Source organism: Paenibacillus sp. GCM10028914, from assembly GCF_042666275.1.
Taxonomy (GTDB): Bacteria; Bacillota; Bacilli; order Paenibacillales; family Paenibacillaceae; genus Paenibacillus_AQ.
The window spans coordinates 115,344-576,716 of sequence record NZ_JBHTFO010000018.1 but is presented as its reverse complement, the minus strand read 5'-3'; the positions used below and the strand labels follow the sequence as shown (position 1 = coordinate 576,716).

Here is a 461,373-nt window from a genome sequence, read left to right as displayed (position 1 = left end):
TGCCTTGGATCTTCTTTCATTAATCTATATATTTCGTCAGTAGTTTCCCATCTGATATCACTCTTGTCATCCCCTACTTCCAAGAGACTGCCCTCGACCTTACATATAAAATACATTCCCACAGAATCAACGGGTCCTCTTATCGTTTGGTATTCACAGTATGGTTCCAAACACTCCACTTCGAAATTAGGATTTATTCCTCTTGTATCGATACGTTTATGACTGCCTTCCACCTCTATGACTGTTAGACCAGTCTCTTCATAAACCTCGCGTTTTAATCCCTCTAAAATGGGTTCGTATAATTCTAATCTTCCACCTGGTAATTCCAACGATACCTCATTAATTTTATTACGGGTTTGAATAATAATTTCAGTAATATCGTTTTCTTTACGTTCAACAAATGCTCGTGCATTAACATAAAACATCTCTTATCACCTTTCTATTCAGGCTATATTTGATTTATTTCTTCTTACTAACATCCTCGCTCCTCCGTCGATCATCGATTTTATTCGTTAGATTGAGTAAACCAATAATAAAAAAAACCATACTAATTGCCCACAGTATACCTATGAATGCAATTGCTACAGAATTATAAATTGAACTCGTATATGATCTGTGGTCTAGTATCCATACCCAATAAAAAGCTCCACCAGAAAACAATAGTAAATGAATTAATAACCAGCCGAATCCATATCTTTTATACTTAATCATTAAGTGACAAATTAAAGCGATTACAGGAACAATAACAATTAGTAAGCCAATTCTTAACAAAGTAATGACTTCTTCCTCAATTAGCACCTACTTCATCTCCCTACTTCTCATATCATCCACCTCTACAAGACAACCCGACCCTAAATAGCTTATCTTAGGTCGGGTCGTATGATGTCAATAATTCTCTTTAATCTTCTACGTTAAAGAAAGTCTCTTTCGTAATTTCGAACAATTTATCTGTAGCCTCTTTACTTGTAGGCTCGAGAACTAGCATTGAAAATATCTCTCTAATTTCATCTATTCTCAATAGAGTCTTATCCTTTGATCTTTCTTCTCTCAAAGAAACGTATAAACTATGCAAACTAACATCCAATTCATCATTCACATCTTCAAATGTAGTTAATTCAGATAATGAGACTGCATTGGAAACACTCGACAACATAAATCTATAAGTGTAATCATTTACTTCCATGCCAAAACTACTCTGAACATTACTTAGTTGATATCTAAATCTGTCATCAATTGCTTTCTGAAGCTCATCGTGTTTATTTTTAACATCAATATATTTGAAATTAATAAACACGAATCCAATTATACATAGTATAAAAAGTAATATAAGGTATGTTCTTTTCTTCATTCTGCTCACCGATTATTTTCCCTCTGAATATACATTATTAAGAATTTCAACTATTTCTGTATGCTCACTCATGCTTAATGTGTAATGTCCACTTTCATCATGATCCGTAAATAGGTTGCCGCCCTCGGCAACCCATATCGATAACTCCTTGGTGTTCCCGCTCTTCAAATTAATTTCTACAGTATAATCTGATGGACCAATGTCGAGTTTTCCGGCATCATATACTCCACGATTTATGGCATTCATAAAGCTATTGATTTCTTGCTCAGGTAGAATCACGTCAGAATCTTCTTTCTTCTGTATCTCAATCTCGCTAATATCTTCCATTCTGATATTTTGCTTACTTCCCCACGTATCTTTAGATACATGATTATCCTGACAACCCATCAGTAAAATGAGCAGAAATATGAGTGTCATGAGAACTTTATTCATGATTCACCTCTAACATTAATTTTCTATATTAATTTAGTCTCTCGTTTGCATAAGTAGCTGCACCTATCATTCCTGCTTTTTCACCCAGCTGTGCCTGCTGAATCTTACATGCCTGACTAGATAACTTTAATGCATGATTAGCTATTGTTTCCCGAACCGTATTTAGTAATCTATCTCCTGCTGCAGACATACCCCCGCCTACGATAATAACTTCAGGATTTAATAAGTTAATTACGTTAGAAAGACCAAAACCCAGTATTCTCCCCGTTTCATGCATGACTTCAATGGCCACATCATCTCCAAGATCATAGGCCTCGGAAATCATTTTTGCCGATATTGTACTTAAATCTGCTCCAACCCAATCTTGTATAATACTACGTTGACCATTATTAAGTTTTTCAATTAATGTATTCACCATACCCACAGCAGAAACGTATCTCCCCAGACATCCTGAACTTCCGCATTTACAAGGACGACCTTCTCTGTACATATTCATATGGCCAATTTCCCCAGCACTTGATGTCTTACCATAAATCACTTTTCCATCATTGATTATTCCTGACCCTAACCCTGTTCCTAAAGTAATTAATACTACGTTTTGATAACCAATCCCAGAACCATACCGCCATTCACCATAGAGATTTACACGAACATCATTATCAATAAAAATTGGAAAATCAAAAAAAGTCTTCATATGATTAATAACATGTATATCCTTCCAGTTAGGAAAATTAGGTGAAAAGATTGAAACTCCTTCACTAGGATCTAATAGACCTGGAATCCCCATACCCATACACTTAATATCAGATATTGAGAGTTTTGTTGTATCAATCATATCCATGATTATTTTTGCGATTTTATCCAGAACATGCTTAGGTCCCATAGCTGCTTCTGTAGGAATGCTTTTTTCGATTACCGCCTTGAAATCAGAATTAAATATAGCCGCTTTAATATTAGTACCACCGAGATCAATTCCAATAGTAAATTGTTTCATCTGAATTTCTCCTACGCCTCGCACAGTTTTTCAATTTGTTTTTTATGATGATCATCGTGATGAACAAATATTTCTATATATCTATCAAGTGAATATGGTATTTTGTCATTGCCTATCCAAAATTTCATCTCTGGATTGTCTAGCATTCTGAATTGATCAATTAAATATGTTCGAGTTTCTATAAAAGTCCGAATCAATGCTTCTCGATCATAGAATTCCTTCGCTTTTTCCACTGCTATTAAATTGTAAGTGTCATGATCGGCGAACTCAGGAATCTCTGCTTGGTCTTTCATCTGCGGAAGCATAACTTCCAATGTATATACATCCCAATTCCATAGATGAGAAATAACTTCTTTCACAGTCCACTTTCCAGCAGAAATTGGTGTAATCCAAGTTACATCATCAATTGTCTTAACGAACTCATTAAAGCTCTCGAATTGCTCTAATAGTTGCTCATTCATCTTCTTTTCGCCCCCCATTTCTACTATCACAGCTTCTTAGTTAAATAAAGTGCAACGTCATCATCTATCGTAACCGTATCTCCACCTTCAATGTATCGGTGACTGTTAAAAATCCCCTTACCATCCGGTATATACCCGCGCTTTGCATACAATATTTGTGCGTTTCCATAATCTGAAAATAGACCAACACCAATACCTGCAATCTCAGATCGTTCTTTAATGATATCTTCTGCCCGATCCATCAATTTAGAGCCAACACCTAGACGCTGATATTGGATTAAAACATTAAAATCATTAATCTCTGGTATTCCTTTATCTCTAAAAGAAGGATAATATGAGTTCCATAATATGTTCACATAACCAGCGAAAATATGATCAACCTCAGCTATGATCGAAACTCTATTGCCACTTTTCTGCTCCTCAAGATATCGAAGATACAACTCAACGGGCTTATCCCACCCTTGTTCCTTAAAAGCTTTTGAGATAACGACAGGATCGTGTTCATTCAATTTTCTTATATGAATAGTCATAATTTCTTCTCACTTTCAGCTTATTAGAATTCTCTTTCAAATTGTTCTTCAAAAAACTCTTTTATTATTCGTGTAAATTCATCATTGGTTTTGTAATAAACTTCATTAATCTGATTGGGTATAAATCCTAGCTTTATTTCGTTGTTCTCATAAAGACTTATTCCGAAGATATAACCAACGCTTCCTTCTTGATTATCATCAGGCATTAATTCTATATCCTTTATTTTTCTAATCCATTCTGCAATTACTTCATGATCTTCGATGATTTTCTTTTCCCCAGAAGATCCATCTAATAATTCAATCTTATCTATTTCTGTAATATTTCCTGGATAGGCTTCAGACAATGTCATCGTTTTCAAAATAACAGGATCCTCATGTTCCCCGCATCCCGTTACAATTATCAGCAACAAGAATACAATCACTTGCTTCATAATAATCCTCCTCGCTTGTTAAAGCATTATCTTTTAGACGAAAAAAGGACTATGAATGTTTCTAAGGTTTATTTCTTAGATGACTATTCATCTTATTCAACAAAATTCGAATCCAATAATACGTTATTATTAAAAACAAAAATCCACCAGACCCCAAGAGCACTGTTATCCAATTCCTTCTGTTTACTAAACCCAAAGAAACTTCACGCTCTAAATAATCCGTTGCTTTATAGCTGTCAATGATGTCTGGCACATAATTCTTTGTTAATAACATACCTCGAACTATTCCCCACCCAAAATAGGTTAGAACAATTAAGCTTGAAACTATGATTGATTCAATTAATAATCGTTTATTAACCTTCATAAATTCCCCTTCGTATTAGGATTTCGGAAATCTTCATTACAATATTCTATTTAATTCTGTTAGATCTTTAATAATGTAGTCTGGTTTTATATCATCTTTTCTAATTTTATTCTTTCGATTAATCCATGCTGTACGGATTCCCATCATTTGAGCCCCTTTAATATCACTAATTAAAGAATCACCGACATGCAATACCTCCGTATTCTTAAGATCATATCTTCTAAGCGCTTCCATGAATATTTCTGATCTTGGTTTATAAGATCTAACGTCTTCGCTAGTAATTACACCACTAACCTTTATTTGATGATACTCAATAGCAGCCATCACATCTGATGTATCAATATTAGAAATAATATATATAGGTAAATTACATGACTCAATAAACACTTTCGAATCATCAAATATTCCTGGTTCCTGCCAATGTTTAAATTGTTCTTGTATGATATCATCTGCAATACAACTCGAATTAAAATGCTGTATTGTCATATTTAAAGATTGCTCTCCAAGATTTCTTTGATTATCGAAAGATTCACCATAACTGTTCTGAAACATCTTAGAAAATAAATTCCACCAGTAACGGCCTATCTCTTCTATAGAGCATTCCTCTAAAGAGGTGTTCTTGATTTGTTGGCATATTACTGGAATGATCTCATCATCTTCATGAACAACAGTTCCATAAAAATCAAGAAATATAGCTTTTATGGTCATTTAGCTCCCTCCCCTGAATCGCATCCCTCTCTTGTCTTTAAAGCTTCTTCAGCATATGTATATCATTCGGCTCTAAATCGAATAATTCTTCGTCAACTTCATCCGTGATTTCACTGCCACAACTTTTATAAAAATTATAAGCCGACTCCGTCTCCGTCGATGAAATATATAAATACTTTGCACCTCGCTGAGCTGCCTCATTACTCAACATGTTCATGATTGCTGTACCGATTCCTCGTCTTCTATATTGATTAGAAACATACATGAGTACAATTTGTAACTGATCATTATTTCGTCCTCTCAGTTTATGAGCTGACACTCCAAAACCTACTAGACGGTGTTCATCGAATGCTCCGATAGCTCTTCCACCATTTACAATTTCATATATCGTTCTATCTTTAATCCACTCGACATCTTGAACTTGCCAATTTGGGCAATCATGAGGATTGTTAACGACTTCAAGCCCCTTATCATTCATTCGATACGTGAATTCAATTCTTTCAGATCGATCTATTTCTCCTATTTTAGCAGCATCGTTTTTTTCCATATCCCGAAAAATAATCATCCCTAAATTCCTCCTTATTCACTCAGAAGTACCGCTCAAATAATCATTCTGGTGTTTTTTAACAATTTACTGATTATATTATGTAACAGCATTAATCTACATTAAATAGACATAGGGAAATAAACCCAAATCATATCACAAAAATTTATGATTAGTATACAATTATATTAGTGCAGTAGTTACATAATACAAACTAGATAAGGTGTGAATCATAATAATGAAAACTACCGTTATATTCAAAGAAAATGATCAATATTCAATTAAAGCTGATTTATATGAGACAAGCTGTACCAATGCTCCTGTAGTGGTATACATTCATGGGGGAGGGCTGCTTTGGGGTGACCGTGGGGAACTGACCGAAGAAATGACACACCTTTACACTAGCAATGGTTTTACATTATTCTCAATTGACTACAGACTGGCACCTAAGTCTACATTATCAGACATCCTTGAGGACATCCAAGATGGGCTCCAGTGGTTAGTACAAGAAGGCCCAAAACAATTCTCCATTGATACGAAAAGAATCGCAGTCGTAGGCAGTTCCGCAGGTGGTTTTCTTGCTCTTTGCTCAGGAACGTTCGCCTATAAACCACGGGCAATTGTCTCATTCTATGGATATGGCGACATTACTGCACCATGGGCGTTAGAACCAAGTACATTCTATTGTCAAAAAGATATGATCTCGAAGGAAATTGCAAATAGTATAGTTTCCGATCAGATTGTTACAAACGCAAGTGTTGAAGAGCGCTTCCTCCTCTACTTATACGCTAGACAATCCGGTAATTGGATTCAAACGGTAACAGGCTTAGACCCTTTGCTACATAAAGAAGAACTTACCAAATTCTCTCCCATTTTTAATGTGACTAAAGACTATCCACCTACATTGTTATTACACGGAACCAGTGATGTAGATGTACCTTACGAGCAATCCGTATTCATGAGAGCAGCTTTATTAAAAGAAGGAATAACAACAAAGTTAATTACAATCCCTAATGGAGAACATGTATTTGAAAAGGACTTTCATAACCCAACTGTTCAAAAAGCCCTTCATCAGGTGATTGAGTTTTTAAAGACGCATCTTTCGGATTAAAACTGTAAAAGAAACAAAAAAAATCCGGCACTGTAAACAATGCCGGATTTTTTATCATACCTATGAATTATTTGTTCAACTCATGAAAATGAGTCCAGAGATAATTGCAATCTTCTCGATCTTCAACTTTAATCATATTCACTACACTTTCATCACGACCAGCCAGATAATCACGAAGATGCATATCAGAGAAGCCATGCTCAGCAGCATCATCTCTAGTGCTACAATAATGAACTTCTTTGACCCCCGACCAGATAATGGCCCCCATACACATAGGGCACGGTTCACATGTTGCATAAATTATGCAATCTGATAAGTCCATTGTATCTAACTTTTTACAGGCTTCTCTAATCGCTACCATTTCAGCATGTGCAGAAGGATCCGTGTCTCTCATCATTGTATTGCTAACAGCAGCAATAACTTCACCGTCTCTAACAATGGTTGCACCGAAAGGGCCACCAAGCTTGTTATTCATGCCTTCAATCGTTGCATCTACAGCCATTTTCATGTAATCCATTTCAATATTCCTCCTTTTGATTAGTTTGATTGAGCAGATTTTAATGTTTTACTGAAGATCGTGTACAAGACAAACGAGACAATCAACCCACTGAAGAATGCAAAATCATTCATCTTAACTAAGAATGGTACTCCTTTTAGGAAAGCACCCGACATTGGAAGAATGAAGCTGACTACGAGTACCGTCATTGCGACAGGATTGTAACCGCTTTTATACTCGCCGTTGTTACCCTGAGGCACATAAATATTGTCTAGATTTAAAACTCTTTTTCGATGAATAAAGAAGCTAGAAAGCATAATACCAGCAATTGGACCAAAGATGGATCCGATAAAGCTATAGAAGTAGAATAATGTTGTCGTACTTTCTACAAGCTTCCAAGGCAAAATCAAAGTTCCAACCACTGCAGTCAAGACACCCGCTGTCTTCACTGTGAATATTTTGGGGAATAGAGACGACATTTGCAATCCAGATGGTAATAAGTTTGCAAACACAACGAATGCGATTGCACCTACGTTTAGAGCTAGGATCAATACAACAACAGCGAACGTATTCTCAATTTTATCAATGGCATGAACAATATTGAAAATTGGCTCACCAAACGCAATTTCAGTACCAGCAATTAAAGCAACACAAGTGATAGCAAAGAGAATATAGGACAGGATAAAACCTACTGGTAAACCAATCATGGCAGCTTTCGGTGATTTAGCTCGATGTGTGAAATCCGCCATATTAACCACAGGGCCAGCCCAGTTAGATACTAAAGCACTTACACAAGCAATAAAGACCAATGGACTTGAAGTTGGGTTTGCCGGAACATACTCTAAAATCGGTCCAAAACCACCAGCGATATTAATAGCCCATATAGCTGCACCAATGATAAACACATATACAACCGGGGATGACCAGTTACCGAACTTACCTAGTACTTTCATTCCTCCCAGGAACAACAGAACTGTAACTGTCCAGAGAATAGCATAGGAGATCATTATCGGTACATCTAAACCAAATATATTGAAGTCCCCGCCTAATGTCATATAATTCGGAATAAATCTCGCAAATATAACATTTATTGATTGTGCACCTACAACGGTTGTGGTTCCGAAGAACACTAAACCGGCAACGAGTCCACGAATTAATGCCGGGATAATAGCTCCTTTCACCCCAAAAGAATCACGAAGCAGCATTGCAAATGGAAGCCCATATTTGGATGCTGAATACCCATTTAAAGCATAAAATCCTGAAACGATAATTGCTGATAGCATAACCGCGAACAGTACCTGTATAGTATCTAGTCCAAGAATAAAGAAACCCGCTACTGTCATATACGACATAATGTTATGAACAGCACCCATCCATAGTGTTATATAGTTGGACATGCCCCAGTCTCTTTGATCAGGCTTTTTTGGAAGTAAGTCTTCTCCGTATCCGTATGACTTATACTCATCGTATTTTTTTTCCAAAATTGCTTGGTCCATGTTTACACTTCCCCCGCCTCTTTATTCATCAATATTAATTATTTCACGATATGCGTGCCTGCTTTTTCATTGATCGCATCTTTCAAGCTTTCTGGATTCGTGATAATAACCCTAGTTCCGCCTTTTTCTAAAAAGCCTAAACTCGCCTCAATTTTGGGGAGCATGCTTCCTGCTGGAAAGTGATTTTCCTGCACATACTGTTTGGTTTCTTCAACCGTGATTTTCGTAAGCTCCTTTTGATCCGGCTTACCATAGTTAATGCAAACTCTGGAAACGCCAGTTGTAATGATTAACGTCTCCGCGTGGATTTGTTCTGCTAATAGGCTTGTAGCAAAATCCTTATCGATTACTGCATCAACTCCTTTATACGTGCCATCTTCGGACTTAACGACTGGGATTCCACCGCCGCCGGAAGCAACAACGACAAAGCCCCCATCGATTAATGACTTAATCGCGTCTTTTTCTACAATATCAACCGGTCTTGGTGATGAAACTACTCTACGATATCCCCGACCAGCGTCTTCCACAAAAATCCATTCAGGATGTTCTTGTTTCATTTCTTCAGATTGCTCTAATGTAAAGAAGGAACCTACAGGTTTCGTCGGGTTTATGAAGTTAGGATCTTCTGGACTCACTTCAACTTGTGTAATTACTGTTGCGACATTTTTGTTGATTCCTCTAACTGCAAATTCGTTAATCAAAGCCTGTTGAATTAAATAGCCTATTCCACCTTGTGTATCGGCTCCACAATTAACTAAAGGTACAGGAGACATGCCAGCAACTTCATGTGCAATTTCGGATCTTCTTAACCCAAAACCTACTTGTGGTCCATTACCATGAGTAACTACAACGTTATAGCCTTCTTGCACCATATCAGCAATATTAACAACTACTTCTTTCACTGCCTCATATTGGTCGTTAATCGAATCTTGGCCATTTCCTTTCACCAATGAGTTACCACCAATAGCAACGATTACAACCTCTTTCATATGACGCCTCCTAAATTGTTCTTCCAAGTAATTCAAGTGATTGTTCTTTGTGTGAATGATATAAAGGATTAGTTGGATCATTCTTGATTGCATTCTCGATCGCCTGAACCGCCTCTTCATGCTTGCCTAAAGATCTTAGACTGTTTGCCTTATGGAATGAGAAATCATATCTATTTGGCTGAAGATATAGAAGTTTATCCATCTCGGCAATCGCTTCTTCGTGTCGACCAAGCTCTCTTAAATAATTTGATTTGTGGTAGCGATAGAATGTTTCATTTGGCGCGAGTGCACATGCCTTATCATATTCTTGAAGAGCTTCCTCAGGTTTTTTGCACAATCTTAAACAATTCGCTGTGTAGAAATAGAAGTCCAGATCATCAGGGGCAATTGCCAGTGCACTTCGATATTGTTCTAGTGCTTCTTCGTATCTCTTCAATTCCTGCAAGAAATAACCTTTATAGTAGATGAGGTCAAGGTTTTGATCGTCAAGTTCAAGCCCATGGTTGATTTCTGATATAGCTTCTTCATACTTATCATTTTTGGCAAGAGACTTTGCCTGCTTCACGTATTCATTGTTTTCATTAAAGTTTTTTTGTAGAATGTTCAAGACTTTGTGCTGACGATTCTGTTCAGCTCGTTGAAGGGACGAGAACCCGTCTCGATCTGGCAAATCCACATCTGCCCCCGCTTGAACAAGTGTTTCAATGATGTCGGAGTACAATCGTCCGCCATTTCCCAATATGACTGCCTCAAGGAGGGCTGACCATCCTAAATTATTGACATGATTCACCGGAACTCCTGCGTCAATACACACTTCTACTGTTTTTAAATATCCCTTTTCACTTGATGGTAGTAGTGCTGTTCCTCCAAAACGATTAACGCTTTTCAGATCAGCTCCACCAGCAATCATTAAACGTGTGATTTCATAGAACCCATTTGCTGCTGAGCAGATAAACGGAGATAATTGCGTAATATCTCGAGTGTTTACATCGCTACCCGCTTCAATTAATCTTTTAGCAATTGCGATTTGATTTTTTTGAGTTGCCGCCATTAAAGCTGTTCGTCCGGAAGCATCTTTATAGTCAATACTAGCGCCTTCATTTAACAATAGCTCAACAGAAGACTGATCTCCCTGTTCACTCGCCTCGATTAATTTCATATTTAAAGAAAGATTTTCCAACCCCCACACTCCTTTGCAACCATTTACTTTAAGAAGAATCGTGGTCCTACATGAGTTAGGACCACATTTTTTTATTTAATTTTTTCACCTAATGCAAGCAAAGCCTTTTCAAATGCTTCAATTGGAGGGTTGACGATACCAGCACCAATCATTCCAATTCCAGCATCTTTATGTGCAATAGCCGTATTAATAATCGGCATAATTCCGGTTTGAATGACTTTTCGAACATCAATACCCGTAGGAATACCGATAAAGTCAAGCATAGGAATCGTCACACTTGGATTTTCAGTTGTTGTAATCTCTCCCATTTTTGTTGTGTAACTGATTGCGTCTTCAACGGTTCCACCAACGAGTGAGACAATTGCAGGTGCAGTTGCCATAGCAAATCCACCAATTCCATAAGTCTCTGTAATCGCACTGTCACCAATATCAAGACCCGAATCTTCTGGCTTGTATCCGGCAAACATGGGCCCAATAACTTGTTGTGCAGGTCCTGTAAACCATACGTTTCCAGCGATTCCACTAACACGAATACCGAATTCCACACCATTACGTGCCATTGTTGTGACAATCGTACTGTTTTCGATGCCATGAGCAGCATCTAGAGCACATTTACAGAGGGCCATCCATGTCGGACCAGAGAAGTAATCACTGCTGGCAATGAAATCAAATACATCTTTTTTCTGTTCGACTGTGAAATTGGTTTGAATAATATAAGGTGTTAGTGCTTGAATGAGCAAGGTTGTTCCGGCAATATTTCGGTTGTGGCACTCATCACCCATATGAAGAGCTTGGGAAAGCATTAAGCGTAAGTCTATTCCTGTTGGATTTAGTTTCATTGCATCTCTTAACATAGGACCTAAAACATCGCGCATCCAAATTAAACGATTAACTACACTTTCGTCATTGGCACCCATGCGAAGAATTTTGGACAATTGCTCACTTAGATTTGTATACGCGATATTTCCATATGTTTTATTCTCTACGATGTGCATAAACATGGAAGCGGATGTTACACCTGCCATGGAGCCAACACAGTTATGTTCATGACATGGCGAGAAGGTAATCTCACCAGATGCGGCTAGTTCAGCTGCTTCCTCAATATTTTTTGCAAGTCCTTCAAAGACAAGTGCCCCTGTAACTGCACCTTTCATCGGACCATTCATTTTATCCCAAGTGATAGGTGGGCCTGCATGTAAAATTGTTGTTTTCGTCATACCAGGAACGACATTAATGGCTTGATCAAAGCCGATCAGTACCGGCTGTGAGTTAATAATTCTCTCAACAGCCTCCTTATTAGCGGCCTCGATTTTATCAATAACACTTGGGTCCTCAAGCTTATCAAGTGCAGTAATTAAATCTGGATTACCTCTGCCTGGTGGTGTCCACTCCAAGTGAGTTACACTCGCGTTTTGTTTTAACATATCATCTTTAAAATTCTCGATACCTACATTGATGACATTTAGTTTGTTATTAAAAAGTTCATTGATTTTATTCATGACTATTCTCCTTTCACAACAAATTCTCTTGCTAATAGACCTGCATTTTGGCTGCTGCTCGCATGTGTAGCACCTGAAGCCAACAATTTATTAATTTGGCCTTCAATATTTTGACTATCAAGCTCTGTACCAAGAATGTATCCGATAACTTCCAGATGTCTTCCTTCTTCTTCTGCTGTTTGTTTCGCTTCAATGATTGCTGGAAGCATAGCACCTACAGGATCCTCGTGGGCACCAAAGCCCAGAACAAAGTCCATCACAATAACGCCAACAGAAGGGTCCTTCGCTTCTTGAATAAATCTCTCGATACGAGTAGATGGATCTATCATTGGATGCGGCTTACCTTGTGTAAACTGGTCATCACCAAAATCAATAAATGTATGCGCTTGGCTTACTTTAACGTCCTTTAAGCGATATTCAGGATCTCTCTGAATGTTGCTATAGACATCGTCGAATTTCTCCATAGCGATATGCATCGCTTCATCACAGAGCGTACCGCCACTGAAAAGTCCACGGATATATTTTTGTTCAGGTTTTAGTTTAGCTCGCACTTCATCAATAAGCGGGAGATTTAATGCGCGTTTGTTAAGCTTTGTTTCGTCAGCTCCAGCTAAAACAACCGCTTTGAGTGCAGCTTCTTTTGACATTTTCGCAAAATGACCGCCAGCTTTGATGACCTTATCTTCATCTCCACCAACAAACCATACAACAACCGGTTTTTTGCATTGTTTAATTTGTGCTAGTACTTTCTCTTCCACACTTGGTGCTGGTGGTTTAGATACGAGAACAATTACCTTTGTTGCATCGTCTTCTTCCAGAGCTTTAATTCCAGCCAGCATCATCATGCCGCCTACTTCTTCACTTAGATCTCTACCGCCTGTACCGATTAACTGTGTGATTCCACCACCAAATTCATGAATACGAACCGTTACTTCTTGGCTTCCTGTTCCAGATGCGCCAACGATACCGATGTTGCCCTTTCTCACTGCATTCGCGAAACAGAGAGCAACATTGCCAATAATCGCGGTACCACAGTCCGGACCCATCATTAACAAACCTTTTTCGAGTGCTAATTTCTTTAATTCGATTTCATCTTCAATGCTTACATTGTCACTAAACATCATGACGTGAAGATCATTTTCAAGAGCCTTTCTTGCTTCTCTAGGTGCGTAAGCCCCATTAACAGCAATAACCGCTAAATTAGCTTCTGGGATCGCATTTGCAGCTGAGGAAATTGTTGAGTATTTCACCTCGCTCTTTCCTTTAGAAGAATCTTTCTTTTTCGTAAACAACTCATTTATGCCGATGAAAGCACTTTCACAAAGCTCGTCAGATGCGGCCTTCACAATGATAACAAGGTCACTAGATTTTGCATTTTCCACTTCTTGTGTCATCAAATCAACATTTCGGATTACCTCTTTATTCATTTCAGTAGCCATTGCAATAATCGCTTGATCAACGCCTTCGATTTGATTCGCTTTTGTTGTAAGAGACATCAAAGATACTGAATCGATATACGTGTTGGGTTTTACTAGAACTTGAACAGTCATACTTTACCTCCAATTGTCATATTCGTTTCTAGCCCAGCCATAATTCCTAGAGCTATATCTGTACCTGAAGAAGAACCTATGTCCAATACCTTGCGTAGAGACATAATCAATTCATCCTCGTTACCTCTAAATAAGGCATTCATTAAATCAATTATTGTTTCTCTTACCTTACCAACTGCGGCTTTCTCTAATGCGGTATAGCTTATGTCATTTGTTAAGTTCTTTGCTTTGGATACGACTTCTTCACAAAATGATTTATTTGAAAAACATGGGCTGTTCCCGATATTGAACACGGTGAATAATCCCACCAAGAAATCATCGCCAGCTGGAGTTAACCCTGGTCCAAGGCCTATTAGTGAAGTTGCATGTTTCATTGCATTTGACAGTTCATTGTTTTGCAATTCAGATACTAGTAAAAGAGTGTGTTCATGAAGCATTCTGGACATTTCACTGTCATAAGGGCTGCAGCCCTTAAAACCTCTATTTATCGCACTGTTTTTTCCGTGAATATCGATATAATCCTTCATTTTGGATAGATTATTATTTAAGACGTACCTATCGGTGGGGTATATGGGTAATTCACATTTCCATTCCATGACACCGTCCATAGCTATAGACATCTTATTAGCGATCGATAAATTCGAATGATCCGAACTAACAATATCATTCACAACAATATCTACCTTTTCAAAACAATCTAGATCAATGATGAGTGTATTAGGAGCATTATCTATTTCCTTACACCCAACGGTATACAAATCTCCATGATCTAAACATTGAATATTAACTGTACGATTAAATGTGCTATGAACAACCCCATGAAAGTTATGCTGGATTATTCGTTGAATAAAATCATCGTCACCGGATTTTGCTAATCTCATTGTGGACATCTGACCCTAAAAAGGTTCTCCCCCCTTTTGGTTACTTCGTACAAAATGTAACTCTAAGCACAACAAACCTTACACACTTACTATATAATAGGCATAGCGGGGCGTCATCGTTTAAGCGAACCAAAAAGAACCCATCCCATTTAGGCATGTTATACAAATTAAATTGTCAAATGTGTGTCTGAGGAGAGTGGCTTAATTGCTAACAGTTAAAGACTTAATGAAGATCAAAGCTATAGATGGCCTAAAGATTGTTGCTGGAGAAGAAGGAATACATAATCCAATATCCATTGTGAATATTATCGAGAACCCAGATGCATTCGACTGGTTGTCGCCTAACGAACTACTCTTATCAACGGGTTATATTTTTAAAAGTAGCATTGAGTTACAAAACAGAATCATTAAAGAACTCGCAGAACTTAACTGTGCTGGTCTTGTTGTAAAAATGAAACGATACTTTGACAAAATTCCTCAGAACATGATTGATGAGGCTAATAAGTACGGTTTGCCACTCTTAGAATTGCCATTCGAATATACACTTTCTAATGTAATCTCAATCATTAATGAAAAGGTTTCAGGAGAATATGATCTGCTCAATAGAAAAACGCTTGATATGCATAACATATTTTTCAAAATAACTCTTGAAGGTGGAGGAATTGCAAAAATATCTTCCATGTTATCTGAAACGATCAGTAATCCCATTATTATCGTGGACAAAGATTGGAGATTAGTACATCACACAGAACACCCCCAAAACAAAAGTCCGCTCGAGTATTATCTTGACTTCTCAAGCAAAAAGCCTGTTTTCAACAAAGAGTTCATTGATTCCATTCCTAAAAATCTAAGTGAGATGAAAAAGTCGATCAAGAGGAGTTATCATTCAGAAGATGCTGAAATAAAATGCAGGGTTATTCCCATCGCTGCTTCTAATGATATATATGGTTACATTGTTATTTGGCAGTCGGTTCGTAAGTTAACTGAATTTGATTATATTAATCTACAGCAAGCCTCCACCATCATGGCACTCGAATTGATCAAGGCAAGGGAAATAAAAGAACTTGAACTACGAATTAAACAGGACTCATTTGATGATTTACTTTCGGGAAAGATCACATCACAAGAAGCTCTGCAAACCCTATGTTATTTGCACGGTTTAAATCCGAGCTATATGTATTACAGTATTGTAATTAATATTGAAGTGAATGAAGTGGCCAAGATAGAAGATATGATCACGAGGAAATACACAATGGAATCCGTTGCGAAAAAATGTGTGGGTATTATTTATGAGATGGCGCATAAGGCAACTGGAGAAATTAAGTGCTTTTATAGAAATAATAGAGTTATTATTTTGGTTGGACAAAATGAAGATAGACCGCCTATTACTATAAATGAAGCTAAACAATATGCAAATGAACTTCTTGATCTGCTGCTCAATAAAACGAAGGAAACGTTCCTCATAGGCATTGGTCAGCAATACAGTAAAATCAGCTCCCTGTATAAAAGTTTTTCTGAGTCGAACGAAATGATTAAATTGATGCAGCAGAAGAACCTCCAGAACAAGGTCACTCATTACGAAGATTATTCAGTTCACCACTTTTTAGAATCCAATATTAAGGAAGCCGCATTAGAAGAATTTTTCCGAAAATGTCTTGGTAAAGTATATGACCATGATCAGATACATGGTACAAGCTATATGTTAACTTTGGAAAACCATTTTTTAAACAATCTGAATGTCACTGAAACTTCGAAGGCCATGTTTTTACACAGAAACACACTTATCTATAGGATTGATAGAATCAAAGAAATACTAAATGTTGATTTAAAGCATTCTGAAGAGCTCCTGCGCATTCAATTAGCTTTGAAAATATTTAGAATTTTAAATAAAAATATGTAATAATCCTTTACATAGAAAAACGACCTCGCCTAAGATAATAGTTATCTAAGACGGGGTCGTTTACTAGTTTTGATAGCAAGTTTCGTACTTATCCTTCATTAATAAACTTTTACAAGCCAAACCATTATCGTGATAAATCTCTTTGCCAATCTGCAGTTCAATGCTTCGATTAGAAGTTAGATACTCAGGGTCATCATTTTTAATAAATACAGTATCCTCGTCCATCCACTCTATAGAAAACTCACTTTTTGCATCACTGAAATAAACGGTCTCCGTTCTATTTGTCTCATCATTGTGCGAGATTTCTACCCACAGATTAACACCACCAGCAGCACCACCATAAGTCATATAATAAGCATTAGCCGTATATTTCCCGTCTGGTGAGACTACAGGACCCTTATATAACTCACCCTCAAGATTATTAAAAGTAAAAAAATATTGGGTATATAAAAATAGTGTAACCACTGTAATAATACCGGTCAGAGAAACAATTAGGGAGTATTTCGGAAATGGTTTCTTTTTTAAATAAACAAAGTATAAATTTCTAATTATCTTTTTATATTTTCTTAAATGCTCGTAAAGCCTTATTCTATGTGCTTTCGAGTATTTTTACTGTAGGAAGATACTTCACGTTTCTTTGCATATTTCCTCATGTCTTAGCTGTCAGAAGTGGTAAATAAGTAGTAAATTCATTTGTACTACTAAGCAACAAGACGCTCCTGTTGCTTCTCTTTATTCAAGCGTTTCATTTCTGCCATTGCAGAATCGAATGTTGCATGTGCGTAATAGTTCAGCGTCATGGCTATATTAGCATGTCCCATAATGTACTGTAATGCCTTTGGATTCATTCCTGCATTTGCATAGTTGGTACAGAATGTATGTCGCAAACTATGTGGAGTGATGTGTGGCAATTTATCCTCGTTATACTTATTGTATTTCTTAACAAGACCTTTCATCATGCCGTTGTAATCACTTGCCACTTTTGGATAGTTCTTTCTATTAAGAAAGAGGAAATCACTATATCCATCAATCTCAACACGCTTATCATTCTTTCGATTCGCTAACACTCGCTTAAATGCTTGATAGGCTTCTTCAACCATAGGAACTTGACGTTCGCCACTTTTGGTCTTTGGTGTTTCAATGTAGTACCCAATTTCAGTATCTCTCAATAGCTGATGGTCTATATTGACAAGACGATTCTCAAAATCTAAATCTGGAAGTGTCAAACCACCAAACTCTGAAATACGAAGACCTGTTTTTAAGAGTATCAGAATTTCATCATAATTTTTGCTGTAGGTTTTATCAGCTTTTGCAAAGGCTAACAGTTTTTCTTCCTGTTCTTCTGTTAGTACGGTCTTAGGGACAGTATCATCATCAAGAACTGCTTTCAGTTGAAAGTCAAATGGATTCTTCCGAACACAATCATCTTGTATAGCAATATAGAATGAAGCCTTTAAAGAACGTTTGTAGTTATTGATGGTTTGATAAGCATAACCATTTTCACTCATTCTAATAGCCCATTCTTTAGCGTCTGATGGCTTAATACTGTCAATACTTCTTACACCTAACTTGTCTTTCTTCAAAATATCCATAAGATATTTGCGTCCAGTTTCAGTGTTTTTTCTAACCTTTGGTCTTTGAGCGTTCTGTTTTGCGTAAAGCTGGCAGAGTGTCATTTTCTTTCCTACAACATCAATACCATCATGAATGTCTTTCTGTAACTCTGCGATTTTCTCTCTAAGTGAGATACAATCACGCTTTCCTGCTGGTACTCGGTCTGTAGCCACAAGTTTCCACGAGTAAACAAATTGCGGTTCTCCAAATGAATCTATATATTTGTATAAGTATCTTCCGTCTTTTCGTTGGCTCTCTCCAGTCTTTAAGATTCGACCTTTATTGTCACGTCTTTTTTCTGACATGGCATTTGCTCCTTTCCTTTATGGAAAGAGCCTTGATACGACTTAATACTATTTTATCATATACAAGACCCTTTGGCGACGCTAGATTGCGTCCAATGTATCTATAATTTTTTCAAATTGTTTTCGTTTAATCTGAATACGATTGCCATTCATAATCAGCCAATTTGCATTTTTATTTTCCTCTGCCAAGCGTCGTAGCTTGTTTTCGCCAATACGAAAATATTTTGACGCTTCTTCAATGGTTAGGGTATAACGTTCCCAAATAGGAATGTCAGTCTGCTTCATAAAATCCTCCTTTCCAAATCACTTATTTGGATTTCATAAAAGTTGTTTTACCAGCAATCGAACAGCTTTAGCAAAGCTCACGGGAGTTCCACCCCTGCATGGTTCTCATGTAGCCATACTCATTGCCTGCGACGGTTTTATCACGCTCGGACTATTGACTGTATGGGAGTATCATTATCACGATAAGAATGTCGTTGCAGGCAATCCTGCTAAAGATTGCTTCTCGGATCACTAACATGAATCGCTCGCTATCTTTATAAGATAGGTCATGGCGGTTAGTTCCGTTGGCTCTTTTCTTATCGAAACGTATTCGATTACTTTTATTCAGTTTTCAAAGAACAATGGCTCGTTAGCCTATCAAAACACATTGAAAGCTCAATATGCTTTGGTGGAATAACAAACCTCCCTGTTCGGGAAGCGTGGAATGGTTTAGCACGCTTCCACGAAAGGAGAGAGGATATTACTTAATTTCAAATGACAAAATCTTTGTAATCAGTCTGGTTTCCATTCTTCCACGTAAGACTTCATCAACGACCATACTTTGATTGCCATATTCATCTTTCATAAGTCGTAGGGAACGCTTCGTTATGTACCCTCTGTAATGATGTAGAATCTGGTTAATCGCTTCGGTATCGCCATCTGTTGCCTTTACAATGAGAGGAAAGGGAATCATAGGATATTGTGTTTTCATTCTTCAAATTCCTCCATAAACTTTTTAATTAAGGCTAGTCCACTGGTTCTATGCCGATAGACAGTAGAACGGTTCAATTTCAACAGGTCTGCAATTTCTGAATCGCTCATGTCCATAAAGTAAAACAGCAGTAGAATTTCACGTTTCTTGTCTGGCAACTCACGTAATGCTTCACTCAACAAATCATTTTCAACGCCTACTGATAACCCATTGAGTGTAAAAATCTGAAAGTCAGTTGAATAGTTATCTGTTGTCGCAAACTGGCTAACAAGATAATCGCCAACATCCGAAAAGGACACCTCACGCTTTGCAATCCTTGAAAGATAAAGCATATAATTCTTTCGCTCGTCTTCCATAGCACGTTTACAGATATAGTCAAACTGATTTTCTATTGTGGTCTGAAAAGAAGATGGTTTCATGTTTCTCACCCCCTTTCTGTCTAGGAAAGGAAGTGAGCCTTGCTCGTTTATCTCCTTTCACTCTTAGTCCCAATGTGAAAGGGGGATTTGTTGCATTACTGATAAATAAACTTTGTAAAAAAGTTCTGAATAGCCAAAAAAGCATATAAACAGATTTATTTCTCTGTTTACATGCTTCTGTTATTCTATCTATATGATTTATAAAACCACATTGGTGGACGTACTTATCTATTGCAGATAGACGACTTTTTTTGACAAGAACCCAATGTAAGGAAATTTATTGTATATGATGTACTTCATGGCGACGTTGACCTCCAACAAACCGCCATTTGGAAGTAATATACAATATTTTAACAGCGTAAATAGCACTACCATATAACGGTTTTTTTTATTGGCGTTTAGTAGTGCTTTTTATTAAATATAAACCTATAAACCATATAACACGTTTTTCTATACCTGTTTTTAATTCAGTAGGAACAATAAAATGTATAGAGGTGGTCTACTATGCGTAAAAAAGAAGATAAATATGATTTTAGAGCCTTTGGTTTAGCCATTAAAGAAGCTCGATTGAAACGAGGTTTAACTCGTGAACAAGTGGGAGCATTGATTGAAATTGACCCACGGTACTTAACTAATATTGAAAATAAAGGGCAACACCCCAGCATACAAGTTCTTTATGACCTTGTATCGTTACTTCATGTTTCCGTTGATGAATTTTTCTTACCTGCTAATAACTTGGTAAAAAGCACCCGACGATTACAGATAGAGAAATACATGGATAGCTTTACAGACAAAGAACTATCCTTAATGGAATCTTTAGCCAGCGGTATCAACGAAGCAAGAAACATCGAAGACTAATTAAAAGAATCCATACATAACGGAAAGAGCCGATAAAATGAGATTGTATTAATCTCATTTTATCGGCTCTGCGTCTTTGCGTCTGGCTCTGTAATCACAGTTACTTTGAACTGCTTTATTTCAATTAAATTTTCTTGTCTGCATTTCGGACAATAGAGGGGGAATTTTTTTAATTCAGTATCTTCCCTTATCTTTAATCGTGTTTTATTTCCACATACAGGACACAATATCCACTTGTAGTTTATAATAACTATCTCCTCCTCGTAAAATAAGTTTTAGGAGACATCAATCTCTCCCGTTCGTTAAAAAATATATTTATACAGAAATAACAAAATTAGGTTTAATGACTCGATATTGCGTGGATTTCAAGATACAATAGTCAGCGGAAAGGATCCGCATGGGATTGTACTATTTCCTCCTGTCGCTGGTAATATACTAGTCTTCGTTTAAAAGTATGCTCCCCAGACCGTTGATATAACTACCAACACACTATCTGTTTGGTTTATCTGAAACAGCTTCTAGTAGTAGATAGAAGTGCGGCTTGTTTTTGATAAACATTAGTATTCTAGTAGGCGAGGTTTTGGTTATACAACGTGTATCTTGGGATGCCCGCAGTATCGTAGTCTTTCCTAATTCAATCAAGAAAGGAGGTCCCTTCCATGAAATTATTTGTAGGTTTAGATGTTAGTTCTGATAAATTAGATGCTTGCTTCCTTACGGATACATTAACTATCCTTCATCAAGGAAGCTATGCCAACGATATAGAAGGCGCAACTCAAATCAAAGAAACGATTGTCAATATGTTTGAGCAGTTTGCCTTCGATAAAGTGGTCATAGGAATGGAATCTACTTCCATGTATAGTGCCCATCCATTGATTTTCTTTCATGAAGATGAGGACTTAAAAAATATGCATTGTGTGGTGACTATTGAAGATCCATTCAAAATTCACAACTACGCCAAAGTATTCAATGCAGATAAAACAGATACCAACGATGCCTTTTTTATCGCAGATTTTCTTCGTTCTGAACGCTATAGCCATTCTCCATTAAAAGAAGAACAATTCCTATCGCTTCAGCGATTAACACGATCAAGAATGCAATTGGTAAATATGTTAGTGGAGACCAAACAACATTTCATTGAAAATCTCTATTATAAATGTAATACCTTATCAAGAGAACTTCGTGATGAAGAAAGTCTATCCACTACGGTGTTTAGCACATCTATCATTGAATTAATAACTTCAGATATGGGGTTGGATGAAATTGCCCAGCTACCTTTGAACAAGCTAGCTGAAACACTTCAGACACTCGGTCGTGGGCGCTTTAAGCATCCTGAGAAATTGGCTAAAACTATCCAAAAAGCCATTCGTTCTTCCTATCGATTAAGTCCAACGTTTGAGACATCCATTGATATCGTTTTGGCGACGCTAGTTGGACAAATGCGTTCATTGGAAGCTTCAATTAAACAACTAGAAAAAGGAATTGAACGCATTGTGAAAGCTATGCCTGAATACCAATGTTTAACGAGTATTCCGGGAGTGGGACTTGTCTACGCTGCTGGCATTATCGCTGAAGTGGGTCAAATAGAACGCTTTGAAAATCAAGCAAAGTTGGCTAAATATGCCGGTTTACATTGGAAAAAGAGCGAATCTGGTAACTATAAATCGGAAAATACCCCTCTTACGAAGCGTGGGAACAGATATCTTCGGTATTACTTAATTGAAGCCGCCAATTCTGTAAGAAGACATCTCCCTGAATATAATGAATTTTATCGTAAGAAGTACCAAGAAACGCCAAAACACCAACATAAACGTGCTATCGTCTTAACTGCAAGAAAATTTGTGCGTCTGGTGGATACGCTGCTACGTAACCATCAACTCTATACGTCCCCAAGGAGCGTGGAGAGTTAGAATAACATGATTCTAGATGCAATTTTCTTGGTGAGCACCTAGCGAAAACGCTTCAATTAGCTAGGCTTATTTGAGTGCGTCTTCAATGTAGGTTGGTCAAGAAAATTTATTGAAAAAGTTTCTTGACTTTATACCACTATACTAAACTTGATTAAAACATTTTACCACATATAAACTAAGTTTTAAATTCAGTATTTCATCACTTATACAACAATATGGCCCGTTTGTTGAACTACTCTTTAATAAAATAATTTTTCCGTTCCCAATTCCACATTGCAATAATAGAAAATCCATCTTCATCGGCTTTTTCGTCATCATCTGTATGAATCAAATCGCCTTCTTCTGTGTCATCAAGGTTTAATTTTTTATGTATTTCTTTTAACAAACCACCATAGGAGATTAACCTTTTACGGTGTAAACCTTCCTCCAAATCAGACAAACGTTTCAAATTCTTTTCTTCATCATCGGTCATAAAATCCGTATCCTTTACAGGATATTTTGCAGTTTCGTCAATTGCCGATTGTATATCCGATTTATATTTATTTTTCGGTCGAATCATTTGAACTTTTACATTTGGATCATAGTCTAATTTCATTGCCTTTTTCCAAAATTGAATCCATTGTTTTTGATTCACGTAGTTTTCTGTATTCTTAAAATAAGTTGGTTCCACACATACCAATACATGCATGTGCTGATTATAAGAATTATCTTTATTATTTATTGTCACTTCCGTTGCACGCATAAAACCAACAAGATTTTTATTAATTTTTTTATATTGCATCATTCGGCGAAATCCTTGAGCCATATCTGACAAACTCTTATTTAATTCTTCGCCATCATAAACATTTTTAACTGTTAATGTGAGAAACAACCAACGAACTGTTGGCTTTTGTTTAATAACTTCAGCAACAACCTTTTGTGACTGAATGCCATGTTTCATTGCTCTCCTCCAGTTGCACATTGGACAAAGCCTGGATTTACAAAACCACACTCGATACAACTTTCTTTCGCCTGTTTCACGATTTTGTTTATACTCTAATATTTCAGCACAATCTTTTACTCTTTCAGCCTTTTTAAATTCAAGAATATGCAGAAGTTCAAAGTAATCAACATTAGCGATTTTCTTTTCTCTCCATGGTCTCACTTTTCCACTTTTTGTCTTGTTCACTAAAACCCTTGATTTTTCATCTGAATAAATGCTACTATTAGGACACATAATATTAAAATAAACCCCCATCTATTTAGTTATTTGTTTGGTCACTTATAACTTTAACAGATGGGGTTTTTCTGTGCAACCAATTTTAAGGGTTTTCAATACTTTAAAACACATACATACCAACACTTCAACGCACCTTTCAGCAACTAAAATAAAAATGACGTTATTTCTATATGTATTAAAATAAAAATGACGTTATTTCTATATGTATCAAGATAAGAAAGAACAAGTTCAAAACCATCAAAAAAAGACACCTTTTCAGGTGCTTTTTTTATTTTATAAACTCATTCCCTGATCTCGACTTCGTTCTTTTTTTACCTCTCGGTTATGAGTTAGTTCAAATTCGTTCTTTTTAGGTTCTAAATCGTGTTTTTCTTGGAATTGTGCTGTTTTATCCTTTACCTTGTCTACAAACCCCTTAAAAACGTTTTTAAAGGCTTTTAAGCCGTCTGTACGTTCCTTAAGGAATTCCTTAGTGCTTTCATAGATTAAACTCACATCACGCTTTAAATCGCTTATTTTAGACTTTAAAGACTTGTTTTCTTCAAGCAACTCATTATAATCATTTACATTTTCATTAAATCGCTCTACAAGACCACTATATTTTTCTTTAACTTACCCATGTTCTTTACTTAATTTTTTATATTCTCTCGCCATATCAGTACTCATGAGATTTCTAACATGCTGTTTTAACCTATCGTTATCTCTCGCAGCAGTCACTAAGTTTTTATAATCACGCTCCGATATAACAACATTTTTGGTTGGTTTCTTTTCTGTTTTCATTATTTCTTTTCCCAAACCAAACATGGACTTTTCACCCGTTGGCACTTCAACACTTTTCATGTGTCGTTTCGCTGGTACTTCTAAATCTGATTTAACTTTATCGCTATAAGCAGTCCATTCATCTTTTTTAACTGCTAAATTTTTTTCTAGAAAATCAATCTCTTTTTCCAAAGTTTGTTTTTTAAATTTAGCTGTCTCAATATGTTTACGGTCAGAGCCACGTTCACCACGCTTCAACTCAAAACCCTGTTTTTTCATATGCTCGGGGAATTTATCTTGTAGCCATAACAGTTCTTGACGATTAAACACATTTTTTCCTTGCAGTTTTCCATCACGCATAGGCACAACACCTAAATGCATGTGAGGGGTTTGCTCATCATTATGAACTGTTGCATAAGCAATATTTTGCTTGCCATATCGTTCGGAAAATAATTTATAACTTTCCTCAAAAAATCGTTTTTGTTCTCCTGGATCCAGTTGCTCAAAAAAATCTCGGTCAGATGTTACTAGCAACTCATTTACAAGAACAGCATCTTTCCTCGTTTTTCTTGTACCTGTTTTTTGTGATTCAATAATTTCTTTGACACGTTCGTTGTAATCAATATTTTTATCATTTTTCAAATCATAATTTTCACGTGTTCGCTCATGGTCAATATCATCATTCGTTCTACTTTTTCGCTCTCTTTGATTATGAAATTGCATGCCTTTTAGTCCAGCTGATTTCACTTTTTGCATTCTACAAACTGCATAACTCATATGTAAATCGCTCCTTTTTAGGTGGCACAAATGTGAGGCATTTTCGCTCTTTCCGGCAACCACTTCCAAGTAAAGTATAACACACTATACTTTATATTCATAAAGTGTGTGCTCTGCGAGGCTGTCGGCAGTGCCGACCAAAACCATAAAACCTTTAAGACCTTTCTTTTTTTTACGAGAAAAAAGAAACAAAAAAACCTGCCCTCTGCCACCTCAGCAAAGGGGGGTTTTGCTCTCGTGCTCGTTTAAAAATCAGCAAGGGACAGGTAGTATTTTTTGAGAAGATCACTCAAAAAATCTCCACCTTTAAACCCTTGCCAATTTTTATTTTGTCCGTTTTGTCTAGCTTACCGAAAGCCAGACTCAGCAAGAATAAAATTTTTATTGTCTTTCGGTTTTCTAGTGTAACGGACAAAACCACTCAAAATAAAAAAGATACAAGAGAGGTCTCTCGTATCTTTTATTCAGCAATCGCGCCCTTTAATGGAACAAAAAGATTTGAATTCCTGTTATAAAAAAAGGATCAATTTTGAACTCTCTCCCAAAGTTGATCCCTTAACGATTTAGAAATCCCTTTGAGAATGTTTATATACATTCAAGGTAACCAGCCAACTAATGACAATGATTCCTGAAAAAAGTAATAACAAATTACTATACAGATAAGTTGACTGATCAACTTCCATAGGTAACAACCTTTGATCAAGTAAGGGTATGGATAATAAACCACCTACAATTGCAATACCTGTTCCCTCTGATAAAAAGCTGGTAAAGTTAAGCAAACTCATTCCAGCACCAGCTTCCTGCTGTTTCAAGCTACTTGAAACAATTGTTGATATAACTGTTTTGGTGAACGAAAGCCCACCTAAAACAAATACGATTATAATTGTCATGAACCATGATGTTGTTTCTAAAAGAAAGGAAGCAGTTAAAAAGCTAACAGAAAGAAATGTAACTCCGATGTTTAACACGTATAAAGGACCTCTTCTATCAACAAGTATCCCACCAATGTAGCCGAAAATAATGACACTCATTGTTCCAGGGAAAATAATTACACTTCCGATTTCGGCAGTACTTAGCTGGTGAACATCTTTCATCATATAAGGAACCATAGAGACAAACCCTGCTACTGTTCCAAATATAATTCCCCCACAAAGAACTCCAATCATAAAAGGTATATTTTTCCCTAATCCGGGATCAACAAAAGGATCTGTTACTTTCCTGATATGTTTTACAAATATCAGGAATGACAGCACGCTAACGATAAGAAAAGAAATGCTATATGATGTTGTAAACAACATAAAAAATACAATGCCTACAGACATTAGTATAATTCCTTTGATATCAAAATGACCTTTTATCCTTACTTCTTTCTTTAATAATTTCATAAGAAACGGAACAGTGATAATTGTTATCATAGGAATGAGTAGAAGATAGGACCAATGAATATAATGGGCTATCATTCCACCAATCGCTGGACCGACTCCTTCTCCCATGGCTACTATCGATCCAATAAGACCAAATGCTTTACCCCTATTTTCCTTTGGAATATAGCGCGCAACTACAACCATTACGAGTGCTGGAAATGCAGCTGCACCAGCCCCTTGAATAAAACGAGCCATAATAAGTAAGGAAAAGAAAGAATGGCCAACAAACCCAATTACCGACCCGAAACAATTTATTATAATTCCAAATAGGAGTAACCTTTTGATGCCTAATTGATCAGATAGCTTTCCATATACAGCTGTTCCAATGGAAAAGGTTAACATAAAGGCTGTGTTCACCCAGTTTGTACTCGCAGGTGGTTTATTAAAATCATTTGCAATATCAGGTAATGAGACGTTCAAAACCATTTCATTTAATACGCTAAAAAAAGATAAAATGCAAAGCCAAATTAAAATTTGGTTGTGTCGTAAATTCGATTGTGAATAGGATGTATTCACATTTCACCCTCCAATAATGAGGGCAGACGTAGTTTATAGGGTTAATGATACGCTTCCCTCTTTTAATTGAACCCTGTTACATTCATTTCACTTCATAATTAATTCCTCCTTTACACTTTAATTCAAATCTTTATTAAAAAATATTTCATCTCGTTTCGTTTAACAAGAAGCCACATTTATATAACAATATAAAATGTGCTAAGTTATTTTATTGAACATATATCGTACTTTATCTATCCGACTATTTGGACGACGGGGCTGGCAAACAGGTTCGCCAGTGGTAACCTGATATCCTTTTAACTCTGTTAAACAAACGCTACGTCCATTTGTAAAGAAAGTTAAATCATTACGATATTCTTGAATACACCGAGCAGGAATTTCTCCACTAAGAATGACCTCATTATTTTTCAGTTGAGTGTCTACGATGTTCGCACAATATTTAGGAGCATCGTCATATGCTCGTGAAAGATATTCTTGTGGTGCATAAATTTTAAAACTAAGATATGGCTCTAACAATTCTGTTCCAGCTTTTTTTAAAACTTGTTCCAATACAATAGGAGCAAGCATCCGAAAATCTGCTGGGGTACTAACAGGGCTATAGTATAAGCCATACTTAAAACAGATTTTACAATCCGTCACATTCCAACCATATAATCCTTGTTCGCAACCATAGCGTATCCCTTCCATAACTGCATTTTGAAATGATTGATTTAAGTATCCAAGAGAAACCGAGCTCTCATACTGCATTCCACTTCCCAACGGAAGCGGTGATACAGATAAACCAATGGAAGCCCAGAAGGGATTCGGTGGCACTTCGATGTGAATGGTATACTCTGCTTTTTTTAACGGTCTTTCCATATAAATGACTGTAGGCTTTTTTATTTTTACCTCCACATGATACTTTTCTTGCAATAGAGCACAAGTCACTTCCATTTGTACTTTCCCTAAGAAAGAAAGTATAATTTCATGTGTCGTAGAATCCACATAATATTGTAGAAGCGGGTCACTGTCGGAGATTTCTAAAAGTGCATCAAGTAACATTTCCCTTTGTTGAGGTTTGCTCGGTTCAACAGTTGTTTGCAGCAGAGGGAGCGGATTTTCAATTCTCTCTCTCTGTGGCAATAGCTTTGTATCTCCAAGAACACTATTTAGCTTCAAAAACTCATTTTGCAAAATAACAATTTCCCCGGAATAAGCCTTATCAATTTTACATAATTCACCATTTATTGAAGTATACATTTCTGTAATTTTTATTTTTTCCTTTTCCGATATTCTAACCGAATCCCGCAAATGCAGGATTCCGCCATAAAGGCGTACATATGCAAGACGTTGTCTTTCTTCCGAATATTCAATTTTGAAGACATTTCCGCAAAGTTCAGACTTCTTTCTGTATGTTGATGAATAAAATTTATTCGTTATCACTTCTATAAGCTGCTCAATCCCTATGTTGCTTTTTGCGCTTCCATGATAAACAGGGTACAAGGAGCAATTCTGAAATCTTCTGATTTCCTCTTGTTCGAGTTCTAATGCTTCTAATGATTTACCGGACATATATTTCTCTAAAAGGTCATCATTTCCTTCTATTACCACATCCCATTGCTCAGGTTCCGTACAGCTCATCACACAAATATTAGGGTGCAGCTCTACTTTCTGTTTGATTATAATTTCCATAGAAAGTTTCTCTTTAATATCCTGATAAACCGTTGATAAATCAATTCCATTTTGGTCAATCTTATTGATAAAAAAGATTGTGGGAATCCCCATTTTCCTAAGTGCATGAAATAATATACGAGTTTGTGCTTGTACGCCATCTTTTGCAGAAATCAGTAGAATTGCCCCATCTAAAACTGATAATGAACGATATACTTCTGCTAAGAAATCCATATGTCCTGGCGTGTCTATGATGTTCACCTTCGTATTTTCCCACTGAAAAGAGGTTATTCCTGTCTGAATTGTAATTCCTCTCTGACGTTCTAAAAGCGTATTATCCGTCCTCGTTGTACCTTTGTCCACGCTTCCTAATTCTGTAATCGCTCCACTGTTATATAATAAGCTTTCTGTTAAGGTAGTTTTTCCCGCATCAACATGAGCTAAAACTCCAATATTAATAATTTTCATGTGATTTTCCTCCATTCAAAAGCCCAAAAGGGCATAAAAATCCCAGTGATAAATACTCTTATCACTGGGATTTTTATGCATAACCATAGGCATACAAAGCATACAGATATTCTCCGGATACTTTAGAATCACATGATAAAGGTATTCTTAAACTGGGTACAAAAAACTAAGCCCTCCTAAAAAAGGACATCCAATTATTTGTTCCCACTATCAAATTGACAGTTTATTTAATAATACCTTGCCGCATATTTATTAACTCCTTTTAAATAGATACTTAAATAATAGCACGTAAGAGCATATTTGTAAAGGAATCTCCAATTTTTTATCAAAGAGAGTACGTGATTACAAAATAGCTGTAATAATGTACCAATATTTGTTATTCTATAATCTTCCAATTACTCCCGTTCTTTTCAAGTACCAAATCAAATTGAGATACCTGCGTTGCTTTGGTCTGCTGGTCGATATACTCCACTGTCAGCGATACCGTGACTTGATTATCCTTACGATTGTGAATAGGATTTACCAGTTCTTGAAAGATGTACTCTTTTCCGATTGGTTTTAATATCCCGTCATTCACATAGTAGGAAAGTTCACTGGCTGTCGCTGTAGGATAGAGCTTGAAGAACGTCGTTAAAAACTCATTGATTTCATTGGTTGTAATGGAATCAACCGTCCCCTCACTTTCAATGGCTTTTGGTTTATAACTTGATTTCTTAGGTATGTTGGTAATGGTCGGATTCTTAACCAGTACCATATTTCCAGAACCATCTACATAGACACTCACTATATAAGCAGAGTGGACGGTCTTTGTATTTTCTCCCTCTGTAATGAGCTGGTCTACACTGTAGGTTACATTAAACTCATTGTCGCCAGTTGGCTCTACCGTCCATATCTGAAATCCTCTTACAGAAGACGATACAGGAATATCTTTGCGTACTGTATCAACATTGAGAGCTTGAAGTTCATCTGTCAGATAGCCTTTTAGACTTTCCATTCGATTATCAATGGACTTATCGGATTGCTCCCATGAATAGTAGACTTTCGCAAAGTTCTCTACAAAATTTTCTACATGATGAGTATCAACATATTCCTTTTCTATGATAGTTGTTTCGTGAATAGTATGAGTATCTATAGCTGTAAAGTGCTTGAATATCGCAAAGCTGAAACTAAGCCCTAAAAGTACCCACAAGGCAATCACAACCTTTTTATGAGGATTGACCTTATAGTAGACACGAGGTTTCTTTTCCTTTGGTATCTGTTTTTCTTTATTCTGATTTTTTCTAAATTTCATCATTAAATCTTCCTTTCTCATTGTTTGATTCGTCCTGCTCCCACTAAATGCTGTTGCCAGTAGGGGCTTGTTAAGTCGGCATAACCGATTGGGTCGCCTGCATGAAACATACGGTTATTGCCAAGGTATATCCCAACATGAGTAATATAAGAGCCAGCGTTATAGGTAGAATGAAAGAAAACCAAATCGCCAGCTTGTGCTTCCGATAGTGGGATATGCTGGGTCACATCATATTGCTGTTGTGCGGTTCGTGGTAAGTTAATTCCAGCTTTTCCATACGTCCATTGTGTCAGTCCGCTACAATCAAAAGAAGTAGTCGGGGAAGCTCCACCGTAAACGTATCGCCAGCCCTCATATTTCAGTGCTTCGTCCATGATGGCTTGTACCGTATCATCATCAAACTCTGTTGTGACAAGATACTGCGTTACCAGTTGCACATAAAACATATTGCCATAGTTGTATCGCCAGCCCCCATTGATAGGTATGGCTATGGGATTGGGGTAAGACACTTTTTCGCCACCTGAATACTCTTTTGAGAAACTTTGAGCCAGTTCAAAGGTATATTTATTTCCACGATTAGCCACATACCCTAAGAAACCACCACCATAATTGTAGGACTGGATAACCGATTCTAAATCTACACTGAGCCTTTCGCTACTGGCTAATAATTCACTGAAATACTTCACACCTTGCTTAATGGATTCTTCTGTACTCAATGAATTAGGTGGAAGACCGAGGGATTCCGAGGACTGCATAACATCTTCCGCAGTACCGCCCGATTCCACCTGTATAATCGCAAGAAGTATGTTGACATATTCTTCAACGCCATATTCTTTGGCATATTTTTCTACCATAGGCTTATGAGCCAGCACTTCTGCGGAAACATTCACACCTCCATAATGAATATTGGAAATTCCGCTGTCCTGTTCATCTGAAAATAAAATGGCAACAAACAGAAGCAGTGAGAAGACCATCAAGAATAATCCAGAACCACCAATCACTAAAGTTTTCAACTTCATGGTTTCTTACCGACTTTCTTAATGGTGGCGGTTTTGATTGGTGGTCTACTTCTTGTATTTTGTAGTGGTACTCTTTGAACAGTAGACGGACGTTCTTTTGTGATTGGACGTTGTGAAGTTCTATCTGCTGTAGTGGTTGAAGTTGCTGGCTTTTGAACGGTTTTTTCTTGAACGGTATTGCCTTGGCGTTCCACTTTTGGACTTGAAAAATCGGACTTAACTGCTGGACGCTCTTGTTTGGCTTGTTGAGATTCCTTATATGAAGTCTGAATATTAGACTGTTTTGAGGTCTGTTCATCATGATATTGTTCTTGTCTTGTAGTCGGTCTTTCATGAACAGAAGAAGCAGGCTGTTTTTTCTGTTTGACCTGTTCCATTTCAGAGCGACGCTTCGCAATGGTTTTTCGCCTTTGTTCCTGCTGTTCCTTGCGTCCACTGGCTCTGTCCGCTTTGGTTTGAGAAATACTACTGGTTAAATCACGGACATTCTCTTTTACTTTGGATTTTCCTTGATATACTGCATATCTTGCATTGGTCGGCAAATCTTTAACCTGTTCTTTCAAACCACTAGCAGTGTCTACCATTCTGTCTTTGGTATCAGCTACTGTACCGATGGTTTGACCGATACGTTTTCCAAGTGTTGATTTTTCCTTTCCGTCTGGTCGGGAGTGATCTGCTTGTGTCCTTGCAGAACTCCCCGAACCCGACTGTCCTTTTTTACCTGTAACAATGGCAGACCCAGCCCCTAGAGTAGTCATGGAACGTCCAAGTTTCCGCTGTAGACGGTGCATGTGAGCGTGCATAAGCATACGAGGTTTTCTCATCACACGACTTCCCACACTTTGAGAATCGTTACTCTGTAGAGAAAACATACTCATTAAATCGCCCAGCTTGAAGTAGATTCCTGCAAAGGTCACAATCTGTAGAAAAGCAATCAAAAAGAACGGATAACCAGCCGATAAGGTATAGAGCATGGTTGAAATACTAAATGCTGTCGTAATAATCAATGTGATTCCAGCTCGTGTCAAAATGGTATTAAAGAGCTTTGTTATGGCTCGTTTTGACATACCATCAAATGATGGAATCATGCTTAAAATAAAGCTCACAGGCAGAAACATAGCATAGATGATAAAAAGTACCTGCGAGAAAATCATGATTCCTGTTAATAGGAATACAAATATGGAAATCCCAATATTGAAGACAAATAGGAAGAAGACTGTACCTAAACGGTTAATGGTCTTTGTAATGGTTAGATTGGTATTGCTTCTGTCTTCAATTTCTTCCGCAACAATTTTTTCTCTGTCTTCGCCATTGTTGGAATCTGGGCTGGTGGAGAGCAGGCTTTCCACACGGTCAATACCGATACTTTCAATGTCTGAACTGTTGTATTGAAGCAGTAGCCACGGTTGCTGAACCTGTATGGAAAACAGGCTATCTCTGATTAAGTCCACGCTGTCCTTGCCTTGACTATCGGAATGGGGCATGACAATCTTCGTGCCAAGTGATAAACTGGCATTACTGATGTCTGATGAAAAGTCATTGATTTTTTTAATGTAGTCGGGAGCGTAGGCAATAAAGGAAGCCGATAGGATAAACACCAGCACAAAATTCATAATGGCATGAATTGCCTTTGTGGTTTCTCTCTTTATCAGTCCCGTATAGGCAACATAAACCCCAAGAACCAAAATCAAGAGTAAGAGGAATCCAACATAGAAACCCTCTGTTGAAAATCCGTTTGCACTCACACCAGCTAAGGTCTGCATATTCTTACCAATGGAATCTGCTGTAGCGGAAATGAAGTCTAAGGAATAGGCTTCCTGTACTAAGTAACCTGTCGCATTGGAAACATACAAACTGATTGTCCAAATAAAATTGGTAATGGCATATAGTCCATACATGACCTGTTTTCCAATCCCGTCCGACCAGTTCCACGGAAGCCAGCCCCAGCTATTATCCACATAAAAATCCAGTTGATAGTTTTCAAGTGGGTATCGGCTGTATTCATTTGCCACATTGACCGTATCATCTACCAAGCCCGCAGCTTGAACCACCGTTCCCAGCATGGCTAAAAGAAAAATGGCAATCACAAGTGTGAAAGCCACTGTCATTGCCACTTTACCTAGACGTTTCAGCGTCCAGTTTGATTTTATTCTGTTTACTATTGATGGTTTCACATTTACACCTCTTTTCGCACAGGTGGTCTGGTATCAAAGGCATGGAGCAGTTCTTCAAATACAGGGTGGAACTGTATCACACCGACACGACCATATAAATCACTGATAAGGCATTGCCCGTTTTCCAAATCACGCAATCGCTTCTGATTGTTTTCGTCCTCTGGGTCTACACCAAAAAAGGCTAAGGTCTTTTTAATCTCGTTAAGGTCAGTGGAACGAAATGCAAATTTTAAGCCGAGGTTATTTTTCAGTTTTTCATCTAAGAGGTCGTCTGTATTTTGGGTCACGAAATATACCCCAGCGTTCATAGCACGACCAGCCCGAACCAGCTTCATAGATAGTGTTTTTCCTTGTGCTACCTGTAAAAAGCTCCATGCTTCGTCTAAATCTACAATCTTGAAAATGCTTCGGTCTGTATGGATAAAGTCTAAAGCAAAGGTACTAATGACAATCAGCATAGCAACGGATAAAAGCTCCATAGTGGTATATTCCTCAAAGGAAGTTTCCTTGTCGGGAAGTACCAAGTCCGCAACCTGTATAATGTTCAGTTGTTTTTCTAAGCTGATAGACTGCTCCACATAACCATTACTGAATAATAAATGTGCAAAGTCATAGTCTGTAAAACTTTCGATATGGTCGGCTATACTGGTACTTAGTGGCGTATTCTCAACCCGTAATTCCTCAATCACTTTCATCAACCCTCGTACTTCACTATTGGTTACTGCACGAATGGCTTTTCTAAGGATTGGGAAGCGTTCCCCATCACGAGAGGAAATCCCCGTAAGGAATGTCAGAATATCAATAGCCAGTGATTCAGAATCTTTGGGATTTTTCATAATCACATAAGGGTCAAGTAAGCCTTTGTTTTTCTCATCAGAAGTCAGAGTGACGATATTGATTTCATGGGAAATCTCTGGCAAGGTTTCTTTCCATCTGCCACGTTCTGCTTTTGGGTCTACAATCACTGCTTGTGCCCCATAAAGCACCGCATAATAGACGATAAGGTTATTCGCAAAGGATTTACCACCACCCAGCGAACCAACAAAAGCCGACGCTAACGCATTGGTTACTGAACCCTTAACCCCTTGACTGGCAAGAGCAGGTTTCAGATAGACATTGCGTCCAGTATCTAAGCTGTAGCCAACATAAATCCCCTCATTTTCCCCCAGCATTTGAGTAGCACCAAAACCTAAACCAGCGAGGAAATCAGAGGTCACGTATTGAATATAATCATTCATATAACGCTTGCTGGCAGGTAAAAATTCTTCATGTAAGCCGAGCATATCCCCAAATGGTCGTACCAGTTTTACGCTTAAATCGTCATAAAAATCTTTCACTTCATTACAACGACGTTTGAGTTCGTCAAGATCATTTGCTGATACCCTTACCACATAAGACAGCTTGTACATAGATTCCTTGCTTTGGTCTAAATTGGTTTCCAGCTCATTCACACTTTCCAGAGCTTCCGCCACATTGGAGCTGGTTTCATTATCACTTTGCCAAGCGTGGTTATCCAAGTCTTTCAGTTCTTTCTTTTTATTGCGGACAGTAGATAGGGCTTTACGATTCGCTACAATTTCCACATTCATTGACGTATCAATCGGGAATGTAAATTGCTGTTGCTGGTAGTAGAAGATTTCAGAGGACGGGAAGTCCAGTTCTCCGACAATGCTGTTAATGGTAAAGTAAGCTACATAGACGGTTTCATCTTCCTGCTGGATTTTCAAATATCGCTGTTTTTCTTCCACCAAACAGCGAGTAGGCTTAATCAAGTCATAGTATTTAATCAGCGTTTCATTATCCAGCTTTTTCTTTGATAGATGGTACTCATACTCTTCATAGGCAGTGCCTGTCTGTCCGTAAAGGTGTTCAATCAGATAGCCGAAGTCGTCCTTATCTAACCTGCGGATTTTGAAACGACGAGAGATTTTATTTTCTAAGAGCTTTTCCATCTTCTGAAAACGCAGGATTTCATCATTACTCATACTAACAAAATCGCCCATCAGCTTATGGTTCACATCATAGACAAAATCAGACAAAGCATTTTTTGCTTCAACGGTAAGACTTTTCATAGAAAACTCCTGATCGTTGAGAAGCAACTTAAAGCCGATAAAGAAACGGTAGTTCACTTGATTTTCGCCAATCATGGATATTAAAGCGTCTGTCTGTTGGTCGATTTTGTCATAGGCAACCGCTTTGAGCTTGCCAGTGACTTCATTTTTGGAACGCTCTTGTGCAGAACGTATGCTGGATTCTGTACTGATTTGTAAAGCATGAATTTTGCCATCACGATTTTGTGCGATAAGCTGTCTGAAAGAATCATGCACTTGTATTTTCTGTTCTGGACTTAGAAATGAGTAATTGTAAGGAACAAGCTCATAGTAAGCATAACATTCCCCGTCTTTATTCCAGACGAGATTGTTTTCAATGTATTTAATTGGATATGCCATAAAATTCACTCCTAACTGCTGTAATGGCTTCTTGTGGCTGGTTTCTGCCAAGCGTTACTTTTTTTCCTGCATAGGTCAGCTTTGGTCGCAGTGCATAAGCAATGACAGACTTCAAAAATCCATAAGGCTTTTTACCATCAAAAGTTTTTGTAGACATAAACCATGTGAAAGCCACAGGAATCCCAAAGTATTTGAGAAATGCTCCCTCTATCATGGAAAGAGGGGGCAAGTTGCCAAGTATCATCACTGCAAAGAGTGACACGACAAACCATGTCATTTGCGTAAAGGTTATGGGAAACGGAAGTCTAAAATCATTGATAGAATACAGTACCTTTTCCACAGACCAGATACTGGTATAGCTTCGTATTTTCTTCATGTAATCAATCCTTTCATAAAAAATAGGGGTAGCTGATTGAGCCACCCCGTAAAATAGAAAATCTGCCAGTAGTAATGTACCGACAGATTTAATAGACGATTTCAAAAATCCCATGATTGGTTGAGATAAACGTTCCTGAAAGGTCTAAATCCCGACCATAGGCTTGATAATCAATATAGTTTTGAAGACTAGCTGGTACTTCGCCTAAAGCACCCGTTTCTTCAATGTAGTAGCGTGCCACGTCATACATATCATCACAATCGGAATGAATGATAATATCCTCTTGATGTTCGCTTAGTTCTTCAATGCTTGAAAAATGAGTGAGCAGAGCAGATAGCTCCGATTGTAATTCTTCGGGTAATTCCGATACCATTTCCCATAGTCGATTGAGTTCGCCAATGGAAGTGTATTCGTCAACCGTAAAGGGTAACTCGTAGTCATGAATGGCGTATTCCTCATATTCATCATTCAAGCCGATTTTCTCTTTGACTTCCTCAAAGTCAATGGGAAAGGTAAACCACGCACCGACCAATTCGCCCTCATTGTATTTGCCTAAATTCGCAATATAGACTTGCATATCGTCCATATATTCACGTCCTTTCTTTGTAGAGATTCAAAAATCCCTACCGCACTTCGTTTGGTGTACCATTCCTTTGCGGAACATAAGAAAACCACTTATATTCCACAAAAGAACGGTTTTATTTAAGCACCAATAATGCGATTGAATAGCTCTAGTAAAATGTCTTTTACTCCAGCAGCGTTGAAGACTAAGCCAACCGCAATAATCGCAATAATTAAAAAGCCAATCAGTTTGCTAAACTCACGCTTGAAGCCAAGATACAAGCCAATCACAACGATTGCTAAAAGCACCAGTGATTGAGCGTTTGATAGAAACCAGTTATAAAGGTTTTGTCCAAAATTCATAAAAATGTTCTCCTCTCTATATTCAATGAATTTGTATTTGAGTTATTTTTTTGTTGTTATCACGTCCTGTTCTTTTACTGACTGTTGCTTCAAAATCTGCTTGTGTCGGTCTGTCAGTTTCGCATGGTCGAGAATGTCTTTTACAACCTGCGTCTGGTTGATTTCATCAAGTTTAATCGCAACCTTTAAGGTCGGGGCAACTTGATGAGATAGCCAGTTCAGCGTCCTTTGGAAGGAGTAAGGCTCTGGTTTTGTGGTTAGTTTTAATCGTTCACGATTGTTCCCAATAAACCAAGCCCATTCTTCATTCAGTTTCCAATCAGAACGAGGTTTGGAATCGTCTTTATCTACAAAACGGATATACCGATTGATAATTTTAAAGGCGGTATGCTCTGGATTGTCATAGACGAGTAAATCACGGACTGCATAATAGGCACGCTCATTTTTCAATCGAATCTCAAAACGGTTTTTTACTTCTGCGTCTTCAATGGGAATATCATTTTTCTTGTACTGCTCGTAGTCCTTTTCATAGATACAGAAATAAACTTCACTTTGTAATGAACCGATATAGAGGGTGTTTCCCATACATTCCTTTTCCTCTTTGCGTACCAGTTCGCCACTGCGATAGCTTTTAAAACTGCGGAAGACGGAGATACATTCTTCCTGTTGGCACTTTTCAGTGAGTACAGGGATATTTAAAATCCCTGTCTTATCGTTAATGGCAAGGTCAAGGCGTTTCATCACACCGCCAGCCACCAAAACGTCCATAAAGAACTCATACCAGCTTCTTTGTTGTGCCAGAAGATAGCTTTCAAATTGTCTGCACCCACGACCTTTCAATTCCACCAGAACTCCTTTGTCCAGTTCATGGGAGCAAAGGACGAATATGTCGCCTAAAGCATAATGCTCTGAATAAGAATAGAAACCATAGTCCTCATGAAGAAAATAGGACAGTTTCAGTTGTAAGATGTTTTCGACCACCTGCTGTACGTCTGTTGTCGGAAAGCGAATTCTTACATAATCAAACAGCATTTCAAGGGGAGCGTCGGGATTGAAGCGTTCCAGAGCTTCCCAAAGGGACTGCTGTAAATCCTCTGATGGCTTGACTTTTCCTGTTTCAATATCGCTTAGATACTGCCTTGTAATACCAGTCGCAACAGCTAAACGGTTTTGAGATAGTCCATAAGCCAAGCGTTTTTCTTTTAAATGCTGTAACCAAGTTTGTTCATTCAGTAAAAATCCCTCCAATCAAAAAGGCGTATGTCAACTTTTAAAGCCCATTTGACATACGCTGAAATTTTGTAAATCCCTTGTAACCAAAGGATTTTCTAATGTTTTTTTGACTGTTTCCTGTCGATTTGTACCCCCCTGTTAGATACGGGGGGTTAAGTGCTGGCGTGGCTATTGCCACACCAGCCAGCAAGATCAGTCCACACCTGCGACTTCCGCTTCGCACGTCGCCTGCGTGGACTGTCTGCTGTTGGATAACTTTTTAATTTCCTCCAAGAAATCATATCCTTTTGGTACAAGGGGAGTATAAAACTCTGATATGACACTTGTTCCTACATCAACATAGCCACGACCTTTGATTCGCTTTAAGAAGAAATCCTTTTGTACGTCACTGCCAAACATCATGCCATAGCCCATTTCAGACATACGACCTAAAGCCACTCTGAAATTAAACTGATCACGGATTCCGTCGCCTAAATATTTTGCGTCTGGACGTTGACAAGCCAGTATTAGAAAGAAGCCAGCTTGACGACCTAACATGACAATCTGTTTCAGCTTATTCATAACTGCGGTGTTTTCTTTTGTTCCCAGCATTTCCATGAAAGCGACGTATTCATCAAAGATTAAGAAGTGTGCCGGGAGACCTAAGTAAGCATAATTTTTGCCAGTCTTATAGTTCTTCATCTGCTTCATTTCCTCACTACGTTTCATCATTTCTTCATAGAATGTTTCAATGCAAGAAAGCAAGTCTTCTTTTCTATAGTAGACATTTGCCATCACAGAACCTAAGTCCGCAAGATCAGCATTTTTCGGGTCAAGAATATACAGTTTTGAATCTGTATGAAGCAAGGCTTCAATCAGTGTCAGTATAAAGTAAGTTTTACCGCCACCTGTACCACCAGCAATCAACATATGAGGGAGCTTATCATATTCCCACCATACGTTTTTCATTAAGCGAAGTTTACCATCTTTAGCTTCTACTTCATCAATAGAAATACGACTGGCTATGGTGTCATAGAGCAAAGTATATTCCACATAGGAATCCTTTAACTCTTTATCCGTCAGCTCACAGTACAAGCCACTCTCTAATTTCTTTTCCAAGTGTAAGAGTTGGTCTTGATATTTTCCCAGCGTGATTTCCACCCGTATCTGTATCAAGCCATTTTTAAGTCGATAATACATTTTAGGGAAGTAGGTTATCTTTTCCTTTGTACGACCAGCACTATCTTTAAAGAAACCCTCTGTTTTGACCTGTTCAGATTCATACCACTTGTTTTCAAGTATCATCTTTGCCAGTTTTTGACGGTGGTAAAGTTGTTTAACCGTATCATAGCGAACCCGTTTGAATACAAACGCTACCAGCAAGCAGATAAGAATTGCGACACTGAAACTGATAATTAAATAGGGAATGTCAATCTTATCTGCTTGTGATAGGTTAAAATCCTGCCAGTTGATCTGCTGGATTGTCTTCACATGAAACAGTCCGACAACCAGCAGGAAAACAGGCAGGAGTGACGCTATCGTAAAATGAAAGACTAAATCTTTACCAGATGGGCGAATCCTTTTACCACGCTGTTTCATGCGAAAAAGTCTCCTTTCTACCTAGCGACTATTTGTCTTGTGTCGGTTCTTTCTTTGCTTGTGGTTGAGCTTTGAATGAACTAGAATCCTTTGTCAGCACAATATCGTCTGCCTTGATATACCAGTCAACATCTGCTCCTTGATAGGTGGCAGTAGCAACGGTGTCCGCAATGGGATTGATAAGTTCCACCCGTGCGTTATAATCAAACTCTTTCAAAGGCACGCTGGCAGGAATACTTACTTGAATCATGCGTCCTTGTCCTTTGGATTTTAAGTCATAGGTACGTTCCTTGATTTCATCTGAAACCGACCCGTCTTCATTTTGGATTCTCACTTCACGACGTAGAGCAGAGAATTTCAATTCTCCAAAAGTCGTGTCTTTATCTAATACAATGCCATTTGCTAATCTCATCATTTTTCCTCTCTTTCTTTATTCTTTTATCATGTCGTCAGCATGTAAAAGGTAATTTGTAAAACCACGAGTGCCGATTTTGTAGCCCTCTGCGGTAATACGTGGATTGACTAACTTCACACGTTCCTCAAAGCCGAAATGTTTTTCGCCAGCTTCAGCAGGAAGCACCACCACAATATCATCTGCTCTTTGAACATCAGAATAGAGATTATAGCTTCTTGATAAGACAGTTAGCCGTCCGTTGATTCTTCGCTGAACGACTTTATCCTCGCCAGCAAATTCTAAATTGCCGAATGTTTTTTCCATGTTGGGAATCACAAATTTAAGTTCCATATTTTTACCTATCCTTTCTTTTTTATTGGCTGAATGAATGTTTGATGGTCTTAAAGAGTGGGGAACGACCTTTTGATTCTTGATTTTTTGTTTTCATAAGTTCACTTCCTTTCAAAATCGGGTAAAAAAATAGACACCTCATTTTTTGAAGTGTCTACCTATTAAATATTCAAATTTTATTGGAAGTATCTTTATATCTTCACTTTTCAAGGATAAATCGTCGTATCAAAGCTCATTCATAAGTAGTAAATTAGTAGTAAATTGAGTGGTTTTGACCTTGATAAAGTGTGATAAGTCCAGTTTTTATGCGGATAACTAGATTTTTATGCTATTTTTTATATAAAAAAACAATAATTTCACACAGAAAACAACTATACATATAACGGATAAGAGTACAATCAGTAGTCCAAATAAATTTAAATAAAAATTAGTCATATTTCCTCTTTTCATTGATGTTTTAGGTTCTCAATAAGGTTCGTACTTCTCTTTTCAGATCTTCAAATACAGGTCTTTGTACTGTACTTATATCTTCTATATTAATTTCTTCAATTGATTTAAATTCTAGCTTTAACGATTCTTGATTATGATCTGTATAAATAAGAGTTCTATTATCCTCAGCAATTTTCCCTTCTAAATCTACCTTCGCATTAAAAATAAACATGACAAAAACGACTTTATTTCCATCTGGATATGTATACTTCATACGAGAACCACTATAAACGGTATAAAGTTCATATTGGCTAACTTCTAGCCCTGTCTCTTCAAACACTTCCCGTATCATCGTTTCCTCAATGGACTCGCCTGCATTCATCCCACCACCAGGAAGTCCCCAATCGCCATAATCTGATCTTCTTTGAAGTAATATTCTACCTTCGTTATCTTGTATAATAGCTCCACCAGTCACTAATATTCTCATAATCCATTCCTCCACCTGGAACGATTCTCTGCGCAAATTATAGATGTGAGGCTTCTGCTTCCTTCTTCCTCCACAGAGACGCCCATAAGAAGGGTACTCCGAAAACTTCTTCATTAGCCTGTTGTTCCACTGCCCTGAATTCGATACATTCAAAATATGGTTCCAGAATATATTTGATTTTCTCCTCTGAGAATGCTAAGCCACCATTCATAGTCCCTTCTTCATACACATCCCAATCAGACATTTCCCGAACCGGTCCACCCTGATCACCAAACCCAGGTCTAAAACATGTAATTCCAAAATAACTTCTTGGCTTCAAAGAGCGATAAATCATCTCAATGTACTGTATTCTTCGATGAGGTAAGAGATGATGTAAGCAACCTGAATCATAAACAAGGTCGAATTGTTCAAGGGCTTCAATTTCGAATGCTGATTTGCACTCAAATCGTATATTCAACTTACTTTCTTCTGCACGATCCCGTGCCCACTGAACTGCTACGTTTGAAATGTCGTAACCCACAACATCAAATCCTTGTTTAGCTAAATAAATAGAGTTCCTGCCTGGACCACATCCTAAATCCATGGCTTTACCTGGTTGAATAAGATTTCTGTCGACATAAGATACCAAATTCTCATCTGGAGCATTCTTAAAAAACGGAATAGCCTTCTCCCGATTCGTATAAAAGGGATCCCAGAATTGTTCAGGTGTACGAAACTTTTGATCCAGCATATTCAATAAGTCTTCACATGATCTAATTGTTTTCTCTGTCATTGGATTACCCCCAGCCTTTTATATAATTGATCAAATAGATTTTCATTGTCTACGATCCAATATCTTTCCGTACCGGGTACTAACTCGAAAAAGTCTTTATATTCGCCTATCCAACCTTCTGGAACATAATTCTCAAAATAAATAGGTTCTGGAAATAAAGAAAAAAGTTCTCTCTTATCAAAATCCACATAGATTGTTGGTAAAAACTCTAACACTTCATCGTAATTCTGAAAAACATCATTAAGCTCTACAATCATACTAGTCAATTGAATTGTTGACACTTTATATTCTTCTATTTTATGGAGAAAGTACTCCGCAGTTAATTCATTAAGAAGCTCGATTCCAAACCTATCTTCCATTTCTATATTCAAAAACCAATATTCTCTTTCTGTTATATACCAGGCCCATGATTCCTTGTAAACGACTCCAACAATTAATATTTGTGCGTATTCTGGCATTAACTTCATGGTGCACTTCCTTTGTTATATGTTTTCTTAGCCAATCCTGTCATTATTGTTGCTCTATTTTAATTAATGAAATTATCTCTATGTCTTTCGGATTATAATAATCGTTTGAGCTTTTACTTCTCAATTTAGCTTCGAGTATTTCCCCGACTTTAAAATCTTCTATATTCTTTACAATAACTGGTGTGCCGTCAATAAAGATCTGTTTGTTTTCTGGATCAATCGATGTAATTTCACCACGAATGGTAAACTCTTCACCCAAATTTTCTGAACATCCGATCATTAAGACGCTACAAAACAATAATACTAATATTATTCTCATATCGAGTCCTTTCTTAATATACGCTTCCAAGCTATCAGAAAAAAAATAACCGTCCTCACTAAGATAACGGTCCATTCTTGTCTCAACTCCTTTGGGCGACTGCAAGTTAAGATATCAGTATATTCTTTTATACAACCATGCAATGATGCCAACAGTTACGAGAGTGGCAAGTGAAACAAAGAAAATGTATCCAATCCTCGTCTTTGTTTTAGAATATTTGTCATAAAATTCTGGTTTTCTACTCGCTCCAACCCACAGAGTTCCAATGAGGTTCACAACAACCAGAAAAAAATTTCTAATGAGTTTCATTCTTCAGTACCACCTCCTTATTGTTAGTATTGTCTATGTTTCATAAAACGCCCCAACCGTAGATTACTCGTATCATTGGCTGGGGCGTTTGTTGGATTGAGCAGCTTTTCTATTCAGTTCCCATTAATTTTAATATCTGATCATTAACAAATGCTTTTAAGAAGAAATGTTCATCATCATTTGGTTTTCTATTGTTATCTCTTTCAAAGCACTCTACAGCTTCCTCAATTGATGTGGATTGTGCAGCTTTACAAGCGGAGATAAGCTCTTTCCAATATGTATCCATCTCCTCTAAGTCACAAATGGACTCGTGACCAAGTAAAAAATGAATTGCATCATATTTCTGGATATCCTCGATCATAGGCAATAAAATAGACTCTTTAAAGTGATATAACGAATTTTTAGTTGTGCCATAAGGACTATCACCTAGAAATAAAACTTTCTCATCTGGAACATAAACGATTGTTGAATCATTCGTATGGGTACTTCTAATGGTTTCAAGAACACAAATCTTGTTGCCCAAATCCAGATGAAGAGACTTTTCAAATATGATATCAGGTGTACTTAATTGAAAGGTGTCTCTCTCGGGTATTTCATTCTGAATAATTTCCACACATTGAGAAGACATTTTCTTGGAATCAACGTATTCCTTAAGCGAGCGATCATCATATGAATAGTTTCGCCAATCATTCAACATTTGATTAGTTAGACTGTTAACAATAATCGTAGCTCCAAACTCATTCATCCCTAAGAAATGATCCCAATGCGCATGTGTTATGACCAAGTATTTAATTGGTGGCAGATTCAACTTTTCTACTTCATGTAAAAAATCTCTTGCGTGTTGAACTGAATTTCCAGCATCTACGACTAAACTGTATTCATCCCCACACACTAGCCCTAAAACGGGTCTTTCTTGATCATTTTGATGCGACGAATAATAGATCGATTCACTTATTTTATTTAGCATGTTAATGCTCCTCTATTTTGGATTCTCAATAATAGAGAAAATCTGCATGCTAATTTATTTTTAACAATTAGATTTTCTCATCTTATTTTTTTACCAATGGAATCACCTCCTGAAATAGACAATAGGATTTATCTAATTCATATTTTAACATAATAAGTAATTTTTAACTTCCATTATTTCGTCATCCACTAAACTGTGGATGTCATTCAACTTAATCGATGCGGAATACAGGACCTTTAGGGGAAAATGGCAAATCATTTCCTTTAGGCAGTAAATACGCATGTTCTCGCCTAATAACTAATCGATCACAATAACCATCTGTAATAATTAATAGTGGGCCGTTTTTCGGGAAATCTTCAGCACGAGAGATTAAATCAATCGCAGGCTGCAGTATGGTTCCCCCTCTGCCTCTGACTTGAACACGATCGGCTATTGTCTCAGGTGCAACATAACCAGCATCATAAGGAGCTGCATCGCAGAACACAAGACGAGCAAAAGGTACATCTCGTGCCTGTGCATAGCTAGCAATGGCGCCAAGCGCCTTAGCGAGTATTTTTTTATCCATTGAACCAGACGTATCCAAAATCACGCCGAATGTACGACCATCCTCCGATGATCCGCTATCAACCCACTTCGGTCTTGGGATATCTGGAGTAGAAGATTGACGGCGACTTACACGGGCATAGGACCGTGTCTTTTCAAGTGGAGAGAAGTACGAATCAAACCACCTTGCTAGTTCAACGTCCCATTGAATCGGAGGTTGACCAAGCGCCCGAATTTCTTCTACAAGTCCAGATGGAAGCAATCCTCTTGCTTGCTCTTCGTGATACATTAAACCTTGTTGAAGTGCATTTTTGCAAAAATCATCTAGTGTCCGGCCATTTCGAACATCCCATAGCGCAGGATCACCTTTACCAATCATATCGCCTAATCCATTGCCGCGAAGCGTAGCTAATTTCCGATATAGGCGAATATCTCCTACCATTTTGTCATAAATCGATTCTGCAGATAATCCTTTTAGCTCCGGATCTAACAGTAGACCAATTCGAGGATATTCACCAACCTGCATTTCTATAAGCCAAAGGTTAATGACATAGTCACAAGCTACATTCCACAGATAAGGATCACGGCCCTGGCAGCGTTCATGATGCTGAAGACCCGCATGTAATAACTCATGCGCCATCACAAAAATATATTCTTCATCGGTTAACCCTGCTGCTGGATTCATATAAATTTCACGTTCTACAACATCAATAGCCGCAACGGAAATGCTTAATCGTTGGCAGATCGTTTGATCCTCAATAATTGTGAAACCGGAGGCAAGTGCACCGAGCAGCGGATAACGATCCATGAACCACTTCTGTGCCCGCTGTGCAGCGCTCTTCACATTCGTAAAATCCATTAGCGAAGCAGAGTGTCCTCCCGCTACACTAACTGCACTTGTGACCGCATTAGATAACCCCATGGCAAAGTACTTTTCCCATTCGGGTTCTCCGTCCCAGTACCTATATCTATACTTTGTAGAATCCCGTACATCCATATCCGAAGTGGCAACACCTGCTGTACCAAAATACTTCAAACTATCTGGCACACCATGCACGCAAAATTGTTCATATAGGGATTCTTCATCCTTTACATGCATATCCGTACGGGTCTCCATATCCGCAGGGGGCGTTCCTAGCTTTAAATCACCTAAGAACTTGGCTATGTATACATCACAAGCTGCATTCCAAGCAATGGGATGCTCTTTAGCCTTTAGATGACCAAGCCCTAAATGTAATAAACAATGAGCTAAGATATATACCCACTCCGATGTCTCACCTCGGCGTTTCGGATGGGTGTATATATATCCGTCTTTCGTAACCGCAGCCCATCCATTAATTGGATAAGGGGTATCTTCACGATGGACAATACTCGTCCTAGAACATAAAGGTGCAAAAATAGGATGGTTTTGAATCATCTCTTCTGCTGCTTGGAACTTCTTTAACGCTGGATTTTGAGGTGTCGATTTTTTGGACATCGTTACCCCTTATCTTTGACTGCAAGCCGTGGTAAATCACGCACAATCTCGACCATCAGCCAATCAGGAATATTCGAGGATTGATCATTCTTCGCAACAACGAGCTGAGCAATTTCGAAACTAATAGCGGACAAGTCTTTAATCAGTTTCTTCACCGTGTGAGCAAACTGCCGATGGCTCCCACTGATCTCATCCTTTCTGGCAGGCAGCTCTTTAATAATTTGCGCCCGGAAAGATTGAGCCAGAAAATAAAGAACATCACGATCTTCAGCAGCAGAAGGAAATGGAACCTTGCCCTCTAAGATAGCATTCAACTGATATTTCCCACTCAGATTTTTATAAAAAGCTTTAAATTGTGTCGCATGAGCAGGAGTTAATGAACCACTCGCCAAAATACCAACGACTTCCGGTGACAGATTATCACCAAACTCACGAAGAGCATCGGAAAGCATATGCCAGGATCTTGGTGTGGAGAATGGTTCTTCCGTTTTTGGAGGAGCACTCCATAGATGATCTGGGCGAGATTCTAAATACTCTATAACGATCGGATGGATTTCGCTCTCGTACGCCCAAGAAATCCAGTCCTGAAACGATACCTGTAGCTGAACATGAAACATTCGATTTATAAGTGCAGAAGACATCGGTTTTACAATGGCACTATCTTGAGCACGGTTTCCGGCACCGATGACAATAGAGCCTTCTGGAAGATGATAATCACCTATTCGGCGTTCATGAATAAGACTATAGAATGCTTTTTGAACTTCTTGCGAGCAAGCATTAAGCTCATCCAGAAATAAACAATAGGGTTCTTCGCGAGCAATCATTTTAGGTGGACAAAATTGACTCTTTCCCTCAACGATCTGAGGTACGCCTATAATATCTTCTGGCGCTAGCTGTGAGCCTAATAGTGAAACGCAGGGAAGTCCAACTTGATCGGCGAACGATTCGACTAGAGCTGATTTCCCAATCCCTGGGGCACCCCAAATAAAGACGGGGCGAATAACAGAAACATTAAGTAAAATTTGCATCAATTGTGACTGTGTAACAGGAACAGCAAGATTCAATAGAGTTACTCCTTTTTTCTTGAAAGATAATCTTATTATAGCAAAAACCGCCAGTATGGCGGTTAAATAGAGAAGATAAGTCAGGCCGGGTCGTTAGTTGTGAAAAGTAGGTTTATTTCCGATGTTGTACCAAAAAGGAACCGTATCAATACTCGATACGGTTCCTTTTTTTAAGAATCATGTCTTAAGATTATTTATTAGCCAAGAAGGCATCCAGCTGTTTTTGTTTCTCTGCAATAATTTTATCGATACCGGCTGCTTTTAACTTCTCTGCATATTTCGGAATCATTTCATCCGGATTTACTGCACCGGAGGTAAGTGCTGGTTTGAACTGTTTGTTTACGTTATTTACAGCGGCAATTTCATTTTTGACCGACTGACTGTTAAATGTAAATCCAAGCGCTGGTGATTTTACGCCACGAGTATTGAATTCTTTGAACTTCTCCCATTTTTGAGGATCTTCATTATCCCAGAGATAGTTGAGGAACTGATTACCGAGCTGCCACTGTGCTCCTGGATTATAAGACCGGCTGTTCGGATCTGTACCTTCAGGCAGACTGATGATATTTTCGCTGCCTTCTTTTTTCACATAGTGTTCGCCTTCAATACCAAAGTTGAGCAGATTGTTAACAAACGGATCTGAGTGAAGCAGGTTAATAACTTCCATTGCCTTTTCCGGATTTTCAGAGGTACGGGAGATGGCAAGCATCGCTCCAGATGCATCTCCTGTTGTAATGGTTGGTTGTGTGAGTTCAATCTGAGTCAGAGGGAAACCTACATAACTCTCTTCTTCCTTATCTTTTCCTGGTTTCATGCCATCTGTCCACATGAAGACTTTGCCTGCTTTGGCCTGATCTTTCGGGAACACCGTGGATGTTGAAGAATCACTGTTAATATATCCGGCTTCATACCACTTGCGAGCTAGTGCAGCTGCTTCCTTAAATTCCGGTGTATCAACTTCATTCATAACCGTAGTTTCTGTACCGATTTTGCGAATGACACCAGGCACCGATGCATCACCGAGATAGTCCCAATCCAAATTATCTAACAATCCGTTACCGGTAGAGTTGGACATATAGAACGGAGTTACACTTGGTTCGTTCTCCTTGATCGTCTTAAGCAGCGGTTCAAGATCTGCCCATGTCTTTACATTTGTAATGTCCAACTTATATTTTTCAAGCAAATCTTTTCTAACCAGCACACCGCGAGTTGCCGCGAGTTCCTTATTTGTCGGAACACCGTAATTCTTTCCGTCTACCTTCGAACCTTCTAGGAATGCAGGATCAAGATTCTTAACGATATCTGGACCAGCTTTATCGAGCAGATCATTTAAAGGTAAGAATGCACCTTTTGCTACGTTTACCGTGTAATTCTGCCATGCAGCCGTAAAAATAATATCCGATTTCTCACCAGACGATATCATGAGGTTGAGCTTATTGTCCCACTGTCCCCAGTCAATCGCGTTTATTTTAAGTGTTGCTCCGATTTTAGGTTCCATATATTTATTAATCTCGGCCTCGACTTTTGCCACATCTTTCTGAGGTGTTCCCGGATAGAACAAAGAGACTTCATAAGACTTTTCTGGTTTCACTTCTTCTTTAACTTCAGTCGTTCCACCCGTCTTTGGTTCCTCCGAAGGTGGTGTAGCCGTCTTTCCACCTCCCGAACATGCGCTCAATAAGAGTGCAAATACAGTGATTGCTGCCAAAATAATGGACATTTTACGTTTTACAAATCTTCCTACTGGAATTCCATTCATGAACATGACCCTCCCTAATATAGTTTACGCGTTTTAAGAATACATATATCTAAAAAAGTATTTAGCCCTTCACCGCACCGACGGTGAGCCCTTTTATGAAATAACGCTGGAAGAAAGGATACGCCAGGACAATCGGCCCGATCCCAATAACGGCCATTGCCATTTGCAGAGTCTTGTTCGGAAGATCCAGCATACCTCCCTGTGATGATATCTGGGAAGCCACATTGGAGTTAGAGGTAAGATACTGGATATCAAGCAGTGTTCGATACATGAGATATTGAAGGCTGATCGTTTTATTATCAGAGATAAATATCATGCTGAGGTACCAATCGTTCCAGTAATTAAGCGTACTGAACAGGGCAACCGTAGCCAATACAGGTAGTGATAACGGAAGAACAATCCGTAAAAAGGTACGAAATTCTCCTGCTCCGTCCACTCTAGCCGATTCCAGAATCGACATCGGTATTGAATTAGCAAAAAATGTTCGCATGACCAGAACAAAGAATGGAGACATCAGCATTGGCATAATTAATACCCAAAGGGTATTTTTCAATTCCAGTAAATTAACATAGACGAGGTACCAAGGTACCAATCCGCCGTTAAACAGCATCGTGAAGAAAATAAAGAAAGCGAAGAAACCACGATATGGCAAATCACGTCTAGATAGCGGGTAAGCATACAATGCGGTTAATGCTACGCTGACAAGTGTACCCACGACCGTTACAACTATAGATACGCCGTACGATCGAATGATCTGTTCCATATCTTTGAACAAAAATTCATAAGCGTTTACACTAAATACTTCTGGAATAAACCGATACCCATTTGCAATCACCGTCGTTTCATCGGATAACGAGATGGAGAGTACAAGAATGAGTGGCAGGATACATAGAGCTGCATAAAAGATGAAAAAAGCATGAATGACAGCTCCCGATCGCTTGGAGACATGAAGCGGATTACTAGCGGGACCCATTTGCAAAGATCTCTCCTCCTTCTAAAATAGTGCGTTATCCTTGTTGATACGACGAACGATGCTATTAGACACCAGTACAAGTACAAATCCGACAACCGCCTGATATAGACCGGCCGCTGAAGACATACCAATGTCACCGCCGATCAAGAACGTACGATAGACATAGGTATCAAGTACATTCGTTACCGGGAATAGAGCACCCGATTCGAGCGGAACCTGATAGAACAAACCGAAATCCGCATAAAAAATACGTCCAATCTGCAGTAAAGTCATAACAATCATCAGCGGGTATAGGAACGGAACCGTAATATAGCGGACCTGACTCCACTTGCTCGCACCATCAAGCACCGCAGCCTCATAATACTCTTCGCTAATTCCAATGACGGCAGCCAAATAAATGACTACATAGTATCCGATATTCTTCCAGGTATTCACAAAGGGCAAAATATACGGCCAGTATTCCGTTTCGGAATACCAGTCAACAGGCTCTTTCCCAAGGAGCGGCAAAAAGCTCGTATTCATGAACCCAGAATCTCTCCCTAGAAAAGCGAGTACCAGATAACTAATCACGATCATCGATAAAAAGTAGGGAAGCAGCATAACCGACTGATAAAACTTTGAAGTGAATTTCCCCTTTACTTCACTCAATAAAATGGCAAGCCCTGTACCAAGTACAAGATTCAGCAGAATAAACACCACATTATAAGCCAGTGTGTTACGTGTTATTTCCCACGCATCCGAGGTACCGAACAGATACTTAAAGTTATCTAGCCCAGCCCAAGGACTTCCGAGAATCCCATCTGTGTAGTTGATATTCTTGAATGCAATGAGAACCCCAAACATCGGCAAGTAGTTATTTATGAGCAGAAACACAATCCCTGGCAAAAACATGAGATACAGCACTTTGTATTTGCCCAGATTGTACAGCATGGTTTTCTTTTTCTTTATTGGCTTTGGCATTGCTCTACACCTTTCCCTCCTTCGTATAAGTTCAATGTTCCCCCTTCCACCCTCGTGTTAACTTCATTATAAGAATCAAACCGCCACATAAATACGTAATTTCGTAACCTCTTATTATGTCATTTGATGACATCGTATGTTATTTAAAAAGAGCGGACGCTCACAGCGTCCGCTCTTCTTCTGTCTCAATCCCGATCTGTCTACGGTATTGCTGGGGAGTAAGCCCCGTATATTTCTTGAACATTTTAGTGAAATGGGTGTAACTTACATAACCCGCTTTGCTTGCTATATCTGTAACGGTGGAATTTGTGTTCAGCAGTAATTCCTGCGCTTTTTTAATTCTTGCTTGAAATATATAGTCACTAAGAGACATGCCTTTTTCCTTCTTAAACAGTCTCGATAGGTAGGCAGGATGAAAACCGACAAATTCTGCGATTTCCTCTCTCCCCAGATCATATTCGAGCTTCGCATCAATATAGAGACATACCTGCTTCACAACCGAGTGTGTATCCTCTCCTCCTGGATGAAGAAGCAATCCAGCATGAGAGATTAAATCATGCGCCCATGCTCGAAGCGCTGTAAATGATCTCGTAACATCCGATTCCTGCGGCTCCTCTTCCGGATAAATACTACGAAGAGTAATACCCTTCTTATGAAGTAGCGGGTAAATAGAATGAAGCATAGCGTGATAATAGGATTGCAGTAACTCCGCTGATAATGGCTTTTGTTCCTGTATCCAATCGATGAGTTCATCTGCTCTGTGTAAAGTTTCTTTTATTTTCCCTGTTTCCATAAGTAACGAAATGTCAGATGCCCATGGTAATGGCACGAGCTCAGTTGAAGATAAGCTGTTCTCTTTATTCGTCTGCATGTAGTAAACTCCATCACTACCCGCCACATTATGCCTGTGGACCTGCATCAATTTACGATAAGCCTCCGGCATATTTTTAATCGGCGTCCATTCCCCGATATAGCAGGACAAACGGCATGACAGATAAGCAGTACATCTGGTCATATAATCCTTACAGGTAGTCTCTAGAAGATCTCGGATTTGCGATTGCTGGTCAGGAGCATAGAACAGAACCAGAACATATCCACGCTGATCGGCCACCGCATCACCCGCTCTCCCATTCAGAACCAATTCTTCGGCAGCATTACACAGCCCAAACTCTAAAATATCCAGATCTTGATCAGGAAATTTTCGCAACCACTCTTCCACGCGAAACAATATTGGCAGGATAAACGTATCTGGATCAATATCTACATGATAGATTCGTTTTAGTTCCTTCATTTTTGCTTCACTGATCGGATAACGAGAGGAATAAAGATCTTTCCAGAAGCGAGTTATGCGCTTTGGCTTCCATGAATGATCTTCTTTCGCATACGCCTCATAAATTTCAGCCAATTTGGTAAACTCCACGTTCTGCATTCTTTTTTCGAGGGCTCGTTTGACCGTATCCATTAAGCTTACTGAATTGATAGGCTTCAACAAATAATCGAAGCTGTGCAGTTGAATTGCCTTTTGTGCGTATGAGAACTCTGCATGCCCCGTCAAAAATATCGTTTCTACTTGGTCCTTATGCTGCTGCACCCAGATCTGAAGAGATAACCCATCTTCTTCTGGCATCTCAATATCACAGATCATAATATCAATTCGATTCTTTAGGAGCACACTCCGAGCTTCGTCCGCTGACATCGCTGTATACACATGATGAATACCGATCTGCTTCCAATCCACAGCATGCAGCATGGCTTCGACAGCATAATATTCATCATCCACGATGAGCAAGCTGTACATTCGTAATCTCCTCCCCAGATCTTTGGTACTTATATTTCATTTTTATTTGTACATACGCGCCACCATCCGCACCATTGTCAAACCGAAGTTCAGCATTCGCATCTTTCATCTTCCGCAGACGATGCTGTACGTTCCAGATTCCAATACTTCTTCCCGTTTTTTCCTCCGGGGTATATTCCCCTTCCTGTAGCCGAAGAAGTATATCCTCAGGAAAACCTGGCCCATTATCCTGAATCCGTATGACCAGCAACTCCTCTTCAGGTAAATAAATGACAGCTATAGTAATAACAAGCGTATCTCTTCCTTTCTTGAAACCGTAGAGAACACTATTCTCAACAAAGGGCTGAACGGTTAGTGGAGGAAGAAACATATCTTCGCACCGTGGATCTAGCTCCAGCTCGTATTTCAATTGATGTGGAAATCGGAGCCTCTGAATTTCGAGATAGTTCTCTACATGCCTCAGTTCATCTTTAATTGGAATCAAGTTACGGTCAGCTTGCATGCTGAACCGAAAATAGCCACCGAGATGTTCCGCCATTTTCTGAACAAGATCATGCTTTTGCAAGGCTGCCAAACTGTGAATGATATGGAGTGAGTTCAAATAAAAGTGGGGGTTAATTTGCATCTGAAGCTGTTTGAGTTCCGCCTCCTGGACACGAAGCTGCTCTTCGTACATTCCGATCTTTAGATCCTGAACCTCTGCGGTCATTTGATTGAAGGTGTGTGTTACAAACGTGAATTCAGGAGAAGAAGATGGCCCGAGCTTCACATCCAATTCCCCTCGACTAACCTTTTTCATCCCTCGAATCAGTGTGTTCATCGGTTTGAACAGAACTTGCCTTAGAAAGAAGAGTACAAGGAATAATAGAATCGATGCAGCAAACGGCAGCAGACGGATAATCTGCTGGAATACAGGCAAGTTGCGCATAATGCTGGCCTCTGGCAGCATGACCACATAATTGATGACGTCCTCATGAGCAGGCACACCGATCATCAAATAGCGATTTTTGTCTCCTCCTTGTTCAACAACCTGATATAGCTTCGTGAGTGCTGTTTTATTAAGGGAAGCTAGACTTACCACTTCCTTGGGCATTTCCGTCTTGGATAGCGGATTTCCCTGATTTGATAGAATCACAGAGCCCCCACCTTCGCCCCATTCCGTGCTATGAACCCGTTGATTGAGGCTGTCCATCGGTACCCATGCCCCAGCAATAAACTGCTCATTAATTCTGACCGTTTTCACGAGATGATAGGTGTCTTTGATCTGTATAATCTCCCACTTATAAGAAGAAACATCCGCTTTTATGCGTGAAGCCTCAGGCATCATTCCCTTGATCGCAGTCATTTTTTCGTCATACCCATTTTGAGACGCCAAGACGGTGTCCTGATGGACGATATCATATAGAAATAAACCGTCTAACAAATCATAAAATCCAAGATCCGCTCTAAATTTGTTCACAATCCGCTGCTTGGCAATCGTGTAATCACCACTTCCATACTGTAAAAAAAACAAAGAGATGATATCTGGGTCTTGTTCCCCGAGACTGTATAAATATCGGTTTGTTTCCTTCAGAATCCGTTCATTTTCTTCTACATTTTTTATGACATAATTGCGATTTGTTAAAGAAACCTGATCTCGAACAACACCCATAGCATAGACATTATTGAAGTATAGGAACAAGACAAGCGGTACCATGATCAACGAAAAACCGGCAATAAATTTGAACCGCAAAGAAAATCTAAAACGATTATTCATGGCTTATCCTCACTATGTGACTCAAAATGAAATCGTTATCAATATTCTGTAATTCGCTGGAAATGAAGTGGTTCCTTCAAGGTTTATCAAATAATATGACAATTTACATTGTTTTGTCACCTATACATCATTTCATGGTTCTTTTTTCTAATCTTCCATATCCTCCTGTACCCCGATCATCTGCAGTACCGTCCGGTTGTCACCCTTTAGTTTCACATCGCCAGCAAGTAGTTGTGAGGAACCGTCTCCGTCTAGAAAGATAGCCTCACTCAAATTTCCTACGGCAATATTTCGCTTAACAGCAGTGCGAAAGTTCTCTGCAGTACATTTAGTAGAAGTAACGATGAGGTAGACCTCCCCAGATTTATCGTAGGCCATACCGCTGCGAAAGCGCTCATCGTCAGGAAAGGGCAATCCTTCTTCTTTGACGGCTAATGCATACCAGTTGTTGTCGTCCTTTATATTCATACTGACACCGCCCTGCGCCCAGAACTTTGTAGCGTCTGTCATATCTAGATCATCTACGCTTGCAGCTCGCTGCACATCAATCATTCCCGTGACCCGGTCATATACGATGGTTCCTCGTGCGTATTTGATGTTATACCAGCCCGAACCGTATTCTTTAGGACTTCCGTTTACGGGCATGCCATCCATAGCCGCGATGCTAAGCAGCTGATTTTCCCAAAAGAATCCACCGTTTATTCCACTGATTCCAGCTCGCACGACGTTGTCGTTTATGCTACTAAGCGAAATACGACTTGGACCTGTTTGCAATACATGTAGCTGTATACCGTTGTCAGCGGAAATTTGATAGTAGTTGACTTCTTCTGGAGTACCCTCTTTATCTTTATTAAGATACCATCCGGTTACGCTCCCGAGAAGTAGAATTAAAGCACATAAATATATCGGTAAAAAACGTCTTATAGCGCCAACCTTCTCATTACCTGTCCCTTTCATGTCCTCTCGCCCCTCTTATTTGTAACAACATATTTATAACGTATATGGGAATGATATTGTTACATTCAATCATTGCATGATCTGTATATTGCCTGCCAAACCTATCGTGCAAAAGGTTGAATGATAATATGAGAGCGAAGGAGAAATGTCTGATGTCTATTCCGAAGAATCGTCGTGAAAATGCAACCAAGATCCGTAAGCAAACACAGCATCCACACGGAAAGATCAAATCCTTACGCGAGCTCGCGAAAGAATAAGAAGGAATAACTTTAGTCACTTGCTCCATCCCGCTTCTTATGTTTATACATGAGACAGGTGTCATCTGTCGCCTGTCTCATGTTACCTATGTCATGATAACAGCAGATCTGCTCACAAAAAAAAGACCACTTCTGAAGTCTTTGTAATGACCTCAGATAGCAGCCTTTTCTCGATGTTATTCAGCTTGCCAGATATCTTTCAGATTCCAAAATGTCAGTCCATCCACGTAAGCCTCTCCACTCTCTGTTACGAGTTCAATCCCTTGAAGCTTCCCTTTTGGATAAATGCGGCTTGTCATTGTCGCTTGACCTTCATTTGCAAACAGTTCAATCGATGACCGATCCAGATAAACATGGAGTGTCAACTTTCCACCCGCATTTAAGGTTGTACGGCGTAAGCCATCCGTATTCTTACCGGACTTGGAACAATCAAGCATAAGCTTTTGATTCGAGATGGAGTAAGTAATAACCGTTTCCTCTTCCCCTGCACCGCGAAGCTTCAAGCCTACCACGTCCGCACTTGTCTTCGTCAGATCGAACACAGCCTTCACTTCAAGCAGATCCTCATCCACTTCCGTCAAATTACTTTTAGAGATAACGCAGTCTTGACACACAACATGTTCACTTTGGCGAAGCAGTTTCATTTCTTCTACCGGATTCATCAGCAACTTATTATTCTCACCTAGCGTAATCACGCGAGGAATCGTCAGCGCACCGCACCAGCCGTCTGCCTTTGTCGGCATATCCGCTTCCCACATATCCATCCAGCCAATTGCAATACGGCGACCTTGATCATCCTGGAAAGTCTGAACTGCATAGAAGTCATGACCGTTATCCAGCTCAATGAACTCCCCGTGCTTGAATTCGTTTTTGTCATAATCATATTCGCCAACATAGTATCCCGTCTGGAACAAGTTATTGTATTTATCCCCTTGTGCCTCAATACCTTGTGGAGAGAACATAAATACATGCTTACCGCCCAGTTCAAAGAAGTCAGGGCACTCCCACATAAAGCCCATATCCTTATCTCCTTGCAATAGCACACCTTGATAAGTCCAAGCTCTAAGATCTGGTGATGTATATAGAATTACACGCGGTACCTCTTCTTTTGTACTATTACCTAGGATCATGTACCAAGTGTCCCCATGCTTCCAAACTTTCGGATCACGAAAATGCTGGGAGCTATCTGCAGGAGGTTCAGCAATTACAGGGTTCTGATTTATTTTTGTAAAATGAATGCCGTCTGTGCTTACTGCCACATTTTGATTCTGGAAAAAGATATTATTCGGTTGATCAATATAGTGATGACCGGTATAGATCAATGTCAGCTCACCGTTATTGTCCACTGCGCTGCCTGAGAAACAGCCATCAAGATCACAAGCATCTCCCGGCGCTAATGCAATCGGACAATGCTCCCAATGCACAAGATCTTTGCTCTTTACATGACCCCAGTGCATCGGCCCCCAGTTCTCATCATAAGGATGATGCTGATAGAAGGCGTGATATTCCCCTTTATATTGAATCAATCCGTTGGGATCGTTAATCCAGTTAGCAGGTGCCATAATATGATAGCCTAAGCGGTAACGCTTGTTCATCTTCGATTCAGCCTGTTTCAAAGCTTCCTCAGCTTGCTTCGTATTGTTGCTATATGTGATCATTTGTCTTCCTCCTATGCTGTTTCAATATTTGGTTTAGCTTTGGGCTCTAACTTTTTAGGATCTCTCTTTAATGTGAAAATTGATATTACCGTAAAGGCAAATACGAATAGCCCCATAAATACATACGTACTTGCAAAACCTCTGCTGTCATACATCATCCCGGCAATTGGCGAGAAGATCGAAGCGCCTACCTGACTCGTAAACTGATAACCCACTAGATACAAGATTGATGACAGACGTGTGTCGAAATTAGCAGCCAAATACTTAAATACGGAGATCAGCATGATTGGCAGCTCCAATGCGTGGATCAATTTCATAGCCGAGATACCGTAAGGTCCTACAACTAAGCCAGATCCCATAATACGGAAAGCCATTAAGAACCCCGCCAAAATCAAGCCCTTCTTAGCTCCAATTTTGTTAACAATAAACGGCGCTAAGAACATCATCCCTGCTTCCAAAAACACCTGGAAGGAATTCAAGTAACCGTAGACTTGGTTGCCAAGAGCCTCAGTCGAGAATGTCGATGAGAAATAAATTGGGAACTGCTGGTCATACACATTGTAAATACACGTAACACCGAGCACATAGAAAATAAAGAACCAAAAATGCTTATCTGCAAACAACATACCTACTTGCTTCAAGTTAACGGATTCTGCGCGTTCCATCTCCGTTTCGGTCATTTCAACTTTGATGGTCATCATAATGATAAAGAGAACAACTGCTGAAACGGATGCAATCCAGAAATTAATATTCGGATTAATATTAAATAACTGTCCGGCAAAAAATGTTGCTGCTGCCCATCCTAGTGATCCCCACATCCGTGATTTTCCGTATTCAAAATCATATTTGCGGCTGACTTTCTCAACATAAGATTCGATAGCTCCGATCCCCGCCAAGAACGCAACACCTAAGTACAAACCGCCGACAATGGCGCCAAGAAATACATTGTATTGAAGTAGCGGCCCGTAGATAAAGATATAGAATGGACCAACGAATAAAAGCAACCCGCTGATTAAAAATAAAATGTGCTTCTTTAATCCGATTTTATCGGAGATATATCCGTAAAGCGGTTGCATACATAATGCAAAGATAGCGTTTACAGTAAAGATAATACCTGTTTCCGTACCATTCAAACTAATTTCCTGCCCTAGCCAGATGGAGAACAAAGAATAACTAGCTGACCATGTAAAGAAGAAAAAGAAGAAATAGGCGCTTAGTTTCCAGTACATGCTCTTTGATTGTCTCATTTCTAACGCTCCTCTAAAGTTGTCTATTAAATGTGTATGGAAGCACTTTCGTACTTACAAATCGATTATATGTCAACCGGTTTCATATGTCAACCGCTTGACATGTTAGGGTAAGAAAAAAGAGCTATCTGCATGGGTTTCAACTCTCCATAGGATAGCTCCATTTATTAATAACAATACCTCTGGGGATACACATTATTATGCTGTACTAGCTTCGATCAGCTTCACAGGCAGGTAAGTTTCCCGCGGCACATCACTGAATTCTCCTTCAATTTCTTTAACGAGCAGCTCAATAGCAGATTTTGCAATTTCCTGTATAGGCTGCTGAATCGTCGTTAACTCTGGAAGTAAGTTACGCGTCGTTTCTGTGCCGTCATATCCGATGACGCGAATGTCTTCAGGAACACGTTTGCCCCTTTTTCTTGCATTAGTAATAAAGGATGCAGCCACCAAGTCATTACTCGCAAACAAGCCATCTACTTCAGGATGCTCATCAAGGAGGCGCCCAATCGGTTCATCATGGTTCTGTTGATGGAACGGATCATGTACTTCATAAGTAATCGCTTCCCGCCCATATTGCTTCATCACATCTTCGTATGCTTTTCGTCTTAAGCTTGCCGGTGTTTCTAATTCAACAGGCCCATTTATATGCAGGATATGCTTGCATCCCTTCTGAATAAGTAACTCTGATGCCATTTTTCCGCCCATGTAATTATCCGATCCTACAACAGGTATCGTGTCAGATAGAAAACGATCGATTGCAATGACCGCAATATTCTTCTGGTCGTAATTCACAATTCCCCGGTTGTGTGTCCCTACAATAATTCCGTCAACTTGATTGCGCATGAGCATATCCACATAAGATTCTTCTTTATCCAGCTGATTCAAGCTGTTGCATAATAGCAGTTTATAACCTAATGACGCACAGATATTTTCAATATGAAAAGTCAGCTCCCCAAAAAATGGGTTACTTGTTGTCGGAATGATTAATCCAATCAAATTGGTTCGTTTACTAAATAAGGATCGCGCTACATCGTTAGGAAAATAATTCAGTTGCTTCATCGCTTCATGAACTCGATCTTTCGTCTCCTGACTGATATAGCCTCGATTATTAAGCACACGAGAAACCGTAGTGGGTGAGACTCCAGCTAATTGTGCAACATCATTAAGTTTAGGTTTCATTGTTTGCTTCCCTGCCTTCTCCATGCCCTATCTCCTATTATTCTAATATTCTAACATGGTTAAACATGAAATAACATGCTCACACGGGTTATGAGTCTCTCTTATCCACTGAATCCAAACTTCCAGTTCAATCAAGACACAGAGACTATCAATTGTTAATAAATACTATTAAGAAGATGGTTAGAATGGTAGAATAAGGATGTGTTGTAGGTTCGGGAAAGCCAAATATAGGAGGATATTATGCTTAAGAAGATTATTTCACTTTCAATGGCCCTCATGCTTTGTGCTGGGACAAGCAGTTCACTCGCATATAACGCACAAATGAAACCATATTCTGACGTTAAGAATGATTGGGCCGCCAGCAGTATTTATAAGTTATCTGCATTAGATGTGATATCGGGTATGGGAAATGGTATGTATAAAGGAAATGCCGTTCTTACGAGAGAAGCTTTTGTAAAAATGTTGATGGCTGGGCTTCAGGTAGATTCCTCCACAACCCAAACCATGAAGTTACAAGATATGCAAGACCCTAAGCGTTGGTCATATCCTTATATTAAAGCAGCCTTTGATCAAGATCTGATTGACTTTATGATTAAGAACAATCGATTTAATCCTACTCAAGAGATTACTAGAGAAGAGGTGGCTGTACTTACCGGTCGTATGCTGCTTCAAGACATGGATGATCAGGAGCGGGTTAGCTGGAATCAAACAGGCTGGAAAGCTGAGGCGAACACACGAAAGTTCAAAGATGCTGCGCAAATTCATTCCAGTTATCAGGCAGAGCTCTATTATAGTGCTCATCTGGACATGATGGTTGGCGACGCTGCAGGTAAGTTCAGACCAAAAGCATCGTTGACACGCAAAGAAGCCGCCGTAATCATCGAACGAATGATCAATGAACGGATAAAAGATACCGAGGTAGCTGGCATTGGTTACTATGCTATTGAATCTTTCAAGCAGGCTCAGCAGATGCAAATCTTAAATGAAGTGAAATTCGGTTGGGCTGAGTTGTCCTATACCTCTGATGGGACAGCAGCTCTGGATCTGGATAATGGTTTTTATTCTGTACCAAGTGGCTGGGAATCTGCCATACAGATCGCAGATCAGAATCAGGTTCAGAAAGAGCTGAGTGTGTTTTCAGATAACAAGGATCAAAAGCTAAGCAAGTTTCTGAAGGATCTTCCAGCGCAGAAAGCCTTCATCCAATCCGTTCGTGATACATTGAAGGATAATCCATATGGATTCACGGGGATCTCGATCGATTTTGAAGGGTTGAAAAATTCATCAGAGCAGTCTGCTTTTGTCGCCTTTCTAAAGGCGTTAAAACAGGAACTTGATGGACACACCCTGTCGGTAGCGGTTCCCCCAACGGAATGGTATAAAGGGTATGACTTGCGCCAAATCGGTGCAATTGCAGATCAAGTGATTGTGATGGCATACGATTATACACATTTGGAGAGCAACCTGCCTTCAGCTCCACTTCCATTAGTAAATGAAACTATACAGACTGCGCTCAAGGATATTCCGAAGGATAAGCTGATTCTCGGGATCTCCAAACAAGCCAATCAATGGATTACACGCAAGGATGGAACGATTACGCTTGAAAATCCGGCCATTAAACTTGTGGAAGAGCGTGCAGCTAAAACGGGCAGCAAATCTGTATTTGACTATCCTTATTTTTTAGAGAAAATTACATTTCAAGATGACCGTGGCAGTCATGTGATCTGGTACGAGGATGAACAGAGCATCGAGGCCAAGATCTGGCTGGCCAAGTACTATGGTCTTCACGGGGTGTCCTTGTGGTACATGGGGAATTACACGGCTGCTGATTACAAAGTTGTGAAGCGAGATACGAGCAAATAGCGTTTATTCTATCAGTTGAAAATGTAAAATAACCCATGGTTTGATTCATTTGTGTAATGGTTGTTGTCAAACTCCATTCATATGAATCTTCCATGGGTCATTCTTTCTCTATTGCACATCTTGATTACAATGCTTCTATTTTCTCTCGTTTTCGGAGCTCACCAAGTAATTGTTATTTCACCGCAATAACCTCAATCTCCACAAGGCCGTCTTTCGGCAGCTTCGCAACCTGAACGGCGCTGCGCGCTGGATATGGTTCCGCAAAAAATGTGGCATACACTTCATTAACGACTTGGAAATCATTCATATCCTTTAAAAAGACCGTCGTCTTGACTACGTGCTCCATACCATACCCCGCTTCTTCCAATATCGCCTTTACATTAGACAACGATTGCTTGGCTTGCTCTAATACAGAAGCCGGGAACTCTCCCGCAGCATTCATTCCAAGCTGCCCTGAGGTTATGATCATATTTCCAAACTGCACAGCCTGTGAATAAGGTCCGATTGCTCCTGGAGCGTTAGAAGTTGCGATCGTTTTTCTCTCTAGATTTGTCATAGATATTCTCTCCCTTTATTCACGCATCACTTGCGCTTCATAGTTTTTCTTGCTTTTCAATTGGTATACAGTTCGCCAACCTATCAAGCTTGATCTGCTTTTACCTCATCGTACTCCTTCAGCATTTCCTGTTGCTGCTCTGGGGTCAGCTTGGTAATTCCAAAACCTGTGAAGCCCCAGATCGTCGCGAAGATAATACCTGTCCAGCACAGGATTGCCCAAGGCAAATACGAAAGAGTCTCGACGCCAAGCGTACCCGCCATGTAAGCACCTGCCGCAGTCCATGGCAAGATCGGCTCAATAATCGAAGCGGAATCCTCAATCGTCCGGCCCAGATTCTTAGGATGCAAACCTCGGCGGATATACGCCTCACGAAGCATTTCACCAGGCATCAATATGGATACCTGACCATTGCTTGTTACCCCAATCATGGTCAGTCCGGTAGCAATTGTCGCCATAATCAGCGAACCCGTCGAACGCACATATTTGAGGATCTTATTTACGATCAATTCCAGTGACTTCGTGAGCGAAATCGTACCAGCAAACGTAATGGCACAGAAGCAAATCAACAATGTACCCATCATAGAATTCATTCCACCGCGGTTCAGAAGACGTGGAATGTCTGGAATCACAGCAGCTGCATCAAAGCCTTGTACGTTAACCATAGCTACATCAAAACCATTAATGACAGATGTAATGACATCATGCAGTGTAAACCCTTGAAATACCATACCGTTGGCCATTGCTACAAACGAAGAGATTAACATAACCGGAATGGTAGGCTTTTTACGAATAGACCCATACAGTACGATCAATACCGGAAGCAGTAAGAACAAATTCCAGTCAAATACCGAACTTAACGTATCCATAATCGTAACAACCTTCTCAGGAATCGCCATATCAGAACCACCACTATTAAATCCGGTGATTAAGAACACCGTTCCTGCAACGATAAATGATGGTACCGTCGTATAGAGAACATGACCAATATGTTCATACAAGTTAACCCCAGTTGATAGCGCTGCCAAATTCGTTGTATCTGATAAAGGCGAAAGCTTGTCACCAAAATACGCCCCCGCTACAACAGCACCGGCAACAGCCGCCAGATTTAAATCCAGGCCCGCTCCAACCCCCATAAACGCTACCCCGATCGTACCTGCCGATCCCCAAGAGGTACCTGTACACAAAGAAACAATAGAAGTAACAATGAATGCAGTAATCAGCAAAAATTGCGGATTAATAATATCAAGCCCATAATAGATCATCATCGGAATCGTACCGCCGATCATCCAGGCACCAATCATAAACCCGACAGTAATCAGAATCAGGATGGCCGGCATGGTCTTGGCGATCTTTTGCGCGATCGAGCCCATAATATCGTCATAGCTATGCCCCAGCCTGATGGCGATAATACCTGCAACAACGGTGGAGACGATGATTAATGGCTCAGGAGGCAATTCGAACAGAACATACCCTAAGCATAGTAGCAAAATCATAGTGACAATCGGCAATAAAGCTAAAAACAGAGTAGGTTGCTTAATCGTCTTTTCCTTGCTTGATACAGCCATTGTGAGGTTCCCCCTAACTATGATGTAAAAATTATCTGTGAACTAAAGGGTAATTGCTGGCCATTCGTTCAAAGGCCTCCTTCAATAGTGCTCTGGGAGCACCGATGTTCAGGCGAATAAATCCTTCGCCAACAGCGCCAAAAGAAGTACCAAAGCTGACGCAAACCCGACTTTTATTCTGAATCCATTCGATTAAATCGCTTTCATTTTTACTAAGATCTCTACAATCTACCCAAAGAAGATAGGTCCCTTCCGCTTTCACGATTTTCAGCTCAGGCATATGCTCCGCAAAATAAGCTTCTGTAAACGAAATATTGTCCCTAATATAATTCCGAAGCTCCGAAAGCCAATCATCACATTCTGTGTATGCGACCTCCAAAGCAGGAGGGGCAAAAAAAGTAGGATTATGAATGCCGGCCTGACGTAAACCATATTGGAACCGCTCTCTTAACTGTTTATTCGGAATTACAATGTTAGCGATTTCAAGACTTGCTAGATTAAAGGTTTTACCTGGCGATGTACATATGATTGAGCGTTCCGCGATTTGCTCCGACAATTTGGCGATAATAGTATGCTCGTGTCCTTCGTGGATAAAATCGGCATGAATGTCATCCGATACTATCAATACATCATAACGAATGCAAAGGTCCGCTATACGTTCGAGCTCCATCCGATTCCATACACGTCCTGTCGGGTTATGCGGAGAGATTAACAGAAGCATCTTAACTCCTGCCTGCATGTGCCGCTCCATATCATCAAAATCAAAATCGTATCGTCCATCTCTGAGCAGCAACCGACTTTCAACGAACTTTCTGTCATTCATTTCAACGCTACTGGCGATAGGTTGATAAGCCGGGGTATGCATCAGGATTCGGTCTCCCGGTTCTGTGAATCTCTGAATCATAATGGATACTGCCTGAATAATCCTCGGACTGAACACAATCCATTCTTGCGGTACTTTCCATCCATAAGCTTTATCAAGCCAATGCTGAACAGCCTCATAATAAGGAGGAAATGGATCGGTATATCCGTAAATTCCGTGTCTTGCCATCTCAGTTACCTTATTCACGACTTGGGGAGGCGCCTGTAAATCCATATCTGCAACAGAGATAACCATCATATCTTCTCCTAAGGTTTTCACTGCTCCGTCCCACTTCGCACTATTGGTACCTAATCTGCTAATTACTTGATCAAAGTTATAAACCATCATTTCACCCTCTTGATTCGTTCTGGATGTCTTATTATTTCAACTTCTGTAAATAGCGATATACCGTCGGTTCTGATATCGATAATGAATTTGCTACATGTGAAACGCCGCCTTTCAGCAGGAAAACTCCAAGCTCGTTCAATTCGCGGACAATCTCAATCTTCTCCTGCGATGATAAACGTTCCGGCGGGATCGTTAACCTGCCGATGACCGAAGATACCATGTGCTGTAATAAATCATCCGCATTGCCTTGCAAATATTCCGTGGTTTGCTTGTCCTCCTTCGGAGTTTCTGCCACAGTTTGCGACACATATGGATTAGGTCCTCCCTGCAAAATATGCTGAATCCATTCAGCAGCTACTTCCATATGAGAGACGTCAATATTCAGACATAGCAGTCCAACCAACTTATTCTGATCATTTTTTATGAAATAGGTGGACGAGCGGAAGCTCTGACCCAATTTACCAGAAGCTTTGTAGTTCGCAATGTACTGTTCCTCATGATAAGCTTCGGATTTGAGGATTTTTAGCACAAGGTCAGTGGATGCATCTCCCACTTTACGACCACTAATGTAACCGTTCTCAATATGAACAATCGAGCGCTCCGGATCACTGATATCATGCACGACTACTTCACATTTAGGACCTATGATCGCTGCAATAAAGGATGCAATCGGAAAAAACTTCTCAAGATACTGCCGATTCTCACTCCCCATCATATCTAGACTCCCTTCTCTTCTTCCAAATAACCTAAGACTATTTTATCATCTGTATAATAATTTATTATCTTGATAAAATCATATCATATCAATAAAACGTTTTCAACTATTTTATCATCATAAAAAAACAAGCCCGCAACGCCACTTTGGTGACGTGTACAGGCTTTTTGATGTTGCTATATATTCTAATTATTTGAAACAAGAAGCAAACACATTATGAATATGGATGTTATCTACGGTAGGAGCGAGCTGCCCTGTCATGAGGACAAAAGCTACTTCTTGCTCCGGATACATCCACAACATACAGCCACCCATTCCATTATGCCCGTATATGTTACGCTCAATATAACCCTTATGACGAACTGGCATCTTCCATACGAATCCATAATCAGAATCCACTTCATCAAGGTGAAGCGTCTGGGGTGTAATCATCTGCTTGAAGGTTAATGGCTGAATCAATCGACGATCCTGCTCATAACGGGACTCATTCAGCATCGCTCTCGCGAATCGTAATAAATCATCAGCTGTACTAAAAAGTCCACCCGAAGGCATTTTGGCCGCTATGGCTTGATCCATTCGATCCCCCATTGCTTCTGCTCCTGCAACTCGTGGTAGGCGGTTCTGATCCAGCTCGGGTCCTCCAAAGCCGGTATCCTTCATACCAAGCGGTTCAAAGATATGCGATTTTAGGTAGGTATCATACGATTCTCCAGATACACGTTCTATGATTTCAGCAAGAATAGTGAATGCCATGTTGTTATAGCTCACAGCAGTTCCTGGTGTACCTTGTAAGTGGCTGTCCTTCAGAGTAGCGAACAACTTGGGATGATTCATTCCATCAGGCTCACCCATTCCCTGTCCCCAAGCTGCTGCGTAGGATTGATCCAAGCCAGAGGTATGAGTTAGAAGATGCCACAGTCTAAGCTTGTCTTTTCCATGTTGATGAAATTCTGGAATGATATCTTTGATAAGCTGTTCAGGGTGCAACAAGCCTTGTTCCCATAGCTGCATAATGCATAAACCTATCATAGGTTTGGTGATGGAGAAGATCGGATAAATGCTTGTACTATCAACACTTTCGCCATTTGGATAAGAACCAAACGAGCGTATATCTAGACAATGATCCTTATCGGTAACCCCAAAAACAGCCGACGGCCATTTATTATTCTGTACATTCTGCTGTACAGTCTGAAATATTCGTTCAAATGATATCGATTGTTCGCTCACTCCAGTATACCTCCATCTATATGTATATTCTTTACTATGGTAACACTTTACTTTAACCGTTTCAAAAACTGGGTTATCCTCTATTACTATTTCTAGATCTCCCGCCCATGTTCTTGTATTCATAAAACGACCCAGCCTAAGATAAGCGTATCTAAGGCTGGGTCGTTCGGGTCTGTTCATTTTCATTATGAATCTAGATGTGGGTACCTGCTGCAACGTGAATAGCTGAACGATATAATTCTCTTTTTCCTCATTAATACTCCAATTTATAGACGACCTCTCCATCTATCACTCGACCATCTTCTGCAAAACCGAGCTTTTCATATAATTGCTTTGCCCAATCATTCACTGGTTCAAAGCTTATGTATATAACCCGATGTTGTATATCTTCTTTAATCTTCTCAATGAGCTTTTCCATCGCAGCCTTGCCATATCCTTTTGATTGATGCTTAGAATCTATCATTAACCGATAAATCCAGTATTCTTTATCTTCTTCATCTATACAATACATCGTAAATCCCACTAGAATATCATCGTGATAAATAGCCAAGCAAACACACTCTGGGAATGCCTTAGCCTGTGCGAGCGAAAACATATTTGACGCTACAAAATCACTTTGTTCTTCAGCTACCTTCAACTTAATAACATCAAAAAAATTATTTCGATCTATCTCCTTAAGTGTAATCATTAGTGCTCCCCTTATATTCATTATGTTAATCTTAGATAAATATCAGAAATTCACAGTTTCTTTAGTTGTTACCCATTGTAGTAGTGGAGTCAAATCATGATTAGCCGTTATTGTTCCCACTAAAATATCCTCAAGATTTGGGTTCTCTAAGTAATGTTCAATCGTAAATTTAATAATCTTTGACGTATGTAAATTCATTAATTCATTCTTATGTATCCAATATAATTCCCCTTCATCAGAAGAGATAAAGTTCATACGTTTTGTTTCTCCAAAATAAACATATTGCTGTCGAATTTCCCCACTGCTATTCTCTATCAATATATATTTCAATTTAAAGTTTATAATATCACTCTTTTTAATTCCCGTTTCTTCTTCAATTTCTCTATAGCTAGCTTTCATTGGGAAATTTAGTTCATCATATTCAAGATGACCTCCAATGCCTCCCCAAAATTCAAAATCAAAAAGCTTACTCCTAGCTTTTTTCATCATCAATACTTTGTCATCATTAATTAAAAAAGCAGTTGCCATTTGTCTTATTTCCATGAATACCTCCCTCTCCATGTTTAGTTTGAGCAGACCAAAGAGCATAGCAGAGCAACGTATATATGTTGTTTTCCGAAGTTTGAGAGTTCGACTTCAGGAAAATCACCTAAATCATTACTACATTGATCGTTTACTCATTCTAGCAAATCTATCGCCAGCTTGAAATCCTACTTTCTTATAAAGTATTTCTGCATGATTACCAACAGTAACGCATAATTTAACAACCTCAGTACAGGAGTTAGCAGCATCTTTTATATTATTTATCATGAACTCTGCAATGCCTTTATTCCGATATTGAGGAACAACACATAATTCTCCGATCTCTGCGAATCCTAGTGGCATCTTCTCGCTTATACCTGCTATACAAAGTCCAGCGATTTCCTGATTCTGTTCATTTACGACATATATCGATAGATTCCTATGTTTATACACTTGAAATAGATACGATAAATCCTCTATTATCTTATCATCATCGGGAACACCAAAGATCTCGTAATCAATTCCTCCTTGGTATCCTTCCTTCATTACATTTTTAAATTTTGTTCTGTCAAAAGAATCGTCCAACAAATAAAAAGAAAATCCATCAGGAATTACGGATTTTTTACTTCCCCCTGTAGGACAGCTCATTACCTGCCGAATTACATTTACTTTAAAACCTAATGACAGCAGTATATTTACGTCATCTTGCAGGACTCCGTTGATATTTCTTATATCTTTACAACAGTTTAATAATATCCTCCACAGTAATTCTCGATCTGAAAATGGAGGGATTAGAAAAGGATACATTAAAGTATCATTAAGCTTTATAACTCCTCCAATTCTGTCATCACCACATGTTATCCAAAAACATTGATCTGTGAACTTCGTATCATCCAAGCGAGTATTCCAGTCATACCACATCTCAATATCAGAGTTAGAATAGATAACTTGATGAACAGCAAATAAGTTCTTTTCTGCCTGCTCTAAGCTATATTGTTTCATGATGTTGTACCTCACACATTCAATTTGATTTCACGGAAGGAGATCAGGTCTACCTCCTAATTTCGAATCAGAGATAGGAATAATTTTTTCTAGTTCAACCTCTGTCCATATCCGAACTGATTCTAATGTAAGCGACTTCAAGTCGCTTTTTATTCTTTGAAGACCACTCGACTGAATAAGGTCTATTACAGCATTATCTTGCTTCCTAGTTCCCTTCATTTCTTAGTGTTTTATCTAACGTTCTTATATGTTCTTTATTCCACTATATCAAAACTTACTTCATTCGCTTTAATAGGAAGATCAATTATAGTCATTTTCTGTACAGATGCCCGTTTCAATGACCGCATGCAATTGACCAGAAAATCAATTTGTGTCTCTTCCCCTTGTAATTCTGCTTCCACACTCCCATCGTTTAAATTTTTCACCCACCCAGATAATTTCATTCTTCGAGCTATACAATATATTTCTAAACGGAATCCTACCTTTTGCACTTTTCCAGAAAAACTCACTTTTTTTCTTACTATTATACTAGGTATAAACTCAGGAATCTTTATACGATTTGCATGCCAGATTACATAATCATTCCTAAATTTCTTAAAAACACTCATTCTTCTTTCCCCCTTTTCTTATAACATTCTTATATTCACGAATCCGGTAGACTTAAAGGGCGAAAGGGACTATGTCAACAGACTTCGATTTCTATTCAATCCATTGTCTTGGTCCAATGACCTTGAATACGACTTCGCTACTATTAAGGAAGTTTGCAATTCTGTTGTATGTAAAATCAGACATTGGTTTTGGTAGATCATCTATTGAGAAATATCCGCATTCTAAAATCTCTGGGGAATTCGGTTTCGGCTTAAGATTCGTATCTTCATTCTTTGCCACGAAAACAAAATGATGCATATCATATTGAGGGTCATAATAGATTCCAGTAAGCTTTTCGATTTTCACATTCAATCCGATCTCTTCATTAACTTCTCGCCTAGCTGTTTCTTCTGCTGATTCCTTCTCTTCTGATTTACCTCCTGGTAAATCCCTATTGCATTTTCCATAGCTGTGCTTCACAAGTAATATTTTGTTCTCATCATCAAGAATAAGTGAGGCTGCCCCAATTAGTTTATTCATATACTACTAACCTCCCAAGTGATAGTTCCATAATATTCTTCTATCTTTAACCCGAGAGTAAGCGTGGGTCCGCCGAACTTAGCCCTCCATTAATTCACTTTCTAAATAGCTATTAAACTCTAATATTTTAGCTGTTCTATGTGCTGTTTCTTTATTTACAAGTTTTTCAACAAGATACAACGCCATATTTATTCCTGATGATACTCCCCCAGATGTAATGATATTTCCATCCTTAACTACTTTTTTATCTTTTACAACTCGAATACCTGTAGATTTATTAAGTAAAGACAAGGCCATATGATGAGTTGTGGCTACCTTTCCTTTCAAGAGCCCGGTTTCCGCTAGAATTAGTGAACCTGTACACACAGTACATATCATTTCGATATTTTGTGATTTAATTATGTAGTCAATTATCTTTCTATTCTTTATTACTTTATTTACAGCACGTAATGGGCCACCAGGAATGATTAAAATATCAAATTGAGGGGCATTATTCAAACTATAATCTGGCAGGATCACAGTTCCTGTATGAGTTTTAATTGGATTTCCTGTTTCTGATACAGTTTTAATATGGAAAGGTTTTCTATGGGGTAAAGTCCTTTTATACAACATGATATTTTGTTCAAAATTAGAAAATGCAGATAATGAGAGCACTTCTGAAGGGCCCGCAAAGTCTAGAATATCAATGAAATCGTATACCAAAATTCCTACGTTATATTGTTTTTTCACAATGTTCTCCGGTATTGTATTATTATTTTACAATGTAATTATGAAATCTTTATATCCTTCAGCAACAGGTTTTCCATCGGTCACTTTTAACATTAATTTTTCTGGAAAAGCCACGAAACTTACTTGTGTAGTCTTTCGGCAAATTGGATAGTTGCCCTCTTTGTTGCTTAAAATTGTTTTCAATGATTGTTCAGTTAAATTGTCGTGTGGAAGTAAATGACCTAAAGCTTTGTGTCGATTGGAACCATCGGATCCATCATCAATATAATGACTGTGATCTTCATGTACAAAAGAATTTGTACAGTAAACAATCCGACTTTCCGGTTTGCGAACTTGGAAACTCTTTGGAGCCTTTTCTATAACTCTAGCTTCACCTTTGCTATCCAAGAACAAAATGTTATCACCAACTTTTTGAGTCTGTATGCTAGCAACATACTCAATCGCTTCTTTTGTTGTACTACAATATTGCAAAGCCAGCCTTCTAACGAAAGCAATAGGAATCCCCAAAACATTCTCTTGTTCTCTCAGGAAAACGACAGCATGTCCCATCGCTAGGCCTTTTATATTGATGCCGCCATAAGATGAAATTGATCCCGCACATCCTAAATGAACAAAGCTGTGGCCTTTGTTGGGTATTACATGAAAAAGCGTTTGGAATGCGTAACCTGGGAAATCAAAGTTCTTACCCAATATGGGACCTACATCTGACTCCTCAAAAGCAATAACTGTACAGTAGTGAAGAATTTTTATATTCAAGCTGACAATTTTCTCAAAGGGTATATCGGACCCATCCGCAATACCCTTCATTTCCTCCAATAATTCCGGAAAGTTCTTTTTCAATAGCGTAATAGTTTCTTCTACATCTTTATGTTGAAATTCCATATCTGAAGGTACTAAATGCTGGACAATTCCTTTTACTAAAGGTTTTAGTGTTTCTCCATGTTGAAAACCAATTTCGTAAGGGGTTCCACGCAAGGTGATGTTGAGCATTCTTGTCCTCCATCCAAGTTTTCAGTGTATATACGTTGTTAGGTGACATATACCCTCGGTAACTTCATTCCACATTTTTTCCCGTTACTCATCTCAGCTTCTTACGACGAAAAAGTGAGATTCCTCCAAAACCACTTATGATCGCGATGTAATAGCCAAAGTCATACCACCATCCGGAATTATAGGTTTCATACAGTCTTATATCATCGTTGAATGCTCCAATTATTAATGAAATAGGAGCAATCCATCCATGCCATACCCCCATAAAAAACCCTGCAGGATCTTGAGTATTGTTACTTCCATCTCCTGGGATACACCCCGTTAGTAGAGACATTAGCATAATCAACATCGCCATCATAAGGAAATATCTTCGCTTCATTTCTATTACCTCCTATCAAAATTAATGTTTCGCGAATCAACTTCATTTCGGTCATAAGAGAAATCATAATAGTTTATATTATGCTTCTGAAACGATTCTGCTAATCATTTATTTCGACTAATAAAGTCTTTTTTCTATCTCTGTATCAAGTTCTTTTAATCGTTTTTCAGTCTTTATTATTAAAAGTGTGATAGGAATCAATATCATCCCAAAAATAACAAGCGAAGTGTATCTCCCTTCAAATAGAACACTTAATATTGAACCTATTAAAGCATAGACCAATCCGTATCTCATCATTATTTGTGCACTATATTTATTGGCTTCATCCCATAATAATTGATTCTTCACTGATCTCTTGGTTCTGTATCCATATATTGAATTTATCATTCCAGGAGGTTTTTTCTTTAAAATAAGTCCAGCCACATACATGCCTAGTCCTGTTAGTAGGCTAATAATTAAACTTCCTATTTGGCTATCTTCCATGAGTTTACTTACTCCCGTCGCCATCTTCTGCTAATTCGCTTTTTGAATAGAACTTAACGATCTTCCCATTTTCATTTGCGTATTCAATTTCTTTTCTTGTACTACTGCCAATGTAACCACCAACATCAATAACAAATATTTCATCTGACATATCAATTTTACGAAAATGAATTTCTCCAAACAATGCTGCCTGCTCCTTAGTAATCTCAACTCCTTCGCTTTGCTCAAAAAAAGCTAGACTAATAACAATATTTCCTTTAAGAGTTAAGTATCTATTTACTTGTTCAAATTCTTTCTTGAATTTTGTTGATCCACATAGTGTTATTACCTTCATTTATACGCACCTCTGTGACTTCTTTAGCTACTCTCATATATTCGTCTCGTCATTAAACTCAATACAAAAAGGCTGTGTTTCAGGTTTTAAACAGTATTCTATTCTTTGTCTAAAATTTTTCCATTCAACTTTTTCAAGTGCTTCTTCTATGGAAAAAAAACCACTCTCCAAGCTCTCTTCTGTTGTGATTAGTTCTCCACCAATGGGCTTCGCTAAAAATAAGGTATTACAAATCGAATTTCCTGTATTCTGAAATATCCCACAAAATTTAATAATTTCTATGTCTATCCCAGATTCTTCTTTTGTTTCTCTAATTGCTGCCTGTGAGAGGGATTCCCCAAGTTCTACTTGTCCTCCAGGCATTTCCCATCCCCTACGTGGCCCCCTTATGAGTAATATCTCTTGATTATCGTTAACAACGATAGCTGCTGCAGAAACAATATGCTTTGGTGGATTCATTGATTCAACCTCCAATATATTTTAATAGGGTTCTAAATACTCTCTGCAGGTTCTACTACCGCAACGCGAATACTTTGTTCGACGAAGATGTATTGGACTACCCCCACATATTAATTTCTTTCAAAAAGGTTTCCGTTTCTTGTATCGTTTGGATATATGGTTTATTTTCATGTACTCCATAATTAAAAAAACCATGCCCTAATCCTTCAAATGTTACTAATCTTGTCAAGTTACCTTTAAGTTGATTAATTTCAGAAAAGTTAATTATTTCTTCAAGTCGTATATTAACGTCCTGTGTCCCATGGAAAAGTATACATGGAGGTAAATTTTCTCTTATATGGTTTATGGGAGAGGCAATTCTCAGATCATCAGATAATTCGGGAAAAAGATTTATTAATACGTTAGAATCCACACCACCATTGAAAATAACGGTGGCATTGGGTTTAGAGCTAATCATAATGTTATCTGACGGATCATTAAAATGGTCAATCATTGCGGAACAAAGGCTTAAATAACCACCAGCAGATGCACCCGCTGCTATCACTTTATTAGTATTGATTCCAAGTAATTCTGAATTTTCTCGAATCCAGCGAATCGCTGACTTTGCATTATACAAACTGTCAATAGGTGAATATAGTCCCTCTACATCTAGTGGTCTATATTCGGCACAGATAGTAACAAGTCCCCGAGAAGTAAAATATTCTGCATGATGTTGAAATTGAGAAGCATTAGATTTGTTATTCGAAAAACCTGCTCCATGAAAAAATATCATGGCTGGCCTATCCTTCTTGTTATCCTCTGGTATATTTATGTATAATTTAAGTTCACTTCCTGTATCAGATTTTTTATATATTTTTTCAATAGCAGTATTATAAGACATCTAATTATCCCCCCTATACTCGCTTATATCTTGTAAAATATACGTTCACCGTTGAGAAAAGGGCGACAATACTCTGCACATAATTTCGGCATTTTCTCACGCATCCAGCCATGTACGTCTTCGTTTCCCATCTGAAAGACGTAATATCCGATAATAGCAACCAACATAAAACCTTCAAGCTGCAGGAGATCATTTTCTGTACTTTCATATTCTCTGTAATAACTCTTCAAGAAAGTATCTCTTTTATCGGATGGAAGCATCATAGCTCCCATGGCAACATCAAGTAAGGCATAACCCGTTCCGTAGAACCCAAAATCGATGAAGCGCACTTCTCCTTCGGGCGTTATGATGGTATTACACATGCTCAAATCCCCATGAATAAGGTCAGGACCTGCCTCCCCCCCAGAATAATCTAACCGGGAGTTGATCAATTGTAGCGTTTGTTCGATGATATTAGCATCAGAAGACGTAAATAAGTTCTTTTGCACACCCGAATGAATTACACGGATCATCCGCTCATTATAAGCTCTACCTTGAGTCGGGCGAAACTCCATTCCTGAATGTTCGTATTGCCGAAAAAAAGAATGCAATTCAGCTAATTTCGACCCCAACTTGTTTATTAGTTCTTCATTGTTTACATCATCCATGTTCATGTCTCTTCCATCCAGCCAGTTAAGGACGGAGCAGTTCAGCAATTTACCTTCGGATTCGAAAATCGTAATTAATTCACCATCTTTATTTCTTAATGGCGTTTGAACCTCGTGGGTGCTCCAGCGTCCCAACTTCTCAAGCATTTGTAATTCTCCAAGTATACCGTCGTATGTATGCTGTAGACCTTTCATTTCGTCTTTTAAAGGATCATGAATACGGAGTAAATAAGACCCTCCCGCTGCGTCACGAATACGATATGTTCTGTTCTCGTTATGCCTTAAGAAAATAACCTCTGGTTGTTGAATATCGTACCTGCCTAGTAAGTCCAATAGTTTATCAATCGTCATTACGCACTCCTTTGAATTAATTAATCTTTGGTACCTCCATTTAATTCATTCAACCAGACAACTAACATAGAAGATATTTTTTCATACTCTTTGAGAGCATTTATTGTGTCTATTACTTGTTTTGTCCCCATTTCCTGCTCAATTTCATCTGCACATTCAATCTGTAACGAACGTTTAAGGCTATATTCCAACCAGTCTAATTTGCTTGAATAGCCAAGTTCGAGAACGACTCGCCAATTAGCATCTATAATTCTATAATGTTCTTGATATCCATCAATAAAAGCGTGAAATTTGTCTTTGTCTACTCTGCCCAATTCATTCAACGACCAGTAAACCGCGGTCTCGATTAAATCATGTTTAGGACTGATATCTCCAGCCGACTCCCAATCAATTATTATCGGACTTCCTTGTTTCCACATCACATTCTTAGGTTCCAAGTCACGGTGACTGAATACGCTTTCTGTCGCCAATATCTTCAAAGAGCGGTTTGCCTTATCATTCCATAAAGACAACTGTTCTACGCTATCAGTTAGTAGTTCTACCCAAATAGCGCGCTCCTCTTTTCCTTTGTTTAAATAGAACCTCCAATCAATTTGTTGCTTTTCGTTCAAAGCTTCATGGCTATTTCTAATCTCAGAGAAATCTGTTTTATGTATGGCAGCAAGAATAGATCCGATCTTCTTACACATTGCTTCGGTAATCTCGGACGTTCCCAAACTGCATCCTTCAATCCAGTCAAAAACCATATAAAATTGATTATCAATGTCTTGTAAAAACGTCCCTTCATATACCTTCGCGGGTTGAGCAGGTATATGATTAGATAAAATACTTGCGATTCTTTCCGATTTGATATAATTGTTAAGCGCTGTAGGTCTAGCCATAATTTGTGGGTTAAGAGCTTTGACCGCGTATTTTCCATTGGAAGTTTCGATTGCAAACATTCTGTGTAATAGACCGCCGGATATAACTTCAGGAGTTTTAATTAATTCGCCAAGCTTTAATATGTTACACAATTTTACGAATTGTAAATTATATTGAGAATTCATTTTATAAGATCCTTTTCCCTTTTTGATTTAATTCACACTGATTTTCGACGATAACGTTCTTGTTTTCACGAACCCGATACGCTGACTCTTATAATTCAAATCTCTCTTTTATCAGTTCCGCTACCTGATCAGCTTCCAATCCCATGTTATTAATTCTCATATAATTTTGTTTTGTAATCTCTTCAGGTAATGAATTTAATCGGTGTTTTTGATAGGTTTTAATAAGTTCTTCCTCCGACCATTTAACATCTCGTTTCGTTGGTTTATGTATAAGTCTATTTTCAGTAATATTTCGTTTTTTCCGTTCCTCTATATCTGCCTCTAGTTCAACTAAATATACGGTTCCTCCCCTCGATTCAAACAAATTAGAAACCTTCTCTATATAATCCCAGTCACTTTGAAGATCGAACGCCCATACATACGTAAATATGAGGCCCTTTAGATCGCTCTTCGATACTTCTTCAAAAATCTCATGTCTTATCATGCCTACAAGACGTTTTCCAGAAGGTGTTCCGTAATCGAAAAACTGAGACACAAAATCAATAGACATATGATTATGAAAAAGTTTCAAATCTGTTTTAGCCGCCAAGTGTTGGCCCACTGTCATTTTCCCTACTGCTTGTGGACCAAACAGTATTATTAACTTCATTTTGTTCTCCCCCATAGTTAATTTGCTTTAATGTTCTTTCACAGTATCTTCCTCGAATTACAATATTACTACCAGATGAGTACTCTTGAACTAAATCTATTAACAATGATTCCAATCTTCTTTCAACATTCCTTAAACAATATAATCTTGCAGCACTTTCACCTAGCGGACCAAAAGTCGAATGTGCGGAAGCGTGAATATGTTGTTATGCGATTTTGTATCTTCTAAAGTTACCTTCAATTCAGTTCTCTTCCCATCTGAATCGTGATCATTTTATCTCCATCTTCTAATCTTATGACCTTCATATCATACGGTTTAAATTGATGTTTATTATAGAAAGCTAATCCTCTCGAATTTGTATGATGACATGAAAGTAATAGCTTCTTAATTCCATAGTTTTCTTTAACTTTATAGATCATTGTATTAATTAATACATCCGCGGCCCCTCTTCCCCTATGGTTCGGAGACACTATAACATTTCCTAGCCAGCAACTATTATCTTTAATGTCATATAAATTTGCATAGGCGACAATTTGACCTGTATTTTCTTCAATGATTACTGTAGGTTCGAATCTATTTGTTAGCAGTTCTAAAATTTGATCAGGTGTCAGTGGATATCTAAATCTCGGACTGACAAAAAACAATTCCGCAGTCGACTGTGGAAATGAACATATCTCTAATAAATCTTCCTTGGATAATAATCTGGAAATATACACTCTTTTCGGCTCCTTTCTTATTCTTTAGACGCCGCCTAACGTTCTTGTTACTCGAAGCCGTACCACCTTAAGTCCCGAACGAGTGCTCTTCCCCGATTTAATTTTCAAGTTCCTTCAAAAAAGTCACTCTAGAATAACCTTGATCGAAAAAATTTTCTTCAAAGTTCACCAACTCAAATCCAATTGATTTGTAGAAGTTTATTGTCCCTTGATTCTCTGGATGACCTAAAGTATATAAAATTACCTTTTGACCGCCGAGTACATTTATACTCGAGCTAATGATCTCTAATAATTCTCTTCCGATTCCCCTTCTTGCATAATTTTTAGAAACTACAACTCCTACTATCTCATACATGTTTACCTCAGAATTGTATATGAAACCTGAATGTCCAATAACTTCATTTAACTCAGTAGCTACATAGTAGTTTGATTTTGATTCATTAGCTTTAAATTGAGACCACCTAAGCGGATAACGATCGATTACAAATGGAGGAAACTGTAGTGGATACTCTTTCATTATAGAACTGATACTTTCTGAATCCTCTTCTCTGAATTGTCTGAATTCGATCATCAATAATCACCATCCAAAGTATCTATGAAATCACTCACAAAAAATCATGCTTTTTTATACATCGATTTTAAAATCAATCTCTAATTCACTTGCTGGTTTGCCTCTTAAACCCCAATTCTCCATAGCTGGTTCAAGTAAAATAATCATCGTATCATATTCTTCGATTCCTAATCTTTTTACGTTTCTTGTTATGGTTTTGTAGAGAGTCCTTTTTGCATCCAATGATCTACCAGAAAACATAGTAATTTCTATTAGAGTAAACATCCCTGTCTTATATGGTGGAATTTCAAAGCTTAAATCGTCATGTTCATATAAAGTTTGTATTCGATCGTCTTCTGGAATCTCTAGAGCCTCAACAAGAGCACTGTGTACTTCATCTAATAATTCACGTTTGTGTTGTTCACTTCGACCTCTTCTTATATCAATCTTAACCCTAGGCATCGCCGAAACCTCCAACTTAATAGATTCTTCGAATTGCTTATACTGTTCCTTGAATAGCATCTATAGATCTATATAATGACTTTGATTTTCCATTCCGTCAGTTTCATTAAATCCCAACGTTTTATAAAAAGCATATGCCTTTTCATTATCTGTTTTTAATACTAGTCTCTTAAAGTAAGGTTTCCCCTCCTTAATTACTGCTTTTATTAATTCTTTTCCAATACCTTTATTCCTGTATTCAGGTTTTACATAAAGTCTTCTTATTCTTCCTATTCCTTCATTTACACTAACCTCTCGATTCAATCCACATATCCCAATATATTCTTCCTGATATACAACAACAAACAGTACTTCTCCCTCTTGAGAAAAAGTATTTATCCCCATTCTATATTCATTAACTAATCGAGCCATATGACGGAAGCCTTCATTTTGACTACTTTCAACGAGATGACTAATTGCTGAAATGTCTAGTCGATCAATTTTCAATATTTTTATTGCTTCCATATAATTTTATACACCTTTTTCCATAAATGATATATACATGTTCTTATGGTGATATTAAGTCAATTAAGTATTTCATAGATCACGGTTCATAAGATTTATTAATATATGTGTGTACATAGGTGAATGATAACGTTTAGTTATCCATGATCATCGCAAAATTGGTTGAAAGGGGTGATTAAGCATGGAAAGTACAACTGTAAATTATAATGTACATAACGTTCATCTCGGTGATGGAAAATCTTATTTCGATGGTGGTTTACTTTCTTTCATCGGGTGGTCTATACTCGGTGGAATTATAACAATAGTAACGTTAGGAATATGTTATCCTTGGGCACTTTGCATGGTTTATGGCTGGAAAATTAATCATACGGTTGTTGAAGGTAGAAGACTTAAATTCCACGGAACTGCAATAGGACTCTTCGGTAACTGGATTAAGTGGTTGCTGCTTTGCATAATTACATTAGGGATTTATAGCTTCTGGTTATTCATTGCACTTGAGAAATGGAAAGTTAAGAATACTACTTTTGCATGATTTAATAAAAAGCCCCTCGTTAAGGGGGCTTTTTCAATTTACTATCTAAACCAGCATTCATTCCTTCCATACCCAGGACATTATGATGTCGAAAAAGATTTCTTGGCTTTATTGCTCTAAGTAACCTCTTAAAGTTGAACACACCTTTTCAATTTCATTTATATCACCATGTGCTTCCATCCAATTTCTCAGTTCCATCGGGTTCCAATATTCTTTTGGGGTGCCTGGGGATCGCGGGATTAAGTGCACATGGAAGTGAGGAAATGCATCTCCTTGAACAAAACAATAGATATGTTCGGCGTTAAGGATTTTCTTTAGTGCATCTCCAACCCGATTTAATACAGAGCCGATCATCCGAGATTCATCCTCGGTCATATCTCCAAATCCAGGGACATGTCTTTTCAAATCCACAATTAAATAACCTATATAAACAAAATTATCATTTGACCCCATATGACCAACGTACACCAAGTCATTTTCATAAATACATCCCCCAGGGACAGTCACTTCCCCTTTATGTTTCCTACAAATGAAACAATCCTTTTCATCCATCTGAACTCCCCCTTTATCGTTTCCCATTAACTTAATAAGTGTAGTGACTCTAACTCTTGAAGAACATCCTCTACATCACAGTCTGGATTTAACATCTGGATCATCTCTGCCGTTATTGGAGTACCACTATAAATATTCGCAACAATATCTAATGAAGGCGTTAAGTCAAAGTAATCTATCACGAATTCCACAAAATCCTCTGGTGTTTGAAAAATCGTACCTAACAAAAAACCAGACCCATCCTCTTCTCCCTCCGGAATCTCTACCTTCCCTTTTTGCCATTCAAGATCACAATTTTCACGCCATATACAAAAAGTAACATCCTCACTTTCTATTGCCTCATCCTCAAGTAATGAGAATAATACCTTTGGAACTCCTTCATATATTCCAGGCCATATTTCATGTTCATCTCGTGCATAAGGACTTAATTCAGACTCATGATCAAAACCTTTTATAATGGTTCCTTCAGGAGCAAATAAGATAAATAAATGATCCCCTGCTCCATTATCGATTTTAGCCATCGAAATCTTATCTTTCCATTCAGGAACAAAACTATGGTAACGAAGCCATTCATCCCGACATAGTACTATATTTAATAAAGCATGGATTTTCATAAGCTTCTTCAATTTTATCGGTTCTAACAAATTCTCTAAAACGTTCATATGTATACATTCTCCTAATAATTTAGCATTTGTGATATATAGGATTTTGATGATGTTACATACACAGCGATTTCCAATCATTCCACGCTTTTATGTATCCAGGCAAATCATGTGGGTGATGCTTTATGCTAAGGCCTATGCGGCAATATAGTTGTATGAGGACCTCTTCAATTAACCTTGGTTTTTCAATGCATCCTTGTTCAAGAAAGTCAGAAGTGGTAAATAAGGTGTCTATGTTCATATCATCAGGTGAAGAACAAAAAGCATAAAGAAAATCATAAATAATGGGTCCTACCATTGGTGAAGGATCAATAACAGCGATCAAAGTCGATTCATTGTACACAAAATTATGAACTCCTGTATCACCATGCAATAAGTACTTTTCTCCTTGCTCTAAATCATTCTCAAACAATTTACTTGCTTTTGATTTAACGAAATAATAGTCTTCGATAGATAATAAGTTTCCTATATTTATTTTGGCTTCTTCAATACCTATTTCATTAAATTCCTTCCAAGTACTACGTGGGTATTCAATACTCCCCGACAAGCTCATGTCTTCATATTTAATATATTTATTAAATAAATCTTTAACCAATCTGGTTAGCCATTCTTTCTTCGCACCCCGATTAAAATGAGTTGTACCATCAATAAAAGTATAAGCAAAACATGTTTTGTCCTGGCCAGTAAAAAGGATCTTTGGTAATAACGCTGAGCTTTTATAGGTATTCAACAACTGTTCAACCAATTGAATTTGCTTAGGGTGATCAAATTTCAGAATATACTTATTATTTTGATTTGATTCCAATTTTAGAACAAGGCCCGAAGTTGTTCCAGACATTCTCTGAATTTCAATAATTTCATCGTCAATTTGATGTAATTGAAATAACTTATTAATCTCGTAAATGGTAGGTTCAAGTATCATTCATTATTCTCCTTATTGCATTGATTTCATATAACCTTCCTGTCTTTACTTGATCTTTGTGATCACAAATTCTTGTGAAACTATAGTATGTTGACCTTCTAACCCCTCGATCTCAATGCTCTCTTCCATCTCAGTGAATCCTATATTATGGTGTTCAAAAAATTTCTTCCAAAATCTAACCGCTGACTTATTAATCTTTAACTGCTCAACTCTTACTGTCCCATCTAATTTACTTATAACTAACTCGACAGCCCGTGCTGCAATATTTCTACCTCTGTATTTCTTTAAAAGAAATAACTCTTGAATAGTATAATCAACTTCCTCAATTACAAAAGGCGGTGAACAAACTAATATAAATCCAATGACTTTCTCGTTAGTCTTAATAAAGTAAGGATGCAACTCTTGCCTTTCAAGGTACAAGTATGTATTAGTAGGATCAAAATTCCCATTATCTTTTGGTTCATCACCTGTGAATTCGGATAAATCATACAGATATAAATTGTAAAGGTTCAAAAACAACTCTTGTTGTTCTTGGTTTATTCTAGTGATTTGTATATTCATATCAATTACACCATCTTCCTTATTATTTGAGACCTTTCATCTATGATCTGTATTCACGAAACGACCCAGCCTTAGATATCTTCTTATCTTAGGCTGGGTCGTTTGTTGTCTGAGCTTGATTCCTTGACTATACATCCAACAATCAAACTGTACATTATTGATTCACTCTTTTGACTTCATCGAATCATCACAAAAAATGCGCTCTTTCTTCCTTGGTTTGAACTGAATATATAATTCGGGTACTTGTTAGCAATCGGTGGTATCTGGTCTTCAGGGAAGAATTTAAGATCCTTCATCTCATCGTTATCTGGATTTATCTTTCCTTCCTTTATTCTGCATTCAAATACAATGGTTAAGTATTCAACTTGGTGACCATTACCATAAGTAAATCTCTGCTCATCCCCACCATATACTCCGATGATTCTCTCGGGTTCAATAACAAGTCCTGTCTCTTCAAAAGCTTCTCTGATCATAGCCTGAGCTGGTGTTTCTCCAATTTCGATCGCTCCAGCGATTAAACCCCAGTTTTGTTCATTATGTTTTCTTCCAAATAGGATTTCACCTTGTTCATTTCTGATGATGCCTAAAACTGCTGGCATGAAGATAAGTTGGTTTCCTATCTTCTCTCTAAGACTTTTATAATAATCTGACATTCCCATGTAGGATACTCCTCCGTCTCTCACTAATGTCGTATAATGTTATATGTAGTGACCCGCTTTTTGATTTTCACAATCAGTCCCAATAGTAAAGATAACTTCTCCGATCGTTTCCGATCTCCAGCATTCCACTCTTCCTCGATTCACCAAATCACTATAAAATCACTATAATTCTTTTATTAACTCACCAGGTAGTTCAAGCTTCTTATAATTACTTTCAATAAATGTATTAAACCATATTGCGTGATAAGTTCTTAACCCTGCATTGAAAGCTCCGTCTAACTCATTAGAACCGCCATCTCCTATAAAAATTGATTCGTGTGAGCTTACTGAAATACGTTCACATGCTAATTGATATATTCTTATATCCGGCTTAGCGATTCCGACCTCATATGAAAAAATAAAATCATCAAAATACTGAGCGAGCTCACTTTCTTTCCAGTACCTTACTTCCTCTTCTGTACAATTACTAATTAATCCTATCTTGATGTTATTCTTACGAAGATATTCTAATAGCTCCAATATGTCTGAACGAATATGTAAAAATGGAATGATTTTCTCTTTGATTCTTTCCTGATACAAGATTTGAACTGCTTCATTGTTAGACTTTAATTGTCTATTCTCCAAAATGTCTTTAATAACTTCGAAGTAATTTGAGAATATCCCTATCATCCTCTTCTGCTGACGACTACTCCATTCTTCCTTAAAATCTTCTGTTGTAATCCCAAGCGATTCCAGATAATCATATTTCCGATTCGATATTCGTTTTCCGTTTGAAAACTCAGTTATTAATGTTTCGAATAAATCAAAGAATACTGCTTTGGTCTTCAAATACATCAGCTCCTTGAATTATCGCTCTTGTTAAGCTTTCGGATTCTTTCGAATAACGTTATTGTATTCACGACGCATGAAACTCTTGTTACCTGAAGTTAAGTTTTCGTTGAATGGCTATAATTTCTTAACAATTATATATCTTAGTAGATATTCTTTTGTTTCATTGTCTTTATATTGCAGTGTCTCCTTTATAGACCCGACTTCAACAATGTCATGCTCTGAAAAATGCTTTATTAAATCCTCTTCACTAAAAAAATGCGAAAATTTGTTAGCTTTGTATTCATAAGTTCCTTCTTCTATTTTTTTACCCTTACCATAATTTTGATCTTTATCAGAAAAGCATGTGAAATACATGATTCCGTTATTTTTTAATAGCTTTACACAATTCAATATTATTGTCTTCCTATCATGTTGTAAAAATAAATGTAATAAATCGTAGCAGTAAATGGCATCGTATTTCTTGTTGGTTTCTAATTCATCTAAGATGGAGCCTTGAATAAAATTAGTATTTTCATCCCACATTAAAGCCATTTGAATAGCATCATATGAGAGTTCGATTCCATCCACTTGGAAACTAGAAGAAAAAGCTTTTGTGTTCCTACCATAGCCCGATCCGACAACTAATATATTATTAACGTTGTGTCTGTTAAAAGTAGCAATTGCATGATAAACAGTTGGGCTTGGTTCAACTCCCCATATCATACCTTCATCTCGATATCGCTGCTGCCAATAAGGTTCCATTTCATCACCTATACCTATGTCCATGATTCACTCTCAAAATAGTCCCTTATAGGACTCTTCCTTGATTTAATGTCTTCCGGATACATAATATTCCTATTGGTCCGACCGGTGCTGCTATAGAAAACTCAACTATTATCCCATTAACTAACGATGTCATGTTATTACCTCGTTTTACCCTTAAATATATTTACTCCTGATATAACACATAAGGAAAATAGTAATAATAATCTTAACCAATCCATTAACAGCCAAAAGCCACCGCCAGTTACAATATCTGGACTCAAGTTATATTCATCTACAAAAATACCCATGTTCCAAAATAACTTTAGTGAAATTATGAATGAAATTAAACTCAATAAAAATAATAAGATGGATAGAAATCTCTTATTCAAGATATATTCTCCTTTGCATTCAAGTTTAGTTCAAACAATGAATTTCACCTCTTTATTTTTATTCAAATAATTGAACTTTAATTTCTTTAAAATCAATAGAAATATATGAGTGTAATTGGCTTCTATGATGGTATAAATGACTTAAGATTTCTAAAAGCCATTCGAATCTCGTGTACCTAACTCCCCAGTAAGATTCTTTATATTCAAACAATTCTTCTTCAGAAAAACATGAAAATTCTTCAACTAATTCATTGTAATTCAATATCAGTTTCTTTTTAATTTCTTCAATAGTTCTAAGAGTATTTCTCTCATAATATTCTTGCATCTCTATTAAACTAGCTTCATTTAAGATTAATAGATCAGCTTTACATATAAGCGATATATGAGATAACAATTCTATATAGGATCTTTTATCATCTATAGGTTTTGAATTTAAATCAGTTTCAGGTAATTGGTTGATTATTTCAATAACTGAATCAACAGCAATTTTTATTTGATGAAAAACTGAAGATACGTATTTATTCATAGTTCCCCTCTAGTCTTTTTGTTTTGTTTTGCGCTGATTTCCGGGACCGAGGCAGCTTATCCGCCGATGCGCCTTGAAATCCCCACAGTTCTCTGTTTACCACGCTCTTCTAATAATTAATGATTCAATCTGAGATTTATGGTGATGATTATGCCAAATAAATCTTTGTAATGCATCGTCCAAGTTAATTAACCCTAACGCCTGAGTTCTGAGTGTTCTGGAGTAGTGATCTGAATCTAACTTGTCGAGTAATATATAGAAGCGTTTGTGGAGAGATTCTAGAAGTAATAAAGAGGTTTCAATGTCGGTATCATAATAATCATGAAGATTACCCCAAAGATCTTCTCGATATGATGAAGCCATAGGTTCTATTTCAGTTAATGCCCTTTTAAATCTTAAATAAGCGTTCATATCATTATCGGCCATATGGTGGATAATTTGCTGAATTGACCAACCACCATCCCGATATGGCGTTTGGAGTTGTTCAGTTGTTAAGTGAAATATGAGTTTTCGTAGCTTAGGAACAATTAATAAAATTTGATTAATGCACTCATACCTGTCCTCTTCAAAGAAAATGGGAGTCGACTCAAATTGACCAATGGGGTATCTTATTTTATCAATCATCTATTAATCACCTACAATCGTTTTTTGACCTAAACTTATCAATTGTTTTTGAGCAGCATTACCTGACCAAATTGATAATTTTCCCTGGATCCTCTATTAACTCTCAACTATTTCTTCCTTATAATGACTTATATCGCCATGTATTAGTATTGAATGATTCTCTTTATTTATTTCGACTTCACAAAGGCACGTTGGGTGAATGTATGGAGGGTTCCAAATATCCTTTATATCACGCTGTTCAAAATATGCCATGATCATCTTAATTACCACTGTATGAGTAACTATTAGAATAGACTTACCTTTGTTGGTATTAATAATTTCATGTAGCTTATTAACTGCTCTTTCAGATACTTGTTGGAAAGTCTATCCATTATCAACTTGAAATGCCTCTGGATCATTCCAAAAGTTATCATACTGAACTGCATAATTTTTCTTTGCTTCTTCCTGAGTAATACCTTCCCATATACCTAGATTTATCTCTTTAAATGCATGAGAAATTTCAACAGGTATCTCCCGTTGTCCTCTGATTATTTCTGCAGTTTTGGTTGCCCTTTGACTTGAACTCGTGTATATTTTGTCAATTTTATGTTGATGAAGTGATTCTCCTAACCATTCTGCTTGCTTAATGCCTAGTTGTGTAAGAGGAGAATCATTATGTCCTTGAAAACGTTTATGAATGTTCCATTCAGTTTGTCCATGTCTTGTAATGTATATTGTGATTGATTCTTTCATTGATGTCTCTTCTCCTTTTAGACCCAGGGCCGAATGAATCACAATTTCAGTAACCATTGATGGTTATTTAAATGTACTATTTCAAGAGCTTGCTTTAACCAAAGTCTCTGTTCAAGATCTAAGTAAGATAAAGATAGATTGAAGTCATGATAATGATCTCTTGAATCATTTCCATTTAAATATGTTGATTTGTACAGGAGTACAATTTCCGGTGACAATAAACAAAATCCATCCCTTATTAAAGTCGACTTGTCTAGGCTCCTCTTCACACTTGAATTTCCTGAATAATAGAAATAATAATTATCCCTGTGGTTAAAAAGAAATTCTACGTAATCAAAATCCTTTTGTTGCTCATTTGCAAATGTGAATCGATACTTATTATCTCCAATAGGTTCTAAATGACAGCGTGTTTCTCTGTTAGTAAAACAAAATAAATTTTTCTTCGCGAAGCCGTTGATTGTAAAGAGTTCATGTATTATCCCACCACCGCATGCTTCAAAAACTCTCCATCCTGAGTTCAACATAAAAGTAATAATTGTATTTCTATCTTCCCAATATACAGCTATATCTAAATCCTTATGAGTTCTCGTTTCCCGCCCAATAAATATATCAATTGCTCCACCACCACATATAGACCAATCAAAACCAGCATTATCGAAGAATATTTTTGCTTTTGAGATTATATCTTGCAAATAAATCTACTCCTATAGTGATTTCATAAATAATGATTTATTCTGTTATATTTTGTTTTGCAATAATTTCCTACTCTATGGATTTAATCATTTCCTCAATGGCACTTATCATTCTCTCATTTTTTTCAGTTACTAATTCGTCAGTTGCATGTGCTGGCGAATAAACAAACAACATATTGTTTACTTCGTAAACTTTAAGTCCCCATTCTTCATATTCATAAACTTGTTTAATTTGTTTTCTCCCTTCTTTTAATTCCTTATTGTTCTCGAATATATGAATAAATACCATCCCATCGATTAACTCATATGCCTTGGATTCAACACCGTTTAACTTTGGATAATCACCTTCCATTTGAGGTTTTAAATTTAATTCTTGGCGACTAAAGGGCTCTTTAATATCTTCTAATGTCAATTCACTATTTGTATTGAATTCATAGAATTCTACTCTCCCAATTTTTTTATCAACTGGTGGTTGTGAAGTACAAGCGACTATTCCTACTAAAATCAAGAATAATAAAGGCATTAAAATAAATAAATTTCTCAATTATATCCCCCTAAACAAGCCTTCAATTATTTTATACGAACGAACAAAAACCATAGCAAACACCTCAGTTAGAGAATACTATGTTAGATGAAATAATGACTTCAAAGGATTAACTTGAATTTCTCTATTCATTTTGGTTTTCAAATAATGTTTCGATGTATTTGTAATCAATACTCCCTGAACTATCCTTATAAAAAAATGGGTCCTTTCGAATCGTATTTTTCGAATTAATAATGAACTGCTTATACACGCCTCCATTTGTTTTATAGATGGTTGTTCTAAAGGAATACCCCATATAACCTATAGAAATTTTCTCTTTCTTGAATGATATCGTTTTTAGGTTATTAATTATATGTTCTATCTCAGATCTATCTGAAATCACGATATCTTCACCGGTGCTCCCATTGAATATTTCAATTTTCTGAACATCCTTATGACTGATTCTTACCATCTTAGTTGGGGTAACCCACCAGGTACAGATCAATACACCAAACAAAATAACAATCAAGATTATCTTTGCTATTTTATTCATTGTGTTATACTCCTCAGTAATTTTTACAAAATCAATTGTTCCTCTATTTAAGACCTTCATTCAATTTTATGGGGTTCTTTTAATCGCTTACTATTCTCTTACATTAATATCTTCATTTATAATGATAGTTTCTGGCTCGTTATTATTAAATTCTTCATTTTTCTTTTTTATTAATTCAATTTGTTTTTTGGAAAAGTCCTGTTTATACGACATCACACCTATTTCTCCTACGTTCCCGTCACGAAATGACCCTCACTTCCCTGCCAATCGCCTTTCGCGGACCGATGAGCCCCTAAGCTCTGATGCGTGGATATGATGTTAGCTGATGTTCGGTTTTTCTATGAGTTACTTAAGTAAATGAACTTTCAAGAAGTCAATTAATTCAGCAAATGCAAATTGAACCTGTTCATCTTTGAAATTGTGATCAAAAACATGATCCGCCCCATCGATTGTTATTAACTTTGAATATATCCCCATATCTTTGAGTTTTTCATACATAATTACAGATTGTTCATAAGGCACATCCGTGTCCTGGTTGCCGTGCAGAAATAAAGTAGGCGGGTAACCTTCTGCAATATTGTCAATGGGATTATATTGTTTTATCTTATCTTTATCTATTTTAGGATCCATCTTTGTTACTTCTTGAATCCAGATTCCTTGTTGGCGACAATATACGTAATAATCAAATCTGTCCCATTCACCATTTGTAATTTCAACATTTCCAATTCGACTTAAAGCACTCATCCTATCGATTATTGGTTTGTTACAATAGTACTCGCTTGGTTGTGTATACCAGTTCCCTAAAATGTCCCCATATCCATAGAAAGAAATAATAACATTCGGCTTAAAATCCATTGTTCCGGTTAATAAGCTAAGATAGCCCCCTGCTGATCCTCCCATTAATGCAATTTTAGTAACATCAAAGTCGTACCATTGAGTCGCTTCCGTTCGTACCCAGTTAATTGCATCTCTTATATCTTCAATAATAAAATCAAAATTAGTTTCTGGTGCAAGGCGATAATCTATATTGACCACACTAAAACCATAGTTAGTTAAAAATTCAATCTGTTCGATTGGCAACCATTCTCTTGTTCCAAAAATTAAAGCGCCACTATGAATATATATAATTACAGGAGATCCGGCACCTTGATAATAAATATCTGCACTGATAGAGCAATTCTCTGTTTGCTTATAGATCCTTGTTTCTTTCATTTCTTATTCCTCCGAAATGTTTTAACTGAATTTCACCTAAAGTTGTTTTGTTCACGACGCCCCACCGACTTAAGGTTACGAAGTGACTGGGCCGCGATGCACTTAGTCGGTTCGGATGTGTCCGCCTGATTCCACTTCCCTGCCAATTCCCTTCGGGCGGTCCGAGGGGTCATCAGGACCCGAAGCGTGGATATGATGTTATCTGACGTAAACCTCTACTATGAATTAGCTATAATCTTCTTCGTTAAGTTAAACTCATGACGGCATTCATAGTAATAACTTTTGAGTTTATATCCCCCAGCTTTAAATACAGGCTTATGTTGATACCACACTATAATTAGTGTTCCTTCAAAAAGGAGTCTACGAAGGATATAAACTATTCTGTTAAAGAAAGCACTTCTATTTTGAGCAAGTTTATGAAGGGTTTCGGATTGAAACTGAACATGTTTCTCCTCATCACATAAAATCTGATTACATAAATCTATTAATACTTGTGACTTTGTAGATTTTTGCAAGGCTTTATAGTACAACTTAGCAATGATCTCAGCAGTTAATAGAACAATGACTGATTGTTCTAGACTTGCATATCGACGTAATCTTCTAAATACATTATCCACCCAATGTCTACGAAGGAGTGGGATTCCTTGTACCTTCATAAATCTGCCTAGATCTCTAGCGTGCCTCTGTTCTTCTTTAATGAATTCTATAAGTGCTTCATAGTAATCCTGATCTTGTGTCTGATGTACATATTCTTGCGCACGTTTAATTAGATGTTTACCTTCAGATTTTTCTCCTAATTGAAACTGTTGAATTGACTTAATGATTATTTCTCTTTCATTTGTTGTTAATTTATAGTTGTCACCCCAATGAATATATTTGAGGTTTTGATTATTTCTTCGATAATATTGCACCCATTTCGAGAAAGTGATATTCATTATTTGCTCCTAAAATGTAATAGGTTTATGTCATATAACGTTCCCGTATTCACGACGTCGAGAGACTTAAGGTCGCGCAGCGACCGGGTCCGACAGGACTTACCTCGCAAGTGTGTCCGCCTTATCCCGCTTCTTCGAATTCCATCTGGCGGACCGAGGGTCGACGAAGGAAGTCCGATGTGTGAATACAATGTTATAAGAAGCGCTGGCCTTCTTCGAGATACTTTCATTTCAAAGAAAATAAAATCTTAGATTACCACACCTAGTCTACTACTTTATTTTCTTCTAACACCTTGATGTTTATGAAGGTAAGAAGTCTGTTTCAAATACGTTACTTTACAACCCGGTACCGTAGGTGGGTCTCACTCGCAAAGGCCGATGTTTCTATCCGCTCCAATTTAATACGCTCTCCGAGCCCGCCAAATAATGAAATGCCGTCACCCAGCAGCAGGGGTACTACATCCAATACAATTTCATCTACCAGACCAAGTTTGAGGCATTGCCGGGAGATGCTGCCACCCAAAAGAGCGACACTTTTATCGCCAGCGCTTGATTTGGCAGTCTCAACGGCTTGCTTAATATCGTTAACGATGAAACTATACGTAATACCATCTTTTTCAACCGGTTCATGGGCTTCGTGGGTCATGAGGTATATTGGAATTTTCAACATACCACCGTACGGTATCTCCCCTTCTTCAATCGTGTTCGTTTTGTTGGCGCCACCAACTACGGCGCCTATTTCCTCCATGACTTTATTGACTACTGCGTAATCTTGGTCCGTAGCTTCAAAATCGAACATCCAATCGATACCACCGTCTTTGTCGGCCATGTATCCATCTAGTGTTGTTGTTGTGTGAATAATAACTTTTGCCATTATTATATCTCCTTTATTTCTTAGTTTCTAAATACGGATTAATAAACTGTGTAAATTGTTTGCGCATCCAGTCTTCGAGTGCCCCTATACCTACAACGATGTACTTAAACCACCACTCTATTTACTACCATCTACGTTTATGTATTACTCCCTCCAATATATAAACACCTATACCTACAGTGTTGTTGTTGAATTTCCGCATTAAAAAAACTAACAGCAGTGAACTCTGATATCTCAAAGTTCACTGCTGTTCTATTTTCAAATCTTCACAGGCATTCCCGTTTCGGCAGACCGCAAAGCGGCATAGGTAATCTCCATCGTCTTGAAGGCATCTTCATACGAAGAAAGAATCCGTGAAGTATCGCCGGTACGCACCGCATGTATGAATGCTTCGCTTTCGCGTTGATACGGATTAGCCCCATTCGGATACTCGGCCAATCCGCCTTTTTCTTGAACGATCAGTTTATCTGATTTAACGTCAACGCTGCCTTGTTCAGTGTAAATGGTTAGCCCTACCTGCTCAGACTCTGGCAGCATACATGTATTCGAGATCGTTGCTACAGCACCGCTCTTTAACTTCATCGTAACGGTTCCGACATCATGAACAGTAACCCCGTCATGTATTTCATGCATCGCGCGCTGAGCGAATGCCGCATACACTTCGTCCACCTCGCCAAGCAAATAACGCAGCAAGTCTACGATATGTGTTGTTTGCTCAATAAACTGCCCTCCGGAGCCTTCTTGCTTCCTCCACCAGTACACCTGCGGCATATCCCCCATCCAGTAACCAAGCGCCATACCAATCTTTCTCTCACGCAGAATCTCGGCAGCCTTTAAAGCGGCATCCGTATAGCGGAAATGATAACCGGCTGAGGTGATTAACCCCGAATCTGTAACCCTTTTCAAAATATCTTGCGGGACTTCCTTGCTTACACCAAGCGGCTTTTCCACTAAAAAAGGAATCTTTCTGTCAACAAGCTGGCGTTCGATCTCCCCATGTGCAAAAGGTGGAACACAGATATATACAGCATCTGGCTTGGTTTCATCCAGCATTTGCGCTACATCGGTATAAGCTTTGGCTGAAGGATACCCTTGTACTGCTTTCTCCGCCTTCTCCTGACTCGTTCCAACAAACGCTTTTACAGATACACCTTCCATCTTAGATAAAATATCTGCATGCACTTTACTAAACCAACCTGTACCTATGATCCCTACATTCAACGTCATACGGAACCCAACCCTTCAATTGTTATAGGTTAACGCATCCCTTTATCTTTCCGGTACGCTCTTGGACTGACACCAATCTGCTTACGAAACAGCGCTGCGAAATGATTATAGTTATTAAATCCTACATCGAGCGACGCCTCCGTCGCTGACCTTCCCATATGCTCCATGAATAACGCTGCTTGCTTAATTCGCATTCGGTTCAAATACCTGGTAATACTCTCACCAACCTCTTGTTTGAAGAGGTGAGACAATCTGGAAGATGACAGTCCAACCTCTTTGGCCAGCTCATGAATCTTGATCTCCTCCTGCATGGACTGAGACAGCTTTTGAAGAACAAGTACAATTCTCGGATCGCGCCTCGTCTGCAGCTGCTGGGCGATAAGCAGAACGATCTCGCGAATGGAGTTCTCGCATAGAGCATACCAGTAATCCGAGCGCTCTCTTGCCAGATACAAGATATGATCGAACGCCGACACGACCCGTTTCTGCGAATATCCTTCTGAAATGGACACGACAAGCACCTCTTCTTGAGGCAAATAGCTCATTTCCATGAGTTTATGAAAATGTATCCACACAAAATTCCACTGTTGCCCTTTAACCGTGCCATATTCATGAGGAACACCCGCTCGCAAGAGAACAAGCTGACCTGCATGAGTCTCTTTTCTTCCCTCGGGGGTGTAAAAATATCCCTGACCCTCAAGCGTGTACACCATCAGCCAATCGCCTCTAGCATTTGGCCTACGGAGAACGTAGGAGTCATCCATTGCAAAGTGCCCACTTAATAGGTTTCCATAAGGCGTACCTGATTCATCTTCATTACGCAAATGAGGAGCCATCTTCCTTCCTCCGCTTCTTTGACACGGTGTAGCAGAATCCATGCAGTTTTCAGCCAGAACCCTACTTCTTATCCATTATGGATTGCTTTATGCTGATGTCAATAAACAAAATCAATATTATTTGCAAGGGGATGAGCGATTTATGAATAAAGTTTTAAAACGACTGACTTCAGAACAAATGGCACATTTTCAAATTGAAGGGTATGTCATCGTGAAAGGTTTATTTAGTGAAGAGGATCTTCGCATCATCGATGATACATTCGAAACGATCAGCCATCAATATATCCCCCGTCATTTCGAACCTGATATGAATGCAGGAGCTGAAGATCCCTTGAAGCGCTATCCTCGCGTCATGCACCCGCATCGCTTTAACGAAACCGCTAAATCGTACATGCTTCATCGTCCGGTGCTTGATGTACTTGAAGATCTCTATGGAGAAGAGGCACTGGCCGCACAAAGCATGTTCTATTATAAACCTCCCGGTTCACGCGGTCAGGCACTGCATCAGGATAACTTTTATTTGCAAGTCGAACCCGGTAACTGTATTGCGGCATGGACAGCTATTGACCCTGCTACACTGGAGAATGGAGGTCTGCTTGTTGTTCCCAAGACCAGTGACTATGAAATCGTATGCCCGGAACTGGCTGATGCGAATGAATCCTTTACAACCCACTATGTTAAACCTCCCAAGGACGAAAAAGCGATCCCTGCCATTATAAACCGGGGAGATGTATTATTCTTCAACGGCAACCTGATTCATGGCTCTTACCGAAACAAGACGAAAGATCAATTCAGACGTGCTTTTATTTGCCATTATGCTAATGCCTCTGCAACTCATATTGGCACTCACTATCGCCCTCTGTTCCGTGCAGACGGAACCGCTGTAGACCTTGAAGCGAATCCGGATGGCGGTCCTTGCGGTATTGAATTTGACGATGCTTATCCGCATTAATCTAATATCTCGGTGGGAATAGGCCTCCTATCCCCACCTTTTCTATTCCTTTTTTAATGGTATAAACGCTCTTTGTTTCTCCATTCGGTAGGAGGGCACCCTTCAAGCTTTTTGAACCATAACGAGAATGAATGCAGCTGTGAAAAGCCAATATGATTCGCAATACTCTGCATATCTTTATCAGAAGAACTTAACAGCCACTTGGCCTCCACCAACCGGCATACTTGCTGATACTGTTTCGGTGTCATTTCATACACCTTATAAAACTTTTTACGGAACCCATCTTCGGATAGGCCAGCCATATCGGCTAAAGCTGAGATTTGTATCGGGTTGTTCAAATGTTGACGTATGTAATCACCAATGCGGGATATTGAAATTGCCTGCTGATCCGAATGGGAGTGTTCACTTAAGAATAATAATAGAACTTCAATCCAGGCCACATAATTTCTCGCAGGTTCTTTTAACGCAGACGAATATACTATTAACCACTCCCGGAACAGCAGTTCATAATGCTCTTGATCCAGCTGGGAAAAAATGATTATTCGAGGAAGACCATCTGTAATTAACCTGTCGAACAATTCACGGGTTTTGAGAGGAAGATCTTGAACCAATAGAACTCCGAAACGGATCGGCGTTATCGCATGAAAAGAATGGGGAACATTCGGAGGAATAAGAACAACATGCCCGGCATGCACTATGATTTCATCATCTTCCCGGCGAAATGAACCATTGCCCTCCAGTATGACGGTGATCTCCATACTCTGATGACTCCACTGACGTTCATCTTCCCAATCCTTGTCATGCGTTCCTATAAAACTTCTAACTTCAAGCACGGTTGAATCCAGCCTCCTTAAAAATCCCCTACGATAAATAGCACTGAGTCATCATTACATTAACTCGAATACACGATCTATCGTAAGGGGATCATACCATGTTCTTCGCGCCGGTAGGTGTGCCTTTTTTGATTAAAAAGTACTTGCTTTACTCGTATCCGGACACCATCTCGAAGTACGGTAATACCTGATTAGGATGTCCACGGCTTCATCTGTCCGCAGATGGGTGAGCGCCTCGAAGGCGTAAGCCCTTACATAACGATCCTTACTGTGGAGAGCTAACTCCAAGGAGCCAAGGATGGTTGGAGCGTCATTTTCTCTGCTTGCACGGAGCAGTGATAATGCTGCGGTATAGCCAATTTTGTTCATAATATGACTCTGATTACTTACGTCATTGGCGTTTCCTCCCTCTACCGATTCACACACGATCGAATCTTCGAGCGCCTGGCACAAGGCATTACCGGCTTGCCCCCCAGCATTCCCGATCATGCCCATCGCCTCGATGGCATTACGGCGAACCCATGGACTCTCGTCCTCCAGAGATAAGATCAACGCAGGTACAGTCTCATGTGCGAGCGGCCCGATCATGCCGAGTACAAAAGCTGCCAGAGCTCTGCGCTTTTCTTTCGGATGTTCCTCCAGCAGCTTCAGAAGGCCCGGAATTGCAGCAATGCTTGCTCCCTGAAGGCCGTATGCAGCTCTCGTCGCCACAAGCGTTGTTCCGTCTGCAATATGATGAAGCAGCACATCAACTCCTTTTGCTCCCATATGTCCAAGTGCATAAGCTGCGTTCAAAGCTACTACTTCTATGTCATTCAACAAGTCTCCTAGCTCAGGTGCTAAAGCAGACCCCGCTTCCCCCAACAGTCCAATTTCATCTGCTGCTCGCGCTCGGACGGACTCTTCGCCCGATCTAAGATCTTGCGCTAGTTGTACCAATTGCGTCTCACTTACAGATTTATCGACCTTACTTGGCGTAGATTCACCGCGCAGCCAATCCCAATTATCCTTCCACAGATTCAGATGAACAAATGGCGTTCCATCCGGCACAACCATCTCGCTGCTCTGATGATTCCAGGTTGGATATTCCGGTGCACGAAGTCGCACGAACTGGAATTTAAGCATGTAACGGTCCATATTAGTTATGTTATACGAAGCCTTGTGCCATAGATCAAAATGGATCAGTACCATCGTTCCTGCTTTCCCCGTCGGAAGCAGTGTCTCACCTCGGTCACCGATAAATTTCTCATAATATTGTGTACCTGGCATGACCGCCGTTGGTCCTAAATCTTCTGTGATATCCTGCGTGTAATATAATATCATCGCCCACCATGGCCGGTGGCTTCGCATAGCGGACCAATATCCATCTTTATGCCATTCCCCACCGCCAGGCGTTTGATTACCCGGTTGGTTGTAATGACAATGCCGGTGTGGGTGCATATAGTGATCCGGACCTAAAATACTCGTTAGCGCTCCTTTAACGACCGGTGTCTCGAAGAACTGCTGAATCTCAGGAACCCGAGGCAAAATGTTATTCCCGGGGTTTCCCTCCTCATGCAAGACATGATAAATCTTATCCATAACACTTGTATGGAGCTGCTCCGGCAAATCATTTTGAAGCACAACATAACCTTTCGCTATAAAATCCATCATTTGTTCATCCGTCAACAAGTACTTGCTATCGATCATATCCATTCACTCCTCCACCTTCGTTTAAATACGCGTTCATTGTAACAATTGCTGCTCTTGATGTATTTACATAAACGTCCGTGTTTTGTACAATCGTCATGCAATATGACAAATATCACAAAAGGATGTGCCATAGAATCATGGATTTCTCCGCTTTCCATCCCCATGTGAATTACGCCACCCGATACCCCTTTTCTAGAGGTCAAAAGAGTATCAATCGACATTGCTATTCTTCATCACTCTATTTAATTACCGAGGGAAAAGGCATCATTCATACTTCCGGGCGTACATACTACACGACCCCGGGCTCTCTCGTATATATCCCAGCGGGACAGCCTCATGACTGGATTGCCGATATCGAAGATCCCATGGTTCACGTTTGTTGTTATTTTGACTGGGTCTATGTGGATCGGCGGGCATTTTTCGACCATCCATCTGAGATTCATTACGATGCTGCAAGCTTGATTCCTGATCTGTTAGACTCAGCGTTTCCTTATGCCCTTCCTGAACATTTGAAAGTGGAGAAACTACGTGTATGGAGCGATTTTTTCGAGAAATTTTATACCGAGAACAACTTCGTAAATGAACGTACTTATATGCGTAACATCAAGCTTCAAAGTCATTTTCTGCAGTTTATCGAATTCTTTCTTAACTTCGTCTTGAAGGATGATCATATGCTCGATCAACGAATCCGTAAACTACTCGAGCAGTTGGATCAGGATTTGATTCATGGCAGACTACAGCCGCTAGAAACATATTACAACGAACTCCGATTGAGCCGCGGATACTTCTTTGAGTTGTTCAAAAAGGCAACCGGTCTGCCTCCCACGCAATATATTAATCAGTTTCGAATCAATCGAGCGAGGGATGATCTGCGTAATTCGGATATTAGCGTTACAGAGATTGCGGAGAAGCATGGGTTCTCTTCCGTGCATTACTTTTCGAAGCTATTTCGCCAATTAAACGGAGTATCACCACGGGAGTACCGTAACGATGGAGATGAACTATCCGACATGGATAAAAAAAAGGTCGACAACAGAAACTCCTATTGAGCCTGTCTTCGACCTTTTCCTTATACTGAGCCTATCCTATCATAAACTCAGAGATAATCTCTTACCGTCCAGATTTAGTACTCACCAATGCCACTCCCGTCTTCAACCAATTCGTCAGATTGAAGGAGGGCTCTCTCCCTCGTTAAGTATGTAAGCTAGGCTCCAACAGCTCCAGCAGATTTCCCTTCTCGGTTTGAGTCTTAGACATGTTCCGCTGCGCGGTAACCAGCTTATAATAAATCCCTTGCTTCTCAATTAATTCTTCGTGTGTTCCAACCTCTGCAATCATCCCTTTATCCAGTACAAGCAGCCGATCTGCATTCTTTAGTGTAGCAAGCCGATGGGCAATGGCAATTGTTGTTCGATTTTTGGTAACACGCTGCAGTGCTTCTTGAATCTCCGACTCGGTCTCGATATCTAAGGAAGCGGTAGCCTCATCCAGAATTAGAATTCTAGGATTGTTTAGTACTGCTCTCGCAATAGCAATTCGTTGTCTCTCGCCACCCGAGATATTGTTCCCGTTCTCCTCCAACTTTGTATCGTAACCGTCTGGGAACTGACTAATAAAATGATGAGCATTCGCGATTTTCGCAGCCTGTATGACCTCTTCCATTGTTGCCTCTGGTTTGGAATACCTAATATTATTCAAAATCGTCCCGCCGAACAAAAATGTCTCTTGGAGCACAACACTGATTTGAGAACGTAAATCCTCCTGTTTTATATCTCGAATATCCACACCATCTATGCATATCTTTCCTTCATTAACATCATAGAAACGGGAGATGAGATTGATAAACGTAGATTTACCCGATCCCGAATGACCAACGAGTCCGATCATTTCCCCTTTCTTGATGTCAATATTTATAGACTTCAGTACAGGTTCATACGATTTGTATCCAAAGGTAACATCCTTAAAGCTTATCGCCCCATCTATTTTGTAACGGATAGATTTCTCCGTATCCGTAATCTCCGGCTGTTCATCAATAACAGAGAATACGCGCTCTATAGAGATTAGGGCATTAGCGATCCACCTCGGCATATTCATTAACCATCCGAGCGGACCATAGATCATGGCAGCGTAACCTGTGAACTGAACCAGCTCACCAAGTGTAAACTCCCCGCCCAGGATCATATGGCAACCCACCAGCAATACAAAATATTGACCAATCTGGATCAAATAATGAGAAATAGGTGATAGATAACTGTACACTTTTTCACTTCGAATCGAAGCTAACGCGTACTCACGATGGTAAGCACGAAACCGCTTAACTTCCCGCTCCTCTTTGCCAAATGCCTTGACCACGCGAATGCCGCTGAGCACATCATGCAGAAACGAATTGGCTTTATCATGGACCTTCCATTGTTTACGAAACAGCTTCTTAAGTACAGCTCTCCAGACAAAATATTGGATATATACAACAAGCGGTGCCGGCAAAATAATGATAAGCGCAAGCTTCCAATCCGTGTGAAATAGCAGAAAGCTCACAGATGCCAGCATAATGACTTGATATATAGCCATTGTGAACACTTCTTGAATCAAATTCCTGATGCGGTCCGTATCAGAATTGATTCGGTTCATGATATCACCCGCTCGCTGCGAGGTTAAGAAGCCAAGCGATAAGCTTTGTACCTTCTCAAACACGAGCTTGCGCAAATCTGCTGCAATTCTTGAGCTGACACGGGCCATGATTCTGCCCCTTAATACCCCTAGAAGCTCTCCCGCAACCAGACCAAACACAATTCCCCCAATAGCGATGAGGAAGATCCGCGTGCTTGGATTTAGACCTTCAGGCGGTTGTAAAGCCGAATTCACAAGTATTTTTTGAAAGTAAGGCCCTGTTAGTGTAACAGCTGACATAAACAGCAAAACGATGAGCGCTGTAAATAGTATTTTCCAGTGAGATTTCGAAACGTCCCATAATTTCTTGAAAGCCGCTCCCTTGTTCATGCATTTCGGACATAACCTGGTGCCTTTAACCAGATAATCGCCGCACTTGGAACATACGGGCTCACTCTCATCGTTATAGATACGGATTTTACTGTTTGAAGTTATATAATTTAGTATTTGTGCGATGTAGGATAGCCTTGCCGCATGCTGCATTGTACATCGAATGATAATTCTTTGGGTGTTTAGATGTGTCGCTTCCAGAATGACATTTCCGATCAGTGGAACAACTTTATAATCATGTGCCTCATGAATCACAGAAGTTTCAAGAACTTTACCATTCAGAACTCGGGACCACTTGGTCTCACCGATTACAAAATACCCATTTGTCCTTCGGCCATCAAACGATAAATCGACAGGCACACAATAGGTTATCTTCTCCCCTAAGGCTTGCTGAACAGCTAGAAGATCCAACTCAGGCAGCTCAAATTGCAGGTTCATTGCAGCCTCCCCCTATATATACATTTCAAGCAATCGATATTCCTTGTCACTTAGTTCCTTTATATTGCTAATTACGAATCGGTTCCCATACACATCAATAATTAACAGCTTATGATCCGCTACAAGCTTCACATTTCCTCCGCCGGCGCGAACCGTAAATCGGCAATTTCCGGCATTTGTCTCTGTGTCCCAGTAGGAATAACCAAATTCCTCTTTAATCGTGAGTATCTTCGTGATCTCCGGAGCAAAATATCTTATTTTGATCTGCTCCTCCAGTAGCTTTACGGTTTCCTTCGGAAAATCCTCATCCAATGATTTGATGATGCCGATTTCTTTATTTTCTTTCGTTCGTATCGATATGTAGATTCTGCTGTTGGTATGTGGAAAGGAGCAGTGTAAATATACCCCCGTATATGTTTCATCATTTACTTGAACCGTAAGCATCTGACCTTTCGTCAGCGTGAACAATGTGTTATCAGCCGTTAGATAATTTATGCTTGCAGCAACCGACAAATCGGATTGCTCAGGTATCGTATTATGCATTAAGAACTTACCCCACCCTTCTCATGTTCAGCGCTTCATCATGTTTTTGTACCAGGCCATGATAAATCCCTTTTGTATTCATTAATTGCTCGTGCGTTCCTTCTTCAACAACCTTACCGTTATCCATGACAAGTAAATAATCTGCATTTCTCAAGGTAGATAAACGATGAGCAATCGCAATTGTCGTTCTGCCCTGGATTAATGTTTCAAGCGCTTCTTGAATTTGAAGTTCCGTCTCTGTATCCAGCGATGCTGTCGCTTCATCTAAGATTAGAATTTTAGGGTTATGCAGAACCGCACGGGCAATCGATATTCGCTGTTTTTCACCACCAGACAGATTATGACCTCCCGTCCCTACAATGGTGTCATAGCCATCAGGCAGCTTTTCAATGAAATCATGTGCATTCGCGATTCGGGCAGCGTTAATAATATCATCCATCGAGCATTCTGGATCAGCATAGGCAATATTCTCGGCAATCGTCCCCATGAACACATATACCTCCTGGGACACAATCCCGATATTCTTTCGCATCGTATCGATCTTCAGATCTTTCACATTCACACCGTCAATCAGAATTTCACCATCAGTAACATCATATAGACGGGAGATCAGATTCACGAGTGTGGATTTGCCAGCGCCTGAATGACCTACAACACCGATCATCTGTCCGGGTTTGGCATGCATGGACACATCCTTAAGAATAGCCTTGTTCGGCTCATAGCCGAAGGTAACATGGGAAAGGCGAATATCGCCATTTACATACTCCTTATGAACTGCATTCTCTTTTTCAGAAACGTCAGATATGGAATCCTGTATTTCAAAAATACGCTGTGCCGCACTCATACAATTCGACCACCAATTAACAATGTTATTCATGAACTGAAGCGGGCCGTACAGCATGTAGATATAACTGACAAATGTCATGATTTCACCAAACGAAATACTACCTTGCATCACTCTCCAGCCACCAAAAGACCAGATCAAGATCCCCCCGAATTGCGTTATGATCGTTAATACTGGAAATATAGTACTGCTCATCAGGTTAAAGGATTGTTCCGCTTCAGAGTACGAAGTATTGGCTCTCTGGAATCTCTCCAGTTCTTGACGCTCTTTCCCAAATGCTTTGACAACTCGCGTTCCTTGTATTGTGTCGCTGATCATCGCATTTAGCATGCTTACACGCCTATGTCTTCGCCAGGACAACCGCCATAGCTTCGGAAACACCCACCGGATCAACAGCAATACGAATGGAATCGGAATGAAGCAGATCAGTGTGAGTTTCCAGTCTAGAAAGAGCATGATGGCTGTAATACCTACAATATTCATCGCGTTAACGATAAAATATGAAATACCATCCACGAAAAAAAACTGCAGTTCTTGCGCATCATTACTAACCCTTGTCATTAGCTGACCGGTTTGTTTTTTCTGAAAAAAACTAAGCGATAATCGCTGCATTGCTGCGAACACACTTGCCTTCAAATCAAATACAACACTGGCTGACAATCGGGCATTCAGCATACTAAACAGAACACCGAACACTAAGGATATCGTTCGAAAAGCAAAAATAAGGAGAATTACGAGGCCAATGCGTCCGGCAAAGTCCCCCGTATTCCCCAGCGCCTGATCAAATAAGACTGTACCTTGCAGATAAGGAATGACAAGACCGGTAGCCGAATTAAGCAGCATGAAGAGAATAATAAGAAACATCAAGAGCTTATACCGTCCAGCAAATGATAGCAGTCTCGAGAAAATGGTATGTTTCTTCATGCATTTCGGACAAATTGCTCTGCCTTCCTCGGGGTATCTCATTCCGCATTTTGGACAAGTGTTATTCTCTTGATGCTCCTCCATATCCTCGACATTAATCTCTTCCTGCTTCTTGATCTTCGTAAAGATCGAGACAAGCCTCGCTGCACTCGCCATATGTTCATTCGTGAATGCTCCAATAACCCGCTCCTCTTCTTCCTTCATAACAATAATACCTGCGGCCACTAAATTGTTAGTGAATACGGTTTCAATTCTGTCCATATCAATGGACTCTACACACATCTCATCCCTCAGGCTTGTCACAACAAAAAGCTTCTCCTTGCTTAATATCAAATACGTAGCTGCATAACCCTCGCCGTCTAGGCTTCGATTACATAACATCCAATAAACAACATCGTAAGGTGCATAGAGCTGCAGCGCAGCAGTCACTTCAGGCGGTAACTTCTTGATCATGGGCTCCCCTTTCTTTATTCATTCATATTAGAACTTCATTTCTTAGTGAAGTCCAAAATCATAAATCATTCGTAATCCTGTTACATATATTATCAATTTAGGTGTGAAGATGGTGTGTTTATTGGTCTAAGCATTTTACAAAATGTTGGGTTCATAAAATATATAAGACGAGCATTTGAAGAAATGCTCGTCTTATATATTTCCTCATTTGTCTTAGTGAACAAAACCACTGTTGTTAGTCGAACAATTACAGCTCCACCATCACTTTAATGACCTTTGATGCCGGGTTTATCCATTCCTCGAATGTACTCGGAACATCTTTAAAAGCAGCGCGGTGGGTTATATATCGCCGAGTATCGACCACACCCGCCCGCAAAGCCTCCAATACCTGATTAAAGTCTTCCCGAACTGCATTCCGGCTGCCCATAAGTGTTATCTCTCTCCTATGGAATTCAGGATCATTGAAGGAAATATCATCCTTCACAAGCCCCACATATACAAGTCTCCCCCCATGCGCAACATAATGAAATGCTCCTTCCATTGATTTTCTATTGCCTGTGGCATCGAACACAACGGTTGGAAAACTCCCGTTCGTTAGATCTCTAATCTGCTCCAGCGGTCCATTCAGTGCATGGACTGTATGATCTGCATTCACCCACGACCGGCAGAACGCGAGTCGCTCTTCGTTAACGTCCATCGCAATAACATTCGCTCCTGCATATTTGGCAAATGCCATAACCCCAAGTCCAATGGGACCCGCTCCAATAACGAGTACGGTTTCACTAGGCGAAAGCTGGGAGCGGCGAACCGCATGAGCCCCAATCGCTAGTGGCTCAAGCATCGTGGACTGGTCTAATGATAATCCTTCCGTTCGAATCAGATGTGTGACGGGAACGGAAATTCGCTCCTGCATACCTCCATCCACATGAACACCAAGCACCTGCATAGAAGTACAGCAGTTGGTTTTGCCGTGACGACAAGCGATACATGCTCCGCAATGTAGATAAGGTATGATCGCAACTTGATCCCCTTCAATGAATCCATAAGTAGTATCACTGATCTGCTCAATAATCCCCGACAATTCATGACCTAATATACGTGGATAAGTAAAGAATGGCTGATTACCTTGGTAAGCGTGCATATCCGTTCCACAGATACCTATTCGTCTTATTCGAACGATCGCTTCCCCTGATTTCATTACAGGTTCCGGCAGATTATCCCTATACTGAAGTGAACCTATGCTTTCACATACAATACCGTTCATGAATTCATCGTCCCCTCGATCCGTGAACTAGTATTGTATTCCTCTCTACCACTGACCCAAGTCTCATTATGTATAGGGGCCAATATATTTTGTACCGCCTTCAGAAGCTCAGCATCGATTGGCTCATCTACCCAGCTCGCATTCTTTACAATATTCACTGGATTGGCCGTACTGACAAGCGTTGTTGGAATTCTCTCATTCGATACAGAGAACTGTACCGCCAGTTTCGCGATATCCGCACCGTTAGCTGCACAGAAATCTGCAGCCTCCTTGCATCTATCCTTTAAAGTTTGACTCGCTGGATGCCACTCCGGCGTACCGCGTGTACTTAGCAGCCCCATCGATAGTGGCGAGGCATTGACCAGACCAACCTCCAAAGATTCGATCAGAGGCAGAATCTCTATCAGCGAAGTATCATTTAAGGAATAATGACAGTAGGATATAATCGCATCGACCTCCACTTTTGGAAGCATGTACTCGAAGAGTTCCAAAGGCAATCCACATATTCCCGTATTACGAATCTTCCCTTGTTCCTTTAGCTGCTTAAGCGTCGGAATCGCTTCTTCAAGGATGATATCTGCGGGAACAAACTCAATGTCATGCAAGAACAAAATATCAACATAGTCCGTATTCAGGCGGGCTAAGCTTTCCTCGAGACTGGCAACAATTCTTTTTGCTGAAAAATTGAATTCGTCCGCTCCATAACGCCCCGCCTTTGTGGACAAGAGAAACTTATCACGGGGCACCTCTTGAAGAGCCTTTCCTAGTACGGTTTCAGCTTTGGTTAGGCCATAATAAGGCGATACATCAATATAATTGATGCCCGAATCAAGGGCAGCATGCACTGTCTTTATGGCTTCGCGGTCCTCCGTATTACGGAAGACTGAACCCAGAGATGAGGCTCCAAAGCTAAGTAGCGACACGTCCAGTCCTGTCTTGCCTAACTCGCGATATTTCATCAGAGCATCACTCCATCCTTGTTAAAAGTAGTTATCAACACTGTCCCTTTCAGAGCTTGGTCATATTTTATAAAACGTCTTCGCATTCAAACCAAATAGCTTGTTCCGCTCGCTCTCTCCCCATTGCGAGGGAAGACTCTCCTCTAAAAGCTGGAGGACTTCATCATACTCAGCTGCCATTAAACAGACCGGCCAATCACTGCCAAACATAAGCCGATCAGGTCCAAATAGCTGCAGCACATGATGAATATACGGAATGAAATCCTGCGCCTTCCAGTTCAAATGATCGCCTTCCGTTACGATTCCGGATAGTTTACAGTACATATTAGGAAAAGCTGCAATCTCTCGCATTGCCGCAAGCCAGCTATCCATCTCCATATCTCTGACTCTCGGTTTTGCAATATGATCGATAACCCCGCGTAAATGGGGGACTTGATGCAATAATTGAACAGTATGTTCTAATTGACTCGACAACACCAATAAATCTACCGGAACATCTTCCTCTTCATAGACTCGTAGTGCGTTAATAAAGTCTTCTTCCAATATTCGACTAGAATCAGACATCTCCTGAATCGTAATTCGGAATCCTAGGAACTTCTCATGCTGACAAAACCTTTCGAAATGCCTTCGATGATTCGGATCAAATAAATCAAGCCAACCAACAACACCTAATATCGACGAGTGATCGGCTGCCAGCTCTAGCAGATATTCCGTCTCATCAATCGTAGGCGCCGCTTGGATAACAATACTTCCATCCAGATCATGTTTTATTAACAATGGATTTAAATCTGACGGTACAAAATCTCGGTAAAGTACAGGAATCTCAGGGGTTATCCATCCATAATCACCACGTTCGATTCGCCAATAATGCTGATGAGCATCAATTCGCATTCCATATCCCCCCATCTCTTTTATCCCATTATAAATAATCAAAATATAGAATGATATGGCTTAAAATTGCAAATTTGTACTCAATTTTGATATCGTGAAAGATGAAATTAAATTGCAGAAAGGCGATGCATATGGAACCTTTTCGAAAACCTTTTTATGGTGACCCTTTGTTTCCTTTTCATATCATCCATAGAACTGTTAAATTCCCGCAAAATGAACTTCCCGATCACCTGCATGATTTTTATGAACTGGTTTATATCCATGAAGGCAGCGGCTCATTCTTTATAGACAAAACCTTGTATACCAAAAAAACTGGCAATCTGTTCATCATTCCAGGCAATACGGTGCACCACTCTATTCCAGACGAAACCAATCCAATTATCTCTACGGCTGTTTTTTTCGCTCCTGCTCTCGCTGATGCTGGGACCTATGACGACTCCTACTCACTCTTGCAATGCTTTGATTTCGCTCGCAAACATAAACACTTTAAATTCGAAATCCCTGACTTCCTTCGTGGGACGATAGAGGACGCCATGGAAGTCATTCATGATGAAAACCTTCGCCAACAACAAGGTTATCGTACAGCGATAAGATTGGAGCTCGGGAAACTGCTTCTGCAATTGAATCGTTACCTCAATCCACAATTTACGAACCAAGTGCTGGACAACAAGATTGGACCATCGTGGATAAAAAACGCGCTCTTCGAAATCGATGCTAATCCCGAACGGCCGTATAGCTTGGCATCATTTGCCGATATAGCATCGGTATCCGAGTCTCATTTTTCTCGTGTATTTAAACAATTCACTGGGATGAACCTCACGGATTACGTAAATGCCAAACGTATTATTCGTGCTAAGGAATTACTCCTTATATCAGATGAGAATGTCTCCAACATTGCCGAAATGTGCGGGTTCACGAGCATCCCTCATTTTCACCGGATATTTAAGACGCTGACCAATACTACGCCCTCTGCTTATCGAAAAAACAGATAAAATTGTAAAATAAAAGACCCGCAAGCGGGTCTTCTGTTCTGTCGATTCCAAATGCCCTTCCTCATGGGTCAGCCATCCAGATCTCCATATTATCTTGAAATTGGTTGGATTAATCTTCGATTGCTGCTTTACGAGAGTTAATACGGCGAATGATCTCAGGATCAAACTTAGGCTGTCTATCGTACGTATACAGGCCATTCACTTCCTGCTCTATATCATATAATTGCGTATAACAAAATCCGAACATCATCGGATGATCAAGCAGCGTGCTCGTTAACCCTTCATAACGTTCCAGAAACGCTTCTTCAGATGTTGGGCGATCACCATACCCCCAAGATTTATCATCCTTCTGATCTGGATTCCACCAAATACCGCCATACTCACTGACAAAGTACGGCTGCCCTCCATACTGTTGTCGATCCGGAAACGTATTGTAGACTTCGCCGCCCATCTTCATCGGTTCATACTTCGCACGGAACGTCTCCGGGTTCTGATCATAATCATGGATATCAAAAATATCCGTCACGACATGATAATTCCCGCTGGTATCGATGACCGGACGAGTAGGATCGATTCGTTTTGTTACCTCGTAAACAATCCGCAGGACATCGTTATTTTGCCTGGATCCATTATGATCCCACGTCTCGTTAAATGGACACCAGCCTATAATTGCAGGATGATTGAAATCGCGTTCCATGCCTTCTATCCATTCAGGCAAGAACTGTGACAGTCCAACTGGCGATGTAATATCAAGTCCCCAATTCGCATGCTCTCCCCATACGAGATAACCTAACTGGTCAGCCCAGTACAGAAAGCGCGGCTCGAACATTTTCTCATGCAGCCTGGCACCGTTAAACCCAAGTCCCATCGATATCTCGATATCTTTACGGAGATCCTCATCGCTCGGAGCGGTATAGACGCCATCCGGATAAAACCCTTGGTCCAGCACAAGACGCTGGAACACGGATCGTTCATTAATTCGGACAGCCATTCCGTCCAATCTAACCGTTCGAAGACCAAAATAAGAGCTGACCGAATCAGTCACCAGATCCTGTTTATATAGCGATAATTTCAAGTCATACAATCGACCGTTACCAACTTCCCACAAGTGGATTTCGGATAGCGGCAGGGTTAGTTTTACGGATGATCCAGACACAAGTACACTCGCTTCACCAACCGATTTCCCGTCAAAAAGAGCAGCCGCGCTAAGTCTAGCCCCTGCTGCATCCCCCTCAACCTTCAAGTCCAAATGCACACAAGCATTGTCAGGATCGCTCACTAGCTTCATATCAGCTAAGTATGCTTTAGGCACATGCTCAAGCCATACCGTCTGCCAAATACCTGTGGTGCGCGTGTAATCACAACCATTCGAGTAAAATCTTCCGCTTTGCTTGCCCCGCGGCTGAAGACCTGAACGTACGTCGTCCTCCGCATAAACAATTATGGTATTTACACCCGTCTGCACGTTCGAAGTGATGTCAAAACTAAACGGAGAATATCCACCACGATGCGTACCAACGGATACGCCATTAACCCACACCTCAGTTTCATAATCAACTGCCCCAAAGTGAAGTAGAATCCGGTCATTCGTCCATGTCTTCGGCACAGAGAAATCCCTTTTATACCATACCGCAGCCATAAAATCTTTATATTCTACACCGGATAACCTGCTTTCCGGACAGAAAGGTACCGTTATCGACCCGGATAAATCGCGATCTGAGTTATGGTATCCGCGCTCCTTTCCACTTTTGCCATGATCGATCTCAAATTGCCACTGACCGTTTAAGTTGATCCAGTCGGGACGCACCCACTGAGGTCTAGGGTATTCTGGGCGTGGAATTGTTGCACTGCTTGATTCCATGGACATTGTTAATCACTCCTATTTAGTTAACCTAATGATTAATAATTAACACAATGATGCTTCAAGCAAATTTTAAAATACTTACTCTCTTTAGTCAATCATATTCTTGTTTAATTAATCAATTGGTTATACAATGGGTGATATCGTAATTATGTAAATGGTAAAGGTAGGGTTTATGAATGGAGTTACAGGTTAATCAAAGTAATCTACCCTTATTTGTTGCACTGGCCTCCGAAACTCGAATTCGAATGATCGAAATGCTGAGTAAGGAAAGCCTCAACATCAGAGAAATGGCTCAAAGACTAGAGATGTCCTCTGCCATTGTGACTAAACATGTCCAGCAGCTTGAAGAAGCTGGAATCATTCATACAGAGATGACAGCAGGCAAGCGTGGAATGCAGAAACAATGTACACTTCGTCTGGATACCACGACATTAATTTTCAAAACCTCTGGAACACCGGCAGAGCCTACTCAGGATCTGCATTCATATTCCGTGTCTATTCCTGTCGGACAGTACACAGAATACCAAGTGAAGCCTACATGCGGATTGGCCTCGGAGACCAAGCTGATCGGAATGCGAGATGACCCGCGATACTTCGCCGAACCCGAGCATGTGAAGGCCCAGCATATTTGGTTCGCCAGCGGGTATGTAGAGTACCGGATTCCGAATTACCTGACAGGTAGAAGTAACATCAACAGTCTTCGTATATCCCTTGAGATCGGTTCGGAGGCTCCCGGCTATGCGGAGGATTGGGCATCAGACATCTCGTTCCTGGTAAACGACACTCTCGTTTGCGTGTGGACTTCCCCTGGTGATTTTGGAAGCATACGCGGCAAACTCACTCCCGCTTGGTGGGAGCCAGGCAGCACTCAACATGGTCTGCTCAAGACACTGCTCATCACTTCTTCGGGTACGTATATGGACGGAGTACTGCTGTCTGATGTGTGCATCCAGGATATTCCGATCCAGCCAGCCGAAGAACTCCGGTTCCGTATCAGTTCCCCGGAAGATGCAAGAAATGCCGGCGGGGTTAGTCTGTTCGGCAGATGTTTTGGAAACTATGAGCAGGACATCCAGGTGAAAGTTAGTTATTAAGAGGAATAGCATTGAACGTGGAAGCACGAACATCCCGCGGACAGGGAATCTACTATTTGTGACAATCAACGCTTTCACGCTGTATACTTGGACTCAGATTCCGTTATTCACTAACAATATACCTAGATCCACTCATTTTATAGCAAATAACAGATTCTCTGTCCGCCAACACTCTCAAAGTGACTACAACACACAAATAGCGGAACGTTAGTCCGCAAAATACTAGTTTCGTCTCAAAGACATAACAAACAGCCCTCACTTTATAAAAAGTGAGGGCTGTTACTCATAATAATATTAATTAATTGCGGATCAGATAATCGAAAGCACCTAGAGCTGCTGTAGCACCAGATCCCATAGAAATGATGATCTGTTTATAAGCACTATTCGTACAGTCTCCGGCAGCGAACACACCAGGTACCGTTGTAGCGCCGTGGCTATCTACAATGATTTCACCCATGCGAGTACGCTCAAGTGTACCTTCTAACCAGTCGGTGTTTGGTACAAGACCGATCTGTACAAATACACCTTGCAGTTCAACATGGTGAGTTTCTCCTGATTCACGATCGATATAGGAGATACCATCAACCTTGTCTGTTCCGGTAATTTCTTTGGTTTGTGCATTTTTAATGACCGTAACATTCGGCAGGCTGTAAAGACGATCTTGAAGTACAGCATCTGCTTTAAGTTCTGGTGCGAATTCAAGTACGGTTACACGGTTTACAATACCTGCAAGATCAATCGCTGCCTCAACGCCGGAGTTACCGCCGCCAATAACCGCAACATCTTTACCTGCAAACAGAGGACCGTCACAGTGAGGGCAGTAAGCTACCCCTTTGTTCTTGAATTCAGCTTCACCAGGAACGCCAACATTTCTCCAGCGAGCACCTGTAGAAATGATTACGGTCTTACTCTTAAGAACCGCACCATTCTCAAGCTCAACTTCGATGAGATCTTTCTTCTCCAGACGTGTAGCACGCTGCAGCTTCATCACATCGATGTTGTATTCTTTAACTTGTTCTTCAATTGCCGCTACGAGTTTAGGACCTTCAGTGTATTTCACACTGATGAAGTTCTCAATACCCATCGTATCATTTACCTGACCGCCAAAGCGTTCAGCAACAATACCTGTACGAATCCCTTTACGTGCTGCGTAAATCGCTGCACTTGCACCTGATGGGCCTCCGCCAACAACAAGCACATCAAATGGATCTTTATTGTCAAACTCTGAAGCGTCAGGAGCAGAACCAAGCTTAGCAAGAATTTCTTCAATCGTCATACGACCACTTTCGAAAAACTCACCATTGAGGTAAACGCTAGGTACAGACATGATCTCCTTGCTTTCTACCTCTTCTTTAAATGCAGCACCATCAATCATCGTATGAGAAATACCAGGATTGAGGACGCTCATCAGGTTGAGCGCTTGTACAACATCAGGGCAGTTATGACAGCTCAGGCTGATATAAGTTTCAAACTTATATTCGCCGCGAATGCCCTTGATCTGATCAATAACGCTTTGCTCCACTTTCGGAGCTCGTCCGCTAACTTGTAGCAGAGCGAGCACCAAGGAAGTAAATTCGTGTCCCAAAGGAGTTCCCGCAAAGATTACACCCGTGTCTTCACCTACACGATTGACACTAAAACTTGGTGTTCTAGACAATTGTGTTTTTTCCAACGTGATCCGCGAAGACATGCTAGCAATTTCCTCTACGAGAGCAAGCATTTCGACGGATGCATCATCCTCGCCTGCACTAACTTTGAGTACAATATCGCCTTCCAACATCTGAAGGTATTGTTCTAGTTGGTTTTTAATATCTTGATCTAGTGCCATTTATATTACCACCTTAAATTTTGCCTACAAGATCTAAGCTTGGTTTCAATGTTTCTGCACCTTCAGACCATTTCGCTGGGCAAACTTCACCTGGATGATTACGTACATATTGTGCTGCTTTAATTTTGTTTACAAGAGCACTTGCATCACGGCCAATACCGCCAGCATTGATCTCAACTGTTTGGATGATACCGTCTGGATCGATGATGAAAGTACCACGATCTGCAAGACCGTCTTCTTCGATCAATACGTCAAAGTTACGAGAAATTGTATGTGAAGGGTCACCGATCATGATGTATTTTACTTTACCGATTGCTTCAGAGCTTGCATGCCATGCTTTATGTGTGAAATGAGTGTCCGTGGAAACGGAGTATACTTCAACACCCAGTTCTTTCAAAGTTTCATATTGGTTTTGAAGATCTTCAAGTTCAGTTGGGCATACGAATGTGAAGTCAGCTGGGTAGAAGCAAACTACGCTCCATTTACCTTTGAAGTTTTCTTCTGTGATATCGAGAAATTTACCGTCTTGAAATGCAGACGCTTTAAATGGTAGTACTTCTGTTCCGATTAGTGACATGATTATATCTCCTTTTAATTGTAATTTAGTTTATTAAGCATGTTCAAACTCTGGAATAACATGTGCTGAACATACTTTGTAATTATTATAATTAACCAAATCATGAGATCTGTCAAGCTTTTTTATAATAATTCTAAACTAAGAACGATTATAATTCACCTAACTCATCATTCATTATGCTGCTAACTGAATCAAAATATTCATTTCTGAAAGCGAATGTTGTCTGCTACGAATCTTCGAAACCTCTATATATGTACTTCTTTTAAAAATGGGTCAGACTAACTCTCCTAGACTCTCTCCTTTCTCTAAGAATATTTGTTCAATAATCGCATTTTGGCTACTTCATTATTTTATCAAAATTAACTATATCGTGCAGCCTCCAACATTGTAAAATTGGTTACAAAATTCAAAGCGCTAACGGATAACACTCTTCCTCTGTATTAAAACTAGTGAGTCTATCATTCCTTTACTTACAGTTCATCAAAATATTAATTAGGATCAATAAAATGCTTGTACTCCTCAACCCTAATCCAATATGCTATACTCGGGGCAAGCAATATGAAAGCTCAAGTTAAAGGCTCATGTAATCACTGCATCATCAATCCACTACTTTGGAGGAAAACCGATGGACAAAATTACAATTGCCGTGATTGGCTGCGGCACGATTGCGAACAGTGCTCATATCCCTGCCTATATGGCTAATGCAGAGGCTGAGATTAAATACTTCTGCGATATCGTGAGGGATCGGGCCGATGCCGCCGTAACCAAATACGAGTGTGGCCAAGCCATTGAGGATTACCAGCAGATTCTGAATGATCCTGAGGTTGATGCCGTATCGATCTGTACGCCGAATGACGTCCATGCTTCGATCGCCATCGATTGTTTGCGAGCAGGGAAGCATGTATTATGTGAAAAGCCGGCAGCCCGCACCTATACCGAAGCGCTGGAAATGCAGAAGGTTCAGCACGAAACGGGCAAAACACTTAATATCGGGGTAGTCAACCGATATAATGAAAGCGTAAACAGAATCAGAAAGATGATCCAAAACGGCGATCTCGGCGAATTGTATCACGTATATGCGAGCTTCCGCGCTCATCGCTCGATTCCGGGTCTGGGCGGCGCCTTCACGACCAAAGCTATCGCCGGCGGCGGTGCGCTGATTGATTGGGGCGTTCACTTTCTCGATGTCGTAATGTACTGTACCGGCGATCCAAAACCAAAGACCGTTTCCGGTCAGGCTTACTGCAAGCTGGGTAAAGATATGGAGAACTACACCTTCCTCAACATGTGGGCAGGTCCACCGAAATATGACGGCACATACGATGTCGACGATTTTGTCACAGCTCTCGTTCGCACCGAAGGTCCAACCATTTCATTAAACGGCGCATGGGCACAAAATATCGGTGCCGAAGAGATGTACATCGACTTCCTCGGGGATAAAGGCGGTATACGACTGAAGTATGGTGCAGACTTCACTTTCTACACCACGGATGACGGCGCGTTGATCGAAACAACACCAAAATTTAATCTCGGTAACATGTTCCAGAATGAAATCGACGGTTTCATTCGATGCATTCAGACCGGGGAGAAACAGCCTTCGCATATCGATACAGTCATCCTCTCCTCCCAGATCATTCAAGCGATTTACGACTCGTCCGACCAAGGTGAAGAGGTTTCTCTGCAAAAGGTTGTTCAAAACAGCCACTAATCTATCGTTTGACATACACAAGAAAAGCTGCCCCGCAGTCCGTAAGGACGTGGGGCAGCTTTTTTGCATGGAATCATGATTTTTTGTTTTAACAATGAAACGTCTTACTCCAAAGGGAGCTGCAATAAATTCCCTTTAAATTACAATTTCATCTTATTCCTTCTCCTACGTCCACTTTTATTTCTCCCTCCGCCCACCACAAACTGTATTTACCACTTGCATATAGAACATGTGTTCGGTATATAATAAATGAAGAATGCATGAAGAAACTTTCTTATGAATCGGTGTTACAACGTCTTTATTTACAGTATTTTAATGGAGGGGTAACCCATGTCGAGACATATTTTTTTAATCGACGGACAGTCTTTTTACGCTTCAGTAGAGAAGGCAGCTCATCCGGAATATCGCGATAAGCCCGTTGCTGTAGGAGACCCTGCAAGGCTCAACGGTATCGTGCTTGCGGCATGCCCCATTGCAAAATCCCGCGGCGTAACGACAGCGTCAAGAGTCGGAGAAGCTTTGGCTAAATGCCCGGATCTGATTGTCATCCGTCCTAGAATGCAGACCTATATTCAAGTATCCTTATTAATCACACAAATCTTTGAATCCTATACTGATCTCGTGGAGCCTTATAGTGTGGATGAGCAGTTCCTCGACGTGACAGGCTCAATCGCTTATTTTGGCTCTCCTTATGAAATAGCCAAGAGAATTCAGAACCATGTGCTGTTATCCACAGGTGTCTGGACACGGGTCGGCATCGGCCCCACTAAAGTTCTCGCCAAGATGGCCACCGATAACTATGCCAAGAAGATGTCTGAAGGCATATTCGAGCTTTCTTTTGACAAGCTAGAGTCCACGCTCTGGACACTTCCTGTACATCATATGTTCATGGTAGCCTCCGCAATGACCCGCCATTTTACCCGAATGGGCCTAAACTATATCGGTGATATTGCACGCATGGAATTCGCTGAGTTTAAACAACGGATGCGCCGGGAAATGGGAAAACAAAGCGACATCCAAGCAGCGTATTATTGGCAGACTGCACGTGGGATCGATCCTAGCCCCGTCGTATCCGGCATACGGCATCAATTAAAATCAATCAGTCATGGCAAAGCGCTCCGCTGGAGCCTGTACCGCAGGCTTCAAGATATCGAAGTCGTTCTGCTCGAGCTTGTCGTTGAGGTGTGTCAGCGTACTAGACGCCACCGTTATTTGGGTTCTGTTGTTTCCGTGTCCGCCGCAGAGACGGATGGCGAACGAACCTCTTGGTTCAGCAGACAGATGACGCTCCCTGAGCCAACGGCGCTCACCCATGAAGTAGCTGCTGCTGCACGCAAGCTGTTCATCGACCACTGGAGCGGGTTGCCTGTCAGCAACCTAAGCATCTCCTTGTCGCAACTGACGGACGATAGCGTTATCCAGCTCACCCTCTTTGATGACCGATCCCTTGCATTTCGCAAAGAGCGGGTTATTGATGAGATCAAGAACCGGTACGGGAGCAGCGCTATTATGCGGGCTTCTTCTTTGAAAGCAGCCGGTGTAGCACGGGAAAGAGCTGAACAAATTGGAGGGCATTATAAATGAGCAAGCTTGATGGTAACGAACGCTGGAAATCCAAGATGTTGTTAACAGAACATGTCGAACAGTATGAGCAGCAGCATACTTCCCCTGGGAGTAAGATCATCACGTCCGAAGAACGTACCATGATCCGTGATTATATCTTGTTGCCGCATATGGAGAAAATGGTTCAAAAGAGTATTGTCGACGCCGAATACTCCACCAATATTCTGAAGCGCCTATACATCCTCGCCAGCCAGAAGATCCTCGAACAGATTATGCAGGATATGTACAGAATAAGGCGTGAGCTTAAACAGCGGAATATCAAGATTTTGACCGAAGAGCAATCAGACCTGGTCATCTATCATCGTTATTATTGTCGGGGATATGAAGAACGATTCGGCATGACTCGTGATGTGATGCGAGCAGAGATCAGCGTGCAGTTGACCAAGTACATGTCGGAATTAGCGAGGTTGCTGAAAGAATACTCCAAGGAAAAGAATCAACCCAAAAACTAAATAGCCTTCTTCATCATCAGAATGAGTCTGACCAGCGTTAAAACAAAAAAGCCAGAGAGCCTCACCTGTTATGACAGGGAGAACTCTCCGGCTTTTTCCGTTCCAAGCTTAAACGTTCCAAACAATCAATGAGGAACAAAAGCTAGCTGCAATATAAACAAGACAGCAAAAACATACATTAGTGGATGCACATCGCGGAATTTACCTTTAACCACTTTCATTAATGGATAAGAGATAAAGCCAAGGGCAATCCCTGTCGAAATACTAGATGTAAGCGGCATGGTCAAAATAACAAGAAATGCCGGGAACGCTTCATCGAAATCGTCCCAACGAATGCTTTTGACATTACCGAGCATCAAGCATCCCACCACAATAAGGGATGGTGCCGTAATCGCAGACAACCCGGACACAGCACCAACGAGCGGACTGAAAAAGGCCGCTATCGCGAACAATACCGCCACTACAACCGCAGTGAGTCCTGTTCGTCCACCTGCACCCACACCGGCGGCAGATTCAACGTACGCGGTTGTAGGACTTGTACCCACCATAGAACCGGCAACTGTTGCAATAGAATCCGAGAGCATAGCACGCTCCGAACGAGGCAGCTTGTTGTCCTTCATCAGACCCGCCTGCTCTGCAACACCGACGACTGTACCCGTCGTATCAAACAAGGTGACTAGCAGGAAAGAGAACACGACAGCATACAAGCTGTGTGAAATAACATCGCCGGCTGCCTCAATCGGATTCCAGACCAAGATTCCTTCCGGAAGTGTAGGTACAGAGACAACCCCTTCTGAGAAGGAGAGCATACCAGCGAAATAAGCTATAATACCGGTAATAATCATCCCGATAAACAGCGCGCCTTTTACATTACGAGCTAAGAGGATTAAGGTTACCGTAAGGCCCACCAGCGCTAAGACCACTTTAGGCTGATGTAGATCGCCCAGAGCTACGAGATTATCCGGGTGTGCCGCTACGATTCCGCTCATCCGCAAGCCGAGAAATGCAATGAACAATCCGATCCCGGCAGTAATCGCGTGCTTCAAGTTCTTCGGAATCATTTCAATCAACCGACTCCGCAGCGTCGTCATGGACAACAACAGGAATAGAATACCTGCAATGAACACAGCTGAGAAAGCCTCAACATAGGACAAGTTCCCATGCCCTTGAACAACCGAATATGTAAAGTAGGCGTTAAGCCCCATACCCGGTGCAACAGCGATCGGATAACGAGCTACCAGTCCCATCAGCAAAGTACCGACGACCGCAGCGATGACGGTTGCCGTAAAGCTCTGCTCAAACGGAACACCTGCGTCAGACAAGATCAACGGGTTTACGACCATGATGTATGCCATGGTGAAGAATGTAGTTGCTCCAGCAATGAATTCGGTCTTGACCGAGGTCCCATTGGCTTTTAAATCAAACACTGAATTGCCTCCATTTCTGATGTGAAAATCACAATATGCAAAAAACACACCTAACTATTATAGGGGAACATAACTTTTTCGCCAACCCGAATTAAGTGTATACTTTTAGTAAATTATTATCATTGTGCCTGAAGGAGGCGATTTATATGTGCGGCCGTTTCACACTCACTGTCACTTGGGAAGAATTGCTCAGTCGCTTCTTGATCGATCCAGAATCCACAAATCCTTTCCATGCACCACGTTATAATATCGCACCGACACAGATGGTAGCCGCAGTCATTCACGACGGTGTACGCCGCCGGATCGGCCAGCTTCGCTGGGGACTTGTCCCTTCCTGGGCTCGGGATGCCGCAAGCGGTGCGAAGATGATCAACGCCCGAAGCGAAACACTTGAAGAAAAGCCAGCCTATAAAATCCCTTTCCTGAGAAAAAGGTGTCTCATCCCTGCCGATGGCTTCTACGAGTGGCAGCGAACGGCTGATAGCAAGAAACCTCACCGAATCGGCATGAAAAACGACGGCATATTCAGCATGGCAGGTTTATATGACATATGGACAGCGCCAGATGGGAGTAAACTCAGCACATGTACGGTTATCACCACCCGTCCTAACCCGCTCATGCAACATATCCACGATCGCATGCCCGTCATCCTTAGGCCAGAGGATGAGGAGCTGTGGATTAGCCGTAATACAAGCCGAGATGATCTCAGGCGTCTACTCGAGCCCTACCCTGCACTTGAGATGAAAGCCACGATCGTGGGAACGAGCGTCAACTCGGTCAAGAACGATACGCCGGAATGCATACAACCTATCACTGGCTAAGTCCGCTCCGCAAGCACTATGCTTAGCGATCAATTGGAAAAGCCCCTGCAACAGATCGCAGAGGCTTTTCTCCATTTTCTTGGTATAAACCCGTAAGATTAACGAAACATACCCCATAACTTAATTAAATGAAATGTGTTTTTCGGATCAATGCGCTGAGCAAGAACAAACTGAACAATCTGCTGTTCTTGCGCAGGACTGAGCCTTTCATTCAGAATAGAATTGCATGCCCGCACTAACTGCTGAACCTTCGCCTTATTTTGAAGATCGACTTTGGACAAATCTTGAACCACAGCCTTAACCCTATCCTTGACGGCAGGATTCTTCATCTTCTGCTTAATACGTTCCACCAACTGCGGACTAATTCCATATTGTTGATAACTCAAAACGTTCGGCACCTCCCGTTATAACTCTTGTCATTGTTTGAGTATATGACGAAGGCCCGTCCATTGTGCTATCTGTTCAACTAATCAATCAGATCACCTTGGAAAATTTGTTCTTTTTGCAAATAATCTCGGAGAGGAGTATAGGTTGGAGAAGTCCAGAACGACGCATCACCAACCAGCGTAGCAGCGTCACCTCTTGCCTGTTCCACCACTTCAAAATCTGCAACCATATCAGCCAGCCGGAACTCGGGAACCCCGCTCTGCTTCGTACCGAAGAAATCTCCCGGCCCTCGCAGATCCAAATCCCGACGTGCTACCTCAAATCCATCCTCGGTTTCAGTCATTACTTGCATACGCTCTTGTCCAACCTCAGATTTCGGATCAGCCACGAGAATACAGTACGAGGCATGAGCGCCTCTCCCTACCCGGCCGCGCAGCTGATGAAGCTGTGACAGACCAAAGCGGTCAGCATCCATGATAATCATCAGGGTTGCATTAGGAACGTCAACACCAACCTCGACAACCGTAGTGGATATGAGTAATTGCAGCTCATTACTGTAAAAGCCGCGCATGACTTCATCTTTTTCCCCTGGCGTCATCCGGCCATGCAGCAGCCCGACACGATACTTCGGAAAAGCCTGCTGCATTTGGACATGCAGATCGATGGCATTTTGAACGTCCAGCTTGTCAGACTCCTCGATCAGCGGACAGATCAGATAAGCCTGACGGCCCTGCTCAATCTCTCTAGAGATAAACCCAAGTACGCGTTCCATCAGATCATGCTTCACCCAATATGTCGTAATCGGAATACGTCCCTTCGGTCTTTCCGACAAGGTAGAGACATCCATATCCCCAAATGCGGTAATCGCCATCGTCCGAGGAATCGGCGTTGCCGTCATAGTGAGTACATCAGGGTTATAACCCTTCCGACGAAGAACACTCCGCTGGTTTACACCGAAGCGATGCTGTTCATCGGTTACGACGAGTCCCAACTGTCTGAAATAGACATCTTCCTGAATCAGAGCATGCGTGCCTACAACGATGTCGATTAGACCCATTTGCAAGGAAGCCAGCAAGTCTTTGCGTCTCTTACCCGTCACGCTTCCCGTCAGAAGCCCTACAGTTACGCCAAATGGCTCAAATAGCTTTTGTAACGAACGCATATGCTGCTCTGCCAGAATCTCTGTAGGCACCATCAGGGCGCCTTGAAAACCTGATTTAACAGTGGCATATAAGGCAATGGCAGCCACCACGGTTTTACCGGAACCAACATCACCTTGAAGCAATCGGTTCATACAATATGGCGAGCGCAAGTCGTGTAAAATTTCGAGCTCTACCCGCTTCTGCGCATCCGTGAGTTCAAAAGGCAAACTCCGAACAAACTCCCGAATCGTTGCATTGTCCACTGTATGTACAACCCCATCCATTCGGTCGCGGTTTAGCGCCCGGAAAGCTTGCATCTTCAGCTGGAACATGAACAGCTCTTCATACACCATCCGCCGCCGAGCTTCCTGTCCTTCCTTGGAATCCACAGGCTGATGGATCGTAGCGATCGCCTGTTTTCTTGGCATCAAATTATATTTTTGCAAAAGTGCTGGAGGCAGGATCTCTGGAATCATGTCGCCATACTGCTGCAATGCTTGTACCATCGTCTTCCGAATCCATGATTGAGTGATCTTCCCGCCAACAGAATATACAGGCTGCAACGTTCCGCTTCGGAAAGCCCCTTTATCAGGAAATTCCGATTCTGTTGTCGTCAACTGCATACGTCGCTGATCCCATTTGCCTGTAAGTACAATTTCTCTTCCAGCCGTCAGCTGATCCTTAAGAAAATGACGGTTAAACCACGTAGCGGTAAACATCCAATTCTCAGCCAGCATTTTGCATGACAAACGAGACTTTTTCCCGTATCTCTGCAATACAGGAATACCTGCAATTTTGGCTTGTATCGTTATTTTATCTCCGTCCTTAACTTCACTCAGTGAGCGTAGTCGGTAATCTTCATACCGAAACGGGTAATATTCCAACAAATCTTTAACCGTAAAGACGCCAAAGGCGTGAAGCTCCCCTTCTTTCAGGGCGCTCACGCCGTTGATCTGTCTTACGGATATTTGATCCAGATCGAGACTCATAATTCTCCCCCAATCAAGCGGGCCAAATATACGCGGCAATGGTTCCCGGTCCAACATGGGTGCCAACAACGGCTCCAATATCTGAATAAACCGTTTCTTTCACCGTAAACACAGCAGACAACTGCTCCAGAAAATCATTAACAGAGGAGGGATCTGCTGTATGGCCCACCGCTACATTTATATTCGTAACACCTGCCAGATCTTTTTGGAATAACTCAATCATTCTGGCAGTCGCTTTTTTACGGCCTCTTACTTTTTCAACCGGAAATATAATGCCTTCATGATCAATGGATAAGATCGGCTTGATGTTTAGCAGCGTACCCAGTACGGCAGAAGCCTTACCAATACGGCCGCCTTTTTGTAAATATTCGAGAGTATCCACTAGGAAGTAAAGACGACGCTTGCTTCGAAGTTCTTCTGTCGAAGTCAGAATATCCTCTACAGCCAATCCTTGAGCAGCCTGCTCAGCTGCATGAACAACAAGCACTCCAAAACCGTATGACGCTGACTTGGAATCCCATACCGTAATATCGGGATCACCCTCTATAAGCGAGGATGCCAGCAGCGCCGCCTGATATGTGCCACTCATTCCAGAAGAAATGTGTATTGACAGAATGGAACTGTCCGGAAACTCCTTCAGAATCGATTCATAAACCGCTACAAAGTCAGCCGGAGAGGGCTGAGACGTTGTAGGTAGCTGAGTCGATTCGACGAGCCGTTTGTAGAACTCCCCTGCGGTAATATCCACTCCGTCCAAATACGTATCACTGCCAAACATAAGACGCAATGGAACAACTCGGATGTCATATTTCTTCACCAGGTCTGCCGGAATATCCGCTGTGCTGTCTGTGACAATAACGGTTTTCTTCACCGGGAACCCCTCCTAATAAATGACCATCAACTTACTATAATAAATGAAGATTACACCTCTACAGAGAACAAGTACGCATAGATTGGTTGTCCTCCGTAGTGCACTTCCACTTCTGCATTTGGATAGTTATCGCCAATCCATTCAGTCAAGCCCTCTGTAATTTCCTCTGTTGCATCCTCACCTGTAAGAAGAGTGATGATCTCATCCCCAGAGCCGAGCATTTTACCAAGCAATTCCTGACATGCCGTCAACAAGTCTGGTGCCGCTGCAACAATCTTCGAATTCTGAATGCCGATATATTCCCCGGCTTTGATGTGAAGCTCATCAATCGTAGTATCCCGAACAGCGTAAGTTACTTGTCCAGACTGTACACGGGCAATGGCTTCGAGCATGTTGTCTGTATTACTTTCCACACTTTCATCTTCCTGGAATTCAAATGCAGCCGCAATCCCCTGCGGAATCGTCTTACTTGGAATTACAATAACGTTACGCTCGCCTTCTAGCAGCTCTCTTGCCTGTTGTGCAGCAAGAACAATGTTAGAGTTATTTGGTAAAATATATACCTGCTGAGCAGAAATAGACGATATCGCATTCACAAAATCCTCTGTACTCGGATTCATCGTCTGACCGCCGGCCAAAACAACATCTACACCGAGACTCTTAAAGATGCTGGATATTCCCTCACCTGAGGATACAGCAATAAATCCGTAAGGTGCTAGCTCATCAGCAGGTGGAACTGCTGGTGCCTCCGGTGTCTTGGATTCAGCAGGGATATCTGCGAAAAGCTCCGGCATCGGCGCAATGTCCATGCCAGTCGACAATAGATCACGATGCTGCTCACGCATATTCAAAATATGAATTTGCGTAATTTCACCGTATAACAAAGCTAAATTCAGCACTTCACCAGGAGCCTTGGAATGCACATGCACTTTAATGGTCTCCTCATCAGCGATAACTATAATGGAATCGCCATTTACAGAAAGCGCTTTTCTAAATTTATCCTCGTCGAACACAGCAGTGTGAGCGTTACCCAATTGTCTATTGATGAAAAATTCCATGTCATACAAGAACTCAATTTCTTCCGTCGAAAGTTGTGACTGAGCTGAGGCAGGAACCTGTACAGTCGCCAAATCCGGGTGGGTAACAATCTTTTCTTGAATATCCCGTGATACAGTCACAGACGCTGGTACCGTTTCTGAAGAAGGAGCACCATTTTTCAGCGATCTTAAAAACCCTTCATAGATGTAAACGAGACCTTGGCCTCCGGAATCCACAACACCAACCTGCTTCAAAACCGGCAGCATATCCGGGGTTTGGGACAACGTCTCTTTTGCTTTTGCAAGTACCTGTTCCATTAATTCAACGACGTCACTACTTCTGCGCGAATAATAAACAGCATGCTTGGCAGCTTCCTTCGCTACCGTGAGGATCGTTCCCTCAACTGGTTTAACGACCGCTTTATAAGCCGCATCTACGCCTGTTTGTAGCGCAGCTGCAAATTGACTGGAGTTCAGTTCAGTGTAAGGTGCCGCATAACGGCTAAAACCGCGGAACAATTGAGACAGGATTACCCCAGAGTTCCCTCTGGCACCCATCAGAAGTCCTTTAGACAATACACCGGCACTGTGCCCTACCGATTCCGAATATTTACTTTTCAGTTCTGCCACACCAGCAGTCATCGTCAAATTCATGTTCGTCCCGGTGTCACCATCTGGCACTGGGAAAACATTAAGGGAATTGACGTGTTCTGCATGCAGCTGCAGTTGCTCCGCTCCGGCTAGTACCATCGCGGTAAATTCTGTTCCATTCAAAGAACGCTTACTCAATGAGAATTCCCCTTCCTGGCTTGATACAAAAAATACTCAATTGTATATTTCTTCATTTTCTTTTTTCAGAGCTTTGAGTTGGTAATTGCCCAACAACAATGAATAGACATCTATGATTAATAAATTAGTCACAACGCTGGTCATGGGCTAGCCTCTCGTCTCCGAGTTTCGGCAAACACTCCCCACGGAGAGGGCAAGCCGATTAGCCCACTAAATTTCATTTAGGAAATATTATGGACTAAACACCATTGTACTATAAGAAGAAAGAGAAATAAATGTTTTTAGGATAGTTGACGGAGCAATTTTTACTGTGATATTATATTTAAGTATTGTTTTATGCAGGGTTATGAAACAAGGAGGTGTAATCTATGTCTCGCAAATGTTATGTAACAGGTAAGAAACCAGGTACTGGTAACCACGTTTCTCACGCCAACAACCACAACAAACGTTCTTGGGGCGTAAACGTTCAGAAAGTTCGCATTCTGGTAGACGGCAAGCCAAAACGTGTATACGTTAGCACTCGCGCTTTGAAATCCGGTAAAGTGACTCGCGTATAATTGATCTATGCCCATACAAGTAGAAACGATTGCGTCGTCCATCCTAATAGGACGATCGCGTTTCTGCAAGAAATATAAGCCGAGTATAACAAATAATTATACTTTCTTATGTTTAAGAAAAACTTCTCAATCTCGAGCTTTATCATGGGCTGTACGGGACAAGGAAGTTTTTCTTGCGTTTCCATACATATAACTAAACAAAAAGCACCCTAAGCGAAAGCAGGTGCTTTTTTTAATGCCTCTTTCCCGGTTTATCTAAGGCGATCCCGTCCCGGGTGGAGGTTTTGTTATGCCGGGACAAGCTGTCAGCTTTTGTGAAACGTGTTTAAAATGGCCTTCACAAAACCTCCTAAAAACTTCGGCAGCTTGAACGTATAAAATTTCATGTCTCACCCTCCCCATCATTCTCATGCCTTCTAGTTATTTTATGCACCAAGCCCATCGATGTGAACATAAACAAAAAAGGCTACATGAGAACCCAGCTCATGTAACCATATTTATGCGGCAGTTCACCGCCCTATGCATCCTACTATAAGACTTATAACGCAGACTGTGCACTCTTTCGAATCTCTGCAATTGCCGAAGAGCGATCTGTCTTACCATACACGGCACTTCCCGCTACAAGAACATCTGCACCTGCTTTGGCAACGAGTGGCGCCGTCTCTGCTGTAATGCCGCCATCTACTTCAATATGAATATTTGGATTTGGACCATTAGCAATCCACTCTCTCAGTTGCTCAATTTTTTGCACGGTACGCTCAATAAAAGCTTGTCCACCGAACCCAGGGTTAACTGTCATTACGAGTACCAAGTCTAGATCAGGAAGCACTTCTTGAAGGACGTGTGCCGGAGTACCCGGATTAATAGCAACTCCAGCTTTCACGCCATGCTCCTTGATCAGATGAATGACACGATGAAGGTGTGGGCATGTTTCAGCATGAACGGTTATGTAATCCGCTCCTGCCTTCGCAAAATCGGCAATATAACGCTCTGGCGCTTCAATCATCAAATGAACATCCAGCGGCAGCGTTGTATGTGGTCTAATAGCCTGTACGATTGGAGGTCCAAGTGTAATGTTAGGAACAAAATGTCCATCCATTACGTCCACGTGAATCCAGTCAGCTCCTCCCGATTGTACTTCTGCAATTTCTTCACCCAGTTTGGCAAAATCAGCCGAAAGTATCGATGGTGCAATCTTAATCATAACGTTAGTACCTCCGCTTCTTGTCTTTCATTTCTGTAAAAAATTCCACGTAGTGTTCATAACGACTAGGAGCAATCAGCCCCTCATCCTTAGCTTCAATAACACGGCATCCAGGTTCATGGGTGTGACTGCAACCTCTGAACCTGCAATTTTCGGCAAAAGGCACGAACTCTCTAAAACTGCTCGACAATTCCTCTACACCTAGTTCTTGAAAGTCCAATTGGCTGAATCCTGGTGTATCGGCAACAAATCCACCGTTATCCAGTTCAATCAGTTCGACATGTCTGGTCGTATGACGCCCCCGCCCCAGTCGCATACTGATCTCACTAGTCTCAAGAGACAGTCCCGGCATCAATGCATTCAAGAGCGATGACTTACCTACACCCGATTGACCGGAGAACACACTGATTGTACCCGCGAGACGCTTCTTGACGACCTCAGTCCCCATTCCATGCAAAGAACTCGTAACTATGACCTCATAACCTATGCCTTCATATAGCTTTCTCGCACGCTCAGCGGAATCATCCGATTCGTCAGCAAGATCCTGTTTCGTTAAACAGATCAAAGCCTTTAATCCTGCGTGTTCCACGTGTACGAGGAATTTATCGAGCAGCAACAAGCTAAGATCAGGTTCTTTTATGGAGAATAAGAGAACGGCTAAATGAACGTTAGCGACTGGCGGACGTATTAATTGGGAAGACCGTGGAAGAATCTCATCCACGGTCCCCTCCCCGTTCTCCGTCAAAGAGTATATGACGCGATCTCCCACAAGTGGAGATTCACCTCTTTTTTTAAATATACCGCGGGCTCTGCATTGAACCGATGGGTCCTCTCCGGATACAACATTGCCTTCTCGCAGTGGTTTGACATAGTAATATCCGCTTAGTGCCTTAACAATCAGTCCTTCAAGCATATGCAGGCCTCACTTTCGATCGTTTAATAGTAAAATCCTTACCTGTTCCATCCTGCGGCTTCAATCTCACCCTCAAGATTTTTCGATTTATTACCATTCCCGTTACCTTTGCCATTACCATTGTTACCTCGATTCCCGCCTTGATTTATCGAAGCAGAATCGTTATTCTGATCATTCTCTTCACTCTGTTCCTCATCTTCATCCTGACCTTCGGATTGACCTTCAGGTTGGCCTTCTTCCTCACCATTATCGGTAGAAGGATCTGTGGTAACAGGAACTTCCGGTTGTTGTGGTGGTTCAATCTCCGGGATAGGTACCGTACCGTTCTTCGCGTCGGAATAGAATATGGAGTACGTATCAAGTGATTTACCATCCCTGAAAATCTGAACAGAGCCGTTCTTTTCCGGAGCCAGAAGAAGCTCAACCGGAATAATCTCAGTCGTACTAATTGTACGGCTCTCTCCTTCTTGGTTGTCTCCTAGCGCATCAGAGTATACGATACGAATCTGGCTCTTCTCTCCTTCTCGGACAGGAGCCACCGGAACTTTAAAAGTATAATTAATAGCCTCAGACGGGTAACCCGAACTAATCGTTATGTTCTGTTGGGTTCCCGGCGTAGCAGGCGAGTTAGGATTCCAAGGCCATTGCTTGATAACCTTTCCTTTTTCCACAGTAAAGCTTGATGCTTCATCTACCGTGCCGACCTCAAGACCAAGCTTCTTGATCTCATTCTCCGCTTCGCTTCGGGTCATACCAGTCAAGTCGCTCATCGTAACCGATTCCTTACCCTTACTAACAACCAATTTAACGACTGTTACATCCGGATCAAATTCCGTATCATGATCAGGCGATTGAGATATAATCTCTCCTGCCGGTACACTATCACTATGCTCCTCAGTCGTATTGATTCGATCATCACTAACCTTCTGATCTTTCAACAGTTTAAGCGCCACATCAAGCGTTTCTCCAGTCAGATCCGGCATTAGACTTAATGGCTTAGCGTCTCCAACCGATAACTGAATTACAGAACCCTCCTTGACGACGCTCCCTTCTTTCTTGCTCTGATCATAAACTGTACCTGCATCTATACCCGGCTTGTATACTCTGATCACTTCATTATCTACAACCAGCCCAAGCGCCTCAAGTTCACGAACCGCTTCTTCTTCAGTATGGTTGATTACACTTGGAACAGTCACATCAGGTACAACAAATAAATTATTAACATAAATAACTACACCTGCAAGGATACCCAGAAAAAGAACGACTAAACCAACGATAAGCGCAGGCTTCTTCCATTTCTTCTTCCCGCCCGCTCCCTTGGCAATTTCCTCATCCAGCTCGTCTTCTTCCGGATCGTGTTTAGGAGGAGCGTATGTGTGTTCACCCGACTGCATCGTTTTGATCGCAGGCATCACTCTTGTCTGATCCTCATCCTCTTCAAAATCCAGCTTTGGCTCATTGCGCCGGCTAGGCAGCAGACAAGTTTCTAAATCTTGCATCATTTCTTCTGCAGACTGATAACGTTCCTGTGGATTTTTACGCATCGATTTCAGAATCACATTCTCTACGCTTTGAGGAATGAGCGGATTTACTTCCCGCGGTTCATCAAATTCCTCTTGGAGATGTTTAAGGGCCACACTAATCGGGCTTTCTCCAAGAAACGGAAGACGTGCCGTCAGCATTTGATACAGCACGATACCAAGAGAATATAAATCTGACTTTTCACCCGTAGCCACACCTTTGGCATGCTCCGGAGAAAAGTAATGGACAGAACCTACAACGGATCCCGTCTGGGTAATCGTCGTAGACGTTACTGCTCTTGCGATACCAAAATCCGTTACCTTCACTCGGCCATTGCGTCCAATTAAGATGTTATGTGGCTTGATATCACGGTGAATGATCTGATTATGATGTGCATGATCAAGGGCATCACAAATTTGCGAAGCGATCCGAACTGCTTCATCAACCTGAAGTGGTGCTCTCTCTTTTATGATTTCGTTGAGGTTATTACCCTCGATATATTCCATGACAATATAATGAATTTCATCCTCTTGGCCAACATCATATATACTGACCACATTCGGATGTGACAAAGACGCCGCTGATTGTGCCTCACGCCTAAATCGGCGGATAAATTCCTCGTCGTGCACAAACTGTTGCCGCAGCACTTTGATCGCTACGTTTCGGTTTAGTAAAATATCCTGTGCCTTATAGACCAGCGCCATTCCACCGCCGCCGATTCGCTCTATGATCTTGTAACGACCAGCCAATTCATGTCCGATCATGAATTCCACCCCTTTTTACTTTGCCCAGCATCTTCTTCTTCTTGGTGTTCTATCAGGGCGACAGTGATATTATCGTCGCCTCCGGCGAGAAGTGCTAGTTGAAGCAGGCGGTCTGCTTTTTCCTCCAAAGGTAGTTCAAGTGAGCCGACAATTTGTCCTATCCGATCTCTTCTAACCGGATTACTTAGCCCATCACTGCACAATAGCAGCACCTCTCCCGCCTCAATGGATACAGGACTGAGTTCAACAGATACATCTATATCTGTTCCAAGCGCCCGTATAAGCACATTTTTACGTGGATGAGACTCTAACTCTTCCTCCGTAATTTGACCGCTTTTGAACAATTCATTGACCAATGTGTGATCATCTGTCAGCCGGATTACTTGTCCTGCTGATACTTTATAAGCTCGGCTATCACCGATATGCCCAATACAGCCTTCATGACCACGGAGTAGTACAGCTACAATGGTCGTTCCCATGTTGTGCAGCCGCTCATCAGCGGAAGCCTCCTGGTAAATCACTTCATTAGCATGTAGGATGGCATCACTAAGCACAGCTCGAATAGCATCCATAGACATATCAGGTTCCAGGGAAGCTAAGTCTTCAGACACGGTTGAAACCGCGAGTCTGCTGGCGGTATCACCTGCAAGGTGACCGCCCATACCGTCGGCTACAATACCGAGTGTATAACCATGCTCCATTTGACGGATTAAGACAGAGTCCTCATTTATCTGTCGAACTCGTCCGACATGGCTGACATGAACAGTATTGATCAAATTATTCTCACCCCAACTCCATATGCTTGGCCCGGAGCTGACCGCAAGCGGCAGCGATGTCGTGGCCCTGTTCACGGCGGATCGTTACATTAACGCCTTTTTCCGCCAACGTGCGTTGAAATTTGAAAATATCATTACGCGACGTACGGACATATTTTCGTTCCGGTACGTGGTTAACAGGGATCAGGTTAACATAGCAGTTCATATCTTTAATAACGTCAGCAAGCTCTGCTGCATGCTCAGCCTGGTCGTTAACACCGCCAATCAAGGCATATTCAAACGTAATGCGGCGCCCTGTTTTAGCTTGATAATATCTAAGAGCTTCGATGACATCATCAAACGGATAACGCCGGTTGACAGGCATCAGTTTGGAACGAAGTGTGTCGTTAGGCGCATGGATTGAAATCGCCAGATTGATTTGAGTATTTTCATCTGCAAACTTATAAATGTTAGGCACAATACCACTTGTCGACACAGTGATATGGCGCTGACCGATGTTCAAACCTTTCTCATGAATCATCGTCCGCAAGAACTTCATCGTTGCATCGTAATTCTCAAACGGTTCCCCGGAGCCCATAATAACAATGCTGCTGACGCGTTCGCCTTTTTTATCAAGGATTTTCTGCGCCTGTACAACTTGAGCTACGATCTCGCCAGATGTCAGATTCCGTTTCAGCCCGCCGAGCGTTGACGCACAGAACGTACAACCGATTCGGCAGCCCACCTGAGTCGTCACGCAAATGCTGTTACCGTAGTTATGCTTCATAATAACCGTCTCGATCGCATGGTCATCATGCAGACCAAACAAAAACTTGACTGTTCCATCCTTGGATTCAAACTTAGTGATTTCAGTCAAAGTTACGAAACTGAACTGATCCTCCAGCTTTTGGCGCAAATCCTTAGGCAGATTGGTCATCTCCTCAAAAGAGTTTACGCGTTTAACGTACAGCCAATCAAATATTTGGGAACCGCGAAATGCAGGTTCTCCATTCTCCTGAGCCCATGCTTGAAGCTCTTCTAGGGAAAAATCGTATATAAAAGGGTTCATCTCACCACACCTGTCTTTTTCATTCATATGCATCTGTTTTCTCATTCTTCCTATTCTAACATAAATAAAAGTGACGGTAAAAGAGAAAACCCGCCGGCACGGCGGGCCATTCCTATTGTTGTACACGTACGACCATCTTATGAGAGTCTACGAAGTCTCGCAATATAGAATCCGTCACTGTGAAAATGTTGGGGCAGAATCTGAACGCCTCCACCTTTCGAAAGTGCACTCTTTAATACCCGGTTCATACTGCCGGCATCATCATGCACAACTTCAAAATTAGGATTCTCAGCCAAAAAGGCGGATACCGTCCCTTCATTTTCTCCAGGCTCAACCGTACATGTGCTATATACGAGTACCCCTCCCGGGCGCACTAGACTTGACACCGATTGAAGTAATTCTCGCTGCAGCAAGATAATCTCCCCGATATCTTCCGGCGTCTTCACCCATTTCAGATCAGGTTTGCGCCGGATTACTCCTAGACCGGAGCAAGGTGCATCTAGCAATATCCGGTCAAAAGAAGCTGGCTCATAAGCTTTCGCCAGATCGAGAGCATTGCCGGTGACCGTTTTAATACTATCCAGTCCAAGACGCTCTGCTTGCTGCGCAATAAGCTTCTGTTTATGGGAGTGCAGATCGTTAGCGATGATAGAACCTTCATCCTTCATAATCTCACCCATATGAGCCGTCTTGCCGCCTGGTGCTGCGCAGCAGTCCAGAACGCGCATGCCTGGCTTTGGATCAACAACCTCTGCCACGAGCATTGAGCTTTCATCCTGGATCGAGATCATCCCGTCTCTATACCATTCAGTAAGAGCCATATTACCACCGCTCTTTACAATGATCCCATAGGAGCTCAGCTCCGAAGGAACTGCCTCGAATCCGTTCGCCTTCATCTCTTCAAGCATCGCTTCTCGGCTAATCATCGTCGTATTAACCCGGACGCTCACAGCAGGCGGTTCATTATTGGCTTTACAGATAGCTTCAGCCGTATCTTCTCCATACTGCTTGATCCACCGCTCTACAAGCCACTTCGGATGGGAGTGACGTAGAGAAATTCGGTCTGCTGGAGGCAGGTTGTCCGGAATGACAAGATCTTCCTTTTGCCGGAGTATATTCCGCAGCACGCCATTAACCATCCCAGATATTCCTTGATGACCACGCCGCTTGGCCAGATTCACAGCCTCACTGACGACAGCATGTTCCGGAATCCGATCCAAATATACGATCTGGTACAAGCTCAAGCGAAGCAGCGCTCTAACCCAAGGCTGCAGCTTGGCTGTACCTTTTTTGACAAAGCGATCCAGGAAGTAATCCAGTGTATTCAGCCGTGATATCGTTCCGTATACAAGCTCAGTTGCAAGCCCGGCATCGCCTTTTTCAAGTGAAGCCTTCTGGAGAGCCGTATTTAAGAGTAGATTGCTGTAAGCACCTTCTTGCTCTACCTGTGTAAGAACATTCATAGCGAGTTCTCTGGCTGTCAACTGCCGTCCTTTGGGCGTACTATTTCCTCGTCCGCTCACGCTAGCACCGTCCCGGCTGTCATGCTTGTCCCACGGACAAACTGTGAAGCATCCATAGCCTTTTTACCGCTTGGCTGAACGGTTAGTAACGTTAATGATCCGTCACCGGTCTTCACCACGACTCCCGTCTCCGTCAGTTCAAGCACCGTTCCTGGAGCCGCTTGGCTGGAAGCAGAGCCTGTATTCGCCGGATTAGCAGCAGACCATACTTTAAACACTTCACCATTCCAAAGTGTAAATCCACCAGAGAACGGAACGAGACCGCGGATCTGGTTGTAGATTTCCTGCGACGTACGTCTCCAATCGATCTTCTCGTCTTCACGAGTCAAATTCGGAGCATAAGTCGACTCTTCATCGTTCTGTGGTTCCGCTTGTACTTTACCTTCAGTTAAACGGGGAAGCTGCTCCTTTAACAGAGCAGCTCCGGCGATACTAAGCTTTTCAAACATCGTTCCAGCGGTATCATCATCCTGAATTGGAACTTCGACGCGAGCAATCATATCGCCTGTATCAAGCCCTTCTGCCATATACATCAGCGTAATGCCAGTAACCTTCTCACCGTTGATAATAGAACGCTGAATTGGAGCTCCTCCCCGGTACTTAGGGAGAAGTGAACCATGTACATTGAGACAGCCGAGAGGCGGCATATCAAGGACGGATTTCGGCAAAATCTGTCCATATGCAGCCGTTACAATCATATCTGGTTTATATTTCGACAACTCCTCCACCGCTTCTGGTTTCCGCAGCCGCTCAGGCTGTAGCACAGGAATGCCGTGACGAAGAGCCGCTTCTTTTACAGGAGTGGGTGTAAGCACCTTTTTACGTCCTTGGGGACGGTCCGGCTGTGTTACGACAGCAACAATGTTATAGCCTTCAGCTACTAGCATGTCGAGACTTGGCACAGCGAACGCAGGGGTACCCATGAATACGATGTTCATCGATTCTCCAGCTCCCTCCGTGGAGGCATGTTCGGATCAAATTCATACACCCGTTCAGCAATGTCTGTAAATAGTACTCCGTTCAGATGATCGATCTCATGCTGAAACGCACGAGCGAGCAGTCCTGTCGCCGTCACAATCAGTTCGTTTCCTTCACGATCGAGTCCCTTTACCTTCACCTGTTCAGCGCGGCGCACATCACCATTCCAACCGGGGATGCTCAGGCAACCTTCAGGTCCAAACTGCTCGCCTTCACTCTCCAGAATTTCTGGATTTATCATCTTGATCAGCCCGTGCTCATCACCTGCATCAACGACGATAAGCCGCTTCAAAATCCCTACTTGTGGTGCAGCCAGACCAACACCGTCCGCATCGTACATCGTATCCGCCATATCATCCAGCAACTTCTGAACATTTGGCGTAATTTTTGTAACTTCCTTCGCTACTTTGTGTAGCACCTCATCCGGTTCTTTAACGATAATGCGTATTGCCATTATGACACCTTCCTCACGCTTTTCATTCAATATATGCAGTATTACATTAACATTTGCGGGTCCACGTCAATGCTGATTTGCAGCGACGTGTCACGCACTGAATCCTGTAATTCCTCGGCAACCTGCCGAACAAGCGACACAGCATCCATCGTTCCCCGCCATTTTATCATACATTGGAATCTGTATCTATTTTTTAGCCTTGGAATCGGGGATGCGACAGGTCCAAGTATATCTAAAGCATCTGCAGAAAAACGGTCCAAACTGCCGAACCACCCTCTGCGATCCGCCCTTCCTTTTAGTTCTGACGCATAATTTTCCGAAACCCGCACAAGCAGCGGCAGCTGCTCATGCGATAATGTGACCAGAATAAGTCTGCAATATGGTGGATAGTGCAGCGCTTTGCGATGTTTAAGCTCATCCTTCACAAACGTCAAATAGTCGTGTCCGCTGGCGTGAATGATGGAATAATGTTCCGGTGTATAAGATTGAATTACAACCTCTCCCGGCAGCTGATGACGGCCTGCTCGACCAGCAACCTGCGTCAGAAGCTGGAACGTCTTCTCCGCCGCTCTGAAATCTGGCAGGTTCAAAGCCGAATCGGCAGTAATTACGCCGACAAGAGTCACATCGGGGAAATCAAGACCTTTGGCAACCATCTGGGTGCCAAGCAGGACATCCGCCTTCTTATCCCTGAATTGCTTCAGCAACTTTTCATGCGAGCCCTTCTCAGTCGTTGTATCCACATCCATCCGGATGACCCTTATTCCCGGGAATAGCTTAGCTAGCTCTTCCTCCACTCGCTGGGTACCCGTTCCAAAAAATCGAATATGTTCGCTTCCGCATTCCGGACATACCTCTGGAGACTGCTCCGCGTAACCGCAGTAATGACAGCGAAGATTGTTGGACTTTTGATGATACGTCAGGGAAATATCGCATTCCGGACAACCTGCCACATAACCACAACTCCGGCACATCACAAAGGTGGAGTGACCACGGCGGTTTAAGAGCAGTACTGTCTGTTCTCCCCGCTCTAAACGGGTTGAAATCGCCTCATGCAGAGGACGACTAAACATCGACCGGTTGCCATCCTTCAACTCCTCACGCATATCAACAACCTCTACCTCCGGCAGACGGTTTCCGAGCGCACGTGTCGGCATCTCCAGCAGCTCAGGAGCAAATCCTTCCTGAGATTGTGATCTGGCTGCATGATAACTCTCCAGGGATGGAGTAGCTGAACCCAAAATGACAACGGCTCCCGTCTCCGCAGCGCGGCGAGTCGCCACATCTCTGGCATGATACTTCGGCGTTTCTTCCTGTTTATAGGACGTCTCATGCTCCTCGTCCATAATAATCAACCCAAGACGATCAAATGGCGCGAAAACAGCGGAACGAGCTCCGACAACAACCGATGCCCGGCCTTCATGAATCTTTCTCCATTCGTCATAGCGTTCACCTGCCGAAAGTCGGCTGTGCATCACAGCAACCAGATCACCGAAACGCCCTTTAAACCGTTCTACCATTTGCGGTGTAAGCGAGATTTCGGGAACCAAGACAATCGACTGTCTATCTTGCTCAAGACATCGCTGGATGGTTTGAAGATAAATTTCCGTCTTACCACTTCCGGTAACCCCATGCAATAAGAACACACCGTGCTGGCGTTCATCCAGCTTCTGTACAATTCTGTTATAAACATGCTGCTGCTCTTGCGTGAGAACGAGCGGAACCGTCGGTTTAAAATCCCGGCCTTTATACGGATCACGGAACACTTCCATATCCTCAACGCGAATATATCCTTTATCCGCAAGCGCCTTGACCGTTCCGGCCGTTACGCCGAGCGTAGACAGCACTTCTTTCATTGCTATAGGAAGGAATGATTCCATGTCGATCAAATATTCGAGAACTTCTCGTTGACGCTGAGCCTTGGCCGGAAACGAAGCCAACGCTTCCTTCGCCTCTGAAACGTCTACAGCCAATTCTACGGCTTTCAGCGTCTTCTTCTGCATCTTGTCCTTAATTTGCTGATATTCACGAAGCAGTCCTCGTGATAATAATGCTTTGACGAGGTCTGCATCCTCGGGAAACGCCCTATTCACTTGATCCAGTGTAACTTCCCCACGCTGTTTAACAAATGCCAGTATCGCTTGTTCCTTATCATTCTCAGAAGGAAAAACAAACAGACTGTCATCCGGCTTATCATTCTCTTCGGGGTTCCCAAGCGTAATGTATCGTTCCGCTTTGCCTTTCAGCGCAGTAGGAAGCATGGACTGAAGCACTGTAATTTGACGACATGCATAGCGCTCCTTCATCCATTCACTAAGCTGTATAAGTTCAGGCGACAACGGAGGAGCGAAATCAAGGACTTCCTGAATCGGCTTCATTTTGGCATAATCCATTTCAGGACGTGGATGAAGAGACACAACAAAGCCCTGAAGCGTCCGGTGTCCGAAAGGAACCCCGACTCTGCTCCCAACCTCTACCCAAGGTCGCAATCGTTCAGGAATCAGATAATCAAACGGCCGGTCTGTATCCTTGGACGGTACGTCCACAATGACTCTGGCCATCTCCACCTACGATTCCCCCTTTGTCATCCGCTCAGCTGCCAAGACGAGCAGGCGCCGAGCCACATCCTCCTTGGACATGAGCGGAAGATGAAGAGCAAGCCCTTCCGAATCAAATACATGCACGCTGTTTGTATCCGTTCCAAATCCCACGCCGGATTTTGTTACATCATTCGCTACAACAAGGTCACAGTTTTTACGGCGAAGCTTGTCCATTGCATACTGCTCTACCGAATCTGTCTCCGCAGCAAAACCGATCAGAAATTGGGACTGCTTGCGCTTGCCCATCGTCTCTAAAATATCTGTCGTCTTGACCAGCTCAAGGGTCATCCGATCTCCCTGCTTCTTCAGCTTAGAAGAAGCTTTATTCAAAGGCGTGTAATCGGCTACCGCAGCGGCTTTAACGATCAGATCACTGTCATCGAACTCGCGCATCACAGCATCATACATATCCTGCGCTGACTCCACCCGTTCCGCTTTCACACCCTCAGGCAGAGAAACATCGGTATGTGCGGCGATCAAATGAACGTCCGCCCCCATTTCCTTAGCTACCTTGGCTATTGCAAATCCCATTTTACCGGAGGAATCATTCGTGATGTAGCGTACAGGATCAATTCGTTCAATCGTACCGCCTGCCGTTACGACTACCTTCTTACCTTCTAACAGACCTGGCGTCTTCGCTTCTTCAGATACCGCCTGGTCCATCTCCTGCTGTTTGAAAAAACGTTCCACCACTTCAACAATGGTCTCCGGCTCCTCCATTCGTCCCTTGCCGACATAGCCGCAAGCGAGAAGACCCTCCCCAGGTTCGATCATCGACACCCCACGAGACACAAGTGTCTCCATATTAGCGACCACAGCAGGATGAGTATACATGTGAACATTCATCGCTGGACATATCATGACAGGTGCCGTTGTTGCAAGCAGCGTTGTCGTAAGCATATCATCAGCAAGTCCATGGGCCATTTTCCCGATGACGTTTGCAGTAGCCGGAGCCACCAGCACCAGGTCAGCCAGATCTGCCAGATGAATGTGAGATACGACAGACGGGTCACGTTCATCAAAAGTATCACTGTATACCGGATTTTTAGTAAGCGACTGCAGTGTTAGCTCAGTAATAAACTGCTTGGCCGAGTCTGTCATAATCACATGCACATCGGCCCCCTTCTGGACGAGTCTGCTGCATAGCGTAGCGGCTTTGTACGCCGCGATGCCACCCGTGACTCCAAGCACAATAACTTTACCGTTTAACATGACTGCTCCCCCCGCTTTCTGTAATAAAACAACAAAGAAGCAAAGCTTCGATGGGCAAAGCCGCTTCTTCCCTGTATTTCAAGTATAAATATAACCTTATACTTTTTTTATATTTTCAAAAAAATAACAACCTTTCGGTTGTCACATTTTGTGAAGCCATTTATGAAGATGTCTGTCAAAAATTTTACTCTTCGCCTTTTTCCACACGAAGGTAGTCACCGTAAATTTCTTCAAGAGCAACGCCCACTGGTTTATGGGATTTCGGGTTCTTGAGTTCGGAAACTTCTCCTTCACGCAGTTGACGTGCACGGCGGGAAGCCGCAACAACGAGTGAATACTTACTGTCTACTTTGTTCATCATTTCATCAATGGATGGATATAGCATAGTTTTAAAGCACCTCATTTTCATATACTGATTATCTTACACATACACCACAAAGAGCAGTTTAAACTACTTCATAACTTTACAGTGTTCGGCAATAATAATAGATTCTATTCGTTTGCATGCGAGATTGATTTCATCATTGACTACCGCATAATCATAGTGACGGATCAATGCCATCTCATCAACCGCTACAGACATCCGATGATCTATTGTGGCCTGGCTTTCTGTGCCTCGCCCTACAATCCGATCCTTCAATTCATCCAAAGATGGAGGAGTCAGGAAAATGAAAACACCGTCAGGGAACTTTTCCTTCACTTTCAATGCACCCTGCACTTCAATTTCCAGAATGATATCCTTCCCACTTGCAATGGTTTCCTCAACAAAATCACGCGGGGTACCGTAAAAATTACCTACATACTCCGCATATTCCAATAGCTCATCGTTCTCGATCATGGACAGAAACTGTTCACGTTCCTTGAAGAAATAGTTCACACCATCCACTTCACCCATGCGTGGTTTTCTCGTTGTTGCAGAAACCGAGTATACCAGATCTGGAATTCGTGGACGAAGTGCACTACATACCGTTCCTTTTCCTACACCGGATGGACCGGACAATACAATTAATAATCCCTTTGTAGACATAATACTCCCCATCTTTATTCGTCGTTGTCATCATCTTTGCTGGATAAACGGTGAGCGACCGTCTCAGGCTGCACAGCCGACAAGATAACATGATCACTGTCGGTAATAATTACAGCTCTAGTCCGGCGACCGTAAGTGGCGTCAATCAGCATATGACGATCCCTTGCTTCTTGAATTATCCGCTTTATCGGAGCTGACTCTGGGCTCACGATAGAAATGATTCGATTGGCCGATACGATATTCCCGAAGCCGATATTAATGAGTTTGATTGCCATATTGCGATTGTTCCCCCTATACATTTGACTCTTTTGCCGAAGTAAGCCTGTTCATTCTACGTTCGCGGCTTGTTCACGAATCTTCTCCAGCTCCGCTTTCATTTCGACAACACGGTTTACCAGAGTCAGATGATTGGCTTTCGATCCAATCGTATTGACTTCCCTGTTCATTTCCTGGATTAGAAAATCCAATTTGCGTCCCACAGGACCATTTTGATGTAATAACAACTGTCTGCACTGTTCGAAGTGGCTGTGCAGACGAGTGAGTTCTTCATCAATATTGGAGCGTTCCGCAAACAAAGCAATTTCCATTCCAAATATATGTTCATCGAAAGTCAACGAGCCGTCATTCAAGACTTCCAATCGCTGACGCAGGCGTGTCCGGTACTCAGCCGTCACAGTAGGTGCCAGGTTCACCATCTCTGCTTGCAAGAGCTGAAGACGTTCAATCCGCTGCTCCATATCTTTAGCCAGATGAGATCCTTCGGTACTGCGCATTTGCATCAGTCCATCCAATGCTTTATCAAGTCCGCTGCACAGCATTTCACCCCACTGCAGGCGTTTCTCCTCATCCAGTTGCTGCCTACGACTGACCAGAACATCTGGTAGCGAAAGGATATCACGGATTGTAGGTTTCCCTTCAATACCGTAACGCTCCAATTCATCCGCGGCTTTCAAATAGGCCTTAACCATGGCATGATTAAGTACCGCCGAGACGCTCTCGCCGTCACTCTCTTTATTAATGTAAACCTCGATCCGCCCTCGTGAAGTACGGGACTGTACAGTCCTTCTTAAAGAATCCTCGAAACAAGCCCATTCGCGCGGAATGCGGAATAAAACTTCGCAATATCGGTGATTCACTGATTTCACTTCGAAGGTAACCGTATAGCCCTCAAATTTGAGGGTGGATTGACCAAATCCGGTCATACTTAATGACATCGGAATCACATCCATTACACTATTGTAATTGAAAATTATTAATGAAACAAGGGGGACAATCGGCGCCCTGATAACTCCCATACGTATTCAGTCAGCTCGGCGCTCATCTCGTAAAACATAAACGGTGTCATCAGATATATGCCGTTGAAATGCTTCGTTGCAACATCCAATAATTCCTTGCCAATTGTGACACCCATCGCTCGTCCTTCTTCACCTTCAAGGCCAGCCATTCGTTCCCTCACTTCATCGGACAACTGGATACCCGGCACCTCATTATGGAGATATTCTGCATTTCGTCCACTCGCCAAAGGCATGATTCCTATGAAAATTGGAATATCCAAATGTTTAGTAGCTTCACTCAACCGTACAATCAGTTCTGGGTCATAGACAGGCTGGGTCATAACATAGTCAGCGCCGCTGGCAATTTTCTTCTCTAAACGCTGTACCGCTTTATCAAGATGTCTTACATTTGGATTAAAAGCTGCGCCAACAACAAACTTCGCTTTCTGTTTCAGCGGTTTGCCTGAGAAAGCCACGCCTTCGTTAAGCTGTTTTATCATTCGAATAATTTCAAATGACGTTAAATCATACACGGAACTGGAACCAGGCAAATCCCCGAAACGAGCTGGATCTCCGGTAACAGCCAGTACATGGTCAATCCCGAGCGCATCAAAGCCCATCATATGGGACTGCGTCCCGATCAAATTCCGATCCCGACAAGCAATATGAATCAAAGGCCGAATTCCAGTACGGCTGTGCACAAGATGTCCAAGTGCCATATTGCTCATCCGAGTAACAGCCAGCGAATTGTCAGCAAGGGTCAGCGCGTCCACTCCAGCTCTTTTTAGCTCTTCTGCACCCTTCATGAATTTTGCGATATCCAAATCACGAGGAGGATCTAACTCTACGATGACCGTATGCCGTTCCTTTACAAGATCAACCAGAGTTGGCTCTTCACTACGTTCTACAGCTTCATTCTGTTTCAAAGTCTTGTGCAGAACAATCCGGTCTACGTCTTTTATTGAAGGTTCCGGTAGAGAAGACGGAATGTACTCACTAAGCGTTGCTGAGATCTCTGCGATATGTTCAGGCGTCGTCCCGCAGCACCCGCCGATAATCCGAGCTCCCATATCAGCAAACTTCAAGGCCATCTGTCCGAAATATTCAGGACTCGCTCCATAACGGTATTCTCCATCCACGTAATCGGCAATCCCCGCATTAGGAAAAATCGATACAGGCAGTGAAACGCTCCCTTGAAGCGTTTCCAGAGCACGCAGCATTCCATTAGGTCCAGTTCGGCAGTTAAATCCGAATACATCGGCACCTTCTTGCTGAACGATATGAAGCGCCTCCGTCATGGTATACCCATCAAGCGTCCGGGCAATATCCTCAACAGCAAATTGCGAAATAATTGGCAAATCACTTAACTTCCGGACCTGATTTAAGGCGAGAAGCATTTCTTCCACATCATAAAAGGTCTCCAATAATATTCCGTCTACATTCTCGGTAAGCAGCGCATGAAACTGTTGTTCAAAATACCTTTTCAGTTCATCGGTTGATATATTATTCCGCTTTCCGCCCCGAATAGAACCAACCGCACCTATCACATATCCATTCTTCCCAGCAGCCTCACGGGCGATTCTTACGCCTGCCCGATTAATCTCATCAACTTTGGATTCCAAACCGTATTTGGAGAGTTTATCGTAGTTAGCGGAGAAGGTATTGCTCTCAAGAACCTGAGCTCCAGCCTCTACATACTGACGATGAATATCACCAATAACCTCCGGTGAGGTCAAGTTTAGCTCCTCATAGGATATCCCTACTGGAAAACCCTTTTGATATAAGAAAGTACCCATCGCGCCATCACCGATCAGCACTTTATTTCCCCAAGCTTGCCGAAGATCCAGTCTCATCGTGCTCCCCCCGCCTGACTGTATTTTCATATTAATGTATCATAAATGCTTCCAAAAGATAAGAGACAAAAAGGCTGTTCCAGTAGTAGATTTACTTCCTTGATAAGACCGCTCGCTTGATGAAAAAATCAGTAAAATAAAGTATGGCGGTGCCAGGGAGATTATCCCTACACCGCCACTTCTGACCTTTTGTCTATAGGCAATTTGCTGTAATTGTGTATGCATGTGTAGATCTGGCGGACAGACAATCCGTTATTTAGTAGAAAACAACGTTTTATGAGGACTAAGCGGTCTCCGTTTCCGTTATTTTCTCAAAATACACCTGAATTTTTATGCATTGTAAGTAATAGCGGATTCTCTGTCCTCTTACGTTCTAAAGGTGACATTTTTACAGAAATAGCGGAACGTCAGTCCGCAAACAATAAAGCAGTACTATTGATGACTGTAGACTGTAAATTCCAAGCTAGTCTCTAACAGGCTCCTTCATATACCATTTCGGCAGGTCCAGTCATATACACATGGTTGTCGTTCTCATCCCACTCGATGAACAAGTCACCGCCTTTAAGAGAAATAAACGCAGCACGATCCGTGTTACCATTCAGCACTGAAGCCACTAAAGTTGCACATGCTCCGGTTCCACATGCCAAGGTAGGTCCTGCTCCACGCTCCCACACGCGCATATCCACATAATCGCGAGCTTTAATTGTTGCGAATTCAACGTTGATTTTTTTCGGAAACAAGGGGTGAATTTCCAGCTTTGGCCCCCACAAAGGCAAATCAAAATGAACAGCATCATCCACAAAAATAACGCAGTGAGGATTCCCCATCGATACCGCAGTAAACTTGAACTCCTGGCCGCCCACCTCGATCGGCTGGTTTAAAACCGGATTCTGATTCAGGGTTGTCGGTATACTCAAACCCTCTAGAACGGGCTCTCCCATATCAACTCTGACGCTTTTGACCTGATCCCCCTCAATCTGGAGGCTAACCTTCTGTACACCAGCTCCTAAGGTCTCAATCGTTATCTCTCGTTTATGCGTGTAGCCGTAATCATAGACATATTTAGAAACACAACGGATGGCATTTCCGCATTGCTCTGCTTCGGAACCATCTGAGTTTATGATTCGCATCCTAAAGTCAGCCTTGTCAGAAGGCAAAATATATACGAGTCCATCTGCTCCGATCCCGAAAAATCGGTTGCACCATTTTACAGCTAAATCTGCAGCGTTAACAGGTAGCTCTATCTCTCCATAGACGATAATAAAGTCATTTCCAAGGCCGTTCATTTTAGTGAATATCATAAGAAACCCCATCTCCTCTGCAGCTGTTTATGAAATCAGCATATCGCAGATAAATGGGGTTTCAAATTTACTTTATGCAGAAAGATTTGCACTTTTCGTCATCATATTACGCCGATTACGATTGCGTTTTCCTCCCCACAGGCTACCTGCCCCCATCAAGAAGGTTGGGATTCCGGCTGCTACAAGTGTAAGCGCCCATTCCCTCATTCCAAGTGGAACAGTCTTAAAGATCGGTTGCAATGCTTCAATATACATAACGCCCAGCATGAGAAGTACAGAAGATAATACGGCTAACACCAAATATTTGTTCTGAAACGGATTCCGGTGAAAAATCGATCGTGAACTTCTACAGTCAAACACATGAATCAGCTGCGCCATAACTAAGGTAGCAAAAGCGACTGATTGTGCCTTGGCCAGCTGGCCGGCCTGATCCGGAGCAGCACGCAGCGTAAGCCAGAATGCTCCCAGTGTACACAGACCAATCAGTACACCGCGGCTAATAATTTTCCATCCAAGACGTCTTGCAAAAATATTCTCCTTCGCCCCTCGAGGTTTGTGCTCCATGAGATCTTTCTCCGGTTGATCTACACCCAGCGCCATAGCAGGAAGCCCATCGGTTACGAGGTTTACCCATAAAATCTGGATCGGTACCAAGGGTAGCGGCAGCCCCATCATCATGGCAAAGAACATAGTCAGTATTTCACCGACATTAGAGGCGAGAAGGTACCTGATAAACTTACGGATATTTTCATAGATGTTTCGCCCCTCTTCGATCGCAGCAACTATGGTCGAAAAGTTATCATCACTCAACACAAGCGCGGACGCCTCTTTTGTAACATCCGTTCCCGTAATTCCCATCGCGATCCCAATATCCGACGCCTTGATCGCAGGTGCATCATTGACACCGTCTCCTGTCATCGCTACCACATGGCCTTTTCGCTGTAACGACTTTACAATTCTCAGCTTGTGCTCCGGTGAGACTCGTGCGTATACGTAAGTCTGATCAACCTTTGCATCCAGCTCCTTGTCATCCAGACGGGCCAGTTCCTGTCCAGTCATTGACTGACCATTTCGCGGCATGATGCCCAGTTGAGCCGCAATCGCTTCAGCCGTTGTACGGTGATCCCCTGTGATCATAACCGTCTTAATTCCTGCCCGGCGGCAAGTTGCAATCGCATCTCTAACTTCGCTGCGGGGTGGATCAATCATACCGGCAAGACCTACAAATATTAGCTGACATTCAGCATCTTGTTCTGTCTCAGGTTTATCATATGGGCGAAGATCACGATAAGCCATACCAAGCACTCGTAATGCCGAAGAAGCCATATATTCGTTCGCTGAAAGCACCTTTTGCCGAAGTGTACCTGTTAAAGGCACGACATTGCCTTCCCACAAAATATAGGTACAAGCATCCAACAACATATCCGGTGCACCTTTGGTACATACCAATCGACCGCCTTGGTGGCTGACTATGACAGACATCAGCTTTCGTTCTGAGTCAAACGGGAATTCTTTATCCCGCTTATAGATAGAAGCAAGTGTACTTTGCCCCAATCCCATTTTTGCAGAGAGGGTCAGAAGTGCGCCTTCTGTCGGATCTCCCTTAAGATCCCAACTGACTGAGCCCCTCTCTTCCTTATTCTTGCGTTTCAGTTTGGTTTCATCGGGCACATTCTCAACAATTTCTGCGTTGTTACACAACCCGCCAATTTGTAATAGTCTCCGAAGCGTCTGGTCGGACCGAAGCTCTACAGGTTTACCGTCCTTTAGGATTTGACCCGTCGGATCGTAACCTTGTCCAGTCACTTCCATCATCTTGCCACCAAGCCAGACGCGGGTTACCGTCATTTTATTCTGTGTCAACGTCCCCGTCTTATCTGAACAGATCACCGAAGCACAGCCGAGCGTCTCAACAGAAGGAAGCTTTCGGACGATAGCCTTACGTTTAATCATGCGCTGCACTCCTAAAGCTAGTGCAATCGTAACGATAGCTGGTAATCCTTCGGGGATAGCAGCAACAGCGAGACTGACACCTGCAAGGAACATGCCTGAAGCTGGCTGACCATGTAATATTCCCGCTACAACCACGAGAATCGTAAGTACCAGGGAAACACCGATCAGTATTTTGCCAAGCTGCTCCAAACGATGCTGAAGTGGGGTTTCTTGCGATTCAGTGTTTTGGATCAAATCTGCAATTTTACCCATTTCGGTGTCCATCCCTGTACGGATAACCACACCCTTAGCTGTGCCTCTGGTAACCATCGTGCCCATGTACCCGATATTTTTAAGGTCTCCAAGCGGCACATCCTGTTCGGATATAGACTCCGAATGCTTGTTAACAGGCAGCGATTCCCCGGTTAATGCCGATTCTTCCACACTGCAACTGCTCGTCTCCACCCAGCGAACGTCTGCAGGAATCCGGTCGCCGCTTTCCACCAAGACAATATCCCCTGGAACCAATCCTTTCGCCGTGATATGAATGACTTTACCATCCCGGAGTACTTTGGCAGTTGGCGCTGACAACTGTTTCAACGCACGGAGTGAGCGTTCTGCTCGAAACTCTTGAACAAAGCCAAGCACTGCATTAATCATGATGATGGCGATGATCGTCACGGCGTCTAAATATTCTCCAAGCAGACCGGATACCAACGTGGCACCAAGAAGCACGAGCACCATGAAGTCCTTGAATTGATTCAACAACAGCGTGAATGGAGATATTTTTTTGCCTTCGGATAGCTCATTCCAGCCGCTGGTTTTCCGCCTTTCACCTGCCGCCTCTTCCGTGAGGCCCTGCTGCGGATGCACTTGCATCACCTGTTGCAATTCATCAACATCCATCTGGTGCCATAACTTTTGTTCCATGCTTCCTTTCCCTCCCGGTTGTTTCTCCTGTTCCGGCGGATGACAGCTTTTCCACCTCTCAACGTAAATGTATTCGGACAGGTCCATAAATATCACAGCATAGCTCTTAAGTTTTTGCCTAAAGTATGGCATCATAGAGTAGAAAGCATGAAGGGTATCGCTAGCAGATAGGAGAATGAACAAATGGCATTGGACGGAATCGTAACACGAGCGATTGTGCATGAGCTAGAAGCCTGCAAAGGCGCTCGGATCAGTAAAATATATCAACCGAATGAACGTGACATTGTACTGCATATCCGCACACAAAATGGAAACGCCAAGATTTTGCTATCCGCAAATCCGACATATCCACGGGTACATCTGACGGAGGAAACCTTCGTCAATCCGACAGAAGCCCCGATGTTCTGTATGTTGATGCGCAAACATTGTGAGAGCGGAATTATTGAGGAGATCAAGCAGATTGACATGGAGCGGATCATCCATATCCGTGTCCGCCAGCGGGATGAACTGGGTGATGTCTCCTCGAAAGTGATTATCATTGAGCTGATGGGGCGTCACAGCAACATCATTTTGACCGATCCATCTACTGGCACCATTCTTGATGGAATTCATCACGTCACCCCAGCAATCAGCAGCTACCGGGTCATCATGCCGGGGTTTACCTATACCGAACCACCGCAGCAGCATAAGCTGAATCCACTGGAGACCGAGCAAGAGCAGTTCCGAGAATCCTGCCTACTCAGCCCAGAGGATCCGATCGCATGGCTCGTTGGTGCTTTTAGCGGGATAAGTCCGTTAGCGGCGCAAGAAATTGCCTACCGGGCTGGTTATAGAACACAGTCTGAGGGAGATGGCGCCGAGAAGGACTGTGGCGGGCTATGGACCGCTTTTTCCGAAGTTATGGAGCAGGTTCGAGAGAATCGTTTCACACCGATGGCCGGTGTAAATGCCAAGGGGAAATTGGTCTTCTCCGTTATTCCGCTCACGATGCTATCAGAGGACATAAAGAGTTATGACTCAACAAGCAAGTGTCTGGAAGATTATTATGGAGACAAGGCTCAGCGTGACACCGTTAAGCAAAAGGTCAGCGATCTGCTTCGTTTCTTGCAGAATGAGCGGTCTAAAAACATTAAAAAACTGGACAATCTAAACAAGGATCTGGAGGAAGCCGGGGATGCTGACCGTTACCGTATATCAGGTGAGCTACTGTTCGCATCACTGCATATGATCCAGAAAGGAGACAAACAAGTCGAACTTGTAAACTTTTACGATGAAGATCAGCGAACAGTTACCATCCCGCTAGATCCACTCTTGTCTCCATCCGATAATGCGCAACGTTATTTCAAGAAATACAACAAATATAAAAACAGCCTCGCAGTGATTGATGAACAACTTCTCAAAACCCACGAGGAGATCAGCTATATTGAAAATCTGCTGCAACAGTTGTCGCACGCCTCGATGAACGATATCGACGAAATTCGTGAAGAACTTATTCAGCAAGGCTATCTGCGTGATCGCAGCCGAAAGACACGCAAGAAGAAAAAGAACGACAAGCCGACCCTGCATATGTATACATCTTCGGAAGGAATCGAGTTGTATGTAGGCAAGAACAACCTGCAGAATGAGTATGTTACCAATCGTCTCGCTTCACCAAACGACACATGGCTTCATACGAAGGATATCCCGGGTTCGCATGTCATTATACGGAGTGACAGCTACGGGGAAGACACATTACAGGAAGCAGCACAGCTGGCCGCATATTACAGCCAGGCTAAAGAATCAAGCAGCGTACCTGTTGATTACACATTGATCCGGCATGTTCGGAAGCCAAGCGGTTCCAAGCCTGGATTCGTCATCTATGATCATCAGAAGACACTGTTTGTGACACCGGATGAACAGCTTATCAAGAGTCTTCCAAATATCGTCAAAAACCAGCGTAACTAATTAATAAAAATGGGTTTCTCATACGGTCCTTCAGACCTTTGAGAAACCCATTTTTCATAGTAGAACGCTTATCGTAGCAATCGTTGTTCCAACTGTCTTATTCCCAAACTTGCACGAATTCTCTTAATCAGTTATTTCTTCACACGCAGCCTTTAACTGCTCCAATACATGTTCAGCTATCCTGCGCCCCCCGATGTCTCCATGGAACACAGCCCCCTGCCGCTCTCCATGATAATCGGAGCCCGCTGTTATAATTAAACCGAATTCTTCCGCCAACTTCAGATAACGATGTTCCTCTTCTGTTCCATGATCCGAGTGGAACACTTCAATACCTGATAGATTCGATTGTTCAAGAATAGATCTAACAAGTTCATCATCACCATATAATCCCGGATGTGCCAGCACTGCTGTTCCACGAGCCTCCCGAATCCAATTACATGCCTCCTGCGGTGAAATACGAGGCTGTGGAGCATATGCGGGAGCTCCGTGAGCCAAATAACGATCAAATGCATCACGCATATCCGAAGCGAATCCTTTTCGAACTAAGGTGTCTGCGATATGCGGACGGCCGATGCTCTCATCCGGCTTCAAGTCACGGCCAAGACCTGAAATAACTTCTTCCATCGAAATTTCAATCCCGAGCCTACGAAGATTGGCAATGATTTTCTCATTACGTTCATTTCTTGTGTTTCTCAGATTAGTAAGACGGTCCAAGAACACTCTATCCTCTGTGTCGACATAATAACCGAGGATATGAATATCCTTTCCTCCGGCCATCGTACTGATTTCCACCCCTGGAACGACCGTTATCCCGTACCTTGCTCCTGCTTCCATTGCCTCTTGAACACCTGAAACCGTATCATGGTCGGTTATCGCAACCGCAGATAGTCCTTTTTCATAAGCTAATCGCACATTCTCAGCAGGTTCATTCATACCGTCCGATGCTTGTGTATGCGTATGTAAATCGCAACCTTTTTGCATATCAACCTTTGTTAACAGTTGACCAAGCTCCATCTCCACAGCCCCTTTCCTGATCTAATCACTATGTCTCCATTCTATCCGATTCCCCATATCCACACAAAAAAAAAGCACTCGTGCTTTCGCACAAATGCTTTACTTCCGTTTACGGCTGTTTTTAATTAGGGTCATACGCCGAGAATGGCGCAACCAAGAATAATAGGATTTCAAGTCCCGAAGTTCTATAGTCTCTGACATTCGTCCAAGAAAAGTCACAATGATCATCCGGTGAAGCGGATTGCCAATCAGATCACGCTCGTTTTCAAGCTCTGAAAACTCCGCAACCACAACAAGATCATCATCAATGAGATACACATCCTGCTCATTACGATAATATGGCATAATTCGATTCTGCTTTAAGCATTCCCACATCCAAGCCCCTATTTCATCATGCGGAGTATCATGATGCTCCACACGGTCTGTATACCGACTCTTGGCATGATTGGTTATTACAATGTCAGCTACCTTCTTGTCATTTAACGTAACGTAAAACGGTTCGTAGGTGCTCCACCGCTCAGTCCCTTTGTCGCGCATGGATAATCACTCTCCACCAAATGGGTCTTTGTATCTATGTATATATACCCAACATATTACATCATTCCTTAAATATGCACAAGGCAGAAACTTTTCTCATTGTGAATAGTTCTTGAATTCTAAAAAAAAGCAGCCTTTCGGCTGCTCTATATTACATATTCATCTAACTGGCAAGACCCAGATGCAAAACCAGAAAACAGAACTTACGGTCCGAAGAATTTGGTCTTGTCAGGCTCATTGCTGCTGTATTCTGTCTTAATTTCATTTCTAAATGAACGCTCAATCTTCCGGACGTAGGAAAGTCTTCGAATATTCTTAATCGTCTCCTCAGCGCGCTCAGCGTTTACATACATGACCACATACTGCATGCGACGCGAGATATAATGCACACTACCATATTTCTCAAGGTTTCTTGCTGCTTTTACATCAGTAACCCAAATGATATAACCGGTTCGTTCTGCCAACATCCTGGTCTCGCCTCTCTTTCATCTCTATCTCTGTCTATCCCCTACTTAGCCGCACGAGCAGCCGCCGCCGCTTCCGCACCCTTTTTTCGGAAGAGCATTATTACTAGGTACTTTAATAGTGTCAGAAACTGAAAATGCAATTTTCTCCGACATATTGAACAGCAGGTCATCCAAGTTCTTCTCAGCAAGCTTAAAGCGCACCACGGCTTCAAAACCTTCTAGTTCTGCTTCTACCGCTTGAACCTCATCTTTAGCTGAGTGATAGTTCGGGTGGAAATGACCGAACCGCTGCGTTTCTTCGAATAATTCCTTCTTCGTTTCAAGCTTACGGATCAAAGACTGAATATTCGGATCATTCTCAACGGCCTGTTTCCAATATAGATAATCCGCCACCTCGACGGATGCATTTATCATATCGCCCAATTCATAGGCGTAGGTGAGCACCTCGGCCATATCAACCGTGTTCAATTCTGATACGCTCATGATCTCATCCCACTTCTTTATAGTTTGACCCTTCTAAACGAAGGACTCTTTTATAATAGCATAACAAACGCCGCTTAAGAAGGGGTAAACTATAGCCTAGACTCATCTAAATAAACGACCTCATTCAGAACAAAAGCTGTTTACACCTTAGTGAAACAGCTTTTAAGACCTGGATAAATCAGGAATGACCAATCGCATTTCCTGCCAATCTCCATCACTGAGCTCAACCATTTCCGGTTCAGTCACGTCCGGTGAAAATAACGCCCCCGATACACGCCAAGGATTACGGAACAGGCGCAACGGAATAAACTCTATTCTTGTATTATTTATTCCGAGCTCCAATCTCATCTTCCAATCGAGCGCCTGCTCCATGATTTGTTTTGCCGTGGTGCCATGATAAGTACGCCAATCCCGCGTCCACATAACAGGAACTTTTGCAAGATCAGGGAATAGGCTTTCCTTATTCGGCACGTCCAGATCCAGTTCATAATAATGCTCATTTCTTCCGCTATACACAAGACTAGGGTATAGGAAATGATTGAAGTCCCCTTCAAAATAACGACGACCCGATTGGTCATCCTTTTCAGATCTAGCCTCTTCAGACTGCAATGATCCAAAGACCTGTTCAAACCCACCGACTTGTCGTTTCGGAGGAAGTCCAGCGATATTTAACACTTTTCTTATATCAGACACACGATCCGACCGCACTGCAAAATGGAGTGGTCCCAACCGATGAATCCACTCGGTAAGTTTCGGATGCGCGGCAATTTGATCTCCCTCGTCAGCCGATTCGCACTGTAGTACAGTCAATTCGGCAAAAAAGGTTCTTCCCACCTCCCGCCCCCATTGAGCTAGAGCTGCAGCTACATTGTCAGGTACACCAGCCAATGCCTGTTCTGTTATAAATTCTGTCACTTGATCCGGTCTCATCCCCAGATCAGCTGCAAGCGCAACAGAATCCTTCGTTAGACGATAAACCGACATATGACCAACAGACACCCTATCAGAGCAAAGAGCAAGACTCCAGCGGACCGTAAAAGGTGTATCTGGAGGTACCAATACTTCATAATCCGGCTGAATGAATAAATGGCTAGAAGCAGAAAGTGCGGTCGCAGGACTAACATCTTGAAGAAGTTCTGCCGCGCTCACCTTCCACCGGAAAAAGCAATCTTCCTTATTCGCGGTGCCAACATCGGCCCATCCCGCACCAGCCAGGAAGCGAATCCAAGCTACTCCTTCCTCGTATAAGGAACTTCTGTCCTCTGTCTTCAGCATACCCTCTGCCAGCATCTCATCCAGCAATTGATTCACATCGTACCAGATATCCTCCTTAAAGGCTTCATGGCACAATACCTGCCGAAAATGCTGACTCCCCGGATTGTTTCGCCCATATCGTTCCATAACACTCTGAAAGAGTAGTCGATTCATCTCTTCCATCGTGAGATGTAACCATTCTTGCAAGGCATCCTTCTTTAACACAAAAGCATGACTCTCTTTGAAAACCAGTCCCAAACTAAGCATCAAATCGAGCAATACAGCAACTAACGGTGGGTATACATCCGAGTGAGCATATTCAAGTCCGATCGCAGAAACGTCTGCACTTGTTAAACCTTCAGACTCATTCAATTTTTGAATATGCTTTTTATGTAAGGTTCCTTTTGAAGTGAGCGGTAGACCTTCATTCTTGGCGGTGTACACTAATGTATTAAATACATCCAGGGCAAGCCCCGGCTTAGCTTCAAATAAAAGAGAGACGGCAGGAACATCTGCCAACTTTGGTGAAGGTGTATAGAAAGATGCCTGTACCGAGTAAAGTCTGTTTGTAGGAATAAAATATAGCCGCTCTCCCCATGCTTTTTTAACTGCGCATATCCAGCCCTTCTGTCGAAGCCCTAAAAAAGCAGTCATCACTTCGGCACCACTGAAAGGAAGCATACTCTGTGCAAACAACTTCTCCTCATCAAATACCTGACCAGCAAAGGCAAGCCAAATCTGGCGCAATACATTTCGCTCCATTGTGGGCAAATGACATGGAGTCATAGCTATATTAGGATTCATGTCGTACCCGACGCCTCCTTCCCTGGTTCTATATCGTCTTCATTAGCTTGCGAGCTCGCATCTAAAATATGAGGTTCTGTCACCGTTCGATACCGATATCCCTGTTCAATAAGAAACAGCTGACGTCGAAGTGCAAAAACCTCCTCCCGGCTGTCTTGTGAGACGAGTGCATAGAAATAAGCTCTGTTATCATCAGCTTTCGGCCGCAGAATACGACCCAATCGCTGCGCTTCCTCCTGCCTTGAGCCAAAGCTTCCGGATATTTCAACTGCTACAGAAGCATCAGGCAAATCTACTGCAAAATTAGCTACTTTAGAAACAACAAGTACTCGCTGCTCCCCCTTTCGAAATGCCTCATACAAGTCATTACGCTGGGATTGCGGCATTTGGCCGGAGATAAGCGGAGCACCCAGCTCAGACGAAACCAGCTCTAGCTGATCCAAATATTGTCCTATAATAAGTGTTTGTGCATCCGAATGATGCCGAAGCAATCTTTTCACCACTTCGATTTTCGCAGGATTTTCTGATGCTAACCGATACTGTTCGCGTGTACCTGCATACAAACACTTCTCCTTTAATCTGTCCGGCATAGGAACTCTTACTTCTACACAGTCCACAGAAGCGATCCAACCTTTGTTCTCTAACGATTTCCAAGGCATCTCATAACGTTTAGGTCCGATCAATGAGAACACATCGTGCTCCCGCCCATCTTCCCTTACCAGTGTAGCTGTCAAGCCAAGACGTCGTGTCGCTTGAATATCGGCGGTAGCACGGAATACTGGCGCAGGAAGCAGATGAACCTCATCATAGATAATCAGCCCCCAGCTACGCTCATTGAACAACTTCATATGACGCAGCTCGTCCTCTTTTCGATGACGATGGGTCAGGATTTGATAAGTAGCAACCGTAACAGGACGAACCTCTTTACGCTGGCCTGTATACTCACCTATTTCATGTGCTTGAAGGGTTGTTTTATCTCGCAGCTCCGCTACCCACTGCCGGACAGAAGTCGTATTGGACGTTAGAATCAATGTCTCGCACTCTAGCTCCCTCATGGCCGCCATCCCGATAATCGTCTTTCCTGCTCCGCAAGGGAGTACTAATACGCCGCTGCCACCTTTGCCCCCGCTATCCCGAAATGTTTCTGCTGCCTCTTTTTGATAGTCTCGGAGACGAAAAGGTGATCGATTATCCATACGGCATTCTCGCGCAGCCTCCCCTGTTTCTTCCGTTTCTCCACGCCATCGTATATGCAGAAACTGACCGTCTTGATATCCGGCATAATCCATCACAGGATAGCCAAGTCTAGTCAACTCCTGCTTCAGTACTCCTCTTCGCTCAGCAGAGATCTCCGCCTCTGTATCTGTAAGAAATGTTAGCCCTGTCTTAGATAAGGCCTGCTGATTGCGTATCTCGTTCATGAGTTCAATGTCATCACTGCGGAGTATAAGCCATTGATCGCGCTCAGAATGCTTTAAAAGTGTTAACTGACCATATCTTGAAACCAACCGTGTTATTTCCTCTATTAACGCAGCGGGAACATCCCAACGTGACAGAGATTGGAGATTTCCGCATATTTGCTCAGCATTCCATCCAGAGGATGCCGCATTCCATAATGATAAGGGGGTAATTCGATATGTATGAAAAGAGGGAGGGCTTTTAACCAAATCAGCATATCGTGACAGTTGCTCACGGGCTTCTTCAAAACCTGGATGATCTACCTCCAAGAGGATGGTTCGGTCCCGCTGTACAATGCACGGCTTGTCTTTTATCATCTTGTTATCCTCCTTGGTTGGCCCTGATAAAATGGCCCTATTCGCAAAAAGAAGCTCATTTCCGTCTGATAAACGGATCTGAACTTCCCCAAGTATACTGTTCCCAATTTATCCCGCTTCAATGCGTTATTCACATTCTTTATTCTAGCAGATTAACCTAATGCATGCTCATCCTGATAGGAACGAGTCATTTCGACCAGCAACTTTAACCCGTGGAGCATCGCATCCTCATCAAAATCAAACCTTGGATGATGATGCGGATAGACAGCAGCTTTCTCCTTATTACCCGCTCCGACAAACATAAAGCATCCAGGTAGTTCGCGCAAATAATAAGCAAAATCCTCAGCAGGCATAATCTTTGGAGATCGAAAAACATGTTCCTTCCCGAACACACGCGGCGCCGTTTGAAAAAATCGCTCCGCTTCCTTCTCATCATTAATTACAGCCGGGTACCCATTGAGATATTGAACCGAGCTTTCCGTTCCGTATGCTTCGGCAGTTGACTCCGTAATCCTCTCTAATCGCGCACGTATTAGTTTCCGTGTATCTTCATCGAAGGTGCGGACCGTACCCGTAATCCGGCATCTGTCCGCAACCACATTCTGAGCAAAGCCGCCCTGAATAGTTCCCACTGTAACGACCGCTGGCTGAAGCGGATCAACTGACCGACTCACAATACTCTGCAGCTGTACAACGAGTGCAGAACCTGCTACAACAGCATCAGCCGTCATGTGCGGCATTCCTCCATGGCCGCCTTTACCGATAATATCGATGAAAAACTCATCGGCAGCCGCCATCATCGGCCCCGCTAAACTTGATGCAGTTCCAATCGCAAGCGGTGTCCATAAATGCAAACCATATATAACATCCGCGCCATTCAATACCCCTGCCTCAATCATCCCTACGGCGCCTCCAGGGCATACCTCTTCCGCTGGCTGAAAAATAAAACGGATTTCTCCCCGGACCAGCTCCTGATTTGCCTTAAAGTAGGATGCAGCTGCAAGTAAAATAGAGGTGTGTCCGTCATGTCCACAAGCGTGCATAATCCCATCTACCGTGGACTTGTATTCACAGTTCTTTTCATCCTGAATTGGCAGTGCGTCCATATCTGCACGTAGCACGATCGTTTTTCCCGGTTGCCCACCTTTGAGGATAGCCATTACGCCATGACCTGCGATTCCAGATGTTACTTCGTACCCCATCTCTTGCAGACGAGACTCAACAAATGCGGATGTCTTTTTCTCTTCAAACGAAACCTCGGGATGTTTATGTAAATATCGGCGCCATTCCACCATTTGTGGAAATAATCCTTCCAGGTACACTTCCTCGTTCATATCGATCACCCTTCCTCTCGCCAGAACAACTCAATCTAGCTTTAGCAATCCATGTAGTGCACACAGCAGCAGTGCATGACCCATCATACTGTCGTTACTGGTGCCATTGATCATTTTTCTATAAGCGTTCCTCAGAGGGACCCATACAGGAATAACATCCTCATCTTCATCCTGCTGTAGATCTGTAACCTTCCGTACGTCATCCGTAAAATAAAAGTGCACTTGTCTGTTCACGAGCGAGGCCATCGGGTAAGCGCTTCCTACATATTTTATATCACCGCACAAAACGCCAGCTTCTTCCTCAAGCTCCCTCTGTACCGCGATGATCTTATCTTCACCTGGTTTTATGGTGCCGCCCGGCAGCTCAAAAGTTTGCTCACCAACGGCTTCCCGGTACTGAGTTACGAGTAAAACACACCCCTTATGGATAACCACTACAGATGTCGAATCCGGGATAAGATCATGCACAATAACCTCTTGTTTCTTCGTTTCCTCTACAATATAAAATTCCGATTGATAAACTGCACGGTTCATCTTAGCCCCTCTTTTCCTATGAAATCATCATAAGAATATATAAACCTTAAGCTAAAGAACCCTAACCTCTTAAGAAACGTCTATAATAATTTTCATTGTATCAGAAAATTAACGACCGATATACTTCAAAATGGTCATTTTTTCCTACAGCAATCCTCTTCACTTAACAACGTACCCACAGGCTTGTGCTTGCACAAGTTCTTGAAACATACTATCATATTTAAAGAACTTTGTAGGGACTAATTAAGGGGGTTACTAACGCCATGATTTTTGAAAATACGGGCTTGGATGGCTTGAAAAGTGATTTGGCTTATCTCGATGAAAGTGCTGAGAAGGTAGGCTTTATCCGCTGGCAGTGGGAATACTACCGCGCTACATATGATTTGAAAATTGAAGATAAGAAAAGTGATGCAGAATATTTCCTACGCATCAACACTCGCGCTGTGGAAGGAAAGCTCGAGAAACCAGACACTGTGCTTCAAATTGAAGCCGTTTACTTAGGGAGAGCGACGTTTCCACACGGACTGGAATATGAAACTCCAGCTCCACAGCCTGTGCTAAACGTAGCTACAAAGAAGCTACAGGAACTGAAATCGTTGCTGGAAGCGTAAAGGTAATGTTATGAAAACAACAAAACCACAGCCCAAGAGAGGGACGCCAGATTTCCAGTTGCTGATCCTCACCTTGCTGTTGGTGGGATTCGGACTAATCATGGTGTTCAGTTCCAGCTCCAGCTTGACTGTCATTAGTAAGCCTCACGGGTATGATCCTCTATACCATACTAAAAGACAGCTCATATTCTCCGTTCTAGGTGCATTTATTATGCTGGTGGCAATGAACATCAACTACAAGAAATACAAAAAGCTTGTTATACCTATTTTTTTCTTATCTTTATTACTACTTATTCTCGTTGTTGTCTTCGGACAGGCTACAAACGGTGCTGTAAGCTGGTTTAAATTTGCTGGTCTTGGTATTCAACCAACCGAGCTCGCAAAGATTGCTACCATCGTGTACCTCGCTGCTTTAATTACGAAGAAAGGTGAACGAATCCGGCAGTGGAAGGGTGGATTCTTCCCCGTACTCATTATCGTAGGTATTGTGGCAGGTTTGATCATGTTGCAACCCGATCTGGGTTCAACTTTCATTCTCGTAGCTACATGTGGACTCATTATTTATGCCGGCGGTGCAAGCCTAAAGCATATTACGGCATGTATATCACTTGTTGCACTCGGTCTAGCTTTAACGATCGGTGTTGGTTCCTTATTCGGTTCCTCCGGCGGTGGTGCTGAGGCAAGCTCAAGCAGTAACTACAAAGTAGGTCGGATCGAAGCGTTTCTAGATCCTTTCAAGGATGAATCTGGTACAGGCTATAACCTGGTTCAATCTCTCATCGCCATTGGCCAGGGGGGTTTGACAGGAGCTGGGTACGGCGAGGGTGTCCAGAAGCTTCATTATCTACCCAACCCTTATAACGACTTTATCTTTTCTGTCATCGGGGAAGAATTTGGATTTATAGGTACGGCGATGTTTTTACTGCTTTATCTGTATTTTATATGGAGAGGTATTATCATTGCTCTTCGCTGCCCAGACCCTTTCGGAACACTAACCGGAATTGGAATCATGGGTTTGATCGCGATTCAGGCATTTATTAATATCGGCGGAGTGACAAACACCATTCCGATCACCGGTGTTACTCTTCCATTTATCAGCTACGGCGGATCATCCCTACTTGTTATGATGCTAGCTATGGGAATTATGCTGAGCATTTCCAGAGAAAGCAATCGACCAGATAAAGAAGAACATGTAAAATCTGTAGTCAAAAAAGACTACCGGCCAGCCCGGTAGTCTTTTTTCTGTCATATGCTTTTCTAAACTAACTTACTTCGTGCGATAAGACACGTCTTCAATTTCATCATCTTTAAAAGCAACGCCTTCTACTTTAACGTTAACTTCCACCACTCGAAGTCCCGTCATGCTCTCTACAGCTTCACGAACGTTTTGCTGAAGCATACGGCACACTTCATGTATCGGTGTCTCATACAGGACAATAATGCGAAGATCGATCGCTGCTTCCAGCTGACCTACCTCCACAGTCACACCTTTTTGTACATTTTTACCGCTAAGGCGTTTCGCCCAGCCCTCAGACAAACCACCAGACATCGCTGCGATCCCAGGAGTCTCCAGGGCAGCCATTCCGGCAATTTTCGAGACGACATCATCCGATATTCGAATTAAACCGTTATCCAGTTGAAGTTGTTCAGCCATGCCATATCCTCCTTCACCCTCATTATCCGTTATTGTAAATCCTAACAGGCCCAAAAAGCAAATCTCTGATTTAAACTTGCGTTATTTTGTGTATTATTATGGGTATATGGTAAATGGATAATCAATTTTTTACATATTAATAAGGTAGGTGTTCATCTTGAAAAAATGGCTGAATCCAGCACTGCTAGTCATTACATTCCTGCTTAGTGCAGCAGGTCATTTCTTAGGTTGGAACTTCACACTGCAATTTGTTCTTTCAGCCATTTCCGTAATTTTTGTCGCTGGATTTCTAGGAAAAGCGACAGAAAGTGTGGCCCATTACGCCGGACAACGACTCGGTGGTTTCCTAAACGCAACATTCGGTAACGCAGCCGAACTCATTATTGCCATCCTCCTAGTGAAACAAGGACTATTCGATATGGTTAAAGCCAGTATTACCGGTTCTATTATCGGGAATCTGTTGCTGGTCCTTGGTCTCAGCATATTTGCGGGAGGCTTGAAATTCAAGATCCAGAAATACAACATTACCCTCGCGGGATTAAACGGTTCATTGATGATTCTTGGAATCATCGCCCTTTTTATTCCAGCTGTATTTCTAAACACTCACTCCATAACAGAGTCGGACACAAAATTTCTAAGCCTCATTGTTGCAGGTATACTCATTGTTGCCTATCTGGCATGGTTGTTGTTCTCCATGATCACGCATAAGGACTATCTCAATGATGTGAGCAACGATGGTGAAGCAGAGCTTCCACATGAACACGCTCCTACATGGACTAAAGGGCGTTCTATTGTTTACCTTGTTGTGGCTACCGTGATGGTTGCCTTTGTTAGTGAATGGTTGGTTGGCGTCCTAGAGCCTGTCAGTCACGAATACGGCCTCAGTGAACTATTTGTAGGTGCTTTCCTTGTAGCGATCGTAGGTAACGCTGCAGAGCACAGTGCAGCCATTATGCTGGCTATGAAGAACAAGATCGGCGCTGCAGTGGAAATTGCCGTAGGCAGCAGTCTACAGATCGCATTATTCGTAGCCCCTGTACTGGTGTTTATCAGCTATTTCATGGGAAATACGATGGATATCGTATTTACGACCATTGAGCTCGTCGCGATCGGCGTAGCCGTCTTTATTGCGAAATCAATCACACAGGATGGTGCAACCAACTGGTACGAGGGACTCATGCTTCTAGCAGTGTATGTAATATTAGGCGTCTCCTTTTACCTGGTATAACCTCTACCTTTTATGAGCTACGCATCAAAATAGGCGTGTTACACGGATCATTTATATCGTGAAACACGCCTATTAGCTGTACCTCTGTTATTTAATCCATTACAACATCAAAAAAACGCATGCCGACAAATCCTCACATGCGTTTCTATGTATCGCCTGTATACGACAGGCTATTCGGCTTGATTCATGGCTTCATATAAAAGAGCCAGATTACGCTCCAACTTGCTGAGCAGCTGTTTCCCTGTCACTTCCGAAAGAAGTCCAGCGCGAACAGCAAAGTCGACTTCTCTTGAAAATCCGTACATTTGGGTATCCAGCACTTCCTCATAGAGTGGGCAGTAACGGGTTGCCAGATTCTCCATCTGCACTTCAATGAGCTTTTGAATTTTATCTGCATCTTCATGTAGAAGACTAATCGCTTTAAGATTAAGCTGTTCTTGCAAATCAGATGAAGTCATGATCTTCCCCCCTATGTCAATATCAGAGCACGGTTCTACCTCTAATATTAGACGAAATCTCATATCAATACAAGAAGCACTTGAAAAGTGCTTTCAGTATCTTTTTGTTACACTTACTATTTCATATATTAAAAAAAACATCCTTCCATGCATGGAAGGATGTTTTTTCGCTGATATTATTCAGCAACTACAGTTACATTCAGGCCATGCTTAGTAAATACATCAATCATCGCCTTTTTAGCTTCATCAGCGTCAGGACCATGAACATGAAGCTCATAGCTCTGATGGCTCACAAGCGTAGTGAACAAGCCAAGAATGCTCTTAACATCAATGTACTTATTCTCAGCTTGCAAAACGATTGAGGAAGAGAACTGACTTGCGGTCTGAGAAATGTCTACAACTGTGGCATTAGTATTGGACATACGAATCCCTCCGTTAACTTAAAGATATTAGAAGTGCTCTTCGTGCTCCTTCATGATACCTTGAATCCGTTTTCTTATGCAACTATATTTCGTCCTATTTCAGATTTTCAGGGTTTAGTCCTTCCAGCTCTGGAATAACAAACAGACCGTCTTTGCGGATCAATACGTCATCGAAATAGATTTCGCCGCCGCCGTATTCTGGACGCTGAATCAATACCAGATCCCAGTGGATAGAAGAACGGTTTCCATTGTCTGTTACATCATAAGCTTGACCCGGCGTAAAATGCAGGCTTCCAGCGATCTTCTCATCAAACAAAATATCTTTCATCGGGGTCAAGATATATGGATTAAAGCCGATCGCAAACTCACCGATATAACGAGCACCTTCATCAGAATCAAGAATTTCGTTTAGACGTGCTGTATCGTTGCTTGTCGCCTCTACGATTTTACCGTTCTCGAAAGTAAATTTAATATTTTCAAAGGTAATCCCATTGTACAAGGATGGGGAGTTGTAAGAAATCGTACCATTTACAGAATCACGAACTGGTGCAGTGTAAACTTCACCGTCTGGAATATTTTTCTGTCCCGAACATTTTTCAGCCCCAATACCTTTGATCGAGAATGTAAGATCTGTTCCTGGGCTAACAATTCGAACCTTATCTGTCTTTCTCATTAATTCTGCCAGCGGATCTTGTGCACGATCCATTTTGGAGTAATCCAGATTGCATACGTCGAAGTAGAAGTCTTCAAATGCTTCTGTGCTCGTATTTGCCAATTGAGCCATACTAGCGTTAGGATAACGGAGAACGACCCACTTTGTGCGTTTTACACGCTCTTCGCTATGTACAGGGTGAGAATATAAAGCATTGTATAATTTCATGTTTTCTTCAGGCACATCAGCCAGATCGTTCACATTCTCACCGGCACGGATACCAATATAACAATCCATTTCCTTCATCCGGTTCAAATCGAACTCAGCCCAAAGTGTAAGCTGTTCTTTCGTTGCGTTTTTCAGCATCGCACGTTGTACTGTCTTATCCGTAAGCTGAACAAAAGGGCGCCCTCCCTTTTTCCCTACCTCTTCAACAATGGCATTGAGCAAATCACGCTCTGAACCGATCATTTCGATCAGCACATTTTCTCCCGGCTGCATATCTACCGAGTAACCAACCAGATTTTCTGCTAATTTTTGAATTCTTGGATCACGCATCGTGTTAACCTCCTTAAGCTGTTTCACTGCTCAATTGCATAATTGAACAGCGGTAAATTTCATTAGTATATTGTATCACGCTATTCGGTCTAACGTCAGCCACTGCTCTGAATTTTATCTGTATTCTAAAAATTTAGTGTCTGAAACAAATGTTTCAACTCTCGGCTTTCCTGAAGTGTCTTCCAAAGTAATAGTACGCTCAACGGACAATCTTTGAGGCAAATAAGATTTCTGATTAATGGTCATGTGAAAGACCATTTTTACATTCGACTTAGAAAGCAAACGGGACAATTCTTGATTTTCCTTCTCCCATACATTTTGAAGCTTCGCCCTTACCTTAGGATCTTCGGTATACAGTACATCCCCCTTCTGGTCCATCCGACTACGAAGTGTTAGCATTTGTCCCGTCAACGCCCTCTTTGTTAGTTCCTGAGAAGCTTCGGAAGATAATTCAATTCGAAGTGCCTTCGTACCACGGGCTGCACCCGACTCTTCGGTTACTTTTTTATCAGACTCACCTACGAATTCCAACTGTTCTAAGGGATTTAGCCATTCTGCCTCAGACTGTCCGTAAGCATGAGGAAGCTCACGAGCTTTGTAAGACACCAATTGTTGACTCTTCCCTTCCAAACTTATCTTCCCAGTTATTCTCGTCGAGGAAGGAGATGTCGTTGTTATCGTGAGCATTTTATGATCCTGCAATTGGCCCTCATAAGCGACCAGCTCCTCACTCATACCATTGCCGTCACTTCTGATCACAGCACTGCCTTTAAACACTAGATTATCCACCCCTGCCAGACCTGAAGCTGCTCTGTTAAAAGATTCTTCCGCGGTAAGCTTCTCTCCGTCGCAAGCTTGTAGACAAAAAACCACAACCAGCCACAGCACCATGCTTCGAAAGTGTACATTTCTTATGAATATCATCAATTGTAATCAGCCCTTCTTAAATTCATTCCTCTTAGACTAACCGCCTCCATGCCATTTATGCAGAAAAAACCCAACGGCACGACAAGCCGCTGGGTTTTCTTTATTCAGAAACTTCTGTTTTCTCAATCACAATTCGATTTCTCCCGCCGTTCTTGGCATCATACAAAGCCATATCCGCCCGGTAAAACAGAGATTCGACACTAATTCTGTCATGCTCCCAGCTCCATTCCGAGATCCCGCAGGATACGGTAACCCTTGGGTCTGTCTCTTCTGAAACTCTTAAGCGTATTCGCTCGGCCACCTGAAAAGCCTGTTCGATACCAAGACCAGGTAAATATACCGCAAGCTCTTCTCCACCCCATCTGGCTGCAATATCACTATGCCGAATAGAAGTTTTCACGATGTTACTGACTTGTTTTAATATTTTGTCGCCTCGCTGGTGTCCAAATGTATCATTAACTTGCTTAAACTCATCGATATCCACCACAATCAGCGAACCACAAAAATCTCGGTTTTGGCACTCATGAATTGCCTCATCTAGATAATGACGTGCATACAGTTCGGTCAACATGTCCCGGTTCGCCATCCACCGTACTTCCGCATGTAACGAGGCGTTTCCAACGGCAAGTCCAATATGACTTGTTAACGCCTGTAAAAGCCGGTAATTATCATAGGAAAAATAATGTCTTTTTCGATGAGTTAATAATATAACACCCCTTACTTCTCCATTTACCATGAGAGGGGTAGCCATCATTGAATTAGAGCCTGTCGACTCCATCAATTTTGATTCCATCGGATGCTCCTCCAAATAATCTGCCAAAAACATAGACTCTTTGGAATGATACACAAGCCCGCCAAGACCGTAATTCTTCTCGAATATTTCCCCAACTAGCGCAGGAACATTGCAAGATACGACTTCAAGTCCGCCAAAATCCTCATTATAACTTAAAATACAGCAGTACTCTGCCGATAATATCTTTAACAGTTCATCACTAGCGAATTGATAGATGTCTGTAAGCTGTAAACTTTTGCTCAACTGCTGGGTTAAGTCATTGATCATTCTAAGCTCATATATCATCAGATTGGACTGCTCGTACAATTTAGCATTTTCAAAAGCAGTTCCTGCGGCATCCGCCATCATTCCGAGCAGTTCAAGATCTATCTCCCATACTTGATCTTGCTTAACTTGAAGATGGAGAACACCATATACCCCTTGCTTTCCCCCCACTGGAACACCAATTTCGGCCTTCTCTCTCTCTGTATCTTCGCAAACAGTGAGAGCACCTTCCATAAAGGTGCGTACATACACTTCCTCTTGCCAATGGTGAAGCAAAAGCGGATGTACCAAGGGATGGCTGCTCTGATGGTCCTGTGACATAAACAAATGCACATTGACGTAAGGATAGAAAACAAGGATGCTATCCAACAATTCCGTAAATACTCCGTCCACGTCAATTTGGGTATGCATCCTTCTCACATACTGAAATAAATTGGAACGTCTACTGGCATCTCGCTCAGCTAGACGATGAAGCTTCGTCATATCTTTGATAAAAATATTTTCAAATCGTCGGTAGAAACAAACCTTCAGCGTAATGGCAGAAGATTCGGTCATAAACTGAATCTGCTCAGAATCTATGTATGCAGGTGAGACGCTAATCAATACAGCAAATAAGTCATGATGAATTCTTGAAAATATAGGCACGGCACAAATCGTTTTTCCACCAAGACGTTCTTCACTTGAACTAGTTAACGTTTTTTTAAATTCTAAAACGCATTTTAATGTGTCGTCGTCTCCGGCTAGGAAATAATCCTGTAATTCAAGAGAGCCAGCTACCCATTCCCCCTTCGGGCCAATAATCACCCAATCCGATTTGGAAACCATTTCGAGTCCGGAGCTTTCTCTCTTCCACTCTTCGAAACTCTCTTCCATTAACCGTTGAAGATAAGGAAAATCCGAAGGTGTTATGTCTAATGATTGATGCCATGTATCAGATTCAGTTTCAGGAATTCGTCTCTTATCTAACGCCATGGCCGTAGAACCGGAAGAGCCTTCAAAAACTTTCCTTTGTTCTTCTGACATAAAGGGCGCTCCTTTGCATCATTATAAAGTTCCGTTATAGCCCCAAACCTTCCAGATATTACATAATCATCCATATTGTCTATGATATCTAAAATAGTAAGGCTGTCTTGAGAGTATTTCACTTTAAACAGTTACCACGATACTTTAAACAGTTACCACGATATTTATGTACTTGGACTAATCAAATAATTACTATAAAATATATTTTACTCTTTTCTACCCACTTTTGCATTAAAAAATCGTCTTTTTGTTCATATTTTTTAGGTCCATAGTCCTATCGACAAATTTAGACAATCTTAGTCGTTATCTTCAACTTGACTTTATATCAGCTTTTCATATAATATTTATTGTTGATGAGAATGCAATGCATTCATTTGAATTTGGGCGGAATCGTTGTGTCACCCTCACGTTATTTGTTGCTGACAGGACAGCGGCTGAACTTTCCCGTCAGATCTGCCGGATACCGGACAGAATAAACAAATACGGCGCAAATAGAGCCCTAATTGAAACTTAATTACAAAGGAGTCTATATTACATGGCACGTTACACCGGTCCTAAATTTAAATTAAGCCGCCGTTTGGGCATCTCCCTTAGCGGAACTGGTAAAGAATTGAAACGCCCATTCCCTCCAGGCCAACACGGTCCTAACCAACGGAGAAAAATGAGCAACTACGGTTTGCAACTTCAAGAAAAGCAAAAGCTTCGTCATATGTATGGCTTGGGTGAGAAACAATTCCGCACCCTGTTTGATAAAGCACAACACATGAAGGGTATTGCCGGTGAGAACTTTATGTTCTTGCTTGAAAGCCGTCTGGACAACCTCGTTTACCGTCTTGGCTTCAGCAACTCCCGCGCAGGTGCTCGTCAATTGGTTGCACATGGTCACGTAACTGTTAATGGCAAAAAAGTCGACATCGCTTCTTATGCTGTAAGCATTGGCGATGTAATCGGTCTTCGTGAAAGAAGCCGTGGCCTTTCTGCAATTAAAGATGCTTTGGCTAATCGTGTTCACCTTCCTGCTTACCTTGAGTTCGATGAAACTGCAATGGAAGGTAAGTACATCCGTCTTCCAGAGCGTTCCGAGTTGTCTCAAGATATCGACGAGAAGCAAATCGTCGAATTCTACAACCGTTAAGATCGACTTTCCCACAAACCGGAGGCTATCGCCTTCGGTTTGTTCTATATTTCTATATAATGACGAGTTCACTGCTTACTTTTTCTCTAATCATGAGATTAATCTGCAGTTAACTCGTCATTTTCTATGCTCAAACTATGTAACATTCCATTCTTCCGTTAAAATGATGTTCCCCTCTCTCCTGCACATCCCTCGTTGAATGAAACATTAAAACCATCTTTTATTTTCCAAGGATAAAAATACGCTCTTCCGTAATAACCTAACTACAAACAGTCAGAAATAGAATATGCTTATATTCTTACCGCAAAAAGCCATTATTGGTCCTTCAAAACGAAAATTCGGCATCAATTTTTACCATTTATTTTCGCCTTTCATAAAACTCCATAAAATGGGAACGACAGGATGCGATATGATGATTCAAATGCGTCGATTTATGCTATAATAGGTGCGTTAAAAGGAGGAGTAACATTCATGGTTGAGGAGAAAAAAAAGGAGCCAGAAAAACAACGCCCTCCTAAGAGATCCATTGGACGCAAAATAGGATCGGTACTGGGCTGGCTTTTTGTAATTGGTTTAATGGGAGCGTTGTTCGCTGGTGGAGCCGTCTTAGGTTATGTAACCTCTATCGTTAAAGATGAACCTGTAAGATCGAGAGCTCTCATTGAACAGAAGATGAATGATAACGCAATTACTGGCTTCGCCTATTTTGGCGATGGTTCCCCTATTGGGCAGCTTAGGACAGAAGAAGATCGACGACCAGTGAGTTATGATGACATTCCGCAAATCGTCATTGATGCAATCGTATCCATAGAAGATAACCGTTTTTTCACACATAATGGCATCGACTACATGGGAACTGCCCGCGCTGTGAAACAGCGTCTCCTAAACGAGCCAGTTCAGACAGGCGGCAGTACGCTTACGCAACAGCTTGCGCGTCAAGCATTCTTGAACAGAGACAAGACAAGCGACCGTAAAGTAAAAGAAATACTGTTATCGCTACGTCTAGAACGCTTTTTATCTAAGGAACAGATCATTACAGCCTACCTGAATAAGGTGCCGTTTGGTAACGGTTCAAATGGCTATAATGTGTTTGGTATCAAAGCAGCAGCTAAAGGTATCTTTAACATCAGTGATCTGAACAAACTGAATATTGCTCAGGCTGCTTATCTTGCTGGTCTTCCACAGCTCCCGTCCGCATACTCTGCTTTTAATGGTATCGGGGAGTTTGATGAAAAGTCATTCAACCGTGCTATGAAACGGCAAAGACTGGTGCTTGACCGTATGCTGGAAGAAGGTAAAATCACGGCGGAAGAGCATAAAACGGCTATAGCTTTTGATATCAAGAAATCACTTGCTCCACGCACTGAGAAAGCCTATGTTACTTATCCATATCTAATGATGGAAGTTGAGCGTCAAGCTTCCAAAATATTAATGGAGCTTAACAATCCAAATGTTGATGGCGAAAAAACAAAAGAGAATGGCGATCTAATGGAAGAAGCGCGTGTTCAACTGAGCACGGGCGGATATCGTATTTACACAACCATTGACCGTACCATCTATGGAGCAATGCGGAAAATTGCAGAGGATGACAGCAATTTCTTCCCTGATGATGAAGTTAAAGGGAAAGAACAAACCGCTGCTATGATGATCGACAACAAAACCGGTGCCATCTTAGGTATGATTGAAGGCCGGGATTTCAAAACAGAAGAAATGAACTACGCTACCCAGATGGTGCGGCAACCAGGGTCAGCTATGAAACCAATTGCAGCTTACTTACCTGCCCTTGAAGAAGGCAAGGTTCAACCAGGCAGCATTGTGGATGACTCTCCTGTTATTTTGAAGGACGGGTCCAAAGGATACCACATCCCTAAAAACGTTGATTGGCGTTATAAAGGACTTATGACCGCACGTGAAGCACTAAATAATTCAATCAATACCGTTGCTCTAGATCTGTTTAACAATGCTATCGGAATCGAGAAAGCCTTGGATTTCTCTAAAAAGCTGGGTATAACCACCCTTGTGGACAGAGACTATAGCGCAAAAACTGGTGTAATAGGTGGGCTTACTTACGGTCTCTCTGTCGAAGAGTTGACCAATGCTTACAGTGCTATCGGTAACCAAGGAAAATTTGCAGACGCTTATATGATTGATAAAATCGTAGATGCTAATGGTAAGATTATTTATAAACACGAGGTTGAACCTGTTCAGGTATTTTCTAGTCAAACTGCATACCTGATGACTGATATGCTGCGTACCGTTATTACAAATGGTTCGGGAAGTACTGTTCGTAGTAACTATAAACACTTTGATTCAGTACCGGTTGTTGGTAAGACCGGTTCGAGCCAAGACTACGGGGATAGTTGGTTTTTGGGCTACTCTCCAGATATCACCTTGGGTGTATGGGTAGGTTATAAGTACTCTGAGAATACACTTGCTAAACCTCAAAGAACCCATGCTCAAAACATCTGGTCCAAGGTCATGAATGAGGCTATTAGTCTAAAGCCTGACTTGTTCCAGACCAAAGAGTTTAAAAAACCAGATGGTATCGTATCTAAAACAGTATCAGCATACAGCGGAAAACTCCCAACAGAACTGACTGACAAATTTGTAACAGATTTGTTTAATGAAAAGTTTGTTCCTACGGAAAGAGACGACAGTTTGGCTAAAGCTAAATACATTACGTACAAAGGTGCTAATTATATTCCTAGAGATGGGACACCTTCAGATTTCCTTAAAGAACAGATCGTCATTAAACGTGCAAAACCAATTGATGAATTGATCAAGGAACTTGAAGCGGCATTCGCTGTTATGCGCGGAAACCATGAATCATTAGAATTCTACATTCCAGAGGATGCTAACAAAGGTATGCCAACGAAGGTTGACCCAAGAGTCGACGATGGAAGGGCTCCAACCCCTCCGAAAAACCTCAGTTACTCCAATGGTGTCATCACCTTCTCGCCTAGCGGATCACCTGATGTAGTGGGCTATAGACTCTACCGTTCGGTGAACGGCAGTCCTTATATGCATCAAGGACAAATTGTCGCGGCAGACGATACAAAGCAATTTACAGTAAGCGGAAACGCTAGCTATTATATTGTTGCAGTAGACGTAGCAGGCAAAGCATCTGAGCCAAGCGCTATCGTTGGTTACAATCCTGTTGTTGATTCAACACCTGACGAGAGTGATGAGCCTGACGATATAACACCAGAGGATGGAACACAAGAGACTCCTGACACCAATTCTCAGGGCCCTACAACGGTTCCTCAACAACCTGGACAACTAAGTATCCAAGCTACTCCTGAAGGATTTAGAGCGACTTGGAGCAGTAATCCAGCTGAGGACCACGTTAGTTTGTATTCCATTCAATACAGTCCTAACAATGACGGAATTTATCAACAGCTCGGAACAAGCTCAACGAATGAGTTTAACTACCAGAGCAGTGATCCGATCAGTGGAACATTTCGGGTTACGGCTGTGAATAATCTAGGGGAATCTTCACCATCGTCAACTGTCTTTTTTGAGAAACAATAAATTAGTGTACCCATCAAGGTGTCTCCAAAGGTCTAGTGACCTATTGGAGACACCCTTTTTTTCTATCCTGAACTCTTCGTAAAAGAATTCGTCCTCAAACTGTTTTGTCCACTTAGAAAATAAAAAGAACAGCCTCAGAGTCCAATGACTCAAGGGCTGTTCTCTTTATAACGAACTATAATTAATCCTCAATAGTCGATAGATCGCCTGTAGGCAGATCCAACTCCCACGCCTTCAGAACACGACGCATGATCTTACCAGAACGCGTCTTTGGCAGTTTGTCTTTAAATTCGATTTCACGCGGAGCTGCATGCGCTGACAGCCCTTCTTTTACAAAGCGATAAATATCGTCTTTAAGCTCTTGTGAAGGCTCATAGCCTCCATTTAAGGAGATAAACGCTTTAATGATTTCTCCCCTCGTTGCATCCGGCTTCCCAATAACACCAGCTTCAGCAACCGCAGGGTGCTCTAGCAACTTGCTCTCTACTTCAAAAGGACCGATCCGCTCACCGGAAGAATTGATAACATCATCAATTCGACCTTGGAACCAGAAGTACCCTTCTTCATCCATATAAGCAGAATCACCGGATACGTACCATCCCGGAATCCGGAAGTATTCCTCATACTTCGCTGGATTCTTCCAAATCTGTCTCATCATCGCAGGCCATGTTGTTTTAATAGCGAGGTTCCCCATGGAGTATGGCGGAAGCTCACGCCCCTGATCATCAAGGATGGCTGCCTTTATACCCGGAATTGGTTTCCCCATAGATCCAGGCTTGATCGCCATGCTTGGATAGTTACAAATCAACTGTCCTCCGGTCTCCGTCATCCACCATGTATCATGGATGCGATGCTTGTATGCTTTATACCCCCAACGTATCACTTCAGGGTTAAGAGGCTCTCCTACAGACATCACATGTCGCAAATTGCTCAGATCGTATTGGGAGATTAAATCGGAGCCTGCGCCCATCAACATACGAAAAGCGGTTGGAGCACTGTACCAGATCGATATTTTATATTTCTCAAGCGTTCCATACCAATCCTGTGGACTGAAACGACCGCCTCGAATTACGTTTGTCACTCCGTGAAGCCATGGAGCAAAAATTCCATAGGCTGTTCCGGTAACCCAACCTGGGTCTGCCGTACACCAGTAAACATCATCTTCACGCAGATCCAGAACAACCTTACCAGTGTAATAATGTTGAACCATTGCATTCTGCACATGATATACACCTTTAGGCTTGCCTGTTGAACCGGAGGTATAATGGATGATCATACCGTCTTCGCGATCTAACCATTCAATCTCCAACTCACTGGATGCGCCTTCCATTTCACTAAAAAAGTCAATGAGTCCTTCGTCTTCTTGCGTATTCTCTCCAACAAGAAAAATATGTTTGAGTTCAGGAAGCTCATCACGTTTAACACGTGGTAGCAATGCAGGTGTTGTAACCAAGGCTACTGCCCCACTATCCTCCAACCGATCTTTTACTGCTGTTTCCATAAAGGCTTCAAACAAAGGTCCTACCACCGCACCAACCTTTATAGTCCCTAGCAAACTTACATAAAGCTCAGGAGAACGTGGCATAAAAATGAAGACTCTATCTCCTTTTCCTACACCATATTTACGAAGCAGATTTCCGAACTTATCGGACTGTTCTTTCAACTGACCAAAGGTGATAGCTTCATCACGGGAAGCGTCACTATACAGCAATGCCGTCTTCTCTCCCCGTCCTTCTGCTACATGGCGGTCGATTGCTTCATAAGCCATATTGACTTTACCTGTCTCATACCATGTGAAGTGACGTTCAATCTCATCCCAAGAAAAATGAGCAGCTGTTTGCTCGTAATTGTTCATATTGGAAACAGAAACTTCACTAGGCAGTACCTCGGTATGCGTTTGATTCATAATTGGATCCTCCTCATACTTAAACTAATCTCCTAATCTTGCATGCGCTTACAATTGATATGAATGAAACCTTAGAATTCACTAACATCAGGTCAGCTGCGAGACTAAAATCATTGGGTACTTGACCTAAAAAAAATTGAGAGAGAGCATGAAAGTCAATAATATAATTGTGAAGGTTTTATGTCGAAAAGATTATATCATAGGATATGATTTCCTGTCATTGCTTTTCATTTTTTTATTTTTTTGCTATAAGTAGGGTATGTACTTGAAAGGAGCGTACCGGATGGAACACTGCAAGCTGTACAAGTCTCACCTCTTGTTTCCTGAAGACCGCCGCCTAATCATTGAAGGCCCCGTATCGCCCCAGCGGCTTTCTGCGCTGAATATGCACCCTGATCTCAATGCATTTCGACGTCCTGCGGAACAGCATGAAGCGCTGGTAGAAATTGCGGGCCTGCCGGAGGGAAGGATCATCCTTACCCGGGACGAGGAGACTATCGTTGGATATGTAACCTTTCATTACCCTGATGAGCAAGAACGATGGTCACAAGGAAAAATGGAAGATTTGATCGAACTTGGAGCCATCGAAGTAGCACAGGATTACCGTTCTTTGGGACTCGGACAAAAAATGATTCAAACCGCTTTTGAAGATGGACAAATGGAGCAATATATCGTTTTTACGACAGAATATTATTGGCACTGGGATCTTAAGGGAAGTGGATTAAGCGTGTGGGATTACCGTAAAATGATGGAGCGGTTAATGAAAGTCGTAGAAATGGAATGGTACGCAACCGATGATCCAGAAATTTGTTCCCACCCAGCTAACTGTCTAATGGTTAAGATCGGAAAGCAGGTACCTTTATCTTCCCAAGAACAGTTCGACCGCATAAGATTCCAACAGCGATTTATGTATTAATAGACTAAATAGCAGAAAAGGCGTTGCCTTCCAGAAATGGAGAGCAGCGCCTTTCGCTTAATATTGAATAACAATTTATGATCACAAATGATTAAGTATATGGGTGACAATTGAATGAGACTGCTGGGAAGCCTTTACTGTAAACTCAGGGAAATTTACGTGCGCGGATCCATCAGCTTTATCGGACATAGAACGAATCACAACATACGGAACATTATTCATGTAGCAGACTTGAGCTACCGCAGCACCTTCCATCTCCGCACAAGCACCGTTCATCTGCTCATACAGCGTCTGTACAGTGTCTCTGCTTGCGATAAATTGATCTCCCGATAATACTTTCCCTACAAGGTATCCATCAGCCGACAGCTCTTTACAAGCCTCTTCCGCAAGACTTATCAGATGTTCATCCGCAGGAAAGTCAGATATGCTCTGATACGGTATAATACCTCGCTCATAACCCAGGGGAGTTACATCCATATCGTGCTGCATACACGACGAGGAGATTACGATGTCTCCAATATTCAGCCGAGGATCCAGCGCACCTGCCACACCTGTAAACAGGACCTGTGAAACACCAAAATGATCGATCAGTATTTGAGTCGTTACTGCTGCATTAACCTTGCCTACACCAGACTTACAGACTACAATTTCTCTACCATGAAGTGTACCTTTTACATAGTTCACTCCAGCTTTCGAGACTTTCTCCCCACTCTCCATCTGAGTCAAAAGAAGTTCAATCTCTTCATCCATCGCACCAATTAATCCAACTACGGAAGTTCCCATGATTCTTTGTGCCCTCCATTCTTTCGTATACCAGAACAAACTTCTTCCTAAAGAACGAAGATTATGTTCTATAAACTCGAACGCATTAGAAAGAAGCTCCTTAAAGGAGCTTCTTTTTTTGTGTCTATAAATGTGCAGCTAACAAAACCTACTCATTTACATGACTAACAGAAAGCCGGAGAATGGTCTCATGTGGCAAAATGACACGAGAATTCTCTACATTCTCTTTCTTCATCAACTTCGTAAGTAGACGCATCGCAACTGCACCGAGGTCATACATCGGTTGAGCAACTGTTGTAAGTTGTGGACGCACCATAGACGCCATCCGGATATTGTCGACACTAATAATTGAGAAATCATCTGGAACTTTATAGCCTTCATCCTGAATGCTATGAATGGCGCCAATCGCCATTTCATCAGTTGCCGAAAAAATAGCTGTCGGTTTCTTCTTCAAGCCTAAGAAGTATTTCATCGCTTCTACGCCAGATTCATATCGATAGTTACCAATGCGCACCAGATCTTCTTGGTACTCAATACCAGCCGCCTCAAGCGCCTTCTTATAACCTTGAAAACGTGCATAGCCGTTTGCAGGATCTTGCAACGTCCCACTGATCATCGCGATTTCGCGATGTCCATGGCGAATCAAGGTATTAACTGCATCAAATGCAGCTTGTTCATGATCGATATCGACCGAAGGGTATGAACCCTTCTCATCACGGGTTGCACACAGAACAATCGGCACTGCAGAAGTCTGGAATGCCTGAATATGCTCGTCCGTCACCGTTCCACCCATGAACAATAGCCCGTCCACCTGCTTCTCAAGCAAAGTGTTAATAACACGAATCTCTTTTTCCTTCCGCTTATCAGCATTACATAGAATAATATTATAGTGGTACATGTTGGCGATATCTTCGATACCTCGGGCAATTTCAGCGAAAATAGAGTTAGAGATATCTGGGATTACAACGCCTACGGTTGTTGTCTTCTTACTTGCCAAACCTCTAGCAACTGCATTCGGACGATATCCCAATCGCTCAATCGCTTCATATACTTTCTTCCGGGTCTGAGGCTTAACGTTGGGGTTGTTATTGACTACCCTCGATACCGTCGCCATCGAAACGCCTGCTTCACGCGCCACATCGTAAATGGTTACCGTCAAATTCCTTCTCTCCATTGCCAATAAATTTTCAATCAATCTTTCATACGTACGACAGCCAATTAAATTTATGATACGACAAATTACTGCATTGTGCAACGATACAGCCTTATAGGCTATCCAATTTGCCTCTCAGCGCTTCAGTCGTAATATGAGAATGGGATATATGCCAGACTGGCGCACCTTGTATAACAAGAATAACTTGCGGCGATTCATGCTTAATGTTCAAAGACTCGGCAGCCTCATTCGAAACTGGACGATCAGCTATCACATCAATCATAGCGTAATCCAATTGTTCGTTTGGTTGATTCTGTAAATACGCAGACACTTCCTCATAAGCTCTGGCACTGATGGGACAACGTGTGCTGTGCTTAAAAAGAAGTACTGCTCTCTGATTGGATGAATCCAGAGCATTAAGCAATTGTTCGTTTGTAGTCATTTTCGTCATAGTCGCCATAGGATATACATTCCCTTCATTATATTGAAGTTCCTAATGTATATCCTAACAAAATGTTCGTGAAAAATCCAACAAACTCGACAAAATTCATCGATTAACTCGCGCAAAAATCCAAATACTCTTTTTGTAACTTCGCGAAGGCAGTCATCTTCTCCAAACGGGTAGTAATCTCCGCCATCCAGATAGAATCGGTCTCTAACTTCGCAACTTGGTAAAGATCCAATAACATATTAATCCGATCATCAAATGCAGTTTTACAGCGCAGCTGAAACTCTAGTGGTGAATCACTGGAAGATGACAAAGCGTCTCGTAGTACAGAGGCAGGTTCATAAATATCAGCGAATGAAACTTTCAGCTGGCTCTTCACATCACCAAGTGAGCTTAAATAGCAAATTATATCCTGCTTAAGTATAGGTATGAGTTCATAGGTTGAGCAATCTTGACAAGCATAAACGGGGACGTGATAGATAAATACTCTTCGTGAAAATATCAATCTTCTAAGTTCCATTCTCATAACCCGTCCGCATTTGCAATTCTTAAACAATTGGGCCACCTCAAATCCTATCACATGATGTCAATCAAGGAGCTATTTTGACTAATAAAATACTTCTCTTTGATATGAATAGTACTATTCGACTATCAATTCGAAAACCCTTCAAATTTTAACTATCCATTGTTTTCCTATTGTGTGATCTTATGTTCTGTGGTAAAAGAATGAAACCTATCAAAGTTTTTGTTACAATAATTTCATTCGGTAGCAATTGTCTTTACAGACTGTTGCTATAGCAAAACCGAAATTGGTTAAAGAAAGGAGCTTTTAACTTATGAGACTTACAGGTAAAAAAGTAATAGCTCTAGTTGACGAAGAATTTGAAGATTTAGAATTATGGTACCCTGTCTACCGAGTTCGGGAGGAAGGGGCCGAAGTTCACTTGGCCGGACATGAAAAGGGTAAAACCTATATCGGCAAGTATGGCGTTCCAGCTACAGCCGAGTATTCATTTGAGGAACTGAGTAGCCAAGATTACGACGGTATCCTTGTACCAGGGGGATGGGCTCCTGATAAGCTTCGACGTTATAACAAAGTTCTTCAGCTAGTCCGTGAAATGCATGAAGATAAAAAACCGATCGGACAAATTTGCCATGCTGGTTGGGTACTCATATCAGCCAAGATTTTAAATGGGGTTACTGTTACTTCAACACCAGGAATCCGTGATGATATGGAAAATGGCGGTGCTATCTGGATCGACGAAGCCGTGGTTACCGATGGTCATATTATTTCTGCTAGACGCCCACCTGATCTTCCACCTTACGGTAAAGCTTTTTGTGATGCGCTTGCTAGGCAATAAATCACATTAAAGTTTTATTGTGGTATAAATTCAACCCATAAAAAAGCCGTCTCGGTATGAGTAAGTCACTCATTCGAAACGGCTTTTTTGATTTCCGCAATTTGATGGATGCCACCTATTTCACATTCAAAAGAAAGGCTTGTCCTATCAAAAAAAGATATTACAGCTTAACAAAGTTCGGGCTGTTAACAATCTAAGAAGCAGGAGTGCTCCTATTCGTATTACCAGTCATAAAACTATCCTGTTCTGAAAAACGGGTAAGACGATCTTCTACCTCGCTACTCGTACGGAGTTTAAAGCAAGCAGTCGCTTCCTTTTTCGCAGCCACAGCATCCGTATTCAGAATACGATGCTTTACTTTAAGCAGAGATAAGGGAGACATGCTCAGGTTTTGGACACCAAGCTCTAGCCAGAGCGGAATAGCGCGTTCATCACCAGCAAGCTCACCACAAACACTAACAGGAATTCCAGCTTGCTTAGCTGCTTCGACTGTCGTCCGCAGCATACGCAGCACGGCAGGATGAAATGGATAATACATATGAGCAATTTGCTCATTCATACGATCCACCGCAAGTACATACTGCACCAGGTCGTTTGTTCCGATACTAAAGAAGTCGCTCTCCTCAGCTAAGAGATCAGCAATCATTACTGCAGCAGGTATTTCAATCATAACCCCCACCTGAATTTGAGAGTTATAAGGGATACCGCGACGATCAAGATCTTCCATGGAACGTTTAAGTATTTCGTTAGCCTGACGAACCTCATCAACGGATGAAATCATTGGATACATCACCTTAACATTCCCATAGTTACTCGCTCTTAAAATAGCAGTTAACTGCGTTTGGAACAATTCAGTCCGGTCTAAACTAATCCGTATAGCACGGTATCCCAGAACAGGATTCTCTTCTTCAGGTAATGAGAAATAATCCAGCTGTTTATCCCCGCCAATATCCAGCGTACGGATAACAACAGATGAATTTTTCGCCTTTTCGGCTACTTGACGGTAGACCTCAAACTGTTCATCTTCCGTAGGAAATGTCGTACGATCCATATACAGGAACTCTGTTCGGAATAAACCAACGCCTTCTGCTCCATTTTTCAAAGCCATATCCAGTTCCTTCAAGGAATTCATGTTAGCCGAGAGATGAAAATAAGAGCCGTCCTTCGTAACAGCTTCCACAGACGAGAGTAACTGAAGTTGTTCTTTTCTCTTCCGCTGCTCATCGCGAATACCTTTATAGCGCTCTACAACGTTCTGATTCGGATTAATGTACAAATGCCCCTCATCCCCATCTACCACGAGGAATTCTCCAGTCTGAATAGGCTTCTCTAGGCGATGCTCGATACCTGACACAAGTGGAATTCCGATCGCTCTAGCCATGATAGCCGAGTGCGAAGTCTTACCTCCAGACATCGTCACAATGCCCAAGACGTGAGAAGGATTGAGATGCGCAAGCTGTGACGGAGATAATTCCTTAGCCACCAAAATATATGGCTGTGTATCCGACGGCAGCGTTACTTCGGGTGCACCAAGCAGATGCTTGAGTAGCCGGTTTCCGACATCTTTAATGTCAAGCGCTCGCTCCTTCATATATTCATCATCCAGCAAATCAAACATCGATACAAAATGGTCAATCGCTTCCTTAACAGCAACTTCGGCCGCTTTGTATTGACGTTCAATAAGGCCTTGAATTTCATTCATGAACACCGGATCCTCCAAAATAGCGAGGTGCGCATCAAAAATGTGGGATTCTTCATCCCCCACCATTTCTTTAAATTCATTTTTTATATATTCTATTTCATCTTTGGAGGTCCGTATGCCTTCATAAAGGCGCTCGAACTCTTTGGCTAAATCGACGGCATCGATTTCGGAATCCGGCAGATCAAGCTCCCAATGTGGAAGCACAAATGCCTTACCAAGTGCAACGCCAGCTGCTGCGCCAATGCCTTTTATCATGATTCTCTACCCCCAGCATTACTTTCGTTTAATACAACTGACATAACCGAAGACTGTCCCTTTTTAACCGATTTGAACGGTGCAAAATTCCAGGACCTCACTTTATCCGGGTTCGTGATGACCATCGGTGTCGCCAGTGATGCTGCATGTGTCTTCAAATAAGCTAGATCAAATTTCACCAGCAGTTGACCCGGTTCCACAGTGTCTCCCTCGCTGACAACAGCCGTAAATGGACCCTTAAGCTGTGATGTATCAATCCCAATGTGGATGAGAACCTCCAAGCCTTCCAGCGTAGAGATACCAATCGCATGCATCGTAGGATATATGTGCATGACGGTCCCGTAAACAGGTGATACCAGCTCACCCTTTTCAGGGATGAACGCCACACCGCTTCCCACCAGCTTAGCTGCAAAAATATCATCTGGAACTTCCTCGATTGGCAGCATTCGCCCTTGAACGGGAGCGCTGAATAATACCCTCGGCAGATCACGCTGCATCAGTTTATGAATCTCTTCACGGATGAGCTCGGAATAAGTTCCGAATACCACTTGTACATTCCCCCCGCCCAGCTTAATAATTCCTGCTGAGCCGAGTAGCTTAAGCGCGTTGGTGTCAATTTGACGATCGTTATAAACAGTCAATCTGAGTCTTGTCATACAAGATTCAACCTGTACGATATTGTCCTTTCCTCCCAGAGCGTCCAGAATCAATGGAGCCTGATATGGAATATTGCCAGCCCAATCTTCAAGCGCAGAGCCTTCTTCGCGTCCTGGTGTTGGAATGCCAAACCTTCGGATTGCCCACCGGAACAGGAAATAATAAATCAAACCGTAAGCGATCCCGATCGGAATCAATATCCACGCATTTTGAGATAGATGATAATTGATTACGTAATCGATAAACCCAGCAGAGTATGAAAAACCGTGATGAATATTGAATGAATAGGTTAAAACCATAGCAAAACCAGCCATTAAAGCATGTAGAACATACAAGTATGGTGAAGCAAACAAAAAGGCAAACTCTATTTGCTCGGATACTCCGGTCAAAAAACATACGAGAGCCGAACGCATAAAAGTCTTTTTCACTTTAGGTTTCAGATCTTCCCGTGCTTCCTGAATAATAGCAAATGCAATAGCAGGCAGTGCAAACATCATAATCGGAAACAAACCAGCCATAAAGTCACCGGCCGTTGGGTCTCCTGCGAAGAAGCGCGGTAAATCCCCTTGAACCAATACGCCATCTTCAGTCTCATACGTCCCTAATTGAAACCAATAGACATTGTTTAGAATATGGTGTAGACCAAAAGCCGTTAAAACACGATATAAAATACCGTACAAAAATAGACCAAATCCACCCATATGAACGGTTAACGAAAAAAAAGCTTCGAATCCTTTCTGTATAAAAGGAGCGATAAAGATCATTCCCCATGCAAATACTGCTGAGAACAATCCCATAATCAGCAACACAAAACGAGAGCCTCCGAAAAACTGTATCGCCTCCGGAAGCTTTATATGTTTAAACCGATTATAAACGATACTCGAGATCACTCCGAATATGATACCAATCAAGGTAGACGGCTGCACACTACCGTCACCGGCTACTGAGGTGACCTGATCGTAGATGAACATACCGGCAAGCGCTGCTAGCCCGGCAGGACCACCCTGGTTAGACATCCCCCAGGCTACCCCGATCGCGAATAAATAGGGCATATAATAGAAAACACCGTGGCCTGCAGCAGAAGCTACTTCTCCTACGGACTCTATTCCCCATGAAGCCCATGGCAAACTCCCGACACTTAGCAGGAGAGCTGCCGCAGGAAGAGCCATCGTAGGGAGCATGACTGCTCTGCCCAATTGCTGCAAAGATCCCAACCAATTCAAGGAGAGCCCTCCTTTCTATTTTAGATGGTAAGCGCTGCGCAGGATTTTGTCAAAAGAAAAGGTCTCACATGAAACGGCTTCATTGATCTTCATAAAAAAACAAACCCTCTAAGTGAGGGTTTGCCTGATATCGTTACTTATTAGATGTTTATTTGCCACCCAATGCGATGGAATCCTCTACCTTAATGCAGCGATCCATTATCGCTATCATACCGTGTTCCTCAGCAATTGCTGCAGACTCTTCACTGATTATACCTTGCTGCAGCCAAAGCACTTTAGCACCGATCTCAGCTGCTTCCTTAGCTACCTCAGGACAATATTCACTTCGTCTGAACACATTTACAATTCCAACAGGTTCAGGAATATCTTTGAGTGATGGGTAACACTTCTCTCCCAAAATCTCGGTAGCTTTCGGATTGACCGGAATAATCCGGTATCCACGATTCTGCATCGCCTGCGCAACCATATACGATGTACGATCCGTACGATCCGACAAACCGACGACAGCTATATTCCCTGCATGTCGTAGGATATCAGCAATCTGTTCGCGTGAAGGATTCTCAAATGCCATCTAGAAGACCACCTTTCCAGAATTCATCGTTACAAGTTTTAATCACCAATCTACTCTATTGTACCCATTCTACATTGACACCAAGCGCCTTTAAATGATCAAAATACTGAGGATATGACTTAGCAACATGATGGGCATCTTTAATGAGCAGTGGTTTCTCAGAACGTAAACCAACGACGGTCAGCGCCATAATAACCCGGTGATCGTAGTGCGCATTAATCTCTACGCCACCTTCCACACCTTCTGGGCGCCCATGGACGATAATTTCAGCCTGTTTTTCTTCAACATTTGCTCCAGCTTTTCGAAGCTCATTCAGATAATCGGTAATCCGATCGCATTCTTTATAGCGAAGATTCTCTACGTTGTAAAAACGGGAGGTTCCTGTGGCGAACACAGCTGCAGCAACCATCGCCAAAACAGCATCTGTCGCTGTATCTCCGTCAAACTCCAATGCCTGCAATTTCCCGTTGCCCTGTACATGAACGTCACCGTTCTCATGCGTAAGAGGCACCTTCATCATTTTTAGGACATCGATAATCGCCCGTTCTCCTTGCTTGCTATCTTCAGACAGATTACGTATGGTCACGTCTGATTGTGTAACAGCAGCTGCAGCAAGTACCGCTGCCGAACCCGGATAATCGCCCTGCACGGTATACGTCTTCGCTTGATAAGCCTGTCTTCCTGGCACACGGAAGTGCATATAATCATCTGAAGCATGAATAACGATCCCTGCCTGTTCAAGCACTTCAAGTGTTTGTCCGATAACCACCTTCGATTTCAGGTCTCCGGTCACCGTAATTTCACTATCTTCTGATAAGAGTGGTGTTACGAAGAGTAGAGCGCTTAAGTATTGTGAGCTAACCTCCCCAGATACGGAAATCTTCCCACCTTTTGGCTGACCTCCCCGGATCGTAATCGGAAGCCGGCCATTATTATGCTCCACTTGTACACCAAGTTGACCGAGTGCATCGATCAGATCATCATGTGGACGCTTCCCTAATGAATCTGGATATGTATTAACGAATGTTACTTCCTTGGACAACGATGTGATACCCATTAAAAACCTTAACACGGCTCCCGCGTTTCCAACATTAAGTTCCTTCACATCTTTCGGAGAACGACCAAAACCCGTAATAACCGCCTTCTCTTCATCTTCATAAAGCGTAGCTCCCAGATCCTGAATACAACGTCTCATTGCATCACTGTCTTCACTGTGGGCCGGATAATAAATGGTGCTCTCCCCTTCCGCAAGAGCTGCAACGAGCAAATAGCGGGTGGTGTAATTTTTGGAGGATAGCGCTCCAATCTCTCCTTTTAATTCTGGGGTTGGTCTAACGATAACGTCCATGTATGTATACTCTCCTTAAATTATTATTTATCTCTTACATGCCCAGCATCATAGATAAATTGACAGATAATTCTCCCCTTCGGTATCATGGAAAACAAAGACAAAGCCATAATAACTTCAGAAAAGAGGAACTTTCAATGAAATCAATCCCTCAAATTGAGCCTTCAGAGCTAAAACGCCGGCTTCAAAATGGAGAAGATATCTATATGATTGATGTACGAGAAGATGATGAAGTCGCACAAGGCATGGTTGCCGGTGCCAAACATATTCCGATGGGTGACATCCCCAGCAGGTTAGATGAAATCCCACGAGACACTGAGGTTATCTTTATCTGCCGCAGCGGAGGACGCAGTCAACATGTGTGTGAATTTTTGAGCCATCAAGGTATCCACAACATTGTCAACATGAATGGCGGCATGCTTCAGTGGAATAGCGAAGAATAGTTCCTATAGGAACACATTCTTCATTGCCATGTGGGGCGGGATGAATTTCCCGCCCTAATTGAGACTTCTAACACAGCAAATGAAGCTTAGCCGCGGTAATGCGCTAAAATATTTAATGCTACTTCATGGGCGGAGCAACCAGTTGTATCCACCGTAACATCTGCAAATTGATAACAATCTTTCCGCTCTTCCATAATCTTACGTACTCTTTCCTCCACATTACCCACCAAGAGTGGACGATGTTCATCACCACGAACACGCTCAACGATTGTGGATTCATCAGCCGTCAGTGCGGCAACCCAGCCTTTCCTGCTCATCAGTTCACAGTTTTCTTTACGGAGAACGGCCCCACCACCAGTAGCAATGACTAGCCTCTGTCTTTCGAGAATTCTCTCGAGAACTGCAGCTTCCGCGTTACGAAAAAAAGGCTCTCCTTCCGATTCAAACATGGCCGGTATCGACTTACCTACCGCTTTCTCAATTTCGTTATCTAGATCAACGAGCGAATAATTTAATTGCTGTGCAATAATACTTCCAGCTGTACTCTTACCCGTGCCCATCATACCGATCAGAATGATATTGCGGTCTGTTTGATTCATTTCCTCACCCCATTTGCGCATTCATCCTATTAAACTTTTTCATATCATACCACAGGCCGAAAAGATTGGACAATCCAGTAAGTTAGCCTAATCCTTGCCTAGTCCGTGCCAAAGAGGATTTTATATTTATATTCTACAAGTCTATCTTTTCATATTTTGTCATATAAATAGTAATAACCGTTTGCAAGATTATGATAATCAGGAGTGATAGAAGACGATGTCTTACGACCAATTCACGAGGCCAGAACTACCTAAAAGGCTCAGTCTGATCCTAGATCCTTCACACCCTTTATGTCGTGAGGATATTGTCTGGGTTCTACATTATGTACAAAAAAAAGTGGCTTCGAAAGACCCAGCACTGCTGGACCTCTCAAAGCCACGTCTACTGCAAAGCTTTAACAGTTACTGCGAAGTAGCTATGCTACTACTCAGCAGTAAAGCGCATTTTCATGCTGACAACGATGATATACGCGCTTGTTTACGCGACATCGTTCATGGATTAACGGATACTACTCCATCCAGTTAAAGTGGAACACGCCTTCTTTGTCCACACGTTTAAACGTGTGAGCTCCGAAATAGTCACGTTGTGCTTGCAGCAGGTTCGCCGGAAGGTTCGCCGTACGGTAACTGTCGTAGTATGCCAGAGCGCTTGCGAATCCTGGTACCGGAATACCGATTGTTACTGCAGAAGCAACGACTTTACGCCATGCATCTTGGTAATTCTCGATAATATCTTTAAAGAACGGATCAAGAAGCAGGTTTTTCAGTTCAGGATTGTTATTGTATGCATCGGTGATGTTTTGAAGGAAACGGGAGCGAATGATGCAGCCTCCGCGCCAGATTTTTGCAAGCTCACCATACTGGAGATCCCAGTTGTATTCATCAGATGCTACACGAAGCTGAGCGAAACCTTGTGCGTAGGACACAATTTTGCTCGCGAACAGCGCTTTGCGAACATTTTCGATAAATTCAGCTTTGTCGCCAGTGAAGCTTTCGGTTTTTGGACCGTTCAGGATCGTGCTTGCTTTCACACGCTCTTCTTTCATTGCAGAAAGGAAACGTGAGAATACGGATTCAGTAATCATGGACAATGGCACACCAAGATCCAGAGAGCTTTGGCTTGTCCATTTACCAGTACCTTTTTGACCCGCTGTATCTAAAATAACATCAACCATCGGCTTACCAGTCTCTTCATCATATTTCGAGAAGATATCGGCAGTGATTTCGATCAGGTAGCTGTCCAGCTCGCCTTTATTCCATTCGGAGAAAATAGCATGCAACTCTTTAGCATCAAGTCCCAGTACATCTTTCATGAGATGATAAGCCTCACAAATCAGCTGCATATCCCCATACTCGATGCCGTTGTGAACCATCTTCACATAGTGGCCAGCACCATCTGGGCCAATGTATGTACAGCAAGGCTCTTCGTTAATATGTGCAGAGATAGCTGTCAGAATCGGTTGAACCAACTCATAAGCACTCTTCTGTCCACCAGGCATAATGGAAGGTCCTTTAAGCGCTCCTTCTTCCCCACCGGATACACCAGCACCGATGAAACGGAAGCCTTTAGCTTCAAGCTCTTTACTGCGGCGAACCGTATCAGGGAAATAAGCATTTCCTCCATCAATGATAATATCGCCTTGATCCAAATGTGGAAGAAGCTGTTCAATTGTAGCATCAGTAGCTTGTCCAGCTTGAACCATGATTAGAATCTTACGAGGAGTTTCAAGGGACTCCACGAATTCCTCGATGGAGAATGTTCCTTTGAGGTTTTTTCCTTCTGCTTCCTTCAACAGATCCTCCGTTTTTTGCGGAGAGCGGTTATATACGGAAACGGTGAAGCCTTTGCTCTCGATGTTAAGAGCCAAATTTTTACCCATTACAGCAAGGCCAATCACACCAATTTGTTGTTTTTCCATCTGGTTCTCCATCCTTTTCTCCATTATATTTGTACGTAATTCATCCCTAGCATCAAAACCTCGGATGACTCACAATACACCTATATTAACGTTTTTCCGCAGAGAAGTGAACCCCTGACCTGAAAACAGACCGCGCGAAAACACCCCTGAACGTCTGAGGTGTTATTCGTGCTTTTTAGTTTATGCAGGAATCCTATTACCATTCTAGGCGTAACAACTCCAGAGAAAGTTCATGAAGCTTTTTTTTGCATTCGGCTATGACGTTTTCATTTCCTGATATCATCGCCTCATACAGTTTTTCCAGCTCATCATCGGTCTCCAGTCTGCACAGCAGTAGGCGGCGTTCACCCTCCTTCGACTCGAACAGACGCACCATCTCCTGCTCCGTCATAGGCGTTCCTTTCTGGTAGAGCACTCGCTGCCGATACCCGGAAATTTCAACAAGCCGGATAACCTCACCGAACAAAATATTTTCAATTAATATTTGCCGGTCTTTAAATCGCTTAACGACCGCATGGCCCCGCGTATTCTCAATTAGTTTCTCCATCCATTCCGCAAGCTTGGGATCCCTGATCATATAATCGCCGACCAGTTTATATCCCCTGCCCGTACGCTGGAAGCGTAGTTTTACAAGCTTTCGACCCGTCCGGATAGAAATGACAAATTGGACATCGTTCTCACTCCAATAAAGTGAATATCCTTCTTGGATCAGTTCCTTGATTAAGTCCTGGATATGCCGGCGGTCAAACCGGAGCTCCAAATTGCAATACTCCACTTCCTCGCTCTTATTCACGGCACTCCCTCCTCGGTACTCCCTCTCCTATCTTACGTGGCTGAGATGAATTAATGCGATGACTGCTTTGACGTTGTCTTATCTATATCTTATACTTCATCTTATGTAACGGTAACTTGGTTTATTGACTATTTTTCCCCCTCCAAAAAAGAGACTAAGACCTTATTTCAATTGGATACCGAGTATTTCTCCTTCCAGCTTGACTAAAGGTATAAGGGATTGTCCACAAGCACTCGTTATGACTACTTACAAGGAGGCTGTTTATATATGAGTTTTACAGGATTTACAGCAGATGATTTTGATGTTTTCACCGTTCCGGGACTAGAAGGCCGCATGGAAGTATTGATCGAACGTGTCCGTCCAAAATTGGAAACGCTCGGCGCTGAAATTGCTCCTTACATATCCGCTCTATGCGGAGAGGAAATGTTTGTCCACGTCGCCAAGCACGCAAGACGAACTGTCAATCCTCCGATTGATACTTGGGTTGCATGGGCTGCAAACAAACGAGGTTATAAGGCACTTCCGCATTTTGAGGTCGGTATGTTTGAATCTCATCTATTCATTATTTTTGCAATCATTTACGAAAGCCCAAATAAAACAACATTCGCTAGAAATTTAGAAAAAGAAATCTCCGAGATTCAATTGAGTCTTCCTAAGGCATATTACTGGTCAACCGACCATATGAGCCCTGGCGGCACCCCACATGAAGACATGGATCAAGAACGTTTTGACATACTTATCAACAAGCTGAAGCAAGTGAAAAAAGCCGAGGTTATGTGCGGTCTTCGTATCCCGCGTGAGGAAGCTGCTAAACTTAGTGGAGACGAGCTGGTTGAAAAGATTCAGGAGACGTTTGAAACATTACTTCCGCTGTATCGAATGGCATTCTAGAACATCTAAAACAGCCTTAGCTCAATTTGAGTTAAGGCTGTTCTTTTGTGCTGTTGTGACCGTCTCGTACTCATATCTTTACTCGACTTGGTTGAACAGGTGAGCTGTCATGCCGCGTCAGATACAGGTGAATTAGGAACAGCGTCCCCATTACGATTCCGCTCACAACAAATGGTGCCCCGTGGCCAATGCCATCCCATAACCAGCCGGAAACGATCGGCCCAAATACCATCCCAGAACCCTGTAATGTTAAGAAGAACCCCCATATGGTGCCCCGTTCACCTTTAGGAATCAAACTGGCAACGAAGCTGTTCCATCCCGGCAGAATCAAGGCATAAGCGATTCCGATTAAGGAAACCACTACAAAAACTAATAGAAGTGACTTGAACAGGGTAAAAATACACAGCATCACCGCACACAGCAGAAACCCAACATTTAGAAAGCGTTTTGTTCCAAACCGATCCATCAACTTGCCAGCCGGAATTAAGGTAAGAACCGTAATCCCGCCTCCAACAATCAGCAGCAAACTATATTGATTCGGGGAAAAACCGAGTTCATTACTCACATAGAGCGTCAATACGGGGCTTAAAAGCCCAATGACAAAAGATTGAAGGAACAATGCAGGGTATACTAGCCAGCTCACATGAAGTGTAGTCTTCACCTCTCGGAGTGTGGCTTTTACGCTTGTCCGAAGTTTGTTAAAACCACTTCGCAACCCTCTCCCTGCTAAAGCCGTGGAAGAAGATACTGCTGCTTTGGTAGTATTTCTTATTCTCCCTGGAAGCAGTAGTGCAGTAAGCACAAGTATAATACCCGCTCCAATCATAATAAAAAAGGCCGTCTGATAATTTTTCGATGTATGTTCCATCACAAAATTCATTATAATTGGTCCTGCTCCTGTCCCAACCAGCGCAGCTGTCTCTAGGGCTCCAATAGCGGTACCATTGCTGCTATTAGGGCCAGAGATTTCCGTAGCTCCTGTCATAGCACAGGGCCATAAGGGAGCCGTACCTGTTCCAAGGATGAGACATGCGAGTGAGAGCCAGACGGGTCCGTCAGTAAAAGCTATAATGAGCACTCCTAGAACAACCATAGTAAGTGCTACAGACATCGTTAACTTGAAACCAAGACGCTCAGCGATCCAGCCTGCTGGGCTGCGGAACAAGTTGTCGCCCAAATACTGTAAGGCGAAAGCAACACCGATTACCGTTCCAGACACACCCAGAATATTTTTCATATATACCGGAAGAATCGCCACTAGCAGCGAACCTTTGATAAACTCGACTAAAAATATAATCGCGAGCAATTCAAAGAAAAAAGGAGACATCAGTCGGCGTTTCTCCCCGGGGGAAATGACCTCAGACATTTTCTCACATCCCATCTTTATACTGTTACAGCATCATTTCTATTGTTTCCTGTTCTCCAAGAAGACATGCCCTCCTATAAGCTTTACTTGCATTCCCCCCCTATTTTGCTATACTCAATTTTGTTTATATGAAACACAAATCGACAAGCATAAACAATTTCACTCACAGAAAGGTTGTGACAGCGTCCATGGACCATAGCCGTACACCGCTATTCACTGCGCTTAAAGAACATGCGGCCAAGAATCCCGTACAGTTTCACATTCCAGGTCATAAGAAAGGTCTCGGTACCGATGCCGAATTTCGGGAATTCATAGGAGATAATGCTCTATCCATAGATTTGATCAACATCGCACCACTCGACGACCTTCATCAACCTACAGCTGTTATAGCAGAAGCGCAGAAGCTTGCGGCAGATGCCTTTGGAGCTGACTACACTTTCTTTAGTGTTCAAGGAACAAGCGGAGCTATCATGACAATGATCATGTCTGTCTGCTCTCCAGGGGACAAAATTATCATCCCTCGGAACGTCCATAAATCCGTGTTATCCGCTATTATATATTCAGGTGCAAAGCCTATATTTGTTTCTCCTGCTCAAGACACAAACATTGGAATTGATCATGGAATTACGATCAGTTCAGTACGCAAAGCGCTAAAGAGACATCCAGACGCCAAGGCTGTACTCGTTATTAACCCGACCTATTTCGGAGTTAGTGCAGACCTAAAGGAAATAGTAGATCTGGCACACAGTTTTAACGTGCCGGTATTGGTCGATGAAGCGCATGGGGTGTTGATTCACTTCCACGAAGTCCTTCCGATGTCAGCCATGCAAGCTGGAGCTGATATGGCTGCTACGAGTGTCCATAAACTTGGGGGTTCGATGACCCAAAGTTCTGTACTAAATGTGAATACGAAGAATGGTTACGTTAATCCATTCCGAATTCAGACCATCATCAGTATGCTCACCACAACGTCTACTTCTTATATTTTACTGGCTTCACTCGATACGTCTCGGCGCAACTTGGCACTCAATGGCCACCAAATGGCTGCAAAAGCGATGGAAATGGCTCAATATGCTCGTCAGAAGATTAATGAAATCGAAGGTTTATATTGTTTTGGAACAGATATTTTGGGCAGTGAAGCTGCCTACAGTTATGATCCAACGAAACTGACGATTCATGTGCGCCATTTGGGTATTACAGGATACGACACGGAAAACTGGCTTCGTGATCATTACAACATCGAAGTCGAGCTCAGTGATATGTACAATATTTTGTGCTTGGTGACACCTGGGGATACACCAGAGACCATCGAAATATTGCTTACGGCCTTGCGTGAGTTGTCCAAGACCTATAATAATGTTAATGAAATTAACGAATTGGTCGTTAAAATTCCGGAGATTCCTCAACTTTCCCTTATTCCTCGAGATGCGTTTTATGGAGATACTGAGGTTATTCCATTCAGAGAATCTGCGGGACGAATCATTGCTGAATTTATTTACGTATATCCGCCGGGTATCCCTATCCTTCTACCGGGCGAGGTTATTTCTCAAGACAACATCGATTATATTATTGACCATGTAGATGTTGGATTGCCGGTTAAAGGACCAGAAGATCGTAGTATCCAAAACATCAAGGTTATTGTAGAAGCAGATCCAATCTTCTAAAAGACTCAAAAACCCCGGTGTATTTACACCGGGGTTTTGTTATACAAAATACTATTCCTGAGCTGCTACAAGCTCGTTATACGCTGCTTCAACTGCATTCCATTCTTCCTCATCTTCGATATTGTAAAGAACCATTTCCTCGTTCTCTTCTTCCATACGCAGAATAACACCGTCTGCACCTGGATTTTCACGTTCAAGAAGAAGTGCATAGAGCTTCTCGCCGACATCAAATGTCTCTACGAGTACCATTTCGACATCATTGCCTTGCTCATCTGTTAAAGTAAGCACAAACTCTTCGTGTTCATGATCGTGGTCATGATCGTGACCGCAGCCACATGCATCGTCGTGTTCATGTTTGTGATCGCTCATTAAAAAATACCTCACTTCAATTAAATTATCATACTTCCGTATGGTAACACGGAAGAATAACTAGGTCAATTTACCAATATACAAACCTTACTTCAAAACGGTAATAACTTTATCAGCCACTTTTACAAACCCGGAATCAGACGAAGTTTTGATGTAAAACCCAACAGAATATTTTCCGACTGTATTGAAATCATACGTAAAATCATATGTTCGAAACCAGAAATTGTCACTTTTATTCTTGACTTCTTGTGACTGAATATCCTTCACATTTCCATCAGGATCTGATATTGCAACCTTAACAGAGTGTATATCTTCATTCAGAGTGTCAACTTGGCTGAACACATTAAACTTCAACTTACCTCTGTTTACATTCCCGAATGCAGTATCCCCCTTAAATAGAAAAATATGTACGTTTGGCTTAATGATTTGAACCTTTCCGCTCTTATTGTCCCAATTAACGGCCCCATCAATATCCCGGACCGGAATATATGTTTTGTTATCAATCAGATAGCCACCATCTTTCAGCTCTCTGCCATTTAACCATACGCGTACATGCTCATTAAAAGAGTCAGCAAACAATATTGAACTGCCACCGCCTAATAATGAAATAAATAATGTACAGGCCATTATCTTTTTCCATTTCGATTTCATATAAAAGCAACCCTCCGTATATACTTTTTCTAGTTGTTATATGGTTATACTACAGAGTAAAAAGTAAAGTTGCGCGATGAATTGCAATTCACTGGAAATTTATTTAATATACAATGATACCTCAATACCACATCATATCTCGTCTGGAGGTTGAATTCATTGACTCTAAAATTACAAATGCTAGGTACCGGCAGTGCTTTTGCAAAAACTTACTTTAATAACAACGCCCTCATTATGGATGAAAGCTTTACCCTACTGGTGGATTGCGGCGTTACAGCTCCCATGGCGCTTCATCGTCTCGGACAGTCTTTTGATTCCATCGATGCTGTGCTAATCACACATATTCATGCCGATCATGTTGGCGGTCTTGAAGAACTCGCGTTCAAAATGAAAATGCTGTACAACCGTAAAATGCCTTTATACATTGCAGAAAGTCTCATCAACCCTTTATGGGAGAACACCCTTCGCGGGGGGTTGTTCCAGGAAGGATATATCACTTGTTTAGAGGATGTATTTGAAGTGCATTCAGTAGAGCCTGGCATACCTGTCGATATTTCGTCGGGTATTCGTGCAGAATTTATAAAGACTGAGCATATTCCAGGAAAGAATAGCTATTCTATATATTTTAATGATCGCATCTTTTACAGTGCCGATATGATATTTGCACCTGAACTTCTCACACAGTTAGTGAATGAGCGGGGCTGTGAGGTCATTTTACATGAATGTCAGCTCGTGGGCCCTGGTGAGGTTCATACTACACTACAAGAGCTTCTAAGCCTGCCAGAAAGTCTACAGAAGCGGATCTACCTCATGCACTACGGAGATGATATGCAGAGCTATCAAGGGCATACAAATTCCATGCAGTTTCTTGAACAGCAGCGTATATATGAGTTTTGAGAATATGTAGATTCTTCTTCTCCTTGAAATGATGAATAGAAAATAGACTGCCTCGGGGAAGCTAGGTATGGGAGGCGATATTTAATGAATAATGATCAGCAAGCAGAAGTAGTAGCCGTACGAAAAAATGGTGATGGCGACATCGTTCAGCTAAAACTAAATACCGGTTCTGTTGTAGATTATAAAACCGCTCAGCAGATGGTTCAAAACAACGAAATTAAGAACCTGAACGTATTCCGTGGACGAGACGATGAGATGCATCTGAGATCCAATGCCGACGGTGACCCTAGCAACAACTTAGATAATCTGCCGATATTCTAAGCAAAATAAACTGATGCTTAACATAGTGGTATGCATGGAATAAAGACCCCGATCCGAAGTTCGGGGTCTTTATGTATAATCAAATGAGTTTAAAGTTCTTTTTTCATCCGGACATGGGGGATCCCTGCATCATCAAAAGGCTCGTCCGAAATCGTTACATAACCGAGCTTTTTGTAAAACCCTTCTGCCTGACACTGAGCATCCAATACAGAATACTCAAGCTTCAATTCACGAGCCTGCCCCTCCATAGCCATTAACAGGACTCTGCCCAGACCCTTAGAGCGAAAAGGTTTGCGTACAGCAATACGCTGCATCTTCGCTGAATCTTTATTGTAGTATGTGACTCGCCCTGTCGCTGCGTACTCCCCATCATATTTAATCAGTATATGAAACGAATCCGCATCGAGAGTGTCATACTCGTCAATCTCTAAATCTTCTGGCACCTTCTGTTCTTGTACAAACACTTCCATACGAATGTTCAGCGCTTCACGCAGCTGTTCTTCGGTTGTCACATTTATAATTTCTGCTGCCACATCAAACACCTCATTAATCGAAAAATTACTTTCCTGTATATTCACCAGAGCAAGTTGAATTATTATACAAAATTTTAGTTTTACTGTATAGTGAATTTAAATGTACTTTGAAAGGGGCTGGCGAGTGAGCATGGGTATTGGTGGCACTACAATTTGGGCTATCGTTATTTCGGTTCTGTTAATTATCCCCATGTTTTATACGATTAAAAAAGGCTATTCCCGCAAATGGGATGAGGAATAGAAGCATGCCTCAAGAACCGTCAGCCTATTTTTCGGTCGACGGTTTTTTATGTATTTCCCTGCAAGCTACTGTGCAGAATTCAAGAGCGGATCTTGAGATTCTAACGACGGCATAGGACTGAGCCTCTGTCCACTTCTACCACCGGTCGAGTATACATCCTTCTGCACTGATTGCTCATATACATCTTGTATTACAGGCGACGCCGGCTGCTCCTTAGGATTCATCTCCTCGGATACTCGCGTGGCAATACTACAACCAGTAAATAGCGAAATAGATAAAAGCGCGGTACATATTTTCATCCCAATTGCTCTATAATGCTTTCTCATGATCATGCTGTCCTCTCTCCTTATGGAAAAATCATGCTTTCCATAGTCTGAACCGGATCGCCTTATTTTATAACGAGAAAACAATTGACATGATTTCAGGCAGCTGATAATATATGAGATATCTTTCGAAACAACATACTTCACATGATCTGTTAGCTCAGCTGGGAGAGCACTATCTTGACAGGGTAGGGGTCAGTGGTTCGAGCCCACTACAGATCATCGCCGGGAGCCCTTGCGTAGCAAGGGTTCTTTTCTTTTTTCTCCATGCTGCAACAAAATGTTTAAAGACGGTGTTTCCGTTAATGTTATATCAATCAAATACAGAAGTGGGATATAAGGGAGAGTTTGATATGAAGGATATATGGAAATTCATTATAGCTTTGCTCATAAGTAAAGTTATCGGAAATTTGACGTATCGAAATCTAGACTTATTTAAGTACCAGACTGATGATGTCCCGTATTCGTTTGTGAATATCGCAAAACTTTTTCTTAATTTTTCAGTTAGTATCGGAGTAGCGCTTCTTATTTTCTGGCTGATGAAAAAGGTGTTCGAAAAGAAAATAGAATAATCAAACCCGTCATTTTGGCGGGTCTTTTTTTTAAAAAAAGCTTCTAAATTACCGGAAGTCTATGATAAATATATAAACTGCCTATCTCCCATTTGGTTTCATGGGTTATTTTGGGTATAATCTCTCTGAGGTGAAAATGATGAATGGTAAGAAATTTGTTGTTGTCATGGTATTTGTTTTGCTGATCATTGGCGCTTGCTCTTTAGTCGCAGCGAATTTCATTAATTCTCTTGGTCAACTTTAACAACTAGCTTCTCTCTTACATATGCTTAACTTTTTTTTCGCTCCTAACTTAATTCCGTAATTTCTTTATCGGAGATGATTCAAATGATAGCCATATTTGTAAGCGCTTTTGTTGTATTATTTAATCTTCTGATTATCTTATTCGGATTCTATGTTGTACGTAATCCAGATTCCGATTGGGTGAGATTCATCAGAAGAATCCCTGATGATGTCGTACAAGAAGATGTCGATATATCAATCATGAAATTTCGCGGAATACTGATGATCATCTGTGGAGTATTTATGACCTTGATGTCAATAATGAGTACGATAGTTTATATGGGGTAAGGATTACATTCTATATTTACGCTATAACGTAATCAATATTTGCCTTCTGTTATCTCACGCCTAAGGAGGGTTTGCCATGGCTGGATTTTCTCTTGTACTATTCGGACTTGTTTTTCTAATACGTGGAATTTTTAGAATAATTAAACCCGCGAAAAGTACCATGTATATAACTTGGAAAAATAAATTTGATTCTGAGCCCAATGAAGCATATATGCGATCGATAAAAAACAGCGGGATCACTTATCTAATGCTAGGGGCTATTCTCCTAGTATGTGGGGTCTTGATTATATTGTAGCTACAAAACAAAGGCCCCGCGGAACATCCGCAGGGCCTCTTGTCGTGGGAAGCGATTTTATGATCTAAGCAATTTTCCAATTGCTAGGGTGCCTTACCTTTGAAGAACCGCCGAAGTATCGACCGTCTTTTTCTTTGCCTTTTCAGAGTGCTCATGGTGAATCAACAACCTTTCGGAGTCACATTACTGTTTTCCGTGTGCTGAATGATTATTACCACTTCCCACTTATTTCTTATATAAACTCAATTTCGACGTATGAATCATATTTTTCAAAAATATTTATCGTAACCTTAATGGTGGTTACTTCTGTATTCAATTCCTTTCATATGGGAAATCCTATCTCATGCATTCAACTTTAAGCAAGGGATGTGAACAGAATGAACATTGAAACCGATGCGTATAGAATCGCTTCATTAGGCGGTGATGAACAGACGGTTAGTGCGATTAAAGCAGCAGAAGCTACAATCGCCAGATTAACTGGCAAAGAGGTAACATTAATTGCTTATGAGAAAACAAACGAGTCAGAATAATAATCTGTAAATGGTGTTTACAACATCCACGCCCTTCAAGTAACAAGTAACAGGTGCATCTATATTGATGCTGGTCTGGCTTGTTCACTGGAAGGGTTTTTTTATGCAAAAAATGAAAAAGAAAATGTTTCCTTCTCATCAAAGTAAACGTATTATATATACCGCTTCAATCATTTTAATCCTCTATAAAAAATCGGCAACATTCGAGTTCTCTCGCATATACTGGAAAAGCGAAAAGAGGTGATTCACATCTTTAAAGTTTTATCTCGTATTATTATTTTTTCCCTGCTTCTTGTATTTTTCTTCCCATCCGCCAACCCTGTCGATGCTGCCAGCCAGCAAAAGCTAGACAGTAAATACGCAAAATACGCGCAATTTATTGTCATTGATAAGTCCAGCAACAAGCTGACCTATTATGAGAAAGGGAAAGCAATCAAGACGTTCTCTGTGGCAACAGGATTGAAACCTTCCTACACGCCCGAAGGTCTGTTTAAAATTCATGAAAAAACGAAAAACAGACCTTATTATAAAGAACGCATCAAAGGCGGAGATCCTAAAAATCCGCTTGGAGACAGGTGGTTAGGGATTAACGTAAAGATCAATGGCAGACTTAGTTACGCTTACGCCATTCACGGCACCAACAATCCATCATCCATCGGTAAATATGTGTCTCAAGGGTGCATTCGCATGCATAATAAAGATGTCCGCTGGCTATATGACAAAGTTAAAATGAATACCCCTGTACTTATTCAAAAATAATACGATACTTCCTGAAGAGCTAAGCACCTTGCCCGTGCTTGGTTTTTTTGTTGCTTTTTGCTGCTTGTTCGCTCGATGAAATTGCATAATAGAAAGCATCAATAAAAAGACAAGCAATTACCACCTCGTATAGAACGGGCACCGCCTGTCTTCTAGGTTTACGCAACGCACTCTGTAGCGCTATTATGAATGTCTGCTATATACTTTTCTACCACGAACCCAAGTTTCTTCGAGCTTTCCTTCATGACCAAGGAGCAAGAAGTCCGCATCTTTCCCCGGGGATAATGTCCCTTTATGACTTAGACATCCCGCTTGCCTTGCAGGATTGCTTGTATACGCTGGCAACAGATCTTTCAGTGGTAATCCCGTCCACTCAAGAAAATTCCGGAGGGACTTTTCAAGGCTGAGGGTACTACCCGCTAGACTGCCGGCACTTCCATCTTCCAAGCGAAGATAAGCAATGCCATCCACCATCATGGCTGGAAGTCCTCCAAAATCGAAGGTTCCATCCATCATCCCTGCCTGACCGATACAATCCGTTACCATAACGACTTTTTCACTGCCTTTTGTCGACCAGACATATTTGATCCATTCCGGATGTACATGAATACCATCAGCGATCAGTTCCACTGTGATTTCATTCAGCATCAATGATGCTCCTGCGACGCCGGGTTCCCTATGGTGTAGTGGTCTCATCCCGTTGAACAAATGAGTAGCATGGCTCGCTCCGGCGCTTACGATCTTTCGAACGGTTTCGAAATCTGCATCAGAATGACCGACAGATACTGTCACACCGCGTTCAGTTAACCAGCGAGTGCTAACTTCAGCCTGCTCATGTTCGGGTGCAAGCGTGATCAGTTTGATCTGTCCCTGAGAAGCGTCCCAGTATTGCCGAATCTCCTCCAGATTCACATTACGAATATGCTCCGGATTTTGCGCACCGCATCTAATCTTATTCAGATACGGTCCCTCCAAATGAATGCCGGCAATTTGCGCTCCTGACGTTCCTTCCTGCATACACTCTCCAACTACCCGAACGGCTTCTATGAGCTCATTATGTCCTGCTGTAAGTGTTGTTGCAAGAAAGGAAGTCGTACCCCGAGATGCATGAAACAGACTCATCCCTTCAAGGTCGCTCTTCCGGCGTGACATAACATCAAACCCGCCTCCGCCATGTACATGAACATCCACCAGACCAGGTATAAGTGTTCTTCCTGAAGCATCGTTCACAGGGATTAGGGAGTCACGAGATGAACGCTCCCATTGCTCCAAAGACAGAATCTCTTCAACCAAACCTCCACGGATTTGAAGAACACCTCGTTCAAATGATTCATGTCCTGTAAGAATCTTCGCGTCAATGATATCAAGATTTTGACCTGCAGAATAATCTTTATTCATCCCCATATGTCTACCTCTATTTGCTCCATGAGCCGCTGATGATCTTCTGGAAGTACACATCCGGCAGTCGGATTTAGCACGTTCGCGCTACCAGCGGCTGCTGCAAAACGCAAACATTCCACTACAGGTAAATCACGTATATGTGCATAGGCAAAGCCGGCAACAAATGAATCCCCACTCCCTACCGGATTCACGGCTTTTAGTTCAGGGATCCGCACTCTGTAGACTACATCTTCGATATATGCTAGAGCACCCATAGCTCCCAAAGATACAATAACCCTTGGTATTTCTGTATCCTTTGCAAGGTTACGAATAGCGGTACTATAGCTGTCCAGAGATGCTTCGACAGTCATATTAGAGTCACTATCTTGATTTCCAGCGTGAGTTAACCAAGGTTTAATTTCATCTTCATTCGGCTTGATTAAACCTGGCTTACCTTTTATTCCTTCAACAAGCGCATTTCCGCTCGTGTCCAGAAACACATCAACTCCGTGAGATGAACATATCTCAATTAATTCAGCGTATAGCTCCGGACGACAACCCTTAGGTATGCTTCCTGAGAAAATAATGAGACCTGCCTGCTTAGCTAACTCTGTAATTTTGGCCTTCATCAAATTCTCGTCTTCCTGCGTTATCCAAGGTCCCGGCTCTAGAACTTCGGTAAAGGAGCCGCTCACCTCGTCCACAATGCTCAGGCATACTCTCGATTCACCATTAATAGCAACAAAATCAGTGTGGATTCCTTCGTCCTCAGCTGCCTTAGCAATAAACTGTCCGTTATATCCGGCTATAAAACCAGAAGCCTTGACTTCCGCATGTCCTAACTGATTGAGAACCCTTGCCACGTTAAGGCCTTTTCCTCCAGCAATGGCATGTACACGATCCACGCGCATCACGCTACCCGTTGAAAAGCCGTTCATATAATACGTTTTATCGATGGCCGCATTTAACGTAACGGTGACGATCTTCGTTTTCATTACAGAAAATCCTTTGCTTTTCCGAAAGATCCACATAAGCGCATTTTTTCGATAGCTGCCTTCTTCAAAGCTTCTTTCGCAGGCACCATGTATTTCCGCGGATCATTTTCTTCTGCATTTTGATTGAACACTTCTTTAATAGCATTGGAGAATACGATACGAAGCTCAGTTGCTACGTTCATCTTAGACATTCCCAGTGATACGCAGCGTCTAACCTGATCTTCAGGAATTCCTGATCCCCCATGCAGCACGAGAGGAACGGACACTTTTGATGCGATTTTTCCGATACGATCAAAATCGATGTTTGGCTCACCTTTATAGATACCATGTGCGGTACCAATGGCAGGCGCAAGTGTATGTACACCGGTTAATTCAACGAACTGTACACATTCATCCGGGTCTGCCAGCATAGCGTGCTGATCGTCCACCACAATATCATCTTCCACGCCACCAACGCGTCCCAGCTCCGCTTCTACATTGATGCCAATCGCATTGGCAGCCTCCACTACCTTTTTGGTCATGGCAACGTTCACATCAAACTGCTCATGCGAAGCATCAATCATAACGGAAGTGTAGCCTGCCCGAATGCATTGCATAATAATATTAAAATCAGAACAATGATCCAAATGAAGTGCAATGGGAATGCTTGATCTCTCGGAAGCCACCAAAGCAGCCTTCGCAATATAGTCAGGGCCTAGATGCTTTACCGTTCCTACTGTGGATTGAATAATAAGCGGTGACTGTGTTTCTTCAGCTGCTTCAACAACGGCTTGAAGCATTTCAAGTGTATGCACGTTAAACGCACCGATGCAATATCCTCCGCTTCGAGCTGTCTGTAATAATGGCGTTGATGATACTAATGTCATATAAAACCCTCCCCATGTGGAACGTAAATTATGAATGGTTTAACTCATGACGCTGCTTAGCCTGCATTGCACTACCAATGACTCCTGCGTCATCTCCAAGAGTTGCTGTTCGAATACTGACATGCTCTCTATAATCAGGCAGTAACCGGGACATCATGGTTTGTATCAGCGGTGTTAGCAGTCTTTCCCCTGCCATAGCTCCACCACCGCCAATAATGATAACCTCTGGACTCAGTATGTGAACGGCAGGAACAAGTGCCTTACCAAGAAGTTCACCCGCGTGATTCATGATTTCAGAAGCGAGCGGATCTCCGGCATCCATCGCTTTAGAAAGATCCGCTGCTGATAATTGATCAAGTTTATCTTCAGGAAACCACTCTGATAAGATGGTTTCTTTTCCTTCTCTTATATAACGCTTAGCTTCGCGGACCATCCCTGATGCTGAAGCTGATGCTTCCAAGCAACCATCAAACCCGCATCCGCATGGAGCCGTTTCCCCCTCCATCGGACCATGACCAATCTCACCGGCCAAATTAAGGTGCCCATAATGAAGATGCCCCCGGTTGACCATAGCCGAGGCGATTCCCGTTCCTACGGTCAAACCAAGTACATAATCAACTCCCTGACCTGCTCCATATACCGCTTCGCCATAAACATACATTCGCACGTCATTGTCGATATAAACCGGCAAGGAGGTACGTTTTGACAGCTCAGCACTCAAAGGAACATCACGCCAGTTCAGATTCGCGGAATAGACAGCCGTACCATTCCACGGATCCACTAATCCCGGTATACCGATCCCTATTCCAGCGATCTGATGAGAAAGGCCAGCAGTAGCTGCCACTTCTAACGTCATTTGAGCCATTTTATCCAAGACTGATACGCTACCAAGATAAGCTTCAGTAGGCTTTTTCAGAGAACCTAACACTTCGCCCTTCTCATTTACGATACCGCAGACGATATTGGTACCTCCAACATCTATACCAATCCAGAAACTCATCGTTTCCCCTCCCAGGGATTGTTAGTTTTGGGCTACATACAGCGTAGTACCCGCTTCCTTCAATGCTTCGACCAAAGCCACTGGTGGTTCACCATCCGTAATACAACCGTGCAGATCATTAAGGTGAGCGACTGTAAATAGTGAAGCACGGCCGATCTTGGTATGATCGAAGACAGCAATCGTTTTATCAGCACGGCGCATGAGCATACGGGCTATATTCGCTTCCAGCTCCGAGTAGGTGCTCACACCTCCAGCTGTAAAGCCATCAATCCCCATAAACATCATGTTAATGTTTACAGCATTCACCGTCTGCTCTGCCAGCGGACCACATAACTCAAAGCTTTTGTTACGCAGCACACCACCAGTCAGAACGACCTGAAGGTCACTGTTCTCCGAAAGCTCCATCGCTATATTGACGGCGTTAGTTACGACCGTAATATTCTTGCGTTGTTTGAGCTGCTGAGAAATGAGGAACGTTGTTGTTCCTCCAGTAAGACCAATGACATCCCCTTCTTGGACCAAAGAGGCCGCCATGCTCGCAATTGCCATTTTTTCAGCATATAAAACTTGTTGTTTCTCGATAAAAGGGACCTCGTAAACCGAAGCCGGCTTCACATACATCGCTCCGCCGCCGACGCGTCTGATTACACTTCCGCTTTGCTCCAGTTCCTCGAGATCCCGCCGTGCTGTAGCTTCTGAACAGTTGAATGTCGTCATCAGCTCTTGAAGTGACATTTCACCTTTGATCGCCAGCGCACTCAGGATCTGGTTTTGTCTTTCTGCTTTCATACCAATACGTGCCATAACTTTTCTTTTCCTCCTAGCTGGTGAGTAACGATGCGCCCCTTCAATGAGCTTTTGAACATTCTCCTGAGAATACAGTTAGTCTAGATTTTAACTACTTGGGTCAGGTTGCGTGGTTCATCAGGATCGACCCCTTTGTTCACTGCCGTCCAAAAGCCCACATAATGAAGAAGCGGTAAATACATAACGGCGCGCGCTTCATCGCTAACGTCTGCACCGCCGATTTCAAATACGGAGTCCGCAAAAGCAGTATCCTCACCTTCGCGTGATGTCAGGACGAGTACATGAGCCCCGTAGCCCTTCATCTCTTCCGCCACTTTCAGCTCATACGATCTTGCTGTCTCTGAAAGAAGCAATATAACTAAAGTTCCTGGTTCTACAATCGATTTAGGACCGTGTCTAAATTCAAGGGTACCGTAGCTCTCAGTCCAAGTATAAGACATTTCCTTCAGCTTGAGGCAAGCCTCTTGTGCGATACCGAAGTAACTGCCCATTCCAAGGTAGATCGTTTTCGTAAAATGATTGCTTTGAAGCAACTGCTGTGCAAAATCGTCAGCTTCCTTAATTTTGGCTCCAGCTTGCTCCATTACAGCTTTCATTTCATTAGAATAACTTCCTCCTGCAGCTGCTGCAATCGCTGCCTGCATCATAAATGTCATACTTACGAATGATTTCGTCATGACAGTGCTTTTTTCTTTACCATACGGAGATACGAGGCATTCTGTTTGCTTAGCCATACCACTATCTTCATAACATGTAATCCCGCAAGTATCCCAATTTTCCAGTCCTTTAACCGAATCTATGGCGAGGATGACTTCAGTTGACTCTCCTGAGCGGGAAACGCCAACAAGAAGTTTTTTTCCACCTTTTGCAGAGGATTGATCTCTGAATAAAAAAATATCGGATGAAGGAAAGGCACTGGCTGGTCTTTCGAGCCATAAACGGAATGTTGTAGCCATCGTTTGAGCTTGATAATAAGAAGAACCAGAACCTATAAATATTACCTCATCATACTCCGTATTTCCTATATATTTCTCTACCCATTCTTGCTGCTTCGCTAATTGTTCCCAAGCTGCTGCGATAGCATCGCCTTGTTGCCCAATCTCTGGATAAGTCAATTGCCCCTTCGTCATCAAAGAACTCTCCCCTCAATGTTATAATGTAATATTAAATCACAATAATGATTTTTACAATCATAATATGAAATTTTTCGTCAAATGAATAACTGATAAATTCTTTGAAAAGCTCAATCAGGATTACTAAACAAATATCTGATCATAGAAAAAAGGGCATCTCGCAAGATCATAGATCTTTTGAGATGCCCTTAATAAAATTATGATTACTTAATAATTAACCTTTACGGACAAGCGATTAGGCTTTTACACCCACGGTGATGATTTCATAAGGCTTCACAGGAAGCGAGAACTCTCCATTTTCAGTGAATGGTTGAAGTTCTCCCGGCTCTTCAAGAATTGTTGTCTTGTAAGCCTGTACACCAGCAATGTTAGATTGCAGCGTAAGATCAACAGGCGTCGCCCCCATATTGAACCAACGAAGCATCAGATCACCCGATTTACGGCTGACTTTAAGCGACGAGAATGCAAGCTCTTCACTCTCCCACTGGAATACGGAGCAATTAGGAGTTACAGTTCCCTCATGAATACCCGTCTGGCTAACTGTCCACGGAATCTGGAACTGATATGCTTCTGCATATGCACCTGATGTCATACCATCTCCGTTATGTGGAATGACTTCCATGCGCACAGTGCTTTCACCCAGGCACTGAGCTTCCGGTGTTGGGAAGTAGCCCCAGTCTCCAAGTTCGCCAACAGCACGAAGCAAGGTTACAGCGATTGTATTGCGTCCGTCACGCAGCACTTCGTATTCATTCAAGCCTAGGTTAGCTACAGTAAGTCCTGCACCTTCACAGCTTACATCAACAAATGCTTGCTGATGGGCAGTATTACTTGGGTTCTCCCATTCTTTAGCAGGAACGTTGTTCCGCTCTACAATTTCGAACATGGAATCAACACGGTGAACGGAAGTTTCCAGATCCGTTGGGAACAATGCCCGCAGACGATGATCCTTAGCTTGGTTGTTAAAGCTTGCTTCAATCTCAACACCTTTACCTTCACGGTTCAGGGAGATGAGTGTGCGAATCTTCATAACAAGAGTCTCTTTGGAACGCTGAGTTTTACGGTACGGATAGTAGATCAATTCACGCTGTTCTACGTCAAGCATTTCATCAGCAGAAACTGGGATTTCCCATTCGTGAATCACTTCTAACGATGCACGGTATGGTGTATCCTCCACCACACGAATCGTAGCCTCAAGCCCCTTGGTAGTGAGAGCTTCTTCACCTTCAGGCTGTTTGAACATATATTCGTTACCAATATCTCCGGTATTCTCATAAACACCAAGATCCCGGAAGATTTGACCGCTACGTTTGTCAGTCAATGTAAAGGAACCATCTGTAGAAACCTCAACTTTGAGGTTATCGTTCTCAAGAATACGATCTCCAGTGATCAATGATTCTACAGCTGCAGGCGCCATGTCACCTTTCACAAAAGCATACGTTTGAATACCAAGAGCAGCAATGTCTTTCGCTTCAAACGTCAGCTTCACTCTACGGCACATGTACGGCTGACGGAACTTATCATCCGGAAGATCATATCCGAATTGCAGACCGAGATCTTCCATTGAAAAGGCAACAGCGTTTCCTTCACTATCCACAACCGTACGTCCTGAAAGATCAATATCTTTCATCCGGCGACTTGTTTCTTTCAAGGAAAAGCCTTCACGGAAGTATAGACGCTCTGCATCCAGTTCAACACTTACTGTACCGCTGCGCTTCCACCCTGTCGTATTAAACACGACGAACGGAACAGCGTTATCACCATATTTTGCAAAAGCTGTTGTATCGATCGCTTCAGCAATAGCAGTCTTGCTATCATCAATAATCGACTCAGCTACATGACGGCTCTTATCGAAACGGGTAACCATTTCACGGTGAACCTCATCGACACTACAGCCACAAATACTATCATGCGGATGATTCTGCATCAGTGTCTTCCAAGCATAAGTAAACAGATGGTGCGGATACTCTTGCCCAACCAGACTTGCGAAGGAAGCAAGCGGTTCTGCAACCTTTTCAAGAATGCTTTGACCCTTCTGATTCATCTGCTTCAAGTAAACACGAGCAGAAGCTGTATTCACCAAAGTTCCCCATCCGTCCGTACGCTGGCTGCGAAGCTCGCCTTGTACAGAAGACAAATCTTGGCTCATATTGTTCTTTAATTCCACCAAGTAATCAGCAAAATTAGAGTGAACAAACTCTGTATCAGGATGTAACTTCTTCGCTGTTTGGATGGCTTCTGGTAGGTCACACTGAATCGGCTGGTGGTCGCAACCATTCATATAGAGCAGTTGTCCTGTAGAAGCATATTTCTCTGCATCCGCAAGCTTTCTTTCCCAGTAAGCTTTGGCTTCCTCTTCATCCACAGGTACTTCGTTACCGTTACTGTACCAGTTCGCGAACAGAATACCGAGTACTTTGGAGCCGTCTGGACCTTCCCATACCAATTCGGAGAAGGAAGACTCAAAGTCTCCATCCGATACGGTATTGTTAAAGCCTGTCGGCTTAACACCGCGTCCGAAGAAGGCATTCTCGATTCCGGATTGCTGCATCAACTGAGGTGTTTGGCCTGTGATACCAAATGTGTCAGGGTAATATCCAATTTTGGAGATCGTTCCATAGCTTTCTGCATCTTGATGCCCGATCTGCATGTTACGAACATTCGCTTCACTGCTTGTCAAGAATGCATCTTGCAAAATATACCAAGGTCCAATCTGGATACGTCCTTCATGGATTAACTTTTCAAGTTGTTCCTTCTTCTCAGGGCGTACTTGCAGGTAGTCCTCCAGGATAATAGTTTGACCATCTAAGAAGAAATAACGGTACTCCGAATCTTTCTCCATAGTCTCAAGCAGTTGGTCCATCAACTGGATAAGCCGTACATGGTGTTTCTCATACGGTAAATACCATTCTCTATCCCAGTGAGTATGAGAGATGATATGGGCTTTTCTTGATTGGGTCATGGTTGTCGACTCCCTTGCTTCATAGAATGGTGTATGAACATGACAAGCGTGTGAAATGTTGTATTGAAACCAGCATTTTACACGCTCCCATGTTTTATGTTTGTTGTTATCTTACAGGTTTACGCTTCATCTACCAAAGGGTACTCTTCCATGTAACTCATTAGCTCATCGACGGTCGTAAATGCAAGACCTGTCACGGTGTCTGCACATCCATAGTAAATCGCGATGCGGCCGGTATCGGCATCAGTCAACGCCGCGCAAGGGAACGTTACGTTTGGTACATCACCCATGCATTCGTATGTCGTTTCAGGGCCTAAGATATAGTTGCGGGAACGTGCTTTAACTTTCCATGGCTCATCGATATCAAGCAGAGCAACACCCATACGATACACGAATCCGTTGCAAGTATTAATAACGCCATGGTAAATCAAAAGCCATCCTTTGTCTGTTTCGATCGGCACAGGTCCAGGTCCGATTTTCTTGGACTGCCAAGCCGAAGCATCTCCATTAACTGTGCCCATTACATAACGGTGTTTACCCCAGAAGGTAAGATCAGGGCTAACGCTGTAGAAAATATCCCCGAAAGGTGTGTGTCCCGTATCGCTCGGACGGCTGAGCATTGCATAATAATCACCGATTTTACGAGGGAACATGACCCCGTTACGGTTATAAGGCAAGAAGGCATTTTCTAATTGGTGGAATGTTTTGAAATCAGTTGTATAGCCAATACCGATCGTCGGGCCATGATAGCCATTACACCAGTTGATATAATAGCGGTCTCCGATTTTGATCACACGTGGATCGTAGCGGTATTCGCGCTTAGTTACTTCCTCATCGCCTTCGAACACGATAGGATCATGATTGATTGTCCAGTTAATTCCGTCTTCACTGAAACCTGCGAAAATATCCATACTTACCGATCTAGAATCGCAACGGAATACACCAGCGAACCCGCCTTCAAACGGAACAACGGCAGAGTTGAATATACTGTTGGAATTCGGGGTTGCGTGACGCTCAATAATCGGATTTGCGGAATAGCGCCATACCGGAGCATTAAGGCCTTCCGGCTTGTCTTGCCAAGGAATGTTGTTAAGGGATTCGCCAATAATTTTGCTCATTGTTATGTCTCCTTTTTGTTAGAAGGTTTATCATGCATTAATTAGATCAACAAAAGGCTTACAAAATGCCTTCTTTCATTGCTTTGTACACAAGTTGAGAGAAGAGGCTGTTTGACCAAGCAAACCAGGATCTTGTAAATACTTTCGGATCGTCTGCGTGGAAGCCTTCATGCATGAATCCTGTATCCGCATCTGTCGATTCGAGCATAGCGATCATTTCGAGCTTCTCTTCAGTTGATGATGCCGTAATTCCCTGCATGGACAATGCCATATGCCAGATATAATTCTCTGGTGTGTGTGGACTTCCGATTCCCTTAGCCATTTTCCCTTCAAAATAGAACGGATTTTCTTTGCTCAGGGCAAAACGTCTTGTGTTCTGATAAATCGGATCATCTGCAGTTACATATCCAAGATAAGGGATCGACATCAGACCCGGCGTTCCTGCATCATCCATCAGGCAATAGTTACCAAACCCGTCAGTTTCGTATGCATAGATCGGTCCGAACTCTGGATGACGATAAATACCATACAACTTAATCCCGTGATCAATTTCAGCTTCAAGCTTCTTAAGATCAGCAAGAAGTGTCATATCACGGAAGATCCATTCTGCGAATTCTTGCATATGACGCAGAGCGACTACAGCAAACATATTGCCTGGAATGTTGTAGTGGAAATCACAAGCGTCATCGCTTGAACGGAAGCCTGACCATACCATTCCTGTGTAATTTACTGGCATGCCGAGCCCGTTGTTGCGCAAAGAGTCTTCTGGAATTCCATTATTCCGTTCGAAACGATATGGGGAGCGTTCAAAGTGATGCTGTTCCACTTTAAACAAATCCACGATTTTCAGCATAGCTGCTTTAAAGCCGGAATCAAACACATCCGTCAGCCCTGTTTCCTTCCAGTATGCATATGCTAGACGAATCGAGAAACAGAGGGAATCAATCTCAAACTTACGTTCCCACACCCACGGAGACATATCTGTCACATCATCGGTGTTCCAGTGCCAATCATTAGCCGTTTCATTAAACGCATTCGCATAAGGATCGATATGAATATAATTCATATGACGTTTAATCACACCGCTTAAAATGCGTTGCAAATCTGGATCGTTTTTAGCAAATGGTACGTAGTGCATCACTTGCTCAACGGAGTCACGCAGCCACATTGCAGGAATATCACCTGTGATGACAAATGTAGTCCCGTCATCCATCAACTTTGTTGTTGTTTCCAATGTATTTGGAAACGTATTTTTAAACAGTTGCAGCAGTTTAGGACGATGCGCCAGCTTCTCTTCTGCTTCCTGAAGTACTTCTTGAATCGATTGTGGAAGCTTAAGTGTTGGCATAGGTATTTTAGGGAGTCTGAATTGTTCCATGTTAACTGGCTCCTTTGAAGTTAAGTATAGTATTAGGAATAAATTAGTTTCACTGTTTTGATCTCATAAGGAGCAAACGAAAGCTTAATCGCTTCATTCGCATCTGTTATAAACTCGACTTCTTCCTCTAGCGCATTAGACAGATAGGCTTTCGTAAATCCATGAGGCCATTTTAAGGTTATGGAATCACGCCCACCGGAGGATTCATACCAGCGAAGAATAACTCCGCTACCATCCTCAGCCAGCTTGACCGTATCCAGGACAACATGCTGACTTTCGAAAGGAATCCAAGAATAGGTGGAAGGCAATTGTCCTTTTTGCTGAGACGCTTGACGTACCGGCACTTCATAGTTAAGCTCTGCGGCTTTCCGGAATGTGCCTCCTTGACGCCAGTCCCCTGCATGAGGATATAAAGAATAGGTGAATTGATGCTCTCCCAAATCTGCGGTGACATCCGGCCATTTTGGGGCTCTGAGCAGAGACAAACGAATCGTACTGCCTTGGACGTCATAACCGTATTTGCAATCGTTCAGCAGGCTGACGCCATAACCGAACTCAGATACATCCGCGAAACGGTGACCACACACTTCATATTGAGCCTGTTCCCAGCTCGTATTACGATGGGTTGGACGTTCAATAGTTCCGAAGGGAATCTCGTAGGTTGCTTTTTCCGCCACAACATCGATTGGGAATCCAACTTTCAGCAGTTTATGTGATTCATTCCAGCTGACATGTGTTTTAAAATCAATTCGTCGATCCTGATGATACAGAATCATATCTTGGGTAATCTCCGATTGATTCAAGCGCCAGCGGAAACGAAGAATATCCTTAACTTCTCCTGACAGCACCACTTGTTTCTCTAGTAATTCTGCTTCTCCTGCAACCTGATCCTCATATCTAGTATCAATATCCCATGCATCCCATAGCGTAGGTCGGTCGTGGAAGAAATGGAATCGGTTCGCCCGCTCACCATGCTTCACTACTTCGCGATCAGCCTCTTTATCGTATAGGCTGACGATCTCACCGCGATCGTTAAACTGTATCTTGTAGTGCTCAGTCTCCCATGATTGATCCAGTACATTCGATTGGTTAACGACTTCTTCTTCAGCGGCTATCTCGATGGTTCTAACCCAGATCGTCTTATAACCAAAGGCTGGGACTCCTGGCACATGTACGATTATCGAGGTGTTCCCCGCGGTGTCTGTCACAATATCACTCTTAAGAAGGTTATCTTCTGCATCATAAACCGCTTGATTTACTAGATTTGCTTCACAAGGTAAAGATATTACAGCATCACGCAACCAACCTAAACTGTTGAAGATCAAGTATGGCACACCGTCTCCTACAGTGTTCACTTGGGTTGATAGCGCTTCAAGTCCCGTATCAAGAGAGGTATTCCCTTTATCAAATACTTCGATATACTCCTTCTCAGACGTCACATATGATTCAGTAATCGCTGATCCGGGGATAATATCATGGAACTGATTTAAGAGAATTAGCTTCCAGCCATCATGAAGTGTAGCTTTTACTTGTTCTACCTGTTCAGCTTTCATAGCAGGCGCTGCCAGCGTATTCCAAAGCTCAGCCTCACGATACAGCACTTCAGCTTTTCGGTTATGTCTCTTGTTACGTCCATGGGTTGTGTAGGTGCCTCGGTGAAGTTCCAGATAAAGATCCCCTCGCCATATCGGGAGTTTTGGATCTCTCTCTTTAATACTTCCGAAGAACTCAGATGCGGTGCTGTAACGACTGGACGGTTGTCCGATCATCAACTCTGAGCGATCAATATACTCCAGCATTTCACGGGTTACCCCGCCACCACCATCACCATGCCCGTAGAGCAGCATTTGTTCATTATGAACATCCTTCTGCCTGTAGGATTGCCAGTGATCATGAATGTCTTTTGGAAGCGTATTCTCGTTCACTCCATGATTTAGGTACGACAACATCGGTGTTCCGTCGATCCCCACCCAATTAAACAGATCATAAGGAAACACGTTAGTATCGTTCCAGCCAAGCTTCGTCGTCATAAAATAACGAATTCCGCCGTGCTTTAAAATTTGAGGAAGCGAAGCGCAATAACCAAACGTATCAGGAAGCCATTCTATATCCGAGGTTTTCCCAAATTCCTGCTGATAGAAGCGCTGACCGTAAAGCATTTGACGCATAAGTGATTCTCCGCTCGGAATGTTCAGATCCGGTTCGACCCACATTCCACCAACCAGCTCCCAACGCCCTTCAGCGATCCTCATTTTAACCCGCTCATACAGTTCAGGATCGTTGTCTTTCAAAAATTGAAATAATAGCGGCTGACTCTGTGCGTACTTAAACTGAGGATATTCCTCCATTAATGCATCCATCGTTGAAAAGGTTCGACTCGTTTTCCGAACCGTTTCCCGGACGGGCCACAGCCATGCAATGTCAATATGCGATTGTCCGACCATATGCTCTGTTCCCTCGGCGTTTGTGCCGATTTCACCAACTTCTCGGATCAGGTCTTGTTCTAGCTCACTTACGGCTTGTCCCATGCGAATTGCTGAGTCATCCATAGCCACGAACCGATCCATTGCCCTATAAAGTAATTCCAAAAGACGGACACGGCGAAAATCTTGCTCTGGCATCAAAATGAGAGAATCACGAATAACCGTAATCGTATACATTAAGCTCTGTATCGGTCCATTAACACATACAAGCAAACTCCGAATCGAAGTGATTGGGGGCTGGATGACCGCTTGCTGATTCAACGGATCAACCGGCTCTGGAATCGGATCATAGAGCTCAATTTCAAGATCCATATTGTCTCCGGTACGCTCAGGGTCAAGTGCTACAAACGTATGATTTCGGTCAAGCCCCTGATAAGAGCTGCCATTGATACGCAGCAGCCCTTCTCCTCCTGAATGAAACACTAGACCAATCTTCTTGTTACTCCAAGTCTTCGGAAGCTCAAGTGTTTTACGGAAAAAATATGTTGTACCCTGTTTGCTCGGGAACCAATCCAGACCGTTGCCTTCAGGATAAGGTGCTGTATCCTCATATTGACCAGGAAGTTTATACGTTGAACGCGTAATATCCCAATCCCTCAGCTCGATATGCTCCAGCCACTGACGCTCCGATAGTTCTCGAATAAAACGTCTAATTCGCTCCATAATTAAACCTCCTGCACCACTAAATCGACGCTTAGCGTATCGTTAACATGTCTGCCAACCATCACGCGGAACAGACCAGGCTCAACGACGTATTTGTAATCTTTGCCGATATACTGCAGTTCTTCAGCCCCAACTGTAAATTCAACAGACTGGGTCTCTCCAGGCTTCAAATTCAGCTTATGAAAACCTTTCAGCTCTTTTGCTGGTCTGGTATACTGACTCGCTGCATCGGAAATATACAACTGAACGACTTCACTGCCTTCAAGGTCTCCCGAATTGGTAACATTAACGCTTACAGTTGCAATTTCATCAGCCCGGATCACTTCAGGAGTGATCTTAAGATCGCTGTAGCTAAAGCTCGTATAACTCAAACCATATCCAAACGGATAGCGAGCCTGCGAATCATCCTCCAAATACCGTTTACCGCGAGAGCGCTTTCCGTAATAATATACTGGTAATTGCCCCACATGTTTCGGTATTGAAATGGTCAAACGTCCTGACGGGTTCACATCACCAAATAATATATCAGCAATGGCGTGACCGCCTTCCTGACCTGGATACCAAGCTTCCAAAATGGCATGAGCATGTTGGTCAATCAAAGGCTCTGCAATCGGTCGACCATTAATGTATACAACAATAACAGGTTTTCCGAGTTTATGAATTTCTTCAAACAGCTCAAGCTGAACGCCTGAGAGTTGAAGATTCATACGGTCAATTCCCTCACCACAATCCATATCGCTCCAAGAGTGTTCCGTCACTTTAGATGCTCCGGTTCTTAAATCAATCGTTCCTTCACCAAAATCACGGGCGCTGGATCCCCCTAGAACCATAACAATTGTATCCGCTTGTTCTGCACAAGACAAGGCAAATTCGAAACCTTCCTTCGAATCGTCTTTAATTCTGCACCCAGGAGCGTACAGTACACGTTCTACCTCTTCCTTCAACTTGTGCCTTATTCCTTTCAACACAGTTACCACTTGATCAGGAGGTTGTGGTGAAGTGTAGTCGCCCAGCTGATTATATCCCTGATCCGCATTCGGACCAATAACCGCAATCGTACCTGACGCTTTGGACAAAGGTAAGATTCCAGCTTCATTTTTCAATAATACAGTGCCTTCAGCTGCAAGCTGACGAGCGATTTCTTTATGTTCACTGCTGCCAATGACTTCTTCTGCTCGATCCGGATCAACATAAGGATTGTCAAACAATCCCAAGCGGAACTTCAAGCTAAGCACACGCAGGGCAGCACGATCAATGACTTCCGTTTCCAACTTGCCAAGACGCACAGCTTCTAACAAATACTTATCGAACATCTCACCGGACATTTCCATGTCTATGCCCGCACGAATGGATTGAACTGCAGCATCCATACCGTCTTCAGCCGTATCATGACCGGAAGCTAGCATATTGATCGCTCCGCAGTCCGTAATGACCATTCCGTCAAAGCCCCATTCCTTCCGAAGAAGATCATCGAGAAGCTCTGAATTGACAGTACAAGGCACGCCATCAATTTCGTTGTAAGCTGGCATAATAGACGCGGCTCCGGCTTCAACAGCCTTCTTAAATGGTAGTAAGTCAACTTCTAATAATTCACGGAGTCCCATATGAACCGGGCCAGCATTTCTACCACCCTCTGAACTTCCGTAGCCTACAAAGTGCTTCAATGTAGCAACCACACTATCTTTCCCATCCAGTTGCTCTCCTTGAAGACCTTCGACAGAAGCAACCCCAAACTTACTGATCAGGTAGGGATCTTCTCCGAAGCACTCCTCTGTGCGCCCCCAGCGCGGATCACGGACAACATCCAGTACAGGTGAATAAGTTGCTGCTCCCCCCTGACTTCGTGTTTCAATCGCTACTGCACGGCACATTCTACGGTACAAATCTACATTCCACGCACTACCTAAAGACAATGGTACGGGAAAAACAGTGCCACCGATGGCCATATGCCCATGAGAGCATTCCTCTCCAATCAGGATTGGAATACCAAGACGGGAATTCTCAATTGCATAGCGTTGAATTTCGTTAACCGCTTGCGCCCCTTCCTTAGGAGAGAGACCACTCTCAAGCGTAACACCTGTCCAAGGGTCAGCACGGAGCACCCCATACAGGGAGCCCACGCCGCCATTCTTCACTTGCTGTTTAAAAGATTCTGTTAATGAAATTTGACCATCCTTATATTCGTAGGTCATCCAGCCGAAAGGTTGAACCAGCTGGCCAATCTTTTCTTCGAGTGTCATAAGGCTGAGTAAGTGCTCAGCCCGTTCCAAGGCAGGTTTGCTAGAATCTTTATAAGTCATTCCCATAACCTCCGGTCACTACCATTTTTTATTCTTTCACTGCACCAATCGTCAAACCTTGAATAAAGTAACGCTGGAAGAACGGATACGCCAAAATGATAGGTCCTGTTGCTAGTACGACCATCGCCATACGAGTTGTATCCTGTGGAAGCGATTGTAGAGCACTCATACTAAGTGAAGAGTTCTGAGAATTTTGGAGAATGAATTGCATGCTCGTTTCAATTCTCATAAGCATCGATTGTAGTGGAACCAAATTCGGATTGTCAATGTACAAGAGAGCATTGAACCAGTCATTCCAGTAACCAAGCGTACTGAACAATCCGATCGTCGCCAAACCTGGGAGAGAGAGTGGCAGAACAAGCTTATAGAAAATCTTGAATTCACTTGCGCCGTCAATTTTACCGGATTCGACGATTGCATCTGGAACACTCGTGCTATAGAACGTCCGAAGAATCATAATATAGAACGCATTTACGGCAAGTGGCCAGATCAACGCCCAGATAGAATCTTTTAGTCCGAGAAGCTGAGTAGCTACAATATACGTTGGAACCAAACCACCGTTAAATAGCATCGTGAAAAATGCAAAGAATGAGAAGAAGTTACGATATCTGAAAGTTTTGCGAGACACGGCATATGCATACAGCGCGATGACGCAAAGGCTGATAATCGTACCAACAACCGTAACAAAGATCGTCACACCATAAGAGCGAAGCAATGTATCCCCTGTTTCAAACACGTACTTGTATGCTTCTAAGCTCCATTTTTCAGGGAAGATTTGATAACCATTCGTTGCAAGAGATGCTTCATCCGTAAAGGAAATAATCATTACGAACAAGAACGGAAACACACACATAAAGGCAAATATACCTGCAATCAGATTCGCTCCAATATTCCAACCTTTGGAGAGCTGATGAAAGTCTTGCGTTTTGGGTTTTCTTTTAAACACAGCTCGTACCCCCTTTGAAGTAATTCACTTATTAGAACAAGGCGTTCTCTTTATCGTATTTACGCACGATATAGTTGGAAGTCATAACGAGAATAAATCCGACAACGGATTGATATAAACCAGCAGCAGTACTCATACCGATTTCACCCGTCGTTTTCAGTCCGCGGTATACATACGTATCGATAACGTTCGTTACAGAATACAGCGTACCGGAATCTCTCGGCACTTGATAGAACAGCCCAAAGTCCGCATAAAAGATTTTACCTACAGCAAGAAGGGTTAAGATAGTCATGAGTGGCTTCAGCATTGGAATCGTGATGGCCTTAATTTGCTGCCATTTGTTCGCTCCGTCAATCATGGCTGCTTCATACAATGATTTGTCTATGCCCATAATCGCAGCGAGATACACAACGCTGTTATAACCTATCGCTTTCCACAAGCTGATAATGATCAAAATAAAAGGCCAATATTTCGCTTCCGAGTACCACTGAATCGGATCTAAACCAAACCAACCTAGAATCTGGTTCAACATCCCTTTATCCATACTCAAAAAGCTGAATGCAAAGTAACCAACAATTACCCATGATAAGAAATAGGGAAGAAACATACCGGTCTGGTACACTTTCGCCAGCCGCTTATTTACGATCTCAGATAATACAATGGCCAGAGCAACAGCTAAAATGAGACCTAATACAATAAAGGCGAAATTGTACAACACCGTGTTTCTTGTAATGATATAAGCATCATTCGTACTGAACAGAAATTTAAAGTTTTCAAGTCCTACCCATTTACTATTAATGATACTAGCGAGAAACCCATCACGGCTAAAGCGATATTCTTTAAACGCAATAACCGTTCCGAGCATCGGCAAATATGAGAAAAAGAGAAACCAAATGGCCCCCGGTAAAACCATGAACAGCATGGCTTTGTTCGTCATGATATTTTTGAAAAACTGTCCGATCGCCCTCACGCTAACCCCTCCTCGTGATGAATGGATAATAAGGGCGGTGAAATTCCGCCGCCCTTTTTTATCCAATTGTTGTTACACTTACTATTTACTTGCTTTCCAAGCATCAACTTGGCTTTGAACTTCAGCCATGATTTTATCTAAGCCAGCTGCTTTCAATTTCTCAATTGCTTTAGGCAGGTATACTTCAGGATCAACAGTTCCTGTCATGAGCGGTGCCCAGAACTCTTCTTTTACGTTGTTGACTGCAGCAAGCTCAGTGGATACTTTCGTAGGATCAAAGTTAAATCCGAGCAGTGGTGCATTTGTACCTGATTCATTAAACTTCTTGAACTCTTCCCATTTGTTCTCAGGATCTTCTGGGTTCAAGTAAGTAAGCATTACGTTACCAAACGTAAATGTAGGCATGTCATAGTTCTTGGATTCAGGAAGATTTTCCATTACATTTTCACTAAGTTTCTTGTAGTGCTCGCCTTCGATACCGGAATCCACCAGGTTACGAAGCTTTTCATCTGTGTTAAGCAGGTTCAAGAATTTCATCGCTTCTTCAGGATGTTCCGAGTTAGAAGAGATGGCTTGCATGGAACCCATTACAGACCAGTTATAAATTACAGGGTCTCCAGCTGGTGTGGAAATGACTGGATATCCATAGCTTTGGCTCCACAGGTTGTCCGCGAAAGGCTGGGTAGCAGCACGGTCTGTAAACCAGTTACCGGATGTAAACAAATCTTGAGTCGAAGTTGTAGTTGCTGCTTCAGGAGAAATATATCCTGCTTTGTAGAACTTGTTCATTGTTTTCAAAGCTTCCATCGTTTCAGGTGCTTCGAGGAAGTTAACCACTTTCAATTCTTCATTGTCGTCCAGGTGAACTGCCATAGGCATTTTTTCAATTACGTAGTCGAAAGGAAGCAGTGGACTGAAGTCTTTGTTGATCGCGAGCGGTACCACATTTGGTTCGTTTTCCTTGATTGTTTTGAGCAGTGGCTCAAGACTTTCCAAAGATTTCACATCGGTAATATCCAAGTTGTATTTCTCAAGGAGAGTTTTGTTGAAACGCCATGCTTCTTGAGCAGGGAGCTCTTTGTTAGCCGGAATCGCATAGTTATGTCCGTCAACTTTAGAACCTTCAAGGAAAGCAGGATCCAATACTTCTTTGATACCTTGACCATGTTTCTCAATCAGCTCGTCCAATTCCATGAACGCGCCTTTTCTTGCATTTTGTACATAATCAAATGCCCATGAGCTTGTGAACAAAATATCCATCGGCTCACCAGACGCAGCCATTACCTGCATTTTTTGATTGTAGTCACCAAAGTCGATCATTTTCATATCTACCGTTACACCGATTTTTTCGGCAGTATATTTATTGATTTCAGCTTCAACTTTTTCCAAATCTTTTGGAGGAGCACCGATCGTGTACCAGATCAGTTCTACGGGTTTAGAACCACCATTGCTTGCGCTTTCATTTCCCGCATCCTTTTTGTCGCCGCCACATGCCGATAGTATCATCGAAACAGATAGCAACAATGTTACGGGAAGCAGCCACTTCTTTCTTGATTTACTCATTTCATTTCCTCCCTTTTTTTCTCTGTGTTTGTTTTGTTTCTCTTGATATATATAAGGTTACTGCATGAAAGCATTTTCACATAGGCGACAAATTAAAGTTAATATGGTTGAAAATAAAGAAAAAACTACTCTGATTAAATCATCAGAGCAGTCCTTTAAAATCTCTCGGAGAAAGGCCTACGTATTTCTTGAATTGTTTATAAAAGTATCCCGTTTCCCAATAACCGACCTCTCTAGCGATTTCCTGCACTTTTAAGGGTGTATTGCGAAGCAGCTCCTTCGCTTTCTCTATCCGATAGCGATTAATGTACTCGGTAAAACTCTCACCTGTTTCTTTATTAAAAAGATGCCCCAAATACACCGGATGAATATGAAACTGAGCTGCCAGCACTTTAAGTGATAAGTCCTCATCATACGATTCATGTATATAATTTAGCGTCTGCTGAATTACGGGGCTCTTAATATCACTATTTAAGGAGTCGATAAGTCTGCCAACCCCTTCTTTCACAGCTAGTATTAAATCATCGATCGAACCCGATCCCATAATTCGGCTTAGCGTATTTTTTACGAAATCTGGAGCTGCACCATATTGTATGTCATTAAGTTCAATTTTAAATCGAATAATAAGCTCTACGGCAATGCTCTGAAGGACACTTGGAGTAATCCCAGAAGTATCTCGAAGACGAGCAAAATCGCGATCAATAGTATTAAACAGCTCATCCTTGTCCCGCGCCCCAATCCCTTTGGCGTAATCGGGCCAATGAAGGGTTAAAGATCGTGATGCCTCGTCCTTTCGTTCCTGAATGTCCACATAGTCTACATAAGATGGCTGTTCGAGCACAAGAAAATATTCCTGAGCTTCTTTCGCATGCCTATAGCTTTCTGTAATATGCTCTGAAATAGTCTCAACACTTCCGAGAGATATACTAATTTCTTCTCCATAACACTGTTCCCTAACCTGCTGAAGTAACCGTATAGCTCTAGGTTTCTCCATTAGTGGTTCATCCATCGTAAAAATCACAACAAAATCTCCGTCGTAATCAACTAAATACATTACATTATTCTCTTGCTCGACCAGACGCATCAGTGCCATTTCCAGCTTTGCCGATTGCGCTCGGAGAACTGATACTAACAAATAAGGCCGGTCCAGACGTAATCCAAGGAGAGACGCACGTTCTGCCAATTCAGCTGGTTCGATTCTCCCGGTCAACCAGCGATAAAGGATGTTGCTTCTGAGAATAGAAATGTCATATTCATCTAGCGCATATTTTGCACGTGATGCATTGATCTTCTGAATTGTTCCGGTAAGTGTCTCGTCCAGTTCCTTAAAGTTGATTGGCTTGAGTAAGTAATTCTCGATCCCAAGACGCATCGCCTCTTTCAAATAAGAAAAGTCATCAAACCCGCTAAGGATAATCACCCTCAATTCAGGCTTGATTTTTCTAACCTCCTCAATAAGGGTCAATCCCGTCATCACTGGCATAGAGATATCCGTAATTAATATATCAACAGGAAGATGCTGCATCTTCTCCAGCGCCTGTCGTCCATTCTCTGCACTTCCTACGATCTCCATACCAAATCGAGACCAATCTACTGCATCATATAGCCCTTCTATAATAAAAGGCTCATCATCGACAATAAACACTTTATACATCTCGTTCGTCACTCCTCATGTGTTACCGGAAAATCGATAGATACCGTCGTACCCACGTCCGGCTTACTCTGGATGTCCATACCATATTCATTTCCATAAGTAAGCTTTAGCCGCTCGTTTACACTTCTTAGTCCAAAAGATTCTTCGTTCGTTTCGGAAATTTGAATGCGCTTAACAATGCTGTCCAGCCGCTCGGGTGTAATCCCTTTTCCATTATCACGAATCACGATTTGAATTCGACCACCATCACGCACGACTTTAATGTGAATGTAGTTATCATAACAATCTGTCTTTAACCCATGCACAATATAATTTTCGATGAGTGGCTGCAATGACATTTTGATCATTGGTATATTGCCTAAGTCTTTATCCCAATCTATCTCATAGCTAAACTTATCCTTATACCTAATTCGAAACAGCTCAAGATATAAACGGCAAGCTTCAAGCTCATCTTTCAGAGTGTAGTTAAGTTTTGACTGCACCATATTTTTAAAGAGAACCGATAAACTATATATCATCTCTCCGACATCGTGAGCCCCCTGGGATAAGGCTCTCATCCGGATCACTTCAAGCGTGTTATATAAAAAGTGAGGGTTGATCCTTGCTTGAAGCGCTAATAACTCCGCATTTTTCTGATTAATTTCTGCTTTATACACTTTATCAATATACCTTGTCAGTTCATCCAGCATTTCGTTAAAACTTTGTGATATTTGTCCGAGCTGATCCTCTTTCGGATCTTGGATTCTAGCTACAAAATCTCCGGTTTCCACTTTACGCATAAACCGAATAATATTATTAGTTCTCTTCGAATAATTCACAATCACTACTGCAGGCAAAAGGATAGCTATCAATATACAGACAAAGGCGAGCGGTATAATCGTGTTACGCAAGCCTTTATACGACTCAGCAACTTCTGTTTTGGGAGCGATTCCAACAACGGTAAATCCACCTTGATTATGAGGTGAGGCTGTTATATATGCTTCTTTTTCTAGCTCAACTCTAGTTTTAGGATTAAGAAGTTCCTCTGTGTCAGGGTAGCGCTTACCGTAATATTGTCGTGAGGAGTCAAAAAGCACCTGACCATCAGCGGATAATATCATAATATAGCCCTTCAAATCTGAATTAGCATCGTCCAGCAGCTGATGAATTCGGTCTGTACGAAAATAAACGAGAAGCTGACCAAGGTTCTTATAACTTCTCATATCATTAATGGGACTTCTGATCGAATAAAGTTGTGTATCCTCTGTCTGTATCTGCTTCCAAACCCATTCATTAGGTAGCGTTACACTTTGAGTTTCCAATGCCATTGCATCAGGGATAAAAGAGCGTGCAGCGTTCGCCTGATACAGCTTATTCATACTTCCCTGCTTAAAGGCATACATAAACTGCTTCTCAGCACTATAAAGAATAATGTTCTCTATATCCAGGTCATCTTCCAGACGCTGTTTGAAATAGGCCAACACACTTTCTGACTGCGGGCTGTCTGAATTCGAGAATCGATCGATTCTTTTCACCATATATTCATCGAAATTATTCAACAGAAAAAAAGCAAGATCATCACTTAGCAAATTGCTCCGATAAAGATCATTTACATACGCATGAACAGCTTCGTACTTCTGATCTACATATCGTCCTACCATCTCTACCGCATCGCGCTGATTATCGATTTCACTACGGATAGCCGATTGCGATAAAAAATAGTACATCAAATATGACAAAGTAAGAATCGTTACTATGGTGATTACTGAGAACGACAACAACATTTTAGTGAACATATTATTTTTTATATAATTGTTATAGAAGTTAACCGGAAACACAATAGTCTAACTCCTTCCTGATGCAAGTACGAATAACTTCGGTCGTCCTACCTCTCTAATATAACATGTCTTATAAATTAAATAATCTTGTAATAATTTGGATGCAGAAGAAGAGACTAAAAAAGCCAAGGGCATCATCTCCCTTGACCTGTTAGTCACACTTCAATTATTAGGCATTTAAAGCCCCCGTCTCCTTAAACAAGTCAGCCACCTGCTCCTGCTGATCTTTGTCACATTCAAGAAGTAAAAGCATGCGATCAGCTTCTACCTGCCGTTCGTACGATTTCGCATCCTCCTCTGGAATGCCCAGTCCTCTTAAAGCTATGGCTAAGCTGTCTGGCTCTTTACTTCCAATTCCTGCTCCAGCCGCTCTTTCGGCAACAGGTCCCACAGCGGCAATAGGCTCTGTCAACACATCAAAACCAGACAATACCATTCGTAAAGATCCAAGCAGACCACTCGAAGCCATTCCTGTGTCTGGATTTTGGGTCCCTGCCAATTCACTTAGATCCTCCAGCATTTCTACTCTGCGTCCAATGAGCGAGATTTCTTTTGTGTTAAATCCCAACTCCTCTAACTTCTTAACCAATTGATATACATCCGCCTCTGCTTCATAGATACCCACCATAAGAATTGCCATATATGTTTACCTCCACTACAGGTTTCTTTAAAACATTGCAAATACGTACCTCATTAACCATTCTCGAGAAAAAATAAACGGAAGCGATAGAAGCCTATTTTCTCTTCTGAATGCGCGAATGCACATCCAAGCACATAGGATAAGAAAAAAAGGAGCTGTTGATCATGCCTAATTACCGAATTATAGTTGACAGATCAAAATATCAGCTGCACTTACTCGATGGGGACATCGTAGTAAAAACCTATCCCATTGCTGTCGGCAAACTCGCTACCCAGACACCTCCTGGTAACTTTACCATTGTGAATAAAGAACCAAATCCAGGTGGTCCATTTGGTTCTTATTGGCTCGGTCTATCTAAACCCCATTACGGAATTCATGGCACGAATGATCCATCTTCCATCGGAAGATCGGTATCTCATGGTTGTATTCGGATGTATAACGAGGATGTCAACGAGCTTGCCTCTCTCGTCCCAATCCATACCAGAGTGACAATCAGAGACTAATATTTTTGTACTCTGGAACATTTGCCCTTCATTCAAAACAAGCGAATGTGGTTAATGAGAACTGTTAAGGCGTAATAATCGTGACACCATACATAGCTTGGAGGGAACGCTCTATGATGCAGAGCAAATATTTTCGTACATGTCTCGGTATAATTGCACTGCTGTTAATTATTTATCTCGGTTCCAAAATCAGTTTCCTGTTTAACCCGATCGTCTCGATATTCAATATGCTTCTTATGCCGGTTGCGATATCAGGGTTTTTCTATTATTTACTTCGTCCAATCGTGGACTATCTGGAACGACGAAAAATCAAGCGCCCACTTGGTGTGTTTATGATTTATTTTGTATTTGCCGGATTATTTGCCATCTTCATTCTTCTCGTATGGCCGACTCTGAAAGAACAGATTGAAAATTTCATTGAAAATGCACCTAATCTGGTCGATGATCTTCAGAAACAAATGAATCATCTTGGGCAGAATCCGTTCTGGTCCCGCTTTATGCCATCGGAATCCGAAATCTACAGTAGTTTAATGGATTATGCGAACAAAGCCATGACAACGATCAGCAATTCCATCACCAACCTGATTACAGTTGTCTCCAGTTTTGTTGTCATTATCGCCACCGTTCCAATTATTATGTATTACATGTTGAAAGAGAAAAACAAATTCTCGTTCAAACTGCTAGGTATCCTTCCTAGGAGATACCGCAAAGATGGACAAGAGGTGCTAAGCGACATCGACAACGCACTAAGTAACTACATCATTGGAAAGGTACTTCTAAACCTCGTCCTTAGCGTCCTTATGTATATCGGATTCCTTATTATTGGTCTACCGTACTCCCTATTGCTTACGCTCATATCCTTTGTTCTTAACTTTATTCCGTACGTGGGTGCTCTACTCGCTGCGATACCTGTCGTCATCGTCGGATTTATCGAATCTCCGAGTATAGCGATCTGGTCCGTTGTCGTCATTGTCATTGCTCAACAAATTCAGGACAATATTCTTACACCTGTCATATACGGTAAACAGCTAGATATCCACCCGCTTACAACCATTGTATTATTACTGGTCGGTGGTGATTTCTACGGGATCCTAGGCGTTCTTCTAGCTATTCCTGCTTATATGATTCTAAAAATCATCGTCGTTCGAGTATACGAGCTCTTTCTGGCAGAGAAGATCGAAGATGCTTAATAGATTTTCGTTATTAACCTTACTAAATTAACAAAGGGGCTGTCCCAAAAGATCTAGGATCTTGCGGGATGACTCCTTTTTCTGTTGTGAGACACTACGGGTACAAATCATTCCTCCCATCGCTCTTGTTCTCCAATTTCCTGAACTGGTTTTAGTTAGGGATGGAAATTGGATCACAAAGGCGACCACTACCGTTTGTCCGGAAACGCTTTGTCCCCTCCGCTGCTTTGAGCATATCCATCAAAAAACGTATAAACTTAGAACCTCCTTTATTGATTTCATCAGCATTCTCACCATGGACTCCAAACCCACAGCTTCGCTTTTTACGCGAGGTCTTTGCTGACTCTACCAGCTCAAACAGGGTCATTGGAGGGCAGTGAGAGAACTGTTTCTTTGACGGAATCTGAGTTCCTAAACCCCGCGTTCTCCCAACTGCCAAACAATCGAAAATCCAAGCGTTATCTACTTCGGGGCCCGTCCGAAGTAAGCCTAAAGTTCGGATGGCTATTACCTGCCCACAATCTGCTAAAGTGGGTGACAATAAATCAAAAAAGCCGAAGACAGGAACTCTAATAGAGCCTTTCTTCGACCTTTTTCGTATGAAAATAGATAAAGTGTATATAAGATCATCAAACTTTGCCTCGCAAGGAACGGACAACAAAACTATACTCATTCTTTCGTAATCGCTGACCGCTCGACAGCGTGACGGTTTCCATATCATGTGCTACCAATATAGCCTGAGGTGTTACTAGAGAATCGCCTTTCCAGATCATCACATTAGAACGAAAGTATACCGCATTATCAAATTGAATCGAATGATTGATTCTATATCCAATACTGTTTAAAGACGGAGACCGATCAGCCCGCTCAATCTTTGTGATCGCATGAAAGGGTACCACAACATCACCCGGTACAATTACAATTCTCTCGTGTACATTGTCCCAAATCTTCAGTATACCTTCAACAGCGATCTTCGCACCGTCACGCCGCTGGACAACTACTCTACGCCCAATCCAATGCTTCAACTTGGCCACCTCCGGACTATTTACTTTTTCGTATCCGGTTGATTAGGAATATCCCATTTTACCGGCTTAATGCCCTTCTCTTCCAAAAAAGCGTTTGCCCTAGAAAATGGACGACTTCCGAAAAAGCCTCTCCGTGCTGCGAGTGGACTCGGATGACTGGATTCCAGTACCATGTGCCGGCTCCGATCAACAATAGCGCCTTTTTTTTGCGCATAACTGCCCCACAGTATAAAAACCATCGGCGTATTACGCTCATTTAATTGTGCTATTACTGCATCCGTAAAGGTTTCCCATCCCAACCCTTTATGAGAATTCGGCTGCCCTTCTCTAACGGTAAGCACTGCATTCAATAGCAGAACGCCTTGATTAGCCCAGTGCATCAGAGATCCATGGGACGGAGCAGAAATACCCAAATCCGCTGTCATCTCTTTATAAATATTATGTAATGAAGGAGGTATCCTAACCCCAGGCTTAACAGAGAAACTCAGTCCCTCAGCCTGCCCAGGTCCATGGTAAGGATCTTGTCCCAGAATTACCACCTTTGTATCCTTATATGGCGTTTGTTTCAACGCGCGAAAAATATCCTCTTTCGGCGGGTAAACGGTATGGTTCTCATATTCTTCTACGATCTTCGTACATAATTCTTCAAAATATGGCTTCTCGATTTCCTGTTGTAGAACCGCATCCCAATCATTATTAAACACCGATGCATCCTCCTAGCTGTTATTCCCGGATAACCTTATATTATGGTAATGCAAATATTACACTCTTTCTACGAAAAAATAAACCAGCATCCTAATAGGAAGCTGGTTTATCTTTATCATATGCCGTATCAATGAGGCTGCGATTCTTGACATTAAAAAATAAAGCTCCTCTCTACACTTTGTTACAAGTGCTGAAAGGAGCTTTATTTCATTGATGCCGAGGACGGGGGTCGAACCCGTACGGTAGTCACCTACCGCAGGATTTTAAGTCCTGTGCGTCTGCCTGTTCCGCCACCCCGGCATAATTCACGCGGTTTTTCCACGTTTTACACTTCGCTTTATTCGAACCTCCGTATGGGATTCGGACCAACAAGCGGTATGCTTCCTGCGCCTGCTTCGCAATGTTTGTCTCAGCAGCGACAAGATAGATAATATCACGGAAGTTATATAGTTGTCAACAAATAAATTAAAATTATTTAATAATCTCTTTTTTACAGATAGAGTTTATCCATTCCCTCTCCATTTAAACTTTCAAGGACAAGGTTTTTTAGGATGGATAACATCTAAATAAACCTTGGAAATCGAATTCATTGTCATTTAGAAGAATAAACTAACTCGTCTAATCAAACAATAAATAAAAAACATGACAAGTAAAGGACAATTCAAACAATGAAAAACTTATGTTTACTGCTCGTGTTCGCCATCGCCAATTCACTGTTAAGTTCTCCTTTGGATGCCATGCCTTCTGCGTCCAGTAAAGGGAGAGAGTATTATGAACAGCGGGGTGAAATTGTGTGGGAGGTTCCTACGCCAAACAAAGTGATTGCATTAACTTTTGACGACGGGCCTGATAACGACACAACAGAAAACATTCTCGATCTGCTGAAACAATACGATGCAAAAGCTACGTTTTTTGTCGTCGGCAACCGAGTTGAGAAATATCCGGAGATCGTTAAACGCGAATTGGAGGAAGGCCATGAGGTAGGAAATCACTCATTCAGCCATCCGTCATTTGACAGAATCGGCAGTAGTAATATGATGAACGAGCTAAACAAAACTCAGGAGGCTATCCTTAAAGCGACAGGACATCATTCCGTCTTGTTTCGCCCCCCAGGAGGAAGTTATAACGAATCTATCGTTCAACACTGTAAGAAAAGCGGCTTGCTTATGATCTTATGGTCCTGGCATCAGGATACTCTAGACTGGAGAAAGCCAGGCGTTGATAAAATCGTGAACAAAGTACTTAAAAATGCGCATAACGGGGATATCGTACTTATGCATGATTTTGTATCCGATAGCACTCAGACTTATGAAGCTTTGAAGATCATATTACCAGAACTGAAAAAGAGAGGATTTACTTTTGTTACAATCTCCGACTTGCTATCTTACAGAGAGCAAGCAAAGAACTACATGGAAGTGAATCATTAATAAACCCAATAAGTTGGTCTATAGTAAATTGAATATGCTAAGAAACCGTTCCTTTCGTAAACTGGTTTGGGTCGACCTCCATTTCACCAAAGAACGGTTTCTTTGCGTCTAAACTGCCGTATTCTTCTGTTCCTTAGACTCACTTTGGGATTTATTCAAGAGAACAATTCCCAAGATGACAAGAACCAAAGCAGTTCCCTTCAGCAAAGAAAACTGTTCTTGAAATAGTAACATTCCGATAATTGCAGTCAGCGCGGTCCCAATCCCTGACCAGGTTGCGTAAGCGGATGATAACGAAATGCTTTTTAATGCAAAAGAAAGAAACGTAAATGATCCCAGAAACCCTAATCCAACGCCTATTGAAGGTAAAAGTACAGTAAATCCTTCTGAAAGTTTAAGCATCGTTGAGCCAAAAACCTCGAGCAGTATAGCAAATCCTAAGTATATTACACCCTTCACTCTTATTCTCCTCTACTTAGATAAATTAAGCATCACAATTCCGATGATAAGAAGCGTAATACCAAGTAACCCTTGGCGATTTACCTTTTCTTTAAAGATTGACACCCCGATCACAACGGTTAAAATGGTCCCCATTCCACTCCATGTTGCATATGAAAGACCTAATGGCAATCCTCCTAATGCTTTCGACAGAAGATAAAAAGCCAGAACATAACCAATAATCACACCAATAATGGGCTTTATCTTTGTAAATCCATGTGACAACTTCAGCATTGTTGACCCGAATACTTCTAAACATATAGCTCCTGCCAAAAAAAGATAAAAGATCACAAACTTTCCTCCCTAATCTGTTTCAATAAAAAAGAAATAATCCGCCGCTGCTCTTCCTCATTCAATTCTCCGATTCCGAACATTTTGGAATACCAGAGACCATCACAAGCCAGTCTCAAGGACATGCCTAGCTCAAACGGAATCCCTTCCTTCTTAAGCTCCTCTGTGAAGCGATTGCACTCTTCATTCCACTTCTCCAGCACCGTTATGTGGTTTTCGGATGCTGCCAGCACACTTGCGTCAATCCCGAGATATTCAGAGTGAAACAAGTCATTCAAAGTAGCCTCTGCATAGGCTTCAACATAATTTTTACCTGCTTCCATCTCTAACTTTATCGAATTTCTAAAGCGCTCAAGGGAATATAGATTCAAGCCGACGATAAGCTCTTCTTTATTTGGAAAATGATACAATAGGCCTCCTTTGCTAACGCCTGCCTCAAGAGCTACTGTCTCTAAGGTCAGCGAACCTATTCCACGGGTAATGATGATTTTGGACGCAGCCTCCAGTAATTTTTCCTTTGTGGTCATATACATCATCCTTTCACTATACCGTCTGGACGGTTTAGTAGAACAAATTATAACATTAAAAAAACGAAGAAGACAAATTCTAAGGAGAATCACAATTATTCCGATAATAAATTATGGGAGGTGTCACAATGGACATTGCAGCATTATCTATATCTATGAGCCAAGCTTCGTTATCACAAGCTGTCGGCCTCCGTGTTTTGAGCATGGTAAAAAACCAGGCCAGTATCCAAGGCCAAGGACTCGTCCAAATGATGGAGAAAAGCGCAGATCCAAACTTGGGAAAGAATCTGGACATCTCTGTATAAAATAGAGCCCGCAGACTACAGGCTGCGGGCTCTATTTTTATTTAACAGGATCTACCGATTAGAAAATAACCCAAGCTAAATATATAACTTGTATTGTAAATAATGGAATCAAGTGATATTATTGTGATATCACATTGATATGTAGGGGGCTATGAATATGCAAGAAAAACAAGCATTCAAGATGAACGGCTATGTCGGTATTATTGTATCGTTAATACTTATCGGATTAGCTGCATTCCTCGTCGTTTCCATGGATTCTTATGGTGCGGCTCTGGCGGTTCCTATTCTCTTAGGCATTGTTGCTTTGCTGATTCTTTCAGGCATTACAATTGTTCAACCAAATGAAGCCAAAGTCCTTACTTTATTCGGAACTTATGTCGGCGTAATTAGAGAGCAAGGACTATGGGTTGCTATTCCCTTGACAATTAAGTCCAGAGTCTCTCTTCGTGTCATCAACTTTAACAGTGAGAAGTTAAAGGTAAACGATCTAGAAGGTAATCCGATTGAAATTGCAGCTGTTGTCGTCTATAAAGTATCGGATAGCGCAAAGGCAACATTCGATGTAGAAGATTACGAAGAATTTGTTCAGATTCAAAGTGAAACAGGTATTCGCCATATTGCCAGTCAATATGCGTACGATCATTTTGACAAAGATACGGATATGTCATTACGGAAGAATAGCGATGAAATAGCTGACTTTTTAGCACAAGATCTTCAAAGTCGTCTGTCCGTTGCTGGAGTTGATGTAATGGAAGCTCGCATTATGCATCTCGCCTACTCTTCTGAAGTTGCGTCTGCCATGTTGCAGAGACAACAGGCACAGGCAGTATTATCAGCACGTAAAGTCATCGTAGATGGAGCCGTCGGTCTTGTAAAAAGTGCAATTGAACAATTAGCGGATGAAGGTGTTGTCGAGCTTGACGATGATAAGAAAGCACAAATGGTTAATAACCTGATGGTTGCCATTGTCTCTGAAAAAGGATCGCAACCTGTCATTAATACAGGAAGCATCCATTAGGATAGCCAAATGGCGAAACGAAAAGCTTATCCGCTAAGAATCGACCAAAAGCTCTATGACGCGCTTGAAAAATGGGCAGATGATGAATTACGAAGCGTTAATGCTCAAATCGAAATTATTTTAAAGGAAGCGGTGAAAAAAGCAGGTAGATTGAAAAAAGATACGGAGTAAAACATTACAAAAAAAAGGATAGATACTACAGATGAATTCTGTGTATCTATCCTTTTTTATTATATTTTCGCTCCGTGATTACAGGCTCGAATCAAATATTATAGCCATCCGTCTCAGCAGTGTCCGATCTTTGACGCTCCTCTTTTCTGAGTTTCATAATTATTAAAATGAGAGTTATGGCCATTACGAAACAGATTCCACCTACAATTCCTGCTGCTTTCATCGATCCGGACAACACATAGACCATAAATGCAGGTATTACAAACGATATTCCAAGTAATGCTTGATGCACGCCCTCCTGCTGCTTCGCTTTGCTCTTTCGTCTAGCCATTCATATCCCCCATATATCGATAATTTCTTTTTGCTTCTTTACACATTCGATATACAAGGACTTTTATCCTGTTTCCAATCAACAAATGTAGGTAAAAAGATTCATTTTCACGATAAATATAAACAAAAAAACCTTCTACGTTCCTAAACGGATACAAGAAGGTTATAAATAGCAAAAAACCCTTGCAACGCAAGGGTTTTTCAAAAGTGGGCCCTACAGGACTCGAACCTGTGACCAATCGGTTATGAGCCGACCGCTCTGACCAACTGAGCTAAGGGCCCTAACTACATACATAATCGCATAAGGACAATTCTGTAAATAAAAATTGGTTGCGGGGACAGGATTTGAACCTGTGACCTTCGGGTTATGAGCCCGACGAGCTACCGAACTGCTCCACCCCGCGTCATTTAGATATCGTAAACAGCGACAAGAATAATCATACAGTATCCTAGGTATATAAGTCAAGAAAAAAATAAAAAAAATTTCTCAAGGAATATATCTTATCCCATATCGCCCCTTTCTGGAGCGGTATACTTCTACTACTTGCGGATCTCCATAGCCGAATAACCAAGCATCCTGTTCCAAGCGCTTGGCAAAACAACCAGCTTGAAATTTGGTTGTGTACAGTTTACCGTAATACACCCAATTCATGACTTCACCCCCTTTTCCGTAATCATCTTCATCCCGTGCTTATTATGCCCGGGAAGGCTATAATCATTCCAGAAAAACAATTCCCCTCCATCGAAAGCATAGAGGGGAAAGCGATGAAATTACAAACTCCTAAGAGTCATCTGAATCATGGCTCTGTTCAATGATCCCATGGTACAAAATAATCATCAGCTGCTCACTAACAGCGCTCAAGCTGCCAAGACCATCATACCATTCGGTACGTGCCGTAAACTCTTTAATAAAAGTAAGAAAGGCTACCAGTAAGTGTGGTGAAATATCTTTTCGAATCTGACCCAGCTGTTGTCCTTTGAATATCAACATCTCAAACTCTGGAATAATCTTCTCCCGGTTATAAGCGAGCAACTTCTCCATTTGATCCGGAAACTTAACAAGATCCGTTATGAATTGTTGTGTAACATTTAGTGAAAAACTCTCCTTATTTTCATAAAACAAAGTTAGTGCCTCAAGTGGGTCTTTTGCTTGATCCATAACCTCACGGTACAAAGTCCAAGATTCCTCAATCAGACTATCGATGACATGATCGAGCAATCCCTCTTTACTCTGATAGTAATTATAAATCGTCATTTTAGAGACAGGCACCGCTTCAGCAATCTGTTCCATACTTGTTTGTAATATTCCTTGCTCTAGAAACAGCCGTTTTCCTATCTCTAGTACTGCGTCCTTTTTAGCGTTCATGGGTTCAGCCTATATCCCTTCTCTTCAGTATAAATACACCAGCAGCAGTTCCAACAGCATACAATCCTAATGTAACGATCCAACAAGCAACCGTCAAACTTTCACCCTTAACAATATCAAACGCATCAAACAATCGATATGGGGATAAAGCAGACAGCTTTTGCATCATTTCACTGCTTCCAGCTAATAAATTCAGCAGAAATGCTAGTACCGCAATCCCTGCTCCAACAGATACAGCAGTACGATCTGAAGCAACCCAGGACGTCAGAGCATATCCAATCCCCATCAAAGACAGAACGAGTAGATATCCTGCAAATAGCAAACGAAACATATCCGTAGGCCGCATCATATGACCTGAAGACTGAGCCAGCAGAAACAGAAGTAACGAGCCACACAAAAACACTAGCGTCATATGCAATAGATGAGCTGCAGCCTTGGAACTGAAAATCATAAAACGACTATACGGCAGTGTAAATAAATACTCCCCAGTTCCTCGATCTCGTTCCTTCGCTATGCTACCTGCAGCCCAAGCTGCTGCGAACGATGATACGATTACTATAAAATATGGGAAGACCTGTGTTGCCAAATAACCCTCAAAGGTTCGAAAGCTCTCTACTTGAATACCAAACGCCTTGAGAAGGCCGTCAGGCATTCCCTGAATTAACTTTTCCATCTCCGGGTTGTCGACAAACGCATCCGCTTTTCCAAGGAGCATGACGATAAAAATTAACGTTATCATTAAGCAGGTGTAAAATCCTCGACGGTTTTGACGAAGTTCATGAGAGATAAGATTCCATTTCATTCTCTACCCATCTCCTTAATCGTCTTATAGTCATCCATAAACAACTCCTCAATCGTTGGCCTGCGGATCATCAGATCCACGATAGGAAGCTCTGACAGCTTAACCAAGACTGCCTGAAGCGATTCTCCAGTATGAAGCAAATGATGTGTTCCATCATAAGTGACTAAGGGATCGAGCACTTTTAATCCAAAAGCCTCAATCTGATTCCCCGATGCTGCAAATTGAACAGAGATTTTATGAGTGCGTTGTTGTGAGAGATCGTCCAATCGAGATATGCGAAGAAGCTGCCCTTCACGTATAAATGCCACACGCTCGCATAATTTCTCGACTTCAGAGAGCACATGAGTGGAGAAAAAAATGGTCATACCTTCCTTCTTGTTCAGATCCTTCAGCAGATCAAACAGTTCACGTTGAACCAATGGATCGAGTCCCGATGTCGGTTCATCCAATATAAGCAACTCAGGCCGATGTAATAAAGCCATAATGAGACCAAGCTTCTTTCGATTTCCGAGCGAATACGACTTAACCTTTTGTCCAGGGTTCCACTGAAGTCTTTCTGCATATTCCATAATAGGTGTATCACTCAGCTTCAATCCGTAAGCTCTGGCCGTTAGCTCTAATACTTCTTTTCCAGTCATATGAGGATAAGATACAATTTCAGAAGGCAAATAACCAATCCGTTTCCGAAGTTCTGGTTTCTCTTTATCCAGGAGATTACCAAGTACCTTTAGCGTTCCTTCGGTCGGATAAATAAGCTGCATCATCATTCGGATCATCGTGGACTTTCCTGCTCCATTCGGTCCAATAAATCCAAACACTTCCCCTTGCTGTACCTCCAAGTTCAAATCAGTGACTCCTCTTTTAGATCCGTACATTTTACTGACACCAACAGCTTCTACAGCAAACATGGGCTCACATCCCTTTTATACTTATAATCAACTGTTAGTATATATTATTGCGTTATGCCTGTTGTAAGTCAACGTATATTTTACTTTTGGGCAAATAATAGTACAAATTTTGATTTACATAATAAAAAAGACTGCCGCCCCGTCATTAGACGATGGGCAGCAGCCTTCTTCATGATTGCAGATTATTTCAATGATTCACCGTAAGAAGCAGGGTTAGCTCTGAAGGATTGAAGCAGTTCAAGATCTTCCTTCTGAATCTGTCCTTCGCTTAATGCCACTTCTGTTAATGCTGTATAGTTAGACAAGCTTTGCAAAGGAATATTCGCTTCTGCGAAAGCTTGTACTGCTTTATCCAACTGGTAACTGAAGATCGCCAACACTGCAAGTGCCTCGGCTCCAACAGCCTGCACAGCCTGAGCGGCTTTAAGCGAACTACCTCCAGTAGAAATCAGGTCCTCGATTACAACAACCTTCTGTCCTGGTTTAATATGACCTTCAATCATATTTTCTTTACCATGACCTTTAGCTTTATCACGAATATACGCCATAGGTAGGTTCAACTTCTGTGCAACCCAAGCTGCATGTGGAATGCCAGCCGTTGCCGTACCCGCAATCACTTCAACATCCGGATACTGTTCACGAATGACTTTAGCAAAAGACTCGGCAATATAGTCACGCACTTCAGGATATGACATCGTCAAACGATTATCGCAATAGATTGGAGATTTAATCCCGGACGTCCAAGTAAACGGCTGGTGTGGACGCAATGCCACCGCTTCAATCTTCAAAAGATAAGATGCAATTTGTTGTGGAATTTCTGCTATTGTGCTCATGCTCTAGTCATCTCCTCTATGATCTGTTCTGCAGCCGCTCTAGGATCCGGCGATGCTGTGATTGGACGGCCAACAACAAGGTAATGGCTTCCGCGCGAAATAGCTTGTCCTGGAGTCAATACACGGGTTTGATCCCCCATACTAGCTCCAGCAGGCCGAATGCCCGGAGTTACCGTTTTAAAGTCTGATCCGCAGGCTGCAGATATCGCTTCTACTTCTAAAGAAGAAGCAACCACACCGTGAAGTCCTGCTTCCTTAGCCAGCTTTGCGTATCTTACAACCGACTCCTCAACCGTGCCGGCAATACCGATCTCTTCATTCATAACAGCTTGACTTGTACTAGTTAACTGTGTAACGGCAATGATTGTAGGCATGACAAGTCCTGGGGTTTCCGCGACTGCCGCCTCCGCCCCGGCTTTTGCCGCCTGCATCATACTGACACCGCCTGCAGCATGGACATTAAACATATCCACGCCGAGCCGGGTCACACTATGAGAGCCGCCTTTTACCGTATTCGGAATATCATGCATTTTGACATCTAGAAAAACAGAGTAGCCTTTATCTTTAAGACTTTTCACGAAATCCGGACCCGCAGTATAAAAGAGCTGCATTCCTACTTTCATATAGCAAGGAATGCCCTCCAGCTTGCGGACCAGCTCGGATGCCTGATTGGCATCCGGGTAATCCAGGGCCACCATTAGGCGGCCCGCCATTTCTTTATAACTGGCGTTCATCGTACTCCTCCTTTAAGCATGTACTGGCATTGATTCTGAGGAGAAGTTAATGGTCTCCAGCATCGTCAGAAGCTCACGCACTGTGTCAAGAGAGGTCATGCAGACTACACCGTTCTCAACAGCTTCACGGCGGATACGGAATCCGTCACGCTCAGGTGTTTTACCTTTAGTAAGTGTGTTAAAGACAAAGTTCGCTTCTCCGGTACGGATCATATCCAGAATGTTCGGGGTTCCTTCGGACAATTTATTAACTGTGGTTACGATTAGTCCAGCCTCTTTCAATGCTGCAGCCGTACCACCAGTTGCGATAATTTTATATCCGAGCTTTTGGAAGCCTTTGAGCAGCGCTGCTGCTTCGGCTTTATCTTTGTCCGCTATAGTAGCAATGATAGCTCCTGTTGAAGGAATCTTCATTCCTGCACCGATCAGACCTTTGTAGAGCGCTTTTGCATACTTCACGTCACGTCCCATAACTTCTCCCGTTGATTTCATCTCTGGTCCAAGTGTAGGTTCAACTCGGCGCAGCTTCGCAAAGGAGAATACCGGTACTTTAACCGATACGTGCTCGCTCTCAGGCCACATACCTTCCTCATAACCAAGATCCTTGAGTTTAGTTCCAAGAATCGCTTGTGTAGCTAGGTTCGCCATCGGGATTCCCGTTACCTTGCTTAGGAATGGAACAGTACGGGAAGAACGTGGATTCACTTCGATAACGTAAACTTCATTTTCGAAGATAATGAACTGGATATTAACGAGTCCGAAAGTTTTTAGTTCTTTAGCAATCCTAATCGTAATATCGCTGATCTTCTGCTTCAGCTCATCCGTAAGATATTGTGGCGGGTAGACAGCGATCGAGTCTCCTGAGTGAACCCCTGCGCGCTCCACGTGCTCCATAATACCTGGGATAAGTACTGTATCTCCATCGCAAATTGCGTCCACTTCAACTTCTTTACCGAGCATATAACGGTCGATCAGAACCGGATGTTCTGGATTGATCTTCACTGCCTGTTCCATGTAGCTCAGCAATTCACTGTCAGAGTATACAATTTCCATCGCACGACCACCAAGCACGTAAGAAGGTCTAACCAAAACTGGGTAGCCCAGCATTTGAGCCGTACCTACAGCCTCATCTACTGTAATAACCGTCTTACCCTTCGGTTGAGCGATATTCAGTCGGGATAATAGTGCTTCAAACTTCTTCCGGTCTTCAGCTTCATCAATGCTTTCTAGGCTTGTTCCAAGAATGTTAACTCCTGCTTTTTGGAGTGGAGCAGCCAGATTAATTGCTGTTTGTCCACCGAACTGGACGATTACACCAACCGGTTTTTCCTGTTCGATAACGTTCATCACGTCTTCGAAGAAGAGTGGCTCAAAGTATAAGCGGTCCGAGGTGTTAAAGTCCGTTGACACCGTTTCTGGGTTGTTATTAATAATAACTGCTTCGTAACCCGCTTTTTGAATTGCCCATACAGCATGTACCGTAGAGTAGTCAAACTCGATACCTTGACCGATCCGGATTGGGCCGGAGCCAAGCACGATAATTTTCTCTTTCGCCGTTTCAATCACTTCATTCTCAGTTTCATAGGTCGAGTAGTAGTATGGTGTAGACGATTCAAACTCGGCCGCACAAGTATCAACCATTTTGTAAACCGGACGAAGATCATGTTCGTGACGAAGGAAGCGAATCGATTCTTCTGTTGTATGTGATGTAGCTTTGCCTTCTGCGCGAAGCTCCGCAATAGCGCGGTCTGTAAAACCTAGACGTTTCGCTTGATATAGAGTTTCATATGTCAGTGCAGCTTCGCTGCGAATATGTTTCTCAAAGTTAATGAGTCCTTCAATCTTATCGAGGAACCACCAGTCGATATTTGTGAGATCCTGAATTTGCTGTAGTCCATATCCGCGGCGGAAAGCTTCAGCAATCAGGAACAAACGCTCATCATCTGCTTTAACCAGGCGCTGATTCAGTACTTCTTCACTCAGCTCTTCTGCTTCTTTCAGGTACAGGCGATGTACACCAATTTCGAGCGAGCGAACCGCTTTATGAATGGACTCTTCAAATGTGCGGCCAATCGCCATAACTTCGCCTGTAGCTTTCATTTGTGTACCAAGCTTACGGTTTGCGGATGTAAATTTATCAAACGGCCAGCGTGGAATTTTACTTACGATATAATCCAGTGTTGGCTCGAAGCAAGCGTATGTTTGACCTGTAACCGGGTTAACGATTTCATCTAGCGTGTAGCCCATAGCGATTTTAGCAGCCATTTTAGCAATTGGATAACCGGTAGCTTTGGAAGCCAAAGCGGATGAGCGGCTTACACGCGGATTCACTTCGATTACGTAGTACTGGTAGCTGTTTGGATCAAGAGCGAACTGAACGTTACAGCCGCCTTCGATGTTCAACGCACGAATGATTTTCAGAGAAGCGGATCTTAGCATTTGATATTCTCGGTCAGAAAGCGTCTGGCTAGGAGCCACAACGATACTATCTCCAGTGTGTACGCCTACCGGATCAAAGTTCTCCATGTTGCAGACAACGATACAGTTGTCATTAGCATCACGCATAACTTCATATTCTACTTCTTTCATACCCGCGATGCTCTTCTCAATCAGACACTGGTTGATCGGGCTGTAACGAATACCAGAAGAAACTGTTTCGCGCAATTCCTCTTCGTTAGCACAGATACCTCCACCAGTTCCACCCAGAGTGTAAGCTGGACGAACGATTAGCGGATATCCGATTTCATCTGCAAAATCAAGCGCTTCTTCAAGTGTTGTTACAATCGTACTTTCAGGTACCGGTTGCTCTAGCTCACGCATAAGATCACGGAACAAGTCGCGATCTTCAGCCTTCTCAATTGAATCTAACTGCGTACCGAGCAGCTTTACATTCTCCTGCTCAAGGATTCCTGCACGAGCCAATTCAACCGCCATATTCAGACCTGTTTGACCACCAAGTGTAGGAAGGAGACCATCTGGGCGCTCCTGACGGATAATTTGAGTTACAAATTCAAGTGTGATCGGTTCGATGTAGACTTTGTCAGCCATATTCGTATCTGTCATGATGGTAGCCGGGTTGCTGTTAATCAGTACAACCTCCATACCTTCTTCTTTCAAAGCTTGGCAAGCTTGCGTACCAGCGTAATCGAACTCTGCTGCCTGGCCAATAACGATTGGACCGGAACCAATAACTAGGATTTTTTTCAACTGATCATTTTTAGGCATATTAACGAGCTCCTTTCACGGTTGCAGCCAGAATCGCTTGACGCGGTTTCCGAATTTCATTGTTCTTGTGCTCAGCGATCATATTAAGGAATTCATCGAACAGATAACTGCTGTCATGTGGACCAGGAGCAGCTTCTGGGTGGTACTGTACAGAGAATGCTGGATATTTCGTATGTTTTAAACCTTCAACTGTTTTATCGTTATTGTTGATATGTGTAATTTCAAGATCTGTACCTTGGATTGAATCTTCCTTAACAGCATAGCTATGGTTTTGAGAAGTGATGTAGCAGCGTCCGCTAGACAATTCTTTAACCGGATGGTTGCCTCCGCGGTGTCCGAACTTCAGTTTCTCCGTATCCGCGCCGGAAGCAAGTGCGAACAATTGATGACCCAGGCAAATGCCGAAGATAGGGTATTCGCCAAGCAATTCCTTAATCATCTCTACTGCATAAGGAACATCTTTCGGGTCCCCAGGGCCATTCGACAACTGAATGCCATCAGGACGCAAACGGCGAATTTCATCTGCTGTAGTATTGTGAGGTACGACGATGACATCGCAACCACGTGAAGTCAATTCTTTCAAAATTCCGCTCTTTGAACCGAAATCTACTAGCACGATGCGCTCTTTAGAACCTGGGCTAGTATAGATTTGAGGAGTGGAAGTGCGCGCTACCTGATCCCGAACTTGTGGAGTGCTCTTAATCATCTCCATCAGCTCTTCAACCGGCTTCGAGGAAGTAGTGATTACGCCTCTCATTGTACCGTGATGACGAATAATCCGCGTCAGCATCCGTGTATCAATCTCGCTGATACCTGGAATGCCGTACTCTTTCAGCAGAGTGTCTACGCTGTATTCTGCGCGCCAGTTGCTCGGTACAGGCTCATGTCTACGAACGACAAATCCATTTACGAAAGGTCTGATAGATTCAAAATCATCTCGCGTAATGCCGTAGTTTCCGATCAAAGGATAGGTCATTGTTACAATTTGTCCGCAATAGGATGGGTCAGACAATACCTCTTGATATCCTGTAATTCCAGTGTTAAAAACAACCTCTCCAGTCAATTCAGCATCCGCGCCAAAGGCCTTTCCACTGAACAGCGTGCCGTCCTCCAGTAACAATCTTGCCTGTGTCTGCATTCTATTCACTCCTATCATCTATGTGTAAAATTTATAATTAGTAGATTAGTAGATTAATGCTTATGAATTACTCAAAACCATTAGCTTCGGACCACTTGATTTCGCCGTCTACCCACGTCATTACCGGCCAGCCTTTCAGCTTCCAGCCCGTAAACGGTGTATTCCGTCCTTTTGTTGCAAATTCTTCAGGATTTACTTCTTTCTCGCTCTCCAGATCGATCATCGTGAGGTCGGCTGGCGCTCCAGCTTTCAGCACCCCGTTATTAAGTCCGAATACCCGAGCAGGATCGCTTGTCATACGCTGTACGAGCAAGGAAAGGTCCCATTTACCTGTAGCGACAAACTTGGTATAGAGCAGTGGGAAAGCTGTCTCGAAACCTACGATACCGAATGGTGCTAGTTCCATTCCTTTGGCTTTCTCTTCCTCACTATGCGGTGCATGATCTGTCACGATCATATCAAGTGTTCCGTCCAGCAACCCTTCAATGCATGCTTCTACATCGCGTGTTGAGCGTAGCGGCGGATTCATCTTCCAGTTTGCATCAAGACCCGGAATATCCTCATCAGAAAGCACTAGGTGATGCGGGCACACCTCTGCAGTTACGGAAATTCCGATCGCTTTAGCCTGGCGGATAAGTCTTACCGACTGTTCAGTGCTCACATGACATACGTGATAGTGAACACCAGTCGCTTCGGTCAGCAAAATGTCACGTCCGACATGGATTGCTTCTGATTCGTTTGGAATACCTTTCAGTCCATGCTTCTCTGCGAACTTTCCTTCCGTTACGCATGCACCTTTCACCAAGGAATCATCTTCACAGTGAGCGATAACCGGCATTCCGATAGAAGCAGCTTTTTTCATTGCATCCTTCATCATCTGTGCGTTCTGTACACCAACACCATCATCCGTAAACCCAATCGCTCCCGCTTCTTTCAGAGCTTCAAAATCCGTAAGCTCACGACCGAGCTCATTCTTCGTGATAGCCGCATATGGCAATACTTTTGCCATATTGGCCTGCCGCGCTTTCTCTAACACAAGAGCGATCGTATCAGGGTTATCCATTACTGGCTTGGTATTCGGCATACATGCGATCGTACTGTATCCGCCTTTAACCGCAGAGCGGCTGCCGCTCTCGATTGTTTCTTTATGCTCAAAACCCGGTTCTCTCAGGTGTACGTGCATATCGATGAATCCTGGAGTGACCAACTTTCCTTCCGCATCAATCACGTTACTACCCTGTTCAGGTAATTCTTGATGCTCATCAGTGACGGATTGAATCACTCCGTTATCAATGATGATCGTCTTAAGTTCGAGTTGTCCTTGCTCGTTAATCACATTGGCGTTCTTGATAATTTGTAGCACCTAATATCCCTCCGCTGCAGAAGCGCGGTTCGCTTCTTGTATATTGTATAATATTTATTCATTAATGTGTATAATTATTAACAAAATTCACAAATGATGAGTTTTCGCTTCTTAATTAGCCTTTCATTGCCCGTTCTATAACTGCCATACGAATCGGAACTCCATGCGACATTTGCTGGAATATTCTTGACTGTGGAGACTCTACAACCGCATCATCGATCTCGACATTCCGATTCACCGGAGCTGGATGCATAATGATTGTGTGCTTGTTTAGACCTGCAGCCCGTTCTTCCGTCAAACCGTATTGCGCGCGGTATTCAGCATTTGACTTAAACAACCCTTGGTTGTGACGCTCAAGCTGTATCCGAAGCATCATGACTACATCCGCCTTGAGTGCCTCCTCTATGCCGACATAGGAAGCGTGTTGCTTAAGCGTAGCTGATACCATTGAGTCAGGTGCACATAACTGTACTTTTGCTCCGAGTTTATTCAGAGCCCACACATTCGATCTTGCAACCCGGCTGTGTCTAACATCTCCAATGATGGATACCGTCAATCCTTTAAAATCACCAAATGCTTTACGCATCGTGTAAAGATCCAGCAGCGCTTGAGTTGGATGCTCATTGTTTCCATCTCCCGCATTTACCAGCGGTATAGATATCGACTGCGCAAGCTCTTGTAGTACGCCAACCTCTTTAAGCCGGATAACTCCTGCATCCACACCAAGTGATTCCAATGTACGTACCGTATCGTAGATGGACTCCCCTTTTTCCAAACTGGATACTCCTGCAGTAAAGTTCATGACTTCAGCTCCAAGGCGTTTCTCAGCCATTTCGAAGGAACAACGTGTTCTTGTGCTATTCTCGAAAAACATATTTACAACAAATTTTTGGTTTAAAACAGGGACCACTTTTTCACTTTGGCTTTCCCAATAGGCTGCACGGTTTAAGATCGACATAATTTCATCCCCACTCAGATCTTTCAATCCAAGTAAGCTTCGTTCTCTTACAGATGTTGTTGTTATCATCTTCATCGTTCCTCTCTCTGTGAGATCGTTACTTCATCCTTGCCGTCATTTTCCGTAAGTGCAACGGTTATCTCTTCGTGTTTCGATGTCGGTACGTTCTTTCCTATATAGTCAGGTCTGATCGGTAGTTCGCGGTGGCCACGATCTGCAAGCACGGCCAGTTGTATCATCCGCGGTCGTCCGCAGTCCATAATCGCGTCCATTGCAGCTCGGATCGTGCGGCCCGTATAGAGCACATCGTCGAACAGGATCACTTTCTTCTCATGCACATTCAGGTGCTCCGGGGTGAGTTTGGCTTGCTTAGATGTTCCGCCTGTTTCCTCTTCCCGATCGTCCCGATATGAGGTTACATCGATTTCCCCGTAAGGGATCGGTGTGCCTTCAATTTCTTGGATACGTTCTGCAATCCGCTGAGCGAGGAACACGCCTCTTGTTCGGATTCCAACCAGTACACAATCCTCAATCCCTTTGTTCTTTTCCAGTATTTCATGAGCAATTCTTGTCAGAGCCCGCCGGATTGCTATTTCATCCATAATCACATGCTTTTCACTGCTCATCATAAGACCCTCCTTGGTTATAGCCCTTTACCATCAATCTTGTGTAATCACACAAAAAAACTCCTTGCCCGTAGGCAAGGAGTTAATCTCATGTGCACACAAAGAGATTGTGTTGAAAGCATAAATTCCCATCCGCAGATGAAATTATCCTTCCAGTCATGAACTTCGTTCACGTTACCTTGCCAGCCTCACGGGACTGATTTAAAGGTGCTATTCGATTGATTAAATTATGACAGACCATTTGAAGGTTGTCAACAAAAGTCGGAGTCGAATTCATGGTAAACTTTACTAGAATTCAAATTCCACATCACTAAGCCTACGCCGAATTTCAGATATTACCCGGTTCTCGTCCTCTTCTCCATTGGCGATAAACGTAACTGAGAATCGTACAAAGTGTCCTGCATCGTCCCACGGAACCGTAGAAATAAGTTTTTCTCGAATGAGATATTGGGAAAAATCTTCACCTGTCTCAAAACGATGCCCTCCCTTAATTCCTTTCGGAGCTTCCACATACAGAAAGAATGATCCCTTTGGCTTTTCTGCTCTGAATCCAAGTTCATTCAATACAGCGACTAACTTATCGTGACGACGTGAGTACTTCGCTGCAATCCGCTCAGTAATCTCAGGATGCTTCAAAGCGTATGCAGCTGCTTTTTGAATAGCGATAAACTGGCCTGAGTCATTGTTGTCCTTCACATCTCCGAACGCCTTAATCACAAGTGGATTACCAGCGATAAATCCAATTCGCCATCCGGTCATATTGTAAGACTTAGAAAGCGAATGCAGCTCAACACCTACATCCTTCGCTCCAGGTATGGACAAAAAGCTTAAGGGTTTCATTCCATCGTAAGTGAGTGCCGCATACGGCGCATCATGGACAACCACTACGTTATTCTTGCGAGCCCATGCTACAACCTCTTCAAAAAATTCAACCGTTGCACTGGCTCCCGTTGGGTTGTTCGGATAATTCAAATATAAAAGCTTCGCTCGTTGAGCGATATCATCGGGAATAGAATTCAAATCTGGCAAGAAGGCATTTTCCTTTTTCAATTCCACCGTATAAACTTCACCGCCAAGGTATTTCGTATGTGTACCAAGAACCGGATAACCAGGTACGGTCATAATAGTCACGTCCCCTGGGTTAATGAAGCAAGATGGAAGCATTGCAAGTGCTGGCTTAGAGCCGATAGAGTGAAGCACTTCAGTTTCAGCGTTCAAGCCAGTTACATTAAATACTTGTTCCAAATACTCTACAGCCGCCTCTTTGAATTCGGGTATCCCATTATCTGCATAACCACGATTCTCGGGCTTTGCAGCTTCCTCTGCAAGCCTGCTTACTATAGCCGCATCAGCCATTTCGTCCGGCTCTCCTACTCCCATATCGATTAACTCAATGTTTGGGAATTCCTTTTTAGCTGACGCTTTGGCTCTTTTGATTTTCTCAAATTTATAGATAGCTGTATCCTTCCCATAGTTGGACCCACCAATTCGTTCTGCAAAATTTTGCTGAATATATGTTTCCTGCACCTGATCGATACTCATAATTTGCACTCATCCCCTTAATATACGGTCTAATATATTGTTAAATATGCCGCAAAACCGTAATATGAGCCATGTATGATGTAACTGATGATTTGCATTATTTCAACAAGTGAATAATAAAAAAAACCGCTAGCGGCTTCTAAGCACCGCTAGCAGTTCCTCCATATCATTCGGCAATGGTGCCGAATACTCCATATATTCGTTCGTTCCAGGATAAACAAAACCGAGCACAGCAGCATGAAGTGCCTGCCCGTTCATTTTTAAACCTTTGCTCTTACCATACACAGGATCACCCACCAAAGGATGTCCAATATATTTCATATGAACGCGAATTTGATGTGTCCGTCCTGTCTCCAGCTTTAACTCTAGAAGACTATAGTCTCCAAACCGCTCCACGACCGTAAAATGGGTCACCGCATGTTTGCTATTCCGATCGGTCACCATATACAGCTTCCGATCATGCGGATCTCTTCCTATTGGAGCATCCACTGTTCCCTGGTCGTGACTAATGTTGCCATGCACAAGCGCATAATAACGACGATTCACGCTATGTTCCTTCAACTGTGCTGCTAAGGAAGCGTGCGCCTTATCGTTCTTGGCGGCCATAATCAATCCTGACGTATCTTTATCAATCCGATGAACAATTCCGGGTCTCAATTCGCCGTTAATACCGGATAAATCCTTGCAATGATGCATCAGCGCATTAACAAGCGTTCCATTCGGATGACCAGGAGCTGGATGAACAACCATGCCTCTCGGCTTATTCACAACAATCAAGTCACTATCTTCATAAGCGATATCAAGAGGGATATCTTCTGGAATAATCTCAACCGCTGCCACTTCCGGGATAACAAGAGAAATATGATCTCCCTCATTCAACTTATAATTCGATTTAATCTGACTGCCATTCACCTTCACATGGCCTTCGGTAATCCACATCTGAACCTGTGAACGGGACGCATCTTCACCTAGCGCCTCCGCTATGTATTTATCGATCCTCATTTTTACGTTCTTGGGATCTACGGTCCATTCATGCTCATTCATATCTTCATTTTCTTGCACGTTCTTATCGTGCTGCTGTTCATCTTCTAGTCTTCTGCCATCTTGCAAAATTATTCATTCCCTTCCTTTCCGGAGCTCTGGTGACCGGAAACTGCTTGCTCGCGCTTCCCGTCCAATATGGTGTCCAAAATGATCAATCCCACACCAATGACTATACAAGAATCAGCGATATTAAAGATTGGGAATGTATAGGTGCCGAAAGTAAATTGAAGGAAGTCAACAACTTCTCCCATTACGAGGCGGTCTATGAAATTCCCAAGTGCACCACCCAGAACAAGTGCAAGTGCAGTTGGCAACAGTTTACGTCCTTCAGCTTTCATTTTTCGCATATACCAGATAATACCGATAACAACTAGAGTCGTCACAATAATGAAGAACCATCGCTGATCCTGCAAAATGCCGAACGCGGCACCCCGATTACGACTAGATGTGATAACGAAAAAATCTCCAATTACCGGAATCTGTTCACCCAATTCGAGCTGGGTTGCGATCAAATATTTAATTCCCTGATCGACGAGGAATACAATTAGCGCAATTAAATAATAGGCCACAGTAACTTGTCACTCCGATCTTGTCTAGTGCAAAAAGAACCACTCCACAAATCCAAATTGGAGTTCGTCTTATTGTAGCACAGCGGCTTTGAAAACGTCCATTCCCGTCCAATAAGGTGAAGATTTTCCGTCTCTAAAAGTGTCCATTAAAGCGCACTCTATATTTAGGAACATGCGGACTGCAACAAGACCTGAAAGGAGCATCAGCAAATGTCCCATTTAACTGAATCCCAATTAATACAGCTGCATAAACAGCTGCTTGATCGTAAAGCCGAGCTTGAACGTCTGAACGAAAATGATGACCATGGTTTAAGTGTAGCCGAACGCGATAATACCGGTGAGCTGTCACATATCGATAACCACCCTGCCGATCTGGCAACAGAGCTTTACGAACGTGAGAAAGATGTCGCCCTCCAGGACCGGGCTGAGTTGGAATTGCAGCGTGTTCTGCTCTCACTGGAAACGATGAAGGACGGACAATACGGGACATGTGTCGTATGTGGCAAGCCCATTCCGTTCGAAAGACTGGAGGCAATTCCTGATACGATGTATTGCCTAGAGGATACACCGCGTGAACATTTATCTCACAATCGTCCGATAGAAGAAGAGTTTCTCTCTCCACCTTTTGGACGGTCAAGTTTGGATGAACATGAATATTCAGGATTCGATGGCGAAGATACACTACAAATTCTCGAGAGCATGGGAAGTTCTAATTCTCCAGCTATGGCTGAAAATCCTAATGTATCCAGCTATAACGAGATGGATTTTGAAGATAATGATGACCAGGGCGGCTTTGTTGAAATATATGAGAACTTTGTAGCTACCAATATAGACAATACCGAAGTATTCATCGTCCGTGGTGATCAATACTACGACTATTTAAATAAAGGCGAAGGAAGTTTTATACTGGACCCTCATGCAGATCCGGAAGATGATCCTTTAGGTTAATCAGCATCATTATCCATTTTAACAATAGCGGTTTCAGCTTAATGGCTGACTCCGCTTTTTCGTTTCTTCGGACAGCCTTCTATGTCAACTCTAGTTGTCTCTGAACAATACGGACAATGTCAGCAATATAATCTCCAATGATTGGAAGATTCAGTGCGCCGAGCGCTTGTAGTAAATAAATGATGGTCGCAGCAAAAAAAGTAAATCCGATTGCGATCCCGACTCCCTTGGCCGAACCTGCCAATAGATTTAATCCGATCAGTTTCCAAGGTCGATGCAAAAGCTGAGCATAATCCCCAATCCGGGATTTTTCCAACTGGTTTGCAATTTTCTCAGTCAGCAAATACATTTTACTGAGCTGATCTGCTTCATTCTCCACTTGCCGCGTTACATCGGTACTACTCAGATGCTTCTCATCAATCTGTTCCCCCATGCATATCGACTCCTTTTTCCACAATATCCTCTCACTTCTGTCCATATTTATGCTATTATGCTTCAAAATCCCCCTTACCATTCAGTTCAACCTCTTTATTCAGCCATAAAAAAACCATGGTTACCGGATATAGTCTGGTAACCATGGTTTTTAACTTTAATCAAGAGAAGGGTTAACTATGGGTTAAACAATATGAATACCGATCGTTTTACCGCCGATTTCAACTTGCTCCATACCTTCTTTTTGTCCGAAATGAACATCTGTCACAAGCACGTTGTCGCGAAGAACATGGTCAAAAGCCGTAATGGAAGCCTGGAGTTCCTCATCAGCATCGAGTGTTAGAACGACGCGCTTCTCGATTGGTAAATCAAGCTTCTTACGAGTATCTTGTACAGCGCGAACCACTTCACGCACCCAACCTTCTTGCTCTAGCTCAGGTGTAATATCCGTGTTGAGCGCTACAGTCAGACCGTAACCAGAAGCAGAAGCGAAACCTTCCTTCGCTTGTTTCTCGATCAGAAGCTCCTCGGCTGTAATTTGTAACTCCTCACCTTCTGGTGAAGTTACATTTACACTACCGCTTTGAACCACTGCACGGGTTTCTTCACTGGACATGCCTTTAAGGAAACCTTGCAGGAAACCTACGTTTTTACCGTATTTTTTACCCGCTACTTTCAGGTTTAACTTCAATGTGAAGTCTACAAAACCGCTATCGCTGGTTTCAACAATAATCTGCTTCACGTTGATCTCATCTTTGATGATCTCTTCATAATCCGCAAGATCAAAGTCACGATCCATGGAGACGATAAGTTCAGCCAATGGCTGACGAGTCTTAATTGCCGTTTCATTCCGAACATTACGAGCAAGTTCAACAATTTGACGTGCAGTTTCCATGTTTTGCTCCAGCGTCTTATCAATCATCGACTCATCCGCTTGTGGGAAATCTGCCAGATGCACACTTTCTCCTCCGCCCAAGTTCACGAAGATGTCCTCGGAGAGCATTGGGGTGAAAGGAGCCATCAGTTTCGACAATGTAAGCAGGACTTGCGTGAGCGTACCGTAAGCAGCGAGTTTATCTTCGCCAAGTCCGCTGCCCCAGAAGCGATCACGAGACCGGCGGATATACCAGTTACTCAGCTCATCCACATAGGACTCAATCGCTTTAGCCGCATTTAGGAAGTCATTCACTTCGAGCCCTTTATTCACATTTTGAATCAAGCTGTTTAGACGAGACAGAACCCAGCGGTCAAGCTTGTTGTTAGAAGGCTTAAACTCGTGCTCAGCCGGGTCGTATCCATCAATGCCTGCATATAGCGTCAAGAACGCGTGTGTATTAACCAAGGTGTCGATTACTTTGGATTTTGCCTCACCTACGATACCTTTGGAGAAACGTTTACTGTTCCATGGTGCGCTATCTGCAAGAAGAGCCCAGCGGAATGCATCGGTTCCGTACTCGTTAATAATCTCCCAAGGATCAATAACATTTCCTTTGGATTTAGACATTTTTTGTCCGTTTTCATCCAAGATATGACCAGTAGCCATAACCGCTTTATACGGTGCTTTGCCTGTAAAGAGTGTTGATACCGCTAGTAGACTGTAGAACCAGCCACGAGTCTGGTCAATTCCTTCACAGATCATATCCGCAGGGAATTGCTGCTCGAATTGGTCATCGTCATTAAACGGATAGTGATACTGTGCAAACGGCATAGATCCGGAATCAAACCATACATCAATCACTTCGGAAGTACGTTCCATTACGCCTTCACAGTGAGGACATTTTACTTTCACTTCGTCCACATACGGTTTATGCAGCTCCAGATCCTCTGGTACATCACCAATCGCATGCTCACGCAGCTCAGCAAGGCTATGCGGAGCAAACTGATGCTCGCCTGACTCACACACCCATACGTTCAGCGGTGTTCCCCAGTAACGATTACGGCTGATATTCCAGTCAACCAGATCTTCAAGGAACTTACCAAATCGTCCATCACGAACATGACCTGGGTACCAAGTAACGGAATTGTTGTTAGCAATCAGTTGGTCTTTAACTGCAGTTGTCTCGATAAACCAGCTCTCCATTGCATAATAGAGAAGTGGAGATTTACAACGCCAGCAGAACGGATAGCTGTGCTCATATTTCTCTTTGCTGTACAGCAATCCTTTTTCCGAAAGAGCCTTCACGATGTCAATATCACAGTCTTTCACAAAACGTCCTGCGAAGTCGCTCACTTCATCAGTGTAACGACCCTGAGCATTCACAACACTAACAAAGCTGATCCCATTCTCACGGCAGACACGGTAGTCATCCTCACCATGGGCTGGTGCCATGTGTACAATTCCCGTACCACTGGCATCTGTTACGAAGGAAGCTCCAACGATTACATTACCTTTTTCCGGATTAATGAATGTGAACGGCGGAGTGTAGGTTTGGCCTACAAGCTCTGAACCCTTAAGTGTAGACAGAACGGTATGGTCACCTTTCATAACCTTTTCAACCAGGTTACTTGCAACAATGTATACACCGTCTTCCTGTTGAACACGCGCATAATCCATATCTGGATTTACTGCTAAAGCTACATGAGCTGGAAGCGTCCAAGGTGTAGTTGTCCATGCAAGTACGTATTCTCCACTACCGTCCAGCTTAAACTTCGCTGTAGCACTCAGGTCCTTAACATCTTCATAACCTTGGGCAACCTCATGGGAACTTAGAGTTGTCTGGCAGCATGGGCAATATGGACTTACGCGGTGCCCTCGATAGAGCAGTCCCTTATCATGTACGGTAGCAAGAATGTTCCATACACTCTCAATATAATTGTTCTCCAGAGTAATATATGGATTGTCGAGATCTGTCCAATATGCAATGGCCTCAGTCAGTTCACGCCATTTATGCTCATATTCAAACACACTGGCTTTGCATTTCTTAATAAAAGCTTCTACGCCGTAATTTTCAATCTCTTGTTTACCAGAAATTCCGAGTTGCTTCTCAACACCGAGCTCAACAGGAAGTCCGTGTGTGTCCCAGCCAGCTTTACGAATAACGTGGTAGCCCTTCATCGTCTGATAGCGGCCGACAAAGTCTTTAATTACCCGTCCTAATACGTGCCCAATGTGCGGAGCACCATTCGCGGTTGGAGGACCTTCATAAAACACATAGTTAGGCTTCCCCTCACGGTTCTGCATCGTTTTCTTAAACGTATCTTCTTCATTCCACTTTTTCAAAATGCGGATCTCTCTCGCCCGCGCCTTTTCTTTGACATCTACTCTGTTCACAATGATCATCCTTTCTTGATACTGAAGGTTTTGTCGATCCTTCGCGCTTTCTTTGTGAGAAAAAATCGCCAAATAAAAAAAGGCCCCATCCCCAAAGGGACGAGAACCTGGCTCGCGTGACCACCCTAATTTCGCTCAGCATAGAATCCTAACGGAAACCACACTGAAACGACACCTCAAGTCCATGCTTTTATTAAACACGGAGCCGATGTAACGTTCGGCAGACGGTTCTGCTTACACACGCATGGCGCTTTCAGCTTCACTTCTCCGGGAGGATCTTCCGTAAAGGTCTGAACATTGGCTTTCAGCAAGGCGCCAACTCTCTGAGGATCAGTTCCTGTCGTACTTTTCCCATCAACGAATACTTATGCAAATCATAATATGTTATTAGTTATAGACTCTTTATGAAAAAAAGTCAATATGATATTCGCCCTTACCCTTAGTATACTTCTTTGGGCTCCAGACTTGGTTCGCGGCTCTCCAGTGACTCCCAACCATCATGCTTCAAAAGTTCCAGCTGTGCTTCAACCAAGGAACGAAAGCGTGTCCGGTAAATAGATGCCTGTTTCTTAAGCTCTTCAACTTCCAATGAAACTTTACGTGATTTGCTCAATGAATCGTTTATGATTCGATCTGCATTCTTCTCCGCTTCTTTAACGATCAGCTGAGCTTCTTTCTTCGCATTGTTCTTCAATTCATCTGCCGCCTCTTGTGCGACGATAATGGTCTTGGATAGTGTGTCCTCAATATTAACGAAATGATCCAATCTCTCTTGAAGAGACATCAATTGGTTGTGCAATTCCTTATTCTCACGAATTACACTTTCATAATCCTTAATGACCTGATCCAAAAACTCGTTAACTTCGTCCTCATCGTAACCACGGATACGGCGGGCAAACTCTTTATTATGTATGTCCAGCGGTGTTAATGGCATGATGTGCACCTCCTAAGAATATGGCTTCGCATGACGGTAAAAATCCGCTGTCCGAAGCCGAACCACCAATCAGTTTACAAAAGCAGTCAACAGATGTATCGGCATAATCATCATAAATTATTACTGCCTTGATATTGAAAAATTTTACATTAATTTTATTCTAGAACGTTTCGACAAAAAAACGGCAAATCCTTCAAATGGCTTAAGTATATTTACCGACCTTGACGCGGTATCGCCCTTTCTTTGTCAATCCTCCGGTTTCCAGCACTTTAAATCGGCCAAAGCCCTGCATGGAAACCGTATCGCCGTCTTTCAGCACGGTAGAGGGATCCTCTACCACCTTCCAATTCACACGGCAGCGGCCTGCTTTAATGGGGATAACTATCTTCGTACGGCTGATGCGATGTACATCACTTGCAATACCATCCAGACGAAGCGAAGCCACCGTCAACTCCATCGTATCAAGCTTTGTTTCCTTCACACGGAGCTCCTGAATAGACAAAAGCTCTGTCATCACATGCACGCGATGCACCTGACTAAGATTTAAATGCAGATAGCTGCCTATATCATCAGCAACGACTACATGGCAACCGTCCTCAAGCACATGTATATCCCCAATCTTAGAACGTTTAATACCAAGACCAAGTACTGATCCCATGTAATCTCCATGTTCCAGTGCAAGAAACTTCTGATCTCCTGATGTAATCCCCAGCACCTTAAGTCCCATGTTTTCATCACTGAGATCTTTGTAGTCGGGAGCAATCAAGGCACGGACACGTTCTGCATCAGGATAACCCCCATCATAAACAGCATGTACATCCGGATGACGGTTAACGAGGCTTTCCAGTATGAATCGCTGACGTGGATCCAGAAAATCGGTTAGCTTTGTCTCGTGATACTGGCCCGCATTCACGACCCATTCCCAAGCTCTGTCTACAAACTCTCGCTCATCTCGGTGAAAGTGTTCGTAAATATCTAGTTGCATCGCTTAAATCCCTTCTAGCGTATCTATTACAAAAAGAATCCGAGTACGCTGATCAATCCATTTCTCGCCAGCTGAAGAACAAACAATGCAACGATCGGCGAAATATCAATCATCCCCATAATCGGCGGAATAAACCGGCGAAAAGGAGCCAGGTATGGTTCAACTAACTTGCCAAGCAATTCCCCAATAAAGCTCTCACGTACGTTCGGAAGCCATGACATCAGTACATACACGAGAATCATGTAAAAATAAATCTGGAACACATAAAATACTAGTTCATAAATATTCTGGCTCAAAGCTTAAGTCACCTCATTCTGTTGTATTCTTGCTCGTCTGCTAAAATCTCGGTGATAGAACCTTGAATCTCGACGGTGTCTGGCGTGCACAGAAAGATATTGCCACCCACTTTAGAAATGCCGCCTCCCAACGCATATACAGTGCCACTAAGAAAATCGATGATCCGTAGCGCCTGGTCATTACGAACACGTTGTAAATTAACGACAACCGAGCGGAAAGACCGCAGATGATCCGCGATATCTTGAGCCTCATCATAGGAACGAGGTTCTACCAAAACAACCTTTACATTTTTCTGAGAATGTATACTCACAACGTTACCGCCTTTTGCATTTTTGCGGTTCTCAAATGGTGGTGTTTCCACCGGCTCTTCTTGCGAAGTGAGTACTTCGCGTTCCACAACCTCTTCTTCATCCTGCAATCCTAGAAAATTCATAAACCGGTTCATGACGCCCATTGTCACTCCTCCTCTTTTCCAACTAAACTTGAGCCCAGACGTACCCAGGTCGCCCCTTCTTCTATTGCTACTTCAAAATCATTGGACATTCCCATGGATAATTCAGTAATCGGCTCCGGTGTAAGTGCCTGAATATTCAGCTCATCCCTTAGTTGTCTTAATCCACGGAACACGGGACGCGTATCCTCTGCGGATAATTCAAAAGGAGCCATAGTCATAAGTCCGATCACATTTACGTGCTTCAAGTGGTTGATTTCTTTAAGAAACGGCAAAGCCTGCTCAGGCTGCAGACCGTATTTCGTTGCTTCTCCCGAAATATTCACTTGCATAAATGCAGATACCTGTATATTCAGAGCAGCTGCTTTTTTCTCCAACTCTTTGGCAAGTGATAGTCGATCCAGTGAATGAATATACTGAAACCTACCAACTACATCTTTCACCTTGTTCGTCTGGAGATGACCGATAAAATGCCAAATACCTCGCTCACCCAGAGCACGCCATTTCTCCTCGGCAGTCTGCCAGCGATTCTCCCCGATATGATGGATACCATGATCCAATACGGCAGCGGTCTTAGCAACCGAAACATATTTGGTTACTGCAATCACGTTAACATCATCACGGTTCCTTCCGCTTCTGCGGCAAGCCTCCGACACCTGCTGTTCCACTTGACTGATGCGCTCTATCAAACTCAAGGGAAGACTCACCTCTTTCTCATTCCGATCCAGCTTGCCATACGCCCTGTTGTACCGCCGTCCTTACGGTATGAAAAGAACAAATCGTTACGACAGCTTGTACACCAAGAAGTACATTCGATATGATCCGTCAATATTCCTGCTTTTATCATAATGTGTCTGTTTATTTCTTTCAAGTTCAGCATATATTTACCGTTTCCCTTATCGATATAAAACAAACTTGAGTCCATGTTATTACCCGGTGCAAGTAAACCTAAATCGTTTACCTTTGACATCACCTTATCATCTACTTCGTAACAACATTGACCTATAGATGGCCCAATAGCCGTCCGGACATTTTCAGTACGACTGCCAAACTCAGTTGTCATCTTCTCGATCATACGACTTGCAATTCCCGATACAGTCCCTTTCCAGCCTGCGTGGGCGAGTCCTGCTACGTGTTTAACCGGATCCCAAAAATACAGTGGTACACAGTCTGCGTAATAGGAAGCAAGCAGTACGCCAGGAGTATTAGTCAACAACCCGTCGGTATCCTGTATGGCCGACTCCCGATCAAGACTGCCGCTTCCTCGTTCCTCTAGCCCAATTACGGCAATTTCATTGCTGTGCACTTGTTCACCACATGTCCAGTCTTCGAGAGAGAAGCCAAGTGCTTCTGCCGTCAGCTTCCGATTCGCAATTACATCCTCTGGACGATCTCCTACATGAAGAGCTAAATTCAGACTATCATATGGCCCAGTCCCTACTCCACCTCCCCGTCCGCTAAAACCGGCTGTGAGGCCGGTTCCTTCCTCATTCCATGATTCCAGCACAAACAAGTTCGGCCCCTGATAATCTTGTTTTTTAAACGGTTCCATGTTAATTCACCTCTACAACAGTGTAACAGAAATGGATATATCGTTGCATTTTATCAGCCAAAAGGAATCAGGCAAATATTTGAATTCAATATGTTCTTCGTTCTCCCCGCTCAGGTCGCTCCAGATAGCCTGCAGGCTCCTGTTCTTCAGGTACCCTTCTAACTTCCTCCATCTTCACCAAAACAACGTCCGACCCGATTTTAACTATATTTCGCCATGGAATAACCAGGTCACTGCCGCCACCAAATAGCCCCATGAATTTCCCGTAACTCGGAACAACAATAGCTTCAATTCGTCCCTGCCTTAAATCAAGTTCCAAGTCGCTCACTTGACCGAGTCTTTTGCCATCAATAATATTGATGACATCTTTAGTTTGGAAATCGGAAATTTTCATCATTTTCCCCACCATCTGATTATCTGGTATCACAATCATCACACCCTAGATGTGTTTGTATTATATTTCAATATATGTTGGAAGCACGCAAAATAACTTCTTTTTCTAAGACAAAGAAAAAACGATCCCAAAAAAGGGATCGTGTTGTAGTTCATATTCAGTTACGACTTTATGTTTTGACATGTTTCTGCATTTGCTTAATGGCTGATTTTTCAAGACGTGAAACTTGAGCCTGAGAAATACCAATCTCATCAGCAACTTCCATCTGGGTCTTCCCCTCATAAAAACGCATCGACAAAATCATTTTTTCTCGCTGTCCCAGCTTATGCATTGCTTCACGTAACGCAATTTCCTCAATCCACGATATATCCTTGTTCTTATCGTCACTGATTTGATCCATCACATAAATCGGGTCGCCACCGTCATTATATATTGGTTCGAACAAGGAGACTGGATCCTGAATGGCATCTAGTGCAAATACGACATCTTCCTTAGGCACATTCAGCGCTTCAGAAATCTCAAATATCGTTGGTTCACGTGAATTTAAATTCGTAAGCTGATCCCTGATTTGGAGCGCTTTATAAGCGATATCCCTTAAGGACCTGGATACTCGAATCGGATTGTTGTCCCTTAAATAGCGACGTATTTCTCCAATAATCATCGGTACGGCGTAGGTCGAAAACTTAACGTTTTGCGATAGATCGAAATTATCGATGGCTTTCATGAGGCCTATGCACCCTACTTGGAACAGGTCATCCACGAATTCACCGCGGTTGTTAAAACGTTGAATGACACTAAGCACTAATCTCAGGTTACCATTAACCAATTTCTCTCTTGCTGATCGTTCATTGTTCTGCTGTAAGGAATGAAAAAGTTCCCTCATCTCCACATTCGTCAGAACTGGCAGTTTCGCTGTATCCACACCACAAATCTCAACTTTGTTTCGGGTCATGATGACTAACCTCCCAAGGAGAAACATTAATGTTCATTATCTCCCTGGGTCTTTATTTTATTCCTGACCTTTACCAGTTAAACCATCTTGTTGAACTCTTTTCGCAGTCGTTTTATAATCCGCTTTTCCAATCGGGAAATGTAAGATTGTGAGATGCCAAGCAGGTCTGCCACGTCTTTTTGCGTCTTTTCTTCCCCATCCTGAAGACCGAAACGGAGTTCCATAATCATTCGCTCCCGGTCACTTAATTTGTCGAGTGCTTTTTGCAAAAGTTTACGGTCTACCTGTTCCTCGATGTTCCTGCCAATCGTATCATTCTCGGTCCCCAGCACATCAGAAAGGAGCAGTTCATTGCCATCCCAATCAATGTTTAAAGGCTCGTCAAAAGACACCTCACTACGGGTTTTGCTGTTCCTGCGCAAATACATGAGAATTTCATTCTCAATACAGCGCGAAGCGTATGTAGCCAGTTTTATTTTTTTCTCCGGATCAAATGTATTTACTGCTTTAATTAATCCAATGGCCCCAATGGAAACCAAATCTTCAATATTGATGCCTGTGTTCTCAAATTTCCGAGCAATATAAACTACAAGTCTCAGGTTACGTTCAATTAGCATCGCGCGAATCGCAGCATCTCCAGAAGGTAGTTTTTGCAGAAGAAACTCTTCTTCTTCTCTAGTAAGTGGGGGAGGAAGTGCCTCGCTACCACCAATGTAATAGATCTCCTGACTTTTTAATCCCAGAAAAAACAAAACACGATAATACTGAAGTTGTAGCGTCAATCTCCATTTTACAGGCATTTTTTATCCTCCTAAAAGTTTCCTGTAAGGAAACTTACTTCGTAAGCATAGTCTTAGTTTTCCAAAGGAAAACTTACTTCGTAAGCATAGTCTTAGTTTCCTGTAAGGAAACTTACTTCGTAAGCGTAGTCTTATTTCTCGAAGAGAAACTCTTACCATTACAATCTCAGCAGATATAGACTTCTATAAAGCAACTCATCTCTCATATCAACTTACAATAGATTCTCCTGAATCCCGAAATTTTGCGTATCAGAATCGGAGTGTTCAACTACTTTTCCGTCCCCCTCTGTAAGACTAGGATGAATAATGGCACGATAGGCACCTTCACCCGAGAGTTTGCCACCATCAAATCCAATAAGTACTTTCGTTGAGAAGTATTCCTTACCTCCTAGTTCGATCCGTACTGAGTCGGGCTTTAACGCCAACATAAATGCCGCTCCTCTGTTAACCCCACGATAGGGAACAAGCCTTAACCTATCTTGCCATTCGAAATCAATTTCTCCCAGCTCCATAATGAGTTTATCCGGTTCACCCTCCGCTAGCTTTTCGCACCAAGCAGGAGGCAACTCAGATTCCCATAAGGAGGCTTCCATTACCATCACCGGGGTTCGTGACAACGGATCACTCAGTTGATTACCCGTATCAAATAATCCCGTACACATAATTGTTTTATCTCCGATGTATACTGTGACATGACCTAATAAACTTTCTCTATTCTCCACTTGACGACGATTGGTTTGTACTCCCTTAAAGACGAGTATTACTACAAAGAAAGCTATACAAGCGAACCAAAACCCAACTTTTAATTCAAACGTAAGCCCACCCGAGGCTGTATACCAGATTCCACTGAATAGTTCTCCCGAATTTTGTAGTAAATAATGAAAACCGATAATCCCCCCGGCTGCTGCAAAGTTCACCATGTAAAAAGCCGCCAAGTTCCGTAAATAACTTTGCAAGCTGACTACTCCAAATGCAATCCACAACATCAATAAAGAGAGCCCGAACTTAATCAGAAACGTAAACATAAATGTCAGATCAGGCACAAACATCATTACAACATACATTGCACCTACCGCTGCTGATAGAGAGACTCTCCACCACTTGGGCTTTAATCTTCTCATCCAAGCTGTAAGGGCAAGCAATATAAAGTCGATGAGCAGGTTTGCTAGAAAGATTAGATCGATATAGACAACCAGGGTCTTCACCCGCCTAACGGAATCTTTCCCGGGTTATTGTTCTTCTGGGCTGTGGGAGTTGTTTTTAGTATAAAAAGAATAGAAATCAAAGTCTGTCTAAATCTGTGGGTTGTCCACCGACTATTTTTGTCGATGTGAGGCAGTTTATAGAGGACAATTCAAATTAGTTATTTCGATCGCTGTGAAATAGATAGCTTAATATTTACCTTGAAAATAAAAAAAGCCTGCTCTCTCCTAAGAGAGAAGCAGGCTTTCATTAAATTAATCGTTGTTACGGGAGCGATTGCGAAGGAATGTCGGAATATCCAACTGATCATTGTTTCCCTGGTTGCCAAATGGTCTCAGGTTCACATTACTTTTGTCAGTCTGTTGCTGTTGAGCTTGTCCTTCACCTTCCGATACAGGACGACGTCCTGGTTGCGGTGCGGCCTGCATTGGCTTACTTTCAAAGCCAGTAGCGATCACCGTAACTTTGATCTCTTCCTTCATATTCTCTTCGATAATCGCACCGAAGATCATATTCACTTCTGGGTCAGACGCGGAAGTAACAATTTCCGCAGCTTCATTCACTTCATAAAGAGACAGGTTTGCCCCGCCTGTAATGTTCATGATTACGCCCCGTGCACCTTCAATCGAAGTTTCAAGGAGCGGACTCATAATCGCTTTACGAGCTGCTTCAGCTGCACGGTTCTCGCCAGTAGCCATACCAATACCCATAAGCGCGGAACCACGCTCTGTCATAATCGTCTTCACATCGGCAAAGTCAAGGTTGATTAGACCTGGTACTTGGATCAAGTCAGAAATACCTTGTACCGCTTGACGGAGGACATTATCCGCTTCACGGAACGCTTCAAGCATAGGAGTCTTCTTATCTACGATTTCCAGCAATCTGTCATTCGGAATAACAATTAGGGTGTCTACCTTCTCTTTCAGAGCTTCAATCCCTAGCTCTGCATGAGAAGCACGTTTACGGCCTTCAAAAGTAAAAGGACGTGTTACTACGCCTACCGTCAATGCACCGCATTCTTTAGCAATTTCAGCGATAACTGGGGCTGCTCCAGTACCTGTTCCGCCACCCATACCTGCAGTGACAAACACCATGTCTGCACCTTTCAATGTGTTCATGATCAGGTCGCGGGACTCTTCAGCTGCCTTCTTCCCCACTTCAGGATTCGCTCCAGCACCAAGTCCACGTGTAAGCTTATCACCAATTTGTAATTTATGTTCGGATTTTGCAAGGTGTAACGCTTGAGCATCCGTATTCACCGTTATAAACTCAACACCTTGAACGCCGTTTTCAATCATGCGGTTTACTGCATTACTACCGCCACCGCCTACCCCGATTACTTTAATCTGGGCCAAGCTCTCCATTTCAAAATCAAATTCCAACATCTAATCCATCTCCCCCTCAATGTGCGCGGATGGCACGTCCACTGTCAAATGAACCCGCTATATAAACTCGCTGAACATATTTTTCAAACGTTCTATAAATCCCGGCTTCTGGCTGCTGCTTTCCTGAGTTGCTGCGGCAGGATTTTGCTTCGCGCGGTTCACCGGTTTCTTCGTGTTGTTACTACTGTTTCCTCCACTCGGACGAACCCGTACATTCCGGATCGCATTATGGAGAATTCCGACTCCGCTACAATATCCTGGATCACGTACACCGATGAAATCGGGAACCGCAATTCGAACGGAAGTCGCCAGTTCGTTCTGTGCCACCTCTAGCACACCAGGCATCGACATTGTGCCACCCGTAAGTATATAACCTCCAGGAAGGTCACTGTAACCCAAGCGCTTTATTTCTTGGTGTACCAATTGAAAAATTTCTTGAACACGAGGTTCAATAATGGCTGCGAGATCCTCTTGAGTGAACTCTTTGTCCACATTACTTCCGATCCGAGTTACTTTAAACGTCACTTCCGGTGCTGCATTATCCATTAACGCACAACCGTACTTCAGCTTCACCTTCTCGGCTTGATCTGTTAACGTCCGGAGACCATAAGCAATATCATTGGTTACAAAGTCTCCGCCAATAGGTAGAGTTGAGGTTGCAGATATGCTTCCTCCCTCGAATACAGTTAGTGTAGTCGATCCAGCACCGACATCAACCAGCACAGAACCCATTGTCTTCTCGTCTTTAGAAAGTGCAAGCTGTCCCGCGCCTAAAGGAATTAACACAAGGTCTTTAACTTTCAGGCCTGATTTTTCTACACAACGCAAAAGATTATGTATGGCCGTTTTAGCACCTGTAATAATTGTCGCTTCGACTTCAAGTCGTACGCCAATCATTCCACGGGGATCAGAGATCCCTTCTAAACCATCTACTACGAACTGTCTAGCAACTACATCGATAATTTCGCGATCTGGGGGCATTGCTACAACCTCAGCTGCTTTCAGCACTCGGTCGATGTCATCCTCACCAATTTCCCGATCCTCGTTCGATACAGCCACAACACCGTGGCTCGATTGAAGTCCAATATGATTCCCAGAAATGCCGACGTACACTTCGGATATTTGAATTTCAACCATACGCTCCGCATGATCAACTGCACTTCGAATGGATTGTACGGTCTGATCGATATCTACAATTGCACCTTTTCGAATTCCCTCCGAGTCGGCAGATCCAACTCCAATAATATTAAAGGTTCCATTATTAATTTCCCCAATAATAGCACGAACTTTGGATGTACCGATGTCCAAACTAACAATGATGTCATTGTTGCTCAAGCTCTGGCACCTCCTGTTTCTCTCATTGTAAATTATTAATATAATAACACTTTTCTACTTATTCAACACGCGCGGGGCTTTCCCTCTTTTTTCTACAATTTTTTTAGTGCCAACATTTGTCAGGAACAGCCCAAAAAGTCAGAGAAAAAAGAGGGAGAGAAGCAATGTGTCAATACGTATAATTGTAACATTTCTTCCTACTCCTGAGTAGGGGTACCTTCGCCCCCCTGTTCTAGGTTTTCTGGATTAAAAGGCTCGTAGGAATCCGCCTCTAGCATTGTAATGATACCTGGTTGTTCCATCTCAATCACTTGATTGAGATATTCCACTTTATCACGGAGCAGAGATACAGCAGTAATCACTTCAAATTTAGACCGAGTGTATAATTTGATACGGTCTGGAAAAGAAGGAGTTGGTGATGGTAAAATTTCCGAAATGTCAGAAGTCATACTGTTAGGTATATCGGCTAAAACTTCCGAGAGTTTAGCCTTGTTTGGATCCTCCGGATCCCACTGGGTCAAAATCGGCTTCTCCACAGCGATTCCACTCGCTGAAACAGCAATCGATTTACCACTAGCCAATATAGCCTGCAAATTCCCATCCTTTGATAGTTCATAGGCGACTGTTGGATATTCAACAACATTAACATTTACCACACCAGGAAATTGCTTGTCCACTTCTACTGTTTCAATGGTTCCTAAGGATGCTAAACGTTCCTTTACCTCGTCAGGGTCTACACTAAAGTATTGTACTCCAACAGTGAGCCCCGTCGTTTCTTTTAACTGCTCTTCCGTATTAAACGTATTTCCGGTAAAGTGAATCTCTGTAACCTTGCTAACTGGTGATCTAAAAAAAAGTACAACCAGCAAAGCTAAGAACAATAGCATTAATATAAATATGATTTTCTTGCCGGTTTTCGGTTTAGGCCTGTCCTCTTTCAGGACAGGAATTTGTTTCTTTGGCATTGATTACCTCTCCAGAAAGGCCTGTCACCCCTCCCAAACAAGGGAGGGATGCTTCAGGACATGGTCAATTGGCTAAATCTAGTGACTTCGGTACTGGCGCCTGACGAATAATCTTGGCACCCAAACCTTGGAACATATTCTCAATCCGATCATAGCCACGATCAATATGGTGAATCTGTTCCACTACTGTCGTACCTTGCGCAGCAAGCCCTGCAATAACTAACGCAGCTCCCGCCCGCAGGTCTGTCGCCTCCACAGTTGCACCATAAATCCGCTTTACTCCACGTATAAATGCACAATTCATATCTGTGGAAATATCCGCGCCCATACGAGAAAGTTCTTCTACATGTTTGAAGCGGCCTTCAAAAACCGTTTCTTTCATCACACTGAATCCATCTGCAAGTGATAAGAGTACCATTACCTGAGATTGCAAGTCCGTCGGAAACGAGGGATATGGAGATGTCACAATCCGCTCGACTGCTTTAGGACGGCTCATACAGCTTATATTCATTATATCATTGCAGATACTAGTTTGAACACCAGCGCGCTTTAGCACGTGTATAAGAGAATTTAGATGCGACGGATTGCATCTGGTCAGCGTCACAGAGCCTCGTGTAGCGGCTGCCGCAATCATAACTGTCCCAGCGACGATACGATCGGGAATAATTTCATAATCACATGGTTCAAGTCGTTCTACACCATGAATTGTAATGGTGTCCGTACCTGCTCCTATGATATTCGCTCCCATTTTGTTCAAAAAATGCTGTAGATCTTGAATTTCCGGCTCCCTTGCCGCATTCGTAAGCACCGTTGTACCCTTCGCTGTAGCAGCGGCCATCATTATGTTCTCGGTCGCACCTACACTAGCGAATTCAAGATGAATATCCGAACCTACTAAACGGCTTGCTCTACAGTGAATCTTTTGATCGCTTTCCTCGATTTCAGCACCAAGCGCCTGAAGCCCCTGAAGATGCAGATCGATTTTCCGTTCTCCGATCGCACAACCCCCTGGCTGATAAATGGTAACTTCACCGAACCTTGCTAGCAGAGGACCCATCAAAAAGATGGAGGATCGCATCTGCTTCATTAAATCTTCTGGTACATGAAACGAATTGGCAGATGAAGTATCCACAGTGACTGTCTCTAGCTCATGCTTGCATTTTGAACCGAGACGACTCAGAATGTCCAGCATCACTTCAATATCGAGTAAATGCGGAACATTACTTAGCCGAACATTTCCTTCGGCAAGAAGACTCGCCGCTAGAATCGGTAAAGCGGCATTTTTTGCTCCATGGATACGTATGGTTCCTGATAGGGGGCTTCCGCCCTCAATCACCAATTTGTCCAATGTATCACCTCCGAGTTTACCGCTCCCCCATGACATAAACTTCAGGCACCAGATTGATTCCGAACTTCTCCGCGATGATTTCCTGAACTTGCTTCATTAGGGCGAGCACGTCCTCTGCTGTCGCTTGACCGGTGTTCTCGATGAAATTGGCATGCTGTCGGGAAATCTCTGCGCCTCCGATTCGAAGCCCCTTCAGACCCGCTGCCTCGATCAAGCGTGCCGCATGATCTCCGGGCGGATTTCGGAATACACTGCCAGCTGTTGCAGATTGAAGTGGCTGTGTACGGCGCCGTCTGTCCTTATAAGACGCCATAGCTGCTGAGATTTCCTTACGGTCGCCGCGTTTAAGTTGGAATACCGCTTGGGTTACGATTCCCTTCCGGTCATGAAGAACGGAATGACGATAATCAAACTCCATATCATTCGCAGCATATTGAACCAATTCCCCTGTCTCCAGTACAATGTCAGCGGACTTAAATATGCGTGACACATCAGACCCGTGGGCACCGGCATTCATATAGACAGCCCCTCCAACAGATCCAGGTATTCCCCCAGCAAATTCAAGTCCGGTCAAACCTTCTTTACCGGCCAGAACGCTAAGTTTAACGAATGACATACTGCCTCCGGCTGTTACCATGTCTCCGTCAAAGACTACCTCGTCAAATCCCTGACCCAGCTTGATGACAGCTCCGCGTATTCCTTTATCGGATATGAGCATATTCGATCCACGCCCAAGCTGTGTCCACGGGATATTGTGGAGATGAAGAATAGCGATCAGTTCTGCCAATTGTTCCTTCGTATCCGGGACAATCAAAACATCGGCAGGTCCGCCTATTTTCCAGGTTGTATATTTTGCCAGCGGTTCATTCTTATATATTGCTCCAACGTTTGATTGCGATAGCTGTAATTCCCACTGCTGCATCTTACTAAAACCTCCCTTAACTTCAAAACCGAAAAGGCCATTCCTCGGCTTTGCGAAGAGATGGCCGCTCTGGATGATTCCGGCCTCTTGGGTGAGATTGTCACGATTATAGAGTATCTTATGTAGAGCTCTATAGGTGTGTGACAATCGCCCAGCCGTTTTAACGGTTGCTTATCAACCTGTGTATTTCTTTAACAATAACTGCAGCAGAATCAGGCTTACCAAGCTGCTTCGATGCCTTTGACATCGCTTGGCGCGTTTCTGCATTTCCCATAATCTCTTCAATCCGAGCAAATAGCGTTTCTGCTGACAAATCTTTTTCGAGTATCATTCTTGACGCACCGGCTGTTTCAAGCTGCCGTGCATTTGCCTCTTGGTGATTATTCGTCACATTCGGAGACGGAATAAGCACGGAAGGAATGCCAAGTGACGTCATTTCTGCCAAGAAAGAAGCACCTGCCCGGTTAACGATCAAAGATGTGGAGGCGAGAACCTCCGGCATATTATGCACATAAGGAACAATATGAAGTTGGTTTGGCATCGTACCTAGTTGACTGCGTACGGCTTCACGGGTCCCTTCAAAGTACAATTCTCCTGTTACATAAACAAAATGAACATCCGGCAACTTCTTAAGCATAGGTGCCATGCCAATCATCGCATTGTTGATCGCTCTTGCTCCGCGGCTTCCTCCGACAACTAGCACCACTGTGCTGTCTACCGGAATACCGAGTGAAGCAAATCCGCGTTCACGATTAGCTGATTGAACCGTGGTAGCCCGAGGATTCCCGGTATACACCACCCTTTTGGCCTTGGGGAAAGACTTCTCTGATCCCTCAAAGCTAACGGCCACAGTCGATGCATAACGGCTAAGGAACTGATTCGTAAGCCCCGGTATCGCATTCTGCTCGTGGATCATCGTTGGAATGCCGAGTTTTGCAGCCGCATAAACGACCGGTCCACACACATAACCACCTGTACCTATTACGACATCCGGTTTAAATTCTTTAAGTAGTTTTTTGCTTGCTGAAACACCTTTAAAAAAACGCATAATTGTCTTCACATTATCAAAAGACAGCTTTCGGCGAAAACCGGTTATATCAATACTCTCGAAAGGAAGATTTTCTTGAGGGACAAGCTTACTTTCCAAGCCTTGCTTGCCTCCGATATATAAAAAAGCGGTATTTGGGTTCTCCGCTTCACATTGCCTTGCAATAGCGACGGCAGGGTAAATATGCCCCCCTGTTCCGCCGCCGGTTAATACGACACGCATGCCGTTCACCTCGCATAACGGGATATATTTAGTAAAATGCCTAGCGCGGTCAGCATCAGCGTTAAGGAGCTGCCCCCATAGCTTATCAGCGGAAGCGTGATACCTGTTACTGGCATAAGGCCAATAACAACGCCGATATTAATAACGACCTGTATCGCAACCATGCCTATGATCCCTACAGCCAGCAGACTTCCGAAACTATCGTTCACAGTCATTGCCACTCTCATCCCCCGCCACACCAGCGTGAGGAATAGGAGAAGCACAATTAAACCGCCAATGAACCCAAGTTCTTCAGCCAATATAGCAAAAATAAAGTCAGTCTGAGGTTCTGGAACATAGCTGTACTTCTGACGGCTCATCCCCAGCCCCAAACCGCCAAGGCCCCCCGGGCCAATCGCATACAGAGACTGAATAATTTGATACCCTGTTCCTAGCGGATCAGACCACGGATCGAGAAAACCGGTAATCCTTTTCAGTCGATACGGTGCTGTCATGATGAGACCGATGAAGCCAGCAACTCCACCTAAAGCAAGAAACCCTAGATGCTTCATCCTTGCTCCAGCTGTAAATACGATCATAAGCGCTGCAGCTAGCATAACCGCTCCTGTTCCAAGATCGGGTTGAAGCATAATCAATCCAAACGCCAAACCAATAAGTCCAAGTGGAGGCATCAATCCTTTAGAGAAGGAGGTAATGTCGTAATCCTCACGACTAAGCCACCTAGACAAGAACAGAATCATTCCAAGTTTCATAAATTCTGAGGGCTGAATACCAAATGAACTGATACCAAGCCAGCTTCTGGCCCCGCCTCGTACAACACCTATGCCCGGGATCAGAACCATCACAAGCATAAAAAAGCAAATCAGCAACCCAGGTTTCGCATATTTTTTCAATACACGAAAATCCATATTGGCCGTAAAGTACATAGCAGCAAGTCCAAGACCAGCAAACAGCAATTGCCGCTTCACAAAATAAAACTGATCTCCGTAATCATGAAAAGCAAGTACGGACCCCGCACTGTACACCATAACAATTCCGATACTGAGCAGGGCCAAAATACAAATCAGGAGCCATAAATCAGGCGCCGGACGATTCTTGTTCATGAAGAGGCCACCTTTAGCATACGAAGTAGGGGCTTATCCACCCCCCTACTTACAGATTATGCACCGCCTCTTTAAAAATGCTTCCACGTACCTCGTAAGAAGAAAACATGTCCCAGCTTGCGCAAGCAGGCGACAGAAGAACGATGTCTCCTGACTCTGCTAGTAGAGCAGCTCTCTTTACGGCGTCGGTCAGTGTAACGGCGGCGTCCTCATCATTATCGACGAGTATAATTTGCTTTAATCCCGCCTGTTCTGCAACTTTCGCCAATTTTTCCTTTGTTTCGCCAATAAGCACCACAGCTTTGACTCGTTCACTTAGAATAGGTAGAAGTTCTTCATAATCCGAGCCTCGATCAAGCCCGCCCGCGATAAGGACAATCGGACGTTTAAAAGATGTTAACGCCATAATCGTAGCTTTAGAATTTGTTGCTTTCGAGTTGTTGATGTACGAGACGCCGCCTTTATCCATCACAAATTCCAGACGGTGCTCAACCCCCTGGAAATCCTTAAGTGGACCAGACAGTGTGGAGATATTTACTCCCGCCGAAATAGCGATTGCACATGCCGCAAGTGCGTTTCCGACATTAAATCTACCGGGTAAGCCTATGTCTGCTACAGAGATGATCTCTTGGCTGAAGCCTTTGCTGTCCGTATAAACAATCTTACGGTTTATTTCGTCTTCACTACCTGGCAAGTATGGCGGAACCACATGCAAACCTTCTCGAAGCGTTTCATTCATCGAGAATGGCAATATATGAGCTTTAATATAAGGCACGAGGCTCCGGCATACCGGATCATCCCAATTGAGCACAGCTGTATCTTCCGCTGTTTGATTTTTGAACAGCTTAGCCTTGGATGCTACATAATCATCCATGTCACCATGATAATCCAGGTGTGTTTCAGCCAAATTCAATAGACAAGCAATGCGCGGGCGAAAGTCCTCCGTGCCCTTCAACTGAAAACTACTTAGTTCAACAACCATCCAGTTATCTTCAGTCGCTTCTTGAGCAGCTTGGCACAGTGGTGTCCCTATGTTTCCAGCTACAATTGGCTTCATGCCAGCGGCTTCGAACATCTTACCTACCCATGTCGTTGTTGTCGTCTTGCCATTAGAGCCAGTAATTCCTATGATGGGTGCACTACAAAGATGAGAGGCTACCTCCACCTCAGTCACAATGGAAATTCCCAGTTCTTGTGCTTTGAGAACAGGTGGTACATGATAAGGGATTCCCGGATTTTTCACCAACAGGGAGACGCCCTGATGAATAAGATTATCCGGATGCCCTCCACAAACGACGGAAATACCCAAAGCTTCGAGCTCCGAAGCTTCGGGACATTCTTCCCTCTTTTTCTTATCATTAACGGTTACAATTGCTCCAGCATGATGAAATACTTTAGCTACTTGAACTCCGCTTTTGGCAAGCCCTAAGACAATAACTTCTTTACCTCGGTAAAATTCTGGATGCTTCATCTCTACAACCCCTTGTTAATATAAAGTCCTAGACCCGCCAGCACGATACCAACAGCCCAGAATGTAATGACTACTCGCCACTCCGACCAACCGGACAATTCAAAGTGATGATGGATCGGACTCATTTTGAAAATCCGTTTACCTCTGGTTTTGAAAGAAGCCACTTGCAGAACAACAGATAGCATTTCCACAACAAATACCCCGCCGATAATCAAAAAGAGTAATTCACTCTTCGTAACGATGGCAATGGCACCGATGGCGCCTCCAATTCCTAGGGAACCTGTATCTCCCATAAAGACTTTAGCTGGATGGGCATTAAATACGAGGAAACCAAGCACAGCCCCGATCATTGCAGCAGCACAAAATGCAGCAGCAAACGAAGTAGACTGAATCGCAACAAGTGCATAGGCTCCAAACGCTATCGCACTGACACCTGAGAGCAATCCGTCTAAGCCATCCGTAAAGTTAACGGCATTACTTATCGCAAGCATCATAATGACGATGAATGGATAGTAGAACCATGCACCCCAGTCAAATGACCAGTCTGTCCCTGGAATTCCGATTGCCGTACTATGTCCATTAGAGATAAGAAGCCAGCACATAATTCCGGAAAACAAAAGTTGCCCGAACAGTTTTTGGCGAGCAGTTAATCCCAAGGACCGACGAAAAACAATCTTCACATAATCATCCAGGAACCCAATCAGACCAAATCCTAGAGTACCTACAAGCAGTACATAAAAATTGGTATCCACTGGAGAAAACTTTAGAAATGTCAAGGTAAATGCAAGTAAAATAATAACTCCGCCCATTGTAGGCGTTCCGGCTTTTTTAAGGTGACTTTGCGGACCATCGTCCCGAACCTGCTGACCAAATTTCATCCGGCGAAGCAGTGGAATAAGCAGCGGAGCGGATATGACAGCAAGTACGAACGATACGCCGATCGTCAGCAATAACAGTTGAAAGTCCATGAAATCACCCCCTTACATTGATGTTCTGTCATGCAAGCTTTTGAGTGCTTCCACAACATCTTCTAATTTCATGCCACGGGAGGCTTTGACCAATACTACATCCTTATTGGTCACCTCTTTAATTATTGCTTCAATCATTGCCGCCTTCTCTGTAAAGGCTATTACCTGACCCTCAGGTAGATTCGCTTTTGCAGCTTCTGCGATATGCATCGAAAGCGGACCATAGGTAAATACCATATCGACGTTGTCAGGCGATACATACCGTCCGATTTCAGCGTGAAACTCCTCTTCTTGAGGGCCTAATTCCAGCATGTCCCCAAGCACAGCAATTCGGCGGTGATACCCTTTCATATCGCCTAAGACGTCCAAGGCAGCTTTGACAGACACTGGACTCGCATTGTATGCATCATTCAGCACAGTAACCCCATGCTCGGTCTCAATGCACTCTATGCGCATGCTTGTCAGGCGCAAACCTGAAAGGCCCTCACGAATCTGCTCATCGTTAACCCCAAAATGCTCAGCTACAGCCAGTGCTGCAAGAGCATTGACTACGTTATGTCGACCGAGCAGAGGCATGCTGAATCCCTCACCCGAATGACGATGGGAGGTGAATATAATACCTTTAGCATGGAACATCAAGCCCGTCGGGTAATCATCATTGCCTTCTTTCATCCCAAACGTAAATGTCTTTAAATCATCCGGCTGCTTCGTTTCAGACTCTGCAAGCACCATTGGAATTAACGGCTCATCCCCATGATAGATCAGTAATCCGCCAGGTTTCATACCACTAATAATTTCCACCTTGGCTCTAGCGATTTCCTCACGAGAACCCAGCTGAAGCAAATGTGACTCTCCAATATTTGTAATGACTGCCGCATCTGGCCGAGCAATGGACGACAGCAGCTCGATTTCGTAGCGTCCGCTCATACCCATTTCCAGTACAATAATATCCGTTTCTTCCGGCATATCTAGCACCGTGAGTGGAAGACCAATCTGATTATTAAAGTTACCTTGAGTTTTATGAACTTTATATTTCGTTTCAAGCAGTGCGGTAATCATATCCTTTACCGTTGTTTTGCCGTTACTGCCTGTGATACCGACAACCTTGACTCCACTCTGCTCCAAATAAGAAGCTGCCAGCGTTTGTAAGGCAACCAGTGTATCCTTAACCAAAATCACTGGACCATCCGGCGGCGTACCATGATCTTCTTGCCACAGAATAGCTCCCGCGTCTTCAGCCAGCGCCTGAACAGCGAAATCATGGCCGTCAAATCGTTCACCAACAAGCGGGACATATAAACAGCCCTTCAGTATTTTTCTTGAGTCTGTGCATACCCCTTGAATCATAACTTCTTCATCTTGTTTACGCGTAAGCGCACCGCCGCACATGGCGGCGATGCTTTGCAATGGTTTATGAATCACAATTGTCTTCCCCTTATCGCTTCTTTTGCAACGATGCGGTCGTCAAAATCGTAGACTTTACCCGCTATCAGTTGATAGGTCTCATGACCTTTCCCCGCAATCAATACTACATCTCCCGGGCTTGCCATTTCAATAGCCTTTTTAATTGCTTGCCTTCGGTCCACAATGAGATGGTAACATTCTTCTGAAACGCCCTCCTCCTGCAAACCTGCTTCGATATCCTTCAAAATGAGTTCGGGATTCTCAGATCGCGGATTATCAGATGTAATCAACACAATATCGCTAAGCTCAGCCGCGATCTTTCCCATGATCGGTCGTTTTGTCCGATCACGGTCTCCGCCGCACCCAAATACCGTTAGTATGCGCCTTTGTGCAAATTCTTTTACCGTGCGAAGTACATTATCTAGACCATCCGGCGTGTGAGCATAATCCACAATAACCGCGTAAGGCTGCCCTGCATCTACCGCCTCAACTCGGCCTTCCACACCAGGGATGGATTCGAGACTTTTCTTAATATCCTGGAGCGGCACCTTTTCAATGAGCGCAGCAGCAATTGCAGCCATCGTGTTATACACGTTAAACTTCCCAATCATCTTTAAGGAAATCTCCGTGCTGCCACGAAACGTATCTACATGAAAAGAAGTTCCCTGAGCTGTAATGGTAATGTTAGAAGCACGCACATCCGCTTTTTCGTTTATACCATATGTAATCACTTCAGCTGCGGTTAATTTGGCAAATGGCACGGAAGCTTTATCGTCAGCATTTAGAATAGCGTACTTTCGCTCTTTAGAATCCTTGGCAAAAGCATTGCCCAGCCTTGAAAAAAACAACCCTTTGGCACTCTGGTATTCTTCAACCGAGTTATGATAATCCAGGTGATCCTGTGTTAAATTCGTGAAGACAGCGGTTCGAAAGTCAGTCCCTTTCACCCGCCCTTGCTCAAGAGCGTGCGAGGATACTTCCATGATGCATAACTGTGTACCAGCTTGCACCATAGCGCTTAGACTCTTCTGCAATTCCAGCGCTTCCGGGGTTGTACCTGACATCGGGAGCTTCTTGCCGTCAACTTTCATTTGTATCGTGCCAATCAATCCCGTTTTCAGTCCAAAATCGCTCATGATTTTATCAATGAGATAGGTCGTAGTCGTCTTACCATTCGTCCCAGTCACACCAATGATCGTCATTCGCTGGCTAGGATGTCCATAGAACTTATCAGCAAGTATGGCCATCGCGAATCGGCAGTCCTTTACAATGACTTGCGGCAGGTCTGTGTCCAGTCTACGGTTTACGACAAGAGCTGATGCACCTTTCGTTTCGGCTTCACGAGCATAATCATGTCCATCAACGGTATGGCCTGGCAAACAGATAAATAGATCACCAGTCATGACTTGTCTGGAATCAACCTGAAGTCCAGAAACGTTAATCTCACCATCACCTACTAAAACAACTGCGGTCAAAACGGATGTCAATTCATTCAGTTTCATCGTCATCCCCCCATATGTGCACTACATTCACAATAACAGTCTACTGCTTGCAGCAGAAGTTCATGTCTAGTGCTCATGCTCATCTTCAGATGAGGCATTTCCCATATATATTCGGATTGTTGAACCGCGTTCCACCCGGCTTCCCGGTTTCGGTGCTTGATTGATTACCGTTGTGCCTGTACCCGATTTAGCAAGCACGAAGTTCATATTCAGATCTTCGTACAAATCCTGAACGGTGGCCCCGACAAGATTAGGTACCGTTACCGTTGGTGTTTCCCCATATTTATACTCCCGAGAAAGCTGATCCTTCCGCTGAGGAACCTGCATGTAATGCAGCGCATCCTCCAAAATATTCTGTACGATTGGTGCTGCTACAACACCACCAAACTGAATCCCTTTAGGATTGTCTACCGCTGTATACACAATAATTTGTGGATCATCTGCCGGTGCAAAACCTATAAAAGACACGATATGTTCGGTCGAAGAATAACGACCGTTTATAACCTTTTGGGCTGTTCCTGTTTTGCCGCCTACCCGGTAGCCGTCAATAAAAGCTGGTCGCCCTGTACCTTTAGCTACGACACTTTCCAGTGCTTCCCTTACCTGCTTTGAAGTCTCCTCCGAGATCACCTGCCTCACCGGCTCTGGTTTAATCTCTTCGATTACTTCACCCGTCTCCGGGTGAATCCAAGCTTTGGCGACATGAGGCTGATACAAGTTCCCTCCATTAATCGCAGCGGATACTGCAGCCACTTGCTGGATCGGCGTAACTGAAACTCCCTGGCCAAACGAAGTTGTAGCCAGCTCAACAGGCCCTACATTCGATAGCTTGAACAAGATTCCATTCTCTTCACCAATAAGGTCAATTCCTGTTTTGGCTCCAAAACCGAAATCTCGGATATACTGGAAAAGGGTTTCCTTCCCCAGCCTTTGACCAAGGTTTACAAACCCCGGGTTGCAGGAGTTTTGAACAACTTCCATGAACGTTTGGCTTCCATGTCCACCCTTCTTCCAGCAGCGAAGCCTTGCTCCGCCAACTTCTATTGCACCGGAATCAAAGAATCGTTCATTCTTTAAATTTACCTTGCCTTCCTCAAGTGCAGCAGCAAGTGTAATGATCTTAAATGTTGAGCCTGGCTCGTACGTCATCCAAATCGGTAAATTCCGATTATAAATTTGAGGGTCGAATTCCCTATACTTTCCTGGGGAATAACCAGGTCTGCTTGCCATAGCCAGAATTTCTCCGTTTTTCGGATTCATGGCTATAGCCCAACTGGCATTAGCTTGGTATTTAACCATAGCTTGATCCAATTCGCGCTCCATAATGGATTGTATCGATTTATCGATGGTAAGTTCTAAATTCAGCCCATCTCTCGGTTCCATGTATTTCTCTGATGACCCTGGCATCAGCCGCCCGCCTGCGTCCGATAAATAAGAGATACTCCCATTAAGACCGCTAAGCTTATCATCAAATTTCTTCTCGGTTCCTGTTAGGCCCTGATTATCAATCCCTGTAAAGCCAAGAATGTGGGCTGCCAACCCTCCATGTGGATAATAACGCATATTATCCTCAGCAACAACGATACCCGGCAGCTTCAAATCACGAATTTCCTGAGCCAGCTCCATCGTAATTTTTCGTCCGCCGGGTTTAAGCCGTTCTACCATGGATCCCCGCTTTGTTATAATCTTCTTCACATCAGCTTCATTCATGCCAAGTATCGAAGACAATAATTTAGCTGTTTTGTCCGGTTCCTTAATCTGAACTGGAATGGCCATGATCGTCGGTGTACTGATATTCGTAACTAAAGCTTCACCGTTGCGGTCCAAAATTTCTCCCCGCTCGGCTGTAAATGGAATATTGCGTCGCCAGGATTCCTCTGCCTTCGCTGATAACTCAGCACCTTTTCCAATCTGAACGTAGGCAAGCCGAACAACGAGTGCAGCGAACATCAAGAACAGCAACAGCAGAGCCCAGAGCAGCCTTCTCCGCTGAGATACCATAGATACTTTCAACTTGCTCCCCCCAATCGAACCCGTAAGCTCATGATTTTCGTTTATCACATGAGTATTCGGGACAACCAGGGGTTAGAACAAGCTATTCTGTTTCTGTCTCTACTTGCTTGGTATCTTCATTGTCTTCGGCAGACTCCGTTGAATCTTCACCCTTGATGGTATCGGCAGCCGTTTTAAGCGTAAGATAAACCACGCGTTTTCCTTTTTCTGTGATTTCCTTCTGCTCTGAAACATACCCTTCACCCTGAACGTTAACTTTCACCTTCATCAAGGTAAGAACCTCCATGGCATCTCTCAGCGATTCACCCTTTAAATCCGGAATTTTCATCTCTGAACCATCCTCTGTAAGAAGATAGATCTTCTGATTCGCTGACATAGATGTACCGGCAGCAGGATACTGTTTCAACACCTTAGTTCCCTTACCCAAAGTTTCAAATGTGAAACCCTCTGCGAGAAGTTTGGCTTTAACCTCACTAACTTTCATTTCTGCTAAGTCAGGCGCTTTGAGAAGATCAGCAGCAGTCGTCTTTTCCTTGTCATCCTGTTGTTCCTCAGACTCTGTCTTTGGAACCCCCCAATAATTAAGAGTTTGGGATACAATTTTCTTGAACACCGGTGCTGCAGCAGCTCCGCCACCAATCTTTTCGTTTGGTTCATCAATAATGACGAGCACGGCAATTCTAGGGTTATCCACAGGAGCATAACCGATAAAGGAAACAACCGCTTTGGAACGGTCACTGTAGTCCCCTTTGACAGCTGTACCCGTTTTTCCCGCTACACGATATCCTTCAATGTATGCGTTCTTACCAGTGCCCCTATCTTGGTCAGCTACGACTTGTTCCAAATACTCGCCAGTTTTCCTTGCGGATTCCTTTGAAATCACTTGACGTATGACCTCAGGCTCGTATTTGGTAATCTCACCGGTGTTCGGATCCTCAACTTCCTTGATGATTTGAGGTTTCATCAGCTTACCTCCGTTAGCTACAGCCGAGATTGCAGCAATCTGCTGGATTGGAGTAACTGAAACCGCATAACCATAAGGAACGGTCGAAATATCAATATCTCTCTCCATATTCATTCGTCCAAGCACTTCACCCGGGAGATCGATACCTGTCTTTTCACTGAAACCGAAAGCATTAATATAATTTTTCAGTCGTTCCTTACCCAGCATCTCATAACCGAGTTTAACAAAGGCAACGTTACTGGATAATTTCACACCATCCAGATAAGAGATTTCTCCCCATCCTCCAGCCTGAATATCATAGTGTGTTCTTCCTCCAGCCCGGATTGAACCAGATTGATAGGTTGCTTCTGGATTAAATAAGTTCTCCTGAATGGAGCTAGCAAGCGTAACGATTTTGAAAGTTGATCCGGGCTCATATGTTGAACGAACCGCATGATTGTAGTAACTACTCACATCACTGTTCCAATATGTATTCGGATCAAAGGTTGGCATATTAGCCATTCCTAGAATCTCCATTGTATTGGGATCTGCTGCTATCACCGTCATACTGACAGGCTGATATTTCTCATACGCTTCACGCATTGCATCTTCGATATAATACTGGATTGTATCATCAATCGTCAGCTTAAAATTTTTTCCATCTTGGGCAGGTTGATAAACTTCGTCAGCAGAAGGGACCTTAACCCCCTTCTTATCACTCTGATATTTTGCAAAGCCGTCAACGCCTTTTAGTTCTTCATCAAATAACAGTTCAAACCCATCTCTTGCAATTCCCTGTCGGTCGGTAAATCCCAGGACATGGGCGGCCAAGGTGTTTCGTGGATAGAACCGTTTTTTCTCCGTTACAATCGTGATTCCAGAGTCCACAGTCTTACCGGAAGCTCTAAGCTTATCCTCAAGCGTCTTCTTGAGTTCCTCAACCTGATCCCTCTTGTCTTCATCGATCTTCCAGCCTTCATTACGAATTTCACGATAGGTATGGTAGTTCCCTTCGTCATTCTTAGCCGTAACAAGCTTTCTGAGATCTTCTTTCTTTTTCCCTAAAATTTTATTAAGACCATCAACAATATCATCCTCAAGCCCATTTGCATGAATAACTTTCGGATTTACAGTGACGGTATACGCAGGTGCGTCCATCGCTAGGATGTCTCCGTCCCGATCCATAATTGTTCCACGTGATGCTGTTAAAGTCTCTTGGCGGTTCCAAATGGACAGCGCTTTTTCCTGCCAAAAGTCATTATCTATCACTTGAAGCCAGAAGACTCGTCCAATCAATAAAGCAAAAAAGAGGGTAATCACTCCCCCTAATAGCAATGTACGCAGTTTGATTTTTTTTATCATCGGTACAACCTCACTATTATTCTAGTTTTGTCCCGACGGTCCATTAGATGCATCTAATCCCCAGATGATGGGACTACATGTATCGCATTCTCTTGCTCAGCTTGTACATAACCGAGTTCTTTCGCTTTTTGCGCAATACCCATCTCAAGTGTTTGCTTCTTCACCTGAAGCGTGTCTATTCCTTGATTCAATGTTTTGATTTCAAGGTCGGCTTTCTGAATCTGACGATTCATTTCGTAGATTTGTACATGGCTCATTCCAACCCAACCCATCACTGCAACTACAAACAACACGGACATTAGGTAGAGCAGCTTTTCTCGTTTAGGCAGCTGAGATCGACGCTTAATAACCGTCGTGGTCTCGACATACTGGGACTTTTGTTCCTTCTGTCTCTCTTGTACGGCCAAATTGCCGCGTGTGTAGGCCATGGCTGAATTCTCCTTCGTTTAGTTTTTCTGAGTGTGCTATAACTTTTCCGCGATACGCAGCTTGGCCGAACGAGCGCGGGGATTTTGAGCTAATTCCGCTTCACTTGGTACAATCGGTTTCCGATTCACGAGTTTCAAAGTACCTTGACCACCGCCACAAACGCACATTGGAAAGTCCGGCGGGCATGTGCACTTTGGAATATAGCTATTAAATATTTGCTTGCATATCCGGTCTTCGAGAGAGTGGAAAGTGATGACAGAAACTCTTCCTCCTGGTGCCAAACAATTTACCGCTTGATGCAAAGCATCTTTAAAGGCACCCAATTCGTCATTCACAGCGATGCGAAGCGCCTGAAAGCTACGTTTTGCTGGATGGCCGCCCGTTCTCCGAGCCGCGGCCGGAATTCCTTCTTTAATCATATCGACCAATTGCCCGGTTGTTTGAATGGGGCTAATGGCCCTCTTTTCACAAATCACTCTCGCGATCCGTCTTGAAAACTTCTCTTCGCCATATTCATACAAAATCTTGGCGATTTCCTGCTCCGACCATTCGTTCACGATTTCCGCGGCCGTAAGTTCTGCCGACTGGTCCATCCGCATATCGAGCGGCGCATCGTGATTATAGCTGAACCCTCTCTCCCCCTCATCAAATTGTGGTGAAGACACGCCCAAATCAAACAGTATACCGTCAACTAGGGAAGGGATCTCCTCGTCACGACCGACTTCGCTTCGGAGCACCTCCTCCAAATCGCGGAAATTCGTCTTGACCAGGGTAACCCTGTCTCCGTATGGCTTCAGAATCTCTTTCGCATTATCCAGCGCCCAATCATCTTGATCTAACGCAATCAAGCGGCCTTCTGAACCCAGTTTGGAAGCAATCAGCGAGCTGTGACCCGCTCCTCCCAGCGTACAGTCAACATATATACCGTCTGGTTTGATGCGCAGCCCTTCTGTCGCTTCTTCTTTAAGCACCGTGATGTGATGAAACAAGCTGCAGCCCTCCATAATTTTTCTTCTCATCCAACATGTCATGTAATGCGGATTGATTACAGGTCGAAATCAAAATCGACCAGTTTCTCAGCAATGTCGTTAAAAGCTTCCTCTGATTGCTGATAATATTTCTGCCATTGCTCTTTGCTCCAAATCTCAACCCGGTTCGAAACGCCAATCACGACGCATTCTTTCTCGAGCTTCGCAAATTCCCGCAAATTGCCCGGTAAATTTACCCTTCCCTGTTTATCCCATTCACATTCCGTCGCACCTGAGAAAAAAAACCGGGTAAACGCACGAGCGTCTGACTTCATGAGCGGAAGGGATTTGAGCTTTTGTTCCATGATGGCCCATTCTTCAGTGGGGTATACAAAGAGACACTGGTCTAATCCGCGAGTTACAATGAAAGAGCTGCCAAGGAGATCCCTGAATTTAGCTGGGATTATGATTCTTCCCTTGTCATCGATGCTATGCTGAAATTCCCCCATAAACATCAGGCACTCTCACTCCTTAACCCCGATTCACCCACTTTGCACCACTTTCCACCACTTTAGAATAATAGATTCGGCATTAAGAATCAAATACCTTCAAGTATGTTATTGTTTTTTTCGCCTCTCCACTTTTTGGAACAAATAAAATAACCCTCATTTGAATCTCTTCAAATGAGGGTTATGCACATTATTTATGCTTGCAAGCTAGTGTTAATGCTGTGCCCAGCTTTTCAAATAAGATTTCTGAGTCTCACTAAGCTCATCAATACCCATTCCAAGACTTTCTAGTTTATAACGAGCAACCTGCTCATCCAATTCATAAGGAACATTTACAACACGGTTGCCAGTCTTTTGGTAATGATCATTTACATATTTCAAAGAGAGTGCCTGTAGAGCAAACGTCATGTCCATGATCTCAGCCGGATGTCCATCGCCCGCTGCAAGGTTTACAAGACGCCCTTCAGCAAGAAGATAGATTTTTCGTCCATCATTCAAGTGATATTCCTCTATATTACGGCGAACAGTGCGGATAGATTTCGAACGCGATGCCAAATCCGGCTTATTGACTTCAACGTCAAAATGTCCCGCATTGGACAAAATTGCTCCGTCTTTCATTACATCATAGTGTTCGCCGCTTATTACATCACGATTACCTGTAACCGTAACGAAGAAATCACCGAGCTTCGCCGCTTCGCCCATCGGCATAACACGGAAACCATCCATATAAGCTTCTACCGCTTTGATTGCATCAACCTCGGTCACAATCACATTCGCACCAAGGCCTTTCGCTCGCATGGCTACTCCTTTTCCGCACCATCCGTAACCAACAACGACTACAGTCTTACCCGCTACAACCAAATTGGTGGTCCGATTAATTCCATCCCAAACCGATTGACCTGTACCATAACGGTTATCGAATAAATATTTACAGTATGCATCATTCACGGCAACCATCGGGAAGTTCAGCGCACCCTCTTTTTCTAACGCCTTCAAACGAAGAATACCGGTCGTCGTCTCTTCCGCTCCTCCACGTATGCCTTCGAGCAGATCAGGCCTCTCAGAGTGGAGAATCGTTACGAGATCCCCTCCGTCATCAATCAGAAGATCAGGTTTGCTCTCAAGCGCTCGTATGAGCAGTTCCTTATATTCCTCAGGACTCGGATTATATTTAGCAAAAACAGTAATTCCATCCTCTACCAAGGCCGCACATACATCATCCTGGGTGGATAGCGGATTACTTCCTGTTATGGTAACCTCCGCACCACCAGCCTGGACAACCTTAGCGAGATAAGCGGTCTTGGCTTCGAGGTGAAGGGAGATCGCTACTTTCAATCCTTTGAATGGCTGTTCCTCTTCGAATTGCTTCCGTACCCGATTAAGGACCGGCATATGCGCTTCGACCCAATCGATTTTCAAATGACCCTCAGGTGCTAGCTTCAAATCTTTGATAACGCTATTCTGAATGGATGATGAACTCATAAAACAGCCTCCCTAAAAAATGAATTATGCAGTACTATAACATATCCGGGACTCTAATCATAAGCCTTGGCGCGGGGAATTGAAATCAAAGATAAATGGCCCGGTGAATGCCTGAATCATCGTATGGAACACTCATTAAATCATCGATTAATGACATTCCGTATTGGTTCAAATAGTAGAAGATGTTATATACTCGCTCCTGAGGGCGTCCCAGCGGAACGATCGAGTGAGTGAGTAAATCCCATTGACGCAATGAAGCGCTGTGTTGCTGCTCTAGCGCAGCTTTTGTTTTGTTCAGAAGAAAATCCATCTGATCCAAAATCTTCGCCTTATTACTCTCACCTAGTTTAGCTAGACCGGATTGCAAGCTGGCAAGCTCCTGTAGCAGAGGCTCATAAAGCTGGTTAAAGGACTCCTTTGTCTCCCTGAAACGTTGATCCAAATCGAGATCACTTTGCTCTGATAGCCAGTTCTCACGCTTGGTATCCAGTCTTTCCTGTATATCCTGAAACGTCAGATTATATTTCGCCATATATTTTTGTGAGGTGCCATCCACAATGGTAAAAGACATTCTCGGTAAAATCAATGGCATTTCCAATCCCATTTCCGCAAAAGCATAACGCGTAATAGCCCAGTAGGAAATTTCCCCCTGACCTAATACCGTGCCTAGCACAGGCAGCAAACAATCCTGCATAATCGGCCGAGTCAGTACATTATTGCTGAAACACTCAGGATGCTGTTTCAATTCCTCAAGAAGTTCTGCTTCAGACATGGAAACCAAGCCTTTTTTATCTGTAAACATTCCATTTTCTTTAAACAATAGAAGACGTTTATTGTCATAAAGATAAAACAGGTTGGCGCCATTCTCCGGCACATCCGCTTGTAATTCATACCCTAGACCCATCATGTCTCGCGCTGCTAATTGATACGAGCGACCTAGCGAGTCATTCTTACGAATCATTTTTTCGAATACAGGAGCTTCCAGCTTTCTTAAGCTTGGATCCGCAGAATCGAGTAGAACCAACCCGTACTTTCCAAACAATGCGCCCATCAGTTTAGCAAATGCATCACTGAGTCCTGTCGACGCCTCCGCACTTTTGCGGAGCAAATCTAATACTTCTGGCTTGTAATCACGATCATGAAGTAAATACTGCAGCTCATCTAAAGCTTGCTTCCATTGTTCTTCTTGAACCGGTGTGAAGCTAACTGAAGTTCGGGAATTATCTTCACGATCCATTCTAATCTTGGTTACCTCAAGATCAGCACTCAGGACATAAGTGTGGTTCACCTCATCCCAATCATGATCTTCTCCTGCAATCCAAAATAAAGGAACAACAGGTCTCCCCAGCTTTTTCTCAGCGTCTCTTGCTGCTTGAATAATGGTGATCGCTTTATGCACAACAAGCATTGGCCCTGTAAACAAACCACTTTGCTGCCCACCCGTTATAACTAAGGTTCCTTCCTGCTCTAATAAATCAAGAGATTTATGTACTGCTTCATGTGGATTATATTTCTCGTTATAAGACCGGAGGCAAGCAGCCAATGCTTTACGATGGATGCGTTTCTCCTCGGTTTGATCCAACCATTTCGCACGTTGCTCCCAGCTGCGTCCATCACGATGATTGCCACCATAAAAACCACTCACATGCTCAAATTGGTCCATGAAATCCTGGGCAAGACGCGAACCTCCAGATAACGGCTCGGAAACTATATTCACGAGGTATTCCTCCTATTCTACTTCATCATGATGTTCAACTTACTTATTTAAAGTACTTATTGATTGTACCGAATGTAGATGTTCTTCGTCAAAGGAAAAAGAAAACCGTCAGCACTCAGGCTGACGGTTTGACACTTTATAACATTCGTATTCTTAAGCGTAAGCTTTAGCGACCCAATGTCCTTTGGATACTTCCACCAGTTCGGTGTCTTGTTCATCAAGGACAACGGTACCACTTTCACCTTTAGCTGCAGAAATAGGCCCCTGCATATCATTTTCCAGGATTAGTCGTTTTTTATTCGCTTCAATCTCTGGATCAGGGATTGGAATTGCGGACAGCAATGATTTGGTATAAGGATGGATCGGATTAGCATACAGCTCCTCGCTATCCGCAAGCTCTACCATTTTACCAAGATACATAACCGCAACACGATCACTGATATGTTTTACCATGGACAAGTCATGGGCAATAAATAAATAGGTTAATCCAAGACGATCTTGCAGATCTTTGAGTAGATTAACTACCTGTGCTTGAATCGATACATCTAGTGCCGAAATCGGTTCATCACAAATGATAAATTTCGGATTAACCGCAAGTGCACGAGCAATACCGATCCGCTGACGCTGACCACCGGAGAATTCATGCGGATACCGCGTAGCGTGGTCACTATTCAAACCGACCATATCGAGAAGTTCTTCAACACGTTTCTTCCGCTCAGCACGGCTGCCTGCCATACCATGGATATCGAGTGCTTCACCGATAATGTCCGTAACAGTGAACCGCGGGTTGAGAGATGCATACGGATCCTGAAAGATCATCTGCATATCACGGCGCATTGCCTTCATTTTTTTCGGAGACAGTTTGTAAATATCTGTGCCATTAAACATTACACTGCCAGCTGTAGGCTCATACAGACGGAGAATGGTCCGCCCTGCTGTAGATTTACCACATCCGGACTCACCAACCATTCCGAGCGTTTCACCTTCACGAATGTTAAAGCTTATATTGTCTACCGCTTTTAATATCTGCCCTTTACCAACATCGAAATACTTCTTTAGGCCGTTAACCTCTATAAGATTGTTACTCTTCATGATGTCTCAGCCTCCCGTGCCATCGGATGAAGGTTCCAGCAACGAGCCACATGCGTGTCACTGAACTCCGTTGCACCCGGATCGATTCGTTCGCAAATTCTCATGGCCTCATCACAGCGAGCGCAGAATGGACAACCCACCGGTGGTTTGATCAAATCAGGAGGTGTCCCGATAATCGGAATGAGTGGCTCATCCTTCTTCTGATCCAGTCGCGGCATGGAACGAAGCAGACCTTTAGTATAAGGGTGCTGCGGGTTCTTAAAGATTTCCCATTTCGTTCCTGTTTCTACAACTTCACCGGCATACATAACAATAACGCGATCGCACATACCAGCTACAACACCTAGATCGTGTGTAATCAGAATGATGGAAGTACCGAGACGATCTTGCATCTCTTTCATAACATCCATAATCTGTGCCTGAATCGTAACATCAAGTGCGGTTGTCGGCTCATCTGCAATGAGTAAAGCAGGTTTACAAGCTAGCGCAATCGCGATCATCGCACGCTGGCGCATACCACCGGAAAACTCATGCGGATATTGGTTGAAACGTTCTTCAGCATTTTTGATACCGACCAGTTTGAGCATTTCAATCGCTTGTTTCTTCGCTTCACTAGAAGACATACCTTGATGCTTGATGAGCACTTCAGTAATCTGCTTACCTATTTTAATGGTCGGATTCAAGGAGGTCATCGGATCTTGGAAGATCATTCCGATGTCTTTACCACGAATCGCTTCCATTTGCTTATTCGTTTTCTTGAGAAGGTCTTGTCCTTGGAAAATGACCTCTCCTTTTTTAATCTCTGACGGCGGGGACGGAATCAGACGCATGATCGTCTGAGCGGTAACACTTTTACCGCTACCGGATTCACCGACGATGGCAACCGTCTCCCCTTTGCCGACTTCAAAATTCACGCCACGAACAGCTTTAACTTCTCCGCCGCGCACGCGGAACGAAACATTGAGGTCTTTAACCTGCAAAATCGGTTCCATACCTTCCCACCTCCTATTTTTTCAATTTCGGATCCAGAGCATCACGCAGTCCATCACCGAAAATGTTAAATGCGAGCATTGTCAAACTGATAAAGAGAGCAGGGAACAGCATCCGCCAAGGGTAATACATCCAACCCGATAGAGCATCGTTGATCATAGACCCCCAAGAAGCAACCGGCGCTTGAACACCAAGACCTAAGAAACTTAGGAATGATTCAGCAAAGATTGCATTTGGTACGGACAAAGTCAACGTAACGATGATCGGACCAAGTGCGTTAGGAATCAAATGACGGAATAACAGCCTTGGAGCGCCTGCTCCCATGGAACGTGAGGCAAGCACGAACTCACGGTTCTTGAGCTGCATAATTTCCCCACGGACAATCCATGACATGTTGATCCAGCCCGTAATCGTCAATGCTAGTATGATCGTACCTAAACTTGGCTCAAATACGACCAGCAGCAAAATAGTAACGAGCAGATAAGGAATGGAATACAGAATTTCTGCAAACTTATTCATGAACTCATCTACACGTCCACCAAAATAACCCATTATACCACCGTAAATAACACCGATCATAAGGTCAATTACCGCTGCTGCGAGGCCGACGATCAAGGAAATCCGAGCACCCATCCAGGTACGGACGAAAACGTCACGCCCCAAGTCATCGGTTCCGAACCAGTGCTCCGCAGAAGGAGGCATGTTCGTGTTCATGAGATCATTCGTTTCATAGTCATACTTCGAGATCATCGGGCCGATAATAGCCATAATAACGATCAATATCAAAATAACGAGGCCGGACATGGCAAGTTTATTCTTGCGCAATCTTTCCCAGGAATCACGCCATGCCGACAAGCTTTCACGTTGAATAACTTCCGACTGTTTTTCATCCACACCTATTTTTTGAAAATCTTCAGGTGTTAAATCTTGTGCCGCGGGATGCGGTATAGTCTGTTCTGTCGCCATGGTGTTAGCCCTCCTTCCCGCCACTCAGTTTAATACGCGGATCTACTAATACATAAACGATATCTGTCACGAAACGAGCAAGCATCAACAATATCCCGTAGAAAATAGTAATTCCCATGATCACTGTATAATCGCGGTTTGTTATACTTTCAACGAATTGTTTACCAATACCGCCAATTCCAAAGATTTGTTCAATAACAACTGAACCTGTAATAATATTTGCCGTCATAGGACCCACGTAGGTTACAACAGGTAAGATACCATTACGAATGACGTGGCGGAACATGATAGCAAACCAGTTCAGCCCCTTAGCCTTAGCGGTCTTGATATAATCCGAATGCAATACTTCAAGCATGCTAGAACGTGTCAGACGCGCGATAAATGCAATAGGCTGAGCAGAAAGCGCCATAACCGGAAGCACATAATCAAGCGGACCATCAAAGCCCATTACATTAAATAATCCTGCCTTTTCTGCAAGAACGTACTGAAGCAGCGAAGCAAAGACAAAGCTCGGAACGGCTATCCCTAAAACTGAAAGAATCATAGCAACATTATCAATCAATTTTCGATGATAAAGTGCTGCCAGCATACCAAGTAATACGCCGACAATGACAGACACAACGATTGCTATCAACCCTAGCTTCAAAGATGGAGCAAACGTATCTGTAATAATATCGGTTACACTTTGATTCTGCTGTTTCATGGACAGTCCAAAATCACCTTGCAATATATTTCCCAAGTATTTCGTGTACTGCTGAAAAATCGGTTTATCCAGATCATATTGCTCCATCAGCCTCGCCAATATTTCAGGCGACGGCTTCTTTTCTCCCATGAACGGATCACCAGGTATGGCCTTCATGAGAAAAAAAGTGGCTGAGATCAATATGAACAACGATACAAGCATGTAAAAAAACTTACTCGCTACATACCTCAGCATCCCGCAACCCCCTTGATGTTAATGTTCTATGCCTAGTCTAGTTTTATTGTAATAAACACTAGAACGAACAAGCAATTCTATAAGTTACACCAATTAAAACAAGATTTGGAAATCTTAACTTAATATAAAAAATCGGGATATATACATGAGGGAAGTCCCCACATATATATCCCGAAACGCAACCTCATTCTAAAGATTACTCAACATATGCGCGTGTAAAATCAAGATCCCCTTTGAAGTCGATATTAATATTCTTCATCCAAGGTTTAACCAAAGAGACGCTTGAGTAGTAGTAGATTGGCATAACAATCTGATTTTCTTCAACCAAGATTTTCTCAGCCTTAGCCATAAGTTCTATACGTTTAGCATTATCGCTAGTAGCGTATGCTTCTTTTACAAGCTGATCATACTCTTCGTTTTTGAAGCCTGTATCATTGTTACCACTACCTGAAGTCCACATATCGATATAAGTCATCGGATCGTTGTAGTCAGCACCCCAACCGGAACGAGCCACTTGATAATTCAAGTTTGTACGGTTCTGTAAGAACACGCCCCACTCCTGGTTTTGCACCTTCACAGTAACGCCAAGATTGTTCTTCCACATATCTGCAATCGCCAAGGCAATCTTCTTGTGGTTATCATCTGAGTTGTGAATAAGAGTTACTTCTGGCAACGTCTCATAACCTTTTTCCTTCATACCTTGTTCAAGCAATCTCTTCGCTTCTGCAAGGTCTTCTGTGAAGTATGAGTCTGCAACTTCATTACGATATTCGTCATTTACACCTTTGATACCTGGAGGTACAAAGCCGAATGCAGGTGTTTGACCACCTTGTGTAATTTTGTCAACGATTGCTTGACGATCGATCGCCATAGCAAACGCTTTACGGATATTTACGTTGTCAAACGGCTCTTGAGTTGTATTGAAAACGTAGAAATAAGTGGAGGCAATCCCTTTAATGTTCAGTTCGCCTTCCATATCTTTCTTAATAGCTTGCAGTTGGTCTGTCGGAATGTTACCTACAGGATGTCCAGCATAGTCAAGCTCATTGTTACGATAGCTAGAAAGTTCAGTAGCAGAGCTATTCACGATACTCATTACTACTTTTTCAAGCTTAATGGATTGGTTATCCCAATATTGGTCGTTTTTAGCCAATTCAATTTTTTGACCTTTAGTCATGGAAGCAATTTTGAAAGCACCGTTTCCGATGATTGTTTCTGCTTTTGTCGCCCATTTATCGTTATCCTTCACGGATTGGTGAACTGGATAGTAAGTTTGGAAAGACGTCAGACTAAGGAAATAAGGTGTAGGGTTCTCAAGTGTAACTTCAAGCGTGTAATCGTCTTTCGCTTTCACGCCTACTTCATCAGCATCCTTGATTTCACCCAAGTTGTATGCTTCCGCATTCTTAATATAGTAAAGCTGGTATGCATACGGAGGTGCAGGCATAAAGTTAGGATCCAACACACGCTTCCAAGCGTATTCAAAATCCTTCGCTGTAACTGGATCTCCGTTGCTCCATTTTGCGTCCTTACGGAGCGTAAATACGTATTTCAGACCATCTTCTGAGACATCCCACTTCTCAGCTACACCCGGTACTGGGTTCCCATCGGTCCCTTTACGCGTCAGACCCTCAAATACGGCGTTAATGATCGTATTCGAGTTATTGTCTTGAGACTGTCCTGGATCCAATGTAGGAGGCTCTGATGCGAGGTTCATACGGAAGATCTGTTCTTTTGGTTTTCCGTTGTCCCCATTGGCGCTCTGGTCATCGTTCTTGTCGGATCCGCATCCGGCCAACACAGTACCGATGGCAAGAATCAGCGTCAAGAGTAGTAAAAGGCTTTTGTGTTTCTTCATCTTGCAGTTTTCCCCCTCATAGATTTTAGGTATATGCTAATCGATTATACAACCAGTGGTCAAAAAAATCCATAAAAACCCCCACAGAAATATATCCCTGTGGGAGTTTATGTCACATGATTGTAAATGTTTTACTCAATATAGTACCCTTACATGATTTTAAATATGTAACGAACCAACCCAGAAAATGTAAGAATTATGTAGCTAATGCTCATTGTTACAAATGCCAAACGCCAAACCGCACGAAACAATCTTTTCCCATCAACCTTACCCTTCCAACGATTCTGAGCTCCACCGATCAGTCCTGCTGTTATTAGAAGCAAGAGGAAAATTAAATAAAACCCGAATTTAACTTGGAACATAATGTTAAATAGAGCTGACACGGAAATAACCAAAAAGAGTGTGGTCACATCCATCGAAAGTCGCAAAGCATTCTTTTTGTCTTTTTTCCTAAGCCTGACAATTGTGTACATAAGTAGAAAAGGTATAATGGGCAAACTACTCATAACAATCAGAAGATCCATTCTAACACCTCCTAAACATGAATACCTTCTATCAGTCTCCATATTAAACGGTGAACAGGGGTGGGTACCCCCATACGCTCACCCATACGGACAATACTTCCATTAATCGATGAAACTTCCGTTTTTCTTCCTTCTTGTACATCTTTCAACATAGAAGACGTGTTACCTGAAGTAGATCGACATACCTGCACAATTTGCTCCCAGAGATCTTTCTCCCAAGGTATATCGCAAGCCGTATACACCTTAATCCCTTCCTCGTACAGTTCCCTCATCAACGATACGCGATCTTCGGACACCAGAAGTTCGCCATTAGGAATCCTCCAGAGAGCAGTTAACGGATTGATTACGGCATTCATGAGCAATTTTCGGTAGATCATGCCATCCAATTCTTTCGACAAAAAAACCTCAAATCCTGCTGTTTTGAGTGTGAGAGCCAGCTCTTTTTCAGCATCTTCTCTCTGTGAATTGTCCTTCGCTGCTTTAAACCTCACCTTCCCAACTTGTCCAATCCAGGTTGATCCATCTCCAGCATGTATGACCTCTGTGGCTCCACTTCGCTTGGCTCCTTCCGTCGTCACAGCAGCGTATAACAACCAATTCGGAAGCAAACTTTGTATCTGTTCCATATGACCTGTACCGTTCTGAAAACAAATAAGCCTCCGCTGTTCGCTCGAGTATGGTATAAGCAGATCTTCAACTGCCCGTTCAATCCCGGTCTGTTTAACCATCAAAAATATATAGTCATCTTCTCCCGGACCGCCCATATCATGAAATCTCGAGATAGGCTCGGCTTGAAATAGATCATGTGGGATATGGGTTACTTCCTCTTTATATTTAATCGTTATACCTTTCGATCTCAACTGTTCAGCCTGTTCCTCGCTACGGCACCAGAATGTTACATTCGAAGCACTAGCAGCAAGTCTTCCTCCGTATAGAAGACCTAAAGAACCTGCCCCGACAATATGGATATTCATCTAACTACTCCCCCGTTCGTGTAAGTCATCAATTTCTAGTATATATCAGAATAAACCACACCATACAAATAACCCGTTCCGGCGCATTCATATGCGCTAAGAGCGGGTTATTAGCCTTTGCCTCAATTCAGGCTATTCAATTCGTTCCAAGTTTCCATTTGCGTCCATTTTGAACCGGGTTTTTAGTTCTTCTTCCTCTTCATTTAAAAAAGCAAGTCTTCTAGCTCGATCCATAATTTGAATCAATGCCTTGTAATCATCGTTGACAACATGATAGTCTGTCTTCACTTCACTAACTTCCTTTAGTAAACGAGCATTTTCCGAACGAAGTCTAACCAACTCTTCATCCTTCTCACGTAAATTTCGCTCAAGGATTTTGTACTGACGTCCGCTCTCCTGTAATCCGCCTTTCCATTGACGTAAAAACCGAATCACTGCATCGATGGAAAGAGTCTCTTCACTAGCGCCTTCACTCTTGTAGCTCTCAATTTCGAACTCTACAGGAGCCAAGCCTGCCACTTGAGGAACGGAAGAAGATTGTTTTTTGTAATAGCTCCGTTTTTGACGCTGGGATTTAGCCAGACTAATGGCTTCTTCATACTTCTTGCGCACACAACTATTCCATCTGAAACCACATGCAGCCGACGTTCGGCCAATCCGTTCACCAACTTCTTCAAAAGCTGCTAGCTGTGTACTTCCTTCTCGAATGTGACGAAGAGTCACCTCCGCTAAAATCAGATCATCCTCAGCACTCCACGCATCCTGTCTCACTGCTGACATACCATAAAACCCTCCTAACGACATCCTAAAATAACCGTCTTCATACCGTATTAACTCGGTTGCTGAATAAGGTATAAAAGCTGCTTAATTCATTCCTATGCTTCTCATAGAGTTCATAGAATCTATTTGATACTAAAATGTATTTCCAATTTAAATAAAGATCATACGTTTTTTCAGGATTAATAATAAAAATACGGTTTTCTCGCATTCCTCAAGAACATAAATCACACTTATTCAAAATTTCCCACATAATTCGTCAGTTAGGCGTTTACACGATTTTACAACGAAGGTATAATGTACATAGCAATAAGCATTGTCCGTACATACGAAAGGAGGATACGATCGTGGCACGCATGTTTCGAGTACTCGGTTTTTTCACCCTAACCATCGGTTTGATGGCTTTTGCCGGGGACATGGTTGAAATGGCTCTGCTTTTCTTCCTACAGACAGCGTTTTTCGTGATCTTGGGATATTTGAACTTCACGGAGAGAACTTATATTCTTCTCTTCTGGGCTTATATGATCGTGACCTTTACCGGCTTTAGCTATTGGACGATCTTTGAAATGGGCTTACCAGTTTAACATTCCAGAGTAGAAAAACAAGTTAAGAAAGCGATCAGGCAACCCTTTGCCGGTCGCTTTTTTAATGCGCTTACAAGACAAGTGTTGATATTTGAGCAGGACACGTCATATATTGATTAAAATGAAACGATAATGGTTCCTTCGTAAACAGATCTTTTACCGAGGAGGATACTCGATTGCTTTTGCCTAAAACACGCATACATATAATAACTATACTCTGCTTACTACTCATGATAGGATCGGTAGTCAGCCCCAAATCCGGCTTCGCGCTTTCTGAACCGACAGATATCAACTCTGAAGAAGCGAGAAAACTGCTGGAGGACAGTCTCTCTATTGTCGAAATTGATCATGAAATCGAACGGATCGGACAAAAACAGCAGGAACTTGAACAAACACAAAGATCCCTTCAAACAAAAATTACAGACATCGAACAACATATTGAATATCGCCGTGAACAGGCGGGTGTCGTCCTAAGGGCATATTACATGGGTGAACGTGATAACTTGCTGAGCCTTTTATTATCTGCCAAGAGCTTAACCGGATTTTTTAGAATATTGGATTTTTATGAATTGATCATACAAAACGATCAGAATATCTTAATGGCTTACGATCAGCAATACAAAGAACTAGTCTCGGCTCAAACAGAAGCTGAACGTAATGCAGCCCAGCTAATAACTGTGAAGGATAGCCTCATCAAGCAAAGAGAACGAGTCCTCGCACTTGAGAAGCAAGTAGATGGAGCGATTGCTACCAGCAGTAATCCGGAGGCCATGACTAAGTTAATCGAAGAATTTACACTTTACTGGGAAAACGTAGGTATGTATGAGCTTAAACGTCACTTCCGAGCACTAGCGGATGCGATGAACAACCTTCCTACCTTTATTCAAAGCAGTAAAAATATGCTTAAAACCAATGGGAAAGAATATTCAATTAGTATTCATGAAGATGATTTAAATGCGTTCTTACGATCTCAAAATGAGATTTTCAACACTTTTGCATTCCATTTTGAAAATGGAACTATATCTGCTGAGGGAAAAAGCGGAAACTTAACACTACTTATTGAAGGAAAATATACCATCATTAATGATCCGGAGAACGCTATTATGTTTCAGATCGATAAACTGGTGTTTAACAGACTTGAACTGCCCGATACGACCCGCCAGGCGCTCCAAAATGAGTTTGATATGAACTTCTATCCGAAACAACTTGTTTCCTTTGTAAAAGCAACTGAGGTCAGCACGATGGATAACATCTTGTTCGTGAAGCTAGAGCTTGACATGTAAGGCAGCATTCTTGCATGTATGAACAAATTGAATAATCTATTGGCATAATGCTAAGTTAAAAAAGCTGTTCCTTTGTAGAAAAATCTACTCGGAACAGCTTTTTTAAAGTAACTATTATTATTGTGATACAACTTCATAATGCTCACTGAAATCCTCGATCGTTATACGCCCGTACAGAAGATCCGCCGCAGAGACAAAGTAATCCATAAAACCATCATCTCGTCCGAAATTCAGCCTTATAGCTTCTCCGCGTTCCAACAATGTCGAAACACGTCCTGCTATATCTGGTTTTATTTGCGTATAATTGATATCGCTAACAGAAAAATTCTGTACATTAGATAATACTGTTAGTTTCCCCGTGAATTCGGTCCATTCACGTTCTGCATCTTTTGAAGTCATCTCAGAAATCCAGGCCATTGCTAGTGATGATGATTCACTTTGTGCTGTCACTGCATAGCTCCGTGAGCGTACAACAGGTTTTTGTTCATCGGAATGGCTGCCCACAAGAATAAGTTCATATCCTTCAGGAAGGTCTTTACTTAAAGATGAGTACGCTCCAATAGCAATAGAAGCACCTGCGCTTTCATCACTATCCTCACTCTTTAGTATCATCGATCCAGTATCTGTAAGATTAAGCCAGGAATCGCCGATTGGAGGAGCCAACATGGAAAGAACCTCTTTATCAGGCTGTTCTGGATCTCCCCCTAGCGTATATACAGCAGACGCAAAAGTATATGGATCTTCGGGATCAAGCGCAAACACAGGATTATCCCCATGATTTTTCTTGTAATCCGCCCATTCCTCTCTGTTCGCTGGTAATTCAAGTTGTTCTTCTGTCATGCTTAAAGCAAGCACATATGGATCCATATCAAAAGGTATTCCCCATTGATATCCATTCCACTGAACGGGAGGCAGCAATCCCCCGAACAACTGGGAATCAGGTGCAGCCTGTGAAGCGTCAATAGGAAGCAAATAACCCTTAATTGCAAGTGATTTTATCCACTGGCTATCAACTAGCAAAACATCCGGACCTTCACCAAGGTTCATTTTTTGAATAAATAGTTCCTCATTCGAACCTATCGAATCCAATGGTAATATCTCCACTACAGCTCCGGTCTGGTCCATAAACTCTTTGTTCATCTGTTTAAGTTTATGGAGTTCTTTACCCTCTAGCTGCACTGCAACTTGTATTGGCCCCAAATCACTCTCAGGAATATCAGGCGTTTGAGATGGTGGTATAGGATCATTACCCGGAGACTCGTTACCTACATTTTTTGTAAACTCAAAGCTAGGAGATAGGCTTGTTAAAGACAGAAGTAAAATGGCAAATAGGAACCAATAATTTTTCCGTTTCATACCTTTCTCCACTCCTCCTTGAGCTATGTCCTTATTTTACCAGACAAGTAGGGCTCCTGTCCTACCTTTTTTATAGATAAAGAAGACTATTATTTTCCAGTTCGAGTAGATAGATACTATATTTTCCCATATAAAAAGGCTAACAGAGTTTTTCAACTCCAGTTAGCCGCTTTCAAATTCATCATTTCCCGGAAAATAGTATTTACAACAAATCAGCTGCGAGCTGTGCCAGTTTGGATCGTTCGCCTTTTGTCAGGGTTATATGACCACTTAGTCCCTCCTGTTTAAAACGTTCTACAACATAGGTCAGTCCATTACTAACGGCATCTAGATAAGGATGGTCGATCTGTTCCGGATCTCCCATCAAAATTACTTTACTACCTTCCCCAGCACGGGAAACGATCGTCTTCACTTCATGTCTTGATAAATTCTGTGCCTCATCCACAATAATAAATTGTCCTGGAATAGAGCGCCCGCGAATATATGTCAGTGCTTCAACGTGAATGCTGCCCAGTCCCATTAATATTTTATCAATGTCACCTGATTTTTTGGTGTCAAACAGAAATTCCAAGTTATCGTAGATCGGCTGCATCCAGGGCCGCAGCTTCTCATCTTTTTCACCAGGTAAATATCCTATGTCTTTCCCCATAGGCACGACTGGCCTGGCTATCAACAATTTTTTATACTTATGGTCATCTTCCACTTTACACAAACCTGCAGCTAAAGCGAGTAATGTTTTACCAGTCCCAGCTTTCCCTGTAATAGTTACCAGCGGTATATCATCGTTTAATAGCAGTTCAAGCGCCATTCGCTGTTGGGCATTTCGTGCAGATATCCCCCACACTGGATCATTGCTGAGATAAAGAGGTTCAAGTCTTGTCGCATCCGTACTGACACGAAGTAATGCTGATTTCCCTGTTCCCATCTCATCCTTAAGAATGACAAACTCATTTGGGTAAAGTGTATAAGGTAGTTGTAGTGGTTTAATCGGTAAAAATCGGTAGCTATAGAACTCATCTATGACAGAGGGGTGTACTTTTAGTGTGGTGTGGCCTGCATACAACTCGCTTGGATCAGCTGTCCTGTCAGACAAATAGTCTTCTGCCGTCACTCCAAGCACATCCGCCTTGATTCTGACGAGCACATCTTTACTGACCAATATGACGGGTCGAGGCTGATCCTTAGGATCTTCCTCTAATTTATAATTCAATGCGACTGCCAGAATTCGATTATCGTTCGAGGCCTCGCAAAACATCTCCTGTACCTTCACAAAGCTGCGGTGGTTCAGCTCTACCTTAAGTCTACCTCCATGTTCCAAAGGGACGCCATCATGCAGTTGTCCCTTTTCTCGAAGGCTGTCCAGCAGACGCGACACGGAGCGAGCATTCCTTCCGAGTTCATCAGCATTTCGCTTCTTGGAGTCGATTTCTTCTAACACAACCGCAGGTATGACTACTTCATGCTCCTCAAATGCAAATATTGCATTGGGATCGTGCAGCAGAACGTTGGTATCCAATACAAATATTTTCTTCATCGTATCCCCTCCACTGCTTCATTACACACTCCACCACTTTGCGAGAACAAAACGATGTTCATTAACGTTGTATGTCCATCACCTCCCTGTCGGAATTACATAAGATTATAGGTCGATAGCTTACGGTTTATGACATTATATTCTTTCTAACGACAGTGAACCAGGCTACATACAGCAAAGATCTTCATGAATATACTAAAAAAGCCTAGTGATTACATCACTAGGCTTTTCGCATGGCAGCAAATACTTGTCCGTCGAGCATTTTCGCTGCTTGTTCGTCATGAATTTTAATATATTCAGGTGAAGACGCCAGTTGAATCCCATGAAAGAGTGCATTTCGCACAAATTCAACATGAATGTCGAAACAACACATATCAAACGGCACACCATTTAATGGATCCTGCCGAACTTCGGCACGGCCGTTTATGGCAAATACATGCTCGTCTCCAAATACCGTTATCGTAACAAGCGGATTATTCTTTATGTTTGCTACGAGTCTTGATCGATGGTCGATCGTCAGCCGGAGTGTTTGGGCATCCACAGGATATACCCATGAAACAACACTTGAAGTTGGACCGCCGGATTCAGCATCCACCGTGTTCAACAAAACGAATGTTTCCGACTGCATCTTCTGTATCAAAGTTTCCGTTAATTGTGTAGTATGCTGGGACATCATACCGGCCTCCTGTACAATGAACATCTGTTTGTTACATTGTATTATATCACAGGGTAAAACTTGCCTTCAATTATCACGGGTTAGATACAGAATCTGTATTTGTCTCTTCTGGCTCATTCATATGCTTACCAGCCAGTTCATCCTTGAGCGCCTGCTTGGCTTCCGCAAGCTCACTTTCATTAATGTATACGAAAGGACTTCTCCATTCACCAGTAACCGGCATGAACTTCACGTTATCTTTATTAATATCGTAATAAGCTTTAATCATGTTTTTCAACTGATCTTTTTCAAGGTCGGTTTTCATGTTATCGTCTACGGCATCAAGAACTTTAAATACCTTCGTTGCTCCGCCGAACGATTTCATTTGATCTATTAACGAATGAAGCACTTCACTCTGACGAGCATTTCGGTCAAAGTCATTGGACTCCTTCGTTTTCGGATTACAGTTCATCGATTTCCGGTAACGTACATAATCCAGCGCCTCTTTCCCATCAAGTTTCTGTGGGCCGGCTTTAAGATTAATATCGGTACCATCAACAGAGTCACGATGACACATATTGTATTGAACATTCACATTGACACCGCCCAAGGCATCCACGACATCACGGAATGCTTGGAAATCAAGTACGGTAACATAGTCAATGTCTACGTCGAGGTATTTTCCAAGCATTGTCTTCATCTCATCCTCAGCCGAAGTTCCGCCGTCCTTCTCTTGCGACTTAAAGGTAGTATAGAATGAATTCAATTTCCGATTGGAATTATAACCTTCCAACTGTATATTCGTATCACGTGGCAATGAAACTAGCGTAGCAGAGTTCGTCTCAGGATTCATGGATACAACCATCATGACATCCGTCAGATAAGTTTGATGCTTAGGACGATAATCTGTACCCAGAATCAGCATCGTAATCGGTTTTACGGTAGCAGCCTTCTCAGGAGGTACTGGCGTATTATTGCCTGTATCCAATACTCCGTTCTCTGCCTTGAAATATAAACTTCCCGCATAAATGACTACACCCAAAACAGCTAGCAACACAATTATTAAAATAGCTTTAAAAAATGATTTCACACCGCTTTTTTTCTTGCGAGGCGGCTTCTTTTTGCTTACTCCCCCGTTTTTGGCTCTCGGAGGGAGACTACTATGACCAGAATTCATATCATAAACACCTTTTTCATTCAATTTAGATGAATGTCCGATAAACGCCCCCAGTTGGAGGCATTTACCGGACCATGTGCACTTCTCTCTCTTATTAACGAAGGTGACTGACAAAAAGTTGCCTTATCAACTTGCAGGTTGTAAATTAGTGTGTCTTCGGTTCCGTCTGAGATTTCTTCTTCTGACGGTCTTCTACAAAATAGCGAATCCGTACCATCAACATCAATGCGACAGCAACGAGTAGACATTGGATTATTGGCAGCTTATCAACTTGGAAGATGAGCAGCATGCCGGAGCCCAGTGCCATTAAGATATACAGGAGAACTTCTTTTAAGATCGGAAGTTTCTGCTTTACCCGGAATACCTTGTTGTACACATACGTAATCAGCACAAAAATGATGATATAGGAAACGATAGGATGCGCGGCAAACCAGGCTTGCATAATAGGTTCACTCCTTTACGATAGGAACACATTTAGCGACTTCTATCTTTAAAAGAAGGTTGCTCTCTCTATTATAGATTCGCTTCAGCCATTTTACGATGTTTTTCTGCACGTTCACGTTCACTTTTATTCAAAATCTTCTTACGAAGACGAACAGATTTCGGTGTAATCTCACAATATTCATCATCGTTCAAGTATTCCAGCGCTTGTTCCAGAGAGAACACACGAGGAGTCTTCATCTTAACCGTATCATCTTTCGTAGCAGAACGCACGTTAGTAAGCTGCTTCTCTTTACAGATGTTTACCACAATATCGTTATCACGCGTATGCTCACCAACGATCATACCTTCGTAGATCTCAGTACCTGGCTCCAAGAATAATGTACCGCGGTCTTCTACAGACATCATACCATAGAATGTAGTCGTTCCATTCTCAGTGGATACGAGAACACCTTGGTGACGTCCGCCAACTTGTCCACCATGAAGTGGTCCGTAGCTGTCGAACGCATGGTTCATTACACCATAACCACGTGTCAATGTTAGGAAGTGTGTGCGGTAACCAATCAATCCACGAGCCGGAACCAAGAATTCAAGACGAACTTGGCCGCCACCGTTATTAATCATGTTAACCATCTCAGCTTTACGAGAACCTAGACTTTCCATAATCGCACCCATGCTGTCTTCTGGTACGTCGATCATCAGACGTTCAATCGGCTCCATTTTAACACCATCGATTTCTTTTACGATAACTTCAGGCTTGGAAACCTGTAGCTCATAACCTTCACGACGCATGTTCTCAATAAGAATAGTAAGGTGAAGTTCACCACGACCCGATACAATGAAAGCGTCAGGGCTTTCAGTCTCATCTACACGAAGGCTGACATCTGTCTCCAGCTCTTTGAAGAGACGTTCACGAAGTTTACGAGAAGTAACCCATTTACCTTCGCGACCTGCAAACGGACTGTTGTTAACAAGGAACGTCATTTGCAGTGTAGGCTCATCAATCTTAAGGACTGGAAGAGCTTCCGGATGCTGCGGATCAGCAATTGTTTCACCGATATTAATGTCTTTAATACCAGCGATGGCAACGATGTCACCCGCACCAGCTTCGGCGATCTCAACACGCTTAAGTCCTTGGAAGCCGAATAACTTCTCAATACGAGCTGTCTTGCTCGAACCATCACGCATCATAACAGCAACGGATTGACCTTGTTTGATAACACCACGGTTAACACGGCCAACCGCAATACGTCCCAGGTACTCGTTATAATCCATCAATGTCACAAGGAATTGTAAAGGCTCATCCACTTTCTCTGTAGGAGAAGGAATGTGATCGATAATCGTTTCATACAGAGCAAGCATGTTATCATCTTGTTTCTCTGGATCCATACTCGATGTACCATTAAGAGCCGATGCATACACAACAGGGAATTCCAGTTGATCGTCATTTGCGCCAAGCTCGATAAACAGGTCAAGAACCTCATCTATAACTTCCGACGGGCGAGCTGCCGGACGGTCGATTTTATTAACAACAACAATAGGTGTCAGGTTATGCGCAAGCGCCTTGCCCAGTACGAACTTCGTCTGAGGCATGCAACCTTCATAAGCGTCAACGACAAGAAGCACACCGTCAACCATCTTCATGATACGTTCCACTTCACCGCCAAAGTCAGCGTGTCCTGGTGTATCCACGATATTAATCAGGAAATCTTTATAGGTAATGGCTGTGTTTTTAGCCAAAATGGTAATTCCACGTTCACGCTCAATGTCATTGGAGTCCATCGCCCGCTCCTGCACGGTCTCGTGTTCCCGGAAAATTCCGGATTGTTGCAGTAGCTGGTCGACTAGTGTCGTTTTACCATGGTCAACGTGGGCAATAATTGCGATGTTGCGAATCTGATCTCTCGATTGCATAAATATATCTCAAATCCCTTCTTTTCGAATAAGCCATCAAAATAAGCGCCAGGGCGTTAATGCCAACCGACGCTTCAACATAACCATTATTTTATAGGTAAACGGATATAGAAATCAAGTCTTTTCAGAAAATTTCCAGTAATATTACCACCCTCTACTCCATTTGCCGCCCTTCGTACGTTTACGTCTGTAGATTAGCCAGATCCCAGCTGCGATTAATACAAAAGCAATGATGTACATAGCTCCAGTATATAACCATGTAAAAATAAAGATCAAAGCGGTTAGTAACGTAAGTCCAAGTGAGATGGGTAGAGCTGCCGCTGGACGCGGTGTTTCGCATACATAGTATTCATATAGCCCGACAGCGACACCAAAAATCAGAAGTGGCCACAGAGAGCCCATCAAGCTCCATCCCCAAATGCTGCAAATGAGGAACAGCAGTCCATAGACTGTTAAGATCCCCGCAGGAATTAAAATTGCAGCCGAGACGCGACGACCAAAATACAATACATGAAGAAGTAGCCCTGGAACGAGAAGGACTAGCGGCCAAAAAGTGCGCCCTAAAAATCCGAACACCCCTAACTTACCGAGCAAAATCACAACACCTGCCGCAACAATAAACACGCCGAGCATTAAATCTTTTTTGGAGGACATCTCATCACCCTCTTTATTTAATATGTATGTTCACTGGTTCAATAAAGATAAAGTAGTTACCTTAATTTTATCCGAAACCGACAAAAAAAACCATATACCGAGCTTGTACCTTATAAAAAAACGCCCCCATGGTTAGATACCAGCTGACACAGCCACCATCTAATAAGGGACGGTTCAATTATGATAACCTACTGGGCAATTTTTTATTGTGATTCAGTTATGTTCTTCTAAAATTCAATGTCTTGAATCCACTAACACTTATAACTAATAACGCCAATGCAGCGGGTAATATCACGTGAGAATGGGGTAACCAATAGGTAAGTATAACTCCCGTCTTAGCGTCTTGTAGGATCATTTCTCCTGCGGTATAAGCTAAAATACCGGCGCCAATGTAGAGAAGAACTGGGAATTTTTGGAGTAATAAAGAGATAAGTCCACTTCCCCATACGACAATAGGGATGCTTAACACGATACCAATCATAATGATAGCCAAGTCACCGTTGGCAAGCCCGGCTATAGCTAGTACATTATCCAGACTCATGACTAAGTCAGCAATAAGTATTGTAATGATCGCTCTCCACATGGATGAAGATTCTGAAACACGGATGTTTTCTCCATGTTGATCAGCCAAGAGCTTAAATGAAATCCACAACAACAGCAGAGCCCCACCTGCTTGTATGTAAGGAATCTTTAGAAGCAATACGGCACCAAATGTGAGAACACAGCGAAGTATAACTGCACCAAAGGTACCAATCCACACCGCTCTTTTCTTATTTTTCTCAGGAAGATCTTTGCTTGCCATAGCAATTACCAAGGCGTTGTCACCGCTTAGCACCAGGTTAATGATTAATATTTGCACTAAAAGCCATATCGTCTCCACTAGACAACCCCCTCCCCCTCTACACATATGTTTCTAATGGTCAATCTATGCTTGCATGAACGAAAAAATAAGCCTATAATAAATCCACTTTGTTCTAAAGGTGGAACCGTAACGATAGAGGAGTGACATCACATGGAAACCACAGGAGCGGATTTTTTCTTAGCTTTAATTAACATCGTGTTTTTGGACCTCGTGTTAGCTGGAGACAATGCTATAGTCATCGGATTAGCAGCCCGAAATCTTCAACCGGCAACTCAGAAAAAAGCGATTATTTACGGGACAGCTGGTGCAGTCGTTCTGAGAATCATAGCAACCATTCTCATGGTTTCGCTGCTTAAGGTACCATGGCTAATGCTTATCGGGGGAATTCTGCTCATCGGCATAGCGTACAAGCTTCTTACCGATGAAAATGATCACTCGGATATCAAGGCTGGCAAGAGTCTCGGCGCTGCCATTCGAACGATCATTATTGCTGATGCTGCCATGGGCTTAGATAATGTACTTGCTGTAGCAGGTGCGGCTAAACATAACATGCTGCTCGTTACCATCGGCCTCCTCATCAGCGTGCCTATTGTCGTATGGGGCAGTACACTATTCATAAAACTCATCAATCGCTTCCCTTGGATCATCTACTTAGGAGCAGCTGTGCTAGGCTTTACAGCTTCCTCCATGATCACTGACGAAATACATTTCAAGGTGTTTTTCGATACCCATGTAATGATCCGATATCTCTTTATTGCTGCGGTTATCGTTGGGGTTTTGGCTGCAGGTCATTTCAAGAAGAGAGCATCAAAGCTTCAGCGCGAGCAAACATCTTAAACTTTTTAAACAACCAAAAAAAGGACTTCTCTGCCTTTAAGCAGTGAAGTCCTTTTTTGTCTATGGAAGATACTCTTAGAACCATTCCTCTTTTACAACTTCATCCTGAATCTCATTATCGTTCTTGGTCATCTTCATTCCATTCTTTAAAATGATTGTCTCTGTCTTCTCAACCGCGATATTAATCTTTTCTGGTAAGTCGGTCAATGAGCTTTCGATACTCTCCACAATCCGGAGATTTGGATTAGTCGTTGGCGATTTAGGAACGAATAATGTGCAGCAATCCTCATAGGGGAGAATAGATGTCTCATATGTCCCAATTTCCTTCGCCAAGTTTACGATATCATTCTTATCCGTCGTAACAAGTGGACGTAATATAGGTAAGTCGGTAGCTTTACCTATTACATTCATACTAGATAGTGTCTGACTAGCCACTTGGCCTAGACTGTCACCGGTGACAATGGCAAGCGCACCTTCACGTTCAGCGATCATGGTCGTAATGCGAAGCATTGCACGGCGCATAAGAGTAATCATTAACTTGTCCTGACCTAGGCCTGTAAAAGATGTTTGCACATCGGTAAACGGAACCAGATGGAGCTTAATTCTTCCAGCGTAACTGGACAATATTCTAGTCAGCTCAATAACTTTGTCTTTGGCAAGCTGACTTGTGTACGGATAGCTATAAAAATGCACGCATTCAATCTCAAGTCCTCTCCGCATCGCGGACCAGGCAGCAACTGGACTGTCGATCCCCCCGGAAAGAAGCAGCATCGCCTTACCGTTCGTACCAAGCGGATATCCCCCGACGGCGGGTATGGCCTCGTAAAAAAGATATGTTTGATCTTCCCGAATTTCAACCTTGAGCTCAATTTGAGGTTGCTTAACCTGTACTTTTAGCTGTGGATAGGTCTTAAGCAATGGAGAGCCGATTAGATGATTCATCTCGTGAGATGAATGAGGAAACTTCTTCCACACACGTCTAGCATTCACCTTAAATGTCGTGCCATCCGAAAGTTCAGATTTACCTATAAAGTCCACTGCCGTTTCGATAATGGCATCGAGCTCGGTAGGACTGACTCTTACAGGGCTGATAGATACAAGTCCAAACACTTTCCGTAGTACATTAATTAACGCATCTGGAGATTCCCCGTTCAGCTCTACATACATTCTTCCATATTCCTTCAAAATCTTAGCTTTAGGAAATGGTCTTATTACAGACCTTACATGATTGAACATAGACTTCTCGAATCGGTTACGGTTTCTCCCTTTTAAGGTAAATTCTCCAAACCGGAGAAGTAGCATGTCATAAGTGATATTCAAAATGATGTTACCCCCTCTTTACAGTTAAGGGACGAAGCTTTTCGACAGACTGGTGAAGTGCATGAACCAAGCGATTGGCATCGTCCTCAGTATGCTCCCAGCCCAGGCTGATACGAATCCCACTTGCAGCCAGTTCCTTGTCCTTGCCCATGGCTGTTAAGACCCGACTTGGTTCACTATTCTTGGAAGAGCAGGCCGATTTAGTTGAAACGAGCATGCCTAACTCCTCAAGGGTATGAACCAATACTTCAGGCTTCAGGCCAGGATATGAGAAATGAACAATGTGAGGCGCCCCCTGCCTGCTACTGTTCAGTACAAATTCTGGTATATTGCGAATTTCCTCCAAGAGCAAATTACGCAACTTGCCTATTTTATCACAAAATTGTTCCTGACGCTCCTGTGCAAGTCTCATTGCTTTCGCTACAGCTACCGCAGCCGCAACATTTTCGGTTCCCGGTCTCTGTCCATTTTCCTGAGAGCCACCAGCTAACAACGGAAACAACGTCACACCTTGCCTAACGTATAATATTCCTGCACCTTTGGGCCCCTTAAATTTGTGTGCAGAGAGCGTGTATAGATCGGCCTTCCAATCTTTTAGTGATACTGGAAGCTTTCCAAAACCTTGAACGCCGTCCACATGAAATAATGTGCGACTATTCTTTGCTTTAATTAAGTTACCGATCTCGGCTAAAGGCTGGATCGTGCCCGTTTCATTGTTCACATGCATTATACTTACCAATACCGTATCTTTTCTTACTGCTTCCGAAATCTGTTGTAAGTCAACCACACCATTTTCATCTACAGGCAGGTATGTAACTTCCCATCCTAATCCTTCAAGCTGCTTAAAACATTCATATACCGATGGATGTTCTGTTTTCGTTGTAATTAAATGCTGTCCTCGTGAACGATACTGAATCGCAGCACCCTTAATCGCTATATTATTCCCCTCTGTTGCTCCAGAAGTGAACACAATTTCTGAAGGCTGAACTTCTAATGTTGCAGCACATACTTCCCTAGCCCGCTTCAGTAATTTCGCAGCATCTTCCCCTGCTTGGTGTAGGGCTGATGGGTTGCCATAATGCTGTTTCATAATTTCAGCCATCGTCTCCACAACTTCTTTATATGGTGGAGTAGTAGCAGCGTGATCCCAATATAACATTGCTTGTAATCCCCTTTCTTTTTTTTCAGCAACAAAAGGATCAAACGGTACAGCTGGATCGAGCACTTAGCTCGCCGCATTCCCCCGTTTGATCCTTTACACACATGTATCTTTAGAGGCTACGCCTCGTATTTCGTACGTGCATTCATCACTTTATGAATGTAAGCTTGAGTCTCAGCTGGAAGTTGGTGCGACTGGGCCAAGAGCTCTTCATCATTCGTTACACCTAATCGCGTCACACGAGATGGGCCTGCGTTATAAGCAGCCAAAGCCATAGCGATCTCTCCGCCAAACTTTTGCAGTTGATAAGACAAATATTTAGTGCCGCCTTCGATGTTCTGCGCAGGATCGAAAGAATTGCTGACACCAAGTCCACGAGCTGTACCGTCCATCAGTTGCATTAAGCCTTTAGCTCCAGCTGAAGATACTGCACTCGGATTAAATGATGATTCTGTATCAATGACTGCCTTGATAAGGGATGTAGGCACTCCGTATTTTTCCCCTGCAGCTGCAATTAATTCTTCATATGTCGATCTAACTGAAGCTACCTCGGAATGATCTGCAACAGGCACCGATGAGGAAGCTGTCACTTGTTCCGTCGTCTGTTCTTCATTGTCCGCAACGCCAAGCTGTTGCCACAACAAACCGTCCTCCCAAGTAACACCCGGAGCTAATTTTACCGTTGTGCCCGAAGGAATTGATGTACCACTGTTCATCATGCTCGTTAGTACAGATGCAAAATCCCCGCTGCTCTCTACTGTTCCGAGATTCTGCGCCGCGCTCAAAGTACCGCTGGTCATGGAACGCTGTAATTCTACCATACTTCTCGCTGATGCCAGATCAATCTGCATGTCATTCATCACATCTTCCTGTAAGGTTTCATTTTCCATTTTACATCCTTTCAGGACAATCTGCTACACTCTTCTACAAAAAAAGACGATTTCCCTTATCTTGCATAGAGAAATCGTCTGCTATAGCTCATTCATTATTTAGCGAACAAATAAACTAAGGAAAAAATAACTTATTGTAGCTAAGATACCTAACCCCATCGCCCAAGATCCGAGCGTCTTACTGCCTTGGCTATACGCATAATAACCAATGACTGCTGCAACAGGTCCAAGAATTACGGACCACATAAACAATGCTGCAATAGCAATCACCAAACCAATAAAACCAGAAATACTACCAGTCGATTCTTCGCTAATTATTTCATGATCTGCATGATTGCTTTTGCGAACTTCTCTGCCCACAGGCGGAGCAACCTCAGCGGCATACTCCTCATGATGAGCCTTACGGGGATAATCCACCCGGCTACGGTTGGTGTCAACCACCTTTAGTTTATTTTTCTTATGTTTCTTCTTGCCCATGCTGTCACCTCCATGTGGTTATAAGACCAGAAAAGGACTTCGCTTACGCTTTCGGTTTAAACGTTAAGCAGCATGTTGCCGAGGATGTCCCCGCTTGATCTTGGTGATTGTTAACAAAGTCCTCATTGGCAATTTCAGCATTTAAATGGACATTGGCATGTCGGTCAATCTCAATCATGATCATTTCAGCGCGGCATACATTCTGTTCGCCCCAATAACTGCAGTTGCTAACACTGCATTTAACATATGGTTTGGCTTCGTTGGCCATTAGTATCACCTCATCTACATTTTCTCCGCATCGCGTAAGGTATATTCACTTTAGGCACTGTCAGTTCGTGTTAGGACGCAAAAAAGAGATGCTCAGTTGGCATCTCTTCATCTGTTCATACTCACAATATAAAAAATATCTATGCACAAAATTAAGCGTGCTTTCTTTCAGCCTGCATACGACGTGCCGTCAAATAATCACTTTCATAATAATTCAGATCATCACGAAGTTCTTCGTAAATTTTCGTAATATCCATGATCACATCTCTCGCAGAGCGGATAGGTTTCTTACGGAACCTAATTGCATCCTGACCCGTGTAAGCATAACGACCATCCTCAGAATAACTTTCATTTTTAGGGTAAAAGAAACTGTTCACACAGCTATGATAAACGCGATACAACTCTTTTTCAGCAAATTCCGTATCAAAGTTAGGACGTCGCTCGACAATACCTAGTTTCTCGAAAGACACCTCCGAAAAAGTTAACAAATGACGAAGGTCAGAAAGAAATCCTTTGTAAAAATGAATGGTCTCTTCATCCTGTTCTGCAGCTAATTGAGGCAAGGTATGTTCATTCAAAAACAATTCCATGGTGCTTACTGCGGATTTGAGCTTTTCCCTTGTCTCCGCACACAGTTGCTGAAGATTATCTGCTGGCATTACGGTTGCTCCCCCTTAAACGATTAGTGACCGCTTCAACTCATGCCTGCGATCAAAGATTATGTACTATCCTATCATAAAATATGGCTTTCCGAAATCTAAAATGAATACACTTTCAAGGAATTTCGAAGATTAATTTGTGCTATTGAAAACAATTCTCCGCTCACACGCAACGAACACGCATAAAATCCGCTCTTAATCCCAACGATATAAGGAAAATAAAAGTCCATCTGTAAGGAGAATGAGCATGAATTCACGACGCCTATGGAGTGTTATAGGAACAGTTGCTGTCTTAGGGCTGTTCGTTATTTTTTTAATGATTCCAGACCCAAATCTTCCAGAACATTCTTATGAAGCACAAAAAAAACCGTTGCCAGCAAAGGAAGAAGGTCACTTTAAACAAGCAACGATAACAGGTGATCTCAATTCTACCGATCAGTTCAGCCGAATGGATGCTAAACAGCATTTACAAATCATATTAAAACAGGACAAGATTCACAAACCGGATCAAATCATAAAATCAGTCAAAGATCATCAAAGGACTCACGATCACTTCGAGAAATTTATTTGGTATGATCTTAAGAATAACAAAGAGTCTGTAGTCAACATCAAGGAGCGGAATTGGAGCACTCAGGACAAACAACAAATTCAGCAGCATTTAAAACGTGCTCATCAAAATTTAAAAGCTAAAAAATCCTATGAGTCACCTAAATTTAATTTGAGTGGTGAACCTTATTTCGTTATTGCTGAACTTTCGGAAGATCATAAGTACGGAGCTGCCGCAATGATCAACCTGAAGGTGCTCAAGGAAGTAACGAATCATCAGAAGCGAAATCTGCGGATGATTCCTTATCCGAAAGAAGGAAAATTCAAGGTGGAATCTGTTCACAGCGACACTCTCAAGGACATTACAGTGAAGACAGGACATGACAATGAAAAGGCAAGTCATTTTTATGAGAACGAAATTGTTATCCGCTTTTCTAAAGAACCAACCGAGAAGGAGTTAAAGCAGATAAGCAAAGAGATATCCGGTGAGATTCCACGTAAACTTGGTTATGCCTATGTCTTCAGATCTGATCGGATGGATTACAAAGCACTCCACACCTACTTTAGTGAAAAATGGAGTACTCAATACGCGGAACCTCATTTTATGTATTTAACGAATGATTCCAATGATCCATTCACGGAAAATGTGAATATCCCGAATGATCTACTATTCTCAGAATATCAGTGGAATCTTCCAGCAATCGAAACCAATCGGGGCTGGAACTTGTCTAAGGGGAGCAAAGACGTAATTATAGCCGTTGTTGATACGGGGGTCGATCTAAATCATACCGATTTAGCAGGACAGCTTGTACCAGGTTATAACGTAGTGGACCCTAAAAAAGATCCCGAAGATGATGTCGGACATGGCACTCATGTAGCTGGCATTATCGGCGCATTGGTGAACAATCGAGAAGGTGTAGCTGGAGTGAGCTGGTATAACAAAATCATGCCAGTTAAGGCTCTTGACGGAAGCGGATCAGGCACAACCTATGCTGTTGCTGAAGGTATTATATGGGCAACTGACAATGGAGCTAAGATCATTAATATGAGTCTTGGCAACTATGCAGATTCTCAATTTCTGCATGATGCTATTAAATATGCATATGACCGTGATGTACTCCTTGTGGCAGCTTCAGGCAACGATAATACAGAGCGACCAGGTTATCCTGCAGCCTATCCAGAAGTATTAGCCGTCGGTGCCACCAATCAAGATATGACTCGAGCGGACTATTCAAACTACGGAGATTATATCGATGTAACTGCACCCGGAACAAATATCGCAAGTACTTATCCGGGGAATCAATATGCTGCTCTATCTGGTACATCTATGGCAAGTCCTCATGTAGCCGCTATGGCGGGACTTATTCGCTCATTAAACCCTGAGCTGTCCAACCAGGAGGTTATGGACCTTATGAAGTCACAAGCTGTAGATCTTGGTGACAAAGGGAAAGATAAATATTTCGGAAATGGCCAGGTTGATGTATTCCGATCATTACAAGCTGCAGACTATCAGAGTAGACCTATACAATTATGGCCACAGAATGTTCTCCAGCGGCTTCAACAAGAACTTCAGCGTACAAATAATTCCGATAATAACAAGTAAGACAAAGGTGACCCCTAAGCCATTTCGGCCTTTCGGGTCACCTTTTTATACGTTAGAGTGGATAACGTCAACATTCCCTATGTGTTAATCAATGACGTTTACCAGCCTAATAACCCGGTAATTACAAGGAAAGTAATTATTTTTTACTCCGGGCACGTGAAACTTTAGCGGAACGTTTCTTAGGCGATGATTTACCTGAAACGCTTACGCCTCCTCCTACTACCTCTTCATTTTCCCATTTGTAAATATGCTGTTGTACTGGAACACAATGTACCTTATCTACCACTTTAATCGGATGAATAACAGGAACAATTTGTGGTACAAAATGATCTCTAACAATAACGATTGGCTCGCATACAATCGGTGATACCGGTGGGCAAAAACTTGGGCAATTTGTTTCACAAGACATTGCTAGCCACTTCCTTTCCGTTGATGATATTAGCTTATTATTCAAAGGGCTAACTGGTATGGACGTTTGTCTGTTAATAGCATCTACATACAAAAATTGAAGCATTTGCCCGGGTAGAAGAGAATATTCAAAAGAAAAAACGCGCATCCTTTCGTTTGACCTGTTAAGGTCAGCCAAAAAGATACGCGTTATAATCATGCATATACCAGGGTAAAACCATTAGAAACACTGTTGCAGTTAAGAAAGTTTACCATAAGCCGGGTTCTGTGCTTTTCGTGGTCATAACGGGAACTACCCTGCCACCTTAAGCGACAATCATCTATCTAGGCCGAACATTACTGAACGGCTCCAGCGACCAACCCAGACGCGCCTCGGGCTAAGGCTGCTTCCTCGAAAGAAGCTGCGTCCCATTAGGTCTTGCTCCAGGTGGGGTTTACCAGGAACGAAGTCACCAGCGTTCCTCGGGGTCTCTTACACCTCGGTTCCATCCTTGCCTGTGCCGCAAGCGGCCATCGGCGGTCCATTTCTGTGGCACTATCCTTCAACTCGCGCTGACTGGACGTTATCCAGCACCCTGCCCTGTGGAGCCCGGACTTTCCTCTCGCGGCTCTCGCCGCCAGCGATTGTCTGTTAAACTTTCCGGACAACACTTGATAGTATACAAGGATTTCAGATTGGATACAACCCCTTAATCATTAGCATTCCAAGAGGAAAGTTCCAGCACTTCCTTTTACTATCTCCCATTTTCCCCGGCTATCTTTATTTTCTTACATAAACCGAAAAGGTTCCGTATTGATCGTGGAAGCTATGACCCGAGTTTCATATCGATGATCTTTTAATTTCGCTTCCATCCATTCCGTTACTTTTGTCTTCATAATTTTCTCAGCGTTATGACCAGGATCAATGATAGCAAGTCCAGCAGCCAGAGCATCTTGAGCCGTATGGTAGTCAATATCTCCCGTTACCAGTACGTCAGCCCCTTTAAACAACACACTGTTCATAAAGCTACCACCCGAGCCTCCGATTACTGCCGCCTTTTTAATAATGCGATCAAGATCTCCAACTACACGTACATATGGAACGTCTAGCCTTTCTTTAACCTTGTCAACTAATGCAGCGAGTGTTACGGGTTCATTTAGTTTTCCAATCCGTCCTAAGCCTAACGAGCGTCCTTTTAGATCCAATGGATATAAATCATATGCAACTTCCTCATAAGGGTGAGCTTTAAGCATCGCTTGCACCACTTTATTTCGTACGTTCAGTGGAACAATGGTCTCGATACGCACTTCATCAACCCGTTCCAGCTTACCTTGTTTACCGACAAAAGGATCCGTACCTTCCCCTGGAATAAAAGTGCCGAAGCCCTCTATGTTAAAACTGCAATGACTGTAATTACCGATTGCCCCGGCTCCTGCATTGAGTAGCGCATCCAGCACTTCCTGGTGATGACTTTTCGGTACAAACACAACTAATTTAGATAGCTGTTCTGTATGTACATCGTGAATCGGTGAAGTATTCACCATATCGAGCGCTTCAGCCATCCAATCATTCATGCCGCCCTCTGTCACATCTAGATTGGTATGACTTATATATACGGCGATATCGTTCTTAATCAGCTTTTCATATACTTTGCCCATCGGCGAGTCTGTTTGTAGCTGTTTCAAAGGCCGATAAATAATCGCATGATGAGCTATGATCAGATCGGCTCCCAGTTCGATAGCCTCTTCAACGACCTCCTCATTCACATCCAGCGCAACTAAAACCGTCTTGATTTCTTTTTGCAATGTGCCCAGCTGTAAACCGATCCGGTCATCCGGCATTGCAACATGCTTCGGAGCCAGCTGTTCCATATATTGTATTACAGTTTGTCCTTTGGCAAACATGCCAGCACCTCCTCAATTTTTTTGATATCAGCTCTGATATGTGCGGACTTCTCTTCAGCAGAAGCCAGCTCGGATTTCGATAAGGAACGCAGTATGCTGTTCAACTTATTGATCTCTGATTTCCATTTGGCATGAAATATAGGGTTTGGTCGCTTTATAAGCCATGGGCCCATTCGGAGAAGCCAATCTGTCGATAGAACAAGGCCTCCATCAAGAGTTCGTTCTGCATACAACGCCTCGTTCGTAATTTCAATGCCCTCTTGCTCTGATGGGACTGCAATTAGAACTTCGTATATCTTGCCATCTTCCTCCATAATATGTTCATTAATGAGCACCCAATGATGAGCTAAAAGCCATTTACGAAGGATATCCTCACCTACATTTGGCTGAAGGACCAACCTACTTACCCCGTTCAGCTTCTCTACACCTCGATCAAGTATAGAAGCAATTAACCCTCCGCCCATTCCGGAAATTGTTATTACATCTACTTCACCTGACTTTAATACATCTAAGCCATCACCAAGGCGGACAGATACGGTCTCAGTTAATCCAGCCTCTTGGATCTGTTTGTAAGCCGCTTGATACGGTCCCTTATTCACTTCACCAGCTATAGCTGAGACACAAGTCCCGGTCTCCACAGCCGCTGTTGGTAGAAGTGCATGATCAGACCCAATATCGGCAAGTCGGCTGCCCTGAGGGATATGATCCAATATTAACTGCAAACGATTCGATAATTTCATGATGACACCCACACAATCCTATTTTTTCGTAACAAGTTATACCTGAATTCAGACTCATTCAATACCCTATCAAACAGTACCGCAAACTGCAAATCATATCCTGATAACTTTCCATTTCACAGCATAATCACTGATCAAAACAGATGGAAGTAATTTGCAATACCTAAGAAAAAGAGCTAAAATAAAGACCAATACGACAAATCAAGGAAATTAAACCATAACCAAGAAAATCATTAACTGCAGCGAAACATTTATTTCTTATCCTAGTATAGGCATCATTACTGCCTTCTATATATCTGTTTATTAAGATTTTTATTATCAATTTAATAAAAATGGGACCTGCTGCGAAATATCTGCAGAAGGTCCCATAGCATAGTCCTATTCGAGAAAATCTTTCAACCGCTTGCTACGGCTTGGATGACGAAGTTTACGAAGCGCCTTAGCTTCGATTTGACGGATCCGTTCACGGGTAACGCCAAACACTTTACCAACTTCCTCAAGGGTTCTCGTCCGTCCATCATCAAGTCCAAAGCGAAGACGAAGTACGTTCTCCTCACGTTCTGTGAGTGTATCAAGCACATCTTCGAGCTGCTCTTTCAACAACTCGTAAGCAGCCGCATCGGCAGGTGCAAGAGCTTCCTGATCTTCGATAAAGTCTCCCAAATGGGAATCATCTTCTTCACCTATTGGGGTTTCGAGCGAGACTGGTTCCTGGGCAATCTTCATGATTTCGCGAACTTTTTCCACGCTCAGTTCCATTTCAGCTGCAATCTCTTCAGGAGACGGCTCTCGTCCAAGCTCCTGTAAAAGTTGTCTGGATACTCTGATCAATTTATTGATCGTTTCAACCATGTGAACAGGAATACGAATCGTACGGGCTTGGTCTGCGATCGCACGTGTAATGGCTTGACGGATCCACCAAGTAGCATAAGTACTGAATTTATATCCTTTTTTATGGTCGAACTTCTCAACCGCTTTAATAAGACCCATATTACCTTCTTGAATTAGATCTAGGAATAACATTCCGCGACCTACATACCGTTTGGCAATACTTACAACGAGTCGAAGGTTAGCTTCCGCGAGACGACGCTTCGCTTCCTCATCCCCATTTTCAATACGTTTCGCCAATTCAACTTCATCGTCGGCAGAGAGCAACGGTACCCGTCCAATCTCTTTCAAGTACATACGTACCGGATCATTGATTTTGATACCTGGAGGCAGCGACAGATCATCATCAAACCCGCCAAAATCGTCGTTGTTATTCTCATCCTGATCATCGGACTGACGATGGCCACTGTCCTCATCACTTTCGTTATTTACCTCAATCCCTAAATCGCCGAGCTGTTCGTAGAATTCCTCCATTTGCTCAGGATCTTGATCAAAAGGTGATAGTTTCTCCATAATGTCTTTATAGCTCAGTACGGATCTCTTTTTACCCTGTTCAATCAACTGATCTTTTACTTGATCCAGTGTAAATTCCGTTTCTAGTTCAGTATGCTGATCTTTCGCCATCTTTCGACTCCCTCCTCCCTAGAAACATTTCAAGCTGGGCCGTCACTGTCTCTCTAGGGCAATAATTTCACTTGCAATTTGCGCGGCACGCATAAAATCTCCAGAGCGCTCCGCTTTCATCATTTCTTCTTTTTTCTGATCAATCTGTTTCTGCTGAGGATATTTCAGTACTTCCCGTATACAATCATCGAGTACTTGAACATTCCAGTCCGTAGGAGTATCCATCATGGAAATCGAACTCACCGTTTTCTCTAACTTGTCATCCTGAAGAGAGGACATAAAACGACTAATATCCGGTGGTTTGTCCTGCGCATAGTAAGCATATAGATAAGCAGCAATAGCTGCATGATCATCGATATTAAACGCTTCTCCAAGATTTTCGTTTACATACCGGGCTGCCTCTGCATCTTGGAGCATTAGAGACAACAGCCGTCGTTCTGCGGCATGATATGCCGGTAGTAATGTAGGAGCCGAAACTTTCCCTATTTTATGCCTACCATTATTCCACTTTTTATCCTTATTATCCCCACTGCCCATCTTTTTTTGCATCGATTGTCTGAGCAGATTACAATCCTGCTTAAGACTTTCATAAGAAAGGTTAAGTTCTGTAGACAACTCTCTCAAATAAACTTCACGTTCCGTTGAGGAATTTAGAACAGCAATAATCGGTAGTGCTTCTTTTGCGTACGATATCTTACCTTCTTCTTCTAGCAGTATATGGTTTTTCTTCAGATATATAAGTTTAAATTTCGTAGTTGAAACGGCTGACTCCACAACATGCCTGAAACGATCTGCGCCATACTTACGGTAGTAATCATCTGGATCCATTCCATCACTCATAATCGTTATTCTTACCTTAAGACCGGCATTCTCAAGCATAGGCATTACTTTCATTGCAGCAGCCAATCCAGCTTTATCTCCGTCATAAGTAATGATGATTTCTTCTGCCATCGACTTCATCATTGCAACATGTTGTTCTGTTAAAGAGGTTCCCATCGTTGCAACTACATTGTGAAATCCCGCTTCCCAAGCAGCAATAACATCTCCATAACCTTCACAGAGTATAAGCTGACGTTGTTTTCGAATAGCGGACTTAGCTTGGTGTAGGTTATAAAGGGTTCGACTCTTATTAAATAACAAACTCTCCGGGGAATTCAGGTATTTAGGTTGTCCTTCTCCCAAGATCCGTCCTGCAAATGCAATCACTCTGCCATTCCGGTCATGAATCGGGAACATAATTCTTCCTCTGAATTTATCCAGATAACCATCACTTTCATGTCTTGCGGACAAGAGCCCGCCTTTCTCCATCTCTTTCAGATCAAAGGACCGTTTGCTCAAAAATTGAACTAGTGTGTCCCACCGATCCGGTGCAAATCCAATCTGAAATTGATCGATTATTTTGTCAGTCATACCGCGAGAACGTAAGTATGCAATTGCTTCTTTACCATGTTCCGTATTCTTAAGCAGAAAATGATACAGCTTAGCAGTCAGTTCATAAGCCTCATACAAACGCTCCTTTTCCGGATTTCGCGGAATGACGGAGACACCTTGACCTTCCGGTAAGGAGATATCATTCTCTTCTGCCATGATTTTTACAGCTTCGGGAAAGGAGAATCCTTCGATTTCCATTCTGAATTTAATGGCATTACCGCCCTTGCCGCAACCATAACAGTAAAAGATTTGGCGTTCCGGTGTAACCGTAAAGGAAGGGGTCTTCTCTGAATGAAAAGGGCATAGCCCTTTCATGTATTTCCCCTGTTTGGTAAGATGCACGTACTTGCTAACCGTATCCACAATGTCGCTTCGGGTCAGCACTGCCTCGATGACATCATCAGGTATACTGCCTTGTCCGGTACTCATCCAAACCACCTTCATCTCTTTAGCACGTAAATAATATTCGCTATGAACGAACGTTCTCCTGCAATTTTTGCAAAAGTTTTGTCAGTTTATGTTGAAAAATTATCTTGTCCTCTTCCGTCAATTTCTTCGGACCCTTGCCGTAATGTCCTGCTTTTCTTGCCTTGGCCTTTTGATGTCTGGAATCAAGCAAAAAATCAATATCCTGATCATTGAAGATGCGTCCCCGAAAGGATAGTACGTGGCAAGATTTAGATAAGGCAAGTGCAGCCAATCCGTAATCCTGTGTGACAACAATATCACCGCGCACGATATGATTGGCAATGTAGAGGTCAGCACTTTGATCGCTGCGGTCTACCTGAATCGTTCGTACCCCTTCTTCTTCACGAAGCAAATGATCGTATGAAGACACTAGCAATACGGGAACTCCAAAAGATCGCGCTGTCTCAGCAATCTCTTTCTTAACGGGACAAGCATCGCCATCAACAACAATCTGTAGAGAACGTATGAACGTCATAGACATCACCGATTTTTCAATTAATTATCTCGCTCATATATTATATACGTCTTATAAGGATTAAAATCCTTCTTCTTCATCTTTCAAAAGATAATCCTCTTTTTTCCAATCGCTCCATGGAATAACGAAAGCGGTCGCCTTCCCTAGAAAAGGCCCCGCTTCGTTTGTTGAAACCATAATTTTCAGTTGCTCTAAAGATCTACCATACCAACTTCGTAAAATCTGCATATTGTTTTAAATCTCGATCTATACCGGATAGCAGAGCTAAGCGATTCGCTTTAACAGCTTCATCCTCTGCCATAACCATAACTGAGTCGAAAAATCCGGTAATCGGCTCTTTCAATCCGCTCAGAAGTGACAATGCATGCTCACCGTCAGAACTCTCCATTGCAGCTTCATATGGCTGACGAATTGCTAGCCACGCCTCATGCAGCTTGCTCTCCTCGGCTTCTGTAAACAGTTCAGGATTAACAGCAATCTTACCGGCTTTTGCAGCTAGATTGCTTACGCGGTTAAAGGATTCCACAATCGTCTTGAAATCTTCTGTACCGTTGACTGCGTCCATCAGCGCTTGCCCACGTGATACAACCGATACGACATGATCAAATCCGGCAGATATTACGGCATCAACTACATCATATCTTTGCTCTTCAGACAGAAGCTTTTTCACGCGCAGACTAAAGAATTCATTCAGATCTTTACTTATTTCTGAACCTGAACGTTTCAGCACCCGCATGTCTTCATGGACGGAAAGTGCAATTCCGAATACATCGGACAGTGCAATAGGCAGCTTATGTTCTAGGATAATCTGTACGATACCTTGTGCTTGACGACGCAATGCATATGGATCTTGAGAACCTGTTGGAATGATACCAATAGAGAAGCAACCTACAATCGTATCGATTTTATCAGCGATACTAATAATTGAACCTACATCGGTGGAAGGAACAGAATCTCCCGCAAAACGCGGCTGATAATGTTCAAACACGGCTTTAGCTACGCTCTCCTTCTCTCCTGCCTTACGTGCGTAGTCTTCACCCATAACACCTTGAAGTTCAGGAAACTCATATACCATCTGAGTAACCAGATCGAATTTGCAAATATCTGCTGCACGGCTTACCGAATCTGCGGCTTCTGCAGATACGCTAAGTTTCGATGCCAGATTGTCTGCAATCCGGCGAATACGACGGACTTTATCACCAATTGTTCCAAGCTCTTCATGGAATACGATGCTTTCCAGCTTCGAAAGAGCTTCTTTAATTTGCAGTTTTTGGTCCTCTTCATAAAAGAACTTGGCATCAGACAAACGAGCACGAAGTACCTTCTCGTTCCCCTTGGCGATAATATCAAGAGAACGGTTGTCGCCGCTTCGAACCGTTACGAAATACGGAAGCAGTTGACCTTTTTTATCTAAGACAGGGAAATAACGCTGATGCTCCCGCATGGATGTAATAAGCACATCCTGAGGAATCTCAAGGAATGATGGATCAAAGGAGCCATACAATACGGTTGGTGTCTCCACCAGGAACAGCACCTCTTCAAGTAGATCTTCTTTCACTGCGATATTCCAGTCCTTCTCAGCAGCTAAGGACTCAATCTGCGAAACAATCATATCCTTACGTTCCTTCACATCAGCAATAACATGCTGCTCTCTAAGCACATCAACGTATGCCGAAGCATCCGGGATAATCGCTGTACTGCCAAGGAATCGGTGTCCTGTCGTTACGTTACCAGACTTGACTCCAGTGATCTCCATATCAATCACATCGGATCCAAGCATCGCAACGATCCATTTGATCGGACGAACAAACTTAAACTCATAAGAGCCCCATCTCATGTTCTTAGGGAATGTCATCGAGGTGAGGATTCCATTTAGTCCTTCAGCCAAAATTTCTGAAGTCTGAACGCCGACACTATTTTTTGTAACATAGATATATTCAACGCCCGAAAGCTCTTTAAATGTAAAGCTGTCAGGATCTACACCCTGGCTGCGAGCAAAACCAAGTGCTGCCTTGCTCCAATTTCCATTCTCATCCTGAGCAATCTTACGTGAAGGCCCTTTAACTTCTTCGCTAACATCCGTCTGTTTCTCAGCTACGTCCCTCACGAGAACAGCAAGTCTCCGCGGGGTCGCGAAAGATTTCACTTCTCCGTGAGCAACACGGGAAGCCTCAAGCCATTTAACGGTTCTATCCTCAAGTTGCTCCATCGCTGCACGCAGAAAGCGTGCAGGCACTTCCTCCAGCCCGATTTCAAACAATAAATCTTTAGCCACGGTCAGCGCCTCCTTTCTTGATCAGCGGGAATCCAAGCTTTTCACGTTCCTCTAAATACGTGGCTGCCACTTGGCGAGCCAGGTTACGTACGCGCATAATGTAACCCGTTCTCTCCGTCACACTGATTGCTCCGCGTGCGTCAAGCAAGTTAAATGTGTGGGAGCATTTCAGAACATAATCATAAGCTGGGAATACCAAGTGTTGGCTCATTGCCTTGTTGGCTTCTTCCTCATACATGTTGAACAAAGTGAACAACATTTTCACATCAGAAACCTCAAATGTATATTTGGAATGCTCGAACTCAGGCTGCTGGAACACATCACCATATGTAATGCCGTCAACCCACTCTAGATCAAAGACATTTTCTTTGTCTTGAATATAGGACGCCAAACGCTCCATACCGTAAGTAATCTCTACGGCCACGGGGTTTGCGTCAATGCCTCCCACCTGCTGGAAATACGTAAATTGCGTAATTTCCATACCATCAAGCCAAACTTCCCAACCAAGGCCCCAAGCTCCAAGGGTCGGCGCTTCCCAGTTATCCTCTACAAACCGGATATCATGATCAAGCGGATCAATTCCCAGACGCTTCAAGCTCTCCAGATATAGTTCCTGGATATTATCAGGAGACGGTTTAATAATGACCTGAAATTGATGATGCTGGTATAGTCGGTTCGGGTTCTCACCGTAACGACCATCTGCAGGACGGCGGGAAGGCTCCACATAAGCTACATTCCACGGCTCCGGTCCAATCGATCGCAAGTACGTCATCGGATTCATTGTCCCTGCGCCTTTTTCCGTGTCGTACGGTTGTACGATAATACAATTCTGTTCCGCCCAAAATTGCTGCAGCGTCAAAATCATTTGTTGAAAATTCATGATTTCAGCTCCTTCACACCGTTTATAATTCTCTTCTGCACTTTGCAATAATCGTTCACAGGATACACTCTCGCAAACATCTCTCATTGCTTGCTCTGCACAACATAAACAGCTCTCGTCCCTACGTCTGTTGTACAGACATAGGGACGAGAGCTGTAGCTTCCCGCGGTTCCACCCTACTTGGCCCCATCAGGACCCACTTTATCACGTGCAGCATGCTCCCGGACGCCATGTTCATGGATTTCCTACACCGGACTCTCACCATCACCGGCTCGCTGATTAATCGGTTATCATCCATTACTTTCCCGTTCAACGCATGTCAATATTAAATAGAAACTTAACATATGATACCTAATTTTTTTGCAGACGTCAAATATCGTATTTGTCCATTTGATCGAGGAAATTTTGGGACTTTAGCCGCAAACCTAATTGTGTATCCATCAGCGCCCTCATCACCGTCTTAAGTTCTGCTTTTGTGGACTCCTTAACATCAATATTGCCAAGTCTTCTCAGATCCAGTCGAGCAAATACCCTGAGAAGTTTTAACGTCTTTGGAGAAACAGGCATCGCTGGCGGGTCTAGGTGTTTGCAGCGCCGGCATAGGACACCTCCTAGCCTAGGACTAACTAACATTTCCTCATCGACCCGATCATTGCCGCAGGAAACACAAACATTCAGCTCCGGACCGTAACCTGCTGCCTGTAATATCTTCATTTCATACAAATTGATGATAATTTGAGGATCTTTATCCTCCCGTAAGGCTTCAAGACAAGCTTTCAGCTGATGAAACCAAAAAGCGCCTGTCTCCTCATCCTGAAGCACCCGGTCAAGCAGCTCACAAGCGTATGAGGAGTAGGCAGCTTTAAAAAGATCCTCCCGGAGCACATGGTGGGACTCTATAATTTCACCGGCGTTCAATGTCCCTAACCCCGTTCCGTTTCTAAAAAACACATATTCACCATAAGTAAAGAGCTGTGTCAGTGCAGCATGGCGGCTCTTTAATTTTTTCGCTCCACGAACTAAAACCGCTACCTTGCCTGATTTTTCGGTGCAAAGTGTAATGATCTTGTTCCCTTCACCGTAGTCCATGCTGCGGATGACGATCCCTTCCACCCTGTATAGCATGCTTTATCCCCCAACCATTCCTGCAACAGCCAAAAATCATTCGTTCTCTTCATACTCTACTGCCTCTTCTTCTGCGATTGCCGTACTAGCGAGTTCCGTATTGCCATCAGACTCCTTGTACAGCAAATAAGCATCGACATCTCCAGTCATCGTAAAATACTTCCACGAAAAATCTCGCATTCGTATTCATCCTTTCTCTCGGAAATGGCGTCTGCATCTACGACATTAGGATGTTCGCGTATGACTGGATTTATGTTTTGCAATAGTTGGCAAGAATTCAAATTGACAGTACGAGATCTGGCATTATACAGCTTGCAGAGTATGATTATTGTCCACGATGAAAACCGAGATCCTTGAGAACGCGATCTTGATTGCGCCAGTCTTTTTTAACTTTTACCCAGAGCTCTAGAAAAATCTTGGAGCCAAGCAATCGCTGAATATCTTGTCGAGCCTGTCGTCCAACTTCCTTCAGCACAGAACCTTGTTTACCGATAACAATCCCTTTTTGAGAATCACGTTCCACAAAAATCACAGCCGATATATGAACTGTTCCATTCTCCTCTACCTTCATATCCTCAATCGTAACAGCAATGGAGTGCGGAACCTCTTCACGAGTCATATGGAGTATTTTCTCACGAATCAATTCAGCGCAGACAAACTGCTCTGGATGATCCGTAACTTGATCCTCAGGGTAATATTGTGGACCTGCAGGTAAATATTTCTCAATCTGTTCGAGCAGCGTGTTCACATTGTTTCCAAGTCTCGCTGAAATCGGAATGATTTCTGCAAAGTCGTGAAGCTTGCGATACTCTTCAATTAGTGGCAATAATGCCTGAGGTTCAATTTTGTCGATTTTGTTCATAACAAGAATTACAGGGGTGCGAATCTGCTTCAATTGTTCAACAATGAAACGATCTCCTCCACCAAATCCTTCAGAAGCATCGACCAAGAACAAAATCGCTTCCACTTCACCAAGCGTTCCAAGGGCAGTCTGATTCATGTAATCTCCGAGTTTGGATTGGCGCTTATGGATCCCGGGAGTATCCAAGAATACAACCTGCGAATTGTTCGTGGTGTATACTCCGTGAATTTTATTCCGAGTGGTTTGTGGCTTATCTGACATAATAGCAATCTTCTGACCAATCACCTGATTCATCAATGTAGATTTGCCGACATTTGGACGTCCGATAATGGCCACGAAACCAGATTTAAATGTATTCTTTTGCATATAATCCTCCGCTATAATTCCTCTGATAGTCCTACAGTTTGTTGTGTACTCTTTAACTTACTTTGATTTCAAATCCCAAGGCCCAAAAGCCCCTGGAAGTAATTCTTCTACGGTCGTTTCCTGAATGTCACCCTTGATGTTTCCCAAAAAGACCTTCATGTCAGGCTTGCATAGTTCCACCAATACCTGCCTGCATACCCCACAAGGCATACATGGACCTTCGGTATCCCCGACTACAGCAATGGCCTTAAAGCTTCCGGGTTTATGTCCATCAGCAATAGCCCGAAACAGAGCAGTACGTTCAGCGCAATTGGTCGGCCCATAAGCCGCATTCTCAACATTACAGCCATAATGAACTTCACCAAACTCATCCAGCAGTGCTGCCCCGACTCCAAAATTAGAATACGGAGTATACGCTCGTGAACGAGCCTTAATCGCTTCCTGAATCAACACTTCTGCTTTCATGAAAATCCCTCCTCCTGAGAATTACATCATTACACTCCTAAATTATTAGGCAGAGTAGCGTTAAAGGTGAGATTCAAACCAGTGTATTACCGGCTCATAAAATACCACAATCCCGACGACTACCGCAAAAAGAGCGGTAATCAATACCGCCCCTGCGGCTGTGTCCTTGGCAATACGGGCCAAGGGATGTTCGTCAGGAGATACTAAATCTACTACAGCTTCCACCGCTGTATTTATCAATTCCGCCGAAATAACCAATGTTACGGCAAGCGCCAGAAATAGCCAGCGCGTTGGTGTCAATTCCAATAGCCACCCCAATATAAAGACAATAGCAGCGGCAGCTGTATGAATCTTCATGTTCCTTTCGGCTTTAAAGGCGTGAACAATACCTTGAACCGCAAATGTAAAGGTGGCGCGTAGCGAAGGCTTGAAAGGTTTCACTAACGGGTTAATCCCACTTCAGCAAGAACTGCCTCTTGCTTGCCCATCATTTCCGCTTCGCTTGCTTCATCCTGGTGGTCATACCCCAACAGGTGAAGAAAACCATGAACGAAGAGAAAACCAAGCTCCCGTTCCAGTGAATGGCCGTATTCCTCACTTTGCAGCTTAGCACGCGGAACAGAGATGATGATGTCTCCCAGCACATCAGGAACATTATCGGCTTCATCAACGTGGTCCATATCGTAAATGATTTGTAGTTCTTCGTCCGTCGATTCATGCATAGCAAACGACAACACATCGGTTGGTCGGTCGATTCCTCTATATTCTTTGTTCAGTTCATGGATCTGTGCATCATCAACGAAAGTAAGATCAACTTCCCCTTCTGTCACGCCTTCCATAGTTCCAGCTTGCTGTAGAATTCGTTCGAGAAGAGAGATCAGATTTTCAGAAATGACAAAATCCTCTTGTTCATTGTTCCATACTAGTTGCAGACTCATTCTCAAACGCTCCATTTCTATCCTATTTAGATTCGGGAACCGAAGGATTCACCGGTGATTCTGGTGCAGAAGAACTGTCCGGTTTATCCTTCTTAATCTCCTCAGGATATTCTATCCGAGAATGGAAAATTCCCATAACGGTTTCCTTCAATGTTTTAGCAATAATATCTAGTTCTTTCATCGTTAAATCACATTCGTTAAATTGATGGTCATCCAGACGACTTTTAATAATTTTCTCAATCATAGATTCCACTTGGTCTACCGTTGGTTTGCGAAGGGAACGAACGGCTGCTTCAACGCTATCTGCAATACCAACAACTGCCGCTTCCTTGGATTGTGCCTTTGGTCCCGGATAACGGAAATCCGCTTCGGTGAAATCAGGTTCTTTTCCTTGCTCCTCAGCTTGACGAAGTGCTTTGTGATAAAAGAAATGCAAAAATGTTGTTCCATGATGCTGCTCTGCAATATCGCGAATCGGTTTTGGAAGTTTATAATCCTTTTGCATTTCCACACCATCTCTAGCATGAGCCACAATAATGGACTTGCTTAACTTAGGATCGATGGAATCATGAGGATTCTCCATATTATTCTGGTTTTCAATAAAGTAAATCGGTCGCTTGGTTTTGCCGATATCATGATAATAAGAACCTACACGGCATAACAACCCGTCAGCTCCAATCGCCTCTGCCGCAGCTTCTGAAAGATTACCAACCATAACACTATGGTGATAAGTACCCGGAGTTTCTGTTAACAGCTTCCGGAGAAGCGGATGGTTAGGATTGGATAACTCCACAAGCTTAAGTGCAGAAAGAATACCGAAAGTAACCTCGAAAAACGGCATTAAACCGATAACAAGCACAGCCGTCAATAAACCACCAGCGACTGCAAAAGCCAGAGCGTACAACGATTCAACTCTTGTCCAGGAGGAATCATTAATGAGCATCATGATCAGGACGGACAACGCGCCAAACAGCGAGACCATAATCCCGCCCTTCAGCAGGGTCGATCGCTGACTAGCCCGGTGAATCGCAAAAATAGCCACGCAGGACGTAATCGCCGCAAAAAAGCCGAAGTGGAAATCAAACATTTCCCCTTTGTTCACATTCAGGATAACACTTGCCATGATGCTAAATATAATAACACTGAAATAAGCTAACGGCATATCAAGCAATAGTGTAACTAAAATCACACCGATTGCAACAGGAGCTAAATAACCGACATAACTACGGTCTTCACTCTGCAGGATACCTGCCAAATGCATGGAGGTCAGTGTAATTGCATAGATCAGCACAAGCATCAAAATTTGAGAATTGTTATACTTGAAAATATTCAAGTCCGACTGCCGTATAAACATGAGTATGCCGAGTGAAAGCAACAATGAGAACAACAGTAAACCTAACTCCGGCCAATATGTGACATCATCTTTAAGCAGTCCATTCTTACTGAGAAGTTCATACAACTCCGGCGTAATCTGCTGCCCTTTCTGAACCAAGACATCTCCCTGCTTGATAAATACAGGCTGTGTATTCTCTCTTGCCTCAACCTTGGCTTCCTTGGTGGCTACTTCGTCATAAAATTTATTGGCTGTAATCGAGAAGCGCACAAGCTCTTGTACAACCTCTCTTGAGGTTCGATCGTTCAGAGAGCTGGTATTTACAAGCTCTGCTACTTTCGCTCTTGCCGTTTGTGCGTCTACGATTTCGTTCATGAGGCGTGATACAATTTCTCTTGCTACGGACTTCATCTTGTTAATATCTTCCGAAGCAAGTCTCGGAATTTTGATGAAAGTTTCTTCTGGTATACGATAAGCCTGCTGCGCAATTACCTTCTTCATTTCCTCAAATAACTCTGGCGTATAAGTCTCCGAGTCTCTGTTGCTAGATATGAAGTTATTCACGAATTCCTCAGCGCGCTGAGGAATCTCCTGACGGTAAATCTCAATTTTGTCTTGGACGGAGACTTCATCCTGATTTAAACGATCGATCCGTTCAAACAACTGCGTTACCAGAACGTCATTCCGCAGCGGGACATATGTATAAATAGGCTGCACTCGCTCAGCTGCCTCTTCTTGGGCTTTGAGCGTTGCCTTGCTGTCCTCAATTTGTACTGGAGACATAATACTCTTTTCACTGCGAGTACCAACCTGAATGTCATAACGTTCAGGAAGCAACTTTACTGACAAACTGATATAAAACAATAGGGCTAGCAGTAAAAATAGAATATAGCGTGTCGCCACGCTATATTTCCAGCCATTGTGCTTAACAGATATGGACTTGTCCGTCGATGGTTCTTTGGAGGCCATAGCGACAATCCCCTTTAATCTTGGTTTTCTGCTGCTTTATCATATGCGACGATGATTTTTTGTACTAAAGAGTGCCGTACAACATCCTGCTCTGCGAAATAAACGAATCCAATATCTTCAATCTGATTCAAAATCGTTTTGGCTTCAACCAATCCGGATTTTTTCCCTCGCGGCAGGTCAATCTGGGTTACGTCTCCTGTTATTACCATTTTTGAGCCAAAACCCAGCCTTGTCAAAAACATCTTCATTTGCTCAGGTGTGGTGTTCTGTGCTTCATCTAGAATAATAAATGAATCATCGAGTGTCCGTCCACGCATATAGGCTAGAGGAGCAATCTCAATTAGTCCTCTTTCAAGCGCCTTTGCCACTTGATCCGGTCCCATGACGTCATACAAGGCGTCATACAGCGGTCGCAGATATGGATCTACTTTCTCTTGAAGATCGCCTGGAAGGAAGCCTAGACTCTCACCAGCTTCGACAGCAGGTCTCGTAAGAATAATCCGTTTCACTGTACCTTCTTTAAGCGCAGCTACAGCTAGAACGACAGCAAGATAGGTTTTACCTGTACCTGCTGGGCCAATCCCAAAAACGATATCTCTTTTCTTAATGGTTGTCACATAATGCTTCTGTCCGATCGTTTTTACCCGGATTGGTTTACCCCGGAACGTTGTAGTAATCTCGCCTTTATACAGATCGAGCAGTTGATCAGCACGCATATCTTTTGCCAGATCGACCGCATAAAGGATATCTCTTTCGGTCAGGATATAGCCATTACGGACAAGCTGAAGCAGAACATCAAACAGCTGCTGCAGACTTTCTACATTACGATGTTCTCCTGAGATGTTAATAACTGCTTCTCTAGAATCAATTCTTGCGGGAATTTCCGACTCTATAATTTTTAAAAAAGTATCCTGCGGCCCGAACAAGGAAAGTCCTTCAGACGCGCTTTGCAAAAAAATCTGAATGCTGGTCGTTTGCTGTGACAAATAGCCTCATTCTCCTTGATTGTATACTATGGGAAGTTCTTTTGCGATGGTCTCTTCCACCTCAAAAAGTACTTTCATATAAACTTTACCATTCTCTTTCTTATCATGCAAAATTTTTTGGCTCACCAAACGCGATTCCGGTCCATATTTAGCCACAATATCACGAAAAGCACTATCTAATCCTTCTTTCTTTGCCTCTTCCTCTGTCACTGTCACTTTTGTCTCATTAACTTCCATCACCTTTTCAGTCATCCACCCGAATGGAAGTGTTCTTGAGCGCCATTTCAGCGGATCATACAACGTCAGCGTCTCGTGTTTCTCAAATGGCACTTTGCCGTAGCCCCATAGTTGAACAGCACGATTTCCAAGGACAAGGTATGATTTTTCAGACGCATCTCCCGTATATATCTTTCGTGTTTTAACCAGCGGTACTTCGATCTCATATTCATGCCACACAAGTCCCTTCACTTTCCCCTTGGCAACTACAGATTTTGCATTTTCCTCATCTCCAAGAATTCCCGATATCAGAATCTGCCCTTTCTTGACCCTGTTGTTGATCTGAACTTTCGGGACACCCTTCTCTGCATAGATATGGGTAATTACCGCATCACGTGTACTAACAAGATGGCGCGGACTGAGCAATTCTGACTTTTTAGGAACAGATGCCTCCACAACCTGGATACGAATGCTCGTACCATTTCTCTCCACACCAACCCACGACGTTCCTGGTAATCGAGTAGTCAGATTAGTTGACAGCTTGTCCAGAGATTTCAGTCTAAAAATCCACTGATAAGGGTACAAGCCTTCCTGCTTAGCCGCTTCTAGTACATCCTCAGAGGGTACCTTTTCATTGCCTTCCACGCTCACATTCCAAACCATAGAGGATAAGGCCAGTAATATAGCAAAAAACATGACGATCCCACTTACGAACACTTTACGTCTGAGCAAGCGAAAAGCACGGAACGGCAACCCATGCCGCTCCTGAATACGGGTTCTGCAGCCTGTCCGCTTCAACAAAGGGCGCAGCCCTTTGAAATCTTGCAACAACAGCTTGAATTCAGCCGAGTTCTCCCCTGTTGGCTTTACGTCCCATACCGGAGTTCCTGTTTCCGCCAATGCATTAATGAATGCTTCTACATGCTCCCCACGAACCATAAGCTTCAAATAACCACGAATAAATATCATTGTCGGAATATTCAAGGTCTCTCCCCCATTCCTATGTATTTGATATGATTGATCGTACCTTCAATCGTTACTTCACTACTTTGAATCGCCCGGATAGAGAGATCGGATCCCGATATTTCCATAGATCCCTGGGCAAGGGACAATATAAGCTTCTCCGCGGAAAACAGGCGGACACCTCGATGATTTTCAATGTGAAGCTCCTTATTGCCGATCAGGGTCAACCGCGGCAAGTCAAACAGCAAATCCTGCGGCAAATCGAGCATTTCTTGAGTCCATTTCTGCAGCTTGCGGCTGATGCGGGACATATGAAGGCCTTCCCCCTTCCTGTACTGTACACCTTATGAGCGAGAAGCCCTTTTTATGCAAGTAGAAAAGGCTTCTCAGCCTGTTGTTCATTGAAGGGATATGACATTTGTGCTGAGGAATAAACATCGATCACACAAACACATTTAAAAAACAAAAAAAGTCGCATCCGTCAAAAACGGATGCGACTTTCTTATTTCATTCTATAGCGGACCTTCTAAAGTTCTAAGCACCGACTTACCTATCTGCGTCCCATGGGTCTCTTGGAACGAGGAGGTCCCAAGATCTCGGACCAAATGACGCCATTAAGAGCTTGTTTGGCAATTTTCGAGTTCTGTTTCTTAGTATTGCCCTCGGTGTCAGTCACCTCAAGGATCGTTTCAGGGATATGAGAAGTCATGCGATCTAAGTGCTTATGAATTTGTTCGAGCTCAGCCTGCATGTTTCTCTTCCGCATCTCCATGCTGTCTCGTTCCTCGCGAGGATCTCCCGCCTCTGATAACATATCAAACCGGCTGTCATTATCTCGAGGTGATTCGTAAGTCATCTCCTGCGCTTTAGCGTAAGGATTTAATTCACTTACTCGCACATCATCCATTCGATCCTGTGACCGATTTCCTTGAGCAGTACCGGTCTGAGCGGATGTTCCAGGGCGGGACTGAACACGACGGACCTGTTGACCGGGTTGGTCTGTCCTCACTGACCCCGGTCCCCGTCTGTTCGAATCGTCTCCTCCTCCAAACGTAGGCATCTGGCTAGGTTTACTTTCACCATTGCCCTTGCCCATTTTCCCAAGTGCAGAGAGGATAAAGAAAGCGATACCCGCCACGATGTAAATATTTTCAAGAATCCATTCCATCAGTGGCTCACCCCATCTCTATTTATTGTTTTTCGGAGTGTCAGGTCCATCTGTATTCTCGCTCATCTTACCAAGCGAACCTCTCATTTGGGTATCTGCTTCAATATTCTTAAGGTTCATATAATCCATCACACCAAGCTTGCCGCTACGAAGCGCTTCAGCCATAGCCAAAGGCACTTGGGATTCGGATTCAACAACGCGCGCTCTCATCTCTACAACACGCGCCTTCATCTCTTGCTCTTGGGCAACAGCCATCGCACGACGCTCTTCGGCCTTCGCTTGAGCGATCCGCTTATCCGCCTCAGCTTGCTCTGTCTGCAGGTAAGCACCGATGTTCTTACCTACATCTACGTCCGCAATATCGATGGATAGAATTTCGAATGCTGTACCCGCATCCAGTCCTTTAGATAGAACCGTTCTTGAAATCAGGTCTGGATTTTCTAACACATCTTTATGCGAATTTGCCGAACCAACAGTAGTAACGATACCTTCACCAACACGGGCAATGATCGTTTCTTCACCCGCACCACCGACGAGACGATCAATATTAGCACGTACCGTTACACGAGCCTTAACCTTAACCTCGATACCATCCTTCGCCACAGCAGCTACAACCGGCGTTTCGATTACACGCGGGTTAACACTCATCTGTACGGCTTGAAGCACGTCACGACCTGCGAGGTCAATTGCAGCAGCACGTTCGAATTCCAGCGGAATGTTTGCACGCTGAGCTGCGATGAGCGCGTTAACAACGCGGTCCACATTACCACCCGCCAAATAGTGACTTTCCAATTGGTTAATATTCAGTCCTAACCCGGCTTTTGTCGCCTTGATCAACGGATTCACAATACGGCTAGGTGTAACTCGACGCAACCTCATAGCAACCAGTGTAATAATACCAATACGCACACCAGATGCGAGTGCCGAGATCCAGAGCATCAGCGGGAAGAAGCTGAAGAATACGCTCAGTAAGATGATCGCTACGACCGCGATCAGTAGAATGGGAATCAAACCTTCCGTCATATACATCATCTCCATACATTATATTTTTTGTTATGTTTATCTTACCAAAGAAAGCAGGTTAATCAACTAATTACTATCATATTACTCTTCTATCTCCTCAACCACGATCCGGGTTCCATCCGTTTTCAACACACGTATTGAGCATCCAGAAGCAATAAAATTCCCTGCAGTCACCACGTCTAAACGTCGCCCATCAAACTCTGCCGTTCCCGATGGCCGCAGCGGAGTAATACTCTTGCCGACTAAACCGATCAGATTATCTCGATCCTCAATTGGCAGATAACCCTGTTCTTTGGTTAGGCTATCGCTCAATACGAATTTATTCCAGATACCACGTTCCTTGAACACTAGTGCCACAACGACAATAGCTACAAGCGCACAAGCAACTGCTATACCCAGTGACAATGCAACATGTGTTGTACTATAAGCTGCTCGTACAACCCCAACAATCAAGCTTGCGGAACCAACAATCCCCAGAATACCGAAACTTGGCACAAACATTTCCATAACTAGCATAGCAAGACCAATAATAAACAGCAGCCACGTTTCTGATTCTGCAAACCCAGCAACAGAATTACCGAAGAAATAAAGCACAAAAGCTGCAGTACCTAGTATTCCCGGCACTCCGAAACCTGGAACAATCACTTCGATAATAACCCCTGCGATACCAATAAAGAGCAGTATGGTCATCACGATCGGATTCGTCAAAAATGTAGCTAGTTTCTCTGAGAAGGTACGCTCCATATGAAACACATCGTTCGTAGAATAACCCATCCATTCGATGACTTCATTCGTACTGTTAGCAATCTTATCCGCATACCCAACCTTTAAAGCATCCTCATAAGACAAAGCAATGATCTGGCCAACTTCTTTGGTCTTACCGATCTCCGGTATTTCCACCCTCATATTGACGTCCGCCATACCCTCAGCAATATCCGTATTCCGACCACCAGCTTTGGCAGCACCGGCCATCTTGCTCTTCCACCAAGAAATCATCTTAGCATCTTCAACAGGATTTCCCATGCCATCCACCATGGACGCAGCACCAATCATGCTGCCTGGTGCCATCGCAATCTTATCCGCATTTAAGGCAATAAAGCTTCCTGCTGATGCAGCATCACCACGAATATAAGCAACCGTCGGGATTTTTGATTGCTGTAACATCGTGCCGATCTCACCAGCTTGATCGACCCTGCCTCCTGGGGTATTAATCTCCAGTACAATCAAACCAGCTTCCATCTTCTCAGCTTCTTCAAAACCACGCTTCATAAAGCTGGTCAATCCTCGTTCAATCTGATGCTCAACGGGAATAACATACACTGAACCAATGTTAGCTGCAACAGCGTTATTCCCAGGAGTTATGTACATGACCGCAGACATCAGAATAAGCATCAAAGCTCCCAGCAATCCGATTAACTTCCTTGTCCCTGACCTTATTGTCTCCATCTTATCTCCCTCCCTCACGACATATGATATCAACAAAACGCATAGATGGATATGATAAACCATGCGAACTGCCCGAGATTAACTTATGTGTAAACTTCCCGTCTTATGGTAGGTATTACGTTTAACTTGGCTTTTCGTTTCAGAAACATGTTAGGTTTCATTATAAACGAAAAAACACTCCTTGATTAAACAAGGAGTGTTTCGCTTATGTGGTTACAGAAATTGTTGAACAACTTGATTGACAAGCTTTCCGTCTGCACGCCCTTTAACTTTCGGCATGAGAGCGCTCATTACTTTACCCATATCGGCTTTTGAAGAAGCACCGGTTTCCTGGATGGTCTGCTGTACAATGACTTTAATTTCTTCTTCAGAAAGCTGTTCCGGGAGGTAGGCGCCAAGAAATTCAATTTCTGCTTTCGCATCGGCGGCAAGGTCTTCCCGACCTGCTTTTTCAAACTCTTGGAGGGCATCTTTGCGCTGTTTGATTTCACGACCAATAATATCAAGCACTTCGCTGTCATCCAAACTTCTTTTCAAATCTATTTCAAGATTTTTAATCGTCGAACGAACCATTCGAATGTTGGAGAGTTTGAACTTGTCCTTACTCTTCATCGCTTGCTTCATATCTTCGTTCAATCGTTCGCTAAGATTCATGCTAGTTCATTTCCTCCTAAAACTTTCTCTTACGAGCAGCCTCGGACTTTTTCTTGCGCTTTACGCTTGGCTTTTCATAATGCTTGCGTTTTTTAACCTCCGCCAAGACGCCATCTTTAGCGATGGAACGTTTGAAGCGACGAAGTGCAGCATCAATTGTCTCGTTTTTGCGAACTTTCGTTTCAGACACCAGTTTTCCCTCCCTCCGACCAGACCGTCCAAGAGCAATAACACGGTTCATCATTCTTCATTATAGGGCAAACAGAAATATGGTGTCAACCATACGCACATTTTTTTAGAGCTCAAAACCCTATGTTTTCCATATCATTCGTTTGTCGATCCCTATGATCTTTACGAGTGGGACGATGAGATCCCTGTCAGAGCCCCTAAGCGAGCGCCTCCGAGCAGATGATAATGCAAATGATGTACGGTTTGTTCCCCATCACGGCCGCAATTGTTAATCAAACGGAATCCGCTCTCCGCGATTCCTAATTCAGAAGCAGCCTCTTGTGCTACCTTATGAATCTCCCCTATAAGTTCCAGGTCTTCTGCTTGAACATCATTCATTGAAGCGATATGTTTCTTTGGAATAATAAGCACATGAACTGGCGCAGCTGGCTGTATATCATGGAACACGAGTACCCGATCGTTCTCGATCACTTTCTTAGAAGGAATATCTCCATTTACGATTTTACAGAACAAGCAATCCATAGTAATACCTCCTCAAACATTATCTTGCTCCCATCATACAAGAAAAGAGGCAAACCCGTCCAATGATAACAAAAAAAATAGAAGCACCCGGTCAGCTGGAACACAGCTGTCCAGCAAGCGGGCGTATAATACAAGAGCAAAAACTCTCATCCATACGTCCGCCGGGGTGCTTCTAAATAGAATGTCGGCTTAGCTGTATTATAACAGTGCCATGTAACTGTATCTGTGAAAAATGTCACGAAGGCTAGACGTGTTACATTGTCTCTAATCGAATCTGTGAGCCCCCACCAGATTGTTCTGCTGGTTGCACGACCAATTTTCGTGCAAGACGAGCTCTTAATTCAGGAACATGGCTGATAATTCCAACTGTAAGCTGATCATGATGCAATTTCTCCAGAGAAGTAATCACTGTGTCCAGCAATTCAGGATCCAGTGTACCAAATCCTTCGTCCAAGAAGAAAAACTGAAGCGGATATTGACCTCTTAGCTGGATTTGAGCAGATAACGCAAGCGCTAAGGAAAGAGAAGTTAGGAATGTTTCTCCGCCAGAAAGTGTTGATACAGGCCTGCGGACACCCCCGTTGGCATCATCACGAATCACAAACCCGCCTCCAGAATCGACTTCCAGGGAATAACGCTGCTTCGTGAGGAACCGGAGCCGTTGAGACGCTGATTGACTGACCTGCATCAGCTGCTCTTCTGCAACGTATTCAACGAAAGCATTCCCTCTAAGGCAAGATTGCAACTTTGACAGCCGTTCACCCTCAGTGGCAAGTAAAGCTCGGCGCTCTTCCAGCTCCATAAAGCGAACATGACGTTTACGAAGATCTTCCAGATCCCGCTCAGCGCGAGCTTTAGATTGGATTGCTAATTCATCTGTTTGGCGGAAATGCTCCAGTTTCTGCTTACATTCCAGCCATTCATCTTCGTTAAACTGTACGCCATTCATTTTTAATTCAACGTCCTTTAGACGTAGAGACCATTCACGCTGACCCTCTCGATGAGTTTGTACATAAGCCGTATATTTATCGGTTTCTTCAGCAGTCATAGAGGCTTCCAGAACGCCTTCTTCAGTAGCAAAAGGCGATTCACCGAGCTGAGTAAGCCATTGTCCTTCCGCTGCCTTAGCATGTCCTGCCGCAGAATCAGCAGCTTGTTTAGCGATTGCCGCTTCCTTAACCGCCTGCTGTTTCGCCTCTTCCGCCTTACGACGCTCTTGCCGGCAATTCTCGGCTGCTGTTTTCAATTGCAAAAGTCGCTGTTTACATTCCTGCAACAATTCCTCCGCTGAGCGGTCTCCAATCCATGTCCGAAGCCGATCTTCTTTCTCCTGCAGCAATTCCCGCTTCCCATGATCCTGAGCATCCCACTGGATCAGCTGCTTCTCAAGCTCTCTAATCTGGCCTTCAAGGCTGAGTACTGCTTGCTTCTTTTCTTCTAGAAAAGGAACACTGCGCTCAAGCCCTTCTTTCACCGTTTCCGCTTGGGAATCACGCTCCTGCATCTCCTTAAAGCGAAGCTCTACCGTCTTCAGATCCAATCCTTGGTTACTTTCAGCCCATACCTGCTTCAAGTCACGGATGTTTTCTCTAAGCTCGCTTATATTACTGTTAAGCTGATCAGATAAAGCTCGTGCATTCTCAGCGGCAGCTGTTCGTTTGGCTAGTTCCTGCTGCATGGAGCCGAGTTTTTGCTGATATGATGCAGCTTTCTCCCGGTATTGCTGGAGAGAAGAAGCTTGATTAGACGCTACCTCTTTCAGTGCTGATACGAACTGTTGTAGATTTTTCAGTTCCTCAGCAGGCTTTTGGACCAAACCAATATCCATAACCAATCCAGCAGCAGCCTCAGCATTAGCACTTTTGAAGGCACTATTCTTAGCTGTTCCTTGGCTCAATACAAATTCCTCGTCATTCGACTTAGGAACCGGTATATTTACAGTTTCGTTTAATTGCTGGCGCAGGACCAAACGAAGTTCTTGAACATCTTCCTGTACACGCTGAAAATGATCCATTTGAAGTTCACCAGCTTCATCTGAATAGGTTTCAGGCTGAACAGGCACAGGGTGATCAAGACTTCCGCAAACCGGACAAGGCTCCCCTTCTCGTAGCTCAGATGCTAACGAAAGTGATAAAGCATGTAATTGCTGCTCCCTAAGGGATTCATTCATAGTCCGAAGAATAGATGCGACCTGAACTGAACCCTCATCCGCAGAACCAACTGCTTCAGTAGCCGAGCGTTTAAGAATTTCGACTTCATACGCTAATTGCTCCAGTTCTTTCTGGACCTCTTTCTCTAGGTTAAGCAGATCCGTCAGCTCAGCTTCTATCTTCTGCACCAAAACATTCTGCTTGGAGAATTCAGACTCAGCTTTCGTTAACTGTTCTTCAGCCAACAAAATGGATTGCCGCTTATGCATTGCATCATGAAGCATGTGCCGATCCTGCGCCCGCGTCTCAAGCTGCTTCAGCTTATTCTGCAATTCTTCCCGGCGTTTCTGCCCTCTCTCCAGTAGTTCCTGCTCCTTTAGCAACTGTTCATTCAGGACATTCAATGAATCCCTTGCATTCACCCGCTGTACATGAAGAGCATCAAGTTCACGCCGCAGACTATCGCGTTCTCGTTGAAGTACTGCCGCTTGTTCCAGTTGCTCCGCTCTTAGTAAAAGTTTCGGTTCCTCTGCTGACAGTGCTTCCTGAGCAGCATCATCTGCTGTACAAGCCCGCTCAGCGGAAATTTCTAACTGTTCCGATTTACTAAGCAGCAGCTTTGCCTTGTCCGACAGATCCACATGCGTTTTCACAGACTCACGGAGCGAATTTAGAACCGGGACAAGCACCTTCGCAGCAGCAGCAAGCTCCAATTTCTGTTCATACGCCTTGATCTCATCCTCACGAGCTAATAGATCATTCAGCTTACTTCTTAATCGGCGCTGTTCCGTATCAAGCTCACGGATCTTACTCATCGCTTCACTGCGTTCAGTGGCTGCTTGTAGGTTCTTTCTGGATTCCTCGGCGTGTATGATCGCATCCGAAAGTGCCTTTTCAGCCTCTGCCACAGCTTCTTCGCCTGCATTTCCAAGACCCTGCTGCTCTGCTTCTACCGATTTTATAGCCCCATCGTTATCTTTCACTCTACGACTCAATTTCAACGCCAGCTGATCACCATAACGCTCAAGATGGAACAAGCGCTGGAGCATTTGTCTCCGTTCACTACCCTTTAAAGACAAGAACTCAGCAAACTTGCCCTGTGGTAATACAACCGCTCTCGTAAAATCATCCATTTTCAGACCAATTTTCTCTTCTACACAGCGAGTCACATCAGCCAGCTTGTCTGCCATAACGGCTTCGCCCTCATCGGTTATCGCCACAAATCGGCTTATCGTATTACTTACTGAAATCTCATTAACCCGCTTAAAACGGCGTTCAACCCGGTACCGTTCCGGCCCTCTTGCAGAGGCCAATTCAAAAGTAAATGAAACAAACAAACTATCCTCAGAATGATTCATAATCCCCTGCGTACCATTTACTGCACGCTCCACTTTACCGTACATAGCCAAAGTTATAGCGTCGAGCAGTGTCGACTTCCCGCTTCCCGTAGGCCCAAATATACCAAACAATCCTGTTTCACACAGTTTTTCAAAATCAATTACCTGAGGCTCACGGTAACTTTGAAGTCCTGCCATTTTCAATAAAATCGGCTTCATTCCGTCACCTCCGCCACTTCCGATTCATCTTCATCCACAAGTTCCATAAATAGATGAACCAAGCTTTCATCCGGTTCTGCTCCCCCTGTCTGGCGCTGATAAAACTTGCGGAATAAGTCAGGCAGCGGAACCCTCGATCGCTCCAATTCTAACTCCAGTGCTTCCATTTCGGGATAGATAGGGCGAATATGAACGATACCTTCGCGGCTTTTACGCAGACGTTGGATATCTGCCAAGCCCATCGCTTCAGTCAACGAAACCTCCAAATCAATAAAAGCATTAAGATCTCGTTCCTCTTCAAGCCATCGATATACCTCTTGAAGGCCTCCCTTTGCCTTCCAGCGTACAAGTGGACGACCACTGCTCAGAAACAACTCCTCAATCACTGGAGTGCTTCCAGGTGAAGCATCTACCATGGTCACAGACTTAGCTTGGCCTGCTTCCGAAAAGCTGTAAGCTAAAGGTGAACCACTATAACGAATAATGCCTCGGCCTTTAACTGCCTGAGGACGATGAAGATGGCCCAGGGCTGTATAGCAGGCACCGATGTCGAGAGCCGAGGGATCAACCGTATATGCTCCCCCGACTTGAATCGGCCGCTCTGATTCAGTTTCAAGCCCGCCAAGCACGTAAATATGGCTCATGGCCAGATTAACACTCTTAGGTGAAAAACTACGCGCCATCATCTGCATCAGCTTACCCACCCGTTCACTATAAGCGCGGCGAAGCTCATCTTCATCCCCGTCAACGTTGAGCAGCTCGTTTAATCTCGCCTCAGAGGGATATGGAAGTGCTGCAATCTTAGCGATCTCCCCTGTTCTAGAAGCTGTTACTGTAACAGCTTCAGCTGAGGGAAGACCAATTAAAGTAATTCCTCGTTTAGATACAAGAGGTGTTACTGACGATACTCTCTCCGGCTGATCATGGTTACCGGCAATAACAACAAGCGGACGCCCCCCCTCTGTTAACCGAGCTGCAGCATCATAGAATAGCTGCTCAGCAGCTGCTGGAGGATTGACGGAATCATACACATCACCCGCCATTAATATGAGATCTGCTTGTTGATCATCCGCCATTCTCACGAGTTCATCCAAAAATGCCTCCTGCTCGGCCAGACGACTCCGACCTTCGAGCGTACGCCCTAAGTGCCAGTCTCCCGTATGCAATATCCGCATAACTTTCAGTTCTCCTCCCCACCGAAAAAACTTACTGTTCCTCAATTTCATATGGAATCCAAAAACATGAACCCATTCTATTAATATTTCAGTATTCGAATACTATAGGAGCACAGCATGTCCTCCATCGAAAAAGTAAAGCCATTTTTCATGAATTGGCTCACCTAAAATATCTTCCAATGCTTTACCGTACAAGTCCAATTGGAATCGGTACTGCTCCGTTAAGGATTCGATACCTCCACGGTGTTCCAGCACCCGGTCTGTCTTATAGTCCAGCAAAACCAAATGTCCATTTATCCGGAACAAACAGTCCACAACCCCTTGAATTAACACAGTCTCATTATCCAAAAGCTGATCTACGTTCACCACAGTTCCGCGAGTCTCTTCCGTTAATCCGAGAAATGACAAACCTTTATAAGCTTCTGCTGCAGACAATCCATAAGAGAACGGCATCTCTCGCCAGACCTGCTCGGCTTCAATCAGCTTCAAACCTACCGGTGAACGGAAAATACCTAAAATGTCTTCTGGAGTTACAGCATCCGCCTGTGCTCTAGTAATCGTCTCATTCTCGGTAAGCTTTGCAATAGTCTGCTCTATTACCGAAAGATCTGTACTGCTACTAAGCGGTAAGTGCTGCATGACTGTATGATAGACAGTTCCTCGCTCTGCTGGCGTCAGCTTGCTCTCTTCCATGAATTTCGGCCGACGCAGATGAAAGGTAAATTGACCCTGATTCTTCTCCTCATCCTTCCGCTGCCTTTGAAGAGCAGTCTCCTCGATCATATCCAGCGAAGGACTATCCTGCATAGTAAGAAGCTTTTTCATTTCTGAGACAGAAGTTTTCGCCGATATTCCACTGACCAACGAATAAGGATAAGACCAGCTTAGACGTGAATAAATGTCCTGTCTCATTTCCTGTACACTACCTTCTCCAGTCCAACCGATATCAACAATCGGTTCTAGGTTACGCAGTGCCGACTCCTTGACAGTTCTCTCTTCCTCGGTTACTTCCTCTTTCTCACGAATCAACGTCGTCTCAGACAAAGAATCTGATGCCTCCAGTTTAATAACCCACTTCGTGTTGTCCGATGATAGAACACCATGATCAAGCGTATCCAGGCCAGCAGCTTCCCTCAAAATATGTGCAGATGGATGACGGACGATGGCCGGTCCGATCCAATCCAGATAACTCCGCCCGCGGGCGAGCATATAATCTGGCAGAAGCAATTCAAGCGCATTGTCAGCTTGTGCCCAGCTGCTCACTTTTTTTGGCAGGTCCTTTAGGGTTCCAACCAGCACCATCTTCTCCTTCGGTCTCGTAAGGGCAACGTACAAAACGCGCATCTCTTCAGCGAGCAGTTCCAGTTGGGACCTACGACGAATCGCTAGATTTGGCAGTGTCGGATAACTAACTCGCAGCTTCTCATCCACATACTTCGGACCAAAACCCAGCTCTTTATGCATCAGGAATGGAGCGTTCAAATCCTGTTGGTTAAATTTCTTTGATATCCCGGCAACAAACACAACCGGAAATTCCAAGCCCTTGCTTTTGTGAATCGTCATTAGGCGTACGGCATTTCCCTCTGCCTCTGCACCGCCAGCGGCTCCTAAATCTCCTCCATTGTCACGCAAACGGGATATAAATGTCAGGAAACGGAATAAGCCTCTAGATGAAGTATCTTGTTCATACTGTACAGCCCGATCATAAAGCGCCGTCAGATTGCCTCTACGCTGTGTTCCTCCAGGCAGTCCCCCGATCCAGTCCAAATACCCTGTCTCACTATAAATCCGCCATATCAGGTCACTGAGACTGCCCTGACGCGCATCCTTACGCCAGCTTTGTAGCCTTTCCATAAACTTCTTCAGTTTCCCATACAATTCATTGGATATACCATTTCCCGTGCTCTGAATGTTGGGTTGGAGCGACACCGATCCCATATCAGCCAGTCCTGCTGCTGCCTCAGCGTATCCAGGTAAATCAAGACCAGTTATCCAATGGTTAGCATTCAATCCTGCCTGGTCCAGCAGATCAGGCTCGTACGTAGCAATCGCTTCGGAAAGTGCATCATAGAAAGTTCCACCAGCGCATAGACGAACTTGCGCTAATTCCTCTTCTGTTAAACCAACAATAGGAGACCTTAGTACAGAAGCAAGAGGGATATCCTGCTGAGGATTATCGATCACTTGGAGTAAAGAGAGCATGATTTCAACCTCAATCGCTTGAAAATACCCTTTACTCTGTTCTCCAAACGAAGGAATTCCTTCCTGTCGCAGCTCCTCCATAATTAAAGGCGCCCAGACCATTGCTGAACGGAGCAAGATAACCATGTCACCATATTGTGCAGGTCTCATCGATTTAAGAGCTTTATCATACACCATGAGCGGTTGGCCATTCTCACCTATCATCTCTCGAATCCGGCGGGCAATAGCGCGGGCTTCCAGCTGGGCAGTCTCCATCTCTAAACGTTCTGCTTCAGGAGAAAAACTGTCCGTCTCCGATCCTTCCTCTTCCTTCACTTCCTCTGGATCTGGGCCAAGACGGTCGATCAGAATAAGTTCAGGAGAATAGGGGTTAGCTGATGTGTCTTCATTTTCTTCATTCGAATGGTTGCCAAGAGCTGCTCTGGCCTCTGGATAAAAGGCACCACATACGAGTTCAGCACGCTGATCATAAGCAATTTCAGCCACAGACTCATTCATAATCTGTCTGAAAAGCATATTCACAGCGTCTACCACTTCCATTCGGCTTCTAAAATTCCGTGCGAGATCAATCCGGATTCCAGATGGAATCAGAGCATTAGATTCTCCGGATAGATCTCCCGCAGGATCTCCAACCTCATATTTCTTGTATTTCTCCAAGAACAAACCCGGCTCAGCCAATCGAAAGCGGTAGATACTCTGCTTAACATCACCAACCATAAACCGGTTACCAGGTGACTCTCTCGAGATCAAGCGGACAATATCCTCCTGTACACTATTTGTATCCTGATACTCATCGAGCAGCACTTCATCAAATTGCTGACGGTATTCGAGCGCAGCGTCCGAAGGCATTAGCTGACCCGGTAGCGAGTCTGGATGTCTTAAAATTTGAAGGCAATAATGCTCCAAATCATTGAAATCCACCGTACTTTTCGCTGCTTTTGCCGCACGATATCGATCCGCAAACGAAATCACTGTCTCCACCAACTCATTCATAAGCGGGGCTGCTGTATGAAGCTCACTCATAAATTCAGACGCAGGACGACCGAACAATGCAGTCTTAAGCTCATTAATGGTCTTCTTAACGGTGTCGCGCAGTTCTTTTACCCTCTCCTGTAATTCTGGAAACACATCGCCCTTACGAACAGATTTCAGTTTACCGAATGAAACATTGCGAAAGGTATCATACAGTTGTTCCCAAGGCTTACTGTTTACTGCCTCAAGCAATGAATTGACCATCGCTTTATCTTCTTCCAGATTTACGGCATAAGGAGCTGGCCCACCCGGCTGCAGCGCTATAGAACGTGCCTGCTCCAACAAACCAATTGCCCCGGAGAGTGCTAAGTGAGCGTCAGCCAGAATACTACGGACCCATTCCGTCTCTCCGAGCGCCGCCGTATCTTTCACCTGAAATTCTGCCGCCGTATCCCGAAGCCAACGTTCAGGCCAAGAATGACTTTGTGAGAAGTTATAAAGCCGCTGAACAAGGCGGTATAACGCATCATCACTTCGTTCACCACTAAACCAGTCTGCGAGCTGCACGAAAGTTCCACCGCGCTCGGCATCACCATACTTTTCCTCAAAAAGCTCTTCCAGAATGTCTTGACGCATGAGTTCCGCTTCGTGTTCATTCAATATCCGAAAGCTCGGATCAAGAGGTATCAGCTGATAATAACGTCTTATTACTTCCATACAAAAAGAATGAAGCGTTGTGATAGAAGCCCGACCGAGTAGCGCAAGTTGACGCCGGAGATGTTCATTATCCGGGTCTTTCTCCAGTTCTCGATCAAGTGCTTCCCTTATACGTTCACGCATTTCTGCTGCAGCTGCTTTTGTAAATGTTGCTACGAGCAGACGATCCACACTAAAGCCTCCGCTCTCATCCGTAATTTTTCGGATAATACGCTCGACCAGTACGGCGGTTTTACCGGAACCCGCTGCTGCAGCAACCAAAATATCATTTCCGCTAAGAGCGATCGCTTTCCACTGGTCATCACTCCATATACTGCCTTCCGGCTTAGTCATGATTCCGTTCACCTTTCGTCTCCTCCTTTCATCTGACCGAGCAGATCCCATACTTGATCTTTGCCCGGTTTCCCTAGTAGCTGATAATGACTTCCTTCCATTGCCTCATCAAACTGACATACAGGCCGATATGAGCAGTGGGTGCAAGCCGTCTCCTGCCCAATACGATAAGGTTCTATCTTTACTTCTCCACCCGTAATCTGCGATCCAATCCGAACAATATTCTCTCTCACTGCACCGAGCAGTGTACTCCATTGATCAGGAGAAGCAACAGATGCACTGCTATAGAAGCTCCCATCCGCTTTAACCGCAACAGGCAAAATAGCAGAGTGGCCTTTTTCCAGTGCCGAATCCATCAAGGAAACAGCCTCACGGTCAGCGAGCAGCAACCCTTTCATCTTGAAGCGCTTGAGCAGTTCTTCTGCTGCCTGATCCGCATTCATCCCGTTCGGTGATTGAAGCACCGGATCATGAACATGAAAATACAAAGTGCCTGCCGGCATTGCCGCCTCTCCTAACCAATCCTCGGCAAACGTAAGTAATACGTCTAAATAGGTCAGCATCTGTAGGGACAGTCCGTAATACACTTCGTGCAGGCGCAAATCTTTTTGACTTGATTTATAGTCAATGACCCTCAGCATAATACCGTTCTCCCCACGCGCCATATCCACACGGTCAATACGGCCAACTACTTCCATGGTCACTCCGTTTGGCAGCTCGAAGATTAAAGGAGGGATAGGCTTGTCCGGTCCGAAATCCAATTCCAAACCAACCGGTTCAAAGCTGCCCCGGCGAGATTGCTCACCTAATATAACTGAGGCACGGCCGACGATATTCTTAAGCTTGCGGGATATATATCCGTATCTCTTCGAACTTAGCAATATTTCACCCTGCAAGAGCGGAACAAGCCGATCCACCGTCGTCTCTGCCTCCCGTAAACATTCATCCGCACTTAGATCGCCCCAACTGCGGCGCTGTTCTTTGAACCGAGAAGCCATATCGGTAAGCGCAGCATGAAACAATTGCCCAATATCAGGAGCTTGGAGTCGGTATAACTGACGCTCCCGCAGCTTAAGTCCGTGAGATGCAAAGTGTGAAAAAGGACATGCAACAAATCGCTCCATGCGTGACACACTAGTTCTCAGCTTTCGGCCATACAAACGCCGACTCGTTTCCTCGCGAAGACTTTTCGTCTCATTGCGATAAGAGAGCGAGGAAAGCATAGATCCAAGTTGTTCTTTCCATTCCGGGCTTCGCGCGAACCAATTATATACCTCCCACCAAAAAGGAGGCAGGCTTTCACCATTTCGAAAGTCACGAAGTCTACCCACAAGAAATGCGAGCGATTTTGTACTTCCTGCTACAAATTCCCCCTGAGCCTCCGCCGACTGCTCTCCGTGAGGTTGAGGAAACAGCACTTGTTCCTTTATTTGAAACATGTTTTTCAAATGCCGTATGACCTCTGAGGGTAATAGGGTCTTCCCTTCGTGATCCGCTGCCGGATAGCTTACCCACAGCCTATGACTGGCAATAGTCAGCGCTGTATATATAAGAAAACGCTCATCCAGTAAACGCCGGGAAATGTTTGGAGCAAGCTCCATGCCTGAGCTTTCAAGAGTAACCCGCTCCTGTTCGGTCAATATCCCATCATCCTGAAACTGAGCAGGAACAACCCCATCATTAAAGCCCAGCAAAAAGACATATTTTACGCCTCCGGAACGGGTATGATCCATGCTGCCGACAAGTACCTGATCAAGTGAAGGCGGTACAAGTGCCATTTTAAGCTCTGTTAGCCCTGTATCCAGTACTCCAGTAAACATCTCCGTACTCAGCTTCTCATTTCCCATCATTTCAACAATTTGATCCAGAAGATCCAGGACAGCCCCCCAAATCTGGCGATGCTCTCTCGCATCTTCTGGTCTTCCGTCTTCCAGCGCAGCCCGGTTCATGAGCTCAAGCTTCTCTGGTACATGGGCTTCTTCAAGCAGTCTGTACACCGCCGTACACTTATCACGTGCTGTTGCAGCTTTCTTGATTCTCTTCTCAAAAGCATGTAGCGGTCCTGTAATGGCAGCACGGCATTCCTCAATACGACCTTTTGCCTGACGAGTCTCCCCGGCCCCATCTTCCAGAGAAAGACTAGGTACCCCTTTCCATGGACGACCGTCAGTCCACCTTGAGCCATGGATCCCCGAAGCTAGTACATGGTTCTCAAGAGCATCCATATCTTCTCTGGACAACGTCCCGTCAAGTGGAAGCAGTAGGTCTGTTTTGACACAGCGGAATACATCATCATAACGCCAGCGACGCTCTACTACGTCCAGTGCAGAACGGATGAATTCAACGAGTGGATGGTGAAGCTCGCTGCGCTTTTGATCGAGGAAATAAGGTACATCGTATTCACGAAACAATGGACCGACTAAAGATTCATAATCTCCCAGATTCCGTGCGAATACAGCCATCTCACGATATCTGGCTCCTTCTTCTCTCGAAAGCCTAACCATCTCTCGAATTGCACCTTCTACTTCGGCACGCCGGTTAGCAGCGACGTACAAAGCTAATCCTTGCGGATTCAGAGCTTCTTCACCATCAAGAGGTCGCCAGCGAATTTTTCGGTCATAGCCTCGTTCCAGATGTGCCAACACTGCGTTTTCCTGAAACCTAGGCAGCTTCTCTGGACCAAGCAGCGTATGCGATGTCTCAAATCCTAATTCATCTGCAATACCTTGCAGCTTTATATAAGTCATAGCTGTAGGGTGGAATAAATCTAGTTCATGTGGCAGGGAACCGTCCAGATAAGGTTTGTCCAAAGTCAAAGCAGCCGTAACCGAAGAAGCATGCTGTATTAGTTCTCTGAGCACAGCATACTCCTGTGGAGTAAAGCCATGAAACCCATCAATCCATACATCTGCGTTTCGGATATACTCTGAGCGGCTAATCCCTTCAGCAAGGGTAACGAGTGTGTCTTCCTCATCCATGTAAAGAGGTGCCAGCTCGTGCTCAAAATCCTTGTACAACATTAGTACATCTTCAAGCTTACGCCGAAGCATTGGTGGACTTCCTGCCGTCGCAAACTGAGCCAGTTGATCTTCTACACAGGAAGAATCTATACAGTATCGTTTCATCTCGGTATACAAATCACTCAGTTTCCCTACGAAACCAAGTTGGTCTCCTGAGGCACCGAACAACTTCAGTTCCTCTTTACGGCGCTGGATGATTTTGTATAGTAACATCCGCTTACCTTCCTCACTGATCGCAGTCTTGGCGCTGCCACCAGTCTCCTGCATTACCCGGTAGGCTAACCTGCGGAAGCTGAGCACCTGAGCACGAAGACTTCCCTTGATAACCCCAGAATTAATGAGCATATTCTCTGCCTGAAAGGATGCTTGCTCCGGTACAATCAGAATGATCGGCTTGCCTTGAGGGTCTTCTTTCAGTCGATTTGTAATCTCTTCGCATATCGCGGTGCTCTTACCGCTCCCAGATCGTCCGATGACAAAATGCAAGGACATGTCGTGCCTCCTCAAATCTATGACCTAATATTTTATAAGCGCATTTATATATAAAATAGCTGTCTCACAACCTAATATATCGTGTCTAATAGTATAGCATAAGTGCTAAACAAAGGAACATACGTTTGGATTCCATTTCCATAAGCAACACAAACAAGAAATACAATTCTTTACGATTGATATCAAAAAAAAGACTGCCGGATTCAGCAGCTACATCTCGCTTCATCAGACAGTCTCTTATCCATTTATAATAATCGGCAATCCATTGCCTTAAAGCGTCGTTTTGCTGCGAACTTCAAATACCGCAAACTTCAAGTAATGACCTTCGTCTACACCTAAAATCTGTGGATGGTCCTTACCAGCTGCACGCCACTCGATTAAGCGCAATACTTTTCCCGCATCATGGGCCGCATCCTTGATCGTCTCCAGAAACAAATCCGGACGCATATGATACGAACAGCTTGCTGTAACGAGATAACCGCCTTCATTTACCAGTTTCATCCCGTGAAGATTAATGTCTTTGTAGCCGCGGCAAGCTCCCTTGACCGCACCCTTGTTTTTGGCAAAAGCAGGAGGATCCAGAATAACGACGTCCCATGTACGCCCCCCTCCAGCAGTGAGCGGCTTCGAGGTGTCAACTTTATGTCCCCCTCTGGCACGTTCCTCACGCTCTTCCACACCTTTAACCTGTGTACGAAGAAACTGAAATGCATCATCCACAACGAATTCGACACGATCTTGAAATCCGTTGAGCTCCACATTTTCTCTTGCGCTTTCGATTGCATGCTCGGAAATATCCAGGCAGGTTACCTTCTTAGCTCCATATTTGCAAGCGTGAAGTGTAAAGCTTCCGGTATGAGAGAAGCACTCCAGAACCGTGGCTCCGTCCCAGTAAGGGAATGAAACTTCTTTTCCGCTTTTGTTCACAGGAACTTTGCGAACTTGTCCATCCACTTCCACTTCTTGCACCGTAATTCCGCTTCGGCCTCCCCAGCCAGTCATAAGCGGTTGAATGGAAGCTCTGTTCTCCCGCTGATCAAAGAAGTATCCGGTTTTCTGTCCCTCTTCGATATCAACCTTGATTGTTAATCCATTTTCAGTAACCAATACATGTCGAGGACATTCGCCATACAAGATGCCTTTACGCTGCTCCAAGCCTTCAAGCTCCCTTACAGACACATCACTACGCTCATAAATACCTTTAGGGTTCATTACTTCTACAAGCGCTTCAACAATGATATCTCTAGAGCGATCCATGCCAAGTGTCAGAAGCTGAACAACGAGTACATCAGAGAACCGATCCACAATCAGTCCTGGTAGAAAATCTGCCTCTCCATATACGAGTCGGTATGCATTTTCATCACCGATAAACCGCTCACGGTGAGCAAGGCAATCTTTAAAGCGGGATACAAAGAAACTGCGATCCATCTTCTCAAGTGGTTGGTATGAGACGATTCTCACTGTAATTTGTGATTTTGGATTGTAATAACCAGTGGCAAGATAACGCCCTTGGTGATTCTTCACTTCAACCAGATCACTAGGTTCGGGATTTCCCTCAACTGATGCTATTTCACTTTTGAAAACCCATGGATGACTCTGTTCTAATCTTTTCTTTCGGCTGCGGTCTAAAATAACCGATGGCATTCTTAACTTCACTCCCTGATTTCTATCCCTTTGGACAATCACTGGTATGCGTGTCCCACTAGGGTCATATACGTAATTAACAAGTAGAAACGACTTCGTCGTCATTCACAATCTAAACAAAAGGAGAATCTCATGCTCTCTTCACTCTGGTTTCCAGTTACTTACGGCCTTGTCGTGTTCCTGCTCGGTATGAAGCTTATGGAAGCGTCACTTCAGCGTTTTGCCGGTCCCAAGCTCCATGAATGGTTGAATAAAGCAACATCCACGCCTTTAAAAGGTATGATAACAAGCACAGGTCTCACTGCTCTGCTTCAGAGCAGTACGGCTGTCACGGTACTGACGATCGGATTTGCTAATGCCGGGCTCCTAAACTACGCAGGCACACTCGGCATCATCCTCGGTACCAACATCGGCACAACCCTGACAACCGAATTGATCAGCTTGCAGATCGGACAGATCGCAATGCCTCTGTTTATTCTTTCGATTTTGGTCTGGACAGCCCTTGTCATCCTATATGAACGGATTCCGTCTTCACTCATTAAACTACGGAACAGACTCGAAAAAACACAATTCATTTGCTTTGCCTTTGCCGGATTTTCACTTATTTTGCTCGGTATCCGGATCATGCAGTCCATAGGTCCTCCGCTGCAGCAGCTTGGCGTATTTCAGTGGTTCATCGAACACGCTTCGCAAAGCATCTTATGGGGGATTCTGGCCGGGGCGGCTCTTACTGCCCTGATACACAGCAGTGCCGCAGTTATTGCCATGGCTATGAGTCTAGCAGTAAGTGGAGTCATGCCACCAACGGTAGGGGTAGCCATCGTGATCGGCTCAAATGTCGGCACATGTGTAACTGCTCTTATGGCTGCAGTAGGCAGCACGCAAGCCGGAAGATTTGTAGCCTGGGCACATCTGGGGCTCAATATTAGCGGTGCAATTTTATTTGCACCCTTTATAAGTACACTTGCAGCTGTTTCCGGCTTACTGGCAACAGATCCTGGGAGTCAAATTGCTCATTCACAGACTATTTTTAATATTGTATGCTCCCTGCTCGCTTTGCCTTTATGTTATCTGCCTGTATGGCGAAAGGAATCAAGTGCGTAGTTAAACACTGATATTCAGAAGTTCAAGTGCCTTGCGTAAAATAATATCATTGTTGCCGTATCCGCCCTGACGTTGTTTTTGCCAAGCTGTCTGAGGCTCATACCATTCAACATCGTTAATCTCTTCAATCTGTGGCTTTAAATTGCCCTCTTCAGCTTCAACTAAGTAATAATGCACTTCCTTGTCAACCACTCCGTATTCAGGATGATTGTATTTATAAGCAATAATATCAACTGGAGCAATAATCTTACCTACGATTCCTGTCTCTTCCAAAATCTCACGTAATGCCGTTTGCTCAATCGTTTCCCCGGGCTCCATCTTGCCTTTGGCAAGAGAGGTTTTTCCATAGCGATCCTGAATCAATTGAATTTGAAGCTCTCCATCCTTCTGGCGATAAACGACACCACCTGCGGAAATTTCTTTTCGATTCATATCTGCATCCTCCTTCATGTGCAACAAGGATTTCACTTCCGGTAAAGGGAAATGAAATCCTTGTCAGTTATGGCATCCATCTCTGAATTTATTGGGCAGCAGCCGCTAAGTCATTCTCCATGACGCTAACCAATTCGCCCTCACATTCATTCACTCCGGCTTTGGTTATCTTCACACGGCACAATTTCCCCTCAAGCTCAGGACCTCCGTCAAATACAACCAGCAGGTAGTTCCCACTATAGCCCTGCATTTTCCCACCATTCGGGGAACCTTTGTATTCCCGTTCAGGAATTACATCAACCACCTGACCTACAAATTGCTCGGCGTAGGCAAGCTGCAGCTGTTCTGACAAGTCGATCAGTTGATGAACACGTTCATTCTTCACTTCTTCGTCTACTTGATCTTCCATACGAGCTGCCGGCGTACCCGTCCGTTTGGAATAAGGGAACACATGCATTTCAGAGAACCCGATTTCTTTCATTAGATGATAGCCATTCTGGAACATCTCATCAGTTTCACCAGGGAAGCCGACAATAACGTCTGTTGTAATCGCCAGATCAGGCATCGCCTGACGAATCAGCTTCATCTTGTTCAAGAACTCTTCCGTCGTATATTTACGTCTCATCCGCTTAAGTACCGTATCATCTCCCGCTTGGATCGGGATGTGCAAATGACGGCACATTTTAGAAGATTTATTGAGCACTTCAAGCATTTTGTCGTCGATCTGACTTGCCTCAATAGAACTGATACGAATCCGCTCAAGGCCTTCCACACGATCCAGATCCCATAACAGATCAGACAGACGGTAGTTTTCCAGATCATCACCGTATCCACCAGTATGAATACCAGTCAGAACAATTTCCTTATACCCAGCCTTAACGAGCTGCTCTGCTTGCTGAATGATGCTCTTCGGATCACGGCTCCGAGACAGACCGCGTGACCATGGAATAATACAGAATGTGCAGAAGTTATTGCAACCATCTTGAATTTTCAAGAAAGCACGCGTACGCTCCGCGAAATCAGGTACGTCCATTTCCTCGAACGCACGGGTCTTCATAATGTTACGCACTGCGTTTATCGGCTGTCGTGACTGTTCAATCTCATGGATGAAACTCATCATTTTATCACGGTCCTGGTTCCCGATCACAAGATCAACACCAGGAATATCTAAAATTTCCGCAGGCGATGTTTGAGCATAACAGCCCGTCACCGCTACGATCGCATCAGGGTTACGGCGCACAGCACGACGAATCATCTGCCGGCTCTTCTTATCCCCCGTATTCGTTACATGACAGGTATTAATCAAATAAACGTCAGCGGTTTGTTCGAAATCCACCTGTTCGTAGCCTTCATTCTTGAAAAGCTGCCAGATGGCTTCGGTATCGTAAAAATTGACTTTGCAACCCAACGTATAAAACGCTACTGATGGCATATTCAAACTCCCCCCATTTCTCCAGATTCGTATAAAGCGCATGCGAGTGCAGTCATTCCTGCTGTCTCACAGCGCAATATTCGGCGCCCTAGCCCAACAGAAACAGCGCCAGCCTCTTCGGCCATTCTACACTCTTCTTCGGTGAATCCACCTTCTGGACCGACAAGCAACAGCAGACTAGCCGTAGATTCCGGCTCCTGTAATGCATGGGCTATAAAAGGCTTCAGCACGTCCCTAAGCTGGGATCCGTGCTCTTTCTCGTAACAAAAGCAAACAGTGTCGTAGCTAGAGAACGTATCCAGTAATTTTCTCCAGGTTAGAGGCTGCTGAACATCAGGAACGATATTTCTATGCGCCTGCTCAGCGGCTTCCTTGGCGATTTTACGCCATCTCTCCAACCGTTTGCCTTCTTTCTTGGCGTCATATTGGACAATTGTGCGCTCCGACATGAACGGAACAAACGTTACCGCACCGATCTCCGTGCACTTCTGGATGACCGTCTCCATTTTATCGCCTTTTGGCAGACTTTGAGCAATCGTCACCTTCAGGCGCGGCTCATGGGTCATTTCCAATGACTCCGTAACAACGGCAATAACGCTTGTCTGCTCTAAGCTTTCTATCTCCACCAGCGCTTCTCTGGACACACCATCACTTACAATGAATGCATCCCCCGGTTTGCCTCGCATAACTTTCGTAATATGTCTAGCATCTTCCCCGGTTATTTCTACGCGGTCTCCCTTGAACTGCTCGGGTGAAACGAAATATCGCTGCATATCTTTATCCTCACCTATCTCAAAATCGCCAAACCTCATCATACAACTTTTCATTCAACCTGACCAGAGAAAATCCGTACCAGCAAGCCTTAAATTAACCCCCAAACATTGTATTAAAGATGTTTAAGAAGAAAACCGATAGTTCATAAGCTTTAGCATAAAGCGGTCTGATTGTGTAATTTTGAAACGGTGGAATAAGAATAATTAACAAAAAGATCAAGATAGACCACTGTTCAAATTGCTGCAACTTCGCACGAACACGGCGCGGAACCAAATCTTCAACGATCCGGTAACCGTCCAGTGGCGGCAGCGGAACTAAGTTGAACAAGAACAAGAAGAAGTTCAATACGATAAAGGTATCAAAAAAGATGTGTATAGCTTGTACAACTCGAGCGTTATCAAAGCTATCAATAATCCCAAATTGGTAAAGACCTGCATACAGTAAACATCCTACAATGGCCAGCAACAAATTGCTAAGCGGGCCTGCAGCGGACACGATAATCCCCATCTTACGAGGGTTACTGAAATTATCACGATTGACTGGCACCGGTCTAGCCCAACCGAAACCAGCAAAGAGAATTAATACAATACCTAGAAAATCAAAGTGAACTGCTGGGTTCAGTGTAACCCGACCGAGCAGCTTCGCCGTCGGGTCGCCGAACTTGTTCGCGAAATAGGCATGAGAAAATTCATGCAGCGTGAACGCGATAATTAAAGTAATCAAATAAAAGGGAAGCAGCTCGATCGGATAATATAACAGTTTATCCAAAATTTCCATAATTACCTCTTCCTTGCGACAAACGCTACCCAGTCATCCTCACGGTGCATGTCTGCAATTTCAAAACCGGAAGAAATAAGCGCCTGCTCAACCACATCAATTTTGTTCTTGTATATCCCGGAAGCAATATACATACCACCAGGTTGTAGAGCCGCATAGACATCATCTACAAACAGCAGAATGACTTCAGCCAAAATGTTGGCCACTACAAGCTGCACAGGAAGTGTCACACCAAGACCATCTGACTCACTGCCACTTTTTATAACTGTAAGTAAGTCACTCTCTTTAACAACAATTCGGTCATCCATACCATTCAGCCGTGTGTTCTCTTTCGCGCTAGACACCGCAACGGGATCAAGATCCAAAGCTAATACACGGGATGCACCTAGATGAATGGCTCCGATCGATAATATACCTGACCCGGTACCAACATCGATAACTTCCTCGCCGCCTTGAATTACACTATCTAATGCTCTTAGGCAAAGTGAGGTCGTTGGATGCGCCCCTGTGCCAAATGCCATTCCCGGATCTAACTCAATAATCCGTTCATCGTCTGATTCCGGGGCATATTCTTCCCAAGTTGGTTTAATAGTAAGTCTCTCAGATACACGAATCGGTTTAAAATACTGCTTCCATGCGGTTGCCCACTCTTCCTCATTTACCGTTTTCAGTTCAAAGCGGACCTCACCTGTATTTATTCCGAATTCCGGCAGTTCCTCAATACGCGGAGATATTTCGTCCCTGATCTCTTCCAAGTTAACATCCTCAGAGAAATATCCTTTAATGACCGCATGTCCTTCAGGAATATCATTGAATGGAACATCGCCAAACCATTCTCCATGTGGCGTCTCCCGCTTCTTGTTCAATGTGCCAGACTCCTCGATTGAGACTCCGCCGGCTCCAGCTTCATGCAAGAAGTTAGAGATCATTTCCACGGATTCTTCCGTGGTATGTATCGTTAATTCATGCCATAACATTTTTAGGTGATCCTCCTCGTTTTTACATAAGTAATATTGTACTATACTGAGGACCCTTGTTACAAAATTTAAACACCATTTATTATGCGAAAAGCCATTCTCTCTATGTTTGCTCATAAAATAAGGCCCCTCAACGGCGTTAACTCGCTGAAAGGGCCTAAGACGCAATTAACACTAAGAGTCCCGTTATTTCTAATTCTCGTTCTTGTGATTATCAAACATTTCTTTAAGCTGACGTTTATCAGCCGCTTCACTGCGACGAATCGCTTCTAAATCTTCACGGTCTGCTTCCAGAGCAGAGAACTCTACATCTTCTAATTTCGCAGACTGAAGTGCAAGTAATTTTTCAGTTTTATCCGCTATTTTTCCTTTTTTAGCTCTTCGCATTTAATTCACTCTCCTTCCGTTATATGCCTGGTATCTCGTTACACTAATCCTCCAGCATCTTCAATGATACTTAAAGCCTGATGGAACACACTTTCATCCAACACGACCGTCAGCAGGATATCTCGTCCTTGAACTTCATCCTCGCCGGCACTCATTCCACTTGCCGAAGGATCAGCAGCACCTAGGATTCCAGCCGAACGATTACTGAGTGCCGAATTCTGTGTCATTGAAGTCAGACTGACAATATCACCTGTTAAAGGGTTCATAATATTGTTCATTTCTCCACCTGGATAAGCACTGAAACGATTAATTGACATATCTGCAACTCTCAATGCCTCTAACTTGCGCGCAACGGATTGCGCTTCTTCCGGACTTTTGAAATAAGCCAAAATATTCTTTTCACTCATGGTTACTCACCCTACATTTTAGATTCTGTTATACCATTCTTAGAACGAACCTTCCTAGAATGCTTCATTTGCAGTCGTTTTATTCGGAAGCATAGCAGCGCGATATAAACACAAAAAAAGCCCGGCCAAAGTTGGCCGGGCTAAACTTATCAGTCTCCGCGGAATGCTTTTTTTACACGGTCGAAAAAGGACTGCTCTTGCTCATGTGTCTGCTCTCCATCCAGGGAAGCGAATTGGCGTAATAAATCTTTCTGCTCATCGCTCAACTTGCTTGGCGTAATAACAACCACCTTAACATGCTGATCTCCCTGTCCAAGACCACGAAGGCGAGGAACTCCTTTTCCTTTCAGACGGAAGAAGGTTCCAGTCTGTGTACCTGCTGGAATCTTCAGCTTCACCTTTTCGGTCAACGTAGGGATTTCGATCTCATCCCCAAGTGCTGCCTGGGCAAAGGTAAGTGGAATTTCACAGTAAATATCGTCGCCTTCACGTTCGAAAAAGTCGTGAGGTTTCACGCGAATGACGATGTATAAATCACCTGCTGGTCCTCCGCGCAATCCGCCTTCACCTTCACCAGTCATGCGCAATTGAGCGCCATCATCGACACCGGCAGGTACACGGACATGGATCTTACGCTGCTTCTTGACCTTCCCGTTACCTTGGCAGGTGCTACAGCGTTCCTTAATGATTTTACCAGTACCATTACAATTGGAACACGCACGACGGTTAACCATTCGGCCGAACGGTGTATTCTGTACGACCTCCTGCTGACCACTACCATGGCAGACGCCGCAAGTTTGCGGTTTTGTTCCTGGCTTCGCACCGGAGCCATCACATGTATCACATGTTTCTGTTCTCGGTATCGTAATGTCTGCTTCCTTGCCGAATACAGCTTCTTTAAACTCGATAGTCATTGTATACTGCAGATCGTTCCCCCGTTGTGGTGCATTTGGGTCACGACGTCCACCGCCACCAAAGAACATATCGAATATATCTCCAAAACCGCCGCCAAAGTCGCCGGAGAAACCACCGCCCATACCTTGGTTCGGGTCTATGTGTCCATACTGGTCGTATCGCGCACGATTCTGGCTATCACTTAATACGTCATAAGCCTCTTTTACTTCTTTAAACTTGGACTCGGCATCTTCCGCTTTGTTTACGTCAGGGTGATATTGACGCGCCAATTTTCGGTACGCTTTTTTAATCTCATCATCCGACGCGTCTTTGCCAACGCCAAGCACCTCATAATAATCACGCTTTTCAGCCACGGTTTCACCTCCATTTCACCAATACTAAGCATGCCGGACAAAAGGAAAGTCAAAGTGCGGGATTCGCGCTTTGACTTTCCCTTGCCTCAGATCTATTCAGATTAACCTTTGTTTTTGTCCTCGTCAACAACCTCATACTCGGCATCAACAACGTTATCTTTTTTAGGAACGCCTTCTTGAGCAGCATCTCCTGCTCCACCAGCTTGTTCAGCTTGAGCAGCTTGCTCATAAAGTTTTACGGACAACTGTTGAACGATCTCAGTCAATGCTTCAGTTGCTGCATTGATTTCTTCAAGATTGTCGGACTCCAAAGCTTTTTTCACTTTCTCTTTAGCTTCATTTGCTTTGTCGATTTCAGCTGCATCTACTTTGTCACCAAGATCCTTCAGCGTTTTCTCTGTGGTGTACACGAGCTGATCCGCATTGTTGCGTGCCTCAACAAGCTCTTTACGCTTACGATCTTCTTCAGCATGAAGCTCAGCATCTTTCATCATTTGTTCTACTTCTTCATCGCTCAGACCGCTTGAAGAAGTAATGGTGATTTTTTGGCTCTTGCCTGTGCCTTTATCTGTTGCCGAAACGTTAACAATACCGTTCGCATCGATGTCAAATGTAACTTCGATTTGTGGAACGCCACGTGGAGCTGGAGGAATGTCTCCCAGCATAAAGCGACCGAGGGTTTTGTTACCTGCTGCCATTTGACGCTCACCTTGCAGAACGTGAATTTCAACGCTTGGCTGGTTATCTGCATAAGTAGAGAACACTTGAGATTTGCTTGTAGGAATTGTAGTGTTCCGTTCGATCATTTTGGTAAATACGCCACCTGCTGTTTCGATACCGAGAGAAAGTGGAGTAACGTCAAGAAGAACAACGTCTTTAACATCTCCTGTCAATACGCCAGCTTGAACTGCTGCACCCAGTGCAACAACTTCATCCGGGTTAACGCCTTTGTGAGGCTCTTTACCAGTCAATTTCTTAATCGCTTCTTGAACTGCAGGGATACGTGTAGATCCACCCACAAGAACGATTTTGTTAATGTCATTTGCAGTCATACCTGCATCACTCAATGCTTGACGAGTTGGACCGAGTGTACGTTCTACCAGGGAAGCGGACAACTCTTCGAACTTCGCACGAGTCAAGTTTACTTCCAAGTGCTGAGGTACGCCATCAGCAACTGTGATGAACGGCAAGGAGATTGTTGTTGTCAAAATACCGGACAACTCTTTTTTAGCTTTCTCTGCAGCATCTTTCAGACGCTGAACAGCAGCTTTATCTTTGCTCAGGTCAATACCTTGTTCTTTTTTGAATTCAGCAACCAGGTAGTCAATGATAACTTGGTCAAAGTCATCCCCACCAAGGCTGTTGTCACCGCTTGTAGCTTTAACTTCGAAGAAACCATCACCAAGTTCCAAAATGGAAACGTCGAACGTACCGCCACCAAGGTCGTATACGAGAATGGTTTGATCTTCTGATTTCTCCATACCGTAAGCCAGTGCTGCAGCCGTTGGCTCATTGACAATACGAAGTACTTCAAGACCAGCGATTTTACCAGCATCTTTAGTTGCTTGACGCTGACTGTCATTAAAATATGCAGGAACTGTGATAACCGCTTGGGTTACAGGTTGACCCAAATAAGCTTCAGCATCGGATTTCAATTTTTGCAAAATAATTGCGGAAATCTCTTGTGGTGTAAAATCCTTGCCATCAATAGTTTCTTTATGGTTTGTACCCATGTAACGTTTAATGGAACTGATTGTACGGTCTGGGTTCGTGATCGCCTGACGCTTCGCTGTATCACCAACAACACGCTCGCCGTCTTTCTTAAAACCTACAACAGATGGAGTTGTACGTCCACCTTCTGGGTTAGGAATGACAACAGCTTCGCCGCCCTCCATTACCGCTACACAAGAGTTGGTTGTACCAAGGTCAATACCGATTACTTTACTCATGAGATAATATCCTCCTTCATATTGGCACTTACCCCAGATAAGGTAAGTGGTTCGTTTTAAAGTTGTAGTTTATTTAAAGTCGACGATGGATTAAGTCAATTACATGCTTACCTTAACCATTGCCGGACGAAGCACCTTATCTTTCAGCATGAAGCCTTTTTGAACTTCTTCAACGACGATGCCTTCCTCATACTCATCGCTCTCCACCTGCATAATTGCTTGGTGAAATTCAGGGTTGAATGGTTGACCTACACAATTCATGGCTGAGAGACCTTCAGCATTCAGCACGGTTTCAAGCTGACGGAAGATCATGCTTACTCCCTTGGAGAAAGATTCAAATTCAGGATTTTCTTCCGATGAAGCCAAAGCACGCTCAAAATTGTCGATTACAGGCAATAGCTCCGTAATCAGCTTAGAAGAAGCATACTTTGCCAGCTCTTCCTTCTCCTTAAGTGTACGTCTACGGAAGTTATCATAATCAGCTTGGACACGCAAAGTACGTTGCTGTTGTTCCGAAATTTCATTTTTCAACGATTCCAACTCAGCCTGAAGGCCGTCTTCTACCTTCTCTTCGCTAGAAGACTGTAGATCATCCTCCTGTACCTCCGGTTGCTCACCAGTTTCTGGTACGGCATGTTCCATCATTTCTTCATCTACTGTGTTCTGTTGTTCTTTATTCAAGATGCCTCCACCTCCCTATATTTATGAATCCTATTCATTGTTAATATTACTCTTCGAAACTGCCTGTCTCACGCATCTTAATAACATGATGAATTCGGAGCACTGCTGCCGCGACTTCCCCGGCTGCTCGTAATCCATGAAGCTTAACGAGAGCTGGATCCACAATACCCTTGTCTTCATAATTGATAACAACACCGGTATCACAGTCAATTCCCATGGAGTCCGTTCCCAGACGAATTTGAGCCGCCCGCACTTCCTCCATCTTCTCTAACGGATTATAACCGGCATTCAGCAATATCTGCGACATTGGCTTACGTAATGCAGTGGAAACAGCCTCTATACCAAAGGCTTCCATTCCCTTCTGAACTTCCCTATGACGATCCAACTCATAGGATACGGCCAGTTCACTTGTTCCGCCTCCCGGAAGTACACCACCAGCAACAGCTGCTTGAAGAGCCGAAGCTGCATCACACGCAATGCGTGCTGCCTCTCCAACAACCTCTGACGTACTAGCACCAACAATAATGGTGACCACACGTTCACCGGATATATCGCTTTTAAGACGAACACGCTCTAATGACTCATCATATGCTGCTTGCGGGGTATAACCTAGAACAGATATCAATTGGTCAGGATCTTTATGTAGCGCCGTACGGCGCACCGGTACAGCCCCTGTCATGTCGCAGACTCGGCGTATGTCGGCACGTGATACACGCGGCACAACCATTATACCGTGATCTAGACAAAACTGCTCAGCGTCCGGATGAATTCCTTTTTCCAAAAGAATCAGCTTAACAGATACTGCTGATAAACGTTCTAAATCCGAAGCAAACACTTTGCGCAGATCCATGTATTTTTCAAAACCTGCTTCTGTAGTCAAAACCTCTTCGTCAAGGTCATCAGGTTCCAGCGCGTCAAGCAGAACAAGCACCTTAGCATCATCATACTCTTGCTGTTCTCTAGTGAACAAAGGTTTCTGGCGAAGCAGTATTCCCTCATACACCTCATTATCTGCTTTCTCCAATGCGATAATGCTATCAGCCAGAGAATATGAAGGGTCTCTTAAACGGTCAATCCCTGCTTTAGCAGCAGCTTCCATCACTAACTGAACGATATCATGTCTTTCACGTCCAGCTACAAAAGCTGTTCTTTCCAGCAGAGGATCATTCAACCCATCAATTATCCGTACCCGTTCCGATAAATAACGAAGCGCCATATCAATGCCTTGTCTCATGCCCTCAACAACTTTGGAAGCTGGAACACCACGGACAATCTGTGCGACTCCTTCTTGGACCAGGGCACCTGCAAGTACCGTAGCCGTTGTCGTACCGTCTCCAATCTTCTCCTGCTGGGCCCTAGCTACCTGGATAAGAAGTCGAGCCGCCGGATGAGTTACATCCATTTTATCCAAAATAGTAACCCCGTCGTTCGTAATTACAACTTCCCCACGAGAGCCTACGAGCATAACATCAAGTCCCTTAGGACCGAGCGTCCCTTCAACGGCGGAAGTGACGGCCCGCACCGCATTACTGTTATTAATCAGCGTAGAGTGGCGTTCGTCACCGTCTCCGTGCTGCTGAGGTCCTTGGCTCATCACTCTCACTCCTTTATTTATACCAGTGTGACAGCAATCTTGTCAGATCATGCGAGAGAATATTTAGTATACCCATCACACGAGCATACTCCATTCGAGTCGGCCCGAGTATACCAATCGTTCCTAGTGTTTTTCCATTTGCAGAATAAGTCGCTGTGATCAAGCTGCAATTCGCAATTGCTTCATGATCATTCTCTGTACCAATTCGTACTTGAATGCCAGTTTCTCCAGGTGTTGGCATCATCATCTTCATTAATGTCGGTGTTTGCTCGAGCAATTCTAGAATATTACGAACCTTATCGACATCTTTGAACTCAGGTTGGTTAAGCATGTTCGTCGTACCGCTCAAATACACTTTTTGCTCCTGATTGTTACTATCGAGCGCAACATCAAGCACACTCATTAATTCCTCATAGTGATCGATATGACGCTGCATTTCCTGACCCAATTCAGAATATAGCCTTGTCTTCAATTTATACAATGGCACATTCGCCAGTTTACTATTTAGAAGATTAACCACCTGCTCCATTTCCGATACGGACACGCCCGGTGGGATTGTAACCGTCTTGTTCTCGACTTGACCGGTACTCGTTACAATAATAGCTACCGCTTTGCCATCCTCTAGCGGAAGCAATTGGAAATGGCGCAATGACGTATGAAAAACTTCCGGTCCCAAAAGGATGGAAGTGTAATTTGTCATCTGTGACAAAATACCCGCCGCGTGCTGGATCATCTGCTCCATGGCATTCAGCTTCTCGGCAAAGAATGCTTTCATCGTCTGCAGTTCGGAAGGATTTGGTGAAAACGACGACGTAAGGTGATCTACATAATAACGATATCCTTTATGTGAAGGAATACGTCCCGCTGAAGTGTGAGGTTGTTCGAGAAAACCAAGTTCCTCCAAATCAGCCATCTCATTACGAATCGTCGCTGGGCTATAACCCACATCTCCACGTTTAGAAATACTTCGGGATCCTACCGGCTCTGCCGACCGAATATAGTCATCGACGATCGCACTCAATATCATGCGCTGGCGATCTGTTAACATGTCGCTCCCCCCTTACTGACTGCGGTTTTCAAAATCGTTAGCACTCATCATCAGTGAGTGCTAACCGATATAACAAAAATACCAAACCGACTAGAGTATTGTCAAGTCAGTTTGGTACTTTAAGATCACCTGATTTTTATTCAATCAGCTTAACATTCTAAGCACAGCTATTTCGTCACACGCATGTTGTTTTTTGCAGTGAATGCAATCGGTCCATACTTTTTCCGGGAAAATTTCTTTCTCGACCACAGTAAAGCCATTTTTGATAAAAAAAGAAACTTCATATGTTAAAGCCATAATCTTCGGAATTTCACGTCTTTCGGCCTCGGTTATTAATGATTCAACCAGCATCGAGCCTATTCCCTGCCCTTTGTAAGCTTCGGATATGCCCAAAGATCGAATCTCCACCAAATCATTACCGAGCTGACATAAAGATCCGCAGCCAACGACCGTTCCATCCCATTCGGCTACAACAAACTCTTCAATCTGCTTCTCCAGCACATTTCTTGACCGGGGAAGCATGATTCCTTTTTCCGCGTAATCCTGAATCATTTCGTAAAGTGGCTCTACATCATCCAGCTTGGCTTTTCTGCATACGGCCGGCATTATCTCCGTCTCCCCTTTATACGCTCCGTTATAATATGAATAAATATACAACAGAGCGTATAGAAGTTCAATAGATTATTTGCCTGATAGACTACCTATAAATTCTGCAAAGACCTCATTACCGAACAAAACGCCTTTGTCACTCAGCTTATAGCCTTCATCAGTTGTATCCAGTAATCCTGCATTAACCATTTTATGAAGGGGTCGTGCAAAAACTACATCAAGTGAAGTGCCAAACTGCTGTTCGAAGCGACTTCGTGAAATACCCTCAAGTACACGTAATCCGACCATCAGGAAGTCCTCCATAGCCTCCTCCTGAGATATTGTGAAGCTATCAAGTCGAGGAAGACCATGTTTAACAGCTTCTATATAAGGATTAACTCCTTTAATGTTCATATGGCGCATACGCCCAACATATCCATGAGCACCTGCTCCCAGACCGTAATAGTCCTCATTAAACCAGTAGGTCATGTTGTGCTTACTTTCAAATCCCGGTTTTGCAAAGTTACTGATTTCATATTGGTCATACCCTGCTTCTTTCATTCGGTTCATAAGCAGCAGATACATATTCAGCTCATCTTCCTCATCGGGAAGGGGAAGCTGGTTTTTCTGATACAGGGTATGAAACAGCGTGTTCTCCTCTACCTTCAAACTATAAATGGAGTAGTGTGGCAAGCCCAGTTCTAGCGCTCTAGTTACACTCTCCGACAGCATTTCAACCGTCTGGTTAGGAAGACCGAACATAAGGTCAATAGACATGTTGTCAAAGCCCGCCTTTTTGGCATTCTCTAGGCTTCGATAAACATCATCTGTGTTGTGTATACGACCTATGCCGGTAAGGAGATCGTTCTGAAACGCCTGCACTCCGAAGCTGACACGGTTTACACCGCCTTCTCTCATAACCGACAGTTTTTCTAGATCCGTCGTTCCTGGATTAGCCTCCATTGAGAATTCAATGTTGTCGTCCCAAACTGGAAAATGATCTTTTACCGTCTTCAGGAAATATTCCATTTCATTCGGCTTCAAAACGGTTGGGGTACCTCCCCCTACAAAAATGCTCTTGATCACTCCTGGCGGAGAAGCCTTTACGGTCATTTCCATTTCCCGTTCAAGCGCTTGTAGGTAATCCATAACAGGCTGGTCTTTTAAAACATAAGAGTTAAAATCACAGTAAAAACATTTATTCGTGCAAAACGGAATGTGAATATATACAGCTTCTGTTCGCTTGCTGGCTCCGTTTGTCATATGCGTTGTCATAAATAACCTCCCTTGCTTAGCCTTGCTCATAAGCTTCTATCATTTGTTTATATCCTAATACTCTAACATCTTGATCATGAAAGAAAAGGAAAGCCATAACGGCTTTCCTGTCATTGTTCTTCTATAACTGTATCCGAAATCAACTTACCTAGTCGTCGATTCTCAGCACCGCCATAAATGCTTCCTGCGGCACTTCAACACTTCCGACCTGCTTCATCCGCTTCTTACCTTCCTTCTGCTTCTCAAGCAGCTTCCGTTTCCGCGAGATGTCACCGCCGTAACACTTGGCAAGAACGTTCTTACGCATTGCTTTAACGGTTTCACGTGCAACGATTTTTGTTCCAACAGATGCCTGGATTGGCACCTCGAACATCTGACGCGGAATCAGCTCACGAAGCTTCTCGCAGATTGCCCGGCCACGATGGAAAGCACGATCGCGGTGTACGATAAAGGACAAAGCATCCACCTGTTCTCCATTGAGCAGGATGTCCATTTTGACCAAGTTCGAAGTTCTGTAGCCAGACAGCTCATAGTCGAACGAAGCGTATCCTTTTGTGCTGGACTTCAATTGGTCAAAGAAATCATAGACGATTTCCGACAGCGGAATTTCATACGTAATCGTTACACGTGTCGTATCAAGATACTCCATGTTAACGAATTCGCCGCGTTTGTTTTGACAAAGTTCCATGATCGCTCCAACATAATCGTTTGGAACGATGATAGCCGCTTTAACATAAGGCTCTTCGACATAATCAACCTTGCCGACTTCAGGATAGTGGGAAGGGTTATCGATCTGGATCTGCTCCCCATTCGTCAGCGTAATACGGTAAATTACGCTCGGCGCAGTCGTAATCAGCGGTATGTTAAACTCGCGTTCAATCCGTTCCTGGATAACATCCATGTGAAGCAATCCTAAGAATCCACAGCGGAATCCAAAGCCAAGTGCACTCGAAGTTTCCGGCTCGAAGCTCAATGAAGCATCATTAAGCTGAAGCTTCTCGAGCGCTTCACGCAAATCGTTATAATCCGATGTTTCGATAGGATACAGTCCACAGAATACCATCGGATTGATTTTACGGTAACCAGGAAGTGGTTCAGGTGTAGGATTTTTATCATCGGTAACCGTGTCACCCACTTGTGTATCTCCTACATGCTTAATTCCAGCTACGATAAAACCAACATCACCTACGAGCAGCTCGTCTACAATAGTCATCCGCGGCTTAAATGCTCCAACTTCGATGACTTCGAATGATTTACCCGTTGCCATCATCTTGATCTTAGAACCCGCTTTAATGCTACCATTGATAACACGAACGTAAACGATGACCCCTTTATAAGGGTCGTAGTGTGAATCGAAAATGAGAGCCTTTAGCGGTTCATCAGCTACACCCGTTGGTGCCGGTACCTGCTTAACTACCTGCTCTAGAATCTCTTTAATTCCGATCCCTGCTTTTGCAGAAGCCAGAACGGCTTCACTCGTATCTAGACCAATGACATCTTCAACTTCCTGCTTCACTCGTTCAGGATCTGCACTAGGCAAATCGATTTTGTTAATGACCGGCAGAATTTCCAGGTTATTATCTAACGCGAGGTATACGTTAGCAAGCGTCTGGGCTTCAATACCTTGAGCCGCATCTACTACAAGCAGTGCTCCTTCACAAGCAGCCAAGCTCCGTGATACCTCATACGTAAAGTCAACATGCCCCGGGGTGTCGATCAAATTCAGAATATACTCTTCACCATCATCCGCAAGATAGCTCAGACGAACTGCCTGCAGCTTGATGGTAATTCCCCGCTCCCGTTCCAGATCCATTTGGTCAAGAACTTGCTGTTGCATTTCACGGGAAGTCAGCGCACCAGTATACTCCAAAATACGGTCAGCCAATGTCGATTTACCATGGTCTATATGTGCAATGATACAGAAATTACGAATTTTTTGTTGTCTTACTTGAACGTCAGCCATGCCTTACCCCCAACAACCACCAGATGTTTTAATCAATTTATTATAACAGTTGGTTGTGTGCACAGCAATGGCAAGTACACAATACAATTCATTCGGTAATGGAACCGAACACAGAAACAACCCAGCGGATGCTTTGATTGGAAAGTTGCTGCAGAAGCCCGGCTGTTTTGTCTGCAAGCACATCGGCAGGCGGCTTAGACCCCTCTGGCAGTAAAATATCACGAGGAGTCGGCTCAAATTTCGGTTTTTGTTGCTTTACTGGAGCCGCAGGAGGATCATCTTGAATTTGTGGATCAGGAGAAACCGGGAGGCTGCCGCTCTGACTTTGCTCAACCTGCTGAACCTGACTGGATGCAGAATCCTTCTGAAACAGAGGACCCTCCGTTCCACCCAACTGCATGCCAATAAGCACGCCGATTCCAGCCCAAATGACCATAGCGGCCAACTTTTTTCCGGCTCTTGACATCATTTCTCCTCCTTAAATGTTCGTACACTCAGCTAGTTTTCTGTATATCGACGGTCTTTGTCTGGTCTGTCGGTTTATTCTTTGTCTTGTTCATCACGCTAGCCTTCTGAGCTTTCTGATCCTGCCAGTATACTTCCGCAATCATATCTGCCAGCAAATTGGCCGTACGTTTTAACTCGTCCTTTGTGTTATCAATTCCGCCGATTTCTATCAAAATACTGTTTGGAGACAACGACTGATTGTACTCTCCGTTACCTTGATCAGCCGACTTACCCCATACTCCTCGAGAGACACCAGGATAAGATTTTTCAAGCAGCTGATTGATTTTACTTGCAAACTCTTCGTTCTTACGCCAGTTTTGGTTCGCATGTCCAATGATAAAATACACTTGTGCGTAATTGACGCCATTAATCGTCGTTGTTGTTTTACCATGTCGCTGTGAATCCCGATGGATGTCAATTAAGTAAGTAAGATCCTCATTCTGTGCAAGAGCTTCCTTCACGGCTTGGCGCGAATATTTATAGGAATAGTTCCAGTTGTAGTTCGGTACGGTGCTTTGATAGTCACTCTTGTCGTGTACCGTTCCAATACCTTTTGCCTCCAATCTCTTAGCTACCATGCTGCCTACAAGCATTATATTTTTATTAGGTGAAGAAGAACCGGGATTACTGCTTGGTTTCTCTAGCAGCGGGTTGAAAGATTCCTGTGGATGCGAATGATAAATAAGTACATTTTTCTTACCAGAAGGCGTCTCTGTCTTTCCATCCTTGCTCGTGCTTCCCGGCTTACCTTCCGAAGGAGGCCCAGCAGGTGTATTTGTTGATTCTTCGGGCGTTGTTTCATCGGGTGTTGATTCGTCAGGCTTTACGTCATCAGGGCTTTCCTCAGGCTCTAAGGGTGTTGGATCCGGACGATAATCTGCTGGTGCTTCACCTTGCTCGTTACCTGAACCGTTACTAAGCTGCACGGGTTGATTCGTCTTCATCCCCGGCACCTCGCCGGCCAGAAGGCTTTTTGGATCTCTCGGATTCACACTAGTCAGGAGTTCAAATACGAATGGAGTCATTTTTTCCGCTGAAAATGTTGACGTTTCTTTCTCTAGTGCCATTTGCGGCATTTCCATTCCAATCATATCTACAAAAAATCGACTCGATAAAGATGCAGCTAGTCCTTTCATAGAGGACACCGGTGAGGTGTTCAGACCTTTCTCCGCCATCCCTCCGAGACCTAGCAAGATGAAGAATAGAAAAGAGCCTAACATCAGCAGCACCAACGTTCGCCCCATACTTAAACCTTCCAACAAGTTTCTTTTCAACTTGGCTATGTTCCAAATGCGAAATTTCCGGTTGTTCATATCGATGTCCTCCTCCATTGACCAAAAATGCAAAAAGCCTTGAAAGCCTGTCCAGCAGCTACAATCTCTTATATTCCAAATCTATGACTCGTAAAGAATCGATAGAACAACTAACTTAAAATACTTCCAAAATTTAATAGAACGCAAATAGGCTGCCTTCGAGTTCTATTCATGAACTCAAAGAGCAGCCATTCTAGTATTATCCCTGTTCTATCTTGAAAAAGAACACATGTATTATTGTGTCTCTGTCGATAATCTAGTGAGTGTACGCACCCACATTACCAGGATCAACCGCTTCATGAAGAGCAGCATTCAATCCACTGGCTACAACATTAGCGATATCCTCGATAAATTCATCAATCTCTTTCGGTGTCACGATGAGATCATGCCCTAGTGGTTCCAAGACCTCTTTTACTAACGCGAGACGCTCATTCTCTGGAATCTCATTAAGCATCCCCATAATTTGTCCCGTCTCCGGAGCCCCTTGGCCAAAATGGTTTTTCATCAACTCAATTGCATTATTTACGATGGTAGATGCATAACACACCGTTGGAACACCAATCGCAATACACGGCACCCCTAAAATTTCTTGAGTCAGGCCCTTTCGCTTGTTACCGATACCCGATCCTGGATGGATACCAATATCCGCAATTTGAATGGTTGTGTTCACCCGCTCCAATGATCTGGAAGCCAGCGCATCAATCGCAATAATAGCATCGGGACGCGTCCGCTCGACAATACCATGTACAATTTCACTCGACTCGATTCCCGTTAGTCCTAGTACACCTGGCGCTACAGCACTTACTTGCCGATATCCCGGCGCTACCTGGTCTGGCATTAACTCAAAATATTGCCTTGTCACCATGACATTTTCAACGACCAGCGGCCCAAGCGAGTCAGGTGTTACATTCCAGTTACCAAGACCGACAATCAGAATTGAGGCATTCTTTCCAATACCAATACGCTGAAGGAAATCTTCAAACTCGCGAGCAAATACCGTTGCTACCTGTTCCTGTAGCCCCGTATCCCCTTTGCGCAAATCGGGAACCTCAAGGGTGACGTAATGACCCTGCACCCTTCCGATTCTCTGGGAGGCGGCTTCATTTTCAACATCAAGCCGAGTTATCTTGACTCCCCCCTCCTGCTGGACATCTTCTAAAACACCAGGAATCGCCTTAACTCCTTGACCAGAAGCAAGCTCTCTCGATTCAACCGCCAAGTCCGTTCGAACCGAATAGCGCTGCAAATCTAATTCCATGCTCATTCACTCTCCTGCATCATAATAGTGGTAGTGTGCTGGAGATGAAGAGAGATTATGCAAAAGTCTGATTAAAAAGGTCCCCAAAGTCATTGCTTCTTGGTATTGCATTTTGTACCCCCCCATGCTAAACTATTTTAAGTTGTGACACATTTCGCTCTATTGAAATGCCTTACAGGAGGTGAATGTAATGCCAAACATTAAATCCGCGGTAAAACGCGTCAAAACGAACGACAAACGCCATGCACTCAACATTTCCCAAAAATCCGCACTTCGCACAGCAGTTAAAAACGCTGACGTAGCGCTGGCTGGTACGGAAGTTGAAACTGCTAAAGCTGCTTTCCAAGCTGCTTCGCAAAAGCTTGACAAAGCCGTTACGAAGGGCTTGATCCATAAAAATGCGGCTGCCCGCAAGAAGTCCCGTCTGGCGAAAAGACTGAACGCTCTTACTTCCCAAGCGTAAGATGCGTTTCTGAATAAGTAAATGGAAAACCCTGAACAGCACATGCTGATCAGGGTTTTTTGAATGCTTACGTATGCTGTAATGTGTTACGCCCCAAGGCGAAGTAAAAACATCTCCAATCCAAGGACCTTGTCCACACCACCTGTTTTCATCTTGTAATCCAACTCTCCCAAGTGATTCAATATATTTTCCAAGCGAGAGGTTTCAAACTTTCTTGCTTGTTCTCCTGCAATCTTCACCGCGTATGGATGCAATCCAAGCTGAGAAGCAATCTGTTGTTGGGAGTAGCTCTGCTTCGACAATGTCTTTACATGCAAAATGATCCGGAACTGTCTCGTAATCAAAGCTGCTATCTTGATCGGCTCCTCACGCTGCTTTAACAATTCGTAGAAGATGGCTAACGCCTTATCAATCCGTAGATTCGCGATATCCTCAACCAGTGCAAACACATTCTGCTCTGTATTTCGGGCAACCATCTGATTCACTGTTGTCTCATCTATGGTACCACCAGCACCAGCGTATAGGCATAGCTTGTCTATTTCTCCTGACAAAGTCTGAAGTGCGGTACCCGCATTGCGAACAAGTGTCTCCGCAGCTCCTGGAGCAAAGGAACAACCTTGCTTCGAAGCCTGCTTCTCCACCCATTTCAATAATTCATCACTGCCTAACGGCATAAACGCCAGCGCAGTTCCAGCTTTTTTAACAGCCTTTACTACTTTTTTACGTTCATCGAGCTTTTCCTGTTGTACCATGAACACAATCACACTGTAATCTGCCGGATTTTCCATGTAATCTAGCAACGCCTCTACCTTATGTTCGACTTTGCTATTGTCCTTACCAGCAGTGAATAAGGAATTATCTCTTACGAAAATTAGCTTTCTCGGAACCATAAAAGGTACAGTTTCGGCTTCCTCAACTACTGCTTGAATCGGCGTCTCACCTAGATCCATATGAATCAGTGCGAAATCTTTGTCTTCTTTAGTTAACAGCTGCGATTCCAGAAACGCAGCGAATTCGTTCATTTGATATTTCTCACTACCGTATAGCAGGTAAACAGAGGATACCTCCCCCTGCTTGACTGCCTTAGCTGCCGCTTTGGCATCCACCCTGTGTTCCCCCTTTCTCCTACGTACACCACTATACCAAAAAAGACGCGCTGGGGCGAGAATGTGCCCGTTCTCAAACACAGCAAAAAGACCTCGGCATGAAAGCAGCGAGGTCTTTTTGTCCCATCTCATCTATATAAACGCCGGACGGAATGCTCTAGAATCATCCCGCCGTCGGTCATACGACGGTGGTTAGTCGGCATATTTCTATCTATCTTAGCTTATTCATATCTCCGGGCAAGTGTGCATCCATAAAGTCATCTTTTCATTCGAAATAAGAAGAATTTATTACACTATGGATTTGTAGCAGGTTCGGATGAGTCGGTTCCACTGTTCGAATTGTTATCTTGTGGCTCGACCTTTACATTCGGATCTATTGGTTGATCCACATTAATTTCGTGTTTAACCTCTTTTTGATCTACGAGAAGTGTGTAGGTGAACACCTTACTATCCTTAGACCATTCGCCATTGACCCACTCCCCGTTTAACGGAAGAGCAATAACCTCTTCAGGCAACTGATCGGCAACAGAAGGGAGCCGAAACAAAACCATTTTGTCAATGGCTACTGATGCACTATAGAGCCCATCGGGAGAAGGCCATTGCTGTGGTATCATACCCGTAATTCCGTAAAGACTAGTCTTACCTACTTCCTGCTCGGAATTATCCGTAGAGGGAATATCCTTATCAGCAGGCAGCTGGTCACTGTGATTGTCCGCTATTCTCTGCGAGTCGGGTTCTACCTGTTGCTCAGGCGGAACATACTGATCCTGTGTTTGCTGTGGAGGCACAGAATCTTTCGCATTGTTGTTAGCAGTCCCCTCTCCAGACGAAGTATTCCCACCTGTTCGAGGCTCATCCTTCTTATCTTGCTGCGGCGGAGTAGGTACAGGGCTTGAAGGCTGTGCATCTGTAGAAACAGGTTCATCGGACAGGGATTTATCCAATTTAGACTTCCCTGGTTCTTCTGTCTCTTCCGAAGTTATGGATCGTTCTTCCCCGTTGTTTTCCGTCTCACCCTTTTCACTCACAACACTCTTACTAGTTAGGGTATCGTTTTCCGGAAGTTCTTGGCTTCCGCTGCTATTTCTACTTGCTGGTAAGCTAGCACCGTTATAAGGTACCTCTGCATCCGAGAGCATTTCCGGTTCATAATGGAATATAGCAACCCCAAGAATAATAGCAGCTGCTACAGACCCCATCACCGTTCTGCCTGCAATGGAACCCCACCAGTTAGCTCTTCGTCCATTACGTTTAAGCTCTGGCACCATCACTGCAGGTCTAATCACAGCGTCTTCCTTAGTCTGTTCTGTACGCGCACGATCTATAGCTTCAAGCTGCGGAAGTATCGCATCAACTAAGCTGTAAGGCGGTGTGACGGCCGGAAGATCTTCCAAATCCCTTGATAGGGACTTTAGTACGCTGAATTTTTCAGCGCACGCCGGACAAACGGCAACATGGCGGTACATCTGAGCAGTCTCTTCTGGATCAAGATCTTGATCCAAATATCGATGCATGTATTCCACCACCTCTTGACAATTCATCCTGATACACCACCTTTCTGATGCTCATGGAGCATGTTCTGAAGCTGTTGTCTGGCTCTGAATAAATATGACTTTACCGTATTCAGCGGCAGGTTTAGACAATCAGCTATTTCGTTGTAAGATAAATCCTGCAAATATCTTAAGACAATAACGGTGCGGTGATGATCCGGCAGTTGATTGATCGCTTCTTGAATGTCTTGAGCCAAATATCCCGTCATCACTTCTTTCTCCACATTTTGCCGATCTTGAAAAACAAGATCATGCTCATCAATAGAAACGGTAGGTTTCGTCCTCCGAAACTTATCGATACAAATGTTGGTGACGATTCGCTGTACCCATGTTTTAAATTGGGCCTTCTCTTCGTAGGAATTGATCTTCGTATAAATGCGAATCAGTGCTTCCTGTGAAGCATCCATAGCATCCTGTTCATTGTTTAAAATATAATAAGCAGTTCGGTACACTTGCTGTTCTATCTCTCGCAATAGGGTGATTAGAGCGTCGCGATCGCCCGATTGAGCGGCTCTGATGAGTCCCTGCTCCACCACAGTGGATCCCCCTCTCCCTGCATATATACAGACGGTTGGTAGTATTCATTTGTTGCAATGTTTACCTATTAATTTAAAGGAAAGTTCATCTAACTATACCAAATTTAATGAAGTTCGTCATCCGCTCTCAATTTCGTACGTACATCTATTTTTCCTGTACGAGATACTTTCATTTGAATTTCCCCTCGCAAATCCGTACGGAAGGTGAGTGCGCCATAACGCTGAAGACGTTCCACTACATCTGGGTGAGGATGACGATACATATTGTTAACACCTGCAGATATCACCGCAGCTTCAGGCTTCCAAGCTTTTAGCCATCCTTCAGAAGTTGAAGTCTTACTTCCATGATGACCCACCTTAAGAACATCGAGCGGGCGAATCCTCCCATTCTCCACTATACGATCAACTTGTTCGGTTAGAATTTTCTGTTCTGCCTTTTCGTCAGCGTCTCCTGTAAAAAGAAACCGAGCTTCGTTCATCTTCAGCTCAAATACAAGAGATTCATGATTCTGATCCTCCACTACAGGCAGTACCTCCGTCTCCTTTAATTGTGAGTCAGAGTTTAAGAACTGAAACTCTGTGTATTGATCCGGACGGTAGATTGAACCAGCCCCGGCCTGATAGACAGGGATACCTAAGTTGACAGCTGTTACCATTAACTCCTCAAATGTCTTCGATTTGGCCAATGTACCATTAAAAATGATCGATTTCACAGGAATCTCTTCCAGAACTGCCTGCAGCCCTCCACTATGATCTTGGTGATTGTGCGTAATCATTACCATATCAAGAGCGTGGACTCCCCGCTTCTTAAGCAAAGGCACCACGACTTTAGCACCTACCTCAAACGGCCGACTCCGCTCTTTCCAAGCATCCTTCTCTTTCCTGAAATTTGTCGTTCCTCCGGCATCAATTAATACATGCTTTCCTTCAGGTGTAGTCACCAGAATAGAATCACCTTGTCCAACATCCAAAAACTGAACCCACCCTGAACCTTGTTTAGAAGTCCCGTGGTATCCACTATATAAGAGCACAATAAACAGACTAACTAGGATTGCGACTACCGCGCCGCTTCCGTACTTCACATAACCATTAGCAAGTCGGTGGAACCCGTTCGATCTTAACCAGCCAGACATACGACTCTGGGAATAATTATATCTCTCCCTATCATCATTCAGACGGGCAGCTATTGCACGCGGTGCTCCAGCCTCCGATAATGGAACTGTATCATCGATTGCTCCTGACGTAGCATGAACAGACCCTTTCTTTTTGCTCCCTATATGTAACAACGTGTAGAGAATCAAATAATATAAAATGATCCACCACAGGTTCGGTGAAGGCCAAATCATAAGAAAGGCAAGAGAGCTGTTCATCCATTCGACCACAGAAAAGGTAAACTCATTTAACCACTCTATCATCACAGCAATCCATTTAGCTCCACTGAACCACACCATCCCGAGTATAAGCGCAGTCGTACCCATAGGAAGAACAATCAAGCTGATCAGAGGCACCATCACTAAATTAGCCACCAGCGACAATAGAGAGAACTGATTGAAATAGTAGATCGTGAGCGGAAAAGATACCAACTGTGCAGCAACGGTTACCCCAACCGAGCCTGCTAACCAGCGAGGCATAAACGAAAGAAAGACCATCAATTTTGATACAAATACCATAAGTCCAGCAGTTACTAGAAACGAAAGCTGAAAACTGACATTAACTAAGAAATATGGATTCCAAAGAAGCATCCCGAGAGCAGCAGCACTTAAAATATGCATGCCATCCTTCAGAAGTCCTCTCCTGGCCGCATATAGACCAATCATCCCCATAATACCTGCCCGAACAATCGACGGGCTTGCCCCCGTTAGCAATACATAGACTGGGATTAAGAAAATGACAATGGTCAGTGATGTCTCTCGGGTTATGCGGAATGCCGAGAATATAAATAACAAGCTACCAACAAATACAGCAACATGCATGCCCGATATAGCAAGAATATGAGTAAGTCCCAAACGGGAAAACTCCGCAAACGTATCCGGATCCAGATCCCCTTGCTCACCAATGATAAGCCCTTTCATATATCCCGCATGGACTCCACCAAACAATACGTCAATTTGATCACCAATATATTGACGTATTCCGTCATTCCAACGTAGAATATGACTCAATTTCCATTCACTTGGTTCACTAACGATCGTATTCTCTATACCTTTGACCTTAAACAGCCAGTGTATTTCATTAGTCCGTAAATATTGACGGTAATCGAACCCTTCAAAATTACGTGCTTCTCCTGGCACCTCCAATTGACCCGTTATTCTCGCAACGTCTCCTCGTTTCCAGGCAATTGCACGTTCCCTCTCCTCTTCCGTCAACAACTTAACTTGGACTTGAACCTTCTCCATGATTTCTTCATGATCATTGATACGCCGAGTAGAAAACACAAAATCAGCGCGATCTCCATCCACTTTTACAGGTGAAACAATAACACCTTCAGCGAATAATGGGATCCCTTCGTCTTCACTCACCGAATCTTTGATAAGGAACTGTAGTTCACTGACATTCCGAGCATCATTCCATTCCCAGTATCCTGATGACATCAGCAACGACATAACCATACAGCCTATATACAATCTTCCCGCTTGTTTCCAAATGAAACAAACAATTAGCAAGAGCGCAATTCCTACCTGTATAAAAATCAAATCCCAACCTGAATACATACAAGCAGCCCCGCTGCCAAAAACCCAGAAAAAAGTAAACACAAGCAGCGGCCTATCCGTCATTACATCCACATCTCCTCTTCTATAGGCTTTCTATTGTAGAAATGCAAAAAGGACCCCTGGCTGCTTTAAGCATCCAGAGGTCCTTCCTCATCCTACGATATTCAATAAAATTAGATGGTTTAATCCGAAACGGTCATTAACGTATCTTTGGGCGGTTCATATGTAAGCAGCTGGCGGAAGAGAATCCCTTTCTGTTCCATCATACGACTCACTTTATTAGTATCCTTAGGGTACGGGCGATGGAATACCACTTCGGTAATTCCGCTGTTTGCCAGCATGTTGGCACATGTCCAACAAGGCTCATCCGTCACATATACGGTACTACCTTCCCGGTCAATTCGATCTGTGAACAACAACAAATTCTGCTCTGCATGAATCGTACGAATACAGCGCTGTTTCTTTACCATCTCTTCTTTACCATTTCTCGTTATAAGCTCATAGTCTTCTGCAATCATGCACCCAGCTTCAGAGCAATCCGGAACACCCATCGGGGCTCCATTATAAGCAGTCCCTAGCAGCTTCTTTCCCTGCACCAGCACAGCACCGACATGACGCCGAGAGCATTGTGACCGCGTAGATACCATAAATGCAATATCCATAAAATACGTATCCCAATCTTTACGTTGATCCGTACTCATATAATTAGTTCACCTGTTTCCCTAGAAGTTATCTAAATTCATTGTATCACAGGGTTAAAGGCTAACGTAAGATTTCATTTTCTCCAGCATTTTAGGGCCAATACCTTTAACATCCATGAGCTCAGCTACACTCCGAAATGAACCATTCTTTGTCCTGTAATCAATAATGGCTTGGGCCTTCTTCTCCCCGATCCCCGGCAATTCCATTAACCCCGAAATGTCAGCTGTATTTATATTGATTTTTCCGGAAGTATCTATTGGAGCGGGCTTCTCGTCTTTCTCTTGGGATAAAATTTCTGGTGCAGCAGGTGTAGAAGCATCAATGATCGGCGCTGCATTTGCAGCAGTATCTGACTTCGAAGGAGCTTCGCCAGACTCATCTTTCACTGGTACTTTATCTTTGGATGCGGAAGGCTCCTTATTCTGTTCGACATTATTCTTCTCTGGAATAGATATGGGACTATTCTGATCCTGGATACCAAGCGTCTCTGTGATTTCTGCATTCAGCGGTTTCCACTCTTCGGTACCCTCGGTAGCATCGTCATTTCCTCCAGCAAAAAGAATTAGTCCGCAGCCTAGTAAAGCGATTATAACACTCCATCCTAACGGAATTCGTCTCATGAATATCTCTCCAATCCCGAACGGAATACCCGTCCGATTGATAAAACATCATTTATAGCGCTATCATTCTCCAATTAGACCTAAATCGGTCATCATTTAGCGGTTATGTCGCATACATTAACGATATGACACGGTATCTCTATGCCGTAATGCACGAAAGGAGGGAACGTACACATGAAGGTTGGTTTTATCGGTACAGGCAGCATGGGTAGTCTGTTAATTGACTCCTTTATACGATTAGGAGCTCTACAGCCTGAGCAAATTTATGTGAGTAACCGGACTCGTCAAAAAGCTCTTGCGCTAGCGGTTCGCCATCCTGGATTAACCGTATGCAGAAGTAATATAGAGGCCGCGTCACAGAGTGACCTGTTCTTTCTATGCGTTAAGCCCGGCGAATTTAAACCAGTCATAGATGAAATCCATGAACATCTTCTTACCTCTCAACTCGCAATTTCCATTACGAGTCCCGTCCAGCTGTATCATCTTGAATCAGCGCTTCCCTGCAAGGTAGCGAAAATTATACCTAGCATCACTAATCAAACCGGAAGCGGTGTGTCTCTATGTATTTATGGGTCACGGGTAAAAGAAAAAGACAGGCTGCTTTTAGAAAGCCTCCTGTCTTCGATTAGCAGGCCCATGGAAGTTCTGGAATCACACACACGGATTACTTCCGATTTTTCCAGTTGCGGGCCTGCTTTTTTGAGTTTTTTTGTGGAAAAATGGATTGATGCCGCGGTCGAAATGACCGGAGCCGACCGCCCAACGCTTAACGCTCTAGCCGGAGAAATGCTGCTTGGCACCGGCAGATTGCTTACGGAGGAAGGTTTCTCTCCTGAACAACTTCAAGAAAGAGTGGCTGTTCCCGGAGGTATTACCGCCCAAGCACTGTCTCTACTCGAAAACAGGCTGGACGGTCTATTTCACCAACTGATCACCACCACACATGAAAAGTATGAGGAAGATCTGGAGAAATTGGATATCGCCTTCGGAAAATCGGTTAACCAGCCACGATATTGACTAGTTTACCCGGCACTGCAATCACCTTGCGGATACTCTTTCCTTCCAGCGCCTGCTTGACATTTGGAAGGGAGAGGCTATATTCTTTCATCGCTTCTTGGTCCATATCTTTAGCGACCTTAGTCCGTTCTACGATTTTGCCATTTACTTGAACTACAATTTCAACTTCAGCGTCAACAGTCCAAGCTTCATCGAATTCAGGCCAAGGCACGTAAGTAATGCTCTCGCTATGACCCAGACGGCTCCAAAGCTCTTCTGCCAAGTGCGGAGCAAGCGGCGAAAGCATTTGTACAAAGTTCTCCATCGCTTTACGCGGCAGTACATCTACCTTGTAACCTTCATTGATGAAGATCATGAGCTGGCTGATTGCTGTATTAAAGTGAAGATGCTCGAAATCATCTGTCACCTTCTTGATCGTCTTATGCCAAATGCGTTTGAATTCATCCGATCCTTCACCATCGACGATCTTAGAATTCAGCTCGCCATTATCACCGACAAACAGACGCCAGATTCTTGACAAGAAGCGATGAGCTCCTTCCACACCATTAGTATTCCAAGGTTTGGTCGCCTCAAGTGGACCCATAAACATTTCATACACACGAAGTGTGTCTGCGCCGAATTCATTCACGATGTCATCAGGGTTGATAACATTACCGCGAGACTTACTCATCTTCTCGTTGTTGTTACCCAGGATCATACCTTGGTTTACAAGCTTCTGGAATGGCTCTTTCGTATCAACCACTCCGATATCGTACAATACTTTATGCCAGAAACGGGCATACAGCAAGTGAAGCACAGCATGCTCAACACCACCGATGTACAGATCAACCGGCAACCACTCTTTCTGTTTCTCTTTAGAGCAAAGCTCCTCGTTGTTGTCCGGATCAATGTAGCGAAGGTAATACCAGCAGCTACCTGCCCACTGAGGCATCGTATTGGTCTCGCGACGGGCCTTCATGCCCGTCTCAGGATCTACGGTTTCAACCCACTCTGTTACGTTGGCAAGCGGCGATTCACCTGTACCGGAAGGTCTGATCTGATCTACATCCGGCAGAAGCAGCGGAAGTTGATCCTCAGGTACAGTCTTCATCGTACCATCTTCCAAGTGAAGAATCGGAATCGGTTCACCCCAATAACGCTGACGGCTGAACAGCCAATCTCTCAGACGGTAAGTAACCTTTTTCTCACCTTTTCCGTTCTTCTCCAGCCATTCATTCATCGCCTGAATAGCCGCTTCATTATCTAAACCGTTCAGGAAATCGGAATTGACGTGCTCACCGTTACCGGCATACGCCTCCTCTTCTACATTTCCTCCCTTAACGACTTCGATAATATCCAGACCGAACTGCTTCGCAAACTCCCAGTCCCGACTGTCATGTCCCGGAACAGCCATAATTGCGCCTGTACCGTAACCTGCCAGCACATAATCGGCAATCCAGATCGGAACCTTAGCGCCATTTACCGGGTTAATTGCATAAGCCCCTGTAAATACACCAGTCTTATCTTTCGCCAGATCCGTACGTTCCAGATCGCTCTTACGTGCCGCTTGATCTTGATAAGCTTTAACAGCTTCCTTCTGATCTTCTGTTGTAATGCGGTCTACGAGCTCGTGTTCAGGAGCCAGTACACAGTAGCTTGCACCGAACAATGTGTCTGGACGAGTTGTAAATACAGTCAGATGATCATTGTGACCGTCGATATCGAACCGAACTTCTGCACCAGTTGATTTACCAATCCAGTTGCGCTGCATATCTTTAATGCTCTCAGTCCAGTCCAGCTCCTCCAGATCTTCCAGCAACCGCTCAGCATAATCTGTAATCTTCAGAATCCACTGGCGCATCGGTCTACGGATAACAGGATGCCCGCCGCGTTCCGACTTTCCATCGATTACTTCTTCATTGGCAAGAACCGTTCCAAGTGCTGGGCACCAGTTCACCGGAATCTCGTCAACATAAGCTAAGCCTTTCTTATACAGCTGGATAAAAATCCATTGGGTCCATTTGTAATACTCAGGATCCGTTGTGCTGATCTCACGGTCCCAATCGTAAGAGAAACCGAGTGATTTAATCTGACGACGGAAATTATCAATATTCTTAATTGTAAATTCCCGTGGATGTTTACCTGTGTCCATTGCATACTGCTCAGCAGGAAGACCAAATGCATCCCAGCCCATTGGATGAAGTACATTGTATCCGCGCATCCGTTTAAAACGGGAAACAATATCCGTTGCTGTATAACCTTCAGGGTGTCCTACGTGCAGACCAGCACCTGATGGATACGGAAACATATCCAATGCATAAAATTTAGGTTTGGATGAATCTTCATGCGTTTTAAACGTTTTCTGTTCATCCCAGTACTGCTGCCATTTCGGCTCGATGGCCTGCGGCTGATAGCCGTGGCCTGTTGGTTGATTTTCACTCATACTTTCCTACTCCTCCTTCGCGGTCAAGCACGGTTCATAACCGTGCGCCTCAAAACAAAAAAACCTCATCATCCATAGCGTCTGACGCTAGGGACGAGAGGTTTGATTCCCGTGGTACCACCCTAGTTAGCAAAAGGCATGCTTTGCCTTTCACTCCCTTTGCACCTCTATCGCAGGTGAGACGACGATGATTCATCGGCCGGGCACTAAGCTTACAAACAAGCTGCCTGAACCGGGTTGACATCGTTACTCCAAGGCGAGTTCATTTCCTTCGTCAACCGGCTTGCACCAACCGCCGGCTCTCTGTGTGATCGGGTGAGAAACTACTAATCCTTATCATCGTATTGTATTCGATTTTAATGACGATATTATATCGAACATCGCCGGTTAAGTCAATGCAGACAACCTGCTGTTACGGTAATCTTCCGGCGTTCTTCCGACCATCTCCTTAAACATACGACTGAAATGAGCCAAATGTTTAAAGCCAACAGCATAACAAACCTCAGTTACAGCCAGATTTGGATGAAGCCACAGCAAAATTTTTGCCTGATTAATCCGGCGACTATACATATATCTGAATACTGTCGTACCTGTTACTTCTTTAAATAATGAGGACAAATACTGTTTTGTTAAATGGACAGCATGAGCAATATCTTCAAGGGTCAGATCGTTCATATAATTTTGTTCTACATAGGTTATAACATGCTGGACATGACGTTCTTTCTCAGAAAAAGAGTCTCTGTGGTTTACAGCAGTACGGCACAGCTCCGAGATAACACAGAGCATATCGAACAAACGCAGCATTCTTCGTTCCTGAGTAGCTCCCATTTTGTTCAATCGATCTAAATCCACCATGATTTTCTCGAACTCCATTCGCTCAGATCCATTCAGCGATATTCGGTAGTTGCTAAGCTCCTCAAACGGATTCAATAACGCCGCGGCTGCCTCCGGTTGAACCCAGCGTTTCACAAATCCGGGATCAAAATGAGCAATACTTCGTATATAGCGCACATCAGGCTCTATACGCGGACAATGCAGAGTCAATCCGTTCATAAGAAGGAGATCACCAGGTTTTAGAACATAAATCTTGTCTCCGATGAGATAGGTACATTGTCCTTCGTGAAAATAATATATTTCATAAAAAGCATGGGAGTGAAATACACCGCCAGCCATCGGGTCTTCATTTCGGTAATGAAATTCGAATGGCTGATTAAGTTGCATTTGCTTGCGGTTAAAGGACACCGGTTTCATAGAGTTTATCCCTTCTGATCCTTGGTATTCCTTTAATTATAACGGATATGATTATTGAATACGAACCGCCTCATTCTGTGCAATAATACATAGTTCCCCCGCTTTAAATGCATGTTCCTGCGACATCGCTCGTTCCGTACGTTCCATGCAGTCTACAATTAACTCCCCGAAAAACGGATAGCCTACCTTCCCCTTTAATTCCATATGGTACTCACCTTCATGATTAACCAGATAAAGATGATCTCCCTGCGGATCTCTAGCAAGATCAACGTATTTACGCATTTCGATATAACCATCCGTACCAAGGATGAACGTCCTTCCATCTCCCCAAGAACTGAGTCCATCCGGTGTAAACCAGTCCACCCTGAAATAATTTGTTGCTCCGTTGTCACCAATCAATGTTGCATCACCAAAATCCTCAAGTTCCGGATACAGCGGATTGTTGTAGTTAGCCACTTTACTGCTCATCACCTTGGCATCCTTGCATCCCGCATAGAATAAAAACTGTTCGATTTGATGAGATCCGATATCGCATAGAATCCCCCCATACTGCTCATGACAAAAAAACCAATCTGGACGGGACGATACGCTCAAGCGATGTGGTCCAGTTCCCATCACCTGCAGCACTCGCCCTATGGCACCGTCTTGGATTAATCTCCCGGCATAAATAGCGCTCTCTACATGAAGACGTTCACTATAATAGACCATATATTTCTGACCCGTCTCCGCTACCTTGGCTTTCGCCGCCGCAATCTGATCCAGCGTAGTAAACGGAGTTTTGTCTGTAAAATAGTCTTTGCCGTGGGACATGACTGCAAGCCCCAGTTCGCATCGTTCGGATGGAATAGCAGCAGCAGCAACAAGCCTAACCTCCGGATCCTCCAGGATTTGAGACGCTGAGGAAGCCGCTTGAACTTGGGGGTATTTTTCGCAGAATTGTTCTACTTTTACAGGATCGGGATCATATACCCATTTTAATGTCGCACCTGCCTCAACTAATCCATTACACATTCCATAAATATGACCGTGCTCTAGAGACATCGCCGCGATGACGAATTCTCCGGGACCGACAACAGGCTCCATTTTACCTGTAGGCGCGTAAAGCATACCATTGTTACGATTCACATCATCACACTCCTTAACCAAACGTCGTTGTCATATCTACAGGTCCGGTTTCTATTACTGTCTTCTGATAGGTTGATTTCTTAATCCGTTCCTGTAAATGCTCATAATATAAATCCTCGTCAAACGGAATGTTGACCCAGTTATCTGTCCACGTAGAGAGATGCATCGCATTCGAAAGGGTCAGACCATGGATTCCTTCTTCTCCCGGTGCAATGAGAGGGGTCCCTTTCAATATCGCATCCGTAAAATTCTGCATGATACCGCTATGTTGAGGATTGTTCCCGAACACCGGTATCTCACATTTCCAGCACTCCGGCTCACCAAAACCTCCTTTAAATTCCTGATTGAACTCAGTCTCAGATACCCTTAGCCGCCAAAATGTCAGCTTATCGTTCTCTATGACAATCTTGCCGCGCTCCCCTGTAACTTCAAAACGATTCGTCCCCGGAGCTTCACCCGTTGTCGTAATAAAGACACCCGTTGCACCATTCGCATATTCCACATATGCAGTCACATCATCTTCCACTTCAATATTTCTGTACTTGCCAAAAGAACAAAATGCTCTCATTCTTATCGGCATAAGCCCCGTTGTCCACTGCCATAAATCCAGCTGATGAGGTGACTGATTAATAAGAACTCCCCCGCCTTCACCAGCCCATGTCGCGCGCCACCCACCAGAATCATAGTAGCTTTGAGAACGATACCAATGTGTAACAATCCAGTTCGTTCGACGGATTTCACCCAATTCGCCCGAAGCAATGAGTTCCCTAAGTTTTTGATACAGCGGATTACAGCGCTGATTGTACATGATGGAATATACTTTACCGCTCTCTGCCGCAACCTTGTTCATCTCTTGAACCTGTTTCGTATGAACACCAGCAGGTTTCTCAATCAGCACATGAAGACCTTGCTCAAAAGCAAAAATGGCCTCCTTCGGGTGCTCATAATGGGGTGTTGCGATAATTACAGCATCAATTTCACCAGAGGACATCATAGCCTTGGCATCACCCCACACCTTTACACCGTCTGGTAATGCTGTCTTGGCCATCTCCTGCTTGCTTGCCTGTATATCACAAACGGCCGCTAAAGAAGCACCGTGTATTTTACCTTCTGCCAGCGTTTTTGCATGACTGAAACCCATTCCTAATCCGATAACGCCGATTCTAACTTGCTCCATGTTTCATCCTTCCCTTCTATATAGATAACATGAGTTATGCTCGGTACATGGCTTATGTATCACTCTTTGTATGTGTATTACTTCATCCATTCTTCCATCTGCAACACAAAATACTTCAGCATTTCCTTAGACGGATATGTACCGCTAAAATCCTCAATCCCTAAGTATCCGTCATACCCAACGGCTTTCAAGTCAGCCAAAACTTGAGGCCAAGATACAATACCATGGGCAAGTGGCAGCCATTCTCCTGTCCATTCTGTATGCAATCCATCCTCAGATTTTCTCATGCGAAAGCCTGCATTTTTCACATGAACATGAGCAAGATACGGCCCCAAAAGTTCAAGTCCCATTCTGTAATTCTCAAAGCCTTCATGAACCATATTCCCTGGATCGTACAGAACACCGATGTGATCAGAGTCAAAATGACTAACCAGCTTATGAGCCAATCCTGCGCTAGGCGCAATGGTTTTGTGATGTGTTTCCACAAGTGCCTTCACACCATAATCTGCAGCTAAACGTTCCACTGATTCCAGATATCGAACCGCTTGTTCGTAAAGATCATTATAGTTCGTTCGACCGTCATAGCCTGGAACACCCGCTCTTATGAAAGAAGCGCCAAGCAGCTTGGCTACCTTCATCACTCGTTCTGTGCTTTCGATATCACCGCACTCTAAATAAGGAACGACGGCAATACTCTTCAGATTATGCTTCTTGGCAGCTTCAGCAAATCTCAACCATTCCTCCTCTGTACCATATGGATCTATAGAGCAGCGATTGTGCCGCCAAAATGAGGGTTCTTCCTGAAGTGCATCTTTCGGTACTTCCTTGAAACGCCATTCTATTCCCTCTACTCCCGCTTCTTGTGCAGCAACTGCAAGCTCTTCGGGATTCAAATCAGGCGTTGCAACCGTAAATACAGAATATTTCATATTCTTCTCCACCCTTCTAAACATCTGATTAATTGATACTTTGTTCTGCATGATGATAGTTCATCTGTCCATGGGGAACATCACAACGTAAACGTTTTCAATTTGTGCGGTTTTAGTCTATCATAGGCACTCAATCAAACATATGCTTATCACTCGCAATCTTAACCACAATCAAACATAGCGTAAAAGAAGCGTTTCCTATGCAAAAGCAGATATATATTAGAAAAACATACACACAAGTAACGCAAAAAAGGACTGCATCCCGTAAAGTATCTACGTTAGACAGTCCTTTTTTATAACTAATATTATATTATTTTACTGCGACATAAAACAGCCTTTGAGCATCCTCACCTGCTTCTATCCACTCAAAGTCTGCGTAACACTTTACGTCTCGAAATCCAGCCTTAGTAAGCTCAACCTTCATCCAATCAGGATCATACCCTCGCTGTGTGTGCGTTTCCTCGAAACGACGATACACAGACCGGTCGCTCTCGTCCCTTGCAAAAATAGATAAATGATGTTCAATTTCACAGCGGGGTTCATCGAGTGCGCAGGTCCAAATGTATGAAACCTTATGATCATCTAGGACAAAAGGCTGCTCCTCATCATAACGGATCAAGGTGTTTGGATGATGAACATCAAACAGGAAGGTACCGCCTTCCTTAAGCCCCTTGAACGTACGAGCAAACACAGTACGGATATCGTCTTCCTCAAGCAAGTAGTTTAGACAATCACAAAACGATATTACCGAATCTACCTGCTCAGGAAGTTCAAAGTCACGCATATCCTGCTGTATCCAGCGAATACTGCCGTCCCGAAACAAGCGATTTCCTTGTGGAGTTTCCTCCAGTTTACGACGGGCAATCGCTAGCATGTCGGCTGACAAATCGATCCCTGTTACTTCAAATCCCGAATTCACGAGCGGTATGGTGATGCTGCCCGTCCCGCATCCAAGTTCCGCCACGCTTTTCGGCATACCATGCTTTTCCCAGGCTGTTCGTGCGAACCGGAGCCATTCAGGATAAGGCATATCCTCCATAAGTTGATCGTAAACGTACGCAAATTTGCGGTAAGACAACATGATGACACCACTTTCTATAAGCTTCCCTTATTTCTTGCCTTCTTCAGCGAATTCCGAGCTGCCTTCGTTACCCTTGGCAAGATATGTCCAACTTTCCTTCTGTGTGACTAGACCTTCTTTCATCAGCTTACCTAGTGCACGTTTAAATGCTGACTTACTGATGCCAAAACGTTGCTTGATAATATCAGGCGGGGTTGCGTCAGAGTATGGCATAGCTCCACCTGGACGTTCCTTCAAGAAAGCCAGCAAGCGATCCGCATCATTAGTCATGCCTACTTCTTTACGAGGCACCATTGACAGGTTAACACGTCCATCTTCACGAACATGACTCACACGGACACGAACTTCTTCTCCAAGACGAAGCAGGCGCGTGCGCTCGGAAGAATGGATCATCCCAATTGCCCCAAAGCCAAGGACGCCGCCATCTACAATAACGAAAGTCCCCATTTGAAGCGGCTTGTACACCAGGGCTGTAAACCATTCGTTAAGCCATGCATCCGGTGCATTGAAAGCCATCGGCGCGAGCTCCTGCTCTCCAGCGAGCTTAGCACGAAGTCGTCCCTGTTTATCATGTTCCATCATAACAAATACATAATCGCCTACCTGCGGATGAAGTTCTTTCATCTCAGGCAGTTCGCGAATAGGAAGCAGCAGTTGACGGCCTAGTCCCATCTCTAGGAAGCAGCCTAAACGTGGATGAACATCGGCCACCATCAGCTTAGCTGTCTCACCAAGCGTAAGGTATGGCTTTTTCATCGTTGCAGCCAGACGATCTTCCGTATCAAAAAATATAAATACTTCTACCGTCTCACCAGGCTCTACCTTTCGGGTAAGTTCGGTGTAGTGGAGCAGTACATCCATATCGCCACCGTCCAAAAAATAACCATAAGGTGATACTTCACGTAAAATCTCCAACTGCACAATTGTTCCTGCGATCAAACTCATACGTTCTCCACCACTTTAGCGTCAGACCACAAACGCTCGATGTTATAGTATTCACGCTCATCACGATGGAAAATATGAACTACCACATCTCCGAGGTCCATAAGCACCCAACGTGCAGCATCCATCCCCTCCAAGCCACGAAGTGATACGCCTGCCTCGTGAGCGCTCTTGCGTACTTCCGTTGCAATAGCTTGAACTTGGGTATCGGAATTACCGTGGCAAATTACGAAATAATCGGCAACTAGAGAAATACCTCTCAAATCAAGTGCCACAACATTCATTGCTTTTTTATCTTCAGCAGCCTTAACGACTACATTTAACAATTCATTCGGATTTATCGTCATGAATTCGCCTCCAATTGCTTTATTAAGTCATTTCGTGCTAATAAGGTTAATGGATATATGATCTGCCTGCGAGATAGGAGATGATTTATCGTCGAATCAAATCCAGCTAAAAGCGCCTCTTCAAGGCTATGGTTGGCCAGTTCACGAATATTATTCACACCAGGGAAATCTCTCCCCGGCTCCATGTAATCTGCCAGACAAACAACTTTATCGAGAAGCGTCATACCTACCCGACCAGAGGTATGGTAGCGTATCGCATCCAGCACTTCCTGATCCGTTATTCCATAATCCCGCTCTGCGACAAAGGCACCTACTTCTGCATGCCATAATTGCTTATCATGCTCCAGAAGATCGCCACTCAATCCGTTATCTACTAACACTTCTTTTAATTTTAACACAGGCCAATATTTAGCGACATCGTGCAGTATAGCTGCCAAATCTGCTTTTTCTGGATCTGCCCCATACTGCTCTGCGAGTTTAACGGCCGTATCCATGACGCCCTGTGTGTGTATCCAACGCTTTTCGGGCATCTGGGATGATACGGCCTCAATCAGTTGTTCCCGGCTGTATCCCATAGATTCCGCTCCTTACAATATAATCATAGACACGGTCTGGAACCATATATCGAATGGATTTACCCTCTGCTGTTCTCTTACGAATCATGCTCGAGGAAATATCCACAAGCGGCATATCCGCAATTCTAACAACACCCTGTAAAAAGACAGGCAACCGATTCAGATCTAAATCCGAACCAGGTCGATTCACACCTATAAAATCAAGCATTTGGGCAAGCTCAGCAATTCGATGCCATTTCGGCAAATAGTTGACCATGTCTGCACCGACAATGAAAGTAAACTCAATATGTGGATACATACGGCGCAGCTCCTCCACCGTATCGATGGTGTATGATACACCTCCACGCTCCACTTCAAAGTCCAGTGTCCGAAAAGAAGGATGACCGTCAACCGCTTCGGCTGTCATTTCCAGTCTCATTTGCCCGGTCACGCCTGATTCCTGCTTATGTGGAGGAATATGACTCGGCATAAACCATACCTCATCCAATCGGTAGGCATCAAGGGCAGATTCTGCTGCCAGCAGATGACCGATATGGATGGGATCAAACGTACCTCCCATTATGCCAACCTTCATCCGGTTCGCCTCCTTATTAAGGCAATTCGATCGTTTTGTTATCCTTCGATTCTTTATACAACACGATTGTTTTACCAATCACCTGTACAAGTTCTGCCTTAGCACCTTTAGCTAGTTCTGCCGCAATTTCACGCGGATCCTCAATGCAATTGTTTAGCACAGATACTTTTAACAGTTCTCGCTTTTCAATCGCTTCAGAAATATGACGGATCAGGTGATCATTGCTGCCGCCCTTACCGACCTGAAATATAGGATCCAGATGATGCGCCATTGATCTTAAGTATCTTTTTTGCTTTCCTGTTAACATTCTTTTTCATAACTCCCTTAATTTCATCTATTCCAAGCATTTCTCTGTTCCGAAACATTTATTTTAGCGCTTGATGTATCTTTAAGCAAAACAAATATTTAGGAAATGATTCAGCTTGCTTTATATTTTAAAACTGTGAAGTACAGCCTCTTTCATAATTTCAACCGGTGCTGCAAGACCTGTCCAGTATTCGAGCGCATACGCACCTTGATTCACGAACATACCAAGACCACCATGAATGATGCAGCCTTTATCAGAGCTTGTATGGAGAAGTGCTGTTTCAAGTGGATTATATATAAGGTCACTAACAACAATCCCCTCAGGAATCCACTCCTTGGGAACCGGAAGATCAGCGATATTAGGATGCATTCCCACAGAGGTCGTGTTGATTAAGACATCTGCAGACGCAACAACCTCTTTAGCTTCTGCTTCGGAAAACCCTTGGATATCGGCCAATGCTCCCCATTCCTGAGCAAGCTCAATCGCCTTTGAGGCAGTTCGATTAACAACAGAAATTTGGTCAGGATGCTCAGCGGTCAATGCATGAATAATTCCCCGAGCTGCACCGCCTGCCCCAAGAACGACGATTTTTTTGCCATTCAGAACTGGACAAGCTTCTTCCTTCAAGGACCGCACATATCCAATCCCATCTGTATTATACCCGGTAAGAACACCATTGTTATTCACAATGGTGTTGACAGCACCAACCCTTGCTGCTCCCTCATCAATATGGTCTAAATATTTCATTACCTCAACCTTATGAGGTATCGTTACATTAATTCCACGAAATCCGAGTGAGCGAACAGCTTGAATCGCTCCTTCAAGTCCTTCCGGCTTAATATGAAGCGGAACATAACTCCCCGGTATGCCAAGAGCTTTCAAAGCTGCATTGTGCATAACCGGCGATTTGGAATGGATAATCGGATCCCCTATCACACCGAGCAACATGGAGCCACTTGTCGGTGTACTTCCTGCTTGTTGTACTGAATTCATTTCTTATATCCGCCTCTCCCAAAAGACAGTCTTCGATCTTGTTAGATCAATGAAGGACGCTGAAGCACCTTAACCCCTTTAGGTACGTGCACTGCAACAAGAGCACCTGTATCTCCATTCACCTTAATCCAGCCCAAACCAGAAATAAAGATGTCTGAACGTGATCCCTTCGAAACCCTGATCTCATGTCTAGTCCATTCAGGCATTTCTTCAAGCCGCTCCTTGGTAGGAGGCGACAACAACTCCCCTGCATGCTCCTCAAACAATGAATCAGCACGTTCAAGTTTGGTACGGTGTATTTTCAGGCGACCACTAATAAAGCAGGTAAAGGATTGATGATCCCCTTTAATAAAATCAAACCGGCCCATTCCGCCAAAGAACAATGATTGGCCTTCATTCAGCTGATATACCATTGGTTTAAGTGGATTTTCAGGCATAACAACACCCAGGTCTTCGCGACTGACGATCTCACTGTATCTCCAAGGATAGACGATTCCCGGCGTGTCTACGATATAGTGTCCATCATCAAGTGGTATATTAACCATATCCAGTGTTGTTCCTGGATAGCGAGAAACTGTCAACTCCTGCTCCAAATCGCTGTAATCCCGGATCAAACGATTTATAAGCGTGGATTTACCAACATTCGTTCCACCCACAACGTAAACGTCACGATCTCCACGATATTCAGCCATCGTATCAAGCAATCGATCAAATCCTTGATTCTTCTTAGCGCTGCAAAGTACGATATCTGTCGTACGAAGACCTTGCTCTTTGCACTGCTTCTGCACCCAGTTCAGCAGCTTGTTCCAGTTGGTTACTTTCGGAAGAAGGTCGATTTTATTCACAGCGAGAATCACTGGATTATTACCGACAAACCGCTGTAGGCCTGATATTAAACTTCCTTCAAAATCGAAAATATCAACAATATGAATAACGAGCGCATCTTTGCTACCGATTTGTCCTAACAGACGCAGAAATTCATCCTGATCTACGGCAACGGATGCCACCTCGTTATAATTTTTAATTCGGAAGCAGCGCTGACAAATGACCGGCTCACGGTCCCAGGCTTTTTCCGGCAGATAGCCAGGCTCACCCTGTGCAGTATGCTGAAGTGAAATGCCACAGCCGCTGCATTTCTTGATGACTTGTCCGCCTAATGGCTCCATCATGATCTCTTATCCTCCTCAGTCCATAATCCTTGCTTACGCAGTCGCGTCAAAGCGATTCGTTCTATGCGGCGGTTTACCCACCGCGTAAATCTTCCTTCATCATTGATTGCAATAGGCATAACCAAAACGGTATACAATCCCAAGCGGTTGCCACCGTAAACATCCGTCAGCATCTGATCTCCCACAACAATGGTCTGTTCATGGGTCAGATCCATCATTTTCATCGCCTTCCGAAAAGGGGTATTGCTCGGTTTACGGGCTTCATGCACATACTGGATATCTAAAGGAGTGGCAAATTTAGACACACGCTCCAGTTGATTATTGGAAACGATGATCAGCTGAAAGCCGATCTCTTTAACTTTTTTGAACCATGCCACAAGTTCCGGTGTTGCAAGTGGAGCCTTTGCCCCGACAAGCGTATTATCCAAATCGGTAATAATACCCCGGTAACCTTGTTCATATAATTCCTCCAGGTTTATGTCAAAAACCGTATTAACTCGGAGTTTAGGAATTAACATTTTAAACAAATTCGTCACCTCAATTTCATACGAAAAACTATACCATATTCCGGTTGGTTAGTAAAAATAATCGACACGACTCAAAAGCAGCATAAAACCTCTATACTGGGCTAATCTTAGCGATTAAGAATCGCTTACGCTCAGCTAATATCTAGAAAAAGCCGCCCGCAGTTTTCTTATAGAAACCGGGCGGCCGCAATCAAGATTTTTTGACGTTTTTCATTCTTTTTTTCAATTGTTCTGCTTCTGCCTGAACTGTACGCCACTCATCTTCTAAAATGTGTACAGGACTGTAGCGCGCAGCTTCAAACTTCTTAAGAAGAGTTCCAAGAGATAATCCAAGAGATGGATATTCTCTTCCCCATCTGGTAACAGACTCCCGAAGTGTTTCATCGGTGCCTCTTGTTAAACCACGCCTGTGAGCGTAACGCAGCCATCGTTCCGTTTCTGCGATGACCTTATCTGCCGGTGTGAGTGGCTTGCCTGCCCGAAGACGGGCTGAAATGAAACGAAGATTAAACCGCATTCTCCATAAAATATATCCAATCCATGCAAGAATCACTGTTCCTGATATGATTGCCAGTATCAGATATACCGAAGAGTTGCCTCCCTTTCCTTCAGTTGGAGACGCTGGAGCTGTTTCTTCTTCCTTCTCTTCTTCTTTTTCTTCTGGAGTAATGGGCTCCTCTGGATCTGTACCAGCTAGAATCGGCATATTAAATCCAGGTGTTGTTTCGATTGGAATCCAGCCATAATCCCCGAAATATACCTCAACCCATGAGTGTGCATCAGCATTCGTAACGGTATAGCTACCTGAAGCTGAATTCACTTGTCCACTTTGCGATATAAATTCTTGAGCTGGTATGCTTCCAGGAGCATAGCCCTTTACCCATCTAGCCGGAATATCAAGTGAGCGAGTCATCATCACCATGGAAGTTGAGAAATAGTCACAATATCCTTCCTTCACCTCAAACAGGAACGAGTCTACGAAGTCTGAACTTTCTCGTTTGGAAAGATCGGGAGCATTGGTGTAAGTAAAGTTGTTTTGTAAATACTGCTGCAAGAGCATGACCTTCTCATAAGGCGTGTCCCCTTCTGCAGTCACTTCCATCGCCAATGTTTTTACACGCTCTGGAAAATCAGACGGTTGCTGAAGATAGTCATCATCTATATTTCCCGAGTATAACTGTTCATAGGATTTACTGCGAAGTTCCTCAACGGGAATGATTGGAATTTCGGAAGTAAGCACATATGTCTTCGGATAGGTGGGACTTTTAGGCTCGGAATTAAGATGCAGTTCAGATCCCTCATCCTTCCATGAAAGCGTTCCGTTAAGCGCCTCTAAGTCTAATTTATCCACCTTGGAAATCGAATAAGCTCCAAACAACACCGGATACACATTATCATTGAGCATCGTAACGGATTGCTGCACCGTTTTGGTCTCGATACCGCCTGATAAATCTCCATCCAGTTCTTCGCCTATCTCTACATCGACATTATTACGACGGGTTTGTTTGTCTTCCCATCCTGTCCCCGAGTATATCGCTCTCGTCTCACCACGCCAATAACTTCTTTCTTCGGAGGTTACTGACATTACAGGTGAGTAGTCGAAATTAAACCCTCCACCTAATTCATTATCCTCTCGACCATATCCAGACATACTTTCTAATTGATTGTCAAAAATACCCTTTCCCGTCCCGGTTATACCACCTGAAAGCGGTAATCCATTCCATTCTCTCCATGCCGTATAAGGATCTGTGAGAGCTGGTTGGATGTTAGGCATATTGATCCCCGCCAAAATAATCAGCGAAAAAATAACAAGGATATTTCCAATAATTTTAATTGGATATGCCCGAAGTTTACGCCATCCCAAGGGATATTTTTTTTGAAAACGATTGAAATGTTCTGTCACGAGCCAACCCATGCCAGCTGCCACAATCCATGCCGTTTCGTCCCATAATATAATCTTAGTAAAAGAGTCTAATATAGCAAAAGCAACAACATTAAGCCCGACTACTAACAGTATTCGTCTCTTGTTCACTGCCCAGGATGAAACAAATAAAAAAATTGCCCATGACGCCAACGCGAACCAGAAATAAGGTAAATAGTTCACCAAACCATCCGAACGAAGCCATTGCAGCAGGCTCGACTGTACAGGCTGGCCGTACACCTCCAGCGTTCGATACAACGTATAAATAATTAAGGGTAGCTGAATAATCACCCGAAAAGGACGTTTAATAAATACGAGCGCTTCCGTAACCGCAGTAATTGCAAGGGTAGCAATAATGCTTGCAGTCGTTTCTCTAAATAGTAAAGGCTCTGTATAAGAAACCCACTGCATTAATATAAGCCATATCCAAACTAAGGATAATATATAGAAGAAGGACGAGGAGAACCTTTGCCTCGATGACCTCATGATGAACCACCTCCCAAAACAACCGGAAGCTCTTCGAGCGAAGAAGCCGTGTAACTCGTAATCCCCCGAGATTTTAGGATAGACGTATAGTCATCATGGTTACTTTCCATCCCAGCAGGACTTGAAATTCTTAGCAAGCAAGGATTCATCCCTCTCGACTCCGCCCAACGCATAACTTCCAAAACGGAGTGATCGGCCAAAGGACTTACTAACAGGAACAATGCACCTTTCGGAAAGTGACGATGCGCTCTTTTCAATGAAGAGATTAGACTTTCCTCTCGATCGGCGTCAACATCCACCAAATGCTGTATCATTCTCATCCGTTCGCTTGGTGTATCACTCGGCGCAAACACTCCTGATTCCTTGCCTGCCGTAAATAGGCCAGTTCCTGCATGTTCGCGGGCTCCATATTCAACCAGAGAGGCTGCTGCTGAAACTGCAGTCTCAAATTGATTCGAATTGTGATAACCATGAGCCGTACAATCCAAAACGATCATTGTCTTGGGAAATGATTCATGCTCAAACTCCTTGGACTTCCATGAGCCGGTCTTTGCAGTTGCATTCCAATGTATTCGTGAAATACGATCACCATAGACATAATCTCGCACACCGTTAATCTGAGTCGTCTCTCGTCTAGAGCTTGAGATCGTTGTCTGAGTTCCTCCTAGCTTCAAGTTCCGTATACTGCGCTGCCAATCTGGAATGTATATGGTTCTTGGCAACACTCGAAACAATGTACTCACTTCAAACTCCCCGCGATGTTCAATCAAACCAAATATGTCCTCACTAATGCACTCGGTTTTTGAAAATGCATATCGTCCTCTTTCCAAAGGAGGTGTCTGGAACACCAATTCTCCTGAGCCGCGCAAGTTCGGAATGACACTGTCTTCAAAAGACCACCTGTCACCGTTATGACGCTGTAATACTTCCCTTACAATAAGATAAGGCATAGGTAGTAAACCCGGAATTGTTACTTCCATCTTGACGCGAACCTGATCCCCGGCATGCAGGATTTCTCCACGCTCACCCGATGTGACTGACCGGGACGCTTTTACACGATTGACTCCACCAAAGCTTGAACCAATCAAATAGACAGACAAGAGGCTGACCATAGAAAATAGCATCATTGCCGTCTTGCCGCCTTGAAATAAGACATACAGCAAGCATACACACCAAACCGCCAGCACCGCTGCAAGTCTCGACGGTTTTATGCCATTTGTCCATATCGAAAGATAGCGGCGCATACCTATCTTCCCATCTGCACGGGCACTTTGACCTGCTTTAGGATAGACTGCAGCACAGATTCTGGAGTTGCATTGTCGAGTCTGGATTCCGGACGCAGCATAATCCGGTGGGACAACACATAAGGTGCTAGAATCTTGACATCATCAGGCAATACATAATCCCTCTGTTGCAGGAAAGCATACGCCTTAACAGCATTCATAAAAGATAATGTTGCACGTGGACTGGCTCCGAGGATAACGGAAGGATGCTCTCGCGTAGCACGTGTAATGGCTAGTAAATAATCAGCAACCGGGTCCCCAATAAACACCTCACGAATTTCTTGTTGAATGGAAGAAATGGTATCTACATGTGTTACCGGACTAAGCTTGTCCACTAGTTGCCCGTCCCGGGATCGAAACATGAGTTCTTTTTCCGTGGCAGCATCCGGATAACCCAAACTAATCTTGAGCATGAAACGGTCAAGCTGAGCTTCTGGGAGCATATATGTACCTTCAAAATCAATCGGATTTTGAGTAGCGCATAGCATAAATGGATGCGGAAGTTCGTGGGTCTCGCCATCTACGGTTACACTTCGTTCTTCCATAACCTCAAGCAGTGCAGATTGTGTCTTGGTTGTTGCGCGATTGATCTCATCAGCTAAAAGAACATTGGTCATGACAGGGCCTGAGCGGAAGTAAAACTGCTCGTCACGTGGATGAAATACAGATACCCCCGTAATATCACTTGGCAATATATCAGGATTACACTGAATACGGCGATAATCCCCTTGCATGGATTTAGCAAGAGCTTTAATCAGCTGTGTTTTACCTGTTCCCGGAACGTCCTCGATGAGAACATGTCCTCCTGCGAGTAATGCAGTCAAAAGAAGCTGGATCTCAAATTCCTTGCCCAGCAGGCACGATTCAAGATTACTTCGCACCGAGTAAATAATGTTCATAGATTCTTGTCTTACGGGCATGTATTCAAAACCTCCTGTAAGGGAATAAATAGATAATTTACTACTATTGTACATGATGAAGGTCGCTGAGTACATTCAAGAGTATTTTGAAGAGTAAATTCATAAGTTCATTCATACAAAAACAGCCCCAGAGTGTCAATACTCTGGAGCTTCCTTATAATATCAGATTTTTTAGCCTTTGGGACGTACGATTAGCGCGGCCAAAAATGAAAAGATGATCGCCGAAGAAATACCGGCACTTGTGATTTCAAATATACCTGTGACAACTCCGATCCATCCATCTCGTTCAAGCTCGGTCAAAGCCCCATGAACGAGGGAATTCCCAAAGCTCGTTATAGGCACGGTTGCACCGGCACCTGCAAATTTTACGAGAGGATCATATAATCCGAAAGCATCAGCAATAGCTCCAGCCACAACAAGCGTACTCATTGTATGTGCGGGGGTAAGCTTGATCGCGTCCATCATAATCTGTCCGATTACACAGATCAGACCACCGATAATAAAAGCCCATAAAAACTGCATTATAGTTTAACCTCCCATCTCTAGAGCTACCGCATGTGCTACACAGGGTATGCTCTCACCCTGCTGGTACGAGAGCGGTGAGAGAAGCGCGCCTGTAGCAACAACCAATACTTTTTTCCACTCACCACGGCGCATCTTTTTGAGGATATGACCATAAGTAACAACAGCCGAACATCCACAGCCACTTCCACCAGATAAGACGTATTTCTGCTTATCCCGGTCGTATATCATCAGACCGCAATCCATAAACTGAGTCTGATCCATAGGAACCCCTTCTTTTTGAAGAAGTTCTCTCGCAATCGGATGGCCAACCGCTGCCAGATCACCTGTCACGACTAAGTCGTAGTAGCCTGGTGAACGACCTGCATCCCGAAAGTGTGCGGCAATCGTGTCCGCTGCAGCAGGTGCCATTGCAGTACCCATATTGAAAGGATCCTTAATACCAAGATCCATGACTTTGCCTATGGTTGCATAGGTGATTTGCGGCCCAACCCCTTCGGTTGATACAACCGAACAACCAGCACCCGTAATCGTATACTGTGCATATGGGGGTTTCTGCGAACCGTACTCTGTTGGGTAACGGAACTGTTTTTCCACGGTGCAGTTATGACTTGCCGTACCTGCCATTGCATACTGGGCAGCACCGGAGTCGACCATCAAGGCGGCGATCGCTAAGCTTTCCATAGAAGTGGAGCAAGCTCCAAATACACCGATATAAGGGACACCCATTTTACGGGCAGCAAAGGAACTGCTGATGATCTGATTCATTAGATCACCACCCACATAAAACTGAAGCTGATCTTCTGTTATACCTGAGTTCTCCAGAGCAGTTCGAGCTGCATCTTCAAGCAGACGCCGTTCCCCTTTCTCCCAGGTCTTCTCGTTAATCTCAATGTTGTCGTAAATGTAATCAAAGTCCTGGGCGAGTGGGCCTTCTCCCTCTTCTGGACCTACAATCGAGCTAGCTCCCAAAATGACTGGCTTATTCTCGAACTTCCAGGTTTGTCCGGTTACTTTCATCTTCATCCGCCTCCCCCTATGCCGAGAACAGCGTAAATTAAACCTACTATAAAGGCAGCTACCGTACCGAAGACGATGACCGATCCCGCAAGTTTGAACATGCTAGCTCCTACACCGAGCACGAGACCTTCTGCTCGATGTTCTAGGGCCGCGGAACACATAGAGTTAGCGAATCCAGTGACCGGTACTGCTGTTCCAGCTCCCGCCCATTGAGCAATTTTATCGTATACTCCCAGGCTAGTTAACAGAACTGAAATCATAATCAGCACAGCCACTGTCGGGCTACCAGCTTCTTGGTTGTTCATATGGAACACGGACATAAAAAACTGTTGAATACCTTGTCCAATCACACAGATCAATCCCCCGACCAAAAAGGCCTTAAGGCAGTTCTTTAACAGGTTGCCTGGCGGCTCGTGTTTTTTGGCGATCGATTTGTATTCTTCCGGACTCATAGAATTCAGGTTAGATTCGGATTTCTTCTTCGAGTCAGGCAATTCCTACACCTCCAGCTAAGTATATGTTGTTAAACAAACACTGAATTATGGACATTTCGCTCTTTATCATTATGGTTTGAATTGACTTCCTTTATGTTTGGAAAATCATCCATATGAAAAACAGCCTCAAGCCGGATGCTTGAAGCTATTCCATCAAAAAAACTCAAATTAATACATATAACAATAGAATGACCAACAAAATAAACAGGACCACAACCAGCATAAGTTCTCTGCTATACCCATGCCGACTGTGTAGATTAGAGACAAGTTGGTTCATGCTTTACTTCCCTCCTAAGCAACGACAAAAACATGATTAACACAGTATATTCCGCATCTATTGGATGAGTGCCTAATGCACGTCTACAGATGTGAAATGCATGGACTTTTAGACGATGGAAGAGCATACTAGTGATTGACGCTTTTATACATACTATCGAAAAAAGGAGCGAACACAATATGAATCAAGAAACAATGGATTTACTAAAAACATTAACTGAATTCCCGGCGGCTCCGGGCTTCGAACGTGAACTGCGTTCATGGGTTAAGGATGCCCTCTCCCCATATACAAATGAATTCCTGCAGGATCGTCTTGGAAGCATTTTCGGTGTTCTTCGCGGCAATGATGAAGGACCACGTGTCATGGTGGCAGGTCATATGGATGAGGTCGGCTTTATGGTAACGGGAATTACCGAAGCAGGCATGATTCGCTTCCAACCTTTAGGCGGCTGGTGGAGTCAGGCTGTTCTTGCACAGCGCTTGCAGATCATTACGGATCAAGGTCCAATCGTCGGCGTAGTTGGATCTATCCCTACCCATCTGTTAGATGAAGCCACACGGAGCAAGCCAGTTGACATCAAGACAATGTATATAGATATCGGTGCTGATAACAAGGCAGAGGCTGAATCATTCGGTATCCGTCCAGGACAACAGATTGTTCCTATTTGCGAATTCACTCCTCTAGCCAATCCTAAGAAAATCATGGCTAAGGCATGGGATAACCGCTATGGTGTAGGGCTCGCCATTGAGCTCGTTAAAGCACTTCATGGAGAGAAACTGCCAAATACAGTATACGCCGGAGCTACAGTTCAGGAGGAGCTGGGACTTCGCGGTGCAAGAACATCAGCTAATCTGATCCAGCCTGACATATTCTTTGGTCTGGATGCTAGCGCTGCAAATGACATGATGGGTGACAAGAATCAATTCGGACAGCTGGGACAAGGTGCTTTGCTGCGTATCTTCGACCCAACGATGCTGACTCATCGTGGTATGGTTGAATATGTACAGGATACTGCAGATACGAATAAAATTAAGTATCAATATTTCGTTTCTCCTGGCGGCACGGATGCTGGTCAAGTGCATTTGAGTGGAATTGGTGTTCCTTCCACGATCATAGGAATTTGCTCGAGATATATCCATACCTCCTCTTCTATCATCCATACAGATGACTATGAGGCAGCGAAAGAACTATTGATCAAGCTTGTTAAAGGCTTAGACCGCACCACATTGAATACGATTCTCGAACGGGCATAAGCCTGCTTCCTAATAAATAAAAAGCGAAGCCCTTTTTCGGGTTTCGCTTTTTATTTATATTAACAATTTATACGAAGTCATATCACTACAAAAAAAAGTCCAACTGCCAGACTGAGAGGGGGTAAATTCTCAGCGGCAGTTCAAGACGGGGAATAAACCCTTTCTTGAATTGATAAATATGAGGGGACGCTCTATATTTATCACCGCACACTTTTATGTGAGTTAAAATAACATCAAGTCCAATATCGCAAGTGTGAACCAAGAAAGAGACTTTCCTTGCGCTTTATTATATAAGGCATCTCGATCATTTTCAACAACTTTATGTTAAATTATATAACATACATATAACATTTGGTTAAAAACATAAATTCGCTTAACTCGGTGTTCTTTATTCTCTTTTCATCTTATACTTAAGAGGAATATTCAGTATCATCACTTATCGACACAGAAGAAGCGGAGGAAATCATGATGCTGCAAGGATTATCACGAGCTGGGCTCGGTACGATTGAAAATAATGAACAGTTTCTGGAACTGGCATCCCGTTATCAATTCCAAAGTGTAGATCTAGAAGCGAAAGATCTCATCAATGAGCTAGGGGCTGAAAGAGCTAACGAACGACTCAAGGAACTCGGATTATCTATTGGCACGATCGGCCTTCCTGTCGAATGGAGGGCTTCTGATGCGCAATTTTTGCAAGGGATTTCAGAGCTACCTGCAGCCGCTGCAGCCGCTTCTAGCTTAGGCTGCACCAGATGCTGCACCTATATCCTCCCATCAACAGATTATTCAGCAGCACACTTTATGGCCATTGCAACCAAAAGACTGCGCATCTGTGCCGATATTCTCGGCGCGTATGGAATTAAGCTTGGATTAGAGTTTGTCGGACCGCATCATCTACGTACGCAGTGGAAGAACCCTTTTATTTGGACTCTTGATGAAACAATAGACTGGATCGATGCCATTCACGAACCGAATGTTGGTTTATTATTTGATTCGTATCATTGGTACACGAACGAACTAGACATATCGGATATCCTGCGCCTCAAAGCAGAACAGATCGTGCATGTACATATCAATGATGCCAAAGACCTCCCTGTCGATCAGGTCCTAGACAACGATCGCCTGTATCCAGGAGAAGGCGTCATTGACCTTGCTGGTTTCTTAAAAGGTCTTCATGAGATTGGATATCAAGGGCCAGTAACACAGGAAATCCTGACCCCAGCAACTCCTAACGATTCACCAGAAAACTTGGCAGCCCGTTCACGAAAAGGTTTCGATAAAGTATTCAAAGCAGCCGGATTGCTGTAGAGGAAATCTGGGACAGAGCATTTTGCAAAATGAAGAAGAAAGAACGCCTGAAGCAAGTGATCGCTTCAGGCGTTCTTTTTAATCATTGAGAACAATCTGCTCATCTGTCGATTTCATCAATACCATTTCCTGATGATGGTCCGACGATTGATAGGCTCCAAGGATAATCTCAAGCGAGTGTCTTGCATCTTCTCCTGTAACCATAGGTTTTTTCTCACCGCATACTGCTTTCACCATGTCCTCGATCTGCATACGATGTCCATCAGGAACAACACGGAATGGTTCAAATTCAGGAAGCTCAACATTCTCGCCCTCAATATCCAAAGTCACGATGTTATCTTCCTCAATTACAAGCGTCCCTTTTTCTCCATGAATCTCAAGCCGCTGCCCCTTACCGTTATAAGCGGTAGTAGTAATCTCAATCATTCCCATTGCGCCATTCTCGTACTGAAGCATGACAATTACGGTGTCTTCCACTTCAATCTCCCGAAGAACCGCCTTCGCTCTTGCATTTAAAGAACTAACCGGCCCAGTAAGCCATTGCAGCATGTCAACCGTATGGATCCCCTGATTCATCATCGCTCCCCCGCCGTCCATGTCCCAGGTTCCTCTCCACCCTGCACTGTCATAGTAAGCCTGATCACGATAAATTTTAACATAAGCAGAACAAAGACTAAGCTTGCCAAGACGTCCCTCATGAATCAGCTGCCTCGCAAATTGAGCCTGAGGAGACATTCTTCTTGGGAATACGGTCGACAATATCACATTGTTCTCTTGACAAACTTGAATCATTCGGTCGATATCCTCCAGCTTAATCGCCATTGGTTTCTCGACTAAAATATGCTTCCCAGCGTTTGCTGCAAGAATCGTCTGCTCTGCGTGGAGTCCGCTAGGGGTACAGATACATATAACATCAATATCTGACCTGCTTAAAAGCTCTTCATAACTATCACATACATCAGCGGGATAAGTCTCTGCAAATTGAACCGCATTATCATGGGCATGATCATACACAGCGACAAGTTCCGCTTTTTCCGTGTTTTGAATGCCCTTGGCATGAACACTGGCAATAATTCCGCAGCCTACAATACCAAATTTGACTGACCTTAATTCCGGATGACAGTCTGACATGGGATCCACCTCCAAACTCGATTTTTATATTGGCTTACACACGCCGGATTAGCTCTGCGTTTTCATCAGCGGACACCGCCGCTTCTGAAGCTGCAAGGATATCCTGATGGCTTAATACATGTGGACCACCGGAAATTCGACTTAAAAAATCTTCTGAAATACTATCAAATGATTCGAAATCTTCCTTCTCTACCATTCTCCATTCCTCTTTGTCATTCATATAGAGCAGCATTCCATCTCGATCACGTAACGGCTCGCCTTCTACCCTGACTTCAGCAGTCCCCTTCGTTCCCGATATGAAAATCCGTCCATCTCCCCAAGTCCAGCATTTTTCAGGTGTATGCCAATCCGCATACAACTGGGATGTCATGCCATTATCCAATACAACCTGTATACTTGCTGCATCATAAAAATCGGGATGCTCAGGCATTATCAGTTTGGACATATTGCCTGTTGCCGAGCGCAGCTCCTGCCCTGTCAAATAACGAAGAAGGTCAAAATCGTGCACCAATAAATCCATGATGATTCCCCCAGATTCCTGTTTGGAGAAGTGCCAAGCGGGACGTTTGGTAGGATTAAGCTGATGCGGCTTACGCATCGAAATATGCACGAGCTCTCCAAATGATCCTTCATCTATCAAACGCTTAAGCGTCCTGATTTCGGGGCGAAATCGTTCTGTAAGCAGCATGCCAACTTCTATCCGCCCTCTGTTCAACACAGCTTTAAGCCGATCCAATCCATCTCGTGAGGTGACTGCAGGTTTATCAATCATGATCGGCTTTCCATAGACTTCACAAAGCTCGATTATTTCAATCTTTTTATCGTTCACTGAAGCGCACCCTACAAGGTCAACCTCTTCAAGTAGGAGGGATTCGCGATCCTCCACTCGCTGAATATCATATTCAGCCGCTATCCGCTCAGCGAGCTCGATATTATTCGGTTCATACATGCCTGCACATCGGTGCCCAAGAGATAGCATTTCTTTAATGAAAATACCGATATGCGCATGCTCACAGCCAATGATTGAAAAGGTCATCTGTCTTGTCTTCGTTCTCAAAGTCTTATGTCTCCTTCCTCAAGTTGTTCGATTGTGAGCTTCGTCCATCCACTGTCTGACCACTTCCAGATCATAAGCGAGTCGTTCTTCCACCGGATAAGGGGCAAAGTTCTCAAGCGTGATCCATCCCTTATAATCCGTATCTAGCAAAGCCTTAAACAGCTCTCTATGATCGACCTCCCCTTCCCCCAGTCTGCACTGGAGAAAGTGCTCCATACCATGCCGTGTACGATTCGTAAACGTGCCTGCTGCGCCTGCTTCAGCAATACGCTTCTCATCCTTCACATGCACATGAAACAGCTTGGATTTCAGACTATGCACGGAATCACTGCCATAGTTTGTGTCTGCAATATACATATTGCCTGCATCATGAATCAGACCTATATTATCTGCACCGATCATTGCAAGCAGACGAAGTGCGCTATCCGAGGTTTCTACGAGACTTACATTATGGATCTCCAAGAGGATCCTTTTATCATGCTGACGAGCTTCCTCCGCACATTTTCGCAGCCAATAGGCTGCTTTTTCATAGTGATAATCAGCTGCGAGGAATGCGTTAGGCCCTCCTTGAAAAATGCGGACCATCGGAGCTTCCAGCAAATCTGCCTGTTCAAGAAGTCGGCAAAATTCCCCTAACGCCTTCTCACAATCTCGATCACTACTTTCGGAGAAATGACCGGCATAACCAGCAAGTGCAGGAATGGCCAGATCGTATTCATTCGCGATAAGCCTCATTTCCCTCACGCGCTGTATTGAGGTGTCAGCTGAAAGATGCGGTTCTCTGCAGGCAATTTCCAAACCGTCAAAACCTAGCTTCGCTGTAATCGCCATTGCTTCATGAATGCTGTAATCCATCATCGAACCACTGAAAGCTGCATATTTCATAGCATCCTTCCTTTCTAGTAATCATTTATTTAATGCCGGAGGAGGCATGATTTTGAACAAAGTATTTCTCCGCGAATAAAAAGACGAGCAGAATCGGAACCAGACTAATCAATGCAGCGGCGACCATGAGTTGCTCGTTGCCTACCCATTGCCCGCCAAGAGAAAGAATGCCAACCGGAAGCGTGAGTTTTTCGTTGCTGGTCAAGTAGATGATCGGAGCCAGGATTTCATTCCACTTTCCCATGAAAGTAAAGATCGCAAGTGTCGCAAGCGTCGGACCCGCCATTGGAATGAAGATTTTCGCGTATATTTGAAATGGATTACAACCCTCAATCTTGGCAGACTCCTCATATTCCCTAGGGATATTCATAAATGCCTGTCTCATCAGAAAAATACCAAAGGGCTGCGCGAGCCACTCAATAATCCAAAGAGGAGTCAGCGTATCTAGCATATTGAGAGAGTTGAATATAATAAAATGCGGGATGATGATAACTACAGGCGGGATCATCATCGTACCGAGAACCATCACAAACAGTGCATTTTTCAGTGGAAATCGAAGCCTAGCAAACGCGTATCCTACCATGGAACAGGACAGCAAGGAGCCAGCTACGGACAGCAAAGACACATAGAAGCTGTTGCCAATGTACTGGCCGAAATTGCCTAAACCAAGAACCTCGACATAGTTCGACCACTGAAAAGAATCCGGTATCCAGATCGGCGGAATGGAAGTGTACTCTTTATATGTTTTTAATGAGTTCATTAGCGCTGTAAAAAAAGGAACGATCATCACTAGAGCGCTGATTGTTATCACCACATAACCGAGCGTTCTGGCCAATAATCTATGTTTCATGAGGGTCCCTCCTTTCAAGAGTGACTTCATTTCATTTCAGTTAATCATTCGTAATGAACCCATTTCTTCTGCATCCTTAATTGAATGAGCGTTAACACGAACAGAATCGTGAACAACACCCAGGACAAGGCAGAAGCATAGCCCATTCGAAGATAAGTAAACCCTTCACGGTACAGATAGAGCATGAGCACTAAAGTTGAATTTTCCGGCCCTCCTGCTGAGGCTATCTCACCCCCGCCTGTCAGAACATAAATTTGTTCAAAAGCCTGGAAGGTTGATATGGTGCTTAAAATGATAACGAGAAAAGTTGTAGACGAAATCATGGGCATTGTAATATGTGTAAACTTCCGAAATACACCAGCCCCGTCAATTTCAGCAGCTTCGTACAAGTCCCCCGGCACACTCTGAAGACCTGCCAAATAAATGACCATGATATAGCCAATCCCTTTCCAGACTGCAATCAGCACAAGCAGTGGAATGGCAAAATCAGCATCCTGCAGCCAGCGCTGAGGCTGTAAACCAAACCAGTTCAAAATAGCATTCGCAAAACCGAATCGGGGGTTGAAAATGGCATCAGCTACGTACAAAATGACAGTCCACGAAGATATAACTGGAATAAAATGCGCCATTCGAAACCATTTAAGCCCCTTAAGCTTTTGATTCAAAACGACCGCTAGAACGAGAGCTAGTATCGTCTGCAGCGGAACGAACAGCACGGTAAAATACAACGTGTTCCGAAGTGACTTCCAAAACACCGGATCGTTAAACAGTCGCTCATAATTTCCAAGTCCGTTCCAGACCGGGGGATTCAACATATCGTACTCGGATAAACTAAAATACAGGGATGCTGCCAGAGGACCTGCCAAAAAGATAATAAAATGTAACAAATAAGGGGAGACCATAAGCAGTCCCCATCTCCCCTCATGATTCAATACTGTACGCCGTTTAGCCGGGATTCGATTCATACTCGACTTCTCGCTGATAACACGGCTCATAACAATCCCGCCTTTCCTGCGAAAGAGCTACTTCTTAAGATAGAAATCATCCAGAACCCCTTGCACATCTTTGTCTGCACCTGCAAGCGCATCATCGATGGAGGCATCTCCAAGAAAAGCCCGCAGAGCATTTTCGTTAAACTTACCGACCCATTCTTCCCATACCGCATTGACATCCAGTGTCTCGGCGAACTCCAGACTGTCCAGAAATGCCTGACGATTAGCTGGCCGTTCACTATACTTTAAGAACACGTCGGAGTTGGCAACTGATTTCTTGACTGGAACCGCTTCTCCCAGTTCTGCCCATTGCTTTTGTACCTCATCTTCTGTAGCCCAGTATTTCACCCATTCCCATGCTGCCTGCGCCTTAGCATCGGTAGACTTCTGATTGATGACCCAGGAGTTCGCGATAACAGGTGATACACGCTTGCCGTCCGGCCCTTTAGGCAGAAGCGTCACATCATAATTTAGTCCCGCTTCATTCGCTGCCAGCACCCGAGCGTAAATCCCGATCCTCATAGCAGCAGAACCACTTGGGAATACGGCCATCGAGCTCTGAAATCCTTTCAAATCAACGGGGTCGGTGATGATTCCCTTCTTCATCCCATCGACCATCCATTCAAATGCACTCTTATTTTCCGCAGATGTAATGATCGATTTCTTCCCTGCCGGATCGAGCACACCTCCGCCATAAGATTTCATTACAGAGAACCATCCCTCCGTAATACTGAAAAAGGTGAGACCAAACTGATTGACATTCCCCGGGTCAAATCCAGACTCCTCTGGAGTTTTGCCACTTGCGTCCAAGGTTAACTTAGCCGCATTTGCCTTCAGATCTTCCCATGTCCAGTCCTCTGTCGGATAGGCAACACCAGCTTTATCAAACATATCCTTGTTGTAATGTAAGACTGCTACCTGGATTCCCTGTGGAACTCCCCAATACTTCCCATCCGGATCCTTATTAAAGTCAAGACCGTAATAATCGTCTTTATTTAAGTCTCGTGAAATCCATTCACTCAGATCTCGCACAGCACCACGCTCAGCGTATTTCATTACATAAACACCATCGGAGAGCCACACATCAGGTGCTTTGCCAGCTGCGATCTGGGTATCAAGCTTCTGGAAAAACTGCCCGTATGGTGCGCTTTGAGCAGTAACCTTAATCGTCGGATGCTCTTTCATGAATGCATCAATTAACTGCTTCATCTTGGCATCAGATTTTCCATCAGAATAATATCCAAGTACGATCTCCACTTCTTCTTCCGTAGGCTTCATCACCTTCTCGTTATTCTCACCTGTGGTATTCCCTGGATCAGCAGTCTTCGACGTTTGCCCTGTGTTTCCACTCGAGCATCCTGCCACGACCAAACTCATAGTCATGACGATGACGAGCAGCACTTTTCCCAAAAAAGATCTTCTCATCTACTCAACCCCCAGTATCATAATGAACCCTAGATTTCGGTTATTTACATTTCATGTCATTCAGAAGTGTGACATTTATGTTCGGCTATCTTACACACAACTTGAATTTTAAGGTCATCCTACTCTCCCCTTTCAAGCTTTCACTGTAATAAAGCGCTTTCTTTTCTGTAGTATAATTAACTTCCCTTTGACCTAACATGAGTTTTTATTTACAACTTGTGGTTTTTTGCTACAATATTCCTTAAAATTATGTCATTAATAAACAGGGATGTGAATGAAGATGAATATCCGAAGGCTGTTACAACCCTCGCTTTCCATCAATAAACGTCTCATGCTGCTCATTGTGTTCTGTATTGGCATCCCTGTGTTTATGATGGGCTGGCTATGGTATACCTCATCTACCGGAACGATAGAACAGTCCTCCATCGACACGAACAAACGAATCATCGAACAGACAAATAAGTATTTAGATCTCTATATATCCAATCTCGAAAACTCAACCTATCCCTTTGTCAATCATCCTCAGATCCAGCAGTTTCTCGATGCTCCCACACTGACACCTTACCAGTACTACTCAATCTCTGAAAAAGTTGAAAATGATTTGTTCGCGCAAATGATCTACGGCAGATCAGATATCATGGGCATGTCGCTCGTCACGCATCACCAAAGGCAGATTACAGATTTCAGTGAGGCGGATAAACTGATCGATATGAGAGAAATCCGAACTCGGAACATCTCATTGTTGAACAAAATGGATTCCCTGGACAATTACCAGGTGCTTGGCGTGAGTTCGGTCGGCTCAACCCCTGTATTAACCGTCGCTCGCAAGCTTAATAGCAGCTCATCCTATCTGTACAAAGGCTTGCTCATCATTGATCTGAATCTGCGGCAAATTGAAAATATATTCGAGAATGCCTCTCCCGGTGGATTCACTGTCTGGATTGCATCGAAGAATGGAGATATTGTTTATCACCCTGACGAGTCACTCATGGGAACTCATGTATCATCCAGGATGCTTGAGCAGATCCAGACTGGCGAATCCGGTTATTTTCGTTACGATCAATCCTCCCGGGAAGACCTTGTTATTTATGAAAACTCTCAAATTACAGACTGGATTGTGGTGGCTGACATCCCGCTTCGCACCATCATCGGCAATCTCATCCATTTGCGGAATCTCTCTTTAATAGCAGCTGTTATTCTTGTGCTCATCACCCTATCGGTTGTTGGAGGCTATTCCCTATTCCTTACGCGCTCACTTACCTTCCTGCAAAGACTGATGTCTCATGTAGAGAGCGGGGATTTCACCGTTCGTTCCCACTCGAATGTCCAGCGAAAAGATGAGGTTGGCTCTGTGTATCGAAGTTTTTTTAAAATGGTTAGCGAATTAAATCGACTCGTTAAAGAGGTGCATTCCTCAAAAATAAAGGAACAAGAACTGATCATAAAACAAAAGGAATCCGCCCTTCAGTCCATGCAATCCCATATCAATCCTCATTTCTTGTACAATTCGCTTGAAATCATTAATTCCCATGCCATTATCGAAGGCAATCGAGACATCAGCCGGATGACTGGGGCGCTGGCGCACATGTTCCGTTACAATATTGGTAATGCAGCCCAAATTGTATCCTTACAGGAGGAATTAACACATATTCAGTCCTATTTAATGATACAACAGGCCCGTTTCCGCAATCTCAAGGTGGATATCCAGCTAGACCAAGAGATGTGGGGTTCCCGAATTTCAACCGTTCGCCTAACACTACAGCCACTGATTGAGAATGCATTCATACACGGATATCAGGGTAAAAAACCAACCTATATCGGCATTATTGGCGAGGCTTGTAAGGGATATTTTTCACTACGGGTAATCGACCACGGCATTGGAATGCCAGCAGGTGTTCTTGATGATTTACAAAATTCATTCGGCTCCATAAACCTGGACCGACAATCCGTCAACACGGCTACCTCCGGGATTGGACTTCTTAACGTGCACGATCGACTTCGTCTTACTTTTGGAAATGATTATGGACTTTATATCCTTCATTCATCCGGTGAGGGTACTTCTTTTGAAATCCGCCTGCCTTACAATTACAGCCAAGACCAAGAGGGGGTTATCTAATGTACCGTTTAATGATCATTGATGATGAATATATGATTCATTTGAGTTTGAGAAAACTGGTAGAAACTTCGGGGCTTGAGATCGAGGTAACAGCAGAAGCTGAAGATGGACAGGAAGCACTTGAGCTGCTGGAGAGCAGCAGTCCAGATATTATCGTTACGGACATTCGCATGCCAGAGATGGATGGCCTTTCCTTTATACATGCTGCACAGCAGCGAAAACAGGGACTACGGTTCATTATATTGTCCGGATACAGTCATTTTGAATATGCTCAGCAAGCAATCCAGTATGGTGTATCTCACTTTTTGTTAAAACCAGTTGATCCAGAGCTATTTCTTCAATCTTTATCACTGGTGTATAACGAACTGAACAACAAAGAAGTCCGTTTTATTCGCCAAAATGATTGGCTTGTGAAGTATCAGACGCTAGTCAATGAGCTTACTTCCCATATCTGGTCAGCGGATGATGGAGAAGCGCTTAACGCTTTGAAGAGAGCATGTCAGCATTATGATAATATAGAGCCTGGAGAACTGAGCTTCCCACAATTCTCGAGCAATTTAATTCGTCTTCTTGAAGAACAACTAAAGGCAAGGTCTTTCATATGGTCTAAATCTAAAGTAGATACTTCATCATGGCCGAACAATCAGGATGCTTGTCTGTCTTTTCTTCAAGATATCATTACAGAGCTAGTCATGGAGATCAAAGGATCGCGTAATTTAGGGGCTCGTCACAATATATTGAAGGCAACCCGCTTTATCGAAGAGCATTACGCCGAGGAGGATCTTTCCCTAACGAAGGTGGCAGATTCTCTAGGGATGTCGGTGGCCTATTTAAGCCGCTCCTTTAAAGAAGAGATGAATATAAATTTCGTAAAATATCTTATCAAGGTGAGATTAGATAAGGCAAAATCCCTCCTGGAAACAGATAGCTGCTCAGCTACAGAAGCCGCTTATCAGGTCGGATTTACCGATTATTCGCATTTCAGCAGAACATTCAAGAAACATTTCGGCTTAGGTCCATCCGAATACCGAAAGTGGGGCGGATAGCTTGATTTCTTGTGTATATACAAAAAAGTCTTCCGTTTTCCCAGAACAGCAAAACGGAAGACTTTGATTTTATACAACTAGCTCGATGGAACAGCCATTCACAGGTGGATACATTTTAGCGGAGTACGCCATCTTTTACCGGTATGCCGAAGTTCGGAGTTCCATCCTCATTCCAAGTGAACACTTGAGCCCGTGTATGCCGATTCGGATCATACAATGGATCTCCCGTAATCTCCTTGTAGTTACGTGCATGATAGATCAGTACATCATCCTGTCCATCCTCCGACACAGTAAAGCTGTTGTGGCCAGGACCGTATTGCCCTGTTGCTTCATTCGTTTCAAAGACAGGCTTCGGAGACTTCTTCCAAGAAGAAGGATCCATCAGATCAGCAGATTCATCGGCCGTCAGTAGACCCATACGGTAATTGAAATCGGTGGCGCTAGCGGAATAAGCAATAAAAATACGACCATTTCGTTTGAGCACCGCCGCACCTTCGTTCACACGGAATCCGATAATTTCCCAATCATATTCCGGCGTCGAGATCATAACTTGCTCACCGGTTAGAGTCCAAGGGTTTTCCATCTTGGAAATATATAAATTGGAGTTGCCTTCGATTTCAGGATCCTTTTGAGCCCAAACATAATATAACTCTCCATGGTGCTCGAAAGTTGTTGCGTCCAGTGCGAACGATTCCCAGCGGGTGCGGACCTGTCCTTTCTCCACCCATGTTCCTTCAAGCGGATTAGCATTCTCGTTCTCAAGCACATACATCCGGTGGTCAAACAGACCGTCCTTGGTCTCTGTCGTTCTAGCTGCCGCAAAATATATATACCACTTTCCCTGAATATAGTGAATTTCAGGTGCCCAAATATTCGCACTGAGCGGTCCTGTTTCGTATTTTCGCCAAGCTACTACCGGAACTGCATCACTAAGGCCCTGGATGGTTGCTGAGCGCCTTACCTCAATCCGGTCATATTCCGGAACGGAAGCAGTAAAGTAATAAAAACCATCGCTATGCTTATAAACCCATGGATCCGCTCTTTGCTCCACTACCGGGTTGATATATTCGTTCTCTCTTTTGATGTCCATGTTGATATCTCCTTTTTGTCTAAAAATCAACTTTCAGTCAGATTCATACAACTTAAGCAATATCGAGCCATGAGGGGGGAGGGTCACATAAACAGACCCGCTATTTATTTCGATCTCGTTGCAGCGCCACAAATCTCTAGCTTTCAGGAAAGAATTCGCCGTAGATCCAATTAAAGCTAGATCAATCCGCGAAGACAGAGATTCTTCACCAAGATTGAAGACCGCAACATACTCTTGTCCCTTCACATCGTGAGAAGACCAGATCCTCATTTCCCCCTCGCTCTTCACAAGCTTTCCACCTGTTCCGTAACGGTGTAAATAGAGAACCTCTTCATTCGTTAACAAGGACAGCGTCCACTCGTCATTGTCTCGAAGCTCGCCGCCAAACATAAGCGGTGAGCGGAATATACTCCATAGCGTCATCATGGTGATCTGCTCATCACGGGTAAAACGGGTAAATCGATCTCCTCCACCATCCACAGATCGGATACCTAGATGCCCGAGTGGCAACATGTCGCAATCCGGCCAATGCCCTGGACCGACATAGGGAGCCCATTTCTCACACCGATCAAACATATCGCGCAGAAGATGCCAATGATCCCAGTAATCATCCGTTATACGCCACAAGTTTGCATGACGAATCAAATGCTCAGCCTTATCCAGATGAGCCGGTCCTGGCGACAGGCTCAGGACCATATCTCTGCCACAGCGGTCTATCGCTTGACGGATCAGCTCGACTTCGTCCAGATGATACCCGTAAAGCCGAGAATCGGCGATATCGTCCACTTTGACATAATCGACTCCCCACTCCGCGTACATCTGAAACAGCGAATCATAATATGCCTGTGCACCTTCTTTCGATGCATCCACTCCATACATATCCGTGTTCCACGGACAAATGGAATTTGTATGAGCGATGTCCCTCGCACTAACTATTGATCCGAGAATCGGCATAGCCGAATGCACCGCCTGGCGCGGAATACCGCGCATGATGTGGATTCCAAACTTCAATCCAAGTCCGTGTACATAATCTGCCAGCGGCTTAAATCCCTTTCCTCCTGCCGAAGAAGGGAATCGATTCTCTGCCGGGATCAACCGGGAGTACGCATCTGTTTCCAGTGGAACAAAGGGACGATACTGTGATGAATTGGCCTCAGGTTCATACCACTGAATATCGACAACGACGTATTCCCAGCCGTAAGGTTTTAAATAATGTGCCATATATTCCGCGTTGCCTCTTACTTCGGCTTCGTCAACACTAGCCCCGTAGCAATCCCAGCTATTCCACCCCATAGGTGGGGTTAGGGCAAATGAATGGTGTTTCATCACATATCACATTCCTTTCCGTACGGATGTGGCCTAATTCCACCTAGGGGCAAGAGGAAACGGGCAATCCGAATCCTGAAGCTTAGCCCGAACGGCGACCAAACAACCGCAGTATCGGCAAGTCGTTCCGTACTGGAGACCAGGACATTCTGAACATTGCTTCAATCGAACTTCGTAATTTTCATCGGGCACCGTTTCCCTGCCGCGAGATGCAATCTCAATCAATCGCTCCAGCTTTTCCGGTGATACATGCACACTTTCCGTACAGCCCTTACATCTTTCCTGACGGACCTGCATCTGACCTCGCTCCTTACTATATGCTTTACATCAGGCTAGAACCTGATTGCATTACATATCAATCTGCAGAATTCTCCTGGGAAAGCTTCTTGATCACAACATCCGTAAGCGGAACGTTATAAACCCGAAGCTCATCCATCATCCCTTGATAGGCAGCATCCCACCAGTTAACCCCCAGACTGAATGTACCGGCATCATTGTTAAAAATGTCTGGGAATCCAGCGCCAGAGAACTTTTGTTCACCGTCTACATACACTTTCACTGCTCCCTTATTAACAGTGAAGGCCAGGTGATGCCATTCGTTCGTGCCAATTCTGGAGCCTGTGGTAGCGTCATACCATGCTTCGCCTGACCACAGCATTGTATTGTGATCCCAAGAATCCGGCACGAGGCTGATCCAGCTATTCTTAGCATTCGCTCCAAAAAAGCTCGTTGTGAATTGAGTGTGCTGATCTGGCTTCAGCCACAGAGAGACAGAGTAGCTATTCCCCGTAATGAGTCCGTCAGCCAGTTTGATACCTGATTTCCCGTCAAAAGCAGCGGCTTTGCCGGTCACACCCTCAGCATAAGTAATCGTTCCTCCAGTAGAATCGATTTTTTCTCCCGTAACAGTCCCCTGTGCAAATCCACCGGTCGAATCCGACAAATTATTTTCAAAGGAATAGTGCGATGTCAATCCGTAAGATGTATCAACAGGAACTACCGTAACCGAAAACTGTTTCGAAGCTTTTACGCTTCCCTTTGTAATCGTAGCGGTCAGCTTCGTAGTTAAATTGGCTTCACCTGGTTCCGGAGGATTGATGATACCTGTATTTGAAATCACATTTGCATCTGCAGTAGTCCAAGATATTTTGGTTCCCCTCATACCTTCCACAGGCAGCGTTAAATCGTTCATCACCTTAGTCGTATCACCAAGGCTCAAATCACCTTTTACGGCTGCAACGATTTTCTTATCATTTAACTCCGGCTGCTTGATACCCCAAACAGTTTCACCATTGGAGGAAATCGCAGTAAAGGTCTTCGTTTCCTGTCCTTGTTCCGCATCCCATCCGTCAACAAATACACCATCATAGGTCACACCGTCGATCGTTAATATCGCTTCGTATTTGTTATTCAGCGCCCACGTTCCTGTAACATCCCCGGTAATCGTCTTATTCTTATTTAGTGTAATATTCAGCGATTTCTGGATGTCTCCAGAATAGGCAAGTCCATGATTCACAAACTTGTAATCGCCAGCTAACTGAGGCAGAGCCTGGTTCTTAAGGCTTTCACCGGCATATCGCTCAGGAGCTGTAACAAGCCAGCCGTTCTTATTCATGAACATTTGATGGACCCTCAGCTCATGTAATTCCCCTTTTTGCGGGAATCTGGTGTGGAAATACAAAAAGTATTTGCCACTTTCTTCGTCGTACAAGACGGAATTATGCCCTGGCGAGACATATCCGTAACCGATTCCGGTCCCAGCATCACCGATCTCCCGCTCAAACAGGAAATTACCAATCATCTTATTTCCATAAGTATCATTGTCCGTTTTATCCGGTAAAACCGCGTTTTTCCCTGAAGTATCCACATAAGGCCCTTCCGGTTTAGTCGAGCGGAATTGTCTCATGTTATATCCGCCATTTGCGCCAAGCCACCCGTAAGTAACATTCAAATAATAATAGCCAGAAGACTTGTCATAAAAAATATAAGGTCCTTCGCCTGATTTCGTATAACCACCCGCAATTTTGGTACCGAAATAACGGTCGATGACTCTTCCGTCCTCGGTTACACCATCCTCACCAGGATAAATCACTTGTCCCGTAACCGGATCGATCTCCAAGATGAAGATCCCTCCTGACCAGGACCCATAAGTCATCCACAACTTCCCTTGCTCATCAAAAAACAAAGTTGCATCGATCGCATTGGGAAAGATATTGTTATTAAAGGAGCCATCTTTGTTAAACCAATTCGGGCTCACTTCCTTTATCGTACCTTCCATAAGCAGCGGCTCAATATTGGTATTACTCCATTTTTTATCCACTTTACTGTCCGCATCATAAGCAGATTCTGCGGTGAAACCGGAGTAAACAACCGTATCCACATAGGTATACGGACCTTCAATATTTTTAGACACCGCGTATCCGATAGCTGAACGAATATAGGTTGAAGAAGCACTGTAATACATCATATATGCTCCGGTTGTCCCATCCTCGTTCTTGTAATGCTCGTTCCAGATGACATCAGGCGCCCATACCGAGAATCCGCCTTTGCTATCCGAATCATTCTCTCCCGCCCACGCAAATGAGCCCGCCAAATTCTCGGAAAGATTATCAAAAATCACATTACCTGGTGTCTTATACCCATTGGTGAACGTGGTCCAGTTCATCAAATCAGTAGATTTAGCTGCGTCAATATGGGAGCCAAATACATAGTAGGTAGAGTCCTTCTTTATGATGGAAGGGTCGTGAACAGATACATTCGTGAAGACAGGTGGATGGTTCTTAGTTGGTGTCGGTTTCTTGCTCTCTGCTAATCCCACTGCTGGCAATATCATCGTGAGCGCAAGGAGTCCGACTAGACATTTACTCACATTTTTCATATGAACTTTCCTCCCCTGTATTTAGAAAAGCCGGCAGCCGATCAGACTTTTTAAGTCGTGGACGAACTGCCGGCCCTTGGCTTGTATTTAATTATCCAATGGTTACTGTCACAACCGACATAGCAGGAAGCTTCAGGTTCACTCGGTTATCTTCCACGGTTACCTCTTTGAATGCAACAGGTTTCACGTTATCCGGTTGTTCAAATGTGTTGTGCGCATTAATACTGTCAGCTGTGATGATCGTACCGGAAACTTTCGTTTCTCCGGCAGGAATACCGCGAAGTTCCAAGCTGAGCTCCGCTTCATTTTTATGATCAATATTAACCAAGCTGATATGTACCTTGCCCGACGCATCCTTGGAAGCAGATACAGTAACTTGCGGCAATGTCTCACCGTTGCATTCATAGCTACCAATGGAAGCTTCCACTGCCAGCAGCTCGGCATCCTGATGCACCTTGAACATATCGAACACATGATAAGTAGGGGTGAGAATCATCTTCTCGCCTTCCGTCAATATCATAGCCTGTAACACGTTCACGGTTTGGGCAATGTTTGTCATCTGTACACGGTCCGCGTGATTGTGGAAAATGTTAAAATGCAAACCTGCTACAAGAGCATCACGAATCGTATTTTGTTGATATAGGAATCCCGGATTTGTGCCTGGCTCTACATCAAACCAAGTGCCCCATTCGTCAATAATCATGCCTACCCGCTTCTCCGGATCATATTTGTCCATGATCGTGCTGTGCTTTGTAATCAATTCATCAATATGAAGAGCCTTCTTCATGGTAATGAACCATTCTTCCTCCGGGAAATCGAGAGCCGATCCTTTACCTGTCCAAAACTCTCCTGGGATTGTGTAGTAGTGAAGGCTTAATCCATCCATTAACCAACCTGCATTTTTCATCAGTACTTCGGTCCAGTTGTAATCATCTACATTGGCTCCGCCGGCAATTTTATAAAGTTTGTTATCACCATAATTACGTACATAGGTCTGGTATTGGCGATACAGATCGGCGTAATATTCAGGACGCATGTTTCCGCCGCAGCCCCAGTTTTCATTACCAACCCCAAAATACTTCAGCTTCCATGGCTCTTCTCTGCCGTTCTCCTGACGCCAATTAGCCATTGGGGATTCGCCGTCAAATGTCATGTATTCAACCCATTCTGACATTTCTTGAACCGTTCCGCTTCCAACGTTTCCACAAATATAAGGTTCACAGTCCAGCAATTCGCACAGCAGCATGAATTCATGAGTTCCAAAATGATTGTTCTCCACAACGCCGCCCCAATGCGTATTCACCATACGCTTACGACTCTCTCTTGGTCCAACGCCATCTTTCCAGTGATATTCATCAGCGAAACATCCGCCAGGCCAGCGAAGCACAGGAACTTTTATAGCTTTAAGTGCCTCAAGAACGTCGTTTCTTATCCCTTTCGTATTTGGAATTTGGGAGTCTTCCCCAACCCATATTCCCTCATAGATACATCTGCCAAGATGCTCGGCAAAATGTCCGTAAATATTTTTATTAATCGTCCCTTTGGATATGTCAGCATTTACGATAACGTTATGATTCATTTTTATCTCTCCTCCGCTTAAGTAATTTATCCTTTAATACCTGAATTCAGGTTGATGGATTGAATGAAATATTTTTGAGCAAACGCGAACAACAAAAGTGTTGGAATAATAGCTAACAACGCTGAGCCTATCAATTGTCCTATCATGCGGTAGTTCCCATATATATCTTGAAGCAGCAGCAAACCTGCTGTAATCGGCATTTTGTCTACATCCGTATAAACGATAACCGGCCATAGGAAATCGTTCCAAGATCCAACAAAGGAGAAGAGACCACATACGATAAGGATCGGCTTAATCAACGGAAGAATAATGGAATAATAGATTCTGAAATCTCCGGCCCCATCTACCCGAGCTGATTCGTCAAGGTCGTTGGGAATTCCTTTCAGGAACTGTCTTACTAGAAAGATGTTGCCCATTCCTGCTAAACCAGGAATAATCATAGCCCATGAGGTATTGACCCAGCCAAAGGCATCTATAATCTTATAAGACGGGATAATATTTACAACCCCTGGAAAAAACGATATGCCCAGCAGTATGAAGAAGAGCTTATCTCTACCTTTAAAGTTCAATCGAGTATATCCATAGCCAGTAATAGAAATGATGACAATTACTAGAAATGTGTGTAGTACTGCGATAAACACAGAGTTCATCATCCAGCGCATGATAGGCGCTGTGGAGTTATTCTGTAAAACAGCAATGTAGTTATCTATAGTCCAGTCAACAGGGAAGAGTCTAAACCCCGTAGACACCACTTCCGATTGGGAGCGGAATGATGTGGACAGCCCGAACAAAACGGGAACGACCCAAATGATGCAAAGGGCTATCAGGAACAGGTACGCAAAATACTTGGAGATGTTTATTTTTTTTGACATTCGATACTACCTACCTCTCGTTTCCTTTTCCAACATCTGCTGAAGTCACTAATTTGCATTCCGGTTCATTACATAGTACTGCAGAGCTGAAATTACAAGGATGACCAACCCGAGCAAAACAGCCATTGCGGATGCCATGCCGGCAATCGATTCACCGTGCCCGAAAGCAAGTTGACGGATATACATCATGAGTACATGCGTCGTTTGCCTTGGACCGCCATCAGTCATCATCAACGGTTGACCAAATACGTTAAAGGCCCCCGCGGTTGTCATCACAAAGGTATAAATTAACGGAAATCGAATAGAGGGCAACGTAATACTGAAAAATTTTCGCGAGGAACCTGCCCCGTCTATTTCTGCTGCTTCATATAAATCTTTCGAAACTCCGGCAATGGAAGCCCGGTAAATAATCATGTTTCCGCCCACACCGCCCCAAACGGTGATTACAAAAATGATAATCCAGGCATAAGGCTGTGTTGCCTGCCATGCAACTTGGGAGCCAAACAGATTTGATGTAACACCAAGCTGCTTATTAAAAATTAACAACCAAATCAAAGCGGCCGCGGAAATTGAAATCAAACCAGGTATATAAATAATCGCTTGAAACATACCTTTGAGTTTGACCTGCTTATGTTCCAATAAGACAGCAACCAATAACGGAATGACGATCATAAGCGGTACGCTGATAACAACAAAAATCAAGGTATTCGTTAGGCCGTTGAAAAACTGGGTATGAAATGTTGAACTGGTATCGAATAGAATGGTCTTGTAGTTCGCTAAGCCGATCCAAGTTGGATCATTCATTAGATTCCACTGCGTGAACGAAGCATAAATCCCGTAAATCGTAGGAATCAGGATAAAGATCAGAAACAGAATCAGATGAGGGCCAACGAAAAAAACAGGTGCATAGGATCTCTTTTTCATAGCCTTGTGATATCTCCTTTTCGGAAAATAATGTGCCGGCTGTCAAGTGACCAGCACATTATTTCCTTCTTTCTATTTTCTAAGGCTTATTTCGTAGAACTCTTACTGTTCTCTGCGATTTTATCCTCTACAAATTTCTGCATTGTCACCAAAGTCTCATCTAGGTCCACATTGCCATGAACGATATCAGCGCAATAGGTATCAACTGCTTCAGCTATATACGGATAGTATTCATACGTGTAAATATAGAGTGATTCGATTTCTTTTTCGTTCGAGGTAAAGAAGGATTGCATGTACTGCTCGTATTCAGGACTTTCATTGACTTGTTTACTAGCCACGATTTGTCCTGCCTTAGCCCATTCCAGAGAGTTTTCACGGATGAATTCCAAGAAAGCACCGATACCTGCTTCTTTTTCATCCGTACGTTTCTCGTTCTTCAGCATTGCAAACAAGTGAGAGGACGAACGGTTCGTAAATTTGTCAGGAGTAGGAGAATAAATGTTTGTCACTCCGAAATTCAGACCTTCAACGCCGGCATGAGCAGTGGAAGCCCAAGTACCATCTGTGGAAAACAATACATTTCCGGATTGGAACATCAAGTAACCGTCTTCACCAAATGGTGTCATCAAGCCAGCATCAGCGATCTTCTTCACATTCTCGAAAGCTTGCTTCATGACAGGAGTATTTACTGCCGGCTTTCCATCTTCCTGGATGTCCCCATTCAAGTTCTGAACTTGCGCTAGAATAACCCATCCAAGTAGTGCGTCGTTGACTACAAACTGATTTTCTTCCATTTTCCCTTGTAATGAGAGCATTTCATCAATGGTAACTACATCGTCATCAAGGAACGATTCCGCGTTATACTTTTTCAGCAAATCTTTATTGTAGTACATTGTGTTACTATGAATATCAAGAGGAACCGTGTACTGTGTGTTATCGATCGTTCCCGTTGACCAAGCCTGAGGCAGGTAGTTCTCTGCTTTAATCTCGGGCTGCCCGGCGATCGCTGTATCAATCGACTCCAGCACACCCTGCTTTACAAAGCCAGGAACACGGTCAGCATGAATAATTGCAAGGTCAGGTACACCTTTACCTGAGTTCAGAACAGTAGAAATCTTGGTATACATATCTGCCGTAATGACATGCTTCACTTTGATTTCTGGATTCGTTGCGTTGTAATCCTTAACAAGCTGATCCATATAAGCACCGTCATCCCCAGTAAGCGGTGTCCAGAACGTTATCGTCTTCTTATCATCACCGCCGCCGCAAGCTGACAACACAGTACTTAGTACGAACAACATTAACAATGAAATAACCCAGTTCTTTTTCAAAACCTTCATCTCCTTTATCATATTGTGACCTCATGAATCAGCACTTCTAAGGATTGCAATGTTGTGACACCCAGACTTAACTTGTACGTACATGTCGGAGTAGATTGAGCCCTTGCGTTTTGTAACCCCTTGCATTAGAAGGCGAGGCTAGATAAATCCAAGATCGACGTCCCTTCCCTCAACTACTCAATACTAGAACCGTAACAGCACCGATTATTCTCGGACACTTGAACGCTTTATCCACATCTTTTCTCTGTCATATGCTCTGATGATGCGGATGCCAAGTTCATCCCCTTCCATTTTAATAAACCCTAAAATGTTTTAATATAACTTGAATGAATCCGTTTACATTATTAAAATAACATATAGGAAATACATTGTAAACATGGAAATGTAAATCTTTTTATGTTTTTATAAAACAAAGTAGTTAATTTGTCATATTTCCGTATAATTCAGCTCATAAGTTAACGAAACGCCTTATTTCTACTGCATTTTTCTTTTGATTACCAAAATGAAATTAACCATTAAATATGTAATTAATATTCAGTTTATACATTATTCACTTTCTAATTCCGATCATTTAGTTTATGATAATCTAAATCAAATGTTAAAGACTCCTACTGGAAGAGGGTTTTATAGAATGATCTATATTAAAGATTTGATGAGCGGAATTGATATTTTCAAAGCATTGAGTTCGGAGATTAGAATTCAAATCATCGAACTTCTTGTCAAAAACCAAGCCTTGAATCTAAATGAATTGGCCACAAAGCTTAACCTTAGTAATGGAGCCATCACGATGCACATCAAAAAATTAGAACAAAGCGGCTTGATCGAAATCAGCACCACAGTGGGGAAGCATGGCATCCAGAAAATTTGTTACCTCAATAAAGACAAGCTATTGGTTGATTTGAGAAGTAAAGAAGTGAAAAACCTATACGAAGTAGAAATCCAAGTAGGACATTACAGCGATTATCAGGCTGCTCCTACCTGTGGTTTAGCTACTAAAGACAGCATCATCGGCGACTTTGATGATCCCCGATATTTTGCCGATCCACAACGTATTAATGCTGAAATCATATGGCTCGCCGAAGGTTTCCTGGAATACAAAATTCCTAACTACCTCAAACCTAACCAAACCTTTAAAGAAATCCAATTTTCTATGGAGTTAGGGTCTGAAGCCCCTGGTTTTTGCGATAACTATCCTTCAGATATATACTTCTATATTAATGGAATCGAAATCGGATGTTGGACCAGTCCGGGAGATTTCGGAGACGCACGAGGGACGTTCAATCCCGATTGGTGGCCACCTCATCTTAACCAGTACGGTATGCTGAAACTGATTCGTATCAACAACGATGGAAGCTTTATCGATGGATGCCGGATTTCCGATGTGACACTGGACGAGATACAACTGGATTACAAAAGCGATCTAACCTTCCGAATCGCCGTAACCGATAAACCAACTAACAAACGCGGGCTAACAATCTTCGGTAAAAATTTCGGTAACTACGGCCAAGACTTACTCGCACGAGTACTGTATGATGTCCATGAATAAGCTAAGAGTACATATCGTGCAGAGACACATCCCAATTCACTTAACAATTAATAAACTCTAGTTATAAGCTGGTGTCGGTATTTAAACGGCACCAGCTTCTTTACTTTACTTTACTTTTCTTTGTTTCCCAAGCTCTATACTGACTGGTTATGCTTCATTCAGCGCCCGTAGCAGTGTATGGCGGTTAAGACGAACTTTATGTGCTCCACGAAGGCTGCGTACGAACAGATCATCGCTGATAGCGAGCTCCTTTAGGCTGGCCGGACCGCCAGCCTGAAGGAGCAGCTCTGCTAGCTCTTCAGGGGAGGGCACATCAGCGAGCCAGCTGCGAACTTGATCACCATGCTGGCGCAGTACCTCCGGCTCAACTCCTGGATAGACACCGCGTTCTGCAGCGTCTTTATACAGGCGCGAGATTTCTACACAGGCAACGCCAACCTTAGCTCCGTGCAGTAGCGCCTTGTGTCCCAGACTCAAATATTCCATCTCCCAGTAATGGGAGAGGTGGTGCTCCGCGCCAGAAGCTGGATGCGACTGCCCGAACAGCAGCATGGCAATGCCGGACTCAATTAGCGCTGACATAAGCACCGTGATCCCCTCTTCCGTACGCTGGCCAATTTCACTAGCATGTTCTACGCAAGAGCTCAGAGCCTTCTCGGTGATCAGTGCAGCCTGTTCATGATACGGCTCTCCCGCTGTCAAATGAGAGAACTTCCAATCGAACAAGGAAGTATATTTGCCAAGCATATCCCCAAATCCGGCAGCAACAAGCTGCTGCGGTGCCCGCATCAAGATATTAAGATCGGCGAAGATTGCAGTCGGGGCTACAGCTGGTACGGTAATTTTGACTCCACGAATAATGAGCGGAGCTCCCGCTGACGTAAACCCATCCACCGAAGGAGCTGTTGGCACGGAGAAAAAAGGAATCCCGCTCTTGTACCCTGCAAACCTAACGATATCGTGAATTGTGCCGGACCCGACAGCTACGAGTGCATCAGTCACCCCTGTCTCGATTGCCAGAAGTAACTGAACAACCGCCACTTCGTCTGCGATAACGTCCCCCTTTGCATCAGGCTTCAGCAAGCAAATTGACAGCTCTAATCCTGCTTCACGGAGACTTCGTTCCAGCTCCCGCCCCGCGGCTTCATAGGTGTTATCATCTACTACTAGGACCAAGTGTCTCGCGCCGAACTCCTGCATGAATGGTGCGATCTGTTCCATCGCGCCGGCCTTCAAGACAATTCGTCCAGAGAACGGCAATTCTGTAACTTGTGACATCGCAAATTCCTCCCATCCCAATAGTCCTTTAAGCTCCAGCTGAGTCCGCCACACCAGTCATACCCTCAGCAATCATTTGGTCGTCAGAACTCAGTACCGACGCTATGGACAGGTATTTGGGAAATTTCTATTACTCCGCTGATTTTTTAATATTCTTCAAGCGTTTCATCACGTCGTTCTCACCACGACCGAAATAATCATGAAGTTTGCTGTATTCTTGATACAAGCGGTCGTAAACCTTTACGTTCTCCGGAATCGGCTTGAACGTTTCCTCCTTAACACGTGCCATCTGCGCTGCGGCATCGATGATTGTATCGTATCCACCTGCTTCTGCGCCTGCAGCCACAGCAGCAAACATCGCAGCTCCCAGTGCCGGTGTCTGTTTAGAATCAGCGACAAAAATTTCACGGTTCGTCACGTCCGCGTAAATCTGCATAAGCAAACGATTTTTTTGCGGCAGACCGCCACATGCGTACAATTCATCTACCGCCACACCGTTCGAATGGAATGCATCGACAATTTTTCGCGTACCGAAGGCGGTAGCTTCCAGCAGAGCGCGATACATTTCCTGTGGTTTGGTCAGAAGTGTCATGCCCAGAAACAAACCTGTTAAATCTGTGTCCACTAGGACAGATCGGTTTCCGTTCCACCAGTCTAAAGCAAGCAGCCCAGTCTGGCCTGGTTTGTACTTCGCTGCTTCCTGCTCTAGCCAGGTATGTACCCCCAGGCCTTCCTCTGCAGCAGCTTCCTTAACATAGGCAGGTAATGCTTCTTCCACATACCACTCGAATATATCGCCGACAGCAGACTGCCCAGCCTCATATCCGTATAATCCCGGAATGATTCCGTCTTCTACAACACCGCACATCCCTTCAACCTGCTTCTCTTCTGTTCCCAGCAGCATGTGACAAATCGAAGTTCCCATTGCCATGACAAGCTTACCCGGTGTTACGACACCCACTGCAGGAACCGCAGCGTGCGCATCCACATTACCGACAGCTACAGCAATCCCCGGCTTCAGCCCCATCATTTCTGCCATTTCCTGTGTCAGGCTGCCTGCGCTTGTTCCGAGTGGAATCACTTCACCGCGCAGTTTTGTCTCGGTCAGATTTTCCAAACGTGGATCGAGCGCTTTAAAATACTCCTTGTCTGGATAACCATCCTGTTTGTGCCAAATCGCTTTATAACCTGCCGTGCAACTATTCCGGACAATCTTCCCAGTCATTCGAGAAATGACCCAGTCTGTCGCTTCCAGAAACATGTCAGTCTGTTCATAAATATCTGGAGCCTCATCGAGAATTTGCCAAACTTTTGCGATCATCCACTCGGAGGAAATCTTTCCGCCATAGCGTGGCAAGAATGCCTCTCCCCGCTCTTCAGCAATCCGATTGATCTTGTCGGCTTCTGGTTGGGCAGCATGGTGTTTCCAAAGCTTTACCCAACTATGTGGCTGATCAATGTATTTAGCATCAAAACACAACGGCTCGCCTTGTCCGTCTATCGGCAGCATCGTGCATGCTGTAAAGTCGATACCGACGCCGATCACTTCCGCAGGATCGATACCGGATTCCTTGATCACAGCAGGCACTGATTTTCTGAGCACCTCCAAATAATCATCCGGATGCTGCAAAGCCCAGTCATGTTCTAGCTTAATATTCGAACCAGGAAGCTGTTCGTCGATGACATGATGTGGATAAGGAGTAACATGATCGGTAACCTCGCGGCCATCCGCCAGATCCACCAGTACAGCGCGGCCCGATTGGGTGCCGTAGTCGACCCCAATCGTATACTTCTTACTCATGGCTAACCCTCCTGTTAATGGTTATAAGTGAATAAAGTCCGTCATTTATTTCTGACCGTAATAAGCGTTTACCCCGTGTTTTCTTAAAAAATGTTTGTCAAGTAAAGCCTGATCCATCGGTTGTGTATCAGGATTCAACTGCATCATTCGGGCAGCAATTTTAGCTACCTCTTCCAGCACGACTGCATTATGAACTGCGTTATGGGCATCCTTCCCCCACACGAAGGGAGCATGTGCGTGTACCAGTACGCCCGGCACCATGTTTGGATCCAATTCTGTGAACCGTTCCACGATTACATTGCCAGTCTCCAGCTCGTAATCCCCTTCGATTTCTTCTTTCGTCATAGGGCGCGTCACTGGGATCTCTCCGTAAAAATAATCCGCATGCGTCGTACCGTAAGCCGGCAACGATCGTCCAGATTGAGCCCAGCTCGTGCCCCAAGGAGAGTGCGTGTGCACGATCCCCCCAATATCAGGGAACGCACGATAGAGTATCATGTGGGTCGGTGTGTCAGAGGATGGTCGAAGATTTCCTTCCACAACCTTTCCTTGAAGATCCATCACGACCATATGCTCCGCCTTCAGTTTTTCATATGGCACCCCGCTCGGTTTTATAACAAAGAGGCCGCTGTCCCGGTCGATCCCGCTAACGTTTCCCCATGTAAAAGTGACAAGTCCATGTTGTGGCAACTCCAGATTGGCTTCTAGCACTTGCTCTTTCAAAGCTTCCAGCATGTTGTGTACACTTCCTTTCTGTTAACCGTCCAATCTAATTGTACGTACAAGTTGGTCTGCAGCGGGGCCGCCGCTTATCAATCTCTGGGGCCCTTACATCCCGTTTATTCGAACGACCGAATCCCGCTCAACCAACTCCGGTTCATAGACGGTATCTTCATATCCTGTTCCTCGCTCAATCATGTCGATCAGTTGTCTTGCAGCGTCTATTCCCATCTCCAATTTAGGGTGAGTCAATGTCGTAAGTTTTGTACCTGACGCCTCTGCGAGACTGGAATTATCAAATCCGATCAGCGACACGTCTTCTGGAACCCGCAACCCGCACTGAGTCACGGCTTCCATCAGCAGCAGCGCCAACTCATCATTGTAGCAGACAAAAGCTGTCGGCCGTTCTTCCGCTGGTCCACTAAGCAGCTTCACAGCCTCCCTATAAGGGATGTCTCTCTTTTGCTCAGTAACATAAGTAATGACCCGACTAGAAGCAGCAGGAATTCCTCGTTCCTTATGAGCTGCTAAAAAACCCTTCAAACGTCCGACACCCTGCAAATCATCGGTTTTGAAAAAACCGGCAATGCTGCGGTGACCTGCATCAAGCAGGTAACTGGTCGCCTTGTATCCGCCCTTTTCATCGTCAACTTTTAAGCATGGACATTCCAATTCCCGGTACTTCTCGTTAATCATTAGGTAAGGAATCCCCTTCTCCTGCAGATCGAGAAAATACCTTAGATTGAGGTTACCTTCAGCGCTACGTGTCGGTTCGATAATCAGACCACTCAGCGGTTGACTGGTCATGAGCTGCAAAGCTTCCATTTCCTTCATCTTCGTGTTATCCGTACTGCTAAGAAGCAGTCGGTAACCTCTGCTGCGCAGCTCTGACTCAGCTCCGCGGACGATATGTGGAAAGATATAGTCTGATATATATGTTGTAATAATCCCTATCGTCTTGACCTGCTCGCTTTCCCGCCGCTGCGGATTCCGGGCAAACGTTCCCTTCCCCTGAATTCGTTCCAGCCAGCCGTCTTTCTCCAGTTCACCAAAGGTCTGACGAACCGTTTGCCTGCTAAGGCCAAATTGCTCTGAAATTTCATTTTCGGATGGGAATTGGGCTCCCGGATGCAGTTTGCCCGATTCCAGCCACGAAAGCAATTCCTGTTTCAATTGCATGTATTTAGGGATTTTCCGTTTATTCATCTCATTATCCATCCTTCATTTATTCCAGCCGCTTTAACGCGGCTCGCACTTGTCTCTTAACCGCTATTGTATCACAGGCTGGGTAAACTCGGATGCTGTAGAATATCACCGTAAGCGGTAAGCTGCCTCACTCCACCGGAGTTCATTCTTGAAATTCCTTAGGGAAGTATCCTTGTCGATAATGACCGCCTCAATTCCAGCCATTTCTGCCCAGTCAGACAGTTGTTGCGAATTAATCGCATAAGAGAGAACCGTGTGGTGAGCACCACCTGCTAAAATCCACGCTTCAGCTGATTCGCGCAGAGACGGTTGTGGCTTCCAAAGGACGCGGGCTACCGGAAGTTTCGGCATCGGTTTCTCAACTTTGACGCCGTCAACTGCATTGACTAGCAGTCTAAAACGATGTCCCAAATCGATTAAGGAAGCATTGACCGCTGGACCATCTTGACCATCGAACACGATACGTGCTGGATCTTCTTTGTTGCCTATACCAAGTGGATGCACCTCAATTGTTGGCTTTGTTGCCGCGATGGTCGGACATACTTCCAGCATGTGCGAGCCAAGAATCATATGATTACCTGGTTCGAAATGGTACGTGTAATCCTCCATGAAGGAAGTGCTTTGGTTATCTGCGAGTACTTTCAACACCCGGGTAAGAGCAGCCGTTTTCCAATCCCCTTCGCCACCAAAACCATAACCAGCTTCCATCAAACGTTGTACAGCCAGTCCCGGAAGTTGCTTCATACCGTGCAGGTCTTCGAAAGTCGTCGTAAAGGCACCGAAATTGCCCGCTTCCAAGAACCGCTTCAAGCCGATTTCAATCCGCGCCTGATAGGCGATCGAATCGCGTACCGGTCCGTCACTGAGCCCCGCTGTGGTAATCGTATACTGTTCCGCATATTCTTTCAGCAGAGCCGCCACTTCAGCGTCACTCACTTCATTCATCACCTGAACGAGATCTCCAATACCATAGCCGCCTACTGACCAGCCAAGCTGGATTTGCGCGGACACTTTATCTCCATCTGTGACCGCCACCTCACGCATATTATCGCCAAAGCGTGCTACTTTCAGGTTACGGCTTTCTGCGTACGATACCGCAGTGCGCGTCCAGTCTGCGATATCACTTCGAACTTCAGCATCTTCCCAGTGTCCGACAACAACCTTACGTGCGATACCGAGACGTGCCCCGATGTGACCGTACTCCCGGTCACCGTGTGCTGACTGATTTAGATTCATAAAGTCCATGTCAATCGTTTCCCAAGGAATGTCACGGTTAAATTGCGTATGAAGGTGCAGAAGCGGTTTTTGCAGTTGTGACAAGCCTGCGATCCACATTTTAGCTGGTGAGAAGGTGTGCATCCAAGTGATAACGCCTGCACAAGTTGCATCTCCGTTCGCTTGAAGTAAAAGGTTGTATATTTCTTCCGGTGTCGTAACGATCGGTTTAAATACGACAGGGAATGAGAACACCGGATCTTTATCGAACTGCTCCGCGATTTTGCGGGAATGCTCTGCTACCTGCTCCAGCGTTTCTGGACCATATAAATGCTGGCTTCCAGTCACGAACCAAAATGAATACGGTTTCAAATTCATTATTTTAGCGCCTCCATAAGTTTGATAATTGCAATTGACTTGTACTTACAAATAGATAATAAACAGATATTTTTCTGATATTGTACGTACAAGTTGTGGTAAACCTATTCTATTCCTGTTGCATTCAAAAATCAAGCGTTAAAATGGATGACAAAAGACCGAAAATCAAGGTTATGATCAAAGCACTTGAATCCGATCTCGTGTCTGTTATCAGATTTTATGCTTAAACCTTATCCTTATTCCACCATGCTCCTTTTCTTTCATTTTCGGAAAACACCAGTTCCTTGCTCCAGTCTTCATCACCCAATACGGAGCACGTCGCCCACGCAACCCGATTACGACACACTGCTTGTGATTCTGGAGTAACATATTCACCATAGACAACGGTAGCCTCATTCTCCGGATCGTTCCAGTTATCCCATCCCTGTTGGTGAATATGACTGCCGACCCGGCAATTCACAAATGCGGTTTGTGCATAAGGCCGCCACGGCCGTCCCAGATATACCGAGCCTTCAAGCACCCCTTCAGCCGCAGTCAAATAACAATCCCGAAAGACATAGCCATTTTTCTGGTTCTTTGGTGTAGAAGCGGCCGTAATGTATCCGGGACTATCCTCTTTAATATGCCGAAGACTACGGATTTCACAATGTTCAAAATACGCTGTGGCCCCTCCAAAAATAAAATCAACCGTGCCCTCAATCAGGCAATTACGATATAACTGACGGTATTCAGTATGATGCTCCCTTAGTTGAATGCCACCAAAGACAGATCGTTCCTTCGGCGAGGGGGGGAGCGGTCCTGTGAATAACGTATCCTGATTCCCCCTCAAAATACAATTCCTAAATACTGTATAATCACAATGTGCATAAACAGCGAGCGCCTGCCCCACATCGTCCCCCTGGCCTGCGGTGTTCGCGATGATGAGATTTTCAATAACCAGATGACTGCCGCCTAGAAATAAAGTCGGTGTAGCAAACGTACCGATCTCATTCCCCTGCTCATCTCGCTCCTTGGCACAACGATTCATAACGATTTCGACCTGCCCAATTCCAATCAGTGACAGATTGGAACGATATATCCGTACCGTCTCTTCATACACACCGGGTAAAATATGAATCTGGGCCGGATTATCTGATGTCTGGCTCTCCAAAAAATTTACCGCATCTTGAATGGAGCGAAAATTACAAAATGATTCCTTTCCTACAAGAACAACCATGTCAAAATCCCCTCTCAAAACTATCGGCCTAAGCCTTTTATTCGATGCAAGCAATCATTATGTATACACTATCCATCTAACAAATGCTTAGCCAGAAACGAAGTCCAGAGTGTACGCATCTCTGCGGTCTCCATATGTCCGCCTCCTCCTATAAACGGCTGCCAGTACTCGGATTTCCCGGCAGCATCATAATATTCACGAAGTCCACCCGCGAGCAGTTCTACCCCTTCTATCGGACAAAGTCTGTCATTTCGACCTACAAGACTCATTCTCGGACGCGGTACGATCAGCTTTTGAATATCCAGAGTCGTAAAATGCTTCAATAGACCAGGAACATAAGAATAGAAGCCATGATGATCCAGTCCTCTTTTCGCAATCAAGGTCTGGGCTTCCACCTGCCCGCAAATGTCGATGGTTACTTTGATCCGTTCATCAAGCGCGGCTAGCCACCAGGACATCAAGCCACCCATCGACATTCCGATTGTGGCAACCCGCGAGGCGTCAATATCTTGACGACCGCACATATAATCCAAAAACCTTCGGTTATCATACAGCATCATGCCCCACATGACTTGGCCATTCCACAGCATTTCTTTAACTAGTTCGCTTTCGGTCTTTCCGCCGCGCTCATTAAAGGCCCACATGTCGATACAGCAGACCACGCAGCCCATGTCGGTTAGAACCTTAGCGAATGAAGGTTCCTGCAGGTAAGGACTGCTAACGATCATCTCCTTGCGCCCGTTCCCATAATTCCCACCATGCGAATGGTTAAAGAGCACGAGCGGAAACGGTCCGGTTCCTTCTCGCGGTTTGGCTACATAAGCAGGAATTGGATCCATCCCGTAAAGCTCCAATAGCACTGTTTCCAAGTAATACCCATCCCGCTCCTCCAGTTTCAGCACTTTAGCCGATATTGGCCCGTCTGCTGGTAAATCTCCCAGCAATCTATTCAATTTTTCTCTCTCATCGTCAGGGTTCCAATTCATCTATTCATTCCTCCTTCTGCTAGCATTTATGAAATAATCCCCGGGGCGGTGCTGCTTAGCACAATCCCAGGGTGAATCCCTAAATAGATCAAGTAATACCGATAAGAATTTTTGTATCAACTATCCCGCCTCTTCAATTTTGATGTTCATTCAACGCCTTTCCATCTCCACATTCTTCGTGTACCACATCCTCCCCACTCATCTGTAAACGCTATCAAAAGTATTCCGCCGTATCCTTATGAAGTGGCTAAAGAACCCGCATATATTGCTTTATGCAGGTCCTGAGCCAGCCTGAATTTATTATTGGCGGTCTCTGCCTTGATATTTGAAGTATTCAAAGTCGGCAAAACTGCCTCCAAATTGGTTCATGTCATGTGCTGCGATTCCGATAAAGTTGCCGGTAAACCCGCCTGAAAGGAAACCGATGTTCTGTGAATTCCCGAGGGCTTTCCATGACTCCCCCTCATCCGTGCGATAGAAAAATTGCCCCTTTACTCCATTGACATCAACAGCCAGTTGAACTGCTCCGTCGCCATTCAGTTCAATCACAAATGGTTCGAGTTCAAATTCATCACGTGCGCACCGCAGGAGTCTCAGAACCTTGCCCTGATTTTCTTCATGAGTAATATATGCATACCAATAGTTATCCTCGTTTAAAAAGAGCATCAGCCCGGCCATTTGCAAATAAGAAACCGGATTGGATTCCACGCTCGTCTCTACGCGGAACGACTTGTCCGTCTGGCGTATCGCTACAACATGGTGATGGAACAAGCTTTGTGCAGATTCGCCAGATTGAATCCGCAGGAATCCTTCTCTTGCAGACAGCGAGCACCAGCTCTCATCAGCTAGTATGCGAAGTGTGTTCCAGTTCTTTTTCAGCTCGGGGCCTGAAAAATCATCTTCAAAATCCGTTACTACTTCTTTTGGGGATACCCCGTCTGGCAAAGGCACCTGCAGCAGCGGAGCATTACCTCCCGCCGTTAGACGAAGCCAGCCCTGCTCGTCCCAATACACCTGCTGCAGCGCGGTTTCCCTTCCCAAAATGGCATACTCGCCTTCTACCGGGCGCGTGCACAAATGTGCCATATACCATTCACCATCCTGTGTCACGACCAGACTACCGTGGCCGGCACACTGCAAAGCGAGTTCCGGATTATCTCGCGAAGTCAGCATCGGATTAATTGGATCCACTTCATAAGGTCCGAGCAATTCTGTGGATCGCGCTACCGTAACGGCATGTCCGCTGCCTGTTCCGCCTTCGGCTGTAATGAGATAATAATAGCCGTTTCGCTTGTAGATATGGGGAGCTTCCGTTTTTTTCAGCGGTGTGCAATCAAATAATTTCTGGGGCTTTCCTACCAATTTTCCCAAACGGGCATCATACTCTTGAATCACGATTCCACTCGATTTATTACCTTCGACGATGCGGTAATCCCACAAGCAATTGAGCAGCCACTTGCGGCCATCGTCATCATGAAACAAGGACGGATCAAAACCACTGCTATTTAAATAAACAGGCTCCGACCAAGGACCATGAATCGACGGAGATGTAATTAAATAATTATGGCAGTCCTTAAAAGGGCGCTTCGTGCTTTTCACATCGGTATATAGGAGATAGAACAATCCGTCATGATAGCTAAGTTGAGGAGCCCAAATACTACAGTTTTTTGGATTCCCTCTCAAATCCACTTGATGGGTCAAGATATCCGTGCAATGCTCCCAATCAGCTAGATTAGGAGACTCGTAAACCCGAATCCCGGGAAGCCATTCGAAAGAAGAAACTACGATATAATAAACATTCTCCACTCTTACAATACAAGGATCAGGGTTAAAACCCGGCAAAATTGGGTTTTGTGCCAATCCGGTTGTCTTTCCTTGAGTTATCATACTCGTCCTCCTCGTCTAAACTTCATCAGCATCCGGGTTCGCTGGCGGGGCATTCACCTGTACTAACAGTTCTTCCTTGTGCTTGGTGTTTCTGGATTCGCAGTGTAAGGCCGTAACCCGTTCTCCATTTTCAACATAAAATGCAGGTCCTTCATGGTTTTCAATCGTGACGTGATGAAAGCGGACATCCCTTACATTTCCTAGATAGAAGCCACGGTTGTTCATTTCGCTGATGCCCGCCATCATTGCCGGGACTCCTGGGACCGCATTCTCCGCCATAGAAATATCGATATGATCGAACGTAATTTCAGAAATGTATTGCTCGGCAAGGCCATACAAGAATCCAGCCGCTGCATGTACCCGTCGAGCGGTTATGTTGGCAAAGTGGATGCGACGGAAGGATGGAGTCTCCTCTGTCACGGGATAAGGATTTTTGTCCCATACATATTTGTCTTTGCCTCGAGGTCCGCAAAAATAATAGAGATTCAATTTAATCGGACAAATCACATCATCCATGACGATGTTGCTGATGCGGATATCTTCAATGATTCCCCCGCGCCCGCGACGGGATTTGAGGCGGATGCCACGGTCGGTATGCTGGAATACGCAGCCAGTAATCGTGACATTGCGGATACTCCCACTCATCTCGCTGCCCAGAACAACACCACCATGACCGTGGACCATCGTACAGTTCGAGATCGTTATATTTTCACAAGGAATCCGTTCCGCTGTGTCCTCAGTACCAGCTTTGATTGCAATGCAGTCGTCCCCTACATCAATATGACAGTTACTTATCCGCACATTCCGGCACGATTCCGGGTTAATGCCGTCCGTATTCGGAGAGTCAGCAGGATTATGGATAGACAAATTATCAACCGTAACATCGCTGCAACGTATGGGATTTACAGTCCAGCTTGGAGAATTGACCAGATTCAAATCCCTGAGCGTTACCCTGCGACAGTTGTAAAAGCTGATCAATGTTGGGCGAGGATATTCCAGTTCCTCCGGCGCATTTCTCTTCTTATCCCACCAAGGCTGACCGTTTCCGTTAATCTTTCCATTGCCTGTGACGGAGACATTCTCCAAGTCCTGGCCAAATATACACGGCGAATGTACCTCTTGAAGAACTCCCTCCCACCTCGAAGTCACGGGTGGATAATCCGCTGGATTTGTACTGAAAGACAGGACAGATCCAGGGCTCAGCATCAAATTGACATTGCTTTTCATCAGGATTGCACCTGTTAAATACGTCCCAGCAGGTACATATACAGTTCCGCCTCCCGCTGCGTTTGCGGCATCGATAGCCGATTGGATCGCTCCGGTCGTTAGAGTGTCACCATCTCTGACTGCCCCATAATCGATTATGTTATATACTTGCATCCTTCCTCCTCCTGTTCGCAGATCTTTAATGTCCTCTAAGTTCTTCATACTCGGCACATGCCTGCAAGAACGCTCCGACTCCCTTTAAATCGTTCGTAATAATCGGTTCACTAATATAGTAAGCGTACGTACCGTCCCGAAGATCCGCTCCGCCAAGTCCAGCCACCATACAGTTTTTATTTAAGTTGACCAATCCTTCTTTCGTTTCCAACACAAACTCCGTAATGAGCCCTTGATAAGCTTTATCCAATGTTTCCTTCCACTCATCTTCTTCTAGTACTCCAAGCCGGATTCCCTTGGCGATCGCAAACACGATCATGCTGGAAGCTGAAGCCTCTAAATAATTCCCTTTGCGATCACCCATATTTAGGACCTGATACCATACACCACTTGCCTGATCCTGAAAATTTCTCAAAGCCGTCAGTACATCGTTAAATATCCGAACAAGCTCAGCATAATCACTATGGTCTTTCGGAAGCAGCTCCAATGTGTCTGCTAAAGCCATAACAAACCAGCCCAAGGACCGGCCCCAGAAGTTCGGTGACAATCCGGTAGCAGGATCGCACCAAGGCTGGACCTTTTTTTCATCCCAAGCATGATATAACAGCCCCGTATTGTCATCCTTTGTATGCTTTTCGCAGAGAATAAACTGCTTCGTTATATCGTCTAGACCTTTTCCCTCTTCAAACGTCAACAAATATTCCAAATAAAATGGCGCCCCCATATAAAGGCCATCTAACCAAATCTGATAAGGGTATATTTGTTTGTGCCAAAAGGCGCCTTCGGACGTGCGTGGATGCGTAGCCAATTGCTCTCTCAGTAAATCTGCTGCTTGTCTGTATTTCTCTAAACCTGTTTCCTGGTAAAGCAAAAACAGCAGTTTCCCGTTATTGATGTGATCAATATTGTACTCATTCTGGCGGTATCCCCGTATACTCCCGTCTTCCCCGATAAAATAATCCATCTGGTCCTGAATATACTGAAAATACTTGTGGTCCCCTGTCACTTTCCATAACAGCGCAAAGCCTCTTAATACGACACCGTAATCATAAGACCATTTACCTTGATAGCCATTGCCCTCGTATAATTTCGGCGTTCGCTTCATGACGGACTCTGCGGTTTTGATAGCCCATTTCATCTGTTCTATTCACTCTCCTGTCGAAAAAATGACGGTCCTTGCCACAGATTCGTGGAAAGGACCCATTAGATTATTTAGTCTTGTTCAAATGCCCTAACACGAATTAGGAGTTAATGTCTTTATAGACAGCTTCGTATTCACTGATGATATTACTACCACCGGATTTCTTCCATTTCTCTACCTCTGCCTTGAAACCGGCCAAATCCATAGTGCCGAGAATATATTTATAAGTAGCGTCTGTAATTATTTTTTGTAACTCAGATCCCATGGTTGTAAAAGTATCCGATTCTAATGAATAGGCTGGATTGAAGACCGCGTATTTTTCATTTTCCAAAATTTGTCTGGCAGCTTCGACTTTCAGTGGGTCTGAATCATGGATTTTAAAACCTGGCTCCTTCGGACGAGAAGATGCATACGGCTGAACTTCCATTTCCCACTTCTTCTGATCCAGAATTGTAACAGCCATATCCGCATCGATGGAGTAATGAACACCTTCGATGCCATAGGTCATCAGTGCAAATATTTCCTCATCCATCAGATCATTGATGAACTTCAAGATACGCTTCAATTCTGCTTCATCTTTAACTTCGGATTTAGGAAAAGCCATGAGTCCACCAATTCCACCGTTACCTGCCCATATTGCACGGTCACTTTCGTTACCGGTCGAAGTAATGTTATTAACAAGTACTAATTCCATCATGTCTTGAAGCCCTTTAGCATCATTCAGTAGGTTCTTACCATCAAACAAAGCGCCTACGTAAATTCCCGCTTTACCTTGGGCAAAACCTCCTTGTTGGTCCTTCTTAGCTGTCACCGCGAAATCCTGATTAATATAGCCGTTATCATATAATTGCTTCATATAATCCATCGTTTTAACATATGCCTCTGTTTCAAACTCCGGCGTAAATTTACCGTCTTCGCTTACTGCCCAGTTGTTAGGAGCACCGTAATAAGCACTCAGCGTCTTGAATGCACCATAAATCAAATCGCTACGGTCAATAAATCCATAAGTGTCTTTTACCCCGTTACCGTCCGGATCCTGCTCGGTGAAAGCTTTGGCAACCGCCATTAATTCATCAGTTGTTTTTGGAACTTCCAATCCCAAATTATCGAGCCAATCTTTGCGGATCACGACGCCGTTACGTGCTACATCCTTAAGGAAAGGGATACCATATAGCTTGCCATTTATCGAAGCCGCTTCCCGCTTTTCTTGAGAGATCTCCGCCAGATTTGGGAACTCATCCAAATATGGTCCTACTTCCCAGAACACACCATTTTTAAGCGCATTACGAACAGACGCATTTTCAAGTATTGTCAAAGAGACGATATCAGCCAAGGAATCAGAAGCGAGAGCAGTATTAATCCGCTCCTCCTTGGACGCGTCAGGAACCCAAGAAAACTTAAGCTTCGTATTCGTTTTTTCTTCAATAAGCTTTTGGATATCACCAGTCGGTGTAGAAGCTGTATGTAGCATATTCATCCATGTGATATTAGCTGGTTCTTCAACCGCTGGAGTTCCTCCCTCGGATCCGGTTTTTGCATCTCCGCCAGCGTTATCTGTACCGCTACTTCCATTTGATTTTTGTCCCCCGCAAGCGGTCAATAAAAGGATACTTGCAAGCAATAAAACGCTCAGTAGCTTCATTTTAAACTTCATTTTTTCTACCCCTTTTTTTTGAAATTTATAGAAAGTACTATTACTAGTACACTCCATCTTCCCCAAATTTCTTAGCGAGCTTATTCGAAAGCATAACCAGTATTAAGCCGACCAGCCCCTTGAATAATCCGATGGTAGTACTGAAACTGAGCTGTCCATTTTTCAGACCGGCTGTATAAATATAGGTATCAAAAATTTCTGCAACCTCACGATTCAAGGAATTAAGTAAGAGGAACATATGCTCAAATCCCAGATCCAGCGTGCTGCCGATTTTCAGAATCAATAATATAATTATGACGGAGCGGATTGCAGGCAGGGTGATATGCCATGTTTTTCTCCAGCGTCCAGCGCCGTCCATTTCAGCCGCTTCGTACAACTGTGTATCCACGACCGTGATCGCCGCAAGATAAATGATCGTCGACCATCCAAGCTCCTTCCAAATGATTTGTCCGATGTACATCGGTCTGAGCCAATCTGGAGAGGTCAGAAAACTGATTTTCTTAAAGCCAAGCGCGGAAAGAGTTTCATTAATTACTCCGCCATCTACGTTCAGAAAAACGTACGTGATCGATACGATGATAACCCAAGACATGAAATGCGGAAGGTATATCATCGTTTGCACTGTCTGTTTAAACCATTTGTTCCGCACTTCGTTCAGCATCAGCGCCAAAATAATCGGAAGTGGAAAGAAAAACACGAGATTCATGGCAAACAGGATTAGCGTATTCTTAAATAGCATGAAAAACGTAGGATCCGTAAACAGACGGACGAAATGCTTAAAACCTACCCAGGGGCTGTCTGCAATCCCCAGATAAGGCTGATAATCCTGAAAGGCGATTATCAATCCTCCCATCGGAAAGTACTTAAATACAATGAAGTAAATGAGCCCGGGTAAAATCATGAGGTACAATAACCTGTTGCGAATTACACTTGCGAGAATTGGGGAAGTCTTCTTCTTATGTCCGGAGTCTAATCTTACTTCTCTCGTTGATACACTTGCTTTCACTCTGCAACCTCCTTAGAACGTTCCTTTTTACGTTATTAGCGTAATTGATGAGAGACGTTCCGTATATAATCATTAAATGATAGCGGTTACAAATCCGCATTACAGTAGCGTTCTGAGCTGCTTCGTCTCGTTTAATGATTACAAGCTAAGTTAATGAGCATTCAAACTTTTGCTTCCTTTTCCTACATTAAAACAAGACCTGCAATGGGGATTATTTACGTACTCCATCTTTCATTGTTAAGGTGGAATTGTCAAACGACGAAGAGGAGGATACTTAAGTGGCTCAAACTTTAAGAAAGAAAAAAACATCCATCGGTGATCTTGCGTTCCGGATTGTAAACAGCATTCTATTAGCTATTATTGCTCTTGTCTGTCTCTTGCCTTTTGTTAATATCATCGCCAGCTCTTTTGCATCAACCCAAGAAATCATAGAGAAAAAGTTCATCCTGTTTCCGACCACCTTTTCCCTAGATGCTTATCTGTACATTTTTTCTACGAAGACCATCTTTAAAGGAATGGGAGTTTCCATCGGAATAACGGTCATTGGAACTCTCGTGAGCATGGCTCTTACGGCTTTAATGGCTTACGGACTTTCCCGTAAATACCTTCACGGCAGAAATACGATCAATTTTATTGTCGTATTCTCCATGCTATTTAGCGGTGGAATAATTCCGACCTTTTTAGTCGTCAAAAGCGTAGGTCTAATCGATTCCTACTGGTCCATGATTATTCCAGGCGCCATTAACGCATTTAACTTGATTATCATGCGTAACTTCTTCCAGTCCTTGCCTGATAGTTTGGAAGAATCGGCCAAAATAGACGGATGTAAAGATTTCGGCGTATTCTTCAAAATTATGCTGCCCCTGTCACTGCCGTCGATCGCAACGATTTCACTCTTTTATGGGGTAGCGTATTGGAGTAGTTACATGAACGCAATTTTATATCTCAATGACTCGGAGAAATGGCCAATGCAGTTGCTTCTGCGTCAGATCGTTATCGTTTCTAGCGGTATGCAAGGAGATAACAGTGTCGTGGATGTTGTACCGCCAGCTCAGGCAATCAAGATGGCCGTTATCGTGATCGCTACTCTGCCGATGCTGATCGCTTATCCTTTCGTACAGCGCCACTTTGTTAAAGGGGCTATGCTCGGTTCGGTTAAAGGATAAATATCACCGCAAAGTAAACGCTGGAAGAAGCAAAAAAAAGAAGCCTTGCTCCAAGCGCAGACTTCTTTTTTTGCTTCCTTAGACGGCTTGCCTTGATTTACGGTACTCTCCCGGCGTGACATGCTCTTTTTTACGGAACGAGCGGATAAAGTTCTGTGGTCTTTGATACTGAAGCCGTTCCGCAATTTCTTTAACGGTCATATCCGACTCTACCAGCCACTTCTTGGCCATTTCAAGCCTGTAGTTCATCAAATAATCACTAAAAGTTGTTCCATGTTCTTTTTTAAAGATATTACTTAGATAATTCGGATTGTAATGTAGACGATCCGCGATTTGCTCAAGAGTCAATTCCTGATCGTACTCGGATCGGACGATTGTTGCTATTTCTTCGGAAAGACTACGGAACTGCCTGTTTGTCTTGTCCTTCATGCTTCTTACCATAGGGAATATAATTTCATCCACCAGCATACGTTCAATTTCTTCCGGATTTCTCGTATCCAGAAGCACATGATAAAGAGCGTAATTGTCTTGCTTAAGTAGGACTTCGATACCGAGAAGCTGTTCAAGCTGAATCAGATTGTTCACAAACCGGACCAAAGCCACCTCAAAATTCATAGAGTAACTGTTTTTCTTCATCATCTCTGCGAGTAGTAAATACAAAATACTGCTGACCTGCTCCCCGTCACCAAGACGGATCGCATCGAATAGCTGAGACTCTAGCTCCACAGGATAATGAAGCAGCACTGGGCCGGAGACAACCTGCGAAATATCTTCATAAAAAATAATGGATTCCTTACCCAAGTTGAGGCGATGATGTAAAGCTTGCTTGCCCATTTCACAGGCTTCCTTGCTTTTTAGTAAATCATCATAGCTTTCACTTATACCGATGCTGATAGAGAGCTTTATGTATTCCCTTGCCATTTTCATCAATGTTGTTGCTTGCTCAAACAGTTGTTTACGGATTTCCTCTTCGGTTTTGTCTTTAAACCGTAGAATTGTTGCTTGCGTTTTATCGTTCAAAATAATAGGAAGCATCCGCTGCTCCGGTGGAATCTGTTCTTCCACCAGTTTGTTAATCGCCAGCAGCAAAACATCCTTGTCTGAGGCTTCGTTTTCACCAAGATTGTCTAATTGAATCAGCATGGTTACATATAGAAACTCATCCATTGGCCGATACCCCAATCTAGACAGCTTCAAGGTAAGTTCGTCTGAAGTAACCCGATTACGGAACAGGTTCAAGATTAACTGCGTTTCAAGCTGCGGCTTTTCTGCTTCCATCAAGACCTCTAGACTTTCTTTTTCAGTCAATATCGTATCAATGGATTGAATAATCGTTTCAACTTCATTTCTGGTGGCGCCTTTGTCATCTAAGGAAAGACTCCGTTTGATTTGACGAATTGGCCTTGTAAAGAAAATGGCAAATATATACGCTACAATGACCATTAAAAGCGTCAGAACCGCTCCCATCGTAATGATTCCGAATCGGGTCATCTTCAGGGCGTCAGAGATCTCTTTTTGATCGAGCAAAGTTAGATAAACCCAGTTGTTATAATCTGACTTCGCAAATATGGCTTTTACAGGAGAATCATGGTTGTGGGCCTTTGGTAGAGTCAGCACACCCGTCTGTTCAGGATCTTCAGATATGCGTGATATTTCTTTCTTCAGCTGCTCATCTAAGAGTTCAACTTCCGACGGATTGCTTTCATACAACAGCTCGCCTTGCTTATTGAAAATAAACACGACGCTGTTATCTCCGGGTTGAATCGTTTGATTCAGCGACTCCAGCGAGATATCGGACAAAGCGATTGCTTGCTTGTTTTTGGAGAACACGGGCAATGTATTTACAAATCGTATTCCGGAATCTGTTTTGACCCAGAAAAGGCTTTCGTTCTTATTATCGATGTAAGAATCAATCAGCTCTTCTCTTTCATCTTCACTCAGCTTCGTCAACTTTCCATTTGAAATACGCCAGTTCTGGACCAGACTGATCAACGAGTAGTCCGTCCGTTCCATACCCATGATGGCGATGTAGTTAAGCTGGGTGTTTACATTCCGATATGCGATGAAATCTTGCTCCGAAATCGGATTTTTTACAACTTCGCTAAACGACGTTGTTGTGCTATACGTATCAAACGCGTATTCAATGGTTCGGATTTGCTGCTCCAAATTGTTTTTGGTCTGTTCAATAAAGTTTTGCTTGTTGTCCGAGATCCGCTCATTTACGGAACTCACTGTGCTGAAATAAATATAAATCGCAAAGCTGACACCAAGACCAATTCCGAGCACGAGAATAGGAATAAATATTTTATAAAACAACATTCCTCTGTGCATCAGCTAATTCTCCTTTCTAAAGTCAACGTTATTATAGCGCTTTCATCAAAAGAGTGACAACATAAATTTTAACGTGTGCATTTAATAAATTCCTTGACTTTTAAAGAAAATACAACATAGAATGAAAGCGTTAAATCATATTAATTTCCCTTGAAAGAAGAGGTCTCATGGTCACGATTAAAGACATCGCAAAAGTCGCCGGCGTTTCACATACGACAGTTTCTCGCGCACTTAACGGCAATCCACTCATCAAAAAAGAGACACGGGATAAAATTGAAAAGCTCGCCGCGGAGCTGAATTATATCCCCAATTTCAGTGCCAAAAGTTTGGTTATGAAAAAATCGTACACCATCGGGTTGTTTTTTTCCAGTATTGACCAGGGTACTTCGGATAGTTTTTTAGTCGATGTTATCCGAGGGATCAATCATGTCCTTGATGAAAATTACAGTTTGACGGTACACGGAATTGATAGCATTCGGCATCTGGACGGCATTTCCCGTCAGCGGTTTGATGGGATTCTGGTCATGAGTCAAAGCGACGCGGACAACGAGTTTATCTACCATGTCAAAAGAAACCACATCCCGTTAGTCGTACTCAATAGACATCTGGAGGACCACGGAATCATGAATGTTGTAGCGGATGACAAAGGCGGGGTGCGAGAAGCGATCGAGTATGCTATTAGTCAGGGGCATCAGAAGCTCGCGATGATTGAAGGTAAATCCGGTTTTAAATCTTCGATAGAGCGTAAACAGGGGTTTCTCGAGAGCTTGCTCGCTCATAGTATCCTTCCGAATCCAGATTATTTTGTGAGCGGGGATTACAGTATTGAGAGTGGCTACCGAGCTATGCACACTTTGCTCGCCCTGCCGGTTCCACCTTCACTTGTGTTCTGCGCAAACGACGACATGGCAATTGGTGCGATGAAAGCTTGCTACGCAGCACAAGTGACCGTCCCGGATTCGATATCTCTGATCGGGTTCGATGATATCGTGTTCGCCCAGTACACCAGCCCGGCCTTGACAACTGTTCGCAAACCGGTTGCCGATATTAGCATGCTTGGCACGAATAAACTTCTTGAACTCATGCAAGAAATGGAGACGAAACCTGAACAATCTCTAGTAAAAACCAAACTCATGATCCGGCAGACTGTTGCCAAAATATAAGTCTAAAGATTCAGTAGCCTGAAATGGATTCAGTTCGGCTTCGCTAAAATTTATATAAATTTATAAATCTAAAAAAAAGAACCACTCTTTTTTTTAGACAAAAATGTTCACGTGTGCATAGTTATTTTTATACAAGGAGTGAAACATGACAATGACAACCGTGCTTTCCAGAAACGCATTCCCTACACTACCCTCTTATCCTGAGCGAATGATCCAGTTTGGGGGAGGAAACTTCATGCGAGCCTTTGTGGATTGGCAGCTTCAGCAAATGAACAACAAGGGCATGTTCCAGGGAAGTGCAGTCCTCATCAAGCCAACTGATCAAGGGGTTGATGACCTCCTAAACGAACAGGACTGCCTCTATACTGTTCTTTTGAACGGTATTTTGGACCAGAAAATGATAAGTGACAGGGAAATTATAACCTCCGTTAGTCGATTAATTAATCCTTATAATGATTATGAAAGCTTCCTTGCCTTGGCAGAACAGGATGAGCTCGAATTTATTACCTCAAACACCACCGAAGCAGGAATTACTTATCATCCCGAAGATCGGCTGGACGAAGCACCGCAAAAAAGTTTTCCAGCTAAATTGACAGCATTACTTTACAAACGCTTTCAATTGGGTAAAAAAGGTTTCGTTATCATTCCTTGTGAGTTGATCGACCGCAATGGGGAAAAGCTGCGCGAAATCGTTCTACAGTACGCCGCAGATTGGAAGCTCGGAAATGATTTTGTGCATTGGCTGGAAACCGAAAATACATTCTGTTGCAGTTTGGTGGACCGGATCGTTCCAGGATATCCGCGCGACAAGGCAGAAGAACTGGAACAGGAGCTCGGTTACCAGGATAATCTGATGGTTGATGCGGAACCCTTTCTGTTCTGGGTCATTGAGGGACCTACTTGGCTTGAGGAAGCATTTCCGCTGGCAAAGGCGGGACTGAATGTGGTCATTACGTCCGATATGACACTATATCGAGAACAAAAGGTCCATTTGCTCAACGGTCCTCATACTGCCATGGTGTCTTTGGGACTACTCGGCGGGTTAGAAACCGTAGAGGAAGTGATGAATGACAACTTGTTTTCCGTCTTTGTGCAGCAATTGATTGAGGATGAACTCATTCCGATGCTTGATCTGCCACTACAGGAATTGCAGTCCTATGCTGAAGCAGTTCAGGAACGGTTCAAGAATCCGTTTATCCGTCACGAACTGACTTCTATTTATCTCAACAGCATTTCCAAATTTAAGACCCGTCTGCAGCCTGTACTGCTGCGTTACCAGCGAGAACGCGGTGAACTTCCGAAATTGATCACCCTCTCTTTTGCCGCGCTGCTGCTCGGTTACCGGGGAGACCGTCTTCATCGTCAGGATAGTCCGGAAGTATTGACCGTATTCGATGAAGCTTGGAAAGAACCACAATCCTTTATTTCTGTCATTCTAAAGCGCACTGACCTTTGGGGAGAAGATTTATCTTCCGTTCCCGGACTAGTTCAAGAGCTGGAAAATAACATACGACAGCTCGATTCATTGGGTAGCCGAATTACTCTGAAACAAACGATTGGAGGAGAAATTAAATGCAGCGACTCATGAAAATGAACACCAGGGATACGGTTGCCGTAGCCTTGAGCCAAATTAAAGCCGGAGAAGAAATCCAATTTGGAGATCACACCTACACTGCCAGACAGGATATCCCTCAGGGACATAAGATCGCTCTGATCGATTTTGCCAAAGACGATATCGTCAACAAATATGGGTATCCCATCGGTCATGCAACAACCGAAATCTCCAAAGGAGAGCATGTGCATACGCATAATATAAAAACCAATTTGGCCGGGGAAGAAAATTACGAATATCATCCTGATCTACAACCGGTAACCTATCCCAAGCGCCAACTAACCTTTGATGGCTACCGCCGTACTAACGGAAAAGTAGGCATCCGTAATGATCTGTTTATTGTGCCAACGGTTGGTTGTGTGAATGGTATCGCTGAGATGATCATTACCGAGTTCAAGTCAACCCATCCTGAGCTTGGCTCCTTCGACAATATCACCGTGCTTAAGCATCCGTATGGTTGTTCGCAGCTTGGTGACGATCATCGGATGACGCGGAGCATTCTACTAGATGCCGTGAATCATCCCAACGCTGGCGGAGTACTCGTGTTCGGTCTAGGCTGTGAAAACAATATTGTTGCCGAATTCCGCACGATGCTGGGCGACTATGATGATAGCCGTATCAAATTCCTGGTTGCACAGGAGGTTGGGAATGAGGTTGAGGCGGGTCTTGCACTACTGGAAGAAATCTTCATAGCTGCGAAGGATGACCGCCGCGAGCCCGTACCGATCAGCGAGCTTAATGTAGGACTGAAATGTGGAGGCTCCGATGGATTTTCCGGCATTACCGCCAATCCTCTGCTGGGCGCATTCTCCGATTTTCTCATCGCTCAGGGCGGAACCACTGTTTTGACAGAAGTACCTGAAATGTTCGGAGCCGAAAAAATGCTCATGGCTCGTGCCGAAAGTCGTGAGGTATACGAGGACATCGTCTCTTTGATCAATAATTTCAAGCAATACTTCATGTCGCACGGCGAACCCGTATACGAGAATCCTTCTCCGGGCAATAAAGCAGGTGGCATCAGCACACTGGAAGATAAATCACTCGGTTGCACCCAGAAGGCAGGAAGCGCTCCGATTGTCGATGTTCTGCAATACGGTGAAAAATTGCGCAAAAAAGGGCTCAGCCTTCTGCAAGCCCCGGGTAACGATCTGGTCGCTTCCTCTGCCCTCGCTGCATCTGATTGCCAGCTCGTCCTGTTTACAACTGGCCGCGGAACCCCTTTTGGCAGCTTTGTTCCAACGGTCAAAGTTGCTACGAACAATGATTTATATGCCAATAAGAAACACTGGATGGACTTCAACGCGGGTCCACTTCTGGAAACACCGATGAACATCGTGTTAGAGCAATTTATCGATTACATCATCGCTGTCGCAAGTGGACAAAAAACGCAGAACGAGAAAAATGAGGTTCGTGAACTGGCAATCTTCAAAACCGGCGTAACTTTATAGCATTAGGCATCGTTACTCTATTACTTTATAAAAGGAGACTAACTTATGTTTTTAAACGATAACTTTTTGTTGTCCACTGAAACCGCCCAAACCTTGTTTCATCAGCATGCAAGCAGCATGCCGATCATCGACTATCATTGCCATCTCGATCCGAAAGAAATTTACGAGAACCAACCCTTTAAAAACATAACCGAAGCCTGGCTGTATGGAGACCATTACAAATGGCGCCTGATGCGAGCAAACGGTGTGCCGGAATCCCATATCACAGGAGATGCTTCAGATTATGACAAATTTCTCGCGTGGACCCGAACCGTTCCAAAGACGATAGGCAATCCGTTATACAGCTGGACACATCTGGAGCTTCGTCGATTCTTCGGCATTGATGAGCTGCTTAATGAGTCAACAGCTCCACAGATTTGGGCGAAAGTAAACGAGAAGCTAGCGAGCGAGTCGTTCAAGCGGCGAAACATTATTAAAAATGCAAACGTAAAACTGGTCTGCACGACGGATGATCCAGCCGATAGTCTCGAATATCATCATCTTCTCAAAGAAGAAGAACATGACTTCCGGGTGCTGCCTACCTTCCGTCCAGACAAAGCACTGAACATCGACGCGTCTGGCTTCCCAGACTGGCTGAAGCGCCTGGAAACAGCAGCCGGACATACGATTGCTTCTTATAATGACCTGCTGACAGCTTTAAGATCAAGAGTTGATTACTTTCACGATAACGGCTGCCGCCTGTCCGACCATGCGCTCGATGTACTCCGTTATCAAGCTGGAGATGCTTCAGAGCTCGAGACGATTTTCCGCAAAAGACTGGCCGGAGAATTATTGTCGCAAGAAGAAATTACCGTTTACCGCACCGAACTTTTGACCGCTCTGATCGGTTCGTATCGTGAGAAAGGTTGGACAATGCAGCTTCACCTTCATGCTTACCGGAATAATAATACACCGATGTTCCAAAAGCTCGGTCCCGATACCGGGTACGATGCCTTGAACGATCTGCCGATCACAACACCGCTCTCGCAGCTACTAGACCGAGCAGAATGCGGATCAGGTCTTCCCAAGACGATCCTGTACTCTTTGAATCCCAAGGATTACCCTGCCCTGCTTACTCTTATGGGATGCTACCAGAAGGAAACTCCAGGCAAACTGCAGCTTGGTTCAGGCTGGTGGTACAACGATACCCGCAGCGGCATGCGTCAGCAGCTATCTTTGTTTGCCGAGCACAGCCTCCTTGCAGGCTTTGTGGGCATGCTCACCGACTCACGCAGCTTCCTCTCTTACACTAGGCATGAATATTTCCGCCGAGTTCTGTGCGAACTGATCGGTGAATGGGTCCTTCGCGGTGAAGCGCCGGACGACGAGGAACTTCTCGGAGGACTAGTCGAAGATATCGCATATAACAACGCTGCGAGCTACTTCGGTTTTTAACCTCTTTTCTATGGAGGATCACAGGAGGGATTTCGATGTCATGTACTTTATTTATAGCTGGAGACTCCACGGCAGCGATAAAAGGCGCCACTGAAAAACCAATGACAGGCTGGGGCGAATATTTGCAGGACTATTTCAATCCTTCAGTCCGTATTAACAATCAAGCCGTGAATGGACGGAGCACCAAATCGTTTATGGCGGAACGCCGACTTGAAGCGATTGAAAAGGAAATGTTGGCGGGAGACTACCTATTTATTCAGTTCGGACACAATGACGGCAAGCTTGAGGACCCCCTCCGCTATGCCGATCCAAGCACGGAATATCAGTCCAATTTAGAGCAATTCATCGAATCTGCCCGCAGAAGTAATGTGACGCCAGTGCTGCTGACCTCGGTCAGCAGGCGGCGTTTTCTAGAAGACGGGACGCTCGACCCTCTCGCTGTCGGGGAGTATCCAGACGCTATGCGGCAGGTCGCGGTTAGCACGAAGACGCCGCTGCTCGATATTTTTGCAGCTTCACAAGAGCTCTACCGAGCACTTGGAGTAGAAGGTACCCGGCCTCTATTTATGCATTTGGCGGAGCATGCTCATCCTAATTATCCAAACGGGATCATCGATGACACACATTTCTCAGACATGGGCGCCCGGAAAATCGCTGAACTCGTAGCGCAGGCCATCATCCAGTGTGATGACCTCTCTAAATTACAGTCCTACATGAAAGAAACAGCAGCAAATGAATTATCGGGAAGGGGGCTATAACTATGACTTCATTGGAGAACTCAGCAGTACATCTCACTCCTCTGAATCTGGGAGTGCGCGCACATGACTTCGAGAAGATGCCACTGGATCGTCTCATCCGAAAAATAAAACAATATTCCTTTTCCAATATTCAATTCGCTATCAAAAAATCTTTCCCCGAAAGCGCGCCGTCCTTATCCGCTCTTAGTCCCGGAACTGCTTCCTATTATGGAGGGGCATTCAGCCGGGCGGGCATTAAGCTGGCAGTGCTTGGATGTTACGTCAATATCGTCGCAACCGATCCCTCTGTACGGGCGAGGGCCCTGGATGATTTCATTACGCATCTGCGGTTGGCAAGAGATTTTGGAGCTAGCTTGGTAGGCACAGAAACCGGAAGTGTCGGCAACGGCTATACAACCGATAATTTTACAGAGGAAGCATTCCAAGAAGTCGTGAATTCCGTCAGACTCATGGTTGACGAAGCCGAGCGTTTCGGCGTGACCATCGGCATCGAGGCGGGGCAAAATCACCCCCTCCATTCGGCTCCACTAACCCGCCGGCTGCTTGATGAAGTACCTTCCAACAACCTTCAGGTCATTCTTGATTGCGCGAATCTCATGTCTCCGGACAACTATGAAACACAGGATGCTATCGTTACCGAAGCGCTAGATTTGCTAGGCGATCGGATTGCTGTCATCCATCTTAAGGATTTCAAAATAGAACAGGGACGAATTCACATTGTCCCCGTTGGTCAGGGTATGCTGAATTTCAGCCCCATTCTTCACTACATGAAATATAAACGACCGCATATCCACGGGATTCTTGAAAGTACCCCCGAATCGGATATGGAGACAAGCATTGCTTTCCTCCAGCGGATTTACTCAGAAATATAAGTACGATTGTTGCACGATACAGAATCCCTTAACTACAAGTCTTCACGGTTCAAGATCAAAGGTCCGGAAATGGAGGATAATCCCCATCTCCGGACCTTTGATTTTCCTGTATACAAAGCTGTTAAATAGCGGCTTCGGTCAGATTATCCAGCGTCCCAGACAAGTGATGAATGGTTTTTAAATAACTGACCGTCCGATTCATGGAATGCATAATGACCGAATGAGTTTCTGCTTTTTGATTGGGAAGATAACGAACTCCGCTAAGCAGATCGCCCGAGGTCACGCCAGTAGCAACAAACAGTACATTTCCTCGACCCACCATATCATCCATACCAAGCAGCCGTTTCGGATCACTTAGACCCATCTGCTGACAGCGCTTCTCTTCCTCCGGTGTGTCCGGCAACAGTCTCCCCTGCATTTCTCCGCCCAGACAGCGAAGAGCCGCCGCGGCCAACACGCCTTCCGGAGCACCGCCGGAGCCGACATAAAGATCCACTTCACTATCAACGGCAGCTTCGATGGCCCCCATGACATCTCCATGGCTCAGTAGCTTGATCCGGACGCCCGCTTCTCGGAGCGCAGAGATCATATCCTGATGACGCTCGCGATCCAAGATAGAGACCGTCATATCAGACAGCGGTTTGTTTAGAATATTCGATGCTTTGGCAAGCGTAATCTCCACCGGATCATCCAGAGATAGCTTTCCAGCTAAGGAGGGGCCCACCGCAAGCTTCGCCATATAAATATCAGGCGCATGCAGCAAATTCCCCTGCGGAGCTGCCGCGATCACGGAAATCGCATTATTCAACCCGTTAGCCACCGTCTCGGTTCCTTCAAGCGGATCGACGGCCACATCAATCTTCGGACCACGTCGATTCCCTACTTTTTCCCCGATATAGAGCATAGGCGCTTCATCCATTTCTCCTTCACCGATGACGACAGTCCCATCCATATCCACGGAAGAGATCCGGCTCCGGATCGCCACGGTTGCTGCATTATCCGCACTATGCTTATCGCCTCTTCCTGTCCAACAGGCAGCCTCAAGTGCAGCCGCTTCTGTAATGCGTGCCAATTCGAGTGCTATATGACGTTCCATAAGGTTCCCCTCCATTCATCTCATCTATATTTGTTTCATGATTAAGCCTGCAGTTTCCTCAATCGCCTTATCAGTCACATCAATCACCGGACAGCCCAAGGAAGAAAATAGCGACTGCGCATACTTTAGTTCGTTCTGAACTCGTTCTAGCGAGGCATAATGAGCATCATCTGGCAGTCCCATGGACTTGAGACGCTCCGACCGTATTTTCACCAGATGAGTGGGCTCGATGGTCAAGCCTATTATCTTATTCGCATCTATTTCTTTTAGTTGTGTAGGTGGTGTCAATTCCGGCACTACCGGATAATTCATCACTTTCAAGCCTTTATGAGCCAAGAAAATCGACAACGGCGTTTTGGATACCCTGGAGGCTCCAAGCAAAACCAGATCTGCTTTCAAGATGGCACCTACATCTTTTCCATCGTCATTGTTTACAGCAAACTCCACTGCTTCCACGCGGCGAAAATAATCCTCATCCAGTCGGTGCAGCAGTCCGGGTGTACGTTTTGGTGTATCGTTGAATGTATCAATAAACGCCTGCATCATCGGGCCCATAATATCGACAGCCCGTATATTCAAGCGGACAGATTCTTCCTTGATAACCTCCCGCAATTCCGGCTGAACCAGCGTGTAAGCGACAAAACCGCCACGTCGCGACACTTCTTCCATAATAGCGATGAGCTCGTCTTCAGAGCGAACATTCATCATGCGCTTGACTTCCGTATTCGGCAGTTCAAACTGCCGGAGCGTAGCCCTTACGACCGCGTCAGCCGTTTCACCAACCGAGTCCGAGCAAATTGCTATGAAGTGAGATTGCCCTGGGTTCATTCCATTCCTCCCGTTATTCCTCTGCTATCGTATCTAGTAACATTTTGATAATATTCGTTTTGGAAATACGTCCGACAACATTCCATTCTCCTTCTACGCCAGAAGGTGCAGGTACCACGACAGGCAAGCTGTCGATCTGATGGGATATAATAATGCGAGCCGCTTCTAGAACTGTATCTTCAGGCGAAACGGTAATGACATTAGCCTGGCGGGTCATAATGAAACTCACTGGCATCGTTGAAGCCGATGCATTTCCGAGCGTGACCTTCAGCAGATCCTTACGGGATACAATTCCAGCTAATCTGCCCTCTTCGTCGGTGACGATTAAGTGCCCCACATTTTCCAGAAAAAGAGTCACTACGGCATCGTGAATCGTCGTTGTTTCCCGAACGACCACAGGCACACCATGAACGTCACCAACCTTCATCTGCAGCAGCTGGATTTTATTATCATTTTCCGAAATACCTCGTTTACCCAGAAAATACCCTACCTTTGGCTTGGCATCGATATAATTGAGCATCACCAGAACCGATAGATCAGAACGGATAGTCGGACGAGTTAGATTCAGCATTTCAGCGATCTGCTCGCCGGTAATAGGCGCATGCTTCTTTACAATCTCCACGATTTCCAATTGACGGGATGTCAGTTTAATAGTGATCCCTCCGTATTTTGGATATGTCCGCCCAGCTGGGCGAAACGATGTAGCTCCTTTCCCTGGAAATATTTTCTGAATATATAGTACGTCATATATAGTTTTTTTACAATATATAATACGTACTATTTTTTTATTCAGACACATTAAATATTTTTATCATAAAAAAAGCTCCCTTTAGGAGGGAGCTCTCATGTCCTTTGAAAACTGCCGGAATCTCTCCATGCAAGTTTGCAAAAATAGAGCAAGCCTTCTATAGTCGAAGACTTGCGAGATACTGAAGCGTAATGTCCCGTGCATAGTGCTCATGAATATCAAAGAATTAATAAATAGTTCTTTCCCGTTCATCGGCAATACCGCTCTTTCGGAAGAAATATGTATTGATTCGATCCCGCCATTCTTTAGCATGCTCTGCCTGTTCAGCAAGACGATCCGCTACCTGCCGGTACACTTCCTCGTTCATATATTCCCTTATAAACTCCCACCGTCGAAGCAATTGGCCTGCCCTCTCTGCACCTTCAAAGTGACTATCATAAATATGCTGGATTACGGTTTTACCGGAATGAAGCATATGGGTATAGGGCACATGGTGGAAAAAGAGCAACAGCTCATCTGGGCAGCTCGCAAGCGACTCGTACAACTCTCTATTTACGTCAGAATACTGGGAAGTATACCCTGTTCCAGTTGCCGTCGTGCGATCTACACCAACGCCGTGGCAGTCAGCGAAGTGATATGTCCCCCACATTGAGTATTCGTATCCGTCCACATTAGGACCATAATGATGGTCCGGATTGACCATAAATCCAACGCCCAGCGGAGCGGTATAGGATTCATAAATCTCCCATGATTCCATTAGAATACCTAGTATCGTCTGAAACAGATTATCTCTTGAACCAAAGGTAAGCTTAATCCACTCCATGGCGATTTCCTCGGCAGCAAGCTCCGGATTCCAGGCCACGCGTCCGTACCCGTACAAATTTGCCTGTGCCAGTAGATGTCCTGTCCAATTCCTATCAGCTCCGATATTGGAGACAGCTGCAAATCCGCTATAAGGATTGCCATGTACAGATCCATCTACGATACGTTTGACGGTGGTTCCTTCTCCATGAATATAGGTATCAAAATTCAAAATCTCTTTCCACTGAGGAAGCAGATAGCAGACATGCCGTTGCTGCCCGGTATACTCTTGTGTAATTTGAAACTCGATTACCTGATTGGTCCGCGGCATGGCTCCTAGCAATGGTGAAACCGGCTCCCTGACTTGAAAGTCAATCGGACCATTCTTCACCTGCAATATGACATTTTCCATGAATAGCCCATCCAGTTGCTTGAAATGATCATAGGCTGCTCTTGCCCGATCCGTAGTGCGATCACGCCAGTCCTGCTTACAGTTATACACGAAACAGCGCCAGATCACGATGCCCCCATACGGCTTCAGTGCCTCGGCCAACATATTGGCGCCTTCTGCGTGATCCCGGCCATAGGTGAACGGTCCAGGCCGATTCTCTGAATCAGCTTTCACCAAAAAACCACCGAAATCAGGAATAATTGCATATACGCTAGATGCCGCGATCCGCCACCATTCACGTACGGCTGGGTCCAGCGGGTCTGCCGTTGTGAGTCCGCCGATTTCTATGGAGCTGGCATAATTGATACTTAGGTATGTTTTGATGGCATAATTACGGAAAATCGATGCTACCTTCGCTACTTGAGGCAGAAATTCGGTTAAGAGACGGCTCTCCACTTGATGAACATTCACATTGTTGATGGCAATGGCATTGATTCCGCAAGAAGCCAACAACCTTGCATAATCTTGAATACGCTCAAAATTCTCCGTGAAGCGGTGGTCTTCATAAAAAATCGATTTTCCAGCGTATCCTCGTTCCACACTCCCGTCCATATTGTCCCACTGGTTAATCATGCGAAGTTGATTGACTGGGTTCTCTAACACATCCAATTGATTCAAAGAACTGCCTGTACCCATGATCCGCAGTAGATGGAATACTCCATATAATATCCCTGATGAGGTAACCGCGCCGATAGCAATATTACCGGTAATACAATCCATTCGAATCGCATATCCCTCTTGCTTGACCTTACTCCTTATCCCAGCATCGAATGCCTCATCTATCCATTGGCTGCTACCAAATATTCCAAGCATGATGCAAGGATGCTTTCCTGAGTATTCAGATATGGTAATGGATCTGCCAATGAACCCCTCTAGACCCTGTGACAGCTCGTTCACCGCAGAACGGATTATCTCATCCTGCTCGGTAACTGCAATATGATCGTATATCGTATATTGTTCAGTGATTGCTCCCGGGGTAGTTCGGCGGTACTGAAGCCACGCCTCATATCCTTCTCCCGAGTGTTGGCGTAACGGATTACTCATTCCTGAATTCCTCCCTGAGCTTAAATGCTTAAATGTCCATAACCAAATAAATCAAGGCCCGGGATGAGGATTCCCGGGCTATCATCCTTAAACTATTTTTCATGGGATTATGAGGGTTCCTTCAGCTAATCAAAAGCTTGTTCAGATGTGACTTTTCCAAAAGTGAGCTGATCGTGGACTTCCGCCTTTATTATGACAGGTATGAAAGCTGCTCGAAACCATAGAAAGTATAGATGTTACTGTAAGAAATATAGGATTTTAAATTTCATATTTAAGAGGTATCAGAACTCTAATCTTCCAGATCTTCTCCGAAATTTAGGATCTATTCTATGCAAAAAGAAGGATGAGCAGTCACTCATCCTTCTTCGCTTAACATTACTCAATAATTTTACTTGCAACTATCGCCAAGTCTGCAATATCAATTTGACCATCACGATTAATATCCACATGCTTAACCTGATTCCAATCCTGACTAGCGCTCGTCTTGCCATAATTAGCAGCTACTATTGCGAGGTCACCGATACTTACTTTTCCGTCTTTGTTAATATCTGAAGAAATTTCTGGGGCACTTGGAACTACCCCTACAGTAATTAGTTTAGTTATCGCTGTTACTTCTTCTCCTTCCTCATTTCCCAACGTTACAGTTGTAGTATCAATCGTTCCTGAAGCCGGTGCAGGAATATCCTTCGCTTTAAAAGTCAGTTCTATAATGTCCATCTTCCCTGTCACAGCATGTTCCCTACCCTCACTAGCTACGATTAGCCGGAGCTGGCCAGGAGTGCTTGAATTTATATCGATAATAGATACCCCAGGAACCTTTGAATTTGCCGAGACGTATTCCATTATGGTCGAGTCATAGAATATCGTAATGTCTTGTGCATACACATCCTCCACATGATTCAAGCCATAATTTACTGTGAAATTCTGACCTGCCTGAATAGGTTCGTCTACCTCACTGAGTGTGGAAGTAGGAATTTCAAGAGCTGGCTCTTCGGTATAATATACACTTGCCTCCAGCATTGAAGCCCAGAAATTAGATGGCTTTACACTACTAATCGTAATACGCACATATCTCGCATCAACAGTATCAAAATGATTTTCTGAATCTCCCGTAGTAGTCGATGTTGTATTCGCTACTACAGGTGTGAAGTTTTCGTTATCAGTAGATACGTCAATTTTATAATCGTAGGTTCGAGTATCCTGTTGGTTGAATGTGATTTTTGTTGAATTTAATTTCTTCACCTCGCCAAGATCGACTTGCCACCACTGCGGCAAAGTACCACTGCTTGCTGCCCAACGTGTGGAGGGATTTCCATCGTTAGCATTCGTTGCTGGATTATTTATAGTACCAACCTGCTCACTGCTAACGGTGACCGGCTTATTTAGCGCAAGATTTGTAGGCTCAGGTGCTGGCTGCTCTAAATTAATACCTACATCTTTTGCTTCGATCTGAATCGAATCGGACTCCAAACCTGTTGAAGTTGTCGTTACCGTAATAGTACCTGGTGCTCCCGTTGATTTAACGAGAAGCATATTCGCACCATTAAGGGCCGATACAGAAGGTCCCCCTATCAAAATACCAGGACCCGAGATCTCAAAATTCGCTTTATTCGTTGAATAAGGAACAACCGTACCTTTCTGATCCTTGATATAGAATTCAACGATAGCGATATCGCTGCCATTTCCATCTATAGTTAACGTGTCTGCCTTCAATTCAACTGCTGCTGGTGCTCCTGGCTCCTCCACAATATGTGTCGCGACAACCTTACCGTCAATTAACCCCTCTGCCTTAAGCTTTGTCGTATCATGCACTCCAAGATCAAATTCAAAGTGAGGATGTGCTACATTGATTGGCATCGGATTATTCGTCTGAAAAACCTTCCATTCTCCTTTATCCCATTTAGAAAGACGTACTTGATCGGCGTTACTGAATACCGTCACCTTCGTAGGCGAAGAGGGTCTCCAGTAATTAGCGATAAACACCATTGGATTCACTGATCCATCATAATTATCCTGTGCTGACTGACTTTGATGCCAAAAATAAGCGAATTTCGGAATTCTACCGGCATCTGTTAAACCATGTGGCCGTACAATGGAAATTTGATGATGATGATCATGCATTTCCCAAATCAAGCTACCGTGAACGTAGTCCTCATTTCGGGCAAGTTCGGTCATCTTTTGGGCTGCGAGTGCTTGCCCGATCAGCCTGGTTTCATCCGCATCCCGCCAAGTTTCATATGTATGCCCTGTATGCTCTGTAATAAGTAAGCCTTTGGCGTTCGAGTCGGGAGATTTATTTGGCAATCCTGCAGCATTCCATTCTGCTTCCGTATACACATTGCGTCCATATACATCGAAAATATTATTGCTTGTATTGTAGTTTCTCCCCATCGAGGTTGCACGGGAAGGGTCCTCGGTTTTCGCAATATGATTCAATTCCGTCTCAAGCTCAACCATTTGCTGCATTTCATTAATACCAGCTCCCCAGATAACAACACTTGGATGATTACGAGCAGTACGAATAGCCGCATATAATGCATCTTTGTTACTCTGCTTCCACGCTTCCCCGAATGAAGAAGGGTTGATATTTCCCCAACCAGGTATTTCCACCCACTGCATTACCCCTAGCTTATCAGCGGCGTCCATAAAAGCATCGTCATAAAGATAATGAGCATCCCGTACGAAATTGGCTCCTGCATCCTTAATGCGCTGAACATCCAGAACATGCTGATTGTTAGGTACTGCATCACCAATGTATGGATAATCCTGATGATGATTAACACCAAATATTTTCACATGCTCGTCGTTAAGAAAGAACCCTTGAGATTGTGTCCATTCCGTTTTTCTAATACCGAATGTTGTATGATAATCATCAACAATAGAATTGCCATCCTTCACCGTGGATTTCACGCTGTATAGATTAGGATTCTGTACTGACCAACGGTTTGGATTGTTGACTTTGATGGTATGAGATACTTCCTCTACCTGATCGACACCGATCACATGTGTGCTTTTCGATGTCCCTACTACCAAGCCTTGCTCATCTACAATCTCAGATATGATCGTTGTTTCCACAGCACTCTCATTCGAATTGTGTACCCAGGTTTTCACATGAACATCGGCCGATGCTGCACTAACATTCGAGCTATATGCGAATACGCCGCCGCCTTCTTCCCAATTACTATTCCATGAATGAATGGCTTCAGGCACATACAGTTTATTGGTTTTAATCAAGAAGACGTCTCGATATATTCCACCAAACATATTAAATCCGACATACGAACCGTCGGGTTTCTCTGGGGCAACTTGTCCTTGGTAGCGGTTATCGACCTTTACGGCGATAACATTCTTCCCGCCGATTTGAACGTGTTCCGTAATATCATAGTTAAATGGGTTGAAGCCTCCTACATGATTATCTAACTTGACTCCATTGACCCAAACTTCCGTTTTTGTCTTAGAACCTTCAAAATATAGGTTGATATTTTTGCCTCTGTCCTCCTCATCAAGTGTAAATGCTTTACGATACCAACCAATTCCTCGATACCAATTGTTCGCCATATAATCCGTATATTCAAACGTATGCGGCAAAACAACTGATTTCCATGTTGCGTCATCGAAGTCCACCGCCTCTGCACCACTTATATCCCCTTTATAAAACTGCCAATCTAGATTAAAGTTTTCTTTGGATCGGTCAGAACCTGCTGAATCTGCCGATGCAACATTGAGGCTAGCAGACAAATATAGGCCTGAAAAGCATAGAACCATCGCAACCAATATCGTCGATATCCATAGCGAATATTTCTTAGACATGTGTTACTCCTCCTCTTAAACTATGTATTTCATAAAAATAAGAATGAGTGATCGTTCATGCTGCCAGACTAATAACATACCTAGCCTTTCACTGCACCAGCGGTAAGCCCTTTAATGAAGTAACGTTGAACAAATAAGAACACGATAGCAGCCGGCATAGATACTAACGTCGAGGTAGCCATCATCCCCCCATAGTCTGAACCTGACTCTCCCAAATATTTAAATACAAGTCCCGGTGCAATCGTGCGTTTATCTGGATCCGTTACTAACGTGAGTGAGTACAGCAAATCATTCCAACTGTTAACAAACCCAAGTACAGCAACTGCGATCATTCCCGGTACGGCTAAAGGCAACACAATTTTATGAATAGTTCTCCATTGCGAAGCACCGTCTACTTTAGCAGATTCAATAATTTCATTAGGAATATCATCGAAAAAGGTTTTCAATGTCCATGTACCCACAGGCAACGTAAATGTAATATAAGCAAATATTAGAGAGAAATAGCTATCTAGTAACCCATAGCTTTTCATTAGTGCATAAATCGATATGAGCAATACTCCGTAAGGAACTGTTCTTGACAGCAAAATCAACAGCATAAACGATTTTCTTCCCTTATATCGGAACTTAGAAAAACTATACGCTGCATAGGCCGATACAATCGTAGCCAAAACACTACTTGCAATCGATGTAATCATACTGTTTTTGAAATAAATACGTAATTGAGCATCTTTTAACGCATTGAGGTAATGTTCAATTGTGGGTTTAAAGGGAATTAAATTAGGATCAAGTAGTTCACTTGGAGATTTAAAAGAGGTGTTAATCATCCAATAAATCGGAAACAGCACGAACGTGCCTACAATACATAACGTCAGCCAGAAAAAGATCCGGAAGCCAATGGTTTTCTCAAACATGTCATTTTCTCCTTCCTGTCATTACTCCCGATTTTCTTTCTCTTTCATGCTGCGCATGTAGAACAATACAAGTACGGATAACATAAGTACCCAGATCATCCCAGTTGCTGCTGCTTTACCAATTTCAAAGTTTTGAAATGCTTGAAGATACACCTCTACTGAAAACGTAGTTGTAGAGTGCGCTGGCCCACCTTCAGTCATCACCCAAATTAAGTCAAAATGCTGGAATCTATCAATGAGTGAAAGGATGAGAATGACTAATGAAATTTGTTGAATATGTGGGAAAATAACATTTTTCAATATCGTTAGATTTCCTCCGCCATCCATACGCACAGCTTCAATTTGATCTTGAGGCACAGAGTTCAATCCACCGATTAGAAATGCCATCATCCAAGGGAACGAGTGCCAAATCATAGCGGCACAAACGGCTAGCATGGCTGTTTGTGTACTCCCCAAAAAATTAATATTTTCAGTAATCCAACCGAATTTACGAAGTATTTCATTAAGAATTCCATAATTAGCATTGAAGATCCACTTCCATAACAAGCCAATAGAAGCAGAAGGGAGAATCCAACAGAACAACGTCAACATACGAAGCCATTGTTCACCTCGAAACCCCTGAACCAGTATAATTGACCAAGCGAATGCAATGACGAAGGGAACAAACGTAGTAATTACTACAAATAGTAATGTATTTATTAATGTATCAACAAAGACGGTTGAACGAATAAACGTAATGAAATTGTCAAAGCCTACCCAGCTCGTCACTTGTGATAGCAAGCTTGCGTCTGTAAAGCTATAAATGATCGACCTTAAAAACGGATATAAGATAACCAGTGTAAATATAAGCATCGCTGGGAATACAAGCAGAAAACCGAAACGGTTCTCTGCTTGCTGTTGCTTGACTGCCTTTAGTGCCTTAGATACTTGCATGATAGGCCTCCCATTATTTCATGGTGTCAGCAATTCTAGAAGCTATGTCATCTAATGCCTTCTTCGGTGTTTTAGCGTCCAATAGTGCAGCTTGTACTTCTTCGGCAATAATCGTGTTCATTTGATTGACTTGCACATACGCTTCTGTTTCAAGCGGCGTTGCTGTTTTGGCAACATCAAGATATTTATTCACATAATCATCATTCTTCACGACTTCGTTCTCTTTAGCAGTATTGGTTACTGGAGGAACGGATGCTGATTTAAAGTATTCAATGGCTAGATCATCTTTCAGAATATGTTGAATAAATTCCGCAGATTTTTTTTGATTTTGAGAGTGTTCAAATACGACTAGATAATGTCCCCATAGTACGGAACGCGGTGTATCTCCGACATTCAGTACGGGTCTAGGCATTGGCACTAAATGTTCAGACATATTCTCCATTGTAAATCCATTTTTAATCTGAAATCCTCTTGCAACGATGGAATCGTCATAGAAAGCTGCTTTGTTCTGTCCAAAAGTGTCTCTTGCTGAAACGCGGCTAACGGCCATTTGAATATACCCCTTATCTTTTAGACCTTTTAGCCATTCAAGAGCCTTGACACCATTCTCATCATTGATCACTACTTTACCGTCAGCGTCAAATACTTTGCCTCCAAATGTCCACAACCACGCTTGGAAGTCTTGGGATACATTCTCTGCACTTTCCGTACTGAATGCGTATGGAATGACATCTGATTGTGTTTCCTTGACCTTTTTCAGAGCTTCTTCAAACTCTGCAACGGTTACCGGAATTTGATCCACTCCTGCTTTTTTCAGAATTTCAGGATTATACAAAGGGGCAATCGCCGCTACCGTCCAAGGAAGAGCGTACTGTTTGCCATCCATTTGCCCAGCTTTCAATGCAGCTTCCGTAAAGTTATCCTTAATCCATTGCGGGTCTAACACTGTATTCAAATCAACAAGTACATTCTGTCCTGCTACAGTGTTGAACCAACTGCTTTGTATTTGTGCAACATCTAAGTTTTCTTTGGATTGTGCTTTGATAATCAGTTGCTGCAGTGTATCCTTCCATGGATAACCAATTACATTAACTGGGGAGTTTGGATTGTCTTCAGAGAAGCTTGTAGCCATGACGTCTTTAATCATGGTTCCAGACGACTCTTGACTTGACCAACTGACAAACGTTAATGGCGTCTTTTTTTCTTTGTCTCCCGATTCCCCTACACTCGATAACTTGTTGTTAGAGGAACATCCAACGAATAGTGAAGCTGTAAGTAGCAATGTAGTTACTAGCGTTAACCCTCTTTTCATTCATTATCAACTCCTCATATTTTCTGTAGTAATCAATTATCACTATGCTTTTCATGTTAAGCTCTCATCATCGTTCTCACAATGTATCTAATTTTAGTTGTTTCTTCTAATTTTTTTGGATTTGATTTAGAACAAAAAGACGCCAGGGGGAATTAGTCCACAGACGTCTTGCAGTTCTTTATATTACCTATGAAGAGGAATTTTCAATCTTACTAATGTACCTTTCATCATTGCGAATTCGATTTCTAGTACTGCCCCTCCTCTATAGAAAAGGTGAAGCCTTTGGCTAACATTTTTCAGTCCTACTCCACCAATGCCCTTTTGCTCCACTTCATCTTCGAATAAGGATTTCTTCAATCTCTCAAGTTCATCTTCATCTAAACCGACTCCATTATCTTTAATACCAATGATCAAATCATATTCGCTAACGCTGGCAGATATCGTAACAACTCCCCCAGTGGTTACTTGGAGTATACCGTGCTCTATCGCATTTTCCACTAGAGGCTGTAATACAAATTTCAAAACTTTCAGTGTCAGCGCATCCTTATCAATTTCCCATTTGAAATCCAGTTTATCACGCAAACGCATTTTTTGAATGGTATAGTAATTCTGAATATGTGTTAATTCCTCAGAAAAACTCACCTCCTGTGATCCGCCTCGAACAGAATATCTGAGCATATCAGCCATAGCATTAACGATCTTATTGATTCCCTCGCTATCATTATGCATCGCCCGAAATTTCACCGACTCCAACGTATTATATAAAAAATGTGGATTGATTTGCTGTTGAAGCATCCCTAATTCGGCTTTCATCTTGGATGACATTAAAGCTTGCTCACGTACGTTACTCTTCATTTGTTCCTCTAGCAAGTGGTTAATATGAGAAATCATTTGGTTATAGTTTTCTGCAAGCTCCCCAATTTCATCATTTCGATCATGATCATACGGTATAAATTGCCCTTCACTAACTTGATTCATGGATTCATGAAGCTTAAGAAGCGGCTTAATTAAGCTTTTAGACAAAATATACGATAACAACAACCCTACAACAATGATGGCTAATATAAAATAGAGATGTTTGACAAGAAGCAATTGACTATCAGTAATGATTTCTCGGAGCGGAACAAAGTTGATCATTAACCACTCTGATTCGATGATCGGTACGATAATTCGTAAATATTCTTTATTATCTAAACGAATAACTTCATTTTGCCTATCCAAGTTCCTTAATGCCCTTTGATCTCTGAACTCTGTTTGATCCGGATTACTTTGATAAATCGTTTGCTTCGCTTGATCGAGCAATAACAGCTCTGATTCCTGCCACTTATCATTAGTGACAAGCCCATGCTCTTTCAATATTAAGTCCAGATATCCATCCATATCACGATTGTTCATGATGCTTGTAACCAGCGATGCCGAATGATTGCCGAAAATATCCTTCTCTAACGGTATCCAATCATATTGAAATGCTCCTTTCGTTAGCATGGAGGGTTTAATGGGAAACAGCTCAAGGTTGTTACCATAAATAGAGCTTAATTTCGTCGAACCTTTATTATCGTAAACTACGTAATAGCTCACATCGCTCATCTTAGGATGGACAGACGCAGCTTCATTCTCAAAGTAGGTTTCTTGCAGTATCAATTGATGCGCTAGATTTTTAAAACTTTGCTTATGTAAAGTTACATTCGTACTTAATTGTTGTGTCATCTGCTCCTTTGAATCAATCAATAGCCCTTTATTGATTTGGAAAGAGGCGAATGAAAAAATCAAACCAACAATCAATACCGGAAACATTACCGAACACATCAAAAACCAAAACATTTTTCTTTGAAGAGGCATCTTGATAAACCATCGTTTGTTCCCGTTTATTTGTGGAATCAGCCTCATTGGGAACATCTTATTAGTGTCTTTCTGAATCGATCTGGATATAACTTTTATAGGATTAAATATCTGTCTAGAAAAAGTATACGCAATCATAAACGATAGACCTAGATTGATCGCTAACAGTACCACTAGTATCGAAATAGACTTTTTATGTGTCATATAAAAAGAATCCCTCTGAAGCAATTCCATTTGGAAATTATAAGGGGATAACGATTTTCTCTCGATGAAACGATATGCCTCCGAATTATCATTCCCGCTCTGATCCCATTCATTTCTCCATAATAAGTTGTTATCCGCATCCACTAACTGCATTTTCACACCAAAGTCAGACAATTGCTTGTTGAGCACCATATCCATAAAGTTCAAGGGCAGAACTATCAATATGACCACATCATCATCATAAACGGCAATCGTCATTCGATTTTCAACTTGCTTCAAAAAATCTAAATTTCGCACTAGTTGAGGGATGTTCAACACTGATTTGGTGGAATGTTCTAAAGTTTGGAGTAGTATTTCACGAGAATGATATGTAGGAATACCTTCTTCTTTTAGTAATATGTTTAACAGACTGTACTCCATTAAATCATCAATTGAAGGTAATCCCTCGCTAGACCAGCCTTCCTCCCCGATCACCTTACTGAAATTCGATTGATTATTATTTCTTCCGAGAATAAAAATTTTTTCTACCCAATTCTCTTGCAATGAGAGTTCATTCAATAAATGATTGACCATCTCTCCTTTTTCATTCACAACAGCTCCTCCGTGCATATTCCAATACAGTCTAGAATAATCGGAGATGTTAGACGTTCGAAGCAAAGATGCTAAAGCATCCAAGTCTTGAAAATAAGTCGTTAAATTGTTACTGGTTTGCTGAATCAACTCTTTGCTGGTTTGAATAGTGAGATCTTTATTTGTTGTCAACAGGTTATGAAAAGTGTTCCAGCCAATAACGAGTTGAATCATAAAAGAAATGATAAGTGAGTAGACGACCATTCGTTTTCTCATCTATTTAGGTTCCTCGTTGATTGCGATATTCATTTGGTGTCATCCCTGTTAGTTTACGAAAAATACTGCTGAAATACCGCGGATTCCTAAATCCTACTAATTCACCAATTTCATATATCTTATAGTGAGAATTCTCAAGCAGTTCCTTAGCTTTTTCCGTTCTACAAGCGGTGAGATAGTATACATACGTATTTCCTGTAACCTCAGAGAATAAGTGACTTAGATAACTGCTATTCACATGAATAGCCTGTGCAACTTCAGAAAGTGTAATCGCTCGATGACAATTATGATAGATATACCCTTTTGCTTTATTCACAATATTTTGACTTGATCCAGAAATATTCTTTGATTGATGGCTTGGTCGATGTGTATTCTGTAGCATGAGGTCATGCTCATTCAAAAGTTCAAAACTATCTTCATCTAGCTCCAACATCCGTTTGTCCGCTTTTTGCCTGGATAGGTAGATATCAGCAACGGAGGTAACAGGCTGTCCAATTGCGAAAGATAGAGTGCTGCGAAATAACCCCCGGAAACGATACAATTGCTTTCTTATTTGCTTAAGCAACTCGAATAAAGGACTATGCTCGGCGGTAATTAAGTAACAATAGTTGTTATCCCTATTAATAAACTGATAGCCATGACCTTCATCATCCCATAGTTCTGTAATAATATTCTCTAATGTAAAAGTAATTAATTTCCATTCACTCTCCGTGTATATGTGACGATTCAATACTGCTTGGTCTATGCGAATAAGTATGACAACAAATGAGTTGCCCTCTAGAATCATTTCACTCGACAAACATCCATCTTCAATTTCATAAACAGACAGCGGTTTCGTTAATAATCGATCCAAGAATCCTCTACGTAAACTACGAATCAAAAAATTAGAACGTTTCTCTAATAAGCGATTTCTTTCTTCCCGCTCCTCTTCTTGTAGAAATATAGTTTTCAATCTATCAATAGCTTCGATCAGCTTCATCCGATCAATTGGTTTTAGTAAATATTCGGATACACCATAGCGGATACAAGTCCGAGCGTAATCAAAATCATCAAAGCCTGATAAGACAATAATTTTAATATATGGATCAAAAGCTCTAACTCTTTTCACTAATTCTAATCCATCCATAATCGGCATTCGAATATCAGTAATGAGCAAATCAATATGGTTCTCTTCAATCCATTGAAGGGCTTCTATTCCATGCTGAACGGTAGCAGATAGCTTGATCCCTGATTGAGACCAATTATACATCGCTAAACTTTCCCGAATATCAGCCTCATCATCTACAATAAGCATGTTCAACATTTATCTTCACCTTTTTTACTTTTTGATTTCGTATTGTCTACTGTTTTCAATTTGAAAATTTACATCCTGCGTAATAGAATACAACATCATCTTAAACTCGGACTTTCCGAAATAGACAGGCACCAAGTATTTATCAAAAATATTATTCACTACACCAACAGGTAAATGAGGATTAAAATCCAGAACTGAACGGCTATACGGGATTATAGATTGATAATATTCCGCAACCTGCTTAGTCCACTCTGTCGATTGAGGCAGTTTGTCCAAATCTGCTTTAAATACAGGCAGTTCATTGCCATTCATTACCCATTGTTGTGTATGCTCTCCAGTAAAAAACCATTCAAATACTTTCCATGCCTCGTTAGGATACTTGGTCTTGGCCTGAATAATTGCTGCGCTTTTTGTTAATATAGGGTGAATACTTTTCCCATTTTCAAATACTGGCGTAGGAGCAATGCCATAATTAGAAAGCTCTCCTTTGCTTTGCTCCATTTGCATAGCAAATCCATAATCAACCATCAGTATAGCTAACCGATTGTCCAAAAATAATTGTTCTGGCATTTCCGTTACTTGGTTCATAAGATTAGGACCGAGATTAGCTTGTAATGCTTTGTTCCAATATTCAAAAATGGTTTTCGATTCATCACTTGTGAAATCAGCCTTATTGTGTTGATCATACCATGGTGTTTTTCCTAGCTGCTCCATTTGTAACAAATACAATGGAAGATCTATCATTGTCTTTTGGCCGGCGATTCCAAAACTGTACTGCTCTAGCTGTCCATCTTTCTTAATCGTTAATTTCTGAGCAAGCTCAAGTAATTGATTCCATGTCATTGGCTGGTCACTATCCAAATAATCTACTCCAGCTGCATCAAACAGTGACTTATTAAATAAAAGAATATAGCCCGGAAACCATCCATTAAGAAATCCAAAATATTCGCCTTTCCCCTGAGCTTTATTTTCAAACTTCAAAAAACTTAAATCAGGTGAGATTAATTCCTCTGCAAATAAGGGGTTCTTATTCATATAAGGAGATAAATTCATCGCTAAACCTTGTCCAACATAGTAAGGGAAATCTTCAACTGAAATCGAGATTATATCTAACTGTTCAATCGATTTTTCATGATTCAACATGTAGTACTGCTTAGGATCTACGCGCTGAATGCTAATGGTTGGATTATTCTTTTCGAATTCCGAAATCATAGAAGGGGTTAATCTATCATTCGATACTGAAAAATGAATGACCGCTTTCTGCAAAATTGGAGCCTCTAGTAACTTGTCTGTTTCATTACTAATCGATGATGTACAGGAACATAATAAAGCGCTTACAATTATTGAGGAGAGTATTTTCCATAGGTTCCGCAATGGTTATCACACTTCTTTTAATATAATTTAAGTCATTATAACATTCGTGATGATTTGTATCATTATATTCCATTTAATTATCTAAACGATTTTAAATTGGTATTCATATCGGTACTATGATCTGCTCGTTCTACTAGATCTTTATATACAAACAAAAAGCTGACATTAGTTATAACCCCAACATCAGCTTTTCATTTCATCCCTATCGCTTCGTTTTATAAAACTCATGATACAGCTTCATCAGTGCCCGCTTCTCAATCCGCGACACATAGCTGCGCGAGATACCGAGTTCCTTCGCAATCTCCCGCTGCGTCCGTTCCTCTCCCCCCGTCTCAAGACCGAAACGGCCAATAACAACTTCCTTCTCACGATCATCCAATATGTCGAGATTCCGATAAATCTTACTCTTCTCAATCTTTAATTGCACGGCCTCCACGATGTCATCAGCCTCAGAGCCAAGAATATCGATGAGGGTGATTTCATTCCCCTCTTTGTCCGTTCCGATCGGATCATGCAGAGAAACATCCTTACGGGTCTTCTTTAAGGAACGCAAATGCATAAGTATCTCGTTCTCTATACACCGCGCGGCAAAAGTCGCGAGCTTCGTACCTTTATTAGGCCGAAAACTCTCGATAGCCTTAATAAGACCGATCGTGCCGATCGAAATCAAGTCTTCCAGATCCTCACCAGTATTATCAAATTTTTTGACAATATGGGCCACCAGCCGAAGGTTATGCTCAATAAGCTTGTTGCGTGAGTTCGGGTCACCTTCCGCCATTTGCTGCAGATGTTTCGATTCCTCCTCTTCGGTCAGAGGCTGGGGAAACGCATTGTTTTTCACATACGACACAAGCAGACTAAGCTCTTTAATGAACAACGCAATTGCGGTAAACAGTCCAGGCACA

Annotated in this window: 424 protein-coding genes, 4 tRNA genes, 1 other RNA gene, 3 pseudogenes and 1 other annotated feature (1 of these 433 cut by a window edge); of the genes and pseudogenes, 61 read left to right on the top strand and 371 right to left on the bottom strand. The window is 43.2% G+C overall.

Annotation, left to right across the window (positions count from 1 at the left end):
* From ACFQV5_RS23185 to ACFQV5_RS23140, 10 genes are all read right to left on the bottom strand, one after another.
* On the bottom strand, nt 1-425 hold the 5' portion of the coding sequence (locus tag ACFQV5_RS23185; RefSeq protein WP_379250444.1) for an NUDIX hydrolase. Its footprint begins 88 nt before the window's first position; only the first 425 of its 513 coding nucleotides appear in the window; the start codon lies at nt 423-425; the stop codon falls past the left edge of the window.
* A 34-nt stretch (nt 426-459) separates the two neighbouring features.
* The gene (locus ACFQV5_RS23180) at nt 460-798 is read right to left on the bottom strand and encodes a hypothetical protein (protein ID WP_379250442.1); all 339 of its coding nucleotides are present in this window, start codon (nt 796-798) and stop codon (nt 460-462) included.
* Between the two features lie 100 nt (nt 799-898).
* The gene (locus ACFQV5_RS23175; RefSeq protein ID WP_379250440.1) at nt 899-1,348 is read right to left on the bottom strand and encodes a hypothetical protein; all 450 of its coding nucleotides are present in this window, start codon (nt 1,346-1,348) and stop codon (nt 899-901) included.
* A gap of 12 nt (nt 1,349-1,360) precedes the next feature.
* The gene (locus ACFQV5_RS23170; RefSeq protein ID WP_379250438.1) at nt 1,361-1,780 is read right to left on the bottom strand and encodes a YhfM domain-containing protein; all 420 of its coding nucleotides are present in this window, start codon (nt 1,778-1,780) and stop codon (nt 1,361-1,363) included.
* 28 nt (nt 1,781-1,808) lie between these two features.
* A complete protein-coding gene (locus ACFQV5_RS23165) occupies nt 1,809-2,774 on the bottom strand; it encodes an ROK family protein (RefSeq protein WP_379250436.1) in 966 nt (321 codons plus the stop codon).
* 11 nt (nt 2,775-2,785) lie between these two features.
* On the bottom strand, nt 2,786-3,235 hold the full coding sequence (locus ACFQV5_RS23160) for a DinB family protein (protein WP_379250434.1): 450 nt from the start codon (nt 3,233-3,235) through the stop codon (nt 2,786-2,788).
* 26 nt (nt 3,236-3,261) lie between these two features.
* Complete coding sequence (locus ACFQV5_RS23155; RefSeq protein WP_379250433.1) at nt 3,262-3,744, bottom strand: GNAT family N-acetyltransferase; 483 nt, start codon at nt 3,742-3,744, stop codon at nt 3,262-3,264.
* A 44-nt stretch (nt 3,745-3,788) separates the two neighbouring features.
* Nucleotides 3,789-4,196, bottom strand: coding sequence for a hypothetical protein (locus ACFQV5_RS23150; protein ID WP_379250431.1), 408 nt, complete (start codon nt 4,194-4,196; stop codon nt 3,789-3,791).
* Between the two features lie 400 nt (nt 4,197-4,596).
* Nucleotides 4,597-5,268 (bottom strand): HAD family hydrolase, encoded by a 672-nt coding sequence (locus ACFQV5_RS23145; protein WP_379250429.1) that lies wholly within the window; start codon nt 5,266-5,268, stop codon nt 4,597-4,599.
* Nucleotides 5,269-5,305: 37 nt separating this feature from the next.
* Nucleotides 5,306-5,833 (bottom strand): GNAT family N-acetyltransferase, encoded by a 528-nt coding sequence (locus tag ACFQV5_RS23140; RefSeq protein WP_379250426.1) that lies wholly within the window; start codon nt 5,831-5,833, stop codon nt 5,306-5,308.
* A 217-nt stretch (nt 5,834-6,050) separates the two neighbouring features.
* On the opposite strand from ACFQV5_RS23140, the gene ACFQV5_RS23135 reads away from it, so the two are divergent.
* On the top strand, nt 6,051-6,923 hold the full coding sequence (locus ACFQV5_RS23135) for an alpha/beta hydrolase (RefSeq protein ID WP_379250424.1): 873 nt from the start codon (nt 6,051-6,053) through the stop codon (nt 6,921-6,923).
* 67 nt (nt 6,924-6,990) lie between these two features.
* Here the strand turns inward: ACFQV5_RS23135 and ACFQV5_RS23130 are convergent, their stop codons facing one another.
* The 7 genes from ACFQV5_RS23130 to ACFQV5_RS23100 all read right to left on the bottom strand — a co-directional run bounded on the left by ACFQV5_RS23130 (nt 6,991) and on the right by ACFQV5_RS23100 (nt 15,014).
* Complete coding sequence (locus ACFQV5_RS23130) at nt 6,991-7,440, bottom strand: nucleoside deaminase (RefSeq protein WP_379250422.1); 450 nt, start codon at nt 7,438-7,440, stop codon at nt 6,991-6,993.
* A gap of 20 nt (nt 7,441-7,460) precedes the next feature.
* Nucleotides 7,461-8,915, bottom strand: a complete 1,455-nt coding sequence (locus tag ACFQV5_RS23125) for a cytosine permease (protein ID WP_379250420.1) — start codon at nt 8,913-8,915, stop codon at nt 7,461-7,463.
* 38 nt (nt 8,916-8,953) lie between these two features.
* Nucleotides 8,954-9,904: a carbamate kinase gene (gene arcC, locus ACFQV5_RS23120; RefSeq protein ID WP_379250418.1), complete on the bottom strand. Its 951-nt coding sequence runs from the start codon at nt 9,902-9,904 to the stop codon at nt 8,954-8,956.
* 10 nt (nt 9,905-9,914) lie between these two features.
* Entirely contained in the window at nt 9,915-11,063 is a 1,149-nt protein-coding gene (locus ACFQV5_RS23115) for an ankyrin repeat domain-containing protein (RefSeq protein ID WP_379250416.1), read from the bottom strand.
* A gap of 92 nt (nt 11,064-11,155) precedes the next feature.
* Entirely contained in the window at nt 11,156-12,583 is a 1,428-nt protein-coding gene (locus tag ACFQV5_RS23110) for a YlbE family protein (protein ID WP_379250414.1), read from the bottom strand.
* Between the two features lie 2 nt (nt 12,584-12,585).
* The gene (gene fdrA / locus ACFQV5_RS23105) at nt 12,586-14,133 is read right to left on the bottom strand and encodes an acyl-CoA synthetase FdrA (RefSeq protein WP_379250412.1); all 1,548 of its coding nucleotides are present in this window, start codon (nt 14,131-14,133) and stop codon (nt 12,586-12,588) included.
* Entirely contained in the window at nt 14,130-15,014 is an 885-nt protein-coding gene (locus tag ACFQV5_RS23100) for an oxamate carbamoyltransferase subunit AllH family protein (protein ID WP_379250410.1), read from the bottom strand. The genes fdrA and ACFQV5_RS23100 overlap by 4 nt, the downstream gene beginning before the upstream one ends.
* Nucleotides 15,015-15,219: 205 nt before the next feature.
* Here ACFQV5_RS23100 and ACFQV5_RS23095 point away from each other — a divergent pair, with 205 nt between their 5' ends.
* A complete protein-coding gene (locus ACFQV5_RS23095) occupies nt 15,220-16,914 on the top strand; it encodes a PucR family transcriptional regulator (RefSeq protein WP_379250408.1) in 1,695 nt (564 codons plus the stop codon).
* Nucleotides 16,915-16,977: 63 nt separating this feature from the next.
* On the opposite strand, the gene ACFQV5_RS23090 is transcribed toward ACFQV5_RS23095, so the two are convergent.
* From ACFQV5_RS23090 to ACFQV5_RS23065, 5 genes are all read right to left on the bottom strand, one after another.
* Nucleotides 16,978-17,397: a DUF5412 family protein gene (locus tag ACFQV5_RS23090; protein ID WP_379251149.1), complete on the bottom strand. Its 420-nt coding sequence runs from the start codon at nt 17,395-17,397 to the stop codon at nt 16,978-16,980.
* A 218-nt stretch (nt 17,398-17,615) separates the two neighbouring features.
* Nucleotides 17,616-18,833 carry a tyrosine-type recombinase/integrase gene (locus ACFQV5_RS23085; protein WP_001291561.1) on the bottom strand — a complete coding sequence of 406 codons (1,218 nt, stop codon included), beginning with the start codon at nt 18,831-18,833 and terminating at the stop codon, nt 17,616-17,618.
* Nucleotides 18,834-18,914: 81 nt separating this feature from the next.
* Complete coding sequence (locus ACFQV5_RS23080) at nt 18,915-19,118, bottom strand: excisionase (RefSeq protein WP_000814511.1); 204 nt, start codon at nt 19,116-19,118, stop codon at nt 18,915-18,917.
* Nucleotides 19,119-19,578: 460 nt separating this feature from the next.
* Entirely contained in the window at nt 19,579-19,809 is a 231-nt protein-coding gene (locus ACFQV5_RS23070) for a helix-turn-helix domain-containing protein (protein ID WP_000857133.1), read from the bottom strand.
* On the bottom strand, nt 19,806-20,228 hold the full coding sequence (locus ACFQV5_RS23065; protein WP_000804885.1) for a sigma-70 family RNA polymerase sigma factor: 423 nt from the start codon (nt 20,226-20,228) through the stop codon (nt 19,806-19,808). The genes ACFQV5_RS23070 and ACFQV5_RS23065 overlap by 4 nt, the downstream gene beginning before the upstream one ends.
* Nucleotides 20,229-20,732: 504 nt before the next feature.
* Here ACFQV5_RS23065 and ACFQV5_RS23060 point away from each other — a divergent pair.
* Nucleotides 20,733-21,086: a helix-turn-helix transcriptional regulator gene (locus tag ACFQV5_RS23060; RefSeq protein WP_001227347.1), complete on the top strand. Its 354-nt coding sequence runs from the start codon at nt 20,733-20,735 to the stop codon at nt 21,084-21,086.
* A 59-nt stretch (nt 21,087-21,145) separates the two neighbouring features.
* On the opposite strand, the gene ACFQV5_RS23055 is transcribed toward ACFQV5_RS23060, so the two are convergent.
* Nucleotides 21,146-21,313: a cysteine-rich KTR domain-containing protein gene (locus tag ACFQV5_RS23055; RefSeq protein WP_000336323.1), complete on the bottom strand. Its 168-nt coding sequence runs from the start codon at nt 21,311-21,313 to the stop codon at nt 21,146-21,148.
* 432 nt (nt 21,314-21,745) lie between these two features.
* On the opposite strand from ACFQV5_RS23055, the gene ACFQV5_RS23050 reads away from it, so the two are divergent.
* Entirely contained in the window at nt 21,746-22,996 is a 1,251-nt protein-coding gene (locus ACFQV5_RS23050; RefSeq protein ID WP_001573639.1) for an IS110 family RNA-guided transposase, read from the top strand.
* A gap of 232 nt (nt 22,997-23,228) precedes the next feature.
* Here ACFQV5_RS23050 and ACFQV5_RS23045 read toward each other — a convergent pair whose 3' ends face one another.
* The 30 genes and pseudogenes from ACFQV5_RS23045 to ACFQV5_RS22895 form a co-directional block, all read right to left on the bottom strand.
* Nucleotides 23,229-24,212, bottom strand: a complete 984-nt coding sequence (locus tag ACFQV5_RS23045; RefSeq protein WP_025479786.1) for a protein rep — start codon at nt 24,210-24,212, stop codon at nt 23,229-23,231.
* Nucleotides 24,213-24,488: 276 nt separating this feature from the next.
* Nucleotides 24,489-25,751 (bottom strand): annotated as a pseudogene (gene mobV / locus ACFQV5_RS23040) (MobV family relaxase).
* 563 nt (nt 25,752-26,314) lie between these two features.
* Nucleotides 26,315-27,691, bottom strand: a complete 1,377-nt coding sequence (gene tet(L), locus ACFQV5_RS23035) for a tetracycline efflux MFS transporter Tet(L) (protein WP_001574277.1) — start codon at nt 27,689-27,691, stop codon at nt 26,315-26,317.
* Nucleotides 27,692-27,724: 33 nt separating this feature from the next.
* Nucleotides 27,725-27,787 (bottom strand): annotated as a pseudogene (locus tag ACFQV5_RS23030) (tetracycline resistance efflux system leader peptide).
* Nucleotides 27,788-27,889: 102 nt separating this feature from the next.
* Nucleotides 27,890-29,809 carry a tetracycline resistance ribosomal protection protein Tet(M) gene (gene tet(M) / locus ACFQV5_RS23025; protein WP_104670782.1) on the bottom strand — a complete coding sequence of 640 codons (1,920 nt, stop codon included), beginning with the start codon at nt 29,807-29,809 and terminating at the stop codon, nt 27,890-27,892.
* Between the two features lie 15 nt (nt 29,810-29,824).
* The gene (locus ACFQV5_RS23020) at nt 29,825-29,902 is read right to left on the bottom strand and encodes a tetracycline resistance determinant leader peptide (RefSeq protein WP_078372222.1); all 78 of its coding nucleotides are present in this window, start codon (nt 29,900-29,902) and stop codon (nt 29,825-29,827) included.
* Nucleotides 29,903-30,185: 283 nt separating this feature from the next.
* A complete protein-coding gene (locus ACFQV5_RS23015; RefSeq protein ID WP_001224320.1) occupies nt 30,186-31,121 on the bottom strand; it encodes a conjugal transfer protein in 936 nt (311 codons plus the stop codon).
* Complete coding sequence (locus ACFQV5_RS23010; RefSeq protein ID WP_000769868.1) at nt 31,118-32,119, bottom strand: bifunctional lytic transglycosylase/C40 family peptidase; 1,002 nt, start codon at nt 32,117-32,119, stop codon at nt 31,118-31,120. Before ACFQV5_RS23010 ends, ACFQV5_RS23015 begins: the two co-directional genes overlap by 4 nt.
* A complete protein-coding gene (locus ACFQV5_RS23005) occupies nt 32,116-34,293 on the bottom strand; it encodes a CD3337/EF1877 family mobilome membrane protein (RefSeq protein WP_000804748.1) in 2,178 nt (725 codons plus the stop codon). The genes ACFQV5_RS23010 and ACFQV5_RS23005 overlap by 4 nt, the downstream gene beginning before the upstream one ends.
* A 2-nt stretch (nt 34,294-34,295) precedes the next feature.
* Nucleotides 34,296-36,743, bottom strand: a complete 2,448-nt coding sequence (gene tcpF / locus ACFQV5_RS23000; RefSeq protein WP_000331160.1) for a conjugal transfer ATPase TcpF — start codon at nt 36,741-36,743, stop codon at nt 34,296-34,298.
* Nucleotides 36,727-37,233, bottom strand: a complete 507-nt coding sequence (locus ACFQV5_RS22995) for a conjugal transfer protein (protein WP_000506270.1) — start codon at nt 37,231-37,233, stop codon at nt 36,727-36,729. The genes tcpF and ACFQV5_RS22995 overlap by 17 nt, the downstream gene beginning before the upstream one ends.
* Nucleotides 37,208-37,705 (bottom strand): antirestriction protein ArdA, encoded by a 498-nt coding sequence (locus ACFQV5_RS22990; RefSeq protein ID WP_000342539.1) that lies wholly within the window; start codon nt 37,703-37,705, stop codon nt 37,208-37,210. Before ACFQV5_RS22990 ends, ACFQV5_RS22995 begins: the two co-directional genes overlap by 26 nt.
* A gap of 116 nt (nt 37,706-37,821) precedes the next feature.
* Complete coding sequence (locus ACFQV5_RS22985) at nt 37,822-38,043, bottom strand: hypothetical protein (protein ID WP_001009056.1); 222 nt, start codon at nt 38,041-38,043, stop codon at nt 37,822-37,824.
* A 42-nt stretch (nt 38,044-38,085) separates the two neighbouring features.
* Complete coding sequence (gene mobT, locus ACFQV5_RS22980; protein ID WP_000398284.1) at nt 38,086-39,291, bottom strand: MobT family relaxase; 1,206 nt, start codon at nt 39,289-39,291, stop codon at nt 38,086-38,088.
* Between the two features lie 177 nt (nt 39,292-39,468).
* Entirely contained in the window at nt 39,469-40,854 is a 1,386-nt protein-coding gene (locus ACFQV5_RS22970; protein WP_000813488.1) for an FtsK/SpoIIIE domain-containing protein, read from the bottom strand.
* Between the two features lie 28 nt (nt 40,855-40,882).
* Nucleotides 40,883-41,266, bottom strand: a complete 384-nt coding sequence (locus ACFQV5_RS22965) for a YdcP family protein (RefSeq protein ID WP_001234286.1) — start codon at nt 41,264-41,266, stop codon at nt 40,883-40,885.
* Between the two features lie 18 nt (nt 41,267-41,284).
* The gene (locus ACFQV5_RS22960; protein WP_000420682.1) at nt 41,285-41,599 is read right to left on the bottom strand and encodes a YdcP family protein; all 315 of its coding nucleotides are present in this window, start codon (nt 41,597-41,599) and stop codon (nt 41,285-41,287) included.
* Between the two features lie 457 nt (nt 41,600-42,056).
* Nucleotides 42,057-42,515 carry an NUDIX domain-containing protein gene (locus ACFQV5_RS22955; RefSeq protein ID WP_379250352.1) on the bottom strand — a complete coding sequence of 153 codons (459 nt, stop codon included), beginning with the start codon at nt 42,513-42,515 and terminating at the stop codon, nt 42,057-42,059.
* Between the two features lie 37 nt (nt 42,516-42,552).
* The gene (locus ACFQV5_RS22950; protein ID WP_379250350.1) at nt 42,553-43,287 is read right to left on the bottom strand and encodes a class I SAM-dependent methyltransferase; all 735 of its coding nucleotides are present in this window, start codon (nt 43,285-43,287) and stop codon (nt 42,553-42,555) included.
* Nucleotides 43,284-43,754: a hypothetical protein gene (locus tag ACFQV5_RS22945; protein WP_379250348.1), complete on the bottom strand. Its 471-nt coding sequence runs from the start codon at nt 43,752-43,754 to the stop codon at nt 43,284-43,286. Before ACFQV5_RS22945 ends, ACFQV5_RS22950 begins: the two co-directional genes overlap by 4 nt.
* A gap of 43 nt (nt 43,755-43,797) precedes the next feature.
* Entirely contained in the window at nt 43,798-44,148 is a 351-nt protein-coding gene (locus ACFQV5_RS22940; protein WP_379250346.1) for a hypothetical protein, read from the bottom strand.
* Nucleotides 44,149-44,491: 343 nt separating this feature from the next.
* Nucleotides 44,492-45,349 carry an MBL fold metallo-hydrolase gene (locus tag ACFQV5_RS22935; protein ID WP_379250344.1) on the bottom strand — a complete coding sequence of 286 codons (858 nt, stop codon included), beginning with the start codon at nt 45,347-45,349 and terminating at the stop codon, nt 44,492-44,494.
* Between the two features lie 211 nt (nt 45,350-45,560).
* Nucleotides 45,561-47,369, bottom strand: coding sequence for a vWA domain-containing protein (locus tag ACFQV5_RS22930; protein ID WP_379250342.1), 1,809 nt, complete (start codon nt 47,367-47,369; stop codon nt 45,561-45,563).
* A 2-nt stretch (nt 47,370-47,371) separates the two neighbouring features.
* On the bottom strand, nt 47,372-48,433 hold the full coding sequence (locus ACFQV5_RS22925) for an AAA family ATPase (protein WP_379250340.1): 1,062 nt from the start codon (nt 48,431-48,433) through the stop codon (nt 47,372-47,374).
* Nucleotides 48,434-48,623: 190 nt separating this feature from the next.
* Complete coding sequence (locus tag ACFQV5_RS22920; protein WP_379250338.1) at nt 48,624-50,192, bottom strand: ABC transporter substrate-binding protein; 1,569 nt, start codon at nt 50,190-50,192, stop codon at nt 48,624-48,626.
* A 61-nt stretch (nt 50,193-50,253) separates the two neighbouring features.
* Nucleotides 50,254-51,165 (bottom strand): carbohydrate ABC transporter permease, encoded by a 912-nt coding sequence (locus ACFQV5_RS22915; protein ID WP_379251146.1) that lies wholly within the window; start codon nt 51,163-51,165, stop codon nt 50,254-50,256.
* 21 nt (nt 51,166-51,186) lie between these two features.
* Nucleotides 51,187-52,125 carry an ABC transporter permease gene (locus tag ACFQV5_RS22910; protein ID WP_379250337.1) on the bottom strand — a complete coding sequence of 313 codons (939 nt, stop codon included), beginning with the start codon at nt 52,123-52,125 and terminating at the stop codon, nt 51,187-51,189.
* Nucleotides 52,126-52,285: 160 nt separating this feature from the next.
* Entirely contained in the window at nt 52,286-53,923 is a 1,638-nt protein-coding gene (locus ACFQV5_RS22905; protein ID WP_379250335.1) for a helix-turn-helix domain-containing protein, read from the bottom strand.
* Nucleotides 53,898-55,679, bottom strand: a complete 1,782-nt coding sequence (locus tag ACFQV5_RS22900) for a histidine kinase (RefSeq protein WP_379250334.1) — start codon at nt 55,677-55,679, stop codon at nt 53,898-53,900. The genes ACFQV5_RS22905 and ACFQV5_RS22900 overlap by 26 nt, the downstream gene beginning before the upstream one ends.
* A 147-nt stretch (nt 55,680-55,826) precedes the next feature.
* Nucleotides 55,827-56,636, bottom strand: a complete 810-nt coding sequence (locus ACFQV5_RS22895; protein WP_379250332.1) for a phosphodiester glycosidase family protein — start codon at nt 56,634-56,636, stop codon at nt 55,827-55,829.
* A 152-nt stretch (nt 56,637-56,788) separates the two neighbouring features.
* Between ACFQV5_RS22895 and ACFQV5_RS22890 the strand changes: the two genes are divergently transcribed.
* Nucleotides 56,789-56,893 carry a DUF6254 family protein gene (locus ACFQV5_RS22890; protein WP_379250330.1) on the top strand — a complete coding sequence of 35 codons (105 nt, stop codon included), beginning with the start codon at nt 56,789-56,791 and terminating at the stop codon, nt 56,891-56,893.
* Nucleotides 56,894-57,069: 176 nt separating this feature from the next.
* Here ACFQV5_RS22890 and ACFQV5_RS22885 read toward each other — a convergent pair whose 3' ends face one another.
* The 3 genes from ACFQV5_RS22885 to ACFQV5_RS22875 all read right to left on the bottom strand — a co-directional run bounded on the left by ACFQV5_RS22885 (nt 57,070) and on the right by ACFQV5_RS22875 (nt 60,980).
* Nucleotides 57,070-58,551 (bottom strand): glycoside hydrolase family 32 protein, encoded by a 1,482-nt coding sequence (locus ACFQV5_RS22885; RefSeq protein WP_379250328.1) that lies wholly within the window; start codon nt 58,549-58,551, stop codon nt 57,070-57,072.
* Between the two features lie 11 nt (nt 58,552-58,562).
* On the bottom strand, nt 58,563-59,798 hold the full coding sequence (locus ACFQV5_RS22880; protein WP_379250326.1) for an MFS transporter: 1,236 nt from the start codon (nt 59,796-59,798) through the stop codon (nt 58,563-58,565).
* 198 nt (nt 59,799-59,996) lie between these two features.
* On the bottom strand, nt 59,997-60,980 hold the full coding sequence (locus tag ACFQV5_RS22875; protein ID WP_379251144.1) for a LacI family DNA-binding transcriptional regulator: 984 nt from the start codon (nt 60,978-60,980) through the stop codon (nt 59,997-59,999).
* A gap of 240 nt (nt 60,981-61,220) precedes the next feature.
* Here ACFQV5_RS22875 and ACFQV5_RS22870 point away from each other — a divergent pair, with 240 nt between their 5' ends.
* Nucleotides 61,221-62,843: a glycosyl hydrolase family 18 protein gene (locus ACFQV5_RS22870; protein WP_379250324.1), complete on the top strand. Its 1,623-nt coding sequence runs from the start codon at nt 61,221-61,223 to the stop codon at nt 62,841-62,843.
* A gap of 172 nt (nt 62,844-63,015) precedes the next feature.
* Here ACFQV5_RS22870 and ACFQV5_RS22865 read toward each other — a convergent pair whose 3' ends face one another.
* The 24 genes from ACFQV5_RS22865 to ACFQV5_RS22750 form a co-directional block, all read right to left on the bottom strand.
* Nucleotides 63,016-63,399 (bottom strand): RidA family protein, encoded by a 384-nt coding sequence (locus ACFQV5_RS22865; RefSeq protein ID WP_379250322.1) that lies wholly within the window; start codon nt 63,397-63,399, stop codon nt 63,016-63,018.
* Between the two features lie 83 nt (nt 63,400-63,482).
* Nucleotides 63,483-64,967 (bottom strand): Na+/H+ antiporter NhaC, encoded by a 1,485-nt coding sequence (nhaC, locus tag ACFQV5_RS22860; RefSeq protein WP_379250320.1) that lies wholly within the window; start codon nt 64,965-64,967, stop codon nt 63,483-63,485.
* 31 nt (nt 64,968-64,998) lie between these two features.
* On the bottom strand, nt 64,999-66,177 hold the full coding sequence (locus tag ACFQV5_RS22855; RefSeq protein ID WP_379250318.1) for a MalY/PatB family protein: 1,179 nt from the start codon (nt 66,175-66,177) through the stop codon (nt 64,999-65,001).
* 31 nt (nt 66,178-66,208) lie between these two features.
* Nucleotides 66,209-66,892, bottom strand: a complete 684-nt coding sequence (locus ACFQV5_RS22850) for a helix-turn-helix transcriptional regulator (protein WP_379250317.1) — start codon at nt 66,890-66,892, stop codon at nt 66,209-66,211.
* 189 nt (nt 66,893-67,081) lie between these two features.
* Entirely contained in the window at nt 67,082-68,119 is a 1,038-nt protein-coding gene (locus ACFQV5_RS22845; RefSeq protein WP_379250315.1) for a serine hydrolase domain-containing protein, read from the bottom strand.
* Nucleotides 68,120-68,372: 253 nt separating this feature from the next.
* The gene (locus ACFQV5_RS22840) at nt 68,373-68,807 is read right to left on the bottom strand and encodes a GNAT family N-acetyltransferase (RefSeq protein WP_379250312.1); all 435 of its coding nucleotides are present in this window, start codon (nt 68,805-68,807) and stop codon (nt 68,373-68,375) included.
* 42 nt (nt 68,808-68,849) lie between these two features.
* The gene (locus ACFQV5_RS22835) at nt 68,850-69,350 is read right to left on the bottom strand and encodes an NUDIX domain-containing protein (protein WP_379250310.1); all 501 of its coding nucleotides are present in this window, start codon (nt 69,348-69,350) and stop codon (nt 68,850-68,852) included.
* Between the two features lie 117 nt (nt 69,351-69,467).
* Nucleotides 69,468-70,331: a GNAT family N-acetyltransferase gene (locus tag ACFQV5_RS22830; RefSeq protein ID WP_379250308.1), complete on the bottom strand. Its 864-nt coding sequence runs from the start codon at nt 70,329-70,331 to the stop codon at nt 69,468-69,470.
* A 254-nt stretch (nt 70,332-70,585) separates the two neighbouring features.
* Nucleotides 70,586-70,939 carry an acylphosphatase gene (locus ACFQV5_RS22825; RefSeq protein ID WP_379250306.1) on the bottom strand — a complete coding sequence of 118 codons (354 nt, stop codon included), beginning with the start codon at nt 70,937-70,939 and terminating at the stop codon, nt 70,586-70,588.
* A 91-nt stretch (nt 70,940-71,030) separates the two neighbouring features.
* A complete protein-coding gene (locus ACFQV5_RS22820; protein WP_379250304.1) occupies nt 71,031-71,459 on the bottom strand; it encodes an NUDIX domain-containing protein in 429 nt (142 codons plus the stop codon).
* Nucleotides 71,460-71,537: 78 nt separating this feature from the next.
* Nucleotides 71,538-72,188, bottom strand: a complete 651-nt coding sequence (locus ACFQV5_RS22815; protein ID WP_379250302.1) for a DJ-1/PfpI family protein — start codon at nt 72,186-72,188, stop codon at nt 71,538-71,540.
* A 27-nt stretch (nt 72,189-72,215) separates the two neighbouring features.
* Nucleotides 72,216-73,178, bottom strand: coding sequence for a C45 family autoproteolytic acyltransferase/hydrolase (locus tag ACFQV5_RS22810; protein ID WP_379250300.1), 963 nt, complete (start codon nt 73,176-73,178; stop codon nt 72,216-72,218).
* An 88-nt stretch (nt 73,179-73,266) separates the two neighbouring features.
* Complete coding sequence (locus ACFQV5_RS22805) at nt 73,267-73,557, bottom strand: hypothetical protein (protein WP_379250298.1); 291 nt, start codon at nt 73,555-73,557, stop codon at nt 73,267-73,269.
* Nucleotides 73,558-73,674: 117 nt separating this feature from the next.
* Nucleotides 73,675-74,040: an SdpI family protein gene (locus tag ACFQV5_RS22800; RefSeq protein ID WP_379250296.1), complete on the bottom strand. Its 366-nt coding sequence runs from the start codon at nt 74,038-74,040 to the stop codon at nt 73,675-73,677.
* A 4-nt stretch (nt 74,041-74,044) separates the two neighbouring features.
* Complete coding sequence (locus ACFQV5_RS22795; RefSeq protein WP_379250294.1) at nt 74,045-74,374, bottom strand: hypothetical protein; 330 nt, start codon at nt 74,372-74,374, stop codon at nt 74,045-74,047.
* 33 nt (nt 74,375-74,407) lie between these two features.
* Nucleotides 74,408-74,833 carry an NUDIX hydrolase gene (locus ACFQV5_RS22790; RefSeq protein WP_379250293.1) on the bottom strand — a complete coding sequence of 142 codons (426 nt, stop codon included), beginning with the start codon at nt 74,831-74,833 and terminating at the stop codon, nt 74,408-74,410.
* 97 nt (nt 74,834-74,930) lie between these two features.
* The gene (locus tag ACFQV5_RS22785) at nt 74,931-75,713 is read right to left on the bottom strand and encodes an alpha/beta hydrolase (RefSeq protein WP_379250291.1); all 783 of its coding nucleotides are present in this window, start codon (nt 75,711-75,713) and stop codon (nt 74,931-74,933) included.
* 23 nt (nt 75,714-75,736) lie between these two features.
* Nucleotides 75,737-76,711 (bottom strand): phosphotransferase enzyme family protein, encoded by a 975-nt coding sequence (locus ACFQV5_RS22780; RefSeq protein WP_379250289.1) that lies wholly within the window; start codon nt 76,709-76,711, stop codon nt 75,737-75,739.
* Nucleotides 76,712-76,731: 20 nt separating this feature from the next.
* Complete coding sequence (locus tag ACFQV5_RS22775) at nt 76,732-77,757, bottom strand: aminoglycoside phosphotransferase family protein (RefSeq protein WP_379250287.1); 1,026 nt, start codon at nt 77,755-77,757, stop codon at nt 76,732-76,734.
* An 88-nt stretch (nt 77,758-77,845) separates the two neighbouring features.
* Nucleotides 77,846-78,406, bottom strand: coding sequence for a DEAD/DEAH box helicase family protein (locus ACFQV5_RS22770; RefSeq protein WP_379250285.1), 561 nt, complete (start codon nt 78,404-78,406; stop codon nt 77,846-77,848).
* Nucleotides 78,407-78,642: 236 nt separating this feature from the next.
* Nucleotides 78,643-79,122, bottom strand: coding sequence for a GNAT family N-acetyltransferase (locus ACFQV5_RS22765; protein WP_379250283.1), 480 nt, complete (start codon nt 79,120-79,122; stop codon nt 78,643-78,645).
* Nucleotides 79,123-79,219: 97 nt separating this feature from the next.
* Nucleotides 79,220-79,693, bottom strand: a complete 474-nt coding sequence (locus ACFQV5_RS22760; protein WP_379250281.1) for a GNAT family N-acetyltransferase — start codon at nt 79,691-79,693, stop codon at nt 79,220-79,222.
* A gap of 54 nt (nt 79,694-79,747) precedes the next feature.
* Nucleotides 79,748-80,134, bottom strand: coding sequence for a tautomerase family protein (locus ACFQV5_RS22755; protein ID WP_379250279.1), 387 nt, complete (start codon nt 80,132-80,134; stop codon nt 79,748-79,750).
* Nucleotides 80,135-80,194: 60 nt separating this feature from the next.
* On the bottom strand, nt 80,195-80,638 hold the full coding sequence (locus tag ACFQV5_RS22750; RefSeq protein WP_379250277.1) for a GNAT family N-acetyltransferase: 444 nt from the start codon (nt 80,636-80,638) through the stop codon (nt 80,195-80,197).
* Nucleotides 80,639-80,819: 181 nt separating this feature from the next.
* Between ACFQV5_RS22750 and ACFQV5_RS22745 the strand changes: the two genes are divergently transcribed.
* On the top strand, nt 80,820-81,170 hold the full coding sequence (locus tag ACFQV5_RS22745; RefSeq protein ID WP_379250276.1) for a DUF898 family protein: 351 nt from the start codon (nt 80,820-80,822) through the stop codon (nt 81,168-81,170).
* Between the two features lie 108 nt (nt 81,171-81,278).
* Here the strand turns inward: ACFQV5_RS22745 and ACFQV5_RS22740 are convergent, their stop codons facing one another.
* From ACFQV5_RS22740 to ACFQV5_RS22650, 19 genes and pseudogenes are all read right to left on the bottom strand, one after another.
* Nucleotides 81,279-81,722 (bottom strand): HIT family protein, encoded by a 444-nt coding sequence (locus ACFQV5_RS22740; protein WP_379250274.1) that lies wholly within the window; start codon nt 81,720-81,722, stop codon nt 81,279-81,281.
* Between the two features lie 26 nt (nt 81,723-81,748).
* Nucleotides 81,749-82,384, bottom strand: a complete 636-nt coding sequence (locus tag ACFQV5_RS22735) for a hypothetical protein (RefSeq protein WP_379250272.1) — start codon at nt 82,382-82,384, stop codon at nt 81,749-81,751.
* Between the two features lie 55 nt (nt 82,385-82,439).
* A complete protein-coding gene (locus ACFQV5_RS22730; RefSeq protein ID WP_379250270.1) occupies nt 82,440-83,306 on the bottom strand; it encodes a hypothetical protein in 867 nt (288 codons plus the stop codon).
* Between the two features lie 45 nt (nt 83,307-83,351).
* Complete coding sequence (locus ACFQV5_RS22725) at nt 83,352-83,867, bottom strand: GNAT family N-acetyltransferase (RefSeq protein ID WP_379250268.1); 516 nt, start codon at nt 83,865-83,867, stop codon at nt 83,352-83,354.
* A gap of 176 nt (nt 83,868-84,043) precedes the next feature.
* Nucleotides 84,044-84,526 (bottom strand): NUDIX domain-containing protein, encoded by a 483-nt coding sequence (locus tag ACFQV5_RS22720; protein ID WP_379250266.1) that lies wholly within the window; start codon nt 84,524-84,526, stop codon nt 84,044-84,046.
* A 162-nt stretch (nt 84,527-84,688) separates the two neighbouring features.
* The gene (locus tag ACFQV5_RS22715; protein ID WP_379250263.1) at nt 84,689-85,354 is read right to left on the bottom strand and encodes an HAD family hydrolase; all 666 of its coding nucleotides are present in this window, start codon (nt 85,352-85,354) and stop codon (nt 84,689-84,691) included.
* Nucleotides 85,355-85,471: 117 nt separating this feature from the next.
* A complete protein-coding gene (locus tag ACFQV5_RS22710) occupies nt 85,472-86,122 on the bottom strand; it encodes a class I SAM-dependent methyltransferase (protein ID WP_379250261.1) in 651 nt (216 codons plus the stop codon).
* Nucleotides 86,123-86,548: 426 nt separating this feature from the next.
* Nucleotides 86,549-87,016, bottom strand: coding sequence for a DinB family protein (locus tag ACFQV5_RS22705; RefSeq protein WP_379250259.1), 468 nt, complete (start codon nt 87,014-87,016; stop codon nt 86,549-86,551).
* A gap of 96 nt (nt 87,017-87,112) precedes the next feature.
* Nucleotides 87,113-87,640, bottom strand: a complete 528-nt coding sequence (locus ACFQV5_RS22700) for a YfiT family bacillithiol transferase (RefSeq protein WP_379250257.1) — start codon at nt 87,638-87,640, stop codon at nt 87,113-87,115.
* Nucleotides 87,641-87,736: 96 nt separating this feature from the next.
* Nucleotides 87,737-88,372 (bottom strand): annotated as a pseudogene (locus tag ACFQV5_RS22695) (histidine phosphatase family protein).
* A gap of 38 nt (nt 88,373-88,410) precedes the next feature.
* Nucleotides 88,411-89,064: a nucleotidyltransferase domain-containing protein gene (locus ACFQV5_RS22690; RefSeq protein ID WP_379250255.1), complete on the bottom strand. Its 654-nt coding sequence runs from the start codon at nt 89,062-89,064 to the stop codon at nt 88,411-88,413.
* A 70-nt stretch (nt 89,065-89,134) separates the two neighbouring features.
* Complete coding sequence (locus tag ACFQV5_RS22685; RefSeq protein ID WP_379250253.1) at nt 89,135-89,608, bottom strand: hypothetical protein; 474 nt, start codon at nt 89,606-89,608, stop codon at nt 89,135-89,137.
* Nucleotides 89,609-89,732: 124 nt separating this feature from the next.
* A complete protein-coding gene (locus tag ACFQV5_RS22680; RefSeq protein WP_379250251.1) occupies nt 89,733-90,140 on the bottom strand; it encodes a hypothetical protein in 408 nt (135 codons plus the stop codon).
* Nucleotides 90,141-90,230: 90 nt separating this feature from the next.
* Nucleotides 90,231-90,353 carry a hypothetical protein gene (locus ACFQV5_RS22675; RefSeq protein WP_379250249.1) on the bottom strand — a complete coding sequence of 41 codons (123 nt, stop codon included), beginning with the start codon at nt 90,351-90,353 and terminating at the stop codon, nt 90,231-90,233.
* Between the two features lie 132 nt (nt 90,354-90,485).
* A complete protein-coding gene (locus ACFQV5_RS22670) occupies nt 90,486-91,352 on the bottom strand; it encodes an alpha/beta hydrolase fold domain-containing protein (protein WP_379250247.1) in 867 nt (288 codons plus the stop codon).
* Nucleotides 91,353-91,570: 218 nt separating this feature from the next.
* A complete protein-coding gene (locus tag ACFQV5_RS22665) occupies nt 91,571-92,287 on the bottom strand; it encodes a ferritin-like domain-containing protein (protein WP_379250246.1) in 717 nt (238 codons plus the stop codon).
* 331 nt (nt 92,288-92,618) lie between these two features.
* Entirely contained in the window at nt 92,619-93,161 is a 543-nt protein-coding gene (locus tag ACFQV5_RS22660; RefSeq protein ID WP_379250244.1) for a dihydrofolate reductase family protein, read from the bottom strand.
* Between the two features lie 258 nt (nt 93,162-93,419).
* Nucleotides 93,420-94,388 carry a Gfo/Idh/MocA family protein gene (locus ACFQV5_RS22655; protein WP_379250243.1) on the bottom strand — a complete coding sequence of 323 codons (969 nt, stop codon included), beginning with the start codon at nt 94,386-94,388 and terminating at the stop codon, nt 93,420-93,422.
* Between the two features lie 29 nt (nt 94,389-94,417).
* Nucleotides 94,418-95,224 carry a helix-turn-helix domain-containing protein gene (locus ACFQV5_RS22650; protein WP_379250241.1) on the bottom strand — a complete coding sequence of 269 codons (807 nt, stop codon included), beginning with the start codon at nt 95,222-95,224 and terminating at the stop codon, nt 94,418-94,420.
* Nucleotides 95,225-95,366: 142 nt separating this feature from the next.
* On the opposite strand from ACFQV5_RS22650, the gene ACFQV5_RS22645 reads away from it, so the two are divergent.
* Nucleotides 95,367-96,176 (top strand): phytanoyl-CoA dioxygenase family protein, encoded by an 810-nt coding sequence (locus tag ACFQV5_RS22645; protein ID WP_379250240.1) that lies wholly within the window; start codon nt 95,367-95,369, stop codon nt 96,174-96,176.
* 53 nt (nt 96,177-96,229) lie between these two features.
* On the opposite strand, the gene ACFQV5_RS22640 is transcribed toward ACFQV5_RS22645, so the two are convergent.
* On the bottom strand, nt 96,230-97,009 hold the full coding sequence (locus ACFQV5_RS22640; RefSeq protein WP_379250238.1) for a helix-turn-helix domain-containing protein: 780 nt from the start codon (nt 97,007-97,009) through the stop codon (nt 96,230-96,232).
* 132 nt (nt 97,010-97,141) lie between these two features.
* Nucleotides 97,142-98,704, bottom strand: coding sequence for a HEAT repeat domain-containing protein (locus tag ACFQV5_RS22635; RefSeq protein ID WP_379250236.1), 1,563 nt, complete (start codon nt 98,702-98,704; stop codon nt 97,142-97,144).
* Between the two features lie 134 nt (nt 98,705-98,838).
* On the opposite strand from ACFQV5_RS22635, the gene ACFQV5_RS22630 reads away from it, so the two are divergent.
* Nucleotides 98,839-99,750 carry a helix-turn-helix transcriptional regulator gene (locus tag ACFQV5_RS22630; protein WP_379250234.1) on the top strand — a complete coding sequence of 304 codons (912 nt, stop codon included), beginning with the start codon at nt 98,839-98,841 and terminating at the stop codon, nt 99,748-99,750.
* A gap of 142 nt (nt 99,751-99,892) precedes the next feature.
* Here the strand turns inward: ACFQV5_RS22630 and ACFQV5_RS22625 are convergent, their stop codons facing one another.
* The 6 genes from ACFQV5_RS22625 to ACFQV5_RS22600 all read right to left on the bottom strand — a co-directional run bounded on the left by ACFQV5_RS22625 (nt 99,893) and on the right by ACFQV5_RS22600 (nt 108,014).
* Nucleotides 99,893-102,136, bottom strand: coding sequence for an ABC transporter ATP-binding protein (locus tag ACFQV5_RS22625; RefSeq protein ID WP_379250232.1), 2,244 nt, complete (start codon nt 102,134-102,136; stop codon nt 99,893-99,895).
* Between the two features lie 12 nt (nt 102,137-102,148).
* Nucleotides 102,149-102,679, bottom strand: coding sequence for a DUF1854 domain-containing protein (locus tag ACFQV5_RS22620; RefSeq protein ID WP_379250230.1), 531 nt, complete (start codon nt 102,677-102,679; stop codon nt 102,149-102,151).
* Between the two features lie 7 nt (nt 102,680-102,686).
* A complete protein-coding gene (locus ACFQV5_RS22615) occupies nt 102,687-104,900 on the bottom strand; it encodes an ABC transporter ATP-binding protein (protein ID WP_379250228.1) in 2,214 nt (737 codons plus the stop codon).
* 247 nt (nt 104,901-105,147) lie between these two features.
* Nucleotides 105,148-106,164 (bottom strand): zinc-binding alcohol dehydrogenase family protein, encoded by a 1,017-nt coding sequence (locus ACFQV5_RS22610; RefSeq protein WP_379250226.1) that lies wholly within the window; start codon nt 106,162-106,164, stop codon nt 105,148-105,150.
* The gene (locus ACFQV5_RS22605; protein WP_379250224.1) at nt 106,161-107,123 is read right to left on the bottom strand and encodes an aldo/keto reductase; all 963 of its coding nucleotides are present in this window, start codon (nt 107,121-107,123) and stop codon (nt 106,161-106,163) included. Before ACFQV5_RS22605 ends, ACFQV5_RS22610 begins: the two co-directional genes overlap by 4 nt.
* Before the next feature lie 60 nt (nt 107,124-107,183).
* Nucleotides 107,184-108,014, bottom strand: coding sequence for an amidohydrolase family protein (locus ACFQV5_RS22600; RefSeq protein ID WP_379250222.1), 831 nt, complete (start codon nt 108,012-108,014; stop codon nt 107,184-107,186).
* A gap of 131 nt (nt 108,015-108,145) precedes the next feature.
* Here ACFQV5_RS22600 and ACFQV5_RS22595 point away from each other — a divergent pair, with 131 nt between their 5' ends.
* The gene (locus ACFQV5_RS22595; protein ID WP_379250221.1) at nt 108,146-109,006 is read left to right on the top strand and encodes a helix-turn-helix transcriptional regulator; all 861 of its coding nucleotides are present in this window, start codon (nt 108,146-108,148) and stop codon (nt 109,004-109,006) included.
* 109 nt (nt 109,007-109,115) lie between these two features.
* Here the strand turns inward: ACFQV5_RS22595 and ACFQV5_RS22590 are convergent, their stop codons facing one another.
* Nucleotides 109,116-110,873: a glycoside hydrolase family 2 protein gene (locus ACFQV5_RS22590; RefSeq protein WP_379250219.1), complete on the bottom strand. Its 1,758-nt coding sequence runs from the start codon at nt 110,871-110,873 to the stop codon at nt 109,116-109,118.
* Nucleotides 110,874-111,046: 173 nt separating this feature from the next.
* On the opposite strand from ACFQV5_RS22590, the gene ACFQV5_RS22585 reads away from it, so the two are divergent.
* Nucleotides 111,047-111,964: an ArsR/SmtB family transcription factor gene (locus ACFQV5_RS22585; protein WP_379250217.1), complete on the top strand. Its 918-nt coding sequence runs from the start codon at nt 111,047-111,049 to the stop codon at nt 111,962-111,964.
* Between the two features lie 298 nt (nt 111,965-112,262).
* On the opposite strand, the gene ahpF is transcribed toward ACFQV5_RS22585, so the two are convergent.
* Nucleotides 112,263-113,792, bottom strand: a complete 1,530-nt coding sequence (ahpF, locus tag ACFQV5_RS22580; RefSeq protein ID WP_379250215.1) for an alkyl hydroperoxide reductase subunit F — start codon at nt 113,790-113,792, stop codon at nt 112,263-112,265.
* Between the two features lie 13 nt (nt 113,793-113,805).
* Nucleotides 113,806-114,369 carry an alkyl hydroperoxide reductase subunit C gene (ahpC, locus tag ACFQV5_RS22575; protein WP_379250213.1) on the bottom strand — a complete coding sequence of 188 codons (564 nt, stop codon included), beginning with the start codon at nt 114,367-114,369 and terminating at the stop codon, nt 113,806-113,808.
* A gap of 625 nt (nt 114,370-114,994) precedes the next feature.
* On the opposite strand from ahpC, the gene ACFQV5_RS22570 reads away from it, so the two are divergent.
* The 3 genes from ACFQV5_RS22570 (at nt 114,995) to ACFQV5_RS22560 (ending at nt 118,152) form a co-directional block, all read left to right on the top strand.
* Nucleotides 114,995-116,077, top strand: coding sequence for a Gfo/Idh/MocA family protein (locus ACFQV5_RS22570; RefSeq protein WP_379250211.1), 1,083 nt, complete (start codon nt 114,995-114,997; stop codon nt 116,075-116,077).
* A gap of 330 nt (nt 116,078-116,407) precedes the next feature.
* Nucleotides 116,408-117,661 (top strand): DNA polymerase IV, encoded by a 1,254-nt coding sequence (locus ACFQV5_RS22565; RefSeq protein ID WP_379250209.1) that lies wholly within the window; start codon nt 116,408-116,410, stop codon nt 117,659-117,661.
* Nucleotides 117,658-118,152 (top strand): YhjD family protein, encoded by a 495-nt coding sequence (locus ACFQV5_RS22560; RefSeq protein ID WP_379250207.1) that lies wholly within the window; start codon nt 117,658-117,660, stop codon nt 118,150-118,152. Before ACFQV5_RS22565 ends, ACFQV5_RS22560 begins: the two co-directional genes overlap by 4 nt.
* Nucleotides 118,153-118,277: 125 nt before the next feature.
* Here ACFQV5_RS22560 and ACFQV5_RS22555 read toward each other — a convergent pair whose 3' ends face one another.
* Complete coding sequence (locus ACFQV5_RS22555; RefSeq protein WP_379250205.1) at nt 118,278-119,579, bottom strand: NCS2 family permease; 1,302 nt, start codon at nt 119,577-119,579, stop codon at nt 118,278-118,280.
* Between the two features lie 146 nt (nt 119,580-119,725).
* On the opposite strand from ACFQV5_RS22555, the gene ACFQV5_RS22550 reads away from it, so the two are divergent.
* On the top strand, nt 119,726-120,400 hold the full coding sequence (locus ACFQV5_RS22550) for an SOS response-associated peptidase (protein WP_379250203.1): 675 nt from the start codon (nt 119,726-119,728) through the stop codon (nt 120,398-120,400).
* A gap of 98 nt (nt 120,401-120,498) precedes the next feature.
* On the opposite strand, the gene ACFQV5_RS22545 is transcribed toward ACFQV5_RS22550, so the two are convergent.
* The 4 genes from ACFQV5_RS22545 to ACFQV5_RS22530 all read right to left on the bottom strand — a co-directional run bounded on the left by ACFQV5_RS22545 (nt 120,499) and on the right by ACFQV5_RS22530 (nt 125,615).
* Complete coding sequence (locus ACFQV5_RS22545) at nt 120,499-120,786, bottom strand: stage VI sporulation protein F (protein ID WP_379250201.1); 288 nt, start codon at nt 120,784-120,786, stop codon at nt 120,499-120,501.
* 80 nt (nt 120,787-120,866) lie between these two features.
* The gene (gene recG / locus ACFQV5_RS22540) at nt 120,867-122,918 is read right to left on the bottom strand and encodes an ATP-dependent DNA helicase RecG (RefSeq protein ID WP_379251142.1); all 2,052 of its coding nucleotides are present in this window, start codon (nt 122,916-122,918) and stop codon (nt 120,867-120,869) included.
* A 13-nt stretch (nt 122,919-122,931) separates the two neighbouring features.
* Nucleotides 122,932-123,789 carry a DegV family protein gene (locus ACFQV5_RS22535; RefSeq protein ID WP_379250199.1) on the bottom strand — a complete coding sequence of 286 codons (858 nt, stop codon included), beginning with the start codon at nt 123,787-123,789 and terminating at the stop codon, nt 122,932-122,934.
* Nucleotides 123,790-123,839: 50 nt separating this feature from the next.
* Nucleotides 123,840-125,615, bottom strand: coding sequence for a DAK2 domain-containing protein (locus ACFQV5_RS22530; RefSeq protein ID WP_379250197.1), 1,776 nt, complete (start codon nt 125,613-125,615; stop codon nt 123,840-123,842).
* Between the two features lie 368 nt (nt 125,616-125,983).
* On the opposite strand from ACFQV5_RS22530, the gene rpmB reads away from it, so the two are divergent.
* On the top strand, nt 125,984-126,172 hold the full coding sequence (gene rpmB, locus ACFQV5_RS22525; protein ID WP_054957233.1) for a 50S ribosomal protein L28: 189 nt from the start codon (nt 125,984-125,986) through the stop codon (nt 126,170-126,172).
* Nucleotides 126,173-126,477: 305 nt separating this feature from the next.
* Here rpmB and spoVM read toward each other — a convergent pair whose 3' ends face one another.
* The 18 genes from spoVM to ACFQV5_RS22435 form a co-directional block, all read right to left on the bottom strand.
* The gene (spoVM, locus tag ACFQV5_RS22520; RefSeq protein WP_034273235.1) at nt 126,478-126,558 is read right to left on the bottom strand and encodes a stage V sporulation protein SpoVM; all 81 of its coding nucleotides are present in this window, start codon (nt 126,556-126,558) and stop codon (nt 126,478-126,480) included.
* Nucleotides 126,559-126,710: 152 nt separating this feature from the next.
* On the bottom strand, nt 126,711-127,376 hold the full coding sequence (gene rpe / locus ACFQV5_RS22515) for a ribulose-phosphate 3-epimerase (RefSeq protein ID WP_379250194.1): 666 nt from the start codon (nt 127,374-127,376) through the stop codon (nt 126,711-126,713).
* 4 nt (nt 127,377-127,380) lie between these two features.
* Nucleotides 127,381-128,289, bottom strand: coding sequence for a ribosome small subunit-dependent GTPase A (gene rsgA, locus ACFQV5_RS22510; RefSeq protein ID WP_379250192.1), 909 nt, complete (start codon nt 128,287-128,289; stop codon nt 127,381-127,383).
* 38 nt (nt 128,290-128,327) lie between these two features.
* On the bottom strand, nt 128,328-130,574 hold the full coding sequence (gene pknB / locus ACFQV5_RS22505) for a Stk1 family PASTA domain-containing Ser/Thr kinase (protein WP_379250190.1): 2,247 nt from the start codon (nt 130,572-130,574) through the stop codon (nt 128,328-128,330).
* A complete protein-coding gene (locus ACFQV5_RS22500) occupies nt 130,571-131,350 on the bottom strand; it encodes a Stp1/IreP family PP2C-type Ser/Thr phosphatase (RefSeq protein WP_379251140.1) in 780 nt (259 codons plus the stop codon). The genes pknB and ACFQV5_RS22500 overlap by 4 nt, the downstream gene beginning before the upstream one ends.
* 7 nt (nt 131,351-131,357) lie before the next feature.
* Nucleotides 131,358-132,398 (bottom strand): dual-specificity RNA methyltransferase RlmN, encoded by a 1,041-nt coding sequence (gene rlmN / locus ACFQV5_RS22495; protein ID WP_379251138.1) that lies wholly within the window; start codon nt 132,396-132,398, stop codon nt 131,358-131,360.
* 137 nt (nt 132,399-132,535) lie between these two features.
* Nucleotides 132,536-133,861: a 16S rRNA (cytosine(967)-C(5))-methyltransferase RsmB gene (gene rsmB, locus ACFQV5_RS22490; RefSeq protein WP_379251136.1), complete on the bottom strand. Its 1,326-nt coding sequence runs from the start codon at nt 133,859-133,861 to the stop codon at nt 132,536-132,538.
* A 56-nt stretch (nt 133,862-133,917) separates the two neighbouring features.
* On the bottom strand, nt 133,918-134,859 hold the full coding sequence (gene fmt / locus ACFQV5_RS22485; protein WP_379250188.1) for a methionyl-tRNA formyltransferase: 942 nt from the start codon (nt 134,857-134,859) through the stop codon (nt 133,918-133,920).
* Nucleotides 134,856-135,353, bottom strand: coding sequence for a peptide deformylase (gene def, locus ACFQV5_RS22480; protein ID WP_379250186.1), 498 nt, complete (start codon nt 135,351-135,353; stop codon nt 134,856-134,858). The genes fmt and def overlap by 4 nt, the downstream gene beginning before the upstream one ends.
* Nucleotides 135,354-135,394: 41 nt before the next feature.
* Nucleotides 135,395-137,920, bottom strand: a complete 2,526-nt coding sequence (gene priA / locus ACFQV5_RS22475) for a primosomal protein N' (RefSeq protein ID WP_379250184.1) — start codon at nt 137,918-137,920, stop codon at nt 135,395-135,397.
* Nucleotides 137,921-139,165 (bottom strand): bifunctional phosphopantothenoylcysteine decarboxylase/phosphopantothenate--cysteine ligase CoaBC, encoded by a 1,245-nt coding sequence (coaBC, locus tag ACFQV5_RS22470; protein WP_379250182.1) that lies wholly within the window; start codon nt 139,163-139,165, stop codon nt 137,921-137,923.
* Nucleotides 139,166-139,349: 184 nt separating this feature from the next.
* On the bottom strand, nt 139,350-139,550 hold the full coding sequence (gene rpoZ / locus ACFQV5_RS22465; protein WP_054958376.1) for a DNA-directed RNA polymerase subunit omega: 201 nt from the start codon (nt 139,548-139,550) through the stop codon (nt 139,350-139,352).
* Nucleotides 139,551-139,616: 66 nt separating this feature from the next.
* On the bottom strand, nt 139,617-140,192 hold the full coding sequence (gmk, locus tag ACFQV5_RS22460) for a guanylate kinase (RefSeq protein ID WP_379250180.1): 576 nt from the start codon (nt 140,190-140,192) through the stop codon (nt 139,617-139,619).
* 14 nt (nt 140,193-140,206) lie between these two features.
* Complete coding sequence (gene remA, locus ACFQV5_RS22455; RefSeq protein WP_006209218.1) at nt 140,207-140,467, bottom strand: extracellular matrix/biofilm regulator RemA; 261 nt, start codon at nt 140,465-140,467, stop codon at nt 140,207-140,209.
* Nucleotides 140,468-140,518: 51 nt separating this feature from the next.
* A complete protein-coding gene (locus ACFQV5_RS22450) occupies nt 140,519-141,406 on the bottom strand; it encodes a YicC/YloC family endoribonuclease (RefSeq protein WP_379250178.1) in 888 nt (295 codons plus the stop codon).
* Between the two features lie 38 nt (nt 141,407-141,444).
* A complete protein-coding gene (locus ACFQV5_RS22445; RefSeq protein ID WP_379251134.1) occupies nt 141,445-143,319 on the bottom strand; it encodes a bifunctional homocysteine S-methyltransferase/methylenetetrahydrofolate reductase in 1,875 nt (624 codons plus the stop codon).
* Nucleotides 143,320-143,789: 470 nt separating this feature from the next.
* On the bottom strand, nt 143,790-144,620 hold the full coding sequence (dapF, locus tag ACFQV5_RS22440) for a diaminopimelate epimerase (RefSeq protein WP_379250176.1): 831 nt from the start codon (nt 144,618-144,620) through the stop codon (nt 143,790-143,792).
* A gap of 72 nt (nt 144,621-144,692) precedes the next feature.
* Entirely contained in the window at nt 144,693-147,482 is a 2,790-nt protein-coding gene (locus ACFQV5_RS22435) for a calcium-translocating P-type ATPase, SERCA-type (protein WP_379250174.1), read from the bottom strand.
* Nucleotides 147,483-147,665: 183 nt separating this feature from the next.
* Between ACFQV5_RS22435 and ACFQV5_RS22430 the strand changes: the two genes are divergently transcribed.
* Nucleotides 147,666-149,426, top strand: a complete 1,761-nt coding sequence (locus ACFQV5_RS22430; protein ID WP_379250172.1) for an Rqc2 family fibronectin-binding protein — start codon at nt 147,666-147,668, stop codon at nt 149,424-149,426.
* Between the two features lie 123 nt (nt 149,427-149,549).
* Here ACFQV5_RS22430 and ACFQV5_RS22425 read toward each other — a convergent pair whose 3' ends face one another.
* From ACFQV5_RS22425 to ACFQV5_RS22390, 8 genes are all read right to left on the bottom strand, one after another.
* Nucleotides 149,550-150,440 (bottom strand): PHP domain-containing protein, encoded by an 891-nt coding sequence (locus ACFQV5_RS22425; protein ID WP_379250170.1) that lies wholly within the window; start codon nt 150,438-150,440, stop codon nt 149,550-149,552.
* Between the two features lie 99 nt (nt 150,441-150,539).
* A complete protein-coding gene (locus tag ACFQV5_RS22420) occupies nt 150,540-150,977 on the bottom strand; it encodes a hypothetical protein (protein ID WP_379250168.1) in 438 nt (145 codons plus the stop codon).
* 203 nt (nt 150,978-151,180) lie between these two features.
* On the bottom strand, nt 151,181-151,444 hold the full coding sequence (locus ACFQV5_RS22415) for a YlbG family protein (RefSeq protein WP_379250166.1): 264 nt from the start codon (nt 151,442-151,444) through the stop codon (nt 151,181-151,183).
* A gap of 45 nt (nt 151,445-151,489) precedes the next feature.
* Nucleotides 151,490-151,927, bottom strand: a complete 438-nt coding sequence (locus tag ACFQV5_RS22410) for a YlbF/YmcA family competence regulator (protein WP_379250164.1) — start codon at nt 151,925-151,927, stop codon at nt 151,490-151,492.
* A gap of 162 nt (nt 151,928-152,089) precedes the next feature.
* Nucleotides 152,090-153,985 (bottom strand): helicase-associated domain-containing protein, encoded by a 1,896-nt coding sequence (locus ACFQV5_RS22405; RefSeq protein ID WP_379250163.1) that lies wholly within the window; start codon nt 153,983-153,985, stop codon nt 152,090-152,092.
* On the bottom strand, nt 153,982-155,760 hold the full coding sequence (locus tag ACFQV5_RS22400; RefSeq protein WP_379250161.1) for a DNA repair helicase XPB: 1,779 nt from the start codon (nt 155,758-155,760) through the stop codon (nt 153,982-153,984). Before ACFQV5_RS22400 ends, ACFQV5_RS22405 begins: the two co-directional genes overlap by 4 nt.
* Before the next feature lie 152 nt (nt 155,761-155,912).
* On the bottom strand, nt 155,913-157,094 hold the full coding sequence (locus ACFQV5_RS22395) for a M20 family metallopeptidase (RefSeq protein WP_379250160.1): 1,182 nt from the start codon (nt 157,092-157,094) through the stop codon (nt 155,913-155,915).
* Between the two features lie 30 nt (nt 157,095-157,124).
* Complete coding sequence (locus ACFQV5_RS22390) at nt 157,125-157,628, bottom strand: NUDIX hydrolase (RefSeq protein WP_379250159.1); 504 nt, start codon at nt 157,626-157,628, stop codon at nt 157,125-157,127.
* Between the two features lie 263 nt (nt 157,629-157,891).
* Here ACFQV5_RS22390 and ACFQV5_RS22385 point away from each other — a divergent pair, with 263 nt between their 5' ends.
* Both ACFQV5_RS22385 and ftsW read left to right on the top strand, forming a co-directional pair.
* On the top strand, nt 157,892-158,239 hold the full coding sequence (locus ACFQV5_RS22385; protein ID WP_379250157.1) for a YugN family protein: 348 nt from the start codon (nt 157,892-157,894) through the stop codon (nt 158,237-158,239).
* 10 nt (nt 158,240-158,249) lie between these two features.
* Nucleotides 158,250-159,473, top strand: a complete 1,224-nt coding sequence (ftsW, locus tag ACFQV5_RS22380; protein WP_379250155.1) for a putative lipid II flippase FtsW — start codon at nt 158,250-158,252, stop codon at nt 159,471-159,473.
* A 33-nt stretch (nt 159,474-159,506) separates the two neighbouring features.
* Here ftsW and ACFQV5_RS22375 read toward each other — a convergent pair whose 3' ends face one another.
* Nucleotides 159,507-159,893: an Asp23/Gls24 family envelope stress response protein gene (locus ACFQV5_RS22375; RefSeq protein WP_379250153.1), complete on the bottom strand. Its 387-nt coding sequence runs from the start codon at nt 159,891-159,893 to the stop codon at nt 159,507-159,509.
* 157 nt (nt 159,894-160,050) lie between these two features.
* Between ACFQV5_RS22375 and cax the strand changes: the two genes are divergently transcribed.
* The gene (gene cax, locus ACFQV5_RS22370) at nt 160,051-161,121 is read left to right on the top strand and encodes a calcium/proton exchanger (protein WP_379250151.1); all 1,071 of its coding nucleotides are present in this window, start codon (nt 160,051-160,053) and stop codon (nt 161,119-161,121) included.
* Nucleotides 161,122-161,291: 170 nt separating this feature from the next.
* Here the strand turns inward: cax and ACFQV5_RS22365 are convergent, their stop codons facing one another.
* From ACFQV5_RS22365 to ACFQV5_RS22345, 5 genes are all read right to left on the bottom strand, one after another.
* Nucleotides 161,292-161,579: an Fpa/YlaN family protein gene (locus ACFQV5_RS22365; RefSeq protein WP_169503374.1), complete on the bottom strand. Its 288-nt coding sequence runs from the start codon at nt 161,577-161,579 to the stop codon at nt 161,292-161,294.
* 176 nt (nt 161,580-161,755) lie between these two features.
* Nucleotides 161,756-162,001, bottom strand: a complete 246-nt coding sequence (locus ACFQV5_RS22360; protein ID WP_379250148.1) for an HPr family phosphocarrier protein — start codon at nt 161,999-162,001, stop codon at nt 161,756-161,758.
* Nucleotides 162,002-162,095: 94 nt separating this feature from the next.
* Nucleotides 162,096-163,211 (bottom strand): aminopeptidase, encoded by a 1,116-nt coding sequence (locus ACFQV5_RS22355; protein ID WP_379250146.1) that lies wholly within the window; start codon nt 163,209-163,211, stop codon nt 162,096-162,098.
* 114 nt (nt 163,212-163,325) lie between these two features.
* Complete coding sequence (locus ACFQV5_RS22350) at nt 163,326-164,102, bottom strand: hypothetical protein (protein ID WP_379250144.1); 777 nt, start codon at nt 164,100-164,102, stop codon at nt 163,326-163,328.
* 136 nt (nt 164,103-164,238) lie between these two features.
* On the bottom strand, nt 164,239-166,218 hold the full coding sequence (locus ACFQV5_RS22345; protein WP_379250142.1) for a sensor domain-containing diguanylate cyclase: 1,980 nt from the start codon (nt 166,216-166,218) through the stop codon (nt 164,239-164,241).
* A gap of 535 nt (nt 166,219-166,753) precedes the next feature.
* Between ACFQV5_RS22345 and rpsD the strand changes: the two genes are divergently transcribed.
* Nucleotides 166,754-167,353, top strand: a complete 600-nt coding sequence (rpsD, locus tag ACFQV5_RS22340; protein WP_379250140.1) for a 30S ribosomal protein S4 — start codon at nt 166,754-166,756, stop codon at nt 167,351-167,353.
* Between the two features lie 471 nt (nt 167,354-167,824).
* A complete protein-coding gene (locus ACFQV5_RS22335; protein ID WP_379250138.1) occupies nt 167,825-170,884 on the top strand; it encodes a transglycosylase domain-containing protein in 3,060 nt (1,019 codons plus the stop codon).
* A 181-nt stretch (nt 170,885-171,065) separates the two neighbouring features.
* Here ACFQV5_RS22335 and acsA read toward each other — a convergent pair whose 3' ends face one another.
* Complete coding sequence (acsA, locus tag ACFQV5_RS22330; protein WP_379250136.1) at nt 171,066-172,790, bottom strand: acetate--CoA ligase; 1,725 nt, start codon at nt 172,788-172,790, stop codon at nt 171,066-171,068.
* A gap of 283 nt (nt 172,791-173,073) precedes the next feature.
* Here acsA and ACFQV5_RS22325 point away from each other — a divergent pair, with 283 nt between their 5' ends.
* Complete coding sequence (locus tag ACFQV5_RS22325; protein WP_379250134.1) at nt 173,074-173,706, top strand: GNAT family N-acetyltransferase; 633 nt, start codon at nt 173,074-173,076, stop codon at nt 173,704-173,706.
* Between the two features lie 81 nt (nt 173,707-173,787).
* Here the strand turns inward: ACFQV5_RS22325 and ACFQV5_RS22320 are convergent, their stop codons facing one another.
* From ACFQV5_RS22320 to ACFQV5_RS22305, 4 genes are all read right to left on the bottom strand, one after another.
* Nucleotides 173,788-174,489, bottom strand: coding sequence for a 5'-methylthioadenosine/adenosylhomocysteine nucleosidase (locus ACFQV5_RS22320; protein WP_379250132.1), 702 nt, complete (start codon nt 174,487-174,489; stop codon nt 173,788-173,790).
* 148 nt (nt 174,490-174,637) lie between these two features.
* Complete coding sequence (gene ccpA, locus ACFQV5_RS22315; RefSeq protein ID WP_379250130.1) at nt 174,638-175,648, bottom strand: catabolite control protein A; 1,011 nt, start codon at nt 175,646-175,648, stop codon at nt 174,638-174,640.
* Between the two features lie 106 nt (nt 175,649-175,754).
* Nucleotides 175,755-176,102 (bottom strand): bacillithiol system redox-active protein YtxJ, encoded by a 348-nt coding sequence (ytxJ, locus tag ACFQV5_RS22310; protein ID WP_379250128.1) that lies wholly within the window; start codon nt 176,100-176,102, stop codon nt 175,755-175,757.
* Between the two features lie 94 nt (nt 176,103-176,196).
* A complete protein-coding gene (locus ACFQV5_RS22305; protein ID WP_379250126.1) occupies nt 176,197-176,469 on the bottom strand; it encodes a hypothetical protein in 273 nt (90 codons plus the stop codon).
* 457 nt (nt 176,470-176,926) lie between these two features.
* Between ACFQV5_RS22305 and ACFQV5_RS22300 the strand changes: the two genes are divergently transcribed.
* Nucleotides 176,927-177,451: a type 1 glutamine amidotransferase domain-containing protein gene (locus tag ACFQV5_RS22300; RefSeq protein WP_379250124.1), complete on the top strand. Its 525-nt coding sequence runs from the start codon at nt 176,927-176,929 to the stop codon at nt 177,449-177,451.
* A gap of 193 nt (nt 177,452-177,644) precedes the next feature.
* Here the strand turns inward: ACFQV5_RS22300 and ptsP are convergent, their stop codons facing one another.
* The 4 genes from ptsP to aroA all read right to left on the bottom strand — a co-directional run bounded on the left by ptsP (nt 177,645) and on the right by aroA (nt 183,207).
* Nucleotides 177,645-179,408 carry a phosphoenolpyruvate--protein phosphotransferase gene (gene ptsP / locus ACFQV5_RS22295; protein ID WP_379250122.1) on the bottom strand — a complete coding sequence of 588 codons (1,764 nt, stop codon included), beginning with the start codon at nt 179,406-179,408 and terminating at the stop codon, nt 177,645-177,647.
* Nucleotides 179,405-181,288: a glucose PTS transporter subunit IIA gene (locus tag ACFQV5_RS22290; RefSeq protein WP_379250120.1), complete on the bottom strand. Its 1,884-nt coding sequence runs from the start codon at nt 181,286-181,288 to the stop codon at nt 179,405-179,407. The genes ptsP and ACFQV5_RS22290 overlap by 4 nt, the downstream gene beginning before the upstream one ends.
* 148 nt (nt 181,289-181,436) lie before the next feature.
* On the bottom strand, nt 181,437-181,859 hold the full coding sequence (locus tag ACFQV5_RS22285; protein WP_379250118.1) for a CoA-binding protein: 423 nt from the start codon (nt 181,857-181,859) through the stop codon (nt 181,437-181,439).
* Nucleotides 181,860-181,914: 55 nt separating this feature from the next.
* Nucleotides 181,915-183,207 carry a 3-phosphoshikimate 1-carboxyvinyltransferase gene (aroA, locus tag ACFQV5_RS22280; RefSeq protein WP_379250116.1) on the bottom strand — a complete coding sequence of 431 codons (1,293 nt, stop codon included), beginning with the start codon at nt 183,205-183,207 and terminating at the stop codon, nt 181,915-181,917.
* A 137-nt stretch (nt 183,208-183,344) separates the two neighbouring features.
* Here aroA and ACFQV5_RS22275 point away from each other — a divergent pair, with 137 nt between their 5' ends.
* Nucleotides 183,345-183,650, top strand: coding sequence for a rhodanese-like domain-containing protein (locus ACFQV5_RS22275; RefSeq protein WP_379250114.1), 306 nt, complete (start codon nt 183,345-183,347; stop codon nt 183,648-183,650).
* An 86-nt stretch (nt 183,651-183,736) separates the two neighbouring features.
* On the opposite strand, the gene ACFQV5_RS22270 is transcribed toward ACFQV5_RS22275, so the two are convergent.
* A complete protein-coding gene (locus tag ACFQV5_RS22270) occupies nt 183,737-184,249 on the bottom strand; it encodes a shikimate kinase (RefSeq protein ID WP_379250112.1) in 513 nt (170 codons plus the stop codon).
* Between the two features lie 217 nt (nt 184,250-184,466).
* Here ACFQV5_RS22270 and ACFQV5_RS22265 point away from each other — a divergent pair, with 217 nt between their 5' ends.
* Nucleotides 184,467-184,775 carry a hypothetical protein gene (locus tag ACFQV5_RS22265; RefSeq protein ID WP_379250111.1) on the top strand — a complete coding sequence of 103 codons (309 nt, stop codon included), beginning with the start codon at nt 184,467-184,469 and terminating at the stop codon, nt 184,773-184,775.
* Here the strand turns inward: ACFQV5_RS22265 and gndA are convergent.
* Together gndA and ACFQV5_RS22255 are read right to left on the bottom strand one after the other, a co-directional pair.
* Nucleotides 184,759-186,168, bottom strand: a complete 1,410-nt coding sequence (gene gndA / locus ACFQV5_RS22260) for an NADP-dependent phosphogluconate dehydrogenase (RefSeq protein WP_379250109.1) — start codon at nt 186,166-186,168, stop codon at nt 184,759-184,761. The genes ACFQV5_RS22265 and gndA overlap by 17 nt on opposite strands.
* Before the next feature lie 196 nt (nt 186,169-186,364).
* The gene (locus ACFQV5_RS22255; RefSeq protein WP_379250107.1) at nt 186,365-186,961 is read right to left on the bottom strand and encodes a hypothetical protein; all 597 of its coding nucleotides are present in this window, start codon (nt 186,959-186,961) and stop codon (nt 186,365-186,367) included.
* 267 nt (nt 186,962-187,228) lie between these two features.
* Here ACFQV5_RS22255 and ACFQV5_RS22250 point away from each other — a divergent pair, with 267 nt between their 5' ends.
* Entirely contained in the window at nt 187,229-187,852 is a 624-nt protein-coding gene (locus ACFQV5_RS22250; protein WP_379250105.1) for a YktB family protein, read from the top strand.
* A 70-nt stretch (nt 187,853-187,922) separates the two neighbouring features.
* Here the strand turns inward: ACFQV5_RS22250 and ACFQV5_RS22245 are convergent, their stop codons facing one another.
* Nucleotides 187,923-189,218, bottom strand: a complete 1,296-nt coding sequence (locus ACFQV5_RS22245; protein ID WP_379250103.1) for an MFS transporter — start codon at nt 189,216-189,218, stop codon at nt 187,923-187,925.
* Nucleotides 189,219-189,406: 188 nt separating this feature from the next.
* Here ACFQV5_RS22245 and ACFQV5_RS22240 point away from each other — a divergent pair, with 188 nt between their 5' ends.
* Nucleotides 189,407-190,882: an aminotransferase class I/II-fold pyridoxal phosphate-dependent enzyme gene (locus tag ACFQV5_RS22240; RefSeq protein ID WP_379251132.1), complete on the top strand. Its 1,476-nt coding sequence runs from the start codon at nt 189,407-189,409 to the stop codon at nt 190,880-190,882.
* A 51-nt stretch (nt 190,883-190,933) separates the two neighbouring features.
* Here ACFQV5_RS22240 and ACFQV5_RS22235 read toward each other — a convergent pair whose 3' ends face one another.
* Complete coding sequence (locus tag ACFQV5_RS22235; RefSeq protein ID WP_379250101.1) at nt 190,934-191,251, bottom strand: DUF1292 domain-containing protein; 318 nt, start codon at nt 191,249-191,251, stop codon at nt 190,934-190,936.
* An 87-nt stretch (nt 191,252-191,338) separates the two neighbouring features.
* Nucleotides 191,339-191,902, bottom strand: coding sequence for a stalk domain-containing protein (locus tag ACFQV5_RS22230; RefSeq protein WP_379250099.1), 564 nt, complete (start codon nt 191,900-191,902; stop codon nt 191,339-191,341).
* A 159-nt stretch (nt 191,903-192,061) separates the two neighbouring features.
* Between ACFQV5_RS22230 and ACFQV5_RS22225 the strand changes: the two genes are divergently transcribed.
* Both ACFQV5_RS22225 and ACFQV5_RS22220 read left to right on the top strand, forming a co-directional pair.
* Nucleotides 192,062-192,799: an MBL fold metallo-hydrolase gene (locus ACFQV5_RS22225; RefSeq protein WP_379250097.1), complete on the top strand. Its 738-nt coding sequence runs from the start codon at nt 192,062-192,064 to the stop codon at nt 192,797-192,799.
* Nucleotides 192,800-192,883: 84 nt separating this feature from the next.
* Complete coding sequence (locus ACFQV5_RS22220; protein WP_379250095.1) at nt 192,884-193,120, top strand: DUF3892 domain-containing protein; 237 nt, start codon at nt 192,884-192,886, stop codon at nt 193,118-193,120.
* Between the two features lie 89 nt (nt 193,121-193,209).
* Here ACFQV5_RS22220 and ACFQV5_RS22215 read toward each other — a convergent pair whose 3' ends face one another.
* Together ACFQV5_RS22215 and ACFQV5_RS22210 are read right to left on the bottom strand one after the other, a co-directional pair.
* The gene (locus tag ACFQV5_RS22215; RefSeq protein ID WP_379250093.1) at nt 193,210-193,653 is read right to left on the bottom strand and encodes a GNAT family N-acetyltransferase; all 444 of its coding nucleotides are present in this window, start codon (nt 193,651-193,653) and stop codon (nt 193,210-193,212) included.
* A 306-nt stretch (nt 193,654-193,959) separates the two neighbouring features.
* Complete coding sequence (locus tag ACFQV5_RS22210) at nt 193,960-194,226, bottom strand: hypothetical protein (protein WP_379250091.1); 267 nt, start codon at nt 194,224-194,226, stop codon at nt 193,960-193,962.
* 140 nt (nt 194,227-194,366) lie between these two features.
* Here ACFQV5_RS22210 and ACFQV5_RS22205 point away from each other — a divergent pair.
* From ACFQV5_RS22205 to ACFQV5_RS22190, 5 genes are all read left to right on the top strand, one after another.
* Nucleotides 194,367-194,439 (top strand) — tRNA-Val (locus ACFQV5_RS22205).
* 131 nt (nt 194,440-194,570) lie between these two features.
* On the top strand, nt 194,571-194,789 hold the full coding sequence (locus ACFQV5_RS22200) for a hypothetical protein (protein WP_379250089.1): 219 nt from the start codon (nt 194,571-194,573) through the stop codon (nt 194,787-194,789).
* Between the two features lie 646 nt (nt 194,790-195,435).
* Nucleotides 195,436-195,654: a DUF6199 family natural product biosynthesis protein gene (locus ACFQV5_RS25585; RefSeq protein WP_483874812.1), complete on the top strand. Its 219-nt coding sequence runs from the start codon at nt 195,436-195,438 to the stop codon at nt 195,652-195,654.
* 377 nt (nt 195,655-196,031) lie between these two features.
* Nucleotides 196,032-196,184 (top strand): hypothetical protein, encoded by a 153-nt coding sequence (locus tag ACFQV5_RS22195; RefSeq protein WP_379250087.1) that lies wholly within the window; start codon nt 196,032-196,034, stop codon nt 196,182-196,184.
* A gap of 240 nt (nt 196,185-196,424) precedes the next feature.
* Nucleotides 196,425-196,943, top strand: coding sequence for a L,D-transpeptidase (locus ACFQV5_RS22190; protein ID WP_379250085.1), 519 nt, complete (start codon nt 196,425-196,427; stop codon nt 196,941-196,943).
* A 183-nt stretch (nt 196,944-197,126) separates the two neighbouring features.
* Here the strand turns inward: ACFQV5_RS22190 and nagA are convergent, their stop codons facing one another.
* From nagA to ACFQV5_RS22105, 17 genes are all read right to left on the bottom strand, one after another.
* Complete coding sequence (nagA, locus tag ACFQV5_RS22185) at nt 197,127-198,347, bottom strand: N-acetylglucosamine-6-phosphate deacetylase (RefSeq protein ID WP_379250083.1); 1,221 nt, start codon at nt 198,345-198,347, stop codon at nt 197,127-197,129.
* Nucleotides 198,338-199,318, bottom strand: a complete 981-nt coding sequence (locus ACFQV5_RS22180) for a 1-phosphofructokinase family hexose kinase (protein ID WP_379250081.1) — start codon at nt 199,316-199,318, stop codon at nt 198,338-198,340. The genes nagA and ACFQV5_RS22180 overlap by 10 nt, the downstream gene beginning before the upstream one ends.
* The gene (fba, locus tag ACFQV5_RS22175) at nt 199,318-200,184 is read right to left on the bottom strand and encodes a class II fructose-1,6-bisphosphate aldolase (protein ID WP_379250079.1); all 867 of its coding nucleotides are present in this window, start codon (nt 200,182-200,184) and stop codon (nt 199,318-199,320) included. Before fba ends, ACFQV5_RS22180 begins: the two co-directional genes overlap by 1 nt.
* A gap of 28 nt (nt 200,185-200,212) precedes the next feature.
* Nucleotides 200,213-201,184, bottom strand: coding sequence for an ROK family protein (locus ACFQV5_RS22170; protein ID WP_379250077.1), 972 nt, complete (start codon nt 201,182-201,184; stop codon nt 200,213-200,215).
* A gap of 21 nt (nt 201,185-201,205) precedes the next feature.
* Nucleotides 201,206-201,988 (bottom strand): DeoR/GlpR family DNA-binding transcription regulator, encoded by a 783-nt coding sequence (locus ACFQV5_RS22165; protein ID WP_379250075.1) that lies wholly within the window; start codon nt 201,986-201,988, stop codon nt 201,206-201,208.
* Nucleotides 201,989-202,071: 83 nt separating this feature from the next.
* Entirely contained in the window at nt 202,072-203,121 is a 1,050-nt protein-coding gene (locus tag ACFQV5_RS22160) for an SIS domain-containing protein (protein ID WP_379250073.1), read from the bottom strand.
* Nucleotides 203,122-203,359: 238 nt separating this feature from the next.
* Nucleotides 203,360-206,086 (bottom strand): alpha-mannosidase, encoded by a 2,727-nt coding sequence (locus ACFQV5_RS22155; protein ID WP_379250071.1) that lies wholly within the window; start codon nt 206,084-206,086, stop codon nt 203,360-203,362.
* 119 nt (nt 206,087-206,205) lie between these two features.
* Nucleotides 206,206-207,204: a glycoside hydrolase family 130 protein gene (locus tag ACFQV5_RS22150; protein ID WP_379250069.1), complete on the bottom strand. Its 999-nt coding sequence runs from the start codon at nt 207,202-207,204 to the stop codon at nt 206,206-206,208.
* 58 nt (nt 207,205-207,262) lie between these two features.
* A complete protein-coding gene (locus ACFQV5_RS22145; RefSeq protein WP_379250067.1) occupies nt 207,263-208,582 on the bottom strand; it encodes a glycoside hydrolase family 125 protein in 1,320 nt (439 codons plus the stop codon).
* Between the two features lie 32 nt (nt 208,583-208,614).
* Entirely contained in the window at nt 208,615-211,728 is a 3,114-nt protein-coding gene (locus tag ACFQV5_RS22140; protein WP_379250065.1) for an alpha-mannosidase, read from the bottom strand.
* A 2-nt stretch (nt 211,729-211,730) separates the two neighbouring features.
* The gene (locus ACFQV5_RS22135; protein ID WP_379250063.1) at nt 211,731-214,028 is read right to left on the bottom strand and encodes a glycoside hydrolase family 3 N-terminal domain-containing protein; all 2,298 of its coding nucleotides are present in this window, start codon (nt 214,026-214,028) and stop codon (nt 211,731-211,733) included.
* Between the two features lie 28 nt (nt 214,029-214,056).
* The gene (locus ACFQV5_RS22130) at nt 214,057-214,974 is read right to left on the bottom strand and encodes a carbohydrate ABC transporter permease (protein WP_379250061.1); all 918 of its coding nucleotides are present in this window, start codon (nt 214,972-214,974) and stop codon (nt 214,057-214,059) included.
* Nucleotides 214,975-215,005: 31 nt separating this feature from the next.
* A complete protein-coding gene (locus ACFQV5_RS22125; protein WP_379251131.1) occupies nt 215,006-215,935 on the bottom strand; it encodes an ABC transporter permease in 930 nt (309 codons plus the stop codon).
* A gap of 90 nt (nt 215,936-216,025) precedes the next feature.
* The gene (locus ACFQV5_RS22120; protein ID WP_379250059.1) at nt 216,026-217,507 is read right to left on the bottom strand and encodes an ABC transporter substrate-binding protein; all 1,482 of its coding nucleotides are present in this window, start codon (nt 217,505-217,507) and stop codon (nt 216,026-216,028) included.
* A 142-nt stretch (nt 217,508-217,649) separates the two neighbouring features.
* Complete coding sequence (locus ACFQV5_RS22115) at nt 217,650-219,161, bottom strand: response regulator (RefSeq protein WP_379250057.1); 1,512 nt, start codon at nt 219,159-219,161, stop codon at nt 217,650-217,652.
* Nucleotides 219,162-219,169: 8 nt separating this feature from the next.
* Nucleotides 219,170-220,867, bottom strand: coding sequence for a sensor histidine kinase (locus ACFQV5_RS22110; protein ID WP_379250054.1), 1,698 nt, complete (start codon nt 220,865-220,867; stop codon nt 219,170-219,172).
* Between the two features lie 280 nt (nt 220,868-221,147).
* Nucleotides 221,148-221,618: a general stress protein gene (locus ACFQV5_RS22105; protein ID WP_379250052.1), complete on the bottom strand. Its 471-nt coding sequence runs from the start codon at nt 221,616-221,618 to the stop codon at nt 221,148-221,150.
* 164 nt (nt 221,619-221,782) lie between these two features.
* Here ACFQV5_RS22105 and ACFQV5_RS22100 point away from each other — a divergent pair, with 164 nt between their 5' ends.
* The gene (locus ACFQV5_RS22100) at nt 221,783-222,121 is read left to right on the top strand and encodes a L,D-transpeptidase (protein ID WP_379250050.1); all 339 of its coding nucleotides are present in this window, start codon (nt 221,783-221,785) and stop codon (nt 222,119-222,121) included.
* Nucleotides 222,122-222,234: 113 nt separating this feature from the next.
* Nucleotides 222,235-223,311: an AI-2E family transporter gene (locus ACFQV5_RS22095; RefSeq protein WP_379250048.1), complete on the top strand. Its 1,077-nt coding sequence runs from the start codon at nt 222,235-222,237 to the stop codon at nt 223,309-223,311.
* 629 nt (nt 223,312-223,940) lie between these two features.
* Here ACFQV5_RS22095 and ACFQV5_RS22090 read toward each other — a convergent pair.
* From ACFQV5_RS22090 to ACFQV5_RS22080, 3 genes are all read right to left on the bottom strand, one after another.
* The gene (locus ACFQV5_RS22090; protein ID WP_379250046.1) at nt 223,941-224,336 is read right to left on the bottom strand and encodes a hypothetical protein; all 396 of its coding nucleotides are present in this window, start codon (nt 224,334-224,336) and stop codon (nt 223,941-223,943) included.
* A 20-nt stretch (nt 224,337-224,356) separates the two neighbouring features.
* Nucleotides 224,357-225,040 carry a uracil-DNA glycosylase gene (locus ACFQV5_RS22085; protein ID WP_379250044.1) on the bottom strand — a complete coding sequence of 228 codons (684 nt, stop codon included), beginning with the start codon at nt 225,038-225,040 and terminating at the stop codon, nt 224,357-224,359.
* A gap of 215 nt (nt 225,041-225,255) precedes the next feature.
* A tRNA-Leu gene (locus tag ACFQV5_RS22080) sits at nt 225,256-225,341 on the bottom strand.
* A 368-nt stretch (nt 225,342-225,709) separates the two neighbouring features.
* Here ACFQV5_RS22080 and ACFQV5_RS22075 point away from each other — a divergent pair.
* Nucleotides 225,710-226,468: a polysaccharide deacetylase family protein gene (locus ACFQV5_RS22075; RefSeq protein WP_379250043.1), complete on the top strand. Its 759-nt coding sequence runs from the start codon at nt 225,710-225,712 to the stop codon at nt 226,466-226,468.
* Nucleotides 226,469-226,576: 108 nt separating this feature from the next.
* Here the strand turns inward: ACFQV5_RS22075 and ACFQV5_RS22070 are convergent, their stop codons facing one another.
* The 3 genes from ACFQV5_RS22070 to ACFQV5_RS22060 are packed head-to-tail and all read right to left on the bottom strand — an operon-like array spanning nt 226,577 to nt 227,784.
* Nucleotides 226,577-226,927 (bottom strand): DMT family transporter, encoded by a 351-nt coding sequence (locus ACFQV5_RS22070; RefSeq protein WP_379250041.1) that lies wholly within the window; start codon nt 226,925-226,927, stop codon nt 226,577-226,579.
* 12 nt (nt 226,928-226,939) lie between these two features.
* Nucleotides 226,940-227,257, bottom strand: a complete 318-nt coding sequence (locus ACFQV5_RS22065) for a DMT family transporter (RefSeq protein ID WP_379250039.1) — start codon at nt 227,255-227,257, stop codon at nt 226,940-226,942.
* Nucleotides 227,254-227,784 carry a TetR/AcrR family transcriptional regulator gene (locus ACFQV5_RS22060; RefSeq protein WP_379250037.1) on the bottom strand — a complete coding sequence of 177 codons (531 nt, stop codon included), beginning with the start codon at nt 227,782-227,784 and terminating at the stop codon, nt 227,254-227,256. Before ACFQV5_RS22060 ends, ACFQV5_RS22065 begins: the two co-directional genes overlap by 4 nt.
* Nucleotides 227,785-227,912: 128 nt before the next feature.
* Between ACFQV5_RS22060 and ACFQV5_RS22055 the strand changes: the two genes are divergently transcribed.
* The 3 genes from ACFQV5_RS22055 to ACFQV5_RS22045 all read left to right on the top strand — a co-directional run bounded on the left by ACFQV5_RS22055 (nt 227,913) and on the right by ACFQV5_RS22045 (nt 229,278).
* Entirely contained in the window at nt 227,913-228,089 is a 177-nt protein-coding gene (locus tag ACFQV5_RS22055; RefSeq protein WP_379250035.1) for a YjfB family protein, read from the top strand.
* A gap of 157 nt (nt 228,090-228,246) precedes the next feature.
* A complete protein-coding gene (locus ACFQV5_RS22050) occupies nt 228,247-229,107 on the top strand; it encodes an SPFH domain-containing protein (RefSeq protein ID WP_379250033.1) in 861 nt (286 codons plus the stop codon).
* A gap of 9 nt (nt 229,108-229,116) precedes the next feature.
* On the top strand, nt 229,117-229,278 hold the full coding sequence (locus ACFQV5_RS22045) for a type II toxin-antitoxin system antitoxin (RefSeq protein ID WP_379250031.1): 162 nt from the start codon (nt 229,117-229,119) through the stop codon (nt 229,276-229,278).
* Nucleotides 229,279-229,369: 91 nt separating this feature from the next.
* On the opposite strand, the gene ACFQV5_RS22040 is transcribed toward ACFQV5_RS22045, so the two are convergent.
* From ACFQV5_RS22040 to lspA, 17 genes are all read right to left on the bottom strand, one after another.
* The gene (locus tag ACFQV5_RS22040; RefSeq protein WP_379250029.1) at nt 229,370-229,609 is read right to left on the bottom strand and encodes a hypothetical protein; all 240 of its coding nucleotides are present in this window, start codon (nt 229,607-229,609) and stop codon (nt 229,370-229,372) included.
* 207 nt (nt 229,610-229,816) lie between these two features.
* Nucleotides 229,817-229,890, bottom strand: a tRNA-Ile gene (locus ACFQV5_RS22035).
* Between the two features lie 45 nt (nt 229,891-229,935).
* Nucleotides 229,936-230,012, bottom strand: a tRNA-Met gene (locus tag ACFQV5_RS22030).
* Between the two features lie 83 nt (nt 230,013-230,095).
* Nucleotides 230,096-230,260 carry a hypothetical protein gene (locus tag ACFQV5_RS22025; RefSeq protein WP_379250027.1) on the bottom strand — a complete coding sequence of 55 codons (165 nt, stop codon included), beginning with the start codon at nt 230,258-230,260 and terminating at the stop codon, nt 230,096-230,098.
* Nucleotides 230,261-230,389: 129 nt separating this feature from the next.
* The gene (locus tag ACFQV5_RS22020; protein ID WP_379250025.1) at nt 230,390-230,974 is read right to left on the bottom strand and encodes a TetR/AcrR family transcriptional regulator; all 585 of its coding nucleotides are present in this window, start codon (nt 230,972-230,974) and stop codon (nt 230,390-230,392) included.
* A 4-nt stretch (nt 230,975-230,978) separates the two neighbouring features.
* Nucleotides 230,979-231,776 carry an ABC transporter permease subunit gene (locus ACFQV5_RS22015; protein WP_379250023.1) on the bottom strand — a complete coding sequence of 266 codons (798 nt, stop codon included), beginning with the start codon at nt 231,774-231,776 and terminating at the stop codon, nt 230,979-230,981.
* Complete coding sequence (locus tag ACFQV5_RS22010; protein ID WP_379250021.1) at nt 231,773-232,684, bottom strand: ABC transporter ATP-binding protein; 912 nt, start codon at nt 232,682-232,684, stop codon at nt 231,773-231,775. Before ACFQV5_RS22010 ends, ACFQV5_RS22015 begins: the two co-directional genes overlap by 4 nt.
* A 182-nt stretch (nt 232,685-232,866) precedes the next feature.
* Nucleotides 232,867-233,517, bottom strand: coding sequence for an orotate phosphoribosyltransferase (gene pyrE / locus ACFQV5_RS22005; protein WP_379250019.1), 651 nt, complete (start codon nt 233,515-233,517; stop codon nt 232,867-232,869).
* On the bottom strand, nt 233,514-234,251 hold the full coding sequence (gene pyrF / locus ACFQV5_RS22000; RefSeq protein ID WP_379250017.1) for an orotidine-5'-phosphate decarboxylase: 738 nt from the start codon (nt 234,249-234,251) through the stop codon (nt 233,514-233,516). Before pyrF ends, pyrE begins: the two co-directional genes overlap by 4 nt.
* A gap of 12 nt (nt 234,252-234,263) precedes the next feature.
* The gene (gene carB, locus ACFQV5_RS21995) at nt 234,264-237,476 is read right to left on the bottom strand and encodes a carbamoyl-phosphate synthase large subunit (protein ID WP_379250015.1); all 3,213 of its coding nucleotides are present in this window, start codon (nt 237,474-237,476) and stop codon (nt 234,264-234,266) included.
* Nucleotide 237,477: 1 nt separating this feature from the next.
* Entirely contained in the window at nt 237,478-238,614 is a 1,137-nt protein-coding gene (gene carA / locus ACFQV5_RS21990; RefSeq protein ID WP_379250013.1) for a glutamine-hydrolyzing carbamoyl-phosphate synthase small subunit, read from the bottom strand.
* A gap of 67 nt (nt 238,615-238,681) precedes the next feature.
* Nucleotides 238,682-239,977, bottom strand: a complete 1,296-nt coding sequence (locus ACFQV5_RS21985; protein WP_379250011.1) for a dihydroorotase — start codon at nt 239,975-239,977, stop codon at nt 238,682-238,684.
* Nucleotides 239,978-240,092: 115 nt separating this feature from the next.
* Nucleotides 240,093-241,004, bottom strand: coding sequence for an aspartate carbamoyltransferase catalytic subunit (locus ACFQV5_RS21980; protein WP_379250009.1), 912 nt, complete (start codon nt 241,002-241,004; stop codon nt 240,093-240,095).
* A gap of 2 nt (nt 241,005-241,006) precedes the next feature.
* Nucleotides 241,007-241,561, bottom strand: a complete 555-nt coding sequence (gene pyrR, locus ACFQV5_RS21975) for a bifunctional pyr operon transcriptional regulator/uracil phosphoribosyltransferase PyrR (protein WP_379251129.1) — start codon at nt 241,559-241,561, stop codon at nt 241,007-241,009.
* Nucleotides 241,562-241,849: 288 nt separating this feature from the next.
* Entirely contained in the window at nt 241,850-243,103 is a 1,254-nt protein-coding gene (locus tag ACFQV5_RS21970) for an LL-diaminopimelate aminotransferase (RefSeq protein WP_379250007.1), read from the bottom strand.
* 129 nt (nt 243,104-243,232) lie between these two features.
* Nucleotides 243,233-244,147 (bottom strand): RluA family pseudouridine synthase, encoded by a 915-nt coding sequence (locus ACFQV5_RS21965; RefSeq protein WP_379251127.1) that lies wholly within the window; start codon nt 244,145-244,147, stop codon nt 243,233-243,235.
* Nucleotides 244,148-244,215: 68 nt separating this feature from the next.
* Nucleotides 244,216-244,716: a signal peptidase II gene (lspA, locus tag ACFQV5_RS21960; protein WP_379250005.1), complete on the bottom strand. Its 501-nt coding sequence runs from the start codon at nt 244,714-244,716 to the stop codon at nt 244,216-244,218.
* A gap of 210 nt (nt 244,717-244,926) precedes the next feature.
* Between lspA and ACFQV5_RS21955 the strand changes: the two genes are divergently transcribed.
* Nucleotides 244,927-245,664, top strand: a complete 738-nt coding sequence (locus ACFQV5_RS21955) for a TraR/DksA C4-type zinc finger protein (protein WP_379250003.1) — start codon at nt 244,927-244,929, stop codon at nt 245,662-245,664.
* Nucleotides 245,665-245,743: 79 nt separating this feature from the next.
* Here ACFQV5_RS21955 and ACFQV5_RS21950 read toward each other — a convergent pair whose 3' ends face one another.
* The 38 genes from ACFQV5_RS21950 to ACFQV5_RS21765 all read right to left on the bottom strand — a co-directional run bounded on the left by ACFQV5_RS21950 (nt 245,744) and on the right by ACFQV5_RS21765 (nt 288,152).
* Nucleotides 245,744-246,097, bottom strand: coding sequence for a DUF5665 domain-containing protein (locus ACFQV5_RS21950; protein ID WP_379250001.1), 354 nt, complete (start codon nt 246,095-246,097; stop codon nt 245,744-245,746).
* Between the two features lie 183 nt (nt 246,098-246,280).
* A complete protein-coding gene (ileS, locus tag ACFQV5_RS21945; RefSeq protein ID WP_379249999.1) occupies nt 246,281-249,367 on the bottom strand; it encodes an isoleucine--tRNA ligase in 3,087 nt (1,028 codons plus the stop codon).
* Nucleotides 249,368-249,806: 439 nt separating this feature from the next.
* The gene (locus ACFQV5_RS21940; protein WP_379249997.1) at nt 249,807-250,301 is read right to left on the bottom strand and encodes a DivIVA domain-containing protein; all 495 of its coding nucleotides are present in this window, start codon (nt 250,299-250,301) and stop codon (nt 249,807-249,809) included.
* A gap of 202 nt (nt 250,302-250,503) precedes the next feature.
* The gene (locus ACFQV5_RS21935) at nt 250,504-251,286 is read right to left on the bottom strand and encodes a YlmH family RNA-binding protein (RefSeq protein ID WP_379249995.1); all 783 of its coding nucleotides are present in this window, start codon (nt 251,284-251,286) and stop codon (nt 250,504-250,506) included.
* A 26-nt stretch (nt 251,287-251,312) separates the two neighbouring features.
* Nucleotides 251,313-251,582 (bottom strand): YggT family protein, encoded by a 270-nt coding sequence (locus ACFQV5_RS21930; RefSeq protein WP_379249993.1) that lies wholly within the window; start codon nt 251,580-251,582, stop codon nt 251,313-251,315.
* Nucleotides 251,583-251,590: 8 nt separating this feature from the next.
* On the bottom strand, nt 251,591-252,037 hold the full coding sequence (locus ACFQV5_RS21925; RefSeq protein WP_379249991.1) for a cell division protein SepF: 447 nt from the start codon (nt 252,035-252,037) through the stop codon (nt 251,591-251,593).
* A gap of 2 nt (nt 252,038-252,039) precedes the next feature.
* Complete coding sequence (locus tag ACFQV5_RS21920; RefSeq protein ID WP_379249989.1) at nt 252,040-252,729, bottom strand: YggS family pyridoxal phosphate-dependent enzyme; 690 nt, start codon at nt 252,727-252,729, stop codon at nt 252,040-252,042.
* An 8-nt stretch (nt 252,730-252,737) separates the two neighbouring features.
* On the bottom strand, nt 252,738-253,586 hold the full coding sequence (gene pgeF, locus ACFQV5_RS21915; protein ID WP_379249987.1) for a peptidoglycan editing factor PgeF: 849 nt from the start codon (nt 253,584-253,586) through the stop codon (nt 252,738-252,740).
* Nucleotides 253,587-253,671: 85 nt separating this feature from the next.
* Entirely contained in the window at nt 253,672-254,019 is a 348-nt protein-coding gene (locus ACFQV5_RS21910; protein ID WP_379251126.1) for a YlmC/YmxH family sporulation protein, read from the bottom strand.
* 130 nt (nt 254,020-254,149) lie between these two features.
* Nucleotides 254,150-254,932, bottom strand: coding sequence for an RNA polymerase sporulation sigma factor SigG (gene sigG / locus ACFQV5_RS21905; RefSeq protein WP_379249985.1), 783 nt, complete (start codon nt 254,930-254,932; stop codon nt 254,150-254,152).
* A 77-nt stretch (nt 254,933-255,009) separates the two neighbouring features.
* On the bottom strand, nt 255,010-255,732 hold the full coding sequence (gene sigE, locus ACFQV5_RS21900; RefSeq protein ID WP_379249983.1) for an RNA polymerase sporulation sigma factor SigE: 723 nt from the start codon (nt 255,730-255,732) through the stop codon (nt 255,010-255,012).
* Between the two features lie 212 nt (nt 255,733-255,944).
* Complete coding sequence (gene spoIIGA, locus ACFQV5_RS21895; RefSeq protein ID WP_379251124.1) at nt 255,945-256,928, bottom strand: sigma-E processing peptidase SpoIIGA; 984 nt, start codon at nt 256,926-256,928, stop codon at nt 255,945-255,947.
* A gap of 261 nt (nt 256,929-257,189) precedes the next feature.
* Nucleotides 257,190-258,320, bottom strand: a complete 1,131-nt coding sequence (gene ftsZ, locus ACFQV5_RS21890) for a cell division protein FtsZ (RefSeq protein ID WP_379249981.1) — start codon at nt 258,318-258,320, stop codon at nt 257,190-257,192.
* A gap of 57 nt (nt 258,321-258,377) precedes the next feature.
* Nucleotides 258,378-259,655, bottom strand: coding sequence for a cell division protein FtsA (gene ftsA / locus ACFQV5_RS21885; RefSeq protein ID WP_379249979.1), 1,278 nt, complete (start codon nt 259,653-259,655; stop codon nt 258,378-258,380).
* A 197-nt stretch (nt 259,656-259,852) separates the two neighbouring features.
* A complete protein-coding gene (locus tag ACFQV5_RS21880; RefSeq protein WP_379249977.1) occupies nt 259,853-260,620 on the bottom strand; it encodes a cell division protein FtsQ/DivIB in 768 nt (255 codons plus the stop codon).
* A gap of 64 nt (nt 260,621-260,684) precedes the next feature.
* Nucleotides 260,685-261,968, bottom strand: a complete 1,284-nt coding sequence (gene murA, locus ACFQV5_RS21875; RefSeq protein ID WP_379249975.1) for a UDP-N-acetylglucosamine 1-carboxyvinyltransferase — start codon at nt 261,966-261,968, stop codon at nt 260,685-260,687.
* Between the two features lie 16 nt (nt 261,969-261,984).
* Nucleotides 261,985-262,890 carry a UDP-N-acetylmuramate dehydrogenase gene (gene murB, locus ACFQV5_RS21870; RefSeq protein WP_379249973.1) on the bottom strand — a complete coding sequence of 302 codons (906 nt, stop codon included), beginning with the start codon at nt 262,888-262,890 and terminating at the stop codon, nt 261,985-261,987.
* A gap of 160 nt (nt 262,891-263,050) precedes the next feature.
* Entirely contained in the window at nt 263,051-264,160 is a 1,110-nt protein-coding gene (gene murG, locus ACFQV5_RS21865; protein ID WP_379249971.1) for an undecaprenyldiphospho-muramoylpentapeptide beta-N-acetylglucosaminyltransferase, read from the bottom strand.
* A 5-nt stretch (nt 264,161-264,165) separates the two neighbouring features.
* Nucleotides 264,166-265,263, bottom strand: coding sequence for a stage V sporulation protein E (gene spoVE, locus ACFQV5_RS21860; protein ID WP_379249969.1), 1,098 nt, complete (start codon nt 265,261-265,263; stop codon nt 264,166-264,168).
* Nucleotides 265,264-265,312: 49 nt separating this feature from the next.
* The gene (gene murD / locus ACFQV5_RS21855; RefSeq protein ID WP_379249967.1) at nt 265,313-266,734 is read right to left on the bottom strand and encodes a UDP-N-acetylmuramoyl-L-alanine--D-glutamate ligase; all 1,422 of its coding nucleotides are present in this window, start codon (nt 266,732-266,734) and stop codon (nt 265,313-265,315) included.
* A gap of 2 nt (nt 266,735-266,736) precedes the next feature.
* Nucleotides 266,737-267,702 carry a phospho-N-acetylmuramoyl-pentapeptide-transferase gene (mraY, locus tag ACFQV5_RS21850; protein ID WP_379249965.1) on the bottom strand — a complete coding sequence of 322 codons (966 nt, stop codon included), beginning with the start codon at nt 267,700-267,702 and terminating at the stop codon, nt 266,737-266,739.
* Between the two features lie 12 nt (nt 267,703-267,714).
* Nucleotides 267,715-269,124: a UDP-N-acetylmuramoyl-tripeptide--D-alanyl-D-alanine ligase gene (locus tag ACFQV5_RS21845; protein WP_379249963.1), complete on the bottom strand. Its 1,410-nt coding sequence runs from the start codon at nt 269,122-269,124 to the stop codon at nt 267,715-267,717.
* Nucleotides 269,121-270,608, bottom strand: coding sequence for a UDP-N-acetylmuramoyl-L-alanyl-D-glutamate--2,6-diaminopimelate ligase (locus tag ACFQV5_RS21840; protein ID WP_379249961.1), 1,488 nt, complete (start codon nt 270,606-270,608; stop codon nt 269,121-269,123). Before ACFQV5_RS21840 ends, ACFQV5_RS21845 begins: the two co-directional genes overlap by 4 nt.
* Before the next feature lie 66 nt (nt 270,609-270,674).
* A complete protein-coding gene (locus ACFQV5_RS21835; RefSeq protein ID WP_379249959.1) occupies nt 270,675-272,621 on the bottom strand; it encodes a stage V sporulation protein D in 1,947 nt (648 codons plus the stop codon).
* A gap of 82 nt (nt 272,622-272,703) precedes the next feature.
* Nucleotides 272,704-274,926: a penicillin-binding transpeptidase domain-containing protein gene (locus tag ACFQV5_RS21830; RefSeq protein WP_379249957.1), complete on the bottom strand. Its 2,223-nt coding sequence runs from the start codon at nt 274,924-274,926 to the stop codon at nt 272,704-272,706.
* A gap of 53 nt (nt 274,927-274,979) precedes the next feature.
* Nucleotides 274,980-275,354 carry a cell division protein FtsL gene (locus ACFQV5_RS21825; RefSeq protein WP_379249956.1) on the bottom strand — a complete coding sequence of 125 codons (375 nt, stop codon included), beginning with the start codon at nt 275,352-275,354 and terminating at the stop codon, nt 274,980-274,982.
* A 36-nt stretch (nt 275,355-275,390) separates the two neighbouring features.
* On the bottom strand, nt 275,391-276,344 hold the full coding sequence (rsmH, locus tag ACFQV5_RS21820; protein ID WP_379249954.1) for a 16S rRNA (cytosine(1402)-N(4))-methyltransferase RsmH: 954 nt from the start codon (nt 276,342-276,344) through the stop codon (nt 275,391-275,393).
* Between the two features lie 56 nt (nt 276,345-276,400).
* A complete protein-coding gene (gene mraZ, locus ACFQV5_RS21815) occupies nt 276,401-276,838 on the bottom strand; it encodes a division/cell wall cluster transcriptional repressor MraZ (RefSeq protein ID WP_379249952.1) in 438 nt (145 codons plus the stop codon).
* Nucleotides 276,839-277,045: 207 nt separating this feature from the next.
* Nucleotides 277,046-278,314, bottom strand: a complete 1,269-nt coding sequence (locus ACFQV5_RS21810; RefSeq protein ID WP_379249950.1) for an adenosylhomocysteinase — start codon at nt 278,312-278,314, stop codon at nt 277,046-277,048.
* An 85-nt stretch (nt 278,315-278,399) separates the two neighbouring features.
* Nucleotides 278,400-280,031 (bottom strand): bacillithiol biosynthesis cysteine-adding enzyme BshC, encoded by a 1,632-nt coding sequence (gene bshC / locus ACFQV5_RS21805; protein ID WP_379249948.1) that lies wholly within the window; start codon nt 280,029-280,031, stop codon nt 278,400-278,402.
* A gap of 153 nt (nt 280,032-280,184) precedes the next feature.
* Nucleotides 280,185-281,123 (bottom strand): ABC transporter ATP-binding protein, encoded by a 939-nt coding sequence (locus tag ACFQV5_RS21800; RefSeq protein WP_379249946.1) that lies wholly within the window; start codon nt 281,121-281,123, stop codon nt 280,185-280,187.
* The gene (locus ACFQV5_RS21795) at nt 281,120-282,115 is read right to left on the bottom strand and encodes an ABC transporter ATP-binding protein (RefSeq protein WP_379249944.1); all 996 of its coding nucleotides are present in this window, start codon (nt 282,113-282,115) and stop codon (nt 281,120-281,122) included. Before ACFQV5_RS21795 ends, ACFQV5_RS21800 begins: the two co-directional genes overlap by 4 nt.
* A 13-nt stretch (nt 282,116-282,128) precedes the next feature.
* The gene (locus ACFQV5_RS21790) at nt 282,129-283,079 is read right to left on the bottom strand and encodes an ABC transporter permease (RefSeq protein ID WP_379249942.1); all 951 of its coding nucleotides are present in this window, start codon (nt 283,077-283,079) and stop codon (nt 282,129-282,131) included.
* A 4-nt stretch (nt 283,080-283,083) separates the two neighbouring features.
* The gene (locus ACFQV5_RS21785) at nt 283,084-284,016 is read right to left on the bottom strand and encodes an ABC transporter permease (RefSeq protein ID WP_379249940.1); all 933 of its coding nucleotides are present in this window, start codon (nt 284,014-284,016) and stop codon (nt 283,084-283,086) included.
* A 196-nt stretch (nt 284,017-284,212) separates the two neighbouring features.
* Nucleotides 284,213-285,874, bottom strand: a complete 1,662-nt coding sequence (locus ACFQV5_RS21780) for a peptide ABC transporter substrate-binding protein (protein WP_379249938.1) — start codon at nt 285,872-285,874, stop codon at nt 284,213-284,215.
* A gap of 149 nt (nt 285,875-286,023) precedes the next feature.
* The gene (locus tag ACFQV5_RS21775; protein ID WP_379249936.1) at nt 286,024-286,398 is read right to left on the bottom strand and encodes a DUF3397 domain-containing protein; all 375 of its coding nucleotides are present in this window, start codon (nt 286,396-286,398) and stop codon (nt 286,024-286,026) included.
* An 11-nt stretch (nt 286,399-286,409) separates the two neighbouring features.
* Nucleotides 286,410-287,372 (bottom strand): ketopantoate reductase family protein, encoded by a 963-nt coding sequence (locus ACFQV5_RS21770; RefSeq protein ID WP_379249934.1) that lies wholly within the window; start codon nt 287,370-287,372, stop codon nt 286,410-286,412.
* 132 nt (nt 287,373-287,504) lie between these two features.
* On the bottom strand, nt 287,505-288,152 hold the full coding sequence (locus tag ACFQV5_RS21765) for an RsfA family transcriptional regulator (protein WP_379249932.1): 648 nt from the start codon (nt 288,150-288,152) through the stop codon (nt 287,505-287,507).
* A gap of 344 nt (nt 288,153-288,496) precedes the next feature.
* Between ACFQV5_RS21765 and ACFQV5_RS21760 the strand changes: the two genes are divergently transcribed.
* A complete protein-coding gene (locus tag ACFQV5_RS21760) occupies nt 288,497-288,733 on the top strand; it encodes a DUF2626 domain-containing protein (protein ID WP_379249930.1) in 237 nt (78 codons plus the stop codon).
* A gap of 176 nt (nt 288,734-288,909) precedes the next feature.
* Complete coding sequence (locus tag ACFQV5_RS21755; RefSeq protein ID WP_379249928.1) at nt 288,910-290,016, top strand: hypothetical protein; 1,107 nt, start codon at nt 288,910-288,912, stop codon at nt 290,014-290,016.
* A 117-nt stretch (nt 290,017-290,133) separates the two neighbouring features.
* Here ACFQV5_RS21755 and ACFQV5_RS21750 read toward each other — a convergent pair whose 3' ends face one another.
* From ACFQV5_RS21750 to ACFQV5_RS21715, 8 genes are all read right to left on the bottom strand, one after another.
* Nucleotides 290,134-291,372, bottom strand: a complete 1,239-nt coding sequence (locus ACFQV5_RS21750) for an ABC transporter substrate-binding protein (protein WP_379249926.1) — start codon at nt 291,370-291,372, stop codon at nt 290,134-290,136.
* A 202-nt stretch (nt 291,373-291,574) separates the two neighbouring features.
* Nucleotides 291,575-292,906 (bottom strand): PhoH family protein, encoded by a 1,332-nt coding sequence (locus ACFQV5_RS21745; RefSeq protein WP_379249924.1) that lies wholly within the window; start codon nt 292,904-292,906, stop codon nt 291,575-291,577.
* 220 nt (nt 292,907-293,126) lie between these two features.
* On the bottom strand, nt 293,127-293,582 hold the full coding sequence (locus ACFQV5_RS21740; RefSeq protein WP_379249922.1) for a pyridoxamine 5'-phosphate oxidase family protein: 456 nt from the start codon (nt 293,580-293,582) through the stop codon (nt 293,127-293,129).
* Nucleotides 293,583-293,655: 73 nt separating this feature from the next.
* A complete protein-coding gene (locus ACFQV5_RS21735; RefSeq protein ID WP_379249920.1) occupies nt 293,656-294,738 on the bottom strand; it encodes an LCP family protein in 1,083 nt (360 codons plus the stop codon).
* A gap of 145 nt (nt 294,739-294,883) precedes the next feature.
* Nucleotides 294,884-295,180, bottom strand: a complete 297-nt coding sequence (locus tag ACFQV5_RS21730) for a YlaH-like family protein (RefSeq protein WP_379249918.1) — start codon at nt 295,178-295,180, stop codon at nt 294,884-294,886.
* Nucleotides 295,181-295,251: 71 nt separating this feature from the next.
* A complete protein-coding gene (gene typA / locus ACFQV5_RS21725) occupies nt 295,252-297,093 on the bottom strand; it encodes a translational GTPase TypA (RefSeq protein ID WP_379249916.1) in 1,842 nt (613 codons plus the stop codon).
* Nucleotides 297,094-297,237: 144 nt separating this feature from the next.
* The gene (locus tag ACFQV5_RS21720; protein WP_379249914.1) at nt 297,238-297,747 is read right to left on the bottom strand and encodes a hypothetical protein; all 510 of its coding nucleotides are present in this window, start codon (nt 297,745-297,747) and stop codon (nt 297,238-297,240) included.
* A 217-nt stretch (nt 297,748-297,964) separates the two neighbouring features.
* Nucleotides 297,965-298,627, bottom strand: coding sequence for a TerC family protein (locus ACFQV5_RS21715; protein ID WP_379249912.1), 663 nt, complete (start codon nt 298,625-298,627; stop codon nt 297,965-297,967).
* A 132-nt stretch (nt 298,628-298,759) separates the two neighbouring features.
* On the opposite strand from ACFQV5_RS21715, the gene ACFQV5_RS21710 reads away from it, so the two are divergent.
* Nucleotides 298,760-299,446, top strand: coding sequence for a TerC family protein (locus ACFQV5_RS21710; RefSeq protein WP_379249910.1), 687 nt, complete (start codon nt 298,760-298,762; stop codon nt 299,444-299,446).
* A gap of 75 nt (nt 299,447-299,521) precedes the next feature.
* Here the strand turns inward: ACFQV5_RS21710 and thiI are convergent, their stop codons facing one another.
* From thiI to ACFQV5_RS21680, 6 genes are all read right to left on the bottom strand, one after another.
* Complete coding sequence (thiI, locus tag ACFQV5_RS21705; protein ID WP_379251122.1) at nt 299,522-300,760, bottom strand: tRNA uracil 4-sulfurtransferase ThiI; 1,239 nt, start codon at nt 300,758-300,760, stop codon at nt 299,522-299,524.
* A 13-nt stretch (nt 300,761-300,773) separates the two neighbouring features.
* The gene (locus ACFQV5_RS21700) at nt 300,774-301,925 is read right to left on the bottom strand and encodes a cysteine desulfurase family protein (RefSeq protein ID WP_379249909.1); all 1,152 of its coding nucleotides are present in this window, start codon (nt 301,923-301,925) and stop codon (nt 300,774-300,776) included.
* A 119-nt stretch (nt 301,926-302,044) separates the two neighbouring features.
* A complete protein-coding gene (locus tag ACFQV5_RS21695) occupies nt 302,045-302,776 on the bottom strand; it encodes a lytic transglycosylase domain-containing protein (protein ID WP_379251120.1) in 732 nt (243 codons plus the stop codon).
* 138 nt (nt 302,777-302,914) lie between these two features.
* The gene (locus ACFQV5_RS21690; RefSeq protein ID WP_379249907.1) at nt 302,915-303,292 is read right to left on the bottom strand and encodes a hypothetical protein; all 378 of its coding nucleotides are present in this window, start codon (nt 303,290-303,292) and stop codon (nt 302,915-302,917) included.
* Between the two features lie 43 nt (nt 303,293-303,335).
* On the bottom strand, nt 303,336-303,560 hold the full coding sequence (locus ACFQV5_RS21685) for a DUF1540 domain-containing protein (RefSeq protein WP_379249905.1): 225 nt from the start codon (nt 303,558-303,560) through the stop codon (nt 303,336-303,338).
* A 151-nt stretch (nt 303,561-303,711) separates the two neighbouring features.
* Entirely contained in the window at nt 303,712-304,218 is a 507-nt protein-coding gene (locus ACFQV5_RS21680; protein WP_379249902.1) for a YpuI family protein, read from the bottom strand.
* Nucleotides 304,219-304,465: 247 nt separating this feature from the next.
* On the opposite strand from ACFQV5_RS21680, the gene ACFQV5_RS21675 reads away from it, so the two are divergent.
* Nucleotides 304,466-306,367 carry a S8 family peptidase gene (locus ACFQV5_RS21675; protein WP_379249900.1) on the top strand — a complete coding sequence of 634 codons (1,902 nt, stop codon included), beginning with the start codon at nt 304,466-304,468 and terminating at the stop codon, nt 306,365-306,367.
* A 136-nt stretch (nt 306,368-306,503) separates the two neighbouring features.
* Here the strand turns inward: ACFQV5_RS21675 and ACFQV5_RS21670 are convergent, their stop codons facing one another.
* The 31 genes from ACFQV5_RS21670 to ACFQV5_RS21520 all read right to left on the bottom strand — a co-directional run bounded on the left by ACFQV5_RS21670 (nt 306,504) and on the right by ACFQV5_RS21520 (nt 343,926).
* On the bottom strand, nt 306,504-306,776 hold the full coding sequence (locus tag ACFQV5_RS21670; protein WP_379249898.1) for a hypothetical protein: 273 nt from the start codon (nt 306,774-306,776) through the stop codon (nt 306,504-306,506).
* Between the two features lie 238 nt (nt 306,777-307,014).
* Nucleotides 307,015-307,415, bottom strand: an RNA gene (gene rnpB / locus ACFQV5_RS21665) — RNase P RNA component class A.
* 128 nt (nt 307,416-307,543) lie between these two features.
* The gene (locus ACFQV5_RS21660) at nt 307,544-308,659 is read right to left on the bottom strand and encodes a Nif3-like dinuclear metal center hexameric protein (protein WP_379249895.1); all 1,116 of its coding nucleotides are present in this window, start codon (nt 308,657-308,659) and stop codon (nt 307,544-307,546) included.
* Entirely contained in the window at nt 308,635-309,399 is a 765-nt protein-coding gene (locus ACFQV5_RS21655) for a tRNA (adenine(22)-N(1))-methyltransferase (protein ID WP_379249891.1), read from the bottom strand. Before ACFQV5_RS21655 ends, ACFQV5_RS21660 begins: the two co-directional genes overlap by 25 nt.
* 378 nt (nt 309,400-309,777) lie before the next feature.
* Nucleotides 309,778-310,911, bottom strand: coding sequence for an RNA polymerase sigma factor RpoD (gene rpoD, locus ACFQV5_RS21650; RefSeq protein ID WP_379249890.1), 1,134 nt, complete (start codon nt 310,909-310,911; stop codon nt 309,778-309,780).
* Nucleotides 310,912-310,953: 42 nt separating this feature from the next.
* A complete protein-coding gene (gene dnaG, locus ACFQV5_RS21645) occupies nt 310,954-312,771 on the bottom strand; it encodes a DNA primase (RefSeq protein ID WP_379249888.1) in 1,818 nt (605 codons plus the stop codon).
* Between the two features lie 40 nt (nt 312,772-312,811).
* Nucleotides 312,812-313,285 (bottom strand): YaiI/YqxD family protein, encoded by a 474-nt coding sequence (locus ACFQV5_RS21640; RefSeq protein WP_379249886.1) that lies wholly within the window; start codon nt 313,283-313,285, stop codon nt 312,812-312,814.
* Between the two features lie 199 nt (nt 313,286-313,484).
* A complete protein-coding gene (glyS, locus tag ACFQV5_RS21635; protein WP_379249884.1) occupies nt 313,485-315,560 on the bottom strand; it encodes a glycine--tRNA ligase subunit beta in 2,076 nt (691 codons plus the stop codon).
* A complete protein-coding gene (gene glyQ, locus ACFQV5_RS21630) occupies nt 315,553-316,440 on the bottom strand; it encodes a glycine--tRNA ligase subunit alpha (protein WP_379249883.1) in 888 nt (295 codons plus the stop codon). The genes glyS and glyQ overlap by 8 nt, the downstream gene beginning before the upstream one ends.
* A 369-nt stretch (nt 316,441-316,809) precedes the next feature.
* On the bottom strand, nt 316,810-317,565 hold the full coding sequence (recO, locus tag ACFQV5_RS21625) for a DNA repair protein RecO (protein ID WP_379249881.1): 756 nt from the start codon (nt 317,563-317,565) through the stop codon (nt 316,810-316,812).
* Nucleotides 317,566-317,601: 36 nt separating this feature from the next.
* Complete coding sequence (locus ACFQV5_RS21620; protein ID WP_379249879.1) at nt 317,602-317,745, bottom strand: YqzL family protein; 144 nt, start codon at nt 317,743-317,745, stop codon at nt 317,602-317,604.
* Nucleotides 317,746-317,890: 145 nt separating this feature from the next.
* Nucleotides 317,891-318,793, bottom strand: a complete 903-nt coding sequence (era, locus tag ACFQV5_RS21615; RefSeq protein ID WP_379249877.1) for a GTPase Era — start codon at nt 318,791-318,793, stop codon at nt 317,891-317,893.
* 57 nt (nt 318,794-318,850) lie between these two features.
* Complete coding sequence (locus ACFQV5_RS21610; RefSeq protein WP_379249875.1) at nt 318,851-319,258, bottom strand: cytidine deaminase; 408 nt, start codon at nt 319,256-319,258, stop codon at nt 318,851-318,853.
* Nucleotides 319,259-319,318: 60 nt separating this feature from the next.
* Complete coding sequence (locus ACFQV5_RS21605) at nt 319,319-319,699, bottom strand: diacylglycerol kinase family protein (protein WP_379249874.1); 381 nt, start codon at nt 319,697-319,699, stop codon at nt 319,319-319,321.
* Nucleotides 319,699-320,196, bottom strand: coding sequence for an rRNA maturation RNase YbeY (gene ybeY, locus ACFQV5_RS21600; RefSeq protein ID WP_379249872.1), 498 nt, complete (start codon nt 320,194-320,196; stop codon nt 319,699-319,701). The genes ACFQV5_RS21605 and ybeY overlap by 1 nt, the downstream gene beginning before the upstream one ends.
* Before the next feature lie 22 nt (nt 320,197-320,218).
* On the bottom strand, nt 320,219-322,498 hold the full coding sequence (locus ACFQV5_RS21595; protein WP_379249871.1) for an HD family phosphohydrolase: 2,280 nt from the start codon (nt 322,496-322,498) through the stop codon (nt 320,219-320,221).
* 14 nt (nt 322,499-322,512) lie between these two features.
* Nucleotides 322,513-323,484 carry a PhoH family protein gene (locus ACFQV5_RS21590; protein WP_379249870.1) on the bottom strand — a complete coding sequence of 324 codons (972 nt, stop codon included), beginning with the start codon at nt 323,482-323,484 and terminating at the stop codon, nt 322,513-322,515.
* Nucleotides 323,485-323,490: 6 nt separating this feature from the next.
* Nucleotides 323,491-324,684 carry a sporulation protein YqfD gene (yqfD, locus tag ACFQV5_RS21585; protein WP_379249868.1) on the bottom strand — a complete coding sequence of 398 codons (1,194 nt, stop codon included), beginning with the start codon at nt 324,682-324,684 and terminating at the stop codon, nt 323,491-323,493.
* On the bottom strand, nt 324,681-324,974 hold the full coding sequence (gene yqfC / locus ACFQV5_RS21580) for a sporulation protein YqfC (protein ID WP_379249866.1): 294 nt from the start codon (nt 324,972-324,974) through the stop codon (nt 324,681-324,683). The genes yqfD and yqfC overlap by 4 nt, the downstream gene beginning before the upstream one ends.
* 239 nt (nt 324,975-325,213) lie before the next feature.
* Nucleotides 325,214-325,831, bottom strand: a complete 618-nt coding sequence (locus ACFQV5_RS21575; protein ID WP_379249864.1) for a hypothetical protein — start codon at nt 325,829-325,831, stop codon at nt 325,214-325,216.
* A gap of 18 nt (nt 325,832-325,849) precedes the next feature.
* Entirely contained in the window at nt 325,850-326,854 is a 1,005-nt protein-coding gene (gene floA, locus ACFQV5_RS21570; RefSeq protein ID WP_379249862.1) for a flotillin-like protein FloA, read from the bottom strand.
* 81 nt (nt 326,855-326,935) lie between these two features.
* Nucleotides 326,936-328,300, bottom strand: a complete 1,365-nt coding sequence (locus tag ACFQV5_RS21565) for an NfeD family protein (protein ID WP_379249861.1) — start codon at nt 328,298-328,300, stop codon at nt 326,936-326,938.
* A 213-nt stretch (nt 328,301-328,513) separates the two neighbouring features.
* Complete coding sequence (locus ACFQV5_RS21560; protein WP_379249859.1) at nt 328,514-328,954, bottom strand: GatB/YqeY domain-containing protein; 441 nt, start codon at nt 328,952-328,954, stop codon at nt 328,514-328,516.
* Nucleotides 328,955-328,970: 16 nt separating this feature from the next.
* Nucleotides 328,971-329,144 (bottom strand): 30S ribosomal protein S21, encoded by a 174-nt coding sequence (rpsU, locus tag ACFQV5_RS21555; RefSeq protein ID WP_005547957.1) that lies wholly within the window; start codon nt 329,142-329,144, stop codon nt 328,971-328,973.
* Nucleotides 329,145-329,305: 161 nt separating this feature from the next.
* The gene (locus tag ACFQV5_RS21550) at nt 329,306-329,665 is read right to left on the bottom strand and encodes a histidine triad nucleotide-binding protein (protein ID WP_379249857.1); all 360 of its coding nucleotides are present in this window, start codon (nt 329,663-329,665) and stop codon (nt 329,306-329,308) included.
* Between the two features lie 253 nt (nt 329,666-329,918).
* A complete protein-coding gene (locus tag ACFQV5_RS21545) occupies nt 329,919-333,371 on the bottom strand; it encodes an AAA family ATPase (RefSeq protein ID WP_379249855.1) in 3,453 nt (1,150 codons plus the stop codon).
* A complete protein-coding gene (locus tag ACFQV5_RS21540; RefSeq protein ID WP_379249853.1) occupies nt 333,368-334,546 on the bottom strand; it encodes an exonuclease SbcCD subunit D in 1,179 nt (392 codons plus the stop codon). The genes ACFQV5_RS21545 and ACFQV5_RS21540 overlap by 4 nt, the downstream gene beginning before the upstream one ends.
* A gap of 102 nt (nt 334,547-334,648) precedes the next feature.
* On the bottom strand, nt 334,649-338,770 hold the full coding sequence (addA, locus tag ACFQV5_RS21535) for a helicase-exonuclease AddAB subunit AddA (protein ID WP_483874816.1): 4,122 nt from the start codon (nt 338,768-338,770) through the stop codon (nt 334,649-334,651).
* An 8-nt stretch (nt 338,771-338,778) separates the two neighbouring features.
* On the bottom strand, nt 338,779-342,282 hold the full coding sequence (addB, locus tag ACFQV5_RS21530) for a helicase-exonuclease AddAB subunit AddB (protein WP_379249849.1): 3,504 nt from the start codon (nt 342,280-342,282) through the stop codon (nt 338,779-338,781).
* An 85-nt stretch (nt 342,283-342,367) separates the two neighbouring features.
* Nucleotides 342,368-342,508: a hypothetical protein gene (locus ACFQV5_RS21525; protein WP_379249847.1), complete on the bottom strand. Its 141-nt coding sequence runs from the start codon at nt 342,506-342,508 to the stop codon at nt 342,368-342,370.
* Nucleotides 342,509-342,552: 44 nt separating this feature from the next.
* Entirely contained in the window at nt 342,553-343,926 is a 1,374-nt protein-coding gene (locus ACFQV5_RS21520) for a class I SAM-dependent rRNA methyltransferase (RefSeq protein ID WP_379249845.1), read from the bottom strand.
* Between the two features lie 132 nt (nt 343,927-344,058).
* On the opposite strand from ACFQV5_RS21520, the gene ACFQV5_RS21515 reads away from it, so the two are divergent.
* Nucleotides 344,059-345,030 carry a Na/Pi cotransporter family protein gene (locus tag ACFQV5_RS21515; protein WP_379249843.1) on the top strand — a complete coding sequence of 324 codons (972 nt, stop codon included), beginning with the start codon at nt 344,059-344,061 and terminating at the stop codon, nt 345,028-345,030.
* Here ACFQV5_RS21515 and ACFQV5_RS21510 read toward each other — a convergent pair whose 3' ends face one another.
* From ACFQV5_RS21510 to gpr, 18 genes are all read right to left on the bottom strand, one after another.
* Nucleotides 345,031-345,462, bottom strand: a complete 432-nt coding sequence (locus ACFQV5_RS21510; protein WP_379249841.1) for an NUDIX hydrolase — start codon at nt 345,460-345,462, stop codon at nt 345,031-345,033.
* Between the two features lie 88 nt (nt 345,463-345,550).
* Nucleotides 345,551-346,894: a tRNA (N(6)-L-threonylcarbamoyladenosine(37)-C(2))-methylthiotransferase MtaB gene (mtaB, locus tag ACFQV5_RS21505; RefSeq protein ID WP_379249839.1), complete on the bottom strand. Its 1,344-nt coding sequence runs from the start codon at nt 346,892-346,894 to the stop codon at nt 345,551-345,553.
* 2 nt (nt 346,895-346,896) lie between these two features.
* Nucleotides 346,897-347,667 carry a 16S rRNA (uracil(1498)-N(3))-methyltransferase gene (locus ACFQV5_RS21500; RefSeq protein ID WP_379249837.1) on the bottom strand — a complete coding sequence of 257 codons (771 nt, stop codon included), beginning with the start codon at nt 347,665-347,667 and terminating at the stop codon, nt 346,897-346,899.
* A gap of 94 nt (nt 347,668-347,761) precedes the next feature.
* Nucleotides 347,762-348,445 (bottom strand): site-2 protease family protein, encoded by a 684-nt coding sequence (locus tag ACFQV5_RS21495; protein ID WP_379249835.1) that lies wholly within the window; start codon nt 348,443-348,445, stop codon nt 347,762-347,764.
* Nucleotides 348,446-348,447: 2 nt separating this feature from the next.
* Nucleotides 348,448-349,422, bottom strand: a complete 975-nt coding sequence (gene prmA, locus ACFQV5_RS21490) for a 50S ribosomal protein L11 methyltransferase (RefSeq protein ID WP_379249833.1) — start codon at nt 349,420-349,422, stop codon at nt 348,448-348,450.
* Between the two features lie 192 nt (nt 349,423-349,614).
* Nucleotides 349,615-349,809 carry a YfhD family protein gene (locus ACFQV5_RS21485; protein ID WP_379249831.1) on the bottom strand — a complete coding sequence of 65 codons (195 nt, stop codon included), beginning with the start codon at nt 349,807-349,809 and terminating at the stop codon, nt 349,615-349,617.
* Nucleotides 349,810-349,847: 38 nt separating this feature from the next.
* Nucleotides 349,848-350,216: a hypothetical protein gene (locus ACFQV5_RS21480; protein ID WP_379249829.1), complete on the bottom strand. Its 369-nt coding sequence runs from the start codon at nt 350,214-350,216 to the stop codon at nt 349,848-349,850.
* Nucleotides 350,217-350,365: 149 nt separating this feature from the next.
* Nucleotides 350,366-351,484, bottom strand: a complete 1,119-nt coding sequence (gene dnaJ, locus ACFQV5_RS21475) for a molecular chaperone DnaJ (RefSeq protein WP_379249827.1) — start codon at nt 351,482-351,484, stop codon at nt 350,366-350,368.
* A gap of 101 nt (nt 351,485-351,585) precedes the next feature.
* Nucleotides 351,586-353,433, bottom strand: a complete 1,848-nt coding sequence (dnaK, locus tag ACFQV5_RS21470; protein WP_379249825.1) for a molecular chaperone DnaK — start codon at nt 353,431-353,433, stop codon at nt 351,586-351,588.
* 99 nt (nt 353,434-353,532) lie between these two features.
* Entirely contained in the window at nt 353,533-354,114 is a 582-nt protein-coding gene (gene grpE, locus ACFQV5_RS21465) for a nucleotide exchange factor GrpE (RefSeq protein ID WP_379249823.1), read from the bottom strand.
* Nucleotides 354,115-354,160: 46 nt separating this feature from the next.
* A complete protein-coding gene (locus ACFQV5_RS21460) occupies nt 354,161-355,708 on the bottom strand; it encodes a TCP-1/cpn60 chaperonin family protein (RefSeq protein WP_379249821.1) in 1,548 nt (515 codons plus the stop codon).
* A gap of 13 nt (nt 355,709-355,721) precedes the next feature.
* Entirely contained in the window at nt 355,722-356,756 is a 1,035-nt protein-coding gene (gene hrcA, locus ACFQV5_RS21455) for a heat-inducible transcriptional repressor HrcA (protein WP_379249819.1), read from the bottom strand.
* A 144-nt stretch (nt 356,757-356,900) separates the two neighbouring features.
* Nucleotides 356,901-357,362: an N-acetyltransferase gene (locus tag ACFQV5_RS21450; RefSeq protein ID WP_379249817.1), complete on the bottom strand. Its 462-nt coding sequence runs from the start codon at nt 357,360-357,362 to the stop codon at nt 356,901-356,903.
* Nucleotides 357,363-357,437: 75 nt separating this feature from the next.
* The gene (gene hemW, locus ACFQV5_RS21445; protein WP_483874815.1) at nt 357,438-358,607 is read right to left on the bottom strand and encodes a radical SAM family heme chaperone HemW; all 1,170 of its coding nucleotides are present in this window, start codon (nt 358,605-358,607) and stop codon (nt 357,438-357,440) included.
* 160 nt (nt 358,608-358,767) lie between these two features.
* Nucleotides 358,768-360,582 (bottom strand): translation elongation factor 4, encoded by a 1,815-nt coding sequence (lepA, locus tag ACFQV5_RS21440; protein WP_379249813.1) that lies wholly within the window; start codon nt 360,580-360,582, stop codon nt 358,768-358,770.
* Nucleotides 360,583-360,670: 88 nt separating this feature from the next.
* Entirely contained in the window at nt 360,671-361,051 is a 381-nt protein-coding gene (locus tag ACFQV5_RS21435; protein ID WP_379249811.1) for a hypothetical protein, read from the bottom strand.
* 25 nt (nt 361,052-361,076) lie between these two features.
* Nucleotides 361,077-362,402: a stage II sporulation protein P gene (locus tag ACFQV5_RS21430; protein ID WP_379249809.1), complete on the bottom strand. Its 1,326-nt coding sequence runs from the start codon at nt 362,400-362,402 to the stop codon at nt 361,077-361,079.
* 256 nt (nt 362,403-362,658) lie between these two features.
* Entirely contained in the window at nt 362,659-363,660 is a 1,002-nt protein-coding gene (gene gpr, locus ACFQV5_RS21425; protein ID WP_379249807.1) for a GPR endopeptidase, read from the bottom strand.
* A gap of 190 nt (nt 363,661-363,850) precedes the next feature.
* Here gpr and rpsT point away from each other — a divergent pair, with 190 nt between their 5' ends.
* Entirely contained in the window at nt 363,851-364,123 is a 273-nt protein-coding gene (gene rpsT, locus ACFQV5_RS21420; protein ID WP_379249805.1) for a 30S ribosomal protein S20, read from the top strand.
* An 86-nt stretch (nt 364,124-364,209) separates the two neighbouring features.
* Here the strand turns inward: rpsT and holA are convergent, their stop codons facing one another.
* The 6 genes from holA to ACFQV5_RS21390 form a co-directional block, all read right to left on the bottom strand.
* A complete protein-coding gene (holA, locus tag ACFQV5_RS21415) occupies nt 364,210-365,229 on the bottom strand; it encodes a DNA polymerase III subunit delta (protein ID WP_379249803.1) in 1,020 nt (339 codons plus the stop codon).
* Between the two features lie 293 nt (nt 365,230-365,522).
* Entirely contained in the window at nt 365,523-366,770 is a 1,248-nt protein-coding gene (locus ACFQV5_RS21410; protein WP_379249801.1) for an anti-sigma factor family protein, read from the bottom strand.
* Nucleotides 366,767-367,315, bottom strand: coding sequence for an RNA polymerase sigma factor (locus tag ACFQV5_RS21405; RefSeq protein ID WP_241932768.1), 549 nt, complete (start codon nt 367,313-367,315; stop codon nt 366,767-366,769). The genes ACFQV5_RS21410 and ACFQV5_RS21405 overlap by 4 nt, the downstream gene beginning before the upstream one ends.
* 104 nt (nt 367,316-367,419) lie before the next feature.
* On the bottom strand, nt 367,420-370,089 hold the full coding sequence (locus ACFQV5_RS21400) for a ComEC/Rec2 family competence protein (protein ID WP_379249798.1): 2,670 nt from the start codon (nt 370,087-370,089) through the stop codon (nt 367,420-367,422).
* Nucleotides 370,090-370,208: 119 nt separating this feature from the next.
* Nucleotides 370,209-370,727, bottom strand: a complete 519-nt coding sequence (locus ACFQV5_RS21395; RefSeq protein ID WP_379249796.1) for a deoxycytidylate deaminase — start codon at nt 370,725-370,727, stop codon at nt 370,209-370,211.
* Between the two features lie 54 nt (nt 370,728-370,781).
* Nucleotides 370,782-371,348 (bottom strand): ComEA family DNA-binding protein, encoded by a 567-nt coding sequence (locus tag ACFQV5_RS21390; RefSeq protein ID WP_379249794.1) that lies wholly within the window; start codon nt 371,346-371,348, stop codon nt 370,782-370,784.
* A gap of 174 nt (nt 371,349-371,522) precedes the next feature.
* On the opposite strand from ACFQV5_RS21390, the gene comER reads away from it, so the two are divergent.
* Complete coding sequence (comER, locus tag ACFQV5_RS21385; RefSeq protein WP_379249792.1) at nt 371,523-372,365, top strand: late competence protein ComER; 843 nt, start codon at nt 371,523-371,525, stop codon at nt 372,363-372,365.
* On the opposite strand, the gene leuS is transcribed toward comER, so the two are convergent.
* From leuS to ACFQV5_RS21280, 21 genes are all read right to left on the bottom strand, one after another.
* Nucleotides 372,346-374,787: a leucine--tRNA ligase gene (leuS, locus tag ACFQV5_RS21380; protein WP_379249790.1), complete on the bottom strand. Its 2,442-nt coding sequence runs from the start codon at nt 374,785-374,787 to the stop codon at nt 372,346-372,348. The genes comER and leuS overlap by 20 nt on opposite strands.
* Nucleotides 374,788-374,873: 86 nt before the next feature.
* Nucleotides 374,874-375,136, bottom strand: a binding site (T-box leader).
* Between the two features lie 38 nt (nt 375,137-375,174).
* Nucleotides 375,175-376,038, bottom strand: coding sequence for an AraC family transcriptional regulator (locus tag ACFQV5_RS21375; protein WP_379249788.1), 864 nt, complete (start codon nt 376,036-376,038; stop codon nt 375,175-375,177).
* 51 nt (nt 376,039-376,089) lie between these two features.
* Nucleotides 376,090-377,163, bottom strand: a complete 1,074-nt coding sequence (locus ACFQV5_RS21370; RefSeq protein WP_379249786.1) for a Gfo/Idh/MocA family protein — start codon at nt 377,161-377,163, stop codon at nt 376,090-376,092.
* A gap of 13 nt (nt 377,164-377,176) precedes the next feature.
* A complete protein-coding gene (locus ACFQV5_RS21365) occupies nt 377,177-378,340 on the bottom strand; it encodes a Gfo/Idh/MocA family protein (RefSeq protein WP_379249784.1) in 1,164 nt (387 codons plus the stop codon).
* 77 nt (nt 378,341-378,417) lie between these two features.
* Nucleotides 378,418-379,269: a sugar phosphate isomerase/epimerase family protein gene (locus ACFQV5_RS21360; protein WP_379251118.1), complete on the bottom strand. Its 852-nt coding sequence runs from the start codon at nt 379,267-379,269 to the stop codon at nt 378,418-378,420.
* 310 nt (nt 379,270-379,579) lie between these two features.
* Entirely contained in the window at nt 379,580-380,350 is a 771-nt protein-coding gene (locus ACFQV5_RS21355) for a class I SAM-dependent DNA methyltransferase (RefSeq protein ID WP_379249782.1), read from the bottom strand.
* Nucleotides 380,351-380,377: 27 nt separating this feature from the next.
* Nucleotides 380,378-381,295 carry a CvfB family protein gene (locus ACFQV5_RS21350; RefSeq protein ID WP_379249780.1) on the bottom strand — a complete coding sequence of 306 codons (918 nt, stop codon included), beginning with the start codon at nt 381,293-381,295 and terminating at the stop codon, nt 380,378-380,380.
* Nucleotides 381,292-381,639: a ribosome silencing factor gene (gene rsfS / locus ACFQV5_RS21345; protein WP_379249778.1), complete on the bottom strand. Its 348-nt coding sequence runs from the start codon at nt 381,637-381,639 to the stop codon at nt 381,292-381,294. Before rsfS ends, ACFQV5_RS21350 begins: the two co-directional genes overlap by 4 nt.
* Nucleotides 381,636-382,214 (bottom strand): bis(5'-nucleosyl)-tetraphosphatase (symmetrical) YqeK, encoded by a 579-nt coding sequence (gene yqeK / locus ACFQV5_RS21340; RefSeq protein ID WP_379249776.1) that lies wholly within the window; start codon nt 382,212-382,214, stop codon nt 381,636-381,638. The genes rsfS and yqeK overlap by 4 nt, the downstream gene beginning before the upstream one ends.
* Nucleotides 382,186-382,788 (bottom strand): nicotinate-nucleotide adenylyltransferase, encoded by a 603-nt coding sequence (locus tag ACFQV5_RS21335; protein ID WP_379249774.1) that lies wholly within the window; start codon nt 382,786-382,788, stop codon nt 382,186-382,188. Before ACFQV5_RS21335 ends, yqeK begins: the two co-directional genes overlap by 29 nt.
* A gap of 16 nt (nt 382,789-382,804) precedes the next feature.
* Complete coding sequence (gene yhbY / locus ACFQV5_RS21330) at nt 382,805-383,095, bottom strand: ribosome assembly RNA-binding protein YhbY (RefSeq protein WP_379249772.1); 291 nt, start codon at nt 383,093-383,095, stop codon at nt 382,805-382,807.
* A 120-nt stretch (nt 383,096-383,215) separates the two neighbouring features.
* On the bottom strand, nt 383,216-384,088 hold the full coding sequence (gene aroE / locus ACFQV5_RS21325) for a shikimate dehydrogenase (RefSeq protein ID WP_379249770.1): 873 nt from the start codon (nt 384,086-384,088) through the stop codon (nt 383,216-383,218).
* A gap of 41 nt (nt 384,089-384,129) precedes the next feature.
* Entirely contained in the window at nt 384,130-385,257 is a 1,128-nt protein-coding gene (yqeH, locus tag ACFQV5_RS21320) for a ribosome biogenesis GTPase YqeH (protein ID WP_379249768.1), read from the bottom strand.
* Complete coding sequence (locus tag ACFQV5_RS21315; RefSeq protein ID WP_379249766.1) at nt 385,254-385,784, bottom strand: YqeG family HAD IIIA-type phosphatase; 531 nt, start codon at nt 385,782-385,784, stop codon at nt 385,254-385,256. Before ACFQV5_RS21315 ends, yqeH begins: the two co-directional genes overlap by 4 nt.
* 190 nt (nt 385,785-385,974) lie before the next feature.
* A complete protein-coding gene (locus tag ACFQV5_RS21310; RefSeq protein ID WP_379249764.1) occupies nt 385,975-388,191 on the bottom strand; it encodes a DUF4129 domain-containing transglutaminase family protein in 2,217 nt (738 codons plus the stop codon).
* Nucleotides 388,188-389,435 (bottom strand): DUF58 domain-containing protein, encoded by a 1,248-nt coding sequence (locus ACFQV5_RS21305; protein WP_379249762.1) that lies wholly within the window; start codon nt 389,433-389,435, stop codon nt 388,188-388,190. The genes ACFQV5_RS21310 and ACFQV5_RS21305 overlap by 4 nt, the downstream gene beginning before the upstream one ends.
* A gap of 2 nt (nt 389,436-389,437) precedes the next feature.
* Nucleotides 389,438-390,394 carry an AAA family ATPase gene (locus ACFQV5_RS21300; RefSeq protein WP_379249760.1) on the bottom strand — a complete coding sequence of 319 codons (957 nt, stop codon included), beginning with the start codon at nt 390,392-390,394 and terminating at the stop codon, nt 389,438-389,440.
* 171 nt (nt 390,395-390,565) lie between these two features.
* On the bottom strand, nt 390,566-390,916 hold the full coding sequence (gene spoVAE, locus ACFQV5_RS21295) for a stage V sporulation protein AE (RefSeq protein WP_379249758.1): 351 nt from the start codon (nt 390,914-390,916) through the stop codon (nt 390,566-390,568).
* A 6-nt stretch (nt 390,917-390,922) separates the two neighbouring features.
* The gene (spoVAD, locus tag ACFQV5_RS21290; protein ID WP_379251116.1) at nt 390,923-391,936 is read right to left on the bottom strand and encodes a stage V sporulation protein AD; all 1,014 of its coding nucleotides are present in this window, start codon (nt 391,934-391,936) and stop codon (nt 390,923-390,925) included.
* A gap of 2 nt (nt 391,937-391,938) precedes the next feature.
* The gene (gene spoVAC / locus ACFQV5_RS21285; protein ID WP_379251114.1) at nt 391,939-392,388 is read right to left on the bottom strand and encodes a stage V sporulation protein AC; all 450 of its coding nucleotides are present in this window, start codon (nt 392,386-392,388) and stop codon (nt 391,939-391,941) included.
* A gap of 205 nt (nt 392,389-392,593) precedes the next feature.
* A complete protein-coding gene (locus ACFQV5_RS21280; protein ID WP_379249756.1) occupies nt 392,594-392,707 on the bottom strand; it encodes a YjcZ family sporulation protein in 114 nt (37 codons plus the stop codon).
* Nucleotides 392,708-392,886: 179 nt separating this feature from the next.
* Here ACFQV5_RS21280 and ACFQV5_RS21275 point away from each other — a divergent pair, with 179 nt between their 5' ends.
* Both ACFQV5_RS21275 and ACFQV5_RS21270 read left to right on the top strand, forming a co-directional pair.
* The gene (locus tag ACFQV5_RS21275; RefSeq protein WP_379249754.1) at nt 392,887-393,960 is read left to right on the top strand and encodes a M42 family metallopeptidase; all 1,074 of its coding nucleotides are present in this window, start codon (nt 392,887-392,889) and stop codon (nt 393,958-393,960) included.
* A 468-nt stretch (nt 393,961-394,428) separates the two neighbouring features.
* Nucleotides 394,429-395,268 carry a sugar phosphate isomerase/epimerase family protein gene (locus ACFQV5_RS21270; protein WP_379251112.1) on the top strand — a complete coding sequence of 280 codons (840 nt, stop codon included), beginning with the start codon at nt 394,429-394,431 and terminating at the stop codon, nt 395,266-395,268.
* Nucleotides 395,269-395,346: 78 nt separating this feature from the next.
* Here the strand turns inward: ACFQV5_RS21270 and ACFQV5_RS21265 are convergent, their stop codons facing one another.
* From ACFQV5_RS21265 to ACFQV5_RS21240, 6 genes are read right to left on the bottom strand one after another with little or no spacing between them, the layout of a single operon-like run.
* Nucleotides 395,347-396,399, bottom strand: a complete 1,053-nt coding sequence (locus tag ACFQV5_RS21265; RefSeq protein ID WP_379249753.1) for a Gfo/Idh/MocA family protein — start codon at nt 396,397-396,399, stop codon at nt 395,347-395,349.
* Nucleotides 396,400-396,433: 34 nt separating this feature from the next.
* Nucleotides 396,434-397,456, bottom strand: coding sequence for a Gfo/Idh/MocA family protein (locus ACFQV5_RS21260; RefSeq protein ID WP_379249751.1), 1,023 nt, complete (start codon nt 397,454-397,456; stop codon nt 396,434-396,436).
* A gap of 18 nt (nt 397,457-397,474) precedes the next feature.
* The gene (locus ACFQV5_RS21255; RefSeq protein ID WP_379249749.1) at nt 397,475-398,341 is read right to left on the bottom strand and encodes a sugar phosphate isomerase/epimerase family protein; all 867 of its coding nucleotides are present in this window, start codon (nt 398,339-398,341) and stop codon (nt 397,475-397,477) included.
* 25 nt (nt 398,342-398,366) lie between these two features.
* Nucleotides 398,367-399,191, bottom strand: a complete 825-nt coding sequence (locus tag ACFQV5_RS21250) for a carbohydrate ABC transporter permease (protein ID WP_379249747.1) — start codon at nt 399,189-399,191, stop codon at nt 398,367-398,369.
* 44 nt (nt 399,192-399,235) lie between these two features.
* A complete protein-coding gene (locus tag ACFQV5_RS21245) occupies nt 399,236-400,156 on the bottom strand; it encodes a carbohydrate ABC transporter permease (RefSeq protein WP_379251110.1) in 921 nt (306 codons plus the stop codon).
* Nucleotides 400,157-400,213: 57 nt separating this feature from the next.
* Nucleotides 400,214-401,608, bottom strand: a complete 1,395-nt coding sequence (locus tag ACFQV5_RS21240; RefSeq protein WP_379249745.1) for an ABC transporter substrate-binding protein — start codon at nt 401,606-401,608, stop codon at nt 400,214-400,216.
* Between the two features lie 280 nt (nt 401,609-401,888).
* Here ACFQV5_RS21240 and ACFQV5_RS21235 point away from each other — a divergent pair, with 280 nt between their 5' ends.
* Together ACFQV5_RS21235 and ACFQV5_RS21230 are read left to right on the top strand one after the other, a co-directional pair.
* Nucleotides 401,889-403,724, top strand: a complete 1,836-nt coding sequence (locus ACFQV5_RS21235) for a sensor histidine kinase (RefSeq protein WP_379249743.1) — start codon at nt 401,889-401,891, stop codon at nt 403,722-403,724.
* Entirely contained in the window at nt 403,724-404,770 is a 1,047-nt protein-coding gene (locus ACFQV5_RS21230) for a response regulator transcription factor (RefSeq protein WP_379249741.1), read from the top strand. Before ACFQV5_RS21235 ends, ACFQV5_RS21230 begins: the two co-directional genes overlap by 1 nt.
* Nucleotides 404,771-404,885: 115 nt before the next feature.
* Here ACFQV5_RS21230 and ACFQV5_RS21225 read toward each other — a convergent pair whose 3' ends face one another.
* From ACFQV5_RS21225 to ACFQV5_RS21190, 8 genes are all read right to left on the bottom strand, one after another.
* Nucleotides 404,886-405,860, bottom strand: coding sequence for a glycoside hydrolase family 43 protein (locus tag ACFQV5_RS21225; RefSeq protein ID WP_379249739.1), 975 nt, complete (start codon nt 405,858-405,860; stop codon nt 404,886-404,888).
* A gap of 33 nt (nt 405,861-405,893) precedes the next feature.
* Complete coding sequence (locus ACFQV5_RS21220; RefSeq protein WP_379251108.1) at nt 405,894-407,186, bottom strand: glycoside hydrolase family 27 protein; 1,293 nt, start codon at nt 407,184-407,186, stop codon at nt 405,894-405,896.
* A gap of 33 nt (nt 407,187-407,219) precedes the next feature.
* On the bottom strand, nt 407,220-407,483 hold the full coding sequence (locus ACFQV5_RS21215; RefSeq protein WP_379249738.1) for a DUF6171 family protein: 264 nt from the start codon (nt 407,481-407,483) through the stop codon (nt 407,220-407,222).
* 58 nt (nt 407,484-407,541) lie between these two features.
* Nucleotides 407,542-410,064 carry a LamG-like jellyroll fold domain-containing protein gene (locus tag ACFQV5_RS21210; RefSeq protein ID WP_379249736.1) on the bottom strand — a complete coding sequence of 841 codons (2,523 nt, stop codon included), beginning with the start codon at nt 410,062-410,064 and terminating at the stop codon, nt 407,542-407,544.
* A 91-nt stretch (nt 410,065-410,155) separates the two neighbouring features.
* Nucleotides 410,156-411,643 carry an alpha-N-arabinofuranosidase gene (locus ACFQV5_RS21205; RefSeq protein WP_379249734.1) on the bottom strand — a complete coding sequence of 496 codons (1,488 nt, stop codon included), beginning with the start codon at nt 411,641-411,643 and terminating at the stop codon, nt 410,156-410,158.
* Nucleotides 411,644-411,669: 26 nt separating this feature from the next.
* Nucleotides 411,670-412,515 carry a carbohydrate ABC transporter permease gene (locus tag ACFQV5_RS21200; RefSeq protein WP_379249732.1) on the bottom strand — a complete coding sequence of 282 codons (846 nt, stop codon included), beginning with the start codon at nt 412,513-412,515 and terminating at the stop codon, nt 411,670-411,672.
* Between the two features lie 48 nt (nt 412,516-412,563).
* Entirely contained in the window at nt 412,564-413,439 is an 876-nt protein-coding gene (locus ACFQV5_RS21195; protein WP_379249730.1) for a carbohydrate ABC transporter permease, read from the bottom strand.
* An 86-nt stretch (nt 413,440-413,525) separates the two neighbouring features.
* Nucleotides 413,526-414,779 carry an extracellular solute-binding protein gene (locus tag ACFQV5_RS21190; RefSeq protein WP_379249728.1) on the bottom strand — a complete coding sequence of 418 codons (1,254 nt, stop codon included), beginning with the start codon at nt 414,777-414,779 and terminating at the stop codon, nt 413,526-413,528.
* A gap of 631 nt (nt 414,780-415,410) precedes the next feature.
* Between ACFQV5_RS21190 and ACFQV5_RS21185 the strand changes: the two genes are divergently transcribed.
* On the top strand, nt 415,411-416,325 hold the full coding sequence (locus tag ACFQV5_RS21185) for an ArsR/SmtB family transcription factor (RefSeq protein ID WP_379249726.1): 915 nt from the start codon (nt 415,411-415,413) through the stop codon (nt 416,323-416,325).
* A 147-nt stretch (nt 416,326-416,472) separates the two neighbouring features.
* Here ACFQV5_RS21185 and ACFQV5_RS21180 read toward each other — a convergent pair whose 3' ends face one another.
* The 12 genes from ACFQV5_RS21180 to ACFQV5_RS21125 form a co-directional block, all read right to left on the bottom strand.
* Nucleotides 416,473-417,603 carry a sn-glycerol-1-phosphate dehydrogenase gene (locus ACFQV5_RS21180; RefSeq protein ID WP_379249724.1) on the bottom strand — a complete coding sequence of 377 codons (1,131 nt, stop codon included), beginning with the start codon at nt 417,601-417,603 and terminating at the stop codon, nt 416,473-416,475.
* Nucleotides 417,604-417,733: 130 nt separating this feature from the next.
* A complete protein-coding gene (locus ACFQV5_RS21175) occupies nt 417,734-419,404 on the bottom strand; it encodes a ribulokinase (RefSeq protein ID WP_379249722.1) in 1,671 nt (556 codons plus the stop codon).
* A gap of 45 nt (nt 419,405-419,449) precedes the next feature.
* A complete protein-coding gene (gene araD, locus ACFQV5_RS21170) occupies nt 419,450-420,139 on the bottom strand; it encodes an L-ribulose-5-phosphate 4-epimerase (protein WP_379249720.1) in 690 nt (229 codons plus the stop codon).
* Nucleotides 420,140-420,232: 93 nt separating this feature from the next.
* Entirely contained in the window at nt 420,233-421,330 is a 1,098-nt protein-coding gene (locus tag ACFQV5_RS21165; RefSeq protein ID WP_379249718.1) for a GntR family transcriptional regulator, read from the bottom strand.
* A 105-nt stretch (nt 421,331-421,435) separates the two neighbouring features.
* Complete coding sequence (gene araA, locus ACFQV5_RS21160; protein ID WP_379249716.1) at nt 421,436-422,923, bottom strand: L-arabinose isomerase; 1,488 nt, start codon at nt 422,921-422,923, stop codon at nt 421,436-421,438.
* A 223-nt stretch (nt 422,924-423,146) separates the two neighbouring features.
* A complete protein-coding gene (locus ACFQV5_RS21155; protein ID WP_379249714.1) occupies nt 423,147-424,139 on the bottom strand; it encodes a pectinesterase family protein in 993 nt (330 codons plus the stop codon).
* 68 nt (nt 424,140-424,207) lie between these two features.
* On the bottom strand, nt 424,208-425,125 hold the full coding sequence (locus tag ACFQV5_RS21150) for a dienelactone hydrolase family protein (RefSeq protein ID WP_379249712.1): 918 nt from the start codon (nt 425,123-425,125) through the stop codon (nt 424,208-424,210).
* A gap of 300 nt (nt 425,126-425,425) precedes the next feature.
* Nucleotides 425,426-427,012, bottom strand: a complete 1,587-nt coding sequence (locus ACFQV5_RS21145) for a glycoside hydrolase family 43 protein (RefSeq protein WP_379249710.1) — start codon at nt 427,010-427,012, stop codon at nt 425,426-425,428.
* Between the two features lie 15 nt (nt 427,013-427,027).
* Nucleotides 427,028-428,392 (bottom strand): glycoside hydrolase family 28 protein, encoded by a 1,365-nt coding sequence (locus tag ACFQV5_RS21140; protein WP_379249708.1) that lies wholly within the window; start codon nt 428,390-428,392, stop codon nt 427,028-427,030.
* Between the two features lie 25 nt (nt 428,393-428,417).
* The gene (locus ACFQV5_RS21135) at nt 428,418-429,530 is read right to left on the bottom strand and encodes a glycoside hydrolase family 88/105 protein (protein ID WP_379249706.1); all 1,113 of its coding nucleotides are present in this window, start codon (nt 429,528-429,530) and stop codon (nt 428,418-428,420) included.
* A 103-nt stretch (nt 429,531-429,633) separates the two neighbouring features.
* Complete coding sequence (locus tag ACFQV5_RS21130; RefSeq protein ID WP_379249704.1) at nt 429,634-431,187, bottom strand: extracellular solute-binding protein; 1,554 nt, start codon at nt 431,185-431,187, stop codon at nt 429,634-429,636.
* 43 nt (nt 431,188-431,230) lie between these two features.
* A complete protein-coding gene (locus tag ACFQV5_RS21125; RefSeq protein ID WP_379251106.1) occupies nt 431,231-432,088 on the bottom strand; it encodes an ABC transporter permease in 858 nt (285 codons plus the stop codon).
* Between the two features lie 383 nt (nt 432,089-432,471).
* On the opposite strand from ACFQV5_RS21125, the gene ACFQV5_RS21120 reads away from it, so the two are divergent.
* A complete protein-coding gene (locus ACFQV5_RS21120; RefSeq protein WP_379249702.1) occupies nt 432,472-433,359 on the top strand; it encodes a carbohydrate ABC transporter permease in 888 nt (295 codons plus the stop codon).
* 78 nt (nt 433,360-433,437) lie between these two features.
* On the opposite strand, the gene ACFQV5_RS21115 is transcribed toward ACFQV5_RS21120, so the two are convergent.
* On the bottom strand, nt 433,438-435,690 hold the full coding sequence (locus tag ACFQV5_RS21115; protein ID WP_379249700.1) for a helix-turn-helix domain-containing protein: 2,253 nt from the start codon (nt 435,688-435,690) through the stop codon (nt 433,438-433,440).
* A 167-nt stretch (nt 435,691-435,857) separates the two neighbouring features.
* On the opposite strand from ACFQV5_RS21115, the gene ACFQV5_RS21110 reads away from it, so the two are divergent.
* The 6 genes from ACFQV5_RS21110 (at nt 435,858) to ACFQV5_RS21085 (ending at nt 442,977) form a co-directional block, all read left to right on the top strand.
* A complete protein-coding gene (locus tag ACFQV5_RS21110; RefSeq protein ID WP_379249698.1) occupies nt 435,858-436,853 on the top strand; it encodes a LacI family DNA-binding transcriptional regulator in 996 nt (331 codons plus the stop codon).
* A gap of 145 nt (nt 436,854-436,998) precedes the next feature.
* Nucleotides 436,999-438,441 (top strand): tagaturonate reductase, encoded by a 1,443-nt coding sequence (locus ACFQV5_RS21105; protein ID WP_379249696.1) that lies wholly within the window; start codon nt 436,999-437,001, stop codon nt 438,439-438,441.
* On the top strand, nt 438,426-439,913 hold the full coding sequence (locus ACFQV5_RS21100; protein WP_379249694.1) for a UxaA family hydrolase: 1,488 nt from the start codon (nt 438,426-438,428) through the stop codon (nt 439,911-439,913). The genes ACFQV5_RS21105 and ACFQV5_RS21100 overlap by 16 nt, the downstream gene beginning before the upstream one ends.
* A 45-nt stretch (nt 439,914-439,958) precedes the next feature.
* A complete protein-coding gene (gene uxaC / locus ACFQV5_RS21095; protein WP_379249692.1) occupies nt 439,959-441,347 on the top strand; it encodes a glucuronate isomerase in 1,389 nt (462 codons plus the stop codon).
* Between the two features lie 35 nt (nt 441,348-441,382).
* Entirely contained in the window at nt 441,383-442,105 is a 723-nt protein-coding gene (locus ACFQV5_RS21090; protein WP_379249690.1) for a rhamnogalacturonan acetylesterase, read from the top strand.
* 2 nt (nt 442,106-442,107) lie between these two features.
* Nucleotides 442,108-442,977 (top strand): sugar phosphate isomerase/epimerase family protein, encoded by an 870-nt coding sequence (locus ACFQV5_RS21085; RefSeq protein ID WP_379249688.1) that lies wholly within the window; start codon nt 442,108-442,110, stop codon nt 442,975-442,977.
* A gap of 121 nt (nt 442,978-443,098) precedes the next feature.
* Here ACFQV5_RS21085 and glpX read toward each other — a convergent pair whose 3' ends face one another.
* The 12 genes from glpX to sigK form a co-directional block, all read right to left on the bottom strand.
* Nucleotides 443,099-444,073, bottom strand: coding sequence for a class II fructose-bisphosphatase (glpX, locus tag ACFQV5_RS21080; protein ID WP_379249686.1), 975 nt, complete (start codon nt 444,071-444,073; stop codon nt 443,099-443,101).
* A 24-nt stretch (nt 444,074-444,097) separates the two neighbouring features.
* The gene (locus ACFQV5_RS21075) at nt 444,098-444,901 is read right to left on the bottom strand and encodes a pyruvate, water dikinase regulatory protein (RefSeq protein WP_379249684.1); all 804 of its coding nucleotides are present in this window, start codon (nt 444,899-444,901) and stop codon (nt 444,098-444,100) included.
* Between the two features lie 13 nt (nt 444,902-444,914).
* The gene (locus ACFQV5_RS21070; protein ID WP_379249682.1) at nt 444,915-445,532 is read right to left on the bottom strand and encodes a helix-turn-helix transcriptional regulator; all 618 of its coding nucleotides are present in this window, start codon (nt 445,530-445,532) and stop codon (nt 444,915-444,917) included.
* Between the two features lie 343 nt (nt 445,533-445,875).
* A complete protein-coding gene (locus ACFQV5_RS21065; protein ID WP_379249680.1) occupies nt 445,876-447,945 on the bottom strand; it encodes an alpha-glucuronidase family glycosyl hydrolase in 2,070 nt (689 codons plus the stop codon).
* 375 nt (nt 447,946-448,320) lie between these two features.
* The gene (locus ACFQV5_RS21060) at nt 448,321-451,755 is read right to left on the bottom strand and encodes a discoidin domain-containing protein (RefSeq protein ID WP_379249678.1); all 3,435 of its coding nucleotides are present in this window, start codon (nt 451,753-451,755) and stop codon (nt 448,321-448,323) included.
* An 80-nt stretch (nt 451,756-451,835) separates the two neighbouring features.
* Complete coding sequence (locus tag ACFQV5_RS21055; protein WP_379249676.1) at nt 451,836-452,666, bottom strand: carbohydrate ABC transporter permease; 831 nt, start codon at nt 452,664-452,666, stop codon at nt 451,836-451,838.
* Nucleotides 452,667-452,687: 21 nt separating this feature from the next.
* The gene (locus ACFQV5_RS21050) at nt 452,688-453,599 is read right to left on the bottom strand and encodes a carbohydrate ABC transporter permease (RefSeq protein ID WP_379249674.1); all 912 of its coding nucleotides are present in this window, start codon (nt 453,597-453,599) and stop codon (nt 452,688-452,690) included.
* Between the two features lie 13 nt (nt 453,600-453,612).
* A complete protein-coding gene (locus ACFQV5_RS21045) occupies nt 453,613-454,911 on the bottom strand; it encodes an ABC transporter substrate-binding protein (protein WP_379249672.1) in 1,299 nt (432 codons plus the stop codon).
* Nucleotides 454,912-455,094: 183 nt separating this feature from the next.
* Nucleotides 455,095-457,800, bottom strand: coding sequence for a sensor histidine kinase (locus ACFQV5_RS21040; protein ID WP_379249670.1), 2,706 nt, complete (start codon nt 457,798-457,800; stop codon nt 455,095-455,097).
* A gap of 4 nt (nt 457,801-457,804) precedes the next feature.
* Complete coding sequence (locus ACFQV5_RS21035) at nt 457,805-459,103, bottom strand: response regulator transcription factor (protein ID WP_379249669.1); 1,299 nt, start codon at nt 459,101-459,103, stop codon at nt 457,805-457,807.
* Nucleotides 459,104-459,118: 15 nt separating this feature from the next.
* Nucleotides 459,119-460,360 carry an ABC transporter substrate-binding protein gene (locus ACFQV5_RS21030; RefSeq protein WP_379249667.1) on the bottom strand — a complete coding sequence of 414 codons (1,242 nt, stop codon included), beginning with the start codon at nt 460,358-460,360 and terminating at the stop codon, nt 459,119-459,121.
* Nucleotides 460,361-460,670: 310 nt separating this feature from the next.
* Nucleotides 460,671-461,372: an RNA polymerase sporulation sigma factor SigK gene (sigK, locus tag ACFQV5_RS21025; protein WP_379249665.1), complete on the bottom strand. Its 702-nt coding sequence runs from the start codon at nt 461,370-461,372 to the stop codon at nt 460,671-460,673.
* Between the last annotated feature and the right edge of the window lies 1 nt (nt 461,373).

Excerpts from the sequence above, each read along its gene's own strand:
- ACFQV5_RS23175 (WP_379250440.1), bottom strand. The coding sequence starts at position 1,348 with ATGAAGAAAAGAACATACCTTATATTACTTTTTATACTATGTATAATT.
- ACFQV5_RS23170 (WP_379250438.1), bottom strand. The coding sequence starts at position 1,780 with ATGAATAAAGTTCTCATGACACTCATATTTCTGCTCATTTTACTGATG.
- ACFQV5_RS23165 (WP_379250436.1), bottom strand. The coding sequence starts at position 2,774 with ATGAAACAATTTACTATTGGAATTGATCTCGGTGGTACTAATATTAAA.
- ACFQV5_RS23160 (WP_379250434.1), bottom strand. The coding sequence starts at position 3,235 with ATGAATGAGCAACTATTAGAGCAATTCGAGAGCTTTAATGAGTTCGTT.
- ACFQV5_RS23150 (WP_379250431.1), bottom strand. The coding sequence starts at position 4,196 with ATGAAGCAAGTGATTGTATTCTTGTTGCTGATAATTGTAACGGGATGC.
- ACFQV5_RS23145 (WP_379250429.1), bottom strand. The coding sequence starts at position 5,268 with ATGACCATAAAAGCTATATTTCTTGATTTTTATGGAACTGTTGTTCAT.
- ACFQV5_RS23140 (WP_379250426.1), bottom strand. The coding sequence starts at position 5,833 with ATGATTATTTTTCGGGATATGGAAAAAAACGATGCTGCTAAAATAGGA.
- ACFQV5_RS23135 (WP_379250424.1), top strand. The coding sequence starts at position 6,051 with ATGAAAACTACCGTTATATTCAAAGAAAATGATCAATATTCAATTAAA.
- ACFQV5_RS23130 (WP_379250422.1), bottom strand. The coding sequence starts at position 7,440 with ATGGATTACATGAAAATGGCTGTAGATGCAACGATTGAAGGCATGAAT.
- ACFQV5_RS23125 (WP_379250420.1), bottom strand. The coding sequence starts at position 8,915 with ATGGACCAAGCAATTTTGGAAAAAAAATACGATGAGTATAAGTCATAC.
- arcC (WP_379250418.1), bottom strand. The coding sequence starts at position 9,904 with ATGAAAGAGGTTGTAATCGTTGCTATTGGTGGTAACTCATTGGTGAAA.
- ACFQV5_RS23115 (WP_379250416.1), bottom strand. The coding sequence starts at position 11,063 with ATGAAATTAATCGAGGCGAGTGAACAGGGAGATCAGTCTTCTGTTGAG.
- ACFQV5_RS23110 (WP_379250414.1), bottom strand. The coding sequence starts at position 12,583 with ATGAATAAAATCAATGAACTTTTTAATAACAAACTAAATGTCATCAAT.
- fdrA (WP_379250412.1), bottom strand. The coding sequence starts at position 14,133 with ATGACTGTTCAAGTTCTAGTAAAACCCAACACGTATATCGATTCAGTA.
- ACFQV5_RS23100 (WP_379250410.1), bottom strand. The coding sequence starts at position 15,014 with ATGAGATTAGCAAAATCCGGTGACGATGATTTTATTCAACGAATAATC.
- ACFQV5_RS23085 (WP_001291561.1), bottom strand. The coding sequence starts at position 18,833 with ATGTCAGAAAAAAGACGTGACAATAAAGGTCGAATCTTAAAGACTGGA.
- ACFQV5_RS23080 (WP_000814511.1), bottom strand. The coding sequence starts at position 19,118 with ATGAAGCAGACTGACATTCCTATTTGGGAACGTTATACCCTAACCATT.
- ACFQV5_RS23070 (WP_000857133.1), bottom strand. The coding sequence starts at position 19,809 with ATGAAAACACAATATCCTATGATTCCCTTTCCTCTCATTGTAAAGGCA.
- ACFQV5_RS23065 (WP_000804885.1), bottom strand. The coding sequence starts at position 20,228 with ATGAAACCATCTTCTTTTCAGACCACAATAGAAAATCAGTTTGACTAT.
- ACFQV5_RS23060 (WP_001227347.1), top strand. The coding sequence starts at position 20,733 with ATGCGTAAAAAAGAAGATAAATATGATTTTAGAGCCTTTGGTTTAGCC.
- ACFQV5_RS23050 (WP_001573639.1), top strand. The coding sequence starts at position 21,746 with ATGAAATTATTTGTAGGTTTAGATGTTAGTTCTGATAAATTAGATGCT.
- ACFQV5_RS23045 (WP_025479786.1), bottom strand. The coding sequence starts at position 24,212 with ATGTGTCCTAATAGTAGCATTTATTCAGATGAAAAATCAAGGGTTTTA.
- ACFQV5_RS23020 (WP_078372222.1), bottom strand. The coding sequence starts at position 29,902 with ATGCCTATGGTTATGCATAAAAATCCCAGTGATAAGAGTATTTATCAC.
- ACFQV5_RS23015 (WP_001224320.1), bottom strand. The coding sequence starts at position 31,121 with ATGAGAAAGGAAGATTTAATGATGAAATTTAGAAAAAATCAGAATAAA.
- ACFQV5_RS23010 (WP_000769868.1), bottom strand. The coding sequence starts at position 32,119 with ATGAAGTTGAAAACTTTAGTGATTGGTGGTTCTGGATTATTCTTGATG.
- tcpF (WP_000331160.1), bottom strand. The coding sequence starts at position 36,743 with ATGGCATATCCAATTAAATACATTGAAAACAATCTCGTCTGGAATAAA.
- ACFQV5_RS22995 (WP_000506270.1), bottom strand. The coding sequence starts at position 37,233 with ATGGGATTTTTGAAATCGTCTATTAAATCTGTCGGTACATTACTACTG.
- ACFQV5_RS22990 (WP_000342539.1), bottom strand. The coding sequence starts at position 37,705 with ATGGACGATATGCAAGTCTATATTGCGAATTTAGGCAAATACAATGAG.
- ACFQV5_RS22985 (WP_001009056.1), bottom strand. The coding sequence starts at position 38,043 with ATGAATTTTGGACAAAACCTTTATAACTGGTTTCTATCAAACGCTCAA.
- ACFQV5_RS22970 (WP_000813488.1), bottom strand. The coding sequence starts at position 40,854 with ATGAAACAGCGTGGTAAAAGGATTCGCCCATCTGGTAAAGATTTAGTC.
- ACFQV5_RS22965 (WP_001234286.1), bottom strand. The coding sequence starts at position 41,266 with ATGAGATTAGCAAATGGCATTGTATTAGATAAAGACACGACTTTTGGA.
- ACFQV5_RS22960 (WP_000420682.1), bottom strand. The coding sequence starts at position 41,599 with ATGGAACTTAAATTTGTGATTCCCAACATGGAAAAAACATTCGGCAAT.
- ACFQV5_RS22955 (WP_379250352.1), bottom strand. The coding sequence starts at position 42,515 with ATGAGAATATTAGTGACTGGTGGAGCTATTATACAAGATAACGAAGGT.
- ACFQV5_RS22950 (WP_379250350.1), bottom strand. The coding sequence starts at position 43,287 with ATGACAGAGAAAACAATTAGATCATGTGAAGACTTATTGAATATGCTG.
- ACFQV5_RS22945 (WP_379250348.1), bottom strand. The coding sequence starts at position 43,754 with ATGAAGTTAATGCCAGAATACGCACAAATATTAATTGTTGGAGTCGTT.
- ACFQV5_RS22940 (WP_379250346.1), bottom strand. The coding sequence starts at position 44,148 with ATGGACCGTTATCTTAGTGAGGACGGTTATTTTTTTTCTGATAGCTTG.
- ACFQV5_RS22935 (WP_379250344.1), bottom strand. The coding sequence starts at position 45,349 with ATGCTAAATAAAATAAGTGAATCGATCTATTATTCGTCGCATCAAAAT.
- ACFQV5_RS22930 (WP_379250342.1), bottom strand. The coding sequence starts at position 47,369 with ATGTCCAAAAAATCGACACCTCAAAATCCAGCGTTAAAGAAGTTCCAA.
- ACFQV5_RS22920 (WP_379250338.1), bottom strand. The coding sequence starts at position 50,192 with ATGAATGGAATTCCAGTAGGAAGATTTGTAAAACGTAAAATGTCCATT.
- ACFQV5_RS22915 (WP_379251146.1), bottom strand. The coding sequence starts at position 51,165 with ATGGGTCCCGCTAGTAATCCGCTTCATGTCTCCAAGCGATCGGGAGCT.
- ACFQV5_RS22910 (WP_379250337.1), bottom strand. The coding sequence starts at position 52,125 with ATGCCAAAGCCAATAAAGAAAAAGAAAACCATGCTGTACAATCTGGGC.
- ACFQV5_RS22905 (WP_379250335.1), bottom strand. The coding sequence starts at position 53,923 with ATGTACAGCTTGCTCATCGTGGATGATGAATATTATGCTGTCGAAGCC.
- ACFQV5_RS22900 (WP_379250334.1), bottom strand. The coding sequence starts at position 55,679 with ATGAATAATCGTTTTAGATTTTCTTTGCGGTTCAAATTTATTGCCGGT.
- ACFQV5_RS22895 (WP_379250332.1), bottom strand. The coding sequence starts at position 56,636 with ATGAAAGGGACAGGTAATGAGAAGGTTGGCGCTATAAGACGTTTTTTA.
- ACFQV5_RS22890 (WP_379250330.1), top strand. The coding sequence starts at position 56,789 with ATGTCTATTCCGAAGAATCGTCGTGAAAATGCAACCAAGATCCGTAAG.
- ACFQV5_RS22885 (WP_379250328.1), bottom strand. The coding sequence starts at position 58,551 with ATGATCACATATAGCAACAATACGAAGCAAGCTGAGGAAGCTTTGAAA.
- ACFQV5_RS22880 (WP_379250326.1), bottom strand. The coding sequence starts at position 59,798 with ATGAGACAATCAAAGAGCATGTACTGGAAACTAAGCGCCTATTTCTTC.
- ACFQV5_RS22875 (WP_379251144.1), bottom strand. The coding sequence starts at position 60,980 with ATGAAACCTAAACTTAATGATGTTGCACAATTAGCTGGAGTCTCACCC.
- ACFQV5_RS22870 (WP_379250324.1), top strand. The coding sequence starts at position 61,221 with ATGCTTAAGAAGATTATTTCACTTTCAATGGCCCTCATGCTTTGTGCT.
- ACFQV5_RS22865 (WP_379250322.1), bottom strand. The coding sequence starts at position 63,399 with ATGACAAATCTAGAGAGAAAAACGATCGCAACTTCTAACGCTCCAGGA.
- nhaC (WP_379250320.1), bottom strand. The coding sequence starts at position 64,967 with ATGGCTGTATCAAGCAAGGAAAAGACGATTAAGCAACCTACTCTGTTT.
- ACFQV5_RS22855 (WP_379250318.1), bottom strand. The coding sequence starts at position 66,177 with ATGATGGTTTATAACTTTGATCAAGTAATTAGCAGATTAGGTACCAAT.
- ACFQV5_RS22850 (WP_379250317.1), bottom strand. The coding sequence starts at position 66,892 with ATGATGGGGAGTGAGAATCGGCAGTATCTTGAGAAGTTTTTTCCGATT.
- ACFQV5_RS22840 (WP_379250312.1), bottom strand. The coding sequence starts at position 68,807 with ATGATTACACTTAAGGAGATAGATCGAAATAATTTTTTTGATGTTATT.
- ACFQV5_RS22835 (WP_379250310.1), bottom strand. The coding sequence starts at position 69,350 with ATGGAAATAAGACAAATGGCAACTGCTTTTTTAATTAATGATGACAAA.
- ACFQV5_RS22830 (WP_379250308.1), bottom strand. The coding sequence starts at position 70,331 with ATGAAACAATATAGCTTAGAGCAGGCAGAAAAGAACTTATTTGCTGTT.
- ACFQV5_RS22825 (WP_379250306.1), bottom strand. The coding sequence starts at position 70,939 with ATGAGTGTTTTTAAGAAATTTAGGAATGATTATGTAATCTGGCATGCA.
- ACFQV5_RS22820 (WP_379250304.1), bottom strand. The coding sequence starts at position 71,459 with ATGAATAAACTAATTGGGGCAGCCTCACTTATTCTTGATGATGAGAAC.
- ACFQV5_RS22810 (WP_379250300.1), bottom strand. The coding sequence starts at position 73,178 with ATGCTCAACATCACCTTGCGTGGAACCCCTTACGAAATTGGTTTTCAA.
- ACFQV5_RS22805 (WP_379250298.1), bottom strand. The coding sequence starts at position 73,557 with ATGAAGCGAAGATATTTCCTTATGATGGCGATGTTGATTATGCTAATG.
- ACFQV5_RS22800 (WP_379250296.1), bottom strand. The coding sequence starts at position 74,040 with ATGGAAGATAGCCAAATAGGAAGTTTAATTATTAGCCTACTAACAGGA.
- ACFQV5_RS22795 (WP_379250294.1), bottom strand. The coding sequence starts at position 74,374 with ATGAAGGTAATAACACTATGTGGATCAACAAAATTCAAGAAAGAATTT.
- ACFQV5_RS22790 (WP_379250293.1), bottom strand. The coding sequence starts at position 74,833 with ATGAATCCACCAAAGCATATTGTTTCTGCAGCAGCTATCGTTGTTAAC.
- ACFQV5_RS22785 (WP_379250291.1), bottom strand. The coding sequence starts at position 75,713 with ATGTCTTATAATACTGCTATTGAAAAAATATATAAAAAATCTGATACA.
- ACFQV5_RS22780 (WP_379250289.1), bottom strand. The coding sequence starts at position 76,711 with ATGACGATTGATAAACTATTGGACTTACTAGGCAGGTACGATATTCAA.
- ACFQV5_RS22775 (WP_379250287.1), bottom strand. The coding sequence starts at position 77,757 with ATGAATTCTCAATATAATTTACAATTCGTAAAATTGTGTAACATATTA.
- ACFQV5_RS22770 (WP_379250285.1), bottom strand. The coding sequence starts at position 78,406 with ATGAAGTTAATAATACTGTTTGGTCCACAAGCAGTAGGGAAAATGACA.
- ACFQV5_RS22760 (WP_379250281.1), bottom strand. The coding sequence starts at position 79,693 with ATGATCGAATTCAGACAATTCAGAGAAGAGGATTCAGAAAGTATCAGT.
- ACFQV5_RS22755 (WP_379250279.1), bottom strand. The coding sequence starts at position 80,134 with ATGCCTAGGGTTAAGATTGATATAAGAAGAGGTCGAAGTGAACAACAC.
- ACFQV5_RS22750 (WP_379250277.1), bottom strand. The coding sequence starts at position 80,638 with ATGGAAGCAATAAAAATATTGAAAATTGATCGACTAGACATTTCAGCA.
- ACFQV5_RS22745 (WP_379250276.1), top strand. The coding sequence starts at position 80,820 with ATGGAAAGTACAACTGTAAATTATAATGTACATAACGTTCATCTCGGT.
- ACFQV5_RS22740 (WP_379250274.1), bottom strand. The coding sequence starts at position 81,722 with ATGGATGAAAAGGATTGTTTCATTTGTAGGAAACATAAAGGGGAAGTG.
- ACFQV5_RS22735 (WP_379250272.1), bottom strand. The coding sequence starts at position 82,384 with ATGAACGTTTTAGAGAATTTGTTAGAACCGATAAAATTGAAGAAGCTT.
- ACFQV5_RS22730 (WP_379250270.1), bottom strand. The coding sequence starts at position 83,306 with ATGATACTTGAACCTACCATTTACGAGATTAATAAGTTATTTCAATTA.
- ACFQV5_RS22725 (WP_379250268.1), bottom strand. The coding sequence starts at position 83,867 with ATGAATATACAAATCACTAGAATAAACCAAGAACAACAAGAGTTGTTT.
- ACFQV5_RS22720 (WP_379250266.1), bottom strand. The coding sequence starts at position 84,526 with ATGGGAATGTCAGATTATTATAAAAGTCTTAGAGAGAAGATAGGAAAC.
- ACFQV5_RS22710 (WP_379250261.1), bottom strand. The coding sequence starts at position 86,122 with ATGGACATAGGTATAGGTGATGAAATGGAACCTTATTGGCAGCAGCGA.
- ACFQV5_RS22705 (WP_379250259.1), bottom strand. The coding sequence starts at position 87,016 with ATGAATAAATACGTATCTTCAGTTTTTCATCAAATAAAAATTGCTGTT.
- ACFQV5_RS22700 (WP_379250257.1), bottom strand. The coding sequence starts at position 87,640 with ATGATTGATAAAATAAGATACCCCATTGGTCAATTTGAGTCGACTCCC.
- ACFQV5_RS22680 (WP_379250251.1), bottom strand. The coding sequence starts at position 90,140 with ATGAATAAAATAGCAAAGATAATCTTGATTGTTATTTTGTTTGGTGTA.
- ACFQV5_RS22675 (WP_379250249.1), bottom strand. The coding sequence starts at position 90,353 with ATGTCGTATAAACAGGACTTTTCCAAAAAACAAATTGAATTAATAAAA.
- ACFQV5_RS22670 (WP_379250247.1), bottom strand. The coding sequence starts at position 91,352 with ATGAAAGAAACAAGGATCTATAAGCAAACAGAGAATTGCTCTATCAGT.
- ACFQV5_RS22665 (WP_379250246.1), bottom strand. The coding sequence starts at position 92,287 with ATGAATATCACTTTCTCGAAATGGGTGCAATATTATCGAAGAAATAAT.
- ACFQV5_RS22660 (WP_379250244.1), bottom strand. The coding sequence starts at position 93,161 with ATGGCAAAAGTTATTATTCACACAACAACAACACTAGATGGATACATG.
- ACFQV5_RS22655 (WP_379250243.1), bottom strand. The coding sequence starts at position 94,388 with ATGACGTTGAATGTAGGGATCATAGGTACAGGTTGGTTTAGTAAAGTG.
- ACFQV5_RS22650 (WP_379250241.1), bottom strand. The coding sequence starts at position 95,224 with ATGGCTCCTCATTTGCGTAATGAAGATGAATCAGGTACGCCTTATGGA.
- ACFQV5_RS22645 (WP_379250240.1), top strand. The coding sequence starts at position 95,367 with ATGAATAAAGTTTTAAAACGACTGACTTCAGAACAAATGGCACATTTT.
- ACFQV5_RS22635 (WP_379250236.1), bottom strand. The coding sequence starts at position 98,704 with ATGGATATGATCGATAGCAAGTACTTGTTGACGGATGAACAAATGATG.
- ACFQV5_RS22630 (WP_379250234.1), top strand. The coding sequence starts at position 98,839 with ATGGATTTCTCCGCTTTCCATCCCCATGTGAATTACGCCACCCGATAC.
- ACFQV5_RS22625 (WP_379250232.1), bottom strand. The coding sequence starts at position 102,136 with ATGAACCTGCAATTTGAGCTGCCTGAGTTGGATCTTCTAGCTGTTCAG.
- ACFQV5_RS22620 (WP_379250230.1), bottom strand. The coding sequence starts at position 102,679 with ATGCATAATACGATACCTGAGCAATCCGATTTGTCGGTTGCTGCAAGC.
- ACFQV5_RS22615 (WP_379250228.1), bottom strand. The coding sequence starts at position 104,900 with ATGATCAAGAAGTTACCGCCTGAAGTGACTGCTGCGCTGCAGCTCTAT.
- ACFQV5_RS22610 (WP_379250226.1), bottom strand. The coding sequence starts at position 106,164 with ATGAACGGTATTGTATGTGAAAGCATAGGTTCACTTCAGTATAGGGAT.
- ACFQV5_RS22605 (WP_379250224.1), bottom strand. The coding sequence starts at position 107,123 with ATGAAATATCGCGAGTTAGGCAAGACAGGACTGGACGTGTCGCTACTT.
- ACFQV5_RS22600 (WP_379250222.1), bottom strand. The coding sequence starts at position 108,014 with ATGCGAATTGATGCTCATCAGCATTATTGGCGAATCGAACGTGGTGAT.
- ACFQV5_RS22595 (WP_379250221.1), top strand. The coding sequence starts at position 108,146 with ATGGAACCTTTTCGAAAACCTTTTTATGGTGACCCTTTGTTTCCTTTT.
- ACFQV5_RS22590 (WP_379250219.1), bottom strand. The coding sequence starts at position 110,873 with ATGTCCATGGAATCAAGCAGTGCAACAATTCCACGCCCAGAATACCCT.
- ACFQV5_RS22585 (WP_379250217.1), top strand. The coding sequence starts at position 111,047 with ATGGAGTTACAGGTTAATCAAAGTAATCTACCCTTATTTGTTGCACTG.
- ahpF (WP_379250215.1), bottom strand. The coding sequence starts at position 113,792 with ATGGCACTAGATCAAGATATTAAAAACCAACTAGAACAATACCTTCAG.
- ahpC (WP_379250213.1), bottom strand. The coding sequence starts at position 114,369 with ATGTCACTAATCGGAACAGAAGTACTACCATTTAAAGCGTCTGCATTT.
- ACFQV5_RS22570 (WP_379250211.1), top strand. The coding sequence starts at position 114,995 with ATGGACAAAATTACAATTGCCGTGATTGGCTGCGGCACGATTGCGAAC.
- ACFQV5_RS22565 (WP_379250209.1), top strand. The coding sequence starts at position 116,408 with ATGTCGAGACATATTTTTTTAATCGACGGACAGTCTTTTTACGCTTCA.
- ACFQV5_RS22560 (WP_379250207.1), top strand. The coding sequence starts at position 117,658 with ATGAGCAAGCTTGATGGTAACGAACGCTGGAAATCCAAGATGTTGTTA.
- ACFQV5_RS22550 (WP_379250203.1), top strand. The coding sequence starts at position 119,726 with ATGTGCGGCCGTTTCACACTCACTGTCACTTGGGAAGAATTGCTCAGT.
- recG (WP_379251142.1), bottom strand. The coding sequence starts at position 122,918 with ATGAGTCTCGATCTGGATCAAATATCCGTAAGACAGATCAACGGCGTG.
- rpmB (WP_054957233.1), top strand. The coding sequence starts at position 125,984 with ATGTCTCGCAAATGTTATGTAACAGGTAAGAAACCAGGTACTGGTAAC.
- spoVM (WP_034273235.1), bottom strand. The coding sequence starts at position 126,558 with ATGAAATTTTATACGTTCAAGCTGCCGAAGTTTTTAGGAGGTTTTGTG.
- rpe (WP_379250194.1), bottom strand. The coding sequence starts at position 127,376 with ATGATTAAGATTGCACCATCGATACTTTCGGCTGATTTTGCCAAACTG.
- rsgA (WP_379250192.1), bottom strand. The coding sequence starts at position 128,289 with ATGCTTGAAGGACTGATTGTTAAGGCACTAAGCGGATATTACTATGTC.
- pknB (WP_379250190.1), bottom strand. The coding sequence starts at position 130,574 with ATGATCGGACATGAATTGGCTGGTCGTTACAAGATCATAGAGCGAATC.
- rlmN (WP_379251138.1), bottom strand. The coding sequence starts at position 132,398 with ATGAACCCTTTTATATACGATTTTTCCCTAGAAGAGCTTCAAGCATGG.
- rsmB (WP_379251136.1), bottom strand. The coding sequence starts at position 133,861 with ATGAATGTTCTTACACAGGTAGAGCAAGAAGGTGCTTACAGCAATCTA.
- fmt (WP_379250188.1), bottom strand. The coding sequence starts at position 134,859 with ATGAACATCGTATTCATGGGTACCCCTGCGTTCGCTGTGCCAAGTCTC.
- def (WP_379250186.1), bottom strand. The coding sequence starts at position 135,353 with ATGGCAATACGCATTATCGTTAAAGAACCGGATGAGGTGCTACACAAA.
- coaBC (WP_379250182.1), bottom strand. The coding sequence starts at position 139,165 with ATGTTAAACGGTAAAGTTATTGTGCTTGGAGTCACGGGTGGCATCGCG.
- rpoZ (WP_054958376.1), bottom strand. The coding sequence starts at position 139,550 with ATGCTATATCCATCCATTGATGAAATGATGAACAAAGTAGACAGTAAG.
- gmk (WP_379250180.1), bottom strand. The coding sequence starts at position 140,192 with ATGTCTACAAAGGGATTATTAATTGTATTGTCCGGTCCATCCGGTGTA.
- remA (WP_006209218.1), bottom strand. The coding sequence starts at position 140,467 with ATGGCAATCAAACTCATTAATATCGGCTTCGGGAATATCGTATCGGCC.
- ACFQV5_RS22450 (WP_379250178.1), bottom strand. The coding sequence starts at position 141,406 with ATGTCATTAAGTATGACCGGATTTGGTCAATCCACCCTCAAATTTGAG.
- ACFQV5_RS22445 (WP_379251134.1), bottom strand. The coding sequence starts at position 143,319 with ATGAGACTGGATCTTCGGCAAGCTTGGGGAAATAAAGTGCTGATCGGT.
- dapF (WP_379250176.1), bottom strand. The coding sequence starts at position 144,620 with ATGATATTCACTAAAATGAACGGCCTTGGAAATGACTTTATTATCGTC.
- ACFQV5_RS22435 (WP_379250174.1), bottom strand. The coding sequence starts at position 147,482 with ATGGAACAAAAGTTATGGCACCAGATGGATGTTGATGAATTGCAACAG.
- ACFQV5_RS22430 (WP_379250172.1), top strand. The coding sequence starts at position 147,666 with ATGGCATTGGACGGAATCGTAACACGAGCGATTGTGCATGAGCTAGAA.
- ACFQV5_RS22425 (WP_379250170.1), bottom strand. The coding sequence starts at position 150,440 with ATGGAGCTTGGTCAACTGTTAACAAAGGTTGATATGCAAAAAGGTTGC.
- ACFQV5_RS22420 (WP_379250168.1), bottom strand. The coding sequence starts at position 150,977 with ATGCGCGACAAAGGGACTGAGCGGTGGAGCACCTACGAACCGTTTTAC.
- ACFQV5_RS22415 (WP_379250166.1), bottom strand. The coding sequence starts at position 151,444 with ATGTTGGCAGAACGAACCGGTTATATCATTTGGGTTACTGATGTAAAA.
- ACFQV5_RS22410 (WP_379250164.1), bottom strand. The coding sequence starts at position 151,927 with ATGAGCGTATCAGAATTGAACACGGTTGATATGGCCGAGGTGCTCACC.
- ACFQV5_RS22405 (WP_379250163.1), bottom strand. The coding sequence starts at position 153,985 with ATGAATCCTAATATAGCTATGACTCCATGTCATTTGCCCACAATGGAG.
- ACFQV5_RS22400 (WP_379250161.1), bottom strand. The coding sequence starts at position 155,760 with ATGATAAAAGACAAGCCGTGCATTGTACAGCGGGACCGAACCATCCTC.
- ACFQV5_RS22395 (WP_379250160.1), bottom strand. The coding sequence starts at position 157,094 with ATGAACGAGGAAGTGTACCTGGAAGGATTATTTCCACAAATGGTGGAA.
- ACFQV5_RS22390 (WP_379250159.1), bottom strand. The coding sequence starts at position 157,628 with ATGAACCGTGCAGTTTATCAATCGGAATTTTATATTGTAGAGGAAACG.
- ACFQV5_RS22385 (WP_379250157.1), top strand. The coding sequence starts at position 157,892 with ATGATTTTTGAAAATACGGGCTTGGATGGCTTGAAAAGTGATTTGGCT.
- ftsW (WP_379250155.1), top strand. The coding sequence starts at position 158,250 with ATGAAAACAACAAAACCACAGCCCAAGAGAGGGACGCCAGATTTCCAG.
- ACFQV5_RS22375 (WP_379250153.1), bottom strand. The coding sequence starts at position 159,893 with ATGGCTGAACAACTTCAACTGGATAACGGTTTAATTCGAATATCGGAT.
- ACFQV5_RS22365 (WP_169503374.1), bottom strand. The coding sequence starts at position 161,579 with ATGACTTCATCTGATTTGCAAGAACAGCTTAATCTTAAAGCGATTAGT.
- ACFQV5_RS22360 (WP_379250148.1), bottom strand. The coding sequence starts at position 162,001 with ATGTCCAATACTAATGCCACAGTTGTAGACATTTCTCAGACCGCAAGT.
- ACFQV5_RS22355 (WP_379250146.1), bottom strand. The coding sequence starts at position 163,211 with ATGCGTGATCCAAGAATTCAAAAATTAGCAGAAAATCTGGTTGGTTAC.
- ACFQV5_RS22350 (WP_379250144.1), bottom strand. The coding sequence starts at position 164,102 with ATGGTGCTGTGGCTGGTTGTGGTTTTTTGTCTACAAGCTTGCGACGGA.
- ACFQV5_RS22345 (WP_379250142.1), bottom strand. The coding sequence starts at position 166,218 with ATGTCAGAAGAACAAAGGAAAGTTTTTGAAGGCTCTTCCGGTTCTACG.
- rpsD (WP_379250140.1), top strand. The coding sequence starts at position 166,754 with ATGGCACGTTACACCGGTCCTAAATTTAAATTAAGCCGCCGTTTGGGC.
- ACFQV5_RS22335 (WP_379250138.1), top strand. The coding sequence starts at position 167,825 with ATGGTTGAGGAGAAAAAAAAGGAGCCAGAAAAACAACGCCCTCCTAAG.
- acsA (WP_379250136.1), bottom strand. The coding sequence starts at position 172,790 with ATGAATCAAACGCATACCGAGGTACTGCCTAGTGAAGTTTCTGTTTCC.
- ACFQV5_RS22325 (WP_379250134.1), top strand. The coding sequence starts at position 173,074 with ATGGAACACTGCAAGCTGTACAAGTCTCACCTCTTGTTTCCTGAAGAC.
- ACFQV5_RS22320 (WP_379250132.1), bottom strand. The coding sequence starts at position 174,489 with ATGGGAACTTCCGTAGTTGGATTAATTGGTGCGATGGATGAAGAGATT.
- ytxJ (WP_379250128.1), bottom strand. The coding sequence starts at position 176,102 with ATGGCGACTATGACGAAAATGACTACAAACGAACAATTGCTTAATGCT.
- ACFQV5_RS22300 (WP_379250124.1), top strand. The coding sequence starts at position 176,927 with ATGAGACTTACAGGTAAAAAAGTAATAGCTCTAGTTGACGAAGAATTT.
- ptsP (WP_379250122.1), bottom strand. The coding sequence starts at position 179,408 with ATGATAAAAGGCATTGGCGCAGCAGCTGGCGTTGCACTTGGTAAGGCA.
- ACFQV5_RS22285 (WP_379250118.1), bottom strand. The coding sequence starts at position 181,859 with ATGGCATTTGAGAATCCTTCACGCGAACAGATTGCTGATATCCTACGA.
- aroA (WP_379250116.1), bottom strand. The coding sequence starts at position 183,207 with ATGGACGTTATCGTTAGACCAACCCCAGAATTAAAAGGAGAGATTGGA.
- ACFQV5_RS22275 (WP_379250114.1), top strand. The coding sequence starts at position 183,345 with ATGAAATCAATCCCTCAAATTGAGCCTTCAGAGCTAAAACGCCGGCTT.
- ACFQV5_RS22270 (WP_379250112.1), bottom strand. The coding sequence starts at position 184,249 with ATGAATCAAACAGACCGCAATATCATTCTGATCGGTATGATGGGCACG.
- ACFQV5_RS22265 (WP_379250111.1), top strand. The coding sequence starts at position 184,467 with ATGTCTTACGACCAATTCACGAGGCCAGAACTACCTAAAAGGCTCAGT.
- gndA (WP_379250109.1), bottom strand. The coding sequence starts at position 186,168 with ATGGAAAAACAACAAATTGGTGTGATTGGCCTTGCTGTAATGGGTAAA.
- ACFQV5_RS22250 (WP_379250105.1), top strand. The coding sequence starts at position 187,229 with ATGAGTTTTACAGGATTTACAGCAGATGATTTTGATGTTTTCACCGTT.
- ACFQV5_RS22245 (WP_379250103.1), bottom strand. The coding sequence starts at position 189,218 with ATGTCTGAGGTCATTTCCCCCGGGGAGAAACGCCGACTGATGTCTCCT.
- ACFQV5_RS22240 (WP_379251132.1), top strand. The coding sequence starts at position 189,407 with ATGGACCATAGCCGTACACCGCTATTCACTGCGCTTAAAGAACATGCG.
- ACFQV5_RS22235 (WP_379250101.1), bottom strand. The coding sequence starts at position 191,251 with ATGAGCGATCACAAACATGAACACGACGATGCATGTGGCTGCGGTCAC.
- ACFQV5_RS22230 (WP_379250099.1), bottom strand. The coding sequence starts at position 191,902 with ATGAAATCGAAATGGAAAAAGATAATGGCCTGTACATTATTTATTTCA.
- ACFQV5_RS22220 (WP_379250095.1), top strand. The coding sequence starts at position 192,884 with ATGAATAATGATCAGCAAGCAGAAGTAGTAGCCGTACGAAAAAATGGT.
- ACFQV5_RS22210 (WP_379250091.1), bottom strand. The coding sequence starts at position 194,226 with ATGATCATGAGAAAGCATTATAGAGCAATTGGGATGAAAATATGTACC.
- ACFQV5_RS22200 (WP_379250089.1), top strand. The coding sequence starts at position 194,571 with ATGAAGGATATATGGAAATTCATTATAGCTTTGCTCATAAGTAAAGTT.
- ACFQV5_RS25585 (WP_483874812.1), top strand. The coding sequence starts at position 195,436 with ATGGCTGGATTTTCTCTTGTACTATTCGGACTTGTTTTTCTAATACGT.
- ACFQV5_RS22195 (WP_379250087.1), top strand. The coding sequence starts at position 196,032 with ATGAACATTGAAACCGATGCGTATAGAATCGCTTCATTAGGCGGTGAT.
- nagA (WP_379250083.1), bottom strand. The coding sequence starts at position 198,347 with ATGGGGATGAATAAAGATTATTCTGCAGGTCAAAATCTTGATATCATT.
- ACFQV5_RS22180 (WP_379250081.1), bottom strand. The coding sequence starts at position 199,318 with ATGAAAACGAAGATCGTCACCGTTACGTTAAATGCGGCCATCGATAAA.
- fba (WP_379250079.1), bottom strand. The coding sequence starts at position 200,184 with ATGACATTAGTATCATCAACGCCATTATTACAGACAGCTCGAAGCGGA.
- ACFQV5_RS22170 (WP_379250077.1), bottom strand. The coding sequence starts at position 201,184 with ATGAGTTTCTGGATTGGTATAGATGTTGGAGGTACCAATATCGTCTGC.
- ACFQV5_RS22165 (WP_379250075.1), bottom strand. The coding sequence starts at position 201,988 with ATGGCACGTATTGGTATGAAAGCAGAAAGACAAAACCAGATCCTGAGT.
- ACFQV5_RS22160 (WP_379250073.1), bottom strand. The coding sequence starts at position 203,121 with ATGACGAAGGGGCAATTGACTTATCCAGAGATTGGGCAACAAGGCGAT.
- ACFQV5_RS22155 (WP_379250071.1), bottom strand. The coding sequence starts at position 206,086 with ATGACCCAATCAAGAAAAGCCCATATCATCTCTCATACTCACTGGGAT.
- ACFQV5_RS22150 (WP_379250069.1), bottom strand. The coding sequence starts at position 207,204 with ATGAGCAAAATTATTGGCGAATCCCTTAACAACATTCCTTGGCAAGAC.
- ACFQV5_RS22145 (WP_379250067.1), bottom strand. The coding sequence starts at position 208,582 with ATGGAACAATTCAGACTCCCTAAAATACCTATGCCAACACTTAAGCTT.
- ACFQV5_RS22140 (WP_379250065.1), bottom strand. The coding sequence starts at position 211,728 with ATGGAGCGAATTAGACGTTTTATTCGAGAACTATCGGAGCGTCAGTGG.
- ACFQV5_RS22135 (WP_379250063.1), bottom strand. The coding sequence starts at position 214,028 with ATGACTTATAAAGATTCTAGCAAACCTGCCTTGGAACGGGCTGAGCAC.
- ACFQV5_RS22120 (WP_379250059.1), bottom strand. The coding sequence starts at position 217,507 with ATGAGTAAATCAAGAAAGAAGTGGCTGCTTCCCGTAACATTGTTGCTA.
- ACFQV5_RS22115 (WP_379250057.1), bottom strand. The coding sequence starts at position 219,161 with ATGTATAAAGTGTTTATTGTCGATGATGAGCCTTTTATTATAGAAGGG.
- ACFQV5_RS22110 (WP_379250054.1), bottom strand. The coding sequence starts at position 220,867 with ATGTACTATTTTTTATCGCAATCGGCTATCCGTAGTGAAATCGATAAT.
- ACFQV5_RS22105 (WP_379250052.1), bottom strand. The coding sequence starts at position 221,618 with ATGGCAATTCTTATGGTGGGTATCTATGAAGCAGAGGCGGATGTATAT.
- ACFQV5_RS22100 (WP_379250050.1), top strand. The coding sequence starts at position 221,783 with ATGCCTAATTACCGAATTATAGTTGACAGATCAAAATATCAGCTGCAC.
- ACFQV5_RS22095 (WP_379250048.1), top strand. The coding sequence starts at position 222,235 with ATGATGCAGAGCAAATATTTTCGTACATGTCTCGGTATAATTGCACTG.
- ACFQV5_RS22075 (WP_379250043.1), top strand. The coding sequence starts at position 225,710 with ATGAAAAACTTATGTTTACTGCTCGTGTTCGCCATCGCCAATTCACTG.
- ACFQV5_RS22060 (WP_379250037.1), bottom strand. The coding sequence starts at position 227,784 with ATGACCACAAAGGAAAAATTACTGGAGGCTGCGTCCAAAATCATCATT.
- ACFQV5_RS22055 (WP_379250035.1), top strand. The coding sequence starts at position 227,913 with ATGGACATTGCAGCATTATCTATATCTATGAGCCAAGCTTCGTTATCA.
- ACFQV5_RS22050 (WP_379250033.1), top strand. The coding sequence starts at position 228,247 with ATGCAAGAAAAACAAGCATTCAAGATGAACGGCTATGTCGGTATTATT.
- ACFQV5_RS22045 (WP_379250031.1), top strand. The coding sequence starts at position 229,117 with ATGGCGAAACGAAAAGCTTATCCGCTAAGAATCGACCAAAAGCTCTAT.
- ACFQV5_RS22040 (WP_379250029.1), bottom strand. The coding sequence starts at position 229,609 with ATGGCTAGACGAAAGAGCAAAGCGAAGCAGCAGGAGGGCGTGCATCAA.
- ACFQV5_RS22025 (WP_379250027.1), bottom strand. The coding sequence starts at position 230,260 with ATGAATTGGGTGTATTACGGTAAACTGTACACAACCAAATTTCAAGCT.
- ACFQV5_RS22020 (WP_379250025.1), bottom strand. The coding sequence starts at position 230,974 with ATGAACGCTAAAAAGGACGCAGTACTAGAGATAGGAAAACGGCTGTTT.
- ACFQV5_RS22015 (WP_379250023.1), bottom strand. The coding sequence starts at position 231,776 with ATGAAATGGAATCTTATCTCTCATGAACTTCGTCAAAACCGTCGAGGA.
- ACFQV5_RS22010 (WP_379250021.1), bottom strand. The coding sequence starts at position 232,684 with ATGTTTGCTGTAGAAGCTGTTGGTGTCAGTAAAATGTACGGATCTAAA.
- pyrE (WP_379250019.1), bottom strand. The coding sequence starts at position 233,517 with ATGAGCACAATAGCAGAAATTCCACAACAAATTGCATCTTATCTTTTG.
- pyrF (WP_379250017.1), bottom strand. The coding sequence starts at position 234,251 with ATGAACGCCAGTTATAAAGAAATGGCGGGCCGCCTAATGGTGGCCCTG.
- carB (WP_379250015.1), bottom strand. The coding sequence starts at position 237,476 with ATGCCTAAAAATGATCAGTTGAAAAAAATCCTAGTTATTGGTTCCGGT.
- carA (WP_379250013.1), bottom strand. The coding sequence starts at position 238,614 with ATGCAGACACAGGCAAGATTGTTACTGGAGGACGGCACGCTGTTCAGT.
- ACFQV5_RS21980 (WP_379250009.1), bottom strand. The coding sequence starts at position 241,004 with ATGATAACAACAACATCTGTAAGAGAACGAAGCTTACTTGGATTGAAA.
- pyrR (WP_379251129.1), bottom strand. The coding sequence starts at position 241,561 with ATGAGCAGTGAAAAGCATGTGATTATGGATGAAATAGCAATCCGGCGG.
- ACFQV5_RS21970 (WP_379250007.1), bottom strand. The coding sequence starts at position 243,103 with ATGAGTATCGATCAGGTGCAGGAAACATATATTCAGCAAAATTTTGCA.
- ACFQV5_RS21965 (WP_379251127.1), bottom strand. The coding sequence starts at position 244,147 with ATGAATGAGCATGAATGGACCGTAGATCCCAAGAACGTAAAAATGAGG.
- ACFQV5_RS21955 (WP_379250003.1), top strand. The coding sequence starts at position 244,927 with ATGTCCCATTTAACTGAATCCCAATTAATACAGCTGCATAAACAGCTG.
- ACFQV5_RS21950 (WP_379250001.1), bottom strand. The coding sequence starts at position 246,097 with ATGGGGGAACAGATTGATGAGAAGCATCTGAGTAGTACCGATGTAACG.
- ACFQV5_RS21940 (WP_379249997.1), bottom strand. The coding sequence starts at position 250,301 with ATGCCATTAACACCGCTGGACATACATAATAAAGAGTTTGCCCGCCGT.
- ACFQV5_RS21935 (WP_379249995.1), bottom strand. The coding sequence starts at position 251,286 with ATGCAACTAGATATTTACGAACACTTTCACCGAGATGAGCGAGAGTTT.
- ACFQV5_RS21925 (WP_379249991.1), bottom strand. The coding sequence starts at position 252,037 with ATGGGCGTCATGAACCGGTTTATGAATTTTCTAGGATTGCAGGATGAA.
- pgeF (WP_379249987.1), bottom strand. The coding sequence starts at position 253,586 with ATGGAACCGTTTAAAAAACAAGATTATCAGGGGCCGAACTTGTTTGTG.
- ACFQV5_RS21910 (WP_379251126.1), bottom strand. The coding sequence starts at position 254,019 with ATGATTGTGATACCAGATAATCAGATGGTGGGGAAAATGATGAAAATT.
- sigG (WP_379249985.1), bottom strand. The coding sequence starts at position 254,932 with ATGACCCGAAACAAAGTTGAGATTTGTGGTGTGGATACAGCGAAACTG.
- sigE (WP_379249983.1), bottom strand. The coding sequence starts at position 255,732 with ATGCCTGTAAAATGGAGATTGACGCTACAACTTCAGTATTATCGTGTT.
- ftsZ (WP_379249981.1), bottom strand. The coding sequence starts at position 258,320 with ATGTTGGAATTTGATTTTGAAATGGAGAGCTTGGCCCAGATTAAAGTA.
- ACFQV5_RS21880 (WP_379249977.1), bottom strand. The coding sequence starts at position 260,620 with ATGCCAAAGAAACAAATTCCTGTCCTGAAAGAGGACAGGCCTAAACCG.
- murB (WP_379249973.1), bottom strand. The coding sequence starts at position 262,890 with ATGCAGCAGTGGGAATTACAGCTATCGCAATCAAACGTTGGAGCAATA.
- murG (WP_379249971.1), bottom strand. The coding sequence starts at position 264,160 with ATGCGTGTCGTATTAACCGGCGGCGGAACAGGGGGGCATATTTACCCT.
- spoVE (WP_379249969.1), bottom strand. The coding sequence starts at position 265,263 with ATGAACAAGAATCGTCCGGCGCCTGATTTATGGCTCCTGATTTGTATT.
- murD (WP_379249967.1), bottom strand. The coding sequence starts at position 266,734 with ATGAAGCATCCAGAATTTTACCGAGGTAAAGAAGTTATTGTCTTAGGG.
- mraY (WP_379249965.1), bottom strand. The coding sequence starts at position 267,702 with ATGGACTTTCAACTGTTATTGCTGACGATCGGCGTATCGTTCGTACTT.
- ACFQV5_RS21840 (WP_379249961.1), bottom strand. The coding sequence starts at position 270,608 with ATGAAACTGAATGAATTGACATCCGTTTTGACCGCAGTTGTTTTAGTA.
- ACFQV5_RS21830 (WP_379249957.1), bottom strand. The coding sequence starts at position 274,926 with ATGATAAAAAAAATCAAACTGCGTACATTGCTATTAGGGGGAGTGATT.
- ACFQV5_RS21825 (WP_379249956.1), bottom strand. The coding sequence starts at position 275,354 with ATGGCCTACACACGCGGCAATTTGGCCGTACAAGAGAGACAGAAGGAA.
- mraZ (WP_379249952.1), bottom strand. The coding sequence starts at position 276,838 with ATGTTTATGGGGGAATTTCAGCATAGCATCGATGACAAGGGAAGAATC.
- ACFQV5_RS21810 (WP_379249950.1), bottom strand. The coding sequence starts at position 278,314 with ATGAGTTCATCATCCATTCAGAATAGCGTTATCAAAGATTTGAAGCTA.
- ACFQV5_RS21800 (WP_379249946.1), bottom strand. The coding sequence starts at position 281,123 with ATGAAGAGTAACAATCTTATAGAGGTTAACGGCCTAAAGAAGTATTTC.
- ACFQV5_RS21795 (WP_379249944.1), bottom strand. The coding sequence starts at position 282,115 with ATGGAACCGATTTTGCAGGTTAAAGACCTCAATGTTTCGTTCCGCGTG.
- ACFQV5_RS21790 (WP_379249942.1), bottom strand. The coding sequence starts at position 283,079 with ATGGCGACAGAACAGACTATACCGCATCCCGCGGCACAAGATTTAACA.
- ACFQV5_RS21785 (WP_379249940.1), bottom strand. The coding sequence starts at position 284,016 with ATGCTGAGGTATGTAGCGAGTAAGTTTTTTTACATGCTTGTATCGTTG.
- ACFQV5_RS21780 (WP_379249938.1), bottom strand. The coding sequence starts at position 285,874 with ATGAAGAAACACAAAAGCCTTTTACTACTCTTGACGCTGATTCTTGCC.
- ACFQV5_RS21775 (WP_379249936.1), bottom strand. The coding sequence starts at position 286,398 with ATGGATCTTCTGATTGTTATGAGTAGTTTGCCCATTATACCTTTTCTA.
- ACFQV5_RS21770 (WP_379249934.1), bottom strand. The coding sequence starts at position 287,372 with ATGAATATCCATATTGTCGGGGCAGGTTCTTTAGGTCTTCTATACGGA.
- ACFQV5_RS21765 (WP_379249932.1), bottom strand. The coding sequence starts at position 288,152 with ATGTCAGCAGTGAGACAGGATGCGTGGAGTGCTGAGGATGATCTGATT.
- ACFQV5_RS21750 (WP_379249926.1), bottom strand. The coding sequence starts at position 291,372 with ATGAAACGGAAAAATTATTGGTTCCTATTTGCCATTTTACTTCTGTCT.
- ACFQV5_RS21745 (WP_379249924.1), bottom strand. The coding sequence starts at position 292,906 with ATGAAGAAAATATTTGTATTGGATACCAACGTTCTGCTGCACGATCCC.
- ACFQV5_RS21740 (WP_379249922.1), bottom strand. The coding sequence starts at position 293,582 with ATGATGTCCCAGCATACTACACAATTAACGGAAACTTTGATACAGAAG.
- ACFQV5_RS21735 (WP_379249920.1), bottom strand. The coding sequence starts at position 294,738 with ATGAATTCTGGTCATAGTAGTCTCCCTCCGAGAGCCAAAAACGGGGGA.
- ACFQV5_RS21730 (WP_379249918.1), bottom strand. The coding sequence starts at position 295,180 with ATGCAAGCCTGGTTTGCCGCGCATCCTATCGTTTCCTATATCATCATT.
- typA (WP_379249916.1), bottom strand. The coding sequence starts at position 297,093 with ATGCAATCGAGAGATCAGATTCGCAACATCGCAATTATTGCCCACGTT.
- ACFQV5_RS21720 (WP_379249914.1), bottom strand. The coding sequence starts at position 297,747 with ATGTCCTCCAAAAAAGATTTAATGCTCGGCGTGTTTATTGTTGCGGCA.
- ACFQV5_RS21710 (WP_379249910.1), top strand. The coding sequence starts at position 298,760 with ATGGAAACCACAGGAGCGGATTTTTTCTTAGCTTTAATTAACATCGTG.
- ACFQV5_RS21700 (WP_379249909.1), bottom strand. The coding sequence starts at position 301,925 with ATGTTATATTGGGATCACGCTGCTACTACTCCACCATATAAAGAAGTT.
- ACFQV5_RS21695 (WP_379251120.1), bottom strand. The coding sequence starts at position 302,776 with ATGCAGATTGATCTGGCATCAGCGAGAAGTATGGTAGAATTACAGCGT.
- ACFQV5_RS21690 (WP_379249907.1), bottom strand. The coding sequence starts at position 303,292 with ATGGGCAAGAAGAAACATAAGAAAAATAAACTAAAGGTGGTTGACACC.
- ACFQV5_RS21685 (WP_379249905.1), bottom strand. The coding sequence starts at position 303,560 with ATGGCCAACGAAGCCAAACCATATGTTAAATGCAGTGTTAGCAACTGC.
- ACFQV5_RS21680 (WP_379249902.1), bottom strand. The coding sequence starts at position 304,218 with ATGCCAGCAGATAATCTTCAGCAACTGTGTGCGGAGACAAGGGAAAAG.
- ACFQV5_RS21675 (WP_379249900.1), top strand. The coding sequence starts at position 304,466 with ATGAATTCACGACGCCTATGGAGTGTTATAGGAACAGTTGCTGTCTTA.
- ACFQV5_RS21670 (WP_379249898.1), bottom strand. The coding sequence starts at position 306,776 with ATGTCTTGTGAAACAAATTGCCCAAGTTTTTGCCCACCGGTATCACCG.
- ACFQV5_RS21660 (WP_379249895.1), bottom strand. The coding sequence starts at position 308,659 with ATGTTTGCCAAAGGACAAACTGTAATACAATATATGGAACAGCTGGCT.
- ACFQV5_RS21655 (WP_379249891.1), bottom strand. The coding sequence starts at position 309,399 with ATGAAATTATCGAATCGTTTGCAGTTAATATTGGATCATATCCCTCAG.
- rpoD (WP_379249890.1), bottom strand. The coding sequence starts at position 310,911 with ATGGCGAAAGATCAGCATACTGAACTAGAAACGGAATTTACACTGGAT.
- dnaG (WP_379249888.1), bottom strand. The coding sequence starts at position 312,771 with ATGAGTACCGGACAAGGCAGTATACCTGATGATGTCATCGAGGCAGTG.
- ACFQV5_RS21640 (WP_379249886.1), bottom strand. The coding sequence starts at position 313,285 with ATGACGTTCATACGTTCTCTACAGATTGTTGTTGATGGCGATGCTTGT.
- glyQ (WP_379249883.1), bottom strand. The coding sequence starts at position 316,440 with ATGAATTTTCAACAAATGATTTTGACGCTGCAGCAATTTTGGGCGGAA.
- recO (WP_379249881.1), bottom strand. The coding sequence starts at position 317,565 with ATGCTATACAGGGTGGAAGGGATCGTCATCCGCAGCATGGACTACGGT.
- ACFQV5_RS21620 (WP_379249879.1), bottom strand. The coding sequence starts at position 317,745 with ATGCGAGATTTTTCGTGGAAGTATTTTACGATGACTGGAGATGTCGAT.
- era (WP_379249877.1), bottom strand. The coding sequence starts at position 318,793 with ATGCAAAAGAATACATTTAAATCTGGTTTCGTGGCCATTATCGGACGT.
- ACFQV5_RS21610 (WP_379249875.1), bottom strand. The coding sequence starts at position 319,258 with ATGAAAGCAGAAGTGTTGATTCAGGAAGCGATTAAGGCTCGTTCACGA.
- ybeY (WP_379249872.1), bottom strand. The coding sequence starts at position 320,196 with ATGAGTCTGCAACTAGTATGGAACAATGAACAAGAGGATTTTGTCATT.
- ACFQV5_RS21595 (WP_379249871.1), bottom strand. The coding sequence starts at position 322,498 with ATGGCCTCCAAAGAACCATCGACGGACAAGTCCATATCTGTTAAGCAC.
- yqfC (WP_379249866.1), bottom strand. The coding sequence starts at position 324,974 with ATGTCCCGCATCAGCCGCAAGCTGCAGAAATGGACTCAAGAAATGCTC.
- ACFQV5_RS21575 (WP_379249864.1), bottom strand. The coding sequence starts at position 325,831 with ATGGAATGGATTCTTGAAAATATTTACATCGTGGCGGGTATCGCTTTC.
- floA (WP_379249862.1), bottom strand. The coding sequence starts at position 326,854 with ATGACGGAAGGTTTGATTCCCATTCTACTGATCGCGGTCGTAGCGATC.
- ACFQV5_RS21565 (WP_379249861.1), bottom strand. The coding sequence starts at position 328,300 with ATGGAGACAATAAGGTCAGGGACAAGGAAGTTAATCGGATTGCTGGGA.
- ACFQV5_RS21560 (WP_379249859.1), bottom strand. The coding sequence starts at position 328,954 with ATGAATCTTAGCGAACGATTGAACGAAGATATGAAGCAAGCGATGAAG.
- ACFQV5_RS21550 (WP_379249857.1), bottom strand. The coding sequence starts at position 329,665 with ATGGATTGCTTGTTCTGTAAAATCGTAAATGGAGATATTCCTTCTAAG.
- ACFQV5_RS21545 (WP_379249855.1), bottom strand. The coding sequence starts at position 333,371 with ATGAAGCCGATTTTATTGAAAATGGCAGGACTTCAAAGTTACCGTGAG.
- ACFQV5_RS21540 (WP_379249853.1), bottom strand. The coding sequence starts at position 334,546 with ATGCGGATATTGCATACGGGAGACTGGCACTTAGGGCGTACGCTCGAA.
- addA (WP_483874816.1), bottom strand. The coding sequence starts at position 338,770 with ATGACTAAGCCGGAAGGCAGTATATGGAGTGATGACCAGTGGAAAGCG.
- addB (WP_379249849.1), bottom strand. The coding sequence starts at position 342,282 with ATGTCCTTGCATTTTGTCATCGGACGATCTGGGAGCGGTAAGAGCACC.
- ACFQV5_RS21525 (WP_379249847.1), bottom strand. The coding sequence starts at position 342,508 with ATGAAGCGAGATGTAGCTGCTGAATCCGGCAGTCTTTTTTTTGATATC.
- ACFQV5_RS21520 (WP_379249845.1), bottom strand. The coding sequence starts at position 343,926 with ATGCCATCGGTTATTTTAGACCGCAGCCGAAAGAAAAGATTAGAACAG.
- ACFQV5_RS21515 (WP_379249843.1), top strand. The coding sequence starts at position 344,059 with ATGCTCTCTTCACTCTGGTTTCCAGTTACTTACGGCCTTGTCGTGTTC.
- ACFQV5_RS21510 (WP_379249841.1), bottom strand. The coding sequence starts at position 345,462 with ATGAATCGAAAAGAAATTTCCGCAGGTGGTGTCGTTTATCGCCAGAAG.
- mtaB (WP_379249839.1), bottom strand. The coding sequence starts at position 346,894 with ATGCCATCAGTAGCGTTTTATACGTTGGGTTGCAAAGTCAATTTTTAC.
- ACFQV5_RS21500 (WP_379249837.1), bottom strand. The coding sequence starts at position 347,667 with ATGCAGCGATATTTCGTTTCACCCGAGCAGTTCAAGGGAGACCGCGTA.
- ACFQV5_RS21495 (WP_379249835.1), bottom strand. The coding sequence starts at position 348,445 with ATGGAAATTTTGGATAAACTGTTATATTATCCGATCGAGCTGCTTCCC.
- prmA (WP_379249833.1), bottom strand. The coding sequence starts at position 349,422 with ATGTTATGGCATGAATTAACGATACATACCACGGAAGAATCCGTGGAA.
- ACFQV5_RS21485 (WP_379249831.1), bottom strand. The coding sequence starts at position 349,809 with ATGCGAAGAGCTAAAAAAGGAAAAATAGCGGATAAAACTGAAAAATTA.
- ACFQV5_RS21480 (WP_379249829.1), bottom strand. The coding sequence starts at position 350,216 with ATGAGTGAAAAGAATATTTTGGCTTATTTCAAAAGTCCGGAAGAAGCG.
- dnaK (WP_379249825.1), bottom strand. The coding sequence starts at position 353,433 with ATGAGTAAAGTAATCGGTATTGACCTTGGTACAACCAACTCTTGTGTA.
- ACFQV5_RS21460 (WP_379249821.1), bottom strand. The coding sequence starts at position 355,708 with ATGAGCCAAGGACCTCAGCAGCACGGAGACGGTGACGAACGCCACTCT.
- hrcA (WP_379249819.1), bottom strand. The coding sequence starts at position 356,756 with ATGTTAACAGATCGCCAGCGCATGATATTGAGTGCGATCGTCGATGAC.
- ACFQV5_RS21450 (WP_379249817.1), bottom strand. The coding sequence starts at position 357,362 with ATGCCGGCCGTATGCAGAAAAGCCAAGCTGGATGATGTAGAGCCACTT.
- hemW (WP_483874815.1), bottom strand. The coding sequence starts at position 358,607 with ATGACAAACGGAGCCAGCAAGCGAACAGAAGCTGTATATATTCACATT.
- lepA (WP_379249813.1), bottom strand. The coding sequence starts at position 360,582 with ATGGCTGACGTTCAAGTAAGACAACAAAAAATTCGTAATTTCTGTATC.
- ACFQV5_RS21435 (WP_379249811.1), bottom strand. The coding sequence starts at position 361,051 with ATGATGTCAAGAGCCGGAAAAAAGTTGGCCGCTATGGTCATTTGGGCT.
- ACFQV5_RS21430 (WP_379249809.1), bottom strand. The coding sequence starts at position 362,402 with ATGAACAACCGGAAATTTCGCATTTGGAACATAGCCAAGTTGAAAAGA.
- gpr (WP_379249807.1), bottom strand. The coding sequence starts at position 363,660 with ATGGAATTAGATTTGCAGCGCTATTCGGTTCGAACGGACTTGGCGGTT.
- rpsT (WP_379249805.1), top strand. The coding sequence starts at position 363,851 with ATGCCAAACATTAAATCCGCGGTAAAACGCGTCAAAACGAACGACAAA.
- ACFQV5_RS21410 (WP_379249801.1), bottom strand. The coding sequence starts at position 366,770 with ATGAATTGTCAAGAGGTGGTGGAATACATGCATCGATATTTGGATCAA.
- ACFQV5_RS21400 (WP_379249798.1), bottom strand. The coding sequence starts at position 370,089 with ATGACGGATAGGCCGCTGCTTGTGTTTACTTTTTTCTGGGTTTTTGGC.
- ACFQV5_RS21395 (WP_379249796.1), bottom strand. The coding sequence starts at position 370,727 with ATGAGTACGGATCAACGTAAAGATTGGGATACGTATTTTATGGATATT.
- ACFQV5_RS21390 (WP_379249794.1), bottom strand. The coding sequence starts at position 371,348 with ATGAGACGAATTCCGTTAGGATGGAGTGTTATAATCGCTTTACTAGGC.
- comER (WP_379249792.1), top strand. The coding sequence starts at position 371,523 with ATGAAGGTTGGTTTTATCGGTACAGGCAGCATGGGTAGTCTGTTAATT.
- leuS (WP_379249790.1), bottom strand. The coding sequence starts at position 374,787 with ATGAGTGAAAATCAACCAACAGGCCACGGCTATCAGCCGCAGGCCATC.
- ACFQV5_RS21375 (WP_379249788.1), bottom strand. The coding sequence starts at position 376,038 with ATGAAACCGGTGTCCTTTAACCGCAAGCAAATGCAACTTAATCAGCCA.
- ACFQV5_RS21365 (WP_379249784.1), bottom strand. The coding sequence starts at position 378,340 with ATGGAGCAAGTTAGAATCGGCGTTATCGGATTAGGAATGGGTTTCAGT.
- ACFQV5_RS21360 (WP_379251118.1), bottom strand. The coding sequence starts at position 379,269 with ATGAAATATTCTGTATTTACGGTTGCAACGCCTGATTTGAATCCCGAA.
- ACFQV5_RS21355 (WP_379249782.1), bottom strand. The coding sequence starts at position 380,350 with ATGTTGTCTTACCGCAAATTTGCGTACGTTTACGATCAACTTATGGAG.
- ACFQV5_RS21350 (WP_379249780.1), bottom strand. The coding sequence starts at position 381,295 with ATGAGTTTGATCGCAGGAACAATTGTGCAGTTGGAGATTTTACGTGAA.
- rsfS (WP_379249778.1), bottom strand. The coding sequence starts at position 381,639 with ATGACGATAAATCCGAATGAATTGTTAAATGTAGTCGTTAAGGCTGCT.
- yqeK (WP_379249776.1), bottom strand. The coding sequence starts at position 382,214 with ATGGGATACAGCCGGGAACAACTGATTGAGGCCGTATCATCCCAGATG.
- ACFQV5_RS21335 (WP_379249774.1), bottom strand. The coding sequence starts at position 382,788 with ATGAAGGTTGGCATAATGGGAGGTACGTTTGATCCCATCCATATCGGT.
- yhbY (WP_379249772.1), bottom strand. The coding sequence starts at position 383,095 with ATGTTAACAGGAAAGCAAAAAAGATACTTAAGATCAATGGCGCATCAT.
- aroE (WP_379249770.1), bottom strand. The coding sequence starts at position 384,088 with ATGAATTCAGTACAACAAGCAGGAAGTACACCGACAAGTGGCTCCATG.
- yqeH (WP_379249768.1), bottom strand. The coding sequence starts at position 385,257 with ATGATGGAGCCATTAGGCGGACAAGTCATCAAGAAATGCAGCGGCTGT.
- ACFQV5_RS21310 (WP_379249764.1), bottom strand. The coding sequence starts at position 388,191 with ATGAGGTCATCGAGGCAAAGGTTCTCCTCGTCCTTCTTCTATATATTA.
- ACFQV5_RS21305 (WP_379249762.1), bottom strand. The coding sequence starts at position 389,435 with ATGCGCCGCTATCTTTCGATATGGACAAATGGCATAAAACCGTCGAGA.
- ACFQV5_RS21300 (WP_379249760.1), bottom strand. The coding sequence starts at position 390,394 with ATGCCCGTAAGACAAGAATCTATGAACATTATTTACTCGGTGCGAAGT.
- spoVAE (WP_379249758.1), bottom strand. The coding sequence starts at position 390,916 with ATGCAGTTTTTATGGGCTTTTATTATCGGTGGTCTGATCTGTGTAATC.
- spoVAD (WP_379251116.1), bottom strand. The coding sequence starts at position 391,936 with ATGAAAGTAACCGGACAAACCTGGAAGTTCGAGAATAAGCCAGTCATT.
- spoVAC (WP_379251114.1), bottom strand. The coding sequence starts at position 392,388 with ATGAGTCCGGAAGAATACAAATCGATCGCCAAAAAACACGAGCCGCCA.
- ACFQV5_RS21280 (WP_379249756.1), bottom strand. The coding sequence starts at position 392,707 with ATGAACCAACTTGTCTCTAATCTACACAGTCGGCATGGGTATAGCAGA.
- ACFQV5_RS21275 (WP_379249754.1), top strand. The coding sequence starts at position 392,887 with ATGAATCAAGAAACAATGGATTTACTAAAAACATTAACTGAATTCCCG.
- ACFQV5_RS21270 (WP_379251112.1), top strand. The coding sequence starts at position 394,429 with ATGCTGCAAGGATTATCACGAGCTGGGCTCGGTACGATTGAAAATAAT.
- ACFQV5_RS21265 (WP_379249753.1), bottom strand. The coding sequence starts at position 396,399 with ATGTCAGACTGTCATCCGGAATTAAGGTCAGTCAAATTTGGTATTGTA.
- ACFQV5_RS21255 (WP_379249749.1), bottom strand. The coding sequence starts at position 398,341 with ATGAAATATGCAGCTTTCAGTGGTTCGATGATGGATTACAGCATTCAT.
- ACFQV5_RS21250 (WP_379249747.1), bottom strand. The coding sequence starts at position 399,191 with ATGAAACATAGATTATTGGCCAGAACGCTCGGTTATGTGGTGATAACA.
- ACFQV5_RS21245 (WP_379251110.1), bottom strand. The coding sequence starts at position 400,156 with ATGAATCGAATCCCGGCTAAACGGCGTACAGTATTGAATCATGAGGGG.
- ACFQV5_RS21240 (WP_379249745.1), bottom strand. The coding sequence starts at position 401,608 with ATGAGAAGATCTTTTTTGGGAAAAGTGCTGCTCGTCATCGTCATGACT.
- ACFQV5_RS21235 (WP_379249743.1), top strand. The coding sequence starts at position 401,889 with ATGAATATCCGAAGGCTGTTACAACCCTCGCTTTCCATCAATAAACGT.
- ACFQV5_RS21230 (WP_379249741.1), top strand. The coding sequence starts at position 403,724 with ATGTACCGTTTAATGATCATTGATGATGAATATATGATTCATTTGAGT.
- ACFQV5_RS21225 (WP_379249739.1), bottom strand. The coding sequence starts at position 405,860 with ATGGACATCAAAAGAGAGAACGAATATATCAACCCGGTAGTGGAGCAA.
- ACFQV5_RS21220 (WP_379251108.1), bottom strand. The coding sequence starts at position 407,186 with ATGAAACACCATTCATTTGCCCTAACCCCACCTATGGGGTGGAATAGC.
- ACFQV5_RS21215 (WP_379249738.1), bottom strand. The coding sequence starts at position 407,483 with ATGCAGGTCCGTCAGGAAAGATGTAAGGGCTGTACGGAAAGTGTGCAT.
- ACFQV5_RS21210 (WP_379249736.1), bottom strand. The coding sequence starts at position 410,064 with ATGAAAAATGTGAGTAAATGTCTAGTCGGACTCCTTGCGCTCACGATG.
- ACFQV5_RS21205 (WP_379249734.1), bottom strand. The coding sequence starts at position 411,643 with ATGAATCATAACGTTATCGTAAATGCTGACATATCCAAAGGGACGATT.
- ACFQV5_RS21200 (WP_379249732.1), bottom strand. The coding sequence starts at position 412,515 with ATGTCAAAAAAAATAAACATCTCCAAGTATTTTGCGTACCTGTTCCTG.
- ACFQV5_RS21195 (WP_379249730.1), bottom strand. The coding sequence starts at position 413,439 with ATGAAAAAGAGATCCTATGCACCTGTTTTTTTCGTTGGCCCTCATCTG.
- ACFQV5_RS21190 (WP_379249728.1), bottom strand. The coding sequence starts at position 414,779 with ATGAAGGTTTTGAAAAAGAACTGGGTTATTTCATTGTTAATGTTGTTC.
- ACFQV5_RS21185 (WP_379249726.1), top strand. The coding sequence starts at position 415,411 with ATGATCTATATTAAAGATTTGATGAGCGGAATTGATATTTTCAAAGCA.
- ACFQV5_RS21180 (WP_379249724.1), bottom strand. The coding sequence starts at position 417,603 with ATGTCACAAGTTACAGAATTGCCGTTCTCTGGACGAATTGTCTTGAAG.
- ACFQV5_RS21175 (WP_379249722.1), bottom strand. The coding sequence starts at position 419,404 with ATGAGTAAGAAGTATACGATTGGGGTCGACTACGGCACCCAATCGGGC.
- araD (WP_379249720.1), bottom strand. The coding sequence starts at position 420,139 with ATGCTGGAAGCTTTGAAAGAGCAAGTGCTAGAAGCCAATCTGGAGTTG.
- ACFQV5_RS21165 (WP_379249718.1), bottom strand. The coding sequence starts at position 421,330 with ATGAATAAACGGAAAATCCCTAAATACATGCAATTGAAACAGGAATTG.
- araA (WP_379249716.1), bottom strand. The coding sequence starts at position 422,923 with ATGAATTTGAAACCGTATTCATTTTGGTTCGTGACTGGAAGCCAGCAT.
- ACFQV5_RS21155 (WP_379249714.1), bottom strand. The coding sequence starts at position 424,139 with ATGGTTGTTCTTGTAGGAAAGGAATCATTTTGTAATTTTCGCTCCATT.
- ACFQV5_RS21150 (WP_379249712.1), bottom strand. The coding sequence starts at position 425,125 with ATGAATTGGAACCCTGACGATGAGAGAGAAAAATTGAATAGATTGCTG.
- ACFQV5_RS21145 (WP_379249710.1), bottom strand. The coding sequence starts at position 427,012 with ATGATAACTCAAGGAAAGACAACCGGATTGGCACAAAACCCAATTTTG.
- ACFQV5_RS21140 (WP_379249708.1), bottom strand. The coding sequence starts at position 428,392 with ATGCAAGTATATAACATAATCGATTATGGGGCAGTCAGAGATGGTGAC.
- ACFQV5_RS21135 (WP_379249706.1), bottom strand. The coding sequence starts at position 429,530 with ATGAAATGGGCTATCAAAACCGCAGAGTCCGTCATGAAGCGAACGCCG.
- ACFQV5_RS21130 (WP_379249704.1), bottom strand. The coding sequence starts at position 431,187 with ATGAAGTTTAAAATGAAGCTACTGAGCGTTTTATTGCTTGCAAGTATC.
- ACFQV5_RS21125 (WP_379251106.1), bottom strand. The coding sequence starts at position 432,088 with ATGATTTTACCCGGGCTCATTTACTTCATTGTATTTAAGTACTTTCCG.
- ACFQV5_RS21115 (WP_379249700.1), bottom strand. The coding sequence starts at position 435,690 with ATGCACAGAGGAATGTTGTTTTATAAAATATTTATTCCTATTCTCGTG.
- ACFQV5_RS21110 (WP_379249698.1), top strand. The coding sequence starts at position 435,858 with ATGGTCACGATTAAAGACATCGCAAAAGTCGCCGGCGTTTCACATACG.
- ACFQV5_RS21105 (WP_379249696.1), top strand. The coding sequence starts at position 436,999 with ATGACAATGACAACCGTGCTTTCCAGAAACGCATTCCCTACACTACCC.
- ACFQV5_RS21100 (WP_379249694.1), top strand. The coding sequence starts at position 438,426 with ATGCAGCGACTCATGAAAATGAACACCAGGGATACGGTTGCCGTAGCC.
- uxaC (WP_379249692.1), top strand. The coding sequence starts at position 439,959 with ATGTTTTTAAACGATAACTTTTTGTTGTCCACTGAAACCGCCCAAACC.
- ACFQV5_RS21090 (WP_379249690.1), top strand. The coding sequence starts at position 441,383 with ATGTCATGTACTTTATTTATAGCTGGAGACTCCACGGCAGCGATAAAA.
- ACFQV5_RS21085 (WP_379249688.1), top strand. The coding sequence starts at position 442,108 with ATGACTTCATTGGAGAACTCAGCAGTACATCTCACTCCTCTGAATCTG.
- glpX (WP_379249686.1), bottom strand. The coding sequence starts at position 444,073 with ATGGAACGTCATATAGCACTCGAATTGGCACGCATTACAGAAGCGGCT.
- ACFQV5_RS21075 (WP_379249684.1), bottom strand. The coding sequence starts at position 444,901 with ATGAACCCAGGGCAATCTCACTTCATAGCAATTTGCTCGGACTCGGTT.
- ACFQV5_RS21065 (WP_379249680.1), bottom strand. The coding sequence starts at position 447,945 with ATGAGTAATCCGTTACGCCAACACTCGGGAGAAGGATATGAGGCGTGG.
- ACFQV5_RS21060 (WP_379249678.1), bottom strand. The coding sequence starts at position 451,755 with ATGTCTAAGAAATATTCGCTATGGATATCGACGATATTGGTTGCGATG.
- ACFQV5_RS21055 (WP_379249676.1), bottom strand. The coding sequence starts at position 452,666 with ATGTTTGAGAAAACCATTGGCTTCCGGATCTTTTTCTGGCTGACGTTA.
- ACFQV5_RS21050 (WP_379249674.1), bottom strand. The coding sequence starts at position 453,599 with ATGCAAGTATCTAAGGCACTAAAGGCAGTCAAGCAACAGCAAGCAGAG.
- ACFQV5_RS21045 (WP_379249672.1), bottom strand. The coding sequence starts at position 454,911 with ATGAAAAGAGGGTTAACGCTAGTAACTACATTGCTACTTACAGCTTCA.
- ACFQV5_RS21040 (WP_379249670.1), bottom strand. The coding sequence starts at position 457,800 with ATGAGAAAACGAATGGTCGTCTACTCACTTATCATTTCTTTTATGATT.
- ACFQV5_RS21035 (WP_379249669.1), bottom strand. The coding sequence starts at position 459,103 with ATGTTGAACATGCTTATTGTAGATGATGAGGCTGATATTCGGGAAAGT.